The 459,658-nt window shown below is 70.1% G+C and carries 405 protein-coding genes, 11 pseudogenes and 8 riboswitches; of the genes and pseudogenes, 224 read left to right on the top strand and 192 right to left on the bottom strand.

What is annotated here, in order from left to right:
* The 11 genes from GWK25_RS10010 to GWK25_RS10060 all read right to left on the bottom strand — a co-directional run.
* Positions 1–959 (bottom strand): hypothetical protein (locus GWK25_RS10010; protein ID WP_215449447.1); only part of this gene is annotated, 959 nt, incomplete at its 3' end.
* Positions 960–980: 21 nt separating this feature from the next.
* Positions 981–1,508 (bottom strand): hypothetical protein, encoded by a 528-nt coding sequence (locus GWK25_RS10015; RefSeq protein ID WP_215449448.1) that lies wholly within the window; start codon positions 1,506–1,508, stop codon positions 981–983.
* Positions 1,508–2,200 (bottom strand): glycosyltransferase, encoded by a 693-nt coding sequence (locus GWK25_RS10020; RefSeq protein ID WP_251828797.1) that lies wholly within the window; start codon positions 2,198–2,200, stop codon positions 1,508–1,510. The genes GWK25_RS10015 and GWK25_RS10020 overlap by 1 nt, the downstream gene beginning before the upstream one ends.
* A 110-nt stretch (positions 2,201–2,310) precedes the next feature.
* Positions 2,311–2,937 carry a hypothetical protein gene (locus GWK25_RS10025; RefSeq protein ID WP_251828798.1) on the bottom strand — a complete coding sequence of 209 codons (627 nt, stop codon included), beginning with the start codon at positions 2,935–2,937 and terminating at the stop codon, positions 2,311–2,313.
* Between the two features lie 5 nt (positions 2,938–2,942).
* The gene (locus GWK25_RS10030) at positions 2,943–3,488 is read right to left on the bottom strand and encodes a hypothetical protein (protein WP_215449449.1); all 546 of its coding nucleotides are present in this window, start codon (positions 3,486–3,488) and stop codon (positions 2,943–2,945) included.
* The gene (locus tag GWK25_RS10035) at positions 3,485–4,180 is read right to left on the bottom strand and encodes a hypothetical protein (RefSeq protein WP_215449450.1); all 696 of its coding nucleotides are present in this window, start codon (positions 4,178–4,180) and stop codon (positions 3,485–3,487) included. The genes GWK25_RS10030 and GWK25_RS10035 overlap by 4 nt, the downstream gene beginning before the upstream one ends.
* A gap of 36 nt (positions 4,181–4,216) precedes the next feature.
* On the bottom strand, positions 4,217–5,389 hold the full coding sequence (locus tag GWK25_RS10040; protein WP_251830810.1) for a hypothetical protein: 1,173 nt from the start codon (positions 5,387–5,389) through the stop codon (positions 4,217–4,219).
* Positions 5,301–5,840, bottom strand: coding sequence for a hypothetical protein (locus tag GWK25_RS10045; RefSeq protein ID WP_251828799.1), 540 nt, complete (start codon positions 5,838–5,840; stop codon positions 5,301–5,303). Before GWK25_RS10045 ends, GWK25_RS10040 begins: the two co-directional genes overlap by 89 nt.
* A gap of 23 nt (positions 5,841–5,863) precedes the next feature.
* Complete coding sequence (locus GWK25_RS10050; RefSeq protein ID WP_215449452.1) at positions 5,864–6,646, bottom strand: hypothetical protein; 783 nt, start codon at positions 6,644–6,646, stop codon at positions 5,864–5,866.
* A gap of 42 nt (positions 6,647–6,688) precedes the next feature.
* Positions 6,689–6,838, bottom strand: a complete 150-nt coding sequence (locus GWK25_RS10055; protein ID WP_215449453.1) for a hypothetical protein — start codon at positions 6,836–6,838, stop codon at positions 6,689–6,691.
* A 507-nt stretch (positions 6,839–7,345) separates the two neighbouring features.
* Complete coding sequence (locus tag GWK25_RS10060) at positions 7,346–7,483, bottom strand: hypothetical protein (RefSeq protein ID WP_215449455.1); 138 nt, start codon at positions 7,481–7,483, stop codon at positions 7,346–7,348.
* A 191-nt stretch (positions 7,484–7,674) separates the two neighbouring features.
* On the opposite strand from GWK25_RS10060, the gene GWK25_RS10065 reads away from it, so the two are divergent.
* On the top strand, positions 7,675–8,046 hold the full coding sequence (locus GWK25_RS10065; protein ID WP_215449456.1) for a hypothetical protein: 372 nt from the start codon (positions 7,675–7,677) through the stop codon (positions 8,044–8,046).
* A 533-nt stretch (positions 8,047–8,579) separates the two neighbouring features.
* Here the strand turns inward: GWK25_RS10065 and GWK25_RS10070 are convergent.
* From GWK25_RS10070 to GWK25_RS10115, 10 genes are all read right to left on the bottom strand, one after another.
* On the bottom strand, positions 8,580–9,080 hold the full coding sequence (locus tag GWK25_RS10070; RefSeq protein WP_215449457.1) for a hypothetical protein: 501 nt from the start codon (positions 9,078–9,080) through the stop codon (positions 8,580–8,582).
* A complete protein-coding gene (locus GWK25_RS10075) occupies positions 9,077–9,895 on the bottom strand; it encodes a ParB/RepB/Spo0J family partition protein (RefSeq protein ID WP_308404476.1) in 819 nt (272 codons plus the stop codon). Before GWK25_RS10075 ends, GWK25_RS10070 begins: the two co-directional genes overlap by 4 nt.
* A gap of 38 nt (positions 9,896–9,933) precedes the next feature.
* Positions 9,934–11,448 (bottom strand): ATP-binding protein, encoded by a 1,515-nt coding sequence (locus GWK25_RS10080; protein WP_215449460.1) that lies wholly within the window; start codon positions 11,446–11,448, stop codon positions 9,934–9,936.
* A gap of 29 nt (positions 11,449–11,477) precedes the next feature.
* Positions 11,478–11,933: a DUF6238 family protein gene (locus GWK25_RS10085; RefSeq protein WP_215449462.1), complete on the bottom strand. Its 456-nt coding sequence runs from the start codon at positions 11,931–11,933 to the stop codon at positions 11,478–11,480.
* A gap of 254 nt (positions 11,934–12,187) precedes the next feature.
* The gene (locus tag GWK25_RS10090; RefSeq protein ID WP_215449463.1) at positions 12,188–13,660 is read right to left on the bottom strand and encodes an SCO6880 family protein; all 1,473 of its coding nucleotides are present in this window, start codon (positions 13,658–13,660) and stop codon (positions 12,188–12,190) included.
* A gap of 87 nt (positions 13,661–13,747) precedes the next feature.
* Complete coding sequence (locus GWK25_RS10095) at positions 13,748–15,112, bottom strand: type IV secretion system protein (protein WP_215449465.1); 1,365 nt, start codon at positions 15,110–15,112, stop codon at positions 13,748–13,750.
* 40 nt (positions 15,113–15,152) lie between these two features.
* The gene (locus GWK25_RS10100; RefSeq protein WP_215449467.1) at positions 15,153–15,836 is read right to left on the bottom strand and encodes a hypothetical protein; all 684 of its coding nucleotides are present in this window, start codon (positions 15,834–15,836) and stop codon (positions 15,153–15,155) included.
* Positions 15,836–16,144 (bottom strand): DUF6112 family protein, encoded by a 309-nt coding sequence (locus tag GWK25_RS10105; protein ID WP_215449468.1) that lies wholly within the window; start codon positions 16,142–16,144, stop codon positions 15,836–15,838. The genes GWK25_RS10100 and GWK25_RS10105 overlap by 1 nt, the downstream gene beginning before the upstream one ends.
* A 255-nt stretch (positions 16,145–16,399) precedes the next feature.
* Complete coding sequence (locus GWK25_RS10110) at positions 16,400–16,720, bottom strand: hypothetical protein (RefSeq protein ID WP_215449469.1); 321 nt, start codon at positions 16,718–16,720, stop codon at positions 16,400–16,402.
* Positions 16,721–16,963: 243 nt separating this feature from the next.
* Complete coding sequence (locus GWK25_RS10115) at positions 16,964–18,079, bottom strand: C40 family peptidase (RefSeq protein WP_215449470.1); 1,116 nt, start codon at positions 18,077–18,079, stop codon at positions 16,964–16,966.
* A 533-nt stretch (positions 18,080–18,612) separates the two neighbouring features.
* Between GWK25_RS10115 and GWK25_RS10120 the strand changes: the two genes are divergently transcribed.
* From GWK25_RS10120 to GWK25_RS10220, 22 genes and pseudogenes are all read left to right on the top strand, one after another.
* Positions 18,613–19,368 (top strand): site-specific DNA-methyltransferase, encoded by a 756-nt coding sequence (locus GWK25_RS10120; RefSeq protein WP_215449471.1) that lies wholly within the window; start codon positions 18,613–18,615, stop codon positions 19,366–19,368.
* 217 nt (positions 19,369–19,585) lie between these two features.
* Positions 19,586–20,179 (top strand): DUF4913 domain-containing protein, encoded by a 594-nt coding sequence (locus tag GWK25_RS10125; RefSeq protein WP_251828800.1) that lies wholly within the window; start codon positions 19,586–19,588, stop codon positions 20,177–20,179.
* On the top strand, positions 20,176–20,670 hold the full coding sequence (locus GWK25_RS10130) for a type II toxin-antitoxin system RelE/ParE family toxin (RefSeq protein WP_215449473.1): 495 nt from the start codon (positions 20,176–20,178) through the stop codon (positions 20,668–20,670). The genes GWK25_RS10125 and GWK25_RS10130 overlap by 4 nt, the downstream gene beginning before the upstream one ends.
* Entirely contained in the window at positions 20,667–21,254 is a 588-nt protein-coding gene (locus GWK25_RS10135; protein ID WP_215449474.1) for a hypothetical protein, read from the top strand. Before GWK25_RS10130 ends, GWK25_RS10135 begins: the two co-directional genes overlap by 4 nt.
* A 53-nt stretch (positions 21,255–21,307) precedes the next feature.
* Positions 21,308–21,742 carry an N-acetyltransferase family protein gene (locus GWK25_RS10140; RefSeq protein WP_374200692.1) on the top strand — a complete coding sequence of 145 codons (435 nt, stop codon included), beginning with the start codon at positions 21,308–21,310 and terminating at the stop codon, positions 21,740–21,742.
* A 29-nt stretch (positions 21,743–21,771) separates the two neighbouring features.
* Positions 21,772–22,470, top strand: a complete 699-nt coding sequence (locus tag GWK25_RS10145) for a hypothetical protein (protein ID WP_215449475.1) — start codon at positions 21,772–21,774, stop codon at positions 22,468–22,470.
* Positions 22,471–22,520: 50 nt separating this feature from the next.
* Positions 22,521–23,243, top strand: coding sequence for a hypothetical protein (locus GWK25_RS10150; protein WP_215449476.1), 723 nt, complete (start codon positions 22,521–22,523; stop codon positions 23,241–23,243).
* A gap of 187 nt (positions 23,244–23,430) precedes the next feature.
* Complete coding sequence (locus GWK25_RS10155) at positions 23,431–23,790, top strand: SH3 domain-containing protein (RefSeq protein ID WP_215449477.1); 360 nt, start codon at positions 23,431–23,433, stop codon at positions 23,788–23,790.
* Positions 23,791–23,899: 109 nt separating this feature from the next.
* The gene (locus tag GWK25_RS10160; protein ID WP_308404202.1) at positions 23,900–24,376 is read left to right on the top strand and encodes a hypothetical protein; all 477 of its coding nucleotides are present in this window, start codon (positions 23,900–23,902) and stop codon (positions 24,374–24,376) included.
* Positions 24,373–24,816, top strand: coding sequence for a hypothetical protein (locus GWK25_RS10165; RefSeq protein ID WP_215449479.1), 444 nt, complete (start codon positions 24,373–24,375; stop codon positions 24,814–24,816). The genes GWK25_RS10160 and GWK25_RS10165 overlap by 4 nt, the downstream gene beginning before the upstream one ends.
* 9 nt (positions 24,817–24,825) lie before the next feature.
* Positions 24,826–25,251, top strand: a complete 426-nt coding sequence (locus GWK25_RS10170; protein WP_215449480.1) for a hypothetical protein — start codon at positions 24,826–24,828, stop codon at positions 25,249–25,251.
* A 32-nt stretch (positions 25,252–25,283) separates the two neighbouring features.
* Positions 25,284–26,174: a winged helix-turn-helix transcriptional regulator gene (locus GWK25_RS10175; protein ID WP_251828801.1), complete on the top strand. Its 891-nt coding sequence runs from the start codon at positions 25,284–25,286 to the stop codon at positions 26,172–26,174.
* Entirely contained in the window at positions 26,171–26,692 is a 522-nt protein-coding gene (locus GWK25_RS10180; protein WP_215449481.1) for a hypothetical protein, read from the top strand. Before GWK25_RS10175 ends, GWK25_RS10180 begins: the two co-directional genes overlap by 4 nt.
* A 44-nt stretch (positions 26,693–26,736) precedes the next feature.
* Positions 26,737–27,930 carry an MFS transporter gene (locus tag GWK25_RS10185; protein WP_251828802.1) on the top strand — a complete coding sequence of 398 codons (1,194 nt, stop codon included), beginning with the start codon at positions 26,737–26,739 and terminating at the stop codon, positions 27,928–27,930.
* 118 nt (positions 27,931–28,048) lie between these two features.
* Positions 28,049–28,320 (top strand): annotated as a pseudogene (locus tag GWK25_RS43310) (hypothetical protein).
* A gap of 102 nt (positions 28,321–28,422) precedes the next feature.
* Positions 28,423–29,649, top strand: a complete 1,227-nt coding sequence (locus tag GWK25_RS10190) for an ATP-grasp domain-containing protein (RefSeq protein ID WP_215457305.1) — start codon at positions 28,423–28,425, stop codon at positions 29,647–29,649.
* Positions 29,650–29,723: 74 nt separating this feature from the next.
* Positions 29,724–30,756, top strand: a pseudogene (locus GWK25_RS44710) (MFS transporter).
* Complete coding sequence (locus GWK25_RS10200) at positions 30,753–31,436, top strand: HAD family phosphatase (protein ID WP_215449482.1); 684 nt, start codon at positions 30,753–30,755, stop codon at positions 31,434–31,436. The pseudogene GWK25_RS44710 and the gene GWK25_RS10200 overlap by 4 nt, the downstream one beginning before the upstream one ends.
* A 49-nt stretch (positions 31,437–31,485) precedes the next feature.
* Complete coding sequence (locus GWK25_RS10205; RefSeq protein WP_215449483.1) at positions 31,486–32,358, top strand: DUF317 domain-containing protein; 873 nt, start codon at positions 31,486–31,488, stop codon at positions 32,356–32,358.
* Positions 32,359–32,403: 45 nt separating this feature from the next.
* On the top strand, positions 32,404–32,895 hold the full coding sequence (locus GWK25_RS10210) for a hypothetical protein (RefSeq protein WP_215449484.1): 492 nt from the start codon (positions 32,404–32,406) through the stop codon (positions 32,893–32,895).
* A 24-nt stretch (positions 32,896–32,919) separates the two neighbouring features.
* Complete coding sequence (locus GWK25_RS10215) at positions 32,920–33,429, top strand: hypothetical protein (protein WP_215449485.1); 510 nt, start codon at positions 32,920–32,922, stop codon at positions 33,427–33,429.
* Positions 33,430–33,492: 63 nt separating this feature from the next.
* Positions 33,493–34,494: a SpaA isopeptide-forming pilin-related protein gene (locus GWK25_RS10220; RefSeq protein WP_215449486.1), complete on the top strand. Its 1,002-nt coding sequence runs from the start codon at positions 33,493–33,495 to the stop codon at positions 34,492–34,494.
* Between the two features lie 124 nt (positions 34,495–34,618).
* Here the strand turns inward: GWK25_RS10220 and GWK25_RS10225 are convergent.
* Positions 34,619–35,540 (bottom strand): annotated as a pseudogene (locus tag GWK25_RS10225) (NAD(P)-dependent oxidoreductase).
* Between the two features lie 11 nt (positions 35,541–35,551).
* The gene (locus tag GWK25_RS10230; RefSeq protein ID WP_215449487.1) at positions 35,552–36,043 is read right to left on the bottom strand and encodes a DUF6233 domain-containing protein; all 492 of its coding nucleotides are present in this window, start codon (positions 36,041–36,043) and stop codon (positions 35,552–35,554) included.
* 462 nt (positions 36,044–36,505) lie between these two features.
* Between GWK25_RS10230 and GWK25_RS10235 the strand changes: the two genes are divergently transcribed.
* Entirely contained in the window at positions 36,506–37,132 is a 627-nt protein-coding gene (locus GWK25_RS10235; RefSeq protein WP_215449488.1) for a nucleotide-binding protein, read from the top strand.
* Positions 37,133–37,423: 291 nt separating this feature from the next.
* Here GWK25_RS10235 and GWK25_RS10240 read toward each other — a convergent pair whose 3' ends face one another.
* Positions 37,424–38,206 carry a hypothetical protein gene (locus GWK25_RS10240; RefSeq protein ID WP_215449489.1) on the bottom strand — a complete coding sequence of 261 codons (783 nt, stop codon included), beginning with the start codon at positions 38,204–38,206 and terminating at the stop codon, positions 37,424–37,426.
* A 264-nt stretch (positions 38,207–38,470) separates the two neighbouring features.
* Here GWK25_RS10240 and GWK25_RS10245 point away from each other — a divergent pair, with 264 nt between their 5' ends.
* From GWK25_RS10245 to GWK25_RS10265, 5 genes are all read left to right on the top strand, one after another.
* Positions 38,471–38,830 (top strand): DUF317 domain-containing protein, encoded by a 360-nt coding sequence (locus tag GWK25_RS10245; protein ID WP_215449490.1) that lies wholly within the window; start codon positions 38,471–38,473, stop codon positions 38,828–38,830.
* Between the two features lie 96 nt (positions 38,831–38,926).
* Complete coding sequence (locus GWK25_RS10250) at positions 38,927–39,235, top strand: hypothetical protein (RefSeq protein ID WP_374200604.1); 309 nt, start codon at positions 38,927–38,929, stop codon at positions 39,233–39,235.
* 78 nt (positions 39,236–39,313) lie between these two features.
* Positions 39,314–40,000: a DUF317 domain-containing protein gene (locus tag GWK25_RS10255; RefSeq protein WP_215449491.1), complete on the top strand. Its 687-nt coding sequence runs from the start codon at positions 39,314–39,316 to the stop codon at positions 39,998–40,000.
* A gap of 15 nt (positions 40,001–40,015) precedes the next feature.
* Positions 40,016–40,528 carry a hypothetical protein gene (locus GWK25_RS10260; protein WP_215449492.1) on the top strand — a complete coding sequence of 171 codons (513 nt, stop codon included), beginning with the start codon at positions 40,016–40,018 and terminating at the stop codon, positions 40,526–40,528.
* Between the two features lie 49 nt (positions 40,529–40,577).
* Positions 40,578–41,471, top strand: a complete 894-nt coding sequence (locus GWK25_RS10265; protein WP_215449493.1) for a hypothetical protein — start codon at positions 40,578–40,580, stop codon at positions 41,469–41,471.
* Between the two features lie 146 nt (positions 41,472–41,617).
* Here the strand turns inward: GWK25_RS10265 and GWK25_RS10270 are convergent, their stop codons facing one another.
* From GWK25_RS10270 to GWK25_RS10315, 10 genes are all read right to left on the bottom strand, one after another.
* Positions 41,618–41,761: a hypothetical protein gene (locus GWK25_RS10270; protein ID WP_215449494.1), complete on the bottom strand. Its 144-nt coding sequence runs from the start codon at positions 41,759–41,761 to the stop codon at positions 41,618–41,620.
* Positions 41,762–41,912: 151 nt separating this feature from the next.
* On the bottom strand, positions 41,913–42,608 hold the full coding sequence (locus GWK25_RS10275) for a hypothetical protein (RefSeq protein WP_215449495.1): 696 nt from the start codon (positions 42,606–42,608) through the stop codon (positions 41,913–41,915).
* A 102-nt stretch (positions 42,609–42,710) separates the two neighbouring features.
* Positions 42,711–43,160 (bottom strand): hypothetical protein, encoded by a 450-nt coding sequence (locus GWK25_RS10280; protein ID WP_251828804.1) that lies wholly within the window; start codon positions 43,158–43,160, stop codon positions 42,711–42,713.
* Between the two features lie 81 nt (positions 43,161–43,241).
* On the bottom strand, positions 43,242–44,969 hold the full coding sequence (locus GWK25_RS10285) for a relaxase/mobilization nuclease domain-containing protein (RefSeq protein WP_215449496.1): 1,728 nt from the start codon (positions 44,967–44,969) through the stop codon (positions 43,242–43,244).
* Complete coding sequence (gene mobC, locus GWK25_RS43320) at positions 44,966–45,361, bottom strand: plasmid mobilization relaxosome protein MobC (RefSeq protein ID WP_308404204.1); 396 nt, start codon at positions 45,359–45,361, stop codon at positions 44,966–44,968. The genes GWK25_RS10285 and mobC overlap by 4 nt, the downstream gene beginning before the upstream one ends.
* A gap of 598 nt (positions 45,362–45,959) precedes the next feature.
* Positions 45,960–46,133 carry a hypothetical protein gene (locus GWK25_RS10295; RefSeq protein ID WP_251828805.1) on the bottom strand — a complete coding sequence of 58 codons (174 nt, stop codon included), beginning with the start codon at positions 46,131–46,133 and terminating at the stop codon, positions 45,960–45,962.
* A 14-nt stretch (positions 46,134–46,147) separates the two neighbouring features.
* Positions 46,148–47,776 carry a hypothetical protein gene (locus tag GWK25_RS10300; RefSeq protein ID WP_215449498.1) on the bottom strand — a complete coding sequence of 543 codons (1,629 nt, stop codon included), beginning with the start codon at positions 47,774–47,776 and terminating at the stop codon, positions 46,148–46,150.
* Positions 47,773–48,390 carry a WhiB family transcriptional regulator gene (locus tag GWK25_RS10305; RefSeq protein WP_215449499.1) on the bottom strand — a complete coding sequence of 206 codons (618 nt, stop codon included), beginning with the start codon at positions 48,388–48,390 and terminating at the stop codon, positions 47,773–47,775. Before GWK25_RS10305 ends, GWK25_RS10300 begins: the two co-directional genes overlap by 4 nt.
* Positions 48,391–48,512: 122 nt before the next feature.
* The gene (locus tag GWK25_RS10310) at positions 48,513–49,268 is read right to left on the bottom strand and encodes an ATP-binding protein (protein WP_215449500.1); all 756 of its coding nucleotides are present in this window, start codon (positions 49,266–49,268) and stop codon (positions 48,513–48,515) included.
* Positions 49,265–50,317: a hypothetical protein gene (locus GWK25_RS10315; RefSeq protein WP_215449501.1), complete on the bottom strand. Its 1,053-nt coding sequence runs from the start codon at positions 50,315–50,317 to the stop codon at positions 49,265–49,267. The genes GWK25_RS10310 and GWK25_RS10315 overlap by 4 nt, the downstream gene beginning before the upstream one ends.
* A gap of 817 nt (positions 50,318–51,134) precedes the next feature.
* Here GWK25_RS10315 and GWK25_RS10320 point away from each other — a divergent pair.
* On the top strand, positions 51,135–52,040 hold the full coding sequence (locus tag GWK25_RS10320) for a helix-turn-helix domain-containing protein (RefSeq protein WP_215449502.1): 906 nt from the start codon (positions 51,135–51,137) through the stop codon (positions 52,038–52,040).
* Positions 52,041–52,082: 42 nt separating this feature from the next.
* On the opposite strand, the gene GWK25_RS10325 is transcribed toward GWK25_RS10320, so the two are convergent.
* Genes GWK25_RS10325 through GWK25_RS10335 form a run of 3 tightly spaced genes read right to left on the bottom strand, consistent with a single transcriptional unit; the run spans position 52,083 to position 54,973 of the window.
* Entirely contained in the window at positions 52,083–53,282 is a 1,200-nt protein-coding gene (locus GWK25_RS10325; RefSeq protein ID WP_215449503.1) for an amidohydrolase family protein, read from the bottom strand.
* Positions 53,283–53,311: 29 nt separating this feature from the next.
* Positions 53,312–54,418: an MAB_1171c family putative transporter gene (locus GWK25_RS10330; RefSeq protein ID WP_215457309.1), complete on the bottom strand. Its 1,107-nt coding sequence runs from the start codon at positions 54,416–54,418 to the stop codon at positions 53,312–53,314.
* Positions 54,419–54,430: 12 nt separating this feature from the next.
* Positions 54,431–54,973, bottom strand: coding sequence for a hypothetical protein (locus GWK25_RS10335; protein WP_215449504.1), 543 nt, complete (start codon positions 54,971–54,973; stop codon positions 54,431–54,433).
* 707 nt (positions 54,974–55,680) lie between these two features.
* Here GWK25_RS10335 and GWK25_RS10340 point away from each other — a divergent pair.
* On the top strand, positions 55,681–56,121 hold the full coding sequence (locus tag GWK25_RS10340; RefSeq protein WP_215449505.1) for a pyridoxamine 5'-phosphate oxidase family protein: 441 nt from the start codon (positions 55,681–55,683) through the stop codon (positions 56,119–56,121).
* Between the two features lie 124 nt (positions 56,122–56,245).
* Here GWK25_RS10340 and GWK25_RS10345 read toward each other — a convergent pair whose 3' ends face one another.
* The 15 genes from GWK25_RS10345 to GWK25_RS10415 all read right to left on the bottom strand — a co-directional run bounded on the left by GWK25_RS10345 (position 56,246) and on the right by GWK25_RS10415 (position 72,218).
* Positions 56,246–56,551, bottom strand: coding sequence for a hypothetical protein (locus tag GWK25_RS10345; protein ID WP_215449506.1), 306 nt, complete (start codon positions 56,549–56,551; stop codon positions 56,246–56,248).
* A 522-nt stretch (positions 56,552–57,073) separates the two neighbouring features.
* Positions 57,074–59,044, bottom strand: a complete 1,971-nt coding sequence (locus GWK25_RS10350) for an ABC transporter ATP-binding protein (RefSeq protein ID WP_215449507.1) — start codon at positions 59,042–59,044, stop codon at positions 57,074–57,076.
* Between the two features lie 201 nt (positions 59,045–59,245).
* Positions 59,246–60,301 carry a phosphotransferase gene (locus GWK25_RS10355; RefSeq protein ID WP_308404205.1) on the bottom strand — a complete coding sequence of 352 codons (1,056 nt, stop codon included), beginning with the start codon at positions 60,299–60,301 and terminating at the stop codon, positions 59,246–59,248.
* Positions 60,302–60,410: 109 nt separating this feature from the next.
* Positions 60,411–61,295 carry an aminoglycoside phosphotransferase family protein gene (locus GWK25_RS10360; RefSeq protein ID WP_215449508.1) on the bottom strand — a complete coding sequence of 295 codons (885 nt, stop codon included), beginning with the start codon at positions 61,293–61,295 and terminating at the stop codon, positions 60,411–60,413.
* A 133-nt stretch (positions 61,296–61,428) separates the two neighbouring features.
* A complete protein-coding gene (locus GWK25_RS10365) occupies positions 61,429–61,926 on the bottom strand; it encodes a LuxR C-terminal-related transcriptional regulator (protein WP_215449509.1) in 498 nt (165 codons plus the stop codon).
* Positions 61,927–61,957: 31 nt separating this feature from the next.
* Complete coding sequence (locus tag GWK25_RS10370) at positions 61,958–63,388, bottom strand: glutamine synthetase family protein (RefSeq protein ID WP_215449510.1); 1,431 nt, start codon at positions 63,386–63,388, stop codon at positions 61,958–61,960.
* The gene (locus GWK25_RS10375) at positions 63,388–64,917 is read right to left on the bottom strand and encodes an amino acid permease (protein WP_215449511.1); all 1,530 of its coding nucleotides are present in this window, start codon (positions 64,915–64,917) and stop codon (positions 63,388–63,390) included. Before GWK25_RS10375 ends, GWK25_RS10370 begins: the two co-directional genes overlap by 1 nt.
* 76 nt (positions 64,918–64,993) lie before the next feature.
* Positions 64,994–65,998: a hypothetical protein gene (locus GWK25_RS10380; protein WP_215449512.1), complete on the bottom strand. Its 1,005-nt coding sequence runs from the start codon at positions 65,996–65,998 to the stop codon at positions 64,994–64,996.
* Between the two features lie 222 nt (positions 65,999–66,220).
* The gene (locus tag GWK25_RS10385; RefSeq protein WP_215449513.1) at positions 66,221–66,415 is read right to left on the bottom strand and encodes a hypothetical protein; all 195 of its coding nucleotides are present in this window, start codon (positions 66,413–66,415) and stop codon (positions 66,221–66,223) included.
* Entirely contained in the window at positions 66,415–66,855 is a 441-nt protein-coding gene (locus tag GWK25_RS10390; protein ID WP_215449514.1) for a hypothetical protein, read from the bottom strand. Before GWK25_RS10390 ends, GWK25_RS10385 begins: the two co-directional genes overlap by 1 nt.
* Positions 66,856–66,964: 109 nt before the next feature.
* Positions 66,965–68,203 carry a helix-turn-helix domain-containing protein gene (locus GWK25_RS10395; RefSeq protein WP_215449515.1) on the bottom strand — a complete coding sequence of 413 codons (1,239 nt, stop codon included), beginning with the start codon at positions 68,201–68,203 and terminating at the stop codon, positions 66,965–66,967.
* Between the two features lie 414 nt (positions 68,204–68,617).
* Positions 68,618–69,082, bottom strand: coding sequence for a GNAT family N-acetyltransferase (locus tag GWK25_RS10400; protein ID WP_215449516.1), 465 nt, complete (start codon positions 69,080–69,082; stop codon positions 68,618–68,620).
* A gap of 169 nt (positions 69,083–69,251) precedes the next feature.
* The gene (locus GWK25_RS10405) at positions 69,252–69,719 is read right to left on the bottom strand and encodes a PPC domain-containing DNA-binding protein (protein WP_215449517.1); all 468 of its coding nucleotides are present in this window, start codon (positions 69,717–69,719) and stop codon (positions 69,252–69,254) included.
* Between the two features lie 33 nt (positions 69,720–69,752).
* The gene (locus GWK25_RS10410) at positions 69,753–70,751 is read right to left on the bottom strand and encodes an asparaginase (RefSeq protein WP_215449518.1); all 999 of its coding nucleotides are present in this window, start codon (positions 70,749–70,751) and stop codon (positions 69,753–69,755) included.
* A 63-nt stretch (positions 70,752–70,814) separates the two neighbouring features.
* The gene (locus GWK25_RS10415) at positions 70,815–72,218 is read right to left on the bottom strand and encodes a helix-turn-helix domain-containing protein (protein WP_215449519.1); all 1,404 of its coding nucleotides are present in this window, start codon (positions 72,216–72,218) and stop codon (positions 70,815–70,817) included.
* A gap of 611 nt (positions 72,219–72,829) precedes the next feature.
* Between GWK25_RS10415 and GWK25_RS10420 the strand changes: the two genes are divergently transcribed.
* From GWK25_RS10420 to GWK25_RS10475, 12 genes are all read left to right on the top strand, one after another.
* Positions 72,830–73,246, top strand: a complete 417-nt coding sequence (locus GWK25_RS10420) for a hypothetical protein (RefSeq protein ID WP_215449520.1) — start codon at positions 72,830–72,832, stop codon at positions 73,244–73,246.
* 613 nt (positions 73,247–73,859) lie between these two features.
* The gene (locus tag GWK25_RS10425) at positions 73,860–74,711 is read left to right on the top strand and encodes a hypothetical protein (RefSeq protein ID WP_215449521.1); all 852 of its coding nucleotides are present in this window, start codon (positions 73,860–73,862) and stop codon (positions 74,709–74,711) included.
* Positions 74,712–74,725: 14 nt separating this feature from the next.
* Positions 74,726–75,232, top strand: a complete 507-nt coding sequence (locus tag GWK25_RS10430) for a GNAT family N-acetyltransferase (RefSeq protein ID WP_308404479.1) — start codon at positions 74,726–74,728, stop codon at positions 75,230–75,232.
* Positions 75,233–75,830: 598 nt separating this feature from the next.
* Positions 75,831–76,835, top strand: coding sequence for a UDP-glucuronic acid decarboxylase family protein (locus GWK25_RS10435; RefSeq protein WP_133910679.1), 1,005 nt, complete (start codon positions 75,831–75,833; stop codon positions 76,833–76,835).
* Positions 76,832–77,545: a phytanoyl-CoA dioxygenase family protein gene (locus tag GWK25_RS10440; protein WP_215449523.1), complete on the top strand. Its 714-nt coding sequence runs from the start codon at positions 76,832–76,834 to the stop codon at positions 77,543–77,545. The genes GWK25_RS10435 and GWK25_RS10440 overlap by 4 nt, the downstream gene beginning before the upstream one ends.
* Complete coding sequence (locus GWK25_RS10445) at positions 77,542–78,585, top strand: glycosyltransferase family 2 protein (RefSeq protein WP_308404207.1); 1,044 nt, start codon at positions 77,542–77,544, stop codon at positions 78,583–78,585. Before GWK25_RS10440 ends, GWK25_RS10445 begins: the two co-directional genes overlap by 4 nt.
* Positions 78,582–79,634, top strand: a complete 1,053-nt coding sequence (locus GWK25_RS10450; protein ID WP_215449524.1) for a glycosyltransferase — start codon at positions 78,582–78,584, stop codon at positions 79,632–79,634. The genes GWK25_RS10445 and GWK25_RS10450 overlap by 4 nt, the downstream gene beginning before the upstream one ends.
* Complete coding sequence (locus GWK25_RS10455; protein WP_215449525.1) at positions 79,631–80,863, top strand: polysaccharide pyruvyl transferase family protein; 1,233 nt, start codon at positions 79,631–79,633, stop codon at positions 80,861–80,863. The genes GWK25_RS10450 and GWK25_RS10455 overlap by 4 nt, the downstream gene beginning before the upstream one ends.
* Before the next feature lie 106 nt (positions 80,864–80,969).
* Positions 80,970–81,992, top strand: coding sequence for an NAD(P)-dependent oxidoreductase (locus tag GWK25_RS10460; protein ID WP_215449526.1), 1,023 nt, complete (start codon positions 80,970–80,972; stop codon positions 81,990–81,992).
* Positions 81,989–82,744, top strand: coding sequence for an HAD family hydrolase (locus GWK25_RS10465; protein ID WP_215449527.1), 756 nt, complete (start codon positions 81,989–81,991; stop codon positions 82,742–82,744). The genes GWK25_RS10460 and GWK25_RS10465 overlap by 4 nt, the downstream gene beginning before the upstream one ends.
* Positions 82,741–83,640 (top strand): glycosyltransferase family 2 protein, encoded by a 900-nt coding sequence (locus GWK25_RS10470; RefSeq protein ID WP_215449528.1) that lies wholly within the window; start codon positions 82,741–82,743, stop codon positions 83,638–83,640. Before GWK25_RS10465 ends, GWK25_RS10470 begins: the two co-directional genes overlap by 4 nt.
* Positions 83,637–84,638, top strand: a complete 1,002-nt coding sequence (locus tag GWK25_RS10475) for a glycosyltransferase (protein ID WP_215449529.1) — start codon at positions 83,637–83,639, stop codon at positions 84,636–84,638. The genes GWK25_RS10470 and GWK25_RS10475 overlap by 4 nt, the downstream gene beginning before the upstream one ends.
* A gap of 10 nt (positions 84,639–84,648) precedes the next feature.
* Here GWK25_RS10475 and GWK25_RS10480 read toward each other — a convergent pair whose 3' ends face one another.
* From GWK25_RS10480 to GWK25_RS10505, 6 genes are all read right to left on the bottom strand, one after another.
* Positions 84,649–85,479 carry an RNA methyltransferase gene (locus GWK25_RS10480; RefSeq protein WP_215457312.1) on the bottom strand — a complete coding sequence of 277 codons (831 nt, stop codon included), beginning with the start codon at positions 85,477–85,479 and terminating at the stop codon, positions 84,649–84,651.
* Between the two features lie 613 nt (positions 85,480–86,092).
* Positions 86,093–86,659 carry an ATP-binding protein gene (locus GWK25_RS10485; RefSeq protein ID WP_215449530.1) on the bottom strand — a complete coding sequence of 189 codons (567 nt, stop codon included), beginning with the start codon at positions 86,657–86,659 and terminating at the stop codon, positions 86,093–86,095.
* Positions 86,660–87,104: 445 nt separating this feature from the next.
* Positions 87,105–90,248: an RNaseH domain-containing protein gene (locus GWK25_RS10490; protein WP_215449531.1), complete on the bottom strand. Its 3,144-nt coding sequence runs from the start codon at positions 90,246–90,248 to the stop codon at positions 87,105–87,107.
* A gap of 35 nt (positions 90,249–90,283) precedes the next feature.
* The gene (locus GWK25_RS10495; protein WP_215449532.1) at positions 90,284–93,595 is read right to left on the bottom strand and encodes a hypothetical protein; all 3,312 of its coding nucleotides are present in this window, start codon (positions 93,593–93,595) and stop codon (positions 90,284–90,286) included.
* Positions 93,592–94,839: a hypothetical protein gene (locus GWK25_RS10500; RefSeq protein WP_215449533.1), complete on the bottom strand. Its 1,248-nt coding sequence runs from the start codon at positions 94,837–94,839 to the stop codon at positions 93,592–93,594. Before GWK25_RS10500 ends, GWK25_RS10495 begins: the two co-directional genes overlap by 4 nt.
* Before the next feature lie 9 nt (positions 94,840–94,848).
* Positions 94,849–96,153: a helix-turn-helix domain-containing protein gene (locus GWK25_RS10505; RefSeq protein WP_215449534.1), complete on the bottom strand. Its 1,305-nt coding sequence runs from the start codon at positions 96,151–96,153 to the stop codon at positions 94,849–94,851.
* 355 nt (positions 96,154–96,508) lie between these two features.
* On the opposite strand from GWK25_RS10505, the gene GWK25_RS10510 reads away from it, so the two are divergent.
* Positions 96,509–98,878, top strand: a complete 2,370-nt coding sequence (locus GWK25_RS10510) for a hypothetical protein (protein WP_215449535.1) — start codon at positions 96,509–96,511, stop codon at positions 98,876–98,878.
* Between the two features lie 35 nt (positions 98,879–98,913).
* Here the strand turns inward: GWK25_RS10510 and GWK25_RS10515 are convergent, their stop codons facing one another.
* Positions 98,914–100,152, bottom strand: coding sequence for a hypothetical protein (locus GWK25_RS10515; protein ID WP_215449536.1), 1,239 nt, complete (start codon positions 100,150–100,152; stop codon positions 98,914–98,916).
* A 1,840-nt stretch (positions 100,153–101,992) separates the two neighbouring features.
* On the opposite strand from GWK25_RS10515, the gene GWK25_RS10520 reads away from it, so the two are divergent.
* Both GWK25_RS10520 and GWK25_RS10525 read left to right on the top strand, forming a co-directional pair.
* Positions 101,993–102,238, top strand: a complete 246-nt coding sequence (locus GWK25_RS10520; protein WP_286014613.1) for a helix-turn-helix domain-containing protein — start codon at positions 101,993–101,995, stop codon at positions 102,236–102,238.
* 52 nt (positions 102,239–102,290) lie between these two features.
* Positions 102,291–103,448: a site-specific integrase gene (locus tag GWK25_RS10525; RefSeq protein ID WP_251828810.1), complete on the top strand. Its 1,158-nt coding sequence runs from the start codon at positions 102,291–102,293 to the stop codon at positions 103,446–103,448.
* Between the two features lie 575 nt (positions 103,449–104,023).
* Here GWK25_RS10525 and GWK25_RS10530 read toward each other — a convergent pair.
* Positions 104,024–105,661 carry a PucR family transcriptional regulator gene (locus GWK25_RS10530; RefSeq protein WP_374200605.1) on the bottom strand — a complete coding sequence of 546 codons (1,638 nt, stop codon included), beginning with the start codon at positions 105,659–105,661 and terminating at the stop codon, positions 104,024–104,026.
* A gap of 263 nt (positions 105,662–105,924) precedes the next feature.
* Here GWK25_RS10530 and solA (GWK25_RS10535) point away from each other — a divergent pair, with 263 nt between their 5' ends.
* The 10 genes from solA (GWK25_RS10535) to GWK25_RS10580 all read left to right on the top strand — a co-directional run bounded on the left by solA (GWK25_RS10535) (position 105,925) and on the right by GWK25_RS10580 (position 116,355).
* Entirely contained in the window at positions 105,925–107,061 is a 1,137-nt protein-coding gene (gene solA / locus GWK25_RS10535) for an N-methyl-L-tryptophan oxidase (protein WP_215449539.1), read from the top strand.
* 113 nt (positions 107,062–107,174) lie between these two features.
* The gene (locus tag GWK25_RS10540; protein WP_215449540.1) at positions 107,175–107,855 is read left to right on the top strand and encodes a haloacid dehalogenase type II; all 681 of its coding nucleotides are present in this window, start codon (positions 107,175–107,177) and stop codon (positions 107,853–107,855) included.
* A 411-nt stretch (positions 107,856–108,266) separates the two neighbouring features.
* Positions 108,267–109,373: an ABC transporter substrate-binding protein gene (locus GWK25_RS10545; protein ID WP_215449541.1), complete on the top strand. Its 1,107-nt coding sequence runs from the start codon at positions 108,267–108,269 to the stop codon at positions 109,371–109,373.
* Positions 109,366–110,505 (top strand): ABC transporter ATP-binding protein, encoded by a 1,140-nt coding sequence (locus GWK25_RS10550; RefSeq protein ID WP_215449542.1) that lies wholly within the window; start codon positions 109,366–109,368, stop codon positions 110,503–110,505. Before GWK25_RS10545 ends, GWK25_RS10550 begins: the two co-directional genes overlap by 8 nt.
* Before the next feature lie 3 nt (positions 110,506–110,508).
* Entirely contained in the window at positions 110,509–111,399 is an 891-nt protein-coding gene (locus GWK25_RS10555; protein ID WP_215449543.1) for an ABC transporter permease, read from the top strand.
* A complete protein-coding gene (locus tag GWK25_RS10560) occupies positions 111,396–112,262 on the top strand; it encodes an ABC transporter permease (protein WP_215449544.1) in 867 nt (288 codons plus the stop codon). Before GWK25_RS10555 ends, GWK25_RS10560 begins: the two co-directional genes overlap by 4 nt.
* On the top strand, positions 112,259–112,417 hold the full coding sequence (locus GWK25_RS10565; RefSeq protein ID WP_215449545.1) for a hypothetical protein: 159 nt from the start codon (positions 112,259–112,261) through the stop codon (positions 112,415–112,417). Before GWK25_RS10560 ends, GWK25_RS10565 begins: the two co-directional genes overlap by 4 nt.
* 179 nt (positions 112,418–112,596) lie before the next feature.
* Positions 112,597–113,877, top strand: coding sequence for an FAD-binding oxidoreductase (locus tag GWK25_RS10570; RefSeq protein ID WP_215449546.1), 1,281 nt, complete (start codon positions 112,597–112,599; stop codon positions 113,875–113,877).
* A 41-nt stretch (positions 113,878–113,918) separates the two neighbouring features.
* Positions 113,919–115,370 (top strand): NAD-dependent succinate-semialdehyde dehydrogenase, encoded by a 1,452-nt coding sequence (locus GWK25_RS10575; RefSeq protein ID WP_215449547.1) that lies wholly within the window; start codon positions 113,919–113,921, stop codon positions 115,368–115,370.
* Between the two features lies 1 nt (position 115,371).
* Complete coding sequence (locus GWK25_RS10580) at positions 115,372–116,355, top strand: D-2-hydroxyacid dehydrogenase (protein WP_215449548.1); 984 nt, start codon at positions 115,372–115,374, stop codon at positions 116,353–116,355.
* A gap of 169 nt (positions 116,356–116,524) precedes the next feature.
* Here the strand turns inward: GWK25_RS10580 and GWK25_RS10585 are convergent, their stop codons facing one another.
* The 3 genes from GWK25_RS10585 to GWK25_RS10595 form a co-directional block, all read right to left on the bottom strand.
* The gene (locus GWK25_RS10585) at positions 116,525–116,878 is read right to left on the bottom strand and encodes a cupin domain-containing protein (protein ID WP_215449549.1); all 354 of its coding nucleotides are present in this window, start codon (positions 116,876–116,878) and stop codon (positions 116,525–116,527) included.
* A 74-nt stretch (positions 116,879–116,952) separates the two neighbouring features.
* Positions 116,953–117,921, bottom strand: a complete 969-nt coding sequence (locus GWK25_RS44715) for a hypothetical protein (RefSeq protein WP_374200606.1) — start codon at positions 117,919–117,921, stop codon at positions 116,953–116,955.
* Positions 117,922–117,963: 42 nt separating this feature from the next.
* Complete coding sequence (locus tag GWK25_RS10595; protein WP_215449550.1) at positions 117,964–118,374, bottom strand: helix-turn-helix domain-containing protein; 411 nt, start codon at positions 118,372–118,374, stop codon at positions 117,964–117,966.
* Between the two features lie 120 nt (positions 118,375–118,494).
* Between GWK25_RS10595 and GWK25_RS10600 the strand changes: the two genes are divergently transcribed.
* The 4 genes from GWK25_RS10600 (at position 118,495) to GWK25_RS10615 (ending at position 120,927) form a co-directional block, all read left to right on the top strand.
* The gene (locus GWK25_RS10600; protein ID WP_215449551.1) at positions 118,495–119,208 is read left to right on the top strand and encodes a DsbA family protein; all 714 of its coding nucleotides are present in this window, start codon (positions 118,495–118,497) and stop codon (positions 119,206–119,208) included.
* Positions 119,209–119,264: 56 nt separating this feature from the next.
* Positions 119,265–119,909 carry an FMN-dependent NADH-azoreductase gene (locus GWK25_RS10605; protein ID WP_215449552.1) on the top strand — a complete coding sequence of 215 codons (645 nt, stop codon included), beginning with the start codon at positions 119,265–119,267 and terminating at the stop codon, positions 119,907–119,909.
* A gap of 36 nt (positions 119,910–119,945) precedes the next feature.
* A complete protein-coding gene (locus GWK25_RS10610) occupies positions 119,946–120,611 on the top strand; it encodes an NAD(P)-dependent oxidoreductase (RefSeq protein ID WP_251828811.1) in 666 nt (221 codons plus the stop codon).
* A gap of 82 nt (positions 120,612–120,693) precedes the next feature.
* Entirely contained in the window at positions 120,694–120,927 is a 234-nt protein-coding gene (locus GWK25_RS10615; protein ID WP_215449554.1) for a hypothetical protein, read from the top strand.
* A 203-nt stretch (positions 120,928–121,130) separates the two neighbouring features.
* Here the strand turns inward: GWK25_RS10615 and otnI are convergent, their stop codons facing one another.
* The 5 genes and pseudogenes from otnI to GWK25_RS10640 all read right to left on the bottom strand — a co-directional run.
* Positions 121,131–121,952: a 2-oxo-tetronate isomerase gene (gene otnI / locus GWK25_RS10620; RefSeq protein WP_215449555.1), complete on the bottom strand. Its 822-nt coding sequence runs from the start codon at positions 121,950–121,952 to the stop codon at positions 121,131–121,133.
* A 292-nt stretch (positions 121,953–122,244) separates the two neighbouring features.
* The gene (locus GWK25_RS10625; protein ID WP_215449556.1) at positions 122,245–122,994 is read right to left on the bottom strand and encodes an aspartate/glutamate racemase family protein; all 750 of its coding nucleotides are present in this window, start codon (positions 122,992–122,994) and stop codon (positions 122,245–122,247) included.
* Positions 122,995–123,155: 161 nt separating this feature from the next.
* Positions 123,156–124,019, bottom strand: coding sequence for a class II fructose-bisphosphate aldolase (locus GWK25_RS10630; RefSeq protein WP_215449557.1), 864 nt, complete (start codon positions 124,017–124,019; stop codon positions 123,156–123,158).
* On the bottom strand, positions 124,019–125,467 hold the full coding sequence (locus GWK25_RS10635; RefSeq protein ID WP_215449558.1) for a four-carbon acid sugar kinase family protein: 1,449 nt from the start codon (positions 125,465–125,467) through the stop codon (positions 124,019–124,021). Before GWK25_RS10635 ends, GWK25_RS10630 begins: the two co-directional genes overlap by 1 nt.
* A gap of 217 nt (positions 125,468–125,684) precedes the next feature.
* Positions 125,685–125,856, bottom strand: a pseudogene (locus tag GWK25_RS10640) (lyase family protein); the annotation flags it as partial.
* Positions 125,857–126,284: 428 nt separating this feature from the next.
* On the opposite strand from GWK25_RS10640, the gene GWK25_RS10645 reads away from it, so the two are divergent.
* Together GWK25_RS10645 and GWK25_RS10650 are read left to right on the top strand one after the other, a co-directional pair.
* Complete coding sequence (locus GWK25_RS10645; protein ID WP_215449559.1) at positions 126,285–127,169, top strand: LysR family transcriptional regulator; 885 nt, start codon at positions 126,285–126,287, stop codon at positions 127,167–127,169.
* A 79-nt stretch (positions 127,170–127,248) separates the two neighbouring features.
* Positions 127,249–127,623 (top strand): annotated as a pseudogene (locus tag GWK25_RS10650) (isocitrate/isopropylmalate family dehydrogenase); the annotation flags it as partial.
* A 421-nt stretch (positions 127,624–128,044) separates the two neighbouring features.
* Here the strand turns inward: GWK25_RS10650 and GWK25_RS10655 are convergent.
* Positions 128,045–128,482, bottom strand: a complete 438-nt coding sequence (locus GWK25_RS10655) for a MarR family winged helix-turn-helix transcriptional regulator (RefSeq protein WP_215449560.1) — start codon at positions 128,480–128,482, stop codon at positions 128,045–128,047.
* 774 nt (positions 128,483–129,256) lie between these two features.
* Between GWK25_RS10655 and GWK25_RS10660 the strand changes: the two genes are divergently transcribed.
* The 4 genes from GWK25_RS10660 (at position 129,257) to GWK25_RS10675 (ending at position 132,162) form a co-directional block, all read left to right on the top strand.
* On the top strand, positions 129,257–130,063 hold the full coding sequence (locus GWK25_RS10660) for an MBL fold metallo-hydrolase (RefSeq protein WP_215449561.1): 807 nt from the start codon (positions 129,257–129,259) through the stop codon (positions 130,061–130,063).
* Positions 130,064–130,065: 2 nt separating this feature from the next.
* A complete protein-coding gene (locus GWK25_RS10665; RefSeq protein WP_215449562.1) occupies positions 130,066–130,476 on the top strand; it encodes a nuclear transport factor 2 family protein in 411 nt (136 codons plus the stop codon).
* 34 nt (positions 130,477–130,510) lie between these two features.
* Positions 130,511–130,891: a nuclear transport factor 2 family protein gene (locus tag GWK25_RS10670; protein WP_215449563.1), complete on the top strand. Its 381-nt coding sequence runs from the start codon at positions 130,511–130,513 to the stop codon at positions 130,889–130,891.
* Positions 130,892–131,010: 119 nt separating this feature from the next.
* Positions 131,011–132,162 (top strand): ABC transporter substrate-binding protein, encoded by a 1,152-nt coding sequence (locus GWK25_RS10675; protein ID WP_215449564.1) that lies wholly within the window; start codon positions 131,011–131,013, stop codon positions 132,160–132,162.
* Positions 132,163–132,545: 383 nt separating this feature from the next.
* Here GWK25_RS10675 and GWK25_RS10680 read toward each other — a convergent pair whose 3' ends face one another.
* On the bottom strand, positions 132,546–132,893 hold the full coding sequence (locus tag GWK25_RS10680; RefSeq protein ID WP_215449565.1) for a hypothetical protein: 348 nt from the start codon (positions 132,891–132,893) through the stop codon (positions 132,546–132,548).
* 152 nt (positions 132,894–133,045) lie between these two features.
* On the opposite strand from GWK25_RS10680, the pseudogene GWK25_RS43335 reads away from it, so the two are divergent.
* The 4 genes and pseudogenes from GWK25_RS43335 to GWK25_RS10695 all read left to right on the top strand — a co-directional run.
* A pseudogene (locus GWK25_RS43335) lies at positions 133,046–133,537 on the top strand (hypothetical protein); the annotation flags it as partial.
* Positions 133,538–133,619: 82 nt separating this feature from the next.
* Entirely contained in the window at positions 133,620–133,790 is a 171-nt protein-coding gene (locus GWK25_RS10685; protein WP_215449566.1) for a hypothetical protein, read from the top strand.
* 662 nt (positions 133,791–134,452) lie between these two features.
* On the top strand, positions 134,453–136,174 hold the full coding sequence (gene ctaD / locus GWK25_RS10690) for a cytochrome c oxidase subunit I (protein WP_251828812.1): 1,722 nt from the start codon (positions 134,453–134,455) through the stop codon (positions 136,172–136,174).
* Position 136,175: 1 nt separating this feature from the next.
* A complete protein-coding gene (locus tag GWK25_RS10695; protein ID WP_215449568.1) occupies positions 136,176–136,724 on the top strand; it encodes a hypothetical protein in 549 nt (182 codons plus the stop codon).
* A gap of 74 nt (positions 136,725–136,798) precedes the next feature.
* Here GWK25_RS10695 and GWK25_RS10700 read toward each other — a convergent pair whose 3' ends face one another.
* The 3 genes from GWK25_RS10700 to GWK25_RS10710 all read right to left on the bottom strand — a co-directional run bounded on the left by GWK25_RS10700 (position 136,799) and on the right by GWK25_RS10710 (position 139,984).
* The gene (locus tag GWK25_RS10700; RefSeq protein ID WP_215449569.1) at positions 136,799–137,737 is read right to left on the bottom strand and encodes a flavodoxin family protein; all 939 of its coding nucleotides are present in this window, start codon (positions 137,735–137,737) and stop codon (positions 136,799–136,801) included.
* Between the two features lie 93 nt (positions 137,738–137,830).
* Complete coding sequence (locus GWK25_RS10705) at positions 137,831–138,724, bottom strand: alpha/beta hydrolase (protein ID WP_215449570.1); 894 nt, start codon at positions 138,722–138,724, stop codon at positions 137,831–137,833.
* 39 nt (positions 138,725–138,763) lie between these two features.
* Positions 138,764–139,984 (bottom strand): NAD(P)/FAD-dependent oxidoreductase, encoded by a 1,221-nt coding sequence (locus GWK25_RS10710; protein ID WP_215449571.1) that lies wholly within the window; start codon positions 139,982–139,984, stop codon positions 138,764–138,766.
* A 202-nt stretch (positions 139,985–140,186) separates the two neighbouring features.
* On the opposite strand from GWK25_RS10710, the gene GWK25_RS10715 reads away from it, so the two are divergent.
* On the top strand, positions 140,187–141,095 hold the full coding sequence (locus GWK25_RS10715) for a LysR family transcriptional regulator (protein WP_308404208.1): 909 nt from the start codon (positions 140,187–140,189) through the stop codon (positions 141,093–141,095).
* 560 nt (positions 141,096–141,655) lie between these two features.
* Positions 141,656–141,801 (top strand): annotated as a pseudogene (locus GWK25_RS43340) (Fic family protein); the annotation flags it as partial.
* Between the two features lie 141 nt (positions 141,802–141,942).
* Here GWK25_RS43340 and GWK25_RS10720 read toward each other — a convergent pair.
* The 6 genes from GWK25_RS10720 to GWK25_RS10745 all read right to left on the bottom strand — a co-directional run bounded on the left by GWK25_RS10720 (position 141,943) and on the right by GWK25_RS10745 (position 149,004).
* Complete coding sequence (locus tag GWK25_RS10720) at positions 141,943–142,383, bottom strand: hypothetical protein (RefSeq protein ID WP_215449573.1); 441 nt, start codon at positions 142,381–142,383, stop codon at positions 141,943–141,945.
* A gap of 10 nt (positions 142,384–142,393) precedes the next feature.
* A complete protein-coding gene (locus GWK25_RS43345) occupies positions 142,394–143,461 on the bottom strand; it encodes a hypothetical protein (RefSeq protein ID WP_251828813.1) in 1,068 nt (355 codons plus the stop codon).
* Positions 143,458–145,446, bottom strand: a complete 1,989-nt coding sequence (locus GWK25_RS10730; protein WP_215449574.1) for a hypothetical protein — start codon at positions 145,444–145,446, stop codon at positions 143,458–143,460. Before GWK25_RS10730 ends, GWK25_RS43345 begins: the two co-directional genes overlap by 4 nt.
* Entirely contained in the window at positions 145,443–146,180 is a 738-nt protein-coding gene (locus GWK25_RS10735; protein WP_215449575.1) for a toll/interleukin-1 receptor domain-containing protein, read from the bottom strand. The genes GWK25_RS10730 and GWK25_RS10735 overlap by 4 nt, the downstream gene beginning before the upstream one ends.
* Entirely contained in the window at positions 146,177–147,496 is a 1,320-nt protein-coding gene (locus tag GWK25_RS10740) for a helix-turn-helix transcriptional regulator (protein ID WP_215457315.1), read from the bottom strand. The genes GWK25_RS10735 and GWK25_RS10740 overlap by 4 nt, the downstream gene beginning before the upstream one ends.
* A gap of 953 nt (positions 147,497–148,449) precedes the next feature.
* Positions 148,450–149,004 (bottom strand): DUF4396 domain-containing protein, encoded by a 555-nt coding sequence (locus GWK25_RS10745; protein ID WP_215449576.1) that lies wholly within the window; start codon positions 149,002–149,004, stop codon positions 148,450–148,452.
* 227 nt (positions 149,005–149,231) lie between these two features.
* Between GWK25_RS10745 and GWK25_RS10750 the strand changes: the two genes are divergently transcribed.
* Positions 149,232–149,951: a DUF5134 domain-containing protein gene (locus GWK25_RS10750; protein WP_215449577.1), complete on the top strand. Its 720-nt coding sequence runs from the start codon at positions 149,232–149,234 to the stop codon at positions 149,949–149,951.
* Between the two features lie 73 nt (positions 149,952–150,024).
* Here the strand turns inward: GWK25_RS10750 and GWK25_RS10755 are convergent, their stop codons facing one another.
* The 9 genes from GWK25_RS10755 to GWK25_RS10795 form a co-directional block, all read right to left on the bottom strand.
* Positions 150,025–150,936 carry a M56 family metallopeptidase gene (locus tag GWK25_RS10755; protein ID WP_215449578.1) on the bottom strand — a complete coding sequence of 304 codons (912 nt, stop codon included), beginning with the start codon at positions 150,934–150,936 and terminating at the stop codon, positions 150,025–150,027.
* Positions 150,933–151,301 carry a BlaI/MecI/CopY family transcriptional regulator gene (locus GWK25_RS10760; RefSeq protein WP_045562083.1) on the bottom strand — a complete coding sequence of 123 codons (369 nt, stop codon included), beginning with the start codon at positions 151,299–151,301 and terminating at the stop codon, positions 150,933–150,935. The genes GWK25_RS10755 and GWK25_RS10760 overlap by 4 nt, the downstream gene beginning before the upstream one ends.
* Positions 151,302–151,420: 119 nt before the next feature.
* Positions 151,421–152,092: a DUF305 domain-containing protein gene (locus GWK25_RS10765; RefSeq protein WP_215449579.1), complete on the bottom strand. Its 672-nt coding sequence runs from the start codon at positions 152,090–152,092 to the stop codon at positions 151,421–151,423.
* 94 nt (positions 152,093–152,186) lie between these two features.
* Positions 152,187–152,609 (bottom strand): DUF6153 family protein, encoded by a 423-nt coding sequence (locus tag GWK25_RS10770; RefSeq protein ID WP_215449580.1) that lies wholly within the window; start codon positions 152,607–152,609, stop codon positions 152,187–152,189.
* Positions 152,610–152,782: 173 nt separating this feature from the next.
* Complete coding sequence (locus GWK25_RS10775; protein ID WP_215457970.1) at positions 152,783–153,244, bottom strand: hypothetical protein; 462 nt, start codon at positions 153,242–153,244, stop codon at positions 152,783–152,785.
* A complete protein-coding gene (locus GWK25_RS10780; RefSeq protein ID WP_215449581.1) occupies positions 153,228–153,728 on the bottom strand; it encodes an RNA polymerase sigma factor in 501 nt (166 codons plus the stop codon). The genes GWK25_RS10775 and GWK25_RS10780 overlap by 17 nt, the downstream gene beginning before the upstream one ends.
* Before the next feature lie 79 nt (positions 153,729–153,807).
* Positions 153,808–154,437 (bottom strand): class F sortase, encoded by a 630-nt coding sequence (locus GWK25_RS10785; protein ID WP_215449582.1) that lies wholly within the window; start codon positions 154,435–154,437, stop codon positions 153,808–153,810.
* Complete coding sequence (locus GWK25_RS10790; protein ID WP_215449583.1) at positions 154,434–154,814, bottom strand: Tat pathway signal sequence domain protein; 381 nt, start codon at positions 154,812–154,814, stop codon at positions 154,434–154,436. The genes GWK25_RS10785 and GWK25_RS10790 overlap by 4 nt, the downstream gene beginning before the upstream one ends.
* A 213-nt stretch (positions 154,815–155,027) precedes the next feature.
* Entirely contained in the window at positions 155,028–155,711 is a 684-nt protein-coding gene (locus GWK25_RS10795; protein ID WP_215449584.1) for a hypothetical protein, read from the bottom strand.
* 218 nt (positions 155,712–155,929) lie between these two features.
* Here GWK25_RS10795 and GWK25_RS10800 point away from each other — a divergent pair, with 218 nt between their 5' ends.
* Positions 155,930–157,186, top strand: a complete 1,257-nt coding sequence (locus GWK25_RS10800; RefSeq protein ID WP_215449585.1) for a sensor histidine kinase — start codon at positions 155,930–155,932, stop codon at positions 157,184–157,186.
* On the top strand, positions 157,183–157,785 hold the full coding sequence (locus GWK25_RS10805; RefSeq protein WP_215449586.1) for a DNA-binding response regulator: 603 nt from the start codon (positions 157,183–157,185) through the stop codon (positions 157,783–157,785). Before GWK25_RS10800 ends, GWK25_RS10805 begins: the two co-directional genes overlap by 4 nt.
* A gap of 77 nt (positions 157,786–157,862) precedes the next feature.
* Here GWK25_RS10805 and GWK25_RS10810 read toward each other — a convergent pair whose 3' ends face one another.
* Positions 157,863–162,131 carry a bifunctional nitrate reductase/sulfite reductase flavoprotein subunit alpha gene (locus GWK25_RS10810; protein ID WP_308404480.1) on the bottom strand — a complete coding sequence of 1,423 codons (4,269 nt, stop codon included), beginning with the start codon at positions 162,129–162,131 and terminating at the stop codon, positions 157,863–157,865.
* A gap of 475 nt (positions 162,132–162,606) precedes the next feature.
* Here GWK25_RS10810 and GWK25_RS10815 point away from each other — a divergent pair, with 475 nt between their 5' ends.
* From GWK25_RS10815 to GWK25_RS10830, 4 genes are all read left to right on the top strand, one after another.
* On the top strand, positions 162,607–162,996 hold the full coding sequence (locus GWK25_RS10815; protein WP_184903789.1) for a cell division protein SepF: 390 nt from the start codon (positions 162,607–162,609) through the stop codon (positions 162,994–162,996).
* 321 nt (positions 162,997–163,317) lie between these two features.
* Positions 163,318–164,493 (top strand): ATP-binding protein, encoded by a 1,176-nt coding sequence (locus GWK25_RS10820; RefSeq protein WP_215449588.1) that lies wholly within the window; start codon positions 163,318–163,320, stop codon positions 164,491–164,493.
* Complete coding sequence (locus tag GWK25_RS10825) at positions 164,480–164,833, top strand: nucleotide pyrophosphohydrolase (protein ID WP_215449589.1); 354 nt, start codon at positions 164,480–164,482, stop codon at positions 164,831–164,833. The genes GWK25_RS10820 and GWK25_RS10825 overlap by 14 nt, the downstream gene beginning before the upstream one ends.
* Positions 164,834–165,026: 193 nt before the next feature.
* Positions 165,027–165,503 carry a DUF6099 family protein gene (locus GWK25_RS10830; RefSeq protein ID WP_033525220.1) on the top strand — a complete coding sequence of 159 codons (477 nt, stop codon included), beginning with the start codon at positions 165,027–165,029 and terminating at the stop codon, positions 165,501–165,503.
* Positions 165,504–165,684: 181 nt separating this feature from the next.
* Here GWK25_RS10830 and GWK25_RS10835 read toward each other — a convergent pair whose 3' ends face one another.
* Positions 165,685–165,852 carry a hypothetical protein gene (locus GWK25_RS10835; protein WP_215449590.1) on the bottom strand — a complete coding sequence of 56 codons (168 nt, stop codon included), beginning with the start codon at positions 165,850–165,852 and terminating at the stop codon, positions 165,685–165,687.
* Positions 165,853–166,091: 239 nt separating this feature from the next.
* On the opposite strand from GWK25_RS10835, the gene GWK25_RS10840 reads away from it, so the two are divergent.
* The 12 genes and pseudogenes from GWK25_RS10840 to GWK25_RS10895 all read left to right on the top strand — a co-directional run bounded on the left by GWK25_RS10840 (position 166,092) and on the right by GWK25_RS10895 (position 181,555).
* Positions 166,092–167,015, top strand: coding sequence for an LLM class F420-dependent oxidoreductase (locus tag GWK25_RS10840; RefSeq protein WP_215449591.1), 924 nt, complete (start codon positions 166,092–166,094; stop codon positions 167,013–167,015).
* Between the two features lie 307 nt (positions 167,016–167,322).
* Entirely contained in the window at positions 167,323–168,696 is a 1,374-nt protein-coding gene (locus GWK25_RS10845) for an amidohydrolase (protein ID WP_215449592.1), read from the top strand.
* Positions 168,686–169,741: a LacI family DNA-binding transcriptional regulator gene (locus GWK25_RS10850; RefSeq protein WP_215449593.1), complete on the top strand. Its 1,056-nt coding sequence runs from the start codon at positions 168,686–168,688 to the stop codon at positions 169,739–169,741. The genes GWK25_RS10845 and GWK25_RS10850 overlap by 11 nt, the downstream gene beginning before the upstream one ends.
* Positions 169,742–169,935: 194 nt before the next feature.
* Positions 169,936–170,685, top strand: a complete 750-nt coding sequence (locus GWK25_RS10855) for a glutamine amidotransferase (RefSeq protein WP_215449594.1) — start codon at positions 169,936–169,938, stop codon at positions 170,683–170,685.
* Positions 170,682–171,569, top strand: a complete 888-nt coding sequence (gene deoD / locus GWK25_RS10860; protein ID WP_308404210.1) for a purine-nucleoside phosphorylase — start codon at positions 170,682–170,684, stop codon at positions 171,567–171,569. Before GWK25_RS10855 ends, deoD begins: the two co-directional genes overlap by 4 nt.
* A gap of 182 nt (positions 171,570–171,751) precedes the next feature.
* On the top strand, positions 171,752–172,852 hold the full coding sequence (locus GWK25_RS10865) for a BMP family protein (protein ID WP_215449596.1): 1,101 nt from the start codon (positions 171,752–171,754) through the stop codon (positions 172,850–172,852).
* A gap of 29 nt (positions 172,853–172,881) precedes the next feature.
* Positions 172,882–174,483, top strand: coding sequence for an ABC transporter ATP-binding protein (locus GWK25_RS10870; protein WP_215449597.1), 1,602 nt, complete (start codon positions 172,882–172,884; stop codon positions 174,481–174,483).
* On the top strand, positions 174,483–175,655 hold the full coding sequence (locus GWK25_RS10875; protein ID WP_215449598.1) for an ABC transporter permease: 1,173 nt from the start codon (positions 174,483–174,485) through the stop codon (positions 175,653–175,655). The genes GWK25_RS10870 and GWK25_RS10875 overlap by 1 nt, the downstream gene beginning before the upstream one ends.
* Positions 175,652–176,587, top strand: coding sequence for an ABC transporter permease (locus GWK25_RS10880; RefSeq protein WP_215449599.1), 936 nt, complete (start codon positions 175,652–175,654; stop codon positions 176,585–176,587). The genes GWK25_RS10875 and GWK25_RS10880 overlap by 4 nt, the downstream gene beginning before the upstream one ends.
* 135 nt (positions 176,588–176,722) lie before the next feature.
* Positions 176,723–179,593 (top strand): esterase-like activity of phytase family protein, encoded by a 2,871-nt coding sequence (locus tag GWK25_RS10885; RefSeq protein WP_215449600.1) that lies wholly within the window; start codon positions 176,723–176,725, stop codon positions 179,591–179,593.
* Between the two features lie 143 nt (positions 179,594–179,736).
* Positions 179,737–179,850 (top strand): annotated as a pseudogene (locus GWK25_RS44720) (hypothetical protein); the annotation flags it as partial.
* Between the two features lie 40 nt (positions 179,851–179,890).
* Positions 179,891–181,555, top strand: a complete 1,665-nt coding sequence (locus tag GWK25_RS10895; protein WP_215449601.1) for a recombinase family protein — start codon at positions 179,891–179,893, stop codon at positions 181,553–181,555.
* Between the two features lie 178 nt (positions 181,556–181,733).
* Here GWK25_RS10895 and GWK25_RS10900 read toward each other — a convergent pair whose 3' ends face one another.
* Entirely contained in the window at positions 181,734–181,973 is a 240-nt protein-coding gene (locus tag GWK25_RS10900) for a GntR family transcriptional regulator (RefSeq protein WP_308404211.1), read from the bottom strand.
* Positions 181,974–182,068: 95 nt separating this feature from the next.
* Between GWK25_RS10900 and GWK25_RS10905 the strand changes: the two genes are divergently transcribed.
* The 3 genes from GWK25_RS10905 (at position 182,069) to GWK25_RS10915 (ending at position 183,462) form a co-directional block, all read left to right on the top strand.
* Positions 182,069–182,404 carry a hypothetical protein gene (locus GWK25_RS10905; RefSeq protein WP_251828815.1) on the top strand — a complete coding sequence of 112 codons (336 nt, stop codon included), beginning with the start codon at positions 182,069–182,071 and terminating at the stop codon, positions 182,402–182,404.
* A 112-nt stretch (positions 182,405–182,516) separates the two neighbouring features.
* Positions 182,517–183,155: a hypothetical protein gene (locus tag GWK25_RS10910; RefSeq protein ID WP_215449603.1), complete on the top strand. Its 639-nt coding sequence runs from the start codon at positions 182,517–182,519 to the stop codon at positions 183,153–183,155.
* An 82-nt stretch (positions 183,156–183,237) separates the two neighbouring features.
* Positions 183,238–183,462 carry a hypothetical protein gene (locus tag GWK25_RS10915; protein WP_215449604.1) on the top strand — a complete coding sequence of 75 codons (225 nt, stop codon included), beginning with the start codon at positions 183,238–183,240 and terminating at the stop codon, positions 183,460–183,462.
* Between the two features lie 503 nt (positions 183,463–183,965).
* Here GWK25_RS10915 and GWK25_RS10920 read toward each other — a convergent pair.
* From GWK25_RS10920 to GWK25_RS10930, 3 genes are all read right to left on the bottom strand, one after another.
* The gene (locus GWK25_RS10920) at positions 183,966–184,442 is read right to left on the bottom strand and encodes a helix-turn-helix domain-containing protein (protein ID WP_215449605.1); all 477 of its coding nucleotides are present in this window, start codon (positions 184,440–184,442) and stop codon (positions 183,966–183,968) included.
* A gap of 435 nt (positions 184,443–184,877) precedes the next feature.
* The gene (locus GWK25_RS10925) at positions 184,878–185,288 is read right to left on the bottom strand and encodes a hypothetical protein (protein ID WP_215449606.1); all 411 of its coding nucleotides are present in this window, start codon (positions 185,286–185,288) and stop codon (positions 184,878–184,880) included.
* Between the two features lie 488 nt (positions 185,289–185,776).
* A complete protein-coding gene (locus GWK25_RS10930; RefSeq protein WP_215449607.1) occupies positions 185,777–185,992 on the bottom strand; it encodes a hypothetical protein in 216 nt (71 codons plus the stop codon).
* A gap of 679 nt (positions 185,993–186,671) precedes the next feature.
* Between GWK25_RS10930 and GWK25_RS10935 the strand changes: the two genes are divergently transcribed.
* The 4 genes from GWK25_RS10935 to uppS all read left to right on the top strand — a co-directional run bounded on the left by GWK25_RS10935 (position 186,672) and on the right by uppS (position 193,621).
* The gene (locus GWK25_RS10935; RefSeq protein WP_215449608.1) at positions 186,672–187,274 is read left to right on the top strand and encodes a recombinase family protein; all 603 of its coding nucleotides are present in this window, start codon (positions 186,672–186,674) and stop codon (positions 187,272–187,274) included.
* Between the two features lie 106 nt (positions 187,275–187,380).
* A complete protein-coding gene (locus GWK25_RS10940) occupies positions 187,381–188,961 on the top strand; it encodes a 3' terminal RNA ribose 2'-O-methyltransferase Hen1 (RefSeq protein ID WP_215449609.1) in 1,581 nt (526 codons plus the stop codon).
* A complete protein-coding gene (locus GWK25_RS10945) occupies positions 188,958–191,546 on the top strand; it encodes a polynucleotide kinase-phosphatase (protein WP_215449610.1) in 2,589 nt (862 codons plus the stop codon). Before GWK25_RS10940 ends, GWK25_RS10945 begins: the two co-directional genes overlap by 4 nt.
* 218 nt (positions 191,547–191,764) lie before the next feature.
* Positions 191,765–193,621: a polyprenyl diphosphate synthase gene (uppS, locus tag GWK25_RS10950; protein ID WP_215449611.1), complete on the top strand. Its 1,857-nt coding sequence runs from the start codon at positions 191,765–191,767 to the stop codon at positions 193,619–193,621.
* A 245-nt stretch (positions 193,622–193,866) separates the two neighbouring features.
* Here uppS and GWK25_RS10955 read toward each other — a convergent pair whose 3' ends face one another.
* Together GWK25_RS10955 and GWK25_RS10960 are read right to left on the bottom strand one after the other, a co-directional pair.
* Complete coding sequence (locus GWK25_RS10955) at positions 193,867–194,766, bottom strand: NAD(+)/NADH kinase (protein WP_215449612.1); 900 nt, start codon at positions 194,764–194,766, stop codon at positions 193,867–193,869.
* On the bottom strand, positions 194,763–195,878 hold the full coding sequence (locus tag GWK25_RS10960) for an SPFH domain-containing protein (protein WP_215449613.1): 1,116 nt from the start codon (positions 195,876–195,878) through the stop codon (positions 194,763–194,765). Before GWK25_RS10960 ends, GWK25_RS10955 begins: the two co-directional genes overlap by 4 nt.
* 193 nt (positions 195,879–196,071) lie before the next feature.
* Here GWK25_RS10960 and GWK25_RS10965 point away from each other — a divergent pair, with 193 nt between their 5' ends.
* On the top strand, positions 196,072–197,295 hold the full coding sequence (locus GWK25_RS10965; RefSeq protein ID WP_215449614.1) for an arginine deiminase: 1,224 nt from the start codon (positions 196,072–196,074) through the stop codon (positions 197,293–197,295).
* A 146-nt stretch (positions 197,296–197,441) separates the two neighbouring features.
* Positions 197,442–198,449: an ornithine carbamoyltransferase gene (gene argF / locus GWK25_RS10970; protein WP_215449615.1), complete on the top strand. Its 1,008-nt coding sequence runs from the start codon at positions 197,442–197,444 to the stop codon at positions 198,447–198,449.
* 66 nt (positions 198,450–198,515) lie between these two features.
* On the opposite strand, the gene GWK25_RS10975 is transcribed toward argF, so the two are convergent.
* On the bottom strand, positions 198,516–198,968 hold the full coding sequence (locus GWK25_RS10975) for an ATP-binding protein (protein WP_374105920.1): 453 nt from the start codon (positions 198,966–198,968) through the stop codon (positions 198,516–198,518).
* A 388-nt stretch (positions 198,969–199,356) separates the two neighbouring features.
* Between GWK25_RS10975 and GWK25_RS10980 the strand changes: the two genes are divergently transcribed.
* Positions 199,357–200,184: an enoyl-CoA hydratase family protein gene (locus GWK25_RS10980; protein ID WP_215449617.1), complete on the top strand. Its 828-nt coding sequence runs from the start codon at positions 199,357–199,359 to the stop codon at positions 200,182–200,184.
* Complete coding sequence (locus GWK25_RS10985) at positions 200,184–202,613, top strand: bifunctional salicylyl-CoA 5-hydroxylase/oxidoreductase (RefSeq protein WP_215449618.1); 2,430 nt, start codon at positions 200,184–200,186, stop codon at positions 202,611–202,613. The genes GWK25_RS10980 and GWK25_RS10985 overlap by 1 nt, the downstream gene beginning before the upstream one ends.
* A 30-nt stretch (positions 202,614–202,643) precedes the next feature.
* Here GWK25_RS10985 and cysC read toward each other — a convergent pair whose 3' ends face one another.
* The 6 genes from cysC to GWK25_RS11015 all read right to left on the bottom strand — a co-directional run bounded on the left by cysC (position 202,644) and on the right by GWK25_RS11015 (position 208,325).
* The gene (gene cysC, locus GWK25_RS10990) at positions 202,644–203,204 is read right to left on the bottom strand and encodes an adenylyl-sulfate kinase (RefSeq protein ID WP_215449619.1); all 561 of its coding nucleotides are present in this window, start codon (positions 203,202–203,204) and stop codon (positions 202,644–202,646) included.
* A complete protein-coding gene (locus GWK25_RS10995) occupies positions 203,201–204,445 on the bottom strand; it encodes a glycosyltransferase family 4 protein (RefSeq protein WP_215449620.1) in 1,245 nt (414 codons plus the stop codon). The genes cysC and GWK25_RS10995 overlap by 4 nt, the downstream gene beginning before the upstream one ends.
* Entirely contained in the window at positions 204,442–204,852 is a 411-nt protein-coding gene (locus GWK25_RS11000; protein WP_215449621.1) for a hypothetical protein, read from the bottom strand. The genes GWK25_RS10995 and GWK25_RS11000 overlap by 4 nt, the downstream gene beginning before the upstream one ends.
* A complete protein-coding gene (locus GWK25_RS11005) occupies positions 204,849–205,745 on the bottom strand; it encodes a sulfotransferase (RefSeq protein WP_215449622.1) in 897 nt (298 codons plus the stop codon). The genes GWK25_RS11000 and GWK25_RS11005 overlap by 4 nt, the downstream gene beginning before the upstream one ends.
* Positions 205,746–205,829: 84 nt before the next feature.
* Positions 205,830–206,648, bottom strand: coding sequence for a PaaX family transcriptional regulator C-terminal domain-containing protein (locus GWK25_RS11010; RefSeq protein WP_215449623.1), 819 nt, complete (start codon positions 206,646–206,648; stop codon positions 205,830–205,832).
* 15 nt (positions 206,649–206,663) lie between these two features.
* Positions 206,664–208,325: an AMP-binding protein gene (locus GWK25_RS11015; RefSeq protein WP_215449624.1), complete on the bottom strand. Its 1,662-nt coding sequence runs from the start codon at positions 208,323–208,325 to the stop codon at positions 206,664–206,666.
* A gap of 176 nt (positions 208,326–208,501) precedes the next feature.
* Between GWK25_RS11015 and GWK25_RS11020 the strand changes: the two genes are divergently transcribed.
* Both GWK25_RS11020 and GWK25_RS11025 read left to right on the top strand, forming a co-directional pair.
* The gene (locus tag GWK25_RS11020) at positions 208,502–209,641 is read left to right on the top strand and encodes an acyl-CoA dehydrogenase family protein (protein ID WP_215449625.1); all 1,140 of its coding nucleotides are present in this window, start codon (positions 208,502–208,504) and stop codon (positions 209,639–209,641) included.
* Positions 209,638–210,036 carry a RidA family protein gene (locus tag GWK25_RS11025; protein ID WP_215449626.1) on the top strand — a complete coding sequence of 133 codons (399 nt, stop codon included), beginning with the start codon at positions 209,638–209,640 and terminating at the stop codon, positions 210,034–210,036. Before GWK25_RS11020 ends, GWK25_RS11025 begins: the two co-directional genes overlap by 4 nt.
* Positions 210,037–210,079: 43 nt before the next feature.
* Here the strand turns inward: GWK25_RS11025 and GWK25_RS11030 are convergent, their stop codons facing one another.
* On the bottom strand, positions 210,080–210,268 hold the full coding sequence (locus tag GWK25_RS11030; RefSeq protein ID WP_184900388.1) for a DUF5999 family protein: 189 nt from the start codon (positions 210,266–210,268) through the stop codon (positions 210,080–210,082).
* Between the two features lie 311 nt (positions 210,269–210,579).
* Here GWK25_RS11030 and GWK25_RS11035 point away from each other — a divergent pair, with 311 nt between their 5' ends.
* Positions 210,580–211,029 (top strand): DUF6299 family protein, encoded by a 450-nt coding sequence (locus GWK25_RS11035; protein WP_215449627.1) that lies wholly within the window; start codon positions 210,580–210,582, stop codon positions 211,027–211,029.
* Between the two features lie 97 nt (positions 211,030–211,126).
* On the opposite strand, the gene GWK25_RS11040 is transcribed toward GWK25_RS11035, so the two are convergent.
* From GWK25_RS11040 to GWK25_RS11065, 6 genes are all read right to left on the bottom strand, one after another.
* Positions 211,127–211,948 carry a carbonic anhydrase gene (locus tag GWK25_RS11040; RefSeq protein WP_215449628.1) on the bottom strand — a complete coding sequence of 274 codons (822 nt, stop codon included), beginning with the start codon at positions 211,946–211,948 and terminating at the stop codon, positions 211,127–211,129.
* A gap of 176 nt (positions 211,949–212,124) precedes the next feature.
* Positions 212,125–212,793 (bottom strand): class F sortase, encoded by a 669-nt coding sequence (locus GWK25_RS11045; protein WP_215449629.1) that lies wholly within the window; start codon positions 212,791–212,793, stop codon positions 212,125–212,127.
* A 175-nt stretch (positions 212,794–212,968) separates the two neighbouring features.
* Positions 212,969–213,517 (bottom strand): hypothetical protein, encoded by a 549-nt coding sequence (locus tag GWK25_RS11050; protein ID WP_215449630.1) that lies wholly within the window; start codon positions 213,515–213,517, stop codon positions 212,969–212,971.
* A 112-nt stretch (positions 213,518–213,629) separates the two neighbouring features.
* Positions 213,630–214,625 carry a methylmalonyl Co-A mutase-associated GTPase MeaB gene (meaB, locus tag GWK25_RS11055; protein WP_215449631.1) on the bottom strand — a complete coding sequence of 332 codons (996 nt, stop codon included), beginning with the start codon at positions 214,623–214,625 and terminating at the stop codon, positions 213,630–213,632.
* Positions 214,622–216,814, bottom strand: coding sequence for a methylmalonyl-CoA mutase (gene scpA / locus GWK25_RS11060; RefSeq protein WP_215449632.1), 2,193 nt, complete (start codon positions 216,812–216,814; stop codon positions 214,622–214,624). Before scpA ends, meaB begins: the two co-directional genes overlap by 4 nt.
* The gene (locus GWK25_RS11065; protein ID WP_215449633.1) at positions 216,814–218,622 is read right to left on the bottom strand and encodes a methylmalonyl-CoA mutase subunit beta; all 1,809 of its coding nucleotides are present in this window, start codon (positions 218,620–218,622) and stop codon (positions 216,814–216,816) included. The genes scpA and GWK25_RS11065 overlap by 1 nt, the downstream gene beginning before the upstream one ends.
* A gap of 225 nt (positions 218,623–218,847) precedes the next feature.
* On the opposite strand from GWK25_RS11065, the gene GWK25_RS11070 reads away from it, so the two are divergent.
* The 4 genes from GWK25_RS11070 to GWK25_RS11085 all read left to right on the top strand — a co-directional run bounded on the left by GWK25_RS11070 (position 218,848) and on the right by GWK25_RS11085 (position 223,001).
* Complete coding sequence (locus GWK25_RS11070; protein ID WP_215449634.1) at positions 218,848–219,072, top strand: heavy-metal-associated domain-containing protein; 225 nt, start codon at positions 218,848–218,850, stop codon at positions 219,070–219,072.
* Positions 219,073–219,209: 137 nt separating this feature from the next.
* The gene (locus GWK25_RS11075) at positions 219,210–219,719 is read left to right on the top strand and encodes a hypothetical protein (RefSeq protein WP_215449635.1); all 510 of its coding nucleotides are present in this window, start codon (positions 219,210–219,212) and stop codon (positions 219,717–219,719) included.
* Between the two features lie 101 nt (positions 219,720–219,820).
* Positions 219,821–221,335 carry a flotillin family protein gene (locus GWK25_RS11080; RefSeq protein WP_215449636.1) on the top strand — a complete coding sequence of 505 codons (1,515 nt, stop codon included), beginning with the start codon at positions 219,821–219,823 and terminating at the stop codon, positions 221,333–221,335.
* A 412-nt stretch (positions 221,336–221,747) separates the two neighbouring features.
* Positions 221,748–223,001, top strand: a complete 1,254-nt coding sequence (locus GWK25_RS11085; protein ID WP_215449637.1) for a cation:proton antiporter — start codon at positions 221,748–221,750, stop codon at positions 222,999–223,001.
* Between the two features lie 314 nt (positions 223,002–223,315).
* Here the strand turns inward: GWK25_RS11085 and GWK25_RS11090 are convergent, their stop codons facing one another.
* Positions 223,316–226,969 carry a LamG-like jellyroll fold domain-containing protein gene (locus tag GWK25_RS11090; protein WP_215449638.1) on the bottom strand — a complete coding sequence of 1,218 codons (3,654 nt, stop codon included), beginning with the start codon at positions 226,967–226,969 and terminating at the stop codon, positions 223,316–223,318.
* Positions 226,970–227,570: 601 nt separating this feature from the next.
* Between GWK25_RS11090 and GWK25_RS11095 the strand changes: the two genes are divergently transcribed.
* From GWK25_RS11095 to GWK25_RS11125, 7 genes are all read left to right on the top strand, one after another.
* Complete coding sequence (locus GWK25_RS11095; protein WP_215449639.1) at positions 227,571–228,593, top strand: LacI family DNA-binding transcriptional regulator; 1,023 nt, start codon at positions 227,571–227,573, stop codon at positions 228,591–228,593.
* Positions 228,594–228,791: 198 nt separating this feature from the next.
* A complete protein-coding gene (locus GWK25_RS11100) occupies positions 228,792–230,039 on the top strand; it encodes an extracellular solute-binding protein (protein WP_215449640.1) in 1,248 nt (415 codons plus the stop codon).
* A gap of 20 nt (positions 230,040–230,059) precedes the next feature.
* Positions 230,060–231,043 carry a carbohydrate ABC transporter permease gene (locus tag GWK25_RS11105; RefSeq protein ID WP_215449641.1) on the top strand — a complete coding sequence of 328 codons (984 nt, stop codon included), beginning with the start codon at positions 230,060–230,062 and terminating at the stop codon, positions 231,041–231,043.
* On the top strand, positions 231,040–231,864 hold the full coding sequence (locus GWK25_RS11110; protein ID WP_215449642.1) for a carbohydrate ABC transporter permease: 825 nt from the start codon (positions 231,040–231,042) through the stop codon (positions 231,862–231,864). Before GWK25_RS11105 ends, GWK25_RS11110 begins: the two co-directional genes overlap by 4 nt.
* An 87-nt stretch (positions 231,865–231,951) precedes the next feature.
* Positions 231,952–233,709: an amylo-alpha-1,6-glucosidase gene (locus tag GWK25_RS11115; RefSeq protein WP_215449643.1), complete on the top strand. Its 1,758-nt coding sequence runs from the start codon at positions 231,952–231,954 to the stop codon at positions 233,707–233,709.
* A gap of 225 nt (positions 233,710–233,934) precedes the next feature.
* Positions 233,935–234,276, top strand: a complete 342-nt coding sequence (locus tag GWK25_RS11120; protein ID WP_215449644.1) for a hypothetical protein — start codon at positions 233,935–233,937, stop codon at positions 234,274–234,276.
* Between the two features lie 72 nt (positions 234,277–234,348).
* Positions 234,349–235,113, top strand: coding sequence for an RICIN domain-containing protein (locus GWK25_RS11125; protein ID WP_215449645.1), 765 nt, complete (start codon positions 234,349–234,351; stop codon positions 235,111–235,113).
* A gap of 118 nt (positions 235,114–235,231) precedes the next feature.
* Here the strand turns inward: GWK25_RS11125 and GWK25_RS11130 are convergent, their stop codons facing one another.
* Positions 235,232–236,242, bottom strand: a complete 1,011-nt coding sequence (locus tag GWK25_RS11130) for a helix-turn-helix domain-containing protein (RefSeq protein WP_215449646.1) — start codon at positions 236,240–236,242, stop codon at positions 235,232–235,234.
* A gap of 239 nt (positions 236,243–236,481) precedes the next feature.
* Between GWK25_RS11130 and GWK25_RS11135 the strand changes: the two genes are divergently transcribed.
* Positions 236,482–237,342, top strand: a complete 861-nt coding sequence (locus GWK25_RS11135) for a methyltransferase (RefSeq protein ID WP_215449647.1) — start codon at positions 236,482–236,484, stop codon at positions 237,340–237,342.
* Positions 237,343–237,531: a hypothetical protein gene (locus tag GWK25_RS11140; protein ID WP_215449648.1), complete on the top strand. Its 189-nt coding sequence runs from the start codon at positions 237,343–237,345 to the stop codon at positions 237,529–237,531. It abuts the gene before it with no gap.
* A gap of 277 nt (positions 237,532–237,808) precedes the next feature.
* Here GWK25_RS11140 and GWK25_RS11145 read toward each other — a convergent pair whose 3' ends face one another.
* Positions 237,809–238,441 (bottom strand): DUF4360 domain-containing protein, encoded by a 633-nt coding sequence (locus GWK25_RS11145; RefSeq protein WP_215449649.1) that lies wholly within the window; start codon positions 238,439–238,441, stop codon positions 237,809–237,811.
* Between the two features lie 264 nt (positions 238,442–238,705).
* Positions 238,706–238,930 (bottom strand): annotated as a pseudogene (locus tag GWK25_RS43360) (MFS transporter); the annotation flags it as partial.
* A 593-nt stretch (positions 238,931–239,523) separates the two neighbouring features.
* Here GWK25_RS43360 and GWK25_RS11160 point away from each other — a divergent pair.
* The 23 genes from GWK25_RS11160 to GWK25_RS11270 all read left to right on the top strand — a co-directional run bounded on the left by GWK25_RS11160 (position 239,524) and on the right by GWK25_RS11270 (position 265,813).
* Positions 239,524–240,666 (top strand): hypothetical protein, encoded by a 1,143-nt coding sequence (locus GWK25_RS11160; RefSeq protein ID WP_251828817.1) that lies wholly within the window; start codon positions 239,524–239,526, stop codon positions 240,664–240,666.
* Positions 240,667–241,054: 388 nt separating this feature from the next.
* Positions 241,055–242,026: a GlxA family transcriptional regulator gene (locus GWK25_RS11165; protein ID WP_215449651.1), complete on the top strand. Its 972-nt coding sequence runs from the start codon at positions 241,055–241,057 to the stop codon at positions 242,024–242,026.
* Positions 242,027–242,381: 355 nt separating this feature from the next.
* A complete protein-coding gene (locus GWK25_RS11170) occupies positions 242,382–243,452 on the top strand; it encodes an ABC transporter substrate-binding protein (RefSeq protein ID WP_215449652.1) in 1,071 nt (356 codons plus the stop codon).
* Positions 243,433–244,509 carry an iron ABC transporter permease gene (locus GWK25_RS11175; protein ID WP_215449653.1) on the top strand — a complete coding sequence of 359 codons (1,077 nt, stop codon included), beginning with the start codon at positions 243,433–243,435 and terminating at the stop codon, positions 244,507–244,509. Before GWK25_RS11170 ends, GWK25_RS11175 begins: the two co-directional genes overlap by 20 nt.
* Positions 244,506–245,327 carry an ABC transporter ATP-binding protein gene (locus tag GWK25_RS11180; protein ID WP_215449654.1) on the top strand — a complete coding sequence of 274 codons (822 nt, stop codon included), beginning with the start codon at positions 244,506–244,508 and terminating at the stop codon, positions 245,325–245,327. Before GWK25_RS11175 ends, GWK25_RS11180 begins: the two co-directional genes overlap by 4 nt.
* A gap of 124 nt (positions 245,328–245,451) precedes the next feature.
* Positions 245,452–246,081: a DJ-1/PfpI family protein gene (locus tag GWK25_RS11185; RefSeq protein ID WP_215449655.1), complete on the top strand. Its 630-nt coding sequence runs from the start codon at positions 245,452–245,454 to the stop codon at positions 246,079–246,081.
* 193 nt (positions 246,082–246,274) lie between these two features.
* Entirely contained in the window at positions 246,275–246,541 is a 267-nt protein-coding gene (locus tag GWK25_RS11190) for a hypothetical protein (protein WP_215449656.1), read from the top strand.
* Positions 246,541–248,829, top strand: coding sequence for a cation-translocating P-type ATPase (locus GWK25_RS11195; protein WP_215449657.1), 2,289 nt, complete (start codon positions 246,541–246,543; stop codon positions 248,827–248,829). Before GWK25_RS11190 ends, GWK25_RS11195 begins: the two co-directional genes overlap by 1 nt.
* Positions 248,826–249,368 (top strand): copper chaperone PCu(A)C, encoded by a 543-nt coding sequence (locus GWK25_RS11200; RefSeq protein WP_215449658.1) that lies wholly within the window; start codon positions 248,826–248,828, stop codon positions 249,366–249,368. Before GWK25_RS11195 ends, GWK25_RS11200 begins: the two co-directional genes overlap by 4 nt.
* 135 nt (positions 249,369–249,503) lie before the next feature.
* Positions 249,504–250,190, top strand: coding sequence for a hypothetical protein (locus tag GWK25_RS11205; RefSeq protein WP_215449659.1), 687 nt, complete (start codon positions 249,504–249,506; stop codon positions 250,188–250,190).
* Positions 250,191–250,411: 221 nt separating this feature from the next.
* On the top strand, positions 250,412–251,014 hold the full coding sequence (locus tag GWK25_RS11210; protein WP_215457318.1) for a sigma-70 family RNA polymerase sigma factor: 603 nt from the start codon (positions 250,412–250,414) through the stop codon (positions 251,012–251,014).
* Positions 251,015–251,375: 361 nt separating this feature from the next.
* Positions 251,376–252,131 carry an aspartyl/asparaginyl beta-hydroxylase domain-containing protein gene (locus tag GWK25_RS11215; RefSeq protein ID WP_215449660.1) on the top strand — a complete coding sequence of 252 codons (756 nt, stop codon included), beginning with the start codon at positions 251,376–251,378 and terminating at the stop codon, positions 252,129–252,131.
* Positions 252,132–252,340: 209 nt separating this feature from the next.
* Positions 252,341–253,714: an MFS transporter gene (locus GWK25_RS11220; RefSeq protein WP_308404212.1), complete on the top strand. Its 1,374-nt coding sequence runs from the start codon at positions 252,341–252,343 to the stop codon at positions 253,712–253,714.
* 43 nt (positions 253,715–253,757) lie between these two features.
* Positions 253,758–254,807, top strand: a complete 1,050-nt coding sequence (locus tag GWK25_RS11225; protein WP_215449661.1) for a beta-ketoacyl-ACP synthase III — start codon at positions 253,758–253,760, stop codon at positions 254,805–254,807.
* Positions 254,804–255,043 carry an acyl carrier protein gene (locus tag GWK25_RS11230; protein WP_215449662.1) on the top strand — a complete coding sequence of 80 codons (240 nt, stop codon included), beginning with the start codon at positions 254,804–254,806 and terminating at the stop codon, positions 255,041–255,043. Before GWK25_RS11225 ends, GWK25_RS11230 begins: the two co-directional genes overlap by 4 nt.
* A gap of 42 nt (positions 255,044–255,085) precedes the next feature.
* Complete coding sequence (locus GWK25_RS11235) at positions 255,086–255,976, top strand: TauD/TfdA family dioxygenase (protein ID WP_215449663.1); 891 nt, start codon at positions 255,086–255,088, stop codon at positions 255,974–255,976.
* Complete coding sequence (locus GWK25_RS11240) at positions 255,973–256,521, top strand: FcoT family thioesterase (RefSeq protein ID WP_215449664.1); 549 nt, start codon at positions 255,973–255,975, stop codon at positions 256,519–256,521. Before GWK25_RS11235 ends, GWK25_RS11240 begins: the two co-directional genes overlap by 4 nt.
* 21 nt (positions 256,522–256,542) lie before the next feature.
* Positions 256,543–258,126, top strand: coding sequence for a long-chain-fatty-acid--CoA ligase (locus tag GWK25_RS11245; protein ID WP_215449665.1), 1,584 nt, complete (start codon positions 256,543–256,545; stop codon positions 258,124–258,126).
* A gap of 114 nt (positions 258,127–258,240) precedes the next feature.
* Entirely contained in the window at positions 258,241–258,498 is a 258-nt protein-coding gene (locus tag GWK25_RS11250) for a phosphopantetheine-binding protein (RefSeq protein ID WP_215449666.1), read from the top strand.
* Positions 258,485–262,804 carry a non-ribosomal peptide synthetase gene (locus tag GWK25_RS11255; RefSeq protein WP_215449667.1) on the top strand — a complete coding sequence of 1,440 codons (4,320 nt, stop codon included), beginning with the start codon at positions 258,485–258,487 and terminating at the stop codon, positions 262,802–262,804. Before GWK25_RS11250 ends, GWK25_RS11255 begins: the two co-directional genes overlap by 14 nt.
* A gap of 93 nt (positions 262,805–262,897) precedes the next feature.
* Complete coding sequence (locus GWK25_RS11260; RefSeq protein ID WP_215449668.1) at positions 262,898–263,935, top strand: ABC transporter substrate-binding protein; 1,038 nt, start codon at positions 262,898–262,900, stop codon at positions 263,933–263,935.
* A gap of 56 nt (positions 263,936–263,991) precedes the next feature.
* Positions 263,992–264,957, top strand: a complete 966-nt coding sequence (locus GWK25_RS11265) for an iron ABC transporter permease (protein WP_215449669.1) — start codon at positions 263,992–263,994, stop codon at positions 264,955–264,957.
* 4 nt (positions 264,958–264,961) lie between these two features.
* Positions 264,962–265,813: an ABC transporter ATP-binding protein gene (locus GWK25_RS11270; protein WP_215449670.1), complete on the top strand. Its 852-nt coding sequence runs from the start codon at positions 264,962–264,964 to the stop codon at positions 265,811–265,813.
* Between the two features lie 18 nt (positions 265,814–265,831).
* Here the strand turns inward: GWK25_RS11270 and GWK25_RS11275 are convergent, their stop codons facing one another.
* Entirely contained in the window at positions 265,832–266,443 is a 612-nt protein-coding gene (locus GWK25_RS11275) for a DJ-1/PfpI family protein (protein WP_215449671.1), read from the bottom strand.
* Positions 266,444–266,742: 299 nt separating this feature from the next.
* Here GWK25_RS11275 and GWK25_RS11280 point away from each other — a divergent pair, with 299 nt between their 5' ends.
* The 6 genes from GWK25_RS11280 (at position 266,743) to GWK25_RS11305 (ending at position 271,651) form a co-directional block, all read left to right on the top strand.
* Positions 266,743–266,958 (top strand): hypothetical protein, encoded by a 216-nt coding sequence (locus GWK25_RS11280; protein ID WP_215449672.1) that lies wholly within the window; start codon positions 266,743–266,745, stop codon positions 266,956–266,958.
* A gap of 100 nt (positions 266,959–267,058) precedes the next feature.
* On the top strand, positions 267,059–267,859 hold the full coding sequence (locus GWK25_RS11285) for a hypothetical protein (protein WP_215449673.1): 801 nt from the start codon (positions 267,059–267,061) through the stop codon (positions 267,857–267,859).
* Positions 267,860–268,002: 143 nt separating this feature from the next.
* Complete coding sequence (locus GWK25_RS11290; protein WP_251828818.1) at positions 268,003–268,668, top strand: superoxide dismutase family protein; 666 nt, start codon at positions 268,003–268,005, stop codon at positions 268,666–268,668.
* Entirely contained in the window at positions 268,647–269,237 is a 591-nt protein-coding gene (locus tag GWK25_RS11295) for a copper resistance CopC family protein (RefSeq protein ID WP_215449674.1), read from the top strand. The genes GWK25_RS11290 and GWK25_RS11295 overlap by 22 nt, the downstream gene beginning before the upstream one ends.
* Before the next feature lie 504 nt (positions 269,238–269,741).
* Positions 269,742–271,199, top strand: a complete 1,458-nt coding sequence (locus GWK25_RS11300) for a PepSY domain-containing protein (protein WP_215449675.1) — start codon at positions 269,742–269,744, stop codon at positions 271,197–271,199.
* Positions 271,200–271,435: 236 nt separating this feature from the next.
* Complete coding sequence (locus GWK25_RS11305) at positions 271,436–271,651, top strand: heavy-metal-associated domain-containing protein (RefSeq protein WP_215449676.1); 216 nt, start codon at positions 271,436–271,438, stop codon at positions 271,649–271,651.
* Positions 271,652–271,717: 66 nt separating this feature from the next.
* On the opposite strand, the gene GWK25_RS11310 is transcribed toward GWK25_RS11305, so the two are convergent.
* The 3 genes from GWK25_RS11310 to GWK25_RS11320 all read right to left on the bottom strand — a co-directional run bounded on the left by GWK25_RS11310 (position 271,718) and on the right by GWK25_RS11320 (position 273,509).
* Positions 271,718–271,942: a hypothetical protein gene (locus GWK25_RS11310; RefSeq protein WP_215449677.1), complete on the bottom strand. Its 225-nt coding sequence runs from the start codon at positions 271,940–271,942 to the stop codon at positions 271,718–271,720.
* A gap of 255 nt (positions 271,943–272,197) precedes the next feature.
* Positions 272,198–272,866 (bottom strand): DUF5134 domain-containing protein, encoded by a 669-nt coding sequence (locus tag GWK25_RS11315; RefSeq protein ID WP_215449678.1) that lies wholly within the window; start codon positions 272,864–272,866, stop codon positions 272,198–272,200.
* 235 nt (positions 272,867–273,101) lie between these two features.
* A complete protein-coding gene (locus GWK25_RS11320; protein WP_215449679.1) occupies positions 273,102–273,509 on the bottom strand; it encodes a hypothetical protein in 408 nt (135 codons plus the stop codon).
* A gap of 855 nt (positions 273,510–274,364) precedes the next feature.
* Between GWK25_RS11320 and GWK25_RS11325 the strand changes: the two genes are divergently transcribed.
* Both GWK25_RS11325 and GWK25_RS11330 read left to right on the top strand, forming a co-directional pair.
* Positions 274,365–275,213, top strand: coding sequence for a hypothetical protein (locus GWK25_RS11325; protein ID WP_215449680.1), 849 nt, complete (start codon positions 274,365–274,367; stop codon positions 275,211–275,213).
* A 59-nt stretch (positions 275,214–275,272) separates the two neighbouring features.
* The gene (locus GWK25_RS11330; protein WP_215449681.1) at positions 275,273–275,917 is read left to right on the top strand and encodes a class F sortase; all 645 of its coding nucleotides are present in this window, start codon (positions 275,273–275,275) and stop codon (positions 275,915–275,917) included.
* 10 nt (positions 275,918–275,927) lie between these two features.
* Here GWK25_RS11330 and GWK25_RS11335 read toward each other — a convergent pair whose 3' ends face one another.
* From GWK25_RS11335 to tsaD, 4 genes and pseudogenes are all read right to left on the bottom strand, one after another.
* Positions 275,928–276,728, bottom strand: coding sequence for a MucR family transcriptional regulator (locus GWK25_RS11335; protein WP_215449682.1), 801 nt, complete (start codon positions 276,726–276,728; stop codon positions 275,928–275,930).
* 103 nt (positions 276,729–276,831) lie between these two features.
* A pseudogene (locus GWK25_RS11340) lies at positions 276,832–277,074 on the bottom strand (alanine--tRNA ligase-related protein); the annotation flags it as partial.
* Positions 277,075–277,092: 18 nt separating this feature from the next.
* A complete protein-coding gene (locus GWK25_RS11345; RefSeq protein WP_215449683.1) occupies positions 277,093–277,671 on the bottom strand; it encodes a GNAT family N-acetyltransferase in 579 nt (192 codons plus the stop codon).
* The gene (gene tsaD, locus GWK25_RS11350; RefSeq protein WP_215449684.1) at positions 277,668–278,738 is read right to left on the bottom strand and encodes a tRNA (adenosine(37)-N6)-threonylcarbamoyltransferase complex transferase subunit TsaD; all 1,071 of its coding nucleotides are present in this window, start codon (positions 278,736–278,738) and stop codon (positions 277,668–277,670) included. The genes GWK25_RS11345 and tsaD overlap by 4 nt, the downstream gene beginning before the upstream one ends.
* A gap of 419 nt (positions 278,739–279,157) precedes the next feature.
* Here tsaD and GWK25_RS11355 point away from each other — a divergent pair, with 419 nt between their 5' ends.
* Positions 279,158–280,234, top strand: a complete 1,077-nt coding sequence (locus GWK25_RS11355; protein ID WP_251828819.1) for a HoxN/HupN/NixA family nickel/cobalt transporter — start codon at positions 279,158–279,160, stop codon at positions 280,232–280,234.
* 33 nt (positions 280,235–280,267) lie between these two features.
* Here the strand turns inward: GWK25_RS11355 and GWK25_RS44250 are convergent, their stop codons facing one another.
* The gene (locus GWK25_RS44250; protein ID WP_215449686.1) at positions 280,268–280,825 is read right to left on the bottom strand and encodes a Fur family transcriptional regulator; all 558 of its coding nucleotides are present in this window, start codon (positions 280,823–280,825) and stop codon (positions 280,268–280,270) included.
* A gap of 30 nt (positions 280,826–280,855) precedes the next feature.
* On the opposite strand from GWK25_RS44250, the gene GWK25_RS11365 reads away from it, so the two are divergent.
* Positions 280,856–281,497: a superoxide dismutase gene (locus tag GWK25_RS11365; RefSeq protein WP_215449687.1), complete on the top strand. Its 642-nt coding sequence runs from the start codon at positions 280,856–280,858 to the stop codon at positions 281,495–281,497.
* Between the two features lie 135 nt (positions 281,498–281,632).
* On the opposite strand, the gene GWK25_RS11370 is transcribed toward GWK25_RS11365, so the two are convergent.
* From GWK25_RS11370 to GWK25_RS11390, 5 genes are read right to left on the bottom strand one after another with little or no spacing between them, the layout of a single operon-like run.
* Positions 281,633–283,447, bottom strand: coding sequence for an ABC transporter ATP-binding protein (locus GWK25_RS11370; protein WP_215449688.1), 1,815 nt, complete (start codon positions 283,445–283,447; stop codon positions 281,633–281,635).
* Positions 283,444–285,168, bottom strand: coding sequence for an ABC transporter ATP-binding protein/permease (locus GWK25_RS11375; RefSeq protein WP_215449689.1), 1,725 nt, complete (start codon positions 285,166–285,168; stop codon positions 283,444–283,446). Before GWK25_RS11375 ends, GWK25_RS11370 begins: the two co-directional genes overlap by 4 nt.
* Positions 285,162–286,097, bottom strand: coding sequence for an ABC transporter ATP-binding protein (locus GWK25_RS11380; protein WP_308404213.1), 936 nt, complete (start codon positions 286,095–286,097; stop codon positions 285,162–285,164). Before GWK25_RS11380 ends, GWK25_RS11375 begins: the two co-directional genes overlap by 7 nt.
* Positions 286,094–287,227, bottom strand: coding sequence for an iron ABC transporter permease (locus tag GWK25_RS11385; protein WP_215449690.1), 1,134 nt, complete (start codon positions 287,225–287,227; stop codon positions 286,094–286,096). The genes GWK25_RS11380 and GWK25_RS11385 overlap by 4 nt, the downstream gene beginning before the upstream one ends.
* The gene (locus GWK25_RS11390) at positions 287,224–288,207 is read right to left on the bottom strand and encodes an ABC transporter substrate-binding protein (protein ID WP_215449691.1); all 984 of its coding nucleotides are present in this window, start codon (positions 288,205–288,207) and stop codon (positions 287,224–287,226) included. The genes GWK25_RS11385 and GWK25_RS11390 overlap by 4 nt, the downstream gene beginning before the upstream one ends.
* 328 nt (positions 288,208–288,535) lie before the next feature.
* Here GWK25_RS11390 and GWK25_RS11395 point away from each other — a divergent pair, with 328 nt between their 5' ends.
* The 6 genes from GWK25_RS11395 (at position 288,536) to GWK25_RS11420 (ending at position 295,187) form a co-directional block, all read left to right on the top strand.
* Positions 288,536–289,750 carry a YcaO-like family protein gene (locus tag GWK25_RS11395; protein ID WP_215449692.1) on the top strand — a complete coding sequence of 405 codons (1,215 nt, stop codon included), beginning with the start codon at positions 288,536–288,538 and terminating at the stop codon, positions 289,748–289,750.
* A 30-nt stretch (positions 289,751–289,780) separates the two neighbouring features.
* Positions 289,781–291,091: a TfuA-like protein gene (locus tag GWK25_RS11400; RefSeq protein WP_215449693.1), complete on the top strand. Its 1,311-nt coding sequence runs from the start codon at positions 289,781–289,783 to the stop codon at positions 291,089–291,091.
* A gap of 27 nt (positions 291,092–291,118) precedes the next feature.
* On the top strand, positions 291,119–292,066 hold the full coding sequence (locus GWK25_RS11405; RefSeq protein WP_215449694.1) for a cupin domain-containing protein: 948 nt from the start codon (positions 291,119–291,121) through the stop codon (positions 292,064–292,066).
* Positions 292,063–293,334, top strand: a complete 1,272-nt coding sequence (locus tag GWK25_RS11410) for an MFS transporter (protein ID WP_215449695.1) — start codon at positions 292,063–292,065, stop codon at positions 293,332–293,334. Before GWK25_RS11405 ends, GWK25_RS11410 begins: the two co-directional genes overlap by 4 nt.
* Complete coding sequence (locus GWK25_RS11415) at positions 293,331–294,248, top strand: bifunctional 2-polyprenyl-6-hydroxyphenol methylase/3-demethylubiquinol 3-O-methyltransferase UbiG (RefSeq protein ID WP_215449696.1); 918 nt, start codon at positions 293,331–293,333, stop codon at positions 294,246–294,248. The genes GWK25_RS11410 and GWK25_RS11415 overlap by 4 nt, the downstream gene beginning before the upstream one ends.
* Positions 294,249–294,471: 223 nt before the next feature.
* Positions 294,472–294,599: riboswitch (cobalamin riboswitch) on the top strand.
* 99 nt (positions 294,600–294,698) lie between these two features.
* Complete coding sequence (locus GWK25_RS11420) at positions 294,699–295,187, top strand: DUF4430 domain-containing protein (protein WP_215449697.1); 489 nt, start codon at positions 294,699–294,701, stop codon at positions 295,185–295,187.
* A gap of 13 nt (positions 295,188–295,200) precedes the next feature.
* Here the strand turns inward: GWK25_RS11420 and GWK25_RS11425 are convergent, their stop codons facing one another.
* Both GWK25_RS11425 and GWK25_RS11430 read right to left on the bottom strand, forming a co-directional pair.
* A complete protein-coding gene (locus GWK25_RS11425) occupies positions 295,201–296,130 on the bottom strand; it encodes a cobalamin-binding protein (protein WP_215449698.1) in 930 nt (309 codons plus the stop codon).
* Between the two features lie 54 nt (positions 296,131–296,184).
* Entirely contained in the window at positions 296,185–297,597 is a 1,413-nt protein-coding gene (locus tag GWK25_RS11430) for a hypothetical protein (RefSeq protein WP_215449699.1), read from the bottom strand.
* Positions 297,598–297,700: 103 nt separating this feature from the next.
* Positions 297,701–297,777, bottom strand: a riboswitch (cobalamin riboswitch).
* A gap of 138 nt (positions 297,778–297,915) precedes the next feature.
* Positions 297,916–297,990: riboswitch (cobalamin riboswitch) on the top strand.
* 185 nt (positions 297,991–298,175) lie between these two features.
* Between GWK25_RS11430 and GWK25_RS11435 the strand changes: the two genes are divergently transcribed.
* From GWK25_RS11435 to GWK25_RS11455, 5 genes are read left to right on the top strand one after another with little or no spacing between them, the layout of a single operon-like run.
* Positions 298,176–300,878, top strand: coding sequence for a prenyltransferase/squalene oxidase repeat-containing protein (locus GWK25_RS11435; protein WP_308404214.1), 2,703 nt, complete (start codon positions 298,176–298,178; stop codon positions 300,876–300,878).
* A complete protein-coding gene (locus GWK25_RS11440; RefSeq protein WP_374200607.1) occupies positions 300,875–301,798 on the top strand; it encodes a hypothetical protein in 924 nt (307 codons plus the stop codon). Before GWK25_RS11435 ends, GWK25_RS11440 begins: the two co-directional genes overlap by 4 nt.
* Positions 301,795–302,961 (top strand): energy-coupling factor transporter transmembrane component T, encoded by a 1,167-nt coding sequence (locus GWK25_RS11445; RefSeq protein ID WP_215449700.1) that lies wholly within the window; start codon positions 301,795–301,797, stop codon positions 302,959–302,961. Before GWK25_RS11440 ends, GWK25_RS11445 begins: the two co-directional genes overlap by 4 nt.
* Positions 302,958–304,607, top strand: coding sequence for an ABC transporter ATP-binding protein (locus GWK25_RS11450; protein ID WP_215449701.1), 1,650 nt, complete (start codon positions 302,958–302,960; stop codon positions 304,605–304,607). The genes GWK25_RS11445 and GWK25_RS11450 overlap by 4 nt, the downstream gene beginning before the upstream one ends.
* On the top strand, positions 304,607–305,545 hold the full coding sequence (locus tag GWK25_RS11455; RefSeq protein ID WP_251828820.1) for an ECF transporter S component: 939 nt from the start codon (positions 304,607–304,609) through the stop codon (positions 305,543–305,545). Before GWK25_RS11450 ends, GWK25_RS11455 begins: the two co-directional genes overlap by 1 nt.
* Here the strand turns inward: GWK25_RS11455 and GWK25_RS11460 are convergent.
* From GWK25_RS11460 to GWK25_RS11475, 4 genes are all read right to left on the bottom strand, one after another.
* Positions 305,444–306,298 (bottom strand): ABC transporter ATP-binding protein, encoded by an 855-nt coding sequence (locus tag GWK25_RS11460; RefSeq protein WP_215449702.1) that lies wholly within the window; start codon positions 306,296–306,298, stop codon positions 305,444–305,446. The two genes, GWK25_RS11455 and GWK25_RS11460, sit on opposite strands and share 102 nt — an antisense overlap.
* Positions 306,295–307,356 (bottom strand): iron ABC transporter permease, encoded by a 1,062-nt coding sequence (locus GWK25_RS11465; protein ID WP_215449703.1) that lies wholly within the window; start codon positions 307,354–307,356, stop codon positions 306,295–306,297. Before GWK25_RS11465 ends, GWK25_RS11460 begins: the two co-directional genes overlap by 4 nt.
* Positions 307,353–308,402: an ABC transporter substrate-binding protein gene (locus tag GWK25_RS11470; protein WP_215449704.1), complete on the bottom strand. Its 1,050-nt coding sequence runs from the start codon at positions 308,400–308,402 to the stop codon at positions 307,353–307,355. The genes GWK25_RS11465 and GWK25_RS11470 overlap by 4 nt, the downstream gene beginning before the upstream one ends.
* A gap of 40 nt (positions 308,403–308,442) precedes the next feature.
* Positions 308,443–308,649: riboswitch (cobalamin riboswitch) on the bottom strand.
* 357 nt (positions 308,650–309,006) lie between these two features.
* Positions 309,007–309,648, bottom strand: coding sequence for a nucleotidyltransferase domain-containing protein (locus GWK25_RS11475; protein WP_215449705.1), 642 nt, complete (start codon positions 309,646–309,648; stop codon positions 309,007–309,009).
* 558 nt (positions 309,649–310,206) lie between these two features.
* Between GWK25_RS11475 and GWK25_RS11480 the strand changes: the two genes are divergently transcribed.
* From GWK25_RS11480 to GWK25_RS11515, 7 genes are all read left to right on the top strand, one after another.
* Complete coding sequence (locus GWK25_RS11480) at positions 310,207–313,248, top strand: Tn3 family transposase (RefSeq protein ID WP_215449706.1); 3,042 nt, start codon at positions 310,207–310,209, stop codon at positions 313,246–313,248.
* Between the two features lie 2,187 nt (positions 313,249–315,435).
* The gene (locus tag GWK25_RS11485) at positions 315,436–316,575 is read left to right on the top strand and encodes a 3-dehydroquinate synthase (RefSeq protein ID WP_215449707.1); all 1,140 of its coding nucleotides are present in this window, start codon (positions 315,436–315,438) and stop codon (positions 316,573–316,575) included.
* Entirely contained in the window at positions 316,565–317,479 is a 915-nt protein-coding gene (locus tag GWK25_RS11490) for a hypothetical protein (protein ID WP_215449708.1), read from the top strand. Before GWK25_RS11485 ends, GWK25_RS11490 begins: the two co-directional genes overlap by 11 nt.
* Positions 317,476–318,681, top strand: coding sequence for an MFS transporter (locus tag GWK25_RS11495; protein WP_215449709.1), 1,206 nt, complete (start codon positions 317,476–317,478; stop codon positions 318,679–318,681). The genes GWK25_RS11490 and GWK25_RS11495 overlap by 4 nt, the downstream gene beginning before the upstream one ends.
* Positions 318,665–319,213, top strand: coding sequence for a flavoprotein (locus GWK25_RS11500; RefSeq protein ID WP_251828822.1), 549 nt, complete (start codon positions 318,665–318,667; stop codon positions 319,211–319,213). The genes GWK25_RS11495 and GWK25_RS11500 overlap by 17 nt, the downstream gene beginning before the upstream one ends.
* 168 nt (positions 319,214–319,381) lie before the next feature.
* The gene (locus GWK25_RS43370) at positions 319,382–320,449 is read left to right on the top strand and encodes a tyrosine-type recombinase/integrase (RefSeq protein WP_308404216.1); all 1,068 of its coding nucleotides are present in this window, start codon (positions 319,382–319,384) and stop codon (positions 320,447–320,449) included.
* A 45-nt stretch (positions 320,450–320,494) separates the two neighbouring features.
* The gene (locus GWK25_RS11515; protein ID WP_215449711.1) at positions 320,495–321,190 is read left to right on the top strand and encodes a class I SAM-dependent methyltransferase; all 696 of its coding nucleotides are present in this window, start codon (positions 320,495–320,497) and stop codon (positions 321,188–321,190) included.
* A 48-nt stretch (positions 321,191–321,238) separates the two neighbouring features.
* Here the strand turns inward: GWK25_RS11515 and GWK25_RS11520 are convergent, their stop codons facing one another.
* On the bottom strand, positions 321,239–322,288 hold the full coding sequence (locus tag GWK25_RS11520; protein WP_215449712.1) for a YaaC family protein: 1,050 nt from the start codon (positions 322,286–322,288) through the stop codon (positions 321,239–321,241).
* 158 nt (positions 322,289–322,446) lie between these two features.
* A riboswitch (cobalamin riboswitch) is annotated at positions 322,447–322,641 on the top strand.
* Between the two features lie 231 nt (positions 322,642–322,872).
* Between GWK25_RS11520 and GWK25_RS11525 the strand changes: the two genes are divergently transcribed.
* The 8 genes from GWK25_RS11525 to GWK25_RS11560 all read left to right on the top strand — a co-directional run bounded on the left by GWK25_RS11525 (position 322,873) and on the right by GWK25_RS11560 (position 330,052).
* Entirely contained in the window at positions 322,873–324,396 is a 1,524-nt protein-coding gene (locus GWK25_RS11525; RefSeq protein WP_215449713.1) for a CoA-acylating methylmalonate-semialdehyde dehydrogenase, read from the top strand.
* 5 nt (positions 324,397–324,401) lie between these two features.
* Entirely contained in the window at positions 324,402–325,550 is a 1,149-nt protein-coding gene (locus GWK25_RS11530; RefSeq protein ID WP_215449714.1) for an acyl-CoA dehydrogenase family protein, read from the top strand.
* A complete protein-coding gene (locus GWK25_RS11535) occupies positions 325,547–326,623 on the top strand; it encodes an enoyl-CoA hydratase/isomerase family protein (protein WP_215449715.1) in 1,077 nt (358 codons plus the stop codon). The genes GWK25_RS11530 and GWK25_RS11535 overlap by 4 nt, the downstream gene beginning before the upstream one ends.
* Positions 326,620–327,516 carry a 3-hydroxyisobutyrate dehydrogenase gene (gene mmsB / locus GWK25_RS11540; protein WP_215449716.1) on the top strand — a complete coding sequence of 299 codons (897 nt, stop codon included), beginning with the start codon at positions 326,620–326,622 and terminating at the stop codon, positions 327,514–327,516. Before GWK25_RS11535 ends, mmsB begins: the two co-directional genes overlap by 4 nt.
* Positions 327,513–328,307 (top strand): enoyl-CoA hydratase, encoded by a 795-nt coding sequence (locus tag GWK25_RS11545; protein ID WP_215449717.1) that lies wholly within the window; start codon positions 327,513–327,515, stop codon positions 328,305–328,307. The genes mmsB and GWK25_RS11545 overlap by 4 nt, the downstream gene beginning before the upstream one ends.
* Positions 328,308–328,423: 116 nt before the next feature.
* Positions 328,424–328,498: riboswitch (cobalamin riboswitch) on the top strand.
* A 60-nt stretch (positions 328,499–328,558) separates the two neighbouring features.
* Positions 328,559–328,780, top strand: a complete 222-nt coding sequence (locus GWK25_RS11550) for a CbtB-domain containing protein (protein WP_215449718.1) — start codon at positions 328,559–328,561, stop codon at positions 328,778–328,780.
* 21 nt (positions 328,781–328,801) lie between these two features.
* Positions 328,802–329,560 (top strand): CbtA family protein, encoded by a 759-nt coding sequence (locus GWK25_RS11555; protein WP_215449719.1) that lies wholly within the window; start codon positions 328,802–328,804, stop codon positions 329,558–329,560.
* Between the two features lie 147 nt (positions 329,561–329,707).
* Positions 329,708–330,052 (top strand): hypothetical protein, encoded by a 345-nt coding sequence (locus GWK25_RS11560; RefSeq protein ID WP_215449720.1) that lies wholly within the window; start codon positions 329,708–329,710, stop codon positions 330,050–330,052.
* A gap of 37 nt (positions 330,053–330,089) precedes the next feature.
* On the opposite strand, the gene GWK25_RS11565 is transcribed toward GWK25_RS11560, so the two are convergent.
* Positions 330,090–330,680, bottom strand: coding sequence for a histidine phosphatase family protein (locus GWK25_RS11565; protein ID WP_215449721.1), 591 nt, complete (start codon positions 330,678–330,680; stop codon positions 330,090–330,092).
* Entirely contained in the window at positions 330,677–332,149 is a 1,473-nt protein-coding gene (locus GWK25_RS11570; protein ID WP_215449722.1) for a short-chain fatty acyl-CoA regulator family protein, read from the bottom strand. Before GWK25_RS11570 ends, GWK25_RS11565 begins: the two co-directional genes overlap by 4 nt.
* Before the next feature lie 206 nt (positions 332,150–332,355).
* Between GWK25_RS11570 and GWK25_RS11575 the strand changes: the two genes are divergently transcribed.
* From GWK25_RS11575 to GWK25_RS11585, 3 genes are read left to right on the top strand one after another with little or no spacing between them, the layout of a single operon-like run.
* Positions 332,356–333,864 carry an MmgE/PrpD family protein gene (locus tag GWK25_RS11575; RefSeq protein WP_215449723.1) on the top strand — a complete coding sequence of 503 codons (1,509 nt, stop codon included), beginning with the start codon at positions 332,356–332,358 and terminating at the stop codon, positions 333,862–333,864.
* The gene (gene prpB / locus GWK25_RS11580; protein WP_215449724.1) at positions 333,864–334,769 is read left to right on the top strand and encodes a methylisocitrate lyase; all 906 of its coding nucleotides are present in this window, start codon (positions 333,864–333,866) and stop codon (positions 334,767–334,769) included. Before GWK25_RS11575 ends, prpB begins: the two co-directional genes overlap by 1 nt.
* Before the next feature lie 31 nt (positions 334,770–334,800).
* Entirely contained in the window at positions 334,801–335,937 is a 1,137-nt protein-coding gene (locus GWK25_RS11585) for a bifunctional 2-methylcitrate synthase/citrate synthase (RefSeq protein ID WP_215449725.1), read from the top strand.
* A gap of 33 nt (positions 335,938–335,970) precedes the next feature.
* On the opposite strand, the gene folP is transcribed toward GWK25_RS11585, so the two are convergent.
* The 6 genes from folP to aceA form a co-directional block, all read right to left on the bottom strand.
* Positions 335,971–336,822: a dihydropteroate synthase gene (gene folP, locus GWK25_RS11590; RefSeq protein ID WP_215449726.1), complete on the bottom strand. Its 852-nt coding sequence runs from the start codon at positions 336,820–336,822 to the stop codon at positions 335,971–335,973.
* Positions 336,815–337,726: a methylenetetrahydrofolate reductase [NAD(P)H] gene (gene metF / locus GWK25_RS11595; protein ID WP_215449727.1), complete on the bottom strand. Its 912-nt coding sequence runs from the start codon at positions 337,724–337,726 to the stop codon at positions 336,815–336,817. The genes folP and metF overlap by 8 nt, the downstream gene beginning before the upstream one ends.
* Positions 337,727–337,802: 76 nt before the next feature.
* Positions 337,803–340,121, bottom strand: a complete 2,319-nt coding sequence (gene metE, locus GWK25_RS11600; RefSeq protein ID WP_215449728.1) for a 5-methyltetrahydropteroyltriglutamate--homocysteine S-methyltransferase — start codon at positions 340,119–340,121, stop codon at positions 337,803–337,805.
* Positions 340,122–340,290: 169 nt separating this feature from the next.
* Positions 340,291–340,513: riboswitch (cobalamin riboswitch) on the bottom strand.
* A gap of 189 nt (positions 340,514–340,702) precedes the next feature.
* Positions 340,703–341,572, bottom strand: a complete 870-nt coding sequence (locus tag GWK25_RS11605) for a 3-hydroxybutyryl-CoA dehydrogenase (protein WP_215449729.1) — start codon at positions 341,570–341,572, stop codon at positions 340,703–340,705.
* The gene (gene aceB, locus GWK25_RS11610; RefSeq protein WP_215449730.1) at positions 341,569–343,161 is read right to left on the bottom strand and encodes a malate synthase A; all 1,593 of its coding nucleotides are present in this window, start codon (positions 343,159–343,161) and stop codon (positions 341,569–341,571) included. Before aceB ends, GWK25_RS11605 begins: the two co-directional genes overlap by 4 nt.
* Before the next feature lie 100 nt (positions 343,162–343,261).
* A complete protein-coding gene (gene aceA, locus GWK25_RS11615) occupies positions 343,262–344,542 on the bottom strand; it encodes an isocitrate lyase (protein WP_215449731.1) in 1,281 nt (426 codons plus the stop codon).
* A gap of 383 nt (positions 344,543–344,925) precedes the next feature.
* Between aceA and GWK25_RS11620 the strand changes: the two genes are divergently transcribed.
* The 5 genes and pseudogenes from GWK25_RS11620 (at position 344,926) to GWK25_RS11635 (ending at position 349,993) form a co-directional block, all read left to right on the top strand.
* Positions 344,926–346,332, top strand: coding sequence for a short-chain fatty acyl-CoA regulator family protein (locus tag GWK25_RS11620; RefSeq protein WP_215449732.1), 1,407 nt, complete (start codon positions 344,926–344,928; stop codon positions 346,330–346,332).
* Positions 346,333–346,353: 21 nt separating this feature from the next.
* Positions 346,354–346,530, top strand: a riboswitch (cobalamin riboswitch).
* A gap of 261 nt (positions 346,531–346,791) precedes the next feature.
* A pseudogene (locus tag GWK25_RS43375) lies at positions 346,792–346,972 on the top strand (ABC transporter ATP-binding protein); the annotation flags it as partial.
* A gap of 622 nt (positions 346,973–347,594) precedes the next feature.
* Positions 347,595–348,221 (top strand): tyrosine-type recombinase/integrase, encoded by a 627-nt coding sequence (locus tag GWK25_RS11625; protein ID WP_215449733.1) that lies wholly within the window; start codon positions 347,595–347,597, stop codon positions 348,219–348,221.
* Between the two features lie 159 nt (positions 348,222–348,380).
* Complete coding sequence (locus GWK25_RS11630) at positions 348,381–348,692, top strand: AlpA family transcriptional regulator (protein ID WP_215449734.1); 312 nt, start codon at positions 348,381–348,383, stop codon at positions 348,690–348,692.
* Positions 348,693–348,772: 80 nt separating this feature from the next.
* Positions 348,773–349,993 (top strand): site-specific integrase, encoded by a 1,221-nt coding sequence (locus tag GWK25_RS11635; protein WP_215457324.1) that lies wholly within the window; start codon positions 348,773–348,775, stop codon positions 349,991–349,993.
* 143 nt (positions 349,994–350,136) lie between these two features.
* Here the strand turns inward: GWK25_RS11635 and GWK25_RS11640 are convergent, their stop codons facing one another.
* The 4 genes from GWK25_RS11640 to GWK25_RS11655 form a co-directional block, all read right to left on the bottom strand.
* Positions 350,137–351,666 (bottom strand): UDP-N-acetylglucosamine 1-carboxyvinyltransferase, encoded by a 1,530-nt coding sequence (locus tag GWK25_RS11640; RefSeq protein WP_215449735.1) that lies wholly within the window; start codon positions 351,664–351,666, stop codon positions 350,137–350,139.
* Between the two features lie 145 nt (positions 351,667–351,811).
* Positions 351,812–352,009 carry a DUF4236 domain-containing protein gene (locus GWK25_RS11645; protein ID WP_184900471.1) on the bottom strand — a complete coding sequence of 66 codons (198 nt, stop codon included), beginning with the start codon at positions 352,007–352,009 and terminating at the stop codon, positions 351,812–351,814.
* A 94-nt stretch (positions 352,010–352,103) separates the two neighbouring features.
* Positions 352,104–352,826, bottom strand: coding sequence for a VOC family protein (locus tag GWK25_RS11650; RefSeq protein WP_215449736.1), 723 nt, complete (start codon positions 352,824–352,826; stop codon positions 352,104–352,106).
* 178 nt (positions 352,827–353,004) lie between these two features.
* Positions 353,005–353,901: an aminoglycoside phosphotransferase family protein gene (locus GWK25_RS11655; RefSeq protein WP_215449737.1), complete on the bottom strand. Its 897-nt coding sequence runs from the start codon at positions 353,899–353,901 to the stop codon at positions 353,005–353,007.
* 426 nt (positions 353,902–354,327) lie between these two features.
* On the opposite strand from GWK25_RS11655, the gene acnA reads away from it, so the two are divergent.
* The 4 genes from acnA (at position 354,328) to GWK25_RS11675 (ending at position 360,752) form a co-directional block, all read left to right on the top strand.
* Positions 354,328–357,045, top strand: coding sequence for an aconitate hydratase AcnA (acnA, locus tag GWK25_RS11660; protein WP_308011138.1), 2,718 nt, complete (start codon positions 354,328–354,330; stop codon positions 357,043–357,045).
* 188 nt (positions 357,046–357,233) lie between these two features.
* Positions 357,234–357,794 carry a hypothetical protein gene (locus GWK25_RS11665; protein ID WP_251828823.1) on the top strand — a complete coding sequence of 187 codons (561 nt, stop codon included), beginning with the start codon at positions 357,234–357,236 and terminating at the stop codon, positions 357,792–357,794.
* A 5-nt stretch (positions 357,795–357,799) separates the two neighbouring features.
* Complete coding sequence (locus tag GWK25_RS11670) at positions 357,800–359,392, top strand: hypothetical protein (RefSeq protein WP_215449739.1); 1,593 nt, start codon at positions 357,800–357,802, stop codon at positions 359,390–359,392.
* A 286-nt stretch (positions 359,393–359,678) separates the two neighbouring features.
* Complete coding sequence (locus tag GWK25_RS11675) at positions 359,679–360,752, top strand: lytic polysaccharide monooxygenase (protein ID WP_215449740.1); 1,074 nt, start codon at positions 359,679–359,681, stop codon at positions 360,750–360,752.
* A gap of 261 nt (positions 360,753–361,013) precedes the next feature.
* On the opposite strand, the gene GWK25_RS11680 is transcribed toward GWK25_RS11675, so the two are convergent.
* Positions 361,014–364,811 carry a GH92 family glycosyl hydrolase gene (locus GWK25_RS11680; RefSeq protein WP_215457325.1) on the bottom strand — a complete coding sequence of 1,266 codons (3,798 nt, stop codon included), beginning with the start codon at positions 364,809–364,811 and terminating at the stop codon, positions 361,014–361,016.
* A gap of 468 nt (positions 364,812–365,279) precedes the next feature.
* Between GWK25_RS11680 and ngcE the strand changes: the two genes are divergently transcribed.
* The 9 genes from ngcE (at position 365,280) to GWK25_RS11725 (ending at position 377,718) form a co-directional block, all read left to right on the top strand.
* On the top strand, positions 365,280–366,752 hold the full coding sequence (gene ngcE, locus GWK25_RS11685; protein WP_215449741.1) for an N-acetylglucosamine/diacetylchitobiose ABC transporter substrate-binding protein: 1,473 nt from the start codon (positions 365,280–365,282) through the stop codon (positions 366,750–366,752).
* A gap of 139 nt (positions 366,753–366,891) precedes the next feature.
* Positions 366,892–367,821 (top strand): carbohydrate ABC transporter permease, encoded by a 930-nt coding sequence (locus tag GWK25_RS11690; RefSeq protein WP_086801846.1) that lies wholly within the window; start codon positions 366,892–366,894, stop codon positions 367,819–367,821.
* A 19-nt stretch (positions 367,822–367,840) separates the two neighbouring features.
* Positions 367,841–368,773, top strand: a complete 933-nt coding sequence (locus GWK25_RS11695; RefSeq protein WP_215449742.1) for a carbohydrate ABC transporter permease — start codon at positions 367,841–367,843, stop codon at positions 368,771–368,773.
* 204 nt (positions 368,774–368,977) lie between these two features.
* Complete coding sequence (locus GWK25_RS11700; RefSeq protein WP_215449743.1) at positions 368,978–370,177, top strand: ROK family transcriptional regulator; 1,200 nt, start codon at positions 368,978–368,980, stop codon at positions 370,175–370,177.
* A gap of 137 nt (positions 370,178–370,314) precedes the next feature.
* Entirely contained in the window at positions 370,315–371,406 is a 1,092-nt protein-coding gene (locus GWK25_RS11705; RefSeq protein WP_215449744.1) for a sugar ABC transporter substrate-binding protein, read from the top strand.
* A 254-nt stretch (positions 371,407–371,660) separates the two neighbouring features.
* Positions 371,661–372,452, top strand: coding sequence for an ATP-binding cassette domain-containing protein (locus tag GWK25_RS11710; RefSeq protein WP_184900491.1), 792 nt, complete (start codon positions 371,661–371,663; stop codon positions 372,450–372,452).
* On the top strand, positions 372,449–373,777 hold the full coding sequence (locus GWK25_RS11715; RefSeq protein ID WP_215449745.1) for a sugar ABC transporter permease: 1,329 nt from the start codon (positions 372,449–372,451) through the stop codon (positions 373,775–373,777). The genes GWK25_RS11710 and GWK25_RS11715 overlap by 4 nt, the downstream gene beginning before the upstream one ends.
* A gap of 313 nt (positions 373,778–374,090) precedes the next feature.
* The gene (gene dxs / locus GWK25_RS11720; RefSeq protein WP_215449746.1) at positions 374,091–376,010 is read left to right on the top strand and encodes a 1-deoxy-D-xylulose-5-phosphate synthase; all 1,920 of its coding nucleotides are present in this window, start codon (positions 374,091–374,093) and stop codon (positions 376,008–376,010) included.
* A 184-nt stretch (positions 376,011–376,194) separates the two neighbouring features.
* Positions 376,195–377,718 (top strand): amino acid permease, encoded by a 1,524-nt coding sequence (locus GWK25_RS11725; protein ID WP_215449747.1) that lies wholly within the window; start codon positions 376,195–376,197, stop codon positions 377,716–377,718.
* A 132-nt stretch (positions 377,719–377,850) separates the two neighbouring features.
* Here GWK25_RS11725 and GWK25_RS11730 read toward each other — a convergent pair whose 3' ends face one another.
* Positions 377,851–378,225 (bottom strand): NTP pyrophosphohydrolase, encoded by a 375-nt coding sequence (locus GWK25_RS11730; protein ID WP_215449748.1) that lies wholly within the window; start codon positions 378,223–378,225, stop codon positions 377,851–377,853.
* A 143-nt stretch (positions 378,226–378,368) separates the two neighbouring features.
* On the opposite strand from GWK25_RS11730, the gene GWK25_RS11735 reads away from it, so the two are divergent.
* Entirely contained in the window at positions 378,369–379,490 is a 1,122-nt protein-coding gene (locus GWK25_RS11735) for a hypothetical protein (protein WP_215449749.1), read from the top strand.
* A 250-nt stretch (positions 379,491–379,740) separates the two neighbouring features.
* Here GWK25_RS11735 and GWK25_RS11740 read toward each other — a convergent pair whose 3' ends face one another.
* The 4 genes from GWK25_RS11740 to GWK25_RS11755 form a co-directional block, all read right to left on the bottom strand.
* Positions 379,741–381,870 carry a 3-hydroxyacyl-CoA dehydrogenase NAD-binding domain-containing protein gene (locus tag GWK25_RS11740; RefSeq protein ID WP_215449750.1) on the bottom strand — a complete coding sequence of 710 codons (2,130 nt, stop codon included), beginning with the start codon at positions 381,868–381,870 and terminating at the stop codon, positions 379,741–379,743.
* Positions 381,867–383,093, bottom strand: coding sequence for an acetyl-CoA C-acyltransferase (locus tag GWK25_RS11745; protein ID WP_215449751.1), 1,227 nt, complete (start codon positions 383,091–383,093; stop codon positions 381,867–381,869). Before GWK25_RS11745 ends, GWK25_RS11740 begins: the two co-directional genes overlap by 4 nt.
* Positions 383,094–383,341: 248 nt before the next feature.
* Positions 383,342–384,349, bottom strand: coding sequence for a LacI family DNA-binding transcriptional regulator (locus GWK25_RS11750; RefSeq protein WP_215449752.1), 1,008 nt, complete (start codon positions 384,347–384,349; stop codon positions 383,342–383,344).
* A gap of 92 nt (positions 384,350–384,441) precedes the next feature.
* A complete protein-coding gene (locus tag GWK25_RS11755) occupies positions 384,442–386,838 on the bottom strand; it encodes a glycoside hydrolase family 2 protein (protein WP_215449753.1) in 2,397 nt (798 codons plus the stop codon).
* Positions 386,839–386,999: 161 nt separating this feature from the next.
* On the opposite strand from GWK25_RS11755, the gene GWK25_RS11760 reads away from it, so the two are divergent.
* From GWK25_RS11760 to GWK25_RS11770, 3 genes are read left to right on the top strand one after another with little or no spacing between them, the layout of a single operon-like run.
* Positions 387,000–388,316 carry an ABC transporter substrate-binding protein gene (locus GWK25_RS11760; RefSeq protein ID WP_215449754.1) on the top strand — a complete coding sequence of 439 codons (1,317 nt, stop codon included), beginning with the start codon at positions 387,000–387,002 and terminating at the stop codon, positions 388,314–388,316.
* Entirely contained in the window at positions 388,316–389,287 is a 972-nt protein-coding gene (locus tag GWK25_RS11765; RefSeq protein WP_215449755.1) for a carbohydrate ABC transporter permease, read from the top strand. Before GWK25_RS11760 ends, GWK25_RS11765 begins: the two co-directional genes overlap by 1 nt.
* The gene (locus tag GWK25_RS11770; RefSeq protein ID WP_251828825.1) at positions 389,284–390,132 is read left to right on the top strand and encodes a carbohydrate ABC transporter permease; all 849 of its coding nucleotides are present in this window, start codon (positions 389,284–389,286) and stop codon (positions 390,130–390,132) included. The genes GWK25_RS11765 and GWK25_RS11770 overlap by 4 nt, the downstream gene beginning before the upstream one ends.
* Positions 390,133–390,258: 126 nt before the next feature.
* On the opposite strand, the gene GWK25_RS11775 is transcribed toward GWK25_RS11770, so the two are convergent.
* The 3 genes from GWK25_RS11775 to GWK25_RS11785 all read right to left on the bottom strand — a co-directional run bounded on the left by GWK25_RS11775 (position 390,259) and on the right by GWK25_RS11785 (position 393,385).
* Complete coding sequence (locus GWK25_RS11775) at positions 390,259–391,560, bottom strand: HRDC domain-containing protein (protein WP_215449756.1); 1,302 nt, start codon at positions 391,558–391,560, stop codon at positions 390,259–390,261.
* Between the two features lie 176 nt (positions 391,561–391,736).
* The gene (locus GWK25_RS11780) at positions 391,737–392,396 is read right to left on the bottom strand and encodes a response regulator transcription factor (RefSeq protein ID WP_033529424.1); all 660 of its coding nucleotides are present in this window, start codon (positions 392,394–392,396) and stop codon (positions 391,737–391,739) included.
* Between the two features lie 317 nt (positions 392,397–392,713).
* A complete protein-coding gene (locus tag GWK25_RS11785; RefSeq protein WP_251828826.1) occupies positions 392,714–393,385 on the bottom strand; it encodes a DUF3000 domain-containing protein in 672 nt (223 codons plus the stop codon).
* A 153-nt stretch (positions 393,386–393,538) separates the two neighbouring features.
* Between GWK25_RS11785 and hemE the strand changes: the two genes are divergently transcribed.
* Complete coding sequence (hemE, locus tag GWK25_RS11790) at positions 393,539–394,606, top strand: uroporphyrinogen decarboxylase (protein WP_215449757.1); 1,068 nt, start codon at positions 393,539–393,541, stop codon at positions 394,604–394,606.
* 24 nt (positions 394,607–394,630) lie between these two features.
* On the opposite strand, the gene GWK25_RS11795 is transcribed toward hemE, so the two are convergent.
* Positions 394,631–395,440, bottom strand: coding sequence for a rhomboid family intramembrane serine protease (locus GWK25_RS11795; protein ID WP_215457328.1), 810 nt, complete (start codon positions 395,438–395,440; stop codon positions 394,631–394,633).
* 155 nt (positions 395,441–395,595) lie between these two features.
* Between GWK25_RS11795 and GWK25_RS11800 the strand changes: the two genes are divergently transcribed.
* Positions 395,596–395,928 (top strand): hypothetical protein, encoded by a 333-nt coding sequence (locus tag GWK25_RS11800; RefSeq protein ID WP_215449758.1) that lies wholly within the window; start codon positions 395,596–395,598, stop codon positions 395,926–395,928.
* A gap of 135 nt (positions 395,929–396,063) precedes the next feature.
* Here GWK25_RS11800 and GWK25_RS11805 read toward each other — a convergent pair whose 3' ends face one another.
* Together GWK25_RS11805 and GWK25_RS11810 are read right to left on the bottom strand one after the other, a co-directional pair.
* A complete protein-coding gene (locus GWK25_RS11805; RefSeq protein WP_215449759.1) occupies positions 396,064–397,467 on the bottom strand; it encodes an FAD-dependent oxidoreductase in 1,404 nt (467 codons plus the stop codon).
* Between the two features lie 37 nt (positions 397,468–397,504).
* Positions 397,505–398,494, bottom strand: a complete 990-nt coding sequence (locus GWK25_RS11810) for a DUF4349 domain-containing protein (RefSeq protein WP_215449760.1) — start codon at positions 398,492–398,494, stop codon at positions 397,505–397,507.
* 194 nt (positions 398,495–398,688) lie between these two features.
* On the opposite strand from GWK25_RS11810, the gene hemG reads away from it, so the two are divergent.
* On the top strand, positions 398,689–400,191 hold the full coding sequence (gene hemG / locus GWK25_RS11815) for a protoporphyrinogen oxidase (RefSeq protein ID WP_215449761.1): 1,503 nt from the start codon (positions 398,689–398,691) through the stop codon (positions 400,189–400,191).
* Between the two features lie 5 nt (positions 400,192–400,196).
* Complete coding sequence (hemQ, locus tag GWK25_RS11820; protein WP_033529407.1) at positions 400,197–400,928, top strand: hydrogen peroxide-dependent heme synthase; 732 nt, start codon at positions 400,197–400,199, stop codon at positions 400,926–400,928.
* Positions 400,929–401,024: 96 nt separating this feature from the next.
* Here the strand turns inward: hemQ and GWK25_RS11825 are convergent, their stop codons facing one another.
* From GWK25_RS11825 to GWK25_RS11870, 10 genes are all read right to left on the bottom strand, one after another.
* Positions 401,025–402,632, bottom strand: a complete 1,608-nt coding sequence (locus tag GWK25_RS11825; protein WP_215449762.1) for an alpha/beta hydrolase — start codon at positions 402,630–402,632, stop codon at positions 401,025–401,027.
* A 114-nt stretch (positions 402,633–402,746) separates the two neighbouring features.
* Positions 402,747–403,514, bottom strand: a complete 768-nt coding sequence (locus GWK25_RS11830) for a TIGR04222 domain-containing membrane protein (RefSeq protein ID WP_215449763.1) — start codon at positions 403,512–403,514, stop codon at positions 402,747–402,749.
* Positions 403,515–403,680: 166 nt separating this feature from the next.
* Positions 403,681–404,472, bottom strand: coding sequence for a DUF4142 domain-containing protein (locus GWK25_RS11835; RefSeq protein ID WP_215449764.1), 792 nt, complete (start codon positions 404,470–404,472; stop codon positions 403,681–403,683).
* A gap of 250 nt (positions 404,473–404,722) precedes the next feature.
* The gene (locus GWK25_RS11840; RefSeq protein ID WP_215457329.1) at positions 404,723–406,183 is read right to left on the bottom strand and encodes a DUF692 domain-containing protein; all 1,461 of its coding nucleotides are present in this window, start codon (positions 406,181–406,183) and stop codon (positions 404,723–404,725) included.
* 156 nt (positions 406,184–406,339) lie between these two features.
* Positions 406,340–407,146: a DUF4142 domain-containing protein gene (locus GWK25_RS11845; protein ID WP_215449765.1), complete on the bottom strand. Its 807-nt coding sequence runs from the start codon at positions 407,144–407,146 to the stop codon at positions 406,340–406,342.
* 136 nt (positions 407,147–407,282) lie between these two features.
* Positions 407,283–407,891 (bottom strand): DUF4142 domain-containing protein, encoded by a 609-nt coding sequence (locus GWK25_RS11850; RefSeq protein WP_215449766.1) that lies wholly within the window; start codon positions 407,889–407,891, stop codon positions 407,283–407,285.
* An 85-nt stretch (positions 407,892–407,976) separates the two neighbouring features.
* Entirely contained in the window at positions 407,977–410,625 is a 2,649-nt protein-coding gene (locus GWK25_RS11855) for a M48 family metalloprotease (protein WP_215449767.1), read from the bottom strand.
* A gap of 16 nt (positions 410,626–410,641) precedes the next feature.
* Entirely contained in the window at positions 410,642–411,112 is a 471-nt protein-coding gene (locus tag GWK25_RS11860) for a hypothetical protein (RefSeq protein ID WP_215449768.1), read from the bottom strand.
* Positions 411,113–411,178: 66 nt separating this feature from the next.
* Complete coding sequence (locus GWK25_RS11865; protein WP_215449769.1) at positions 411,179–411,673, bottom strand: hypothetical protein; 495 nt, start codon at positions 411,671–411,673, stop codon at positions 411,179–411,181.
* Between the two features lie 202 nt (positions 411,674–411,875).
* Positions 411,876–412,607, bottom strand: a complete 732-nt coding sequence (locus GWK25_RS11870; RefSeq protein WP_215449770.1) for a peptidyl-tRNA hydrolase — start codon at positions 412,605–412,607, stop codon at positions 411,876–411,878.
* An 80-nt stretch (positions 412,608–412,687) separates the two neighbouring features.
* Here GWK25_RS11870 and GWK25_RS11875 point away from each other — a divergent pair, with 80 nt between their 5' ends.
* A complete protein-coding gene (locus GWK25_RS11875; protein ID WP_215449771.1) occupies positions 412,688–413,590 on the top strand; it encodes an ATP-binding cassette domain-containing protein in 903 nt (300 codons plus the stop codon).
* Entirely contained in the window at positions 413,590–414,261 is a 672-nt protein-coding gene (locus GWK25_RS11880) for an ABC transporter (RefSeq protein WP_215449772.1), read from the top strand. Before GWK25_RS11875 ends, GWK25_RS11880 begins: the two co-directional genes overlap by 1 nt.
* Before the next feature lie 6 nt (positions 414,262–414,267).
* Here the strand turns inward: GWK25_RS11880 and GWK25_RS11885 are convergent, their stop codons facing one another.
* Positions 414,268–414,489, bottom strand: a complete 222-nt coding sequence (locus GWK25_RS11885; protein WP_215457971.1) for a hypothetical protein — start codon at positions 414,487–414,489, stop codon at positions 414,268–414,270.
* 34 nt (positions 414,490–414,523) lie between these two features.
* Complete coding sequence (locus tag GWK25_RS11890; RefSeq protein WP_215449773.1) at positions 414,524–415,393, bottom strand: polysaccharide deacetylase family protein; 870 nt, start codon at positions 415,391–415,393, stop codon at positions 414,524–414,526.
* A 320-nt stretch (positions 415,394–415,713) separates the two neighbouring features.
* Between GWK25_RS11890 and GWK25_RS11895 the strand changes: the two genes are divergently transcribed.
* Together GWK25_RS11895 and GWK25_RS11900 are read left to right on the top strand one after the other, a co-directional pair.
* On the top strand, positions 415,714–416,802 hold the full coding sequence (locus tag GWK25_RS11895) for a homoserine dehydrogenase (RefSeq protein WP_215449774.1): 1,089 nt from the start codon (positions 415,714–415,716) through the stop codon (positions 416,800–416,802).
* Positions 416,795–418,225, top strand: a complete 1,431-nt coding sequence (locus GWK25_RS11900; protein WP_215449775.1) for an aldehyde dehydrogenase family protein — start codon at positions 416,795–416,797, stop codon at positions 418,223–418,225. The genes GWK25_RS11895 and GWK25_RS11900 overlap by 8 nt, the downstream gene beginning before the upstream one ends.
* An 81-nt stretch (positions 418,226–418,306) precedes the next feature.
* Here the strand turns inward: GWK25_RS11900 and GWK25_RS44515 are convergent, their stop codons facing one another.
* The 3 genes from GWK25_RS44515 to solA (GWK25_RS11915) all read right to left on the bottom strand — a co-directional run bounded on the left by GWK25_RS44515 (position 418,307) and on the right by solA (GWK25_RS11915) (position 421,029).
* Positions 418,307–418,768, bottom strand: a complete 462-nt coding sequence (locus tag GWK25_RS44515) for an Lrp/AsnC family transcriptional regulator (RefSeq protein ID WP_215449776.1) — start codon at positions 418,766–418,768, stop codon at positions 418,307–418,309.
* Between the two features lie 131 nt (positions 418,769–418,899).
* Complete coding sequence (locus GWK25_RS11910) at positions 418,900–419,871, bottom strand: succinylglutamate desuccinylase/aspartoacylase family protein (RefSeq protein ID WP_215449777.1); 972 nt, start codon at positions 419,869–419,871, stop codon at positions 418,900–418,902.
* Positions 419,872–419,889: 18 nt separating this feature from the next.
* Positions 419,890–421,029: an N-methyl-L-tryptophan oxidase gene (gene solA, locus GWK25_RS11915; RefSeq protein ID WP_215449778.1), complete on the bottom strand. Its 1,140-nt coding sequence runs from the start codon at positions 421,027–421,029 to the stop codon at positions 419,890–419,892.
* A gap of 322 nt (positions 421,030–421,351) precedes the next feature.
* On the opposite strand from solA (GWK25_RS11915), the gene GWK25_RS11920 reads away from it, so the two are divergent.
* Entirely contained in the window at positions 421,352–421,498 is a 147-nt protein-coding gene (locus GWK25_RS11920) for a hypothetical protein (RefSeq protein WP_215449779.1), read from the top strand.
* A gap of 36 nt (positions 421,499–421,534) precedes the next feature.
* On the opposite strand, the gene GWK25_RS11925 is transcribed toward GWK25_RS11920, so the two are convergent.
* The 5 genes from GWK25_RS11925 to zapE all read right to left on the bottom strand — a co-directional run bounded on the left by GWK25_RS11925 (position 421,535) and on the right by zapE (position 428,137).
* Positions 421,535–422,899, bottom strand: a complete 1,365-nt coding sequence (locus tag GWK25_RS11925; RefSeq protein ID WP_215457330.1) for a PhoX family protein — start codon at positions 422,897–422,899, stop codon at positions 421,535–421,537.
* A gap of 117 nt (positions 422,900–423,016) precedes the next feature.
* Positions 423,017–423,865 (bottom strand): slipin family protein, encoded by an 849-nt coding sequence (locus GWK25_RS11930; protein WP_215449780.1) that lies wholly within the window; start codon positions 423,863–423,865, stop codon positions 423,017–423,019.
* 302 nt (positions 423,866–424,167) lie between these two features.
* Positions 424,168–425,682: a SulP family inorganic anion transporter gene (locus GWK25_RS11935; RefSeq protein ID WP_215449781.1), complete on the bottom strand. Its 1,515-nt coding sequence runs from the start codon at positions 425,680–425,682 to the stop codon at positions 424,168–424,170.
* Between the two features lie 20 nt (positions 425,683–425,702).
* A complete protein-coding gene (locus GWK25_RS11940) occupies positions 425,703–426,281 on the bottom strand; it encodes a carbonic anhydrase (RefSeq protein ID WP_215449782.1) in 579 nt (192 codons plus the stop codon).
* Between the two features lie 713 nt (positions 426,282–426,994).
* On the bottom strand, positions 426,995–428,137 hold the full coding sequence (gene zapE / locus GWK25_RS11945) for a cell division protein ZapE (protein WP_251828830.1): 1,143 nt from the start codon (positions 428,135–428,137) through the stop codon (positions 426,995–426,997).
* Between zapE and GWK25_RS11950 the strand changes: the two genes are divergently transcribed.
* The 5 genes from GWK25_RS11950 (at position 428,136) to GWK25_RS11970 (ending at position 432,988) form a co-directional block, all read left to right on the top strand.
* On the top strand, positions 428,136–429,041 hold the full coding sequence (locus GWK25_RS11950; protein ID WP_251828831.1) for a pyrimidine reductase family protein: 906 nt from the start codon (positions 428,136–428,138) through the stop codon (positions 429,039–429,041). The genes zapE and GWK25_RS11950 overlap by 2 nt on opposite strands.
* Before the next feature lie 141 nt (positions 429,042–429,182).
* Positions 429,183–429,638 (top strand): indole-3-glycerol phosphate synthase, encoded by a 456-nt coding sequence (locus GWK25_RS11955; RefSeq protein ID WP_215449784.1) that lies wholly within the window; start codon positions 429,183–429,185, stop codon positions 429,636–429,638.
* 200 nt (positions 429,639–429,838) lie between these two features.
* A complete protein-coding gene (gene murC, locus GWK25_RS11960) occupies positions 429,839–431,224 on the top strand; it encodes a UDP-N-acetylmuramate--L-alanine ligase (RefSeq protein WP_215449785.1) in 1,386 nt (461 codons plus the stop codon).
* Between the two features lie 13 nt (positions 431,225–431,237).
* The gene (msrB, locus tag GWK25_RS11965) at positions 431,238–431,645 is read left to right on the top strand and encodes a peptide-methionine (R)-S-oxide reductase MsrB (protein ID WP_215449786.1); all 408 of its coding nucleotides are present in this window, start codon (positions 431,238–431,240) and stop codon (positions 431,643–431,645) included.
* A gap of 101 nt (positions 431,646–431,746) precedes the next feature.
* Positions 431,747–432,988: an MAB_1171c family putative transporter gene (locus GWK25_RS11970; RefSeq protein WP_308404217.1), complete on the top strand. Its 1,242-nt coding sequence runs from the start codon at positions 431,747–431,749 to the stop codon at positions 432,986–432,988.
* Between the two features lie 56 nt (positions 432,989–433,044).
* On the opposite strand, the gene GWK25_RS11975 is transcribed toward GWK25_RS11970, so the two are convergent.
* From GWK25_RS11975 to GWK25_RS11985, 3 genes are all read right to left on the bottom strand, one after another.
* Positions 433,045–434,484 (bottom strand): NAD(P)/FAD-dependent oxidoreductase, encoded by a 1,440-nt coding sequence (locus GWK25_RS11975; RefSeq protein WP_215449787.1) that lies wholly within the window; start codon positions 434,482–434,484, stop codon positions 433,045–433,047.
* Positions 434,485–434,683: 199 nt separating this feature from the next.
* Positions 434,684–435,400: an alpha/beta fold hydrolase gene (locus GWK25_RS11980; protein ID WP_215449788.1), complete on the bottom strand. Its 717-nt coding sequence runs from the start codon at positions 435,398–435,400 to the stop codon at positions 434,684–434,686.
* A gap of 157 nt (positions 435,401–435,557) precedes the next feature.
* Positions 435,558–436,529, bottom strand: a complete 972-nt coding sequence (locus GWK25_RS11985) for an alpha/beta hydrolase (protein WP_215449789.1) — start codon at positions 436,527–436,529, stop codon at positions 435,558–435,560.
* Between the two features lie 339 nt (positions 436,530–436,868).
* Between GWK25_RS11985 and GWK25_RS11990 the strand changes: the two genes are divergently transcribed.
* Complete coding sequence (locus GWK25_RS11990) at positions 436,869–437,585, top strand: hydrolase (protein WP_215449790.1); 717 nt, start codon at positions 436,869–436,871, stop codon at positions 437,583–437,585.
* Positions 437,586–437,616: 31 nt separating this feature from the next.
* On the opposite strand, the gene GWK25_RS11995 is transcribed toward GWK25_RS11990, so the two are convergent.
* From GWK25_RS11995 to GWK25_RS12005, 3 genes are all read right to left on the bottom strand, one after another.
* A complete protein-coding gene (locus GWK25_RS11995; RefSeq protein WP_215449791.1) occupies positions 437,617–438,576 on the bottom strand; it encodes a helix-turn-helix domain-containing protein in 960 nt (319 codons plus the stop codon).
* A gap of 114 nt (positions 438,577–438,690) precedes the next feature.
* Positions 438,691–440,745, bottom strand: a complete 2,055-nt coding sequence (locus GWK25_RS12000) for an AfsR/SARP family transcriptional regulator (protein ID WP_308404218.1) — start codon at positions 440,743–440,745, stop codon at positions 438,691–438,693.
* Positions 440,742–444,041 carry a BTAD domain-containing putative transcriptional regulator gene (locus tag GWK25_RS12005; RefSeq protein ID WP_215449792.1) on the bottom strand — a complete coding sequence of 1,100 codons (3,300 nt, stop codon included), beginning with the start codon at positions 444,039–444,041 and terminating at the stop codon, positions 440,742–440,744. Before GWK25_RS12005 ends, GWK25_RS12000 begins: the two co-directional genes overlap by 4 nt.
* A 245-nt stretch (positions 444,042–444,286) precedes the next feature.
* Between GWK25_RS12005 and GWK25_RS12010 the strand changes: the two genes are divergently transcribed.
* Positions 444,287–445,549 carry a hypothetical protein gene (locus GWK25_RS12010; protein ID WP_251828832.1) on the top strand — a complete coding sequence of 421 codons (1,263 nt, stop codon included), beginning with the start codon at positions 444,287–444,289 and terminating at the stop codon, positions 445,547–445,549.
* A gap of 99 nt (positions 445,550–445,648) precedes the next feature.
* On the opposite strand, the gene GWK25_RS12015 is transcribed toward GWK25_RS12010, so the two are convergent.
* Entirely contained in the window at positions 445,649–446,104 is a 456-nt protein-coding gene (locus GWK25_RS12015; protein ID WP_215457335.1) for a GNAT family N-acetyltransferase, read from the bottom strand.
* Between the two features lie 556 nt (positions 446,105–446,660).
* Here GWK25_RS12015 and GWK25_RS12020 point away from each other — a divergent pair.
* From GWK25_RS12020 to GWK25_RS12035, 4 genes are all read left to right on the top strand, one after another.
* Positions 446,661–447,911 carry a sugar MFS transporter gene (locus GWK25_RS12020; RefSeq protein ID WP_215449793.1) on the top strand — a complete coding sequence of 417 codons (1,251 nt, stop codon included), beginning with the start codon at positions 446,661–446,663 and terminating at the stop codon, positions 447,909–447,911.
* A 54-nt stretch (positions 447,912–447,965) separates the two neighbouring features.
* A complete protein-coding gene (locus GWK25_RS12025) occupies positions 447,966–449,744 on the top strand; it encodes a beta-galactosidase family protein (protein WP_215449794.1) in 1,779 nt (592 codons plus the stop codon).
* Positions 449,744–452,155, top strand: a complete 2,412-nt coding sequence (locus GWK25_RS12030) for a beta-galactosidase (RefSeq protein WP_215449795.1) — start codon at positions 449,744–449,746, stop codon at positions 452,153–452,155. The genes GWK25_RS12025 and GWK25_RS12030 overlap by 1 nt, the downstream gene beginning before the upstream one ends.
* A 245-nt stretch (positions 452,156–452,400) precedes the next feature.
* The gene (locus GWK25_RS12035; protein WP_215449796.1) at positions 452,401–453,498 is read left to right on the top strand and encodes a LacI family DNA-binding transcriptional regulator; all 1,098 of its coding nucleotides are present in this window, start codon (positions 452,401–452,403) and stop codon (positions 453,496–453,498) included.
* 143 nt (positions 453,499–453,641) lie between these two features.
* Here GWK25_RS12035 and GWK25_RS12040 read toward each other — a convergent pair whose 3' ends face one another.
* From GWK25_RS12040 to GWK25_RS12050, 3 genes are all read right to left on the bottom strand, one after another.
* On the bottom strand, positions 453,642–454,457 hold the full coding sequence (locus tag GWK25_RS12040) for an SAM-dependent methyltransferase (RefSeq protein WP_215449797.1): 816 nt from the start codon (positions 454,455–454,457) through the stop codon (positions 453,642–453,644).
* 136 nt (positions 454,458–454,593) lie between these two features.
* The gene (locus GWK25_RS12045) at positions 454,594–454,806 is read right to left on the bottom strand and encodes a DUF397 domain-containing protein (protein ID WP_045559951.1); all 213 of its coding nucleotides are present in this window, start codon (positions 454,804–454,806) and stop codon (positions 454,594–454,596) included.
* A gap of 61 nt (positions 454,807–454,867) precedes the next feature.
* A complete protein-coding gene (locus GWK25_RS12050; RefSeq protein ID WP_215449798.1) occupies positions 454,868–455,743 on the bottom strand; it encodes a helix-turn-helix transcriptional regulator in 876 nt (291 codons plus the stop codon).
* Between the two features lie 428 nt (positions 455,744–456,171).
* On the opposite strand from GWK25_RS12050, the gene GWK25_RS12055 reads away from it, so the two are divergent.
* Both GWK25_RS12055 and GWK25_RS12060 read left to right on the top strand, forming a co-directional pair.
* Entirely contained in the window at positions 456,172–456,678 is a 507-nt protein-coding gene (locus GWK25_RS12055; protein ID WP_308404219.1) for an ATP-binding protein, read from the top strand.
* A 285-nt stretch (positions 456,679–456,963) separates the two neighbouring features.
* Positions 456,964–457,875, top strand: a complete 912-nt coding sequence (locus GWK25_RS12060; protein ID WP_215449800.1) for an adenosine kinase — start codon at positions 456,964–456,966, stop codon at positions 457,873–457,875.
* Positions 457,876–457,891: 16 nt separating this feature from the next.
* On the opposite strand, the gene GWK25_RS12065 is transcribed toward GWK25_RS12060, so the two are convergent.
* From GWK25_RS12065 to GWK25_RS12075, 3 genes are all read right to left on the bottom strand, one after another.
* Positions 457,892–458,494, bottom strand: coding sequence for an ATP/GTP-binding protein (locus GWK25_RS12065; protein WP_215449801.1), 603 nt, complete (start codon positions 458,492–458,494; stop codon positions 457,892–457,894).
* A 44-nt stretch (positions 458,495–458,538) separates the two neighbouring features.
* Positions 458,539–458,967, bottom strand: coding sequence for a roadblock/LC7 domain-containing protein (locus GWK25_RS12070; RefSeq protein ID WP_215449802.1), 429 nt, complete (start codon positions 458,965–458,967; stop codon positions 458,539–458,541).
* Positions 458,968–459,041: 74 nt separating this feature from the next.
* Positions 459,042–459,347 carry a hypothetical protein gene (locus tag GWK25_RS12075; protein WP_215449803.1) on the bottom strand — a complete coding sequence of 102 codons (306 nt, stop codon included), beginning with the start codon at positions 459,345–459,347 and terminating at the stop codon, positions 459,042–459,044.
* Positions 459,348–459,658 lie beyond the last annotated feature (311 nt).

Raw genomic sequence — 459,658 nt, forward strand, 5'->3', positions numbered from 1 at the left:
GGCTGGGTGGAGGTGGGGTTCTGGCTGTGTGGCCAGGCATCGAGTGCCGCCTGGCTGGAGGCGAGCACCTCGCTCAGCTGGGCCACGATGTCGGTGTCGGCAGAACCGTCCGCGACCATGGCCCCGCACTGTTGCAGCAGGCTGGGCGCGTGGGTGAGGACGGGACGGAAGGTGCGCCAGGCGCGCTCGGCGAAGGCCCGGTTCGCCTCCCTCAGCCGCTGGCCGTCGAGGAGGGTTCCGTCGCTGGAGCGGCCGGATGACCAGATCGCCGTCATATCGTCGTACTCGGCGCGCAGTTCGTCCAGTGCCGTGATCACGGCGTCCAGACGCCGTGCGTGCAGGGCCCGGTGGTAGGCGGGCAGGAACGCATCCGTGATGGCCTCGGCCGCCAGGTCCGGCTGGGAGGGGAGCACGATGCTGGACGGCGCGTAAGGGTTGGCGTAGCTGTTGCCGAACTCCAGGTGGGAGGCGAGCGCCCCGACCAGATAGCCGCGCCGGGGATCCTCGCCCCGTGCCGCGAGCAGCAATTCGACGCCGGTGTCGCTAGTGAGCGTCGCCGCGTACGGCACCCGCTGGTCCTCCACCGTCCGGACGAGTTCACCGCGGTCCCATAGCCAGGGCAGCAGGTCCCCTTGCCAGACGGGATGGGCGTAGATCTCGACCTTCGCGGTCCACTTCCTGGGCAGCAGCTCGGCGATCCGGTCGGCGATGTCGCCGAGGAACGGGCGGCTGCTGACGTCCACGGTGGCGTGGTGGCGGTGGGCGAGGGGCAGCAGTCTTGCGGCGGCAGCGCGGACGTCGGGGCCGGGGGTGCTGTAGCTTCCGTCGTCCCGTTTGGTGAATTCGGCCTGTTCCAGGGCGGTGTGGGCCCACCGGTACTGCTCGCCGTGGGCGATGGCGACCAGGCCGGCGGCGCGGCTGTAGGCGAGCCGGATTTCGGCAGGAGGGTTCGGGGGCATCTCGGGGGTCCTTCGACAGGCTCAGTGGCGGTTCGGCTGCCGTGGCTGCGGGCCAGCAGCAGGCTGGGTCTGTAGCCCGGTCGTTCGTGGCGTGGATGACCCAGCCGGTGTGGATGTCGTGCGCAGGGCAGCGGCGGTGTGGCGCAGGTGAGCGCGGGCCGCGACGTATTTCTCGGCCGTCATGATCCGCAGGACCTCGGGGTCGTTGCGCAGAGGCGAGTGGGCGAGGTCCTCCACGGCCTCGCGCTGGAAGCCGGTCGTGGCGTAGGTCAGGGCCTCGGCGAGTGTGTCCAGAGCTCGCGCGATACCGGCGGTGGCCCTGGCGAGCCGGACCAGGGCGACGCGTTCGGGCGGATAGACCGTCTCCGGCGCGGTGAACCGCTCCTGCGCGCGTTCGATGGCCTGCTGCAGATGGTGGCCCAGCGTGCCGATGTCGTCGGCAAGCGTGACCAGGTCGACAGCGTCCGGGCTGGTGGGGAATTGGGCGGCCAGCTCGTCCAGACGCCGAGCCAGGTAATCGAGCGTGGCCGGGGTGACGGAGGAAGACATCAGACCACCCCGGCCGCATCGCTCGTCTCCCGGCCGGAGAGGGTGGCCCGCAGGCTGCGTCCGTAATTCCACGCATGCCGCCGAGCCCCCGGCTCCAGGACGTCATAGCCGTCCTGGCGGGTCATCTGACCTGGGTGTTTGCGGTAGCGGTAGACCGGGACAGGCAGCAGGATGCCCGGCGCGAGGCAGGTGACGCCGATCGCCGCCATGTAGTCCTCGCCCTGGACGAGCCCGCCCATCGGGGCCGCGCGCACAAGGTCGGTGCGCGCGAGGATCGTGGTCGGCCCGATCGGGATGGTGTCCTCGGGCCTCGTCCAGTAGGTCCACACGTCTCCGGCCTCGTGCCGGCCGGGCGGTGTCGGGCACCGCCACAGAGAGGTCGAACCGTCCGGATGAAGGTCCTCGCTGTATCCCGCGCACCAGCCCAAGCCGGTCGTCTCCAGGGTGCGTAGGCGTACGGCCATGGCGTCGTCGATGAACTCATCGTCGTCGTCAGCCCAGTTGACGTACTCGGTGCGGACGTCGCCCAGGGCGAGGTTGCGGGCGCAGGCGGCGCCGACCGGCCGGGGTAGCGCGAGTATGCGGACGCGCGGGTCGTCGGCGAGGGGCGTCGGCAGGCGTGTGGGGTCTGCGCCATCGAGCCCGATCACCGCCTCCCAGGGCACGCTCTGCCGGGTGAGGCTCTCGTACATGGCCGTCAGGTGGTCGAGCCGATCGGGGCGCAGTTGAGTGGCGATTACGACGGTGATCTTGGCGGTGGGGGAGTGCAGGAGGTTCTCCGCGGCAGAGGGACGAGAAGGGGTCAGCGGCGGGGCGCGGTACGAGGCGTGGCGGTCGGCGCGGGAGCTGCTGCTGGTGTGCTCGGGGCGGTCGCCCGGGGCGGCAGGGTGGCCGGGATCGGGTGGCCAGGGCGCCAGCGGTGGGTGCCGTTGCTGAACCGGGCCCGGGGATCGGTGTCCCAGGCCACGACAGGGCCGCGGTCTTCCGCGTGGAGGGAGATGACTTCGATGCCGTGCGGGTGCAGGACGTACCCCCAGTCCAGGCCCCCGTGGGACTTCTCGGTGACGCTCCACGGCTCAGGGTCGGCTGCACCGATAGTGATGACGTGGACGTTGTCGTGCTTGCTGCTGGGGTGTTCGTCGCCGCCGATGAGTTCGGCGCGCAGGAGGTCGGGGGCGCTGTCGAGGAGGTCAGTGCCCAACTGGGACCAGCCCTCGGGTGCTTCGTCGATCAGGTGCTGGCACAGAGCGTGGAGGTCACCGTCGAAACGGTACTGGTGGGCGCCGAGCAGCAGGGGGAGGTGGTGGCTGGGGTAGCCGTCCCAGTGGACGTAGACGCCGGCATATCCGGTGTCGGTCGGGCGGGCGATGAAGGAACGGGTGGCCAGGGAGTTCTCCAAGGACGTGCGGATGATGGGTGGTTGACGCATGCGCTTCAGGGGCGGCGGCGTACGGGATGGGCGCCACCGGCGTCGGCGACCCGGCGGTGCTGCTCGCTGACAGTCGGCATCGGGGAAGACGCCGAACCGGGCTGAGCCTCAGCGAGCGCGCTGGTGACGGCTTCGAGAGCACGCTGGAGGCTGCGCAACGCGGCGGCGTGGCCGAGGGTGATGCTCAGCTGGCTCTCGACCGGGGTGGCAGTGCCGGGGCGAAGGGTGAACCGGTGGGCGTCGGCGAGCCCGATCACCGTCGTGCTCAGGTGGGTGGCCGCGCGGTTGCTGTGCGCGAGGGCGTTGGCCAGCTGAGCCAGATACGCACGTCCCGCGTCGGTCGTCGCGAGGGAGCTGTCGGCGGACTGCCGCAGATCGGCGACGAGGCCGGAGGAGAGGTTGTACACGGAGACCAGTTGGTCCAGTACGGGCACGAGGGCAGCCTGCGCGCTGCCGGTCTGCGGCGGGACCAGTCCGGCGGCGGTCTCGTTGACGCGACGCTGCCAGGTGGCCAGGCGGGCGTGGACGAAGGTGTCGTGGCTCTGACTCATCGGCGGTTCCCCTTGCGCGGGTTTACCCGTGGAAGGGGTGGGTGGGAGCGCGCGCCCTCGATGGTGTGCACGGTGACGTGGAAGTCGCGGTGCCGCAGGCGCTGCAGGGTCTTGATCAGCTGGCGCCGGGCTTGGTCGGGGGTGATGGTGTCCGGCAGGTGGCATTCGCCCGTGGCAGGGTCGAGCAGAAAACCGCCGTGCGCGAGCAGTTCGATGAAGGCGCCGATGTAGCCGGTGCGGATCCGCGGACGTCGTTGATCGTCGAGGGCGACGTGGACTTGGAGGTGGCCGGGGCTGCTGCGCCGGATCGGCGTGGGGGACGCGAAGCGGTAGTCGGCCAGCAGGCGGCGGTGCATCCTGGCCGCGGCCCGGACGGGGTCGGCGGGCACGGCGATGCCGCGCGGGGCTCTGAGGCCCTGGACGTGCTGGTGACTGGTGTTGGCGGGCAGCATCGGCAGCACCAGGTACTGGTCCGGGCGGTGGGGGCGGGGCATGACGTACAGCTGCAGGCCCCAGTGGTGCGTCAGCACGCTGCGCTGGACATCGTCCGTTTGAAACGCGGCGTAGGGCAGGGGACCGCTGTCCCAGATCCGGTTGCTGGCCGGGTCGTCGGCGATGGATACCGAGGTGGGGTCGGGCTGCCAGCCAGGCAGGCGCTCGGCGAGCGCATGGGTGAACTCGGTTATGTGCAAGGCGGTTCCTCGTGTCGTGCGTCGGGGTGGCGGTGGTCACGAGGAAGTGGTCATACTGTGGGCCTCGGTGCGGCGGCAGGTGTAACCGATCAGCGTCGACTTGCCCGGCGTGGTGGGGACGGCGGCAACGTCGGAGCAGGTGAACCTGTAGGTAAAGGACAGGCTGTTGGTCGTGCCGAGCCAGGCGCGGTCCTTCTTCTCCGGCACGATCTCGAGCCCGGAGTAGGCGACCGCGTCGCGCTGGGTGTGCGTGTGCGCGAAGACGACGAGGGCGTGGCCGTCGGCGGTCTTGAGCGCGTAGCTGTCGGTGAACTCCGGGGTGGAGGCGGAGAACACGGTGGTGCCGCGGCTGCCGAACTTGTGGACGGTCGAGTCGTGGGCCTTGATCTGCCGGGCGGACGCCTTCGAGGAGGCGAACACCCTCTTGCCGGTGGTGTCGCCGCCACTGACGAAATTGTCCGTGACGGCCGCGCGCAGGACGTCGACCGGGGCGGCGACGTTCTTCATTGAGGTGGCGTCGATCGCGGTGGCATAGCCGTCCGCGTCGAGAGCGATCTTCGGAGCCTGCTTCTTGTCGTCGAGGTCGACGGCCGCGACCATCTCCCACCGCTTCGTCCCGGCCTGCTCGGCCATGATCAGCACGCGGGCGTACGTGTCGTTCTTGCCGCTGTAGGTAACAGCGGCAAACCACTTCTGCTGGTCGGCGGTGAAGCGCGGGATGTAGACGTTCGTGGAGGCGAGGTCGTACGACCACGGCTTGTACTTCTCGCGGTCGGCCTTGGGCAGGCCCTCGTCCTCCTTGTAGTCCGCGACCGACATCGCGTACAGCGGGCCATCCTCGATGGTGCCGAGGAGCGTGCGGTTGTTGTCGGCGTTGGCCTCGTTGTTGATCTTGGAGTAGCGGGCGATCTGGGCGAGGGCCTCCTGCTTCGTCAGCGCCGGGACGGCGGTCGGCGTGGGGGAGGCGGTGCGGGTGGCTTTGGCTGCGGCGTCAGGACTGCTCGTGTGGGAGGTGGTGCAGGCGGACGCGGTCAGCGTGACGGTTGCGACCGCGGCAAGGAGGAGGGCGGTGCGGCGGGCGGAGATGTGCGGGAAAATGAGGGTGCTCCGGGGGAGGGGATCAGCGGGAACGGGATGGGGTAGCGGTGGCCGATAGCGCGGAGGGCACGGTGGTCGCGGCCGGTGCCGTCCGAGTGTCGGCTGCGGCACGCAGGTGTTTCGCGGCGCGGGCGAGGTGGATGCGGCTGTCGCCGAGGCGGTCCACGAGCCCTAGGTGCGCGGCGGTGACCGCCTGGTCGCGGGCGGGGCCGGGGGCCTGGCGGGTGAGGTCGGCGAGATGGCCGAGGTGGTGGACGGCGGCGCCGAGGGCGGCGAGCGCGAGCCCGGTGGGTTCGGCGGCGCTCGCGAGCGCGAGGGTCGTGCGGCGCACCGTGGCCGTGGTCCGGGCCGGGTAGCGGGCGGCGGCCCGGTGGCGGAAGGCGCTCTCCCCGGCCAGAAATCCCAGCAGGCGGGCCAGGTGGCGGACTTCGTCGTCCAGGATCTCGCTCAGTCCTGGATCCGGGCGGATCTGGTCGGGGAGCGGAAGGTGATCGGCGACGGTGTTGAGCCGGTCGGCCACGTCGTGCAGCAGCATCCGCTGGTCGGGATCGGACAGTGGCAACTCCTTGATACGGGAACCGGGTTCTAGCGCCGGGTGGCGGACGTCGAGGCTGCGGAGATCGTCGTCAGCGCCTTGCTCGAGGCAGTTGCCGGAGGGGAAGGGAGGGGAGCGGCGCGGCGGAAGTTGACACCGATGCCCTGGAGCGTGAGCCGCAGAGCGACGAGTTGGACCAGCAAGGCGCGCTCCTTGGAGCTGTAGGAGGCCGGCAGCACGAAGGCGAACTCGTGCGGGCTGTACTGGAAGTTGCAGCCGAACAGCGTCATGCGTGCCTCCTCGGGCACCGAGTCGTACGGGGCGCCCACCACGCCGTCCGGATACCAGACCAGCGTGAGTGTCTGGGCGACCTCGGGCGCGGGCTGGCGGTGCGGCGGCTCGGGCTGGACGAGGGCGTTGTGACGGACAGCGTCCAGAGCCGCCCGGTAGCGGGGCAGCACGCGTCGGATGACTGCGGCGGCGGCTCGGACCGGATCATTGGGAACAGCGATGCCGTCCGGCTCACGCACTGGGGAGATCTGGTGGGTTTTGAAGCCCTCGGGCTCCAGCGGGGCCACCACGAACTGGTGGCGGTACAACGGCCGGTCGGTGACGTAGAGCTGCTGTCCGTGAGGGCCGTGGAGGACGGCGTCATGGCCGAGGACGTACTGGCTGACGATGTAGTCGACGTGGCCGGCGTCCCAGAGCCCTTCGACGGTGGGGAACTGGTTCTCGTAGGCGGTGTGGCGGTGATACTCGCTCGTCCAGGCGTCAGGCAGGCGTTCGGCGAGGGCGGAGGCGAAGGCGGACAGATCGGTGCGAGACGGGGGCATTGGCTCCTGAGGTGCTGCGGCGGGTGGTTGTTCCGTCGGCGCTCAGCGCCGTGGGCCTCCGGAGCCGGGTTGCGGTCCGGGCGGGGCCGGGGGCGTGCCGGGAGCAGCGCGGGTCTGCTTCATGGGCGCGTCGAGGTCCGGCGGCGGGTCGTAGTGCGCGCGGAGGATCTTCAGATCCGCTTCGGTCGCCATGGCCAGTGCTGAAGCGATGCTGCTGGCGGCGCCGCGGAGCAGCCAGGGCGGTGACTCGGGTTCGGCTCCGCGGTTTTGGCCCTTCCACTTGGCCGTGGCGGCCAGGTGCTCGATGACCTCGTTGAGGAACGGCGCGACTACGGCCAGCAGGGCGTTGAGTGCTGTGCTGAACTCGGCCGGAGTCTCGGCCGCCTCCAGAGCCTCGCGGTAGGGACTCAGATCTGGGGCGGGGAAGGGCTCGGGCGGCAGAGTGTGCCGAGTGCGGAAGGCTTCGGCATCGCGATCGGCCCAGCGGTACAGGTCGTCCCTTGTGGCGGAGCGGGTGTGGTAGGCGTGGATCTGGTCGGCGGTGCGGCCGACGTTGTCGTACTGCTCGAAGTCGGGGTGCTGCAGGGGTACTCCAGGTCAGGTGGGTCAGAGGTGCCGTCGGGCCCGGCGCGGTGGTGGGTGCGGGCTGATGGGCGTGGCGGATGTTGGGGTGGGGTTGGCCCGTGCGGGGATCCGTGGTCAGCGAGCGCGCCGCAGTGCCGTCGCTGGTGGTGTGCCGGGAAGTGAGGGCTGCGGCGACGGCCGCTGCCAGCGGGGGACCGGATCGTCCCAGGTGAACTCGTACTCGTCGTAGGAGTCGATGACTCCGTGCTCCATCTGAGCTTCCCGGTCAGCGACTTGGGCCATCATGACGTCGTGCTCGTCTTGGCATTGCATGTACGCGGCCCAGTCCTCTTCGGACCAGCCGGAACGATCGGTGGGGCGGTGCAATTGCGACTCCTCAACGCAGTTGGTGGCGAGGCGAAACGGACGCATCGGGGTGTCTGTAGGGCCGTCAGTTCGTTGCCGTGATCTTCGAGTTCGCACGGTCGCTCAACGGGCCGATCTGGACGGCCTCCTGCGACGACACCGACTGCTTCCCGCCCCGCAGCGGATGGAAGGGCACGCCAGCTCTGGCGCTGTGGGAGGGCGAGGGCCTGCATGCGTTCGTCGGCGACGTGCAGGTCTTCGCCCTCCAGGATCTGGTCGAGGAGGCGGGCGGCTTCGACGTTGGAGCGGGCGGCGTGCAGCCGGTCGGTGAGATCACGTACAGCCTGTGTCGCGGAGTCCAGGGCGGCAGGGGTGCCGGGCTGGGTCGGCGGGTGGTTACCGCGTGTGTGGGCGACGGGGCGAAGACGAGGGTGGGGAAGGCGCCGGACCGGCCGGGCGGCGGGCGGTAGGTGCGCTGTCGTCGTCGGGCTCGCGGTCGGGGAGCGCCTGGCCCCAGGGTGTGAACAGCATGTCGACGAGCTGTGTCGTTCCCCAGCGCTTGAAAATCCCTTCGGTTTCCAGCCGTTTGCCGCCGGGTGCGGTGAGCGTTGTGTACATGAACAGCACCCACTCGCCGTCGGGGGGCTCGGGTCGCGGAGGTGGGCTGCCGTAGGGGCCGTACTCCTCTCGGGCGGCGATGAGCTGTTCGAAGGCCGCGATGTCGACTGCGGTGAGGGTGCGGTGATCGATGAAGGAGAAGGTCATGGTTGGGGTGTGCCGGGCGTGTCAGTGATGACCGCCGGCGGAAGTGGGCGTACGGGAGCGCGCGCGTTCAAGTGGTAGATGCCGGCAGCGACGGCGGCGGCGAGGGTTTCGGCGCGGCAGGCGGGTGGAGCGCAGCCGCCCTCCACGCCCTCCAAAGTGCCCAAGCCCCAGCCTCGCACCGACCTGTCCTCCTTCACGCCGAGCTTGCGGAACGTCGGATGAGTGAAGGACTGCCAGGCTATGTCTCGTCGAACGCGAGGTCGTCGAGGGTGCCCTGCTGGTAGTGGAAGACGGCCTCTTCCAGCGGGCCGAGCCGTTCGCAGGAGGGGTGCCCCCGGAAGGCATCCGTGCGGTCGAGGACGTACCGCTGTCTCTCTGCCTCAGCCGTGATGATCTGGACGGTGTTCCGGGAGGACAGACGGCCCCACTGGGTCATGTCGGTGGGGGTGGCGTCCTTCATCCACACCCAGATGCCGTTGCCGAGCCTGAGGATACTCTCCGGGTGGTACAGCCCGCCGGTTTTGCGGTGGCGGCGCGGGCTGCGGCGTTCTCCGAAGTCACGGGCCATTCCCGCAGCGGCCTTCGGGATGGTCGCCTCGAACAGTTCCTTGTGCCGGCGGAGCCGTTCGCAGATCGCTTCCTGGAAGTCGGCCGTGTGGATGCGTCCGATATCGGTGGTGACCTGTTCGGCGGCTTCCAGGGCGATCTTCCGCAGAGCCGGGTCGGATACGTGGATCACGGAAGGTCACGCTCCTTCCAGACCGCCGCCATCTCGGCCAGCGCTGTTGCCGCGTGCTCGATCACCTTGCGGGTCACGGCGCGTCCGGGCGGCGCGAGTTCGGGGTCGTACAGGGCGAAGGTACGGCTGCCCCGGACCTGGGCGAGCGAGGGCAGAACCTCGCACAGCAGCTGAGTGGCGACCCTGCGCTGGCGCAGGTCCTCTTCCACGCGGGCCTTGCGCTCCGCCCAGGCACCCTGCAGCGTCAGCTCCTGCGTGGTAACGCGGTCGGCGAGCTTGGGGTCCTCCTCGCGCAGCCGGGCGAGCTGTGCCTCTGCCGAGTCGGCTTGCGCCTTGTTCTGCCGGGCGACGGCGTACGCCTCGTCGAGGCCCATGTCGCCGCTGATCACTGGGTCCACGAGGTCGGGTGCGTGCTGCAGGACGGTGCTCGCGCGCCCCATCACGGCCAGGGCGACGCCGAGCTGTTCCGAAACGGAACGCGCTGTCTGTTCCGAGCCGGAACGGCCGCCTTGTTCCGAAACGGAACGGGCCTTGACCGTGATCATCGCGGACTGCCCCTTGGTCAGGCTGCGGCGCCGGAGATTGACCGACAGGACGTAGACGTCGGGGGTGTCGCCCTCGAAGGTGACGAAGACCGGTTCCATGCCGGCGCGTTCGCATGCGGTGAGCCGGCCGCGTCCGTCGAGGACGCGTCCTTGGCGGTCGAGGACGATGGGCTGCAGGAGCCCGTTCTCCTGGATGTCGTGGGCGAGGGCAGCCAGTTCGTCCTCATCGAGCAGCGGGATGAGCGAGGCGGTCGGGTGTGATTCGATGATGTCTCCGTGGCTTCAATTTGTGCGCATTTATGCGGGATCTAGTGCATGCGGGCGTCGGTGTCGAACAGCGCCAGTTCGTGCGGGTGGAGTTGATGTTGGACGATGAAAGATCGTCCGGCGACGCGCCACAGGCCGCGTCCGCGGTTGAGGTGGGCGATGGCGCCGGTCTCGACCGAGGTGAGCCCCAGCAGGGCTGCGGCGGCGTGGAGTTGGTCGGTTTCCTGGCGGTAGATGATGCGGGTGGAGCAGTCAGCCAGGAGGCCCTCGGCGAGGGCGCGGCCTTGTGATCCGGCGTCGCCGGCGGTGAGCAGGTCGGACAGCCGGTGGATGACCATGAGGTTGGCGATGCCCAGGCCGCGGGAGAGTTTCCACTGGGACTGCATGCGCTGGAGGAGTCCGGGATGCCGCATCAGGCGCCAGGCTTCGTCGTAGACGATCCAGCGCCGACCCCCGTGCGGGTCGGTGAGGGCGGATTCCATCCAGGCGGAGGCGCAGGTCATAGCGAGGACGAGGGCGGTGTCGTCGCCGGAACCACCGAGCCTGGACAGGTCGATGGTGAGCATCGGCGAGGTGGGATCGAACCGCACGGTGGAGGGGGCGTCGAACATGCCGGCCAGGTCGCCGTGGACCAATCTCCGCATGGCGTGGGCGAGGTCGCGGGCGGCCTCGCCGAGCCGTCCGGACATGACACCTGCGGCGGCATCGAGCTGGTCGGGATGGTTGAGGGTGGCCGCGATGTCGCCCAACAGCGGGGTGCGGTGGACGGTGGCGGCCTGGGCGACGACCGCGTCGAGGGCGACGTCGAGCGCGGTGTGTTCCATCGGCAGCAGGTCGCGGCCGAGAACGGTGCGCGCGAGGGAGCCGAGCAGGAGCAGACGGCGCTTGCGGATCTCCCCCGCCCAGTCGGCCTCCGGCACATTGTCCGGACGTGGGGCGGCGTCCAGCGGGTTGAGTTTGCCGGGCAGGCCGGGGCCGAGAGCGATAGAGGTGCCGCCGAGTGCGGAGGCGACCGGGGTCCATTCGCCCTTGGGGTCGCAGGGCACGTAGACGCGGTAGCCGTGGGCGATAGAGCGCAGGGCGAAGGACTTGGCCAGCGCGCTCTTGCCCTGGCCGATTACACCGGCGAGCAGGATGTTGGGGTTGGTGAACCCTTCGAGGCGCCCGTACAGGGAGAAGGGATCGAAGGTGAAGGACGCTTCTGCGTGGACATCGCGGCCGATGTAGATGCCCTCGGCCCCGAGACCGCCTTCGGCGAGGAAGGGATACGCCCCGGATGCGGTGGCGGTGGTCATGCGGTGCTGCGGCAGCTTCAGCCGTCCTCCGCGAGCGGAGCCGGGGCCGCGACGGCCGCGGGGCGGAAACAGCGGAGGCGGCATCTCCGGCTCGACAGGCTCGCTGCCGTCCGGGTGGGCGGTGGCTTCGGCGCGGGCCTTGGCGGCGGCTTCGGCGAGCTGACGGCGAGCGGTCTTGCGGCTGGCCCGGTCGGTGCCGTGGGGGGTGAACAGGGGGGAGGCCGAGGCGCGGCGGGCGCGTCGGGCGGGCCGGTGGGTCATGGCGGGGCGGGCTCGATTCGGCGCGGGTTCTAGACGGTGCAGTTGGTGGTGTGGCCGTGCAGTGGCGTGGCGAGGCCGGTGGGGGTGGTCTTGCGGCGGATCGCGTGGGAGGCGGACAGGTGCCGCTGGCAGATGGTGAGCACCAGCGGGCCGTCGGGGAGCCGCTCGGGTCGGCACTCCTCGGCGCTGGTGCCTTCGGTGTCGGCGGGCACGGTGTGGAAGGCGTCGTGGACGGCGGCGGTGGCCTGCCACAACCGCAGGTGCGCGGCGGCCAGATGACGTCCGGCGGCCGGATGCGGGGGCCGGGTGGTGTCGGTGAGCTGGTCGAGCAGATGGTGGGCTGCGGTGAGGTGGGCGTGCAACGTGTCCAGGTGCAGGCGGTCGGCCGGCGCTCCGGAGGTGGCGTGGCTACGGGTGTGGTGGCGAAGGCCGGCGGTGGCGGCGCGGAGGTAGGGATGCGCGTCGGTGGCGGGGGGTGCGTTCAAGGGAGTCCTTGGTGCCGCAGAACGGCGAGGTCAGCGAGGGCGGGGACGGGACAGGAGAGCGAAGTGGTGGTCGGCAGCGGCATATACCGGTGAGCGCGGAGCGGCTGGTGGAGGACCGGGCGGAGAATGCCTGTTTGGGTGGAAGATCGACGTACTCACCGGGAGCGCGAAGTCCGGGCGGCTCTGCCGGGGCAGGAAGACGACGTGCGGGCCATGGCGTCTGGCGCGGCGGGAGCGTCATCTCGGCACCACTGTCACAGCGCCGTGTGGGCGAGCGGCAGGGCGGCGAGGGTGAAGGCGTCGGGCTGCTGGAAGAAGAGCCTTCGCAGGTCGACCTGGGCGGTGACCGCGGCGGTTTCGATCTGCGCGCACGCGGCGTCGAGTGCGGCGTCCGTTTCGGCGCTGACGGTGAGTAGCCCGGTAAGGGCGACGTCGGCATGGCCGGCGATCAGTTGCCGCTCACGGACCTTGACGTCCGCGTACTCGACCGAGTCGGCCTCGGAATCCACCTGTCCGCGGCGGGCACGCTCGTTGGCGTCGGCGATGATCGCAGCCTTCTTGCGCTGGACGTCGCGCAGCGCGGACTCAAGCCCCTGCGGCACGTATATAAGGGACAGGCTGCGGCGGACCCCGGCGGTGAACATCAGCCCGTGCAAGAAACCGGGGGTGGTCTCGGTGCGGGGCCAGTTCTCGATCCAGTAGGTGGCATGGCGGGCGGTGTCGGTGCCGAGGCGGTCGTACTCCTCGACCTGGACCACCGGCCCGGCCGCAGCGGGGTCGGCCTCGGCCCGCCCGTTCGGCGACCACTGCTGGAGGGCGGACAGGGCATGCGGGTCGTAGGCGGTGCGGATGACCGCGGCGACCTCCCGCGCGCTCAGCCAGCCCGTCACCGTCAGCCCCGCGCTGCGCGCCGCGAGGGCGATGGCCGAAGTGGTCTGCTCCAGCACTGTGAACGCTCCGGGGAGCCCGCCGCCGGCCTGGCTGACGAGGCGCTTGGCGGCCTTGAGGTCCAGGCTGATGGCCAGGTACGCCTCGTGCGGGGCGGCGGCCGGTCCGGCGGAGGCGACGAGTTCGGAGTACACCTGCCCGGCGACGGGGGTGTCGGCGCGGCCGTGCTGGGCCCAGTGGCGGGCGAGGGTGTCGCCGGAGTCGGGGACGGTGCGTTCCAGGACCTGCACGGTGGCGACGTGTCCGGTGCGGGCGATGCCGGCCAACGCCCGGCCCCAGCCCACGACGTTCGCGTTCTGAGTGGCGGGATCGAGCAGGGCGTACGCGCGGCTGCTGACTCGGGCGATGGCCGTGAGTCGTTGGTGGTGCGGGTCGTGGACGGCTGCTGCGCCGTTGGCGGAGTCGCCGGGGGTGACGACCTTCAGCGAGGCGGCGGTGCCGGGCAGGTGCAGAACGCCGTCCTGGCGAGGCCGGGAGACCGGCCGGGCCAGCCACAGGGTCTGCCCGGTGCGGCGGCGGTGGGCGTAGCGGGCGACGATCGGCGCCCAGTCGATCAGGGAGCGGCCGTTGCGGCGGACGGCGACCAGGGCGGCGGCGACGGCCCAGAGGGGGGTCAGGGCGATGGCGCCGAGCAGCCCGGTGGTCACCACCGTGATGAGCAGCAACGCCAACGTGGCGGAGACGAGAAGGAGTTGGGGAAGGGAGAGGCCGAGGAGAATGCCGCGCCTGGAGCGGTGCGGGAATTTGACCGTGATCGGGGAGACGGAGAGTTCAGACAAGGAGCCGGTTCCGGGAAGCGCGGGGCGGGGCCGGGACGGCACACGCGCAGGGGAGTGCGGGTGTGCCGTCCCGGCGTGGGGGCAGGGTCAGAGGCCGGTGGGCGGAGGCGGCGGAGTGCCGGTTCCGGCCGGACTGGCGGAGTTCGGGGCCGACGGGACGCCCTGCGGCGGCGGGGTGGAAGCGCCGGCCGGAGACGCGGACGCGGACATGAATCCGCTGGCGGAGGACGATCCGCCGCCGGAGGCCGGTCCGGGGCTGCCGCCGAGGTGGCCGCTGGTGTCGTCGCGCGGGCTGGTCGGCGGGGGTTGCACGGCCTTCTCCAGACCGCTCTTGATCCCTTCGCCTTCGGACGACGCGGCGTTTGAACCGCCGCCTTCCTTGCGGGTGTCCGGCGTGGGGTTGGTGGCGATGTCGCCGGGGAAGCCGCCCGGCACGGCGTCCGGGCCCTGGGCAGCGGCGCCCGCTCCGGCCGCGGCACCGCCGGTTCCGGCGGTGGCGACCGCGGCGGCGGCCTTGCGTCCGGCGCGTTCGGCGTGCTGGCGGGCGATCTGCGCGCCGGCTCCGCCGGAGCGGTGCAGCGTCTCGGCGTCCGAGCCTTCGGAGGCGGCCCAGTGCACGAACTTGAACGTCGCGTACGGGCACAACAGCACCAGCGCCAGGATGACGATGCCGGCCATGACGTCGGCGAGGGCGGCGACGCCGTCCTTGGCCTCCGTCTTGCCCATCGCGGCGATCCCGAGGACGAAGATCACGGTCATCAGGAGCTTGGAGACGACCAGGGTGGCGGTGGCTTCGATCCAGCCCTTGCGCCAGCGGCGAGCGACCTCCCAGCCGCCGCCGGCTCCGGCGAAGACGGCGAGGGTGACCATGACGAGGATGCCGACCTTGCGGACCATCATCACGCACCAGTAGAGGAAGGCGCCGACGGCGGCGCCGACGCCGACGAAGACGGTGACCAGCCAGCCCAGGCCGGAGAGGGAGGCGATTTGTCCCACCTTGACGATGCGCCGCACCGCCGTGGAGATGTCGAGGTTGGCGGCTTTGAACAGCCCGTCGGACAGGGCGTCGACCACTTCGATGGCAACGGTGGTGAAGGCGATCGCGGTGAAGGCGAACAGCACGCCCATGGCGGTGCCGGTGAATGCCTGGGTGAGGGCCTGGCCGTCGCGGCGAATCGCCGCTCGCACGAGTTGGGCGCAAAAGGTGGCGACGAGGACGACCAGCCCGATCGGCAGGATCATCTCGTAGTTGTCGCGGAACCAGGTCGCGTTCAGGTCGACCTTGGTGGTGGTGTTGACCGCCTCGGCGGCCAAGTCGGCCGCCGCAGCGGCGAGTTCGCCCGCAGATTTGGCCATCCAGTTGCCGATCGCTGCACCGGGGTCGGAGGCGAAGTCGACCGCGTCGCCGACCGCGCACAGTTTGTCCGCGAGGGGGAGGTCACAGAAGCCCAAAGGGAGTCACCCCTCCTTTCGTGAGTGGGCTCGGGGCGTGTCAGGGCACGACGCGGGGAGCGATGGAGACCAGGGAGCAGTCGGTGTTCGGGCGGCACTGCACGGCGAGGGTGATCGAGCGGTCCTCGGAACCGGCCCCGCCCTTCTTCCAGGCGATCTGCTGCTTGCCGGTGACGGTGACGGCGTAGATGTACGCCTCGGTGATCGCCGAAGGATCGTCCGCCAGGGCCTGCTTGAACGCCGACGGGTAGTGGGCCTCGTCCACGGCGGCGGTGGCGTACTGGTCCTGGTCGGCCATCCGCGACCACAGCACCGGATCCGGTACCTGGGCAGCGAGGGAGGACCAGTCGGCGTACTTCGTCTCCGCCGTCAGCCACGCCTTCATCCCGGCGAGCTGCTGATCACGGCTGGTGGTGCGGGTGTCGTACGACCACAGCATTGCCGCGGCGGCCTTGGCGAAGTTGACCGGGTCGGCCACCGGCGGCGGCTTCGCCACCGAACCGGCCCCGGCCGACGCCGTCGGGTCGGCGGATGCGGAGGCGGTGCTGCTCGTGCTGGGCGGAGTGGCGGTCTGGCTGTCGCTGGTTCCGGTGCGGCTGGTGAACACAGCGACGGTGGCGGCGAGGGCGAGGAGGATGGCGAGGCCGATCGCGCTGACCGTGATGCGCTGCTGGGTCGACCATCCGATGCCGTAGCCGGACAGGGAGGGGAATCGTTTCGGCATTAGTGGACTTGCGACCCGAGTGCGGAGAAGAACGCGACCACGCCGTTCGCGGCGCCGAGGCCGAGGGCGGCGCCGGCTGAAACGACCGCGCCCTTCTTGCCGTTGGCCTCGGCCTGGTGGCCGCCGGTGTGGTGGCCCCAGGCCCACACGCCGAGGGAGACGGCGAGCGCGCCGACCACGGCGACGATCGCGAACAGGTTGATCGAGTTGACCACATTCTTCAGCACGGCGAGGCCGGGCAGGCCACCGCCCGAGGGTGTGATGCCGGGGTCGTAGGCCAGGTACTGCACGGTGTCGAACAGGTGCAAAGGGAGGCTCCTTGCGCGCGTCGAAGCCGACGCGCGGGAATCAATGAAGAGGAGAGGAGGAGGTGCGAGGCGGCGGCTTCGGAGAGGCGGGCGGCAGCCGTGCGGGGTCTGGCCGAGCCGGTCGGCGCATGCGAGGCGTCGTGGCGTGCGAGGGCACAGCAGCGCTCGTGCCGAGGCTGGGGAGAGGCCGCAACGCGGGCCGGAGATGCTTCGACGGCGCTACGGCTCAGCCTCTGATCCGGCTGCCTGGGCGTGCTACTTCGGGATCGGCGGTGTGGGCGCGCCGTTGCTGCCGTACGGGTTCGCGCACTGGTAGATCACGTAGCCGCGGATCTTCTTGCCGTCGGACTTCCGGGTCACCATGCCCCGGGTGTACCAGGTCTTCTCGGCGCGCTTGTACGCGAACTGGTTGTAGGCGATCTTGTCGTGCCGGTAGGCGACGCCCAACGCAGTGGCATTCTTCGCCGGGGACTTGCGTACCTTGACCGCGCTGCACGAGATCGTCGTATGGCCGGTGTCGTACGCCTGCGCGGTGGAGGCGGTGGCCAGGCCGCCGGCTGCGACGGCCAGGCCCATCGAGGCAGCCGCAAGAGCGTGCCGGAAGCGGTGGTGAGGTATCACTCAGATGCTCCGTGATGTCGAGAGAGAGGAGGGAGAGAGGCGGGTAGGTCGTCCTGCCGATGGGCCGCATGCAGGGGAGTAGGGAAGCGACCCAGAGGGATTTGGAGGGCGGCGATCCGGATCACGTGCCGTGCGTGGCCGTTCCCGCGCTGAACTGGTGATGCAGGCGGCATACGGGGTCTGCGCCCCGACCGGGGGTCAGATGACGCGGCGGGCGGCGAGGATGTCCCAGTCCGCCAGAGGCGTGATTCGAACCGGCTTTCCAGTTCTGGGTGCCTCGATCGCGAGTCCCGAGCCGATGTACATGCCGACGTGTTCGGGGCGGGCGGCGCTGCCGCGGGAGAAGATCAGGTCACCGGGCTTCAGCGCCTTGGGAGAGACGGCCTTGCCCTCGTTGATCTGGGTGTACGTGGTGCGGGTGAGCTGGATGCCGGCATGCGCGTACGCCTGCTGGGTCAGCGAGCTGCAGTCGCAGCGGCCCATCGGGTCCGGGCCGTGCGGCGCGGTGCAGCTGCCGCCCCACTGGTACATCGTGCCGAGCTGCGCCATCGCCCAGGCGATCGCCTTGCGTGCCTTCGGATCGGCGTCCTTGGGGATCGAGTAGCCCTTCGGCACCGACCCTTCGGGGATGGTGCCGTACCCGGAGCCGCCCTCGGCCGCCGTGCAGGACGCGGCGCTGGAGGTGGAGTCCGTCTCCGTGGCGTCCTGGTCGGAGTCGGGGAAGGTGGCGGCGATCGCCTTCTGTAGAGCGGTCGCCAGCGCCTCCCACTGCGCGTAGGCATCGGGGTAGCCGGAGCGCTGGACCTTCTGCGCGGCCTGGGTGACGGTCAGCTGCTGCCAGCCGTCCACGGCGAGCAGATGCTTGTAGAACTGCTCGGAGGCGTAGACGGGATCGCGGATCTGATCGGCGGTGCCCCAGCCCTGGCTCGGGCGCTGCTGGAACAGGCCGAGCGAGTCGCGGTCGCCGGAGCTGAGGTTGCGCAGCCGTGATTCCTGCATCGCGGTGGCGAGCGCGATGACCTGGCCCTTCATCGGCACGTGGAGGCTGATCCCGGTGGCCACGATGGTCTGAGCATTGGGGATCTGCTCCTCGGGAAGGCTCAGACCCTCGACGTGGACGTCCTTGGCGGACCCGCCGTCGAGGATTTTGGTGACCTGCTTGACGACGGCGTCGGTGTCGACGTCGCCCACGCAGCTGAATGACGAGTAGGTGCTCTGGGCGGCCTCGCTTGAGGAGGCCATGAGCATGGCCGTGCCGGCGAGGAGGAGAGGGGAGAGGACGAAGACGCCGATGCCGGCGGCTATGCCCTTCAACCTGAGACGCCTCCCGAGCGGCAGTCACGGTCCGGGGGCCGGTGTTCGGGCAGGGGAGGGTAGAGAGCTGTCACAAGGGGGTCCTTCGAAGGCGCGGTCCCGGCCGGGCGGCGGCAGAGGCGGAAAGGGCGCTGCGGCACGGGAGTTGGGTGAGTCGTGGATGTACCTCGTGAGCGCTGGTTTCAGCTCACGAGGCGCGGGGCGTCATGTCACGTGTGTCGGGGCACGGGGAAATCTCCATGAGGGCAGAGGCAGGGACTGCGCCATCGGCGGTGTTCGCCGGGCAGTTCCAAAACAGTAAGGGCGGATCCCCGGTTGCCGAAATCGCGGGCGATCAAGCCCTGATTTCCTGGGCTGGGAGACGGCGATGCGTCTCAACCGGGGATCGTGTCTTACAGTTTTGGCTCCTCCCCTCGCCACCCCGCTTTCGTAGGTCAGCGGTGCCGTCATGCCCGCATTCGGCCTGCGGGGTTACGTGCGTGCGTCGGAGGTCTTCACCCTCATCTCACCCGACCCGAAATTGGGGTATCTCTTTGCCTTTTTCCCTGCATCAGGGCGACGCGCTGAGCGTCCTCGCCGAAATGCCGGATGGCTGTGTCGACTCCGTCATCACCGACCCGCCGTACAACTCTGGTGGCCGGACTGCGAAGGAACGCACGAGCCGCAGCGCCAAGCAGAAGTACACCTCCGCCGACGCTGGCCACAACCTGCCGGACTTCACCGGCGAGAACATGGATCAGCGCTCGTACGGGTTCTGGCTGACGCAGATCATGACCGAAGCCCACCGGCTCACCAAGTCCGGTGGCACGGCGCTTCTGTTCACCGACTGGCGTCAGCTCCCCACCACGACGGACGCGATCCAGGCGGCCGGATGGCTGTGGCGTGGTGTGCTGGCTTGGCACAAGCCGCAGGCCAGGCCCCAGAAGGGCCGCTTCACCCAGAACTGCGAGTTCATCGTCTGGGCCTCCAAGGGTGCCATCGACGCCTCCCGCAACCCGGTCTATCTGCCTGGCATCTACAGCGCCTCGCAGCCGTCGGGCAAGAACCGGCAGCACATCACCCAGAAGCCGGTCGAGGTGATGCGCGAGCTCGTCAAGATCTGCCCCGAGCAGGGCACGGTGCTCGACTTCTGCGCCGGTTCCGGCTCGACCGGCGTCGCCGCCCTTCTGGAAGGCCGTGACTTCATCGGCGTCGAGAAGACCGAGCACTACGCGACGATCGCCGCCGACCGACTGACCGAGACCCTGCAACAGACCCTGAACCAGGACGACTTCGTCCTGTCCTCCTGATCCACAGGGGCTGTCTGACCTGGCCGGAATCTGAATTACCGGATTCCTGCCGGTCACGCACAAGGCGTTGTAGCAGCGGATCCCCGGTTAGCGAAACCGGGGATCGTCCGGATGGTTGGAGCCGCCATCCCAGCCCATTGGAAGCGGCTTCAAGGAGAACCCTTTCGTGCCTGAACCCATAAACCCCAACGACGACGGGGAAAAGGAACCGGTCCGCTTGCCAGAGACGGATCTGGAAAGCATCGAGGCCAGCGTGCGCAAGCTGCTCAAGCAGTCGGCCCAGCAGGCCCAGCAGCTTGACAGCCTGTCCACGGAGCCCGGACCAAGCGCGTTCGACGGCTTCGGCCTCCCGGGATTCGCCGGCCTGCCGTTGCCGTCCGCCCCACCGGAGCCGCGCCCGATCCTGGAACTGGACGGCGAGGAGTACGAGGACGAACTCGACAGCCTCAGCGACTGGGTGGACGACTTCCTCATGCCCATCTACGGCGCGGAGGTCACCACAGCCACGCCCTGGTGCCAGCAGTGGCAGGAACACGACTGTGTCGTCGCCTGGCTGCATGCCCTGTGGCTGGCCTACCAGCAGCACAAGGACCCCGAAGCCGGGCCCAGCGGCTTGTTCGTGTGGCACCGTGACTTCCTCACCCATGCCATGACCACCGTTCGCGCCCCCGGCGGGCCGCTGTCCGCGTGCATGACCGACCCGGACCGGCCCGCCCACCGCCTTCTGCCCGGACCCAAACCCTCCACCCGGGCGGCTAGTTCCCCGACCGACGAGCCACCCACGGTCGGCGAGCCGGGACAGGCCGCATGAGCGGTCCCGAACCCCGGCCAGCCTTCGGCCTGTCCTTCGACCCGAGGGCTCTGACCGACCTGCTCCAGGCCCCGGGCGACATCCGTGACCTGGCCCTCGACCAGCTCCAGAAGGTCGTCAACGCCCAGTTGTTCGGCGGCAAGCTGACCGAGGAACTGGCCGGATGCCGCAAGCTCTACGTCGATCACCGCAACGCCTGGCGCATCGTCTACGCCCAGCGTCCGGCCCCGCCCGGCGCGGCGCACCGTACCGAGGTCCACGTCGTCGCCGTACGCCCGCGCGCTCGGCACGACGTGTACGAAACGGCAAGGGCCCGCCTCGGTCTCGCCCGGCGCCCGACCGGCGCGCGCACTCACGCCGCCCGCGCCCGCTCCCCGCAACTGGACACACAACGGCCGCCGATCCCCAAGCCCGGCCCGCCGCCCTCCGCGGTGCCCGGCCTTCCCTCGCCCGCACCCACGCCCACTCCCCTGAAAGGCCCTGTCCGTTGACCCGTCTGTCCTTCATCCTCGACCGTGTCGCCGAGGCGCTGGCTGTCGAGCCCGCGTCCGCCAACCAGCATCACTTGGCCATCTTGGAGATCGCCCGGGACTGCTACGACCTCGACGAGGCACTCGACGCCCTCGTCGGCGACCACGCAGATGGCGTCCTCGCCATCGAACGACCCGACACCTTCGCCCACCGGCTCGCCGAACGCCTGCGGCTCGAAGTGGAGTTGACCCGGCTGGTGTCCCAGCCCTGCTGCTGCGCGCCGGTCTCCGAGGCCACCGAAGCCCAGGAGGACTTCGCGCTGCACTGCGGGAGCGAGCCCGAAACGATCCTGCATGCCTGCCGTGACGCCTTCGCCGCCGCCGGCGATCCGCCCGCCCTGACGGCAGCGGACCTCATCGGCTTGCTCAGCGACCTCTCTGGAGGCTCCGACGGGCGCGGCCCATACGCCGCACTGACCGAGGCCCGCCTGGCCAAGCTCTTGGCCCTGAATAACGTGTACGCCTGCGCCATGGACGAAGACCGGGAGGTCAAGGGGTACCGGCGTGGTGCCGTGCTGTTCGCCCAGCAGGGCTTCGCCTCCTGATCCACCAGCCATCTCTCGCCACGATCCACCCGGCGACCCAGGCGGACTGGCCGCTGGCCGATTCCCTCCACCATGACTGCTCCGAGGCGAACCTACTCCTGCGCTGGGGCCGGACCCATATCACCCATCGCGACTTCACCCGGCTGCTGGACCACTGCGATGTCTGGATCGGCCTCGACGTCGAGGGCCGTCCGCTCGCGATGGTCTCGGCCGGGCTCGTCAGCCACGAGGCGGGTGTCGTCGACCTCGGACTGCAGGTCGCCGACGCCCACCAGCGCCGCGGCATCGGCACCCTGCTGGCCCGGAACGCTGCCGACCACGCCCGCCGCCGTGGCGCCCACACCCTGACTGCGTACCTCCACGCCGCCAATACGCCGATGCTGCGCCTCCTCGCCCGGCTCGGCCCAGCCGCACTCACCTGCGACGGCTCTCACCTCGATGTCCGCATCCCCCTCGGCGACACCCCTGCCAGCCATGCGTTGTCGTGATCGCCCCCACCGAGAAACCAGTCCTATTCATGCCTGCCACTCCTGCCCCTGCGCCGACGAAGAAGGCGCTCACGGCGCTCGATCACCGCATCGAGGCGGCCGTCGGCCACAGCATCGACCAGCTGTGGCAGCACCGCGACCGCGGCCTCCTCGACGAGCCGCGCGCTCGCCTGGTTGACGCGCACCGCGCTCTGGTCCAGGCCGAGCACGGCGTGACTTTCTACCGGGTTCAGCTCCAGCGGCTGGCCTCCGGCGAGTTCGCGGTCGACCAGGCCCTGTTCTCGCGTATCAACCGCACCGTCGCCACGCTGGAGGAGGCCGCCGCCACCCGCGACGAGCGCGAGCAGCAGGTCGTGGCGGGGCTCGAGCCCATCGAGGCTGCTGTCCATACGGGGGGAACGGGTCCGGCGGCGGAGCTGCCGGCGCCGGATCACGCGGCCCTGCTGGCCGTCGCCCAGGGCGCCAAGCTGCGCGAGCACCTGCTCACCCAGCGCCTGTCGGTCGTGACCGCATCCGGCACCCGCCTCGCCTACAGCCAGTTCCAGCGACTCGAAGCAGCCGGCCTCGTCGTGCACGACGACTCCCATCCGCTCCACGCCGGGCAGCCCGTCACCCTCACCGACGCCGGCCGCACGCTCCTCGCCGCACCTCGACGGCCAGCCACGCCGACTGCACCGCCCGCGCAGCGGCCCGGAGCCTGGCCAGCCTCTTCCGTCCCCCGCCGCTGAACCCGGCGCCCGGACAGCCAATTCATCCGCTGATCGTTCCGAAAGCATCTATGCCCCAAGACCCACCGGACTTCCATCTCGATGGCTATAGGGCCGTCAACGCCTCTGTCGACGAACAGTTCTGGCAGTACATCGGCATCGACGAGGACCAGCTCACCGTCCTGGCCGAGCACCACACCAGCGACGGCCGTCACAGCTACTTCGTCCTGCACAACGGGGCCGTCACCTGGGGCATCCCAGGTTACCCCCAACTCGTCGCCGTCCACCTCCAGCGCGACACCGCCACAAAGACCTTCCGCTTCGACCACGCCACGCTGCCCTTGCCTGCGATGTCCCAGTCCTGGCTGATAGCCCGCGGCTGCTCCGAGGACAAGATCCTTCTGCCCGAGGGCCTGGGCGGGACACCCGCCGACGACGCCACTCGTGCCCTGGAGGAGCGGTTGCGCGGCGACGGCGATCACTTCGCACTCCTGACCAGCTACACCAAGGACTACGCGCCCCTGCAGACCACGGTGCTGCTGAGGGCGCTGGACGAACGAGTCTCCCTGCCCTTCCGGGTGCTGCTGGAAGAAGTCGACACCGACACCTGGACACGAACCCTGCGTGAAGGCGGCTTTGCCACCTTCGAGGCCGCCACGACGTGGTGGGAAGCGCACTGGAGTGGCGAAGACGTCCCGCTGCCCACGACCGCGCCTCCTGCCCGCCAGAGCCCCCCGCCTGTGGCTGTGGCACGTGCCGTGCCACCTGCATCACCGCGTCGGCCCGGCCGCTGAGGGTTGTGGCAACGCCCGGTGATTTCCAGGCGATTCACGCCGCCCCCGTCCGGCGGCGGCGAAACATAGCACCCCATCCCCGGTTATCGAAACCGGGAATTCTCCGGACTCTTGAATCCGGCCCGTACAGGCAACTGTCCGGCCTGCATTCCCTGTTCCTTCTTCCTGACATGGAGCTCAATTTCCCATGCGCTCAACCCGAATTGCGATATCCGCCGCACTGCTCGGTGCGCTCGCCCTGCCCCTCGTGTCGGCTTCTGCGGCCACCGCAGCGCCGACCTCCGCCGCCACTGCGGTGCCCGCTTCATCCTGCACGAGCAACCCGTACCTCCCGTGGGCGGTCCACGGCACCAATGCCGTGACCATCCGCAAGAAGGCGACGACCAAGTCCACCGCCGTCGGCATCCTCTACAAGTCGCACAAGTTCAAGGTGCACAAGACCACCAAGGGTGCGAAGTGGGTGTACATCACTGACAAGACCACCGGTGTCAAGGGCTGGGTTTCCGGGACCTACGTCTATCGCGACGTCCGCATGTGCCTGGACTAACCAGCCTGCCCTCTCCTGATCGGCCCTGAACCGCACTCGTCTGTAAGGCGGTTGGGCCGTGAAAATGCCACGCCCTATCTCCCTGAATCCAACGGAAAGGAATTGCGCTGTGCCTGACGCCGACGACGTGCTGGGCGTCCTTACCGAGCAGATCCAGTCCCGCTTTGAGATGCCGATCGCCGATCTGCGACGCGCGGTAGCCGCCGCCCCGCAGGCCAGCCCGGACGCCACCACGATCGTGCGCTGGCACGGGATGCTCACCGAGGCCCAGCACGTGCTGGACCGGGCCGAAGACGCCCTGGCCGAAGCCCTCGCCCGCCACGTCGACACGGTCTCCGACGGCGAATTCGTCGAGCTTCCCGAACACGTCATGCAGCTCGCCGACACAGTGAACATCGCGCACACCGTGCGGGAGGGGCGCGCCATGACAGTGCGCCACCTCCTCGACCCCCAGGCGATCGGGAATCGCAGCCCGGGGGCGTGGCGCGGGATAGCACCCGCCGCCCGCCGGGGCCCGGCCCTCCCCACCGCCGCACCGTCTCTGCCGGCCACCGCGCAAGCACCCGTACGCGGGGCGGCCCGGTGAGCGTGACCGACAAGACCTCCAGCCAGGACGGTCTGCTGGAGGGGGCATTCGGTGCCCCCATACCTGACCTTTACAGGCAGGCGGTGGGACCCGACGCCCCCGCGGCTCTGTTGCGCGCTCTGGAGCTGCGTTCCTTCCTGGTGGTGGCTGAGGAGCAGGTGGCCCGGGTCCGGGACCGGGTCCACCAGGCCACCTCCGCGGACCGCGACATGAACGAGTTGTCCGCCGACGATTTGCGATTCGACGCCCAGTGGATGGAGGCGGCCCTGGCCGGGCGCGACGGCTATGTCACCGCTCTCGGCCAGCTGCTGCGCGCGATGCCCCCGCCCGGGCCGGTGCCGCGCCGGCCCGTACGGCTCACGCAGCCGACGACCACCACCGCCCTTCCGCCTGCCCCGGCCGACGCCCGAGCCGGGGCAGTGCGAGGGCCTCGACCGTGAAAGCCCCGATTGCCCGCACCTGACGCCACGGCCCAGACGATCGCCGAGCGCATCGAGACCCTGTACGCCCAGCCGCTGGTCGACCTCGAAACCTTGGCCGGCCTCAACCCCGACGGCAGCATGCTCGCCGCCCTGCTCGCCAGCCTCACCGACCTGCAGTTCGCCGAGCGCAACATCGCCTTCCAACGCCAGCGGCTGCGTCAACTAGCTGACCCGGAACGAAAGATCGACACCGTCGAGGCAGGTCACATCCTCGACTGCGCCCGCCGGATCGCCGAATCCGTCGCCACCCGCGACGCCCACGCCAAGACCCTGAGCGGCGTCCTGGCCAGCCTGCACCGCGTCCCCGCCCCGGACGCGAAGCCCGAGCCCACTCCGGCCACGTCCGCCGCACCGGTTCCCGCTCCCGCGCGTGCCGTCGCCCGCACCCGCTGACCCCCACCAACCCCGCCTGAGGAGTTTCCCCCTTGGCCTCCACCGGTCTGTCCCGAACCACCCTGAACGATCTGTCCCGCGTCACCGAGAGCCTTCAGATGCTCGCCCCCAGTTGGAGCGTGTGGGTGCTGATGACCCTCGCCTCCCAGCCGCTGCGCTACACCGAGGCCAAGTCCAAGCTCGCCCTGCTGGCGGACGGCCAGCTCCACCCGAAGCTCGGCAAGCTCGTCGACGCCGGTCTCGTCGAACGCACCGAGCACGCACCCCGGCACGTCACTTACGGACTGACCCGTCGCGGCGCCGACCTGATGCCTGTCCTGCCCGTGCTTGCCACCTGGGGGGACACGCACCTGGAGAAGCCTCTCGTACGGAACAAGGCCACCGGCGAGCTTCACCCGCAGCCGGTCGCGGTGGCCCAGAACATCGAGGACACGATCGCTCTGATCAGCCCGCGGCATTCCACGCCGCTGGTGTGGGCGCTGAAAGCCCGCGGGCCGGCGAGCGCCAAGGCACTGGCCGCCGAGGTCATGCCCACCTACAGCCTCAGCCGCGTCTACCCGCCGCTGCGCCGGGTGATCGACGACGGGCTGGCCGAGATCACACCGGCCGGCGATTACCAGCTCTCCGCCAGCGGGCGGGCCCTCGCTCCGGTCTACCAGGCCCTCTCCGCGTGGGCGGCCGGACACCCGCTCACCGAAGCCGCCACTCACCCTGTGTGGGGCCAGGCCCTGACACCGCCTTCCTCAACCCGGTCGGGACCGTGGCTGACCACCCAGTCCCGCCAGCCCGTGCCACCGGCCGCGCCCGCCCCGGCTCAGACGGCCAAGGCCCCGGCCACACGGTGGCAGCCCGGCGACCTCTTTTCCCACCCGATGCCCGCCCGCCCCCTGGCGATCTCTCCGGCAGGAGGCCCGCGCCGATGACCAGCACCGCGATCCTCAACTCCCCGCACACCGGCCAGGTCATCAACGCCCTGTCCCTGCCGTCCCTGATCCGGCTGGTGAGCGAGATCGACGACAACGGCCCCATCAGCCACCGACGCGGCAGCCTCCAGGGCGCCTTCGGCGACCTCACCCGCCACCAGCTGCGCTACGCCATCGATGTCGCCCGCGCACTGGGCCTGGTGCACTTCACCGACCACGCACCGGCCCGCTACTGGCTCACCGAAGCAGGCGAGGACCTCGCCGAGCTGTACGACACCGTCGCCCGCTGGTCCCGCACCCACCAATGCCCCAGCACCGTCAGCGACTTCGTCACCCGCGTCCAGCACACCCTGAAACTGCTCGGGGACAACGGCGCCGTCCTCCCCACCGAAACGGCCTTCGCGCTTGGTCAGCTGCGGACCGCGCTGGCCGACTGGCTCCAGACGCATCCGCAGGTCCTTAACGCCGTGGCATCCCGCTCCTCCCGCGCAGCGGATGAGACGGAGCACGCTGCGTGAGAGCCCGTACTGGAAACCGGCCCTCTCGCCGGCCGGTTTCCCCCTTGCTGCGCAGCCTTTATCTCCCCCGCAGCATGGACGCCGCCGCGTTCGCCATGACGACGTACGGCATCCCCTTGCTGGTGCTCGCCACCACCGGCTCCGCCGCCCTCACGGGCCTGGCATTCGCCCTTGAATGGGCGCCGCGGCTGATGGCCTTCACCCTGGCCGGTGCCCTGGTCGACCAGCACGGGACCACCCGCGTCTTTCGCTTCGCCGCCACCGCCCGGGCCGTTCTCGTCCTGGCCGCCGCACTGCTCCTGGAGGCCCAAGCCGACGGGCTGGGGGAGACGGTCACGGTGATGGCGCTCGCCGCTGGTACCGGTGTGCTTACCGAGTTCAGCTATATCGCGGCCGAGACCGCGGGCGGGGCGGCCAGCCGCACCGCCGGTGCGCGCGCCCACCGTGTGCAGTCGGTACTCCTCGGCATCGATCAGATGGCGACCCTGGCCGGACCCGCGCTCGCCGGACTGCTCCTCGCCCGCACCGGCGCCACCGGCATGCTCGTCGCGACCGCCGCCTTCTCCCTGCTCGCCGCTGCCCTTGCGCCCAAGCAGCACACCGACCAGCACGCCACTACCCCGGCGGCCGTACGGCAGGGATGGAAGGCGGGCTGGCAGACCCTGCACGCGCTGCCGGCACTCGGCTGGCTCGTGGCGGGGCTGACGCTGTCCAACCTCGCCGTCGGCGTCCTGCAGGCCGCCGCCCCCGTGATCGTGGTCCAGCAGTTCGGTCACTCCAGCGCGGATGTCGGCCTGCTCTGGTCAGCCGCCGCCGCAGCCTCCCTGATCGCGATCTCCCTGTGTCGCCGCGTCATCGACCACTGCGGCCTGTGGCCCGCCGGCGCCGTCTGCGCGACGATCACGGCCTCGGCCTGCCTCGCCCTCGCCTTCGCGCACACATACCCCGCCTATCTGGCGCTGATCGCGCTCTTCATGGCCGGAGAAGGCGGCATGACCGTCGTGCTGCGCACCCTGCGCTCCCACCTGATCCCCGCCGACGTCTTCGGCAGCACGCTCGCGGTGACAATCCTGCTGCTCCTTACGCCCTTCCCGGTCGCCGGCCTGCTCGTCGCCGCCATCCCGCCCAGCCAGTTCGGCCATGCGATCACCGCCTGCGCCGTCCTGCAGGTCATCGGCCTGGCCACCGCCTTCATCCGGCTGCGCACCCTCCCGGACCTGCGCCCGTCAGCCGCCTGATCTCCACCCCGCACTCGCCTCGCCCACCCGTCCGCTTCCTTGAGGGCTGCCCGATTCCCATGTCCCACGCCGTCAAGCAGGACGTCCCGACCGCTTCCCGAAACCTGTTGGCCTTCGCATCGACAGGCGAACGATCACGGAGCAGTTCCACGACTTCGACACCGAACACCCCTACGTCTACCGCGCGTCGGAGCGGCTTACCGCAGACCGGCTTGCGGCGGGAGCTGCCCGCATCGGGCTGAAGGCCCTCTTCGAAGCGCTGCGCTGGCGACTCCCGCAGGGTGTGCGCGGGCTGAACACAACTTCACGGCCTTGTACGCCCGCAAGCTGATCGCCGATCACCCCGACTGGGCCGGCGCGTTCGAACTCGGCCACCGACGCACCCCCTGACCCGACGGCGAACCAGACCAGACCAACTCCCCTCATCCAATCCCAATTTGGAGCACTCCGTTGCCGTTTCGCCCCGTCGTCCTGATCGCCGCCGCCGCTGACATGGAGGCCGAGGCATACCGCGCGTACTGCCTTGAGAACGTCGCCGCCCACTACGACGTCGTCCTGATCACCGATGCCCAACCGACGTGGGAACGCCCCTACCTTCTGGACTGGGAGGTCGCCGACCCGACGGACCAGGCGGCCCTGACCGCCGCCGCCCTGGCCCTGGCCGAGCGGCACCCGGTGGCCGGGGTGATGACGTGGACCGAGTGGTACCTCGTGCCCGTGGCCCGCCTCGCCCGCCGCCTCGGCCTGCCCACCCCCGGACCGGAGGTGATGCAGGGCTGCCGAAACAAGGCCACCTCCCGTGCCCTGTTCGCCCGGCACGCGGTGCCCTCGGCGACCTCGAACGGCGTCCGCACCGGTGAGGAGGCGGCCCGCACTGCGCAGCACATCGGCTACCCGATCGTCCTCAAGCCCGCCGCCCGTGCCGCGAGCGCCGGCGTGATCCGTGTCGACACGCCCGAAGAACTGCCGGACGCCTACGCCTTCGCCGCCCAGGCCGCCCGCCTCGGGGCCGAGAGCACCGAGGTGCTGGTCGAGGAATACCTCGACGGTCCGGAAGTGAGCGTCGAATGCGTCACCTACCAAGGCACCACCACCGTGGTCGCTGTCACCCGCAAGACCGTAGGACTCCCGCCGTACTTCGAGGAGATCGCGCACGCGGTTGACGCCGCCGACCCGCTGCTGGCCACCGTGGCCCCAACGGCGCAGGCGGCCGTGCAGGCCCTCGGCGTCACCGACGGCGTCAGCCACGTCGAACTCCGCCTCGTCGACGGCCGCCCCCGGCTGATCGAGGTCAACGCCCGCCTCGGCGGAGACATGATCGGCCACCTCGTGCACCTCGCCACCGGCGTCGACCTCGCCCGGGCGGCGGCGGACATCGCCTGCGGACGCGCCCCGGACCTCACCCGGACGCACAGCCGTGCAGCGGCGATCCGCATGATCTACCCCGCCCACCCGGGCACCCTCACCGCACGCCACCTCACCGAAGGCTTTGTCGAGCAGACGCCGTGGCTGGAGCGGGTCCACTTCCACCGCGAGGTCGGCGACCAGCTGGTGCTGCCGCCGGACGGCGACCTGTTCACCGCACGCATCGGGTTCCTGATCACCACCGGGCCGACCGCCAGTGTGGCCCAGTCCCGTTCCCAGGAGGCATACCGCCATCTCACCGTCCAGGTCGACCCCCACTTGACGGCCGTGCCCGCGCAGGACACGGCCGAGTGAGCGCGGCGACTGCTCGCGTCCCTGTCCACGGCCGCCGTCTGCTGACGGGGTACTTCGCCGCGCTCGGGGTGGTGATGGCTGTCTGGGGCGCGCGGATGCCGGCCGTCCAGCAGGCGGCCGACCTGAGCACCGCAGGTCTCGCCCTGGTGCTCCTCGCCGCCGCCGTCGGTATGGTCATCGGCCTTCACGTCGGCGGGCGTCTTGCTGCTCCTGCCAGGGAGCCACTGCTGCTGACCAGCGGCGCCATCGGCCTCGCCGCCGCCCTGGCGGTGATCGGCGCCTGCCGCACGCCGCTCACCCTCGCTCTGGGGGCGTTGGTGTTCGGTATCGCGCACGGTGTGCTGGACGTGGCTCTGAACGCCGCAGCGGTCCGATGTCAGGACCGTCTCGGACGTTTCATCATGGCGTCCTTGCACGCCGCCTACAGCCTCGGCGCGCTCGGTGGGGCCGCGCTCGCCGCTCTCAGCGCCCACACCTCCCACACCTGGCTGTTCGCCGTCACCGGCGTCGCCGTCGCCTCGGCTGCTGTGGCCATGGCCCCAGCGGCCCGCTCCCTCGGCATGCTCAAGCCCACAGCCCCGGCCACGGCACGGCGCTCGCCAGATCTGAAGGTCTCGCCGGGGGGAGGGGGCCGCAGCCGACTGGGCGGCCGTGCACCTGCACAGCCTGGATGCCTCGACGGCGGTCAGCGCCGCCGCGTTCGCCCTCTACAGCGCGGCCATGGCCGCCGGAAGGCTCGCCGGAGACCGCCTCACCACCCGCTTCGGCGCCCCGATGGTCGTACGCACCGGCGCCGTCCTCGCCGCAGCCGGGCTCACAGCAGGGCTGGCCCTGGCCACCGTCCCGGCGGCCCTGGCGGGCTGGGCGGCACTGGGCCTGGGCCTGTCCGTCACCATCCCCAGCCTGATCACCGCCGCCGGACGCGGCGGACCCCGTGCCGTCGCCACCGTCTCGGTCACCGGCTACGCCGGACTGCTCGCCGGCCCCGCCCTCATCGGCGCACTCGCCACCCTCACCGCCCTGCCCCACGCGCTGCTGCTGCCCGCCCTCCTCGCAGCCGCCGTCGCCGCCCTGTCCCGCAAAGCCCTGGAGAACCCCGCCCCTTGACCAGTACCTCCCTCACGCCGACCGGCGTGGACGCCGTGATCGTCGACTACAACGGCGTCGCCGGTCTGCAGCCCACCAACCCCATGTGGACCCGCCTCGCGGACATCGCCGAGTGGCCCAGCAGGCAACTCGACTCCTTCCAGGACGCCTTCTGGGCCCCCCGGAACGCTTACGACGCCGGAGAACTGAGCGATCTCGCCTACTGGGCCAAGGTCCTCGGCCACCACCCCAGCCCGCGGTGGCTGCGCACCCTACGCGCCGCCGACACCGCCATGTGGATCCGTACCGACAACCGCGTCCTCGACATCCTGCACCGCGCCCGCCAGCTGGGTCTGCCCATGGTGCTCCTCTCCAATGCCCCGCATTTCCTGAGTGACGTTCTCGATGCCACCGACTGGCGGCGCGAACTGATGACCGACGCCCTGTACTCGGCCCGTCTGGGCCTGTGCAAGCCCGACCCGGCTGCCTACGAACACGCCCTCGCAGCCACCGGCATCGCCGATCCCGCACGTGTGCTGTTCATCGACGACCGCGCGGACAACTGCCAGGCCGCCGCCGAACTGGGTCTGCGCACTCTGCACTACACCGGCCAACCCGCCGACCTGGAGGAGCAGTTGCTTCCCGCCGGCCCGACCGCCGTGTTCTGTCCGTCGGCGGCTCGGCGGGGCGCCAGTTGCTGATCCCGCCCTTCCACTGCTCGATACCACCACCTCGAACCCCAGGACCTTCGTGCCCGACACCGAAGAGATCGACGGCGACGTCTACGTCTCCCCCCGCTACCTCGCCGGCAGCACCTTCACCGGAGACCCCGCGCTGGAGCCCCTCCTCGCGCTCGGCTTCGACCTCCGTCACGACGACCTCGGCAATGTCTTCGTCAGTGCACCCGACCACCGCGTCCGACTCGGGTACCTGCCCGAGGGAGACGACGACGGACTGTGGCGGATCAACGCCTACCGCGACCGCTTCGGCCCGCCCGCATGGGGCGTCAGTTTCAACGACGCGGCCCCCACGGAGTTCGTCACCGCCTTCACCACCGCCCTCGCTCACGCGTACACCGCCGGCCCCGATATCTACCTTGCCCCGCCCGACCTCAAGGACCCCGAACTCGGCGCCTTCGATGCCGTCGTCCCGCTGATCAAGAACGGCTGGCAGTTCCAGCACCCGCGCTGGGGCGTGATGGAACTCCAGCCCCCCGACGGGCTGGCCACCCTCGAATACACCACCGGCCGCCTCGACCCGGAGAAGGAACTCACCACCCTGGAGGCTCGCTGGCACCTGTGGGGAGGCCCGAAGAGTGGCCATGCCCGCTGGTACGCCACCGCCACCACCCACACTCCGACCGCCCTGGTCAAGGCCATCACCCAGAGCGTCTCCGACCCGGCACCGCTGCCGCGCTGGAAGGACTCGATGCTCTCCCGGCTGCGCGAGTCCGCCCAGCTCACCCCCGTCACACCACCCGCACCCCCAGTCCCCACGCCCCTCGACGTCCAGCGCGCCGCCGCCCGCAGGCCACCGACCCTTGGCACCCGGAGCGTCCCGCGCTGGAGCACCACCACCGTTGCCGCAACTCCTGCCACAGCCTGTACCGGCCCTCGCCGCTGAACCAAGCCCCTCCTCCCGGCCCACATGTCAGAAGGCATTTGATTCTTGTCCCTGTACGCCCAGCAGTTCTTCACCGAGCACCTCACCCTCCCGTTCACCCAGGGCACGGTCGTCGGCAACACGTACTACGCCACCCCGCTGCCGAACTCCCCGCTGCGGCTGCGGATCGACTTCTCGCGCACCATCCGCGAGAACGAGTACGGCGGCCTGCGCCTTGCCGTGGTCCACCCCGAGAAGGGGGATCTCGACGCCGTGGTCCTGACCTTCGACGAACACGGCACCTTCACCCGACGCGACGCCGCACGTGATGTTCGGCCCGGTTTCAGCGGCTACGCCCGCATCCTCGACCTGCGCCACTACAACCGACAGCCGCCCTGGCACGGCGCGGAAGTCGCCGGCCTGCGCTCCGCGATCGAGCAGTACACGAACATCTGGTTCCCCGGAGCATGGGCGACCTCGCCCCGCCCCTGGCCGCCAGCCCGCACAGCGCGCAAGGTCCCCACCGCCCCGCACAGCCCAGCAGCCCGAACCCGCTGACCTTCCCACCGAACCCGGAGACACATGCCCCCGTCCCGCTGGCTGGCCCTTCGGCGCCGACCGCAGCCCGAGGCCCCCCGCCCGGACGAGCACGAGGCCCACTCTCCTTCGGGGCCGCAGGGCTTCTGGCTCACAGACCCGAACTTCCGCGCCCAACTCCACTGGGCCACGCTCACGATGCTCGACCTGGTCGAGGGCGTCCTGGACGACGACTTCACCTTGACCGAGGCGATCGACGGCGCCCGCTACCACGCTGCCGACCTGCTCAATATCCCCGCCGAGGGCGGCATCCTCGTCGAAGCCGAGGCCGCAACCCAGATCGTCAAAGCCGCCGGCCTGCCCGTGGGCTCACCCTTCGGTAACTCCCTCGCCCAGGGCCTGGCCCGCATCGAGTCACTGCCCATCGACGACCAGCAGAACCTCGTCCGGGCTGCCGCCCGCCGCTACGCGATCAATGCCCCCTCGCACAGCCCGGCACGAACCCGTCCGGTCCCGGCCGCCCCACCAGTCCAGCCTCCGCGCCGTACCCGCTGACCGGCTTCGCCACTTCAACCGGCGGGCAGTCCCGCCCGCGTCCCACACAGGAGAGTCCCCTTCTTGCACACCCGCTCTGCCCGCCTCCTTCCCGCTGCAGCCGTCACCATCGCCGCCGTGGCCGGCACCGTGTCCCTGGCTCCGGCCGCCGCAGCACAGACGCCCGAGCCGACGCCATCCACCTCCGCTGTCCCCCTGAGCACGGCCGAGGCCGGCGGAGTCACCATCCTGAAGAAGGATCCCGGAGGAGACGTCCTCGCCGGCGCATCTTTCGCCCTGCTCGACTCCGAAGGCCAGCAGGCAGCCAACGGCAAGACCAACGCCGACGGCCAACTGGCCTTCGAGGACCTGGCGCCGGGGGTCTACCGGCTCAAGGAGGTGTCCAGCGGCAGCCCGCTGCACGACCTTGCCGACGACCAGGACGTCATCGTCACCCCTGGCGCGGACACTCCGCTCACGATCATCGACCCCTACAAGCCCGCCACGGTCACACTGAAGGCCAGAGACAGCAAGAGCGGCAAGCTGCTGCCCGGATCAACCGTCAACATAGGCACCGGCGGCACCACCGTTCTCACGCTCACCACCGGCGCAGGCGGCACCGCCTCCGCGAAGCTGCCCGTCAACAGCCGCACAGGCACCCATTTCTGGGTCAAGGAGACCAAGGCACCCGCCGGATACGCTCTCTACAAGCCCTCGAAGAGCTTCACCGCGAAGCCCGGCAGCCCGGTCACCGTGACCGTCACCAACGCCAAGACCACCAGCACGGCGCCCCGTTCCTCCGCGAAGCCGTCAGGCAAGCCGACCACCGACGAGTCCACGTCGGACAAGTCGACCCCGGACCAGGGCGACAGCACTTCCGCGCCGTCCGACGCCGCAGTCGTCGCCGACACCCCCTCGAGCACGGCGTCCCCCGCCCCCGAGGGCACGCTCGCCCACACCGGTGCTGACGCCACCCCGTGGCTGCTCGGCGGCGCCGGCGTCCTCCTCGCTGCCGGCGCAGGCGCCGTCTTCGCGGCACGCCGCCGCCGAGTCGACGACGACAGCGACGGCCCCGCACAGAGCTGATATAGCCCCGACGGCACCCCCGAATTCCCTCACGGATTTCGGGGGCTTTCGCGTGCCCGGCAAACGGTCTTGCCGGATGCGAGTCGTCACCTTGCCAGACGCCAGAGGAACACTCGCAGGCGCCCTATGCCGGCCGACGGAACCTACGGGCATGGTGGACGGCATGACCGTCGTCGTGAAGGAACTCGCGGGCGCCGCGGAGCCTGGTCCGCAGGCGTTGCTGCGTGGCGCGGGCGTCGAGACGCACGTTGAGGGGGCCCGGCAAGGGGCTGTTGGCTCGTCGTCCGGCGGCCAGTCGCGTGGCATCCAGTCCATCGCGCCCGGCGATCAGCACGCCGAGGTCGTAACGGCTGACGGCGTCCAGCCCGGCGAGGTGGAACACGCCTGCGGTCTCGGACAGCGCGAGTTCCAAGAGCGCGGCAGCCAGGTCCTCGACGTGCACCGGGCAGCGGATGTCGTCGGTGAACAGAACGCCGTCACGCGTGCCGGCCACGAGCGCGTGCACGGCGCGCTCGTGCACGGACCGGCCGTCTCCGATGATCAGCGAGGTGCGAGCGACCACGGCCGAGGGCGCGAGGAGCCGTACGGCCGTTTCGGCGGCGGCCTTCGCAGCACCGTACGGGGTGACCGGGTCGGGAAGGAAGACAGGTCTCGTCGTAGTGGACGCGGTCCGTAGAACACGGCGTCGCTGGAGACATGGACCAGGCGGCAGCCCTGCTCCACGGCTGCCATCGCGACGTGGACCGCGCCGTCCGCGGTGACCGCCCAGTCCGGCTTGCCGCTCGACGCGTTGATGACGACTGCCGCAGCCACGTTGCTGATCACCCGGCGACCTGCGCGGGGTCCCGGACGTCGAGGGGAAGCCAGGTCACTCCCGAGATGGTGCCGGGTCGGGTGGTGGCGAACGTCGCGGCGGTCTCGTGCCCCGCCACAGTGGCCTGGCGGATCAGCTCGGTTCCCAGGAAACCGCTTCCACCGATGATCAGGACCGTCTTGGACCGACACGGTAGAGGACGCAGAACCGACCGCGCTGCCGCTTCCGGCATCGCCGTGGCAGCTACCCGTAACCTTTGCCCAGCTCCAGTACAGGGACGAGTACTTCGGCCGCGACGCACTCGTGGCACGCTGAGGCGCCGGGCCGCATGAGCGCGTCCAGCGCCTCCATCGTGCCCAGCTCCTTGCCTCCGTCCGTCGCGTGGCGGCACACGGCGTCGTGCACGATTGTGCGGCCACGGTGCTGTGGATCGGGCCGTACGACCCACCCCGACGGCTTCGGCGTCGAAGGAGTCTCAAGGCGCCGCTGCGTCGGGACGGCCGACAGATCCACACCCTCGATCGGCTGGAGCTGCTCATCCGTGACCCATACCGAATACTCAGCAGGCTCCACCCCCTCCTCCGTCCCTACCCAGGAGGGCACGCCGATCCGGTACCTCCACGGGTGTCGTCCGGTCGTCTGCAACCGTTCGTAGAGGCGGACCCGCACGGTCTGCTCATCCGGCATGACCAGCGTGATCAGAGCGAACGGCTGCGTCGGGGAGGCAGTCACCACGGGTCCTTCCTTACGCGGCCCCAGTCTCCAGGGCCCGCGCCAGACGCCGCAGTTCTACGCGGGCGGCGGGAGGAGACGGCTGGGCTGACCAGTGTCCGTGCCACACGATCCGGGAGGACAGGTCCAGGAGGCGCCGACGCAGAGCCGTGGTTCCCGCCGGGGGCGGGAGCGCGGCGAGAGCGTTGTACGTGCGATACCAGTCGCGCTGCGCTTGCAGGAGGTCATGGGGGTAGGGCGCAAACTCCATGACTCTATTCAATCACTTGTTCGATTCCTGTTGCCATCCCCTCCGGCTACTGCGACTCGCAGCGATGGGTGGCCACGCGCAACCCTTCTTGGTCACCCGAGTCCCCGCCGCAGGGCTGAGCGCCTCGTTGGCGAACGCGCGGCCGAGACTCACCGGGCGGCGTTGGTGTGCTGGCTGTGGCGTACTGGTGATCTGGGCTCGTTATAGGAGGAACGATGGTGGAGGTGCCAGCGAGTCGCACGATCTTCGTGGCCTACCCATGGGCCTCGGTGCAACCGAGCCGCCCTGAGTACAAGAGGGCGTTCAAGGAGGTCGAGAAGGGCTTCCAGGTGAGGTTTCAGTTCGCCGAGCAATCCCTGGCCTCCGGAACGGTCCTGGACAAGATCAAGGGCTTCATCGCCTCAGCGGCTTTCGGGATTTACGACTTCACCGGATGGAACCCGAACGTGACCTTGGAGTACGGGCTCGCGCTGGGGATGGGGCGTAGGGCCTTCATCGCCTTCAACCCCACCGTGACACCAGCGAGGAACGTGCCGAGCGACGTCCAGGGGTGGGACCGGGTCCAGTACAAGGACCTGGACGATCTTGTGCGAGAAGTAGAGGGCATCGTCATCGCAGAGCTGGGCGTGATGAGTCCGGCTGATCAGTTTGAGGAAGAGCGTATGGCTGTGGTGCAGGCGGTCAGAGAGAGGCCGGGAATGCTGCTCCGAGACGTGGCCGCGGCCGTGGGTAAGGACAAGGACCTGGTCAAAGTCCTACTCAAGAGAAGCACTGGGGATGCCGGCGAGCTTGAGACCGCGGGGGCCACCAAGGGCACGCGCTACTTCCCGAAGGCGGCTTGATGTATCGAGTCACGCCAAGGGCACGGTGCCCGTGCCCCGCGCAGGCAGACAGTCCATCGCAGACGGCTTTGCCGCTTCGTCACTACCCCGGGTGCATTTCCTGGCGCATGGCCTCTTCGAGTCGCCGGCAGGGTCTCGCAGCTTGTGTGATGCAGCGGCATCGTGGCCTGCGGTTTCGCCCGAGTCTCGCGCCGTATCCCGGCCCGCCAGACTCACGGTCGTGTCCGATCCTCGGACCGGCGCTCGGCCTGAGCGACGACGACCTACCCGCGCCCTGACCGGCGGCCAAGCTCAGGTGCTGCCATCGAGATGCGAGCGAGCCGCTTGAACGAAGTCCGTTCGCACTTCGTGGAAACGCTGCCACCGCCCGTGGGGGTAGCGCTCCACAGCCTCGCTTAGCGACAGCTGGTGTGCGTTCGTGAAAACGAGGGCCGTGGTGTCAGAGGCAGATAGCAATGCCAAGGCGAGGATCTGGAGGCCGAGGCGCTGTCCGTACTCCGTTCGGCCCGGATCGTCGGATTCCATTCCCTGCAGCTCGCGTAGCGAACTGAGAACCGCCGCGATCGGCCGATGCTGATCGGAGGGAACTTCGCGCTGCTCACGCTGCCCGGCTTCTTCGAGTACTCCCATCGCTCGCGCGGCGGTGAGCGCCTGCTCCAGCTCGAAGATCGTCTGGACCATGGCGCCCTGCAAGGCGTAGCCCTTAGAGACGATCTGCTCAGGTCCTTCGAGCTCAATCTTGCGATATGCGTCGGTTGCGACCACAGACCGAGAATGAGCCGCTTCGAGTCCCAGCTCGGCCTCCGGCAAATCTTCGTCAGCGAGATGTCCTGCTACCTCTCCGGCAGCCAGCCTGAACTCATCCACGGCGCCGAGATATTCGACCCAGACGTCGCGCCTTACGGTCCGACGCCACTGTGCATTTTGGTCTCGTCCCTGCGCCCTGACCGCTTCGATGGCTGCGTTCGCCTGCTCCTGCATGCCGCGTGCCTGCCAGCGGGCCCCAAACAGGCCAAGCGCCACACCTGCCACCGCGATCAGCGCCGCGAGTACGGCAGCTGCCCCCTCATCCATCCCGGCATTGTTTCACGCCGAAGATCACGCCAAAGGGCCGCGTCGACTGGTGGCCGCGAATGCGCGGGGGTAGTCGGCCAGTCTCACGACTGCGGCCAACTGGCCACGGTTCGTGAAATTCGGCCATGGGGCATGAGATCCCACATCACTGTCCAAGGACATTTCGCCTGGGGCAGACAGGAAAGATCGCGGAAGGACTGGCCAACGCTTCTGGAGCATGTCAACGTAGACGCCTTCCCGGAAAAATACCAGGTCAGAGAGGTGATGCCGGTGACCGTGGAGGTTGCCCAGCCCGGATTCGCCACGACCGTCGAGGCCCTGCGGCTGCACTCCTGGAAGCTCGGTCCGGGCCAGCCGACGCTGGTGACCGACCAGTTCACGGACGCCGATTTCAAGCTGGTCGTGGACGATCGCGCCGACATCCATGTGAACAGCAAGGACGGGCGGTTCTACCTCGGATGGTTCCCGACGGGTCGTCCCGGCACCGACGGTGAGGGCTGGGTGATCGCGGTCACCGGCTCCGCGAAGGTCCGTGGGTACCGGATGTCGTTCGACACCGAGACTCCGGCTGCCATCGTCGCCGCCGCCGTGGCCCAGGTCCTCGCCACTGCCCAGCCGCTCTGAACAGCGGGGCCGGCGCCACGCCACCGGGGCGCACCGCGCGCCGCATACCCTGCCCAGCTTCGGGACACGCTTGTCCGCTACCGCGAGGAGAACGCTGTGGACGAACCGCATCTGCACGAGATGACCGTCGGAGAACTCGTCGACCTTCTGTCCGCCTGCGACCGTGAAGCGACGGTCCAACTCGCCATCAACCCGCTCTTTCCCATGGCCCACCGTATCGGCGGGGTGATCGCTGCCCAGGATGAGAACGGCGATCCGCTGGTCTTCATCGCCGAGGCCAAGGACGCCGAGCAAGTCGGCCCCCTCCCACCGGATGTTGCCGTCGAACTCACCTGGCACGAGCCGACCGAGGCTCCCGCACGCCGCCGTCGCAGGGCGACTGGTCCACGCGACGACGGCAGCTGAACCACCAACGACCCTACGGAGGCGCCCCTGCACCCGCACGACCCCCACGACCTTTCCCACCCCGACCCGCAGGAGGCGGTGTACTGGGTCACCCCGCGCCACCTGGCCGGCGACGACGGCGCGCTCGGCGAGCGGATCGGCGACCTGCTGACCGGCCTGGGCTGGAGGCTGTGGCCGACCTCCCGTCACACCCTGCTGTACGTGAGCCCGGACGAGCTGCGCGGCGCCGAGTGGATCCTCGCCAGCTACCCCTTTGAACTCGGCGGACTGCCCGTGGCGTGGCAGCTGTCCGCCCGTCCGGACGCCGCGAGCGCCCTGACGGAGTGGAACGCCTACTTCACCACCGGCGTCCCACACGAGGCGCTCGCCGACCTCCTCGTCGCGCTCGATGCCCGCGAGGCGCCCGACACCGGGTTCGACGAGCCTCAGGCGGTTATGGCCGCGCTCGTCTCCCACGGCTGGATCCGGGACGTGGACCGCCCCGCGACCACTGCCACGGACCCCGGCTTCGCCTCCAGCGTGTCGCTGGAGGAACTGCCCAAGCTCATTCAGGATGCCGACCCGCGCCCCGATCTGATGGGCTGGCAGGCATGGGCGGAACCTGTCTTGGGCGCCCCCTACCTATGGTGCGCCAGCTTCAGCGCCAGCGTCCCGCACGACCTGGTCGCGGCCTTCGCCGCTTCGCTCGCCTCCCCGGTCCCCGTGCCACGGCGCACCCTGCCCGAGGGCGCGCAGGAGCGGCTCACCGTCGTGCGCCGTGACTGACGACGACGCCTCCTCATGCCGGCTGCCCGTCGCCCCGGACGGTCGCTTCCGCTGCGAAAGGACACCGATCTGTCGGTTTCACACCTGTCCCCTGGACGACTCGCGGTCGCCAATGCCATCGCGGCGGCCGGGCCGGGACGTCACTACCTGCACGTCATCCGGCCGCTGATTGCCCAGGAAGTGCTCGCCGAAGTCCTCTACCTGGGCGGCAACACCCTTGGGCTCGGGCCTTTGAGCATGGAGCGCTTCGACCGCCTGACGCGCCTGGTGGACCGGGCCCTGGAGGATGCGGGTAATCGGTGCGGGTCGTCGGTGCTGTCGCTGGTGTCCGACGCCCCCACCGACTCGGGCCTGGCCCGGACGGTGACCCGGTACATCATCGAAGACGGGCAGTGCACCGAGGCCGGAGAACTGAACGCGCGCGAGTACGGCGCCTGCGCGGTCACGCTCGCCCGCGTCGAGGCTGACAGAGCGGCCGAGGACACGCGCACGCTCGCCACCCTGCCCGGCCGTTTCGACTTTCTCTGACGAACCCTTCGTCACCCACCCGCCCCACACTGATCCCTTGGAGGTCTGCTTGCCCCTGCCCATGATCCGGCTGTCCATCTCTCCCACGAACGGGACCGCTCACCACGGCGTCCTGCTCGGCACCGAGCCGTTGACGGTGTGCGCTACGCACTCGACGGATCTCGCACCGATCGCGGAGAACACCACGCACTCTTTGTGCCAGAGCTGTACGCGTGCCTGGCTGATCCTGGCCACGCAGCCGCACCCCGGCAGCGAACCGGATCTCCGGCCCGCCGTCGGCACCGGCAAGGGCGCCACCGCTCACCTGCCGATCCCCGGCCATCTGCTGGGCTACTGCGGCAAGTCCCTTGACGCTCGCCCGACTTCGGCCCGCCGGGTGTGCGCCAACTGCTCGGCGCTCGCAGCGGCTCTGGAGCGCTTCCACCGGCTCGCGGGCGAGGTGAGCGTGTCCTGCGACGGATCCTGCCCGCGCGACGAGGACCTGCTGTGGGCACCCAAAGGCCACGCCAATCTCGTCACGGGACACCGCCGCCGCGCCGGGACCGGCACCGGCCTGTGCGACACGCCGCTGTCCGGACCGAACCCCGAGGCCACCAACGAATGCGCCCCCTGCCGCCGAGCCTGGAGGACCGAGCGCGACCGGCGGACCGCCGCGCTTCCCCACATGAGGGCACGCGCCCGCGGGTGGGACCAACGCCGTGAACTGGACACCTTCCAGGGCCGTGCCGGTGGCCTCAACCCCGGCGACGCCTATACGCTCTCCGGCTGCCCGGACCAGCACCACGTGCTGACCGTGACCCAGCCCGCCCGGGGTCGGCGACTTGCTGTCCTCGTCTATGTCCCCGCCGCCGACGAGATCGCGGAACTGGGCCTTCACTACGATCGCCTGCTTGCCATCGAACGGCCGCACGCGCCGGAGGCGGGCACGCCCACGCTGCCATGACCCGTGCGGCGGCACGCACCGGCCTGCTCCAGCCGCACCATGCATGACCGCCGCGTCACCCCAGGGCCCGGTTTCCTCACCTTCGTCAAGGCGAGGAAACCGGGCCCGTTTTCGTTGCGTCAGGCTGTGCTGTGCCGTCCCAGTGCTCACAGGAACCCCGACGGTGTGGGTGGTGTGGGGACGTTCCTACGGGGTGGCAGGCGCAGTGCGAGCTGTTCGACGTAGTGCCCGAGATGGGGCGGCATCGGCTCGGGCAGCGCGTCGAGCGGGAACAGTCGAAAGGGCGACAAGTCCGGCATGTGGCCGGATGGCCCACGGCCGGAGACGCAGCATGGCCCTCGCCGTGTGCAGGGTCCGGCAACACGGTAATGCCGGACGACGAACGCCCCGTCCTCCCCGGCCTGGCAACGGGGGGAACGGGGCGCGACGGAGCGTCGTGTGTCAGAGGGCCTGCGCCGCCCGGACGGCGTCGGCGAGATGGGCGTCGACGAGAGCGGGCACCCCGGACAGGACCACCAGAATCGTGCCGGTGCGGATCGCCGTCTGCTTGACGACGCTGCGCTGCCCGCCGACCGAGTAGGTGAGCAGCTGGCTCCACTGCTCGTCACCCAGGTCGGGGGCGGCCGTCTGCTCTGTACCCATGTCGACGACGGTGCTGCCCGACACGAGCTGGTACGTGGGGCAGGCGGTCATCGCGTCGAAGATCTCCCCGACGCCCTTCGACAGCTTCGTCGCGGTGTCGCTGTACAGCTCCTCGGACACCTCGGAGTCGCTGTCGCTGGCATAGGTGAAGGACGTCTTCGCCTGGCGGGGGAAGGACAGGCCGGTGCCGGTGGTCGCGCTGCCGCCGAGCTTGGCCAGGGCCGGGCAGCCGATCACGGTGACATCGTCGTGCGTGGCCGGACGCTGCGGCTTGCGGCGGTAGCCCTCGCCGAGGTCGCTCTCATCAAGGAGCCGCTTGCTCAGCGCGGCCGAGGACAGCGGTGCGGACGCCGGGGCAATCGAGCCCACCACGTGGGGTGCGGCGATTCTGGGGGAGGACGGTTCGGCGGAGGTGGTGCTGCCGGTCGAGCAGCCGGTCAGAGTCAGAGCGGCGAGAGCGCTGAGGCTGAGGACGGTAGTGGGGGGAAGGCGCATGTGAAACCCCTAAGTGGCGTGCGAAGCGGACAGGTTGCCTGCGCCGGCCCTCCGGGCACCGGCAGAGAGAAGGGGAGTTGGGGTTTCAGGGGTGTCGCCGGCTCAGTGGCCGAGGTGGCGCAGGCCCTCGTCGAGGGTGGGGTGGAAGTGGTCGACCGGACCGGAGTTGCGGTTGAACCAGGCCGGGTCGAGGCGGGGCTCCGGCGTCGTGTGGCCGACCCGGCAGCGCAGGTGGATCGTGTCGTCGCACATGCTGAAGATGATCCAGTCCCGGTATGCGCCGCACTCGGGGCACGAACGGACCTCGCCGTCGATGACGAGTGGCTGCTGCCAGCGCATCATCAGGCCCTCGACCTCCTGACGCGAGGGGACCCGCAGGTCCGGCGGCAGGAAGTCGGGCACCACCGCCTTCGTGGCCGGGTCCGGAGCCTGATCAGCAGAGGGCGGCGCCGGGGGCTGGAAGCCGGGGTGCGAATGCAGGGTGTGCAGCAGGGCGTGGCCGGCACGCTGGGCGTCACGGAATTCATGGTGGGCACGAGCGCGTCCGAACATCCGCTCTCCTTCTCTTCGTCTGACAGGCCACATGGAGGGTGCCTCATACGCCTGACCTGCTGCAACTCTCAGACTCCGTAATCAGCGGGCCTTGCCCAGGCCCTTGTCGCGGCCTGCTGCGGGCGTTGCCGTACGCCTCGTCGTACTGGCCGAGGTTGCGCTGGAGGTGGTGGGCATTGTGGTCGCGTCGGCGGGCAGGTCGGCCATGCGACGCAGCCGCCACACCAGCACGTCGCTGATGGAGTCGGCGGTGTTCAACTCGCGCCGTTCGGCGGCTTCGGCCAGGAGCACGGTCGGGTCGTGGCCGGCGCTTTCGGCGTCGGCGAGGGTGGCCGCGAGGGCGTACCAGCCCGGTTCGGCCAGGATTTGCTCGACCAGCTGTGGCACCGCCGCTCGTAGGTAGGCGGCCTGCTTGTGCCGCAGGGGCTGCGACAGATGCCGTCCCCGCTGGTACAGCACCCCCAACGGGACGTCGGCGGCGGCATGGTAGGCGGCGCGCAGGTGCTCGGCAGCCTGGCGGGCGGCGGCGGCCTGCTGGGCGTGGTTCTTCTTCGCGTGCCAGTGGGCTGCGGCGGTGACGAGGAAGAACGCCATGTCGATCAGCATCGCCGTAGTGGCTCCGTCCTCGCCGCGGCCGAGTGCCGGCCCGCTGTAGACGAGGTCGCGGGCGGCCTCGCGCAGGGCGCGGTCGTGACCACGTTCAGCCAGTACGTGGGAGCGGGTGGCCCGTTCGAACGCGAAGGCCGCATCTCGTAGTTGGGCGCGGGTGTGGGCAGCGGAGGTCTGGGCGAGTGCGTCCAGGACCTCCCCGGCCGCCGCGATCTGCGCGGCCACCGCCGCGTCCTGACCGCCGTCGATGACCAGCACCGCCTGCCACGTGGCCGTGGCGGCCCGGCGCCGTGCCGTGGCCGGTCCGCTCGGCGCCAGGGGGATGCCCTGGTCCGAGGACATGTCGGCGCTCGGGGAGGGAGTGTCGTTGGAGAAGCGTTTACGGATACGAGGCAGGGACAGGTCGGGGGAGAGGGTGGAACCGGCGTAGAAGACGGGCTCCTGGTCCTCGTTGCGGTCGTCGGGGAGCGCGACCTTGTAACCGAGCAGGTCACCGGAGGGTGCGACGCGTTTGCGGATCAGCACGCCGGCGTCGGCCAGGCGGTTGAAAAACTCCTCCTCACTCGTGGCGCCGGCCACTGCCTGCCGTACGGTCTCGCGCAGTTCCTCGCGGGCGGGGCGCTCGCGGCCCTCCCGTTCGGCCTTGTGCCGCTCTGCACTGGTGGGACGTTTGGCGGCGGTGCCGTCACCGGTGTTGAGCTGTTTGAGCCCGTACTCCGCTTCGATCAGCCGGGCCTCGGCCTGGGACCGGGCGGCGTCATTGTTCAGCCGTGGCCGGCGGCGGTCCTCGCGGACGAGCGTGGCGATGATGTGGATGTGATCGTCGGCGTGCCGTACGGCGGCCCAGCGGCATGCCGCGTCGTCGCCGTCGGGGGCGATGCCGGTGGCCGCGACCATGCGGCGGGCGATGTCACCCCACTGCGCGTCGCTGAGGATGGGGTCCTCGGGGGCTGCCCGGACAGACAGGTGCCACACGTGCTTCTTGGGCCGACGGCTCTTGGGGAGGGCCTCTACGGGCATGTCCAGCAGCTGCTGGAGGTCGGCGTACGTGGCGTTCGGGTCGCGGCCGGGGTCGGGGGCGAGGCTGTCCCAGGCGGCGACCAGGTGCGGGTCGATGTGCTCCTCGTGGGTGCCGGGCTCGTAGAGGTAGTAGAGCAGGCCGATGGTGCGCTGCCCGCGATCGTGGACTCGGGGAATCATGCCGCGGTGGTCTCGGTCTCCAGGTAGTGCCGGGTGAAGACGTCCACGCGGCGGGCCGCGCGGGTCACGGCGTCGAGGACGGCCATGGTGTTCGGGGCGTCCGCACCCGAGTTCAGGGCCTTGGCCACCTGATTGACGTTGTTGCCGATGTGGCCGAGGTGCCGGCGCAGGGCGAACAGCTCGTTCAGCACTTCGCGTTCGGTGGCAATCTCCGCGGCGGTGCGGTCGAGATCGCGGGCGGCTTTGAGCGCGGCGTGGGCGAGGAAACTGGCGACGCTCATACGACAGGCGGACGCTGCGCGAGCGAGCAACTGGTACTCGTCGTCGTTCATGCGGCAGCTGGGTTGGCGCACGCGCTTGTGCTCGTCACGCAGGCGCTCGCGCTGCTGCACGTGCGGCTTCGACGGTGCGGTGTGGGCGCACTGCTCGGTGTGGCAGGTATGCGTGTCCTCTTCCCCAGGACGCGAGCCGCCCTCGGTCGCGTCCTGCTCACTCGGCGCCCCCTGGCGCCGGACTTCTCCCGCCACTCCAGGGGCGGGGGAGGCAAGAGCATTGCTCCCGACGGGAGCAATGCTCTTGCGATAACTTGCTCGCGCAGTAAGCGAGTTGGGGACCGGCTCATCCGGTGTGGGAGTGGAGCTCGTAGTCGAGATTGTCATCGGGGTGCGGTTCCTGGTGGTGCGGAGGAGATGCTGGATATCTGCGGCGAGGTCGACCATGGCAGCCGGTCCGTCAAGGACTCGGACGCGCGTTTCGGGCGTGTTCTGGACGAGCCACTGGCCGTTCGGTGCCAGAACGGCCGCGTGTAGGAACTGGTGGTGGACCAGGACGTCCGCCCAGGCGGCGGCCTCGGCGGCGGTGGGGGCGTACGTCCGTGGGTGCGGGGGTCGAATGGCGTTTCCTTCCTCGAGGGGCGGTGGCCCGGCATGAAGCCGGGCCACCGCAGCGATTGATTGCAGTAGAGCCGCCTGACCTGCGTCTAAGCAGGTGTCAGCCGCACTCGGGGCAGCGGGCGAAGTGCCGGCTCATCGCCCTGGCCATGTTGTGCTTGACCGTGATCGCCTGCTTCGCGCTGGTCTTGGCCGGAGGGGTGCCGGCTTTGCGCTCCGCATAGGCGGTCAGGAAGCGGATGTCCTTCTCGAAGTCGGACCGGATGCGCGACAAGCGCGGGCACGTCCTCACCGAGCACTCCTCTTCTTTGTGGTGGACGTAGCCGTTTCGTGGCGCAGACGCTCCAGGACCGGCGTGAGGCGGTCGTTGCGGATGCCGATGTCGTGGGCGCGCATGATCTCCCTGAGCTGGGTGCGCGTGACCTCGGCGTTCCCGTCCCGTTCCAGCAGCTTGGGCACGTGGGGACGGAGCTGGGTGACGAGCTGGTCCACACTCACCTTCCCCTGCCTTCGGGACGGCTTGCCCTGACCACCTCGGGACCGGCTCCGGGACGCCTTCGGCCTCCTGCGCGCGGGGACCGAGTGGGGACGGTCCCCGTTGGGCTCGGTCCCCGTTTCGGAGTCGAGGGCATCGTGGTCCCCATTGGGGACCAGCATCGGGGACGCGAGATATGGGCTCTGAGCTGCGGTTTTGTCCCCGCTTTCCGGGCTGACGCCCCTGCGGTCCCCGGTGCTGCCGGTCCCAGGGACCGCGTTGTCCCGGTCCTCGTCGACGGCCTCGCCAGCGGCGGCATCCAAGTCCCGGTCCCCTACGGCTTCCCGGTCCCCAGTCGGCGTGCGGTCCCCTGTTTCGGGGACTGCGCGGGGACGGTCCCCACTCTCGGCGGGTACCGGCTCGGGGACCGGATCCGCATGGTCTTCTTCGGGACCGTCCCCGATCGGCGTGGTGTTCCCACTGGGGACCGCGAGCAGGCGGATCGGCCGGTCCCCGGATGCCGTCCCGTCGGCGAGGGACGGGCGCACGGGATCGTCGTCGCCGTGGTCCGCGTCTGGTGACGGCTGCGTCCAGGGCGAGGGCAGGTCGACGGTCGCGAGAGCGGTGGCATGGCGGCGGGCGGCGAGCTGGTCCAGGAGATCGCGCCTCTGCTCCAAATCGGTGCCGACGCCGGCCTTGGCGAGAGCCTTGGACAGCCGCCGGGTGATCAGCTGTCCCCGCCAGCTCTGGCGGCTCTTGGCGGAACGTTCCGCCAGGCGGGCGGCCAGGGCGACTGCCTTGGCGGTGGCCCGGTCACGGGTGATCTGGGCGGCGTCACGGTCGCGTTTGGCGATGCCGAGGCGGGAGAGCAGGCGTTCGCGAGCTTCCCGTCCGAGGGTGGCCAGGATGCCGTGCGAGGCGGCGCCGGGTTTGCGCAGTCGCAGCTCGATACCCATGGCCTGGTGCCACAGCATCGCCGCCATGATGGGGCCGACGAAGGCCCGCACCGTCCCGCCTACCGGTCCGGACTCGGCGTAGGCGGGGATCACCTGCACGCCGGTGATCATCCATACCAGGACTCCGGGCAGGCCCGGTGCGCCCTGGGAGGTGAGGTTCTGGCGGGCCATCAGCGCGGTGGCGAACAGCGCCAGTTCGGCGGCGCCGAACATGGCGGCACGCTCGGTGGTGCCGGCCATGTCGAGGTAGTCGGCGGCGAACCGCCAGCTGGTGTCGGCGCTGTAGGCGGTGCAGCCGAGCGCGGCGAGCGCTGCGACCCACACCGCCAGCGCAGACGACCGTGCCGTTCTGGCGCGTTCGCGGCGGCGCAGGGCAAGCCACCCGCCCACGAGTACGGCGAGGACCGGAAGCACAACGGCGGCGGTGATCACGGGCGACAGCTCGAAGGAGACGGCAGCCAGGGGCATGGCGGTGGGGTGGGTCATGCTGCCCTTCCGAGCGCGGTGATCAAGGCGTGGGTATGCACCTGCCGGGGCACGGGCGAGGAGATGACCTCGTCCTCCTCGTCGTCGGGCGTGGGCTCGGCCTCGTCGTACAGGCCCCAGTAGCGGTCGCGGTCGGCGACGGCATGGGCTGCTCGACGCATCAGGTCTCGGGCCCAGTCGAGTTCGAGCTGGAGGGTGTAGGCGAGGCGCTCGGGAGACCATCCGCGGGCGTAGGCGTGGCGGACGACGGCCTCGCGTTCGGCGTCGCTGAGGTGCACGTCGCGGCCTTGGAAGGCCGCCTTGACCCGCGCGTAGTCGAGGCGCTTGCTGACCCGGGCGTGCCAGGGGCGGCGCTCGATCTCGGTCAGCCCGCCCCACATCCCGTGCCGGATGTCGTTGTCCAGAGCGTAGTTGAAACAGTCCTTCTTGACCGGGCACCGGCCGCAGATGGACTTGGCCTCCGAGGCGGCCTCGTGGTCGCGTGGGGCATGGAAGAACAGCTCGTCGGCGTCCTCGGCTGGCATGCCGTGGCACAAGCCCCGGGCGTTCCAGCTGTGGTCGGCGATCCCGCGCAGCGTCGGGCGCGCGGTGTCGTTCGTGGTGATGGTGCGCAAGTCAGTCTCCGGGTACGCCTCAGCGGTCGCGCGGCACCGGCGGGGGTGGGCGCGGTGATGAGGCGGGGCAAGGGCGCGGCGGTGCCGCACCGGAGGTGAAGTCGGTTGTGAGAGCGGCCGGTTCAGCGGCGCTGGAAGCGCCGGTCCGGGCCGCTGAAGTGGACCGGGGTGCACATGCCGGACAGGCGGGACAGGACGCGGTCGCCGATCACGTCGCGCAGGACCGGCTGCTGCGGGGGCACGCCCCGGTCGCGGACCGGCGGCAGGTTCGTGGTGAAGATTGTCGGCAGGCGGTTCTGGCAGCGCCAGTTCACCAGCCGGAAGGTGATCTCCTCCGTCCACTGCGAGCCCTTGGCGGCGCCGAGGTCGTCGAGTAGCAGCAGCGGCACCCGCACGATCCGGCGCAGCATGTGCTCCGGGTCCACCCCGGACTGCGGGCGCATGTCGGCGTACAGGTCGGCGGCAGTCGTCGCCTGCCAGGACACGCCGCACCCGGCGGCGGTCAGGGCCCGGATCGCGCCGTACGCCTGATGCGTCTTGCCCGCCCCAGTGCTGCCCCACAGCAGCAGCGACGGGCCGTGCGCGATCCGCCGGCGTCCGGCCGCGCCGAAGTGCGGGTTGAGCCCGCCGGCGTTCGGCTCGACCGCGGCCTCGGTGATGGAGCGGACCCAGGCGGCGACGTCGGGGTGCTCGACCACGGCGTCGCGGTAGTCGACTGGGATACGCGCCTGCGCGGCCTCCAGTGCCGGGATCGGCTCCGGGGTGTCCGGCAGCGGCGCAGTCGGGTCGATGCCGCGTTCGGTCAGCCTGGCCTCCAACCGGGCGCGCAGCCGCTCGCCGATGGCGGGCTGAGGGTCGGCGAGGTGTGCGCGGGTCACAGGTGGCCTCCGAACGTCGTCGGCTCGGTCGGGTTGAGGTAGGGCGTGTATCCGGAGGTGCTGGCCCAGGGCCCCGCGCCGGAGGCGGATGACGCCGCCGAGGTGGCCTGCGGGGCTGCGTTGACGACCTCGTTCACCAGGCTCGGCAGCACGCTCGGGTGCAGGCCCTTGGCCCGCAGCCGCTCCAGGGCCGTGCGGATGTCCTGCGGGTCGAAGCGCTCGTCCAGCAGAACCCGGATCTTGCGCCCCAGCAGCCCGAGGACGTCCTCCGGCGGTCGGCGCTGGCAGTCCCGGACGTACTCGGAGACCAGCTCCTTCGCGGAGACCGATCTGGAGACGGCGTCGGGTGCGGGCGCCTCGCGCCCCCTAGGTACAGATCCAGGATCCAAGATCCTAGATCCAGAGCGGGAGTCCTCCGGGTGTCCTCCCGTAGTCCTCCGGGAGTCCTCCGGGACTGCCGTCTGACCTGCACTTTTCCCCGGCGGTGCCGCAGCGGATGCAGCTGGGCCGGTCTGCGGCACGGACAACGTCTCTCCGGGGCCCGTGGTGGTCTCTGCGGGCTGAGTGGCGTCCGCGACCGGGCGGTGCACGCCTCCCTGCGGGCTCCCGGAGTGCTCCGGGAGGGTTCCGTGAGATGTCACGGACGGTGCCGTACGTGTGGTGGGGCAGGCGCCGGTCTGGCACTTTCCGCACGGCTGGTGGCCCTGGTGGCGGGTGCAGCGCGGCACCCGGGACGCCGTGGCCTTGTTGATCTTCTGGTGCTGCTCCCACGTCACGACGTGCAGCCAGGTGCGTCCGTCGCATCCGGTGTAGCGGCATATCAATCCGGCGGTGGCCAGCTCCTCCAGGTCCTGCGCGACGTGCGCGGCGGTGTGCTCCGGGCGTAGTGCCCACAGCCGACCGGCGATGATCGCCGGATGGTCGCGGTGACGGCCGGAGTCGTCAGCCTGCGTCAGCAGCCCGATGAAGGTGAGCATGGCGGTCACCGAGCACTCCGCCAGCGACTCCGACTCGAACATCTCCGGCTTGACGGTGCGGATACGTGCCATCAGGCATCACCGCCACTCCGCCGCACTGACGGGGTGGCACGGGCACAGGCTGCCGCGCAGGCCGGGGTCTTCGGCCTTTCACGCAGGGCAGTCGGCATGCGAAACTCTCCCTTGAAGCAGATCCGTTCCGGTGCTGGTGGAAAGGGACCAGAGCGGATTCGTTGGGTGATCTCCGCGCCCTTCCCGGGGCGCGGGTGTCCTGGCCGTTTGGCGTCTGAGAGTTCCCGCTCTCAGACGCCGTCGGCGTTTATGGGGCCGTGGCCCGTTGCGGTGGGCGGTGCGCGCCTCACGCGTCTCCTTCCGTGCCGGTCGCCGGGCGGATGCCCGGCGGGGGACCAGCAACATACGTGTGGCCTGCGAAGACATCCAGACTTAGCTCTTGCCTTCTCGACAACTCGTCGGGCGGCGCCCAGGGCGGGTCGAGGAGGCGGAGCGAGGCGAAGGAGAAGTGCCCCCCGGAGTCAGGCGTCGCACGCACCGAGCGGACTGGCCGCTGGGCTTAAGGGGTGCTGCGGCATGGCGCGGACTTCCTGACGGGGAGGGGAGAAACGGGGTATCCACTGCGGAGCCGGGGGACTACTGCTGGGACTGCTGACCCCCAGGTACGCGGTGGAACACGCCGCGCCGCCGCGAAGAGGGGACCTCTCACACGAGGTGCGGGACCTCACCGCAGCCCCGAGGTGCTGGTGGGGAGGCCGAATCCAGAGGGCGAGCGGTATGCGAAGGCGCTCTGTTTTCGCTACGCTGAAGCTATTCCCATCAGAAGTAAAAGTCAACAAGATGCATTCACTTCAACTTGGAGAAAAAGCGAGGTCTGATGCCTGCCCGTCACTTCGACCGAGACCGTGCTCGCGCGGTACGGCGAGCTGCCGACATCTTCCAGAGTGAAGTGGCGGCAGAGCTGGGCGTGTCCGACTCCGCGGTGGCGAACTGGGAGGCCGGCCACTCCTCGCCCGATCCGGAGAAGCTGCCCGCATACGCGGCGGCCCTCAGGGGTGACCTGTACGATCTGTTCCCGCGCACCGGCCTGCCTGATCTGGCCGATCTGCGCTGCGATGCTGGCATCTATCAGTACGAGACGGCCGCGGTGATCGGAACCAAGAGCGCCGGACCGGTCGCGGGAGCCGAGCGCGGTGACCGCCGACTCAAGGACAAGTACGTCGCGGCCCTGGCAGCGAGATACGGCGTCAGTGAAGCCGAGCTGCGCCGGGCCGAGGACCGCTCCATGGCCGCCGCAGAGGCGAGAAAGAACGGCACGGCGGGGGAGTCCGAACTCCAGGAAGCCGCCGCTGCGGAGTTCAGCGGGCCGCCGGGATCCCTCGCCGAGAAGATCACTCTGATCTTGCAGCGCTCCTACCCCGGTCCGCAGGGACCCCCCTCGGACGCCGAGATGGCGGCCGAGGTGAATGCCCATGCCGGGGCGGAGATCATTGCCGGGGAAGACTTCGCCGATCTTCGGGCTGGCGTCACGGACACGGCGCCGCCCGTGGTCCTGGATGCGCTGGCCGCCGTTGTCGGTGTGTCCCGGATGTACTTCGAGCCGGACGAGGCCGTGGCCGCCCAGGTCTATGAAGGTCTCCAGCTGCTGGCCGCCGCGAAGAAGGGCGCCGTGGGCCGGGTGCGAGCTCGCGGCCTGGGTTCGCAGGGTCTGTCGCCCAAGGCGTTGGCGCTGGTCAACGAGCTGGTGGCGGAGATGATGGAGAAGGAGGCGGACACCAAGTAGTAGTCCGGCCCGCAGCTTCTGGGCTGCGGGCCGGCGGCGTGGCTACTGCTGCTTGTCTGCTGGCGAGCTCGCCTCGTGCACCCGTCCTGCCGCGATCACGGCACGGATCTGCTGGAGGGCACCGAGGTCGTCCAGCGGATCTCCGCCGATGACCAGCAGGTCCGCGCGGAGCCCGGGCGCGATCCGGCCCGTCTGCCCGCCCAGCCCCAGGGCTCCGGCCGCGTCCGCAGTGGCCATGTCGAGGATCCGGCTGTTGGGCAGGCCCAGGTGCTCGTAGAACGCGAGCGCTGGCGAGAGCCCGTCGAACCCGGCCCGCTGAACGCCGGCGTCGGTCCCGGCGATGAGCTTGGCGCCGGCTTCGGCCATCTCGCGGACCAGGGCGAACATGGCTGCTGCCCGCTCTTCCCCGAAGAAGCGGGGCAGCATCTGCCAGTGCGGGCTGACGGCAGGGCAGACCGCGATGCCCTGGTCGATGATCTTCTTCAGGACGTCCTGACGGAGGTCGAAGCCGTCGCTCGTCATCCAGGTGCAGTGCTCGATCGTGTCCACGCCGGCGTCCACGGCCGATGCGATGCCGTCCGCTCCGTGCGCGTGCGCGGCCACCGGCACTCCGGCCTGGTGTGCTTCGTCCACCAGGGCCTGGAGTTCCTCTGCGGAGAACTGGCTCTGCCAGCTCTTCGGCCCGTCCTTGGTCAGGCCGCCGCCGGTCACCATCGCCTTGATCACGCCGGCGCCCCCAGCGAGGTTGCGGCGCACGAGATCACGGACCTCGGCCACGCCGGAGACCTCACCGCCCAGGAAGTGGCAGTGGCCTCCGGGCGGGGTGGCCGGTGTGCCCGCGGACACGATGCGCGGGCCGGGAGTGCTGCCCCGGCTGATCTCCGTGTCGAGGCGGAGGGCAAGGCCGTTGCGGTCGCCCAGGTCGCGGACCGTCGTCACACCGCTGGACAGGAGCTGCTCCGCGCGCTGGCGCATGTCCTGCAGCAGTCTCTCGTCGCTGGACTCGTGGAGAGTGGCTACAGGGTCGCCGCCACCGTCGAACGCGAGATGCACGTGGGCGTCGATCAGGCCGGGCACCACCGTCTCGTCGGGAAACGCCAGGAGGATCCCGTCTGCCCCGGCGCGGTCAGCGAGCTGCGTGCGCGGCCCGACTTCGATGATCGAGTCGCCCTCGACGAGGACGGCACCGTCCTCCAGGTATGTCCCGGACCCGGTCAGGACCCGGCCGGCTGTGATCAGCATCTCGTCTCGTCTCCCTCGTTCCTCCACGGTCACGCAGTCAGCCTGAGCGCTTCCGACACCGCGATCAGCTGACGGACATCAGCGTTTCGGTCGTCTTCCTGCGGCACTGCCAGGGCGACCGCCTGACCCGGTGCCGGGACGCCGTTCTTGATCATGGTCGCGGCGGATCGCAGGCGCCGGGCCAGCTGAGTCGGATCAAGGTCCAGCAGGCCGGTGCCGTCCTCCCCGCGGACCAGGTAGGGGCTGATGTCAACCAGTCCGTCCCGGCATTCCACTATCCGCCGGTGGTAGCGGCGGTGCACGCCACGCGCCCGCCACCGATCCCAGAGCCCGCGGGAGGCAGGGCGCAGCTCATTCTCCGGATAGACCTCGATCAGCAGCTGCCACAGCGGGATCAGCCGACGGTGATCCCGCCGTCGGCGCAGCCACAGCCGCGTCGCTGTGATCCTGGCGCGAACTCCCGAATAGGTGATGCCCGCGACGAAGAGCAGACTTGACACCACCAGCCCGACCGCCACGCTCGTCGTGAGCTGGTGCGACACGGAACCTCCGCTCCACCGGACGGCGACGAAGACCGCGCGAACGGCGCAGGCCGCTGCCATCGCGCCGAGGCCGATCGCGGTCATCCACAGCCCCGTCGCGTGTGGGCGACGGGACATGCGGGCGTAGCGGGCGGACCACCGTCCGGCAGCACCGAGCGCGTACATCAGGTACAGGCCGGCGCCGGTGTAGAAGAAGGCGACCTGGGGGATCGTCATGTCCGCCGTGCTGAACGAGCCGGCGAGCGCCTCGTGCGGCACGTTCACGGCCGCCAGGATGATCGTCGCCATGACTGCGGCCACGACGACGGCTTCCCACCGGGCGCGACGCCGCGCTGCTTGCCCGTCTGCCGAGTACAGGTAGAAGCACATCAGGAAGTAGACCGTCAGCAACAGTAGGACGTTCTGGACCAGCTTCGCCGTGCCGTGCCCGGCCACGGTGTCGATGCCGGTGGTGCCCCCCGGCATGGCCACCGGATACGACAGGCCCGCGCTGAGGAGGGAGAGGGCGACCGACCGGGTGGGAGCGTCGTGCGGGGCGCGAGACCACAGGTGGAGCCGCCAAATGACGGCAGCCGCGATGATCAGCAGGAGCATCTCGGTCACGGACTACAACCACCCTCGCCGGTCACCCAGGGCGGACTGCACTCGACGTACTTCCGGGTCGTCGGACAGCGGCGGGAGTTCGTCGAGCACCGAGGACCACTCCAGGATGATCGTGGCCGCGAGCTCGACCGAGCACTCCTCCTCTTCCTCGTACGAGCAGCGGCGGGCGACCCGCCGGATCAGCTTGGGATCGAGTACGGGGATGAGGGTCGCCCAGCCCTCGACGAAGTCGTCCGGGGACTCCTCCGGCGACTCCTCGGCCCGATCCTCCTCCCACTCGGCGACGAGGATATGGAGGATCTCGTGGAGGATGATCTGCCGCTGGTGCAGCCGGGTCGTCTCCTGCTGGTAGAGGATCACGTCCATCTGTGGCATGTCGATCCACAGCCCCGAGGGTCCCGGCTTCTCCAGCGGGAAGGTGCGCAAGACTATCGGGCGTCCGCGCCTCTCACTGAGCGCCCGGACCAGCTCCTCCACGTCCAGGGGAGGGTGAATGCCGAGGTTGCGCAGCTCTTGCCGCAGCCGCCGGTGGAGGTCGCGTTCCACGGTCCGCTTCTCAGTCTTACGCCACCGCCCCAACCGCCGGCGGATCGCCTGCTCTCGCGCAGGCACCGGAGATTCCGGAGTGTCGCTAGCTCTTTCTCCCGGAGACATTGAGCAATCCCTTCGTACCGGCCGATCGGGGCTCTTGCTCGGAGCCGGGCGCCAGCCACCACGGGTCAACGATGTTCGGGTCCCCGGACGGCACTCATGAAGGTGATCACGGACGCCGAGACCAGCACCGACCGAAGGGCACACGCCGACCCCAGCGATTGAGCCGCGAGGACACGCTCGATCCCCTCCGGACATACACGGTCGCTAGCGCGAACGAGCATTCGGCCCGGTCGAAGCCCTTCGGTGAGGCTCACGGGAACAGACTCGGACTTTACGTGAGGCTCGTATGAGATCAAGGCCGGAAAACGACATCTCGAAGATCAATGAAAGGTGGTGATCAGTGCCAATAAAACCTGCCAAATCATCCATTCCTGAGTTTTGATCATGGCCCTGAACTGCCGATTCACTTGCGGTCATTTTGATCGCTCGCGCATGGCAGGCTCGCACTTCTGTTACCGGTTTGAGATATTCCGCAACGGTGTAATGCGGTCATGTCGTAGTCAACGCCGCATAAAGTCGGCACCCTGAGTGTGAAGGCTTGTGTGGAAGCGGTCACTTCTGTGCCAATCCGCGAGGTGCTCCGCGTTACGATCCCGGGCATGCCTAGTGACGAATTCAGCCAGACATCTGAACACTCTGAGTTCTGGAATGAATACCATCTGTGCACGCTGACCACTCTGCGGCCCGACGGAAGTCCGCATGTGGTGCCCGTCGGAGTCACCGTTGATGTCGACGCCGGAGTCGCCCGAGTTATCACACGCAAATCAAGCAAGAAGGTCGCCAATATTCAGGCGTTCCGTCCCGGCGAAGCCCGCGTGGCCGTTTGCCAGGTCGACGGAGGACGCTGGGCCACCCTGGAAGGCACGGCCGAGGTGCTCACAGACGCGGCAGCGGTCGACGATGCCGTGGCGCGCTACGCCGACCGGTACGGACGGACTCCGGCCCCGGACCCCGAGCGCGTGGTCATCGAGATCAGGATCGAACGGGCCATGGGACTGGCCGCACTTCCCCGCCCTGCGTCGACTGAACATGCCGCGTGATCTGGCCTCCCGCCCTGTCGCCGTACAGGCGGCGGCACGCGGCGTAGGCCGATCCCCACACAGCCCTCGGTGCCGACGGGCTCTTGAAGCTGGCGTTGGCGCGGCGTCCCAGGTGACGTGACGCTCAGTTGTTGGTGATGGCAGCGTCGCGGAGCCTCTCGAAGAGCCTCGGGATCTCGTCCTCCGTGGCCTTCGTCGACATCGCGAGATAGCCGATCACGGACAGGCTTAGTTCCCTGACTGCAGGGCCTTCGGCTGACTTGGACGATCGCCGGTAGGCATCGATAAGCACTGCTGTGACGGCGGTGGTGGGATCGCTGCCCACCTTGGCCTCGGCTGCTGCCTTGTATTCGTCGTCGAGGTCTGGGGCAATGCCGAGGCGGAACAGCATGGATATTTGTCCGAAGCGGTCGGCGAGGTCGATGACCACGTCGAGGATGTCTCGCTCGGAGTCTTCACGGTGTGACAACGCGTTGACCGCGTCGGTTCGCCATCCCAGACAGCCTGAAGGTAGGCGACGGCAGTAAGAATCTCGTCCTGCGTCATGTCGGCCGCCGTCATGATGCTGCGGGTAGTTCATGGTGGACCGCCGCCCCGGCCCGTCGGGTGTACGCGTCGATGTGATCCGCGGTGAGGCAGTCGGCGATCCCGGCCAAGGCGATGGTCAGTACTCCGCGGGCTGCCCGCCTGCCCCGTGTAGCCGCCAGACGGCCCGCAGATTCGGTGATCGAGGCCGCTCTCGTCAGTGCCATGGGCCGATACTTCGCGCCCATCTGCCCCTCATCCCGGCTGTGCCCTTCTCCGTACAGGGCGACGGCCCTGGGGCCGTGGACGTGTGCCTCGCAGTTGATGGCTGCTACGGCCCGCACCGCGATATCGCGGTGCGGGCGTTGCGTCGGCTGCGGGAGTGGCTCATGATTCTGGTGCCCCACCGTTCCTGGTGTCGAATCGTTCAGAACAGGGCTGGCTGGTTCAGTGGCACGTTCTCTTCGGAGCCAGCCGGGGCAGGTACACGGCCGGTGCGCTCGTTCTGCAGATCCCACAGTTCGCGGAACAAGCCGTCCTCCTGAGCCAGCAGTTCCTCGGGGGTGCCGTGCTGGATGACGCGGCCTTTGTCCAAAACGACGATGCGGTCGGCGATGGTCACGTTGGTGAGCCTGTGCGTGACCAGGACGACAGCCCGGTCGGCGGCAAGCCGACGCAGCCCGGTGAAGATGCGGTGCTCGGCCCTTGGGTCGAGGGCTGCGGTCGGTTCGTCCAAGACGAGCAGTCCGGCCGGCCGATGGAATGCGCGGGCGAGCGCGATCCTCTGCCACTGTCCGCCGGACAGTTCCTGCCCACCCCACCATTCCTTGGCCAGCAGGGTGTTCAGCCCGCTGCGCAACCCGTCGATGACTTCGTCGGCGCCTGCGGCATGCGCGGCGGCGAGCACTGCGGCGTCCCCGTCCTCGGTGGCCTGGCCGAGGGTGATGTTCTCTCGCGCCGACAGAGGCCAGCTCGCGTAGGACTGCGGTACGACGGCGACACGCTCCCAGGTGGCGTGCGCGTCCAGGTCCCTGGTGTCGATTCCGTCCCAGGAGACGGCTCCTTGATCGGGCAGGTACAGAGCCGAAAGGATCTTGCTGAGGGTGGTCTTGCCGGAGCCGTTCTCGCCCACCAGCGCGACGACTTCGCCGCGCCGGACCTCCAAGGAGACGTCGTCGAGGGCAGGACGGTCGGCGCTCGGGTACTGGAAGGTGATGTTCTCGGCGCGTACGACGGTGGGGGCGGCCGGCGCCTGAGAGCCGCGGTCGATCCGATGCCCGCCGGCTTCGTCGATGAAGTCCGCCCAGTCGTCCAAGTACATTCCCGTACGGAAGAGTTGGGCCCCGTAGCCGACGACCCCGTCCAGTCCCGCGCTGACGCGGCCCAATGCGAGGAACGCGGTGCCGACGGCGGCGACCGAGATCTGCCCGGCGAACACCAGCAGCGCCAGGGCCACCCACACCACCGCGTGGGCGAGACCTCCCGCTGCCCCGCCCACCAGGGAGATCCTGGCCGAGCGCCAAGTGGCCTGGTCGGTGGTCCTGTCGATCCGCGCTCCGGCCGTGCGGTACTTGTCGAGCAGGAACGGCGCCATGGTGCCGGAGCGGACCTGGTCGGCGGTCTGCTTGTCGACCATGTACCAGCGCAGCATGCCCAGCAGCCGCCGGTCCTTCGTCGTGGCGAGCGAGGCGATGTAGCTGATGCGCGCCGCACGCACGCTGGCCACTCCCTTCGGCAAGGCCGCCAGGAGGAGGAGCGGCAGAAGGATTGGGTGCACGGCGGTCAGGACAAACGCCGAGGCGATCAGTGACGCCGAGGCGGCAAGGATGTACTGGGCTTCGGTGAGGAGGTCCCTGGAGACTTCCACTCCCCGGTCGGCCGCGTCCCAGCGGTCGTTGTATCCGGGGTTGTCGTACGCGGCGAGTTCCGCCTTGGTCGCCGCGTCGAGGAGCTCGAGTTCGGCCTCCCGGGCGATACGCGGGGCCAGCCGTGCCGACAGCGCGGTGGAGGCGATACCCAGCAGGGCGCGCAGACCGATGGCCCCCGACAGGACGACAAGGGAAGGTACGGCGGAGCGGAGCTGGTCGCCGCTGATGTGCTGGGAGGCGATCAGCGGCTTGATCACCCCGGTGGTGGCCATCAGCCCGAACGCTTCAAGTACCCCCGAGAGGAGCTGCACGCCGAGCAGGGCGATGACTGCGGCGCGGTCGACCTGCCAGCCCAGTGCGAGGGACCGGCGGATCAGTTGGGGCAGACGCCGGGCCATCGCACGGGTCGTGATCGCGTTGGCGGCCTCGATACGGCGGTCGCCGGGGATGACGAACTTCAGTTCCTCATCCGAGACCTCCGCCTCGTCGGTCCGCGCGGTTGTCGCGGTGGGCTTCGGGATGGTTGTCATCGGCTCCGGCCCTCCACCGAAACGCGGTGCCCGGCCAGGGAGGTCGTACGGAATCCCAGCGGATCACGCTGTTCGCGGATGAGTGCAAGGTGCAGACCGGTCACGGTTTGATACGCCAAGACGTCCCCCTGTATGCCGTGTGTGGTTGAGGCTGTCGCTCGTCAGCCGTTTCGTTCAGCGCAGTCGGAAGGTGCTGGATGGTCAGGACGTGTCTCCGTTCGCCTCAAGGCCAGTGAGCTCGTCTTCGATGCCCTCAAGGTCACTGAGCAGGCGGCGGATGGTGATCTGACGCTCGCGCCAGTGCCGCTTCAGATCCGCCTCCGCCTCCCCCGGCAGGTCGTACTCGGCGGTCGTGGCGCCGTAGAAGCTGAACAGCATGTACAGCAGCGCGATCCGGGCGCATGCCCGCACCTCCCGCAGCGGGAGGCTGGGGTGCTCCGAGCGGTAGGCCCTGGCCATCGCCAGTGCGCAAGCGGCCCAATCAGTGCTGGTGGCGACGGTGCGAGGGTCGAACGCCGCCCGCCCCAACTCCCAGGCCGGCATAGCGCTGGCGCAGCGGAAGTCGGTGACGCCGGTGACAGCGTCGGCGAGGGTGATCAGGTTGGTGCGGCTGAGATCCGCATGCAGTGCCTGTTCCGCCAGAGTCTCGGGCAGATGTTCCCGCAATAGGTGGACGTGGGCGCGCAGGCCCCCACGCCGCTGGTCGAGGTCAACGCGTAGTTGGTCGAGACGGTCGTGGCCTTGGCGCGTGGCCCTGGCCATCACGGCGTCGCATTTCGCTACGGCGTCCTCGACGGGCTCGGTCCGCCAGCGGGTCTGCTGCACGCGCTTCGGCAGCGGGTACGCGGCGAGCGCACGGTGCATGCGTCCCATGACGACGCCGATGTGCTCGGCGAGGGGGACCGTCATCGCCGAGGGGTTCACCCGTCCGGGAGCCTCGTCGACCACGGCCCATGCGCTGCCTCCCGCGATGGTGACCAGGTTGTCGTTGGTGTCGGGCCACACCCGCGGAACGGGGAGCTTCGCGGCCCGGCAGTATTCCGACATGTCCCACGCGTTGCGCGCCTCGTCCAAGTCGGCCATCGAGGGGTACTGCTTGACGTACAGCCGCAGCCCGTCGTCCGTCAGGACTCGCCGGTTGATGGTGTCCGTGCCCATGTGCACCGGTTCGACGATGTCGGCGACCAGCCCGTACCGGTCTTCCAGCACGTCAGCGGTCAACGTCTCGCCCCAGCCTGCTTCGTCCACAAAGATCACCGGCCTTCGCGTGCAGAGGCACAGTGGGCGGTGAGGACGGTGAAGGCGATGAAGGCATCGCGACGATCGCCGAACAGGTGCGGAGCCGTGGACGTTCGAGCGAAGACGTTCACGTATGCCACCCGCCCCACACCCTCTTGCGGGTCTCCAGGCGAAGGTTCTCCAGCATGATGTGCGCCTCGTCGACCAGGCCGCCGTCGCGGTGCTTGATCCCCCAGTTCAGCGAGTCCAGAGCATCCAGTGCCCCGTAGGCCCGGCATGCGACGAGTTCCTCCGTGGTGAGGTGCCGGCCGTATCCGTGGTGGAAGGCGGCGTTGAGGTCGGGGCGGTGGTGCAGGATCCGGTAGCGGAGTCGGCTCAGGTCCCGGTAGGCGGCGGACCGAAGCTCGGCCCTTTCGAAGTCGATGATCCGCAGCCGCTGTTCGGTCTCGTCCCACATCCAGTTCTTGGGCATGTAGTCGCCGTGCTGGGCTACCCGGGGCAGGCTCGAAGGAACTTCCTCGGCGAGCGTGCGCACAAGCGCGAGGTCGTACTCCGGCACGTACGCCGCCGTACGGTCCAGCAGTTGGGCGACCGCCTCGTCCCACGCCTCCTCCGTCGCTACCGGCGTCGGCTCGTCGGCTGCCGCGGTGTGGAACCGGGCGAGCAGTGCGCCCGCCTGCTCGTAGGCCGCCCGTTCCTGCTCGGCCGGCAGGCGCAGCGTGTCGAGACCGCCTCCGGGCACGGCGGTGATCAAGGCGGTGCGCGTCTGCGTGTCCGCGGCGACCAGCTCGGGTGCACGGCCGACACCCAGCGCCACGGTCCACTTCTGGTACGCGGTCACCTCGCGGTGGTGGAGCTTCGCGCCCGCGTGGACCTTCCCGAACCACCTCTCGCCTTCAGGCCCTTTGATTTCCCAGACCGAAGGCCGGATGTCGCCGGGCCTGGGATGCTCGGCGACCACTGTGTACGTGTTGGTCACCGACTCCACCAGGTGGTGGAGTGCGTTGGGCATGTCGGTCACGGTGCGCCCTTCCGCTCGCCGAGCCCTCCGACCGTGCCACGATGGGTGACGGGTCGGATGCACTCAGTGTCCTGTTGTGGGTGGGTAGCTTGCCAGGGGGCACTGACATTGCGGCCTGAGCTGGTCATCTGGGGGTGGGAACGCGGAGGACGGTCCCGGAGGCCATCTCGGTCAGGGACTCGTCGAGCACCTCACAGCTCCAGCCGAGCGTCACGAGGTGCGGGTCGTTCTCGGCCTTGACGCGCTCCCGTAGGGCCTTGAGCCGCGCGACTGCGCTGTCACGGCTGATGCGGGCCCGGTCCGCGAACTCCTGTGACGTCATACCGATCGCGACCATCCGCCATGTCTCGATCTCCGTTTCCGAGAAGGCCTCCGGGAAGGTGGCCGTCTCGGGACGCTGGAGTTGCCCGGTGACGAAGCAGGCGTGGACGACGGCGGCCCGGCCTCTCACGCCGAGCTTCTGTCCGCAGTGCTTCAGCTGCACGTTGATCGTGCCGATGGTGATGGACAGCTCGGAGGCGATCGCGTGGGTGCTCTCGCCCTCCGCGACTTTCTGGGCGATCCGAAGCTGTGCGGGTGTCAGCGGAAGCGTCGCGGGCGGGCGGGTCGGGCGGGCACTCACGGTTGTGGATCCTTTCTGCGGTGCGGGCTTGTCAGGCGCGAGCCAGCCATCGCTGCCGCTCAATGTCGGTGACGAGGCACTCGTCGTGGGCGAGTTCCAGGCGGGCGAGATGGGCATAGTGCTCGACCACCCCGGCGCCGAAGGCTTCCTGCGCGAAGACGCTGTTCTGGAAGGCGGTCAGAGCCGGTCCGAGGGTGGGCGGCACAGGTATTCCGCCTGCCCGGTAGGCGTTGCCGGTCGCTTCGGGAGCGAGGGCGAGCTTCTGCTCGAGACCGTGGTCAATGGCCGCCAGTACCGCCGACAGCGCCAGGTAGGGGTTGGCGTCCGCGCCCGGCACACGGATCTCCAGGTGTAGCCCTTCGCCACGGCCGACGACGCGGACCGCGCAGGTGCGATTGTCGCGGCCCCAGGTGAACGTGGTCGGCGCGAACGAGCCGGTCGTGAACCGCTTGTAGGAGTTGACGTTGGGCGCGTAGAACGGGCCCAACTCGGGCAGGCCGGCGAGCAGACCCGCGATGGCGTGCTGACCGGTCTGGGACAGTCCGTACTCGCTGCCGGGCTCGTTGAGTTGGCTGACGGCCTTCGACCACAGCGAAACGTGCAGGTGCAGGCCGTTGGCTCGGTCGGTTTCCGGGGCCGCCATGAACGTGGGTGCCAGACCGGCGCGCAGACCCAGGGTGCGCACGGCGTGTTTGAAGAGGGGGTGCCGGTCGCACGCGGTGAGCGCGCCACCGTACGGGAAGGTCACCTCGACCTGGCCGGGACCGGCCTCGGTCTTGATCGCTTCCACGGGCATCCCCGAGCCGGCGAGCGCCCGCTGAAGACGGCGCAGGAACCGGTCGGATACGGGGTCGTGATCGAGGGCGTAGTCCAGGTTCTCCGTCGTCAACGGCCGCAACCCCTGATAGTTGGCCTGTTCCGCGTCCTCGTACGTGCCCCTGTAGAGGACGAACTCGGTCTCGATCCCCGCCTTGGGGTGCAGACCGTGCCGCGACAGCCGGGTCAGCTGCTGGTGGAGGATCTGCCGGGGTGCGATGTCGATCGGCGTTCCGTCGTGGTGGACGGCATCGCCGAGTACGACAACGGTGCGTGGCAGCCACGGCACGACGCTCAGAGTCGACAGAGCCGGTTGCACGGACAGGTCCTGGTAGCCGGTCTCCCACGAGGTCAGGGCGAAGCCGTCCGCCGGGCTCATGTCGATGTCGGTGGCCAGGACGTAGGCGCACACCTCGGCGCCGTGATGCGCGACGCGCTTGAGGAAGTGGTCCGCGTCGTAACGCTTCCCCTTCAGCCTCCCCTGCAGGTCGGGGACGGCGAGCAGCACCGTGTCGATGGCGCCCGCCTTGACGAGGTTCCGCAGGTCGGACAGGGAGAAGGCCTTCTCGGAGCGCCCGCCCTGCTCGGGGAGGGACGCGGCAGCCAGGCGTGCCACGGTGCCGTTGCCGCTCGCTGTTCTCGTCATCAGACGACCTCGTCTTCGTATGTGGCCGCCGAGCGGTCGAAGTTCTGGGCCGGCACGTCGTACGAGCTGCCCTGCTTCCGCCACCACGCCCAGGCCAGCGCGAGGACGACGAGCAGAGCGACCGGCGCGTAGTTGAAGGTCTCCACGGACACCAGGCCACCGCCGGCGGGCCGTGTCTGCGGCAGACAGAACAGCACCGTCACGAACACCACCCAGACAACGGCGATCGCGCCGACGGCCACACCCCAGCTGCCGAGGTTCCAAGGACCGGGCCGGAAGCGATCCCGGTTCTTGATGCGCAGGTAGATCGGGATCGCGTACGCCGGGGTGATGCCGACCACGTTGATACTGGTGATCGCCGCGTACGCGACCGGGCTGTACAGGCTCGGCAGGGCCAGCACGGCGGCGCACACGACCGCCAGCAGCACGGCCATGCGCGGAGTGCCGGTACGGCGGTCGACCTGCCGCCACAGGTGCGAGCCCGGCAACGCCCCGTCACGCGAGAACGCGAACACCATCCGGCTGGCCGCAGCGGTCTCGGCATTGCCACAGCACAACTGCGCGATGATCACCACCAGGAGCAGTGCCTTCGCCCCCGCCACGCCCAGAGCATCCAGGAAGATCTGCGCCGGCGGCACCCCCGTCGCCGTGCCCACGGTGCCCGCGTAGTCCTGGATCGCGAACGTGAGCCCGGCCAGCAGGACGAACCCGGCCAGCCACGACCAGCCGATCGCGTGGATGATCCCGCGGGATGCGGACACCTGCGCGTCGGTCGTCTCCTCCGACAGGTGCGCGGAGGCGTCGTAACCACAGAACGTGTACTGGGCCAGCAGCAGACCGAGCACCGCCGCGTAGAGGGGGCTCCAGCCGGTGTTGTTGACGAACTCACCGAACACGAAGTCCGAGGACTGGTGGTGGGAGGGGACAATCGCCAGAGCGCCGACGATCACCGTGACGCCGCCGAGGTGCCACCAGACGCTGATGCTGTTGAGGATGCTGACCAGCCGGACCCCGAACAGGTTCAGGGCGAGGTGCAGGGCGAGGATGCACAGGAAGATCACCATGATCTTGCCCGGCGTCGGCACGAATCCCCACTGCAGGTTGAACAGGGCGCCCGTGAACAGCGCGGCCCCGTAGTCGATGCCGGCGATCGCCCCGAGCAGGCCCAGCAGGTTCAGCCAGCCCGTGTACCAGCCCCACTTCCGCCCGCCGAGCTGCTCCGCCTGGTAGTAAAGGGCCCCGGAGGTCGGATAGGCGGAGGTCACCTCGGCGAGGGCGGCGCCGATGAACATCACCATGGCACCGACGATGAGCCAGCCCCACAGCATCACCGCCGGGCCGCCGGTGTTCATGCCGAATCCGTACAGGGTCATGCAGCCGGACAGAACGCTGATCACGCTGAACGAGATCGCGAAGTTCCCGAACGGCCCCATGCGCCGGGTCAGCACGGGCTCGTAGCCGAGCTCCCGCAGGTATGCGTCATCGGACTTCCGGGACGACGCACGGTGGTTCGGACTCAAGCGAGACACAGGTCAGCCTCCAAGCTCAGAGAGGAACAAGATGGACAGGTTCATGCCAATGTGCTGGGTGAGTGGCGGATTCCGGTTATGGGTGCGGTCCGGCGCGCGGCCTACGGGTACGGGCGTAGGAGAGGGACTCGGCGCGCGCTCGAAGGAGCAGCGCCTCACCCGGATCTGACCCAACGGTCCCTTCATGCACCGACGTCCACGGCTCGCGGGCCGCGTACGGGCCCATCTCCTCGAACACCTCGGCGGCTTCCAGATACTGGTGGCCAGCCCATAGCGCGTAGGCAAGAAGGCTCAGGTCAGCCACCGAGCGCTTCTCACCGTGCGTCTTGTGGAACCAGCCGTGGAAAGCGGTCAGCGTGTAGTCGAGCGTCGACTCCTGCGCCCACTGCCGCCGCCACAGCGGATCGGCGCGCGATCTCCGTCGCTGCTCGACCTGCGCGTACGCGGGCAGAAGCAGCAGTGGCGATCCGACAGGCCGCTGCGAGGCGACGGACCGACCGAAGTCGAAGACCGCGGCCAGGGAAGCGCCCGGCGGGCCATCCAGGGAGAGCATGAACTGCAGCACCCGGTGGTAGGCCTCCCGGTTGTACGGATCACGCCGGTTGACCTCGTACAACAGGCCCCATGGACCGCTGGGCAGCATCGGCTCGCCGGGGTTCACGCGGTGTTCCTGGCGCAGCTGCCGCTTGTCAATCTGCGCCAGAGCCAGGAGACATACCCACGGCACAGGATCATGCGGCGCGCGACGAGCCGCCAGCAGCACATCACGGCGAGCCCTGAATTCGAACTCCAGCGTCTGTGGATGCCGTTGTTTGTGCGCGCGCAACGCCCGCTCGACAGCCACGCGGGCACCCATCAACTGCGCGTCATAGCTGCCAGGCTCTTCGCCGAGCCACACGCCCACCACATCCGACCGGGCGGCTGCCACCGCCAGCAGCTGGGTGCGTGACGTTCGCAGTGCCCAATGCGTGGCCGTAGACAGCAGCAGTTGCCGTGCCGTTCTCCAACGGCCCGCCTGCAACTCGATCAGGGCCACGCCCAAGTCGTCGTCGTGGCCGGCGGGGTGATACACGAGGCGCATCAGAGCCCCTCGTTATGAATGGGACGGTGGCGGAGCGCCGCGAGATCGAGGCTGCTCGTCCGATGTGTTCGAGCTGTGCGAGGTGGCGTCGTGCTCTCTGGGTTGAACGTCAATGTCATCGGGGGGCCTCAGGCAATTTGGGGGGGGTGGGGCCGCGAAGTGGTGGGGCACACCGCCGCCGCGAGGGGGGAGACAGCTCGGACGCCGAGCCGGGCGGCCGAGCTAGAAGCGAATCTGGCCGATCATGTCCGCAATGCTGGTCATGAACTGGCTTATGCCCGGGGCCATCGATGTGCTCGACAGGAAGAACCCGAAGAGCACACAGACAATCGCGGGTCCGGGTTTCACGGACTTGCTGCGGATCAGAACGACCACGACGATGCCGAGCAACAGAACGAAGGAAATACTCAGCGCCATCAGGACGCTGCTTCCTCCGCAGGCCCGCGCTGCTCCCGGCGAGCCTGGCTCAGCGCGCGGCGCAGAGCCTCGGGCCGGGTCAGCGATCGCGGGCCTTGAGGGAAGACATGCCAGTGCATCCCCGGAGGCGTCGTGCTCTCGGCGGACGGCACGACGACGTGGCATTTCTGCCCCAGCGCAACGGTCCCCGGCTCCTCCCAGCGGGCCGCGGTGCCCACGGGAACCAGGAAGTACAGCCGGGGTTCCGGACCCTCATGGTCCAGGATCACTGGGCCGACCGGTTCGTCACCCTGGCCGAGGATATCGATCGCGCGCCGGCCCACGGCCTCCACGGCGCGTACGGCATCCCACCACTCGCCTGCCGAGCACAGCTCCGGCTCCTCGCCGATGGGCATCCAGCGCGGCGGGACCGCGCGAGCTGCGGGATTGTCGTCGGACATGGAAAAGGCCTCCTCACCACTGCGTGTGAGGAGACCATTCCATTCGGCAAGCTATTGTGCGCGGACAGACTGTCCGTGGGGTTCGCTCGCCAGAGCCCTTGACACAACCTCAGGTTGTGCTAAGTCCCGTCCAACTGCCGAATGCCGACAGCTCGTTGGAAGGGTGGGCGTCCATCCTGAGCAGCGCCGCAGCCGTCTCGCGAACGGACGGGTGGAACCGCGTATGGTTGGGCGCGACCTTCCGCGCACGCTTGAGATCCGCGAAGGCCCCGGCCCGGTCGCCTACAGCGAGCTTCGCGGAGGCCACGTCGATGAAGTGGTGGCTCGACCGCTCGCCGACAGTGGTAGCGGGCGGCGCCCACTCTCCGCCGGAAACCGGAGACCATTCGGTGAGGCGGGCGAGAGCCTGCTCGGTGTCACCCATGTCGATCATCGCGTGCACCTCATGGATGCGGATGTTCGTCGGTCCGAACGACATCTCGTACGCCAGGGAGTCGCGATTGCCTGCCATGCCAGCGACCTGCTCCGCCTCCCGCAGGTACGTGTCGGCGCGCTCGGAGTTGTTCTCACGGGCTTCGAGAACGGCCAGCTTCAGCAGTAGCGCACCGTCGACGGCAAGCGCGTCCTGAGTGAAGGAGCGTTCCGGCTGGAACCGCTCCAGTTCGGTCCGCAGGGCGAGGAGCTTGCGCCGTGCCGGCGAGTACGCGCCCTGGCGGAGTATCGCTCCCGCGACGAGGTAGCCCGCCGTGAATTGCATCAGGGGGTCGCCGGAGCGGTCGGCCGCCCAACGGACGCGCTCCAGCGCGGTGTTCGACAGGTCGTGGTGACCCATTTTGTGGGCCAGGGAGTTCACGGCACGATAGGCGCGCGCCAGGTGCCAGAACGCCTTGCTCTGGTCGCCGTTGCCGCCCCCGAGGGCTACGTGCGTCAACTCGGTGATGATCGGTGGCAGCAGGGGGCCCATCGGGGCGTAGCGGGCGTCGCGGCGCAGGGCCGCCACCTGGTCCACTTCCGAGGCGAGCACGGGAAGCGCGCGGGGTGCGATCTCCAGGTCGTCGGGGCTGTCGTAGCAGAGCAAGAGCCGGCGCAGTTCAGGGATGACGGCGTGGACGCCGTCTTCAGCCTCTGGCTCACCGTAGTAGGGCTGGCCGGTCAGGACCTCGGGGCCGAAGCGCAGCGCCTTCGCGAGTGCCAGCGTCAGCGACGGTGAAGCCTTCCGCGCGCCGGACTCCAACTTCTGCACGTAGCTTGGGGAGACTGCGACCTTCTGTGCCAATTGAGCGGCAGACAGCTTCCGGGTCCTGCGTGCTGTACGGAGACGATCTCCCAGCGTCAGGTTTTCACTCATCGGTGGATCTGTCCCTTCGCGATGGAGCACTCGCATCAGGGTACGGAAAATGCCCTAACGCGCGCCCCTAGTCACCAAGTGTTAACGGAGCTGGCAGGGGGGCGACTAAGGGGGAAGCCCCTTGGTATCGCGTCGGAGACTCTCAACGCGGTTTGAGAAACTTACGTAAAAACGGCAAGATGGGGCGAAATGGTCCAGATTTAAGGGTCATTGCGTCTCGGGCGTCAAGAGCTTGGGGAACAACTGCTTACGGACAGATTGTCCGCGCTTCTCTTCGACTGCCGCGATCGACAAGCCGCATCCGTTACGGATAGTGGTCACGCACTTCGCGCGACGGGGCTACTTAGTGTGTTGCCTCATGTCTTTGGCCGACTGCCCTCTGGACCGTGGTCGCCAGGGCCAAGATCGCGTGAATCAGGTGACGGCCCGGCGATAGATCTGCCGGGAACCGCCTTCCGGTCCTGGACCGACAGCCTCGGCAGGGGTGAAGCCGAGACGCTCGTAGAAGACACGCGCGCCGCTGACGAAAGCGCCGGGGTGTTCGGCGCCGAAAGTGACGACCTCAATGCTGCCCGGACCCTGCACCCACCTACGCATTGCGTCCGACATCAGTGCACGACCGACACCCTTCCCCCGTGCCTGCTCCGAGACGACAAGCCAGTGAACGTGGTAGGTCGACGCCTTCGCTCCGAACAGCAGCCCGCCGAGGAGATCCGGCCCCGAGGAAACAGCGACGAGCGCCGTGGACCGACGCATGTGCTTGCGCACAGCGTCATGGAAGCCACCTTCCTCGACCATCGGACCGAACCAATGCTCAACCTGGGCCGCCAGGCCAAGGAAGCCAGGGAAGTCTTCATCTCCCGCGAGTCTGACGATCATCCGAGCAGTCTGACAGGAACGATGCGAACGGTGCCTGATGCGGCACCAGATGCTGGCACGTCACGCCCCTCTACGGCAGCCGACTCCGCACCGAGATCGACCTCGTCGAGTTCATGCGCGTGCTCGCTGCCGTCGTCCACGATCACGACCTTGTCTATCCACGAGGGCATCACTCCGGAGCGCCGAAAGTGAGCAGTGGCACGTCGTACATCTCAGGGTTTCGAGGCCGGGTCATGGCCGGTGAGATCACTTCGACGATGAAGAGTTCGCTGAGGAACTGCACCTTGGCGCTCAGGAGGTGACTGGTACGGCCGTCGGCCGACTGCGACTTCAGCCCGGCGGAGACGTGGATGTGCGGCAGGATTCCCCCCGTCTCCGGATCGTGGGCGATTGTTCCGGCACCGAAGGCTTCGACGTTGGTGACATACGTCTTGGCCCAGACCGGGGCGTTCGGGTCTTCGAGTTTCTCGCAGGCGCCGACGATCTCGGCTTCGGCGAACGCACCGATGAACGAGGGAATGTAGCCCTGCCGCACTCCTTGGTCACGGCAGAACGCGGAGAGTGCCTCGAAGAAGTCCTCGCCGTGGTCGAAGGTGACGCCGAACGTCCGGCCGGTGTTCAGTACATGGGCACGCATGCGGGTCCTCTCGGGCGGGGCGGACGTGCGGGATCAGCCCGCGAAAAGGGCGAACTTCTCAGCGATGCTCTCGCGGCCCGTGTCCTGGGCGAGCAGCGCCTGAAGCAAGAGGCGTGCCTGATAGGGGCCGAGGTCGCCGGCCGGGATGAGCCCCCGGCTGATCAAGTCCTTCTCCGATCCGGGGAAACCGTACGTTCCGGTCAGGACCGGGCCGTTGCCGATGCGCGAGGCGAGGACCACGGGAATGCGTACGGCGAGCCGTTCGAGACTCTCGACGAGTCGCTGAGGGACGTGTCCCACGCCGAAGGCGGCGACGACGAGCCCGTCGCACTGGCCGGACCAGGCTTCGAGCAGCGTGCCGTCGTCGCCGAGGCTGACCGTGTAAAGGCCCACGCGTGTGTCACGGACGGCCGGTGCCAGGGGAACGAATAGATCGGGCAACGGGGAAGCCAGCCGTACTCGGTTCTCCGCGATCCGGCCGATGGGTCCGCCGCCAGGTGACGCGAAGGCGGCAGGGCTGGTGGTGTGGGACTTACGGACATGCCGTGCCGCGTGGATCTCGTCATTCAGGACGACCAGTACCCCGGCTCCACGCAGCTGCGGGTCAGCTGCCGCGATGACGGCCGCGTGCAGGTTGGCCGGTCCGTCAGGGCCGGCCATGGTGGGGTTGCGCATGGCACCGGTAACGACGACCGGCTGGTCGTGACCGTGGCGGAGGTCGAGGAAGAACGCCGTCTCCTCGATGGTGTCGGTGCCCTGTGTGATCACGATCCCGTCGACGTCACCACCGTCGAGGACCTTGTCGATCTCGGCGCCGAGCCCCGTCAGGTCGTCGAAGGTGAGCGAGGCGCCGGGCACCCGGCGGAAGTCGTGCACGCGCAGGTCGATGCCGTGACCATCCAGGCCAGGGACAGCCGCCAGAAGGTCATGGGCGGAGAGAGCCGGCACGACTCCCCCGGTCGCCGGGTCTGTGGTCATGGCGATGGTGCCGCCGAGAGAGTAGACAGCCACCGTTCGTGTCACGCCTGCCATCGCCCCAACTTCCGATCCACGCAGCCTGGTTGGATCTCGTCCTCGGAGATCTTTCCGTGCAGGCTATCGGGTCGCTCCCACAGGGTCACCGGCCTCGGACCGCAACTCGGCCGCCACGTACGCGCAAGCCCGGTCCAAGGCATCAAGGCTGAGGTGGCGGCTTCGTGGTCTGGCGAGGCCGGTGGCTCCCACAGCGGCAAGCTGACCGCAGCGGTGAGTCAACCAAGCTCGGTCAAGGCCGAGATAGTCCGAAGTCGCCGCCATGCGCTCCCCGGAGGTCGATCCCATGGTGACGCTATGTGCTCGCGCGTGGCCCGTGATGCCCGCGAAGGCCCGCAGGGAACGCGCCCCGGAAGTCAGAGCGGTCTGGGGCGCGGATTCAGCGCGTACCCAGGTCGCTATGGCAGCCCGGTGACCAGGAACGAGCGCGAAGCCCTCCGTCTGCTGGAGGTCCGCCTCGTCGGTCACCCAGGTCGTGATGCCGTACGACTCCATCAGCGCGATCGCGAGGAACAGCAACACGCGCTCGTACATGGGCGAGGCGGCGACCTCTTGGTGGGGAACGCAGAAAGCTCGCCCGACACCGTCGTGTGCTCGTGCGGGAGCCATCAGCTCAAGGTAGCGATGCTTGTGCTCGAAGAGCAGCCAGGTCGCGGCTTCCTCCCCTCGCTGTTCGCGGGTCCAGAAGATCGGATCACCGGCCAGCTCGTCGCGCTGGTCGAGGATGAACCGGGCGCATGCCCGCGAGCCGACGAGCATCTGGGATCCGTCGGTGAGGCCGTCGAGAGTGACCGACTGACGGCCTACTCCCGACAAGTCCTGTGACGGAAGGTCCAGTTCTCCGTAAAGCGCAGCGTCGTCGCCAAGGATGGCGGAGTCGAACCCTGCCGCTGCCCAGAGGATCCCCAAGGTGAAGTCGTCGAACTCGTAGGCCATGGGAATGGCGAAGGGGCTTCCGGCTTCGTCACGGACGCCCCCGCGCGCGTCCGTGACGAAGTACCGCTGTGTCCCGTCTCCGCTGTGGTGCACGACGAGCAGGGCCCTGAGCGGCATCCGACTCCATGCCTCGGCCTCCCCGCTCGACGCGAGAAGCAGAGCGTCGCCCTGTAAGGAGGCGACTGGCCCTGTCAGCGTGGGAAGCGCCGTAGGCGGCAGGTTCCGCCCGGCGGGCAGCAGGAGTTGCCCGTGTCCGTCAGGAAGCGTCAGGTGGTTGCCCAGGCTGTCCGCCATCGGCGACGGCCGGTCGACGTCGGGTAACGGTCCCAGGAGGCCGTCAGGCACCCCAAGGGCCTCGCTCCACTGTGCGAGCTGGCGACGGTCGCGGATCTTCTTCCGGCCGCGCTCCAGCCGGCTCACTTCGGCTTGGTCGATGTTGACGAGCCGGGCGACCGCTGCCTGTGAGAGGCCGGTGTGTTGCCGAAAGAGCCGCACGACCACCCCGAGATCCCAGGCACGGATCGCTGCCACGACTGCGGGTTCCACCCAGAACTCACGTCCGACTCGGGGTACTGCACCGCCCCTCTGGCAGGGCCCACACCGCGGTCCTACGTTGAATCGGCTGAGCGTCGCACGGCACGTCGAACAGTGCCGCTCCACCCCGCGAGCCATCCCGGTCTCACCCCTAGGTGATCAGGCGTATCCCCCAGCTGCCGAACTTTCCACAGGACTACTTTGCCGCGTCGGCCGATCACCCAAACACGACAGCGGAAGCTCGGTAGCAAGGTGGCCGATCCCTTGAAAGCCCTTCTTCGGGTTCCTGAACGGGCCCTCAACTGCACGCCGAATGCGCGCAGTTGGTTCGCCGCCCATAGCACGGCATGCTGATCCGTCAACTCTCCTCGCTCCGAAAACCTGCGGACAACCTGTCCGCTCACGATGTGTGCGAACTGGAAGGGTCTCCACCACGAGATGCCGGTCATCCAAGAGCCCCAGACCTGACCGGTCGGCGCAGCCGCGCGGGGCCCGTCGAGTTTCCGCGACCAACTGCCCGGCGGGCGCCAACCGGCCTCGGGAGTCAGTCCCGAGGGATTCCCGGCACTCGTTCCAAGATCGCTTCCGCCAGATGAGAGGAGTTCAGCGTGACCGCTGTCCAGACCCCCGAGAGGACCGAGCTGGGCAAGTTCTTCCAGGTCTCAGTCCGGCAGTTCGACGCTGGCCAGGTCGCCCCCGAGATGTTCTCGGCCGCCATCGACGCCGAGTGGCACCAGCTCCTGGACAAGCCCGAGTACGCGGAGTTCTGCGCGCGGAGCGCCGGCCGGCTGATCAACCACGTGGAGAACACCGGCTACGGCCGGATCTCCTGGGTCGACGCCTACGTGGAGATGTTCGGCCCGCTGCCCGAGGCGTGGTTCACCGGCGCGGACGGGGTGCTCGACCAGCGGGCCATGGCGCGCTACCGCGAGACCGGCGAGGTGTGGGCGGAGTGGGACTGCAGCCCCATCCCGGGCGACGGCGGCGACGTCGCACCGAAGATCTCGGCACTCGCGGCCGGATGACGACCGGCCCTCTGACCGGAGCGTCCTGGTCCCGTGCCAGGGCGCTCCGCCTGGTCGAGGCACGTACCACGGCTCCGCGGACCGTGGACATCACGGGCTACATCGACCGTGTGTCCGCGCACTGCCCCTACCTCGTGCCTTCCCTTCGACACGGTCTGACGGCCTGGACGGTGTACGAGATCGCAAGCAGCGATCCCGAGTCCGTGGAAGCTGGTCTGTTCCATGCGGGAGTGCAGGCCGCGGAGTGGGTTCGTCCACTCGCGTCTCGCCCGAGAGGCGCTCTCGTCTGTGAGAACGTCGTCATCCTGGGGGACGTCCAAGGAGTCGAACACCGTGAGTTGATGGCGTGGCCGCACTGGGCCCTGAAGAACCTGTACGGCCCTGTGGGTGTCATGTTCGGGAAGTTCCAGGGAGGCGAGCAGCGGCTCGACAGATCAAGCCGCCCGATCCCGCCTCCCCCGTGTTCGTTCCTCCCTGTTCGTCCCGCCGTGAGAGCCCGCGACCCTCAGTTCCTGAAGGACACCCCTGATCTCGCGGATGCCCTCTCGGTCGCGGTAGACGATGGGAGCGATGTCCTCGAGCGAATCCCACACGATTGGCAGGCGGTAAAGGCATGGTCGCGTTCCCTCCCTGTCCCCCCGAAGCCCTCGCAGCAGCGGAAGCCGCCTGCGGCGGCACTGTCGACCTGAAGGAGCTGACCAACCGGCGTGGCTCCGCGGTCTGGAAGGCCGCCGGCCCTGAGGGCACGGTCGCGGTGAAAATCGGATACGACGACGGTGTGGCCGCCACTCTGCGAGAGGCAACCACCCTGGTGGCCATGGGCGTTGCCGAATACGAGGCGGTCTCCGGTTCGTACGACGGCGGCTCGTGGCTCGTCACACCCTGGTTCACCGGCCCCTCCACCTGGGCGGTCTTCACCCCCGCTCGCGAGGGCACTGGAGGACGTGAGGCCGCTCTCCGAGGTGGCGCTGACCTGTGCCGGTCAGTCGCCGACCTGCACGCCTCTAAATGGATCCACGCCGACCTCCAGCCTTCCCACGGCATCCACACCCCGGCGGGCGTCCGCCTGATCGACTTCGCCTGGTCCTGGCGTGAGGGCGAGGAGCCGGTCAGCGGCTTCAGCGGTGGCATCGTGCACCTCATGGCGCCGGAAATCGCTGCCGCCGTCGCACACGGAGACGGTCCGGTGGCACCGACGCGCGCCAGCGACACGTACGCCCTCGCCGGTGTCCTGTGGACGTGCGCCTCGGGAGGCTGGCCGCTCGACTACAAGGCAGCGGGTATCGACCGGAAGGCCGCGGGCCCGGACGGGGTTCGAGACGCGATCGCCACTGGTCGTCTGCCGTTCGCGCCGACCGTGTGGCCCGAGCTCCAGGACGCCCTCCGGCCCGCGCTCGCTGCCGTACCCGAGGACAGGCCCACGGCCGGCGAGCTGGCGGAGCTCCTGCTCAAGGTTGAGCCGTGATCTCGCTCCGCGAGGTGACCCTGACCGACGCACCAGCGGTCCGACGCATCTACAGCGCCGCTTCCGTGAGGTACCTGCCGCGAGCACCCCTGACCGCTGAGAACGCCGCCTCTTGGGTGACCGATCGCATCGCCGAAAGTCGTGCGACGCCACGGATGCTGTACTGCTTCGGCATCGAACACACTGACGACCTGGTCGGCGTGATCAAGCTACGCCCCGCCCGTACCTCGGCGGCGCTCAGCTACATCCTTCGAGACGACGCATGGGGTCACGGGTACGCCACCGCGGCGGCGGCGCTCGTGCTCGACTTCGCCTCCACCACACTCGACCTGGCTTCCGTTGACGCCAAGCACCACCCCGACAACCACGCTTCGGGGCGAGTGCTGATCAAGTCCGGGTTCACCTGCACCGGCCGCTCCGCGGAGGCCATCACGTACATAAGGAACCTCGCCCCGAGGACCAGGAGCGCGGTCCACGTGCGCGAACGCCTGTCGGACGGGGCGACGGCAGCACGCTCATAAACACTCATAAGCAGGAGGGCTGTTCACCGTCATTGTGGAGTGCGGGCCAACCGCGCGTGCTCCGCATCTCGCGGTGGCTCCCCATGGAGGTGAAGCCGTGCGTAGGCAAGGGACCACGTCTGGCAAGGGCCAGATGATGACCTTGACGCTCAACACCAGGCAGTCCACAAGGACGCCTCGGCTCCGGTGCTCCCTGGTGGCCGAACCGGTCGCTGCCGGCGTGGCACGCCGCATCGCCCACCGCTGCTTCAGCGGCTGGCCGGGCCCGTATGTCGTCAAGGACGACGGCCTGGTCACAGACCGAACTCGTCGCCGACGCCGATAGAACCACAGGGGACTCCGGCGCGACGGGGTGAAGTCTGGTAGGCCGATGACGATGTCGTCGTCGAAGTGATTGACCAGGCTGTCGCCGAACCCGCTGAGGGACAACGGCGAAATCTCCGAGGCCGACCGGAGCCTGCTCCTGGTCGCGCTCACCAGGCACTGCGGCTGCACGCCGGCCCTGCCGAACGCCGCTGAGCTCGTCGTACTTCTCGCCACACCTGCTGTGTGGCACAGCCATGCCAACTTTCGTTCACATTGTGAGGAATGAGGCGCTATGAGTACCTCTTTACGGAGGCACCGCCCGGATTCGAACCGGGCCCCCTTCCGCCGCGTGGTCGTCACCGGCGGCTGTGGATTCGTCGGTTCACACCTGTGCGACCTGCTGCTCGACAGCGGTGTCGAGGTGGTGTGCGTGGACAACCTCCTTACGGGCACGGAGGACAACGTCGTACACCGTCAGCTGGACGACCGGTTCGAGTTGATGGTCCACGACGTCACCGACCCGATCCCGATACCCGGGGAGGTCGATCTCGTACTCCACCTCGCCTCGCCAGCCTCTCCGCAGGACTACCTGCGTCTGCCGGTCCAGACGCTTCAGGCCGGTTCCCTGGGAACCTTCAGCGCCCTGGAGTTGGCCAGAGTGAAGAAGGCCCGCTTCGTACTCGCCTCCACCTCCGAGGTGTACGGCGACCCGCTGGAGCACCCTCAGCGGGAGTCGTACTGGGGCAACGTCAACCCGGTGGGGCCGCGCAGCGTGTACGACGAGGCGAAGAGGTTCGCGGAGGCGGCGACCACCGCCTACCGCACCGAGCACGGTGTCGACACCGCGATCGTACGGATCTTCAACACGTTCGGGCCGCGGATGCGCGCGGAGGACGGGCGAGCGGTACCGAACTTCATCCGCCAGGCGCTGGCGGGCGAGCCACTGACCGTCACCGGCGACGGCTCGCAGACGCGGTCCCTGTGCTACGTCAGCGACACGGTCAGGGGCATCCTCGCCGTCGCCGCGGGCAGCCACCCCGGCCCCGTCAACCTGGGCAATCCCGCCGAGACCACGGTCTTGGAACTCGCACACCTGGTGCGTGAAGTGACCGGGTCCGCCGCGCCCGTCGAGTTCGTCGACCGCCCGGTCGACGACCCGGAGCGCCGCAGACCCGACATCACCCTCGCCTGGGAGCAGTTCGGCTGGAAGCCGGAGACCGATCCCCGCAAGGGCCTGAGCACCACCATCGACTGGTTCGCCGCGCAGCTCAACGACACCGCAGTGAGGGAACGATGACGCGACACGCACCACGAGGGACGGAGTCCGCCGAGGCCCTGTCGCACAGGCAACAGCTCGGCGACGGGTTTCTCCAGGACTTCCGCGCGGACGGCTACGCGGTCTTATCCCAAAAGATCGCGGGAGAGTCCCTCGAAGCCCTCCGCACGGAGGCTGATGCCCTGATCCGGCGCTTCACCCGGGACGCGTACCGCTCAGACGACTACTGGCACTTCACCCCCGCAGGCACGGACGCACCCGTTCTCTACCGCATCCACAACCTGGAGAACCAGGGCTCCCCGGCGGCTACACGCCTCTACGCCGACGACGGCCCGCTGCACCCGATGGCCGTCGCCATCCTCGGCAGACCCCTACGCGCCACCGCCTGCGCAATGATCGTCAAACTGCCGGGAGTGGCCGCCCCCGTGCCCTGGCACCGAGACCGGACCAATGTTCCTCCGCACACCGTGTGCAACCTCAGCGTCTTCCTCGACGACTCCGACGTGGGCAACGGATGCCTCGAGTTCGTTCCTGGCTCCCACCTGACGCCCGACGCGGAAGAGGCCGAGGCGCTCCAGGCGCGGGGTCCGGTCCGCGCCCTCCCGCTCTCGGCCGGTGACATCGCCGTACACGACGTACGTATCGCCCACGCCTCGCGCCGCAACACCTCCCCGAGGATCCGCCGCAGCATCGTCATCGAGTTCGCCCCCGCCGACCGGGAGCTGCCGTGACCATCCCCAACCCCACTGGCGAGAGTGCCAGGGTGCGGGTGGCCACCATCACGGTGGGCACCAACGAGTCCCGTTGGCTGGAGCCTTGCTTCGCCACGCTCCTGGACAGCGACGTCCCCGGGATCGACCTGACGGTCTGGTACGTGGACAACGACTCCTACGACGGCAGCACGGCCTTCGTCAAGGACCGTTTTCCCGAGGTGCGGGTCATCCAGAACGAGAGCAACGTCGGCTTCGCCCGCGCCAACAACATCGGCATGCGCGCGGCCCTCGCCGACGGCGCCGACTACGTCTTCCTCGTCAACCCGGACACCCAGACCCCGAAGTCGCTGGTGCGCGACCTGGCCGAGTTCATGGAGACCTGGACCGACTACGGCGTGGTCGGCCCCATGCAGTACGAGTACGACGAGTCAGGCAGCACCGCTTTGGGCGCGTACAACGACTGGTCGAAGTCCGCTCTGCGCTGGGGCGAGCAGCACGCCTTCGCCGGCGACTGGCCGAACCACCCCTCGCCGGCCAGCCCACCCGAAGGCCGGGCCCCGAACACCCTGGAGCACGCGTACGTCCAAGGCTCCGCCTTCTTCGTACGTGCCGCGCTGCTGCGCACCGTCGGACTCCTCGACGAGGTCTTCCACACGTACTACGAGGAGACCGACCTGTGCCGCCGATCCCGCTGGGCCGGATGGCGCGTCGCGCTCCTGCTCGACGTCGGCATACAGCACTTCGGCGGTGGGGGAACGGCCGGCAGCAGCTATCGGCGCGTCCAGATGCGCCGCAACCGCTACTACTACCTCCTCACCGACATCGACTGGCGCCCGCTGCCCATGCTGCGACTGGCGACCCGGTGGCTGAAGGACGATCTGCGCGGACGTGGCGTGGGCGGGGTGACCACCTGGTGGCGTGGGACCTGGGAAACCGCAGAAGCCGTGTGCTGGCTCGTGCGCCGCGCACCTCTGATCCGCACCCGGCGACGTGCCCACCGCCGGCTCGGCTCGCCGACGGGCAGCCACGCTCAACCGCAGGCAAGGGGTGCGCGATGACCACACCCCGGATTCTGTTCGCCGGTGTCTTCCACTGGAACGCGGGCTCCAGCCACATGATCGCCGAGTACGCCCGGGTCGCCTCGGCATCCGGATGCGAGGTCGGTGTCTCAAGCCAACTGTCGCGCCTGGACGGCACGGTGAACGGTCACCTGCCGCTCGTGGACGACATCAGCTGGGCCACCCACCTGGTCCTCGTCTTCGAGAGCAGGCAGTTCCTCTCGACCCAGCAGCGTGAACTCTGCGAGGCCGTGCCGCGGCAGCGGCGCATCATCGTGGATCCCGACGGTCACTGGGGTCCGTACGTCACCGCCGGCGCGGACGACAACGCGGGTGCGGACACCATCGAGTCCTGGCACAAGCTGTATGCCGACCTCAGCGATCTGATCCTGCAGCCGCGCCTGAATGAACTTCCCGACGGGGCCGAGTTTTTCAGCTACTTCGGAATGCCGGACATCCACCGTCTCGCCAGCGACCTCCCGCACCCGCGGTCACTGCCGTACGAGCTGCAGTACGTCGGCGCGAACTGGTGGCGCTGGAGCGAGATGACCAGCCTCATCCGGGCCGCGGCCGACGCCCAGCCGCCGATCCGACGCATCCGCGTGTGCGGACGCTGGTGGACCGGCGACCCGCACCCCGACCACCAGACGGCCACCACCAACGTGCCCGGCTGGATGCGGGATCACGGTGTCGAGGTGGCGCCACCCGTTCCGTTCGGTCACGTGGTCTCCGCCATGTCCCAGGCGGCGATCACGCCGGTGCTGGCTCGTCCGCTGCTCGCGCGGATGGAGCTGCTGACCCCCCGCATGTTCGAAACCCTCGCCTCGGGCAGCATCCCCGCGCTCTGGCCGGACCTGGGCTACCTATCCGCCCTCTATGGCGACGACGTGGAGCTCTTCCTGCTCGGCGACGATCCGGCCGACAGCCTCGCCCGGATGATCCGTGAGCCGATCCGGTACCGCGAGCGGCTGGCGACCATCCAGCGCCGAGTACACGAACGCTTCAACTACCGCACGGTTCTGGCCGAACTCATCCGGTTCACCCGATGATCCCTGAGAGGTCTGCTGTGTCCAACGTCCTGATCACCGGCATCACCAGCTGTGAGAGTCGCGGCGTCGAGGCCCTGGCCCGCTCCATCATCGAGCAGCTGAACACCGAAGGCCCTGGGGGAGGCGACAACGTCACCGTCCTCACCCAGACCCCGGTGCTCGACGCGGAATCCCTCGCCCCCACCGGGGCACGTTGCGTGGCCGACCCGTTCGTCGTCTCCCGCTCCTGGCAGCAGATGCGCCCCCAGGAGAATCCCGCCGAACTGGCCGAACGCCGCGAACAGCTCCTCGCCCAAACCGATCTGGTCATCGCCACCGGGGGCGACCTGCACACCTCGGACTACGGGGTCTCCACGCCGTACCTCCGCGCCCTCACCGCGGCGCAACAGCGGGACATCCCGACGGTCATGATCGGCCAGTCCGTCGGCCCCTTCGGCGACCCGGCCGATGCCGAGGCATGGCTCACGGTCGCCGCCCGGTGCGATCTCCTCACCGTCCGGGAGAGCGTCTCCCTCGACTACGTCGTGGGCAAGCTCGGCCTTCCCGATCACCGTGTGCGACTGTCGTCCGACCCCGCCTTCCTGCTGCCGGCCGCCACCGGCGAGCGAATATCGGCCCTGCTCGGGCCCCTGCGGCTCGCCCCCGGAGACCCCTACCTCTGCCTCGCCCCCAGCCAGGGCATCACCCGCTTCAGCACCCTGGAGGAGTCCCAGCACGTGGCAGCGCTGACGCGACTCGCCACCTCCCTCGTCCGCACCCGGAAGATGCCGGTCGTCCTCGTGCCGCACTGCCACGACTCCCGACCGCACAACGACGACCGGATCCTCGCCGCCCGTATCGCCGAAGCCGCCGGGATGCCGGAGGTCATGGCGCTGCCCGGCGCGCTGACGGCCTCCGACTACAAGGGCGTGCTGTCACAGGCCGAACTCGTCGTCTCCGAACGCCTGCACGCCGCGATCGGCGCACTGTCCGGCGGCGCCCCGGCGATCGCGATCGGCCACTCACACAAGTTCAACGGAGTGCTCGCCGAAACCTACGGCCCCACGGTCGACGTCGACGGCATCCACGCGGACGTCCGCGCTTTCGCCCAGGACACCACGGTCATCGACCGGCTCGTCAACGACACCGACGCGACCGCGCTGCGCACCACCCTGCGGCAGCGGCTCCCGCTGATCACGGACCGCGCCCGCAGCGACTTCGCTCAGATCAACAAGCTCCTCGAAGCCTGAACCACCAGTCGCACAGGCGGTCCGCCTGCCCGCACCACATCGCGCACGACCCGCCGCAGCCCACTCCGGGGCGGCGGCGGGACCCACTCACCAAGGGAGACACGCCATGCCCACACATCTGGTGACCGGCGGCGCCGGCTTCATCGGGTCCCACCTTGCCGCGTCCTTGATCGAGCGCGGCGACGACGCCGTCGTCCTGGACAACCTCGACGGCGGCAAGACCGAGAACGTGCCCGACGGCGCGACCCTCGTCGTCGGCTCGGTCGCCGACCAGGCCACGGTCGCAGAACTCTTCGCCTCGTACCGCTTCGACGGTGTCCACCACCTGGCCGCCTTCGCCGCCGAAGGCATCAGCCACGCCGTCAAGCACCACAACTACTCCGTCAACCTGCTCGGCAGCATCAACCTGATCAACGCCTCGCTGGCCGCCAAGGTCAGGTTCTTCGGCTTCGCCTCGTCGGTCGCCGTGTACGGCCACGGACACGTCCCCATGCGCGAGGACGAGCGGCCCCTCCCCGCCGACAGCTACGGCAACGCGAAACTCGCCGTGGAGCGCGAACTCGCCGTCACCATGCAGCTGCAGGGCCTGCCGTACTTCGCCCTGCGCATGCACAACGTCTACGGCGAGCGGCAGAACATGGGCGACCCGTACCGCAACGCCGTCGCCATCTTCCTCAACCAGATCATGCGCGACGAGCCGATCAGCGTGTACGGAGACGGCAGCCAGATCCGCGCCTTCACCTACGCCCCGGACATCGTCGGCACCTTCCTCGCCGCCGCCGACCAGCCGGCCGCCTGGGGGCAGGTCTTCAACGTCGGCTCCTCGCACACGAGCACCGTGCTGGACATGGCGCACGCCGTGCGCACCGCCATGGGCGTACCCGACCACCCCATCAAGCACCTGACGGCCCGCGACGAGGTCCACGCCGCGTACACCGACAACGGCCTTGCCCGTAAGACGCTCGGCGACTGGGCCGACACCCCGCTCGACGAAGGTCTGCGACGTACCGCGGCCTGGGCCCGTGAGCACGGCCCCGTGGTACCCGCGACCTCCCTCAGCATCGAGAACGACACCGCGGACAAGCCCGAGTGGTTCACCTGGGCCGCCGGACGGGCGGCGACGTCATGACGCGCCGCACCCTGGCCGTCGACGTCGGCGGCGTCCTCTACTACGACGAGCCCTTCGACCTCGCCTGGCTCCAGGGCGTCTGGGAGCTCACGCGCGCGGACGATCCCGCCTTCACCATGGACGCCTTCCTCCAGGCCACGCGCGACTTCTACCAGGGTCGCGCTCCCGGATCACCCCCGCCCAGCCTGTTCCCGCCCAACGGCACGAAGAGCTGGCAGAGCGTCCGCGAACGCTGGCCCTCGTTGGTCCAGCCCATTCCCGGAGCCGTCGACGCCCTCAGCCACCTCGCCGAGGAGTACGAGGTATGCATCGTCGCCAACCAGCCCCCGGAATGTCTCGCCGCCCTGCGCACCCTCGGAATCGAGCAGCAAGTCCAACTCGTCGCGCTCGACTCCCTCGTCGGCTACGCCAAACCCGACCCCCGCCTCTTCAAGTGGGCCACGGACCGGCTGAGCTGGAAGCCGGAACACACCACGGTCATCGGCGACCGGCCCGACCACGACGCCGCTCCCGCACTCGCTCTCGGCTGCTCGGCAGCAATCGTCCACGTCGACAGCGGCTGGAGCGTGCCTGCTGGGGTCGCTCCCGAGATCGTGACCGCATACCGGGAGCTGAAAATCCAACGCGTCCACACAACCGAGGGAAGCACGAGGCACTGGGCCATCGCCGCCCTCGGAGACCTGGCCGATGTGCTGCGGACCATCAGCCACCAACAGCGCAGCCCACGCCCCCGCCAGGAGGTGCGCCCATGACCCTCGGCGCCGACTTACCTCTCACCATCGTCATCTGCAGCAACCGCCCCGACAGCCTGCCGGCAGCTGTCGCCCGCACGGCTGCGGCCATGAACCCCAGGGACCGCCTCCTGGTCATCGCGGACATGCCCGCCCAGCACCTGCCCCCGCTGCCCACAGATGCCTCGTCGCCTCCGTCCCGCATACGCGTCATCTGCAACGAGGGGAACCAGGGCCTCGCCCACAGTCGCAACAAGGCCATGAAGGAGGCCCCGACGCAGCACGTCGTCTTCCTCGACGACGACATCGTCCCCACCGCCGAGGCACTGACCCACATACGCGAAGCCCTGACCGCCGGCGCACACGTCACCGGGACGAGGATCACTGCCCACCTTCAAGGGCGCTGCCGCCCGTGGTTCCTCACCTCGGGACAGCTGCACTACCTCGGCTCCCACGCGGCGGCCCAGCCGGCGTCGATCTGGGGCGGCAGTTTCGCCATCGACGTCGAGCACGCCCGCTTGCTGGGAGTCGGCTTCGACGAGCGCCTCGGCCGGATCGGCGACTCCCTCATCTCCGCCGAGGACACCACCTTCGTACGGGAGATGACCGCGCACGGTGCCACCGCCACGATCCTGCACGACGCCGAGGTGCAACACCTGATCCCCGCCCACCGGCTGACCCTGGCCTACCTGCTGCGCCGCGCCTTCTGGCAGGGCCGCAGCGAAGCACGGCGTAACGACGCGCGGCGAGGCATCACCAAGGAATGGAACCGCAACCACTCGGGAGACGGCACCCGTCCGGTGCGGGCCGCCCTCGCCCTGCTCTACACCTCCAGCGTGCTTCTCGGAGTGTGCCGGGAGGCCGTCACACGGAGCCGGACCAGCGCCGCAGACGCCGAAACCAGGAGCGACCGATGAAGGTAGCCATGGTCATTCCGCCGTACCGGTACGGCGCCGACCCCAGCCAGTGGATCACCGTACCGCCCCAGGGCTACGGCGGCATCCAGTGGGTCGTCGCCACGCTCATGGACGGACTGCTGGAGGCCGGGTGCGAGATCCTCCTCCTCGGAGCTCCAGGAAGCCCGGTCCAGGACGGCGTCACGGTGTCCGACACAGTGGAGACAGCCGACATCCACGCCGTCATCGAAGCCTTCGGCCCGGACATCGTCCACGACCACTCGAACACCGCCGCACTGCCGGCCAACAACCACAGACCCACGGTGAGCACACACCACCTCAACAGCGTGCCGGAGCTCCAGACCAACGGCATCTACCTCTCCCGCGCGCAACGCACTGCCGCGGGGTCCGCCTCCGCCCCGGTGATCCGGCTACCGGTCAACCCCGCGCGCTGTCAGTTCCAGGAGGTGAAGGACGACTATCTCCTCTTCCTCGGCCGGGTCTCCGCGCACAAGGGCGTGCGCGAGGCGGCGGCGTTCGCGCGCGCCGTCGGCGTGCCGCTGACGGTCGCCGGACCGGCCTGGGAGAAGGACTACCTGGACGCGCTGCTGGCCGACTTCCCGCACACCGTCCGCTATGTGGGCGAGGTCGGCGGCAGCGCCCGTACCCGGCTGATCGCACACGCCCGAGCGCAGCTCGTACTGTCCCAGCCGTGGGGAGGACCGTTCGGCGGACGATGGATCGAGCCCGGCGCCACCGTGGTCTCGGAGGCCGCCGCCAGCGGCACCCCGGTGATCGCCACGGACAACGGATGCCTGCCGGAGATCGTCCCCGGCGTCGGTACGGTGCTGCCGACCGGGCGGGAGATCACACCCGGCGACGCGAAGGCGGTGCTGGCCTCGCTTCCCACAGCCCAGGTCGTGCGCGAAACAGCGGTGGACCGATGGGGCCACCACACCATCGCCCGCCAGTACCTGGCGGTCTACAAGAGAGCGGTCAGCGGCGAGGTCTGGACGTGACCTCGGAAGGTCACGCCGTGCGCTGCTTCGCCAGACGCTGACGGCGCGCTTCGTAGAGAACAACGGAGGCGGCGTTCGACGCGTTCAGGGAGCTGGCCGAGCCCGTCATCGGAATACTGACCACGTGGTCACAGAGTTCACGCCAGGCCGCGCTGAGACCCGCAGTCTCGTTACCGATGAGCAGCAGGACCGGCTGGGTCAGATCGAATTCCGACACCTCGGCATCGCCGTCCTCGTCCGTGCCGACGACGGCAACCGGCCGCCCCTGAGCGCGTTCCTTCTCCAGCCACTCCATGACCTCGTGGTGCGACTGGCTCCGCACCACGGGCACGGCGAAGAACGATCCCGTGGAGGCACGCACCGACTTGGGGTCGTACGGGTCCGCCGCGTGCCCCGTCACGATGAGCCCGCTCACGCCGAAGGCGTCGGCCGACCGCACGATGCTTCCGATGTTGCCGGGCTGCGTCGGCCGGTCGAAGACCAAGCCGAGGAAGTCGTCGCGGACCTTGATCCGCGACAGGCTGTCCGGCGCCATCTCGACCACTGCCAGGACCTCTGCAGCCCCGTCGGCCTTCTCGCTCAGCTCGGCGAGCAACTGCGGCGCCATCGCGACGCGCTCGGCGCCGACACCGCGCAGTAGATCCTCGGCCCATCGGGAGAGCGGGCGGCTGGCGTCGTAGAGCAGCGACCGAACGGTCCAGCCGTGCTCCACCGCCATCGTGATCGGCCGCACACCCTGAACGAGGAACTCCTTGGCACGCCCTCGCTTGGTGCGGTTGTTGAGCAGCGTCTGCAGCTGCTGGAAACGGGCATTGCGGGTCGTGATCCGCTGCACTGCCACCCGTCCTCCAAGCCGAAGATGATCATTGCGAAGCCGGTCGTCCCGGCGGAACACGGCACCGGGCACCCAGCAGGTTACACGGGTCTGGATCGTGACTGTACGTGTCCATCCGTTGTGCAGGCGTCTTGGCTTTGGGCGGCAACGCACACGAGATCGTCCTGTTGGCAACGACCAAGCCGAGAGTCATCAGCGTCAGCGTGGGGCCCAAACGTGGCGCGGAAGAACAGAGCCTTGAGTTTTCTGGCCCGGCTTTCCAAGTTGCGGTGCCGCTCACGGCGCATACGCGTGGGCAACTCCGGGATGGCAGGCGAGTTCCCCCACAGCCAGGCAGCGTCCAGTCCGCAGGAGGCATCCCCAGGCTCCCCAGTCGAGCAGGCAGAACTGCGGGGCTGTTCCGTTGGCCCATGCGAAATCCGCTTGCGCCGGCACCCATTTCCGGATCGTCGAATCTAGGACGCTCGGGAACACCGCTTGGAGTGCTCAGTGACGCCAGCTTGGCGACGGTCACGGTGTCTGGCCGGCGTTGCGACGTGCGTCGTGTGGTGGGAGGCAAGCGCACCGAGCGAGGCGTTCAGCGCCGCTCACCAGGGGGCGGCCGTTTCGGATCGCAGCTTCAGGCAGCCTGATGTTGATTCCCAGCAGTTGCTGTGCCGAACGACGACCGAGAATTGACCGGTGACGCCATTCGAGCGTGACACTCGGTTCGTCGGACGGCAGCGTCACCTGCGTGCGGTGTAGGAGGTGCATCCGCAAGGTAGTCGTCGGTGTCCTCGGCCGAGGGCTCCGGCGTGATTTCGAACCATGTCGTCTTGCCGTTCGGTTCCGGTCGCGTCCCCCAAGCGTCAGCCAAAGCATTCACGAGCAGTAGCCCCCGACCGCTCTCCTCATCTGGCCCAGCCTCTACGGCACTCGGCAAGAAGGGGTCGGTGTCCGTGACCTCGACTCGGAGCCGCTCATCAGTCCGCGTCACTGCGACGTCGCAGGGAGCATCCGTGTACAGGACGGCGTTGGCGATCAGCTCGCTCGCCAGCAACTCGATGTTCTGCAGTGTTTGACCTGACAAGACAAGGCCCAAGTCCTGGGCCAGCACGGTGACTTGGCGGCGGGCCCCCGGGACAGCCTCGACAGCCGCCGCAACCGTGAATCCGTACTTCGGACGTTCGGGATCGCGACGTGCCATGACGACAACCTCACCTTGGTAGCGGCCTCAGGAGAAAGAAGCCTTCCACCCGGCAAGAGCTGTGTGAGGACAGTCTGTCCGTAGGCTGGACACGCATGATGCCTTGACGCTGCGACGAGTTGTGATACGAGGCCAGCCTTCGTTGGGGCTGGCGAGGTGAAGTCCCTTGAGTGAACCGTACCCCGCCACACCTTGTGCCAGGCCACGGCCATGACGATTGCGTGCCGCGCTGAACATGGCGCGGCCACCTGCAGCGGTCGTCTGCGGCACGTGGGAGCGAGGGAGCGTCGCGGGAGTCCCCCGTTCCTGCCGCCGGCTGAGTGCGAAGAGGTCAAGGAGCCCGGAAGCTTCGAAGTGAGTCTCCTCGTGCCAACCTTGCGTGGCTGGCAGTGCGGAGTTGATCGCGTTTGGGGGCTCTGGATGCGGAACGGTTGTGCGCTGGTGTTCAGCAGACTCCGGTTGCTGAGTCGATGATGTGCTTCTGTTCCTGGTCGGCTTCCCTGCTGCTGGGGGCGGATCGCCTGTACTGAGGGTGGTCGAGGTCCATCTGGAGTGCGGCGTGCAGGGGCGCGGGGTAGCGGGTGCGCTCGGACCAGGCCATGGCCTGGTGGGAGAGGCGGGCGGTGGCTTGGGCGAGGTCTTCCCGGGAGTGACGGCGGGTGAACATGGGATTGATCTCTCGGGTGGTGATGGAGTGCCAGTTGCCGTTAAGTTCACTCTCACCCCGCGGGTCCCTCTCGTCGCTGGCTCGCCAGCGGGTGCGGTCGTCCCCGAGGCGGCTGCGGTTGTGGGTACGGGATTCGCTGAAGAGGAACCAGGGGTGTCCCTCGGGCCGGTGGCCGGGCCAGGCGAGATACTGGCTGACCTTGATGAAGGGGTCGAGTCCCTTGGCCAGTCGGCCTTTGGTCATGGACTCCTTCTCGGCGTAGACGAAGCGGGGAAGTTCGTCCTGCATGGTGTTGACGCGGATGTAGCTGATCGGGTGCAGACGCTCGTCCGTAATTTCCTGGTTTGGAGTCCAGAGGCGCTTGTCTTCCTCAGGCAGGCTGTCGCGGGTCAGGCCGTAACTCCTGTTGTGGAAGCCAGGGTAAATGCGACGCCATGCGTGACCGTCGAGCATGACGGCGAGATCGAGACCTGCCATTTCGGGCCTCTGCTGGAGCTGTACCAGCGCACGGGCCGCGTCGCTGCCGACCTCGCACCATCGGTCCATTCGCGTCTTGCTCGCGTCTTTTTCGTTGTGCAGGGGGTAGTTCTTGGCATGGAAGGCGGTGTTCGCGTCGTAGTACGGGGCCCAGGTGTTGGTGATGTTGCTCCAGCCGAGCATGGTCCACACGCCGCCGGGCTTGCTGGGTGGGATGAGCACAGCAGCAGTGGTGATCCAGAGGGGCTCGCCCCGGTAGCGGTTGCTCTTGGTCTGCATACGGCAGTGCAGGCCGCAGTAGGCGATGCGGGGCAGCGGGTTCTTTTCGGGGTGCAAGATGGCCTCGTACCGGTCGTCGACAACGCCGAGGCTGCGATGCATGTCAAGGACGGCGCTGAACGCGGCGTGGTCCTTGTGGTACTCCTTCTTCTGGGCGGGGATCTCGGTCAGGACGGGGCCGGCCGTTCCCTTGCGGTACTGGAGCTTGGCGCCCACGGTGAATTGGCTGGGCACGCGTGCTTCAGCGAAGAGCCCACGCACCGCGTGCTTGGCGTCCTTCTCGTTCCTCTCGGTCTCCTCAGCCCTTTTCTGGGCCGTGCGGCTGCCGTTGGCCGGCGTGTTTGCACCGTCCTGGTCGGTGCGGGGCATCTCGGTTTCGCACCAGACGACCAGGCGGGTCCCCGGCTCCTTGTAGCGGTTGATGATCATGTTGACTTCGGTGCGGCGGATGCCAGCGCGTTCTGTGCCGTGCTGAAGTAGTTTTTCTGCCTTGTGGAGCACCAGGTGGATACCGGGGCGGAGCTCGACCTCGCGGTGTGAGGGTTTGATGGTCTCGGGATCGATGCCGTAGGCGCAGGCGAGTGCCTGCACCATGCGCTGCCGCGTGGGATACCGGTACCACAGGCCGAGATACACCAGCTTGTTCTCACCCTGCTTTTCGATGTAGCGCTGGATGGAGTCCGGGGAGGGGAGGCCGACCTTGTCCTGGAAACGGGCAGCTGTCTTCTTGCTGTTCTCGTCGTCGCTTGCCTTCCCCTGCGCCCACTGCAGGTGGGATGTGTCCTGCAAGTACCGCTTGCCGAAGCCTTTGCTGTCACTGACCAGGGTCATCACGGGCACCGCGTCGCTTTCGCTTTCGCTGTTACCGGTCAGTTCCGGGGCGAAGGAGGCGTGGAGGTGCTCCATGATCAGACGGTGGTGATGGGTGCCGGTGCCGGTGCCGACACCGTTGCTCTTGGGCGTGGTGGCGTGCAGGGGCCGGACCTTGCCTGGCGCCTCCATGGTGAGTGATTTGCCGCTGCTGCGGTTGTCGATCTCCGTATTGGCCCGGGTCTGGACCGCGAGCAGGCCCGTGTGGTCGACGTCCAGACGGGCGGCGATCTCCAGTCCGTATCGGTTGGCGGACTTCAAGCCTCCGGGGCCGTCCAGCTTGAGGGAGAGGACCGGCTTGTCGCCGCCGCAGTCCACCATGGCGGTCTTGGCGTAGATGACGGCGTTGCTGATGCGCCGGTTGCTGCCGTGGAAGTGGATGACCGGGTTGGTGTAGCCGGTGAAGGTGGCCATCTTGGTGTCAACGCGGGAGAGCGTGTAGTCCCGGGCGCTCCAGTCTTCGGCGAGCTCCGACCAGTTGCCAGCGATCTGTTGTGTCGCTTCGGAGCTTGGCGGGTGCCCGATGTGTGCGAAGGCGGGGCCGAAGGGGTGGTCCCAGGCGATGACGCTGCCGTCGCTGAGCGGCCGGTAGGCGAGGGTGACGGCGGTTTCGGTGTCCTTTGCCCATCCCGCTTGCCGGGGCTTGGCTGTCTCCTCTGGTTCCCTCTCGTCCTCTGCCGGTTCGGACTCCTTGATCTTCGGTGTCACCGGCGTCATGGCGTACTCGGTGAAGGGAGTCCCGGCGAACTTGTCGGCCATGCACCAGCGCACGGCCTGGTAGGCCCAGTCGGGCGGGTTGGGGGCGAGGCTGCCGTGGTTGAGGATGGCATCGGCCAGGGAGAGCTTCGCCGGCGTGGTGGCACGGACGAGGCCCGGCAGGGTGGATTTCCCGGTGTCGGAGGCGCTGTCGAGTGACGTGCCCTTGACCGCGGCTTCGAGGTAGGTGAACAGCTTGGCGAGCTTGACGGGGTCGATCTCCTTGAGGGAGATCATGTAGCGGAATTGCTTGTCGAGGTGGACGTAGCCCTCGGCGAGGGCTTGGAGGGCGGTGGTGGCGATGCTGCGCGGCCACAGCATCTCCACGTCCACGCCTTCGGGGAGATTCTTGTTCTTCCGGCTCTCCCCAGCCCACGCACCGTACTTGTGCCACTCGACGAGAATCTCCGGCTTGTCTTTTCGTCCTTCTCCGCTGAAGTCGCTCCAGTCATGGAAGGACCACACGTACGCGTACTGGCCTGCTAGCACAGCGTCGTTCAGGAGTAGGGAAGAGGTGTAGATGGTGGTGAGCTTGGCCATGCGGCTGCCGGAACCTCTCTTCGATCAGACCGGGGTCAGGAGAAAGAGTGCGAGACCTCGGCGTAGCGCAGGAATTCGATGATGGCTCGCCCGTACAAACGGTTCATCATCTCGCGTTCCTCCGGTGACCAAGCATCGTAGATGAGCTGAATGACCTCTGCGAGGCCCGTTGTGTATTTGGTGCCCAAGGCGGCCTGATCGACCACGAATAGATCCATGTCGGTGTCGCCGCGTCGTGCCCGTCCGGCGAGCTGGATCAGCTCCACGAGCATGGAGCTGATCAACTCCATCTGAAGATCTTGATGCATGCTGGAGAACCGCGTGGGAGAGCGCAGGATTTTCACCAGGTGCTCACGAGCCGCGGTGCGGGCGCGCTCGATCGCCTCGCATGGGTCGTCCCCGTTGAAGGAGCGCGCGGCACGTTGGCCGCATCCGTTGACGCTGCCATGCATCCACGCTGGGTCCTCGATGCTGAGGACTGGCCGGACACACAGGTAGACGTCGCTGATGGCCGAGCGGGTCTCGACCACGATGTTCAGGCCTCGGGCGATCCGGGCCATGGGGGCAATGAGGATGTCGCCGAACTCGTGGAAGTCCTCCAGCTCCTCGGCGACGATCGCGCGCACGCCCTTGGGGAGGATGTTTCTGTACTCCGCGAGATCTTCACGGCGCAGCAGCACGCATATGCGATGTGTCATCCCCTCCGCCTGCGCCATGCCGATGGCGAGGTAGAGCCCTTGCTTGTAGCCGTTGACCTGGAGGATGCAGCGGGCTCGGTCGGGGTCGTTGCGGGCCAGCCAGTCGAGACGCCCCCGAAGCTGTTGTTCATAGATCGCCTGGCCCATCTCCCGCAGTGCCGAGAGCTTGTGCTCGTCGTAGAGGCCGGCGATCTGGATTCCCTCGCCGCCGGGCACCTCGCTGTTGGTGACGGGCAGTCTGTTGGCTCTGATGGACTCCTTGACGTCGGGCATCCACCAGGCCACGGGGGCATGGACGTGCTCTCCGGAGGCGTGGGGGAAGAACGCAGTGGCCGAAAGGCCAAGGACGGGACGTCGTACCCCGGCCGCCATCAGCGAGGTCAGACGGCCGAGTTCGCTGATGAACGTGTGAGGGTCACCGATGGTGGCGCTCTCGCGGAGTTCGGCAGTCGGCTTGCTGTCGTCACCGATTCCGGTCACCTGGTATCCGTGGATGTCGCGGCCCAGCATGCCGGTCGGGTACAGCTTGGAGACCGTGCTCCGGTACGTCATGGCGAGGATGTCCCGGGCTGCGGCGCTGTCGTGGTCCTGGACTTTCTGCGCCTGTTCACGCAGGAGAGAAAGAGCCTGTCCCAGTTCCAGCAGGATGGCGCGCACGGTGATGAGGTTGACGAGACGGGCACGTACGGTGTCCTCGGTGACCGTCTCCTCAATGGACTCGTGCATGGCCTGCTTTATGGGAAGCAGGTTGTGCCGGCCGCGTGGAGAGACAAGGTCGTAGAGCTGGTCGGTAAGACGCTCCCAGTCGGCTCCCTCCGGCATCGGCAGCACCTCGACGGGCTGGTCTTCGTCCGAGTCTTTGTCGGGCATGAGCTGGTTGAGCAGGGTGAACAGCTCATCAGGGATCGGCTCGTCGACGTCGTGGTCGTCGGCGAACAGGTAGTTGATGATCTCTCGGTCCCGGGACGTCGCGGTCCGCCATCCCCTGTTGTCGCGGTAGGCGTCGTCCTTGTCATCCTGGGCTTTGCTGAGCGCGGGCGGGTTGAGGATCAACTGTTTGGTCGCCAGCCACAGAAGCAGGTTCTCGGCGGTCAAACGGGCGTGGCTGAGGGGGTTCGTGAGCAGTTCGCGCAGGTGCGGGGGGAGATTGCGTCTGTCGTCATCGACGATGTCCAGCAGGGACTTCTTCATCAGGGACGCGAGGACCGCTTCCTTGGCGCATCCCTTGATGGCACTCAGTTGGAGGGCGTCCACCTCGTCCACGACGAGCAAGTGACACATGCGTGCCATTGCTTCGAACACGGACGCTCCTCGGGTCCCTCGGGGCTTGTTCTGGAAGGAGTCGTCGTCGAAGACGACTCCGGTTCGTAGAGTTCCTTCCACGAAGTTCATGTGGTTGGTGACGATGACGCTGGCGCGGGTTGCCTCGTAGAGAGGACGGAACTTGTCGCACACCGGGATGAACGGACAGGCGTAGGTGCCATTCTCTCCGGGCTTGCTCAGCGTCAGGCAGTTCTCCTCGCCGGCCGGGAACGGGTCCTGGACCGTCATGTACGCCTTCTGGGCGCATGCGTAGCCCACCTCGGCGAGATCTTCCAGGTTCTTGCCGTCCCACTGCTCGATGGGGGTGTCCTTCATGAGCGCCCCGTACTCCAAGGCACGTTCGTGGCGCTTGGCCGGTGACATCAGCGCGGCGCACGTCTTGGGCTCAGGGAGCTCCTTCAATTGGTACAGCCAGTCAAGATCGCTGCCGATGTCCCGTTTCATCTTCAAGGTGGCCTTGACGTCCGGGACGACAATCCCCAGACGCAGGTCCCGCTTGGCCATCAGCGCGGCCAGCACCCGCACCAGGACCGTCTTCCCGCTGCCGGTGGGCGCGTTGAGGATCTGCAAGTTGCCGTTCATCAGCTCCAGGGCCTTGACCTTGCCGCTGGGGCAACGGAGCTTCTTCAGGAACTTTTTCACGGTCCGGCGGATGTACTTGGTCCCCGCCTTGCGTTCGGGACGGCTGAGGAGTTCCGCGACCTCCAGGATTTCTTTCTTGCCGAACGAGAGCTCGGGTGTCTCAGGAACGGTGACGATGTGGGGAAGGGCGTCGTGACCAGGGGCCTCGTCGAAGTCCGGGGCTGAGGGGAAGGTGAGGCCGACAGCGGCCCGGCCGAGATCCTTGCCGAGGTAGGCGACGCGGGTCGTGTAGTGGCCCGGGCCGGCGAATGCCAGCGCGCGCGGGCGTTTGCCCATGGAGTAGTAGCCGCGCATGATGCTGCAGGCGTAGTCCAGTGGCGGCTCGGGCAGGTAGCAGAGCACATGCCCGGTCGTGCCGTCGGAAGGCAGCTCAAACAGTCCGTCGGTCAGATCCACGCAATGTTCGCTGTCGTCGCCCAGCATGGCCCGGAACGCAACGCGAACAGCGTCGGCCGACGTGTAGGAAGAGGGCAGCTTTCTGACGACGCGCGCGAAGACGCGGTATTCGTCTGCTGTGAGCTGCTCCCATTGTTTCAACGACCAAGGTTTGCGTTCGGCGAGCAGGGCCACGTGCCGGAAGGACGCGATGGGCGTGCCGTCGTCGCTGGTTGCCGGGAAGAGGTGGCTCGCCAGGGCGAACGCGGCGAGGAGGGCGTCCTGCTCGGGGGAGCGTCCGCTGCTCACATGTACTCCTTCAGGCGGTCGGTGAACAGGGCCAGGAAGTCGGACGCGGCCATGGCCGTCATGTCAATTCGTTCACGGTGAATGACGGATGTGAGGTAGCCGACCTGTTGGCGGCGGTGGTCGGGAACTACGAGCCAGGTGGCTCCGCCCTTGTCGCCGCGGTCCTCGATGAGCTTCTTGGCCAGGGATCCGGGCCAGGTGTAGTCCTTGACGTCGATGGAGAAGACGACAGTGCCACCGTCTTCGATCTCGATGTCGACACGGTCGTTGTCGGGCCAGACCTTGACCGTCAACCTGGTCCCTGCAGCGGCTTCCTTGAGGACGTCGGCAAGCCTGAGTTCCGGGAGACCGGGGATGCAGGTGCTGCGCCAGACACGTCGCACCAGCGCACGGTATCCCTCAGCAGGCCGGGCCCTTGGGGTTTCACGCGATGCTCCCGTATAGAGCGGCATCTCGGCCTTGCTGGGAATGTAGATGCGGTCCTCGGCATGGAGGACAGGGACCTGGTCGCGGGTGGCAGTGAAGGTGAAGCGGGCTCCGGTGTCCTGGTGCCAGGGGTAGAGGCACCTGACGGCGTAGGTCCTGCCGTCGCCGTGCGGAATCACCTGCATGGGATAGGCGCAGGCGGGACATCCGAACCACCACTGCCGCTTGTAGAGGCAGTAAGACGGGATGTCCTGATAGAAGACCTGAGCCACGGCAGGAGGGAATCCGAGTTCCTCCAGCTGCTCCTTGTCGCAGACAGGGTATTCGATGATGTTCCGGCGGTGCCGCTCGTAGAGGCCGCCCTTAATGGCTTTGAATACTTGCTCCTGGCCGAACTCACTCTCGAGCTCGAAGTGAGTAAACCTCTCCCCGCGTCTCTGCTTCTTGTCGGCGATCTTGAAGATCTCCGCGGCTTCCCATAGCAGGTCGCAGCCCTCCTGAGTGGAAACGCCCACACTGTCGAGGAAGCGGAGGTTACGCAGGGGGCCGGTGAGTGCCTCTTCGGGGAAGATACCGACGAGGCTCCCGGCCTGGTCCCCGGAAAGACGATCGAGAAGGTCCCGGAAGGTGACGCGGTGGCCGGGGCCGACCGTCGCCATGATCACTCCCTGAGCCTCCATCAGTTTCTCGACGCGCTGCCCGGAGGAGAGACCGTCGTTGTAGCGGGCCTCCTCGCACAGTACAAACGCGCTGGCGGCCCGCAGGACTGTCTCGTCGAACTGCCACTGATCAGTGTGTGCTTCGCCGTGCTCGGACATGCGGGCAGCCTACGAGCCACCACTGACAGTCGGGGTCCGGTACTGCGGCGGGATGAGGTCTTCGAGGCCGTCGGTGGGAACCGTCGGATACAGCTCGCGGTACTGGGAGAGGTAGTCAGCGATGTGTCTCCAGCCGGAGGCTGAGGGATACCAGGCGTGCCGCCCCCAGGTTGCTCCCTCGGGGAGTCTGTGTTCGAGGTAGCCCCGAGAGGGTGCCTCCTGGCCAGGACCGCTTTTCACCGTCAAGTGCAGGCGAGCCCGGCCGACCAGGTCGTAATCGCCGCCGTGCTGACTGGCATAGGCAACGCGCACCAGCGTGCGCCACAACCACACCGACATCATCGGGGCGAGAGTGCTTTGGCTACGGGAAACGCCGAGGCCGGCGCGGGCAACCGCTCTGCCCCGCTTGGTCATCTCGACCCGACTCCGCTTGACCCGCCCGGCTCCGGGGATCGTGACGGTGTCGTGGTGCACGGTGATCAGGCCGCGCCGATTCAGCGCCGCGATGGACGGGCCGGTGCCGGGGTCATGGACCCCGTGGTCGCGGAGGCGTTCTTGAAGACGGCTGTAGCCGGTGATCTCCGGCGGGGCGTAGAGGGCGAGCGTCATCTTCCGCCACTCGGCGGCGGGGCGACGCTGGCCGCTGTGCGCGTGGCGCTTGCGCTCTGCCCGCTGTTCTTCTGTGTCTTGGAGGAAGCAGGCTTCCAGGTAGATCCGCTGGCGGTCATTGAGACCGTTCCAGGTTTCCATGAGGGCGGAGCGTTCCGGGCGGGGGCCCGGCTTCGGCAGTACCGGGGCGGGCTCGTCAGGCCGGGTTCTGCGCCATGCATCAACGACCACGTGCTCGGGGAGCTTGTACACCAGGGCGAGGGCCTTGGCCAAGCGGCCGGCGTGCTCGGGCGTGGAGCAGGCTACGCCGCGTACCGGCAGGCCGCGTTCAAGGCGGAGCAGCTTGGTGCCGTCGAAGCTGATGCCACGCATGACCTTCCTGCTGGACACGGCCTGCGCCGCGTGGTCAGCACTGCTGAACCCGGCTTCCCGTCGGAGATCGCGGAGAGTCGTACTTCCCCTGGGACGGTTCGTGAGGTAGTGAACATCGACCTTGAAGAAGCTCATCAGAGCGGGCAGCTGGCGGGCTTCCGGCTTGCGCTGACCGCTCTCCCAGTAGGCGACAGTCCGCTGAGTGACGCCTACAGCGTCGGCGAGCGCGCGACGGCTCACACCCCCAAGTTCCCGTAGCTGCCGAAGAACCTCGGGCTTGAACGACTCTTCTCGTCCCATGCTGCTCCAGAGAATCGTATGGAACAGTTCCATGCAACCGATCAGAACCAGATTTAGCGCAAAATGTTCAAGAAACATAGGGTTCGGAGTGCGCAAGTCAGGATTGGTGAACCTGGTGAGCACGGTTCAGCTTGAGGGGCGATCATTACGCAGTGTGTGGAAGGGCATTGGGGTAGCGGATGGTACGAACCCGCAGGTGCTCGCGCTGCTCCGTGACGTCAAGTGAGGCTTGTGTGGCGGATGCTCGCGACCGCAGGTCCGTGCTCCGTCGGCCAGATAGGAGTAGCTGGGGGTCGTACGTGAATCTGCACGTGCCAGGTTGTTTCGAACACCTGCGGACGCGCACGTGTGATCCCTACGGTGAGGAGACAACAGTTTCAGATCGTTCGTGGGGAGTGCAGTGGACCCGGAGATCGTCGCTCTCGGGAGCATCGTGATCAGCAGCCTGGTGGGGAACGCCGTGCAGGACGCCTGGACCTGGGGCAAGGGCCGGTTGGTGGCGCTGTTCGTCCGTGACGGAGCCGAGGAGACGGCGGTTGACGACGAACTGGAGCAAGCTCGTCGCCAGGCGCTGGAGGCGCGGGAGGCCGGCGACGAGAACACGGTGGACGAGATCACGGGCGAGTTGTCGAGTCGGGTGCTGGAAGTGTTCGCCGAACGTCCGGACGCCGTGCGGGAGGCGCGCGAGCTCGTCGGAGAGGCTCTGACGAGGGCGACGTCCGCCGAGGCGTCCTCGGCTCTTCTCCACTACGTCAACCACACCGCACTGTTCCGGGAGATGGACAGTCACTGGCGCGTGTGCCGGGCGTCCGGGACGGTGACGTCTGTGTTCCTCAGCGGTGTACGAGGGGTGGGGAAGCGCAGTACGGCGCGACAGTGGGTCCACTCGCACCGGGACGTCCTCGTCGGGGTGTTCCTCCAGGCCGACCTTGGGATGCGGGGTGGGCGGATGGCTGACCCGGCGGTGGTGCTGGAGCGTTGGTTGGACGAGCTCGACGTGCCGAGGGACGAGCGTCCGGCCGACGTCCCGGCCAAGGCGCGGCGGGTACGTCACGAACTGCGTGAGCGGTCGGTGGTCTTCCTGCTGGAGAATGTCACGACGACCCGTCAGGTGCGTGAGCTGCTGACCGACCAGCCGTACGGCGTCGTCCTCATGACGGGGCAGGAGGCACCGCACGACCTGACGGCCTTCCTGGAGTTCCTTCTACTCCCGGTTCCGGCGCTGCGGGACGAGCACGCTCTGGAACTCCTGGTCAAGGTGAGCCGTACCACCGAGGACCCGGCCAAGCTCGAACCGATTGTCCGGCACCTGGGCGGCCTGCCGCTGGCGCTGCGGCTGATCGCCGGACATCTGAAGGCGCCCGTCCCCGGCGTTGTGGAGGACGTCGGTGCCCGGCTCGCCGACCGCGCCGCACGACAGGAGTTGCTCGACGTGGACGATCCGAATCCCCTGCCGGAAGCGCTCGAACTGGCCTACGGGCGCATGGCCGTACGGACGGCGCAGCTCTATCGCCGCCTGGGGTTGCTGATGTGCGAGGATTTCCAGCTGGACACCGTGTTCGCGCTCGTACCGGACTGGGAGCCGTCGGAGGTGCGTGCCGCGCTGAGCGCCTTGATTTCGGGTGGTCCGGTCGAGCGCCGGGGGCTCGACGCGTACCGGATGCACATCCTCGTCCACGATCACGCGTCGACCGTCGCGGAGCGCGACGAGACGGAAAGTGAACGCTTGGCGGTGCGGCGGCGGATCGCCCATCACTTCCTGCGGATCACCGAGCGGGGTGAGCAGACGCTGTCGACGCGCTGGCTCTACAGCCCCATGAACGCCTTCCCGGCGGACACGGCAGCCGACGAGCGCCAACAGAGCGAGGCTCTGCGCGAGCTGGCTCGACGCGAGGCCGGCATCTTCGCCGCCGTGCGGTCGGCCGCCGAGGCGGAGCTTCACCTGGAGGCGTGGCGCCTGAGCCAGGCCATCCGGACCTTCTGCCTCCGTACCGGGCGCCACACCCAGTGGATCGAGGCGGCCAAGATCGGTCTGGCCTCGGCGCTGGAGACCGGTGACACGATGGCGGTGGCCCGCGCGTCCTACGAGGTGGGCTTCGCGCACCTCGAACGCTGGAACGTGGAGGAGGGCGATCCGCGGCTGGCCCGAGAGTACTTCGAACAGGCTTTGAGCCTGGTGAACCCCGGTGTGCCTGGCCGGAGCGAGGGCGAACGTCGCACAGAGTCCAGCGTCTTGGAAGGACTGGGACTGCTCGAACGCAAGCTCAAGCGCCCCGAGCGCGCGATCGATCTGTTCAGCCGTGCCCAAGCCGCGCTGGAGGGGATCGACCATCCCCGTGGCAAGGCCCTCCTCGCTCTGCACCTGGGCGGTACGCATACGGCCCTCGCGCGCTACGACGCCGCGGAAGGTGAACTCCTGTGCGCGGTCGAGGAGTTCGAGGGCCTTCCGGACGGACCGGACCGCTTCAACATGGCCAAGGCCCGGCTGCGTCTCGCCGAGAACCGCCGTGCCTGCGGGCGATTGCGCGAAGCTGTTGAGGCACTGGACCTGGCGGTGGACGGCATGACCGGCGTGGGCTCGGCCTACTACGCTGCGCAGGCTCTCCTCCTGCGCGGAGACGTCCGCACGCAGTTGGGAGAGCGGGAGGCCGCCGTCGAAGACTGGACCTCCGCCCGCGCGCTCTACGCGGAGGAACACAGCATTCACGAGGATGACGCACGGCACCGCCTGGAGCAGGACGGCGACGAGCAGGAGTAGGGGCCGGGGGCGCACAGGCCGCCACCGAGGTGGGCTCAGACGTAGGCCAGGTCGAGCAGCCCCGGGTCGGGCAGGTCGCCGGCACGCACGACGATCCGCTCCGACCGTGTCGGGCGGGCACGGGCCGCCCCCGCAGCGCCCTCGCGCACCGTCCACGCGTAGAACGCCGACGCCGCCAGAGCGAAGGCCGCCCAGGTGGGACGCTCCTGCCAGCTCACCCGCACACGACCGCCGTCCGGAAGCAGCGCTAGGCACCCGCCCTCCTCCGTTTCTGCGGCGAACAGCCCGCAGCCGGAGGACTCTGTAGCCCAGGCGCACCACGGGTCGTCCTCCGGACGGGCCGCCGTGCGCCCGCGCGGAACCAGCAGCACGTCGGCGGTACGCGGCCATCGGCGGTCAGGGTCGTCCCGGTCGGCGGCCAGATGAGCCGAGGCGATGTGCGGGCCATGGCCGTTCTGCCGCGCCGCGGGGTAGCGGCGGACGATCACTTCACCGTCAGCTGCCCCAGTGCCGCTGTCCGTCACGGAAACGGTGACGAACATGGGCGCTTCATGAGGAACGCGGTGGGCGGCCGGGCCGGAGGGCTGGGACGGTACGGGTATCGCGGACACGGACGCGGGATGGCCGGGTTCGTCCAGCCGCAGCCAGGTGTAGAACAACCGGCGCAGCAACTCGGCAGAGCGGCCCGGTTCCGACGTGACGGTCTCCCCGACCGCCTGGAGCTCCGGATCGTCCCGCTGCCCGTCCAAGGCGGCGATCTGGCGCAGCAGGGGGCGATCGGCGGACAGGCGAGGCAGTATCCGGCCGAGCCTGGCCATGGGGGATCCCGGTGCCACCTTCGATTCGTCGAAGGCGCCGAGAATGCAGGGAATTCCCAACGCAATTCCATACATGGTCAAGGAGCCATGGTCTCCCAGAAGGAAATCAGCCGCGCAGAGGGCCGCCTTCCATGTGTCGCTTTCCGGAACCGGCAAGAGAAGCCCGGAATCCAAAAACGGAGCCAACCAACTGTGCAGCTGCCACGAGCCATGGCCATGCCAGGCATTCGGATGGACAGCCGCGAGCACACGGAATTCTTCAGCGGAAAGCTCGGCCAAAACTCGACGGAGAACGTCGGCGCGGGGTGAGCCGAGCACCGAACCACTTCCCCACGTCGAGGACACGACCACGAGCCGCTGGCCCGGCAACAGCCCAAACGCCTGACGGTAGCTCTCGCGGAAGGCGAGGCTGGCGCGCAGTTGGTCGATACACGGGTCGCCGGCCACAACGGCCATGGGCAACGCCTGTGGACAGCTGACCGCAAGCCGATCGAGCTGCTCCTTGTGGGACAGGACGATCGCTGACGGGACAACGTCCCCATCGTGCAGGAGCCACTCCTCCGTGAGTCCGAAGGCTCCCGGCTCCCGGCTCCCGGCTCCCGGCTCCCGGCTCCCGGCTCCCGGCTCCCGGCTCCCGGCTCCCGGCTCCCGGCTCCCGGCTCCCGGCTCCCGGCTCCCGGCTCCCGGCTCCCGGCTCCCGGCTCCCGGCTCCCGGCTCCCGGCTCCCGGCTCCCGGCTCCCGGCTCCCGGCTCCCGGCTCCCGGCTCCCGGCTCCCGGCTCAAGTATTTATTATAGCCAGCCCCATGGGGTGTGCCAATCAGCGGAAATCGAAGCTGGTGCAAGTCTCCGCCCCGATTTGTAGCGAGAGCGAGGTCGAAATTCTCCGCGACGGCGACCTGCCAAGGAATCATGAGCATTCCCCGGCGGAGCAAGAAATCGGACACGCCTCCGTCCAGTGCGGAGGAATCTGTGCAGGAGAAGACAACCTGAATCCGCTCGTCGCCGTCGAAGAGCGCAAGAAGGTCCAGGAGCCGGGTGGCTGACGTGATGTTGTGCACCACACCGAGAACCCGGCGCTGCGGTGCGACCGTCATCCAATGCCGCGCGTCCGCTCTGAGCGGCAACGGCAGCCGGTCAGCATCTGCCACCTGTCAACTCCTGCCTTCCGTCATTCTGCGGTGACGCCGTCGCGCCGCCACCGCAACCGGCCTCACCATAGTCTGGCTCCCGATATCCCCTGCCCGTCGGTGTTCGGTGTTCGGTGTTCCGCGACCGAGGCCCGGCCAACTGTGTGCGCAGTGGCCGAGGGCTGGGCACGGGGCAAGCATCGTCAGCGGGATCGGCTTGGCTGTGCCGTGGTTGCTCTGAGGGGCTTCGTGGCGGCAGTGACGGTCTTCTCGTCGACGGGGCTACTGATAGCGGTGTCCCATGCGTCGCCTTCGGCAGGGTGGTGCAGCAAGGTCTGGAGCACGGGGCCAGTGCCGGGCGAGGCGCACCGTCCGACCTTGCCCGGCGACCGCGACTCTGTCGCCCCTGTGCACAGCCGCACAGTTCGGGTTCCGCTCGGCGGATGAACCGGTCGACGATGCTGTCGATGCGGTACCGGCCAAGGATCTCCGCCAGGCGGACATTGCCGTAGTGGGCTGACCGTTCGGTGTCGTCAGCACGTCGCAGTAAGCGCCGAACTCCATCGAATGGACGGAACCCAGTCACGGCCAGACATCAGCAGGCAACGCTGAGCAGGGAGCGAGTGCCGGCCGACGCCTTCAGCTCATGGCAGACGAGAAAGAACTCCAACGGACTGGAACCTCCTCGGAGATCATGTCAACGTACAACGACCCGGAAAACGCCCAGGTCAGCGAAGGAGTGTGGGCCTTGGGGGCAATCGGCAGACGGCTGGCCGCCCTTGAGTCCACAGCCCGCGCTATTCGGTCCCGCGACAGAAACACAGTCCCAAGGAGGTCCACCTGTCGAATCCTGCAATCCGATCGGCTGGCTTCACTGCCCTCATCCTCTCGGGGCGTTGGTCCTCCGGGCGCGCTCGTGGTCCGCAACCTCCACCGACTCATGGGCGACGAGTACTTGATGCTCACGTGACTCCCGCCCGTAGCGGTATGCCTGTTGGCCTTCTGTCTGAGACTGACGCGGTGCGCGGGTATCTCCCTGTCGCGCAGAGCGATACCTAGCAGACGATCCCCGGTTACCGAAACCGGGGTTTCTCCGGACAGTTGATGTCGTCCTCACCGGCTGCTTGGCGGTGGATTCGGTGCGGACGTGGTCCTGCCCGTGCCCGCCATGTTGGGGGCGATAGTCCGGAGGTTGTCACGCGTGTGCGACAAACTGCATTCCGTTCGGAGCGTCGCTGAAATGCTCGATGTCAGCCGGCGATCCGTTTACCGATACATCGAGTCCGGTGAGCTGACTGTTGTCGACATGCGCACCGGAGTCGAAAGGTCCCGTGTCCGGATTCCCGGACGCGAGGTGGAGGCCCTGATCGAGCGTCGCATGGCCCTATCGAAAACCACTAAGTCGGCTTTGTAGAGTTCATGCTCCGAGTCATTGCTGCAATTCCTGTAATCGGTGGAAAGGTTTAATGCCCTACGTACGCAAGTTGCCGTCTGGTAAATGGCAGGCCACGGTCCGAAATCGTGCCGGTGAGCGAATCACGGAAACGTTCCCCCTGAAGACGCAGGCTCGTTCGTGGGGAGTAAAACTCGAAGAGCAGCTTGCTCGCAGTGCGGTTCGTGATCCGCGCGCCGGAAAGATTAAGTTTCATGAATGGCACGACCGGTGGTGGGAGGCCCGTGTCGTCGAGCCGCGGACCTTGAGCGGGGACGCTTCCACGATCCGCACGCATGTCATGCCCCACTGGGGCGACTGGGAATTGCGTGAGATGGCACGTATGGACGTGCAGACTTGGGTTCGCAAGCTCGTCGTTGATGGTAAGGGCGCATCAGCAATCCGGCGAGCCTACAACTTGCTGTCTACCATGATGCGCGATGCGGTCGATGAGGATTTGATCGCGGTTACTCCGTGTCGGCGCATCGAACTCCCTCCAGAGGTCGTCAAGCCTCCTCAGTGGTTTACGCAGGCTCAGGCGCAGTCGGTCCTCGATAGGCTGTCGCCACCGTGGCAGACAATGGCTCTATTGGGCTTCTATACCGGCCTGCGATGGGGAGAACTTTCGGGTCTGCACGGGCATCGGATTGACTGGCTTCGCTCACGTCTCTTCGTTGTTGAGGTCAATACAACATCGGGGATAAAGGAGTATCCGAAGAGTTCGAAGAGTCGGCGCGAAGTGCCAATTCCGGACCACGTACTTGAAGCGATGTCCAGGCATATGCGCGGTCGTGATCCTGACGGGGTGGTCTTTACCACTGTTACGAAGGGACGCGCCGGGCGGTTGCTTGTCGACGGCAACTGGCGTCGACAGACGTGGTGGCCTGCCGTCGATGAGGCGAAGTATGTTGACCAGGATGGGAAACTGCGGCCGGTTCCGCACTATCCGCCCCACGCGATGCGGCATACGTGCGCGTCGTGGTTGGTGCAGCAGGGAGTCTCCCTGTACGAGGTTCAGCACCTCCTCGGTCACGAGAGCCACCACACGACTCAGCGATACGCCCATCTGGTTCCGGACTCTCACCAGGCTGTCTTGGGTGCATGGACTCGACTGGAATCCCAGTTGATCGTGCCGACGCCCGAGGGAGTTGTAGGCGGCGGTCCGACGCCGACCTTCGCAGTAGTGAAGTGAACGTCTACGCGCTTCTGTCGGCGATCGCCTTGGTCCCGCACGAGCCGAGGGCGGCCGAGGATGCATCCGGGCCAAGGGTGTGTGGTGGTGGATCCACCCACGCAGTGGCCGGGTGGCCTGCTGCTGCTCCTTGCGCCCGTGACCCCTGCCGCCCCCCAAGCCCCCTGATCTGGCACCTGCCGGTCAGGGGGCTATTGGCGTTAATCCTTGATTTTGCGGTGCTTCGAGTGGGGAAAGCGGCAACTCCCGAAGTCCGGCGGTGCGGCCTGCCGCCGCGTAGGCTTGTGGTCAGAGTGTCGATCGGGATCCGTGCGGCTCTGACGAGCGTCTGTGGCGGTGACGCACGTATGACGCACGAGGCTCCCGGAGGGGCTTAGATTTCGCCTCGAAACTGCCTCTGACCTGCATGTTTCCTGACAAGGGTCAAACTGCACACCTTCCCGATGACGCATCATGTGGAGTGCGTGGCGATTCTGGAGCCCGCGGCAAAGGGCGTCTGACCTGCTGTTCTTCTGATCTCGGTTTCGTAGCGGGGCGCGGGTCGGCAACGCTCTGCCACAACTCCGTGAGCCCTGTCACGCGTCGGGAGCAGATACTTCTCCCGCGTCCAGAACCAGCACCGCGACGTGCAGGGACGTGCGCTGCAGACCTGATTCCAGGTCGCAGCCGAGGAGCCGCTCGATGGTGTGCAGGCGCTGGTAGTACGCCTGCCGGGACATACCGACGCGTTTCGCCGCGACCGACTTGTTCCCGGCCGCCGCCAGATAGGCGCGCAGTGCCGGGAGCAGATCGCCGCCGTTGCGGTCGTCGTGCTCGATGAGGCGGGTGAGTTGCCGTTCCGCGTACCGCTGAAGACGGGTGTCCTCGCGCAGGACGCCCAGCAACTCCGGCAGCCGGACGTCGGCGGGGACGTAGAACCACCGCTCCGGGGAGGCTGGTGTGATGGCCTCGGCCGTCTGCTCCGCCTCCTGCCACGACCGGGCGATCCCGCCGAGGTCGGTCACCCCGGGGCCGACGGCGACGACCGCCCGCGGTCCGAGCTCTTCCCGGGTCAGGCGGCCGATCCGCTCGGCGACCGGTTGCCACGCGCTCGCCTGTGCCAGAGCCACGAGGACACCGATGCGGCCGGGGGCCGTTTCGCCGACCAGGGCGCGGACACCGGTGTGCGTCAGGGCCTTCGCGATCCGTTCGTCGAGGTGCTCCCCCTGGGCGCCGGTGTACGGGTGGTGGATGACCACGGCGAAGAGGCGGTGGCCGAGGGTGGGCAGTCCTAGTGCCTCGGCGCGGGCGCGGGCGTCCGCGGGGGAGCGGAAACGCCGTTCGTACAGGTCCCGCAGTACGGAGCGGTGGGCCCGGCGCTCCCACCAGGCATGCCCCGCCAGACGCGCCATGGTCAGCGCGATCGCCGCACGCTCCAGCACCAGGACGTGCTCCGGGTCGGGCTCGGCGCTCAGCCGGTCCTCCAGCAGGACCAGCCGCCCCCACGGGCCGTGGTGGTCCTGCACCGGCGCGATCAGCCACCCCTCCGGGCCGCTCGGCGTGATCCTCTCCGGCGTCGGGGCGGCCCGCGAGCGCCGCGGCCAGGCCGAAACCACGGGCTCGTACGGCCGGCCGAGCAGCTCGCACATCAGGACCCGGTGGGTGAGATCCTCGAGTACCACGGGGGCTCCGGTGAGTTCCGCGGTGGTGTGCACCAGTTCCTCGGGGTCCGCGCCCCGCAACGTCAGGGCCGTGAAGATGTCCTGGATGTCCCGCCCGCGGCGGAGCAGGGCCCCCTGGGCGTCGAGGATGAGCGCGTGCACCGTCTGCGTGACGTCGATGAACCGGACGCCGCGGGCCAGCTCGACCAGCGGCACATCACGGGCACGGCACGCCGCCACCAGCTCGTGGGGCACTTTCTGATACCGGTACCCGAGCTCCACGATCAGGCCGGCCGCGCCGACGTCCGAGAGCTGGTCGACGTAGCCGCGCAGCTCGGAGGCGTTCTCGGGATGCGGCATGCCGGTCGTCAGTACCAGCTCGCCGCCCTCCAGGAAATCGGCGGGATTGAGCAGCTCGGTGACATGCACCCAGCGCACCGGGCTGTCCAGCCGTGCCTCGCCTGCCAGGACGCGAGGCATCCCTTCGGCGAGCACGGGCAGGCGCAGTACTTCCCTGAGTGTGGGGAAGTGCCCGGGTGTATGACGTCTGGGTGGCATAGATGGTGCTTTCATCCGAGGGGAATCCGGCTCACTTTCGCATCGGCCACTCATCGTGACAAGAGGGGGGCCGGCGCAGGCGCCGCCCAGCCGTCCGCAGTGACAGACCGTCTCAAGAAGGCTGCAAGGCGGAACACAGTGTGGGTTGCCCTGCAGGTTCCCCCGGGCGGAGAGTGAACGCCATCCCCAGCAGGACGCGAACCGGAAAGGTCCGCACGGTGTCCGCACAGTGCTGGGGCCCGACTGCCACCACCCACACCATCGAGAGGAGCGACCTCATGCGCGTCCCGAAGCGCGTCGCCGTGATCGGTGCCGGAAGCATGGGCAGCCAGGCCATGTGGCGACTGGCGGCCCGCGGAGCCGAGGTCATCGGCTACGACCGGTACGCACCGGGTCACGACCGTGGCGCGGCCGGGGGCGAGAGCCGCATCTACCGAGCCGCCCACCTCGGCGAGCCCGGGTACGTTCCGCTGCTGCAGCTCGCGGACCGGATGTGGGAGCAGCTCCAGGCGGAGACGGGCCGGCCGCTGCGACGCCGCAGTGGCAGCCTCGTGATGGGAGAGACCGTCTCACCGTCCATGCGCCTCCTCCTGTCCACCAGCGCCGCCCATGGGCTGGATCACGAGGTACTGGACCGGGAGGAACTCGCCCGCCGCTACCCGCAGCACCGGCTTCCGGACGGACACACGGCGGTCCTCGACCGGTTGGGCGCCGTCATCAGGCCGGAGGCGTCGATCCAGGCCGCCGCCGCCCGTGCCGAGCAGCTGGGTGCCCGGCTGCACCGCTACACCACGGTGCGCGAGGTCGTCCCCGCGGCGGGCGGCGGGGTGCGGGTCGTCACCGACCAGGGCACGGACCACGTGGACGCCGCTGTGGTGACCGTGGGCCCGTGGATCAACACCCTGCTCCCGGACCTCCCCCGGACCGTCGACGTCCGCCGGGTGATCTGCTCCTGGCACCTGCCCACCCGGCACGACTGGTTCGTGGGCGGTGCCCCTTCCTTCGTACGCGCCGCACCCCACGACTGCTTCGGGATCCCGTCGCCCGACGGCATCTCCGTCAAGCTCGGTCTCTCCTTCAAATACCATGCGCCGGTGCCCGAGCCCGAACGGCTCGACCGTACCGTCCGCCCCGAGGAACTCGGCGTCTTCCGCGAGCTCATCGGTGAACTCATGCCCGACCTGAACCCCGACCCCATCAGGATGTCGGCCTACATGGAGGGCTACACCGACTCCGGGAACCCGCTCGTCGGTCATCTCCCCGGCGAGGACGACATCATCGTCATGGCCGGGTTCTCCGGCAGCGGCTTCAAGTTCTCGCCCGCGATGGGAGAGATCGCCGCCGACCTGGCGCTCGACGGCACCACGGAGCACCCGATCGACTTCCTCGCTCCGGCAGGAGTCGGCGCCGCCTGATCCCGGCGAACGTCGACGCCATCACCCTCCACTCCGACACCTCTGTCATGGGCATTCCCGAAAGCGGTGTCGCACGTAACCAGTTCCCCGAACCAAGAAAGTGGAGCACTTCCATGCCCATTCCCTCGTTCCAGTTCCGCCCGAAGTACGTCTCGTTCGACTGCTACGGCACGTTGATCGAGTGGCCGATGACCCCCATCACGCGTGAACTCGTCGGCGACCAGATCCCGGCCGAGCACTGGGACCAGTTCGTCAAGGAGTTCCGCGGCTACCGCTACGACTCGGTCTGCGGCGAGTACAAGCCCTACGAGCAGACGCTGCAGGACGCCTTCGAGGGGGTCTGCCGCAAGTGGGGCATCAAGGCCGCCCCGGACGCCGGCAAGCGGTTCGCCGACGGCGTCCGCAGCTGGGGCCCGCACGCCGATGTGCCGGCACCGCTGAAGAAGATGGGCGAGAACTACAAGCTGGTGATCCTCTCCAACGCCGAGGACGCCTTCCTCGAGGAGAGCGTGCCCCGCCTCGGTGCGGACTTCCACGCGGTCTTCACCGCGGAGCAGGCCGGCTGCTACAAGCCCCGCTACGCGGCGTTCGAGTACATGCTCGACCAGCTCGACGCGTCCCCCGAGGACTTCGTGCACGTCTCCTCCCACACCCGCTACGACCTGATGCCGATGCACGACATGGGCTTCCGCAACCTCGTCCTCCTGGACCGCGGTTGCGACCCGGTCACCCACGGATACGACTACGTGACGGTGAAGTCCCTGGACGAGCTCAACACCATGCTCGGCATCTGACCCGGCATCTGACCCGGCATCCGACCCGCGACGCACACCGTCCCGCCCCGGCACCTCGAAGGATCCGCAGTCCATGCCGACGACGCCCGCGTAGAACTCGAAGTACCGGCTTCAGAGCGACATCCAGCGCAGCACCATCGCCCCGGCCGGCAGCGGGGAGCACACGGTCCCGCCCTGGCCGGCGGGCGGATCCCCTACGGCATGCGTGGCCTCACCCTCCCGACGCGGGACTGGCCGCCCTGGCCCTCCCGTGGGACCCCGCCACGGCCACGCGCCCAACCCTGCGGCCCACAGACCAGGGCGTCGATTCCGACGAGGCGGATCACCACCCCCCAGACCCAGCTCCGGCCGCCGCTTTCCACGTCCCCAGCCGCACCCCTTCTCGCGGCCGGCACCACCAGGAGGCACACGATGAAAGACACCCGAATAGACCGCAGACTGTTCCTGAGAGGAATAGGCGGGGTCACGGCGGGTGCAGCCGCCGCGACGGCCCTCAGCGCCTGCGGTACCGGTACCAGCCGGTCCGGCTCCGTCGGCGGCGGCAAGGGCGGCAAGACGGTGGTCGTCCGTGACAGCGGCGGTTCCTACGGCGCGGCGCTGCAGAAGGCGATCTACACGCCGTTCACCCAGGAGACCGGCATCAGCGTCAAGGTGCTCAACCTGGACAACGCCCCGCTGCTGGCCCAGATCAAGCAGGGCCGCCCGCAGTGTGACCTCATCAACGACGCGATGGTGTCGCACACCAAGTACGTCAAGCACGACGCGCTGGAGGCGCTGGACCTCGACCGGCTCAAGAGCGTGAAGAGCGCGGAGATCCCAGAGAACCAGATCACCCAGCATGCCATCGGCCACAGCTTCTACGGCCAGTGCATCGCCTACCGCACGGACGCCTTCGGCGGCAAGAAGCCCGAGTCGTGGGCGGACTTCTTCGACGCCAAGGCGTTCAAGGGCGGCCGTGCGATGTGCAGCCCGGACGGTGACCTGCCGGAGCTGGAGTTCGCGCTGCTGGCCGACGGCGTGCCCGCGGACAAGCTCTACCCGCTCGACGTCGACCGCGCGTTCAAGGTGCTGTCCCAGCTGCGGCCGGACATCAAGAAGTACTGGGACAGCGGCCCGCTGCCCGGTGTGCTGCTCAGCCGCCAGGAAGTGACGATGTCCACCGTCTGGGACGGCCGTATCGCCGACCTGCAGAAGCAGGGCGTCCCGGTGGAGAGGCAGCTCAACGGCATGCGCCGCCAGTTCTCGGGTTACGCCATCGCCAAGGGCGCGGCCAACGTGGACAACGCCTACAAGCTGATGGATTTCGCTTTGCGTGCGGAGAGCCAGGCCGCCCTGGCCAAGGCGTTCCCGTCGAACCCGTCCTCCCCGCTGGCCTACGCCAAGCTCAGCGAGGACGAGCGCAACGCGCTGGCGGGTGCGCCGAAGTACTACGACAAGGGTTTCGACGCGGACGTCGACTGGTGGCTGAAGAACGAGTCGGCCGTCACCAAGCGCTGGTTGGAGTGGGCTCGTGGCTGATTTCGGTGTCGCCGCACCGTCGGTGAAGGTGGCCGGCGTCAAGCCGGCCACCGCGACCGGCAAGGCGCTGTCGGTGGTGGCTCTGCGCAAGACTTACGGCGATGTCGTCGCGGTCGACGAGGCGTCGATGGAGATCGCGGCGGGTGAGTTCGTCACTTTCCTCGGCTCGTCGGGGTCGGGCAAGACCACGACGCTGATGATGATCGCCGGGTTCTGCGAACCCGACTCCGGCACCATCACCGTCGGGGACCGTGACGTCACCCGTCTCGCACCGCAGAAGCGGGGCCTGGGCTTCGTCTTCCAGCAGTACCTGCTCTTCCCGCACATGACGGTCAGTGAGAACGTCGCCTTCCCCCTCACCCTGCGCGGGGTGGGCAAGGACGAGATCCGCCGCCGGGTGGGGGAGACGCTGGAGATCGCCGGGCTGTCCGGGTTCGGCGGGCGCAAGCCGCGTGAGCTGTCCGGTGGTCAGCAGCAGCGTGTGGCGCTGTGCCGGGCGCTGGTCTACCGCCCGCCGGTCATCCTCATGGACGAACCCCTGGGCGCGCTGGACAAGAAGCTGCGTGACCAGCTGCAGGTCGAGATCAAGACCATCCAGCAGGAACTGGGCCTGACCGTCATCTATGTGACGCACGACCAGGAAGAGGCGCTGGTCATGTCGGACCGCATCGCGGTGATGCGCAACGGCCTGATCGAGCAGTTCGACACCCCGAGGGAGTTGTTCGAGCGGCCGAGGACGCCGTTCGTGGCGGACTTCCTGGGCGCGGCGAACTTCCTGCCCGGCCGCATCGACAAGCACGACGGCGAGCACACCCTGGTCCGCCTCGACGGCAGTGGTGGCCTGCTCAAGGCGCGCCGCCACCAGCTCGCCCCCGGTACTCGGGTGAAGGTGGCTGTGCAGCCGGGCCGGCTGCGGGCTTCCGCCGCCGACGACGGGTTCTGTACCGGCACGGTCGAGACCGCCACCTATGTGGGCACCCTGGTCCGCGCGGGCGTGCGCATCGACGGCGGTGACGGGCCGCTGCTGCGCATGGAGGTACCCGCGGGGCGGGGTCCGGTCGCGGGCGAGCGGGTCGGGATCACCGCCGACCCCGAGGACGTCAACCTCTTCGCCGACGAACAGGGCGGGTGAGCCATGGCCGCCACCCTCACCGCCACCGCCCCCGCACGCCCGCGCAAGCTGCTGGCCTCGCGCCGGACCCGCGTCGGGATCCTGTACGCGCTGCCGGTCGTCATCTACCTGCTGGTGCTGTTCGTCTACCCGATCTTCAGCACGCTGCTGCTCAGCCTGAAGGACGCCGACGGCTCCTTCACGCTGCACTGGTACGCCGACGCCCTGACCGGCGTCAACTTGTCGGTGCTGTTCACCACGCTGCGGATCTCCGCCGAGACAGCGGTGCTGAGCCTGGTGTTCGGGTTCGTCCTGGCCCAGGCGATCTCCCGGCTCAAGCCCATCCTCGCCGGCCTGGCGATGCTCGTCGTGGTCGTGCCGCACTTCGTCAGCGCCCTGGTGCGCACCTACGGCTGGATCATCATGCTCGGCGACAAGGGCCTGGTGAACGAGAGCCTGGCCTGGGCACCGGGCGCCCCCTACCAGCTGCTCTACAACGAGCTCGGCGTGGTCATCGGCACCACCTCGATGATGCTCCCCTACACCGTGCTGCTCCTGTACGGAGTGATGCGCGGGGTGGACCGGCGCCTGCTCGCGGCCGCGTCCAGCATGGGCGCCGGTCGGGTGACCATCTTCCGCCGGGTGTACCTGCCGCTGGTCGCCCCGGGCCTGGCCAGTGCCGGACTGCTGAGCTTCATCCTCTCGCTGGGCTACTACATCACCCCGGCCCTGATGGGCGGCCCGAATCAGACGATGATCGCCACTCTCATCAACCAGCAGGTCACCAAGGAGAACGAGTGGAACGGAGCGGCCGCACAGGGCGTCATCCTGCTGCTGCTCACCTTCGCCGGACTGCTGCTGGTCAAGCTTGTCAGCTCCCTCGGCGCCAGCCGTAAGAAGAGGAGCTCGTCATGATGGAACTGCGCAGCAGCCTGACCGGGCGGATCGTCCTGACCGCCGTCGCCACCGTGATCCTGCTGTTCCTGGCGCTGCCGATCGTGGTCATCCTCGTCACCTCCTTCAGCAGCAACGCCTTCGCCGCGTTCCCGCCCGAGACGTGGACGCTGAACTGGTACAAGGCCCTGTTCGCCGACGGCAGCAAATGGCCGGCCGCGATGTCGCTCAGCGCCCTGGTCGCCGCCCTGAGCACCGTGTTCTCCCTCATCATCGCGGTGACCGCGGCCACCGCCCTGGTCCGCAGTGAACTCCCCCTGCGCTCCGCGGTGTTCGCCCTGGTCCTCGGACCGCTGGTCATTCCGCAGATCGTCACCGCGCTCGGGCTGTTCCTGCTGTTCGAGCCCGCAGCGATGCTGGGCAGCCCGATCGCGATCGCGCTGGGTCACACGGTGCTGGCCTCACCGATCGCGGTGCTGATCCTGATCGCGACCCTGCGCGGGATCGACGAGCGGTTGGAGGACGCCGCGGCCAGCATGGGCGCCGGCCGCCTCACCATCGCCCGGCGCATCACCTTCCCCCTGGCCGCGCCCGGGATGATCGCGGCGGCGATCTTCTCCTTCATCACCAGCTTCGACGAGTTCTACATCTCCCAGTTCCTCTCCTCCGTCGACACCGTCACCCTCCCGGTGCAGGTCTACAACTCCCTCACCTTCGAGATCGACCCCAGCGTCACCGCCGTCAGCGCGCTCCTCACCGCCTTCGCGATCCTCGCCCTCGGCCTGGTGGCCCTGGTCCGCTGGATCGGCTCCGGACGACAGGGCTCCCTGCTCTCGGTCGAGAACACGGCAGGGGTCGCCAACCCCGGAGGCGAGACGGTATGACCGCAGCCACCGCCCAGCGGCACCCGCTGAACATGACCGCCGACGGATCGCTCGCGATGCCGTGCCAGGAAGTGTTCATCGTCCGCCGCAGCGAGGGCCCGTACGCCGAAGACATCGACGGCAGGTCCTGCACCGACGGCCTGTCGGTGCTGTAACCCGCGCCGAGCTGATTCCGCGCCGGCTGCGCGAGCCGGCCTCCCCGCCCGCGTCCACAACCGTTCCCCACCGCTGTTCCGGATGGCACCTCTGCTGATCAGCGACCGCGGCCCCGTCGGCCGGGCCCTGGTGGGTCCGGCCGCCTCCCCCCTTCGAAACTCCCCGCTAAGGACCCGACATGAAGACGATTCCCTACTGGATAGACACCGCTGGGGCGCTTCCCGACCGGTCCGGCAAGCCGCTGACCGAGGACACCGATGTGGTGGTCGTCGGCGCCGGCCTGACGGGTCTGTCCACCGCCCTGCACACCGCCCGCAAGGGCGCCCGTGTCACCCTCGTGGAGAAGGGCCAGATCGGCTCCGGTGCCTCCGCCCGCAACGGCGGCATGGCCAACCTGGGTTTCACCATCGGCGTGGGCCAGGCCATCCGCCGGTACGGACTCGACCGGGCCCGTGAGATCTACAATTCCTACGGCGAGGCCGTGGACACCGTCGAGCGGCTCGTGAACGAGGAGTCCATCGACTGCCAGTTCCGCCGCGTCGGACGCCTGGGCGTCGCCTCCCGCCCCGCGCACTTCGAGAGCAAAAAGACCCAACAGCGCGACCTGGCCAAGTACTTCGGGCACAAGACCACTCTGATCGGCAAGTCCGAGCTGCGTTCCGAGATCGGCTCCGACGCCTACCACGGCGGCCTGCTCGACCCGTTCAGCGCCGCACTGCACGTCGGCCGCTTCGTGCACGGCATGGCCGAGGCGTGCGAGCGCACCGGTGTCGAGATCCACGAGCGCAACGCGGCCATCGGCGTGCGGCGTACCGCCGCCGGCCGGTTCGAGGTCAGCACCGAGCGCGGTGTCATCCGTGCCGGGCAGGTCATGATGGCCACCGACGCCTACACCGACAAGAACTTCCCCTGGCTGCGTCGCCAGCAGGTCTGCGTGGGCAGCTTCATCATCGTCACCGAGCCGCTCGGCGAGGAACTCGCCCGGGACATCATCCCCAAGGCCCGACTCATCGTCGATTCCAACAAGGTCTGCCACTACTTCCGGCTCACCCCGGACAACCGGCTGCTGTTCGGCGGCCGCGCCCGCTTCGCACCGTCCGACCCCACCTCGGACAAGAAGAGCGGACAGGTTCTGTTCCGTGAGATGTGCGAGATCTTCCCCCAGCTCTCCCGCACCAGGATCGAGTACGTGTGGGGCGGCTCCGTCGGCTTCGCCATGGACCGCATCGTGCACGCCGGTCAGACCGAGGACGGCGTCCACTACTCCATGGGATACGCCGGCCACGGCGTCCAGATGGCCACCCACATGGGGCACGTCATGGCCGAGGTGATGGACGGCCACCCCGAGGTCAGCCCCGTCCGCGACATCGCCCCGCCCCGCATCCCCCTCTACAACGGCACCGCCTGGTTCCTGCCCTTCGCGGGCGCCTACTACAAGACGCTCGACCGCATCCGCTGACCGGTCGGCAGTCCCACCACACCTACGAGGAGATACTCACCATGACTGTCGTCCGTGATGTTCCCAAGCAGCTGTTCATCGGCGGCGATTGGCAGGACGCGGAGTCCGGCCGGACCCTGTCCGTCGACAACCCGGCCACCGGCGAGGAACTGTGCCAGGTCGCCGACGCCTCACCCGCCGACGGTCGGCGTGCGGTCGAGGCGGCGGTCGCCGCGCAGGCCGCCTGGGCCGCCACCCCGCCGCGCGTGCGCAGTGAGATCCTGCGCCGCGCCTACGACATCATCATCGCGCGCACCGAGGACCTCGCGCTGCTGATGACCCTGGAGATGGGCAAGCCCCTGGCCGAGGCGCGTGCCGAGGTCGCCTACGGCGCCGAGTTCTTCCGCTGGTTCTCCGAGGAAGCCGTGCGTATCGACGGCGGCCTGATGACCGCCCCCGACGGAAAGAACCGTCTGCTGGTCGCCCGTCAGCCCGTCGGCCCCTGCCTGCTCATCACCCCCTGGAACTTCCCCCTGGCGATGGGCACCCGCAAGATCGGTCCCGCCGTCGCCGCCGGCTGCACCATCGTCCTCAAACCCGCCCCCCAGACCCCCCTGACCAGCCTCGCCCTGGCGGAGATCCTCACCGAAGCGGGCCTGCCGGCCGGGGTGCTCAACATCGTCACCACCACCGACGCCGCCGGCGTCGTCGAACCCCTCCTGCGCGGCGGGAAGATCCGCAAGCTCTCCTTCACCGGCTCCACCCAGGTCGGCCGGATCCTGCTGGCCCAGTGCGCCGACACCGTCATCCGCACCTCCATGGAACTGGGCGGCAACGCCCCCCTCATCGTCTTCGACGACGCCGACCTCGACGTGGCCGTCGAGGGCACCATGGTCGCCAAGATGCGCAACATGGGCGAGTCCTGCTGCGCGGCCAACCGCATCCTCGTCCAGGCTTCCGTCGCCGAGGAGTTCGCCTCCCGCCTCGCCGCCCGCATGGCCGCCCTCACCGTCGGGCCCGGCACCGAACCCGGCACCGACGTCGGCCCCCTCATCGACCTCGCCGGCCGCAGCAAGGCCCACGACCTGGTGCGGGACGCCGTCAAGCGCGGTGCCACCGCCCTGACCGGCGGTGAACTCCCCGAAGGGCCGGGCTGCTTCTATCCGCCCACCGTGCTCACCGGCATCGCCCCCGACTCCGCGATCATCGACACCGAGATCTTCGGCCCCGTCGCCGCGATCCGTGCCTTCGAGACCGAGGACGAGGCCGTCGCCGCCGCCAACGACACCGAATTCGGTCTGGCCGCCTACCTGTTCACGCAGAACCTCGACCGTGCCCTGCGCGTCGCCGAACGCCTCGAAAGCGGCATGATCGGCATCAACACCGGACTGGTCTCCAACCCCGCCGCGCCCTTCGGCGGCGTCAAGCAGTCCGGCCTGGGCCGCGAAGGCGGACGCGTCGGCATCGACGAGTTCCTGGAGATCAAGTACATGGCCGTCCCCGTCGGAGCCTGACATGGGTGAGCGACTCGTCGTCCTCTACCGCGGCAACCGGCCCCCCGCCACCGACCGCATCGAAAGCCTCGCGGACACCGTCTACGCGACCGAGGAGGAGCTGCCCTACCTCCTCCCCGGCGCCGACGTCCTCCTGGCCTGGGTGACCAGCACCCCGGCCATCCGCGAGGCCTGGCCCGAGGATCCGGAGAAGGCACCCCGCTGGGTCCACGCGGCGTCAGCGGGCGTGGACTCCTTCCTGTTCCCCGCCCTGGTGAACGATCCGCGCGTTGTCCTGACCAACGCCCGCGGGGTCTATGAACAGCCGACCGCCGAGTACGTCCTCGGCATGATCCTCGCCCTCGCCAAGGACTTCCCCGGCACCTGGGAGCACCAGCGGCGCCGTGAGTGGCGTCCGCGCCCCAGCGACGGCATCACCGGACGCACCGCGCTGGTCTGGGGGACGGGGCCGATCGGCCGGGCCATCGCCCGGCTGTTGCGCGCCGTCGGGATGCGCGTGTGCGGTGCGGGCCGCAAGGCCCGCACGGACGACCCCGACTTCGGCACGGTCCACGGTGCGAGGACCCTGCGCTCCGCGCTGACGGAAGCGGACTACGTCGTCCTGGCCGCACCCCTCACCCAGGACACGCGGGGCATGGTCGACGCCTCCGTGCTCGCCGCCATGAAGCCGGGGGCGCGGCTGATCAACGTGGGCCGTGGCGGACTCGTCGACGAGGAGGCGCTGGTCGACCACCTCGCCGCCGGGCGGCTCGCCGGCGCGGCCCTGGACGTGTTCGCCCAGGAACCGCTGCCTGCCGAATCACCTCTGTGGGACCTGCCCGGCGTGATGATCTCCCCGCACACGGCGGGAGAGACCACCAGCGAGCGGGAGGCGCTCGTCGAGCTGTTCCTCGACAATCTCACCCGGCACCTTGAGGGCCGGCCGCTGCGCAACGTGGTGGACAAGCGGCGCGGGTACGTGGTCGACGACACGCGCCCTGCCTGAAGACGAATAGCACGCGCCCCGGCCGGTGACTCCTACCGGCCGGGGCGCGTGCTTCTCGCTTCTCTCCGATGTGCGGTACCTGGCTCGGACCCGGACGCCGAGCGGTATGGATGGGACCGGGCGGCTGCCGCCCGGTCCCATCGCCCCGTACCGCTTCGCTGAGCTGGGGTTATGAAACGGTCAGGTAGATCTTGCGCACGGTTTCGATGGTCTTCCAGACACCGACGTAGCCCGGCTTCATGACAAAGCTGTCGCCTGCCTTGTAGACCACCGGCTCGCCGCCTTCCGGCGTGAGTTCGATGACGCCGGAAAGGATGTGGCAGAACTCGAAGAGCTCGCCCTTGATCGAGTGGGTCTCGCCGGGCGTGGCTTCCCAGACACCCGTTTTGATCGTTTCCCCGCGGGCGGCGTCCTGTGCCCAGGTCTTGTAGGTCGGGTCACCGGAAATCAGGCGTTCCGGCAGCGGGCCGGACTCCTGGGGTGCGAAAGAGGGGTTGGGGTCGATGGTCTTCAGGAGCGACATGCTTGTCTCCACTGGTTCTGGGAACGGTGCACAACAGGTGCGGACATACCAGGCGCAGGCGTCACCGGGACGAGTCAGATCAGGCTCACCACGCATCCAGGGCCAGGGCCTGACGGCTGCCCGCCACGGTCTCGGCGTGCAGCAGACCGGCGAGCCTCTCGGCGGGCAACAGGCCCTTCTCCTGAGCGAGTCAGGCCACGCACCGGCGGGCGGACGAGGGCCTCGCGGTGCTGTCCGGCCTTCGCCGCCATGGTGGTGACGGCGTGCCGAGTCACCGATCGCGACCTGACGGGCGACCTCGGCAAGCACCGGATCGATCTTGCCTGGGCATGATGCGAACGGGCCCGCACCGGCGGCGTGGACCGCGCGCCTGTCGCCGCCCATCGAGTGTCTCCGACGCCCCGCACCGAGCCCAGACGTGATCTGTCCGTTGCGGGCACGGTTTTCGGACGTTGTGTCAAGCGTGGGGCTGGGAGGCCACACTCACGCCCCGTCGAACGAGGGGATGCTGAACCCTCCGCCGTACGCTCCCGCAGCGGTGCCTTCCGACCAGTTCCCGGTGCCAAGGCTCGGATGTCGTCGGCCGCCGGGCACGGCTCCCGCACGCCTGAGCCGGCGCCGTGCCCACAGCGTGTCCATGAGAGCGGACGATCACGGGCGACGCCGGGTCTCCTTCCCCCTCCGCAACGAGACCCCAGGCCGGCTGCTAGGGGTGCTTGTTCTGTCAACGGCGGCCTGTGCGTTGCAGAAGATGCCCGGCGCCCGACTCGGCCTCCGCGACGAGCAGGAATCCCTCGACCATTCGCCGAGGGGAGGCCAGGGCCACGCCGAGGGGAGGCCAGGGCCACCTGCAGGTCAGGCTTGACGTCCGCGCTGCGAGGAGGCCGAGGCCGTCCCACGGTCGCCACACCAACGTCCGCTTTCCGCACGGGCGCGGGCGGATCAGCCGTACGGGAGTGGCAGTAGGTGACCGTGGCGCCCCGGGTGAGCAGGAGCATTGCGATGGGCCTGCCCTGATGTCTCCTCGACGATGCGTCGGGCATCCGCACAGCGCCCGGCGCCGACAGCCGATCGCTGTCCCGCGGTCAGGACCGGGCTGCTGGCGCCGCAGTGCGGGCTCGGTGCTCGCGGATCTCGTCGTGGTGGTCGGCGGCCCAGCCGATCAGGGATGTCACGATCTCGTGGAGGCCGCGGCCCAATGGGGTGAGGGAGTACTCGACGCGCGGCGGGACCTCCGCGTATGCGGTGCGGGTGATCAGGCCGTCCTCCCGGAGCTGGCGGAGCGTGAGGGTGAGCATCCGCTGGGAGATTCCGGGGACCTGGCGCTGCAGGTCTGTGTAGCGCAGCGGGCCGGCCTCCACCACCGCGATGAGCAGCAGGCTCCACTTGTCGCCGACGCGGTCGAGGACCTGCCGGATGAACTCCATGTGCTCGGCGGGGATGCGGGCACAGGGCCCTACCGCCGCCGCGCCGCCCGAACTGCCGGTGACCTCCATGACGCACATTCCTCTCCGGCACGAACACCCATGTGCCTTTTGTATCGACTTCCATACTGGCCCATCATGGCGCTACGAACAAAAAGTAGGAAGCAAGCGCAGGCACAGGAGGCACGCGTCATGAAGATCGAGATCTGGGCCGAGGTCACCTGCCCCTGGTGCGGACTGGGCAGCCACCGTCTGGACCGGGCCGTGGAGCGGTTCGAGCACGGTGACGAGGTGGAGGTCGTCCACCACTCGTTCCCGCTGAGCAGCTCCTTCCCCGTGGGTGAGACGTTCGGCGTCCGTGACGCGCTCCTGCGCCGGCACGGCATCGGCGGCTCCCAGGCCGAGGCGTCCACCCGTCGGATCGAGGCGCTGGCCGAGGCCGAGGGACTCACCCCCTACAAGGTGCTGGACAACCTGGTCGGCAACACCGATCTGGCGCACGAGTTCCTCGCCCACGCCTCCGCCGAGGGCAAGAACCGCGAAGCCTGGGACGCCATCTTCCACGCCTACTTCGGCCAGGCCCGCCCCGTCTTCAGCACGGACGACCTGCTCGACCTGGGCCAGGAGATCGGCCTGGACCGCGAGGGCACCCGCCAGGTGCTCACCGAGCACCGCTACCAGCGGCAGGTGGCCGACGATGCCGCCCGCGCCCAGCGCCTGGGCGCCACCGGCGCGCCCTTCATCGTCGTCGACGGCAGGTACGGCATCCCCGGGGCCCAGGACAGCGACGGCCTTCTCGACGTGCTGCGCACGGCCTGGGACGCATCCCACCCGCTCACCCTCGGCACCGACGGCGACGCCCCGGTCTGCGGCCCCGACGGCTGCGCCGTACCGGCCCGCAGCTGACCTCCACCGGTCACTCCCCGACCCACCCTTGATCGTTTCGAAAGGCTGACTTCTCCATGTCCTACCTGCTGCACATCGACGCGTCCTCGCTCGGCGAGGCATCCGTCTCCCGTCAGGTCGCCCGGTCCTTCCGTGACCAGTGGAAGGGCACGGTCGTCCACCGCGACCTGGCCGTCTCCCCTGCCCCGCACCTCAGCGCGGCGGGCATCACCGCCCGCACCACCGACCCCGCCGAGCACACCCCCGAGCAGGCGAAGGCCGCGGCGGTCCAGGACGAGCTGATCGAGGAGTTCCTCGGCGCCGACGCCTACCTGTTCACCGTGCCGATGTACAACCTCACGATGCCGTCCGTGTTCAAGGCATGGCTGGACCAGATCATGGTCGCCGGCCGCACCCTGAGCTTCGACGGAGCCCCTCCCACCCTCGGCCGCCCCGCCACGGTGATCTCCGCACGCGGCGGCGGCTACGGCCCCGGCGCCCCCAAGCACGGCATGGACCACCTGGTGCCGGCGCTGGAAACCGTCCTGGGCCACCCGAGCAACCTCGGCCTCGACCTGACGACGGTCCTGCCCGAACTGACCATGGCCCCGTACGTGCCGATGATGGCCCCGCTGCTGCCGATGCACGAGGCGTCCATGGACAGGGCGCACGACGAGGCCCGCCGCCTGGGCTCTGCCCTGGCCGGCCGGCCGGCCGCCTGATCCACCCCTGAACTGCCCGAAAGGCGTTTGACCACCATGAGTAACCTCCTTGTCCTCGGCGGCAGCGGCCGCACCGGTGCCCACGTGCTGGAGCACGCGGCCCGGCGCGGCCACCGCGTCCGCGCCCTTGTCCGCAATCCCGCCAAGGTGCAGGCACCGGCCGGTGTCGAGCTGATCCAGGGCACCCCCGCGAACATCGACGACATCCGGCGGGCCGCCGAAGGCACCGAGGCGGTGATCAGCACGCTGAACAATGCCCGCGCCTCCGACAACCCGTGGGCCAAGCCGGTCAGCCCGCCGATGTTCATGACCGACGCCACCCGCCGCACGCTCACCGTCATGGGCGAGCAAGGCATCCGCCGCATCGTGCTGACGTCCACGCAGGGCGCCGGCGACGACTGGGCCCGGCTCAACCCGCTGGTCAAGGCGGTCATCAACCGGTCGAACATCAAGGCAGGCTTCGAGGACCACACCGGCGTCGACCAGCTCGTCCGCGCCTCGTCCAGCATCGACTGGACCCTGGCCCGCGCCGTCACCCTGACCGGCAAGCCCCTCAGTGGTCCCGTACGGGCCGCCGAGGCCGGCACCGAGAAGCCCGGCGTCCGGATCAACCGCGCCGACCTCGCCCAGTTCCTCCTCCAGACGATCGAGGACGACACCTGGATCCGCAAAGCCCCCCTCGTCTGGAACACACGAGGATGACCCACCCCATGATCCACACCCACCTCATGCACAACAGCGTTCCGACCTTGGGCGAGCCGTCCGTCGACGGCGACGCTGGCACATGCTCACCCACCAGATCCACTTCGACGGCGATCCGCTCGTCGACACGGTCACCGAGGGTGCCATCGCCCGGGACCTGATCCACAAGACCGAACTCCACGAGGGCCCCTCCGAGTGGGAAGCCCGCGGTCCGACCGGCCCGTACCGGACCCTCACCTGCGACTACACACTCCGCCCCCTCGGCTTCGACGAGGTCGAGGACCCCTACCACCTCGAAGGCTTCTGGAAACAGTGACCCGCAGCGGCCACGCCGCACCTGTCGGCCGACCGCCGACGTGCCCCGGTGAACAACGCGGTGTGGGCGGCGCCTGACGGCGCCGCCCACGGCCTTGGAGCCCGGCGGCGCCTCAAGCTCAGGCTGTCACTGTTGCGGCACGTCGAGCCAGGAGCCTTGCGAGGTGACCGCTGCCGGAGCCGACATCCGGAGCACGGTCCTGATCAACAACGCGGGAGGGAAGACGGGAGGGAAGAAAGGTACCCACTGAGCCAACGGAGACCTTCGCTCGTGCCGGCGCGGGGGCGGTACTCGCAGCCGATCCAGCCGTCGAAGCCCAGCTCGTCGACCATGTCGAGCAGGTGGCGGATGTTGATCTCACCACGGTCGGGCTCGCCCCGGTCGGGCACGCCCGCGATCTGCAGGTGACCGACCCGGCCGGTCGGCAGGTCGCGGCGCAGGGTCGTGGTGAGGTCACCCTCGACGATCTGGCAGTGGTAGAGGTCGAGCTGCACCTTGAGATGGGAGGCTCCCACCTCCTGCACCACGGCGTGGGCATCGGCCTGGGTACTCAGGAAGTAGCCGGGCATGTCGCGGCCGTTGATCGGCTCGATCAGGATGTCGACGCCCGCCGTGACGGCCCGTTCCGCGGCCCAGGCCAGGTTGGTCAGGTAGGTGTCGCGGTGCTTGGCCCGCTCGGCCGGTGTCGCGTCAGGCCGGACCAGTCCGGCCATGAGGTGCACCCGCGGGCAGCCCAACGCCGCTGCGTACTCCAGCGCCCGGTCGACCCCGGAACGCACCTCCGCCTCGCGTCCGGGCAGGGCCGCCATCCCGCGCTCTCCGGACTCCCACGCTCCGGGAGGTGCGTTGAAGAGCACCTGCCCCAGGCCGTGGTGGTCGAGCCGACGACGCAGCTCGGCGGCGTCGTACGCATAAGGGAAGAGGTACTCGACGGCCTGGAAGCCGTCGGCCGAGGCCGCGGCGAAGCGGTCGAGGAAATCGTGCTCGGTGTACATCATGGACAGGTTCGCTGCGAACCTCGGCATGCTGACTCCTGTGTTCCGGCCGGGGACGGCCAAGGGCAGTGGTCGACGACCTGGTTCTCCGGGCTGTCGCAAGGGGGCAAGGCGTACTCCCGGTCCGAGCCGGCCGTGCTCACCTGTGTGAAGACATCTCAGGGGAAATGTGGGCGGTGGCCCCGGAGCAGGCCGACCAGGCGGCCGACCGCAAGGAGAAGGCTGGCGGAGGGTCGCCCGGTCGGCCACGACGCCACGGACCGCGAAGAGCACAACACCGTGGACCGGGCCGTCAGAGCCGGACCGCAGTGATGCGGTGCCATCACCTGGCTCCGCAGCCTCCCTGCCATTCCATGGTCTCGAAGGCCCTGACTGTGGCATGGACAGGTTCAGCCGTCTGCTCGTTCAGCACACGCACCGCGTTCTCCGTCCCGCTGCGCGGACTGGAGAGCACGGGCTTGCCGACGGCTTCGGCGATCGCGGGAGCCAGCCGCGCCATGGACGCCTGGGCCAGCACGATCACGTCCACCTCGGTGGCCAGCGCCCGTGCCCCGTGCAGCACCATCGCGTCGTGGCGGTCGCGGTCACCGGACATCAGCACCGAGAAGGCGCCCTCGCAGAGCCGCTCGTGGACGGTGACGTTGCGACCGGCCGCCCGGGCCTTCTCCTCGACGAGGGAACGGGTCGGCGGCAGCGTCGTGGGGACCGTGGCCAGGACGCCGACGGCGTCCGCGGTCTCGACCGCTGACGCGGTCATCGCGTCGTCGATCTTGACGATCGGGACGGAGACCAGACGTCGGGCCACGTCGATGGCCGGACCGACCGAGGAACAGGCGGAGAAGATGACGTCGGCGCCCGCGGCCTCCGCCGCCTGGGCCAGGTGCACCATGCGCTGGGTGCTGGCAGGTGAGACCTCACCGTCGCGCACCACGGCTGCGAGCACGTCGCTGTCGACGAAGTGCAGGACCTTGGCGTCCGGCGCGAGTTCCGCGAGGTACTCGTTGATGACCGAATCAGGGTTGACGAACAGCAGACTGGTATGCAGAACGGCGATCGAGGCAGTGCTGGACATGCGTGGCTCCAACAGGGTGAGGTATCGGCCCGCGGGCCGAGGAGGGCACACGAGCACGAGACGAAGCGGTGTGAACCGCGCGCGACGCGCACGGCCGGGGGCGTACGACGGTCTTGTGTCCGTCGCTGTGGTGCGGCTCGGACAGCGGGGCTGAGTTCAGGTCACGCGTTTCCCCCCTCGTTGTGGGGGCTGAGGCGGCCGATGACCTCCAGGGCTGCGTCCCGGACCGCGTCGCGGCCCGCCGCCCACAGGGAGACGACGTCGGAGCCGGGCAGCGCGGACGGGAGGGTCACGCGGACAGCCTCCAGGTAGGCGCGGCGCAGTTCGGCGTTGACGTTGACCTTGGCGACGCCTCGGGCGAGGGCGCCGTGCAGCTCCTCGACGGGCAGACCGCTGGCGCCGTGCAGGACGAGCGGGACCGGTACGGCCTCGTGGATCGCGGCCAGCCGCTCCAGGTCCAGGCGGACCGGGTGTTTGGTGAAGCCGTGGACGTTGCCGACGGCGACGGCGAGTGCGTCCACGCCCGTCGCGGCCACGAATTCGGCCGCCTGCCGCGGATCGGTCATCGCAGCGGCCTGCGCGACGGCGTCGGTGGAGACGTCCTCGTCGCCCGGCAGGGCACCGAGCTCGGCCTCCACCCAGGCACCGTGGTCACGAGCCCGCCGGACCGCCTCCTTCGTCAACGCGATGTTCTCGGCGAACGGCAGATGGGAGCCGTCGACCATGACGGAGGTGTAGCCCGCCTCCAGACAGCCGGTGATCTCCTCCAGGTCCCGGCTGTGATCGAGGTGCACACCGAGGCGGGCAGTGGAGTGTCCGGCTGCGTGCAGCGCCAGCCGCATCAGGGCCTCGCGCCCGGCGTGCTTGAAGGGACTGGAGCCCGCCTGGATGACGACCGGCCGTCCCGCGGCCTCGGCGGCGGCCGTGATCCCCTGGACCGTCTCCAGGTTGTAGGCGACGAAGCCAGGCACGGCGTGACCGGCGGCCGCGGCCTCCTTCAGGGCATCGGTTCCATGCAGCAGCATCAGGCACTCCTGAGCAGGTCGAGGGCGTCGGCGAGCGCGTCGGCGCCCCCGACGTTCCCGGCGAAGACGATGTAGGGGATCCCGGCGGCGGGACCGTCCACGGGCTCCCAGAGCGAGACGATGCCCGGCAGCAGGGTGCCCCGCGCCCAGGCACGGCGGATCTCGAGGCCGTGGGTGGCGGTGTCGCTGGAGGTGATACCGCCCTTGGCGACGACGAAGGCGGGCCGCCGGCCGGCGTTGACCTGGCGTACGGCCTCGACGAGCGCGGCGGAGACCCGGCGGGAGATCGCGAGACTGTCGTCCGCGTCGGCACCCGTCACCAGCACACGCGAGGTACGGATCACGGCGTCGGCCGAGTCCAGCGCTCCGGCGGCCGCGGCCGCGACCTCGGCGATGTGGGCGTCACGCCGCTCCTCGTCGAGCAGCAGGGCCACATCCAGCTCGTACTCGGCGATCCCGCCTCGCTCCCGCAGCCGGTCCAACTGCCGTGTCGTCAGCGCCACATGAGACCCCACGACGATGAGACCGTGCGGTGCGTCCCCGCGCAGCGGGCGCAGTTCGGCCGGGGTGAGCGGTGCCCGCGCAGCCTGTCCGGCGCGGGCCCTGACGAAGGACGGCCCGACCCGGTACACCAGCCGCGTGCCGTTCTCCTCCGCCTCCGCGAGTGCCAGGGCCAGCACCCGCAGATCGTCGTCGCACACCGCGTCGACCACGGCCGTACGTCCGCCGCGCAGCGAGGACAGCAGCCGCGCCGTGTGCGCCGGACCGCCGCCGCGCAGGTCGTCGAGGGTGACGCGCAGAACCTCGTCCGCGGAGATGCGTCCGCCCGTCTTCTCCTCGACCCACTCGGGCAGCGAGGAGCTGCGGTAGCCGAAGGTGGCGTCGCGGGCGAACTCGCTCATCCCGACCGGGAGCAGCCCGTCGGCCGTCCGCATCCAGTGGCGGGAGCCGACGGTCAGCCGGCCCGCCTCGACGTAGGCGGGGACCACCACCACACCGTCCGGAGCACCTGCGCCCAGCTCCGTCAGCTCCTCCGCGAGGACATCGGTCTCCAGCGGGAAGTGACCGCGAAGCGTGGAGTCCCCGCGGCTGGCCAGGACGTAACCGGTGCCCTCGGCCGCCGACGCCGCGTGCAGGGCGCGGACCACCTCGCGGTTGCGGGCGGCCGCGTCCTCGGGGGACAGGCTGCGGGTGTTGGTGAGGACGAAGAAGACGGCGCTGTCCTGGCGCAGCGCCCAGCGCAGGTCGTCCACCGTCCAGGACGTCAGGACGGGCACGTCGGCGACCGTCTGGGTGCCGGTGGGATCGTCGTCGAGGACGACGAGACGGGGGCCTCCGGATATCCGGGCGGCCACTTCCGCGGAGCTCACCTCGCGCACGGCAGGCAGCCCTTCCAGTACCGCTGCCTCGGGGATGGGCCCCGTCTGGGCATGAAGGGGTAGAGACATGGCGAATTCCTGGTCTGTTACGAGTGGTTGAGGGGGAACGTCAGTCGAGGTCGCGCCTGATCACGTCACACCAGGGCTTGACCGGGTCCCGTGTCGGCCTCGGGACGGAGCAGCTGGGCGAGGGTGCCGGCGGGGAGGAGGCCCTTGGCCCGTACGAGTTCGGCGACTCCGCGCCCAGTGGCGAGGGCCTCATTTCCAGCACCCGCGTACGCCGAGAACTCCCCCCTGGCGTGGCCCAGCAGCTCCAGCGCCCGGTTGGCGATCACCTCGCCGGCGTTCATGTTGGCCGAGGTGCCGGCTCTGCCCTGGATGACGTCGACGACGAACTGGTCGTGCGGCTTGCCGTCACGGATCTCACGGCACGCCTCCACGATGGCGGCGGCCTCTTTCACGGCACTGCGGTGAGCTACGGCGGTCATGGCGGGCCGGGCCTTCTCTCGGAGCATGTTCAGGCGGACGTGTTCGTGAGTGCGGCAAGGGGGCGAGCCGACCCGCCTGGGCGCCGGGGGACTTCCCACGTTCACGTGGCGGAGGTCTGGGCAGTGTCACCGCCGTGGCCATCGGCTCAGAACGACTTCTCCTGCGCCTTGCAGTAGGCGCGGCCGAACGGCAGGAACCTGGCGGGCGGCAGAACCTCGGCCCCGCGGTCCCGATGCCGTCACCGCGGACGAGGGTGGTTCGGTGGTTCTGGGTTCGTCATAGGGCTGATTGCAGCAGTGGGCCGGGCAGCGCGTCCAAGACGCAATGCCGATGTGCCTTATAGGGTCGCCCTATAAGGAGAGCGGCGGCTTATTCGTTGAGCGGCAGGGGGTGCGAAATGGATGTTCGGCAGCTGGAGTACTTCCTAGCGATCGTTGATCGTGGGGGGTTCAACCGCGCGGCCTCGGCTCTGTATGTGTCGCAGCCGTCGCTGTCGCAGGCCGTGCGGGCGCTGGAGCGTGATCTGGGGTCCGAGCTGTTCCACCGCATCGGGCGCAGGGCGGTGCTGACGGAGGCCGGAAGAGCCTTGATCGAGCCTGCCCGGGAGGCCGTGCGGAGTCTGGAGACGGCGCGGGCGAGTGTGGCGGCAGTGCATGAGCTGCGTGAGGGGCGCCTGGACGTGGCATCGATGCCGTCGCAGGCGGTGGAGCCGCTGACGAGTCTGGTGAGTGCCTTCAGTCACCGGTATCCCGGCGTCTCCGTGGCCATCAAAGCGGCGTTCACCGCGCGTGATGTGATCGACATGGTGCGCACGGGTGCCGTGGAGCTGGGGCTTTTGGCGTCTGCCGGTCCCTTCTCCGACAAGGAGGTCGTCTCCCATGCGCTGGGGCGGCAGCGCTTCGTGCTGCTGGTGCCGGCCGACAGCCCGTTCGCCGGCCGGACGGCGGTGGAGTGCCGGGAGCTTGCGGGGCAGCGGCTGATCGTCGGGCAGCCGGGTACGGGGATGCGCGCCTACGTCGACGCGCTGCGACAGCAGGGCATCGAGTTCGCCGTCGCCGCCGAGACCGAGCACCGTGTGTCGGTCATGCCCCTGGTGCTGGCCGGGGTCGGGCTCGCGGTGGTGACGGATTCCTGGCGGGACGTCGCCCGGCGGCTGGGCGCCCGCGTCCTGGACATCGAGCCGGAGACCACTTTGGACATCGCCCTCGTCAGCCGCCGCGGCAGCCTGTCGCCGGCGGCCGCCGCGTTCGTGACGGCCGCCACCTCGGCCGCCGACAGCTGATAGGGACTGCTGATCCCGATCCGGCGCAGCTTCCGCCAGTACGTCAACCTTCGGCCCATCCGGGTCTTCGAAGGCATCGACCGACCCCGCCCGCTCCGACGTCGTCGTCGCCTCCAATCTTTTCGGCGACATCCTCAGTGACCTCGCGGCCGCGGTCGCCGGATCCATCGGCATCGCCCCGGCGGCCAACCTCAACCCCGAGCGGGACTTCCCCTCGATGTTCGAGCCCGTGCACGGCTCCGCGCCCGACATCGCGGGCCAGGGCATCGCCAACCCGCTGGGTGCGATCTGGTCCGCGGCCATGATGCTCGACCACCTCGGCCATCCCACCGCCGCCAAGGACATCACGGACGCGATCGCCGCGGTCCTGGCCAAGACCGATACCCGCACCCGCGACCTGGGCGGAACCGCGACCACCGCCGAGTTCACCGACAAGCTGATCGAGCTGCTCTGAGCCGCCTCCCCATCGGTGGGCCACAGGGACGGTGCCGCCCGCCCTGGCGACCCTCTGCCGACGGCGTGCACTCCTGGGAGGAACCGACGGAATGCCCAGAGCGACCTCGGCCAGTTCTGCGGGCAGATCGTGGCGGGGACGTACGGAGGCGTCCAGCACGAACGAGCCGACTTGAATCGTGTTCGCGAGGCGTTCGGCCCCGGTGTTTCCGTAACGCCGTTCCGCTACGCCCGTCGCTGACGGCCCGACCGCGCCCGGCAACGGTCCGAGCGCTACGCAGGCGCCCTCGACCGCTCCACCCGGATCGTCCACGACCTGCCACCTGCCGGGTACTCCGCCTGCTCGCCACGCTGCAGCGCGATGACTCGCGCCCAAGGGTCTGCCGGCGTCCCCGACGGCGATCCGGATCAAGGACAGGTACTTACGCGTTCGCGTCGCGGAGCGTGCGCAGGATGCGCTCGAGGTGGCGGCGGTCCTCGGCTGAGAGCGGTCCCGCGAGGTGGTTGCGCAGGTGGGAGACGTGGGCGGCCAGTGCGTGGTCGAGCGCCTGACCACCCTTGTCGGTCAGTACGGCGAGTGCGGCTCGCCGGTCGGCGGGATCGGGGTCGCGACGGATGAGCCCTTCCTTTTCCATGCGGTCGGCGAGCCGGGTGAAGCCGCCCGAGCTGAAGGACACGGCCTCTGCCAGGTCCGTCATGCGGAGCCGGTGGCCGGGGGTGCGGCCCAGTCGCAGCAGCACTTCGAACCAGGTCTGCGGGATGTCGAGATCGCGGTTCACCAGGGGCTTGATACGGCTGTGGGCCTCCACGAAGAGACCGAAGAGTGTCACGTCGTCGTCGTTCAGCAGTTGCTCGTTCACTCCCCAAGGATGACAGAAGGGCACGAACGGAAGAAGCTGCCGTTGCAAACTCTGCCTCAGCAGATATATTGTCTGCGTCGGCAGATACTTCGACCGTGTCCACCCCACAGATGTGGAGTCCTCCCCATGGGAAAGCGCGTCCTGGCCGCTTTCGGCGCCGTAGCTCCCATGGGCGGTGTCCTCGCCTCCGGTCTGTCTGCGGCTCCCATTTCGGCGGGCGCCGCCACCCCCTCGACCGCCGCGCGGACCGCATCGAGCGAGAGGGCCCGGTTGCGGGCGCTTTACCGGCAGGCCGTGGCCGAAGGCGGTCGGCTCGTTGTCTTCACCGGTGGTGACAGGTCTGGGCAGGACGACTTCCTCAAGAACGCGTTCGCGAAGACGTTTCCCGAGCGGAGGGTCGACATCGTCGTTGAGCCGGCTGCTGCCCAGGGACGCGCCGGCGCACGCAATCGCGCTCGCGCGGACGTCACCTCGGTCGCCGGCCGCGCGGGCATCTTCGACCGCGCCACCATGAATCCGCACGGCCTCGGCCCGCTCATGAGCGGGCCGAGGCCGTCCTCGACCGCCACAAGGCCCGCCTCAGCCTCTGCATCGGCGATACGCGCGGCGCAGACCCGTCCGACGCCACGTCCTCAGCCTCCACCCGATCGACCAGCAGGGCACCCAAGGCTGAACCCCTGCTCGATCCGGGCTGCCCACCTCGACCCGGTTCACGTCGTACCCCTCGCCGCGAGGCGGTTCCCCGACCCCCACCTTTCACCCGAGGAAGCACGCATGAGCACTCTCTCCTTCACCGTCCTCGATCTCGACTTCCCGGCCGGATCCAGGAACAAGACGGCCACCCTCGTCACCGGCGAGAGCGAGGCCCTGCTGGTGGACGCGGCCTTCACCCGCGCCGACGGCCACCGTCTGGTCGCCGAGATCCTCGACTCCGGCAAGACGCTGACCACCGTCTTCGTCTCCCACGGCGACCCCGACTTCTACTTCGGCGCCGAGGTCGTCGCCGACGCCTTCCCCGAAGCGAGGTTCGTCGCCACCCCGATCGTCATCGAGCACATCCAGCACTCCTACGAGGGCAAGCTCAAGGCCTGGGCGGCACTCGGCCCGAACCTCCCCACCCGCCTGGTCGACCTGGAGCCGCTGACCGGCGACCTCACACTGGAGGGCCACCGCTTCGAGCTCAAGGGCGGCCCGGCCGCACTGCCCGACCGGCACTACCTCTGGCAGGCCGAGCACCGCGCCCTGCTCGGCGGGGTCCTGCTCTTCCAGCAGGAGCACGTCTGGGTCGCCGACACCCCCACCCCCGGCGATCGCGCCGCCTGGATCGACCTGCTCGACGAGATGGCCGCCCTCGACCCGGAACTGGTCGTCCCCGGCCACCGTCTCCCCGGCACCGCGGCCGACGGCTCCGCCATCACCGCCACCCGCGACTACCTGATCGCCTTCGAGGAGGAGCTCGGCAAGGCGGCCGACGGTGCCGCGCTGAACGACGCCCTGGTCAAGCGCTTCCCGGACAACGGCATGCTGATCGCCGCCCAGATCGGTTCGAAGGTCGCCAAGGGCGAGATGAAGTGGGGCTGACCATGGACGAGTTCGCCTCGTCCACGGCTCCCGCCGACGTCGTCCGCCGCCAGTACCTGGCCTCGGCCGCCGGCGACCTGGACGCCCTGCGCGCCACCCTCGCCCCCGACGTGGAGTGGACGGAGATGGCCGGCTTCCCGCTGGCCGGGACCTATCGCACGCCCGAGGGCGTCACCTCGAACGTCATGGAGCAGCTCGGCAAGGAGTGGGACGGCTGGGCCGCCCACGACGACACCTACGTCGTCGACGGCGAGAACGTCGTCGTCCTCGCCCGTTACACCGCGACCAACAAGGCCACCGGCAAGCGGATCGACGTCCGCGTCGCGCACCACTTCGTCGTACGGGGCGGACTCATCGTCCGCTTCGAGCAGTTCGTCGACACGGCGCTCGTCCGCGAGGCCATGAACGGCTGAGTCGTACCGCACCCACCGAGAGCAGGAGACCGACGTGTCCGCTGCGGACAACAAGGCACTTGTGACCGCGTTCTACGAGCAGGCATTCAACGGCTACCAGCCCGAAGCGGCCGCCGCCGCGCACCTCGGCGAGAGCTACACCCAGCACAACCCGGAGGCGCAGGACGGCCCGGGCGCCTTCGTCGGCTATGTGCACTGGCTGCGCGAGCAGTTCCCCGACCTGCGCCTGGACATCAAGCGCGTGATCGCCGAGGGGGACCTGGTGGTCACCCACAGCAACCTGCACCTCAAGCCCGGCGACCGGGGCATGGCCGTCGCGGACTTCTGGCGCGTCGCCGACGGAAAGATCGTCGAGCACTGGGACGTGATCCAGGAGGTGCCCGAGAAGAGCGCCAACGACAACACCATGTTCTGACCCCACAGCAGCACGTCACGGCACCCGTGCCGTCTGCGGGTGCCGTGCTGCTCCGCTGCCGTGGTCCAGCGCACCGCACAGACAACAGAACAGAACAGACAGAGAGGCTCACCCCCACCATGACCAGCCTTCCCAGCCGACGCCGCCTGCTTGCCACCGGAGCGGGCGCCGCTCTCGGTCTCGGTGTCGCCGCTGCCTCCGTCACCCCCGCCCAGGCCGCCACCGGCCCAGCCTCCGCGGGCCGTGTGGCAAAGGGCGGCACCGAGGAGAAGCGGACCCTTGACGAGCTCTACCAGGCAGCCCTCGCGGAGGGCGGCAAGCTCGTGATCTACGCCGGTGGTGACATCTCCACCCAGGCGGACGGCCTTCGCAACGGCTTCAAGAACCGATTCCCGGACATCGACCTGACGGTGGTCGTGGACTACAGCAAGTTCCACGACGTCCGCGTCGACAACCAGTTCGCGACCGACACCCTGGTACCCGATGTCGTACAGCTCCAGACCGTGCAGGACTTCGTGCGCTGGAAGGAGCAGGGCCGCCTGCTGGCCTACAAGCCGGCCGGTTTCTCCAAGGTCCACGCCCCCTTCAAGGACCCGCACGGCGCCTGGGTCGCCGTCCAGGTCAGTGCCTTCGGCTACATGTACGGTCCGGCCGCGGTCGGCTCCGACATCCCCAGCGGTCCGCTCGACCTGGCCGACGCCCGCTGGAAGGGGAAGATCGCCTCCTCCTACCCGCACGACGACGACGCCTCTCTCTACCTCTACACCCTCTACGTGGAGAAGTACGGCTGGGACTGGCTCGCGCGACTCGCCACCCAGGACATCCAGTTCGCCCGCGGCAGCTACACCCCGTCGGCGGCCGTCAGCAGCGGCCAGAAGGCCATCGGTATCGGCGGCTCCGGTGCGCCCCTGTCCACGGGGCCGGTCAAGTGGGTGCTGCCCACGGAGGCGCCGTTCATGGCCTGGGGACAGCGGGCCGCGATCCTCAAGCAGGCCAAGAACTCCACCGCCGCCAAGCTGTACCTGAACTGGCGGCTCTCCGTCGAGCAGCAGAAGGCCGCCACCAACGGCTGGTCGGTCCGCACCGATGTCACCCCGCCGACCGGGCTGAAGCCCGTCTGGGAGTACCCCAACAGCAACCTCGACGGCTTCCCTCGCTTCATGGCCGACCGCGCGGCGATCGAGCGCTGGAAGCAGACCTTCGCCCTGTACTTCGGTGAGGTGAAGGGAGACCCCTCCCCGGGCTGGCTCGGACTCCACCCCGGAGCCTGACCGCCGACCGGTGCCGCCCGGCCCCCGCACTCCCCGCGCGATGGGCCGGCGGCCCGGTACTCCTGGCCGCATCACGTCCGATCGATCTGTGATCGGGAGCGTCGGCGGGCCTGGTGGACGCGCGATCCGCGGGGACGTCGGCACCTGGAACGGATGCGGGTCCGGTTCGGTCGGCCCCTGTGGGACAGGGAGCCGGCCGACGCCGACGGGGCCTCCCGGAAAGTGCTGCGTGCCGCAGTCTGCTCGGCCCCGGCAGGACGGACTCTCGGCCTTGACGCTCGACCGACGCTCTGGGCGCCCGCACGGAGACGATGAGCCGAGAAACCTGCTCTCAGCCGGGCTTTTCTGGGACCCGTTGAGGCTGACCTCCTTCCGATGACGCATCACGTGGAGTGCGTGGCTGCCGGGTCGCGCAGGCGGAGGGGTGAGGAGCTGACCGGGCTCGGGGAGCGGGCGTGGCGGGAGGTGCGAGGCGACGTATCGGCCTGATCCCGCAGGGCCCAGGCGTCAGCCTCGACCCGGTCGAGCAGGTCGGCGCGCAGGTCGCCGAGGTGCTCCGGGTACACCGCCTGGCCAGCCAGCCAGCCACGGGGACGCCCCCGCCCGAGCCGTCGCTCTCCTCGGAAGGGGCATGGGCCGTCGGCAGGTCTGACGGACTGCGTCGAAGGCGCGTCGACGTTCTCGGGCAGGGCCGTTCGGCCCTTGTCGCCGGTTGCGCGTACTGACTTCACTGATCCTGCGGTCCCGCCCGTGCGCCGACGCTGTGGATCCCGCCTGTGGGCATGGTCTTGCGATCCCGCTCATGGGCGAGGCGGGCGGGGCCGCGCTGTGCGAGGACGAACGGCAGAGCGAGTGCACCGTAGGACCGGAGGTGAGCGGAGAGATGATCTTGGCGGTCGGGCACGCCGACCTCGCTTCGCAGACGCTGAAGCTGGTGGAGGCCGAGTTGCGGGCGGTGCTGGATCGCTCGCCCGAGCGGGTGCCGGGGCTCGTGCGCGTGGGGGCAGGGGTGCCGGTGGCGTTCAGCCGGGCGGTGCGGGCGGCGGGTCGGGAACTCGTCGTGGTGATTCCCACGCAGGGGATGGTGCCGGCGTTGCCGCCTCAGCGTGACCGGGCGGCGACGGGTGAGGTGCTGGTCCTCGCCCAGCAGGTGCGTCTGCTGGCGTACGACCCGGCGGACCGGGACGCGTGTATCGGCGAGGACGAGCGGATGATCGCGGGATGTCGTCAGCTGCTTGCCGTGTGGGACGGCTCGCCGTCCAACGGCCGTGATGCCACCGCGCATCTGGTGGCATACGCCCGCGCCCACGGCGTTCCGGTCGAGGTCGTGTGGCCGAAGGGGGCAGCCCGCGGGGCCGTCCCCGGCGTACCGGAGTCGGACAACGGCCGTGCTCCGCGCGGCGGCAGCGACGTGTCGACCACTTTGGTGCTGCCTGGCATGGGCGGCCACCGTCGCGATGTTCTGGTACGTCACCGCGCACAACCTGCGGCACGGGATCATCCGTGCGCCCCGCGTCCTGGTGGCCGGGGTGCTGGAGTTCCACTGGGCGGTACCGGTCACCTGGTACCTGAGCATCGTGATGCTGATCGCCACCCGTTTCTGGGACTACTGGCAGACCCTGCTCTGAGCCCGGGGCCCCCGCACGGCCGCGCTCGGCGGGTGGGCGGGCGGGCGCGGAGGTTCGTAGGCCCCGACCGGGAGCACACCCCCCAGGGCCGGGTGATGACGCCGTCGCGGGAACGTACGCGGGGAGGCATTACCGCCGGCTCGGTTCACCGCCGCGTTCCGGCCCGTACCGCTGCACCGCCAGGCCGGTGACGGCAGCGCCGCCCGGCCCCGGCTCAGCCCTTCACCGCCGCGCGCCGCGCCAGGATGACGGTCCTGCGCTCGTCGAACCGGGTTCCACGGTGCCGCTCAGCACCTGGGGGAGTGCGAGGCCCCGGCCCAGGTTCGTGGTCGAGGAGGCTGTGCATCCGGTCCGGCACGTCGAGCCGAAGCCGTGACGACGCTGCGGTCGGGGGGTCGGTCGGGGGTGGTGATTCGGCCATTCCGCCCGCTCGTGGACCGGTCGGTGCTCAGCAGCGTACGACCGGCCTGCGGGGCGATGCGCGCCGCACCGCTCAGCGATGCGAAGTGGGGACGTTGGACCCCCACGCAGGGGTCTTGGGAGGGGCCCTTCGGCCCTATCCGGACCCGGTACCCCACCGCCGATCATGAGGCGGCGACACGGAAGAGCCAGGTGAACATCCCGCACCACGGCACTTCCCGGCTCGTCGACGACATGAGCAGATGGGGAGAGGACGCCGTCCGGTGGACGAGGCACAGATACAGCAGATGGGGACCGAAGAGCCGCGCGCCGCGGTCGCCGTGGCCGACGAGGCATCCGGACGGGCGGCGCACACGGCGGGCGGATCGTCGTGGACGGACTGGCTGACGACCACCGACCACAAGAAGATCGGGACGATGTACCTGGTCACCGCGTTCGTGTTCTTCATCGTCGGCGGGGTGATGGCCCTGATGATGCGCGCCGAGCTGGCCCGTCCGGGCACGCAGATCATGTCGAACGAGCAGTTCAACCAGGCGTTCACCATGCACGGCTCGATCATGCTGCTGATGTTCGCGATGCCGCTGTTCACCGGCTTCGCCAACTGGATCATGCCGCTGCAGATCGGCGCCCCGGACGTGGCGTTCCCGCGGTTGAACATGCTCGCCTACTGGCTCTTCCTGTTCGGCTCGTCGATCGCCGCGTTCGGTTTCCTCACCCCGGGCGGAGCCGCCGACTTCGGCTGGTTCCTGTATGCCCCGCTGTCCGACGCCGTCCACTCGCCCGGCCTCGGCGCCGACCTGTGGATCATGGGTGTGGCGCTGTCGGGCTTCGGCTCGATCGCGGGTGCCGTCAACTTCATCACCACGATCATCTGCATGCGCGCACCCGGCATGACCATGTTCCGGATGCCGATCTTCACGTGGAACGTGCTGCTGACCGCGTTGCTGATCCTGATGGTGTTCCCGGTCCTGGCGGCGGCCCTGTTCGCCCTGGAGTGCGACCGCAAGTTCGGCAGCCATGTCTTCGACGCGGCCAACGGCGGCGCGTTGCTGTGGCAGCACCTGTTCTGGTTCTTCGGCCATCCGGAGGTGTACATCCTGGCGCTGCCGTTCTTCGGGATCGTCTCCGAGGTGATCCCCGTCTTCTCCCGGAAGCCGATGTTCGGCTACATGGGCCTGATCGGCGCGACGATCGCGATCGCGGGTCTGTCGGTGACGGTGTGGGCGCACCACATGTACGTCACCGGCGGCGTCCTCCTGCCGTTCTTCTCGTTCATGACGTTCCTGATCGCGGTGCCGACGGGCGTGAAGTTCTTCAACTGGATCGGCACCATGTGGAAGGGCTCGCTCAGCTTCGAGACGCCGATGCTGTGGACCACCGGCTTCCTGATCACCTTCGTCTTCGGCGGCCTCACGGGCGTGATCCTGGCCTCGCCGCCGATGGACTTCCACCTCTCCGACTCGTACTTCGTCGTCGCGCACTTCCACTACACGGTCTTCGGCACGGTCGTGTACGCGATGTTCGCCGGCTTCCACTTCTGGTGGCCCAAGTTCACCGGCAGGATGCTCGACGAGCGCCTCGGCAGGATCACCTTCTGGACGCTCACGGCGGGCTTCCACCTGACCTTCCTCGTCCAGCACTGGCTGGGTGCCGAGGGTATGCCCCGACGGTACGCCGACTACCTGGCCGCCGACGGCTTCACCGCGCTCAACACCCTGTCCACGATCGGGTCGTTCCTGCTGGGCCTGTCGATCCTGCCGCTCCTCTACAACGTCTGGAAGACCGCCAAGTACGGCAAGCAGGTCGAGGTCGACGACCCGTGGGGCTACGGCCGTTCGCTGGAGTGGGCGACCTCTTGTCCACCCCCGAGGCACAACTTCACCATGCTGCCGCGGATCCGGTCCGAGTCCCCGGCCTTCGACCTCCACCACCCCGAGATCGCCGCGGCCGAGGCGGTGAACTGAGGTGGCGCACACCGTCCCGGCGACGGGCGCCGCGCTGGTGACCGCCGCCGGCTGCGTCTGGTACCTCCCTGCCCTCGCCGACCTGCGCGCCGGGGCCGACCGGCCGGTCTCCCGCCGTACCGCGGCGGCGGCCTGCCTGGCCGGCTGGAGCACGGCCGCGGTCGTCGCCGCGGTGCTCTTCGCCGGCGTGGTGTGGCAGACGGCCTGCGTGGTGGCGGGTGCGGCTGTAGCGGCTGTGCTGCGGATCCGTGCCGCCGCGCAGCACCGCCAGGAGATGCGGGAGATCGTCCGTCACTGGGCGCCGCTTGCCCCCGGCCCGCCCGGACACGGCCACTCCCGGCACGCCTTCGCCGCCCTCGTCGCCTGCGGACTCGCCGCCGCCGTGGCCACGGCGGCCCTCCTGGTGGCCGCCGACCCGGAAGACGGCGGGGACTGGCTGATGACCGCCACGGCTCCCGCGGCGGTCGTCGGCCTGACCCTCGCCATCGCGGCCACGCGCACCCGTACGGCCCGTCGCACCATGGCGGGCCGTACGTGGCCTCCGCGATAGGGGAGCGGGTCGGTGGGGACGCCCAGCTGCTGCTGGGGCGCGCCGGCGTCGGTGGAGAGCCCGCGAACGGTCGTCTACGGCCGCGGCGGGCGCAGGACGGGGACGCTGTCCCGGAACGCGGCGGTGTGCTTGTCGATCTCCTGGGGGTCCGGCTCCAGTGCGGCGGTGCTCAGCAGTTCCCGGTAGTGCTCCTCCAGCTCCGTGAGGGTGTGGACGGAGGAAGCGGTGCCGGCGGGGGAGAAGTCCACCCGGACGTCGCCGGCCTCGACGACGAAACGGCCCGCGGCCCCACAGGTGCCGCATTCGGCGCGGCCGCCGCGCAGCACGATCAGGTCGAGGTGGCACATCGGACAGGTGCCGGGCTCCCCCAGGAACCGGACCTCGTCGTGGGGGAGACCGAGCTGCCGGGCAACCGCGCCGCCCAGCCGCTCGGCGCGCAGCACAGCCGCCGGGGCGGTGGCTACGCCGCCCCGGCCACCTGGGGTGGGGACTTCCATCTGGTCGGCGACAGCCATGTGCAGGGGGAAGGCCAGGGCGTGCAGAGTGGGCAGCGTCAGCGTGCGCCAGTGGGGTGACGGGCAGCCACCCACGGCGATGAAGCCGGCCACGCGCGGCTTGAGGACCCGCGGGTCGGGGGCCGTGTCGAGGCCCAGAAGACCGCGAATCTCGTCCTGCTCGGCCGGGCCGTGTTCGCGGTGGGCGAGGGCCTCACGGACGAAGACCACGTCCGTGCGCGGACCGAAGGCGCGGTCGATGAGGAGCTTCAACGCGCCCGGTGCGCTGCGGGTGTAGGTGGGGGAGCTGACGATCACGCCGTCCGCGTCGAGCAGCCGGTCGCAGAACCAGGCCGCGTCGTCCCCGGTGTCCGCGGTGGCGGCGGTCACCAGGGACAGGTCGGTCAGCCGTACCATCTCGACGGTTGTTCCTTCGCGCGCGGCCGCAGTGAGCGCGGCCTTCAGCAGTACCTCGGCACTGCCGTCCTCCTGCCCGCAGGCAAGTCCGAGCAGACGCATCGGCGACACCTCTCTGTGTGGTCGGGGAACGGGGGGCGGTCCGCCGGGCCACGCGGGCTCCGGCGGACCGGACGGGAGCGGATGCTGGGGCGGTCAGCCGCGCAGGGTGGCGGCCAGCCAGTCGGCGCTGCGGGTGATGATCTCGGGGAAGTGGTTCGAGAGGATCTCGTAGTGCTGGCCCGGGTACTCGATGACCTCCTTCGGGCCGGGGATCCGCTCGTACATCTCGCGGGCCTCCTCGACGGGGGCGACGGTGTCCTTGGAGGCGAGGATCATCAGGACCGGGGCGGTGATGCGTTCGGCGTAGGCGCGCGCCTCCATCTCGAAGATGCGGTCGAGGGTCGAGATGGTGATCTCGTTCCGGAAGCTGGGCAGCTGGTGGATCATGTTCTCGACGAATTCCAGACCCTCCTGGTCGCTGAACATGACCGGGTCCCCGGGTTCCGGGACGCCGTGCAGGCGGATACTCGCGGCCGGCTCGCCGCGCAGCTGGGCCTGACGGTCGGCGGGGATGAGAGCTTCCAGCGCCGCGAGTGTGTCGGCCGGTTGGAGCGTGCGCGCGCTCCAGCCGCTGACCGGGGGGATGATGCTGACGACCGCTTTGACCCGGCGGTCCGTGGCGGCCGTGAAGAGGGAGTTGGCGCCGCCGATGCTGATGCCCCACAGGGCGATGCGGTCGGGGTCGACGTCCTCGCGCAGGGTCAGATGGGTGATGACGTCGCGCAGGTCCCGGCACTGCTGCCAGGGATCGAACTGCTGACGGGGTTCGCCGTCGCTGTAGCCGGTGTTGCGGTGGTCGTAGATCAGGCAGGCCAGACCGGCGTCGGCGAAGCCCTCGGCCATGGCGAACATGGATTCCGCGGGACCGCCCAGGCCGCCCTGGAGGATGGCGACGGGCGGGCGTTCGGGGCCGTCGGCCGGGCGGAACAGTTTGCCCCGCAGGGTCAGTTCCGACACTCGGAACTCGATGTCTTCGGTGACGGGCATGGTTCTCCTCTGGTGCGGCTCGTGTCGGGGAGGCTGCGATCAGGTGTGACTGACGGGGAGGTCGTCGGGCAGGAAGTCGATGTCGACGGCCCGCGGGTCGGCCGAGGCGCGCAGGATGGGGAAGACCTCGGCGCGCATCTCGGTCTCGTACTCGGCCACGGCCGCCGCCACAGGTGTGTCACCGTGGGCGGCGAGCTCCAGGGCCCGGGTGAGGGCCGCGGCGTCGCGCAGGGCCGTGTTGGCGCCGGAGCCGAACGAGGGAGGCATGGCGTGGATCGCGTCACCGAGCAGGGTGACACGGCCGGCCGGCCAGGGATCTGCCGCCTGTAGGTGACGCATGGACACCGGGAAGATCGTCGACGCGTCGACGTGTTCGACGAGATCGGCCAGGGCGGGGTTCCAGCCCCGTACCGCGGTGCGCATCAGCGCGTGCAGGGTTTCGGCGGAGCTGTGCCACAGGTCGGGAGCCCCGGTGGCGAAAGGGCTGCCGGGCAGTAGCGCGAGGTTGACCATGATGTAGGGATCGACGGGATCGACGGCGGCGCCGGGCGCCAGTTCGGCCACCGCCTCGGCCACCGGCCTGCGCGGTCGGTACACGCCGTACGCGAACATCGCGCCGTTCGGCTCCGCGGCGATGGCGAAACCGTCGAACAGTGCCTCGGGCAGGTTCGCTGCCAGATCGTCGGTCAGCGGTGCGGTGGAGTACAGGCCGCGTGTTCCGGTGTCCACGACCGGAACCTCGGGCAGCAACTGCCCGCGCACGACGGAGTTGATGCCGTCGGCGCCCACCAGTACGTCTCCGGTCTCGCTCGTGCCGTCGTCGAGCAGCACCCGCACCTTCTCGCCGTCCGTCTCGAAGCCGGTGACGGTGCTGTCGTAGCGGACGATGTCCTCCAGGCCCAGGCCGATGATCTGGCGCAGCGTGCGCCTGTTGACCGCTGTGTGGGGCCGCCGCGGGTCGTTGGGCGGGCCGATGTGGGGACGGGCGCCCAGTTCGCGGGCCTGGTGGTCGAGCATGACCATGACCTCACGGCGCGGCGTCTCGCGCGAGGTCTGCATGTACAGCTCGAAGAGGTTGTCCGGCAGGCACTGCTGGAGAGCGCGGCCGCCCGCGCCGTTCATGTGCAGGCGGTAGCCGGCCCGTCCGATGCCCGGCGCGCTCTCGTAGACGGTGCAGCTGATGCCCGCGCGGCGAAGACCCTGCGCCAGACAGAGCCCTCCGATGCCTCCACCGGCGATCAGGACATGGAACGACGGCATTGTCGCCTCCTTGACGGGGCTCGGAACACCTGCATCGATCGGCGCAGGCCCGAGAATGCGAATGTCTGGGGTGGTGGCGGTCCGTCTGATGCGGGGTCCCGCCGAGCCGTGTCACCACTCTCGCGCCCGCGCCGGGATCAGGGAAGCCGAAATCACCTATGCTCGTCATAGACAGGGATGATGATCATTCGAGGTGGGCGCCGTGAATCTGGACCTCAACCTGCTGACGTCGCTGGACGCGCTCCTCCAGGAGCGCAGTGTGACGCGGGCCGCGCAGCGGCTCGGTCTGAGCCAGCCCTCGCTGAGCGCAGCCCTGGCCCGGCTGCGCCGGCACTACGACGACGAACTCCTCGTCAGGGTGGGCAATAGCTACGAGCTGACCCCCCTGGCGGAACGACTGGTGGAACACACCGAGCAGGCCTTGAGCTGGGCGGACCGAGTCCTCCGGACGCGCCCCGATTTCGATCCCGCGCAGGCCCGGCACGAGTTCACCGTGATCATGGCCGACTGCCAACTGCCCACGTTCGGGCGGGCCTTGGCCGACCTGGTCCGCACCGCCGCGCCGAACGTGCGGCTGCGGTTCCAGCACAGCACCGAACGGGTCGTGCAGCAGGCGCTGGACAACCTGCGCACGGTGGACGCCCTCGTCCTGCCGCAGGGCATCCTGTCGAACATCCCCACCTTCGACCTGTACAAGGACCGTTGGGTGTGCGTGATGTCCGCAGACCGTGCTCCGGCCGCCCTCCGGCGGGAAGAACTGGCGGAACGTCCTTGGGTGTTGCCCTATCGTCACCCGTCGCCGGTCTTCTCCCCTCTGAACCGCCTGCACGCCGAGGGCATCGAACCGCACGCGGAGATCGTCACGGAGAACTTCCTGGCCATTCCCCACCTGGTCGTCGGGACCGACCGGATCGGCCTGATGCCCGAACGGGTCGCGATCCCCACCCTCTCCGGCCAGCTGATCACCGTCGTCCAACCCGACTTCGAGATGGGCCACTTGGTGGAGTCCCTGTGGTGGCATCCCCTCCATGAGCGGGAACCGGCCCACATATGGCTGCGCCGCATCGCCGCTCAGGCCGGCCAGGCGGTCGAGAGCGGCCCCAAGGTGTGAGTAAGCGCCTCTGGGCGGGGACGCGGAAGGTGTACAGCAGTCGGTCGACATCGAGCGCGCCCCCGGTGCCGGCCCTTGGGGGAGGGGCGGCCGCTCGGGCAGGCGATGCGCCGATGAAGGCACCGGTGGCAGCGGCGGCGGCCGTGGCCCCGGCTACTCGCAGGAGACGCCGTCTCCTCACGGAGAGGGGAACTCGGACCTTTCGGTAGGGGAATGTGACTGCTTGGTCGTCGGTGCGTTCGCTCACAGGTCGGGCGGTCGGGCGCGACGCCTGGCCTCTGGAGTGAGCCGGACGGAGCCCGCTGCGGCAACTGATGCGCCTGCTCGGTCTGCCCCGAGCAGGCGGGACGGGCTGTCGACCGTGACGCTCGTTTGACGCTCTGGGCTCACCCGCGCTGCGCGGTTCTGTCGCTTCGGTGGGTTGCCCGGCCTGTTTACCTCCGGGCAGCGGTTCAATCAGGCGGATCAATCCCTGAGAGCCCTCTGACCTACGAGATCGTGAGGAATGCGCTGCCCCGGGCGTCGTCTCAGATGTCTCCTCGGGGATTCTTGACGCTCGGCACGAGAAGGCGGCGGCATTGCCGCACTCCGTCGCCGCAATCACGCACTGATCGACGGCAACAAGCGCACTGCCTGGGTAGCCATGCGCGTCTTCCTGCGGTTCAGCGGCGTCAGTGCCAGTACCGTCCCACCGCCCGTCTCCGTTGATCGCCAAGCGCCTGGCGGCCTGGTTCACTGTTTTCCGAGGTTCGACGACGTGAGGGCAGGGCACACGCGTGTCCTGCCCTCACTCGTGGTCCGACCCCGGCCGAGTGCAGGAGCACGCGGTGGCCTCCCTGCGCCGGCGCTACTGGCGATCAGCGTGATCCATGTGCAAGGTCAGCCCGGCAACGCTGCCCGACTGGATGACAGGACCGTGCTGGACTCCCCCGCTGATGCGGTTGTCCACCGTGCGCCAGCTGTCTGTAGTGGACGCCGAGAGTTGCAGTAACGAGGTCAGCAGAGCGCGCAGGGCTTCGTCGCTGCCGTCGTCGGCTTCCGCGAGTCGGCGAAGACGGTCACCGTATCGTCGGCTGATCTCGCGGGCAGTCCGTTCACGTTCCGTGACCTCGGCGGCGAGGAGCCGGTTCCTCGCGTTCTGCAGGTCGCCGAACGTGCCGGGGTCCGCGCCTGTGCGGCTCAGGTATCGCCCGACGAGTTCTCGGGCGTGTATCCAGGAATCGGTGACCATGAGGGAGACCAGTGTGGTGGCACCCGACGCCGCGAGTACGGCCAGTTCGCTGTCCACGTGACTTCTCCTAGGCGAGGGGGGAGCCGGAGGCGGGTGCCTCGTTGTCGTCCGGGGCGAGGGACGTCGGCGGATCGAAGTGGTGCTGGATCTCCTCGGCGGTCTCGTGGCGGTTCTGCTCCTTGATGAGGCCGGCGATCTGCGCGGCGAGCATCGGGCGGCGTACGTCACCGTCGGTGAAACCGATGCTGTCCAGGAAGTCGGAGAGATGCCTCGTGGCCGTCTCCCGCCCCCGCGGCGCTGACGGAGGCTCCTCCCTGGGAAAGTCCGACGTCGTCGGCTCGTCGGCCTGTTGAGAGATCAGATCCCGAAGCCGTTCGGGAATGTCGGTGTCATTGGCTGCTGAAGTCAGCTGCGCGAGCAGGGCCAGGTCGTTCACGGTACGTTCCACGTGTTCGTCGTTCTTGGTGAGCCACCAGACCACGGCGCTGCCGGTGTCTTTGAGGACGTCCTCGCCCAAGTACCGGCGCCTGCTCTGCTCGTACTTGCGCTGGTGCACCCAGACTTCCTCGTCCTTGCGTACGTCGGCGAGCTTGTCGAGTCGCTCCTGGTCCTGCTGCCCCAGGACGAGCTGGATGTTCTCCGCCATCGCCTGGAGGTGCCCGGTGGGCTCAGGCAGCATCCGGCTCAGAGCGCCGGACAGTTCCTGCTCGACGAGTGAGGCCCGGACCGGTTCTCGTTGCTCGGTGATGGCGCGGGCCCGATTCAGGACCGCGTCGACGGCGAGACCCGCCGGGTTGAGAACGGGAGTATTCGCGGGAGCGTCGACGAGGTACCAGCGCACCGTCGCGGAAAAGATGAAGTCGTAGTCGGCCCACTTGCTGGGCAGGACGACCTGGCTGACACGGTGTTCCGTGCGTTCCACGGGGGCGGCCGTGAGCTGCTCCTCGAAAGTCACCGGTACTGTGCCGCGGCGCATCGCGGCGATGCGGAAGACAGCTGCGGGGACGACGAGCAGCAGCACTGCCAGCAGTGGCCAGACCCATGCGGGCCACCGCTGCGTCAGACCGACGATGCTCAGCAGGAGACCGCTCAGAACGGTGAGGAAGACGGTCGTGGTTTTCCGTGCGGTGGTCATGGTCGAGTCCCCCCGGGTGAGGTCGTCGGCGGTGGGGCCGGAGCGATGCCTTGAGCCGCGCTGATCTTGCGGAGCAACAGACCGGTGGTCTCCGCGGCTCGCGCCGCATCCCCCGGGCCGGTGCGCTCGGCGTCGCGGGCGCACGCGTACAGCAGAGCGAAGACCTTGCCCCGATTCCCCGTGCACCGCTGTGCCGCGCTGACGAGGAGGTCGAGCAGGAGCCCGCGGTGCGGTCCGGCTTCGGCGGCTGCCCAGTGGAGCCAACGTCGTGCCTCGGCCTGCCACTGCGGAGGCGGCAGCTCGGCCAGTACCGCGTGCCAACAGGTTGTCAGGGAGCCCTGCACGCCCTGTTCGTCGACCAGCGTGTGCGAGGTGCCGGTGCGGTACGTCAACAGTTCGGGGTCGCTGGCCTGAAGGAAGATCCCGAGATTGGCGGGTGACAGGTCGGAACGGGCGAGACGGTCGAGCAGCACGCGGTGCAGCCGGCGGCTGCGCGCCACCAGCTCGCACAGCGCCTGCCGGGCACGCGTCGTGCCGCGCTCACGCCGGGCCAGGTGGTAGAGCCTGACCAGGGCTTGATCGGGATGACTGGTTGCGAGGACGTCGGCACAGACGCGGACCAGCACCTGCGCCAGCTCCCCCTTCAGGTGCCGTTTGGCACACCACTGGTAGATCTGCTCGCGGAAGTCCCTGGCGTGCGAGGGGTCCGCCAACCCGCAGGTGAGCGCATGAACGGCCGCTTCCAGGCGAGGACGACTCGTCCCACCGGTGCTCCAGCCTTCGATGAGGGTCCCCAGCCCGTCCGCACGTCCGGTCCGCAAATATTCACCGGCCACTCGTTCTACCAGTCCGTCGCGCACGACGGGGACGACGTGCGGGTCGTTCAGCTCCACCACGCTCGCGGCCCAGGTGCCGAGGTGAGGGCGGAGATCGGGCATGTGATCCCAAAAATGGGCACGAAGAGCGGAGTCGAAGTCCAGCCTTTCGAACCGGACCTGTCCGTTGGGGGTGGCAGTGGCCGAGATCTCCAGGAGCCGCTCGGCGAGGTCCCGGTGCTGCAGCGGCGAGTCGCCCTCCGACGGAGGCCCGAGCGCGCTCAGCAGTTGCTCGGCCGCGCGGTGAACGACATCGGCGTGCGCCCCGTGCAGCATGGACACCGCGATCAGCAGGGCCCGTTGCGGCGCCTCCCGCAGCTTGGTGACGAGCGCGGCAGCTTCCCGTCGGCCATCGTTTCGCGCCCGCCAGGCCGCCTCGCACCACTGGCCGAATCCATCCTCGGGCTGACCGGCCTCGCGTGCTCGGCGCACCAGGTCGGCGAATTCTGCGATCTCCCGCATCGGCCTGTTCGCCGTCAGGAACCCGGAGACGTTGCCATCCGACCGGAGATATTGCTCAGGCGGCACACCGTGCAGGCGCAGATGCCGCCGGAGAACGCCGATTCCGGGTGGCCGTTCGAGCACCACGCGGCAGTACTGCAAGTCCGGATCGAGAATGCCGAGGGACGGCATGATCACGACCAGATGAGCACGTTGCTCGTGCACGGCCTTGCGCAGGGCCGGGAGGTCGGTCTGGGCCGCGGCCCAGCGGCGGTCGTCCGCGGCGGACAGGTCCAGCAGCAACTGATCACCGGTCCCGACCAGAGCAGGGTCCTGGAGGGACAGTTCCCCCTCTTCACCGGGCAGGAGTTCGTGGAAGACCCCGCTGTCCCGGTGGTGTTCGTGCAGCAGTACACGGGCCGCAGCCGATCGTCCGATGCCCGGGACGCCGTCCAGGATGACGGTGCCGGTGTCGGCGAGTACGGCACGAGCCTCACCCATACGCGGCGGAGCGACCAGTACGTGGCGCAGTCGGCGAAGTTGGTCCTCGGCGACGCGGCGGAACGCCGGCTTGTCCGAGTCCTGGAGTTGCGTTCCGATGTAGACGTCGCCAGGGCCCGTGACCGTGACTCCCGAGCCCCGGATCCAGGTGCCGGTGTACCCGCTCACCGGTCCTGGCCCTCGTGACCGTCCCGTTCACCGAACCGGTGCTGCACGGCACCGTGGTGGTCGCCCTCGGAGTACGTCATCCCGTCACCGCCCGAGACATGACGTGACTGCGAGTAGATGTTGCCGTTCCCGGTGTGAACAGGACCGTAGGCGCCCTTGACGACCGTGCCGACGTCACCGGTGAAGTCACGGCTCTGTACGGCTGTGCCGTTAACGGTCTCGATGGAATTGGTCACGCTGCCCGGCGCGGGGGCCCTCCTCTCGGCTCCGGGCCGGTCGTCAAGGCCGGGGATCAGGTCGGCCATCAGGTCACCGATGCGCGCGACGCACACCTCGGTGTCACCGGAGTCGAACGCGATGGACTGGAGATCGGCGAGCCGCTGCAACGCGGACGGCAGGTCAGCCTTGCTCAGCCGGCCGGTTTTGCGTCCGTCCAACACGGGAACCACCGGAACCTCACAAGTGAAAGCCTCTACGATTTCCTTGCGCACCCAGTCCTCGGGGTCTTCCAGCCGGGTACGGAAGTTCGTCCAGTCCGGTCCGATGACGGCAAGGAGTACGGAGCTGCGCCGTACCGCGGCAAGTAGCCGTTCGGGCCAGCATTCACCGGGGACGATGGATTGTGACGCGTGGAACGCGTGTCCCGGGCCGAAGCGGTGCGACAGCCCTTGACGCAGTAGGGCCGCGGTCTTCTCTCCGTCTCCGGTGCGGTAGTTGATGAATATCTCGCTCATGACGGTGACTCCTCAAGAGGGGTGGTCGGGCGGGACAAGGTGCCGAGCCGCGGTGACAGCCGGCGTACCGATGGATGGTCCGGGTAGCGGCCCAACACCCGGACGAGCCGTCGGAGATCGGTCGTGACGGTCGCCGAGCGCACCGCCGTCACGCCGTCGAGCAGTGGCTCCGTCAGCGCGCAGGCGTGGTCGATCTCGCCGGCGCAGGCATAGGCGAGCGCGCGCCGTACGCCGTACCGGACCTGCGTACGCACCGCGTCGGGGCGGACCAGAGTGAGCTGCCGATCCAGTTCCTCGCCCGCTTCGCGCGGTCGCCCGAGATCGACGAGGCACCAGCCGGTGACCATGCCGACCGAATCGGGAAGATGCATGGAGCCGATCACCGGACTGTCAGCACCTTCGGCCAAGTCGTTCCGGCGGGCGAGCAGAGTACGAGCCCGGTCCAGGGCACGTAGACAGGCGCCGACATCACCGGCGAGGGCGTGACCCTGTGCTTCGCGCTGTGCGGCGAGACCGCGGATCCGTGACGGCAGCACGCCGCTCTGCGCCCGGCGGGCCAGCGCGATGGTCTGCTCGGCGTCCTCCCGGTACAGCGTGACCAACGCCCTGCGGACCAGCGCATAACCGGCCAGTGCCTGATCACCGCCGGCGGCAGCCAGGTCGACAGCACGCTGTGTCCACCACAGCGCCGCACGCTCGTCCCCGGTCTCCTGCACCAGCCAGCCCACGTACTCGGCGTACCGGGAACCGAGTGCCAGCAGCCGACTCCTGGTGGTGCTGTCGCTCTGCGCCGACAGCTCCCTCAGCGTATGTGTCTGCGCGATCAGCACGGGTAGAAGCAGGCCGGGTTCCACGGTCTGACCGAGTCTGCGGTAGTGCGTGAACAGGGAGCCTGAGGCTTCCAGCATGCCGGCGCCGGCGGCGGGGGAAGCCGGACCTGACCCGTCCGACCTCCAGGTCATCAGCGAGGCGACACCGGCATTTATCACCTCACGCCGACCCACGGGCCCGAACAAGTTCGGGCCGTCCGGTGACAACTGCATCATCCAGTTCTCCTCCTCGACCCGGCCTGGCGCCGACACGGCAGGTGAGTCGACAGCGGTAGGGGTGCCCAGGGCGATCAGTGCCCCGTCGGCACCGAGCGCCGCGTCGCACAGCCGCGCGAGATCACGGCTGGGCGCCTTGATGCCCCGCTCGACTTTGCTGAGCTGCGCCTTGCTGTAGTGCACGAGACCGGACAGGTCCGTCAGGCTCAGTCCGGCCTGCAGACGCCGCTTCCTCAGTTCCTCGCCGAACGATGTGGACGGATGTGGCACGGGAACCTCCCGAACCCGGTCGTCCGGGCCGAGGCGGTACTGCACGGAAGAGTGCGGCACCAACTCCCGGACGAACAAGGCGATCGAAGCTGTTTCCCGTTTCCTTCTCCGGCAATGGGGCGAGGCAAGCTCGTGCGGGACAGTCCGTTCGACACCATGGATCCGCACGATGACCCGAAGGAAAGCCAACGTGGCTTTCGGCGCGCGTTCGCCCACACGTCCAGGCCCGAGGCACAGCCGACGAGCCGCTCCGCCGACGGACGCTGGCTTCGTGCCCGAACGCACCGCCGCCCGCCCTGCTATGGGGACGTCCTGCTGGTCGTCGACCGTGACGCTCGTTTGACGCTCCAGGTACCTACACGCAGGACCGCGAGCTGAGAAACTGGGTTGGACCTGGTCTTTCTATGGCCTACTCAGGCCGACATCTTTCCGATGACGCATCACGTGGAGTGCGTGGCGATCCTGGAACCGGTAGCCAAGGGTGCCTGACCTGGGGTTTTGCGTGCGCTCGTGGCGGCTGGCACCGGCGTGGCCACGAGGGCAGGCGTGCCAAGACTCGTCGCCCGACGTTGATGCGTCCGGGCGGTACCGGGCTGATCCTGAGTGCGTCGGCCGGTTCGCGTCGGCGAGCACCCGGGCATGGCCCCGCACATCTGCGGCTCGTCGCGGTCGGTCCGGGCCCGCTACGCCGCCGGCGCCCTTCCTCCGGTCAGGCCGTAGCCGGTTGTGCAGGCGGTGAGTGGTCTCCGACCGGGTCCGTCCTCAGGCATGGCGAGCAGACCATCGCGTCGTGGGCGGTGCAGGCGGCCGAGAAACGGTCGTGCGACGCCTGCGACCCCTGGCCTCGCACGGCACCGGGCCCCGAGGCGTTCCCGCTCCGGCGCGCCGGTGATCCGGATCTCCGGGGCCATGGGATTCGGGCGGCTGAAGGTCCGTCATGCCTGGCGTCGAGTTCAGTGGTAGGCGTGTACGACTGCGTGGCCCTTGCCCCGGCCGATCATCCACTTGTTGACCGGCGTGGTGATGAGGAAGGCGACCCCGAAGCCGCCGAGGAGGGCTGACCAGAACAGCGCGTCGTCCAGGTGGGCGTCCATCGCGCCCGGCGTGAGGGCGATGATGGCGTTGTCGACCAGTTCCATCACGGCGATCGAGACGGTGTCGGCGGCCAGGGCCACCTTGACCGCGCTCTTGAGGTCCAGGCCGGCCCGCCGCACCGCGAACAGGGTGAAGGAGTAGCCGAAGAGGAACGCGAGCGTGATGGCCAGGGCCATGGTCGGCACGTTGCCCCACCTCAGGGCCGTGCCGATGATCATGCCCAGGATCTCGCCGATGGCGCAGCCGGTGAGGCAGTGCAGGGTGGCCTTCGCCGCCGTCGCCCAGGGGGCTCCTCCGTGCCCTCCGTGCCCTCCGTGGCCTTCGTGGCTCACCTGGCTTCCGTGCGGGTCGGCGTGCCCGGTGTGGTCGTGGGTGGTGCCGTCGTGGCCGGTCCTGTGGTCCGTGTGGTCCATGACCATTTCCTCCCTCTCCGTCCATGGTGGCCCGTGGGCGGGCTCGTGGCCAGAATATACCCCTGGGGGGTATACGGCCAGGGGGGTGCGCCTGGGTGCCTAGGGCGCCCCTGGAGGCGGTTCGGTTCGCCCGTCTGAGTCGGATGGGCGGTCGCTACGTACTAAGCGGGTACGTAGTGGTCGACGATCGGTGAGCCGGAATTCCGGCCCCGTGAAGGGGTGGCGACGTGGCTGGACACCTTCTTGGCTGGACGCTGGTGGCGCTGGGAGCCGGGGCGGCCGTCGGGAACCTCGTGCGGTTGGCGCTGGTCAGAGGCTGGGTCCGGTACGAGGCAGGGGCCGAGGTGGTCATGGGTGTGGGGATGGCCGTCATGGCGGCGCCTCCGACCGCGAGCCTCTACGGCACGTACGGCGTGTGGTGGGCGGCTCTGTTCGGGCTGCTCTGTCTCGGGGGTGTGGCCCTGTCCGTACGGCATGCCGTGCGCGGCGGTGTGCGGCAGCTGCGGCACGGCGCCCATCTCGTGATCGGCAGTGCCGCCATGGTGGTGATGACCCTGGCCATGCCCGGCGCCGCCTCGGGACCGACGCTGGCCCTGGCCGGCTCCTCCGGGCACGGCCATGGGGGCGCTGCCGGCACGGAGGGCATGAGCGGGATGGAGGGCATGGGAGCCCATGGCGTCACCGAGGCTGCCGCCGCGTCCGGCTCCGCCATGGTGTGGCGCGTGGCCTTCTGGGTCCTGGCCGCCTACTTCCTGGGCTCCGTTGCGCTGGCCGTACGCGCCCGGCTGCGGGAGCCGGGTGGATCGTCCGCCGGGTCGGCCGCCCGTGCCCGCCACCGTCGGGCGTCTCGCACCCCGGACATGCTGTCCGTCCCGAACGCCCGCCTGGCCGGTCACATCGGCATGGGCGGCTCGATGGCGACGATGCTGCTGATGATGACGGTGTGAGCCGAACGAGTCCCTGCGCGTTGGGGAGTTGAGCCCCGCGAGGGCGTGCGACGACGGGGCGGCCGTGTCCGCGTCACGCGGCGCCCAGCGGGCAGGCGACGAGGAGCGGCAGCAGCGGGACGGTCGCGGTCACTGCGGCCACGGAACCCCAGAACGCGCGGTGCGCGGGACGGCGCGGGCCGAGCACCCGCCGGATCCGGATCAGGACCGCCGGGCCGCCCGCCGCGAAAGCGGCCTTCGGGGTCCGGGCCGCCGCCATCTCGTACATCGCGCTCGCCAGGGCCCCGTCGGAGTGGGCGCGCAGGGCGTGGTCGTCGGCGACCATCTCCAGCAGGAGTGCCGTCTGTGCGCGGGCGTGGCGGGCCAGGGGGAGCCGGGGGAAGAGCGAGTGGAACGCCTCCGCGGCGGCGATCACCAGATGGTGGCGGCCCGCGATGTGGGCCCGTTCGTGCGCCAGGACCGCCGCCAGTTGTTCGGGGCTCAGCTCCCGTACGGCCGCGTCGCTGATCACGATCCGGGGCCGGTGGCCCGGCAGACAGTAGGCGGCGGGCACGCCGTACGGCAGGACGGTGGCTCCCAGCCGCTCGGAGCGGCGGCCGACCAGATCCACCGCCTCCCGGTGCCGGTCCCGCGTGCGCCGGGCTCGTACGACATGGAAGGCGAAGGCGCCGGTGAGTGCCGTTCCGAGCGTCGTGGGAACGGCGACGGCGAGGCGGCCCGCGGTGTCGTGGGCGTGTCCGCTCGCGCCCAGGTCGAGTCCGCAGGAGTGCAGCAGCCCCAGGAGCCCCTGGTGCGTGTGCTCGGTGGGCATCAGCAGGTGGTACGCGGTCAGCGCGATCCCGAGGACGAAGGACAGCGTCAGCGTGTGCCAGACCAGCAGGGCCAGGGCCGGCGCCCGGTGGGGCCACACGGCACGCAGGACCAGGGGAGGCGCGACCAAGCCCACCGTCGCCGTGTAGGCGAGCAGGAGTGGAGCCGCGTTCACGGTTTCGCCTGCCGTCCCACCGCGCGCAGCGCCTTGCGCAGGGCGGCCTGCTCCTCCTCCGTCATGTTCTCCACGAAGTGGACCAGCGCGGCCGGCCGGTCCTTGCTCGCGTCGAGACCGTCCTCCATCAGCGCGGCGGCGTACGCCTCACGGCTGCGCACGGGGGTGTACAGCCAGGCGCGGCCCTGCTTGCCCCGCAGCAACCAGCCCTTGTTGTAGAGGATGTTGGTGACCGTCATGACCGTGGTGTAGGCGAGCGGACGGGTCTTGTTGAGATCGTCGACGACCTCGCGCACCGTCGCCGGACGGTTCCACGTCCAGAGGCGGTCCATGATCTCCGCTTCCAGTTCCCCCAGCCGTCTCATGGCCCCTACTCCTTCCGGCTGTTGACGCGAACGCGCGTGGGCGCGTACGCAGGGGCATAGTAGATGGCCTCCCCGCGGGAGGACCGGCGCGGGCCGTCGTCGGCCCGCGCCGGGGGTACTCAGAGTCGGTCGAGGATGTCGCCCAGCTGCTCGACCTCGGCGGTCTGGCCCTTCACGATGTCATCCGCCATCTTCACGGCGGCATCGTTCTTGCCGTTCTTCCGCTCGTCCTCGGCCATGGTGATGGCCCCGTTGTGGTGCTGGATCATCATCTCGGCGAACATCTTGTCGAACTCGCTGCCCTTCATACCCTTGAGCTGCCGCATGTCCGCGTCGGACATCATGCCGTCGCCGCCGCTGCCGTGGTCCATGCCGGGCATGGACTCGACGGCCGTCGGCTTGTCCCAGGACCGCAGCCACTCCTTCATCGCCTTGATCTCGGGGTCCTGAGCCTTCTCGATCTGCTCGGCGATGCCCTTGAGCTCTGTGTCGGAGGCCCGGCCGTCGGCGAGTTCGGCCATGTCCAGGGCCTGCTCGTGGTGCGGGATCATCATCTGCGCGAAGGCGACGTCCGCGTCGTTGAAGTCGCCGGATCCGGTGTCGGACGACCCGGTGCCGGACGAGCCGGAGTCGCCGGACGCGGACGGGGAGCTCTTGCCGCTGCCGTGGTCCATGCCGTCCATGTCGTCACCGCATGCGGTGAGGAGCAGGGCGCCGACGGCGACGATGCCGACGGTGGCGGAGGCGCGGCGAAGGCGCGTCCGGCGAGGGGTGCGCGTGAAGGCAGTCATGGTCGATTCACCTCGTGGTGTGCGTTCTTGGCTGTGCGTGGGCAGGCGGAGCCGCGGGGCCGCGCAGTGCGCGCGCCCTCGTGGGCGGTTCGGCCTACAGCCGCAGAACTGACAGACGGGTGAGATCGGGCCCGCGCGGCGGCGGGCGGGGTCGCGCGATCGCGGAGACCTGGGTGAGAAATGCCGACCACTCCTCATGACGGCGGGCGAACGCCGACTTGAGGAGGGCGGTGAGAACCCATGCGCCGAGCAGGATCGCCACGCAGAGGGACCGCATGTCCATGGCCGTGGCCGGTTTGTGCGAGGACGACGGCCCTGGACCCCGCGCCGTCGACGACGGTTCCGGACCCGGCGCCGCCGTGTGTGTCGCAGTGGCGTGGGAGGCGGCACCCATGGAGTGCGCCGACTCGCCGGGGTGCCCTGTGCTGTGCATCGCGAAGACGCTGAAGGCGAGGACGGCGACGAGCAGCAGAAGGCCGAGGGGGCCACCCGCGCGTACGCGTCGACTCAGCTTCATGCGGGCTCCGTCACCGACCGTCTGGATCTGCTGTCGCGACCGTACCCAAGGAACGATCGTCGCGCCGGGCGATGGGGCGTTTTCTACTGTTCTACTAAGAGGTTTCGTGGTGTAGATCACCTGGCGGCGACATCTGGCGGCGACATCTGGCGACGGCGTCGCCGCGTGGGGGGTCAGGGCCCGTCCGACGTGTTGTCCTGGGCCGAGGGGCGGGTGGCCTCGGCCGGGGTCGCCGACGGGGTGGTGCTGTCGGTGGCGGTCCTGCTGGGCGGGGCCGAAGGGGCCGGGCTCGCGGGGCCGTCGCTGGGCGATCCGGTGTCGGGCGTGCGGGACGGCGGCGGTGTCGCTGTCGGTGACGGGGAGGTGCTGGTCGTGGGGGGCGGGGCCAGGGGGACCGAAGGGCCCGCCGGGGCCTTGTCGGCGCCGAGCCGCAGCGGGAGGGCGATCAGGGTGACGACCGCGCAGGCCGCGGCGGCACCGGCCGCGGCCCGGGCCAGCCGGCGGCGGGCGGCGGTGCGGCGGATCGCCTCGTAACGGCCGGGCGGTGGGCCGAGTCGGTCGGCCGGGGGACGCAGGATGACGGTGAGCGGGTCGTCGGGCTCGAAGTCCGGGCCCTCGTCAGGGCGTGTGATCAAGGCTTCTCCTCAGGTGGGCGCGGAGCAGTTCGCGGGCCGCGTGGAGGTCGGCCTTGACGGTTCCTTCCTTGCGTCCGGTCAGCTCGGACACCTCCCGGATCGGCATGTCAGCGTAGTAGTGCAGCAGGATCGGTACGCGCAGCCGTTCCGGCAGCGAGCGCACGAGCAGCCGTACCGAGGGGTCGGACTGTTCGGCCTCGTCGTAGAGCGGGCGCACCGCGGCTTCGGCGCCGGCCCGGTGCAGCGCCTTGCGTTCGCGTTCGAGTTTGCGCCAGTGGTCCCGTACGAGGTTGGCCGCGGTGACGTAGAGGAAGCCGTGCGGTTCCGCCACGGACGTCCAGCGGGCCCAGAGCCGGGTGAACGCCTCCGAGGCGATCTCGTGGGCCGTCTCGTCGTCGTCGACCAGCCGACGGCACCAGCCGGCGAGACGCGGGTAGAGGGCGGCGAACAACTCGGACGCGGCCTTCTCACGGGACCGTTTCAACGCTCTCCATGGTCGTGATGGTGCGACAAGGGGAAGGGGAGGCAGGGAAGGAGGGGGGAGGGGGCCGGCGGGGTGTGGGTCACCGCGCCGTGGGGTTCAGCGTCGCGAAGACGATCACGTTGTCCCGGTACTCCTCGCCCGTGCGCGGGCCGCCGCAGGTGATGAGGCGCAGCGCGGGGCGGTTCACGTTGCCGTAGACGTCGTTCGCGGGGAAGTCGGCCTTGGCGACCGTGCGTACGGAGTCGACGGTGAACTCCGCTGTCGTGCCGTTCTCCAGGCGCGCCTCGATCCGCTCGCCCCGCCGCAGCCGGGCGAGCCGGCGGAAGACGCCGTCGCCGTAGGGGCCGACCGTGACATGGCCGAGGATCACCGACGGGCCGGTCTGGCCCGGCGTCGGCGAGTGCCGGTACCAGCCCGCCCTGTCGTGCTCCGTGACCGGCGGCACTTCCACCGTGCCGTCCGGGGCCAGCCCCAGGCGGATGACCGGGGTGTCGACCTCGATGGCCGGGATCAGCAGCCGCACCGGGACCGAGCGGGCCAGGGGGCGTGCCGTGCCGGATGTCGTCGACGGGGAGGGCGAGGGCCGATGTGGGGGCGCGCCGCCCTCGGGAGGCCTGGTCGCGGCGTGGTCGGCGCGGCCACCCCCGCAGCTCACCGACAGCGCGGCGGCCGCCGCCACGGCGAAGGCGCGCCTGGAGAACGGAGTCACGCCTCGTTCGCCCGCTTGCGGCGTACGAGGACCACGGCCGCGCCGCCGCCGAGGAGCAGCGCGGTGGCACCGGTGCCCGCCAGCACGGCCGTGCCGCTGGTCCCCTGTGACTCCGGTGCCGTACCGGTGTCGGGGGCTCCGCTCGGGACGACAGAGACCTGGCTCGGCACCGGGCTCGCGTCCCTGTCGTCCGTGGCCTCGGAGGGCGTGGCGTCCGAGGGGTGGTCCGTGGCGGGGGCGGACGGGGCCGGGGTCGACGCCTTGGAGGCCTCCTGCGGTACGGCGGTCGGGCTCGTGTCGTCGGCGATGGCGGGCAGCGCGGTCGCCAGCACGGCGGTGACGGCGAGTGCCGTGGCACTGAGGACGGTTCGGCGCATGGGTCGCTCTCTCTCGTCTGGTTCGGGTCTGTCGAACGGTTACGCGGGCCACCGCGCGGCCGGTTGCCCGGGTGCGGTGGCGTCACGTACCGAGCGGAGAGACGAGACAGCGGCGGGATGCGTTGTAAAGAGATGGCAAAGTCGTCTCTGGGGGCGGTGGGGGTGGGGGGTGTTGGGAGAGCTGGGGTGCTGACGCGTTGGGGGGCGTACGCGTCACGCGAGGAACACCAGCTCCACGGCGACCACCACATCCACGACCGCGCACCATTCGGCGAAGGTGGGGGCCACGACGCCCCGGAGCCGACGCATCCTCAGGTGGGCGAAGTCCCATACGCCGTGGCAGAACCAGCCGGCCGCGATCAGATACCGGCCCAGGTCCGCGTCCAGCACCAGCCCGGTCACGGCCAGCGCCCCGAACACGACCGCCCCGGCGGCCTGGAGCCCGAAGACGGCTCGTCCGTGCGGAGTTCCCCCGGTCGTGCCCTCGGCCACGCTCCCGACCGGGCCCCGGCTCGACGCCCGGGACCGGATCGCGCTTCGGACCGCGCCCCAGAGGAGTACCGCGAGCGCTGTGCCCACCATGACGCCCGCCGGTGAGACGAGGTCGAGGGCCTGGAGGGCGACCGCGCACGACGCGCCCACCGCGAGTACCGGCCAGGTCGCCCGGGGCCTGCCGATCTGGTGGACGACCACATACAGCAGGGGGAGCAGCGGCAGGAGCTCGGCATGGGCGTCGATGGTCGCGGCGGACTCGGCCGGGCCCGGCGGATCGGCGGACGCGCCCAGGACCAGGCCCGGGACCGTCAGCGCGAGAGCGAGCATCGTGGGCCAGCGGCGCGACAGTGCCCGGACCGGGCTCCGTCCCGCGGAGGCGGGTGTGGACGGCATGGCGGACATGGCTGTTCTCCCGAGGAGTGAGGAGGAGGGAACGGCCCGGGTGGGCGTACAGCCGTAAGACTGCTGGTGGAGAGAGGGCGTCAGTAGTGCCGTACGCGCACGTCCCCGTGTGGCGGTGTCACGTCCCCGCGTGACATCTGTCATGCGAAGTCGGCTCGGTGACTCGGCCGCTTGTCGAACGGCCTGGCCCCGGGATCCGTCGCTGCGACAATGGCCGGATGCGTGAGGGGGCGAGCGAGCACGGGGCGGGGCTGACGAGTTTTCGGCGATTCACCTGGTGGACCGTGCCGGGGACCAGTGTGTGCCTCCTGCTGGCGTTCTACGGCGAATGGCTTCTGGACCCGGAGGTGCCCGCCCGGGTCCGCGTCCCCGTCGCCGTGGCCCTCGTCGTCGACGCGGTGGCGAGCGCGGTGCTGCTGGGCGGTCGGCTGACACCGGGGGCCGCCGTCGACGGCGCACGTCCCGTACCGCCGCCGAGGGCCTGGACGGCGGTCGCGGTCGCCGCCACCGTCGTGCTCGCGGTGCTGCCCCTGGCCCGGCGCGACTATGAGCTGTGGGCGGTCGCGCCGGCCGTGACCGTCGCCGTCTGCGCCGCCCATCTCGGCTCGCGGCACCGCCGGACGCTGATCGTCGGCGCGGTGCTGCTCGCCGCGCTGCCCGGCGGTGCCGTCAGTCTGGCCGCGGGGGACGGCCGGTTCGCGCACGCCGCGCTCTTCCCGGCCGGTCTCGTCGCCTTCACCGTGTGGATGGTGCTGGGCCCGCTGTGGGCGTGGCACATCGCCGGACGACTGGACCGGGCACGACGGCTGGAGGCCGAGTCGGCCGTCAAGGACGAACGGCTGCGGTTCGCCGCCGAACTGCACGACATCCAGGGCCACCACCTCCAAGTCATCGCGCTGAAGAGCGAGTTGGCCGCCCGGCTGGTGGACCGCGACCCGGTCAGGGCCGCCGCCGAGATGCGCGAGGTACGGCAGTTGGCGGCGGACGCCCTGCGGGACACCCGGGCCGTTGTGCGCGGCTACCGCCGTACGACCCTCGACGACGAGATCGCCAACGCCGGCAAGGTGCTGGCCGCCGCCGGCATCGACACCCGCACAGCCCTGGAACCGGCATCCCTCGCGGCCGACTTGACCGACACCGGCCGGCACCTCCTCGGGCTGGTGATGCGGGAGGCCACCACCAACGTGCTGCGCCACAGCCGGGCCCGCCACGCCGAGGTCGACTGCCGCGCTGTCGACGGCCGGGCCCGGCTGCGAGTGACCAACGACGGCGCCGACGCGCCTGCCGCCGACCCGGACGGTACGGGGCTCACCGCGCTCGACGAGCGACTGCGGGCGGCGGAGGGCGAATTGACGTGGCGCCGCGACGGCGACCGCTTCGAGGTGACGGCCTCGCTGCCGCTCGCTCCCGGGGACGCGCGGAGCGAGCCGCGCCCACGGCATCCGCACGACCGTACGAAGGGAGCGGCACGATGATCCGGCTGCTCATCGCCGACGACGAGGACCTCCTCCGGAGCGCCCTGGGCGCCCTGCTGGCGCTGGAGGACGATCTGACGGTCGTCGCCGAGGCGTCCACGTCCACCGAGGCGGTGCGGCTGGCGCGCGAACACCGTCCGGACATCGCGGTGCTCGACCTGGAGATGCCGCCGACGGACGGGCTGCGTGCCGCCGAGGAGATCGGGGCCGAACTGCCCACCCGCGTCGTGCTGATGACCCGGCACGCCCGTCCGGCGGTGCTGCGCCGGGCGCTCCTGGCCGGGGTGCGCGGCTTCGTGACCAAGACCACCCCGGCCGCCCGGCTGGCGGAGATCATCCGTGATGTCGCCGCCGGGCGCCGCTACGTCGACCCCGACATCGCCGCGTCCGCCCTCACCGAGGACGACTGCCCCCTCAGCGAGCGCGAACTGCAGGTGCTGCGTGCGGCCCGCACCGGCGCCTCGGTCGCCGAGATCGCCGAAGAGGTCCACCTGGCCCAGGGCACGGTCCGCAACTACCTCTCGGCCGCGATGTCCAAGCTGGGTGCCCCCACCCGGCACGCGGCGGCGCACCACGCGTGGCAGCAGGGCTGGATCTGAGCGGAGGGCAGGCGCGTGTCACCCGGGCGGCGCGACCGGTCGGGCCCCGCTCGGCGGACGGGCCGGGGTGGCACCGCTCAGTACACGTCCCGCACGTACCGCTTCTCCGTGTTCAGCTGCTTCACGTACGCGGCCGCCTCGTCCTCGGTCATCCCGCCGTGGGTGATCGCGATGTCCCGCAGGGCCCGGTCGACGTCCTTCGCCATCCGGGAGGCGTCGCCGCACACGTAGAAGCGGGCGCCGTCCTGGAGCCAGTGCCACAGCTCGGGGCCGTGCTCGCGCATCCGGTCCTGGACGTAGACCTTGGCGCGCTGGTCGCGCGAGAAGGCGGTGTCCAACCTGCTGAGCACGCCTGACTCCTGAAGCACCGTCAGCTCCTCCTGGTAGTAGAAGTCCGTCGCCCGGTGCTGCTCGCCGAAGAACAGCCAGTTGGGCGCGCGGTGGCCGAGGGCCCGCCGTTCCTGGAGGAAGCCGATGAAGGGCGCGACGCCGGTGCCGGGGCCCACCATGATCATGGGGGTCACCGGATCGGCGGGCGGCCGGAAGTGCGGGGAGCGCTGGACGTGGACCGGCACCTCCAGGTCCGTCTCGCCGTCCGCGAGGAAGGGCGAGCAGACCCCGCCGCGCGGGCGCCCGTGCAGATTCTCGTACCGCACGACCGACACCGTCAGCGAGATGTGGTGCGGGTCGACGAGCGGGCTCGACGAGATCGAGTACAGACGGGGCTGGAGCTTCTTGAAGACACCGGCCCACTCCTGGGCGGAGGCGCGTACGGCGAACTCGGCGACCACGTCGACGGCCTGCCGCCCCCAGGACCACTGCGCCAGCCCGTCCTTGTTGTCCGGACGCATGAGCTTCTTCAACTCCCGGTTGTCCCGCGTCCGTTCGGAGACGAAGCGGAGCAGGTCCGAGGTGATCCGGGTGATGTCGAGATGCCGGTGCAGCGCCTGGTCGAACGGCACCTCGCCGACCCCGTCGACGCTCACGGGAGCCGAGCCGTCCAGACCGGTCACGGCCAGCCATTCGGCGACCAGGCCGAGGGAGTTGACCGGCCGCACCCCGAGCGCGTCGCCCGCCTCGTACGACAGTCCCGTCCCGCTGGTGTCGAAGGTGAAACGGCGCACCTCCTTGCCCGCTCCGGGCAGGCTCAGCAGCCGGTTGCCGACCAGCCGGGCGGTGGCGGGCGCGGGCCTCGCGGAGCGGGGGGCGGGCGTGGACGTGGGTGCGGTGACCCGGGGAGGGGCGATGGTGACGGAGCCCTGGGGCGTCGTTCCCGCGGCCGTGGGTCCGCCCGCCGTGGGGCCCTCGCCCCCGTCCGTCCCCTTGCCGAGCGCGGTGATGACCTGGCCCAGCCAGGCGTCCGCCGACGGCTCGTAGTCCGGCTCGCAGTCCGTGCGCGGGGCCAGCCGCACGCCGCCCAACTCGCCGAGCCGGGCGTCAAGGCGACGACCGTGCCCGCAGAAGTCGTCGTACGAGGAGTCCCCGAAGGCCAGCACGGCGTAGCGCACGCCGTCCAGGCGGGGGGCCTCCTGCCGGGACAGCGCGTCCCAGAAGCCGGAACCGTTGTCGGGTGCGTCGCCGTCCCCGAAGGTGCTGGTGATCAGCAACAGGTCGGCGCCGAGGGGCAGTCGGTCCGGCGCGGCCTCGTCCATCCCGACGAGCGTCGCCCGGTGCCCTGCCGCCCCCAGATGTTCGGCGGCCGCCGTCGCGAACTCCTCGGCCGTCCCGGTCTGCGAGGCCCACAGCACGACGACCTCGCGTCCGGCCGGTGCGACGGAGGCGGGCTCCGCGCTCGGCGCCGCCGACCGCGAGTACATCCCCGCGAGCACCCCGTTCACCCACACCGCGTGCTCGGGCGCGAACGGCGCGTCCGCCGGCAGCACGGGCACCCCCTGCACCCCGGACCCGAGTCCGGCGAGGAACCCGGTGAGGTACTGCCGCTCCTGGGCGGAGAGGACGGGCGGCGGCGAGGGTTCGAGACCGAACGGGTTGGCACCGAGGGCGACCTGGGTCGGCACGGTGACCGACGCCGGCACGGGGAGCGGGGGCGTCGCCGGTACGAGGGGTGTCCCCGTGGCCGTCGTCGACGTGCCGGTCGGTTCGCTCCCGGCCGGCGCCGCGACCCTCGCGGGCGCGGCCACCTTCGCCAGGGACACCGCGCACACCTTCAACTCCGGCTGGAACGACAGCGGGTCCACCGCGTCGCTCGTCACCGCGTTGATGCTCAGGTACTCCCCGAAGAGGTCGTTCCAGTGGAACGGCGCGAACACGCACCCGGGCATCACCCGGTCGGAGACCACCGCCGGCAGGACGGCCCGCCCCCGCCGCGAGGCGACCTCCACCGAGTCCCCGTCCGCGACGCCCAGTTCACGCGCGTCCTGCGGATGCACCTCCACGAACGGCCCCGGGTTCAGCCTGTTGAGCTTGGCGACCCTGCCGGTCTTCGTCAGCGTGTGCCACTGGTGCTGCAGCCGACCGGTGTTGAGCACGAACGGATAGTCGTCGTCCGGCATCTCGGCGGGCGGCAGGTGCGGACGTGCGTGGAACACGGCCCGGCCACTGGCCGTGGGGAAGAGCAACCCCCGGCCGGTCGCGCCCTCGCCGCCCGCCGCGCCGTCCCCGTCGTCGTCAGCGCTCGCGTCCCCGTTCGCCACCACGTAGCGAATCGGGTTGCGCGCCGGCCCGTCCTCCGAAGCCGCGGGCCACTGCACGGACCCCGACCGCAGCCGGTCGTACGTCACGCCGCGCAGGTCCCAGCCGGTCTTCGGGTTCCACGCCCGCTTGATCTCCTCGAAGACCTGCTCGGCGCTGTCGTACGAGAAGCCCTTCTCGAAGCCCATCTCCCGGGCGACGGCCGCGATGAGGCGCCAGTCGGCCGTCGCCTCGCCCGGCGGGTCGGCGGCGGGGGCGGCGAGCGTGAGGTTGCGCTCGCTGTTGATGAGGACGCCCTCGGACTCGGTCCACAGGGCGGCCGGCAGGACGACATCGGCGTAGGCGTTGGTCTCGGTGTCCGCGAAGACGTCCTGGGCGATGACGAACTCCGCGGCCTCCAGTCCCTCGATCACGGTCTTGCGGTTGGCCACGGAGGCGACCGGGTTGGTGCAGATGATCCAGCAGGCCTTGATCTCCCCGTCGGCCATCTTCTGGAACATCTCCACGGTGCCCTTGCCGACCCCGTCCTTGCGCAGGCTGTCCGGCGCCAGCTCCCACAGCTCCTCGACGAACGCCCGCTCCTCGTCCACGAGCACGGACCGCTGACCCGGCAGCCCCGGCCCCATGTAGCCCATCTCGCGCCCGCCCATCGCGTTGGGCTGGCCGGTGAGCGAGAACGGGCCGCTGCCCGGCCGGCAGATCGCACCGGTCGCCAGGTGCAGATTGACGAGCGCGTTGGTGTTCCAGGTGCCGTGCGTGGACTGGTTGAGCCCCATGGTCCAGCAGCTCGTCCACTCGGCGGCCTCGCCGATCAGCCGGGCGGCCTCGCGGATGTCGTCCGCCGCGATGCCCGTGATGTCGGCGACGGCGTCCGGCGCGTAGTCGGCGAGGAACTCGGGCATCGCCTCCCAGCCCTCGGTGTGGGCGGCGATGAAGCCGGCGTCGGTGTGCCCGTTCGCGTGCAGCTGGTGCAGCAGGCCGTTGAGGAGGGCGAGGTCCGTGCCCGGACGTATCTGCAGGAACAGATCGGCCTTCTCGACGGTCGCCGTGCGGCGCGGATCGACGACGATCAGTTTCGCGCCCGCCTTGACCCGGTCCATCATCCGCAGGAACAGGATCGGGTGGCAGTCCGCCATGTTCGAGCCGATGACGAGGAAGACGTCCGCCCGGTCCAGGTCCTCGTAGGAGCCGGGCGGGCCGTCGGCGCCCAGCGACAGCTTGTAGCCGGTGCCGGCGCTCGCCATGCACAGCCGGGAGTTGGACTCGATCTGGTTGGTCCGGATGAAGCCCTTGGCCAGCTTGTTCGCCAGGTACTGGGCCTCCAGGCTCATCTGGCCGGAGACGTAGAAGGCGAACGCGTCGGGCCCGTGCTCGTCGATGATCGCGCGCAGCCGCCGGGCGGTCCCGGCGATCGCGTCGGAGACGGGCGCGGGGGCCGGTTCGTCGCCCCGGTCGTCCCGCACGAGGGCGGTGGTGAGGCGGCCCGGCGCGGCGAGCATGTCCGCGGTGGTCGCGCCCTTGGTGCAGAGGCGGCCGAAGTTCGCCGGGTGGGACTTGTCGCCGGACGCCTTCAGCACCGTGCGCCGGCCGTCGGGCCCCATCCCGACGTCCAGGAGCATGCCGCAGCCGACACCGCAGTACGAGCACACGGTCCGCACCTGGGTCGTGGTGCTCTGCGGGCCCTGTGCGGCCACGGGCAGCCCCTCTCTGTCGGCGTCCGGGGTGTCCGGTCGTTCGTCCGTTCGGTCGGTCATCCGGTCAGGCATCCGGTCAGGCATCCGGTCGGTCCACCGGGCGCTGTCGGTGCGGCGGCCGGCGCTTTCCTGCGTGACGGCCGCTCGTCGTCCGGTACGGCTGCCGTTCGCCGTCCGGCACGATGGCGGGTCGCCGTCTGGTACGGCTGCCGGTCGGCTGCCGCTCAGTCGCCGGATCGCCGCCGGCAGGCTCGATCGTACGAATTGCCCGTTACGCCTGTGTCACATGATCCGATCATGAGGCGTTACGCCCGCCACACACGGCCGAGGGAGGGGTTGTGAGGGCTGGTTCCGGCCGTCGGCCGGGACGGAGGAGTCGCGGACCGTGTCGCTGTTGGGCCGAACGGGTGACCATGCGTAAGAATTGGCTGATGCAGTCATTCAGTGCGAGCCAGGGGGAAGGCCGGTGAACAGGGTGAACAGCCACGATGTCACCGACGAACAGTGGGAGGGGCTCGCCCAGGTCGTGCCGCTGCGGGGCCGGGACGCCTGGCCGTCCGCGGTCGGCCATCGGACCATACCGGAAGCCGAGACGGAGGCCCGACGCCGCTTCGTGGTGCTGCGCGTCAACGTCTTCGCGGACGCCCGCGAGGTGGCGGAGACGCTGATGGCGGGCGTTCCGGTTCTGTTGGACCTGTCGGGCGCCGAGAGCGACACCGCCAAGCGTGTGCTGGATTTCAGCACGGGCGTCGTCTTCGGTCTGGCTTCGGGGATGCACCGGGTCGACCGGAACGTGTTCCTTCTCACGCCTCCGGGAACCGAGGTGCGGGGGCTGATGGAGGGTGCCGGGATCCCGGGGGTGTGACGCGCGCGGCGGCTGCGCGGCGGGTGCGCCTGAGCGCGCGGCGTCGGGGCTCGGGATGGGCGGCCTGTGGTTCGCGGCGTGTGGTTCATGGCGTGTGGTTCATGGCGTGTGGTTCATGGCGTGTGGTTCATGGCGTGTGGTTCATGGCGTGTGGTTCATGGGGCGTGGTTCATGGGGCGTGGGTAGCAGGGCGCCTGCGGGGGTTCGGGGCGCTGCCCGTGCGGGCGGGGCGCCCTCGTTCCCGGTGGGCGCTCCCTCGATCGTAGGAAGATCCACTCGGCGGAACGGTTTGTCTGCGGCGCGGGCTCCTAGTGTCCGCATATGACCGTGTCATCCCTTTCGCCGGTGGTGCCGGGCGTGGACGCCGGGGTGCGTCCGGAGCGGCCGAGCGTCACCGAACTGCGGCTCTCCGCCTTCGCCGGACACCGCAACGCCTTCCTTCCACTGGGGCCGCTGACCCTCCTCGCGGGGCGCAGCGGCAGCGGCAAGACCACCGCGCTCAGGGCGTACGAGGCGCTCGCCGGGCTCGGTGGGGGCGCCCGTCTCGACGAGGTCTTCCCAGACCCGCTTGGCTGCGTCCCCGAACGGGCCCGCCCCGACGCCCAGCGGCGCCGCGGCTTCCGTATCGGCTGCACGGCCGACGGCCCCGAGGGGCCCGTACACCTCGATGTCGCCGTCCAGGCCGAGCCCGAACTCCGCATCGTGGGCGAGCGGTTGACATGCGGTGGGCTCACCCTGCTGGAGACGGCGCTCGTCGATCCGAGCCGCCCCGTGGTCCAGGCCGCCTGGCACACGGCCGGCTCCTCACCGGTCACCCGCGGCCCCCTGCCCGACGACCGCCTCGGTACGGCGCTGCTCCCGCTCCGCGTCGCCGGCAAGACGGACGGCCAGCGCCGGGTCCTCGCCGCCGCCGAGCAGATGGTGGTCGCCCTCCGTTCGGTCTACGCCTGTGATCCCCGCCCCGGCCGGATGCGCGCCGCCGTGCCGCTCGGCTCCGGTCGGCTGCTGCGGGGCTGCGACAACCTCGCCGACGTGCTGTGGCGTACGCGGACGGAGTGCGGCCGACGGCACGCGCTGCTCGTGGGCGCGGTGCGCGAGGGGTGTGCGGGGCCGGTCCTCGATCTGCTCGCCGAGCCGCTGCGGGACGGCGCGGTGCGGGCGGTGCTGGACCGGGGTGACGGTGTGCGGACGGCCCTGGGCCTGCTCGGGGACGGCGAGTTGCGGTATCTCGCGCTGTCGCTGGTGCTCTTCACCGGCCCCGGGGTGCTGGAGGTCGACCAGGCCGCGGAGGTGCCGGCGGCTCTGCAGACGCTCACGGTCCTCGCCGACGGCTTCGACCGGGCCCTGGACCCCCGGCAGGCGGGGGAGTTGGTGCGGCTGGCGGCCCGGATGTGCGAACGCGGGCACATCCGGCTCGTCGGCGCGGTGAGCGATGCCTCCTGGGCCGCCGGAGTGACGGGGGTGACGGTGGTAGACCTGAACCGTGAAAGATCCTGAATCCCCCGAGCGGAAGCCGGACCTGGCGGCGCTGCAACGGCGGCTCGCCGAGTTCGCCGCCGCCCGGGACTGGCAGCAGTACCACACGCCCAAGAACCTGGTCTCCGCGCTGAGCGTCGAGGCGTCCGAACTCGTCGAGATCTTCCAGTGGTTGACGCCGGAGGAGTCGGCTCGTGTGATGTCCGACCCGGAGACCGCCCACCGCGTCACGGACGAGGTGGCCGACGTGCTCGCCTATCTGCTCCAGCTCTGCGAGGTGCTGGGGATCGACCCGTTGTCAGCGCTGGATGCGAAGATCGACCGCAACGAACGGAGATTTCCGGCATCGGGGCGACCCTGAGGACGCTCGACGCTGAGCACCCCCATCCGATTGTCACTCTCCGGAGTTGAAAAGTTGTCCACAGCCGACTTGTTATCCACAGATTTCAGGCTTCCTCTGGCTTTCTGTCTCAGCGGCCCTCACTGTGGGTAATGAACAGGCAGGAGTTCGGGCGGACGTGTGAGAGCGCGTCGGGGAAAGTCGGGGGCAGCGCATGGATGCGGTGCGGCTCATCTTCGCGAGCAGGCGTGCTCTGGCGGGCAGCGTCGAGGGACCTCAGATCATGGCGGAGGCGTGGCAGTCCTATGCCCTCGCCCAGGCGATCGGGAGCCGTCTCGCGGTCTCGGGACCTCCCGAACTGCGTGGTGAGGCCCTGGGGTTGACCGAGCTGGCCGGCAGCGGCTGCGGCATACTCGGCGCCCCGCCGCTCGGTGTGGGCGATTTACGCGCCGCCCAGCTCACCGAGTTGGGCGACGCCCACGAGTCGCTGCTGCGGCTCGGGGGCCTGCTGGGCGAGGTCGGCATCGCGCTCGTGGGTCTGGCGAGCGGGGCGGACGACGAGGCGACGTACTGGCAGTGCATGGAGGCGATCGACGCGGCGGACGAGGCACGGGACCGGGTGCTGGAAATGCTGCGCCGCCTGGCCGTCAGAGACCAGGTCCTCTCGGAGAGAGACGCGGCGGCGGGGTGAGCCGTTGGGAAAGGGGCATCCCCCTGCCTGCGAGGGGCGCGGGGAACCGCACGACCGGCCCCACTCACCCGCAGTCGAACAACTCACCTCGGCGGGCGGGGGAGGGGCGCGGCCCCCGACCACGGTGAGCGCCCGGCCGGAACGGCGCGGCCGGGCGTCGATGTTCGTGGCTCGGAGAACCTCAGGCGGGTCCGCTCTCCTCCGAGGAGGCGGCGCGCGGTGCGGAGAACTCCGCGTCGAGCTGGGACAGGTCCGCGTTCAGGGCAGCCATCAGCTCCTCCATCTGCTGGAGCAGACCCTTCGGCTGCGCAGGCACGACAGCCTGCTCCGGCACGGCTTCCTGGGACATGTGACGGCCTCCTCGGCCCTCGCCCCCCGAGGGGGCACGTGGTGCGGGCGTCCCGGCAGCGACCGCCGGCGACGGGTGCCGGGCGGTCCGGCTCCTCCCGAGCAACGATCACCGTTCCGGCCGGTCACTGACGCCGTCCGCCCCGGGCGCCGGATTGACGGAATTTCACCCGACCGTGGCCCCAAGGCACCAGCGGGACCGGTGCCGTTGACCGGGGGGTCAGCGTGCAGGATGGAGGCATGGATCTTCGCATCTTCACCGAGCCCCAGCAGGGGGCGACCTACGACACCCTCCTCACCGTCGCCAAGGCGACCGAGGACCTCGGATTCGACGCGTTCTTCCGTTCCGACCACTATCTCCGCATGGGCTCGTCGGACGGACTGCCCGGCCCCACCGACGCCTGGATCACCCTGGCGGGGCTCGCCCGCGAGACCAAACGCATCCGCCTCGGCACCCTGATGACCGCAGGAACCTTCCGCCTGCCGGGTGTGCTCGCCATCCAGGTCGCGCAGATCGACCAGATGTCCGGCGGCCGGGTCGAACTCGGCCTGGGCGCGGGCTGGTTCGAGGAGGAGCACAAGGCGTACGGCATCCCGTTCCCCAAGGAGAAGTTCGGGCGCCTGGAGGAGCAGCTGGCCATCGTCACCGGTCTGTGGGCCACCGAGATCGGCAAGACGTTCTCGTACGAGGGCACCCACTACCAGCTGACCGACTCGCCCGCGCTGCCCAAGCCCGCGCAGGCCAAGCTGCCGGTCCTCATCGGCGGCCACGGCGCGGTCCGCACCCCGCGGCTCGCCGCGCGGTACGCCGACGAGTTCAACATGCCGTTCGCCTCGATCGAGGACAGCGAGCGCCAGTTCGGCCGGGTCCGCGCGGCCGCGGAGGAGGCCGGCCGCAAGGGCGACGACCTCGTGTACTCGAACGCCCTGGTCGTGTGCGTGGGCAAGGACGACGCCGAGGTCGCCCGGCGCGCCGCCGCGATCGGCCGCGAGGTCGACGAGCTCAAGGCCAACGGGCTGGCCGGCTCCCCGGCCGAGGTCGTCGACAAGCTCGGCCGCTACCGCGCGATCGGCTCCCAGCGCGTCTACCTCCAGATCCTCGACCTCGACGACCTGGACCACCTGGAGCTGATCTCCGCCCAGGTGCAGTCCCAGCTCTCGTAGCGACAACACGTCCCGCGCCCGGCCCCGGGCGCGGGACGGCTCCGCCAGGCTCCGCCACGGCGCCGGACCGACACAAGCCCCGGCCGGGCCCGGGCCGGGCGCGAGACGGCGGTCACCGCCCCGGCCCTCTGGGCCCCGCTCCAGGTCCTCCGACCCTCTGGACCTCTGGGCCCCCGGGCCGCCGACCAGGACCCCCGGCCCCGCCCCGCCCCCGGCCGCGCCCCTGGGCCGCCCATCCCGAGCCCTTTCCCTTATCCGAAGCATCTCCTTGTTGTGCAAAACGTTTTGGATATCTAGCTTGTGTCGCATGAGCGACAGAACGTCCCTTTCCGGCACCCGCCCCCGCCTCCTCGTGCGCGGCTGTGACGTGCTGCGTGTCCCCGTGGAGGGCGAGTGCGACGTCCTGCCCGCACGGGACATCGTGGTGGCGGACGGCGTCGTCGTGGAGGTCCGGGCCACGGGGGCGGAGCGGCCGGAGGAGCCGGGCACGGAGGTGGTCGACGGGCGAGGGCTGCTGGCCCTGCCCGGTCTGGTGAACGCGCACACGCACAGCCCGATGGTGCTGATGAGGGGCGCGGCCGAGGACGTGACGGTCGAGGGGTGGTTCAACGACCGTGTGTGGCCGATGGAGTCCAACCTGACCGCCGAGGACGTGCGGGCCGGTGCGCTGCTGGCCTGTGCGGAGATGATCCGGTCCGGCGTCACCACCTTCGCGGACCACTACTTCTACCCCGAGGGCATCGCCGAGGCGGTGGCCGAGGCGGGGCTGCGTGCCGACATCGCGCCCACCTACTTCAGCAGCGGCGGCAGCGCGGCGCTGGAGGCCACCGTCGCCTTCGCCGAGACCTGGCACGGCGGGGCCGACGGTCGCGTGACCGTCTCGCTCGGGCCGCACGCCCCGTACACCGTCGACGACCGCGACCTGCGGACCCTCGCCGACCACGCCCGGCGGCTCGGTGTGCGCATGCACATCCATGCCGCCGAGCACCTGGAGCAGACGGAGTCCAGCCTGGAGCGGCGGGGGGTCACCCCGATCCGGGTGCTGCACGACACCGGTGTCCTGGACGCGGGTGCCCTCATCGCGCACGGCTGCGGGATCGTCGAGCGGGACCTGCCGCTGCTGGCCGCGTACGCGGACCGGACGGCCGTGGCCTGCTGCCCCAAGGTCTACCTCAAGCACGCGCTGTCCCCGCTGACCCCGGTCCGCGACCTGCTCGGCGCCGGGGTCACGGTGGCCGTAGGCACCGACGGGGCCGCCGGGCACAACACCCTGGACGTGTGGGAGGCGCTGCGGCTGGTCGCGCTCACGCAGAAGCAGGCGGTGCGGGACGCGACCTGGATGACGGTGTCCGACACCCTGCGGACGGCCGTGCGGGGCGGGGCCCGGGCCCTGGGGCTCCAGGACCGGATCGGCGCGCTGGAGCCGGGCATGCGCGCCGACATCGTCCTCACCGATCTGTCCGGCCCGCACTGCCGTCCGCTGCACGACCCGCGTGCCGCGCTCGTCTACAGCGCGCGTGCCGCCGACGTCCGCACGGTGATCGTCGACGGGCGGGTACTGATGCGCGACGGACGGCTCCTCACCGTCGACGAACCCGCGCTGCTCGCCGACGCGGACGCGCGCGTGGCACGGATCCTCGACACCTCGCACGGCAGGGCGGTGCAGCACTATGACCCGTGACCTGACCCGCGGCACCTCCCACGACCGCCCCGCCGTGCGCCGGGCCGCCTCCATCAAGGACGTCGCCGCGGCGGCCGGGGTCAGCCCCACCACCGTCTCGCACGTGCTGAGCGGGAACCGGCCCGTCAACGAGCAGACCGCCGCCCGGGTGCGCAGCGTCGTCAACCGGCTCGGGTACGTGCCCGCGTCGCTGGCCCGCAGCCTCCAGGCCGGTGCCACCTCCGTGATCGGCCTGCTGATCCCGGACATCAGCAACACCTTCTTCGCCGAGCTGGCCAAGGGCGCCGAGGATGCCGCCCACGACCTCGGGTACGGGCTGATCCTGTGCAACACCGAGTTCGACGCCGACCGCGAGGACCGCTACCTCGGCATGATCCGCAGCCGGTTCATCGACGGCATGGTGTACGCCTCCGGGTCGCCTCCGTCCCGGCGGCGGCTGGAAGCGCTGATGGGCAAGTTCCCGATCGCGCTCGCCGACGAGGAGGTGGAGGGCCTGAGCAGGGCGCTCATCGCCAGCGCCGACCACGAGGCGGGCGGCCGGCTGGTCGGCGAGCATCTGCGGGCGCTCGGCCACCGCCGGGCCCTGATGCTGACCGGCCCCCGCGACCTGAGGAGCGGGGCGGCCCGTGCGCACGGCTTCCGGCAGGCCTTCCACGGCGATGTCGTCGAGCGGACGGGCGACTTCAAGGAGGAATCGGGGTACCGGCTGGTCGCCGAACTGCTCGACGACGGCGGACTCGCGGACCGCACCGCCGTGTTCGCGGCCAACGACCTGATGGCGTTCGGCGCGCTCGCCGCGCTGCGGGAGGCCGGGCTGTCCGTGCCGGAGGACCTCTCCGTCGTCGGCTTCGACGACATCAGGGCCGCCTCGCTGATCAACCCGTCGCTGACCACCGTCCACCAGCCCGCCTACGACGTCGGGCGCACCGCCACCGCGCAACTCCTCCAGTACGTCTCCCGGGGCGAGGTCCCGCCCGCGTCCCGGCACACCCTTCCCGTCGAGCTGAAGGTACGCGGGAGCACGGCGCCCCCCGCCGCCCGCTGAACCACCGCACCGCCACCGCTTCCGTCACCGCTTCCGCCACCGTCACCGTCACCGCCTCGTCATCACCGTTGCCGCGCCACGCGGCCATGTCCTCGTGCCCCGAGGCGCCCGGACACGGCTCGGAACACACCCCCGGGCCCCTCCGAATGCCCCCGAGCCCCTCCGAATCCCCCTGAGAGAAAGTCGGTTCGTCCATGCCCCGAGTCCTCGTCGTCGGCGAGTCCTGGTTCACGTACACGGTCCATCAGAAGGGCTTCGACGCCTTCCACACCGCCGAGTACACCGAGGGCGGCGGCGTCTTCCTCGACGCGCTGCGCTCACGCGGCCACGACGTCACGTACGTGCCCGCGCACGAGATACCCACCCGGGTCCCTGACACCGCCGACGGTTTCGACGCGTTCGACGTCGTGGTCATCAGCGATGTCGGCGCGAACAGCTTCCAGCTGCCGCCGGAGACCTTCAACCGGTCAGAGCCCGCGCCCGACCGCTCGGAGCTGGTGCGGGACTTCGTCGAGCGCGGCGGAGGCGTGCTGATGATCGGCGGTTATCTGACCTTCAGCGGCATCGACGCCCGTGCGCGCTGGGGGCGTACGCCGCTGGCCGCCGCCCTTCCGGTGGCGATGCTCGACCGCGACGACCGGGTGGAGCTGCCGGCCGGAGCCGTCCCCGAGGTGGTGGGAGGGCACCCCGTCGTCGCCGGGCTGGACCGTGCCTGGCCCGCCCTCCTCGGCCTCAACGAGGTCGCCGTACGACCGGAGGCCGCGCTGCTCGCCGAGTGCGACGGCCATCCGCTGCTGGCCGTCGGCGACCACGGCACGGGTCGCTCGGCCGCGTTCACCTCCGACGTCGCCCCGCACTGGGCCCCGCCCCCGTTCCTGGAATGGGACGGCTACGCGGAGCTGTGGGACCGCCTCGTCCGCTGGCTCGCGGGGGAGGAGCTGTGACGGCCGCCGAGGCCGTGCCCCAGGCCGTGCCCCAGGCCGTGCCCGAGCCCGTGCCCGAGCCCGAGCCCGAGCCCGAGCCAGTGCCCGTGCCCCAGGCCGTGCCCGTGTCCGAGCATGTCGGCACTCCCGTTGCCGTCGGCACCCCTCACATCTCCGCCGCCCCCGGCGACTTCGCCCCCCTCGTGCTGATGCCCGGCGACCCCCTGCGGGCCCGGCGGATCGCCGAGACAGTGCTCGACGGCGCGCGGCTCGTCACCGAGGTGCGCGGCATCCTCGGGTACACCGGCACGTACGGGGGCGTACCGATGTCGGTGCTCGCCTCCGGCATGGGTATCCCGTCGATGTCGATCTACGCGACGGAGCTGTTCCGGTACTACGGGGTCCGCCGGATCGTCCGGGTCGGCACGGCGGGCGCGCTGACCACCTCGGTCGCCCTCCGGGACGTCGTCATCGCCTCCGCCGCGCACACCGACTCCAGCGTCAGCCGCCTCCTGGTGGACGGCGTGACCCTCTCCCTCGCCGCCTCCTACCGGCCGCTGCGCGCGGCCGTCGACGCGGCGAACGCTGCCGAGGCGGAGGAACCGGGCGGACCGGCCGGCTCGGACCCTCCCGCCGTGCACATCGGCCCGGTGTTCTCCAGCGACCACTTCTACCTCGACCGGCCCACGGTCCTCGACGCCCTCGAACGCCGGGGCACCCTCGCCGTCGAGATGGAGGCGGCCGGACTGTACGCCGTGGCCGCGGCGGAGGGCGGCGAGGCGCTCGCCGTGCTGACCGTGTCGGACCACGTGCGCACCGGCGCGGCCCTGTCCGCCGCGGACCGGGAGACCGGGTTCGACCGTGCTGTCCGCATCGCCGCGGCCGCTCTCCGGGCCGACGGCTGAAATTCCCCGGGAAGAAATCAAACAGAAACCGATCGACGTAGCCAAAACGTTTTGCACTTCCTACTGTCGCTGAGAACAGAAGCGAATCCGGAAGCGAGGCCGGAAGCGAAGGCAGATGGCAGATGGCAGATGGCAGAGCTGACAGAGAAAGCAGGAAAAAAATGATCAGGAGATCGGCAGTGATGAGAAGTCGCCGTAGTTATGGACCGGGAGCCGCCGCCGCGGTGGCGGGAATGTTGGTGCTGAGCGCGTGCGGGGGTTCGGGATCCGATGATTCCGGGGCGGCCTCCTCCGGAAAGCCCAGGATCAAGTTGGTGGTCAACGGCGGGCTCGGCGACAAGTCGTTCTTCGACTCCGCGTACGAAGGGCTGAAGCGGGCCGAGAGCGAGCTGGGGTACGAATTGAAGGTGGTGGAGCTGGGCTCGGACCGCACCAAGTGGGAGCCGGGATTCGAGGACGCGGCGGCGGCCGACGACTACGACATCCTCGCGGCGGGCACGTTCGACGTCACCGACTACATCGGCGAACTCGCCCCGCAGTACCCGGACAAGAAGTTCTGGGTGTTCGACTCGGCCGTCGACTACTCCGGCAAGAACGGCTGTTCCAACAAGTGCGAGAACGTCTACTCGGTGACCTTCAAGCAGAACGAGGGCGGTTATCTGGCCGGATTCCTCGCCGAGAAGCTGGTCGCCGAGAAAGCCCTCAAGGGTGCCGAATCCCTGAACAAGGTCGGCGTCGTGGGCGGCGTGAAGATCCCCGTCATCGAGGACTTCATCGTCGGATTCAAAGCCGGGTTCAAGGCGGCCGGCGGCAAGAACTCCGACGTCCTCACCCAGTACGTCGGCGGCGACAAGCCCTTCGGCGACCCCGCAAAGGGCAAGGAGATCTCCACCGCGATGTACGGGCAGGGAGCCGCCCTCGTCTGGCCGGTCGCGGGGCTCTCCGGGCTCGGCACCTTCGAGTCGGCCGCGAGCGCCGGCCGCTACACCTTCGGCGTCGACTCCGACCAGTACCAGACCCTCACCGACAACGCGCAGAAGAACACCGTCGTCACCTCGATCCTCAAGAACGTCGGCAACGCCCTCTACCGGGCCGCTGAGGACGACAAGAAGGACGCCGTGAAGTACGGCGCCGTGCAGAGCGTCGGACTCGCCGAGGACGCGGTCGGTTACGTCGACGACGCCCACTTCCAGGAGATCGTGCCGGAGAAGATCCGCACCGAGCTCCAGAAGGCGGCCGACCGCGTGAAGTCCGGTTCCCTCACGGTCCCCAGCGCCTTCTGACCCCCGCACCCATCCCGAACGGCCTTCAGATGAACGAGTCATGGGACCCGGCCGGGCCCGCCGTCGCCACCCGCGCGGTCACCAAGACGTACGCGAACGGCGTCCGCGCGGTCCGGGGCGTCGACCTCGACGTACCGGTCGGCGAGATCCGCGCGGTCGTCGGTGAGAACGGCGCGGGCAAGTCCACCCTGATGAAGCTGCTCTACGGCCTGGAGCAGCCCACCTCCGGCGAGATCCTGATCGGCGGCCGGCCCCGCGTGCTGCGCGGCCCGGCGGCCGCGATCGCGCTCGGTGTCGGCATGGTCCACCAGAACCTGATGCTGGTGCCGTCCTTCACCGTCGCCCAGAACGTCGTCCTCGGCGTCGAGCCCGGCCGACGGGGTCTGGTCGACGCCCGTGCGGCCGTCGAGGCCACCGCCCGGCTCGCCGAGGAGGCCGGACTCGCCGTCGACCCGATGGCCCGTATCGACGAGGTCTCGGTCGGCATGCGCCAGCGCGCCGAGATCCTCAAGGCCCTCCACCGCCGGGCCCGGACACTGATCCTGGACGAGCCGACCGCCGTCCTCACCCCGCAGGAGACGGAGGACCTCTTCGCCGCCGTACGACGCCTGCGCGACGGCGGGATGACCGTGCTGTTCATCTCCCACAAGCTGCGCGAGGTGCGGGAGATCAGCGACCGGGTGAGCGTGATGCGGGCCGGCGCCCTCGTCGGGACCGTCGCCACCGCCGAGACCTCCGAGCACGAACTCGCCGCGATGATGGTCGGCCGCGAGATGACCCTCGACGTCGACCGCGCCCCGGCCCGGCGCGCCGCCACCACGCTGCGGGTGCGGGACCTGGGATACGCCGCCCCGACCGGGCAGTCCCTGCACGGCATCGACTTCGACGTCGCCGCCGGCGAGATCGTCGGCGTGGCCGGCATCGAGGGCAACGGGCAGACCGAACTCGCCGAGATCCTCGCCGGGTTGCGGCGACCGGGCACGGGCACGGTACGGGTCGGTGACACCGACACCGCCGGGCTCGACGTCGCGGGACACCGCCGGGCCGGCATCGGATACGTCCCCGAGGACCGCCTGCACGACGGGGCCGCGCTGGACGAGTCCATCGCCGACAACCTCGTCGTCGACCGGCACGACCGCCCGCCCCTCGCCCGCCGGGGCGTCCTGCGCCCGGCCGCCGTACGCGCGCACGCCGAACGGCTCGTCGCGGACTACGCGATCCGCACCCCCGACCCGTCCGTGCCGGTGCGCGCGCTGTCCGGCGGCAACCTGCAGAAGGTCGTCGTCGCCCGCGAACTCTCCGCGGGACCACGACTGTTGATCGCCTCCCAGATCACCCGGGGCGTGGACATCGGGGCCATGCGGTTCATGTACGAGCGTCTCGTCGCCGCCCGCGACGCGGGCGCGGCGGTCCTCCTCATCTCCGCCGACCTCACCGAACTCCTCGCCCTCTCCGACCGGTTGCTCGTCCTCAAGGACGGCCGGCTGGTCGGCCGCTTCGACGACACGACGGACCTCACCGAGAAGCGGGTCGGCCTGTACATGCTCGGCGTCGAACACCACGCGCCGCAGCGGCTGAGAGCCGGGCTGGACGACCACGGCTCCGGCGACTCCGGGAAGGCGACCGCCTGATGACCAGCACCCTCATCGAGAGCGAGGACCGCCGGGAGTACCGGGCCACCCGGCGCCGGGGCCTCGCCGTCGACCTCAGCATGACCCTGGCGACTGTCCTGGTGGCCCTCGTCATCGGCTTCCTCGTGATCCTCGCCACCGGCAAGGACCCGGTCGCCGCCTACGAGGCCCTGCTCACCGGCCCGTTGGAGCGCTCCTTCCGCGTCGGCCGCTGGCTGGAGGACGCCACCACGCTCACCCTGCTCGGCCTGTCGGTTGCCATTCCCTTCCGGGCCCGTCAGATCAGCCTGGGCGCCGAGAGCCAGTTGTACGCGGGCGCGCTCGCTGCGGCCACCGTCGCGATCTTCCTGCCGCTGCCGCCCGTCGCCGCCGTGATCGTCCCGCTGGTCGCCGCGGCGGCCGCCGGGGCCGGCATGGGCTTCGTACCCGGCTCGATGAAGGCACGGCTCGGCGCCAACGAGATCGTGGCGACGCTGATGCTCAACGCCATCGTCGTACGCGTCTACGACTACCTGGTGAACGGCCCGTTGAAGGAGCCCGGCAGCAGCGCGGTCCACTCGGAGCGCATCCAGCCGGACTCCGCGCTCACCCCGCTCACCGAATGGCTCGGCATCCCCTTCGGCCGCGCCAACATCGGCTTCCTGCTGATGCTGCTCACGGCCGTCGCCCTGTGGCTGCTCGTCACCCGGACCCCGCTCGGCTACCGCATCCGGATGACCGGGTCCAATCCGCACTTCGCCGAGTACGGCGGCATCCGGGTGCCCCGCGCGATCGAGTGGAGCTTCGTGATCGGCGGGGCCGTCGCGGGGCTGGCCGGAGCGCATCTCGTGCAGGGCGTGTACGGGCGCCTCGAACCCGGGCTCGCCGGGAGTCTCGCCTTCGAGGGGATCGTGGTGGCGCTGCTCGCCCGGAACAACCCGCTGGTCGTCGTGGTCGCCGGCCTCTTCTACTCCTACCTTCGCGCCGGGGGAGACATCATGGAACAGCAGACGGACGTGGGCACGGAGATCGTGGTCGTGATCCAGGCGGTCATCGTCCTCCTGGTCACCGCCCAGGCCCTCCCGGACCTCCTCAAACGCCGCCTCGCCCGCGGCCCGGCCACCGCCGCGCACGGCGGGACGGGCGCCGGCAGTCACCCCGGTGGTGCGCGCGGTGAGGGGGCGGAGCGATGAGTTCCGTTCTCGATGTCGTCCTCAGCAGTGCCTTCCTCGCGGCCGTGCTGCGCGTGGCCACCCCCTATCTGCTCGCCGCCATGGGCGGCCTCGTCGCCGAACGCGCCGGCATCAGCAACATCGCCCTGGAGGGCCAGATGCTGAGCGCCGCCTGCACGGGCGCGCTGGTCGCCGGATACAGCGGATCGGTCGCGGCCGGCGCCCTCGCCGGCGTGACGGTGGCCGTCCTGCTCGGCGTCCTCCTCGCCGCGCTCCGCCTCGAACTGGGCGCCGACGCGATCATCGCGGGCATCGGCCTCAACCTGCTCGCGTCCGGCGGCACCGCCTACGCCGTCTTCACCCTCCTCGGCGACAAGGGCGGCACGTCCGGCCTGAAGAGCGGAACCCTGCCCACGGTCACCCTGCCCGGCATCGAGGACATCCCGGTGGTGGGGGACGTACTCAGCGGCCAGAACACGCTGACCTGGCTGGCCTTCCTCGCGGCCCCCTTCGTCGCCTGGCTCTTCTACCGCACCCGCTTCGGCTTCCACCTCCGCGCGGTCGGCGAGATGCCGGACGCCGCCGCCTCGGTCGGCATCGCGGTACGGCGCGTCCAGTACGCGGGCCTCGCGCTCAGCGGCGCCCTCGCCGGTCTCGCCGGGGTCTTCCTGAGCATGGGGTACGTGTCCTTCTTCGTCCGGGACATGACCGCCGGCCGCGGCTTCATCGCCCTCGCCGCGGTCTTCCTCGGCGGCCTGCGCCCCTGGGGCGTCTTCCTCGCCGCCCTCGGCTTCGGCGCGGCCGAGGCCCTCGCGGTCCAGCTCGGCACCCTCGACGTCCCACCGCAACTGGTGTCGACCATCCCGTACGCGATGACCCTGGCCGCCCTGGCGGCGTACGCGTGGCGGAGGAAGCGGAGGGGAGCGGGGGAGATGACCCCGGCGTCCCTCTGACGCCGACTGCCCCGCGCCCGGAAAAGCACAGGGGCGCGGGGAACTGCGCGACCGGCCCCCACCCACCCGCACCCCGCGACGCATCAGCTCCACCCCTCACCCTCACCTCCCCACCCCTCCCCGGAAGGATCACCCATGCCCGGACACAGACGGCTCGCCGGCAGGCACAGACGCAGACGCGTCACCCTCGCCGCCCTCACCGCCTCCGCCCTTCTCGGCGGCCTGACCCTCACCAACAACCTCGCCGCCGACGCCGCCCCGGAGGCGGACGGCACCCCCAAGAAGACCCAGAACGGCATCACCCTCCTCGACACCCTCACCGTCCCCGTCGGCACCACCGAGTTCGGCATGCCGTTCGGCGGACTCTCCGGCATCGACTACAACCCGAGGACCCACACGTACGCCGCCCTCAGCGACGACCGCTCCGAGAACGGCAAGGCCCGCTTCCACACACTCCGACTCCCCCTCGACGGAAAGAAGTTCGCCGAGGACAGGCCCACCCTCGACGCCCTGACCGTCCTCGACGACACCACCGGCGAACCCTTCGCCGCCAAGGCCGTCGACCCGGAGGCGATCCGCTGGAACCCCGGCGGCAAGGGCCTGCTGTGGACCAGCGAGGGAGCCTCCGCCTCCGGACAGCCGGCCTTCGTCCGCGAGACCTCCGCGTCCGGCGCGTACCTGCGCGAACTGCCGCTGCCGAAGGCGTACGCCCCGGCCCGCTCGGAGTCGGGCACCCTCGTCGCCGGTGTCCGCAACAACCAGGCCCTGGAAGGGCTGACCCTCTCCCCGGACGGCCGCGAGGCCGTCACGATCACCGAGAACGCACTCGTCCAGGACGGTCCGGCGGCCGGGCTGACCGCGAAGAGCCCCTCACGGCTGCTCGTCATGGACCGCCGCACCGGCAAGCCCCAGGCCGAACACGTCTACGAGGTCGACCCGATCTCCGCCGCGCCCACCGCCCCGCTGCCCGCCCCCGTCGGCACGTACGCGGCCGACCGTGGCGTCTCCGAGATCCTCGCGATCAACAAGACCGACTACCTCACCGTCGAACGCTCCTTCGCCTCCGGTGTGGGCTTCGCGATCCGCCTGTACTGGACCACCACCCGAGGCGCCACGGAGGTGAGCGGCGAGGAGAAGCTGTCCGGCACGGAGCGGCCCATGCCGAAGAAGCTGCTCTACGACTTCACCCTCTCCGGCACGGACGCCGACAACGTCGAGGGCATCACCTGGGGCCCGACCCTCCCCGACGGCTCCCGCACCCTCGTCCTCGTCGCCGACGACAACTTCGGCTTCAACGGCAGCGTCACCAAGTTCCATCTGCTGTCGGTCCGCCCCGGTGCCCTGACCGGCGGCGTCCCCGCCACCCCGAAGCAGCCCGACACCGTCGACGTCCAACTGCTCTCCTTCAACGACTTCCACGGCAACCTGGAGCCGCCCACGGGCCGCGACGCCACCCTCGGCTCCAAGCTGGACCCGAAGTCCACCCCGGTCGGCGGCTCCGAGTACCTGGCGACCCGCCTCGCACAGCTCCGCGAGGGCACCGACGCCTCCCTGACCGTCGCCGCCGGCGACCTCATCGGCGCCAGCCCCTTCCTCTCGGGCCTCTTCCACGACGAGCCGACCGTCGAATCCATGGAGAAACTGCGCCTGGACGTCACGAGCGTCGGCAACCACGAGTTCGACGAGGGCACCGAGGAACTGCTGCGCATCCAGCACGGCGGCTGCCACCCCGAGGACGGCTGTTACATCGAGGGCGAGCCGTACGACGGCTCCGCCTTCCCGTGGCTCGCCGCCAACGTCCTCGACCGCACCACCGGAAAGCCGCTCCTCGCGCCCACCTGGGTCAAGAAGGTCGACGGCGTCAAGGTCGGCTTCATCGGCATGACCCTGGAGGGCACACCCGCGGTCACCGGCCAGTCCGGCATCACGTCCGTCCGCTTCGCCGACGAGGTCGAGACCGCCGACGCCGCCGCCCGCGCACTGCGCCGCCAGGGGGTCGAGGCGATCGTGGTCCTGCTCCACGAGGGCGGCGTCCAGGCCGGTTCGTACGGGCAGTGCGACGGCATCTCCGGCCCCGTCGTCGACATCGCGAGGCATCTGGACCCGGCCATCGACGCCGTCGTCACCGGCCACACACACCAGCCGTACGTCTGCACCCTGCCCGACCCCGCCGGCCACCCCCGTACGGTCACCTCGGCCTCCTCCTTCGGCCGGGTCGTCACCGAGACGCGCCTGCCCGTGGACCGCCGCACCGGCGACGTCGTACGGGACCGGGTCGCCGCCATGAACCACCTGGTCACCCGTACCAGTGCCAAGGACGCCGACCAGACCGCCGTCATCGACAAGTGGAAGGCCCTCTCGGCGCCCCTGGCCAACAAGGTCGTCGGCAGCGTCACCGCCGACATCACCCGCTCCGAGACCCGCGACGCCGAGTCGGACCTCGCCAACCTGGTTGCCGATGCGCAGCTGGCGGCGACCTCGGCGCCCGAACGGGGCGGCGCCCGGATCGCGTTGATGAACCCCGGCGGCGTCCGGGCCGACCTCGTCCACGCCTCCTCCACGGGCGGCGAGGCACCCGGCGAGATCACCTACGCCGAGGCCTTCGCCGTACAGCCCTTCGCGGGGTCCCTGGTGTCGATGGACCTCACCGGAGCACAGATCGAGAAGATCCTGGAGGAGCAGTTCAACGACTCCGGCACCCGCGCGCCCACCCTCATGCTGGGCGTCTCCAAGGGCCTGACCTACTCCTTCTCCCGCAGCGCCCCCGTCGGCGACCGCATCGACCCGGCCTCGATCAAGCTCGACGGCGAGACCCTGGACCCGGACGCCACCTACCGGGTGACCGCCAACACCTTCCTCGCGGCCGGCGGCGACGGCTTCACCACCTTCGCCGAGGGCGGCAACAGCGTCGGCGGCGGAGACGACATCACCGCCCTCACCGACCACCTCACCGCCGAGAGCCCCGTCGCCCCACCGGGCACCGACCGGGTCACCGAACTGCCCTGACGCCGGGCCCGCGTCGTGGCCGCGGGGTCGGCCGCGGTCACGACGCGGGGGCGGCCCCTCCGGCGAAAATGCCTGAGTGCGCCCCGATCCTTCGCTGTACGTTGGGCGTCCATCACAGACACCCACCACGAGGCAACCTCACCGTGTTCCTGACGATCAGTACCACCGGCACTCCAGAGCGCCCCGCGACCGATCTCGGTTTCCTGCTGCACAAGCATCCCGACAAAGCGCAGGCGTTCTCCACCTCCTACGGCACTCCGTAGATACGCAGGTTGAAACTGCCCTACGCTCTGTCCCATGGCAGAGACGCAGAGGGCACTACTTGCCGCACGGATCAGTGTGGACACCGACGAATCAACGTCCATCCCACGGCAGTTGGAGAAGCTCCACACGTGGGCTCAGGGGCTTGGACATGCCGTAGCGGGTGTGGTGGAGGACCGGTCGGTGTCCGGCTCTGTAGACCTCCCTGAGCGCCCCTCTATGGGGCCCTGGCTCACGGAGGAAGGGCGGGAGAAGTGGGACGTGCTGGCAGTCACCACACAGGATCGTCTGAGCCGTGACGATCTCCATTTCATGGCGTTCGTCAAGAACGTTCTGGACTGGGGGAAGACGCTTGTTGTCCTCGATGACCCCTCGTTCGATATCTCCACTGAGACGGGACGGCTCATCGCCTACGCCAAGGCAACACAGGCAGCAGCAGAGCTGAGGAAGATCCGGCAGCGCGTAGCGGATGCCAGGGACTACCTGCGCCGGAATGGACTGTTCGCCGGGGGAACCACACCGTTCGGCTACCTCTACGCGGACTCTCCGGACGGGAAACACTACGTCCTGGTGCCGGAAGCCAAGTACGCCAAGCTATTGAAAGAGATCTCAGAGCGCGTACGTGCGGGAGTCTCCACTAATCAGGTAGCACGAGAGCTGAACGCCAAAGGCGTACTCACGTGGCGTGACTACCTGCGGGAGCTGAGGGGGAAGGACCCAAAACGCCGGAACGGAACGGCTCTGACAGAGGCCAAGGGAACCAACTGGAGTCCCCAGGTAGTACAGCGCATCCTCAAGCACCCTGCCTGTGCTGGCTTCCTCGCGTACAAAGGTGAGCCGTACGAGGATGACCAGGGAAACTTGGTTATGGCAACGGAATACCCGATTCTCACCAATGCCGAATGGCAAGCCACCGTCGCAGCGATCAAGTCTCGTGGCGTATCGGATATCCGGCGCACCAATCAAGCCTCTCTGCTGACTGGCGTTGCCCGCTGTGGTGAATGCGGCGCACGTATGTTCTGTCACCGCTTGAAGAAGACACTGGCAACGGGGGAAGTCAAGACGTATCGGCACTACTCCTGTACGGCCCGTTCCAAGGGAATGCCGTGTGCTGCTCCCGCTCGAATCCCTGAGGACTTGCTCAATGAGGTATTCGAGGAAGCGTTGTTGAGCAGACTAGGAGAGCTAGCCGAGGTGGTGAAGGTGACAGAGCCGGGGGAGGACTACACAGCAGAGCTTGACCAGGTCACAGCGCGTCTGCTGCGCCTGGAGAAGGACTATGAGAACGGCCGGTACGACGAGCCAGAGAAAGAAGAGTCCTACTGGCGTATGCACGGGAACCTGACCAGGAAACAGAAGGAACTCAAAGCCAAGCCTGTACGTCCTGCCATTACCCGTTTCGTAGAGACCGGCCTTACCTGGGCTCAGAAGTGGGGAGGTATGAGGACTGAGCAGCGCAGGGACTATCTGACAGGCAGGGACGTACGGGTATACGTCTGGAAACAAGCCATTCCTGGTCTTGCACATGGCGTTGTAGTCTCCCTCGGAGATCTCAAGCAACTCGCCCACGCTGCGGGATTGGATGCTGCCTCTGTTGAGGGATGGCAGATGACGGGATGGAATGTACCGGCACACTGGACTAACCCTGAACTAAGGGAATTCATCACAGAGGAAGTCCCCGAGGTATTGGAAGTTCAGTAAAGAAAGAGGCGTAAAGAAAAGGCGTCGCTGAATAGCGGCGCCTTATTCTTTTATGGAATTACTTACGGATTCGACCACCCCCACCATTAACGGTTTAATAACAATAGGGGGTGGTCCGGTCTTTCGCGTGCCTAGGGCTTCTTAGGGGATAGGCAGTAGCCGTCCCTGAAGGAGCCTTCTACGGCTTGGAGACGAACGATCCTTGTCCCAGGACGGTATAGAGCCGCCCCTCTTCCCTGAGAGCCGCTACGGCTTTCTGAACGGTCGACGGAGCTACGTCCAGTTCGGTAGCCAGTTCCACCACGGCAGGGAACCTCTCGCCAGGGGCGTACGTACCGGCGTCCAGCCGTCGGCGTAGCTCGGCAGCAACCTGGGGCCATACGGGCTTGCTGCGGTCAAGATCCATGGGACCGAGCATCCGTGAGTACGCGCATTCACGCGACCGCGTATACGCGTATGCGCGTATCCTCAGCTCCGGAAGGACCCCCGCGACCGGGCGAACGGTCCGGGGGCATGGCCACCAGCTATGAGGAGCTGATGACAGTGAGCCAGCCTAGCCATGTCCGACTGTTGCCCTGGAAGGGGCCGGAAGGGAAGCCAGCGCATCTCGTCACGGACGGCACTCCCACACCCCTATCTCTCCTGGCGGACAAGATCGAGACTCAGCAGGTCGAATCAGCAGCCGTGATCGTGGAGTTGGCGCGGCCGATGGTGGGGGAGGAAGCCAAGCTGACGGCAGATGAGTTGCGCTGGATCGCCGGACGGCGCATCGAGAGCCTGACGGACGTACTGAACATCGCTGAGAGCCGCGCACAGAGGCTCCCCGCGTACGAGGAGCCGGGGGAGTAGCCCACGCTCTCAGAGAGCCCCTGGACGCCCTGTCTGGGGGCTCTCTCATGTCCAAGCGCAGATGTTCCTCAAGCCGGGGTCCAACGGGCTTGCTGCTGGGCATCCTTGCCGCATGTCGCTTCCGGTAATCGCCACCATCGTTGCGTCAGTGAGTGCCACGTTTGCGGCGGCGTCTTGGACGGTCGCCTACGCGACGTTTCTCCGAGGACGCCCTAGGGTTCAATTTCGGAACCTGACCTACGACTCCATTCCCATCCCGTACGAATACTGGACTGGGCCGGGAAACAAGCTGGTGAATGCCTTCTTTGTCCGTGTGGTGAATGCCAGTTCCGTACCCGCCACCATTGAACGAGTCGACTTTCAGCAGCTCCGTCACCCCCAGGATCGTCGTGAACTCGGAATTCGGCGGCGCGCATGGCGACCGGTAATCAACGCCTTCGCGCCGGATTGGATCGAGGGTGAAGGGAAAGTCCAGCTTGAGGCATTCAGTAGCGTCTCCTGGATAGTTCGGCCAGACACACCGCTTATTGATCCTGAGGACATGAAAGCCCTGCGCCTATCCATCACGTTGGCTAACGGTCAATGCGTAACCACGCGCTGGTTTCGCACTCAGATGCTGGCTGACGAAGACGCGAGACTGAGAACGCTGTCACTTTCCATCCATCCCTACCTTGCCCAAATAAGGCCGACTCCCACCTCTGCCCAGAGGCAACTTTCATTCGATGATCTCCCGCAAGGGAACGACGACTAGCCACGAACCCCCGCATCATGCCCGTAAGCGGAATGGCTCCTTCTCGTTTGTCAGTGGTGGGTGAGAGACGATAGAAGGGAAGTTGAGGAGAGGAGGAAACGACATCAACAACCCACCACGTAAGCCAGCGAGGAAGTTGAAGGCAGGTGACCACCTGAGGCTCTGGAACGGCAAGACTGCCGAGATTCTGGCGATTGAGGAAGCGGTGAACCAGGTAGGGAGGAAGGCTCTCATCCTGCGGCTGTACAAGGCAGGAACCATGGTTGTTAAGCGGGATAGGTACATGAACATGCACTATCCAGAGTAGTAACTAGACCAGCGTAGAGCCGGTATCTCCAAACTCGGAGGTATCGGCTCTTTCAGTTGGTGGTGTTCCATGGCGTTCGACAGGAGTAACTACACCTAGTCGAGATACCTACGGAAACCAGGTGTCCTGGGTGAATTTCCCTTGGAAAACAATTGCAGTAGCCATTCAATTGCAATTCTAAGGGAATTAATGTACCCCAGCCGGCTGGGATATTCCATTACCAGAGGAATAGCAATAGAGAAGTCGGGGATATCTAATCAGGTAGACCAAGGGAGAAACCTAATCCGCCGAAGGCGGGTATTAGTCTCGACCAGGGATCTCCCTCTGGTCTACTGAATTACTGTTTCCCTCTTCCCTTCTCTCCCTGGCTACGCCTGGGAGAGAATTAGTTAGGTCTATATCGTTACTTCTATCTGGTTCTTTCTATTTAGTTAGTAGCTCACTGGTGAACTACCCGGTAGCTCACTGATGAACTACCCCCTAGCTCATCCATGAGCTACCCCCTAGCTCACTGGTGAGCTACCCCCTGTTTGACCAGGTGGAAGCTCTAGCAGACCTCTGCCACTCTCAAGGGTGTGTGTCGGCGTGTAACCCGTGGTTTTGGGATCGAATGCCTTGTAGTGCTCCATTGGGATTGCGCAGTAGTAGTAATTCGACGTTCCAATACGGTTCTGTGCGGTTAGCCAGCGGTTACGAATCAATTCGTCAATGTATCGCTTGATAGAGGCAACGGACTTCCCCATGTCATCGGCTAGTTTCTTGTGGGAGGGGAAAGCCATTCGATTGCTACCGGCGTAGTCGTTGATGAGCTGCCATAGAACCTTTGCGTCACTGGTCAGTTCAGGGTCTCTGATAAGGGCTCTCGGTACGACTGTGAAATGACCTGCTGCGTACTGGACTCCCTCTCTGTCGAGAATGATTTTGTGTTCTGCCAGATTGGGTCTGGCTCCTCTCAGGGCCACTGCCTTGTTGTCGCTCATTCCTGGTATCCTTGTCTTAGGTCGATAACTTGCATGGTTTTCACTTCTGATCCTTTCTCGATCGCTCAAATATGAATCATGATTCGGACTAAACGGTTTCTTCTCTCCGTACTTTGTTACCGTTACCTGAGGCCATCAGGAGAAAGCCCCGGCTCCCACACTTATGGGACCGGGGCTTTCTTGTTTCGTCTAGTCAATCCGAATCGGTCTGGCGCTCTTCCGTGTGAAGAGGACTCCCTTAGGTCTCTCGTACTTGAAAGCCTGTCCTGGTTCGATAGACAGCCCCGCACTCCTCAGTCCCTCCAAAGCCTCTCTAAGCGCCCTGTCGTAGTCGGCTCCTGGAAACTCTCGCTCGAATGCCTCTCTCGGGTACTGCTCTCCGGTATCCCGTAGCTCTGTGAAGAGCGCGGTAGCCGGAAGACTGAGATTCATTGGCTAGCCCTCCAAGACATAGAGATGCGTTGTGCGCTCACCCATAAAGCCCTGTGTTGAGCTAGTCAGCTCATGGACGATGCCGGAAGCCTTGAGATGCTCTAGAGCCGTTCTGAACTCTCCAGGAGTAGCACCAGGGAGAGCCTCAGTGAAATCACGCTCTACGTCGCTCGTTACGGCTGGTCTTCCCTGAGCGTCATACTTACGAATCATGTCGACTAGAGCCGGTCCGGCATGGGTCATGATTGCCTGTGCTCGCTGCTGCTCCTGATAGGCCGCAACCATTCTGCGCTGCTCCGTCTCTAGGGCTTCCTGCTTAGCTCTCTTCTCTTCCTGGTACTGCGGGTCAAGAATGCGCCCCCAATAGTTGCTGCGCTCCTGAGAGCCGAAGGTAAATGCGTTGGGGTTGGTCATTGGTTCTCTCCTTGATTCAGTGTGTATCGGTGTGGCTTACGGCTACGGTCGACCGTTAGCCATCCTTGGTCTTCTAGCTTCCGCACGGCGTCTCTCAGATCTTTTGCGTTTACTCCTGATCCGATCACCTTGCACAGGTGGGGTTGGTTGAGGCGGATTACCTTCCCGTCCTCTCCTGCATGGCTCTTCAGGTACAGCCATAGGAATTTCGCTCTGGCTGACAGCATGTCGTCTCTCAGGAGAGGCACAGGGGCTTCAACGAACTGCGTCTCTGTCATGTCTTCCTTTCTCTACGCGACTAGGGCTCTCTCTGGCCACTCAGACAGCTCTCTAAGGCACTCTCTGATGTGGTCCGGGGTCATGTGTGTCTCGTGCGCGAGTACGCCCGTAGAGACGTACTCATGTCTTTCGTTGTGTGCTCTGATCACGTGTAGCACCGTGAATGCCTCAGGGCTGATCTCTGCAATGCTTGTGCTCATGTCTGTACCTCAAGCAATCCAGCCGTTACGGCGTAGCTCTTCCTTACAGGCATCGAGCGGTACGTATGGAACACGCATTTTGGCTAGATAGTCTTCCCAAGCCTCTTCAGTGAGGGGAAGGCCGATTTGCCATGCAGACCACACGACTTTCGCTTGTGTGGACAGGTTCTTGACCTGGTGAATGGGTACGACTGGCACGGTCGTACGCGGAATGGTCACGCTCATAGTTATTGCTCCAGGTTGGTCGATAGGTTTTTCTCTCCGTCGACCTCGCCCTTCTGTATTAATTATCCCACGCTATGCGTCGGGTTTGGTGAGAGCCTGAGTGCCCCTGAGCAGCGAAAAGCCCTAGCAATCACAATCAGTAATTGCTAGGGCTTCTGTCGTTACCGTATGTAAGGTGTAGTTACTCGACCTGTCCGCTATCCGGTAAGTGTGTGAGAAAGATCACACTTTATGGTGCTGTTCTTGCAGCGCTTCCAATGCTAGATACCGGCGCTACTCGTCCGCTCGCCGCTCCCTGGGAGAACGCTGCTGAGCGGCTCTCCAGTGCGTTCCCAATGTCGCGCATGCCGTCCTCGGCTAGCTGCGCCCCTTGCTCGCTGCGCGCTGCCGTGTCGGCTCCCATGCGGTCGACCACGTCTAGGTCTACGGGGTTCATGCCCATGATCAGTCTCCTGTCTGTCGTATCTCTCCGCCTCTGCTCCCTCTGTCTTCTATTGTCCCAGTTCTGTGGCAACGTTTGTGTCGCTCTGGCTGTTCATCAAACGATCGTTAGGTGAACCTGACTCCGCACCCTCCGGGTTGACCGCAGAAGTAGCCGCTTCCGTTCATCAACCCGTTCATCTATCTGGTACTGTTCGTCTTGTTGGGGCAGGGGTTTGATGAACGCGGAGGGGTAGTCATGGCGCTGGTTGGTCTGGTTCGAGTGAGCACGGACAAGCAGGAGACGGCTCGACAGCACGACGCACTGAATGAGGCAGGGTGCGTCAAGGTCTTTGAGGAGAAGATCTCTGGGAAGCTCAGCGTCTCGGAGCGCCCTGGTCTCCTCTCCGCTCTGGAGTACATGCGCGAGGGAGACATGCTCACGGTCCAAGAGGTTGACCGGCTCGGCCGGAACCTCCTTGAGGGGCTGTTGATGCTGACTGATCTGTTCGAGCGTGGCGTAGCCGTGAAGGTGCTGGACGGTATCGCCAAGGGTGAGCACACCGAACGGAGCCTCATCCTGGATCTTGCATTCGCTCTGGCTGAGGACCGACGCCGGGACATCGTGAAGAAGACCAAGAATGGTCTTGAGACGGCTCGGAAGAACGGCAAGGTAGGCGGACGCCGTCCGGTCATGACTGAGGCTCTGACGGCTCAGGCCGTGGCGCTGCGGGACAAGGGATTCACCATCCGGCAGATTCAGCCGCACCTCACCTACAAGACCGGTAGCGGAGAGACCCGTAACCCCTCTGTCGGTGCCATCTCTCAGGCTCTCCAGGCATACGACGAGAGCCAGAGCTGAACGGCTCACAGAGCCTCACAGGACCCCTGCCCACTGGTGGGGGTCTTCTGCTGTCCCTAGGTAATCCAGTACCGGCATGGGCCCGACCACACCCATACTCGGACACGTGTTCCTGACGATCTCGACTATTGGCGACGAGCAGCACCCGGCTACTGACCTGGGGTTCCTCCTCCACAAGCATCCTGACAACCCGTTCTCAACCAAGCTGTCCTACGGCACGGCGCACGTCCTCTACCCCGAGGCGGACGTCGAGCGGTGCACGGCCGCGCTGCTGTTGGAGGTGGACGCGGTGGCACTGGTCCGAAGGGGCAAGAGCAAGGGCCGCGGCGGCGCCCCCGACGCGGCGCTCGCCCAGTACGTCAACGACCGCCCGTACGCGGCCTCCTCCCTGCTCGCCGTCGCGCTGAACGACGTCTTCTCCAGCGCCGTGCGCGGCCAGTGCAAGGCCCGCCCCGAACTCCCGGAGCAGGTCCGCCCGCTGCGTGTCGAGATACCGGCGCTGCCCGCCCGGGGCGGCCCGGACCTCGTCGTCAAGCTCTTCGCGCCGCTCGGCTGGACCGTCACCGCCGAGGCGGTGCCGCTGGACACCCAGTTCCCCGAATGGGGCGCCTCCCGCTACGTGCGGCTCGTCCTGGAGTCGGAGTCGCTGACCCTCGCCGAGGCACTGCGCCACCTGTACGTGCTGCTGCCGGTGCTCGACGACGCCAAGCACTACTGGGTGTCGTCCGACGAGGTCGACAAGTTGCTGCGCGTCGGCGAGGGCTGGCTCCCGGACCACCCCGAGCACAAGCTGATCACCAGCCGGTACCTCTCCCGCCGCTGGTCGCTGACCCGGCAGGCCATGGAGCGCATGGAACTCGTCCGGCTGGCCGAGGCCGACGACAGCGAGGTCGAGGAGATCGACAACGCGGTCGAGGAAGCCGCGGACGGGGAGGCCGACGGCGAGATCACGGCGGAGGCCGAGGCCGAGCCGGGTGCCCCCGCCGAGACCGGGGGCGAGTCCGGCTCCGGAGCCGAGCCCGGGACTGGGACCGCCGAGAAGTCGACCCCGCTGGCCGTGCAGCGACGCGACGCGATCATCGCCGCGCTCAAGGACTCCGGCGCCGCCCGCGTCCTCGACCTGGGCTGCGGTCAGGGCCAGTTGGTGCAGGCGCTGCTCAAGGACGTCCGCTTCACCGAGATCGTCGGTACGGACGTCTCGATGCGCGCGCTCACCATCGCCTCCCGCCGCCTCAAGCTCGACCGCATGGGCGAGCGCCAGGCCGCCCGGGTCCAGCTCTTCCAGAGCTCCCTCGCCTACACCGACAAGCGTCTCAAGGGCTATGACGCCGCCGTGCTCTGCGAGGTGATCGAGCACCTCGACCTGTCCCGGCTGCCCGCCCTGGAGTACGCGGTGTTCGGCTCGGCCCGCCCCCGCACCGTCCTCGTGACCACCCCGAACGTCGAGTACAACGTCCGCTGGGAATCCCTCCCCGCCGGGCACGCCCGGCACAGCGACCACCGCTTCGAGTGGACGCGGGAGGAGTTCCGCGCCTGGGCGACCGCCGTGGCCGAACGGCACGGCTACGAGGTCGAGTTCGTACCCGTCGGGCCCGACGACCCCGAGGTGGGGCCGCCCACCCAGATGGGTGTGTTCAAGCAGCGCGACACCGACAGGACCGACGAGAAGGAGGCGAAGGCAGCATGAGCGAGACCATCCAGCAGACCGGCAAGGGACGCACCCTGCCCGTCACCGACTTCTCCCTCGTGGTGCTGATCGGAGCCTCCGGCTCGGGCAAGTCCACGTTCGCCCGACGCCACTTCAAGCCCACCGAGATCATCTCGTCGGACTTCTGCCGGGGCCTCGTCGCGGACGACGAGAACGACCAGAGCGCGACGAAGGACGCCTTCGACGTGCTCCACTACATCGCGGGCAAGCGCCTCGCGGCCGGCCGCCGTACCGTCGTCGACGCGACCAGCGTGCAGCAGGAGTCCCGCAAGCAGCTGATCGAACTGGCCCGCAAGCACGACGTGCTGCCGATCGCCATCGTGCTCGACGTACCGGAGGAGGTGTGCGCCGCGCGCAACGCGGCTCGCACCGACCGCGCCGACATGCCGCGCCGCGTCATCCAGCGCCACACCCGCGAACTGCGCCGCTCCCTCAGGCACCTGGAGCGCGAGGGCTTCCGCAAGGTGCACGTCCTGCGCGGCGTCGAGGAGATCGACCACGCCACGATCGTCACCGAGAAGCGCTTCAACGACCTCACCCACCTCACCGGCCCGTTCGACATCGTCGGCGACATCCACGGCTGCGCCGGCGAACTGGAGGCGCTGCTCGACAAGCTGGGCTACGTCGACGGCGTCCACCCGGAAGGCCGTACGGCCGTCTTCGTCGGCGACCTGGTCGACCGGGGACCGGACAGCCCGGCCGTGCTGCGCCGTGTGATGTCGATGGTCGGCTCCGGCAACGCGCTCTGCGTGCCCGGCAACCACGAGAACAAGTACGGCCGTTACCTGAAGGGCCGCAACGTCCAGCACACCCACGGGCTCGCCGAGACCATCGCGCAGATGGAGGACGAGAGCGAGGAGTTCAAGCAGGAGGTGCGGCGGTTCATCGACGGCCTCGTCAGCCACTACGTCCTCGACGGCGGGAAGCTGGTCGTCTGTCACGCCGGTCTGCCGGAGAAGTACCACGGCCGCACCTCCGGCCGGGTCCGCAGCCACGCGCTGTACGGCGACACCACGGGCGAGACCGACGAGTTCGGACTGCCGGTGCGCTACCCGTGGGCCGAGGACTACCGGGGCCGCGCCGCCGTGGTCTACGGCCACACCCCGGTGCCCACCGCCACCTGGCTGAACAACACCATCTGCCTCGACACGGGCGCGGTCTTCGGCGGCAAGCTGACCGCGCTGCGCTGGCCGGAGCGCGAACTCGTCGACGTACCGGCCGAGAAGGTCTGGTACGAGCCGGCCAGGCCCCTGGCCACCGAGGCGCCCGGCGGGCACGAGGGCCGGCCGCTGGACCTGGCGGACGTGCACGGCCGCCGGGTCGTCGAGACCCGGTACGCCGGCCGGGTGTCGGTCCGCGAGGAGAACGCGGCCGCGGCCCTGGAGGTCATGAGCCGTTTCGCGGTCGACCCGCGGCTGCTGCCGTACCTGCCGCCGACCATGGCGCCGACCGCGACCTCGCACGTCGAGGGCTACCTGGAGCACCCGGCGGAGGCGTTCGCGCAGTACAAGGAGGACGGTGTCGCGCGGGTCGTGTGCGAGGAGAAGCACATGGGTTCCCGGGCGGTCGTCCTGGTCTGCCGTGACGCGGACGCGGCCCGTGCCCGCTTCGGCGGTGGGGGCACCTCCCGCTCGAGCGCAGCCGAGGGTGGGGGAGGGCCCACCGGCTCCCTCTACACCCGTACCGGCCGCCCCTTCTTCGACGACGAGGCGCGCACCGAGCTGGTCCTCGCCCGGATCCGCGAGGCCGTCACGGCAGCCGGGCTCTGGGACGAACTCGACACCGACTGGCTGCTGCTGGACGCCGAGCTGATGCCCTGGTCGCTGAAGGCGTCCGGGCTGCTGCGCACCCAGTACGCGGCCGTCGGCGCCGCCTCCGGCGCGGTGTTCCCGGGCGCGCTGGCCGCACTGGAGGGCGCCGCGGCACGCGGCGTCGACGTGGGCGACCTGCTGGGCAAGCAGCGCGAGCGGGCCACCGACGCCGCCGCGTTCACGGAGGCGTACCGGCGCTACTGCTGGCCCACCGAGGGCCTGGACGGCGTCCGGCTCGCCCCCTTCCAGATCCTCGCGGTCCAGGGCCGCAGCCTCGCCGCGCTCCCGCACGACGAGCAGCTCGCGCTGCTGGACCGGCTCGTCGAGTACGACGTCAGCGGTCTGCTGCAGACCACCCGGCGCCTCTTCGTCGACACCGGGGACGAGGCCTCGGTGCGCGCCGGCATCGACTGGTGGCTGGAGATGACCGGCCGCGGCGGCGAGGGCATGGTCGTCAAGCCGGTCGGCGCGGTGGTGCGCAGCAGCCAGGGGCGGCTGGTCCAGCCGGGCATCAAGTGCCGGGGCCGGGAGTACCTGCGGATCATCTACGGCCCGGAGTACACCCGTCCGGAGAACCTCGCCCGGCTGCGCGGCCGGTTCCTCAACCACAAGCGGTCCCTCGCCCTGCGCGAGTACGCCCTGGGGCTGGAGGCCCTGGACCGGCTCGCGGAGGGAGAGCCGCTGTGGCGGGTGCACGAGGCGGTGTTCGGGGTACTGGCCCTGGAGTCGGAGCCCGTCGACCCCCGGCTGTGAGACCGACGCCCGCCACGGACGACCCTCGTCCGTGGCGGGCGGACCCGCGCCCGTGACATGACATTGCGGCTGATAATGTCGCGAGCAGGCGTGGCCGTGTTCCGCGTTCGAGAGGTTCCGGCGGTGCTCGGGGGGACAGCGATCGAAGCCGATCGCAGGCGACCGCTGTCACCCGAGTCGGTCCCATCGGTCCCAGTCGAAGGTATGTGGGGTTTCCCATGCGTCGCACCACCACCCCGTCCGGAACGCGGTCCGCGGCCGGATCCGCCGGGCGGTCCGGTCGAGAGCGGTCGGCCCTCGACGCCGCGTACGACGAGTGCCGCCGCCTGGTCCGCACGACCCGGCCCACCGAGTACGCGCTCATGCAGCTGATGCCGCCGACGGTCCGCCCGGCGTGCTGGGCCCTGTACGCCGCACTCGCCTCCGCCGACGACCTGCTCGACTCCACCGAGGGCACGCCGGGGGAGCGCAGCAGGCGGCTCCGGGAGTGGCGGACCGCGCTGGAGGCCGACCTGGCGAGCGGCACCAGTGACGACCCGGTACGGCTCGCGCTGACCGACGCGGTCTGGCACTGGGGGCTCGACCCCGCGGATCTGCTGGGCGCCCTGGACGCCGTCCAGGGGGACGAGGCCCGTGAGGGTGTCGCGACCTGGCAGGAGTGGCGGGAGCGAGCCCACGCCCAGAACGTCAGCTGGCCCGAACAGTTGATGCGCATGCTGGTCCGCTCCGGGCTGCCCGTCCCCGTGCGGCTGCGCGACCTCCCTGGCTTCACCCGGTTCGTGGACGGCCTGTTCCTCGCCGACATGCTCCGCGACCTTCCCGAGGACCTCGACGCCGGGCAGGTGTGGTTCCCCACCGAGGTCCTCGACCGCCACGGCGTGACCCGGGACGAGCTGATCTCCCGCGCGTGGACCCCGGCCGTCCGGCGGCTGCTCGCGCACCTCGTCGACCAGGCCCGGCAGTGGCTGGAGAGCTCCCGCCGGGCGCTGCGGAACACGCTGCCGCTGGGTCCCGCCATCGTGCTCGACACCGCGGTCGAACTCTTCGGCGCGGAGCTGGACGCGATCGAACGCTCCGGCTCGGCCGTCCTGCACCGCCCGGTACGCGTGCCCCGGCACACCGCGTGGCGGATCGTCGGCCCGGCCCGCGCCCGAGCCGCCGTGGTGTGGCGGCTGACGCTGCCGCCGGGCAGGGACGACGCCCCGGTGCGGACGGCCGGGGCCGCGTCGTCGTCCGGCGGTACCGGAAGCGACTCGGCTCCGGGCCCCCTCACCGGCCCCGAACGGCTCGTCACACGGATCGCCGAACCGCCGCTGCCCCCGCGCCCGCACCGCGACGGCGCCCGCCCGCCGGCCATAGCCGAGGCGCACCTGCCCCAGCACGTGGCGATCGTCATGGACGGCAACGGACGCTGGGCCACCGGGCTCGGGCTGCCCCGCGACGAGGGCCACCGGGCCGGAGCGGTCGCCCTGCGCGACGTCGTCCAGGGCGCCCTGGAGATCGGCCTCGCCCATCTGACGGTCTACGCCTTCTCCACCGAGAACTGGAAGCGGTCGCCCGACGAGGTCTCCAAACTCTTCGCGATCATGCGCGCCGAGCTGCTCGACGGTGAACTGCTCGACCACGACGTACGACTGCGCTGGGTGGGGTCCCCCGACGGCCTCCCGGAGGACGTGGTGGAGGTCCTCCGCGCTCAGGAGCACGCCACCCGCAACCGCACCGGTCTCACGCTCAACGTCTGCGTCAACTACGGCGGCCGGGCCGAACTCGCCCAGGCGGGAGCGGCGTTGGCGCGTGCCGCGCTCGCGGGCGAGGTGGACCCCGCCCGGGTCTCCGAACAGCTCTTCGCCGCGCACCTGCCGCACCACGCCCTGCCGGACGTGGACCTCCTGTGGCGCACCAGCGGCGAGATCCGCACCTCCAACTTCCTCCCCTGGCACGCGCATTACGCGGAACTCCACTTCACGGACGGGCCGTGGCCGGAGGTGGACCGGCGCGATCTGTGGTCCGCCGTGACCGCGTACACCCACCGCAAGCGCCGCAAGGGCGCGGCGTCCGCCGACGGGGCCGAGTAGACAGGTCTCGGGGCTGCGGGTTCGTTGTCGGGTGCGGGTGCGGGTGCGGGTGCGGGTGCGTGGGGGCTCGTCGCGCAGTTCCCCGCGCCCCTGAAAGACCAGGCCCTGCGGGCCTGAAGAGCGGCGGGGCTGCAGGGTGAAAGGCACGGGGCGCAGCCCCTGCTTTTCAGGGGCGCGGGGAACTGCGCGAGAAGACTCACCGGGCCCGCACCCGAAAACGCGCCGAACCGGCGGCGCCGCCCGCCTCAGCCCACCAACCGCAACCGAACCCCCGCCACCCCCACCCGCACCGTCTGCCCCCACGTCAGCTCCAGCGCATCCCCCTCCATCCCGTCCCCGAACACGATCAACCGATCCGACTCGACCGTCAGCCGCAGCCGCGCCGCCGCCGCCAACTCCCCCGCCACCAGGGACGTCCCGGTCGCCGGGGACGGCCACGCCTCGCGAACGAACCACAGCAGACGGGCCTCGTCGCGCCCCGGCAGGGCCAGCGCACTGGCCCGTTCCTGCCAGACGGACCGGATCCACCCGCTCGCCCCGGTCCCCGTCCCGACCAGCACCCCGGACGAGGCCTGGGGCTCGACGGCACCCCTGTCGCCGTCGAGCCCCAGCCGGTACCGGGCGGTCTGGTGCCCCGCCGCGCCGAGGTAGATCTCGTTGAGCGCCACCAGCCGCTGCGTGTCGTCCGCGACGGCCTCGACCATCGTCAACTCGTCCACCTGGCTCGTGTGTTGGACCGAAGCGCTGAGCAACTTCGCGGCCTGCTCGGGCCGATGCCGCACCAGCACCCCCGGATTGCGCCGGGGATCGGGGTTGATCCCCACCACCGGCTGCCCGGCGAGGTACTTCGCCGCGTTGGCGACCAGCCCGTCCTGCCCGACCACGACCACCACGTCCTCGGGGGCGAACAGAAAGCGGTCCAGATCGCCCCGCTCGACCCGGGACTGACGCCACGTCAGCGGTACCGAGGAGGCGACCTCGGCGAGCGCCGCGCGTTCCCGCCGGTGCCGCTCGGCCACGTCCTCGATGTCCCGCCCCCGGGACCGCAGGAAGAAGGCGGCCTGCCCGTGCGTGCCGTGCCGGGCCACCAACTCCTCGTACTCGGTGGTGCGATGGACCAGCACCACCCGCGGCGCCAGACTCACGCCCGGTCCCCGCCGCCCGCGCCGCCGCCGAGCCTGGACAGCAGCCCGGTCAGCACATCCGGCGACACCGTCACACTCTCGATCCGCGGCAGGTTCTCCGCGAGCCGCGTCCCGGTCAGCGCGTGCAGCGTCGCGGCGTCCACCTCGGCGTGCACCCGCAGCCATGCCGCCTGCGCCTCGGCCCGCGCCGCGCCCACCTCCCGCGCGGCCCGCGCCTCGGCCTCGGCGAGTTTGACCTGCCGCGCCGCCTCCGCCTGCGCCAGCTTCACACTCCGCGCGGCCTCGGCCTCGGCGAGCTTCACGGTCCGTTCGGCCTCCGCCTCGGTCAGCCGTACCGTCCGGGCCGCCTCCGCGCCCGCCTTCACCGCGTCGGCGGCGGCCCTCTCCTCCGCCTCGCGCCGCGCGTTGGTGCCCCGCTGCTCGACCAACTGCTCCTCGCGCCGGGCGAGTTCGATCTGGCTGGCCAGCTCGTTCTCGGCGATGGCCCGCTCCCGCTCGACGGCCACGGCCCGGCGCTCGTACGTCGCCCGGTCGGCCTCCTGCTGGATCTGCTCCCGCGCCGGTGTCCGCAGCGCCCGCTCCACCTCGGGCTCGGGGCGCAGCGCCACCACGCGGACGGCCACGATCTCGATCCCGGTGGCCGGCAGCCGTGGCTCGGCCGCCAGCCCGCTCGCCACCCGTTCACGGACCGCCGCGACCCCGTCGACCAGGGCGGAGGCCAGTGTCGTACGGGCCAGGACGTCCAGCGCGTGCTGCTGGGCCGTCTCCGTCAGCAGGGTCGACAACTGCTCCAGCGGGGCGCCGCGCCAGGCCCCCGTGTCGGGGTCGATGGAGAAGTCGAGCCGGGCGGCGGCGATCGCGGGGTCGCTCACCCGGTACGTCACCGTCGCCTGCACCGCCACGTCCTGGAAGTCGGACGTACGGGCGTGGAAGGTCATCGCCAGTTCCCGGTCGTCCACCGGGATCTCGGAGAGCGCGGCGCTGAGCGACCGGTACCAGAAGCTCAGCCCCGGGCCGTCGTGCGCGAGCCGCCCGGAGCGGTGGTGACGGATGTGCGCGGTGGGCGCTCCGCGCAGATGCCGCCAGCCGAGCCGTCTGGTGATGTCGGCCATGGATGATCCCCCTCCGATGCTGCCGGACGTGTGCGCGAGCCCGTCTCCGATGTCCGGCCGGCGAGCGATTCGCGTCACTTAGACGATAACGGGAGTCTTCTTTATCGTCAAGAGGACGAGATGGAGGTGGCGGAAGGATTCCGATTCGGCCGACCGGCGGGTGAACACGCGCCCGAATGGTCAGGATGAGGGCATGGGATTCCATGTCGACTCCGAGGCCGGGCGCCTGCGCCGCGTCATCCTGCACAGGCCGGATCTCGAGCTCAAAAGGCTCACCCCCAGCAACAAGACCGCACTGCTCTTCGACGACGTCCTGTGGGTGCGCCGGGCGCGCGCCGAGCACGACGGATTCGCCGACGTGCTGCGCGACCGAGGCGTCGCCGTCCACCTCTTCGGCGACCTCCTCACCGACGTCATGCGGATTCCCGCGGCCCGGCAGCTCGTCCTCGACCGCGTCTTCGACGAGAAGGAGTACGGCCCGCTCGCCACGGACCACCTCAGGGCCGCCTTCGAGACGCTCCCCGTGGGCGAGCTGGTCGAGGCGCTGATCGGCGGCATGACCAAACGCGAGTTCCTCGACGCCCACATGGAGCCGGCCTCCGTCCGCTTCCACGTCATGGAGCTGGACGACTTCCTCCTCGACCCGCTCCCCAACCACCTCTTCACCCGCGACACCTCCGCCTGGATCTACGACGGGGTCTCCATCAACGCCATGCGCTGGCCGGCCCGTCAGCGCGAGACCGTCCACTTCGAGGCGATCTACCGGCATCACCCGCTGTTCCGCGCCGAGACGTTCCAGGTCTGGTCGGAGGGTCAGGCCGACTACCCGTCGACCATCGAGGGTGGCGACGTCCTCGTCATCGGCAACGGGGCCGTCCTCATCGGCATGAGCGAGCGCACCACCCCGCAGGCCGTCGAGATGCTCGCGCACAAGCTCTTCGCCGCCGGCTCCGCGCGGACCATCGTGGCCCTCGACATGCCCAAGCGCCGCGCTTTCATGCACCTCGACACCGTCATGACCATGGTCGACGGCGACACCTTCACCCAGTACGGCGGACTCGGCATGCTCCGCTCGTACACCATCGAGCCCGGCGTCGGGGAGAAGGAGCTCAAGGTCACCGACCACCCGCCGGAGCACATGCACCGCGCGATCGCCGCCGCGCTCGGTCTCGACGCGATCCGGGTGCTCACCGCCACGCAGGACGTCCACGCCGCCGAACGTGAGCAGTGGGACGACGGCTGCAACGTCCTCGCCGTCGAACCCGGCGTGGTCGTCGCCTACGAGCGCAACGCCACCACCAACACGCATCTGCGCAAGCAGGGCATCGAGGTCATAGAGATCCCGGGCAGCGAGCTGGGACGGGGGAGGGGCGGGCCGCGCTGTATGAGCTGCCCGGTGGAGAGATCCGCGGTGTAGGGATCCGCGGCGCTGGGGCCCGGGGTGCCGGGAGCCGGGGCGGGGGCACGCGACGGCGTGGAGGGCGCCGTATAGAAATGTGGAACATCGTATAGACTTCCAGTCTTCCTATCGCTGTCCCTGTCCCGTCGACCCAGGAGCGCCCCATGGCGACCGTTCCCCACGCCCTCGCCGGGCGCCACTTCCTCAAGGAGCTGGACTTCACCGCGGAGGAGTTCCGCGGGCTGATCGAGCTGGCCGTGGAGCTGAAGGCGGCCAAGAAGGCCGGGACGGAGACCCAGTACCTGCGGGGCAGGAACATCGCGCTCCTCTTCGAGAAGACCTCGACGCGCACACGCTGCTCGTTCGAGGTCGCCGCGGCCGACCAGGGGGCTCGGACGGTGTACCTGGATCCGTCCGGCTCCCAGATGGGCCACAAGGAGTCGGTCAAGGACACCGCGCGGGTGCTCGGCCGCATGTTCGACGCGATCGAGTACCGGGGCGACAGTCAGGCGAACGTCGAGGAGCTGGCGGCGTACGCCGGGGTGCCGGTGTACAACGGGCTCACCGACGACTGGCACCCCACCCAGATGCTGGCCGACGTGATGACCATGACCGAGCACAGCGACAAGACGCTGGACGAGATGGTCTTCGCCTACCTCGGCGACGCCCGTTTCAACATGGGCAACTCGTACCTGGTCACCGGTGCCCTGCTCGGCATGGACGTCCGGATCGTCGCCCCGCAGGCCTACTGGCCGACCGAGGAGATCGTCACCCACGCCCGCAAGCTCGCCGAGATCAGCGGCGCGCGGATCACCCTCACCGAGCACATCCACGACGGGGTCGAGGGCGCCGACTTCGTCGCCACCGACGTCTGGGTGTCCATGGGCGAGCCCAAGGAGGTCTGGGACGAGCGCATCGGGGCGCTCTCCCCGTACGCCGTGACCATGGACGTGCTGCGGGCCACCGGCAACGCGGACGTCAAGTTCCTGCACTGTCTGCCGGCCTTCCACGACCTCGGCACCAAGGTGGGCCGCGAGATCCACGAGCTGCACGGACTGGACTCGCTGGAGGTCACGGACGAGGTGTTCGAGTCGGTCCACTCCGTCGTCTTCGACGAGGCGGAGAACCGGCTGCACACGATCAAGGCGGTCCTGGTGGCGACGCTGGCGTGAGGCCGATGCCCCGCGATGCCGGGCCGGCGTTCGGGTCGGCGTTCGGACCGGTGCTCGAGCCGGGGGCTACGCGTGGCGGCGCTGCGGCGGCACCGTCGGCAGCCGGAACCACACCGCCTTGCCGGAGTCCGTGGGGCGGTGACCGCAGGCGGAGCTGAGGGCGCGGATCAGCAGCAGACCGCGGCCGTGCTCCTGCCAGGGGTCGGGGTCGAGGTGTCCCGGGGCGGTGAGGTCGCCCGGGGGAGCGGGGTCGGGGTCGTGGACCTCCACCTTGCAGCCGCTCGGCACCAGCTCGACGACCAGCTCTATGGGGCCCTCCCCGGCGGCGTGCTCGATCGCGTTCGCGACCAGTTCCGCCGTGAGCAGCTCAGCCGTGTCGCAGTCCGCCCCGTGCTCCAGCTCGGTCAGCGCGGTCCGCACCAGGGCGCGGGCCACGGGCACGGCCGCGGCGGTGTGCGGCAGCGCGATGCGCCAGGAGGCGGGGGCGGAGGGTTCGTGCAAGGCGGCTGATCCGTTCATGGAGCAGGTCATGGCTCGTCCTGCTTTCAACGTGATGAATGGTACGGCGCGGACCGGTGAAGTCGCTCGGCGGGCGTCGCGAGGGACCGTCGGCCCCGTTGACGGCGGTCTACCCGTGCCAACGCTCCGCCGCGCCCGACCGAGCCCGTCGTTACCGGCTTGTCGAACGTCCGTGACCGAGTCACGGAGGCCCGCCCGCCGCCTCCCTCGACCCCTGCCCGCGCCCTCCCTCGGCACCTGCCCGCGCCCTCCCTCGGCACCTCCCGCCGCCTCCGTGGCGCCCTGATCGGCCTATCGCGCACTCGTGACGACAGTCAGATAACGGTGATAACTTCGAGGGGCAGGGAAGTAGCCGCGCGTCGCGGTAGCCCCCGAGGAGGCCGCCCGTATGAGTCCCTTCACCGGCTCCGCCGCCCGCACCACCGACTGGCGGCACCTGCGGTGCGAGATCACCGACGGTGTCGCCACCGTCACCCTCGCCCGCCCGGAGAAGCTGAACGCCCTCACCTTCGGCGCCTACGCCGACCTGCGCGACCTGCTCGCCGAACTCTCCCGGGAGAGATCCGTACGGGCCCTGGTGCTGGCCGGCGCCGGCCGTGGCTTCTGCTCCGGCGGGGACGTCGACGAGATCATCGGCGCCACCCTCGCCATGGACACCGCCCAGCTGCTCGACTTCAACCGGATGACCGGACAGGTCGTACGCGCCGTCCGCGAATGCCCCTTTCCCGTGATCGCCGCCGTGCACGGCGTGGCGGCGGGCGCCGGAGCGGTCCTCGCCCTGGCCGCCGACTTCCGGGTGGCCGACCCCACCGCCCGGTTCTCCTTCCTCTTCACCCGCGTGGGCCTCTCCGGCGGCGACATGGGCGCCGCCTACCTCCTGCCCCGCGTCGTCGGCCTCGGCCACGCCACTCGTCTCCTCATGCTCGGCGACCCCGTCCGCGCCGCCGAGGCCGAGCGCATCGGCCTCGTCAGCCAGCTCACCGACGAGGGCAGCGCCGACGAGGCCGCACACACCCTGGCCCGCCGCCTGGCCGAGGGCCCGGCCCTGGCCCACGCCCAGACGAAGGCCCTGCTGACGGCCGAGCTGGACATGCCCCTGTCGGCCGCCGTGGAACTCGACGCGGCGACCCAGGCCCTCCTGATGACCGGGGAGGACTACCGGGAGTTCCACGTGGCATTCACAGAAAAGCGCCCCCCGAAATGGCAGGGCGACTGATGCCGACCCGTCCGGTCATACCGCCCTCAGGTGGAGCCCACCCAGGGGCGCGGGGAACTGCGCGACCAGCCCCCACTCACCCGCAGCCGCAGAACCACCGCAGCCACCCCACCCGGATCGCGATCATCGGCGGCGGCCCAGGCGGCCTCTACGCCGCCGCACTGCTGAAGCGCCTGAACCCATCCCGCGACATCACCGTCTGGGAACGCAACCCCGCAGACCACACCTTCGGCTTCGGCGTAGTCCTCTCCGACGAGACCCTGGGCGGCATAGAACACGCCGACCCGACCGTCTACGACGCCCTGCAACCCCACTTCACCCGCTGGGACGACATCACCATCGCCCACCGAAACACCCGCCACACCTCCGGAGGCCACGGCTTCGCGGCCCTCGGCCGCCGCACCCTCCTCCAGGTTCTCCACGCCCGCTGCCGCGCCCTCGGCGTGGACCTCCGCTTCGGCACGGAGGCCCCGTACCCCTCCTGGCTCTGCGAGACGTACGACCTGGTCATCGCGGCGGACGGCGTGCACAGCGCGACGCGCGAGGCGTACGCCCAGGTGTTCCGGCCCACCGTCCGGACACATCGCTGCCGGTACATCTGGCTCGCCGCCGACTTCGCCTTCGAGGCGTTCCGCTTCGAGATCGCCGAGACCGAGCACGGCGTGGCGCAACTGCACGGCTACCCCTACGCCCGCCCGTCACCCGACCACCACGCCTCAACGAGGCCCTCCGGGCCGCAGAATCGACTCGGAGCGTCCACCGTCATCGTGGAGATGCGCGAGGAGGTGTGGCGGGCCGCCGGGCTGGACCGGGCGGACGAGCGCGAGTCGGTCGAACGGTGCGCGAAACTCTTCGCGGACGCGCTCGGCGGACGCCCCCTGCGCTCCAACAACTCCACCTGGACGACCTTCCGCACGGTCGTCAACGAACGCTGGTCCCACGGCAACCTGGTCCTGCTCGGCGACGCCGCGCACACCGCGCACTTCTCCATCGGCTCCGGTACGAAGCTGGCCGTCGAGGACGCGCTGGCCCTGGTCGCGTGTCTGGAGGAACAGCCCGACCTGGAGCGGGCGTTGCGGGCGTACGAGGAGGAGCGCCGCCCGGTGGTCGCCTCCACCCAGCGCGCGGCGCGGGCCAGCCTGGAGTGGTTCGAGGACATCGGCCTCCATCTCGACCAGCCGTCCCGGCAGTTCGCCTTCAACCTCCTCACCCGCAGCCGCCGCGTCACGCACGACAACCTCAGGCTGCGCGACGCCCACTTCACCGGCGCGGTGGAGCGGGAGTTCGGCTGCCCGCCCGGCACGCCCCCGATGTTCACCCCCTTCCGACTGCGCGGGCTGATCCTGCGCAACCGGGTCGTCGTCTCCCCGATGGACATGTACTCGGCGACCGACGGCGTCCCCGGCGACTTCCATCTCGTCCATCTCGGCGCCCGGGCCCTCGGCGGCGCCGGGCTCGTGATGACCGAGATGGTGTGTGTCAGCCCCGAAGGGCGGATCACGCCGGGCTGTGCCGGCCTCTGGAACACCCGGCAGGCCGACGCCTGGCGCCGCACGGTGACCTTCGTGCACGAGCGGGCGCCCGGCACGGCCATCGGCGTGCAGCTGGGGCACTCCGGCCGCAAGGGCTCGACCAAACGGATGTGGGAGGGCATCGACGAGCCTTTGGACACCGGCAACTGGCCCCTCGTGGCGGCCTCCCCGCTCCCGTACAGGCCGGGCAGCCAGTCACCGCGCGAACTCTCCCGCGCCCAGCTCACCGACATCCGCGAGCAGTTCGCCTCGGCCGCGCTCAGAGCCGCCCGCAGCGGGTTCGACCTGCTCGAACTCCACTGCGCCCACGGCTACTTGCTCTCCGGCTTCCTCTCACCGCTGACGAACCGCCGCACCGACCGCTACGGCGGCTGTCTCGACCACCGGCTCCGCTTCCCGCTGGAGGTCTTCGACGCCGTACGGGCGGTGTGGCCGCAGGAGCGGCCCATGACCGTCCGTATCTCCGCGACCGACTGGGCGGACGGGGGGACCACCGCCGACGACGCCGTCGCGATCGCCCGTGCCTTCGCCGCGCACGGCGCCGACGCGATCGACGTCTCGACGGGGCAGGTCGTCGCCGACGAGCAGCCCGAGTACGGCCGCTCGTACCAGACCCCGTACGCGGACCGCATCCGGCACGAGGTCGGGGTGCCGGTGATCGCCGTCGGCGCCATCTCCTCCTGGGACGACGTCAACTCACTGATCCTCGCCGGCCGCACCGACCTCTGCGCCCTGGCCCGCCCCCACCTCTACGACCCCCACTGGACCCTCCACGCGGCCGCTGAACAGGGCTACGAGGGCCCGGGCGCGCCCTGGCCCGCCCCGTACCGGGCCGGCAGCCGCCGCCCCAACACCGGTCGCACCGACGCCCCCAGACCCCGGCTCACCCTGCCCTAGCCACGCGAGAACGCAGCCGTGGGGTGCCGGTCATACGAGGCCCCGTTCCGCCAGCAGCGCGTACACGGCCGAGGCCGACTCGTCGGGCGTCTGGTGCTGCGTGGGGAGGTGGAGCGCGGGGGCGGTCGGCGGCTCGTACGGGTCGTCGACGCCGGTCAGGCCCTTCAGCCGGCCCGCGGCCTGCCGGGCGTACAGCCCCTTCACGTCGCGCTCGCTGCACACCTCGACGGGCGTGGCGACATGCACCTCGAAGTACGGGGTGCCGCTGGCGGCGTGGCGCCCCCGGACCGCCTCGCGGCTGTCGGCGTAGGGGGCGATGACCGGCACGAGCGCCTTGACGCCGTTCCTGGCGAGGACCTCGGCGACCAGGCCGATGCGCTGCACATTGGTGTTGCGGTCCTCGCGGGAGAAGCCGAGGCCGGCGGAGAGGAAGCGGCGGATCTCGTCACCGTCGAGCACCTCCACCCGATGCCCCTCGGACCGCAGCCGCCCGGCGAGGACACGGGCGATCGTGGTCTTGCCCGCGCTCGGCAGTCCGGTGAGCCAGACCGTGGCTCCCTGGGCCCGGGAGGCCCTGGACGAGGTGGTCATGCGTGAGTTCCTTTCGCGGCGCCGGCGGCGATCCCGTGCCGTTGCTCGTGGAGGGAGGTGAAGAGGGACTCCCAGCGGTGGTGGACCGAGTCCGGGCCGTAGGAGGCCGCCGTGAGGACCGCGGCCACGCCCATGTCGGCGCGCAGCACCTCGTCGGCCATCAGCCGGGCCATGGCGTCGGCGAGCGCGTCGGGGTCCTCGGGCGGGACGAGCAGCCCGTCCACACCGTGCGTCAGCACGTCGGCGGGACCGGTCGGGCAGTCGAAGCTCACCACCGGCAGGGCGTGGCTCATCGCCTCGATCATCACCATCGGCAGTCCCTCGAAGCGTGAACTGAGCACGTAGAAGGAGGCCTTGGCGAGTTCGTCGTCCAAGCGGTCGGTGTGTCCCATGAGGAAGACGTGATTGTAGAGATGGTGTTCGTCGATGAGGCGGCGCAGTTCCGACTTCTTCTCGCCGCTGCCGTAGATCCGCAACTGCCAGTCGGGGTAGGTCTCGACGAGCTTCGCCCAGGCCGGGATCAGCAGGTCGAAGCCCTTCTGCGGGAAGAGCCGGCCGGCCGCCACCGCGATCCTCGACCTGGGGTCGGCGGGGACCTGGTCGAGCGAGTGCACGGCGTTGGGGATCCGGACGACCCTGGTCCCGGGCAGGAGTTCGGCGTACTCCTCGCGGTCGCGTTCGGTGAGCACGGCGACCGCGGCGAAGCGCGGGTACGTCTCCTGGATGCGCTGCTGGACGTCCCGCTTGTGGGTGCCGAGGTTCATGTGCTCCTGGGCGACCCGGACCACACCCGCGGTGGCGTGTTCGGCGGCCAGGAAGTTCAGCGCGGGGCGGGTGGTGACGAGGACGCCGTCGGTCAACGACCGCAGGTACGCGATGAGCCGGTCCTCGACGTACCGGTTGAAGTAGCGGTAGCCGAACTCGCCCTTGGGGATGTGCCGGGCGGGCGCCTCCAGTCGTTCGCCGCGCCGGTGGTCGCGCCAGCGGCCGAGGAGCCCGGACGACGGGGTGTGGGCGCTCTCGCGCAGGTCGACGACGGTGGTGACCCGCACCCGGGGGTCGAGCGGGAACTGGATGTCGTCGCGGCGGCGCAGGGCGCTGACGATCTCCACGGTCCAGCCCGCCGCCACCAAGGCGTTGGCCTGGTTCATCACCGTGCGGATGGTGCCGCCCCGGCCGTACGCGTGCAGCAGCAGGTAGCGGACGCGGGGGCGCCGGGGGAGGGGCGGGCGGTCGGTCATGCGGAGCCTCCCGTGCGGCACTCCAGAGACAGGTTGTCCTTGATCGTGAAGTAGGGCCGCACCCGGAGGTCTCCCGCTCGCTGCTCCGGATACACGAAGATCTTCTTCTTGCCCCGCACGTCGTCGAGGTGCCTCCCGGCACGCAGTTCGACCTCACCGTCGGTCAGGTGGACGTCCCATTCCTCGACGGGCGCGTAGTCCTCGGCGGTGAGGTCGTCGACGGGCAGTTCGGTCTCGAAGCGGTCGCCCTTGACGTCGGCGGCGTAGCGCAGCGTCCGGCCGGTGCGCGCGCGGCGGGTGAGGAGCAGGTGCCAGGTCCCGTCCGCCGGGGTCCCGTGGATGCGTCCGACGAGTCTGATGTGCCCGTCGCGCGGCCACACCTCGGCTATCTCGGCGTGCGGCCTCACTCGCTGTAGCCCCACGCCTCGCACATCGGCCGGAGCAGGTCGGGGATGTCGGCGTCGGCGGGCAGCGCCCGCCCGGCCTGCACCCGGCCGGTCCTGATCTTGTCCCGCCAGTCGCCGAGGCCCTTGACGACCTGGGCGTCGTCCTTCCTGCCGTAGTCGAGCATGGAGGGCTCGAAGTCGAGGTCGAGGAACGCGCACAGCCCCCGCAGCTCCTTCTCGGCGTCGGCGGTGATGTCCTCGTAGCGCACGGTGTACCCGCCGGTGGTGCCCTCGCGTGCCCTCTCGACGGCCCTCATGTAGCGCAGCGCGTCGGCGGCGGCCTCGTCGTAGGTGCGCCTGCCGGGGTCGCCCTCGTGCCAGGACCGGGCGATGGAGACCGGGTGGCGCAGCAGGAAGACGAAGCGGGCGTCCGGCCAGCAGTCCCGGACGCGCTCGTACACGAAGGCGTTGCTCGGGGTCTTCTCGACGATGAACTCCTTGCCCGACCTGACCAGTTCGCGGTGCATGACCCGGTCCCACAGCAGGTGCTCCAGGTCACCGCGCTCCAGGTCGAGGGCGCTCATCGCCTTCCGGGACAGCTTGCTGCCGTAACCGACCTCCAGGCGGCGTATGTGGAGCTCGTGCGGGGAGTGCAGTCGCGGGTGCGCGTTCAGCAGCATGCGCAGCAGGGTGGAGCCCGAGCGCACGGGCGAGATGATGAAGACCGGCCGCCTGAGCAACCGATCCGTCGCGAGGTCCTCGGGAGCGGGACATCGGTACACCGGCGTGGGCTTCTTCGCCGCCCGCTTCGGCGCCGTGGCCCCGCGCGCGGCGGACGCGACCGGGGCGGCCCTGCGTACTTCCAGACCGGTGGTGGCGGTGAGGGCACGGTTCAGGTTGCGCATGAGGCTCATGCGTCAGGATGGTAAGTAAAGAATATGAGAAGACCGAAGTGAGAACCTGAGGGTTCCCTGAGTGAACGAAGCTGTGCCAGGTTTTTACGATCCGGTGGTCACGAACACGGCTCCGGCGTCCCTCAGCCGCCCGTGCAGTGCGCGGAACACGGCCGCCGAGCGCACCCCCGGCCAGTCGGCGGGCAGCAGTTCGGCGGGCAGCCCGGGGTCGACGTACGGCAGATGGCGCCAGGAGTCCAGGGCCAGCAGATAGTCGCGGTACGCCTCCTCCGGCCGGGTCTCCTCGTGCCGCTCCCAGGCGTGCAGCACGGGCGCGTGCCGGTCGAGGAACGCCTCGTGCTGCTTGGCGATCCCGGCCAGGTCCCACCACCGCGCCACCGCCTCGGTGGTCGCCGCGAACCCCAGGTGCTCGCCCCGGAACAGGTCCACGTACGGGTCGAGCCGCAGCCGGGTCAGGGTGTGCCGGGTCTCCTCGTACAGCCGGGCGGGCGCGATCCACACGCCCGGTGCCGCCGTGCCGAAGCCGAGCCCGGCCAGCCGGGAGCGCAGCACGTGCCGCTTCTGCCGCTCCGACTCCGGCACCGAGAACACGGCCAGCACCCAGCCCTCGTCCCGCTCGGGCGCCGTCGCGTAGATCCGCCGGTCGCCGTCCTCCAGGAGCTGGCGCGCGTCCTGCGACAGCGCGTACCCGGCCGCCCCCGTCGCGGTGCGGGCCGGCAGCAGCAGGCCGCGGCGCTTGAGCCGGGAGACCGAGGAGCGGACGGAGGGCGCGTCGACACCGACCGCGGCGAGCAGCCGGATCAGCTCGGAGACGGGCACCGGGCCCGGCACCGAACGGCCGTAGGCGCCGTAGAAGGTGACGATGAGCGAACGTGGTGCGTGCTGTTCGGACACGTTGATCATTTTAGGTCGTCGGCATCACTGCTGGTCACCTAGGGTGCGTAGCCGGAACCGCTGAAGTTTGCCGGTCGCCGTGCGCGGCAGCGCGTCCAGGAACACGAACTCGCGCGGGCATTTGTAGGGCGCCAGCTGCGACTTGAGGAACACGCGCAGCGCCTCGCCGTCCCGGCGCGCACCCGCCGCGACCACCACATGGGCGACGACGACCTGACCGCGCGCCTCGTCAGGTCGTCCCACCACCGCCGTCTCCACCACGTCCGGATGGCGCATCAGCGCCTCCTCCACCTCGGGACCCGCGATGTTGTACCCGGCCGAGATGATCATGTCGTCGGCGCGCGCGACATAGCGGAAGTACCCGTCGGGCTCGCGGACGTAGGTGTCCCCCGTGACGTTCCAGCCGTCGCGTACGTACTCCCGCTGCCGCTCGTCCGCCAGATAACGGCACCCGACCGGGCCGCGCACCGCGAGCAGTCCCCGCTGTCCGTCGGGCACCGGCCTGCCCCTCACGTCCTGCACCCGTGCCCGCCATCCGGGCACCGGCACGCCCGTCCGCCCCGGCCGTACGGCGTCGTCGGCCGCCGAGATGAAGATGTGCAGCAGCTCGGTCGCGCCGATACCGTTGATGATCCGCAGCCCGGTCCGCTCGTGCCAGGCCCGCCAGGTGGCCTCCGGCAGGTTCTCGCCCGCCGACACGCACCGCCTGAGCGACGAGAGGTCGTACCGCTCGACCCCGGCCGAACCGGTTTCGCCGGCCGAACCGGCCTCCCCTGCCGGCCCGTTCAGCTCGCCCAGCATCGCCCGGTAGGCGGTCGGCGCGGTGAACAGCACCGACACCCGGTGCTCGGAGATCGCCGGCAGCAACTGCCTCGGGCCCGCCTGTTCGAGCAGCAGGGCACTGGCGCCGGCCCGCATCGGGAAGACGACGAGACCGCCGAGACCGAACGTGAAACCGAGCGGCGGGGACCCGGTGAACACGTCGTCGGCCCTGGGCCGCAGCACGTGCCGGGAGAAGGTGTCCGCGATCGCCAGCAGGTCCCGGTGGAAGTGCACGCATCCCTTGGGGCGCCCGGTCGTCCCGGAGGTGAACGCGATCAGTGCCACGTCCTCGGCCGCCGTGCCCACCGCCTCGTACGGGCCGCGGGCCCCGTTCGCCGACGGCAGTTCGAGCAGGTCGTCGGGCCCGCCCCCGCCGAAGGTCGTGACCCTCAGCCCCGGGACGTCCGCCTTCACGAGGTCGTCCACGTGCCGCAGGTCGCACAGTGCGAAGGACACCCGCGCCAGCTCGCAGATCGTCGCCAGTTCCTGCGGCCGCTGCTGCGCCAGTACGGTCACCGCGACCGCCCCCGCCTTGAGCACGGCGAGCCAGCACGCGGCCAGCAGGGGTGTGGTGGGGCCGCGCAGCAGGACCCGGTTGCCGGGGACCACCCCGAGGTCGGTCGTGAGGGCGTGCGCGATCCGGTCGACACGGTCCCGGAGTTCGCCGTACGTCCAGCTCTCCCCGGCGGGCGTGCGGAACACGGGCCGCTCGGCCTCGCCGCCGTCGAGCAGTTCGGCGGCGGCGTTCAGCCGGTCCGGATACCGCAGCTCGGGAAGGTCGAAGGACAGCTCGGGCCACTGGTCCGGTGGCGGGAGACAGTCCCGGGCGAAGGTGTCGACATGGGCGGTGACCCTGGAGTTCATGACGTTCGCCCCCTGCTGTGTCCCTGCTGCTGTGGTCCCTGCCGAAGTGGGCTCGCACGGAGTGCCGGACTGGCTGGCGTGGGTGGGCTCGCATCAGCGAGCGTATCGCCTTGGTGACGGCAGTCAACAGTTCGCGATAACCTCGGCGGTGGCCCCCAGGTGAGAAGGGACGGGCAATGACCGCATTCTCGCTCGAACCATCACAACTCGCCTGGCGCGCCGAGCTGCGCGCACTGGCCGTCGAGCGCCTGCGCCCCCTGGCCGACAAGGGCGAGCCCGGCCACGTCAACCGCCCCCTCGTCGCCGAACTCGGCCGACTGGGGCTGCTCTCCCGGCTGTTCACCTCGGGGGCGCTCGACCTGTGCCTGATGCGCGAGTCACTGGCGTACGTCTGCACCGAGGCCGAGACGGCCCTCGCCCTCCAGGGGCTGGGCGCCCACCCGGTGCACGCCCACGGCACCGACACGCAGCGGGCCCGCTGGCTGCCCCGGGTGAGCGACGGCGACGCGATCGCGGCCTTCGCGCTCAGCGAGCCGGGCGCCGGATCGGACGCGGCCGCCCTCTCCCTGCGCGCGGAACCCGACGGCCCCGGCCGCTGGCGGCTCACCGGCGAGAAGTGCTGGATCTCCAACGCCCCCGAGGCCGACCTCTACACCGTCTTCGCCCGCACCGCCCCGGACGCGGGCTCCCGTGGCGTGACCGCCTTCCTGCTCCCGGCCGACCGTCCCGGCCTCACCGGCACCCCCCTCGACATGCTCTCGCCGCACCCCATCGGCGCCCTGAGCCTCGACGCCGTCCCCGTCACCGCCGACGACGTCCTCGGCACACCCGACCAGGGTTTCCGGGTCGCCATGGCCACCCTCAACCTCTTCCGCCCGAGCGTCGGCGCCTTCGCGGTCGGCATGGCCGAGGCCGCCGTGGACGCCACCCTCGCGCACACCGCCGGGCGGGACGCCTTCGGCGGCAAGCTGCGGGACCTCCAGAGCGTCTCCCACCAGGTCGCCGAGATGGCACTGCGCACGGAGGCCGCCCGGCTCATGGTCTACGCGGCGGCGACGGCGTACGACGCGGGGGACCCGGAGGTGCCGCGCCGGTCCGCGATGGCGAAGCTGCTGGCCACCGAGACGGCTCAGTACGTCGTCGACGCGGCCGTCCAGCTGCACGGCGCGCGGGCGCTGCGGCGCGGCCATCTGCTCGAACACCTCTACCGTGAGGTGCGGGCGCCACGCATCTACGAAGGGGCGAGCGAGGTGCAACGGACGGTCATCGCCAGGGAGTTGTACCGGCGGACCGGGGCCGAGGGGAGGCCGACATGAGCGCCGAGCGGGTGAACCCGGCCGGGCTGTCGCCCCCCACCGGCTTCTCCCACGCCGTCGTCGCCACCGGGAGCCGGGTCGTGTTCCTGGCGGGCCAGACCGCGCTCGACGCGGACGGCAAGATCGTGGGGGAGACACTGGAGGAGCAGTTCGAGCAGGCCCTGGGCAATCTGCTGGCGGCACTGGAGGCCGCCGGCGGTGCGCCGGCCGACCTCGCCCGGGTCACGGTCTATGCGACGGACGTCGCCGACTATCGGCGCCACGCCCCCCAACTGGGCCGAATCTGGCGGCGGTTGGCGGGCCGGGACTATCCCGCGATGGCGGTCGTCGGTGTCGTACGGCTCTGGGACGAGAGGGCGTGGGTGGAGCTGGACGGCTTCGCTGTCCTGCCGTAACCCCGAGGTCGAGGCTGAGGCCCGGACCCCGGCGCGGTGGGTGTCAGGCCGCGACCGCGAGCCGGCTCGGCGCGACGATGCTGCCGTCGGGCAGGATCTCGCCGGTGTCGTCGAAGACGATCGCCCCGTTGCACAGCAGGTTCCAGCCCTGCTCGGGGTGGAAGGCGACGACGCGCGCGGCGTCACGGTCGGAGCGGTCGGCCGAGGGGCACAGGGGCTGGTGTGAACACATGGCGCGCCTCCACGTCGTGGTGAGTGCCGGCGGTGCGTCACCGCCTCGCACTACAGACCATGCCCGCGCCCGCAACTCATCGCCACACCCTCGCGGGAGACGTGACAGCACCCGGACGTGCCGTGACAGGACGCGGACATAACCATGGGCGCGCGGGGCGCACCCGGTGGTGGGGCAGGCGGAACCGGTAGTGAGGACGGGTGAACCGACGCGCCGACGAAGGGGTGATGATCGCACGATCGGAGTGGTGCGGCCGGTACCTCTGGATCCCCTGTGGATCCCCGCCGGATCCCGTCCAAGGAGGTTCTCCCATGCCCTCGTCCCCGGCCTTCGCGCGCGTCCCCCGGCTGCTCGGCGCGGCCGCCGGCGCCGCGCTGCTGGTGCTCGCCGCCGCCCCGTCCGCCGGCGCCACGACCGAACCGTTCGAGACGGTGACCATCGACCCCACCGGGGTCGTGGCCCCCGACGGCACCCTGACCCTGTCCGGCACCTACCGCTGCCTCGGCGGCAACGGCCCTGTCTTCGTCTCGTCCTCGCTCCAGCAGGGCGAGAGCCACGTCCGCAAGGGCGTCGGCGGCACCTCGGCGGTCTGCGACGGCGCCGACCACACGTGGACCCACACGGACAAGGCCGCCCCGGGCCGCTTCCGGCCCGGCCCCGCCCGGGTGGAGGCCACCGTCACGGAGCTCTCCGGCGGCGGCCTGCCGCTGCCCAGGTTCCACGCCGTCCGGCAGCAGGACATCACCCTCGTCGAGGGCTGAGCGGCCGGGCGCACACGGCCCGGCGACAGCACGACACGCGAAGGCGGCTCCGGTGCCGGGGGGTGCACCGGAGCCGCCTTCCCCTGCCAGGGCCCGCTTACTTGAGCAGGTGCACCCGCTGGGTCGTCAGGTCGTAGCGGGCGCCGACGACGGCCACCTCGCCCGCCTTCAGCTTGGCGGCGATGTCCTCGTCGGCCTTCAGCTTGGAGCGGACGAGCCGGACGTTCGCGTCGATGGTCGCCGCGACCCGGGCGTCACCGGTCACGCTGTGGTCGATCGCCGGAGCGATCTCGTCCGCGATGTACTGGATGCCGCTCGGCAGTTCCTCGCCGCTCTCGTCCACCGCGACGGCCGCCTTCACCGCGCCGCAGGACTGGTGACCGAGCACCACGACCAGCGGGATCTTCAGTTCGAGGACGCCGTACTTGACGCTGCCGAGCACGGACCGGTCCAGCACCTCGCCCGCGCTGCGCACGGTCATCAGGTCGCCGAGGCCCTGGTCGAAGACCAGCTCCGGGGGGACCCTGGAGTCGATGCAGCCGAGAACCAGGGCGAAGGGCTGCTGACCGGTCGTCAGCGCCTTGCGCACGGCGTAGTCCTCGTCGGGGTGCTGCTCGTGGAAGGTCCGCCAGCGGCGGTTGCCCTTCGACAGCTCCTTCAGCGCCTCCTCCGCCGTCTTCGGCCGCGGACGGGTGGGGGTGGACTGCGCGGGGTTGGCGCGGGAGGAGCGGGAGACAGGCTCGGCGTCGGCCGGGAAGGCGCCGACCGCGAGGCCGCCGCCGAGGACGGCCGTGCCCGCCAGTGCCGCGCGCAGGAGTGAGCGTCGGCCGCGCGGCTTTGCGTGGGATATCGGGGCGTCCGCGCCGGTGGCGGTCGCCTCGGTGCTGTCGCCTCTGTGGGGTGTTGCGTCAGGGTTCACGGGCAGGAACGTACGTCCGACCTAAACGCTCAAACGTTCAAGTTGCGCAATCATGGACGTGCGTTGATCAATCATGGCCGTCCCTTGAACCGCTCTTGGTCACTTCGGGAATGGGTTTTTGGACAGCCGTCTCCTGGTGTTCGCCCGGGGCGTGGGAGCTCTCCTGCCGCGTGCCCTCAGGTCCGGTGCGCGAAGACCACCAGATTCTCCGTGTAGTCCATGACCTTGCGGTCGTACTCGCCGGCGCAGGTGATCAGCCGGACCTCGGGGCGGGCCGCGTCGGCGTACACGCGCTTGTCGGGGAAGTCGTCCTTCTCGAACGTCTCCAGGGCGTCGACCACGAAGGACACCCTGCTCCCGTCGGAGCGCGCGACGTGGAAGATGTCCCCCTTCTCCAGTTCGCCGAGCCCCGCGAAGACCGCCGGTGAGGTCGCGGTGTCGACATGGCCGGCGATGATCGAGGTGCCCTTCTCGCCGGGCGCGGCACCCTCGGCGTGCCAGCCGACGAGGTTCACGTCGTCGGCGGGCGGGGCTTCGAGCTGCCCGGAGCGGCCGACGGAGAGGGGCACGAAGGGGGCGCTCACCTGGATCTTGGGGATGAGCAGCCGGACCGGCCTGGCCCGGGGCGGCTGCCGGCGCCGGTCCGCCGGTCGCTCGACGGGCGCGGCCCGCTCGCCGGGGGAGGCGGGTGCGGCCTGCGGGGCGTGCCGGGCGCCCGGCGGGCGGGAGGTGTCGGACGAGGAGTCCTCGCCGCCGAACAGGCTCACCGCCAGGATCAACAGGACCACGGCGCACAGCACGGTCAGATTGACGCGGGCGCCGGGGGGAGAGGAGTGGGCTGCCATCAGAACCACCTCACAGGTACGGCAGCAGAGCGAAGCTGACGGAGGAACGGGCGGGCCCCGTACGCCGGGAACGTCGGCCGGGGCCCGCACGCGGGGAACGCCGGCCGGGCCGCCACACGTCACACGGCGTGGCGGCCCGGCCGCTATCGGGCCAGGTATCGCGCCCGGCATGGGCTCAGGCCACGCTTCCGGCGGTCTTCTTGCGGCGCAGGGCGTACAGGCCCGTACCGGCCACCGCGAGGACCGCCATCCCGCCCGCGGTCACCGCCGGCGCGGCGAGCGCGCCGCCACCGGTGTGCATCCCGCCGCGCGGCTTGTCGTGGTCGCCCTTCCAGGCTCCCGCGTCCTCGCCGTCCTTCCAGGAACCCTTGTCGTGCTCGTCCTTCCACGACTCCTTGTCGTTCCCGCCCTTCCACGAGTCCTTGGCGTGGTCGCCGTTCCAGGACTCCTTGGTGGACTCCTCCTCCTTGTCGTAGCCCCCGGCGCCGGGCCTGCCGGACCGCTCGGAGTTCCACTCCTCCCCGCCCGCCGGCGAGGTCAGCGCACCGCCACCCGTGTGAACCCCGCCGCGCGGGCCGTCGTGGCTGCTGTCCTTGTGGTGCTCCTTGCTGTAGCCATTGTCCTTGTGCTCCCACTCGTCACCGTCGGCGTACGCGCCGGGAGCGGTGACGGCGAGGGCGGCGGCCGCCGCCCCGGTGACGAGCAGCATGCGGGCAGAACGCATCTGATGGTCCTTCCGCCGGCAGCCGGGCAGCTGGTGCTTCGTCAGCTGACTTGACCCGACCCCGACGTGATCCACCGTCAGCCGGATCGCACTCCACCACCACTCGGGGCGCTCAGCCGGGTGAACCGGGGAAGCGGTCCCCGAAGGCCTCCAGAATGCGTTCGGCGGCCAGTGTCGCCGTCAACTCGCCGTCCCTCACCCGTTGTTCGAGGGCGGGCGCGACGGAGCGGACACCGGGGTGGGTGCGCAGCCGGTCGAGGAGCTCGTCGCGGACCATCGACCAGGTCCAGTCGATCTGCTGGTCCCGGCGCTTGGCGGTGAGCCGGCCGGTGGAGTCGAGGAGCGTGCGGTGCTGTTCCAGGCGCTCCCAGACGGCGTCCAGTCCGGTCGACTCGCGGGCGCTGCAGCTCAGCACCGGCGGCGTCCAGACGGCGTCCTTCCCGTGCATCAGCCGCAGGGCACCCGCCAGCTCCCGTGCCGCCGTCCGGGCGTCACGCTCGTGCGGGCCGTCCGCCTTGTTGACCGCGAGCACGTCGGCCAGTTCCAGGACCCCCTTCTTGATGCCCTGGAGCTGGTCGCCGGTACGGGCGAGGGTGAGGAGCAGGAAGGAGTCGACCATGTTCGCGACCGCCGTCTCGGACTGGCCGACCCCCACCGTCTCCACCAGCACCACGTCGTAGCCGGCCGCCTCCATCACCACCATCGACTCACGGGTGGCCTTGGCGACACCGCCGAGCGTCCCGGCCGTCGGCGAGGGCCGGACGAAGGCCGCCGGGTCGACGGCCAGCCGCTCCATCCGGGTCTTGTCGCCGAGGATCGAACCGCCCGTACGGCTCGACGACGGGTCCACCGCCAGCACCGCCACCCGGTGCCCGAGCGAGGTCAGCATCGTGCCGAACGCGTCGATGAACGTGGACTTGCCGACGCCCGGCACCCCGCTGACCCCGATCCGCCGGGCCCGGCCGCTGTGCGGCAGCAGCGCGGTCAGCAGTTCCTGGGCCAGGGCCCGGTGCTGGGGCCGGGTGGACTCGACGAGGGTGATGGCGCGGGCGACGATCGCCCGCTTCCCGTCGAGCACACCCTTGGCATAGGCGTCGACATCGATCACAGGTCGTGCCCGAGATCGTCCGACAGACGCTTCACCAGGTCGAACGCCGCGTCCGGGATCACCGTCCCGGGCGGGAAGACGGCCGCCGCGCCCATCCGCAGGAGCGTGGGCACGTCCTGAGGCGGGATCACCCCGCCGACCACGATCATGATGTCCTCGCGCCCCTCCTCGGCCAGCTGCTCCTTCAGCGCCGGTACGAGGGTGAGGTGCCCGGCGGCCAGCGACGACACCCCGACGATGTGCACGTCCGCCTCGACGGCCTGGCGGGCCACCTCGGCCGGGGTCTGGAACAGCGGGCCGACGTCCACGTCGAAGCCGAGGTCGGCGAACGCGGTCGCGATCACCTTCTGGCCCCGGTCGTGGCCGTCCTGGCCCATCTTGGCGACCAGGATGCGCGGCCGGCGGCCCTCGGCCTCCGCGAAGGACTCCACCAGGCTCCGGGTGCGCTCCACGTTCGGGGACTCACCTGCTTCGTTGCGGTACACGCCGGAGATCGTACGGATCTGGCTCGCGTGCCGGCCGTAGACCTTCTCCAGGGCGTCGGAGATCTCGCCGACGGTGGCCTTGGCGCGGGCCGCGCGCACCGCCAGCTCCAGCAGGTTGCCCTCGCCGCCGGCCGCCCGGGTGAGGGCGTCGAGGGCGTCCCGGCAGGCGGTCTCGTCGCGTTCCGCGCGCAGCCGCCGCAGCTTCTCGATCTGCTGGGCCCGCACGGAGGAGTTGTCGACCTTGAGCACGTCGATCTGCTCGTCGCTGTCGACCCGGTACTTGTTGACGCCGATGACGGGCTGCCGCCCGGAGTCGATCCGCGCCTGGGTGCGGGCGGCGGCCTCCTCGATGCGCAGCTTGGGGATGCCCGCGTCGATGGCCTTGGCCATGCCGCCCGCCGCCTCGACCTCCTGGATGTGCTGCCAGGCCCGGCGGGCGAGGTCGTACGTCAGCTTCTCCACGTAGGCGCTGCCGCCCCACGGGTCGATGACCCGGGTGGTGCCGGACTCCTGCTGGATGAGGAGCTGGGTGTTGCGGGCGATACGGGCGGAGAAGTCGGTCGGCAGGGCCAGGGCCTCGTCCAGGGCGTTGGTGTGCAGCGACTGGGTGTGGCCCTGGGTGGCCGCCATCGCCTCCACGCAGGTGCGCGTGACGTTGTTGAAGACGTCCTGCGCGGTCAACGACCAGCCCGAGGTCTGCGAGTGGGTGCGCAGGGAAAGGGACTTGGTGTTCTTCGGGTCGAACTGCTTCACCAGCTTCGCCCACAGCAGGCGGGCCGCGCGCAGCTTGGCGACCTCCATGAAGAAGTTCATGCCGATCGCCCAGAAGAACGACAGCCGGGGCGCGAACGCGTCCACGTCCAGGCCGGCCTCCCGGCCCGCACGGATGTACTCCACCCCGTCCGCGAGCGTGTACGCCAGCTCCAGGTCGGCCGTCGCACCCGCCTCCTGGATGTGGTAGCCGGAGATCGAGATGGAGTTGTAGCGCGGCATCTTCTGCGAGGTGAAGGCGAAGATGTCGGAGATGATCCGCATCGACGGCTTCGGCGGATAGATGTAGGTGTTGCGGACCATGAACTCCTTGAGGATGTCGTTCTGGATGGTCCCGGCCAGCTTCTCGGGCGGCACGCCCTGTTCCTCGGCCGCCACGATGTAGAGCGCGAGCACGGGCAGCACCGCGCCGTTCATCGTCATCGACACGGTCATCCTGTCCAGCGGGATGCCGTCGAAGAGCTGCCGCATGTCGAGGATCGAGTCGATCGCCACGCCCGCCATGCCGACGTCACCGGTCACCCGCGGGTGGTCGCTGTCGTAGCCCCGGTGGGTGGGCAGGTCGAAGGCGACGGACAGGCCCTTCTGACCGGCCGCCAGGTTGCGGCGGTAGAAGGCGTTGGACTCCTCCGCGGTGGAGAAACCCGCGTACTGGCGGATCGTCCAGGGCTGGTTGACGTACATCGTCGGGTACGGGCCGCGCAGATACGGGGCCATGCCCGGGTAGGTGCCCAGGAAGTCCAGGCCCTCCAGGTCCTGCCCGGTGTAGAGCGGCTTGACCGGGATGCCCTCCGGGGTCTCCCACAGCGGATGGTCACCGCCGGCCGCCTTCTCGACCGCCGTGCGCCACTCGTCGGCGCCGCCGTCGACGGACGGGGAGCCCAGCTCGATCCCGGTGAAGTCGGGGACGGAGGGGCCGGAAGGGGCGGTCATCAGGACACTCCCATGCGGTCGAGGGCGGCGGTCAGGACGGCCACGGCGTCGCAGCCCGCGAAGACGTACGCGTCGACGTCGGCGTACTGCCCGGGGCGCCCGGCGAGGAAGACGTGCGAGGCGCCGGCGGCCTTCAGCCCGGCCGCCTCGGTCGCGGCCCGCTCCTCGTACAGGGCGTCGCTGGAGCACAGGCACGCCTCGCCGGCGCCGCTCTCCTCGAACGTGCCCTCGGTGACGGGCTCGATGCCGCCCGCCTGGAAGAGGTTGGCGGCGAAGGTGAGCCGGGCGGTGTGGGCGGCGGCCGGGCCGAGGGCGGCCAGGTAGATCCGGGGGCGGGAGCCCGTCGCGGCGAGGTGGGCGTCCGAGCGGGCCCGCAGCGCCTCGTAAGTCTCGTCGCGGGTGACGCGCGGCAGACCGCCGGACGGCGGCTCGGGCGCGGGTCGGCGGACGACCGGCTTCTCCGCCAGGTGCGGGAACTCGCTGACGCCGGTGACGGGTTCGCGGCGCTTGGCGAGCCTGCCGGTGCGGGCCTCCCAGGTGTCGGCGAGGTCGCGGCCGAGGTCCCCCGAGCGCAACGCGGCCGCCTGACCGCCGAGTCTCTCGATCCGCTGGAAGAACTCCCAGCCCGCGTGGGCGAGTTCGTCGGTGAGGCGCTCCACGTACCAGGAGCCGCCCGCCGGGTCGATCACCCGGGCGAGGTGGGACTCCTCGATGAGGATCGTGGAGGTGTTGCGGGCGATGCGTCGCGCGAACGCGTCCGGCAGGCCCAGCGCGTGGTCGAACGGCAGCACGGTGACGGAGTCGGCGCCGCCCGCGCCTGCGGCCAGCGTGGCGATGGTCGTGCGCAGCATGTTCACCCACGGGTCGCGGCGCGTCATCATCACCGTCGAGGTCACCGCGTGCTGGGTCTGTGCCCCGGCGGCGGGCGCCCCGCACACCTCGGCGACCCGGGCCCAGAGCCGGCGCGCGGCGCGCAGTTTGGCGATCGTCAGGAACTGGTCGGCGGTGGCCGCGTAGCGGAACTCCAGCTGCGCACAGGCCTGTTCGACGCTCAGCCCGGCCCCGGTCAGCTCCCGCAGATACGCGACACCGGTGGCGAGCGAGGCGCCCAGCTCCTGCGCCGCCGAGCCGCCGGCCTCGTGGTACGGCAGGGCGTCCACGGTCAGGGCCCGCAGCCCCGGGTACTCCTCGGCGCACCGCCGCGCGAGGTCGACGACGGGCGCGCTGTCGTAGGTCTGTCCGGTGCGGGCCTCGTGGCCGAGGGGATCCGCGCCCAGGTTGCCGCGCGCCGCCGCCCCGGTGAGGCCCCGCTCGGCGTACAGCCGCAGCAACTCCCGTGCGGCGGGCTCCACTTCGGCGCCCGCGTCGAGGACGACGGGGGCGAGGTCGAGGTGGACGCCGTCGAGGATCCGGCCGAGCGACGCCACCGGGGCGCCGCCCTCGCCGAGCACCAGCCACAGGGAGGTGACGCCGTTCTCCAGGTCCGTGAGCACCGCCTCGCCGTCCGCCGCGGTGTGCCGCTGGCGTACGTCCCAGCCGCCGACGGTGTTGCCGGCGGCCCTGCCTCCTCGTACGAAGGGCGCGAAGCCGGGGTGGCCGGAGGGGGGCGCGGTGTCGTGCGCGGTGTAGAGAGGACGGGTGCGCAGCCCGTCCTCCAGCGCGGTGGACAGGGCTTCCTCGGCCTGAGCACCCTCGACGTCCTTGCCCGACTTGCGCAGCACGCCCGCAACGAGGCGCTGCCACTGCTCGTGGGTTGCGTCAGGGAACTCGGCGGCCAGCTCAAGCCCGTCGTCAGGCAGGACCGTCATGCTCGGATGTTAGGCCACGTTAACTAACGAGCAGCAGTGGTCGCGGCTGTGACCTTGCCCTCTCCGGACGCACGGTTTGAAGGGCGGCGGACCGGGACGGGACAGCGGCAGGCGGTGACGGCTGAACGGCTGAACGTGCTGAGGGCGTGCGCCGTACCTCGTGCCACGCGGCCCGTGCGCCCCCTCGGCGCGGTCACCGGGCCGACCGAGGACAGGAGCGACCCCATGGCCGAGAGGTACTTCACCGTGTCCGGCATGAGCTGTGGCCACTGTGCCGCGAGTGTCACCGAGGAGGTCGCCGCGGTGCCCGGCGTCACCGAGGTCGATGTCGACGTACGCGCCGGCCTGGTGATCGTACGGGGGGAGACGGTCGACGACGCGGCGGTGCGTACGGCGATCGTCGAGGCCGGCTACGAGGTCGCGGAGGTCGTGCGCCGGGCGGCGGCCTGAGCCGCCCCAGCCTGTCGTGGCGGAAGGGAAAGGCGCGGGAACATTGCCGGAACACTGCAATGAAACGTTCCCCCTGCCCGTGTGAGGATCCCTTCGAGCCGGAGATCGGCGGCGGGGCGGGAAGGGGGACGGCGCGTATGGCCTGGTTCTTCGGACTCGGCGTCACGGGGGTCGTGCTGCTCACCCTGGCGCTGGTCTTCGACGGGGTGCTGGAGGGCGCGTTCGACGGCGCGCCCGCCGGCGCCCTGGAGGGGTGGCTGTCGTTGCCGGTCGTCGCCGGGTTCCTGGCGGCGACCGGCTTCGGCGGGGTCCTCGCGACCGAACTGCTGAACGCGGGGCCCGTGCTCGCCACCGGCTGCGGTGCTGTCGTCGGAGCCGGTGCGGCCTGGCTGACGTACCGATTCGGCCGGGTTCTGACGCGCGATCGTACGGGCGTCGCACCCAGGGGGTCCGACCTGGTGGGCACCGCGGGCAAGGTGGTGACCGCCATTCCGGCGGACGGGTTCGGCGAGGTGCTGCTGCGGCTCGCCGGGCAGCCGGTGAAGCTCGCGGCGGTCAGTACGGTGCCGCTCGCCCGGGGCGTCGAGGTGTGGGTGGAGGCGGCGCCGACGGCCACGTCGGTCGTGGTGCGCCCCGTGGACCGCTGAGGGTTCCTTCGCCGGCAGTCCCCTCGCTCTTCCCTTCGTTCTCTTCGTTCCCTTCTCTTTCCTTTCTGCTTCTTCATTCGTGTGATTCGGGGGAGTTCGTCATGAGTCCTGTTCTCTTCGCGGTGTCGGGAATCGTCGTGCTGGTGGTGCTGCTGGGGCTCGTCCTGGTCTCCCGCTACAAGGTGGCGGGTCCCAGCGAGGCGTTCATCGTCACCGGCCGGCGCGGCAAGCAGGCCACCGATCCGGAGACCGGGCGGGTGTTCACCGACAACAGCGGGCAGAAGGTCGTGGTCGGCGGCGGGGTGTTCGTCGTGCCGTTCGTGCAGCAGCGGTTCACCCTGGACCTGTCCTCGCGGCACATCCCGGTGGCGGTGCGCGGCGCGGTCACGCTGCGCGGGATCAAGGCGCACCTCGAAGGGGTCGCCATCGTCAAGGTCGGCGGCACCGAGGACTCCATCCGGGCCGCCGCCCAGCGGTTCCTGATGCAGCAGGACGGCATCGTCGGCTTCACCCAGGAGGTGCTCTCGGGCGCGCTGCGGGCCATCGTCGGCCGGATGTCGGTGGAGGACGTCATCCGTGACCGGGCGGCGTTCGCCGGTCAGGTCGCCGAGGAGGCGGAGGCCAGTCTGTCGGGGCAGGGCCTGGTGCTGGACGCCTTCCAGATCCAGGACATCACCACCGAGGGCTCCTATCTGGAGGACCTCGGCCGTCCGGAGGCCGCGCGCGCCAAGCAGGAGGCGGACATCGCCGAGGCGGTGGCCCGGCGTGCCGCCGAGCAGGCCCGGCTGAAGGCCGAGGAAGAGATCGCGGTCGCCCAGCGGACCTTCTACCTGAAGCAGGCCGAGATCAAGGCCGAGACGGACTCCGCCGCCGCCCAGGCCAACGCGGCCGGGCCCCTCGCCGAGGCCGCGCGACAGCAGGACATTCTCACCCAGCAGGAGAAGGTGGCCGAACGGCAGGCCGCTTTGAAGGACCGTCAGCTCGACACGGAGGTCCGCAAGCCCGCCGACGCGCAGCGCTACGCGGCCGAACAGGAGGCCGAGGCCCGGCGGGTGGCCCGGGTCAAGCAGGCCGAGGCCGAGCGGCTGGCGGAGATCGCGGGTGCGCAGGCGGAGGCCGAGCGGGCCCGGCTGACCGGTGAGGGCGAGAAGCAGCGGCGTACCGCGCTGGCCGAGGCCGAGGCCGTCGAGGGCCTCAGGCAGGGCGAGTCGGAGCGGGCGCGGCGGGCGGCGATCGCGGAGGCGGTCCGGCTGGAGGGCGAGGCGGAGGCGGCGGCGATCCACGCCAAGGGCGCGGCCGAGGCGGAGGCGATGCGGCAGAAGGCCGACGCGTTCGGGCGGTACGGCGACGCGGCGGTCCTGCAGATGCTGGTCGAGGTGCTGCCCCAGGTGGTCGCCAAGGCGTCCGAACCGCTCGCGGCGGTGGACAAGATGACGGTCATCTCCACCGACGGCGCCGCCCGCATCCCGCGCGCGGTCGCCGACAACGTCGCCCAGGGGCTCGAACTTCTCGGCTCGACCACGGGAGTCGACCTCGCGGAACTCCTGAAGGGTGTGACCCGGGAGAAGGCGGCGGCGCGGGCCGGTGAGAACGGCAAGGTCGAGATCGGCGAGTGACGGAACGAGTCCGTCGTGAAGGGAAATGGGCGGCGCTTTACTGATTGTGTGATTTCACCATTTCGGATTGCGCTAGACTCCCTTACCTGGCGCCTGCGCTCTGTTGAGCGCCGATTTGCTCATTCGTTCGAGTGGTGCCGGTGATGTCGGTGGTGCGCCGACGGCGTGCAAGGGGGGCGTGACATGGGTCGATTCATCCGCGTGCGCGTCCTCAACGCCGCTCGTGACGCCGTTCCCGATACCGGCCACGCCGCGGGCCTGAGCTGACACCCCGCGTACCGACGCCCCCTCCGCCGCGGCGGAGGGGGCTCCCGGCCTGCCTCGCGCGCCCGCGCATCCCCGCCCGCACCCGAACTCTCTCCCCCCAGGCACAGACGCCGTCACCGCACTCGTCACCGGAGGACAGACGCCCGTGCATCACACCACAGCCATGCTCATCGAACTCGGGGCGATCATCCTCGCCCTGGGCATGCTGGGCCGCCTCGCCGGACGGGTGGGCTTCTCGCCCATTCCCCTCTACCTGCTCGCCGGACTCGCCTTCGGGCACGGCGGACTCCTCCCGCTGCAGGCCAGCGAGGAGTTCGTCGCCACCGGCGCCGAGATAGGCGTCATCCTGCTGCTGCTCCTGCTCGGCCTCGAGTACAGCGCCTCCGAACTCGTCACCAACCTCAAGTCCCAATACCCCTCCGGCGCGGTCGACTTCGTTCTCAACGCCGCCCCCGGCGCCGCGATGGCGCTGCTGCTCGGCTGGGGCCCGGTCGCCGCCGTCGCCCTGGCCGGCGTCACCTGGATCTCCTCCTCCGGCGTCATCGCCAAGGTCCTCGGCGATCTGCGACGACTCGGCAACCGCGAGACCCCGGTCGTGCTGAGCATCCTCGTCCTCGAAGACCTCTCGATGGCCGTGTACCTGCCGATCCTCACCGCCCTGCTCGCCGGGGTGAGCCTGGCGGGCGGCACCCTGACCCTGCTGATCGCCCTGGGCACGGTGGGCGCGGTCCTCTATGTCGCCCTGCGCCACGGCCGGTTGATCAGCCGGGCGGTCTCCTCGGACAACGCCGAGATGCTCCTCCTGGTCGTCCTCGGTCTCACCCTCGTCGTCGCCGGGATCGCCCAGCACCTCCAGGTCTCGGCCGCCGTGGGCGCGTTCCTGGTCGGCATCGCGCTGTCCGGCGAGGTCGCCGAGGGGGCCAGCAGCATCCTGACCCCGCTGCGGGACCTCTTCGCCGCCGTCTTCTTCGTCTTCTTCGGCCTGCACACCGACCCCGCCGACATCCCGCCCGTCCTCCTCCCGGCCCTCGCGCTGGCCGCCGTCACCACCCTGACGAAGATCGCCACCGGGTACTGGGCCGCGCGCCGGGCCGGGATCTCCGCCAAGGGGCGGTGGCGCGCGGGCGGAACCCTGGTCGCCCGGGGCGAGTTCTCCATCGTCATCGCCGGACTCGCCGTCGGGGTCGAGCCCCGCGTGGGGCCCCTCGCGACGGCGTACGTGCTCCTCCTGGTCGTCGTCGGGCCGCTCACCGCGCGCTGGACCGAACCAGTCGCCGTCCGGCTCACCCGCCGCCGTGCGGGTGCCGGTGCCGCTGCCGGGCGCCGGGAAACACCGGCGGCCCAGCCCGAGTCGGGCGCGGATGCCGCCAGTGAGGCCGCCGTGCACGCGAACGCCTGAGAGTGTGTGCGGGTTCGGTGGGGCTGGTCGCGCAGTTCCCCGCGCCCCTGAAAAGGCGGGCTGCGCCCCTGCCTTTTCGGACCGGGAGGACCGTGGGCCCCGGGAGGACCGCGGGCCCGCAGGATGCGAGGAACCGCGGTCATCGGCGCCCGCCTCCTCGACCGGCCGACCAGACCCCTGAGTCCGACGGAGGCGGCACCCTGGCCACGCCCGCGTCCCTGTCTCCCCCGCCGGACCGGAGCGCTGTCAGGTGCCGCTCGCGGCCGCCCGACGCAGAGCCACGCACGGCGAAGCGCCCCGGTCCTCCCCTCGTCTCAGCGCACCTCCCGCGCGTACGGCGCGACCGTGATGCGGTCGATCAGCGGGGCGAGACGGGAGCGGAGCAGCACACCGGGGAAGGTGTCCGAGGCGTAGGTCTCGCCGTCGAAGTTCGGGAGTTCCTCGGAGCGGAAGGTGATCGTGTTCTGCCCCTTCCTCAGGTGGACGGGGACGGTCAGCTCCCAGAAGTTGTTCTGGTGGAAGGTGTGCGGGAAGGTGACCCGCCGCGTCTCGCCGCCGTTGACGGCGAGGTCGGCATGGCGGACGAGCGGATCCGGGTTGTAGTGGGTGGCCGGCGACTGCTCCGGGTTGGAGTAGCGGACGCGCAGGGCGTGGGTGCCCGCCCGGTCCGCGGTGACGGTGAACGTGGCGGTGTTGCCGTTGCCCGGGTCGCCGCCGATCCCGGTGATCGCGGTGCCGCCCGTGGCCAGGGAGAGGGAGTCGAGCGCGGCCGAGCCGCGGAGCTCGGCGTCCTTCCCCTCGTACGTACGCGTCGGGAGCGTGCCCTCGGTCGGAGTGACCGTGAGACGGTCGACGAGCGTGGTGGACGAACTCCCGGTCACCGTGACCTTGTTGACGCCGCCGGAGAGGGAGACCGCGACGCTGTTACGGCCCTGGTCCAGCCGCAGGACGTCCTGGCCGTTGACGGAGAGCCGGGCGCCCGAGCCCTTCAGGGTGTCGATCCTGAGGGTGGCCTCACGATCGGCGGGCGAGTACACCCAGAACGTGGCGGTCCCCTTCTTCGGGAGCCGGGCCGCGCCCGAACCGGTGGCCGCCCGCTTCGGCAGGTCGTACACGGGACGTGCCCCGCCGCCCAGCCAGGCGAGTTCGCCCTCGTACACCCGCGTACGGGCGGAGGCGTCCGGCAGGGAGAGGGTCAGCCGGTCGACGATGGCGTCGCCCCGGGTGACGCGTTCGCCGTCGGCGCTCCGTGCGGCGAGCGTCAGCGTGTGCCTGCCCTTGGTCAGGTGGACCGTGGTGTCGGTGTGGTCCCACACCACCCACTTGTAACCCAGCGGCAGATACAGCTCCTGCTCTCCGTCCGCCTCGCCGTCGACCCGGAGGAAGACGTTGGTCGGGCCCTGCTCCTTCACCTTGTCGAAGGTGTTGAGGGAGTTGGCGAACACGCTCAGGTCGTAGGTGCCGTCCTCGGGCACGTCCACGGTGAAGTCGAGCGTCAGGTCCGAACCGGTGCGCAGGCCGCCGACGTCGTAGCCGCCGGAGGTGTAGAACTTCGACACGTCGCGGGGTGAGCCCTCGGGGCCGTTCTTCGAGTAGCCGGACCCGGTGTGGGCGGCGTCCTCGGCCTCGTACGACTGCTGCCAGCGCGTGGGCGCGTCCTGGGTGGCCTTCGCCTTCCCGGCGGGGCTGAGGACGATCTCGTACGCCGAGGACTCCTTCAGCGTCGGCAGGGTGCCGTCGCCGAAGTCGACGGAGACCGTGCCGTCCTCGGAGACCTTCAGGTTCGTCTCCGTGAGCAGCTTCGGGCCGGGGCTGTCGCCGAGCTGCCCGCTCCACTCGATCTCGCGCACCCAGGCGTGGACGTTCTCGCCGAAGATCTTCTTCGGGACGCCGGCGAAGGTGATGTGGCCCTTGCTGGTGGAGCCGCCGAAGATCAGCCGGGCCTGCTTCTTCCTCTCGTCGAGCGTGCCGACGCCCTGCATGGTGTAGTTCTCGCCGGGGAACGGCGGGTCCACCTCGACCGTGTGCCCGCTCATCGAGGCATACGCGTTGAGCAGCCACCACTGGCCGTTGCCGCGGTTGGACTGCACGGCGGAGTCGGAGAGGTTGCCGTCGATGTTCCAGTAGGCGATGTCGGCGTCCACCTTGGACTCCTCGATCGCGGAGACCCACTGGATCATCTGGCCGGGCACCGAGGTGTGGTAGTTGAACGCGTACTCGTTGATGTTGATGGGCAGTTCGGTACCCTCACGGGCGGTGCCCCGGAACAGGTCCTTCTCCCAGCCCCGGTACGTGGCGACGCTGTCGCGCACAGCCTCCGGGTGGCTGAGCTCGTGCCAGGTGACGACATCGGGGAGCGTGTCGGCGGCCAGGGCGTGCGCCATGAAGCCCTTCACCTGGTCGTAGAGGATGCTGGTGTTGGGGCCCGCGATCCGGGCGTCCGGCATCCTCTCCTTGATCAGCTTGTACGCGGAGTCCCAGGCGGCGAGGAAGTCGTCGGGGTCGTCGAGCCAGCTGACCCGGTTGTAGCTCCACTCCCCGGTGCCGAACATGTTGCCCTCGGGTTCGTTGAACGGCACGAAGACGATGTTGTCCTGGTACTGCTCGGGCAGTCGGAGCACCTGGTCGACCTGCTTGGCGATCTTCTGCTCGTAGAGTTCGAGCTTCTCGGCCGGGGTGCCGCCCGGCCACTGGTACGGGAAGCCGCGGTGGATGTCGGTCATGTAGATGTACACATCGCCGTCGGTGGAGTCCGCCAGCGGCTTCACCACCTCCAGCGCGTCGGCGCCCGGGTGCTGCGGGCCGTCCTGCGCCTTGGTGGAGACCGTGCGCAGGCCCATGCCCTCGATGAGGTTGTTGGTCGGCACGTCCGGTCCGTACACGCCGTAGAGCGTGCCGGAGGCGCCGCCGTGGAACGCGCCGGTGTCCGAGGCGAGGTCGACGGTGAGCTGACCCTCCCGGACCACGGCGACCGTCGCCTGCACGCTCCGTCCGGCCGCGCGCCCGGCCACCGTGAACGTGCCGGGCCGGGCGTACTTCTCCTCGGGCACGGCGTCCCAGACGATCGGCGTGTCACGGTCGTAGCCGTCGGAGTACGAGGAGCGGACCGAGTCGGGCAGGGACGGAGCGGTCCCGGTCGCGGTGCGCACGTCGAAGGACGTCCGCGACAAGGACTGGAGGGTGGGGGCGTCGCCGACCACGGCCGCCACCTGCTCGGCGCTCAGAGCCGAGTGCCACACGGTGAAGTCGTCGATCGCGCCCTTGAGCAGTGGGTCCGGCCAGAAGGACTTGCCGATGTAACCGGCGGCGGTCGCCGAGCTGTTCAGCAGCTCCCTGGCCTTGACGGCGGTCTTCGCGGAGGAGACGGCCACGCCGTCGAGGTAGGTGGTGACCCGCCGGGCGGCGGTGTCGAGGGTGACCGTGACCGTCCGCCAGGCGCCGGCGGGGAGCGCCGCGTACCCGGAGAGCTGGGCCTCCGCGCCTCCGCCGTCGGTGGTCACGGCGGTGCGCAGCGCCCCGCCGTTGTGGGACGGGGTGGTGAAGAGGTACTTCGTGGTGTCGGTGCCCAGGTCGAAGATCCGCTGCCAGGCCGACTTGTCGTCGCCCCACTTCACACGGGCGGACACCGTCAGGTCGGTCGCGTCGCCGACCACCGCGCGGGGCAGGCGCACGTAGGCGCCGTCGGAGGTGGGTGCTCCGCCGGGCAGGGCGAGCGCCCTGCCGCCGCCCGTGCCCTCGACGGACCGCGCCGTGGAGCCGTTGACGAGGTTCGCCGTCAGACCGTTGCCGGAGACGTCCGTGATCGTCCCGGACGTGAGGTCGTCCTCGTCGAAGGTGTAGCGGGCCGTGGGCTCGGGCGCGTCGGCGGCCTGGGCGGGGACGGCCGGCGCGACCAGCACGCCCGCGCCGAGGGCCAGAGCCACGGCGGCCGGGGCCCGGCGCCGGGCCGATCTGTCAGCGGATGGCATGGAGTGCGTCCTCGATCCTGTGAGTGACGGGTCCCGGTCGGCCCGTCGCCCCGGCCCGGCTGTCCGTTCCGGGTGCCGTGGTCGGCGAGGCGGCTGGGTCGGAGGTGGCGGCGTGGGGACTGGGCGGCGGCGATGCGGAAGGGGCGACGACGTGGAAGGGGCGGCGGTGCGACTGGTGGCGGTGACGCGGAATCTGGGACGGCGATGCGGAATCGGTTCGATCACCCGCGCCACGGAGCCGGGCCGACCGACCGAGGTGGCCGTGGCGGTGCCCCGCCCACCAGGGACTGTGCGGGGCGAGGCACCGGCTGCCGGAAGGATCACTTCGTCGAACCGGTTCGCTGGAAGCTAGCACCGGAGAAATCGCGCAGCAATACCCCCGACACGAGCGAAGCCGCGGGGATCGAGGATCGTCCGGATCGCCGCGCTACGACGAGAAGTCCTCGATCGAGGTGTTGACAGCCGCCCCGCCCGTTCCTACCTTCACTTCACGCGAACCGGTTCGACGACCGGACCTCGTGCTCTTCACAGTCCACCGTCCCAGCGGCTCGGAAGCTTCGCCTCCGCGGAGTGCCGAACCGGTTCGATCAAGGAGTTCTCCGTGAACATCGGTGAGATCGCCCGGCGGGCCGGTGTCTCGCGGAGCACCGTGTCCTACGCGCTCAGCGGCAAGCGCCCCGTGTCCGACGACACCCGCCGGAAGATCCAGCAGGTCATCGACGAGCTGGGCTACCGGCCCAACGCCAGTGCCAGGGCCCTGGCCAACGGGCGGACCAGCACGATCGGCCTGGTCTTCCCGCCGGCCGGCAACCACTACACGGGCATGCAGCTGGACTTCATCGGCAGCGTGGTGGAGGCCGCCGCGGCCCACGACTACGACGTACTGCTGTCACCCAGCGGCGTCGACAGCGACCGTTCCTTCCAGCGGCTGCTGGGGGAGCGGCGGGTCGACGGCGCGATCCTGATGGAGATCAGACTGGAGGACGACCGGGTCGATCACCTGGCCGCCCTCGGCTTCCCCTCCGTCGCCATCGGCCGCACCGCGCGGCCGGAGGGCGGCTGGTGGGTGGGGCTCGACCACACCGCGCTGGCGGAGGCGTGCGTCCACCACCTCGCCGACCTCGGACACCGCAGGGTCGCCTTCGTCAACCGGCCCGAGCAGCTTCTGCGGGCCGGATACGAGTCCGCGCAACGGGGGCTGGACGGCTTCACCAAGGCCGCCGCCGAGCGCGGGCTGACCGTGCGGACGTACACCTGCGGGGACGACGCCGCCTCCGGGCAGGCGTGCCTGGAGCGGATCCTGCGGGACGACCCGGCGACCACGGGCCTGGTCACCCTGAACGAGGCGGCGCTGGGCGGCCTCTACCGGGGGCTGGCCCGGTCCGGCCGCCATGTGCCGCGCGACTTCTCCGTCACCGGGGTCGTGGCCTCCCGATGGGCGGAGACGGTGACCCCGCAGCTCACCGCGGCGGACGTACCGGCGGCGGAGATGGGCCGCCTCGCGGTCGACCTCCTCGTCGAGCGGCTGGACGACCTCGACGCGCCGCCCCGGAACCACCTGCTCGTACCGCCGATCTCGCTGCGGGCCAGCACCGGCCCCGCGGGCGGCGGAACCGCCTCCTAGCCGCCACCCCTCCCGCACGTCCTCCTTCTGCCGGCCGTCACCCCTCTCACTCTTCCTCCTCCTCACAGTCGTCACCCGCCTGTACCTCTTGCTCCTTCACCGAGCACCCCGTCCCGTCACCGCCTCCGCTCGGCATGCCCGGCCTCCTCGTCTCCCTCCCTCTCACGGCACCCCCGTGCCTGAAACTAAGGACCCGCCATGCACCCCACCTCCAGACAGCGCCGTCTGACCGCCGCGGCCCTGACGGCGCTGGCCGTGGCCGTCAGCGCCACCGCGTGCTCCTCCGGCTCGGGCAGCACCGGCGCCAAGGACGCGGACAGCGGCACGTACACCCTCTGGGACCCCTACCCGCAGTTCGCCAAGGGCTCGGCCTGGACGAAGCTGCTGGACAAGTGCGGCACCGACGCGGGCGTGAAGATCGAGCGGACCGGCTTCGACACCAGCGACCTGCCCAACAAGACGCTGTTGGCGGCCCAGCAGGGCAACTCCCCGGACGTCCTCGTCGTCGACAACCCGGTGGTCTCGACCCTCGCCGAGGCGGGCGTGCTCACCACGACCGACGACAACCAACTCGACACCTCCGCCGTGGACCCCAACCTGCTCGCGGCCGGCCAGTCCGACGGCAAGACCTACGGCACCCCGATCGGCGCCAACACCCTCGCCCTCTACTACAACAAGGAGGTGCTGAAGAAGGCCGGCGTGGACATCGCCTCCGTCAAGGACTGGACATCGCTCACGGCGGCCCTGGCGAAGGTCAAGAAGGCCGGCAAGAAGGGGATCACCTTCTCCGCGATCGGCACGGAGGAGGGCAGCTTCCAGTTCCTGCCCTGGTTCTGGGGGTCGGGCGCGCAGCTCACCGCACTCGACTCCGCCGAGAGCGTCTCCGCGCTGTCCCTGTGGAAGGGCTGGCTCGACCAGGGCTACGCCCCCAACTCCGTCCTCAACAACACCCAGACCACCAGCTGGCAGGAGTTCGCCACCGGCGACTACGCGTTCAGCGAGAACGGCACCTGGCAGCTCGCAGGCGCGGAGAAGGCGGGCTTCGACTACGGCGTCCTGCCGATACCGGGCGCGGACGGAGGCAACGCCGCCGCCCCGACCGGCGGCGAGTTCGTGACCGTCCCGGTCCAGGAGGACACCGGCCGCTACGCCACCTCGCGCAAACTGGTCACCTGCCTGACCAGCACCGAAAACCTCTACGACACCGACACCACCCTGTCCTACGTGGCCCCCACCGCCGAGATCCAGGACAAGCAGGTTGCGGCCGACCCGGAGCTGAAGCCGTGGGTCGAGGCGGTCAAGGCGGCCAAGGGCCGTACCAGTGACGACCTGGGCACCAAGTACCCCAAGATCTCCGAGCAGTTGTGGAAGGCCGTCCAGTCCGCGCTCAGCGGCGCCGAGTCGCCGAAGGACGCGCTGACCAAGGCGCAGTCGGCGGTCAAGTAGCAGGGGGGCGCGGTCCGTCGATGAACGACACGAGACAAGTCCCGGACCGCCGGTCCGCGCGCGACCCCGGCGGGGCGGCCACCACCGCCCCGCCCCGGGCCCCCGCGCGAGAACGGCACCGCAAGATCCACCCGCAGTGGACCGCCTGGGCCTTCCTCGCCCCGGTGACCTGCTACCTCGTCCTCTTCTACGCCTACCCGCTCTACCGCAACCTCGACCTGAGCCTGCGCGACTACACCGTCCGCTCCTTCGTCCAGGGCGACGCGCCCTTCACGGGCCTGGCGAACTACCAGAAGGTCTTCGACGACCCGACGTTCGCCCCCGCCCTGCTGCACACCGTCGTCTTCACCGCCGTGTGCCTGGTCTTCCAGTACGCCATCGGCCTGGCGCTGGCGGTCTTCTTCCACCAGCACTTCCGGCTGTCGGCCACCCTGCGGGCCCTGTTCCTGGTGCCGTGGCTGCTGCCGCTGATCGTGTCCGCCTCCACCTGGTCGTGGATGTTCAACAGCGACTCCGGCATCGTCAACGCCGCCCTGCACGCCGTCGGAGTCGGTCCGGTGAACTGGCTGACCTCCCCGGACTGGTCGCTGACCTCGGTGATCATCGCGAACATCTGGATCGGCGTCCCCTTCAACCTGGTGGTGCTCCACAGCGGTCTGCAGTCCGTCCCCGGCTCGCTGTACGAGGCCGCGGCGCTCGACGGGGCGAACGCCTGGCAGCGCTTCTGGCACATCACCTTCCCGCTGCTGCGCCCGGTCTCCGCCATCACCCTGCTGCTGGGCCTCGTCTACACCCTCAAGGTCTTCGACATCATCTGGATCATGACCAAGGGCGGCCCGGCGGACTCGTCCACCACCTTCGCCACCTGGTCCTACCAGCTCGGCTTCGGCAACCTCCTGCCGGCCTTCGGCCCCGGCGCGGCCGTCGGCAACCTGCTCGTGGTCGCCGCCCTGGTCTTCGGCCTGGTCCACGTCCGAGTCCAGCGAAAGCAGGCGCTGTCATGAACCGAAGTGCCGCACCCTCGTGGTGGAAGACGGCCCTCGGCCTGCTGTTCACCGGAATCATGCTGTTCCCGGTCTACTGGATGGTCAACGTCTCCCTCACCCGTGACCAGGACATGCGCAAGAGCCCACCGGACCTCTTCCCGGCCGACGGCACCCTGGCCGGCTACCGCACCGTCCTCGCCGAGCAACTGCCCTACCTCGCCACCAGCCTTGTCGTGGCGCTCGGCACCGTCCTGCTCACCGTCGCCCTCGCCGCGCCCGCCGGCTACGCCCTGGCCAAGCTGCGCCCGCGCGGCGGCGGCCTGCTGAGCTTCGTCCTGCTGGCCGCGCAGATGATCCCCGGCATCATCATGGCGATGGGCTTCTACGCCATCTACCTCCAGCTCGGCCTGCTCCAGTCCGTCCCCGGCCTGATCGTCGCCGACTCCACCCTGGCCGTCCCCTTCGCCGTGCTCATCTTCACCGCGTTCATGTCCGGCATCCCGGGCGAACTCCTCCAAGCCGCTCAGATGGACGGCGCGAGTGCCCTGCGCACCTTCATGTCCATCGTCCTGCCGATGAGCCGCAACGCCGTCGTCACGGTCTCCCTGTTCGCCTTCCTGTGGTCCTGGTCCGACTTCGTCTTCGCCAACACCCTGGTCAACGGCGGCGCCCACGAACCGATCACCCTCGGCATCTACCACTACATCGGCAACAACAACCAGGAGTGGAACGCCATCATGGCCACCGCCGTCGTGGCCTCACTGCCGGCCACGGTCATCCTCGTCCTCGCCCAGCGCTATGTGGCGGCCGGTGTCACCACCGGCGCCGTCAAGGACTGAGCACCCCGCCCCGTCTCCCGTCCGGCGCCCGCCCGCGCCGGCCGGTCGGCCCCCCTGCCCCCCTGCCCCAGAAACGAGTCACGCCCCATGACCGCCGCCCCGTCCGGCCCGGCCTTCTCCGTCCACGACATCCCGTTCAGCGCGTACGGATCCTGGTTCGACATCTCGCCCGTGGTGGCGGAGAAGACCTACGCCGAGGACCTCCACCTCGTCTCGCACCAGAACGGCATGCACGGCGTCCTGCGGTTCGTCCCCCTCGACGCCTCCACGGGCGACCGGGCCGACACCCGCGTCGAGGCGACACCGGCCCTGCTCACCTGGACCGGCGGGCGCGGGCGCGTGGAACTCGCCTACGAGGCCCCGGACACCGTACGCCTGCGGGGCAGCGGCCTGGACCTCGGCGTCCTCGCCGCCGCGCGGACCCTGACCCCGTTCAGCGGCACGTACTTCTTCCACGACCCGGTGGCGGACGCGCACGTCTTCACCTCGTACGAGACCGGCCGCCGCTACCGCGTCACCCTGCTGTCGGGCGTCCTCGCCGACACGGCCGGGGCCCAGGCCCTGGGCAGCGCCGACCGCGGTGTCACCGTGACCGCGCCGACGGACGGCAGCTGGGAGCTCGCGATCGAGGAACTCGACACCGCCCGGCCGCCGTACGCGCCCTCGGCGCCCTTCGACGCCGTGGTGGCCTCCGCGCGGGCCGCGTTCGCGGACTTCGTCGACGCGGTGGCCCCCTGGCGTTCGGACACCACTCCCGCCGCCGAACTCGCCGCCTACGTCGTCTGGTCGGCGACCGTGGCGGCGAAGGGCCTGGTCACCCGGCCCGGGGTGCTGATGTCCAAGCACTGGATGGACAAGGTCTGGAGCTGGGACCACAGCTTCAACGCCCTTGCCCTGGCCGAGGGTTCGCCCGAGCTGGCGCTGGACCAGTTCCACCTGCCCTTCGACCACCAGGACGAGAGCGGCGCCCTGCCGGACTCGGTCACCCACTCCGAGGTCCTCCACAACTTCGTCAAACCGCCCATCCACGGCTGGGCCTTCGGCCGCCTGCGCCGCACTCTGCCGACCCCTCCGGACCGCACCGAGCTCACCGAGGTGTACGAACGCCTGGAGCGCTGGACCGGCTTCTGGCTCACCGCCCGGCGCGCCCCCGGCGCCGACCTGCCCCACTACCAGCACGGCAACGACAGCGGCTGGGACAACGCCACCACCTTCGACCCCGAGCGCGTGGTCGTCACCGCGGACCTCGCCGCCTTCCTCGCCTTGCAGCTATGCGAACTCGCGCTGCTGGCAGGTGAGTTGGGCAAGGAAAACGCGGCCGCACGGTGGACGCGGACGGCCGAGGAGATCCAGACGGCACTGCTCGACCAGCTCTGGACCGGAGACAGGTTCGTCGCCCGCTCGGCCACCACCGGGGAATCCTGGAGCAGCGCGAGCCTCCTCGATCTGATGCCCATCGCCCTCGGCGAGCACCTCCCCGCCGAGATCGCGGGCACCCTCGCCGACCGCATCAAGGCACACCTGACCCCGTACGGCCTCGCCACCGAACTGCCCACCTCCCCGCACTACCTCGCCGACGGCTACTGGCGCGGCCCGATCTGGGCCCCCGCCACCGTCCTCGTCGAGGACGGCCTGCGCCGCGCTGGCCACCACCGGCTCGCGGACGACATCAGCGCCCGCTTCCGCGCCCTGTGCGAGACCCACGGGTTCGCCGAGAACTTCGACGCCCTCACCGGCACGGGTCTGCGCGACCGCGCCTACACCTGGACCGCGAGCAGCTACCTCCTCCTCGCCCGTGAACACCAGCTGCGCGAGGAGGCAGGGACCGACGACCCGGTGGCCTGACCCGCGAGCGCCTGCCTCCTCCTCGCGGGGCAAGCCCTGATCCCCCCGGCGGGCCGTCGCCACCGACCCCGGCTCATGCACAGCCTCGCCCTCGCCGCGCGTAGGAACGGCCGTGCGTAGCTGCCGTGTCAGTAAGCCACGTCCATGAACCCACCGCAGCGCCAGTCGTCTACCTGCTCCAGCATTTCGGCATGAAGGCCGGCAAGTTCCTCATCCCATAATCCGGTGGCCCTGGACGGCTTGGTGCTGGTGCCGCTCCAGCTCCATCAGCACCGCTTCGGTCATCTCCCGCCCAGGGAGCGGCTGCTGCCGCTGATCGATGTCGCCGTCACCGCGCGCATCCTGGTCTGGGACGCGGATCCCGACGAACACACGACGGGGCGTTACCGCTTCCCCGAACTGCACCGGGAGGTAGTGCTCTCCGCGCTCACCCCGTCCGCCAGACAACTGCTGCACGCCGCGCTCGCCCGTGAGCTGACGCACTGGGAGGGCGCCGAACCGGCGAGACTCGCCCGGCATCTGCGCGCGGCGGGCCCGATGGCCCCGACCGCGGCACGAGGACGCTGACCCGTCCCCACCTCGTCACCACCCCCTACCCCGCTGGACTCATGTCCGTGCCCAGAGGAGAAGCAGAAACACATGTCCGATCAACACAGGACTGTCGGAGAGGCCGCCGCCAGTGGCGGCGGGTCCGCCGCCGCGTCCCCCGATGCCGCGAGCGTCGAGGCACATCTCACCGGCAGAAAGCCCTCCACCGACCCTCTCACCGCTTCCGCACCTGCGTCCGGATCCGCTGCGAGCCCAAGCGCGAAGAAGCCCGCGAATCCTCCCGCTGAGAAGAAGGTGCCGCTGCCCGGTCCTTCCGAGGCGGCAACTCCCAAGGCCAAGGAGCGCAAGGCTGCGGCAGCCGGAGGGTCCAGCGATCTGCCGACGGTCCTGACCCGGGTCCTGCTCCAGAACAACACCAACAACACCTGTGTTGATGTCCCCGGCTTCTCCAACGGTTCCGCTGACGGCCCGGTCATCCATGCGGAGTGCAACGGCACCACCGCCGACAACCAGTTGTGGAACGTGGAGAAGAAGTACGGCAGTGCCGGTCCCGGCGGGGTGCCCCTCTTCCAGATCCGCAATGTCAAAGACTCCCTGTGCCTGGACCTCAGCCAATACGGGGCCCGACCGGGTGCCACGAAGGTGCAGGAGTTCCCGTGCAACGGAACGACCGCCGACAATCAGCTGTGGTGGCTGGACAAGCAGGCGGACGGCAAATACTGGATCCGCAACTTCGCCAGTCGCAGCCAGTGCTGGGATTCGTACGCGAACGATCAGGAGGACAAGCAGTTGATCATCTGGCCGTGCGCGCCGGAGAACAGCAACAACCATGAGTGGTCCTTCACCCGCCGGTGAACCACTGGTCTCGACGTGGTGACGCTGCCCTGCCGCGCCCCTGTCATGAGGGCCCCGTCGGCGGAGCGGTCCCGATGACCTGTGCGGCCATCGCCTGAAGCAGTCCCCGATCCGCAGATCACTTCTGGCTGCGGGCGTAATCGGCCGGTGTCTGGCCGTACTCCTTCTTGAAGGCGCGGATGAAGTGGCTGCTGTCGGCGAACTGCCAGCGTGCGGCTATTTCCGACACGGTCAGGCGGGTGCCCGGCGCCGTCAGTTCGAGGCGGGACTGCTCCAGGCGTCTGCGGCGGATGTACCCGGCCACCGAGTCGTCGGTCTCGGCGAAGGCCCGGTGCAACGTCCGTACGGAGACCTGGAGTTCACGGGCCAGGGTCGCGGGGGAGAGGTCGGGATCGGTGAGGAGGCGGTCCGCGATCTCCCTGGCCGCTTGGGTCAACGCGGGGGCCAGCAGGGGTTCGGTGTCGTCGAATGTCCGCATGAGCACCCCTTTGACCAGTTCGAGCAGGGCGCTGCGGGCGGCTTCTGCACCGGCGGGGGTCAGGTCGTCGAGCGTCGCCTCGACTATCTCGGTGTGCGCCATGAGCAGTCGCAGTTCGGGCGAGTCGGCCGGGCCGGCGGTTGCCCGGTCGCGGATCAGCGGACCGAGCGGCGCGGCCGGCAGGATCAGTACCTTCGCGGACGAATGCGGTGCCACCTCGAAGCGGGCCGGAGGGCCGTTGTGGCGCACGATGAACTGCCCAGCCGGTACGGCGGTCTCGTCGCGGTCGCGCGGAGAGACGAAGCGCCACACGCCGCGTCCCATCACGTGCACGAGGACCCGGTCCTCGAGGTGATGGGAGGCGCCCCGGGTGCCGCCGGCCATCAACTCGCCGTGGACGCCCGAGATCACCGTGTCGTGCACCTTGAACGCACGAACCCTGACCCGGAACTCACCCGATCCGACCGGCTCCCAGGGCGGCAGCGGGAGCGCCTCTCCGATCTGCGACTCCCACGCACGCCGGAAGACGTCGAAGCCGTTCTGCGCGGTAGTCGCGGTAGTCGCGGTAGTCGGGGCCGTCGTGTCGACGAAGAACTTCCTTCCCGGTGCCGGTCCCTCGGGCTGAGGTGCCGTGTGTTCCGTGCTGTTCATCTCAACGCCTCACCTCGTCCTGCCGACCGCCGCCGCATCCTCGCGGCCTGATTCCACCACGGCCCGCATCGCCTGGCACTGACGTTCCATCAGGGTGACGCCGGCGTACAAGCGCACGCCGCCGCGGGCTCCCTACGGTGAGCCATGCGGACAACGATGTCGCAATGCGCGGAGACAGAAACAGCTCGCCTGCTTCCAAGCTCCCGCTTCATGGTGAGTACTGAAGGGTTCCAGCTGTCATGTCTGACAACAATCCGGGCACCGACGTTCCGTCGAGCGATCCGGCTGCCGATGCCGCCGCTGTCTTCGACCTGCTGATCGGCCTCGTCCGCGCCCAGACCCTGAGGGGCGTGGCGGCGCTGCACATCGCCGACCACCTCTCCGACGGAGCGATGACGGCCGAGGAGGTGGCCGAGCGCGAGGGCAGCCACCCGCAGGCCACGTACCGTCTGATGCGCGCGGCCTCCTCGATCGGCCTGCTGAGCTACGAAGGGGACCGCCGCTTCGGTCTCACCGGCCGGGGCCGCCTGCTGAGTTCCGGGGTTCCCGGCTCCATGCGCTCCCTGGTGCTGGCCCAGACCGGCCAGGCACTCTGGCAGTCCTGGGCGACCTTCTCCGAGGCCGTGCGAGAAGGGAGGACCCAGACCGAGAAGGTGCTGGGGATGGAGATCTTCGAGTACTACGCGCAGCCGGAGAACGCCGAGGAAGCGGCCCTGTTCGCCCAGGCCATGGGAGACCTGTCGGGCCTGGTGACGCAGGGCGCCGTGGCCGGTCTGTCCACCGCCGGTGTGTCCACCGTGGTCGACGTCGGCGGTTCGAACGGTGACTTCGTCCTGGCGCTGTTGGAGGCCGATCCCTCGCTGAGCGGGCAGGTCCTGGACCTGCCGCACGTCGTCGAGGCCGCCCGTGGCGAGGCCGACAAGCGCGGTCTGTCCGGCCGTTTCTCCGCAGTGGGCGGCGACTTCTTCGTGGAGGTTCCCCCGGCCGACCTCTACCTGCTGAAGACGATCTTGCACGACTGGGACGACGACCAGTGCACGACCATCCTGCGCAACTGCCGCTCCGCCATGCGCGAGGGAGGACGCGCGGTGGTCGTCTAGATGGTCGTCGGCGAGATCGGCAAGCCCGACCTGGCCGCTCTGTCGGACATGGCCATGCTCACCACGACGAACGGCATGGAACGCGACCTGGCCGAGTTCGACGCCCTGTTCGCGGCCTCGGGATGGCGCCGGTCGAAGACGTACCCCGTGGGTAACGGCTACTTCGGTCTGGAACTCGTCGCCGTCTGATCCAGCCGACGACTCGATCGCAGAGACGCTCCCCCTGGCCGTACCCCCATGCCCGGCGCGACTTCACCGCGTGGCACGAGGGTGGGTCACGCCGGCACGGACAGTGCCAGGTACGGCGAGGGGAGCGACCGGTGGTTCACACCGGCAGATGATGGCCGCCCGATGGGTGGAGGGACACTGAGCGGAGCCCGAACTGCCCGATGATCTGCGCCGTGATCATCGCGCCGACCAACGCGAGTTCTTGTGGCCCGGCAGTTCGGTCGCTCGCACCCCGGGTTCACGCGCACCGCTTCCAAATGAGCCGGTACGAGGTGCCCGGGACGTCCGTCGAACCCATGGTGACCACGCTGGCGCTGTTGCCCGAGCCAGCTCTCACCCGCAGGGATGTGTTGACGTTGAGGTACCGCTGCGAACCACACGGTGCCCAGACCAGCCGGTTCTCCGGCACGCTGTCGGACACGGCCCAGTCATCCTCGTACGGCCCCGTCAGCGGGTGGGACTGGAGGACGTCGTCCGTCGTCCCCTGGAAGTAGTAGTCGGACTTGATGGTGGCGGTCGCGCCTGCGGGCAGCGAGGCGTGGCCGCGGTGGTCAAGCCCGAAGAGGGCGTAGGTGTAGGACGCCGGGGCTTTGACGTCCAGGACGAGCTGGCAGTTCTTCCGCGCCTCGGTCGGTCCGGCATTGCCTCCGGCCCGGGCGGTGTAGGCGTCGTACTTCACTGTGAGCGTGGAGTTGTCGGGGGACACCGTGGCACCAGCCGTGCCCGCCGGGCACCCGGAGCCGTTGATCGTCTTGATCACGACCTGGGCCCCCTCGGCCGGCGCGTCGGCGGCCGCCGACCCGGATTGGACCGACAGCAGCCCGAGGCATAACGCCGCCAGTGCTCCGCTGGTGGTGAGAAGACGAGACATGACTCTCCAATCGCAGTACGGCTGGTGACGGAGTCCCACAGGCATGATGCGGGGCGGCCGCCCTCACCCGCTTGGGGCCGCCGGAGCAGGTTCGGTCATCGGTGCATGCACGGCGGCGGAACTGTCCGTACGGGTTCGGGGGACGGTCGTGCGGTCATCACCGCGGGCCGCAGCGGCCCCCCTGGGGTGGGAGCGCGCGCCCACTATAGGGGGAGCCTGCCACCTACGAAAGAGACGAGTGCGGCGCAACCTCCGGAACAGCAGGCGGGCGGCAGCGAATCCGTCGTACAGGTCGCGGACGACGGTTCGGGCGATGACGATGCCCGCGGCACCGGCCAGACCCTGGACCAGACGCATACCGATGAGCACCGCCGGAAGCGGTGCGAGGGCGCATACGGCTCCTTCCGCTACGTACACGGCCAGGCCGGTCAGGAGGGCGCGCCGTCGGCCGAAGGTGTCGCTGAGCGGGCCGATGATCACCTGGACGAGGCCGTAGCGGTGTAGTGCGCTCGATGCGGGTGCGCGGAGAGGACTGAACTCCGAATCTCAGGAAAGCCAGTGGCGCCGTCGGTGCGGACATTGCGAGGCCCCCTGCGGGTGAGCAGTCTCCGTAAGGGCTGACGCGCACTCAGATATTCCTGACACACCGTCACCAATTTAGATCATCTTGCACGCGCGTTGCACAAGGTGATGAAACAGCGATGATCAATGGAGGGTTCCGCAAGTGTGTAGCAGCAGTTCAGCAGGCATTTAGGAGTGTCGTGCCCCTCGTCTCCCAGGGGCGCGACACTCCTGCCGATCAGATGTCCCGGAAGAGACCAGTGGGCGCGGTGACCTGCTGCGATGAGTGGCGTGTGGTCGCTGAGCTGCGCGAATGGTCTTTCGGCTGTTTCACGCTCGTGCCGCTTGATGGGGCCGGAAGTCCCAGAAAAGTCCCAGGGGACTCCCACTGCTGACGGGTGCCTTTCGGCTCTGCACGGCAGTACGGGCAGTCGAACGGCCTCGTTTCCAGCGAGGGTGGTGGAGCCTGGATGTCGAGTGACTGGCGCTCGGTCGATGACTTGCGGGATGGTGGGGTCCTGATGATCGACGACGACTCTGCGATCGCTGGTGCCAGTGAGCCAGCAGTGCCCGCCAGCCCTCGGACGCCCTACAGCGAGAGGCCCGTCGCGCGGGCCCGACGGGCGAAGGCTTGCGAGTTGATCGAGCGGCTCATCGCCGAAGGCCGCGTTCGGATCACCGACCTTGATGACGACGAGGTCGCGGAGTGGCGGCGCGTCGTCAACTACGCGAAACGGCACGGCCTGGAACCAGCAGGCAAGCGTATCGAGAAGGTTCCGTACGGTGGGCCGGGGCTGGAGCTGTTCCTTGCGGATGGCCCGCATCCCAATGCGCGGAGTCAACGGCCGAAGGAGAACGGGGATCCGGTTCCCGTTCCCTCCCGACTGGGGAACCTCCATCCGATCGTGACCGCGCTCAAAGACGACGAGGGCCGACTCGTCATGCCTTCTGTGCTCCGCCGAAGGTCGCTTCTGCTGCTGCAGGGACTGTCGGCTGAGGCGGTCCGGCGAGGATACGAGGTGCGGAAGGCCCACTCGTTCTTCCACCCACGCGAGGGAGGAGTGGACATTGCTGTCGACGGCCTCGCATACACCGTCAGTGTCAGGCAGGAGTTCCCGCAGTCCACGGATCTCAACCGCTCCTCTCGCCTCGTCGTGGAGCTCGCTCATGGCCTGACCGACCGGCCTGGCCGCTGGAGAGATCGGAAGACCCGGACGCTCGAAGAGGCCCTGGAAGCGGTCCTTGGAGAGATCGAGGTACGAGCGGCACAAGACGCCCGGCGCAGGCAGGACGAGCAGCAGGCCCTTGTGGAACGCGAAGTTCGCTGGCGAGCGGCCGTGGAGGTGGCGAAAGAACGGGCTGTTCACGAACAACTTGCCCAGGCACTACGTGAAGAGGCCGGGCGCTGGCAGGAGTCTGCTGCTCTCAGTGCCTACTGCACGGCATTGGAGCGGCGTATTGGCGAGCTTCACGGCGTTGTGGACGAGCCGACACTGAGTCAGGCTCGCCGCTGGTTGGAGTGGGCAAGGGCGTACGTGAGGTCGATCAACCCCTTGAGCGAGCTTCCGAAGATGCCGGACGCACGCGAGCCCACGCCGGAGGAACTCAAGCCATATCTCAGGGGATGGAGCCCTGACGGGCCGCAACGGCGCGGAGGTCGGTAACGCACCAGGGCTTCGGCGTAGGCGTGTGAAGCCCGGTTCGTGATCATCTGAGACCGAAGAGTGCCAGTGGGTGGCGCCGAGGGCCGTGGCCGCGTTCCCTGCGGCGGGACCGCCTCCGGTGCTTCGCGAGGCGTGCGCGACCGAGTTCGTCCGCCCGTCGGGTTCCGACAGACTCCCCGTGCCCCTGCGGCAGAGACGAGGTCGTCTGGTAGCACCTCACGGTTCCGGCGGCGTTGGGAAAGAATCGTCACATGACGTACGGCGCCCGCACGCCTTCTCCGTAGCGGCAGCCGTGCCACCATGGTTGGCGCTGTGCGGGCGACCGGCTGCCCCACGGCGATGACCACAGTGACCCGGCGGTGTGATGGACGAGGTGCGCGTTGCGGGCATGGCTGGGGTGAGGACCCAGTCCATTCTCGTCATCCTGTTCGACGGGGTGCAGCCCCTCGACATCGCGGGCCCTGTGGACGTGTTCCTGGCGGCGGCCCGCTTCGCTGGAAGCGAGAGCGTGCCACCGTACGTCGTGCGCACGGCTTCGCTCGGTGGTGGGGCCGTACGGTCGGCCGGGGGCCTTTGTCTGGTCCCGGATGTCGATCTGGCCGATGCTGAGGACCCCGACCTTCTGCTGGTGCCGGGCGGGCCCGGGGTGGGAGACGTGGACGGTCGGCTCGTCGCGTGGTTGCGGGAGCGGGCCCCTGGTGTGAGACGGGTCGTGTCGGTGTGCACGGGGGCGTACCTGTTGGCGGAGGCCGGTCTGCTCGACGGCCGACGGGCGACGACGCATTGGGAAGCCTGCGCCTACCTCGCGGACAGGTTTCCCAATGTGGCGGTCGACCCGGACCCGATCTTCGTCCGGGACGGCTCGATCTCCACGTCGGCGGGGGTGACGGCCGGAGTGGACCTGGCCATCGCCCTGGTCGAGGAGGACTACGGGCGCGCGGTGGCGCACGAGATCGCTCGGCTCCTGGTGGTCTTCGTCCGACGGCCGGGGAACCAGAGGCAGTTCAGTGTGCAGCTCTCGGCGCAGATCGCCCGCTCCGACCCACTGCGTGAGGTCCAGTACTGGGCCGCCGCCAATCTGACCTCCGACCTGTCGGTGCCGACGCTGGCACAGCGCGCGGGCCTGTCCCCCCGTCAGTTCGCCCGCGCGTTCGTGGAGCAGGTCGGGGTCACCCCTGGCAGGTACGTGGACCTCATCCGTCTGGAGGCGGCGCAGCGCATGTTGACGGACACTCACGACGGCGTGACCGCCATCGCGCGCCGTTGCGGATACGGGTCGACGGAAGCGATGCGCCGTGCCTTCATGCGTGAACTCGACGCTTCCCCCACGGAATACCGCCGCGCTTTCGCCGGGCGCTGACTCGGCGATCCGCTGTCTCTTCCCGGGCACGGTGCGCGAACAGCTGTAGTCGCTCTGCCCGCTGCGGAGTCCGGTCCGGTGCATGGCAGATTTGTTGGTCTGCATGACATAGACGTCACGACGGGCGGCTTCTAGGTTTGTGCGTGCAGCAGTTGATCGGAATCGAGGCATGGCCGTCGTGCATTCCGTACGGCATTACTGATCACTTCTGTTCGGTCGATGAGCCAGGCCCCTGGGCTCCGGGCCCCTGCACGTTCCTGGCCAGGCCATCTCCACATATCGGAAAGCAGAGACAAGAATGCCCTCCATCTCACCAGGATCCGTGCGATTCACCGCTAGGCGGAGTTCTTTCGTCGTGCTTGCGATCGGGTTGACCCTGTCGATGTCCGGCTGCGGTTCCGGCGACTCGACGGAATCCGGTTCAGGCGGCTCAGCTGGCGCCGGCAGCAATGCCGGGCCCACGAAGACGTCGTACCCGCTGACGATCGAGAACTGCGGTCGGAAAGTGACGTTCGAGAAGGCGCCGGAGCGTGTTCTCATCATGAACGGCGCGTCCGTGGGAGAAGTGCAGACATACGTTCTCCTCGGCCTCCAGAGTCACGTTCTCGCCAATGCGCAACGTGTCTCCATCTCCGACGATCCGAAGATGGTCGCGGAGGTCGCGAAGCTTCCGACCGGAGGCACCACGTGGAACAAGAACTTCGATGTGCCGGCCGAGAAGGTACTCGACCTCAAGCCGGACCTCGTGGTGTCCACATGGAGCGGAGGCTTCAACGCGGAGAGCGGATTCGCCACCCGGGACCAGTTGACAAAGGCGGGGATCAACTCGTATGTCAACCCGGTCGACTGTGCGTACGGAGCGGGGAACCCGTCGGCCGCGGATCAGGCCGCCTACGACCAGCAGTCGATCGCGTCGACTTTTGACTTCATCGAGCAGACCGGAGTCATCTTCGACGAGCAGAAGAAAGCGTTCGACCTCGTCGACAAGCTCAAGCAGCGCATCTCTGCCGTCAACGACCGCGTCAAGGACAAGGACCGTCCGAAGGTGCTGCTCGCCTATCCAGGCATGGCGATGATGAGCACCAACAACCTGCCCGCCGTCTTCTCCGGTGGTGTCTACGACGACATCATCGAGAAGGCGGGCGGCGAGAACGCCTTTCCGAGTGACAAGCCGGACCCAGAACTGACCTCGAACCTCAACGCCGAGGCCCTGGCGTCCGCCGATGTGGATGTACTCGTGATCGGACTGTCCGACCCGTCCGAAAAGGCCAAGGTGAAGCAGATGGCCGACCAGCTGTTCAAGAAATACCCGCAGTGGAAGGCGTCGAAGACCAAGACATACACCACCGTCTCCGACGGGGCGTTCATCGGGCCTTCGAACGTGTACGCCGTGGAGAAGATCGCCGATGCCGCGCACCCTCAGTAGGAGCGATACGCCGTCGCGCGGTCCGCACCTGGTGTCGGGCCGCGCGACGGGTCTGCTGTACGCGGCGCTCACCGTGGCCCTTGTGGCGGCGGTCACCGCCGGGGTATCCATGGGGACGGTCGCCGTGCCGGCGCGTGACGTCTGGGATGTGGTCCTGCGTCACATCATGGGCGACACCACTGGTCTGGAACCGCTCCAGGACCAGATCGTGTGGGATCTCCGGCTGCCGCGTGTCCTCGTGGCCGCGGTCGTCGGCGCCGGTCTGAGCGTCATCGGCGTCGGCCTGCAGGCGCTGGTCCGCAATCCGCTCGCGGATCCCTACATGCTGGGGATCACTCCCGGTGCGTCACTCGGCGCGGTGCTCGTCCTGGCGTTCGGTTCCGCGGCGTCCAGCGGACTGGGCGTGACCGGCGCCGCCTTCGTGGCGGCGATGCTCACCATGACCGCGGTGTTCCTGATCGCCCAGCGAAGTGGTCAACTCACCGACACGCGCTTGATCCTCGCCGGCGTCGCGGTGGGGTATCTCGCGGTCGCGGCCACCAGCTTCGTGCAGTTGCAGACCAACCCCAACCAGCTCGCGGGCATCATGTTCTGGCTCATGGGCAGCCTCGCCGGGTCCGAGTGGTCCGATCTGCGCATCCCGACGGTCGCCCTCGTGCTGGGCACCCTCTGGCTGTTCACTCAAGGGCGCTCGCTCAACGCGCTCATGACCGGGGACGACGCGGCGGCCGGACTCGGAGTCGACGTGCACCGCCTGCGCCGCCGGCTGCTCGTGGTGACCTCCCTGATGACCGCGACCGTCGTCGTGGTCGCTGGCGGGCTCGGCTTCGTCGGCCTGGTGATCCCGCACATCGCCCGCCTCGTCGTGGGCGCCGAGCACCGACGGGTGCTGCCGACATCCATGCTGGTGGGGGCGACCTTCCTGGTGCTCGTCGACCTCGCCAGCCGGACGGTCGCCCGGCCCAACGAGTTGCCGGTCGGCATCTTCACCGCCGGCATCGGTGTGCCCGTGCTGCTGTGGCTGCTCCGCCGCAACAGGCGATCGGAGGGAACATGACACAGCTCGCCTTCGAAGGCATCAGCATCGACATCGCCACGACCCGGATCGTCTCCGACGTGTCCTTGCGCATCGAGCCCGGCGAGATGGTGGGACTCGTCGGACCCAACGGCAGCGGGAAGTCCACACTCCTGCGCAGCGCGTACCGGGTTCTCCGCCCCAGCACCGGGGCGGTTCTCATCGACGGTGAGAGTGTGTGGAGCATGTCCGCCCGGGAGGCGGCGCGCCGTCGGGCGATCGTCACCCAGCACACCACGCTCGGCGCCGAGTTCTCTGTCGAAGAGGTCGTCGCCATGGGCCGCACCCCGCGCAAGGGGATGCTCGACCGGGACAGCGAACAGGACCGCCACACAGTCCAACAGGCCCTGGAGGACGTGCACATGGGCTGGGCGGCCCGTCGAGCGTTCGCGACACTCTCCGGCGGAGAACAGCAACGGGTCCTGATCGCCCGCGCACTCGCGCAGGAGGCCGGACTGCTGATCCTCGACGAGCCGACGAACCACCTCGACGTGCGTGCGCAGTTCGACGTGCTGGATCTGCTCCGGCACCTGGGCATGACGACGCTGACGGCACTGCACGATCTCGACCACGCGGTCTCCTACTGCGACCGCGTAGCGGTCATGGCGGACGGCGCGCTCGTGGCGGTGGGTGCCCCCGCCGACGTGCTGACACCCGACCTCGTGCACGACGTGTTCGGGGTGCGCGCGGTACTCGACACCCATCCCATCACGGGCCGACCTCGCATCGCGGTCGCCTCCGTCGCTGACGGCCCCAGGAGGGCCGCGACGACGGCGAACGCGCCTGAGGAGAGGCAATGATCCCTGACTCACCTGACTCACCTGAGGCACCTGACCACGGCATCGGTTCGGCGCGGAACCACGGTCGGAGCCATCTCGTCAGGCACGTGCTGTGGCTCGAACAAAACAACAGAAGGAGCATGTGATGCAGATCGCGATCGTCCTCTATCCCGGCTTCACCGCGTTGGACGTCATCGGGCCCTATGAGGTCCTGGGCCGTCTACCGGACACCGAGGTCGTGTTCGTTGCCGAGAACCCGGGCCTCGTCCGCAACGACCTGGGCAGCCTTTCGATCGATGTCGTCGCCCATCTCGCGGATGTGCCGAACCCGGACGTCGTCATAGTCGGAGGAGGCCCGGGACAGGCGGACCAGATGTCCGACGGCAGCCTGCACTCGTGGTTGCGGAGCGTCGACCGGCCCGACATGTGGATGACGTCCGTCTGTACGGGATCCCTGATCCTTGCCGCCGCCGGGATTCTCGACGGCCGTCGGGCGACGACCCACTGGGGCGCGCTGGAACAGCTCGCCGAGTTCGGCGTGACACCGACGAACGAGCGCGTGGTCATCGACGGTCACTACGCGACCGGAGCGGGTGTCTCGGCCGGTATCGACATGGCCCTGGTCCTCGCAGGCTTGATCGCGGGCGACGACGTGGCGCAGGCCGTGCAACTCCTCATCGAGTACGCTCCCCAGCCGCCCTTCGACTCGGGGACCAGGGAAACTGCTCCCGCGGAGGTCGTCGAGAAACTGTTCACGCTGTTCGCGTCCGCCTGACCACAGGGCGTCAAGCGATCCGGTGGTGCGCACCGCGCATGCTGCGGTTCACATCCGGCACACCCACCACGCTGTGACGCACTTCACGATTGACCGCCGGAACTCGCCGTCGCCTCGCTCCGACTACTGGAGCGGTACAGCTACAACTGCCATCCTCTGCAAGACGGTTCGATGCGACCAGGAAAGGTCCGGCATGGCCGATATCCCGCAGTCACCCCGCCCCACCGGTGTGACCGCCCGCAGACTGCTCCCTCCTCCCGCGCTCTTCGGCTTTCTGCTCCTGTTGGTGCTCGTGTTCTCGGTGTCGTACGCCGTCGGGTCGGGGGCGGGACCTGTGGCGCCCGGTATGCACGACACCGGAAGCGGCGACGGAGGAGGCGGTGGCGGCACGGGCGACGTGCCGGGAACGGGCGGGAGCATGGACGACATGCCGGGAATGGATCACGGGAGCGGTGAGTGATGGCGGGCGAACCGATGGCGAGCCTCGTAGTCACGGACATCACCGTGGGCGGGATGACCTGTGCGGCCTGTGTGCGGCGGGTGGAGAAGAAGCTGGCCAAGCTGGAGGGCGTCACGGCCACGGTCAATCTGGCCACGGGGCTTGCCCGGGTGAGCCATCCGGCCGGTGTCGCGCCCGGGGACCTGGTCACGGCGGTCGAGCAGGCCGGATACCTGGCCGCGCTGCCTGTGAGTGAGGAGGCCGCGGGAACGGAGGAAGCGGACGAGGGCGACGCCGAGGCCCGCCGTGAGCGGGAACGGCTGCTGGTCACCGCGCTGTTGGCGGTGCCGGTGCTGGTGCTGTCGATGGTGCCGGCCCTGCAGTTCCGCAACTGGCAGTGGCTGTGTTTCATGCTGGCCGCGCCGGTCGCGGTGTGGAGCGCGTGGCCCTTCCACAGCAGGGCGCTGCGGGGGCTGCGGCACTCGACGGCCACCATGGACACCCTGGTCTCGCTCGGGGTGGTGGCGTCGTTCTCCTGGTCGGTGTACGCGCTGTTCCTGGGCGGGGCGGGCGATCCGGGGATGCGGATGTCGTTCAGCCTGATTCCCTCCGCCTCCGAGGGCATGGCCCACTTGTACCTCGAAGTCGCCGTGAGTGTCCCGCTGTTCGTGCTGACCGGGCGGTTCCTGGAGGCGCGGGCCCGGCGGGGGACCGGAGCGGCGCTGCGGTCGCTCGCCGAGCTGGCGGCCAAGAAGGTGTCCGTCAAGGACGAGCACGGCGAACGGTCGATTCCCATCGAGCAGTTGCGGGTGGGGCAGGTCTTCGTGGTACGCCCCGGTGAGCGGGTCGCCACCGACGGGAGGGTGACGGAGGGCAGCTCCGCCGTGGACCTGTCCCTGGTGACCGGCGAGAGCCAGCCCGTGGAGGTGAGCCCCGGCTCCGCCCTGGTCGGCGGCGCCGTCAACGCCGGCGGGCTGCTGCTGGTGGCGGCCACGGCGGTCGGCGCGGACACCCAGCTCGCCCGGATCACCCGTCTCGTCACGGAGGCGCAGGCGGGCAAGGCGCGGGCGCAACGGCTGGCCGACGCCGTCGCCGGCGTCTTCGTACCCGTCGTCCTGGCCATCGCGGTGACCGTCCTGGGCTTCTGGCTGGGTGCCGGAGCCGACCCGCAGGCGGCGCTCACGGCCTGTGTGGCTGTCCTGGTGGTGGCCTGCCCCTGCGCACTGGGGCTGGCGACCCCGACCGCCCTGATGGCGGCCACCGGGCGGGGCGCCCAGCTGGGTGTGCTGGTGAGCGGGCCGCAGACGCTGGAGGCACTGCAGCACGTGGACACGGTCGTGCTGGACAAGACCGGCACGCTGACGACCGGTCACATGACCGTGGCCAAGGTGACCGCGCTGCCGGGCACACTCGGGCAGGACGAGGTGGTGCGGCTGGCCGGGGCGGTGGAGCAGGGCTCCGAGCATCCCATCGGGCGCGCGATCACCGCCCACGCCCGCCGCACGGAGAAGGCCGATCCGCTGCCGGACGTCACCGACTTCGCGGCGGTGCCCGGACACGGGGTCAGCGGCAGTGTGCACGGCCATACGGTCGAGGTGGGCGCGCCGGACGGCAAGTTGCCGCGTGCGCTGGTCAAGGCGCTGGCCGCCGCGGAGGAGTCCGCGCACACGCCCGTTCTGGTGAAGGTCGACGGCCGGGCCAAGGCGCTGATCGCCGTCGGTGATCTCGTGCGTCCGGGCAGCTACCGGGCCGTGGACCGGCTGCGCCGGCTCGGCATCCGCCCCGTGCTCGCCACCGGTGACCGCAGGGCGCCCGCCCAGGCCGTCGCCGAGGCGCTGGGTATCGACGAGGTGCACGCCCGCTGCACCCCCGAGGACAAGGCCGCCCTCGTGAGGGAGCTGAAGCAGGAGGGCGCCCGGGTCGCCGTGGTCGGCGACGGGGTGAACGACGCTGCCGCGCTCGCCGGCGCCGATCTGGGGATCGCCATGGGCAGTGGCACCGACGTGGCCATCGGGGCAGCCGACCTGACCCTGGTGCGCGGGGAGATCGAGGCGCTCGTCGACGCGGTCTTCCTGGCCCGGCGCACCCTGGGCACGATCCGGGCCAACCTGGCGTGGGCCTTCGGCTACAACGTCGTCACCGTACCGCTGGCGATGGTCGGGCTGCTCGACCCCATGGTCGCCGCCGCCGCGATGTCGGTGAGTTCCGTGCTGGTGGTGGCCAACAGCCTGAGACTGCGCAACTGGCAGCCGGCTCCCGCCCGCGGCCGGGGGCATGGGACGCGGGACGCGAAGGTCGGTGCCCGATGAAGTGGATCACGGACCGGATGCCCACGCTCAAGGGCCTCGACCGGAGGCGGGTGCGGGACGGGGCGCTGGCGGCCCTGGTGCCCGTCGCGGCGTGCAGTGTGGCGCTGGCGGGCCTGACCACCTGGGTCGGTACGGGCCGGGCCGGAAGCCCGGCGCGTATCAGTGTCACCGGGGGGCAGGTCCTGCTGCCGTCCGCCGGAGTCCCGGAGACGGCGGCCTTCTTCCGTCTCACCAATGAGGGCGGTTCGGCCGACGCCCTGGTCCGGGCGACGACGCGTGACGTTTCCGGCGACGTGACGCTCTCCCAGCACCGCATGAAGCAGGGGAACGCGGCGTACGGGGCGGTGATCGACTCCGTCTCGGTCGCGCCGGGCGACAGCCTCGGGATGTCGCCGACCGGGGTCGACCTGACGGTGCCCGTGCCTTCGGGCGGGTGGCGTTCGGGTGATCTCGTGTCGTTCACCCTGGAGTTCCGGCGCAGCGGACCGGTGAAAGCGCTGGCCGTTGTGGTGGAGCCCAGTTCGCTGTCGTTGCCGTAGCCGTTCTCAGCGGGCCGGGAAGTTGCCGGAACTATGGTGTGACGTGCGTCACCCCGCTGCGGATGAGTCGGAGGGTGGGTGCATGTACGTACCCCCTGACGATGATCGAAGGCCGGGTGCGAGGATGGGCGGGCTATGACTGTCCGAGGGTGGTGCCGCGCGGTGCGGGCCGGCGTGTTCGCCGCCGTCTGCGTGCTGCTCGCCGCCCTCGGTCACGCGATGATGTCGGGGAGTCCGGTTCCCTGGTGGACCATGGCCGCGGGAGCGGCCGGGGTCGGCGCGGCCGGCTGGCTGCTGGCCGCTCGGGAACGCGGCCGCACGCTGATCGTCGCGGTCGTGACCGGTGCCCAGGCGGTGCTCCACGAGTCCTTCTCGTTGGCGCAGGAAGCTGTGTCCGGCACCGCGGGGATGACCCACCACGGCGGCTCGGCCGGCGGGGGCGCCATGGACATGGGATCCATGGGTGGGATGGGCATGGGATCCACCGGCCACGCGGCCCACGGCACGACCATGCTCGAACACGCCCACGGCATGGTGGGCATGAGCGAGGCGTCCTCGGTCGGCATGTTCGCCGCGCACCTCCTGGCCGCCGCACTGTGCGGGATGTGGCTGGCCCACGGCGAGCGGGCCGTCTTCCGCGTCCTGCGGGCGGCGGCAGCCTGGCTGGCAGCGCCTCTGCGGCTGCTGCTGGCCCTGCCCACGCCTTTCCACCGCCCGTCCGTGCCCAGGCGTCGGCCTGCGGCCGCTCCGGCTCCGGTGCGTCTGCTGCTGTGCTGTTCCCTCACCTTCCGCGGGCCGCCCGTGGGTGCCGCTGTCCGCTGAGACAGCCGGATCCACCGGGGCTCCTTCGCCTCTCGTCCCGCGCGTTGTCGACGTGCGTGCCGACGCGGTTCTCGCTCGGCCTGCCATGGCCGTCGCGCGTGGAGAGTTGCTGACGGGCTCCCGGTATCGCCGTACGCATCCGTACGGAAGCACCCCACGTGCCGGTGAGCCATGCCCCATGAGGGCCAGGCCCCGGAAGACCCCCAGAAGGACATCACGTGATGATCTCCGTCCTGCCCGCTTCCCGGGCGGATCGAACCTCGGCGGACGCCTCGGCGACCGCCTGGGCGCTCGCCGCCCGCGGGGGAGACCCCGAAGCGGCCGAGCACTTCGTGCGCGCACTCCACGGTGACGTGCTGCGCTACGTCACTCACCTCAGCGGTGATCCGCAGACCGCCCACGATCTGACCCAGGACACCTTTGCTCGGGCGTTCGGCAGTCTGCACCGGTTCGAAGGCCGGTCCTCGGCTCGTACCTGGCTGCTGTCGATCGCCCGCCGCGCGGTGGTCGACAGCCTGCGCCGTGCCGCGGTCCGCCCCCGGATCGCGGACGCCGTCGACTGGCGGCTGGCGCAGGAGCAAGCCCAGCAGCGCGGCCTGCCGGGCTTCGACGACGGCGTGGCGCTGCTCGACCTCCTGGAAACTTTGTCCGACGAACGCCGGGAGGCGTTCCTACTCACCCAGGTCGTCGGGTTGTCGTACGAGGAGGCGGCCGGTTTCCTCGGCTGCCCCGTAGGAACGGTCCGCTCCCGGGTGTCCCGTGCCCGCATGGCTCTCGATCGGTTGCTCCAGGCCGCGGAGGCGGCGGCTGCCCCGGCTGCCTGACACCGGGCCCGCGTCCCGGTGGCACGGTTCCTCGGACGGAATCGTGCCACCGGGAACTCGACGGCGAGGGCGGACGACTACTGGGACGTGGGAGTCGACATCAAGTGACCCCGTTGCTCGCGGCGCGGTCTCACCGCCCGTGCCCGAAGTGTTCCTGCTGAAGCACCTCGGCGGGGCGACCCCTCCGTTCCGGGGGAGTCGGGGGAGTCCGGTGCCGACTGACATGGAGGCTGAACCCAACTCTCCATTTATGCAGCAGAGTTGACGGAACCTCACGGGAACTCCACGGCTCCTTCCCCCGACTACTACTGCGACACCGATCAGGCAGTCGGTCGGTGCAGTGACGAGCGGAAGGGCCCGCATGACACCCGAGATGGAGAGCGCCTTCGCGGCGATCAGAGGCGAGCACGGAGCGGACTCCCTCAGACGTGTGGAACGGATGCTGGAACCTGGTGGAGGAGGGGCGCGACATCCGCTCCAACAAGGGGCCAAGTGGATACTCCCGGGGCTCTCGCCGACCCCGTGGCACGATCCCCGTGGCCACGCCGAACTGGCCCCCGTCGTCGAGGCGCTGGAAGCGGCTCACCCCGCGATCAAGGAGGAGCTGGCCGCGGCCTGGTCGGAGCGCCGGGAGGCTTTCTCGGACTACGAGCACTATCTGACTCGCCAGGAGGACTGGCAGGCCCTCTATCTGTACCGGGACGGGGGACTGGTCGGAGAGTCGGCGGACACCGTTCCCACGGCGTACAAGGTGCTCGACGAATTCGCCGTCAAGACCGGCAAGATATGTCCCCTCCTGGAATGCCATTTTTCCACCCTGCTGCCGGGCGCGGCGGTCGCCGCGCACTGCGATCTGTGGAACTTCAGTATCAACCTGCATCTCGCCGTGGACATCCCGGACGGTTGCAGTATCACGGTGGCCGGTGAAACCCGTTCCTGGGTGGAGGGAAAGTGCCTGCTCTTCGACTACTCATTCGAGCACGAGGCGCGAAATGACGGTGACCGGCCCCGCACCTGTCTTCTCGTAGACCTCTGGCATCCGGAAACCACCATTCCGGAACGTCGAGCGCTCACCGTGCTCATCAGCGAGATCAGACGCCTCATGGGGGACGGCTGACCGCCTGAATTACACGCCAGGAAATTATCCGACAGTGCGGCACTGTCGGCGATTCAATGCTGCCCAGAAATGGTTTTCATGATTTCAGTGAGCGTTCTTATGGGGCATTCTCAAGCCCTCTTTCGAGTGTTAGGGTGGCCAGAATTGATCGAACGTTTCATCTCTTAATTCAACTGTTTCCCGTTGCTGAGTGAGGAGGATGCTGACCGGTGCGAGCACGCCTGTCTCTTCTCGTTCTGGCGCTGGCCCAGCTGGTCATCGCGCTCGACTACAACATCGTCTACGTCGCCCTCCCCGACATAGGATCCGGCCTCGGCTTCTCCCCGCACGACCTCCAGTGGGTGGTCAGTGCCTACGTCGTGACGACGGGCGGCTTCCTCCTGCTGGGCGGCCGGACGGCCGATCTGCTGGGCAGGCGCCGGACCTTCGTCGTCGCCGCCCTCGTCTACGCCGGCTCGTCCCTGGTGGGTGGGCTGTCGGAGTCGGCGGGCATCCTGGTCGCGGTCCGCGCGGTGCAGGGCATCGGAGGCTCGCTGCTGTTCCCGGCCACCCTCGCGCTGATCAACACGATCTACGAGGAGGGGCCCGCCCGGAACCGGGCCCTGGCGGTGTGGGGCGCGGCAGGTGCCGGGGGCCTGTGTTTCGGGTCGCTGCTCGGCGGGGTGCTCGTCGGGGCGTTCGGCTGGCCGTCGGTCTTCTTCGTCAACGTCCCCGTAGCGGCGGCACTGGCGTGGGCGGGATGGCGGCTGTTCCCGGCGGACGGCCCGCGTACCGGCACCCGGCGGTTCGACGTCACCGGCGCACTGGCGGCAACCGGCGGCATCACGCTCTTCGTGTTCCTGCTGGTGCACGCCCCCGAGGCGGGCTGGGACAGCCCTGCCGCCCTGCTCAGCGCGGCACTCTCCGTCACTCTGCTGACTGTCTTCGCGGTCGTGGAGACCCGCACGCGCGACCCGCTGGTGCCGGCCCGGCTGTTCGCCCACCGGGGACTGGTCGCCGCGATGGCGATCACCGCCCTCTACAGTGCCGCCTTCAGCTCGCTGCCCTATTTCCTGACCCTCTACTTCCAGAACGTACGCGGCTACAGCGCGTTCGCGACCGGCCTGGCGTTTCTCGTGCCAGCCGTGCTGACCGCCCTGGGCACCCAGGCCGGCGAACGGGCCGTCGCCCGGGTCGGGGTGCGCCGCACGCTGGTCGGCGGTATGGCGCTGGGCGCGGCGGGAGCCGCGGCCCTCAGGCTCGCGCTCACCGCCGACGGCTCGTATCCGCTGCTGCTGCCAGGGGTCGTGCTCCTCGGACTCGGCCAAGGCGCCGCGTGGACCGGCATGTGGATCGTCGCCGCCTCCGGGGTCGCCGCCGAGGACCAGGGCGTCGCCTCCGGCATGGCCTCCACCAGCCTCCAGGTCGGCGGGGCTGTCGGCCTCGCGCTGCTGGTCGCCCTGTCCGGCAGTGCCGGCCAAGGCCCGCCGGACGAGGCCCTGCTGACCGGGATACGCGTGGCCGTGTTCGCCGTCGCCGCCGTCCTGTGGTGTGGCGTCGCGCTCACCCTGGCCCTGCGCAGAACCGTTCCCGCCACCGCGTAGCCGACCACCCCGCTCGCCTTCTCACCCCACGAGGAGTACAGCTGTGCCCAGAACCAACCCTGGCCCGCCCGCTCCGGCGGCCGTCCTGTGCGGCCTCGGCGGCTGGGTACCGCCCCGCGTGGTGACCAACGACGAACTCGCCGCACGCCTGGACACCGACGACACCTGGATCCGCACCCGCACCGGGATCCGTACCCGCCACGTCGCCGAGCCCGGCCAGGCCACCTCCGACCTCGCCGTGGAGGCCGGCCGGCTCGCCCTGCGCTCCGCCGGCGGCGTGTCAGCCGACGCGGTGATCGTCACGACGACCACCCCCGACCGTCCCTGCCCCGCCACCGCGCCCGTCGTGGCCAGCCGCCTCGGCCTGGCGGGAGCCGCGGCCTTCGACATTGGGGCGGTGTGCACCGGGTTCGTGTACGGCCTCGCCACCGCGGCCGGGCTGATCACCTCCGGTGTCGCCGAACGGGTCCTGCTGATCGGCGCGGACACCTACTCCACCATCGTCGACCCGCTGGACCGGACCAACGCGATCATCTTCGGGGACGGCGCCGGAGCTGTCGTCCTTCGCGCCGGAGACCCGGACGAACCTGGTGCGGTCGGTCACTTCGAGCTCGGCAGCGACGGCGCCCACGAGGACCTGATCACGGTCGCCGCCGGAGGCTCCCGCCGACGCGCCACCGCCGTCGAAACCACCCATGCCGAACGGCACTTCGCGATGCGCGGCAAAGAGGTCTACCGGCACGCGGTGACCCGCATGGCCGCCTCTGCCAGGACCACCCTGGACCAGGCCGGCTGGAAGATCGGCGATGTCGACCACTTCGTGCCCCACCAGGCGAACCTGCGCATCCTGCACTCCGTCGCCGACGAACTGGGCCTGCCCCGGGAGCGCTGCGTGGCCAACGTGGACACAGTCGGCAACACCGGAGCCGCCTCGATCCCGCTCGCCCTCGCCGACGCCGTCGGCCGGCAGCACATCAGCGTCGGCGACCGCCTCCTGCTCACCGCCTTCGGCGGCGGCCTCACCTGGGGCTCCTGCCTTCTTACCTGGCCCGAGCTCGCCGACCCCCCGCAACCGGAACGGACCACACCATGAGCACCTACGAGCAGATCGTCGACCTCATCGTCAAGCTGCACGACGTTCCCGCCGACCTGATCCGCCCCGAGGCCACCCTCGGCTCGCTGGACGTCGACTCCCTGACCACGGTCGAGATCAGCATCCGCGTCGAACGCGACCTCGGTGTCACCGTCGGCGACGACGAACTCCAGCCCGACCTCACCCTCGGTGCGATGGCCGACCTCGTCGACTCCCGCCGTACCAGCACGGTCTGACCCCACTGACCCCACTGACCCCGCGAGAAAGGACCGGCAGGCATGCAGATCAAGGACCAGCCCGGCGCCACGCTCGGCGCGATCGTCGAGGACTTCGACCACACCACGGCCTCCGAGAACGACATCCGGGCCCTGAAGCAGACCGTCTACACCAAGAAGATCGCCGTGTTGAAGGGGCAGGACCTCTCCCCGCATGAGTTCCTCGCCCTCGGCCGACGACTGGGCCGCCCCGAGGTCTACTACGAGCCGATGTACAAGCACCCCGAGGTCCCGGAGATATTCGTCTCCTCCAACGTCCCGGAGAACGGCAAGCAGATAGGCGTGCCGAAGACCGGCAAGTTCTGGCACGCCGACTACCAGTTCATGCCCGATCCCTTCGGCATCACCCTGATCTACCCGCAGGTCATCCCGGAGAAGAACCGCGGCACGTACTTCATCGACATGGGCCGGGCGTACGAGCGGCTGCCCGAGGAGCTGAAGAAGGAGATCGCGGCAACGCGCTGCCGGCACTCCGTGCGAAAGTACTTCAAGATCCGCCCGCACGACGTCTACCGCCCGATCTCCGAGATCCTCGAGGAGGTCGAGACGAAGACCCCGCCGGCCGTCCAGCCCACCACCTTCACCCACCCGATGACCGGCGAGACGGTCCTCTACCTCAGCGAGGGCTTCACCGTCGGCATCGAGAACCAGGACGGCGAACCGCTCGACGAGGAACTCCTCAAAAGACTCTTCGAGGCCACCGGCCAGCTCGACGACACCTTCGAGCACGAGGGCATCCACCTGCAGAGCTTCGAGAAGGGCGACCTGCTGGTCTGGGACAACCGCAGCCTCATCCACCGCGCCCGCCACACCACCACCCCGGAGCCGACCGTCTCCCACCGTGTCACCGTCCACGACGAGCGCAAGCTGTACGACGGGATGCGGGCCGCGTGACCGCCCCAGCCGCCGACCGCGCGGACGGCCCCTCGCAGCGGTCGTACCCCACCGACGAGGAACTGCTGGCCCGGGTCCTGCTGCCCTACAAGGAGCACTGCACGTACCTGAAGTCGGCCGAGGTCACAGCCACCGGCGGACTGTCCTCCGCGCGCTGCGCGTTCGCGATCCCGGAGTCCTGCTACATCGACGACACCGGCCACCTGAACTCGGTGGAAGTCAACATCGCCTACAACCAGATGATGTACTACCTGGTCGCCAAATCGGTGAAAGAGGGACTGCTGGCCGGGTTCGAGGAATGGACTCTCGACGACTTCTGGCGACACCAGCTCCCGGACATCCTCATCGCCCGTTTCACGTCGAACTTCCGGCGGCCCGTCAATCCCCGTGACTTCACCGGAGAGATGGAGTTCCGCTCCGTGACCCGGCGTACTCCCGGCGGCGGCAGCCCCTTCCTGCACGCCCAGACCGTGTTCCGCTACCAGGACGCCCACGGCGGCCGGAGCGACGGCGCGGCGACCCTCGCGTTCGTCAACGTCACCTGACCCACCGGAGGCAGAGCTCTCATGGAGACATCCACGGCGCCGCACCACCAGGGCACCAGGCTCCACCACCCCGAACTGAGCACCCTCGTCCAGACCACGCGTTTCCACGCCGGCCGTCAGCCCGAGGCCGTGGCGGTGATCTGCGAGGGCCGCACGCTGACGTACGCGGACCTGCACCGCCACAGCAACCGACTCGCGCACGCCCTGAAGGCCGCGGGACTCGTCGAGGGCGACCGGGTGGCCTACCTGGGCAAGGAGTCCGAGCACTACTACGAGGTCCTCTTCGCCTGCGCCAAGACCGGCACCGTGCTGGTCCCGGTCAACTGGCGGCTCACCGCGCCCGAGGTGAGCCACATCCTCCGGGACTCCGGCACCCGACTGCTGTTCCTGGAGGACGAGTTCGCCCCGATCGCCGAAGGCATGCCCACCGAGCCTCCCGAGACCGTCGTACGCCTGAGCGAGATCGAGTCCTGGAGCGCCGGACACCCGGACGGGGAGACGGAGTTCGAGGCCACCCCCGACACCCCGGTCGCCCAGCTGTACACCAGTGGAACCACCGGCCTGCCCAAGGGCGTCGTCCTCGCCCACCGCAGCTTCTTCGCGATCCGCGACGGGCTCGCGAGCGAGCAACTGGACTGGATCGACTGGCGGGAGGGTGACGTCGCGCTGATCGGCATTCCCGGCTTCCACATCGGGGGGCTGTGGTGGGCCACGCAGAACTTCAACGCCGGTACGACGGTGGTCGCGATGCGCGCCTTCGCTGCCCGGCAGGCCGTGGACCTCATCCGCGACCTCGGCATCACCACCGCCTGCGTGGTCCCGGCCATGCTGCGCATGATGCTCATCGAACCCGGGGTGAGCGCCAAGGACTTCACCACCCTGCGCAAGACCGTGTACGGCGGCTCCCCGATCTCGGAGGCGCTGCTGGAGGAGAGCCTCGCTGTCCTGGACTGCGAGTTCGCCCAGATCTACGGCCTGACCGAGACCGGCAACACCGCCGTCTGTCTGCCCCCGGCCGCCCATGTCCCGGGCGGTCCGCTGATGCAGGCTGCCGGGCACCCCTACCCGGGGGTACGGGCCAAGGTGATCGACGCCCGGGGCCGTGAACTGCCCCCGGGCGCGGTGGGCGAGGTCTGTCTGCACACCCCTGCACGGATGGTCGAGTACTGGGGACTGCCGGACAAGACGACGGAGACGCTCGTCGACGGCTGGATCCACACCGGAGACGCCGGCTACCTCGACGAGGACGGCTACGTCTTCATCCGCGACCGCATCAAGGACGCCATCCTCGTCGCCGGCGAGAACGTCTACCCCGCCGAGATCGAGAACGTCCTGGAACACCACCCCGGAGTGGGGGAAGCGGTCGTGGTCGGCATCCCCGACGAGCGGTGGGGCGAGAAGGTGCACGCCTTCGTCGTACCCGCGGCGGGCGAGCGGCCCACGCCCCGGGACCTGCACACCTTCCTCGTCGGCCGGCTCGCCGCGTTCAAACTGCCCGCGAGCTACGAGTTCACCGACCACGTCCCGCGCAACCCCAGCGGCAAGATCCTCCGCCGCGAACTGCGCGACCGGTTCTGGAGCGACTCCGCCCGCAAGGTCAACTGACCTGTTCGCCCGCGCCGTTCACGCCTCCGGCGCGGGCGAGCAGCCGGCACACCACCCGCACATCGGCGGCGTATCACCGGCACACCACCGGACGAGACCCGAGAGAGAGCCCTCATGTCCGAACCCCTCACGCTGGACGGCTTCCGCGCGGACCTCGCGGAGTGCCTGTTCCTGGAACCCGACGCAGTCGACCTGGAGGACAGCCCGTTGGACTCGGGGCTGGACTCGCTGCGCATCACCACCCTGCTGGAGCGCTGGCAGGCGGCCGGCGTCGACGTGACCTTCATCGAGCTGGCCGAGCGCACCTCCTTCGCCCAGTGGTGGCAGCTGCTGTCCGAACGCCGGCAAGGAGCCAGCCGTGCCGAAGCCTGAGCGCCGTCCACTGCTGGCCGCCCAGAACGGCATCTGGGCCGGGCAGCAACTCGACACGGACAGCCCCGCCTACAACACCGCCGAGTACCTGTGCATCGCCGGTCCGCTCGACCCGGGCGTTTTCGACCGGGCCCTGCACCACGTGGTCGCCGAGACCGAGGCGCTGAACGTCACCTTCGTCACCGACGACACCGGCCGCCCTTGGCAGATCGACACCCCGGCGGGCGACTGGCACACCCACATCGCCGACCTGACCGCCGAACCCGCCCCGCACGCCGCCGCCCTGGCCTGGATGGACCAGGACATGGCCCGCCCTGTCGACCTCACCCGCGATCGGGTCTTCGGCCACGCCCTGCTCCGCACCGCACCGCAGGAGTTCCTCTGGTACCACCGGGTCCACCACATCGCCCTCGACGGCTTCGGCCTGTCGCTGGTGGCTCGGCGGGTGGCCGAGGTCTACACCGCCCTCATGGCAGGCGAGCCCGTCCCCGAGAACGGCTTCGGCACGTTGGAGTCGGTTCGTACCGAGGAACGGGCCTACCGCGAGTCCGCCCGCCACACCATGGACCGTGCGTACTGGACCGGCCGCTACGCCGACCGCCCGCCGGTGGCCACCCCGGCGGACCGGTCCGCCCTGCCCGCCCGTACCTTCCACCGGAGCGTCACCGACCTGGCCCCGGACGTGGCCACCACCCTGCGCACGGTCGCCCGCGAACTGTCGGTCACCTGGTCGGAAGTACTGCTCGCGGTCACCGTCGCCCATCTGCACCGGGTCACCCGCGCACCGGAGATCGTCCTGAGCCTGCCGGCGATGGGCCGTCTCGGTTCGGTTTCCCTGCGGGTGCCCGCCATGGTCCGCAACATCCTGCCCCTGCGGGTGCCTGTTGCTCCGGACGACAGCCTCCGTGACCTGGCCCCCAGGGTCTCGCGCGAACTGCGCGCCGGACTCCCGCACCAGCGCTACCGCTACGAGCAGTTGCGCCGTGACCTGAAACTGGTGGGCGGGCAGCGCCGTCTGTCCGGGCCGGGCGTGAACATCATGCCCTTCGAGTACGGCCTGAAGTTCGCCGGTCATCCGAGCACCGTGCACAACGTGTCCGCCGGACCGGTCGACGACCTGGCCGTCAACGTCTACGACCGCGGTGACGGCACGGGGCTCCGCGTCGCCGTCGACGCCAACCCCGAGCTGTACACGCGGGTTGACACGGCCGGTTTCCAGGAGGGGCTGCTCGCCCTGCTGGAGGAGGCCCTCGCCGACCCGGAGCGACCCCTCGGACATCATCCCGTTCCCGTCCTGGACGGCGGCCCGCTGATTGCCCCGGTCCGCCCAGTCCTGAGCCTGATCGCCGACCACGCGGCCCGCCGGGGCGCAGCCGTCGCCGTCGAGCACGACGGGAGCACACTCACCTACGCCCAACTCTTCGGTGCGGCAAGGAACATAGCCCGCAGTCTGACCATTCGAGGCGTCGGCAGCGGAGATGTGGTGGCCGTCGCCCTGCCCCGGGGCGCCGACGCCGTCACCGCCGTCCTCGGCGTGCTGATGTCCGGCGCCGCCTACTGCCCCCTCGACCCGAAGGCCCCGGCGGACCGCACGGCCCGCCTGCTGGCGGACACCGCACCGGCGCTCGTCCTGACCAGCGGCGAGCGCGCGTCCGACTTCGCGGACCATGCCGTACTCCCGCTGGACGAACCGGATGCGGGGCGCGGCAGCGTCACCGCCTCGCGGAAGCCCGGCCTCGCGTCGCCCGGTCTCACGGACCTCGCGTACGTGCTGCACACCTCCGGCTCCACCGGCCGCCCCAAGGGTGTGGGGGTCGGCCATGGCGCGCTGGCCCACTTCGTCGCAGCCGCCACGCACCGCTACGGGCTGCGCCGCGAGGACCGCGTCCTGCAGTTCGCCCCGCTGCACTTCGACGCCAGTGTGGAGGAGATCTTCCTGACGTTGTGCGCCGGAGCCACCCTGGTGATCCGGACCGACGACATGACCGAGTCGGTGCCGCGCTTCCTGGACACCTGTGCCCGCCTTCGGGTGAGCGTCCTCGACCTGCCCACCGCCTACTGGCACGAGCTCGCCTACGCGGTCTCGACCGGCGTCGCCGCCCTGCCCGAGGGCGTGCGGACCGTCGTCATCGGCGGCGAGGCGGCGCTGCCCGAACGCGTCGAGCGCTGGCGCGAGGCGGTGGGTATCTCGGTGGCGCTGCTGAACACCTACGGTCCGACCGAGGCGACCGTGGTCGCCACCGTCGCCGACCTGCACGCGCCCGGCCTCGCCGCCGGTGACGTGCCCATCGGCCTGCCCCTGCCCGGCACCGGGGCGGCTGTGGTCGACGGCGAGCTGTACCTGCTGGGCCCCGCCCTCGCCGACGGCTACCGGCCGGACGTACCGGACGGCGCGCGCTTCGCTCCGCTCACCGCCCTCCCGGACGCTCCCCGCGCCTATCGCACCGGGGACCTCGTCCACGTCGGAGACGACGGCCAACTGCGTTACCTCGGCCGGGCCGACACCGAGTTCAAGATCAGCGGGCATCGGGTGCAGCCCGCCGAGGTCGAGAGCGCCCTGCTCACCCATCCCGGGGTCCGGGAGGCGGCCGCGGCCGGACAGATCCTGCCCGACGGCACCCGGCGCCTGGTGGCCCACGTCGTGGTCGAGGGCTCGGTGCCGACGGCCGCCGAGGTGAGGGAACACCTGCGGGCCAGGCTGCCCGCCGCGATGGTTCCCAGCGCCGTCGAGTTCGTCGACCGGCTGCCCCGCACCAGCTCCGGGAAGATCGACCGGGCCGCGCTGCCCGAGCGGACCGCATCCCTGACCCCCGTCACGGGAAGCCCCCTGGAGCAGGCCGTCACCGGCGTCTGGCGACAGCTCCTGGGCGCCGAGACCGTGGGTGTCGACGATGACGTGTTCGACCTGGGGGCCCAGTCCCTCCAGGCCATCCAGGCCGCCAACCGGCTCGGGGTGGAACTCGGCCGGGACGTGAAGGTCGCCTGGATCTTCCAGCACCCCACGGCCGCCGGCCTGGCCCGCTTCCTCGCCGAAGCGGAACAGCCCGTGGCCCGGCAGGCCGATGGCGGACGGACGAGCTCCGGCCCGGCCGCACTTCCGCCGGCCCTCCTCGCCGACACCGAACTGGACCCCGGCATCCGGCCCGGCATCAGCCGTGCCGCGCGTGACGCCCCCCGGAGCGTGCTCCTCACCGGCGCCACCGGCTTCGTGGGCGCGCACCTGCTCAACCGGCTGCTGGCAGACACGCAGGCCGAGATCGTCTGCCTCGTTCGGGCGGGCAGCGTGGCCGAGGCCACCGCACGCGTCCACGCGGCCCTGACCCGGCACGGCATCACCCTCGACGCACGAGCGTCGGCCCGCCTGACAGCCCTGCCCGCCGACCTCGCCCGCCCCGGCCTCGGCCTGTCCCGGGGCACTCTGTCCGATCTCGCCGCGAGCTGCGACGCGGTCTTCCACAACGCCGCGACCGTCAGCATCATGCGCGACTACGCCACCCTGCGAGCCGCCAACACCGAGTCCACCCGACAGCTCCTGCGTCTGGCCGCCGTACGCACGACCCCCCTGCACTACGTCTCCACCCTGTCCGTGGCACCTCCCGCGAGCCACAGCCCCGAGGTCCCGGAGGCGTTCCTGCCGCCCCACGAGGGCCTGCTCTACGGCTACCAGCAGTCCAAGTGGGCCTCCGAAAGGCTCCTGGAACAGGCGGCGGAACGCGGTCTGCCCGTTACCGTCCACCGGCTCGGCCGGGTCGTCGGGCCCTCCGGCACGGGATACGTCAACGAGCGCGACTTCCTGTGGAGCGTGCTGCGGGCGGGCATCCCGGCGGGGATCGTCCCGGAGCTGTTCGAGGACGAGGTATGGACTCCGGTGGACTTCGCGGCCCGGTCCGTCGTGCAGGTGTGCCTGCGCCCGGCCGTGACGACCGCGGGCCCGGTTTTCAACCATGCGACCCTGCCCCGCGTACGGCTCGCGGACATCTACGACTGGGTGCGCGAGTACGGCTATCCGGTACGGTCCCTGCCGCTCGCCCGCTGGCGGGAGGAACTACCCCGCTCGGCCGATGTCGCCGCCACGACCCTCGCCTTCTTCGACTCCGCCGACCAGGGCGTCGCCACCACCACCGATCTGCGGCTCGGCCGCGTCCGTTCCGACAACGTCCGCACCGTCCTCGAAGGCAGTGGCATCGGCTGCCCGCCCATCGACCGTGACCTGGTCTTCCGCTACCTGGACCACTGTGTGACCGAGGCCGTGCTGCCCGCTCCCGACAGGCGGCGCGCTCCCCGATCGGTGGTGCCCGCGAAATAGTCGCCAACTGCCAGGAACTCAAGGCCACTTCGCCCCGACTACTGCAACAGAGACTCTTCAACCCATGAGCACGTCCTCACGCAAGGAGCCCGTATGTCGATGAACCGCCCGGCCGCCGCAGCCCTGGCCGCGGCCCTCTGTCTGCTCACGGCGGCGTGCGGCTCTTCGTCCGACGACAAGGCGAGCGCGAAGTCGACCGAAGCCGGGGCCTCGAAGAGCGGCTACCCCGTGACGCTCGACAACTGCGGACAGCAGGAGACCTTCAAGAAGGCGCCCAGTCGGGTCGTCGTCATGAACGGCGCCTCCGTCGCCGAGGTCTCCACCCTCCTCGCCCTCGGCCTGGGAGGCAAGATCGTCGCCAACCAGCAGACCTACGGAATGTCCGAGGTCGAGGGCCGGGCGGAGGCCATCAAGAAGCTGCCCACCGGCGACGTCGAACTCAACGACGCCTACGACATCCCCCGGGAGGCCATGCTCGGTCTGCGCCCGGACATGGTGCTGTCCACCACGTCGTACGGCTTCGACGAGAAGAACGGCTTCGCCACCCGCGAGCAGCTGAAGGAGGTCGGCGCCAACAGCTACGTCTCCCCGCAGGGCTGCGACCAGGACACATCCAAGATGACCATCGCCGACAGCTATCAGTTGTTGCGTGACATGGGCAAGGTCTTCAACGTCAGCGACAAGGCCGAGAAGCTGATCGCCGCCTCCGAGAAGAACATCGCGGCCGTCGCGGACAAGGTGAAGGGGGAGAAGGAGCCGAAGGTCATGGTGCTCTTCTCCAACATGGCCATGGGTGGCAACGACTTCAGCTCGGTGGTCGCCAAGGGCATCTACAACGACATCCTCGCCAAGGCCGGCGGCTCCAACGCCTTCGAGAACGCCTCCGAGACCTCCTTCGCCGACCTGAGCAAGGAGAAGGTGGCCGCCACCGACGTCGACGCCCTCGTCGTCATCGGCTACAACGACCCGAACCCGGCGGCCTACGCCAAGAAACTGCTCAAGGAGTTCCCCCAGTGGCCGGCCGCCAAGAACAACGCGTACGTGACGCTGTCCGACTCGATGTACCTCGGCCCGAGCAACGACCTGGCGGTGGAGAAGATCGCGAAGATGCTGCACCCCGACGCCCTCTGAGCCGTCTCAGGGTCCCGCTGGCCTTCACATTCCTGCCCGTCGCGCTGGTCGCCACCATGATCGTGGCGATCAGCGTCGGCGCCGTGAACATCCCGCCGGCCGACGTGTGGGCGATCGTCCTGCACCACGTCACCGGAGCGGGGTCGGCCCCCTCGGACCCCGCGCTCGACCAGATCGTCTGGAACTTCCGCACCCCGCGGGTGGTCCTGGCGGCCCTGGTCGGCGCGGGCCTGGCGGTGACCGGGGCGGTTCTGCAGACCGTGGTGTCCAATCCGCTGGCCGATCCCATCGTGCTGGGTTTCTCCTACGGTGCCACGCTCGGCGCGGTCCTCGTCATCACCCTCGGCGGCGGAGCGGCCCTCGCCGGGCTCGGGGTGTCGGCCGCGGCCTTCCTCGGCGCGGTCGCCGCGGGCACGCTGGTCTTCGCGCTCGGGCAACGGCGGGGGCGGATGGCACCGGTCCGGCTGGTGCTGGCGGGCGTGGCCATCGGCTACGTCTTCCTCTCCGCGACCAGCTTCGTCCAGCTCCAGGCGACGCCGACCGAGTTGCGGACGGTCATGTTCTGGATGCTGGGCAGCGTGGCCGGCGCCAAATGGGACCAGATTCCCACGGTCGCGGCGGTCGTGCTCGTCACGACCGTCCTGCTGTCCCTGTTCGGCCGCCGCCTCAACGTCCTGCTGGCCGGCGACGAGTCGGCCACCGCGCTCGGCCTCGACGTCAACCGTCTACGGGCTGTCCTACTGGTCCTGAGCGCACTGCTGACCGGCACGGTCATCGCCGTCGCCGGCAGCATCGGATTCGTCGGCCTGATGATCCCGCACCTGGTGCGGCTGACCATCGGCGCCGACCACCGCCGCCTGCTGCCCCTGACCGCTCTGCTGGGGGCCGTCTACCTGGTCCTCGTCGACTTGCTCTCCCGCACCCTCAACCGCCCCAACGAACTACCGCTGGGCATCCTGACCGCCCTGCTCGGCGCTCCCTTCTTCCTGTGGCTGCTGCGCCGCAACAAGGGTTTGGACTGACCGCATGAAACTGACCGTCGACCGGCTCCACGTCACGCTGGACCGCAACCCGATCCTGCGGGACGTGAGCCTGGAGGCGCGCAAGGGCGACATCGTCGGCCTCGTCGGCCCCAACGGCAGCGGCAAGTCCACCCTGCTGCGTGCCGTCTACCGCTCACTGCGCCCGGCACATGGAGTGGTCAAGGTGGGTGAGGAGGACGTGTGGGCACTGTCGCCCCGGGCAGCGGCCCGTCGTACCGCCGCTGTTCTCCAGGACGCGGGCGGCAACACCACGGGCCTGACGGTCGCCGAGATCGTGGCACTTGGCCGCGCGCCCCACCACGGGCTGTTCGGCCGCGACGGAGCCGAGGACCACGCGGCCGTCTCCGACGCCATCGACCGCTGCGGCGTACGGCCCTTCGCGGACCGCGACTACGCCTCCCTGTCCGGCGGTGAACGCCAACGCGTCCTGCTGGCCCGCGCGTTGACCCAGAACCCGCAGCTCCTGGTTCTGGACGAACTCACCAACCACCTCGACATCCGGGCCCGGTTCGAACTCCTCGACCTCATTCGCGCCACCGGCGTCACCACTCTCGCCGTCCTGCACGACCTCGACCTCGCCGCCCGCCTCTGCGACCACCTCGTCGTCCTCCACGAGGGCGCGGTGGCGGCAGCCGGGCCCGTCCTCGAGGTACTCACCCCGGAACTCCTCGCCGACGTCTTCGGCGTCGGCGCGCGCACCGAACGGCATGCTGACGGCGTCATCCGCATCACGTACGCGGCCCGGCCCCTCGCGAACGGGAAGTGTCCGGAGGGGGAGGGGGAGGGGGAGAGCCCGGAGGACGACTGCCGCTCTGCCGAGACCGTCGACCACTGAACCGGCTGTGAGTTGGTGTCAGGGCCCGGAAACCCGGTCGGTCCCCGGAGCCTCGTACTGGATACCGAATCGCGTGGCCTCGGCCGCTTCGGGCCCGTCGTAACGGGCCACCAGATGCAGAGCCATGTCGATCCCCGCCGAGACTCCGGCACTCGTGACGACGGTCCCGTCATCGACGTAGCGCGGGCCGCGCCGCACATCCACGGAAGGGTCGATCTTCGTCAACTTGTCGAGATAGTCGCGGTGGGTGGTGGCCGGACGCCCGGAGAGCAGCCCTGCCGCGGCCAGCACCAGCGATCCGGTGCACACGCTCGCCAGCACGGTGCCCCGCTCGTGCAGGGAGCGTAGCCACCGCAGGTGTGCCTCGTCCTTGACCAGGCCGCGGGTGCCGTTGCCACCGGGGTGGACGAGCAGGTCGAGCGGCAGCGCCTCGTGCACCGCATGGTCGGCGACCATGCCGAGCCCCTTCGAACCCCGGACCACTCCCGCCCGCGGGGCGACGGTCAGGACGCGCACGGGCGTCGTCGCGATGTGCGCGGCCCAGAAGCCGAGTACCTCCCAAGGGCCCACGACGTCGAGTTCCTCAGTCTCCTCGAAGAGCAGTACGCCAATGGTGAGGGGATCAGTCATAGCCACACCCTAGCTCGGGGTGCTACGGCTGAGACGGCCTTCCGGTGAGGCCGGGACGTGCTGCGATGCAGCGAGCCTCCTCAGGTAGTCGTCGAGATACCCGGCCTGGTTCCCACAGGACGCGGGGTGCGTGAAGCACAAGGCGCGAAACGGCGCACGGACGCGCTTAACCGTGCATCAGCCATCACACACTCCGGCGCGTGGTTCAGTGCGCCCGAGGGTATGTCCTTGGCCAGTACCGAACGCCAGGTGACGGCGAGAGCCTTGGCGCCCCGACTTGCGTTGAAAGGCCATACACGATGGATGAGATCACCGGTCTGGAGCCCCTGGCGACCTTCTGCGGAGACTGTGACTGCGGTTGTCCGCAGCTGTTCGTGGATCCCAGCGCCCCTGCGGAGCGCCGCGTCCTGCTCACCGACGACTTCGGACAGCGCGTCCAGATGAGCGCCGGCCAGTTCGCCTCGCTGGTGGAGGAGGCGAAGGCCGGGAAACTGGACGGCATAGCCGTCGCCTGACCGGCGGCCTCGACAGTTCACACTCAAGCCCTGCGCGGCTGAGTGAAACAGCGCTCCCATCCGTATGAGGCATGAGCCCATCGGCATGAGGAGTTGACTGGTGTCCCGGAGCTGCGTCCGCACCGGGCGGGCGATCCGCGTGACGTCGGCCGGAGAACGCGTCGGCAGCCCGCGCGCACTGTCGGCATGTGTCTTCGCGGCCGTCTGCGTGGTGACGAGCGCACTGGGACATGCCCTCATGTCCGGTGATCTGCTGCCCTGGTGGGCGCTCGGTGTGGCGCTCGCCGGGACGGCGTCGGCCGGCTGGTGGCTCACCTGTCGGGAACGCGGCCCGGTGGCCGTGGTCGGCGTGACGACCGTCGCCCAGGGGCTGCTGCACCTGTGGTTCGACGTGGCACATCAGATCGTCCGCGTACCAGGCGCGGGGTTCGCCTCCCGTACGGACCGTGCCACGATGCTGCCCCACTCCGGAACGGCCGTGCACGTGGGCCATTCCGGTTCGGGCACCACCCTCGCGCACAGCGGGGCCGAGGGCGCCTCCCATGTTGTGTCGGCATCGTCCGTCGCGGTACATCAAGGCGCCCTCGCGATGCTCCTGGCGCACCTGCTGGCCGCCGTCGTGTGCGGGGTGTGGCTGTGGCGCGGTGAGGCGGCGGCGTACAGGCTGGGCCGGGCGCTCGCCATCGCGCTGTTCGCGCCTCTCCAGCGCGTCCACCGTCTCCTCGGACGACAGGTACTCGACCGTCGTCCGCACGCGGCCCGGACTGCGCCGGACACCGCCCCGACGGCCCCTAACGCTTCCACCGTGCTGCGGCATGCGGTCGTCCGCAGAGGACCACCTCGGGACAGCCCGGCAGTCCTCCGCGCGACCGTCGGCCCGCAGTCCGCCATGGTCTCCTGAAGCCTCCCGCTCCGCCGGGGCCGAAAAGGGCCGATGCGCAGGCGCGACTGCCACGATCCGTGTGTTTCGTCCACCTCGGCCCGCACGTGCCCGCCCACGGGCGACGGTGCGTGTTGTTCATGCATCGATCGGGAGTCAGTCCCATGCACCACGTCACGTCCACCCACGCCTCCGCGCGCCCGTCCACGACCGGCCGCCCCCCGGCGCCCGCCCTCACACGCAGAAGGTCCACGGCTGCCCCGGGCGCTGTCCTCGCGGCCGCCCTGACGCTTCTGCTCACCGGGTGCGGAGGGGACTCCGGTGGCCACAGCTCCGCCCATGGGAAGGAGACATCCTCCTCCGCCACCCATGGCATGGACGGCATGTCCGACAAGGCGATGGGAGACCCCTCCGCCACCCCCGCCTACAAGATGTCCGGCGTGACCGTGGTGGAGGGCACCTTCACGGTGCTCGACACCCGCCCACCGGGCATGGACGACGTCAAGGGCACGGCCTGGCTGGCCCAGGGTTCCAAGGGCACCACGGTCACCGTCTCCCTGACCGGTCTCAAACCGGGCGGCGTCTACATGGCCCACCTGCACGCCCAGCGCTGTTCGGACGACAACGGCGGGTCGCACTTCCAGTTCGACAAGGGCGGCGCGACCGTGCCCCCGAACGAGATCCACCTGATGTTCACGGCCGACAAGTCCGGGATGGGCATGACCACGGTGACCAACTCCCGCAAGACCGGCAAGGAGGCCGTCGCCATCGTCGTCCACCCCAACGAGGCACAGGACAATCGGATCGCATGCGCCGACTTCGACTTCTGACGACGGTCGCCGGATCTGCCGCGTGCGCGGGTGTGCTGCTGCTCCAGGGCGCTGCCCCCGCCCACGCGCACACCGCGCTCAGGAATGCCGCGCCGGCCCCAGGGGCCACTGTCGGGACCCAGACCGACGTGGTCAGGCTGACGTTCGACAACCTGACCTCCGGCGTCGCGCCCAAGATCAGGATGATCGGGCCGGACGGCAAGGAGATCCCGGTCGGGAAACCGGTCGTCACCGACAGGACCACGGCTTGCGCCGCTGTGTCCCCGCTGCCCGAGGGGGTCATCACCCTCACCTACTCGATCGTCGCGGGCGACGGAGACGCCCAGGACAGCGCATTCCAGTTCGAGGCCGCAGAGGGCGGCGAGCCCGCCGACACCGCGCCGGCCTGTGCTGACCTGAGCCTGTCGGCTCCCGACACCGGCGGCTCGACCGGCACGGTCCTGGGCCTCGGCCGCACCACGGCCACCGCCGCACTCGCGGGGGCGGTCGCCGTGGTCGCGGGCGGCGGATTCCTCGCGGTCCGCACGGTGCGGCGCCGGAGAACCGCTGAAGGGCGAGACGGCGGGTGACCCGAGATCCGGACTCCCGTACCTGGTGCGGGAGTCCGGAGAAGCCGTACTGGGACAGGCGGACGGCAGGAGACAGCACAAAAGGGGGCCGCTGCCCGGCTGAGCCCGCCGACCGCCGCCCGTACCGGGGACGGGATGTGGCGACGTGGCGGTGGGCGGGCACAGGCCGGGCCACGCTCGGGAAGGCGAATTCCATCGTGGCCCGGTGCCGTCATCGTGGCACGGTGCAGCCGGGTCACGGGAGCTCCGACGCGGAACTGTCGCACGTGAGGATTGTCCCTGCGGTATCGGGGAACTGACGCCCGCTATCCGACGACTACGTGAGATCGCCCGGTGGCTTCCTGCTGTCGAGGACGGTGAAATCGGAGCGATCGCCCGGGAACTGGGAGCCCTCGCCATCCGCCTGTTTCAAGACAGCGGCTGAAACGGCACCACGGCGGTCCGGCTGCTGTGCGCCCCGCACGCCTTTCCCCGCCCTGCACTGCCGATCTGTACGAGGTGACCATGACATCCACCGACCCGGAACTGCCCAGCCCGCCCGCGCCAGGCGGTGACGACCCCGAGGGCACCACGACAGCTCCGAAGCCGACGACGGCCGCTGCCTCCCGGCGACCGGGCGGCGTCGGCGCCCTGCTGGCGCGGCTGCACTTCTACGCCGGCATCCTCGTGGCGCCGTTCCTGCTCGTCGCCGCCGTCACGGGCCTGCTCTACACCTTCACGCCCCAACTGGACTCGCTCGTCTACGGCAAGGAACTGCACGTCTCCCGAACCGGGGACAGCGCCCTGCCTCTGTCCGAGCAGGTGGCGGCCGCCCGTGCCGAGCATCCGAAGGGCATGCTGACCGCCGTACGACCGGGCAGCCAAGACGCCACCACGCAGGTCGACTTCTCCCTGCCGGAACTCGGGGAGAACGCGCACACGGTCTACGTCGACCCCTACACGGGCAAGGTCACGGGCCAGCTGACTACGTACTACGCCGGGACCCCGCTCACCACCTGGCTGGACGTTCTGCACCGCGAACTCCACCTGGGCCAGGTCGGCAACCTGTACTCGGAACTCGCCGCGAGCTGGCTGTGGGTTCTCGTCCTCGGCGGGCTGGTCCTGTGGTGGCGCCGTGGGCGTGGCAACCGGACCGCCCGGCGTCTGCTGCTGCCCGACCGGACCGCGAAGAAGGGCGGCGTACGGCGCACGCGCAGCTGGCACGCCGCGACCGGTGTGTGGATCGCCCTGGGTCTGCTGTTCCTCGCGGCGACCGGACTGACCTGGTCCACCTACGCCGGGGCCAACTTCAGCAAGGCGCTGGACTCGCTGCGCTCCAACACCCCGTACGTGTCGACTGCGTTGGCCGGCGCGGACTCCTCGGGCACGGAGACCAAAGCCGCGAAGAAGGTCGACCCGAGTGACATCGACGGGGTGCTCAAGGCGGCCCGCGACGACGGCCTCGGCGGCCCGGTCCAGATCACCGTGCCCGCGGACCGCGCCACCGCGTGGTCCGTGTCGCAGACCCGCAACCTCTGGCCGGTCGGACGTGACAGCGTCGCCGTCGACGCCTCGACCGACCAGGTGGTCGACCGAGTGGACTTCGCCGACTGGCCCTTCCTGTCCAAACTGACGACGTGGGGCATCCAGGCTCACATGGGGCTCTTGTTCGGCATCGTCAACCAGATCGTGCTCGCTCTGCTGGCCATCGGTCTGATCTTCGTCATCGTGTGGGGCTACCGCATGTGGTGGCAGCGCCGTCCCACCCGTGTCGACCGGCGCGCCCTGGTCGGCGCCCCACCTGCCCGCGGTGCCTGGCGCGCCATGCCGTCCTGGGCCGTCGCCCTGGGCATCGTCGTGGTCGCCGCGGTGGGCTGGGTCATCCCGCTGTTCGGCATACCGCTCGCCGTGTTCCTCGTCGTGGACCTGGCCGTGGGCGCGCTCCGGCAGCGCCGGACGACCGGACCGGCCGCCGCCGGTTGACCGTCTTCCGGCTGTCGGGGTGCCAGGGTGTGTTCGAATCCTGCACCCCGGCCCGGACCGTGTATGGAGCACTTCGCCCACCGGGTGCATCACTCTCAGGAGTGACACTTGCCATGGTCGGGAACCCGCCCTGGACGCGGGACGACTCAGTGATGGACGGCCTGGGTGAACACGTCAGCCGTCACATCCGTATCAGGAGGCGTACCAACGCCTCAGCGGCATCCAGGAGTTGAGCCATGGCCCAGAAGCACTACCTCGTCACCGGCATGAGCTGCGAGCACTGCGCCGCGAGCATCACGGAAGAGGTCTCCCAGGTCCCCGGTGTCACGAACGTGGACGTCGACGTCACGGCGGGCTCGGTCTCCGTCGGCGGCACGGACCTGGACGACGCGCGGCTGCGAGCGGCGATCGTGGAAGCGGGATACGAGGTCACCGAAACGGTCGCGGCCTGACGGACCTGCCGTATTTTCGGCCGTCGGGATCTACGGCACCGGCGGCCGAGCAGGAGTGCCCGCTCGTCAGCGCGGTCCGGGGCGCCGGACACCGGGGCGGTGACCGCGAGGGCCCGATACCGCCCGGTCCGTCGCCAAGTGCAGCGCGCCACAGGCTCCCAGCCCCACGGCGCCCCCGATCAGGGCTCCCGGTATCTCCGCGACAAAGAGGCCGAGCCAGGCGTAGCCCCCGACGAGCACGGCGATGGTCAGAACGGGCAAGGACCAGACCTTGCGCACGTGTTCGCTCACCACCGTCCATCCGCGTGCACGGATGACAGGTCGCTCCCAGGGCCACGTCCCGTCCCCGAACGACGCCTCCCTGCCGAGTGTTCCGGACACGGCACCTCACCCCTGTTTCCCTGCCGCTGTTCCGCCCACCGCTTTTCGGCCACGGACGGCTCGACCGTTACTTCCCCGCCCGCCGCCCCGGGAAACAACGGCCTGCCGGGTTCCCGTGTGTCGTCCCTGAGGCTCTCTCCACGCCTGTGAGCCGAGTCCGCGGCCTTACGCGAGCAGGGCGAACATGACCGCCATCCCGAGCGCCATCGCCGCATGACACGCGGGTGCCAGAGCACCGATGTGTCCTGACTCCACCAGGGAGCCGTCCCCCGACCACCGTGGGTCTGTGTGCCTTCCCCGCGCCCGGTCGAAAGCGCGGGTCAACCAGGCCAGTCCGATGCCCCCCAGGACGATCGCGAGAAGCACCGCCGTCGTGACGGGTCCCGTTCCGCTCAGGCTCATGGAGGAGAGCCCGGAGCCGCCCGACATGTCCATTCCCGCCATGTGGTGCATCCCGCCGGATCCTTCGGCGCCGGACATCGTCGCGGAGGAGCCCATCGCCGACACCATCCACGCCATGGCCCCCATCATCACCACGTGCGGAAGGGCCCCGACCGCGGCTCTGCCCGGCGAACCTCCCGCCGTGCGGAACGGAGCGGAGGCCAGGAACCACAACGCACCCACCGAGAACAGCAGGACCTGCGGACCGACCGGCAGGCCCATTCCCCACGGCCACGCCATGGCGACCATGAGCGCCCCCATCGCCGCGTGCAGCGCGTGATCGATCCGCTCCGTGATGCCCGCCCCCGGCAGAACCGACTTCCCCAGGCCGTACAGGACCGGCACGGTGAACAACAGACTCAGAACCCAACGCAGCCCGCTCGCGGCAATCACCTGACCACCCCAACTCCCGGACGCCACACGGCGCCGACGTATCTGCAGGGCCGGACGCACCGGTGTGGTGAGCGAACGGAAGCGGGAGACAGGGCAGTGTGGATCACACGGCCCTCTCCCGACGGGAACGCGGACCCGGCGAACGGCCACAACAGGAGTCGGCGGGGCAGCCTGGTGAGTTCCGGGAGACTGATGTGGGCGAGGTCACATCAGCACGGGAAGGGCGGGCGAGTTCTCAGGACCGCGCGGCGTCGAGTATGTGCCGGCAGCTGTCGGCGGCGCGAGCGGTCGCGTCGGCGCAGATGCGGCAGTGCTCGTGGTGCTGGGCATGTCCGATGCATACGTCGTGGCTGCGCCGGCAGGCGATGAGACAGGCTTCGACCTGAGCGGTGATCAGCGCTGGGTCGTGGCCGTTGTGCCGGGTCAGGATCCGGCGGGTCGCGGCCACGACGTCGGCACAGTCCAAGTCCCGGTCGATGGCCTCGCGCAGCGTGTCCGCGTCCTTCTGGGCAAGCATGCCCGTGGCGCACGCGGTCACTGCGGTCTCGCACTCGGCGAGGACGTCTACGGCCGCGGCCAGAGTCTCGTTGCCGAGGTTGCTCTCGGTGGTGACGCTGTCGAAAAGTTCCCGGGTGTGGATCATGGCAACCCCAAGGTGCGGGATGGGATGCACAGGGTGTGCTCTTGGACGCTAGTACCCCTCCCGCCGCACCGGAAGAGGATCGGGCATTCCGGAACGGAACTCCTGGGGGTACTCGTCCGCCGTCATCCCGTGGACACGGACATGCGCGAGCCGTGAACGGCCAACCACTGGTGCGGCTGGACGTGGGCGGCGTCGGATTCCGGACCGTCTGTGGACCCGATCTTGATCGTGCGTTGGCAGGGATCAGGGGGCACTGTGGAACAAGTGTCCGAGCGGGGGGCGGTCGCCTTGGCCGCGGCGCAGCCAGGGACCTCGGCCGCACGTCCTGGTGAGCCCGAGGTGGCGGGGAGGCTCGTTCACGGTGGCGCGGCACCTGACGGCGAGGTGCCCGCGCGTCCAGGGGATGTCCGCGTCGGGGTCGTCGCGTGTGGGGCAGTCCGGGCTTCTGACTCATCACGACCTGCAGGTCGTTCACGACATGGTGCCACTTCCCCATTTCCTGTGACAGCGGGAGGGCTTCTCGTCGCCAGGTGGGGCCCCGTCCTGTGGCGCCATGGCAGGTCGTCCGGGCGGCTTTGAACATCTGCGGCGCTTTCTGCGTTCTATTGGTAACTGCATAGTGGTTGCAATAAGGGTCCCTTGGTCGGGTCCCAGTGCATCGTCCGGCGGCCGTCCTCGCCGGGAAGGTGTGGCTGGGTGGTCGCTTGTTCGCAACCGCTGTGCGGGTCAGGGGCGCTGAGGCTTCGGACGTCGGTCGGCCGGTGGAACAGACCGGATCGCGCCGGTCCGGACGGTGCCTGAAATCCGTACGAGGTGCGGCTCTCCCCGTTCGGGGGCCGCGGAACAGGAACGAACGTGACATCCAAGCGCACCGGTCGTACAGGTCGCACCGGTCGTCTCGCGGCTCTTGCCGCGCTTCCCGCCGCCGCCCTGCTGGCGGTCGCCGGCGCGGCGCCGGCGCTGGCCGCGGAGGAGACGGCGTTCCAGCTCGATCTGGAGGAGTTGAACGACACCGGGGCCGAGGGGACCGCCATGGTCAGTTTCCGGGGCACCGAGATGACCGTGTGGATCAAGTCCGAGGGCATGGTGCCGGGGCAGCCCTCGGCGCAGCATCTGCACGGCTCCACCGAGGGCCACGACTTCGTGTGCCCGGACGCCAGTGCCGACACCAACAAGGACGGCATCCTCAACAACACCGAGGCCACCGTCCACTACGGCGACATCAACATCGCGCTCACCGTTTCCGGGGACACCGACGCGGCCAAGAGCGGTCTGGCGGTGGACCGGATGCCGGTGGCCGACGCCGAGGGCAAGATCTCCTACAAGCGGACCATCGAGGTCGGGCAGGACGTGGTCGAGAAGATCAAGGACCTGCACATCGTCCAGCACGGTATCGACCCCAACGGCAACGGTGAGTACGACTTCGAGGGCGCCGGCAAGAGCGAGCTCGACCCGAAGCTCCCGCAGGAGGCGACTGCTCCGGCCAACTGCGGTGAGGTGGAGGGTGCTGCGATCGGGTCCGTTCCCGTCGGAGGGATCGAGACCGGCGGCGAGGAGGGTCTCGGTGGCGTTTCCTCTGGTGTCGTGATCGGCAGCGCCGGTGCCGCCACGGTGGCAGCGGCTGGTGTTCTCTTCGTCGCGCGGCGGCGGACGGCGGCGTCCCGCGGTGACGTGGCGACCGTGAAGATCGGGGGCGCCGCGTGAGCAGCGTTGCCACAAGCAGTACAAGCAGTACAAGCAGCCCGACTGGCACAGGCAGCAGGGTGTGGGCCGGAGGGCGGCGGGCTTCCGCAACCCTGGTCGCGTTCGCCTCGGCGGCTGTCCTGCTCACCGCCTGCTCGGGTCAGGACACCGGGGCCGCCTCGCAGACCTCGCCAGGCCAGAGCACGCAGTCGGGCGCGGGCACGGCGGGTTCAGGCTCCGGCGCGGAAGCAGGTGGGAGTGCCTCGGACCTGGCACGCTCGGCACCGCAGCGGATCGCCATCCCCTCCCTCGGTGTGGTGAGCGACCTGGAGACCCTGGGGCAGGATGCGAAGGGCGTGATGACCACGCCGAAGGACCCGGACCTCGCGGGCTGGTACGAGCCGGGGCCCACGCCCGGGTCGAAGGGCCCGGCGGTGATCGCCGGGCACGTCACCTGGAACGGCGAGGACGCGGTCTTCAAGAAGCTGAAGACGTTGAAGGCCGGTGACGCGGTGCAGGTTTCCCGTGAGGACGGGAAGACGGCGACGTTCGCGGTAGAGCGGGTCGAGGAGTACCCGAAGGACGAGTTCCCCACCGTGGAGGTGTACAAGAACCTCGACCACGCAGGGCTGCGCCTGGTCACCTGCGGCGGTGAGTTCGACGAGGACCGCAGCTACTACCCCAACAACGTGGTGGTGTTCGCGAGCATGACGGGCGTCGCGTAGACGGTACTTGTCAGTCCGATGGGTGGTCGGTCCGGATCCGGGTCGCCACCCACGGCATGCTCCGGCCGGTGGCCGCCGCCAGCTCCCGCAGCGTGACGCCCTCGGCGCTCCGCTCGCGCAGCCACACCGAGATGTTCTCGGCGCCCACGCGCGTGGCCGCGGCCCGGTCGTTGAGCAGCACACGGGAGTGTCGGCCGGCGGCGGAGTTCTGACCTGTCGGCCGGAGCGGTATGCCGTGCTCGGTCAGCAGTTGACGGACCCTGTTCTTGCCGGTGGCGAGGATACGTGCTGTCTCCTCGACGCTGTGCTGCCGGTCGGCGTACACGGTTCGCAGGGCCTGTTCGAGGCAGGTGAATCCTGCGGCGCGTACTGCCGCCGCTGTCCGTTCGGCGGCGGCCTCGGACTGGGTACGGCGGCCGGCGGTCAGGGTGGCCCGCCGCGTCCGGCGCAACTCCTCGGGCTCCGCCGCACGTTCCGCTGTCGCGCTCCAGCGCCGCCGGTTCAGTTCTCCCGAGCGGGCCATCGCCCGGCCCGCCGCCAGGTACGAACGGGATTTCTTCGATGCCTCGTATCCGGCGAGCCGGGCGCGGGACTGTTCCTGGGAGAGGGAGCGCGCGCTCAACGCCCGACTGCGCAGCAGGCCGAACTCCTGGCGGTACTCGTCCGCCGTCATCCCATGGACACGGACATGCGCCCCCAGCGCGCGGAAGGACCGCCCGCAGACGTGGCAGGCGACGGTGTCGGTGGCCGCGTCCCGGAGCAGGCGGCCGAAGTCGGGGTGCGGCGCTCTTCCGCCCGCCTCCTCAGGCATCGGTGATCAGCGCGGATAGGGACGCCAGCGCTCCCGGCCGCCGGTCTGCGGGCAGCCCGCCGCCCTGCGCCGGTTCCGGTGACCCGCTGCCACGGCTGTGCGAGGAGCCGTGCGGGGGCGTGCGGCCGACCCCCTCGATGTCCAAGGTGCGTGCGCATTTCCGCACGCTGGTCGTCCGCGGCCAAGGAGCCTCGGTCTCGCCCGTCAGGTACGGCTTGAAGGGGACCATGCCCGCGTTGACGAACAGCGGCGTCGCGTCGGGCGTCGGCAGCGGGGCGCTGGGGACGACGGTGTGGCCGCGCCCGGCGAGGTGGTCGAGGAGGCGGCGGATCTCGGCGGTACGCATCTCAGGGGCTCCGGGCGCTTACAGGGGTCGGGGGGCCAGGGAACTGGCCGGATGGCGGGGGCCGAGGAAGACCGCGATGCCCTTGCCGTCGGGGGAGGGGTGGGTGGCCTGGGTCCAGCCCTGGCCGGTGTAGAAGGACAGGGCGCGCGGTGACCGGAGCGAGGTGAGGAGCCAGGCGCGGCCCTCGGGGGCGTCCGCGACGACCGCCTCCAGGAGCCGGCCCGCGAGCCCGGTCCCGCGTGCGGTGGTGCGGACGGCCAGTTCGTCTATCTCGCGGGCGCCGACCAGCCAGGCGAGGGTGCGTTCGGGTCCGAGGCCGGCGGCGGCCTGGGGGTGACAGCGGTCGGTGGGGAAGGGGGCGGGGGTGGTCCAGGCGGTGACGAACCCGGCGACCTGCTCGGCGTCGGTGAAGGCGAGCGCGGCGATGAAACCGGGCCGTTCGGCGTCGCTCACCAGGCGCCCGACGAACTCCGTCGCCTTCGCCTCGTCCTCGTTCCAGGGCGGCGTGCAGAACGCGTCGACGTAGACGGAGCGCAGAGCGGCGGAGTGCGCGAGCGGCTCGGCGCCCCGGAAGACACGGATGCCGGCCCCGGTCACGCCGCCACCATCCCGGGCGCGCCCGCCGTGACGGGGTGCAGGGCCGCGTACTCCAGTGGCGCGGACGGGTCGATGGACACGTCCAGCGGCGCGGGTGCCGCTCCGGCCCGTACGAGGAGGTCCCCGACGGCGGCGATCATCGCCCCGTTGTCCGTGCACAGCCCGAGCGGCGGCACCCGCATTTCGATCCCCGCCGCCCGGCAGCGCTCCTCGGCCAGCGAGCGCACCCGTGAGTTCGCCGCGACCCCGCCCACCACGACCAGCGTGCCCACGCCGTACTCGGCGCAGGCCGCCACCGCCTTGCGGGTGAGCACGTCCGCGACCGCCTCCTGGAGCGAGGCCGCGCCGTCGGCCACCGGCAGCTTCCGGCCCGCGTGACCCTCGGCCCACCGCGCGGCGGCTGTCTTCAGCCCGGAGAAGGAGAACGCGTACGGGGCGTCGCGAGGCCCGGTGAGCGGGCGCGGGAAGGCAACGGCACGCGGATCCCCTTCGCGCGCCGCCCGGTCGATCGCGGGACCGCCGGGATAGGGCAGTCCGAACACCCGTGCGACCTTGTCGAAGCACTCCCCGGCGGCGTCGTCGAGCGTGTCCCCCAGATGGACGATCGGATCGCGGGCCAGGTCCCGGACGAGGAGGAGCGAGGTGTGCCCGCCGGAGACGATCAGGACCATGCAGGGGTCGGGCAGCGGCCCGTGCTCCAGAGTGTCGGCGGCCACATGACCGGCCAGGTGGTGCACCCCGTACAACGGCACCCCCAGCGCGTACGCGATCCCCTTCGCACCTGCCAGCCCCACCTGGAGCGCACCGGACAGGCCCGGCCCGGTGGTCACCGCGACCGCGCCGATGTCGGACAGGCTCAGCCCCGCCTGGTCCAGTGCCTGCCGGACCACGGGGCGTAGCGACTGCAGATGCGCCCGGGAGGCGATCTCGGGCACGACCCCGCCGAACCGCGCGTGCTCCTCCATGCTCGACGCCACCACATGGCCCAGCAGCCGCCCGTCCCGGACCAGGCCCGCCCCGGTCTCGTCGCAGGACGACTCGATGCCGAGCACGATCGGAGAACCCATCGCCACCCTTCCTGCACTGAAATAGTTGTTGCAAGAAGTGTGCAATAAGAGAGGGATCGATGTGTAGCCGTGCCCGGAAGCGCAGGTCACCGCCGAGCGGAGCGAGCGGTTGAAGGGCGGTGGTGCCGAGTGTCGAGGGGGGCCTTGACCGGTGCGTTCCCGAGCGCAGACGCAATCCTGACGGGGGTTTTGCCGCATCCAACTTGTTCCTGCGAACGATGCGCAGAAACCTGGGGGAGCGGCTGAAAGCAGTCGCTCCCCCGCGTGTCCCCCGCGTGGGTTCCGCACGTGTTCCGCGACCGTCCGCCGAGAGTGAGGCCCACGTCCCCATGCCCACCGCTCCCGATCCCTCCGCCCGCCCGGACGTCCGGTCCGCAGCAGGTGAGCGCGGACTCTCGTGGCACCGCCTCGGTACGTCGATGACCCGCAGGGAGTGGGCGAGCCTGAGCGGGATGGCGGCGTTCATCCTGGCCCTGCACGTGATCGGCTGGTTCACGCTGGTCGCCGTCGTCGCCCCGCACCACTACAGCCTGGGCACCAAGACCTTCGGCATCGGTATCGGCGTTACCGCCTACACGCTCGGCATGCGGCACGCCTTCGACGCCGACCACATCGCGGCCATCGACAACACGACCCGGAAACTGATGAACGACGGGCAGCGCCCGCTGTCGGTCGGTTTCTGGTTCTCCCTCGGCCACTCCACGATCGTCTTCGTCCTCGCCTTCCTGCTCTCCCTGGGCGTCAAGGCGCTGGCCGGCCCGGTCGAGAACGGCGACTCCACCCTGCACGGCGTCACCGGCTGGATCGGTACGACGGTCTCCGGGACCTTCCTCTACGTCATCGCGATCATCAACCTGGTGATCATGGCCGGGATCTGGAAGGTGTTCCGACAGATGCGATCCGGCCACTTCGACGAGGCCGCCCTGGAGGAGCAGCTCGACAACCGGGGCTTCATGAACCGGCTCCTGGGCCGCGTGATGAAGTCGATCACCAAGCCCTGTCAGATGTATCCGCTCGGTGTCCTGTTCGGCCTCGGCTTCGACACGGCCACGGAGATCGCCCTGCTGGTGCTGGCCGGTTCGGGCGCCGCGTCCGGCCTGCCCTGGTGCGCGATCCTGTGCCTGCCGATCCTGTTCGCGGCTGGCATGTCCCTGCTGGATACGATCGACGGCACCTTCATGGACTTCGCCTACGGCTGGGCCTTCTCCAAGCCCGTCCGCAAGGTCTACTACAACCTCACCATCACCGGCCTGTCCGTGGCCGTCGCCCTCCTCATCGGCACGGTCGAACTGCTGGGCCTGGTCGCGGAGAAGGCGGACCTGCACGGCCCGTTCTGGGACTGGGTCTCCGGCCTGGATCTCAACACCATCGGCTACGTGATCGTCGGGCTGTTCTTCGCGACCTGGGCGATCGCCCTGCTGGTGTGGAAGGTCGGCCGGATCGAGGAGAAGTGGACGTCGGGGCTGACCTCCGGCGGGCCCACCTCGGCCGAGTAGCCCCCGGGACCCGGTTGGGCTGCCCCCACCGCTTCAGTCGGCGCAGCGCGCGCACCGGCCGTACACCAGCAGCGACCCCGCGGAGTCCGGCCGCAACCCGGTCAGCTCCTCGATCGTGTCCACCGCGCTTCTGAGATGCGCGTGCGGCACGGCCGCGACCTTGCCGCACCGTTGGCACACGGTGTGGTGGTGCTGCTCGCCGGTCAGGCCGTAACGCGTCGGACCGGGGCCCGGCACCGAGTGCAGCAGGCCGACGGCCGTCAGGGTCTCCAGGGTGCGGTAGACGGTGGTGGTGTGCACGGCCTCGCCCGACCGCGTCAGCCGCTCACAGAGTTCACCGGTGCTGAGGTGCTCTCCGCAGGTGTGGAGCAGGGTCAGTATCCGCAGTCGGCACGGTGTGCACCGCAGTCCGCGCCGCCTCAGCAGATCACGGGGTTCGGGCGGCGCGGTCGGCGGTAGCGCCGTGTCCGGCTGGTTGCGCGTGTGTTGCGACAGTGAGAACGCCCCCTGGGTCCGCGACGCGACCGTGGTCCTAGGACCTATGCCTGATCGGCAAGCGACCGCAAGTGCTGTTAGCGTGCAACTGCACATCAGTGGCAATTATGTCGGAGGACGTTGGACATGGCGGTTTACACGCTCCCGGAGCTTCCCTACGACTACGCGGCGCTCGAACCGGTCATCAACCCGCAGATCATCGAGCTGCACCACGACAAGCACCACGCGGCGTACGTCAAGGGCGCGAACGACACGCTGGAGCAGCTGGCCGAGGCGCGGGACAAGGAGGCGTGGGGTTCCATCAACGGCCTGGAGAAGAACCTGGCCTTCCACCTCTCCGGCCACATCCTGCACTCGATCTACTGGCACAACATGACCGGCGACGGTGGCGGGGAGCCCCTGGAGAAGGACGGCGTCGGTGAGCTGGCGGACGCCATCGCCGAGTCCTTCGGCTCCTTCGCGGGCTTCAAGGCGCAGCTCACCAAGGCGTCCGCGACCACGCAGGGGTCGGGCTGGGGCGTCCTCGCCTACGAGCCCCTGAGCGGGCGCCTGATCGTCGAGCAGGTCTACGACCACCAGGGCAACGTCGGCCAGGGCTCCACCCCGATCCTGGTCTTCGACGCCTGGGAGCACGCCTTCTACCTGCAGTACAAGAACCAGAAGGTCGACTTCATCGACGCCATGTGGGCCGTCGTCAACTGGCAGGACGTGGCCCGCCGTTACGCCGCCGCCAAGGAGCGCGGCGACAGCCTGCTGCTGGCCCCCTGAATGTGATGACGCCGTGACCGTGACGGCGTCCGCGCAGACGTCCTGCTCGTGATCGTCTTCTCAACCTTCACTCGCAGGCGGCAAGACGAAGGGCCCCCGCAAGGACGTGACTTGTGGGGGCCCTTCGCCGTGCGTTCAACTCACTTGCCGGGCACTTTCGTTGAGCAGGCGGCGGTATGCCGGGCTGCGGGCGAGGAGTGTGTCGTGCGGTCCGGCGTCGAGGATGCGGCCTCCGTCGAGGAGGACGACGGTGTCGGCGGTGCGGAGAGTCGAGGGACGGTGGGCGACGATCAGCGTGGTCCGGCTGGTGCGTGCGGCGCGCAGCGCCCGGTCCACCCCGGCCTCGCTCTCGGCGTCGAGGTTGGAGACGGCCTCGTCCAGGACCAGGACGGGGGCACCGGTGAGCAGGGCGCGGGCGATGGCGATGCGCTGGCGCTGTCCGCCGGAGAGATGGGCGCCGCCTTCTCCGGCCGGGGTGTCGTAGCCGTCGGGGAGCGCGGCGACGAAGTCGTGGGCGTGGGCCGCGCGGGCGGCCTCCTCCACCTCGGTGTCGGTGGCGTCCGGGCGGGCGAGGCGGATGTTGTCGCGGATGCTGAGGTTGAAGAGGTAGGTCTCCTGGGGGACGGCCGCGATCAGTCGGCGGAGCCGGTCCAAGGGCAGGGTGCGAAGGTCGTGGCCGCCGACGCGGACCGTGCCTGCGGTGGGGTCCCAGTGGCGCAGCAGGAGTGAGGCGCAGGTGGTCTTGCCGGCGCCTGAGTGGCCGGCCAGTGCGACCGTGGAGCCGGCGGGGACGGTGAAGGTGACCTGGTCGACGGCGTCGGGCAGGTCCGGGCCGTAGCGGAAGCGGACGCCCTCGAACACTACGGTCGGGTCGATCGGTTCGGGGACGGGCCGGATCCTGGACGACTGGTCGGTGACGTCGGGGCGCGCGGTGACGATCTCGGCGAGTCGGTTCGCCGCCGCGCGGATGTTGGCGAGTTCGCGCCAGGTGTCCACGAGCGTCATGAGAGGGAGGAAGGCGAAGGCGCCGAGGACGGCCGCGGTCGGTACGCGGTCGGCGGTCAGGGTCCCGCTGTTGACGAGGGCGAGGGCGGTCAGCAGGACGGCGATGAGGCCGACGGCGGCGATCGCGTCGCCCGCCGCCTTCTCCACGCCACCCCGCGAGCGGTGCGCGCGCGTGGCGTGTCCGAGGCGTTCGGTGGCCGCGCGCAGCCGCTCCGCCTGGGTGTCCTGGCGGGCGAAGACCAGGGTCTCGGCCAGTCCCTGGACGGCGTCGACGGTCTCGGCCGCGGCTTCGCCGGTGGCCTCGCGCATGCGTCGGCCCTGGTCGGCGGAGCGGCGGCGCAGCCAGAACGGCACGGTGGCCATGAGGACGATCGCCGGGAGCAGGGCGGCGCCGATCAGCGGGTCCAGGACGAACGCCGCGATGAGGCAGGCGGCCGGGACCGATGCGGCGACGATGAGTGGGCTGAGACTGTGGGCGAAGAAGAGTTCGAGGAGTTCGATGTCGGCCATCGCGGTGGCGCCGATGTCCCCGGAACGGCGGCGCAGCAGATAGCCGGGGGTGAGGTCGGCCAGGGCGCGATAGCAGCGGTCACGGAGTTCGGCCAGGACGCGGAAGGCCAGGTCATGGGCGAGGTACGACTCGGCCCAGGCGGCGAGGACCTTAGGGACGACCAGCGCGCCCAGCAGCCACAGAGAAGTGGTGAGGTCACCGGGGGCCGCGCCGGAGAGGGCCTCTCCGACCAGACGGGCGCCCAGGAGCGCCGCTGCGAGCGTGAGGGCCTGGTCCAGCAGACCGCAGGCGATGGCGCCGGCGAGGCGTGGGCGGTGCGGGCGCAGCAGGGTGAGCAGAGCGGCGCGCCGATCGGGGGTTTCGGTTGCACCGGCTCGGGATTCGGGCTCGGGCGCGCGGGCCTGGTCCTCGGGGACGGCGGCGGTGGTGGTCATGCGGCTCCTTCGCGCTGACGGGCGACCAGACGCGTGTAGGCGCCGTTCCTGGACAGGAGTTGGCGGGGCTCGGCCGCCTCGACGACCCGTCCGTCGGTGAGGACGACGAGGTGGTCGGCGTCGGCGACGGTGGACAGCCGGTGGGCGATGATCAGGACCGTGCGACCGGCGCGCAGCCGCTCCAGGGCCTCGGTGACGGCTTGTTCGGCGGCGATGTCCACGCTGGAGGTGGCCTCGTCGAGGATGAGCAGGGGCGCGTCGGCGAGCAGGGCGCGGGCGATCGCCAGGCGCTGGCGCTGGCCGCCGGAGAGCCTCAACCCACGTTCGCCGATGACCGTGTCGTAGCCGTCCGGGAGCGCGGTGATGAAGGCGTGGGCGTGGGCGGCTCGGGCGGCGGTCTCGATGTCGGCCGGGTGTGCGTCCGCGCGGCCGAAGGCGATGTTCTCGTGGACGGTGCCGTGGAAGAGGAACACGTCCTGGGAGACGACCGCGACCTTGGAGTGCCAGTCGGCGAGCGGCAGTTCGCGCAGGTCGGTGCCGTCGACGCTGATCGTGCCGGTGTCGGGGTCGGCGAAGCGCAGCAGCAGCCGGGCCAGGGTGGACTTGCCCGATCCGGAGGGGCCGACCACGGCGGTGGTGGTGCCCGCTTCCAGGGTGAGGCTGACGTCGTCGAGGGCGGGGCGGCCCTGGCCCGGGTAGGTGTAGCGGATGCCGTCGACGACCACACAGGGCGGGGTGTCGGTGCGCGGCACCACTGTCGTTCCCGTGTCGGGTACGGCGGGTTCGGCGTCGAGCAGTTCGCGGATGGCGGCGTGGGCGGGAAGCGCGGCCTGGCCCGCGTGGAAGGCGCCCATCAGGTCCGTGACCGGGCGGAACGCCTCGCGGGAGAGCAGCAGCACGGCGAAGACCGCCGAGAGGGCCAGGTCACCGGAGGCGTACTGCCAGGCCGCCATGCCCACTGCGGCGGCGGTGCCGAGGGCGGCGAAGAACCCGACGAACCCCGCCGAGACGGTGGCGATCTGCGTGAAGCGCAGCGACGAGCGGTAGAAGTCCCAGGCACCCTGGAAGAGCCGGGCGGCGAAGCGCTCGTGCGCGCCGACCGCCTTGAGCGTGGTCAGGCCCTGCACGGCGTCGAGGTAGTCGGCGCTCAGACCGCGCCAGCCACGCATGTAGTCGGTCAGATACCGGCGCATCCGGTGGCGCAGCAGCCGAGGTGTGGCGGCGGCCAGGACCGCCGTGACCGCGACCAGCACCGCCACCGGAGGGTCGATCACCGCCAGCACGGCGAGGATGCCGAGGGCTCCGAGTACGGAGACGAGGACCTGCGGCAGGAACACGCTGACGAAGCGGTCGAGCGCCTCCACGCTGTCCTGGAGTGTGGTGAGGACGGCTCCGGTGCGCTGCCGGACCGTGTAGCCGGGGCCCAGGGTGAGCAGATGGCGGTACAGGCGCAGCCGTAGCTCGGTCTTGACCTGCTCGGCGGCGCGGGCCGCCGTGACCTCGCGGGCCCAGACCAGTACGGCCCGTACGGGGATCACGGCGAGAGCGGCGCAGCAGGCCAGGACGGCGTCCGTCATGTCCCCCCGCAGCCCGCGGGTCACCGCGAGCGTGAGCAACAGGCTCTGCCCGACGTAACAGGCGGACACCACGACGCCTGCGGCGACGCTCGCCATGAGCGCCCGACGGGCCGGACGGGCGTACACGAGCAGCGTGGTCAGCAAGCGGGCTCCTCCTCCGAGGACTGCGAGGACTCCGAGGGCACGGGGGACGAGGGGGCGAACGAGTGCGCGGGCTCCGCCGGCTCGTTGGTGTCCAGGGGCTCACACCACAACGCGAACCGCCCCGGCTCGACCTCGACCTGCCGGGACCTGACGCCGAACACCTCGGCCATGAGCGCGGGCCGCAGGACCTCCTGGGGTGGGCCGGCCGCGACCACCGCCCCGTCGGCGAGGACGCAGACCCGGTCGCAGTAGCGCAGGGCGAGGTCCAGGTCGTGGATGGCAAGGACCGTGGTGACGCCCAGGTCCCGTACGGTGCGCAGGGCCTCCAACTGGTGTCGTATGTCGAGGTGGTTGAGGGGCTCGTCCAGCACCAGGACGCGGGGTTCCTGGGTGAGGGCGCGGGCGAGCAGGACGCGTTGGCGTTCGCCGCCCGACAGGGTGCCGAGGTCGCGGTCGGCCAGTTCGTACGCGCCGACCCTGCGCAGCGCCTCCTCGGCGATCCAGTGGTCGCGGGCGGTGGGGTTCTCCCAGGCGCGCAGATACGCCGTGCGGCCGAGCAGGACGACGCGGCGTACGCGCAGTCCGGAGACCGGCTCGGACTCCTGGGGGAGCGCGGCGGTGTACCGGGCGGAGCGGGCGGCGTCCATGGCCAGCAGGTCCGCGCCGTCGACCAGCACGGTCCCGGAGTCGGGGGCGAGGGCCCGGTACAGACAGCGCAGCAGGGTGCTCTTGCCCGCGCCGTTCGGGCCGACGACGCCCAGCACTTCCCCGGCGTCCACCCGCAGGTCGACGCCTCGCAGGACGGGGACACCGGACAGGCGAGCGCTCAGCCCGCCGATGGACAGTTCGGCGGCAGTATGGCCGTCCGTGCTCGTGAACGTCTCTGCTCCGAGCTCTGATGCCGCCCAGGTGTTCTTGGCAGTGGTCACAGGGCCCCGCCCCCGCCCAGTCCCGTCGTGGCCGCGTTGCCGCGCCGGAGCAGCAGCCACAGGAAGACCGGTCCGCCGCACAGCGCGGTGACCACGCCGACCGGCAACTCGGCCGGCGCGATGACCATACGGGCGGCGAGGTCGGCCCAGAGCAGGAACACCGCGCCGAGCAGCGCGGCGACCGGCAGCACGCGAGCGTTCTCCGAGGTCCGCAGCAGCAGCCGGGTGAACAGCGGCATCATCAGCCCGACGAAGCCGATCGCCCCGCTCACGGCCACCAGCGCGCCCGTCAACAGGGCGGTGACCACGAACAGTTCGGTGCGCAGCCGGGCCGGGCGCAGGCCCAGGCTCGCCGCGGTCTGCTCGCCGAGCAGCAGTGCGTCCAGCGCGCGGGCCCGCAGCAGGAACAGCGGCAGAGCCAGACAGGTGGCCGCCGCGACCACGGTCAGCGAAGTCCACCGTGCGCCGCCGAGCCCGCCCAGCAGCCAGAACAGAACCGCCCTGGCGGCCTGTCCGCCGCTGTCGTCGCCGGCCAGGACCAGGACGTTGGTGATCGCCTGCCCGACGAAGGACACCGCGACCCCGGCGAGCAGCAGCCGGGCCGCCCCCGTTCCGCGATGGGCCTGCGCGACGGCGAAGACGACGGCGGTCGCGGCCAGCGCCCCGGCGAACGCGCCCGCCGACAGGGAGTAGACCCCGGCCAGGGCGGAGGCGCCGAGGGTGACCGACACCGCTCCGACCCCGGCGCCGTAACTGGTCCCCAGCACGAACGGATCCGCGAGCGGGTTGCGCAGCAGCGTCTGCAGGACCGTACCGACCATGGCCAGCCCGGCGCCCACCAGGACGCCGAGCAGGACGCGCGGCAGCCGGATCTGCCACACGATCGCGTCGTGGCGCAGGTCGGTGCCGGTCAACGGATCACCGCCCAGATGGGAGGCCACGACCCGCGCGACCGCGTCCAGCGGCACCTGGAACGAGCCCAGCACGATGCCCGCCACCGCACTGGCCACCAGAAGCACGATCAGCAGCGGTATCAGCCCATGCGCCAGGAATCTCCCCGCAGGCCCGGCCGTGGCCCGCTGGTCCGTCGGCTTCGTGGCCGTCTCGGTCCTTGTCGCTGTTCGGGTCACGACTTGGGGTGGAGTTCGTCGGCGATCTGGCCCGCCACCTCCGGGTTGCGGGGGCTCAGGGCACCGAGGCCCGTCAGACCCACGGTCAGGAACCGGTTCTCCTTCACCGCGGTCACGTCCCGCAGCACCGGGTCGGCGCGAAGCTGCTCGATTTTGGCCTTGGCGGTGTCCTGCGCGGTGAAGTAGTCGACCACGAGGATCACGTCGGGATCGCGGCGGACCACCTCGTCCCAACTGGTCTCGCCCCAGTCGGACGTGAGGTCGGAGAAGACATTGCGTCCGCCACCCGTCGCGAGGAGGGTGTCGGCCAGACCCTGTCCGCCGGCCACGGTGGGGGCCGTCTGCCCGGAGTCGAAGACGAGCACGTCGACCGGCTTCTCGCCCTTCACCTGCCGTTCCACCGCGTCGAGTTGCTTGTCGAGGCGGGCGTTGAGCCGTTCGGCGGCCTTCGGTTCCCCGAAGAGTTCACCCAGGGCGGTGACGGTGTCGGTGAGCGAGTCCAGCGTGAGTTCCTGGCCCTTGCACTGGACCGTGAACAGGCCCATGCCCGCGTCCCGTAGCTGGTCCGGCGGCAGCCCGTTGGCCTCGCTGAACGTCGGCCCGAAACCGCCGATCAGCACATCGGGACCCAACCCGATCAAGGACTCCTTCGACGGATACGCCTTCTGCGACAGCACCGGCACCTTGTCGTAGGCGGCCTTCAGATCCGGATGCACCTCGTTGTCCAGCAGCGACGAGCCGATCAGCCGGTCGCCCAGCCCCATGGCGAGCACCAGCTCCGTGGCGTGCTGATTGAGCGTCACCGCCCGCGAGGCGGGCTGCTCCAGCCGGATCCGCTCACCGCACCGCTCCATGCTCACGGCGGAGGAGTCGGCGGCCTCGCCCCCGCCACCGCCCGTGGTTGCCCCCGACCCACAGGCGGCCAGCGCCGCAATCCCTACTACGACCGACAGCAGGCGTCCACCCGGAAAACCAGCCACTCAAGCCCCCTTGTTGCGAATATCTTGCAATAGCCAAATCCTTGCAGAAGTTCGGGGTCGTGGGCCAGAGTGACGGCAGGGCCCCACACGGGGGACCTCCGCAGGGGAAAGGAGGCGCACCATGCAGTACTCGAACGAGGAACTGTCTGAGGTCTTCGAGGTCGAGGAGACCGAAGCGACGGAGACCGTGGTGAGCGTGGCCCACCACACCTGATCGGCACTGCCGAGATGACCAGGGTGCGGGACGACCGTCCCGCCCGACCTCGTCCGTCCGACGGACGCCGTCCCGCACCCGCTTTCGTGCCGGAACCGCGGGGGGAGTCGAGTGGTGCTCACGACCGGCGCCATCAACATGGGGGCGATCCCGGCGAAGGGATACCGGCGCGGCACGCACCGCGCCGTACCGCCCGAGGAGACCTGGCAGCGCATCCGCCCGCAGCTCGCCCGGTACGGAGTGACACGCGTCGCCGACGTGACCGGGCTCGACGACATCGGCATCCCCGTCTTCCAGGCCGTACGCCCGGCCTCGCGCACTGTGTCCCTTTCTCAGGGCAAGGGCCTCACGCCCGCCGCCGCACGGGTGTCCGCCGCGATGGAGGCCATCGAGCTGTGGCACGCCGAGAACCTCCCGCCCGCGTCAACCACCGTGACCGCCCGGCGACTTGGCCTGCCTTACGAGCTGGCCGCCCTCGACCTCGCCGAGGGCTCGCTGCTCCACGTGGATCTGCCGTTGTCCTGGCTGGAGGGTGAAGGGCTGCTGAGCGGCGACCCGGTTCCGGTGCCCGAACCCGCCGTCCGCCTCGACCACACCTACCGCGCGGAGTGGACACCACCGCTGTTCCGCACCACCAGCAACGGCCTCGCCTCCGGCAACACCATCCCCGAGGCGACCGCCCACGCGCTCGCCGAGCTCTGCGAGCGGGACGCGCTCGCCCGCTTACGTGCCCGGCCCCGTACCGACTGGTACCGACTCGACCTCGGTACTGTCGACGACCCCGACTGCCGGTCTCTTCTCGACCGGTACGCCTCAGCGCAGGTGTCCGTGGACGTCGTGGTCGCCGACCGTGAGCCGGCCTGCTTCGAGGCACGTATCCGTTCCGAGGCGCACCCCGTCACCTACACCGGCGCCGGCTGCCACCTCGACCCCGCCATCGCCCTCCTGCGCGCCCTGACGGAAGCCGCACAAAGCCGCCTCACCGCCATCGCCGGGGCCCGCGACGACCTCCCGCCCGTGCTCTACCGCACGGCCGGCGAACGACCCCTGGCCAGGGAAGAACTCGGTACGAGAACAGCCGAGTGGTGGGAGTCGCCGACCGTCGGTAACGACGGGGACTTCGAGGCCGACATACGCACACTCGCCGCCCCCATCGCCACCCGCACCGGCACCGAACCGATCCGCGTCGTCCTGCCCAGCCCGACCGGCATCCCCGTGGTCAAGGTGATCGCCCCCGGCCTGGCCTTCGACGACCGCACCGACGTCAGCGCGAGCGCGGGGCGGCCCCGATCAGCAGGGGAAACGCGACCAGCGCGCGGACCGCGATGAACGGGGAAGCGTGATGAACGGGGGAGTGCGTTGAGCGCCACTCATGTGTACGCCGGCCCCTCACTGGACGCCGAGGCCGTCCACGCCCTGCTGCCGGATGCCGTCATCCACCCGCCGGTTCGGCACGGCGATCTGACGGCCAGTCCGGTCGGTGCGGGGGACCGGCTGGTCGTCCTGGACGGGCAGTTCTTCCAGTCGGCGTCCGTACGGCACAAGGAGATCTGCGAGGTCATCGCCCGCGGCGCTGCCGTGTACGGGGCGGCGAGCATGGGCGCCCTGCGGGCGGCCGAACTGGGGCCGTACGGCATGACCGGCAGCGGCATCGTGTACCGCCTGTACGCCTCCGGGTTCATCGAACGCGACGACGAGGTGGCCCTCGTCCACACCGAACCCGACACCGGATCCCGGGCGCTGACCGTCGCCCTGGTCTCCGTCCGGGTCGCTCTGCGCCGCATGGTCCGCCGCCGGGTCTTCGGCCCCGACGAGGAGGCCCGGTTGCTGGCGGCTGCCGAGGAACTGCCTTTCACCGCTCGCACCTGGCGGGGCATCCTGCACCAGGCCCAAGGCGTGTCCCGGACGACTTCCGACGCGATCCGCGATCTCACCCGGGGCCCCTCGGTGTCCTGGGACATCAAGACGCAGGACGCCCGCTCCCTGCTCACCCGCCTGGCCCTCGACCCCGTGCCACCCGCCCCGGCCTCCTACGCCGGAGTGCCGACCACCGTGCACATGGAGAACTGGCGGCGCACCACCGACGCCGAGAGCCGCACACTCCTCACCGCCGCGCAGATCTACGCGGACGACTATCCCGAGCTGCACCACCGGACCGTGCTCCAGCTCCTCACCGGTGAGACCGGCAAGCAGGACGACGACCTCGACCGGCTGGAGCGGTACGCCGTCGACCGCGCCCGGCAGCAGGGGTTGCTGTCCGGCGCCGGTCTCGCCCAGTGGCTCAGCGGCGAGGAGGCGTCAGCCGCACACGAACAGCACGTGATCGCCCGCGCGCTCGTACGCTCCTACCGCTGGTCCTGTGGCCTGACCCCGCTTCCCGCCCTTGCCGAGGCAGTCCGCACCGCTCCCGGTGTGACCCGGTTGCGTGAGCTGATCGCCGACGCCGAACAGCTCAACGCTCAACTGGCGGCCCGGGGTTACCCGCTCCAGCGCGTCTCGCGCGCGGCCCTGCACCGGCACTGTCTGAGCCGCTGGGACACCACCGTGCTCGTCCCGGCCCTGTACGACCGCGGCTTCACCGACCTCGACGACCTCGACAGCCGGGCCGTGCCCTTCGCACCGCACCTGGGCCTGGCCGACCCACCCCGTCTCCGGCTGCTGGACCGCTGAACACCGCCACGAACAGGAGTACGCGCCATGGTGCTGGAACGCCTCGTCAGCGACACCGACGAGCTACGCGAAGTCTGGGAGATGACACCCCTGCACTCCCGCGACCTGGGCGACTTCGACGACGTCTTCGGGCTGAGCCTCGCCGAGGACCTCGTCGTCCACCGCGGTCTGCGCATCCCCTACCTCCGGCTCCTGCGCGACGGCGCCTACGTCCCCGCCGCCCGCTTCACCCACCGCACCGGAACCGGCGCGGGCCAGGCCGACGGCGTCGCCGACCCGCACGCCGTCCTGCGCGAGATGGAACGCGGCGCCACTGTCGTCCTGCGCGGCCTGGTGCGCTACTGCCCCGAAGTGGCCGACTTCTGCGAGCAGTTGTCAGCGGAGCTGGGCTTTCCCGCCTCCGCCGGCGCCTACCTCACCCCCGCCCACTCACGCGGCGCAGGACCGCACTACGACCCCATGTCCGTCCTCGTCCGCCAGGTCCACGGTGTCAAACACTGGCGCCTCCAAGCTCCCCCGACCCAGTGGCCGCGCACGATGCCCGCACCGGGGGAGCGCTACGACACCCCCGTGATCGCCGAACTCGACCTGCACCCCGGCGACTCCCTCTACATCCCGCGCGGAGTGGTCCACGACGCCTGGACCACCGACAGCGAGTCCGTCCACATCACCTTCAGCGGCGACACCCCACCCATGTGGGCCGACATCCTGCACGACCTCGTCGACCAGGCAGCCGCATCCGACCCCGCCCTGCGCGAGACGTTCCCCTGGCGGTTCGCCGACACCCCCGACACCGTCGCCGCACAGGCCAAGGACCGCCTCACCGCACTGCGCGCCTTCCTCGACACCGTCGACACCGACGACTTGGCCCACCGCATCATCGACCGCCACGCAGCGCTCCCCGCCCAGGCACCCCGAGGACGCCTCGCCGCAGCCCTGGCCGCAGGTGCCCGCCCCACGGAGCCGCCCCAGTGACGTCCGCCGCCGGCCGCGACACCCGCTTCACGCGGCTCCTCGCCGCCGCCACCCTCTCCAACCTCGGCGACGGCGTCCGCGTCGTCGCCCTGCCGCTGCTCGCCGCGGCCACCACCCGAGACCCCTTCGCCGTCAGCGCCCTGACGGCCTGCATCTTCCTGCCCTGGTTCCTCTTCGGCCTGCCGATCGGCTCGCTCGTCGACCGCAGCAGGCCCGAGACCTTCATGGCCTGGGCGAACACCGCCCGCACCGTCCTCCTCGCCCTCCTGGCCCTGGCCCTGCTGGCCGACGTACGGTCCATGCCGTTGCTCTACGCGACGGCGTTCCTGCTGGGCATCGGCGAGGCCGCCTACGACAACGCCGCGCAGACCCTCGTGCCCCGCGTCGTCGCCGACGAGAAGCTGGAACAGGCCAACAGCGCACTGGTCACCGCCGAACGCGTCGGCCAGGACCTCGCCGGCCCGGCCCTCGGTGGCCTCCTCTTCGCCGTCTCACCCGCCCTGCCCTTCGGCCTGAACGCCGCCGCGATGCTCGTCGGCGTCCTCCTGCTCACCCGCATCCGCACCCCGGCCCCACCCGCCAGACCACACGGGCCGATCGTCCGCACCGTCGTCTCCGACGCGGCGGCGGGCATGCGCTGGCTGTGGCGGGCCCGTTTCATCCGCACCATCGTCCTCACCGGCGCGGCCCTGACCTTCTTCACCATGGCCTGGGAAGCCACCCTGGTGCTGCTCGCCCGCGGCCCCATGGGTGTCTCTGAGTCCGGCTACGGCGTCATGCTCGCCGTCGGCGCGATCGGCGGCGTGGCCGGTTCCCTCGCCACCCCCGCCCTCGTACGCCGCTTCGACCGTCGGGCCCTGCAGATCACCGCGATCGCGGTCACCGCCGTGCTCGACCTCGCCCTCGCGGCCTACCCGCACCCGGCCCTGGCCGCCCTCGCCTGGGGCGGTACCGGAGCCGCTTTCGCCGTTTGGAACGTCCTGGCCGTCACCCTGCGCCAACGACTCGTCCCCACCGAACTCCTGGGCCGCGTCAACAGCGCCAACCGCACCTTCTCCATGGCCGCCGTACCGCTCGGCGCCCTGACCGGCGGTGTGGTCGCCGACACGTTCGGCCTGCGCGCACCTCTGTGGATGGCCGGCATCGCCCTGACCGTCGTGGCGCTGGCCTACGCGGTGCTCAGCCGCGACCGCACGGGCGACGAAACGGCCCGTACTCCCGGGAACGACGAGAACAAGGACGAGCACAAGGTGGCCGAACCCCAGTGAGCGACACCAGCGAGACGAGCGATACCAGCGGATCTGACGACAGCGTCGGCCGAGTACGACGGATCTGCCTCCCTCCCTTCCGTCACCTCCTGGACCGCCTGCCCGCGCTGCACATCACCGACATCTACGAGGACCCCTTCGAGCCCTACCTCCACCAGCAGACCACCACGAAGACCTGGGACACCGACCACTTCACGGCCATCGCACGCAAGCGAGGCGGACGTGTCCTCGACATCGGCTGCGGCCGAGGCCGCGTAGCCCTGGCCCTGGCCGCAGAAGACCTCCCCACCACGGCCGTGGACATCTCCCGCGCCGCCACCACCCGTCTGCGCGCCCACCTGATCCAACACCCCGATCTGGCCCAGGGCATCCGGGTCGTACACGGCGACGTCCTCGACCCGGCGACCGACCTCGGCACGGGCTACACCACGGCCACGCTCGGCGACACGGCGGTGAACATGTTCGCCGACGCCCGCACGCTCACCGCCTTCCTCACCCGTGTCCGCAGCCTCCTGGCTCCCGACGGCGTGCTCTGCCTCCCCGTCCTCACCGAGCCCGCCCTCGCCACCTACGCCCGCCGCAACGGCGTCCTGGCCACCGACTTCACCGACGACCACGGCACACGTCACCTCCTCTTCGCCGCCATGCGCCACGACCCCGACGGCCCCCACTTCTCCCGCACCCTCTTCCTCCCGGACGCCACCCGAGACGGCGAGGGAGAACCCGTGGCCCATCTCGCCGCCGTCCGCGAACGCCTGTGGACCCGCGCTTCACTCGCGCCGCACCTTCGCGAGGCCGGCTTCGAGGTGTGCGAGAGCATCCCGGTGGTGCCCCGTGACGACGCGCTGGGACGGGTCGACGCGGAGATCCTGGTGCTGGCCTCCGGACGGACGGGCGGTGCTCTCAGGCGGTGAAGCCCAGCAAATCGACGAAGGCGTGGCGCGGGGACTTGTCGGAGAGCCTGGTGGCCGACGAAGTCGTCGTACGGCATACCGGGAGCCGGTTCGTAGAGGAGTGCCCGAGGTGGGGCGTGGCCTGGTAGGGCTGTCGGGTGGGCCCCAACGGGCCTTAGGATGCGGGGACTTCGGTGCCCGGAGGCGGCGGCAGCGGCCGGCGTCGGGTGCGGAGGGGTGTCACAGCGTAGGTACGACAACCGCATACGCGCGTGACTGGGGGAAGCCGGTGCGAATCCGGCGCTGACCTGCAACCGTGTGCGGCCCGTGGGGCCGCGAGTCGGGTGACCCGGCGCGTGCCCTGTACCGCTTCCACTGTCATGGACCGCAGCGCGAAGCCGAGAGCCAGGCGGGCCGTCTCGTTCGCTCGGTGACGGGCTGCGGGCCCGCCCGCACCAGGAAGGCTCCGCCATGGACCGTAACCCCGTACTCCGCCACCTGATGGCCGCGACCGCCCTCGGTCTCGTTCTCGCCTCCGCTCCGGCCGCCGCCCACGCGCGGAGTGCCGTGGACACGAACGTTCCGGTCAAGGTGAGTCTCGCTGTCCAGGGCCCGGACGGGCTCCTCTTCAAGGGGAAGATCAAGACCCGGGGCCACGACGTCACCACCGCGAGCGGAGGGACGCACACATGTGACGGCACCAACGGCGGCGCCCATCCCACGGCCGTCCCCACACCCACGGCCGCGCTCGACGACGCCGCCCGCAAGCGGGGCTTCACATGGGACGGCACCTGGTACGCGTCGTTCGACGACTTTCTGGTCGAAACGGTCAAGGGCGTCAGCGGCGGGGGTGTCGCCTACTGGAACATCTCTGTCAACGGGACGTCCACGCCGGTGGGAGGCTGTCAGTTCAAGCTGAACGCCGGCGACGAGGTCGCCTTCACCTGGACGGCCTTCTGAGCCCGTTCTCCGCTCATCGGCTGGGCGGGCCGGGGAACGGCTGTGCCTCGTCGGCGGTGAGCTCGGCCCCGGCCCGCACGTCGTGCAGTACGCGGGCCAGGACCTCCGTCCCGCGCACCACGCGGGGGCCGGGCCTGTTGAAATAGGACGGGCCGTCCAGAACCCAGACCCGCCCGGACCGCACGGCCGGCAGGTCGGACCAGCCCGGCAGTCCGGTGAGCAGGTGCGCCTCGCGCAGCGTGCGCTCCGGTGGGAAGCCGCACGGCAGGACCAGCACCACGTCCGGTCGTGCGGCACGTACCGCGTCCCAGGTCATCGGTCGGGTGTGCTCGCCCGGTGCGGCGAGCAGCGGCTCGCCGCCGGCGGCGGTGATCTGCTCGGGGACCCAGTGCCCGGCGGGCCACAGCGGGTCCAGCCACTCGATCGCCACCACCCGGGGCCGGGCGCGGCCCGCGACCACCGCGCGGACGTGCGTCAGCCGGGCCAGCAGCTCGGCCCGGCGTCGCTCGGAGCGTTCGCGAACGCCCAGCACCCCGCCCACGGTGACCAGGCAGTCGAGCACGTCGTCGAGGGTGCGCGGTTCCAGGCTGAGGACGCGGGTGTCCGCGTCCAGCAACCGCACGGTGCTGCTGACCTTCTCGTACGACACGGCGCACACGTCGCACAGGTCCTGGGTGAGCACCACGTCGGGCCGCAGAGCCGCGAGGGCCTCGGTGTCCAGGGTGTAGAGCGATGACCCGGAGTGCGCGGCCCCGCCGACGGCGTCCGAGATCTCCCGGCTGCCGAGGGCGTTCTGGTCCAGATCGGCGCCTGTCACCACGGGCACGGAGGCCACGTCCCGCGGTGGCCAGTCGCACTCGTGCGTGCGGCCGGCCAACCACGAGGACAGCCCGAGTTCGGCGACGATGTCGGTGGCGGCCGGCAGGAGCGAGACGATGCGCATGGCGTGACTCTAGGGCGCGTTCGTCTCTGCGGGCGCCGCCCGGCCGGTCCCTGGTCAGGAGCCCCAGCGTACGGCGATCGTGTCGCCGACCCCCACGGCGTACTCCCGTGCGGCGGAGACGAACGACGAGCCGTCGACGCTGACCTTCCAGGTGTTCGCGCCGCTGTTGGCCTTGCCGTTCACAGAGGTGACGGCGCCGGTGCCGGATGCCGGGGTCACGGCGGTCACGCAGCCCGAGGGGGTGGCCGAGGTGACGGCCGCGTCGAGGACAGCGCCCAGCGTGGTCGTCGAGCCCGTCGGGGTGAGGGCGACGGAGCAGACCTTGAGGTTGCCGGCACCGTCGTCCACGGTCAGTGCCAGCTTCGTCGCCGTACCGGACGTGAAGGAGTTCTCGCCCACCCACTGCGGCGCGCCGGCGGTGGCCGGGACGGGCGGTGCGGAGGTGAAGCCGCCGCCGGCCACCGCCCGTAGGCCGTCGATGGAGGCGTACGCGGACGGGCCGGTGTCGCTGGGCAGGTACTTGAAGCCGCCGCCGGGGTTGAATTGCTGCGCGATCAGGAAGTCGACCGGCGTCTTGCCCTGGGAGGTGAGGAAGTCGCCGGTCTGCGGGTTGATGCCGCAGGCGTTCAGGCCGGACACCGCCCAGCCGTTGGAGTCGGTGTTGACGCCGAACAGGGCCTTGAAGGCACCGCTGTTGGCGATCAGCTTGCTCTTGAGGAACGCCTTGGCCTGCGCGATGTCCGTGTCGGTGTTCGGCACGCCGGAGGCGCACAGGGAGGCCATGGCCGCGCCGGTCATGTCGATGTCGCTCGCGGCGGCGAGCTGAGCGGCGTTGCCCTCGGCCTTGCTGTAGTTCCAGCCGCCGTCGTTGTGCTGGTTGGCGCGCAACCGGGTGGTGATCGCCTCGCGCAGGGCCTGGGGGACGCGGACCTGGCCCGTCGTCGTCTTCGCGCCGTTCAGCGCGAGCGCGGCGAAGACGGTGGCGTTGAAGTTCGCCGACGGGCCGAAATAGCCGGGCTCGGCGGTCTGCCAGTAGCGGTAGATGTCGGCGATCAGGTTGCGGGAGGCGGAGACACGGGCCGGGTCGACGCCGGCGGCGTAGGCGTTGAGGGCGGCGCGCTCGTAGTCGGTGACCACAGGGGAGGCCGACGGCCAGCCGCTGGTGGAGAGCAGGTTGCGGTAGACGGTTCTGGCGTTCTTGCTGGTGTCCCCGCCCGGGGTGACGTCCACGGCGGCGGTGCCGGCGGCGGCGAACGCGCTGAACGCCCACTCGTTGGACAGCCCCGAGCCGGCGTAGGAACCGTCAGCCGCCTGGAGGGACTTGAGGTAGGCGACACCGTTCGTCTTCGACGTGGCGATCTGGGCCGGGGTGGCGGTCGCCGCGGCGGGAAGGGTGGTGAGGGCGAAGGCGCCGAGCGCGGCGGCGGCAACGAGCGCGGGACGGTTGAGGGTCAGCGGTCGGGGCATGGCGTGCTCCTTGGGTGCAGGACGCCGGCCGGCCCGCAGAGGAGCAGCGGCCCGGACCGCCGTCCGAACGCGTGGACGGGCTGCCAAAGGTGCTTCACCGCTTGGGCATTCGGGCTCGGGCCGGCCCCTTTGCCGCCCCACACCGCTGCGCGTCAGCCCCGGACTCCCACCGGGTTCCCCCACTCGGCAGTGCGGGACGGTACCCGACCGGCATCCCGGTCGCCAGAGGGGCCCCGGACAACCCCTGCGGTGTCCTGTACCTCACCTTGACGCTCCCTGTGAACCGTGTTCGAATCCGCCTGATACGCAACAAGTTCCAGGGGAAGCCGGTCGAATTCCGGCGCTGACCCGCAACCGTGGGCCCGGCACACCGCCGCGCGAGCCGGAATGCCTGGAGCGTGATCGAGCAACAGACGCCGTCGCGGACTACGGCGTGGTGCGACCAGCTCTCGTGCGCGGATTCACCCACGCAGCCGAGGGCCCTCAGCCACGTCTACCCTCGCGCCGGACAGGGGACGGACGAGGGGGCAGCTGTGCGGACCGGAGAGCGAAGAGACGGGCGGGCAGGCACAAGTCCCGTGCCCTGGAAGGCACTTGCGGCAGCGCTGCTGGCGCTGGTGGCGGCCTGCACGACGTTTCTCACCACGGCCTCTCGGGCGGCGGCCGACCTCATCGACGACTGCACGGCCACCAAGGGAGCGGTCGTCGCCGTGGACTTCGGACCGTTCGGCGGCGCGGTCGAACGCGGCTGCGACTCCACCCCGACCACCGGCTACGACCTCCTGCACGACGGCGGCTTCACCACCACCGGCACCCAGCACGACGGACCCGGCTTCATCTGCCGCATCGGCAAGGGCACTTCGGGCACCCCGTACCCGACGCCGGACAAGGAACCCTGCGTCCTCACCCCGCCCGCCACTGCCTACTGGTCGTACTGGACCGCCTCGCCCAGCCAGGACGAGTGGACCTACAGCCAGTACGGCGCGATGGACCGCAAGCTCAAGGACGGTGATGTGGACGCCTGGGTGTACGGCGGCACGGACGTCGGCGGCAGCACCGGCAAGCCCGCCTTCACCCCGGACGACGTCCGCGCAGGCGGCACAGGCACCCCCGACCCGGGCCCCACACCCACCGGAGCACCCGGCGAGGTCGACCTGACCGCCGCCGCGACCTGGCTCAAGAGCCGCCTCACCGACGGGGAACGCATCGTCGACGAGGGCGCCGACAGTCCCAACTACCTGCTGACCACCGAGACCGCGTACGCGCTCGCCGCCACCGACGGCAAGAGCGCCACCCTAGACAAGGTCACCGCCTTCCTCGCCGCCCACACCGGCGACTACGCCTACCCGAACGGCGCCGATCAGGCTCCCGACGCGACAGCCGCCGCCCGCCTGGCCCTCCTGGCCGAGAGCATCGAGGCCGATCCACACGCCTTCGGCGGCCACGATCTCGTCGGCGACCTGGTCAAGAACGTGTGCGCGGCGGGCCCGGAGTCGGGTGAGCCCACGCCCGGCTGCACGGCGAAGGGAGACTTCCGGGGCGCTGGCTACGCCGATGGGCAGGCTCTGGCCGTGCTGGCCCTGCTGCGTGCGGGAGCGACGCCACCGGCGGACACGGTGGACCGCCTCACCCGACTCCAGTGCGGCGACGGCGGCGTCACCAGCATCCTCATCCGGCCCGGCGAGTACTGCGACGGCGACCCCGCTACCACCGGCCTGGTCGCGCTGGCACTGAACAAGGCGGGCGGGCACGGCGGCGTCGTGACGAAGGCCCGTACCTACCTGACGAAGGCCCAGCGCGCGGACGGCGCTTTCCCCGGCTACACCGGCGGCACCACCGGCAGCGTCCACGCGACCGCGTACGCCGCCCAGGCCCTGCGTGCGCTCGGAGACATCGCCCGCGCGGACGCGGCCGTCGGCTGGTTGTCGCGGCAGCAACTCGCGGGCGGCGGCTTCGGATTCGAGGAGGGTGCCACCGACCCCGCCATCTACCCGACCCCGTCCGCCGTCCTCGCGGGCGCCGGCACCAGCCTGGCCACCCTGACCACCAAGAAGACGGAGCCCACCGACCCGCCGCCGCCCACCGGCCCGCCGACCCGTCCCGCCCCGGGGGTCGGCCCCGACCTGAAGAAGGGCGTCGCCTACCTGACCAGCGCCGCCAACCTGAAGCAGGGCCAGTACTACACCGCCGGACCAGGGATGTCCCGCGCCGACTTCGGCCTCACCATCGACGGCGCCTACGCCCTCGCCGCGACCGGCCTGGACAACGCCAAGCTGCGCGGCATCGTCGACTTCCTCGACCACGAGGGCCAGGACGGCGAGGGCCGCACCGTCAACGACTGGACCGGCGTCGGCACCGCCCATGCCACGGGCGGCTCTCTCGGCAAGACCGCGCTGCTCGCCGAAGCGGTCGGCCGCGACCCACGCGACTTCGCCGGGCACGATCTGATCGCCGCCCTCGACAAGGCCGTATGCACCAAGCCGAGCACCGCACCCGACCGCTCCTGCGCCGCCAAGGGCGCCTACACCTACGCCCCTTCCGTCTTCGCCCAGTCCCTGGCCCTCATCGCCCAGCTGCGGGCCGGCGAAAAAGCCGAGGAACCGCTCGCCTACCTGGAAAGCCTCCAGCACGACAGCGGCGCCTGGCCCAGCCTGATCCCCTCCACGAACGACTCCGACGTCGATTCCACCGCCATCGCCGCTATGGCCCTCGACCTGGCCGGCGGCGACAGGGCGGGCAAGGCCGTGGACAAGGCCCTCGCCTGGCTCGCGGACAAGCAGCTGTCGGACGGCGGCTTCCCGGGAGCGGCTGGCAACTCCGTCAACTCAGCCGCGCTCGCCGTCCAGGGCCTGTCGCTGGACGCCGAGGCGTACGCCGACGAGATCGGCGAGGCGCGCAAGTTCCTGGCCTCGCAGCAGAACTCCGACGGCGGGTTCAACGTGGCCGAGGAGGGGCAGCGTGGCTCAGATCTGCGGGCCTCCACCCAGGCGGTCGGCGGCTCCACCGGCGTCTCCTTCGCCGAACTGAAGCGCAGTCTCACCGGTACTACACCGCAGCCGACACCCAGCCCGAGCCCGAGCGGCAGCGCCCCTGACATCGTCACCCCAGGTGACACGGGCGGCTCGGCCGGCGGCAACGGCGCAGGCGGCGACGGGGGAGGACTGGCCTCCACCGGTACCCAGGTGGGCGCCCTCGCCGCGATCTCCGCGCTGCTGGTGCTCGCGGGCTGGCGCACGGTGGTCGCGACCCGCCGAAAGGACGACGAGGGGAGCCGACGGTGATCCCCGCACGTCTGCGGCGGGCGGCGGGCCGCGCGGCCGGTGCGCTCGGCCTCACGGTCGCCGCGTTCGCCACGACGACCGTCCCGGCCGTGGCCGACCCGCAGCCGATGGGTCGCTGCACGACGTCCTCCGGCGTTGTGCTCGCCGTCGACTTCAGCCACTGGGGCGGCCCGGTCTACCGCTCCTGCGGCACCACCCCGACCACCGGCTATGAACTCCTCAACCAGGGCGGCTGGCGCACCACCGGCACCGGCCACGACGGCCCGGCGTTCATCTGCCGTATCGGATACAGCGGTCACCAGCGCGGCAAGCAGTACCCGACAGCCGCCCAGGACGACTGCGTCCTCACCCCGCCCGCCTCCGCCTACTGGTCGTACTGGCACGCCGACCCCGGCGCCGACGACTGGACCTACAGCCAGCTCGGCGCGATGCTCTACAAGCCCAAGCCCGGCAGCGTCGACCTGTGGATCTTCGGCGGCACCGACATCGAAGGCACCGAGGGCCGGCCGAAGGTCACCCCCGACCAGTTGCGCGCCCACAACACCCGCCCGCAGGGCGACACGAGCAAGCCCGCCGCCACCGGCGAGGCGCCCGCCCTGCCGCCCGACGTCGACACCGGGCCGGCACCTGGACCCCCGAACCCCACCGCCCCGTCACCGGAACATCCCTCGGGGTCGAAGACGACCAAGCCGAGCGCGTCACCTTCGCTGAAACCGAGCCAGACGGCTGATGCCGCCACGCGCACCCCGTCGGCCGTCGCCACCCCCCGGCCCACCGCCAGTGTGGTCGACGCCGCCCCCGCCGCCGAGGTGCGGCACGACCCCGGCTCGATCACGCCGGTGGCCGTTGGCGCCGCGCTCGTCGTCCTGATCGGCGGCGCCGCAGTGTTCGTGGCGCGCCGACGCCGTCGTACCGAGTGACTGCCGTGGCCCATACGTCCGTCGAGGCACCCGTGACCGGGTCCGGACCGTCGCCGGACCCGCGCGGGCGCCGACTGCCGCGCGGCCTGCACCCGATGGCCTGGTGGATCTGGGCGCTCGCCCTGGCCACCGCCGTCAGCCGCACCAACAACCCGCTGCTGCTGTTCCTCGTCCTCGCCGTCCTCGGCTACGTCGTCACCGCCCGCCGCACCGAAGCGCCCTGGGCGCGCGGCTTCAAGTACTACCTGTACCTGGCCCTCACCGTCGTGGCGATCCGGGTCGTCTTCCGCGCCGTCTTCGCCACCGGCATCACACCCCGCGACCACTTCCTCTTCTCGCTCCCGCGCCTCCCCACCCCCGACTGGTACGCGGGTATCAAGATCGGGGGCCCGGTCTCCCTGGAGGCGGCGCTGTCGGCGGCGACGGACGGACTGCGTCTGGCGTGCATGTTGTGCTGCATCGGCGCCGCCAACACCCTCGCCAACCCCAAACGTGCCCTACGCGTGCTGCCCGGGGCTCTGTACGAACTCGGCGTCGCCGTCACCGTCGCGATCAGCGTGGCCCCGCAGCTCGTGCAGAGCGTCCAACGCGTCGCGCGCGCACGGAAGTTGCGCGCCGGACGCACGAAGGGCATGAAGGCGCTGCGCGGCATCGTGATCCCCGTTCTGGAAGACGCCCTGGAGCGCTCGCTGCGCCTGGCCGCCGCCATGGACTCCCGGGGCTACGGCCGCGCCGGCACCGCCACCCGCAACTCCCGCCGCATCACGGGTGCGTTGATGCTGTCGGGCATGTGCGGCCTGTGCGCCGGAGCGTACGGACTGCTGGACGCGACCGCACCCGCCTTCCTCGGACTGCCCGCCATGGGCCTGGGCGCCGCGCTGTGCGTGGCGGGCCTGCGCCTGGGCGGTCGGCGTGTCACCCGCACCGCCTACCGCCCCGACCCCTGGCGCCTGCCCGAATGGGCCGTGGCCGGCAGCGGAGTCCTGTCCGCCGTCCTGCTCCTGAGCAACCTCGGCTACGACCCCGCCCAGCTCAACCCCACCTTCTACCCCCTGGCCTGGCCCGCCCTGCCGCTGGTACCGACCGCCGCGATCCTCCTTGCCGGCGCGGCCGGACTCCTCGCGCCCCCGCCCGGCCCTGTCCAGAGAGGCCATGCCTCGTGATCGCCTTCGACCAGGTCACCATCCAGTACGACGACGCCCCCGCACCTACCCTGCGCGACATCGACCTCACGGTGGAGGAGGGCGAACTCTGCCTCGTCGTCGGCCACACGGGCGTCGGCAAGTCCACGCTCCTCGGTGCGGTCAACGGGCTCGTGCCGCACTTCACCGGAGGCACCCTGTACGGGCGGGTCACGGTCGACGGCCGCGACACCGCCCATCACCCGCCCCGCGAACTCGCCGACGTCGTGGGCGTGGTGGGCCAGGATCCGATCGACGGCTTCGTCACCGACACCGTCGAGGAGGAACTCGCCTACGCCATGGAGCAGTTGGCGATCCCCCCGGCCACCATGCGCAAGCGCGTCGAGGAGACCCTCGACCTCCTCGGCCTCGCCGACCTGCGCCACCGCGCCCTGCACGAACTCTCCGGCGGCCAGCAGCAGCGCGTCGCCATCGGCTCCGTCCTCACCGCCCACCCCCGCGTCCTGGTCCTCGACGAACCCACCTCCGCCCTGGACCCGACAGCCGCCGAAGAGGTCCTCGCCGCCGTCACCCGCCTCGTCCACGACCTCGGCGTCACCGTCCTCATGGCCGAACACCGCCTCGAACGCGTCGTCCAGTACGCCGACCGAGTCCTCCACCTCTCCGGCGAGGGCCACGCCCGCCTCGGCCCGCCCGTCGACATCCTGCGTACGTCGACCATCGCGCCGCCGATCGTGGAACTGGGGCGCGCCGCCGACTGGTCCCCCCTGCCCCTGACCGTCCGTGACGCCCGCCGCACCGCCGCACCTCTGCGCGCGCGGCTGGCCGACCGGGCTCCGGCACCCGTCCGCCCGCCCGCAGCGGGGGACCGCCCGCGTCTGCTGACCGCACGCGGTGTCACCGTCACCTACAAGCGCGTCCCGGCCGTCCGGAAAGTTGACTTTGACCTGCACGCGGGCGAGGTGACCGCCCTGATGGGACGCAACGGCTCCGGCAAGTCCTCCCTCCTGTGGGCACTCCAGGGATCCGGTCCGCGCCGCGCCGGGACGGTGAAGGTCACCCAGGCGCGTGGCGCGGCGGGCACCGATCCGCACACCGTGGCCGCCGCCCGCGCCCGCACCCTCGTCGGCCTGGTCCCGCAGACACCCGCCGACCTGCTCTACCTGGAGAGCGTCAAACAGGAACTGGCCCAGGCCGACATCGAGTCCAAGAGTGCGGACAGCGCCCGCACGATCCTGGACCGGCTCGCACCAGGCATCGACGACACCACCCACCCCCGCGACCTGTCGGAGGGGCAGAAGCTCGCCCTCGTCCTCGCCATCCAGCTCTCCGCCGCGCCCAGGGTGGTGCTCCTGGACGAACCGACCCGCGGCCTGGACTACCGGGCGAAGACCGCCCTGATCGGCATCGTCGATGCCCTCGCGGCGGAAGGCAGGGCGGTCGTCGTCTCCACCCACGATGTGGAGTTCGCTGCCCGGGCAGCCGACCGCGTGGTGGTCATGGCAGAAGGAGACATCGTCGCTGACGGCCCCACGACGGAAGTCATCGTCTCCTCGCCTGTCTTCGCCCCACAGACGGCGAAAATTATGGCCCCGCTGCCCTACCTGACGGTCGGCCAGGTCGAAGAAGCACTCGCCGTCGGCAGCGACGGGGGGAAGAACCCGTGATGTCCCGAGCGGCAGCGGCCATCCGGCTCACGCCGCGCGTCGGCATCGTGATGACCATGGCGGCCTTCCTCGGAGTGGTCGCGTTCTTCTGGCCGTTCGTCGTCGCTCCGGGAACGTTCGGCTCGAACTACGCGCCCCCGCTGATCTTCGGCGTGCTGCTCCTGCTCGTCCTGTGCGTGGTGCTGTCCGAGATAGCCGAGGGCGGCATCGACTCCAAGGCGCTGGCGATGCTCGGCGTCCTATCCGCAGTCAACGCGGCACTACGCCCCCTCGGAGCCGGGACTGCCGGCATCGAGACCGTCTTCTTCGTCCTGGTACTGGCGGGGCGGGTGTACGGGCCAGGCTTCGGCTTCACACTCGGTTGCACCTCGCTGTTCGCCTCCGCGCTGATCACCGGCGGGGTCGGCCCGTGGATGCCGTACCAGATGTTCGGCTGCGCGTTCGTCGGTATGATCGCCGGCTTCCTGCCACGGGCGAGTGGCCGCCGTGAGGTGCTGCTCCTGGCCGTCTACGGATCGCTCTCCGGCTATCTCTTCGGCTTCCTCCTCAACCTCTCCTTCTGGCCGTTCTCCCTCGACCCGAACAGCTCGATCGCCTACCTTCCCGGTCTGCCCTTCACCGAGCAGTGGCAGCGCTACATCGCCTTCGACATCGCGACCTCCCTGGGCTGGGACACAGGCCGCGCGGTCACCAACTTCGTCTGCCTGATGCTCGCCGGGCCCGCGGTCCTGACCACGTTCCGCCGGGCTGCCCGCCGGGCCAGCTTCCGGGCCCCGGTGCGCTTCGCCGCACACCGACCCGGGCCTCTCGAAAGCGCTGACCTTCAGAGTGCCTGTTCAGTCCTTCGCGGCCGTGCCCAGGAAGCGGATGTGCGGCCGGTCGCCGGGACCGGGGTAAGTGACTGTGGCGCGGACGCCGTAGACGTCGGCGATCAGTGACTCGGTGAGGGTTGCCGCCGGGGTGCCCGCGGCTACGACCCGGCCCTGCCGGAGGACGACGACCTGGTCGCAGTACATGGCCGCCAGGTTCAGGTCGTGCAGGGCGATGACGCTGGTGACGGGCAGTTCGGCGACCAGGTTCAGCAGGTCGAGCTGGTGCTGGATGTCCAGGTGGTTGGTCGGTTCGTCCAGCAGCAGCTCGCGCGGCTCCTGGGCAAGGGCGCGGGCGATCTGGACGCGTTGGCGTTCGCCGCCGGAGAGCGTGTGCCAGGGCTGGGCGGCGCGGTCGGTGAGCCCGGTGCGTTCCAGTGCGGTGCGTACGGCGTCGTCGTCCGCCTCGGTCGGGGGTGTCCAGGCGTGGCGGTGCGGGATGCGGCCCAGGCGTACGACGTCGAGGACGGTCAGCTCCACGAGGGTGTCGGCGTGCTGGTCTACGACGGCGATCCGTCGGGCCACGGCGCGGCGTCCCCACTCGCCGAGCGGGCGCCCGTCGAGGGTGACGACCCCGGAGGCCGCGGTGAGCACTCCGGACAGCAGCCTGAGCAGGGTCGACTTTCCGGACCCGTTGGGGCCCAGCAGCCCGGTCACGGAGCCGGGGCGCGGTGTGAGGCTGACGCCGTCGAGGATCAGCTGCCCGCCGATCGCGCGGCTGACGCGGTCGGCGCTGAGGGTGGACGGTGCCGCCGCCCCGGGTTCCGGGACGGGCCGGGGCGGTTGGACGTTCTCGTCCCGTCGCTCGGTTCCGGTCGTCATCGCATCCTCCTCGTGCGGTACAGGACCAGGACGAACGCCGGGACTCCGACGAGCGAGGTGACCACGCCCACCGGCAGCTCCTGGGGGTCCAGGACGGTACGGGCCAGGGTGTCGGCCCAGACCAGGAACACAGCACCCGCGACCGCGGTGACCGGCAGCAGCCGGCCGTGCCCGGGGCCGACGAGGGCGCGCGCGGCGTGCGGCAGGACCAGGCCGACGAAGCCGATCGCGCCCGCTGCGCTGACCAGCGCCGCCGTCAGCAGTGCGGTCACACACAGCAGTACCGTCCGGGTACGGGCCACCGCGACTCCCAGGGTGGCTGCCGCGTCCTGGCCGAACGCGAAAGCGTCCAGGGTGCGCGCGTACCCGAGGCACACCACCAGGGACAGGGCAAGGACGGCGAGGCAGAGCCAGACCTGGCCCCAGTCGGCGCCGCTGAGCGAGCCGAGCAGCCAGAACAGCACGCCACGGGTGGTCTCCGCGTCGGCCGCCGTCATCACGATGAAGGAGGTCAGTGAGGAGAACAGTTGCATCACGGCAACGCCCGACAGCACCACCCGGTCGGTGCTTCCGCCGAGGATGTGGCTGAGCAGGAGCACCAGTGCGAACGACACGAGCGCCCCCACGAACGCGCCCCCGGACAGGGACAGGGCACCGCCGGCGCCGAGGACGACCACGACGACGGCACCGGTCGACGCGCCGGAGGAGACGCCCAGCACGAAGGGGTCGGCGAGCGGGTTGCGCAGCAGCGATTGCATCACCGCCCCGCAGACCGCCAGTCCGGCGCCGCACACGGCGGCGAGCAGTGTGCGCGGCAGCCGCAGGTTCCACACGATGCCGTCCCGGATCGGGGACACCTCCGCGGTGCCCCAGCCCAGATGGGAGGCGATGACGGACCAGACGTCGCCGACCTCGATGTCCGCCGGGCCGATGGTGACGGCCACGGCGACGGAGAGGGCGAGCACGGCCAGTCCGACGCCCAGACCGACCGTGGTCCGCACAGCACCGGGGCCCGACCGCAGGGGCCGGGCCCCGGGCGGACGCAGGGCGGTGGTCATCCGGCGAGCCCGTACTCGCGCAGTGCCGCGCCGACGGTCTCGACGGCTTCGACGTTACGGATCGTGGGGTTCATCGCCTGGCCGGAGAGCAGCACGTACCGCTTCTTCTTCACCGCGTCCATGTTCTTGGTCGCCGGGTTCGACTCCAGGAACTCGATCTTCTTCTCGGCGGTCTCCGCGGTCTGCTGCTTACGGACGAGGTCGCCGATGACCAGGACGTCGGGGTTGCGGTCGGCGACGGTCTCCCAGTTCACCTGCGGCCACTCCTGGGTGGAGTCGTCGAAGACGTTCTTGGCACCGAGTTCGTCGGTGACGATGCCCGGCGCGCCACAGCAGCCCGCCATGTAGGGGGACTCCTGGTTGGCGAACCAGTAGAGGATGGTGGCCTTCTTGGCGTCGGTCCCGGCCGTGGCCTCGGCCACCCGGTCCTTCAGCTGTGTGATCAGCTTCTCGCCGCGCTCCTCCACACCGAAGATACGGGCCAGTTCACGTACTTCCCGGTACACGGTGTCCATGGCCAGCGGTTCGGTCCGGGAGCCGTCGCTGGCGCCCTTGTTGTCCTTGCCCACACAGTCGGCGGGCGAGAGGTAGGTCGGTACCCCGAGCTCCTCGAACTTCTCGCGCGGGGCCACCCCGCCCTTACCGAGGGTGGAGGCGAAGGAGGCGGCGACGAAGTCCGGTTCGGTCCCCAGGACCTTTTCGAACGACGGCTGGTTGTCCGCGAGCCGGGGCACCTTGGCGTTCGCCTTCTCCAGCCCCTTCATGACCGGGTCGGTCCAGGTCGCGGTGCCCACCATCCGGTCGGCCAGGCCGAGGGAGAGCATGATCTCGGTGGTGCCCTGGTTCAGGGACACAGCCCGCTTCGGCGGGGCCTTGACGGTCACCTTCTCACCGCAGTTGTCGAGCGAGACAGCTTGCGCTTCGGCGTCTGCGGACGTGCCGGAGCCCGAGGCTCCGCCGGACGACGAGCCGGAGCCGCAGGCCGAGAGCAGGAGCACTCCGGACAGGAGCAGGACAGAACTGCGAGCAGGATGTGACAGGCGCACGACGTGGGTTCCTTGGCGTCGGGGCCTATTCGCGAGGCCCGCTCGGACGGTGGCTGCCAGCAGGTCTTCGGACTCGGGATCATCCAGACGGAGCGCCTTCCCGGACCCGGCTGTGACCGTCTCCAGTGGCTGTCGCCCCGCCCGTCACCCTCACCGCTGCGCGTCAGCTCCGGATTGTCACCGGATTCCCTGACCCGATACGCGTACGACCGCGTTCACGAGTTCGACTGGCAGGCCGAAAATTACCATAGGCTTACCTAACTTCCGAAGTGCCCGGAGCGTCCTCCAGCGGTCGAGCGCCGGACCCGAGGTGAGCGCGCTCCGCCTGACCCGGCCCCTGGCACCGGTAACTCGCCGACCTGTACGTGCCGTTCGGCTTCTCGGTAGAGGTCCCGCGCAGTCTCGGCTGGTAGAGCGATAAGAAGCCCAGGAAGCAAATGGAGGGAACGGGCTCGTGGACGGCTCCAGGCCGCCTGTGTGCCGCGACGGCTGACGGCTGCGCCTTGGCTCTGCACGGTGCGCGCGAAAGCGCCGCTGCGCGATTGGGGGCGGGCGCGGATTGGCGACGGCTACTGGATACGCGAGCCCACCAGGGCAGCGTCGGCTACACGTCCGCAATCCAGGGATGTCCCGGGTGTACGCGGGCGAGTAGCTCGGCCAGGGTTTCTCGCTGAGCCGAGGTCATGTGTGGGACGGTTGCGTCGAAGTCTGCTTGATCCTTTCGGCGGGCGCCCTTGGCCTTGAACAGCAGGACGAGTTCGGGTGCCAGATAGGGGATGCCGTCTTGGGTGTGGTGGATGATGTCGCGGTAGGGAAGCCGGATCCTCTCGTCGCGTCGGCAGATCCAGGTGTCGCCGTCGTGCGGTTCGCGGAACACGTCGAGCAGGTAGTTTCCGGTGACCGGATTGCGGAGCCATGTCTGATGTACGGCGGCCAGCACGTCTGGTGTGGCGTCCTCCCAGATCCGACCGCTGCCTGCCGCGTCGAAGACGTATCTGGGAAAGCGGTTGCGGACCTCGGGAAAACGCGTGGCCGGAATCCCGATCTCGATGTCCCCATGCGCGCGTGTCTGTCTGCCGCGGAACAGGTCCAGTGCCCAGCCCGCAGCCACATACCAGGGCGTGCCGATCCCGGCCAACTGCTGCGCAACGTCACTCGGGGTCCAGCAGGAAGACCACCTGGCGTGGAGAGCTTCGATCTCGTCGGGGGACAACTCGGCGCCAACGCTGGGCAGTTGCTCGCTCACTGCGGGAATCTATCAGCGTATCGAAGATCCCTGGGCGTGGCCGATGAAGGAGAGCAACCGGCCTGGAACCATACGCCGCTCGCGATCACGTATTGTCACGAAGCGGTTGGAGCCGCCTGCTGGCGACGGACCTGACCACTGAGGCGCGACACGACGTAGGAACAGATTTCCGCGCCGCGTACGCGTCGGCGACCGGGACGGTGATCGACGTGGGCGCGCTACGGGCCGGCTGCCTGTGGAGCTAGCGACTCCTCTCGCGCTGCATCTCGTCGCGATGAAGGCGCAGCGTCTCGGCTCTGGCTCGATCGATTGCCCATCCTGGAAGGTTGCCTGGCGGCGGCTGACGACTGGGACGCACTCTCGCTGATCGTGTGAGGCCCGAGACGAGCGGTATCTCGGGGAGAAGCAGCTGCTGCGAGAATGCCCCGATGAGGGGTGCCGGTAAGAACGCTGTCACCAGCCGCAAACGGCGATGATCTTGGGAGGACGTCACCCGCGTGGGTGAGTCCGAGGCGTACAGCTGCGGTGGGTGAGGCTCCGCGAGGACGATCGGCGATCGTGGCCCGTACTCCGTTAGACCTGGATGAACTCGTCGAGCACTGGACGCTGCTGAAGGATGAGCAGGGGCTCGTGTCCGGCAAGCGCGGTGCGACGCGCCTTGGCTTCGCAGTGCTGCTGAAGTTCTATACGCAGTACGGCCGGTTTCCCCGGAACCGGGCAGAGCTTCCCGGCGAGGCTGTGGAGTTCGTCGCCCGGCAGGTACAGGTTCCCGCCTCGGAGCTGGAGTCCTACGACTGGACGGGCCGTACGGTCGAGTACCACCGTGCGCAGATCCGGGAGCACCTCGGCTTCCGCGAGTGCAGCGTCGCGGATGCGGAGAAGCTGACGGAGTATCTGGCCGAGCACGTCGCGCACAAGGAACGCAGACCCGAGCAGGTACGGGTGGAACTGCTGGCCCGCTGCCGGGAGGAGAGCATCGAGCCGCCCACGCCGGGCCGGTGCGACCGCATCGTGGGGGCCGCTCTGCGGGAGGCCGAGGAGTCGCTGACGGGCCTGATCTCCTCGCGGCTGACTGCGGAGAGTATCGAGCGGATCATGGCTCTGGTGGCGAGTGGCACCGACGACCAGGACGACGCCCGACCCGCGGGCGGCGGTACGGAGGGCGAGGATGTGCCGCCAGTGCTGGGGAAGGTCAAGGAGGCTCCGGGCAACGTGAGCCTGGAGACGATGCTCACCGAGATCGACAAACTCCTGGCGGTGCGGGCGATCGGTCTGCCACGGGATCTGTTCGTCGACGTCGCGCCGAAGGTGGTGGCCGGCTGGCGGGCGCGGGCCGCGGTGGAGTCGCCGTCCCACCTGCGGACGCATCCGGTGGCGCTGCGGGTGACCTTGCTGGCCGCGCTGCTGCACGAGCGCGAGCGGGAGATCACCGACACGCTGGTGGAGCTGCTGATCTCCACGGTGCACCGGATCGGGGCGCGCGCGGAGAAGAAGGTCACCGAACAGCTGATCAACGCGTTCAAGAAGGTGTCGGGCAAGGAGAACATCCTCTTCAAGCTCGCCGAGGCGTCGCTGGGCACCCCAGAGGGAACGGTCCGCCAGATCGTGTTCCCGGCGGTGTCCGGGGGCGAGGCGACGCTGCGGGAGCTGGTGCACGAGTTCAAGACCCGGGGGCCGGTCTACCGGCGCACGGTGCAGACCACGTTGAAGGCGTCCTATACCAACCACTACCGGCGCGGGCTGATCAAGCTGCTGGACGTGCTGGAGTTCCGTTCCTCCAACAATGCTCACCGGCCGGTGATCGAGGCCCTGGCGCTGGTGACCCGGTACGCGAGCGCCGGGAACACGACGTACTACCCGCTGGGTGAGACGGTGCCGGTGCACAAGGCGATGGGCGGGGACTGGGCGGAGGTCGTCCACCGCACCGACAAGCGGGGCCGGCGCCGGGTGGTGCGCATGGTCTACGAGGTCGTCGCCTTCCAGGCCCTGCGCGATCAGCTCAAGTGCAAGGAGATCTGGGTGGTCGGCGCCGACAAGTGGCGCAACCCGGACGAGGACCTGCCGCAGGACTTCGAGGCGAGGCGGGCGGAGAACTACCGGGAGCTGCGCAAGCCGCTGGACGCCGCGGTGTTCGTCGACGAGCTGCGCGAGCAGATGACGGCAGAGCTGACCCTGCTCAACGACCAGATGCCGAAGCTGTCCTGGCTGGACATCGCGGAACGGAAGTCCGGCGCGATCCGGCTGACGGCGGCCGAGGCCCAGCCCGAGCCGCGCAACCTGCGCAGGGTCAAGGCCGAGGTGCAGAGGCGTTGGGGCATCGTGCCGCTCGTCGACATGCTGAAGGAAGCGGTGCTGCGGACCGGCTGCCTGGACGCGGTCACCTCCGTCTCCGGCGGCGGCAGCCTCGCGCCGGAGGTGCTGGCCGAACGCCTGCTGCTGGTCATCTACGCGTACGGCACGAACACCGGCATCAAGGTCGTGGCGTCCGGCGGCCACGGGCACACCGAGGACGAACTCCGCTACGTGCGCCGCCGGTATCTGTCGGCGGAGTCGGCCCGTGCCATCGCGGTCCAGATCGCGAACGCCACCTTCGCCGCCCGCAGCGCCGAGTTGTGGGGCCAGGGCTCGACCGCGGTCGCCTCCGACTCCACGCACGTGCGCGCCTACGACCAGAACCTGTTCACCGAGTGGCACTCGCGCTACGGCGGTCGCGGGGTGCTCATCTACTGGCACGTGGAGAAGAAGTCCCTGGCCATCCACTCCCAGCTGATCAACTGCACCGCCTCCGAAGTCGCCGCGATGATCGAGGGCGCGATGCGGCACGGCACCACGATGGACATCGAGGCCAACTACACAGACAGCCATGGCCAGTCGGAAATCGGGTTCGGCGTCACGAGGCTGCTGAACTTCGTCCTGCTGCCCAGGATCAAGCGGATCAACAAGGTCAAGCTGTACCGGCCGGTGGCCGGCGAGCCGGACGCCTACCCGCAGCTGACCCCGGCGCTGACCCGCCCGATCCGCTGGGAACTCATCGCCCAGCAGTACGACCAGATGATCAAGTACGCCACCGCGATCCGGACACGTACCGCGTCCACCGAGGCGATCCTGCGCCGCTTCACCCGCAACGCCTCCCACCCCACCTACGCTGCGATGCTGGAGGTCGGCCGCGCCCAGAAGACCATCTTCGTGGCCCGCTACCTGCGGCTTCGGGACCTTCAGCGGGAGATCGAGGAGGGCCTGAACGTTATGGAGTCCTCCAACGGCGCCAACTCCGTCATCGCCTACGGCAAGGGCGGCGAGATCGCCTCGAACCGGCGCGACGAGCAGGAGATGTTCGTGCTGTGCCTACGGATCTTGCAATCGGCCCTGGTCTTCGTGAACACCTTGATGCTCCAGGACATCCTTGGCGAACCGGAGTGGGCCGACCTCCTCACGCCCGCCGACCGGCGCGGCCTGACCCCGCTGTTCTGGTCCCACGTACGCCCGTACGGGGAGGTGAACCTTGACATGGGCGCCCGCCTCAACCTCCCCGCGGCCTCCGTACCTGGCCCCCGGGCCCCGGCCGACCAGACCCCGCGAACCACAGTGGAGAACGAATGAACCTGCGCCCGTACGGCACGAGCGGGCAGCATCTACGTCTTGCGTGGCGCAACATCGACACGTGGCTACCCCGGACCCGTACCCGGACCCACTGTGCTGGCCTCGCCTATATGGTGGCGCCTGCCGGTCGACGACCGAGAGGCGCCACCGGTCCGGCGTCGCACTCGCCTTCTGGACCAACCGCCAGGTGCCGGCGCGGCCTGTGCGAGTTGCTGGATGCGCGACAGCGAGGCCGACATCCTCTGCTGTGACGGCGGCCGGTGGCCCCCCGGCAAGGCTCCTGGGCTCACCGGAAGGGGACTGCGAATGCATCGCCCCGCGGCCAGGCAGGTCACCCGCAGTAAACCCGCACCAGCCGCCTGATGGCGCAGCTGATGCCCATCAACTGAATTCTTGCCCCTTCGCGAACCAACCCATCGGGTCAGAACGCAGATGGTGTCCTGGTCCACACGGGCCATCAGATGCGTCGACTGGCCGCTGTGATGGGTGAGCTTCAAGTCAACTTGACTGAGTCGTGACATGAAGCCCAGGAGGCAGCGGCTGAGGCATCCGGAATCACGGATGGAGCGGGACGGGGTTGCGAAATCTACCGCAGCGCCACTATGCGGAGGATCTCCACCGAGGCGTCGTGCGGCCACGGATGCGGTCATTCCGCACGGCCAGGAACGAACCCACCCCTATTGCCCGCACGCGCGTTCGATCGCATGCTGTCGATTCCGCCAGGCGGATGGAACTCGAATGCGGGCCTGCCGGTTGCGATCCCTCGCATGTCCCGGCCTCCATCCGGGGCGGGGCGCCAACTGGACGCCTGATCCGCCGGGGCGAACTGTTGCCGACCGGATTATCGAGAGGGGGAATGCATGAAGATCATCCGTAAGCCCAAGCGTCCGAACACGGCTCACCACTGCTGATCCAGCTGGCCGTGCGGGGGTCGACGACGTTATCGGCCCCCGCGCGGCCGCACCGACGAATGGGACGGGGGGATAGAAATGCGGCACGACGTGGCGTCAGGCGTGGTGCTCTGCCCATGCCCGAACGAACCAATGGTCATCTCGACGGTCGACGGTCTGCTGGCCCGGCTGGGCAAAGCGCAAGCCGATGTCCTGCGGGGTCGGCGGGGCCCAGATCCAGCCGTGGAGCGCGAGCTACGAGATGCTGGCCTCCTTGCTCGTGCCGACAAGGCCGAAGATGGGCGGATCCAGTTCGGCTACGCCGCGAAGTTTCTGCGCCGCGGACTGTCCGTCCAGGTTCAGGGCGGTCCTGACACCGTCGAGGCATGCCTGCAGGCCCTGAGTTCGTTGGTTCCTGACGCCGCTCATGAACCATGGACGGTGACGCTGCTGCTGACCGCGCCGTGGAGCAGTGAACTCCCTGACACCTTGGACCGGCTCATGACTGCGAGCCCGGGCCTGCGCATCCGCACTGTCGTCACCGCGGACGGGCTGCCTCACTTGGCTCCTGCTCTGCGGCACGTTAGCGAGGTGCTGCTTGAACTCCCAGCTGGACCAGGCTCTTCCTGGTCTGAGATGGCCAGCTGCCTGACGACAAGCTTTCCCGGCATGCGCCGACTCAGTGTCCGGCCTACCGCCGCTTTCGCTCCTGCCTGGCGCGGGACTCTCGCCGCCCTGGGGGAAGGGCCGTATGAGGTGACCCTCGTTCACGAGTACGGTCCCACGGCGCTGCCCGCTGCGGACCGGTTGCGCTGGAGGATGGAAGCAGCAACCTACGGCGTTGCCACTGGCAATACGGTGACGGGGCTACAGGACCGCCCCTACGCGTGCCCGGCGGCCGATCCCTACGCGCTCGTACTGGGCGCAGACGGCCGGGTCAGCAAGTGCGCCGCTGACCCTGCGGGATCCGTCGTCGGGCGAATTGCGGACGGCGAACTCCAAATCGACTGGCCCGAGCAGGCGAGGTGGGCGGTTGCCGGCCAAGTTACCCAAGGCGACCCCGCATGCGCGAGCTGCCCGTTGGTGCCCAAGTGCTTCGGTGAAGCATGCCCCCGGGAGAGCCTCGCGACAGGGCGGCGCATCTGCCCGGCCGAGGACAGGCACCAGCTTCCGTCTGAGCTGGAGCCCTGTACTGCGGCGGAAGCGGAAGCCGAGCCCACTCAACCGTGGTTCCCCCACTGCCACCCCTGAGGTTCAGGACCTGAAAGAACGTTGACACGCCGACAGGAAGAACACGATGAGACCGGTTGAGAGAACGATCAGTGCGGACGAGGGATTACACGTTGCCGCGCACCCGCAGGGCCTGACCGTCGCGGTCACGCGCCGAGATCAGACCGACGTGACGACACACGGGATGGCGCTGGAGCCCTTGGTGTCGCAACTGGACGCTCCGGAGCACTTCTTCTTCCTCGACGAGGGGCTGGTGAGGAGCCGGCCTGAAATCACCAAGATCCTTCCCGCGTCCCGCTATGCGGTCCTTCCCTCTGGCGAAGAGCACAAGGTTCTTGCGACAGCCGAATCGGCGATCTCCCAACTCCACCGCAAGCACATCCACCGCCGGTCTCTGCTCATCGGGGTGGGGGGAGGCGCCCTGACGGACACCGTCGGCTTGATCGCCAATCTCTACTTCCGTGGCGTGCGGGTCTCCTACGTACCCACCACTCTGCTCGCCATGGTCGACTCGGCCATTGGCGGCAAGGTCGCGGTCAACCATCCCCGGCAGAAAAACCTCATCGGCTCCTTCTATCATCCGGAGTCAGTTCACATCTGCATGGAGTCACTCAGAACTCTGCCCGGCCGGGAAGCAGTTTCGGCCGTAGGTGAAATGATGAAGGTGGCAATAGTGGGCTCTCCAGACCTCTTTGCTGAACTGGAATCTCTTCCCAGCCTGGCATGGAAAGACCCTCAATTGCAGAGTGCCGTACTGCAGTGCATCGAGCTGAAGTACCGACTGTTGGGCACCAACTGCTTCGAACGGTCTCTGGAGAGGTCACTGAACTTCGGTCACTCAATTGCTCATCCGCTCGAAGACATCACAGAATTCCGGCTCAGGCACGGTGAAGCGGTCGGCATAGGCATCACCGTCGCCAGCCACATCGCATGGCAGCGAGGCATCCTAGACGAATCCAGCCTCCGCCGGATCATCTCGCTAGCGACCCGCCTGGGGCTTCCCATAGCGGACAGGGACTTCGACGTCCACGCCCTCCTCCACCGCGTGGACCGCCTGGTCCTTCAACGGGGCGGCCGGTCACTCCACTACGTGATCCCCGAACGCATCGGTAAAGTGAGAATTGTGGACTACGTGACAAGACGTGAAATTCAGGCGGCCCTCAGCTCCGTTCAGTTCATGACCCAGGAGTCCGTTGATGCATGCTGAAGACGTCGTCTCCGAGCTGAAGAAATCGAACGCAGTCGAAGCTGCGGCGCTCTGCGGTTCATTTCGCCAGGGAATAGAAGACAGGCATTCCGACATGGATGTCTGGATTTTCCTTGAAATCGGCACTGAATTATCCGTACGGCTCGTCGTGGAGAAGATCCTCTCGCCTCAGGCACAGTCCTTGGTCATCGAAGAAGGGCGTGACGACACCCACGTCGACTACGTCGTTCTCAATCTCAAGTGTTCTGACTGCATCTTGAACCTCAAGTTCCTCGGACTTGAGCAGCTCGCCGACTTCACCGCGAAGAAACCGAGCCTCGACACCGCCTATATGGATGACCTTGAAAACTACTGGACCATGCAGATCCTGTACGACAGGCTCGGCAGCATCGGCCAGCTGAGGAAACACCTGGAACTCCATTCCATACGCAGAGTCGGCGATGACCTGTACCCGGAAATGCTGCACCGCTACGCGTCGTTCTACTGGCGCTCCGTTTTCCAGGGAGTGCTGCGCGGGGAAATGAACGCCTGGCGCGGCCTCATGCTGTACCTGATCGAGCTGCTGATAGCAGCCGCCTACCTGAAGAATGACACCCTGCCACCTTCCAAGAAATGGATCCTCACCACACATGCCGTACAGGCGACGGGCAGCCCCGCACCGACGCTCGCGGCAGCGCTTGAGCATGTGTGGGCCGCCGACGCCACCGACGTGGCCTCCATGCTGCAGGTCTACCGCGACCTCTCGGAAGCCGAGGTGGAGATCTTCGACCTGGACCACCTCCCGCAGGGGTTCTGGTGGCGGCGAGTCTTCACCGAGAGGCTGCCCAACATCGAGGCGGATCCGGAGATCCAGTCAGCGGTGCGGGAGGCCCTGAACGGCTTCCTGACAGGGGGGACCCCGTGACGTCGTACCGGAGCTTCATCAGTTACTGCCTGCTCTACGCGAACACCGCGATCTCGGCCGGCATGGCCGGCATCGCCTTGTCCTACTGCATCTTCGGGGCCAGCCAGTCCACCCTGCTGCTCTCTCTACAGCTGGCGCTCTACACGATCCCCGTCCTGCTCATGCCACTTGCCGGATCACTTGTCGACCGTTACTCCACGTCCCGTGTGCTGGCCGCTTCCCTGCTCAGCCGGGCATGTCTCCTCACTCTCTTCGCCACGCTCGCCATGAAAGACGAGCCGCCGATCCCCGTCCTGCTCGCCATCTCCTTCCTGGTCGGCGTGATTCGCCAACCCCACCCCGGCGGACTGCGGAAGGTGTTCTCGGCGACCATCCCGGACGGCGAGTACGTCAAGACCAACGGATACATCAACATCGTCGGGCCCGTCGGCGGAGCTGTGGGCGCCCTGCTGGCCGGCTTCCTCATTGCCACGCTCGGTGCCCCGCGGACCGTCCTCATCGCTGCCGGCCTGTTCCTGACCCAAGTACTCATGTTGCTGTGGGTCCCGAACGTGAAACCGGCCGGCGAGCCGGTCAAGGTGAGCTTCGACTGGTCCGGTCTGCGACTGATCCGGCAGGGAGGCATCGAGACCGGACTCTCCATCGCCCTGGCTGTCATGGCCCTCGCGACCGCGCCATTTCAGATCCTGCTCCCCGGCAGGATGCAGGAATGGGGCCACGGATCAAGCGGCTACGGCGTAGCTATGGCCGCCTCCACCGTCGGCATCACCATCGGCGGTCTCGTGGTGGCCTGGCTGGGCAAGCGGCTGTCGCTGCGCCAAGGCGTCCTGCCCGGCGTAATCGTGGTGGGCGCCTCGGTCGGCCTCATCCCCGAAGCCGGGGGCTCCCTGCCCGTTGTGGCCGGCTTGATCGTTCTCTCTGGCGTGGGCGGGGCGGTCGCCGAGAGCTTCATTTTCGCGCGCTTTCACGAAACCGTCGCCCCCGAAGTCCAGGGACGGGTGTTCTCGGCCCTGTCCGGCCTTGAATCCCTGGCCGCCACCCTGGGGTTCATCGCCGCGGGAGCGCTCGCCGTACTGACCGGGCCGGACGCGGTCTTCTGGATCGCCGGAGCCGGCAGCGTCCTGGCGGCATGGTTCGCCCTGCGCGCGTCACTGAAGCTCCCGCGCGAGGAGCAGAAGGAGCCCCATGCGGCATCCACTTAGCAGGGTTCTGCTAGCGGTGTCCGGATCCAGCGCAGCCAGCCAGGCCGATGCCCTCGTGGACGGCTTCCTCCACGAAGGCATCGGCGTCACGGTGATTCTCACGCCACGGGCCCACACCTTCGTCCCCGAACTGGCCGCCGAGGTACACACTGACGAGGACTGGGTCCGGGCACCGCTGCACCTCACACTCCCGGCGCAGGCGGACGCGTTTGTTGTGGCTCCGGCCACCTGCAACACGATTGCGAAGGCAGCCTGTGGCATCGCCGACAACCTGGCCCTCGCGAGCATCACGGCCTGGGGAAAAGAAGTAATCTTCTTCCCAGGTATGAACCGCAGCATGTGGGACTACGCGGGGACCAAAGGCAATGTGAAACGTCTACACAGCCTCGGGCACTTCGTCGCGCAGCCACTGGATTCCGTTGCCGAGAGCACGGGCAGGGTGGGCGACGCGGTCGGCTGGTCGCCGGAGTACGTGGTGAGTACGACCATCCACAGGTCCCACCTTGCTCTCCTTGGGGTCCAGCCAAGGTGAGGTCAAAAGCCGCCGTCTGTCGATCTTGAGGGCTCCGCTACCGCAGTAAATGCCGGATTTACTGCGGCAGAGCCTCTACTGTGATCACCGCGACCTGCGGCGGGGTATTCCAGCCGCCGGGGCGAGGTGTACGCATTTACTGCGGCAGCTCCGGAAGGATGGGCAGACGTGACGATCGAACCAGTGACCGAACTCGGGAGCGGGGGCGCGCTCCGGCTGCCGCGCGCCCGCGTCGTGCCCATGTCCGCCCCTCCGGCCACGTACACCGCGGCGGTCGAGCGGTACCTCACCGGTGCGGGCATCGCGAAGTCCTCCGCGCGAATCTACCGGATCTCGCTGACGACGTGGGGGTGGATGCTCGCCGGCGAACCCGCGCCGACCGGCCCCGCCCGCCGGGGCGCGAAGCCGCCCGTCTTCCCCGTCGCCGCGATCGACGATCCGGCGCTGCCGGAAGTGCTGGCCGAACTGGCGGCGGCGCGGGCGGACGAGATGGACGCCGACACCGTCAACCGCGAGCTGTCCATCGCCCGCAAGGCGATCGGCTGGTGGCAGCGCCAGGGATGGATCGGCGGCGACCCGACGATCGGCATCGAGCGGCGGCCAGCACCGCCGGACCGTACCAAGGCCCTGGCCGAGAACCAGATCGCCGCCCTGTGGCGTCTCGATGTCGCCCTGCGGGAGAAGACGTTCTGGAAGATGCTCTACGAGTCGGCGGCCCGCGCCGACGAGGTGCTCTGCCTGAACGTCGAAGACCTGTACCCGCAGGACAAGCGCGGGAAGATCACCGCCAAGGGCGGGGCGACCGAGTGGATTCACTGGCAGTCCGGCACCGCCCAACTCCTGCCCCGCCTCATCGCCCGCCGCACCCGCGGCCCACTGTTCCTCACCGACCGCAAGGCCCCGGCCGGGACCCCGACGCTCGACGTATGCCCGGAAACCGGCCGGGCCCGGCTCTCCTACCGCCGGGCCGAAGAGATCTTCGAAGAGAACACCCGGCTGCCGGCCAACCCCCTCGCCTCAGCCGACGACATCGAGGACCTGGACGGCTTCACACTCCACCGGCTCCGCCACAGTGCCCTCACGCACGACGCCGAGGACGGCACGTCCACGCCGATGCTGCTGGCCCGCTCCCGCCACGCCTCCGTCCGCTCCCTGGAGCGGTACGCCCGCCCCGGCGTCGACTCAGTCGCCCGACACGTCGCTGAACGCGACCCCGCCGCACGTCGCCGGACGTGACACACCTCGTTTGCGGCTGGTGACAGCGTTCTTACCGGCACCCCGATGAGAGCTGAGACCGCGTATCACGACGAGATGGGCGAGAAGTTCGCCGCTCAGGCCACGGAGAGCGCCTACAACGCCTACACCGACCGCCCGGCGACGCTGACTCTCGCCGGTGACGTGAGCGGCCTTCGGATTCTGGACCTCGGTTGTGGAGCTGGCCACTACGCCGCCGATCTGCTCAGGCTGGGGGCCGGGCAGGTGGTCGGCGTCGATGGGAGCGAGGCGCTGTTGCGGGCTGCGCGGGAGCGGCTCGGAGACGGAGCCGTTCTGCATCACCACGACCTGGAGGAACCCCTGGCCTTCTTGGCGGATCAGTCGTTCGACCTTGCGGTGATGGCCCTCGTCTACCATCACATCGACGCACGAGGGCAGTTGCTCGCCGAGATCCGGCGTGTGCTGCGGCCGGGCGCCGCCCTTGTCGTCTCCACCACCCATCCCACTGCTGACTGGACCTACTTCGGCGGCTCCTATTTCGCGGATGAACGGGTGAAACTGCCGTTCGGGGACGAATTCGAGATCAGTTACTGGCAGATGACTCTGGAGAAGTTCCTCGGAGAGCTTCTCGGAGCCGGATTCATGCTGGAGGAGCTGACGGAACCGCGCGCCACGCCGGAGGCCCGGCTCGTCGATCCCCGCCGGTACGACAAGACCCATCGACAACCGACCTTCCTGGCCGTGAGGCTCCGCTGCCCGTAACCCGACATCGCTTCCACGCGACCTGCCCCGGCATCGTCCTTTTCGGCGTCAGAAAGCGATCGGTTTGGCCAGCAACAAAAGATCTTGATCCAGCCCTTCGAGTACCAGGTGAGGAACCACTTCGAGGGCGACGTCCAGGGCGTACTCCAGTGCCGCCGCGCTGCGCGATCTGTCCACATCCAGCGCCTCGGACCATTTGCGTGGTTGGTAGCGCGCCAGCATCGAGAAGGTGTAGAGGAGCAGCCACCATGACATGAGGGGCGTAGGGGGCGTCTTGCCGGGCTCCAGGGTGGGTCTGAGATACCGGTCCGCGACGAAGCGGTACTGAGGCGCCCTCGCGTCGAAGAAGCTGTCGATCTCTGCCGCCTCCATGCCGTTTCTGGGCGCCGGCCAGCAGAATTCGACGGTGAACCGGCCGGGGCGAATCTGTCGGAAGGAGTCTGCGGCGCTACCCAAGAGCTGTCCGCCGTTGAGCCCCGGGTACTTGGGGAGGAAGTCCTCCAGCCAGGCTTTCCTGTCCTGCGGTTCGGGGAGGTCGTTGTTCACGCAGACCGTTGCACTCAGGTACTCGACCGCCTTTGCCGGCCGGGGTGCAGCTCTGCCCATGCGGGGCTGGACGACTGGGCGGCTGTCGGCGATGAGAGTGACGGCTGGGGCGGTCGTCAGCCCAGTGATCGGTACTTCGGCGAGTTCGGGAATCGAGTTCCACAAGGATCCGATACTGATCGCATTCTCTGTTCGTGGCGATCCGGTGGCGTCGGACACTGCTTGGAACGCGCCCGAACCGTCAGGTCGTACCGAGACATCAGGGATGGCCGACTCCATGTTGAGAGCCTTCAGGCCGTGCTTGTTGAAGGTCCATGTGCCCGGTACATGCGCGGCTGCCATTGCGAGTCCGGCTTGGACGAGGCCGTAGTACAGGTTGATCGGACGCGTGGCGGCGGAGACGACCCGCGCCGCGTGCAACTGCTCCTCGAACTGCTGCAGGGCGGCGGCGAAGGTGTGCCTCCTGGACGCCGAGTCCTTGAGCAGTGTCTTGTCCAGCAGGCTCGTCCGGCGGTGCCGCAGCGCTACCCGGACCAGTGTTGTCCCGTCCATGCCCCCGCCTTCCCAGGTGTCTCACGTGCCGGACAGTGTGCCTTGGAAAGGGCAGGTCGGCACGAGATCAGTGGGATGTCGGCCCATCGAGCTGATGAAGTACGGGCGAGCCGTTCGCTTGTCTCGTGCTCATGGCCCGGCGCGCGGGCTGGATTTACTAGGACGTCCAACTATATAGTCGTGAGCGTAGGCCCGCGGTGCAGGGAAGCCGGTGTGATTCCGGCACGGTCCCGCCACTGTGACCGGGGAGTACGCCGTCGAGCAGGACGCCACTGGCGAGCAGGATGTCGGGAAGGCGGACGGCGCGCGCTGATCCGGGAGTCAGGATACCGGCCGTGGGATTTGTTCCGTGTTGTCCACGAGGATGGAGCTGACACGCATGGCACCGGTGTGCGTTCACGATCCCAGCGAGGCTCGACCGCCCGTTCGCGCTGGTCTTTTCCGGCACTCCACCGTCAGGGACTGACGGCCTTTCGCCATACGCGATCTCGCGCCGCCCCCGCACGCCTCCGGACACCCTCGTGTCCCTCCGCGCGCGGAGCAACTGGCGCGCCATCCGGATCACCTGACGAGAGCAGGCACCCATGGTCCGCGTACAAGACCGCGCCCCCGTGCGCGAGTTGACCCACTTCATCGGCGGCAAGCACACCCCGGGAACCTCGGGGTCCTACGGCGATGTGTACGACCCCAACACCGGCGAGGTCCAGGGCCTCGTGCCCCTCGCGAACCGTGCCGAGACCGAGGCGGCCATCGCCGACGCCGCCCGTGCCCAGCAGGAATGGGGCGCATGGAATCCGCAGCGCCGCGCCCGCGTCCTCCTCCGCTTCCTCCAGCTCGTCGAGCAGGAGAAGGACGCGCTGGCCCGGCTGCTGTCGTCCGAGCACGGCAAGACGGTCGCCGACGCGCACGGCGACCTCCAGCGCGGCCTCGAAGTCGTCGAGTTCGCGGCCGGCATCCCGCACCTGCTCAAAGGGGAGTTCACCGACAACGCCGGGACCGGCATCGACGTGCACTCACTGCGCGCGCCGCTCGGCGTGGTCGCCGGGATCACCCCGTTCAACTTCCCCGCGATGATCCCCCTGTGGAAGGCCGCTCCGGCCCTGGCCTGCGGAAACGCCTTCATCCTCAAGCCGTCGGAGCGGGATCCGTCACTCCCGCTCCGGCTCGCCGAACTCTTCCTCGAAGCGGGCCTGCCGCCCGGCGTCCTCAACGTCGTCAACGGCGCCCGCGAGGCCGTCGACACCCTGCTGGAAGACCCGCGTGTCGCCGCCCTCGGCTTTGTCGGCTCCACCCCGGTCGCCGCGCACGTCTACGCCACCGCCGCCGCCCAGGGCAAGCGCGCCCAGTGCTTCGGCGGCGCCAAGAACCACATGATCGTGATGCCGGACGCCGACCTCGACCAGGCCGTCGACGCACTGATCGGCGCCGGGTACGGCTCGGCGGGGGAGCGCTGCATGGCGATCTCTGTAGCCGTCCCGGTCGGCGAGGACACCGCCGACGCGCTCGTGGCCCGCCTGAAGGAGCGCGTCGGCTCGCTGCGGATCGGCCGCAGCGACGACCCCGAAGCGGACTTCGGACCCCTGGTCGGCAGGGACGCCCTCGACCGGGTGCGCTCCTACGTCGACCTCGGAGTCGAGGAGGGCGCCGAACTCGTCGTCGACGGAAGGGACTTCACCCTGCCCGGACACGAGAACGGTTTCTTCGCCGGAGCCTCGCTCTTCGACCGGGTCACCCCGGCCATGCGCATCTACCAGGAGGAGATCTTCGGCCCGGTCCTCTCCGTGGTCCGCGCGACCGACTACGAGGAGGCGCTGCGCCTGCCGAGTGAGCACGTCTACGGCAACGGCGTGGCCATCTTCACCCGGGACGGCGACACCGCCCGCGACTTCACCCGCCGGGTGAACACGGGAATGGTCGGCGTGAACGTGCCGATCCCCGTCCCGGTCGCCTATCACACCTTCGGTGGCTGGAAGCGCTCCGGCTTCGGCGACCTCAACCAGCACGGCCCCGACGCGATCCGTTTCTACACCCGGACCAAGACCGTCACCTCGCGCTGGCCCTCCGGGGCGAAGGAGGGCGCGAGCTTCACCATCCCGACGATGGGCTGAGCGCGATGACCACGACCTGGCTCACCGAGGACCAACAGGCCCTTGTCGAGACGACGCTGGACTTCGCCCAGGACTATCTGGCCCCGCACGCCCTGGACTGGGACCGGGACAAGCACTTCCCGGTCGATGTGCTGCGCAAGGCCGCCGGACTCGGCCTCGGCGGCGTCTACGTACGCGAGGAGTCGGGCGGCTCCGGACTCACCCGCGCCGACGGCGTCCTCGTCTTCGAGACCCTGGCCTCCGGATGCCCGTCCATCGCCGGGTATCTCTCCATCCACAACATGGTCGCCTGGATGATCGACCGCTACGGCGACCCCGGGCAGCGCGAGCGATGGCTGCCGCGCCTGTGCGCCATGGACGACCTCGCCAGCTACTGCCTGACCGAGCCGGGCGCGGGCTCCGACGCGGCAGCCCTCACCACCCGGGCCGTCCGCGACGGCGACGCCTGGGTCCTCACCGGGGTCAAGCAGTTCATCTCCGGCGCCGGCGCCTCCCAGCTGTACGTCGTCATGGCCCGCACCGGCCGTGAAGGCGCGGACGGTGTCTCCGCGTTCGTCGTCGACAAGGACGATCCCGGCGTCACCTTCGGCGCCGACGAACGCAAGATGGGCTGGAACGCCCAGCCCACCCGGCAGGTCGTCCTCGACGGCGTCCGGCTGCCCGCCGACCGCCTCCTCGGCCGCGAGGGCGCGGGCTTCCGTATCGCGATGAACGGCCTCAACGGCGGCCGACTCGGCATCGCCGCCTGCTCCCTGGGCGGCGCCCGCAGCGCCCTGGACCGCAGCCTTGCCCACCTCGCCGACCGTGAGGCGTTCGGCGCCCGACTCCTGGACGCCCAGGCGCTGCGCTTCCGCCTCGCCGACATGGCGACCGAACTCGCCGCCGCCCGCGCCCTGGTCCAGCAGGCCGCGCAGGCACTGGACCGGAGTGACCCGCAGGCCCCGTACCTGATTGCGATGGCCAAACGCTTCGCCACCGACACCGGCTACTCGGTCGCCGACCGCGCCCTGCAACTGCACGGCGGCTACGGCTACCTGAGCGAGTACGGCATCGAGAAGATCGTCCGCGACCTGCGGGTCCACCAGATCCTGGAAGGAACCAACGAGATCATGCGCGTGATCGTGGCCCGCGGTCTGACGGAGGCGTATCGATGACCGCCACCGACGACACCGTCCTGGTGCGTACCGAGGGGCGCGCCGCGTACCTCACCCTCAACCGCCCCAAGGCCCTCAACGCTCTCACCCACACCATGGTCCGCCGTATCGGCGAAGCCCTGACGGCCTGGGAGCACGACCCGGCCATCGAGACCGTCGTGCTCAGCGGCGCGGGGGACCGGGGGCTGTGCGCGGGTGGCGACATCCGTGCCATCCACGACGACGCCCGCGACGGGGACGGCTCGGCGTCGGCGGCGTTCTGGCGTGACGAGTACCGGCTCAACGCCCGGATCGCCCGCTACCCCAAGCCGTACGTCGCCGTCATGGACGGCATCGTCATGGGCGGAGGCGTCGGTGTCTCCGCGCACGCCGCTGTCCGGATCGTCACCGAGCGGTCGCGGATCGCCATGCCGGAGACCGGTATCGGCTTCGTCCCGGACGTGGGCGGCACGTACCTGCTCACCCTCGCACCCGGCGAACTCGGCACCCACCTGGCGCTGACCGGGGGCCCGGTGGGCGCGGCGGACGCCCTGCTCTGCGGGCTCGCCGACCACTTCGTACCGTCCGAGGTCATGCCGTCGCTGGTCGAACACCTCGCGCACGCCCCGGTGCGGGAGGTGCTGGGGCGAACCGTAGGGACCGCACCACCCGGTCGGCTCGCGGCGGCTCAGCCGTGGGTCGACGCCTGCTATTCCGCCGGCACGGTCGAGGAGATCGTCGGGCGCCTCCTCGACCACGGCGACCACGCCGCCAAGGAGGCCGCCGAGACGTTGCTCGCCAAGTCGCCCACCGCTCTCAAGGTCACCCTCACCGCACTGCGGAGAGCCCGTCGGCTCGGCTCCCTGGAGAGGGTGCTGGACCAGGAGTACCGCGTCTCCTGCCGGGCCCTCGCCGCTCCGGACCTGGTGGAGGGCATCCGTGCCCAGGTCATCGACAAGGACCGCACCCCGCGCTGGTCTCCGCCCACGCTCGCCGAGGTCACCGACGCGGACGTCGACCGCTTCTTCGCTCCACTCGGCGAGCGTGAACTCGCCCTCGCCGGGCCCGACAACCCACAGGAGGTGCCGTGGTGAGCCGGACCGTCGCGTTCATCGGACTCGGACACATGGGCGGCCCCATGGCCGCCAATCTGGTCAAGGCAGGCCACCGGGTGCGCGGCCACGACCTCGCCCCCGAGTCCCTGGAGGCAGCGGCCGGCGCGGGCGTCGATCCCGCCGCGTCGGCGGGCCAGGCCGTCACCGGCGCCGACCTGGTGATCACCATGCTGCCCGCCGGAGACCACGTCCTCGGCCTCTACGGAGACATCCTCGACGTGGCCTCGCCCGGCACCCTCTTCGTCGACTGCTCCACCATCGACGTCGCTGACGCCCGCACCGCCCACGAACGTGCCGTAGCCGCCGGAATGCGTGCCCTGGACGCCCCGGTCTCCGGCGGCGTGGTGGGAGCCGAGGCGGCCACGCTCACCTTCATGGCGGGCGGCGGGAGCGATGAGTTCACCGAGGCGGAACCGCTGCTCGCCGCCATGGGCCGCAAGGTGGTCCACTGCGGCGGCGCGGGCGCCGGGCAGGCCGCGAAGATCTGCAACAACATGATCCTCGGCGTCTCCATGATCGCAGTCAGTGAGGCGTTCGTCCTCGGTGAGAGCCTCGGCCTTTCCCACCAGGCGCTCTACGACGTGGCGTCGACGGCGTCCGGGCAGTGCTGGGCGCTCAGCGTCAACTGCCCCGTCCCAGGGCCCGTCCCGGCCAGCCCCGCCAACCACGACTACCGGCCCGGCTTCGCGGCCTCCCTCATGGCCAAGGACCTGGGCCTCGCCGCCAACGCGGTCCGCTCCGGTGGTGTTCACGCGGAACTCGGCCTGCGCGCGGCGGAGTTGTTTGTCGCTTACGCCGAGCAGGTCGGTGCCACCGAGGACTTCTCCGGCATCGTACGAACCATCCGGAACCAGAACGGGGAGCAGGCATGACCATCGACCAGGAACCGCCCGCCTACGAAACGATCCTCGTCGAGCGCAAGGGCCGGACCGCACTGCTCACCCTCAACCGTCCGAAGGCCCTCAACGCACTGAACCTGAAGGTCATGGAAGAGGTCGTGGCCGCCACCGAGGCCCTCGACCGGGACCCGGACTGCGGCTGCGTCGTCATCACCGGCTCGTCGAAAGCGTTCGCCGCCGGCGCCGACATCAAGGAGATGCAGCCGCAGGGCTACATGGACATGTACCTCACCGACTGGTTCACGGCCTGGGACCGGCTTGGACAGCTGCGCACCCCGACCGTCGCGGCGGTCTCCGGCTACGCCCTCGGCGGCGGCTGCGAGCTGGCCATGCTCTGCGACATCCTGCTGGCCGCCGACACCGCCGTCTTCGGGCAGCCCGAGATCAAACTCGGCGTCATCCCCGGCATCGGCGGCTCCCAGCGGCTGACCCGGGCGGTCGGCAAGGCCAAGGCGATGGAGATGTGCCTGACCGGGCGCACCATGGACGCCGACGAGGCAGAGCGCGCCGGGCTCGTCTCCCGGATCGTGCCGGCCGACGAGCTGCTCGGTGAGGCGCTCGCGGTCGCCGAGACCGTGGCGGGCATGTCCCTGCCGGTGGCGATGATGGCGAAGGAGGCGGTCGGACGGGCCTTCGAGACGACCCTCACCGAAGGCGTCCGCTTCGAACGGCGCCTCTTCCACGCGGTGTTCGCCACCGCCGACCAGAAGGAGGGCATGGCTGCCTTCGTCGGCAAGAGGCCGCCGGAGTTCCGCCACGGGTAAGGGCCGGCTCCGCTGCCGGTAAAGGTTCGGTGAGAGCGGGTTCTCGCCGGTCTGTGAGGCATTGGTCCCGTATCGGCCGAGGGGTACCGTCGGCACGATATCGACGACGGCACTACGGAAGCCGGTGGGAAACCGGCACGGTCGCGCCACTGTGTGCCACCGCCCCGCGAAAGGGCGGTGGCGAGTCAGACCCGTGGCCGTCGTCCAGTGCACCACCCAGATGGGACGCGAACTCCCGAGGAGGCCCCGCCATGGCGCAACACGCCGCACCGCCGACCGCCACCACTCCCGCACTCCCCGCCAAGCTGCCGATCGGCGCGATCGTCCCGTGGGCGGTCTTCTGCGGCATCCTGATGCTGGTCCTGTTGTACTTCGTCGGCGCCGAGCAGGGCGCCACGTCGGTCGTCTCCGGCGAGGACGTGCACGAATGGGTGCACGACGCCCGCCACCTGCTCGGCTTCCCCTGCCACTGACCCGAGGGGAAACCAGCACCCATGAACTCCGCAACCGTGAGAAACCTCCTCGTGCGGGGCATGCTCGCCGGCCTCGCCGCCAGTGTGCTCGCCCTGGTCGTCGACTACCTCCTCGGCGAACCCGACGTCGACAAGGCGATCGCCTTCGAGGGAGCCCACGCCCCCGCCCACGAGCACGAAGTCGAACTCGTTTCCCGCTCCTTGCAGTCCACCGCCGGCCTGGCCACCGGTGTCCTGGTCTACGGGGTTGCCTTCGGCGGCATCGCCGCCCTCGCCTACTGCTTCGCGCTCGGACGCGTCGGCCGCTTCAGCCCACGGGCCACCGCGCTGCTGCTGTCCGGCTGCGCGCTGCTCGCGGTCTACGTGGTCCCGTTCCTGAAGTACCCGGCCAACCCGCCCGCCGTCGGCGACCCCGACACCATCGGTAAGCGCACCACCCTGTACTTCCTGATGATGCTGCTCAGCGTGCTCCTCGCGATCGCCGCCACCATCCTGGGCAAGCGACTCGTACCCATCCTGGGCACCTGGTGGGCGACTGTCACCGCGGTGGCCGCCTTCGCCTTCGTGATCGGTCTGGCGTACGCGTTCCTGCCCGTCATCGACGAGGTACCGGGCGACTTCCCGGCCTCCGTGCTGTGGCGTTTCCGCCTCTCCGCACTGGCCATCCAGGTCACCCTGTGCACCGGATTCGGCCTTGTCTTCGGCGAGTTGGCCGAGCGGCTGCTGCATCCCAAGCCCGCGACAGCCGCCGCGGGCAGGCCGGTTGCCGCGCCCCATTGACATGACCCGCCAGCGTGAGAGGGCCCGCGGAACCAATCGGGGGCCCTCTCGCGTTTTCCCGGGTACCGACGCCAGCGGATCACTGACATGACCCACGCAACGGACCGGCGGGACGGGGACCACCCAGGTGAGGAGCGGAGGAACAGAGTGGCCAGACGACCCCAGCCGCGCCACATCACCCTCGGCGGACGTGAGGCGGTGGCCCTCACGGTGGAGGAGTACGAGCAACTGATCGCCAGCCGCCGGCAGATCGGCGGCCAGAGCGCCCGGGTACGTGTGCTCGCCCACCAGGCCAGGCGCACCGAACAGCTCCTCCATGAACTGGAGACCCTGATATCCCCCGTGGCCTGCACTGAACAGACCGGACAGGCACCGACGACAGACCCGCCCACGTGCCCCGCCGTCGGCACGGCACCCTCGGACATGACTGCCGACTGTCTGCGCTGCGCGATCGCGGACCTGCTGCACCGTCACCGGGACGCGGCCCCCTGAACCACCGCGGCGACAGGCCGCGGCAGCCCGTCGTGGCTCACCGGTCCGTGGGGGCGTCCGGTGTGTCCAGCGGGTGTCCCAGCCGCAGGTTCCAGCGCCCGGTCCGTCCGCTGAGTTCCGTCGCCGTCAGCGGTGGCACGTCCAGTCGCCAGAAGGCGCCGGTCGGCATGCCCAGCGCGTGGACGACAGCCGCTCGTACGACCTCAGGTTCGACCATGGCGAGGGTACGGCCGTCCGTCTCCGCCGCGGCGTCCAGCCAGTTCCCGACCCGGGTGCACACGTCCTTGACCGACTCCCCGCCGTGGGGCGCCGCGTCGGGGTCGGTGAGCCAGCGGGCCACCGCCTCCGGTTCGGCGGCGGCGACCTCGTCGAGTGTGAGTCCCCGCCAGCGGCCAACATCCAGGGCTGCGAGTCCCGGCGCGTCCTCGCCTCGCAGGCCGAGTGCCACAGCCGTCTCGCGGCACCGCACGCTGGGCGAGACGACGACATGGACGGCCCGCGGGAGCGAGCCGGCCGCCGCGCGGGCCCGGGCGGCCTGCTCGGCGTCGATCGAGCCGTCGTCGTCGAAGCGGGCCTGCCGCAGCGACGGACCGATGGTGGGCGAGACGAGGGTGACGCGGCTGGTCACGTGGTGGCCCCTCCTGGTGTGGTCATGGGTGTGCGGGTCTCCACCGGGTAGGGCACGTACGTACGCCGGTCGGGGTCGATGGCCAGCCGTCCGCCGGCCGGTGGACGGGCCCGCTGCGCGCAGTCGCGGCGTTCGCAGATGCGGCAGCCGAGCCCGATCGGCGTGGCGGCGCGGGGGTCGTCCAGGGCAATTCCCTCGGCGTAGACGAGGCGGTGGGCGTGGCGCAGTTCGCAGCCGAGGGCGATGGCGAACTCGGCGCGGGGGGCGTGATGCCCGAAGCCGCCTCGGGTGATCGTTCGCGCGACCCAGAAGTACTGCTTGCCGTCCGGCATTTCGGCGACCTGGGTGAGAATCCGACCGGGTGCGGAGAACGCGTCGTAGACCGTCCACAGCGGGCAGGTGCCGCCGAGCCGGGAGAAGTGGAAGTCGGTGGCGGACTGCCGTTTGGAGATGTTCCCCGCCCGGTCGACCCGCAGGAAGGAGAACGGCACGCCCCGGTGCCCGGTGCGCTGGAGCGTGCTCAGACGGTGGCAGACCGTCTCGAAGCCGACACCGAAGCGGGCGGACAGCAGCTCGACGTCGTACCTCATGTCCTCGGCAGCGGCGTGGAAGGCCGTGTACGGCATGAGCAGGGCGCCGGCGAAGTAGTTCGCCAGGCCGATGCGGGCCAGCATCGACGACTCCGGAGAGGTCAGTCCCTGGCCGCTGTCGGCGAGCTGGACGAGCAGCGGACCTTGCTCCAGCAAGGCAAGCTGGGTGGCGAGCTGGAAGGCGCGCTGCCCGTCGCTGAGCCACGGGGACAGGAACAGCAGCCCGGCGGCCGCATCGAAGCGCCGGGCGTCCCCGGAGCGGCCTGGGGCCGCCTGTACCACTCTGACGCCGTGCCGGCCGGCGAGCCGCGCGGTGAGCGCGTCGGCGGCGCGGCCCGGCCGCAGCTCCAGCGCCTGCGCCGTTCGCTCGGCCGCGGTGTCCAGCTGTTCGAAGTGGTTGTGGTGGGTGTAGAAGAAGTCCCGGACCTCGTCATGCGGCTCACCTGGGGACAGCAGAGTACTGCTGCCCGATCCCGGTGAGGCGAGGGCCGCGGCCTGTTCGGCGGTGTCCCGGTAGCGCCGGTGCAGGGCGACCAGGGCGCGGGCCACTTCCGGATGGTCGCGGACGGCCTCGGCGATCTCCTCGGCGCCGGGCAACTCCACCCCGCACGCCTCGTCGGCGAGCGCGGCCCGCAGGTCGGCGGCGAGCCGGTCCTCGTCCGCCTCGGAGAAGAACTCCGCGTCGACGCCGAAAACCTCCGCGATCCGCAGCAGCACCGGGGCGGTCAGCGGACGCTGACTCTGTTCGATCTGGTTGGCGTAACTGGTGGAGATGCCGAGTGCGCGGGCCATGTCGACCTGGTTCATGCCCCGCTCGCGGCGCAGGCGCCGCAGCTTGGCGTGGGCGAAGACCTTGCGGTGCGCCGGCTGCCGGGACACGGCCCCACCTCCTCGTCGGATCCCGCCGCAGCCCGCTCGGCGACTGCGTCGTACTTGCGAAACTAGCATCCGCAGAATCCGCAACCTTCGCAGGTTCGCAGCTCCACGCTGTACGGATTCCGCACCGTGGCGTGGTGGTCCCGCGACCTTTCGCCGGGAAAGCTCGATCACATCAGCCTGACCGCCCGGCATCCTCGAGGAGTCCCGTGATCGAGCACCACGTCCGTGTCCACCCCAGCGCCGACCGGCTCCCGCGCGAGGACCAGCTCGCCTGGAAACTCGCGGCTGTCGCCACCGCCACCGACAGGCTGGACCCCGGCAGTGCCGCCATGGCCGTCAACCGAGTGATCGACAACGCCTCGGTCGCCGTCGCCTCCCTGCTGCGCCGTCCGGTGGCCGTCGCCCGCGCCCAGGCCACCGCCCACCGGGCCGCCGCACCTGGAGCCGCGGTCTTCGGCACCCGCGCCCGGGTCTCCCCGGAGTGGGCGGCCTGGGCCAACGGCACCGCCGTACGCGAGCTGGACTTCCACGACACCTACCTCGCCGCCGACTACTCCCACCCCGGCGACAACATCCCGCCCCTGCTCGCCGTGGCCCAGCAAACCGGCCGCAGCGGCGCCGACCTGCTGCGCGGCATCGTCGCCGCCTACGAGATCCATGTCGCTCTGGTCAAGGGCATCTGTCTGCACGCGCACCGCATCGACCACGTCGCCCACCTGAGCGCCGCCACCGCCTGCGGACTGGGCGCGCTGCTGCGGCTACCGACGGAGACGGTGTACCAGGCGGTGCAGCAGGCGGTGCACACCACCACCGCGACCCGGCAGTCCCGCAAGGGCGAGATCTCCAGCTGGAAGGCGTACGCCCCTGCCTTCGCCGGCAAGACGGCGATCGAGGCCGTCGACCGGGCGATGCGCGGCGAGACTTCCCCGTCCCCGGTCTACGAGGGCGAGGACGGCTTCCTCGCCTGGATGCTCGACGGCCCGGACGCCGTCTACACCGTCCCGCTGCCCGAGCCCGGCGAGGCGCGCCGCGCGATCCTCGACACCTACACCAAGGAGCACTCGGCCGAGTACCAGGCCCAGGCGATCATCGACCTGGCGCGGCGGCTGCGCGAGAAGACGGGACCGTTGGAGAAGGTGCGCTCGGTGGTGCTGCACACCAGCCACCACACCCACCACGTCATCGGCTCCGGTGCGAACGACCCGCAGAAGTACGACCCCACGGCCAGCCGGGAGACCCTCGACCACTCGGTGCCGTACATCTTCGCCGTCGCCCTGGAGGACGGCGCCTGGCACCACGAGCGCTCCTACGCCCCCGAGCGGGCCCGCCGCCCCGGGACCGTCGAGCTGTGGCGGAAGATCACCACGGTCGAGGACCCGGCCTGGACCCGCCGCTACCACGACCCCGACCCGGATCGCCGTGCCTTCGGCGGACGGGCGGTCATCACCCTGGAGGACGGCTCGGTGATCGAGGACGAGCTGGGAGTGGCCGACGCCCACCCGGCCGGTGCCCGCCCCTTCGACCGCGCCGCATACATCGGCAAGTTCCGCACGCTCGCCGAGGGGATCATCGCTCCGGCCGCCCAGGACCGCTTCCTCACCTCGGCCGAACACCTCGCCGAACTGACCGCGGCCGACCTGGACGGGCTGTTCCCGGCCGTCGACACGGAGGCGGTCGCCGCGTACGACGCGCACCTGCCGAAGGGCCTCTTCTGATGCTGCACACCCGCACCACGCCTGCCCAGCGCCGCCGCGCCCTGCGTGAACGGCTGGCCGCCGGACGCCTGCTGACCATGCCCGGCGCCCTCAACCCGCTGTCCGCCCGCCTCATCCAGGACACCGGCTTCGAGGCCGCCTACCTCTCCGGCGCCGTCCTCGCCGCCGACCTCGGCCTGCCAGACATCGGCCTCACCACCTCCACCGAGATCGCGGCCCGTGCCCAGCAGACGACGAGGGCCACCGACCTGCCCGTCCTCGTCGACGCCGACACCGGCTTCGGCGAGCCGATGAACACCGCCCGCACCGTCCAGCTGATGGAGGACGCGGGCCTGGCCGGCCTGCACCTGGAGGACCAGGTCAACCCCAAGCGCTGCGGCCACCTCGACGGCAAGGCGGTCGTCCCCCGCGAGGACATGACCCGCCGTGTCCGGGCGGCCGTGGACGCCCGCCGCGACCCGGACTTCCTGCTCATGGCCCGCACCGACGCCCGCGCGGTCGAGGGTCTGGACGCGGCCGTCGACCGGGCGAAGGCGTACGTCGACGCCGGCGCCGACGCGATCTTCCCCGAAGCCCTCACCGACGAACGGGAGTTCGAGGCGTTCCGTAAGGCGGTCGACGTCCCCCTGCTCGCCAACATGACCGAGTTCGGCAAGAGCCGCCTGCTGAACGCCCGCACCCTGGACAACCTCGGCTACGACATCGCCCTCTACCCTGTCACCCTGCTCCGCCTGGCCATGGGCGCGATGGAGAACGGCCTGCGCACGCTCGCCGCCGAGGGCACCCAGGAAGCCCTGCTGTCACGTATGCAGACCCGCTCCCGCCTCTACGAACTCCTCGGCTACGCCGACTACACGGCCTTCGACTCGGCCGTTCACGACTTCACCCTCCCGCCCGGCACCTGACCGGGCACCTGACCCACGAAGGCAGGCACCCATGACCACCACCACACCCGGGATCCACCGCGGCCTCGCCGGTGTTGTCGTCGACACCACCGAGATCTCCGCCGTCATCCAGGAGACCAACTCCCTCACCTACCGCGGCTACCCCGTCCAGGACCTCGCCGCACACCGCTCCTTCGAGGAGGTCGCCTACCTGCTGTGGCACGGCGAACTCCCCGACCCGCGCCAACTGGCGGAGTTCCAGGCACGGGAACGCGCCCTGCGCCCCCTGGACCGCACCACCGGCGAGCTGCTGCCCCGGCTGCCCGAGACCTGCCACCCGATGGATGTGCTGCGCACCGCCGTCAGTTTCTTCGGCGCCGAGGACCCGACCGAGGAAGACGGCAGCCCCGCCGCCAACCGCGCCAAGTCCCTGACCCTGCTGGCGAAACTGCCCACAGTGGTCGCAGCCGACCAGCGCCGCCGCCGGGGACTCGCCCCGATCCCGCCGGACCCCGCACTCGGCTACGCCGAGAACTTCTTCCACATGTGCTTCGGCAGCGTGCCCGACCCGGACGTGGTCCGCTGCTTCGAGATCTCCCTCGTCTTGTACGCCGAACACAGCTTCAACGCCTCGACGTTCACCGCCCGCGTGGTCACCTCCACCCTCTCCGACCTCTACAGCGCGGTCACCGCCGCCATCGGCGCGCTCAAGGGCCCCCTGCACGGCGGCGCCAACGAGGCCGTGATGCACATGCTGAACGAGATCGGCGACCCGCAGCACGCCGAGCAGTGGCTGGACGAGGCGTTGACGTCCAAGCGGAAGATCATGGGCTTCGGCCACCGCGTCTACAAGCACGGCGACTCGCGCGTCCCGATCATGCAGGACGCCCTCGACCGCCTGGTCGCCCGCGCCGCCGACCCCGAGGCCACCCGCAGGGCCACCCTGCACGCGGCCCTGCGGCACGCCATGCTCACCCGCAAGGGCATCCACCCCAACCTGGACTACCCGGCCGGACTCGCCTACCACCTGATGGGCTTCGACATCCCCGCCTTCACCCCGATCTTCGTGATGAGCCGCATCACCGGCTGGACCGCCCACATCACCGAACAGCTCGCCCACAACGCGCTGATCCGGCCTCTCGCCGCGTACGACGGACCGGATCAGCGGGCGGTACCGGCGGCCGGGTAACGCTAGGCACGCGTCGGCACGTTCGTCTCCGCGTCACCAGCCGTTCTCCTTGGCGGATTCCAGGGCTTCGAAAACGGTGAGCGCGTCGCGGAGGGCGGCGACATCGTGGGTGCGGATGAAGTCCGCCCCACTGCGCGCGGCGTACAGTTCCGCCGCGAGTGTGGCCGGACCGATGTCGGAGAGGGCGCTCCCGGTGAGCGTTCGCAGGAATGATTTCCGGGAGGGGGAGACGAGCACCGGTACGTCGAAGCGGGATTTCAACCGTTCGAGACCGGCCAGGGTTTTCAGTGATGGTTCGGGATCGCTGCCCAGGAAGTAGCCGAGTCCCGGGTCGATGACCAGTCTGTCGTGAGGGATGCTGGCTGCTTCCAGCGCGGCCAGGCGGTCGGCGAAGAACTCGTCGATTCCTCGGCACACCTGCGTGGGGTCGGTTCGCACCTTGGTGGCGGGGCCGTGGCGCTGTATGGAGTGCATGACGATGAGCCGGCAGCCGGTGCTCGCGATTTCCTCGTACCGGGCGGGATCGCCGAAGCCCTGGATGTCGTTGAGATAGGTGGCGCCCCGCGCGGCGGCGAATCGCTGGGTGGCGGGCTGGTAGGAGTCGACCGACACCGGGATGCCCTCGGCGACCAGCTGGTCGAGCACGTCCGCCAGCCTCCTCATCTCCTCGGCCGCGGTCACCTGCCGGGAGCCCGGATGACTCGCGGCGGGCCCGAGCTCGATGACGTCGGCCCCCTGCGAACACAGCCGGCGGGCGTGAGCCACCGCCGCGTTCGCGGTCAGGAATCTGTCCCCGTCCGAGAACGAGTCCTCGGTGATGTTGACGATCCCGACCAGCGAAGGGCGGCGGATTCCCACGGGGGAGTGAGCTGGGCGCTTATCCATGGAGTCCAAGATTCTGATAGATCTCTGTCGTCACCGTCGAGAAATTCATGGTCATGAAATGCAGCCCGGGAGCCTCTTCCGCCAGCAGCTGGCGGCACATCGCGGTGGCATGGTCGATTCCGAGTGCCCTGACCGTTTTCGGGTCGTCCTGCGCGGCGAGCATGCTCTCGGCCAGCCGGGCGGGAACGACGGCGGTGGAGAGCGTGGGAATGCGTCGCAGCGAGCGGATGGTGGTGACCGGCATGATCTCCGGGATGATCGGTGTCTCGCATCCGGCCGCTGCCACCCGGTCGCGGAAGCGCAGATAGTCCTCTACGTCGAAGAACATCTGGGTGATGGCGTAGTCGGCTCCGGCCCGGCACTTGTCGACGAAGTGGTGGATGTCGCTGTCGGGGTCGGGGGAGCGGGGGTGCGTCTCGGGGAAGGCCGCGACGCCGACACAGAAGTTTCCGGACTCCTTGATCAGGCGGACCAGTTCGGCGGCGTACCGGACTCCCTTGGGATGCATTCTCCAGGGACCGAGCGGGTCACCGGGCGGGTCACCGCGCAGAGCGAGAATATTGCGTACGCCCTGGTCGGCGTAGTGGCCGAGAATGTTGCGGAGTTCGGCGACGCTGTGGTCCACCGCGGTGAGGTGGGCGACTGGGGTGAGGGTGGTCTCCTGGGCGATCCGCCCGGTGACGCTGACCGTTCGGCCTCGCGTCGAGCCGCCGGCGCCGTAGGTCACCGAGACGAACGTGGGCGACAGCGCCTCCAGACGGCGGATCGCGGCCCAGAGGCCGGCTTCGGCCGCGGTGCTGCGCGGCGGCATGAATTCGAATGAGTAGGAGCGGCCTCCGCGTGCGAGGAGGTCGCGGATGGATACCGCGCTGTCCGCTCTTGTGCTGGGGATACCGAGGGCCATGTCTGATGCGTTCTCCGGTGCCGGGGGCCGGGGAAGGACGGCAGATGCGTCCTTCCCCGGCCGGCTGGGTCTTCCGTCAGGACGAGGAGAGTTCCTCGCGGACCGTGCGGGCGGCGGCGACCAGACTTTCCAGAGAGGCGCGGGTCTCGGGCCAGCCGCGGGTCTTCAGCCCGCAGTCGGGGTTGACCCACAGCCGTTCGGCAGGGATGGCCTTCAGGCCCGTGCGGAGCAGCTCGGCTGCCTCCTCACTGCTCGGCACGCGCGGGGAGTGGATGTCGTAGACACCGGGTCCGGCCTCTCGGGGGTAGCCGTGGGCGGCGAGTTCGCGGGCGACCTGCATGTGCGAGCGGGCGGCCTCCAGACTGATGACGTCCGCGTCGAGGTCGTCGATGGCGTGGACGATGTCGCCGAACTCGGCGTAGCACATGTGCGTGTGGATCTGGGTGTCGGGCCGCACCCCGCTCGTGGTGAGCCGGAACGCCTCGGTCGCCCACGCCAGATAGGCCGGGCGGTCGGCGGCGCGCAACGGGAGCGTCTCGCGCAGCGCGGGCTCGTCCACCTGGATCACCGAAGTCCCCGTCGCCTCAAGGTCGTTCACCTCGTCGCGCAGGGCGAAGGCGACCTGGCGGGCGGTGTCGCCCAGGGGCTGGTCGTCGCGGACGAAGGACCAGGCGAGCATGGTGACCGGGCCGGTGAGCATGCCCTTGACCGGCTTGTCGGTGAGTGACTGGGCGTACGACGTCCAGCGCACTGTCATCGGTTCGGGGCGGGAGATGTCGCCGGCCAGGATCGGTGGGCGGACGTAGCGGGTGCCGTAGGACTGGACCCAGCCGTGCTGGGTGGCGAGGTAGCCGGTGAGCTGTTCGGCGAAGTACTGGACCATGTCGTTGCGTTCGGGCTCGCCGTGGACCAGGACGTCGATGCCGGTCTTCTCCTGGAAGGAGATGACCTCCTGGATCTCGGCCTTGATGCGCTCCTCGTAGCCGTCGGTGTCGATGCGGCCAGCGCGTAGGTCGGCGCGGGCGGTGCGCAGTTCGGTGGTCTGCGGGAACGATCCGATGGTCGTGGTCGGCAGCAGCGGCAGGCCGAGGTGGGCGCGCTGGGCGGCGGCGCGTTCGGTGTACGGCTGGGAGCGACGGGCGTCGGCGTCCGTCGCGGCCTCGGCACGGGACCGGACGGCCGGGTCGCGGGTGATGGGCGACGTGGCGCGGGAGGCGAGGTCGGCGCGGTTTGCGGCGAGTTCACCGGTGATGGTGTCGGTGCCCTGGGCCAGCCCCTTGGCGAGGGTGACGATCTCGGCGGTCTTCTGCTTCGCGAAGGCCAGCCAGCGCAGGATCTGCGGATCGATGTCCCGCTCGGCCGCCGTGTCCAGCGGCACGTGCAGGAGCGAGCAGGAGGCCGCGACGTCGACGTGGTCGGCGAGGCCGAGGAGGGTGCCGAGGGTGGTGAGGGACTTCGTCAGGTCGTTGATCCAGATGTTGCGGCCGTTGACGACACCGGCTACCAGGCGCTTGCCGGGCAGTCCGCCGACGGCGGCCAGGGCGTCCAGGTTGGCGCGGGCGGCCTCGGTGAAGTCCAGCGCGAGACCCTCGACCGGTGCCTTGGCCAGCACTGGCAGGGCGTCGCCGAGCCGGTCGAAGTACGAGGCGACGAGCAGCTTGGGGCGGTCGGTGAGGGCGCCGAGGTCGCGGTAGGCGCGCTCGGCGGCGTTCAGCTCGGCCGGCGTGCGGTCCTGCACGAGGGCGGGCTCGTCGAGCTGCACCCACTCGGCGCCGGCCGCCCGCAGGTCGGCGATCACCTCGGCGTACACCGGCAGCAGCCGGTCCAGCAGCGTGAGCGGCTCGAAGTCCGCCCGCACGCCGGGAGCGGGCTTGGCGAGCAGCAGGTAGGTGACGGGTCCGACCAGCACGGGCCGGGCGGTGAGGCCCTGGGCGAGGGCTTCCTTGAGCTCGGCGACCTGCTTGCCGGAGTCGGCCGTGAAGACGGTGTCGGGGCCCAGTTCGGGGACGAGGTAGTGGTAGTTGGTGTCGAACCACTTGGTCATCTCCAGCGGAGCGAGCTCCTGGGTGCCGCGGGCCATGGCGAAGTAACCGTCCGTCGCGTCGGCGTCGACGGCGGCGCGGTGGCGCTCGGGGATCGCGCCGACCATGACGGTGGTGTCGAGGACGTGGTCGTAGTACGAGAAGTCACCGGTGGGGACCTCATGGATGCCGGCGTCGGCGAGTCGGCGCCAGTTGCTCTGCCGGAGTTCTGCGGCGGTGGCGTGGAGGGCGTCGATGGTGACGCGGCCCTTCCAGTAGCCTTCGATCGCCTTCTTCAGTTCCCGGTTCTGGCCCTGACGGGGGGAGCCGTACACGGTGGCCCGTGCTGCCGCGGCTGCGGACTTCGCTGTCACGGAGATCTCCTTCGCGAGATGAATCCCTGAGATCCCGGGGATGGGACGAGAGCGCGAAGGGAACGACGGACCGGACGGCGACGACCCCGCGCGGCAAAGGCACGGTCGTTCCGTCTGGTGTGTACGCCGACCCGCCCACGAGGTCACCGGGATGTCCGCGCACGGAACGGTCCGCACGCGGGCAGTTGGCAGGTCTTCGGACTCACGGGCACGCCCTCCGTGACGGAGGACACCTACTGGCCGTCGCTTCCCAGGCCCGGTACCTCGGACCCAGTGCGTATGACGGCGGTCGTTCCCGCTCACCGCTGCGGGGCAGTCCCGGATTCCCACCGGGTTCCCTCTTACGACACCCCGCCTGGCGGACGGGGCGAACCAGCTGCTGCGGTCAGCCTACGGGGCGGCGCCGCGAAGGGAAGAGCGCCGTCCAGCATCCGGAAGGCGGGTCCGGGCATGCCTCGGCTGGCACGGCGAGGGGCGGGAAGCGCCGCACACGCGCTTCCCGCCCCTTTCCCGGTCGCGCCGCGCGGGACCCTCACCCCTCGCGGCGGTGCGGGCCCCTCAGCCCGCGTCGTACCAGGCACTCAGCCCTGGTCGTAGGTGTGGAAGCCCCGGCCGGTCTTCCGACCGAGCAGTCCCGCCTGCACCATCCGCATCAGCAGCGGCGGCGGCGCGTAGAGGGCTTCCCGGAACTCGTCGTAGAGGGACTCAGCGATGGAGGCCACGGTGTCCAGGCCGATCAGGTCGGCCAGCTTCAGTGGTCCCATCGGGTGGGCGCAGCCCAGTTCCATGCCCGCGTCGATGTCGGCGGCCGTGGCGAACCCGGACTCCGCCATCCGGACGGCGGAGAGCAGGTAGGGGATGAGCAGGGCGTTGACGACGAAGCCGGCCCGGTCCTGGGAACGGATGACCGTCTTGCCGAGCGCGCGGGTGGCGAAGTCCTCCACGAGAGCTGTCGTCTCGGCGGACGTGTGCAGCGAGGTGACCACCTCGACCAGCGGCAGGACGGGGACGGGGTTGAAGAAGTGCAGGCCCACGACCCGGTCCGCGCGGCTCGTGGCCATGCCCAGCCGCATGACCGGCAGGGAGGAGGTGTTGGTGGCCAGGACGGCGGCAGGACCTTCGACGATCTTGTCCAGGGCGGCGAAGATCTCGGTCTTGGCCTCCGGGTTCTCGACGACGGCCTCGATGACGAGCTGCCGGTCGGCCAGGTCGTCCAGGCCGCCGGTGAAGACGAGTCGGGCGTGAGCATCGTCGGCGGCCTCGCGGCTCAGCTTGCCGCGTCGTACGGCGCGGTCCAGGGAACCCGCGATCCGGTCGCGGGCGGCGCGGGCGGCGACCGCGTCCACCTCGCAGACCACGGTGTCGAGCCCCGCCCGTGCACACACCTCGGCGATCCCCGCCCCCATCTGCCCGCCGCCGACCACGCCGACGCGCGTGATGCCCGCGCTCACGCCCGCACATCCGATCGGCGCACGAGGTGGCGGGTGTAGGCGTCGGGGGTGAAGAACAGTGGCAACTCGCCCGTCAACGCGGTCCGTTCGAAGAGGGCGCGGATGTCGTCGACGCGCGCCCACGGGCACTCGGCGCCGAGCGCCATGATCTCGTCGGAGAGCAGCTCCATCACTGTCTCGCGGTCGATCACCCGATGCCGCAGCCACTGCCAGATCTGCACACGGGCGATCTCGGCGGTGGCCACGTCCTCCATCAGTCCGTCGATGGCGACCGCGCCCCGGCCGCGCAGCCAGGCGGCGTAGTACCGCAGCGCGACGGAGACGTTGGTGCGGACGCCCTCCGGGGTGGGCGGGCCGCTGATCCGGCGGACGGACAGCAGGTCGGCCGGGGTGACCTCGACATCGTCGCGGGTGCGGTCGAGCTGATGGGGACGCTCACCGAGGACACCGTCGAACACGTCCCGGCAGACGGGGACGAGCGCCGGATGGGCGACCCAGGAGCCGTCAAAGCCGTCCTCGGCCTCGCGCTCCTTGTCCAGCCGGACCTTGGCGAGCGCGGCCTCGTTCGCGGCCGGGTCCTTGCCCGGGACCTGGGCGGCCATGCCGCCGATCGCGTGCGCGCCGCGCCGGTGGCAGGTGCGGACGAGGAGTTCGGTGTACGCCCGCATGAAGGGGGCGGTCATCGTCACCTTCGCCCGGTCGGGGAGAAGGAAGTCGGTGCGGTGGCCGAAGGTCTTGATCAGGCTGAACAGGTAGTCCCAGCGGCCCGCGTTGAGACCGGAGCTGTGCTCGCGCAGCTCGTAGAGGATCTCCTCCATCTCGAACGCGGCGGTGATCGTCTCGATGAGGACGGTGGCCCGGATCGTGCCGCGCGGGATGCCGAGCAGTTCCTGGGCGAGGAGGAAGACGTCGTTCCACAGGCGGGCCTCGTAGCGGTTCTCCAGCTTGGGGAGGTAGAAGTACGGGCCGTACCCGCCGTCGATCTGACGCTGGGCGCAGTGGAAGAAGTACAGGCCGAAGTCGACGAGGGCGGCGGGCACGGGCCGGCCGTCGAACTCCAGATGCTCCTCATCGAGGTGCCAGCCACGCGGACGCACGACGATGGTCGCGAGTTGCTCACCCAGCCGGTACTCCTTGCCCTCCAGTGTGGTGAAGTCGATCCGGCGCTCGATGGCGTCGAGCAGGGTGAGCTGGCCGCCGATGACGTTGTCCCAGAGGGGAGCGGTGGCGTCCTCGAAGTCGGCCATCCACACCTTGGCGCCGGAGTTGAGGGCGTTGACGGCCATGCGCCGGTCGGGCGGGCCGGTGATCTCGACGCGCCGGTCGGTCAGACCGGGCGCGGGCGGCGCCACCCGCCAGGTCGGGTCGTCGCGCACAGCGGCCGTGACCATGGGGAAGTCGAGAGGCGAGCCCGATGCCAGCCGCAGTACCTGCCGGCGGCGTTCCTTCATCAGGTCCCGCCGACGTGGTTCGAACGCCTCGGCCAGCCGGCCGATGAAGTCCAGGGCGGCGGGGGTGAGGATCTCGTCGTGCCGGTGTCCCGGAGCGGCGAGGACGCGGACGTGGTGGGTCAGTGTGGTGGTGGACATCGGGCTCTCCTGAGGGATGGGAGCGGAGGGGGACGGAGACGGTTCGTCCCCCTCCGCTCGGCCGGGGGCCGGCCGGATGGCGGGTGTCCGGCCTGGTGGCCTAGTGGAACTGCTCTTCCTCCGTCGAACCGGCCAGCGCGGTGGTGGAGGAGGCGGGGTTGACGGCGGTGGAGACCAGGTCGAAGTAGCCGGTGCCGACCTCGCGCTGGTGCTTGATGGCGGTGAAGCCGTGGGCCTGCGCGGCGAACTCCCGCTCCTGGAGGTCGACGTAGGCGGTCATGCCGTGCTCGGCGTAGCCGCGGGCCAGGTCGAACATGCCGTGGTTCAGGGAGTGGAACCCGGCCAGCGTGATGAACTGGAACTTGTAGCCCATCGCCCCCAGCTCCCGCTGGAACTTGGCGATCTGGTCGTCGTCCAGCGCGGCCTTCCAGTTGAAGGAGGGCGAGCAGTTGTACGCCAGCATCTGGTCCGGGTACTGGGCGTGGATGGCCTCGGCGAACTCGCGGGCCTGGGCGAGGTCGGGGGTGCCGGTCTCCACCCAGATGAGGTCGGCGTACGGGGCGTAGGCCAGGCCGCGGGCGATGACCGGCGCCATGCCGTTGTGGACCCGGTAGAAGCCCTCCGCCGTCCGCTCACCGGTGACGAACTCGGCGTCGCGCTCGTCGACGTCGCTGGTCAGCAGGTTGGCGGCCAGCGCGTCCGTGCGGGCGATGATCACGGTCGGTGTGTCGGCGATGTCGGCGGCGAGCCGGGCCGCGTTGAGGGTGCGGATGTGCTGGGACGTCGGGACGAGGACCTTGCCGCCGAGGTGGCCGCACTTCTTCTCGGAGGCGAGCTGGTCCTCGTAGTGGATGCCGGCGGCGCCGGCCGCGATCATGCCCTTGGTCAGCTCGAAGGCGTTCAGCGGTCCGCCGAACCCGGCCTCGGCGTCGGCGACGATGGGTGCGAGCCAGTCGGTCGAGCTGTCGCCCTCGCTGGTGGCGATCTGGTCGGCGCGCAGGAGGGCGTTGTTGATGCGGCGGACCACCTGGGGGACGGAGTTGGCCGGGTACAGGCTCTGGTCGGGGTAGGTGTGCCCGGCCTGGTTGGCGTCGGCGGCGACCTGCCAGCCGGAGAGGTAGATGGCCTGGAGCCCGGCCTTGACCTGCTGCACCGCCTGGCCGCCGGTGAGCGCGCCCAGCGCGTGGATGTAGTCCAGCTCGTGCAGCTGGCGCCACAGCCGCTCGGCGCCGCGCCGGGCCAGGGTGTGTTCCTCACGGACGCTGCCGGAGAGCCGTACGACGTCCTCGGCGCTGTAGGTGCGCTCGATGCCCTGCCACCTCGCGTCGGTGGCCCAGCGCCTGGCCAGTTCCTCGGCCGCCTGCGTCGTCGCTTCTGCCATGACTGTCACCGTTTCCTCGGTCTGTACTGGCTGCCAATCCCGCCGTCCGGATGAACAGAGGTGGCACTGCGTGTCGTCTTGCTGGGATGCGGCCCGCCGTCACCCCGGAGGGCGAAGGTGAGCAACGCTGCCGGCGTGGTGCGCCGCGGATGCCGGGATCTCCGACGTCAGGGCAGTGAATCGTGCCCCGGGTTCCGGGCGGTATCGGCCGGGTCCGGCGGGCCGCACTGAAACTCTGGCATTGGCACTGAGTGCCATCAACCGTGGAACAATGCCAACTTCTGCGAATCTTCTCGCCGCGGATTGCCAACTTTGCGAAGGTCTGAGTGGCGGGTTCGTCCCGTACGCTGACCGGGTCGGGACGCCTGGTGGGAGGAACGCGGGTGAGCAAGACGTACGCGGGTGCGCGGCTGCGGCGGCTGCGTGAGGAGCGCCGTATGAGCCAGGCGGAGCTGGCCCGCGTCCTGGGTATCTCGCCGAGCTATCTGAACCAGATGGAGCACGACTCCCGCCCGCTCACCGTGCCCGTCCTGCTCCGGCTCACGGAGACCTTCGGCGTCGACGCCGCCTTCTTCTCCGAGCGCGACACCGCCCGCCTGGTGGCCGACCTGCGCGAGGCGCTGACCAGGGAGATCGCCGCTTCCCGGGTCTCCCCGTCCGACCTCGCCGAACTGGCCTCGCGGATGCCCGCGGTCGCCCAGCTCCTGCTCGACCTGGGCCGCCGCAACCAGCGGCTGGCCGAGCGACTGGCCGGGGCGGCGGACGGCCGAGGCGCAGAGCGGGAAGCCGCGCCCTCACCCCACGAGGAGATCCGCGACTTCTTCTACCGCCGCCAGAACTACCTCCACGACACCGACCTGGCCGCCGAGCACCTGGCCGAGGAGATCGGTGTCCGGCCCGGCGAGGTGATCGGGGCCCTCACCGCGAGACTTGCCGGGACACACGGGATCCGTCTCGCCGCGGAGTCCGGCGAACGGCTGCACCGCTACGACGACCGAACCCGCACCCTCCACCTGTCCTCGCGGCTGCGGCCCGGTCAGCGCGCCTTCCGCATGGCGACCCAGCTGGCCCTGCTGGAACACGGCGAGGAGCTGGGCCAGCTGGCCGCGGAGGACTTCGAACCCGGCTCGCAGGCTCACGCGCTGGCCCGGATCGGGATCGCCAACTACTTCGCCGCCGCGCTGATCCTGCCGTACACCGTCTTCCACACGGCCGCCGAGGAGGTGCGTTACGACATCGAGCGGCTCACCGACCGCTACGGACTCGGCTACGAGACCGTCTGCCACCGCCTCAGCACTCTCCAGCGGCCCCGACTGCGCGGTGTCCCCTTCTCCTTCGTCCGGGTCGACCGGGCCGGCAACATGTCCAAGCGGCAGTCCGCCACCGGCTTCCACTTCTCCCGCGCCGGCGGCACCTGCCCCCTGTGGAACGTCTACGAGGCGTTCACCTCACCAGGCCGCATCCACGTCCAGATCGCCGAAATGCCCGACGGACAGCGCTACCTGTGGACCGCCCGCGCGCTCACCCGCCATCGCGGCGGCTGGGGCGAACCCGGCAAGACCTTCGCCATCGGCCTCGGCTGCGAGATCCGCCACGCCCACCGCCTCGTCTACTCCGACGGCCTCGACCTCACCACCCCCTCCGCGGCCACCCCCATCGGCATGGGCTGTCGTGTCTGCGAACGCCTCGACTGCCCCCAGCGTGCCGCACCGCCCCTGGGCCGTGCGCTGCGGATCGACCAGAACGCGAGCACGTTCGTCCCGTACCCCGTGACCGATCGCACGACCTGACCAAGGGAATTACGGCGATCTTGATGGCCTCGTCAGGCCAGTCGAGCCACATCCGAGGCCAGGGAATCCGGTGCGAACCCGGAACTGACGCGCAGCGGTGAGGGGGACGGGCGGGGCGCACCAAACTGGGAGACCGGGCAGAGGCCCCGTCCGGACGAACCCGAGTCCCGAAGACCTGCTGGCACTTCCGCACCTGCGCGGAGGGATTTCCGTAGGCCGACTCCGCGAATGAGCCCCGACCACCGAGGCACACCTGGCTCCGCACCGTCTTCCTGCTCACCGCCTGCGGCAGCTCGAAGAGCAATACCGAGGACACCGATGCGTCCGTCGCCGCCACCGGCTACCTGCGCACCATGGTCACCGGCGGCCAGAACGTCATGCTGAAGTGCGTCCCGAAGCGGGCCGTCTCCCTCCACTGCGGCACCACCGAGATCCTGCTCCCCTTCACCCTCGCCGAGCGCCTGCCGCGTCGCCACCGTCGCACAAAACGCCCATGCTCAGACCGAACTGACCGTCCGCGACGTTCGCCCTCGGCCGCATCCCGCACCGCCGCGCCGGAACACTGCTCACGGCGGACGGCGCGGAGGCCGTCACCGAGGCCCTGGCACGCACCGGACTGACCGACCTGTCCGACCAGTCCTGACACACCCTGTCCGGCTCGGAGCGTCAACGCATCCAGATCGCCCGCGTCCCTCGCGCGGAGACCCAATGCCGAAGTGAAGCGAATTTCATCACGCGGGCCGCCCGTTGACTCAGTGGTCGTCGCCGATGCGAGGCGAGACCGGGCCGGTGCCTGCGGACGTACACCGGGGTCTGATTGCCCCCGCCGGTACGGGGCACCGAAAGTAACCTTCTCACGTGGGGAGTTCGTCTCAACTCTCGTGGGCTGCGGGATTTGCGATTCCTTCGGTGTCTTCGACGACCTGGAGCAGGCGTTTAGAAGGCGCCTGCTCTGTTATGCCAGTCGAACACCCAGTGCGGGTCGAGCTGTTGGGTGAGTCTTCGGCGCTGCTGTGCTGATTCGCCAACGGCAGACAGCTTGGGGCCCCAATGGACTGGAATAGCACGGCGAAGCAAGTAAACCTAGAGCAGTCCCCAGGGGAGCACGGTGGTGTGCTTCCGGTTCTCGGGCGTCGCGTGCAAGGCGAAACATAGCCGACGATCGCCGGTTGGCCAAACCGGCGGTTCCGAAGACCATTGAATCTGCCACGCGGACCCAGCGTGGCACATTGAGTCATCTCTTCCGAGGAGTTCAGAGAGATATGTCTGTCGACGTCATGGGCGAAGAATGGTTGCTGTCCGCAGAGCAGGTCCGATCGCTGCTTGAGTGGATGCAAGGGCACGTGGGTGCCGATCGCTCGGTGTACCCCTTCATGGCCACCGTGGCCGAACAGGCGCTGCGTCCGGCCGAGGCTCGCGCTCTGCGAGTCCGGGATGTGGTGTTCCAGGAGGATGGTGGGGGCCTGTTGACGGCCCGTCACCGGGGGATCGCGAGGGAAATTCCCTTGCAACCTCACTTCGTTGAGTTTCTGCATGCGTGGATCGACGGGACTGGTCTGGAGGAGGGCGATCTGCTCTTTCCTGGGAGGCGTGGTGGGCGGCTTTCGGCTTCCGCCTGGCAGCGGCTGTGGGAGCAGGCCCAAGCGGCTGTCCTGCCCCGGGACGAGCTGTATTCCTGGCGCCTGGGGGAGCCCATAACCATCCTCCGCGAGTCCCGCATGGCCGAGTGGCTGAGGATGGGCCTCTCGTCCTTCGAGGTCGCCGAGATGGCTGGCGTGACCCCGTATTGGCTGGCGCTTCGCTACCCGTACTGCTTCCGTCGGGATGACGTCGACATCGACTGGGACCGTCTGGCCGATGCCACGGCTCTTCCGGAAATCAAGCAATAGAACCGGCCCGCGCTCCGTCCGATCGGCGGAGCGCGGGCATCTACGGGTTTTCCTCCCCGATCCTTCAGAAATACCCGTCCTGAGAGAGCCTGTTGCCCCTGGAGGACCGTCCCTCTGTCCGCCCTGACCCACCCCTCCCGCGCCTCACAGAAACCTCGCATGCCCGCACAACCATTGCTTGCCGCATCCTCGAATCGAGTTACTCCGGTCACCGCACGCACCGCGTTCCTGACGGTGAAGGACGCCGCTGAGTACCTCGGCCTCTCGCCCCACACTCTCTACGTCTGGCGCCACCGGCGGCAGGGGCCGCCGAGCTTCCGCATGGGGCCCCGTGGCCGCGTCATGTACCGGCTCGAAGTGCTCGACGCCTGGGTCCGCGAACAGGAGCAGGCCGATTCCCGCTCCAATCCGGCACTCAACCCGCTCAACCCGCCTCCGCAGGAGCGCTCCAGCCGCTTCCTGAGCACCTGAAGCGCCACCGGCCGTAGAAAGCCGCTCTCAGTCCCACCACCAAGGAGTTCCACCTGGCCGGCTACATAGAAGACCGATGGCTGAAGAAGCGCCCCAACCCGAAGACCGGCAAGCGCGACCGTACCGCGATGTACGGCAAGTGCACCCGCTACCGAGTCAAGGGCATCCCCGGCGTCAAGGACCGTTCCTTCGAAGCCCTCCAGGACGCCAAGACCTGGCTCGCCCAGGCCCAGACCGACGCACGCCGAGGCGAGTTCGTCGATCCGCGCGATGGAGCCATCTCCCTCAAGGACTACATCGCCACCCACTGGTGGCCCACCCAGAGCGGCGACCCGTCCACGATCGAGCGGATCGAGCAGAGGGTACGTCGGCACATCGTTCCCCACCTGGGTGCGCAGCCGCTCAACGCCATCGGCACCGAAGTCCTGCGTCACTGGAAGAAGCGGTTGGAGAAGGACCTCGGTCCGACCTCGATCCGTCTGGTCTGGGCAACGCTCTCCAGCGTTCTCCAGGCCGCCGTCGAGGACCGTCGTCTCGGACGCAATCCATGTCGGTCCAGCACGGTCGGCCCGCCGGCCGCCACACCCGGCAGGGTCGAGGCGTGGTCGCCCGAGCGGGTGCTGGCGGTACGGGAGGCACTGCCCGACCGCTACCGGCTCCTCCTTGTGATCGGCGCGGGTCTTGGGCTCCGGCAGGGCGAGGCGCTCGGGCTTGCCCTGGAAGACATCGACTTCGCCAAGGAAGTCGTCCACGTCCGGCGGCAGGTCAAGATGGTGCGGGCGAAGCTCTGTTTCGCGCTGCCCAAGGGCCGCAAGGTCAGGGACGTGCCGCTGCCGTCCAGCGTGGCCCGGGCCATCCGGCAGCACATCGAGCTGTTCGCGCCGGTTCCGGTCACGCTGCCCTGGGACGACCCGACTCCGCCGGAGACGCCGGTGGAGGCCAAGCACCGGCGGCCGAGGACCTACAACCTCCTGGTGACGGGACGCGAGCGGAAGGCCATCAACCGGAACTACTTCAACTCCTACGTGTGGAAGCCCGCGCTGGCCACGGCGGGCGTGATCGCGTCGCTGGAGGAAGGCGGCGCCGACGGTGCTCGCGTGTGGGAGCCGTCCCGGGAGCACGGCTTCCACGCCCTGCGCCACTTCTACGCCTCCGAGGAACTGGAGGCTGGCGAATCGATCGTCTCCCTGGCACGCTGGCTGGGGCACTCCGACCCGGGGTTCACGCTGCGGAAGTACTCGCACTTCCTACCCCGCGCCGGTGCCCGGGGCAGCGCCGCCATCGACGCGATCTTCGCGTAGCCGCAGTCGGCCGGCAGAGTCGGTGAGGCGCGGCCCGTAGCCCGCCGCAGGCCCAAAGTCCCAGAGAAGTCCCAGAGACGCCGCCGCACCCCTCCCTGGCCCGGTAAATAGCAGGTCAGACAGGGTGCGGCGGCATTCTCACATCAGATGTCGCGGAAGATCTCGATCTGTGCCCCCACCGTGTTGAGGCGCTCCGCGAGGTCCTCGTAGCCGCGGTTGATGACGTAGACGTTGCGGAGCACGGACGTGCCCTCGGCGGCCATCATCGCGAGGAGGACGACCACTGCGGGGCGCAGGGCCGGCGGGCACATCATCTCGGCGGCGCGCCAGCGGGTGGGGCCCTCGACCAGGACGCGGTGGGGGTCGAGGAGTTGGAGGCGGCCACCGAGGCGGTTGAGGTCGGTCAGATAGATCGCCCGGTTGTCGTAGACCCAGTCGTGGATGAGGGTCTGCCCCTGCGCGGCGGCGGCGATGGCCGCGAAGAACGGGACGTTGTCGATGTTGAGGCCGGGGAACGGCATGGGGTGGATCTTGTCGATCGGCGCCTGGAGCTTCGAGGGCCGGACGGTCAGGTCCACCAGGCGCGTACGGCCGTTGTCGGCGAAGTACTCCGGTGAGCGGTCGTGGTCGAGTCCCATCTCCTCAAGGACCGCGAGCTCGATCTCCAGGAACTCGATCGGCACCCGGCGCACGGTCAGTTCGGACTCGGTGACGACCGCCGCCGCGAGCAGACTCATCGCCTCGACCGGGTCCTCGGAGGGGGAGTAGTCGACGTCCACGTCGATGTGCGGCACCCCGTGCACGGTGAGCGTGGTGGTGCCGATGCCCTCCACCCGTACGCCGAGGGCCTCCAGGAAGAAGCAGAGGTCCTGGACCATGTAATTGGAGGAGGCGTTGCGGATGACGGTGACGCCGTCGTGGCGGGCGGCGGCGAGCAGCGCGTTCTCGGTCACCGTGTCGCCGCGTTCGGTCAGTACGATCGGACGGCCGGGCGTGACGGAGCGGTCCACCTCGGCGTGGTACAGCCCCTCGGTGGCCGTGATGTCGAGGCCGAACCGGCGCAGGGCGATCATGTGGGGCTCGATCGTCCGCGTCCCGAGATCGCAACCGCCCGCGTACGGCAGCTTGAAGTGGTCCATGCGGTGCAGCAGCGGGCCGAGGAACATGATGATCGAGCGGGTGCGGCGGGCCGCCTCCGCGTCGATCGCGTCGAGATCCACCGCGGCCGGCGGCACGATCTCCAGGTCGACACCGCCGTTGATCCACCGGGTGCGTACGCCGATCGAGCCGAGCACCTCCAGAAGGCGGTACACCTCCTCGATACGGGCCACCCTGCGCAGCACTGTGCGCCCCTTGTTCAACAAGGAGGCGCACAGCAGCGCGACGCACGCGTTCTTGCTGGTCTTCACGTCGATCGCGCCCGACAGCCGACGCCCGCCGACCACCCGCAGATGCATCGGACCCGCGTAGCCCAGTGAGACGATCTCACTGTCAAGGGCTTCACCGATTCGAGCGATCATCTCAAGGCTGATGTTTTGATTACCGCGCTCGATTCGATTCACCGCGCTCTGGCTCGTCCCGAGGGCCTCCGCCAACTGTGACTGTGTCCAGCCACGGTGCTGTCGTGCGTCACGGATGAGCTTGCCGATGCGTTCGAGGTAGTCGTCTGCCATGAGGGAGAGGTTATCTCAGATATGAGATGGCGCCTCTTGAGGGGTCCGTTGGGGGTGTGACACGGATCCGTTCAGGTGACGGCAGATGATGTCGGGCGACGCCCGGTGAAGCCGGGTGACGTCGGCTGAGGGCGTGTCAGCCGGCTCAGTGGCGCCGCGCGTTGCTGGTGCGCCGCCAGCCGAAGGGGCCGGGCAGGTCCATCGAGGTCGTACGGCGTCCCGTGCTGCTGTGGGTGTGGCGGGGGCCATTACGGCCGCCGGTGGTGATGGACCAGGAGCGCTTGTTGATGTTCAGTCGCACACCCGGCAGGATCCGAAAGCTCTTGCGGAACGTGAGCGGCATGTCTGCCTCCTTCCCGATGCCGAACGGGTACCCCGCTTCTCGCTGGGCATCCCCGCCCGTTACGGCAACTGGCCTCTCCCCGGCGACAATTGCCTCAGCGCGGCGGCAGTACGCAGAACTCGTGGCCGTCGGGGTCGACCAGCACCGCCCAGTCGACCGCACCCTGACCGATGTCGACGGGGGCCGCGCCGAGGGCGACGAGACGGGCGACCTCGCCGGCCAGGTCGCTGTCGGCGGACGGGACGAGGTCGAAGTGGAGGCGGTACTTCCCGACCTTCGGGGCAAGCGGCGGACCGCCCCAGGTGATCTTCGGGCCGCCGTACGGCGATTGGATCGCCGTCTCCTCGTCCTGGTCCCAGACCAGCGGCCAGCCCAGCGCCCGGCTCCAGAAGTACCCGACCTCCTGCGAACCGTCGCTCGCGAGCGCACCGATGAATCCGCAGCCGGCGAGGAAGTTGTTGCCCGGCTCGATGACACAGAACTCGTTGCCCTCCGGGTCGGCGAGGACCACGTGGGTCTCCTCGGGGAGCTGGCCGATGTCGATGTGACGGCCGCCGAGCTCCAGCGCCCGTTCCACGACCCGTCGCTGGTCGTCGTGGGAGGTGCTGGTCAGGTCGAAGTGCGTCTGGTTGGGGACGGTCTTCTTCTCCTGGCTGGGCAGGAAGCGCAGGCGCAGCCCGCTGTCGTCGTTCGGCGCGAGCGCGATGCCTCCGTAGGGGTCCTCGGTGGTCTCCCGGCCCAGGAGGCCGGCCCAGAAGCGGGCGAGTTCGTCGGGGGCGTTCGCGTCGAAGGTGAGCGCGTGGAGGTGCGAAGTCATGGCGTGAGATCTCCGATCCGCCGGCACGGCCGCGGACAGGGCCGACCCCCGCCCATGAGGAACAACCATGCTAGGAAGCCCGGCAAACGCCCCGCAACGCATTAAGAACACAGCCCCCGCAACGCCGCCCCGCCGCGGCCCGGTCTGCGCTCCCGACGGCCCCCCGACCTGGGCGACGTCACCCCGTCGACTCCAGAAGGCGGGCGAGTGTCCGGCGCCCCATGGCGCTCATCGGCGGGTTGCTCTCGACGTAGTACCAGACGAGACCCATCGCCTGTTCGAACGCCCATGCCTTGCCGCGCTCCCACTCCAGGTCGTCACAGCCCAGCGCCCGCCGGAGCACCTCTCGCGGCCCTGTCCGCAGCAGGTGCCAGGCGCCGACCAGATCCAGCGCGGGGTCGGCCGGGCCGAACCCGCCGGTGTCGAGTACGCCGCAGAGCCGGTCTCCCGCGACCAGGACGTTGCCGGGGATCAGGTCGCCGTGGCTCATCACATCGGCGCTCGTGCGGGGCAGTTCCCGGAGGCGGCTCCACAGCCGGCGCAGCCGGGGCACGTCGAGCAGGTCCTCGCTCTGCGCGAAGCACGTCGCCATCCACTCGTCGTGATCGGTGAGCACCCCGCCACGATTGTCGCCGTCGAAGACCCGGCCCCGTGTCCCGGTGTCCCGCAGGGCCGCGACGAAGGCCGCGAGGTCCTCGGCGAAGGAGTCCGACCCACTCGGGTCGGCATCGGAGGCGACCGTGCCCGGCAGCCAGGTCTGGACCGACCACGGCATGGGGTACCCCGCTCCGGGCTCTCCCAGGGCGACGGGTTCCGGGACGGGGAACGGGGAGACCCGTGCCAGCTCCGCGCTCGCGAGGGCCTCCCGTTCCAGCACCGCCAGCGCCTCGTCGGGATCGGCCGGGCGCAGGGGGAGCCGTGCGGAGAGGTCGTCACCGATGCGGAAGATGGCGTTGACCGTCCCGTTCGACGGCACGCGCCGGATCGTCCTGCCGCTCCACCGGGAAAACTGTTCGCGGACCAGGGACTCGACGGTCTCGGTGGTCACGTTCACCTGGTCGACGTGCATGGTCATGCGCGCAGGCCCTCCCGCGGATCCGGCGCGGACGCCGGACGCGCCCCGGACGATCAGGAACGACAGCCAGTATTCATCCGCCAAGCGCCGGATCAACCGAGATTTCCGGCCCGTGGACTGCCCCCGGGCGGCCCCCGGGTGGTCCCGAGCCGGCGGTCGGGTGGTCTTGAGCTGGCGGTCGGCGGCCCACGGGCCCTCGGCGGGCCGGGCGGAGGCGAGGGAGATTGGCGCACGCCACATCGGGCCGGGCATGACCAGCCCGCGCCCATGTACTACTGTTATCTCGACATCGAGATATCTGCCGAGGCGCACTGCGGCCGCCACCCCGGTAAGGGGTACCTAACTTAGCCTTACCTTAGCGGATCGGCCAAGGGGGCGTGGCGGCAGGATGCGGTGGTACGCGCACATGGAATGAAGGAGACTGTCGTGTCGGCGAACAGCTTCGACGCCCGCAGCACGCTGCAGGTGGGCGACGAGTCGTACGAGATCTTCCGGCTGGACAAGGTGGAGGGCTCGGCTCGCCTGCCCTACAGCCTCAAGGTCCTGCTGGAGAACCTGCTCCGCACGGAGGACGGCGCGAACATCACCGCCGACCACATCCGTGCCCTCGGCGGCTGGGACTCGCAGGCCCAGCCCAGCCAGGAGATCCAGTTCACCCCGGCCCGCGTGATCATGCAGGACTTCACGGGCGTGCCCTGTGTCGTGGACCTCGCGACCATGCGTGAGGCCGTCAAGGAGCTCGGCGGCGACCCGGCGAAGGTCAACCCGCTCTCCCCGGCCGAGCTGGTCATCGACCACTCCGTCATCGCCGACAAGTTCGGCACCAACGACGCCTTCGCCCAGAACGTCGAGCTGGAGTACGGCCGCAACAAGGAGCGCTACCAGTTCCTGCGCTGGGGCCAGACCGCCTTCGACGACTTCAAGGTCGTACCCCCCGGCACCGGCATCGTCCACCAGGTGAACATCGAGCACCTGGCGCGCACGGTCATGGTCCGGGGTGGCCAGGCGTACCCCGACACCCTCGTCGGCACCGACTCGCACACCACCATGGTCAACGGCCTCGGCGTCCTCGGCTGGGGCGTCGGCGGCATCGAGGCCGAGGCCGCGATGCTCGGCCAGCCGGTCTCCATGCTCATCCCGCGCGTCGTCGGCTTCAAGCTCACCGGTGAGCTGACCCCCGGCACCACCGCCACCGACCTCGTGCTCACGATCACCGAGATGCTCCGCAAGCACGGTGTCGTCGGCAAGTTCGTCGAGTTCTACGGTGAGGGCGTGGCCGCCACCTCCCTCGCCAACCGCGCCACCATCGGCAACATGTCGCCGGAGTTCGGCTCCACCGCCGCGGTCTTCCCGATCGACGGCGAGACCATCAAGTACCTCAAGCTCACCGGCCGCTCCGAGCAGCAGCTCGCGCTCGTCGAGGCGTACGCCAAGGAGCAGGGCCTGTGGCTGGACCCGGCCGCCGAGCCGGACTTCTCCGAGAAGCTGGAGCTGGACCTCGCCACGGTCGTCCCCTCCATCGCCGGCCCGAAGCGTCCCCAGGACCGCATCGTCCTCGCGAACGCCGCCGAGCAGTTCAAGCAGGACGTCCTCAACTACGTCGACTCCGTGGACGAGTCCGGCAAGGAGTCCTTCCCGGCCTCCGACTCCCCGGCCGTCGCCCCGAACGGCGCCCCGTCCAACCCGGTCACCGTGACCGCCCCCGACGGCTCGACGTACGAGATCGACCACGGTGCGGTGACGGTCGCGGCCATCACCTCCTGCACCAACACCTCCAACCCGTACGTCATGGTCGCCGCCGCGCTCGTCGCGAAGAAGGCCGTGGAGAAGGGCCTGACCCGCAAGCCGTGGGTCAAGACCACCCTCGCCCCGGGTTCGAAGGTCGTCACCGACTACTTCGACAAGGCCGGGCTCACCCCGTACCTCGACAAGGTCGGCTTCAACCTGGTCGGTTACGGCTGCACCACCTGCATCGGCAACTCCGGCCCGCTGCCGGAGGAGGTCTCCAAGGCCGTCAACGACCACGACCTCGCGGTCACCTCGGTCCTCTCCGGCAACCGGAACTTCGAGGGCCGGATCAACCCCGACGTCAAGATGAACTACCTGGCCTCCCCGCCGCTGGTCGTCGCGTACGCCATCGCGGGCTCCATGAAGGTGGACATCACCAAGGACGCCCTCGGCACCGACCAGGACGGCAAGCCGGTCTACCTGTCCGACATCTGGCCCTCCGAGGCCGAGGTCAACGACGTCGTGGCCAACGCCATCGGCGAGGACATGTTCAACAAGTCCTACCAGGACGTCTTCGCGGGCGACGCCCAGTGGCAGGCGCTGCCGATCCCCGAGGGCAACACCTTCGAGTGGGACCCGCAGTCGACCTACGTCCGCAAGCCCCCGTACTTCGAGGGCATGACGATGGAGACCACCCCGGTCTCCGACATCGCCGGCGCCCGCGTCCTCGCCAAGCTGGGCGACTCGGTCACCACCGACCACATCTCCCCGGCCGGCGCGATCAAGGCCGACACCCCCGGAGGCAAGTACCTCACGGAGCACGGTGTCGAGCGTCGTGACTTCAACAGCTACGGCTCGCGCCGAGGCAACCACGAGGTCATGATCCGCGGCACGTTCGCCAACATCCGCCTGCGCAACCAGATCGCGCCGGGCACCGAGGGCGGCTACACCCGCGACTTCACGCAGGACGGCGGGCCGGTCTCCTTCATCTACGACGCCTCGCGCAACTACATCGAGCAGGGCATCCCGCTGGTCATCCTGGCCGGCAAGGAGTACGGCTCCGGCTCCTCCCGTGACTGGGCGGCCAAGGGCACGGCCCTCCTCGGGGTCAAGGCCGTCATCGCCGAGTCGTACGAGCGCATCCACCGCTCCAACCTCATCGGCATGGGCGTCCTTCCGCTGCAGTTCCCCGAGGGCGCCTCGGCGCAGTCCCTCGGCCTGAGCGGCGAGGAGACCTTCTCCATCACGGGCGTCACCGAGCTCAACGACGGCACCACGCCCCGCACGGTCAAGGTGACCACCGACAGCGGCGTCGAGTTCGACGCGGTCGTCCGCATCGACACCCCCGGTGAGGCCGACTACTACCGCAACGGCGGCATCATGCAGTACGTGCTGCGCAGCCTGATCCGCAAGTAAGCGGCCAGGGAGGGCAGTCGAGGGCCGCATCCCCGGTGACGGGGGTGCGGCCCTTCACATGCGGCGGGGTTTCGACGGCCTCGACGCGACCCGCTCACCTGCTCCGCGGAGCAGGTGAGCGGGTCGCATGGCCACCTCGCCGGACAATCCGCTGGCGCCGGGCGCGCCCGGAGCGAAGACTCGTCCCCATGGATGTCCCCCCGGACGCGCCGATGCGCCGCCCCCGCCGCCCCCTGCCCTTCGTCGACGAGCACACGGTCCTCGTCGCGGCCGACGTCGAGGACGTCTGGTGGGCCCTGGCCGAGGCGCTCGACTGGGCCTTCTCCCGCCCCTCGGCGGTCCGTTACGCCAAGCTCGTCGGCTGCGCCGACCACACGGCGGCCGGACCACGCCCGCCCGTCGCGGGGCAGACGACCTTCCCCGGCTTCCGCACGGCGAGCGCGGTCCCGCCCCGGGAACTGACCCTCCTGGGCCGCCACCGCTTCTCCTCGCACACCTGGACCTTCCGCCTGGACGACGCAGGGCCGGGCGGCGGTGTCCGCCTCCGCGCCGAGACCCGCGCCACCTTCCCGGGCCCGGCCGGCGGCCTCTACCGTCTGCTCGTCCTCGGCACCGGCACCCACGCCAAGCTGACTCGCCGCCTCCTGACCACGGCCCGCCTCCTCGCCGAACGCCCCTGGAGAGAAACACCGGGAGGGGAACCGGGAGAAGCATCGGGAGAAGCATCGACAGAGGCGCCGGGAGAATGAGCGGCATGACAACCCCGCAGATCCGTACGGTCCGTTCGACCCGTTTCCACCTCGACCGGATCCTCGGCGACCGCCCGTTCGCCGAGATCGGTGATCCCGCTCTGGCCGTCGCGGACGAGGGCCGCCGGTTGCTGGCGGTGGCGGGCACGACCGGGGCGTTCGCGGGCCTGCACGGGTTCGGCATGATCACGCCGGTCGGCGTCTACGGCGCCGACGACCTCGCGTGCCGTGCCCTTCTCCACGCCCGTCACCCCGTCCACGCGCTGGCCTTCCACCCCCGCCTCCCGCTCCTCGCGGTGGGCACGGGGAACTACGACGGCGGCTACTTCTTCGAGGGCGAACTGCTCCTGCTGGACCTGGAGTCGGGCACGGCCACGTCGCTCTTCGAGGACGGACTGGGCCGTCAGATCCTGGGCCTGGAGTGGCTCGACGACCAGCGACTGCGCGTGCTGATGGCACCGCCCGACGACTGGGACGACGAGGACGCCTGGACCGAAGGGCACGTGGCCGTGGTGCGCCGCGCCGACTGGCGAGCCGTACCGCCGCGATCGATCCCGGACGAGGAGCTGGCCGGCCCACGGGTGGCGGCCCCGCGCCCGGACGGCCGGGAGCACGCCCGCCGGACGCTCTCGGGGCTGAGCGCGGACTGGGATCCGCGCCGCAACGTCCGCGCGGTGGAGGAACTGGCCGACGGCAGGATCCTGACGACGCTCGACGGGGTCCGGCTGGAGTCGTGGCTGCCCGGGGGCGGTCGGCAGTGGACGGTACCGGACGACTCCGCTGACGGCGGGCGTGACGTCGTCGTGGCCGCCGACGAGCGATCGGCCTGGGTCGGGCTGAAGCGGCCCGCGTGGGAGAGCCGTCCGCAGTCCGTGGTCCGGCTCGCGCTCGACGACGGGACACAGCTGGACCACCTCACCCCCTCCGCCCCGGTGTCCGTGGTGCGTGGCGCCCACGGTCCGGCGACCCTCGCGCCCGCCGGCCCCCACGGGGAGCCGTGCACCCTTCGCATCCGACGCGGCAGTCGGATCTACTTCCGGAAGACCGAGCCGGTGCCGGACGACATGTGGCCGAAGCAGGGCGAGGCATGGTTCTGCGCCGTCGACCCGAAGGCCGAACCGGCTGCCGACCGTCCGCGCGGGCAAGTCCCGGCCGACCGCCCGCGCGAGCCGGTCCCGGAGGAGGCCGCCCGGCTGTTCCCGTACTCCTGGGTGCCGGGCGAGACGCACTACGCCGGCCCCGGCATCGAGACCGCCGACGGCGACCTGGTCCACGCGGGCGCCGTCCACCACGGTCACGGGCTGCAGCCCGGCGGCTCGTTCGTCGTACGGCGCTCGGCGACGACGGGGGAGCCGGCCTGGGTCTTCCGGACGGACCGGCGGGCCACCGGCCTCGACGCCGACGCGGAGACCGTGTACATCACCTACGACGACGGCGAGCTCGTCGCGCTCGATCCCGACGACGGCACGGTGCGCGAACGCCGTCAGCTGACGGTCCGGGCGGTGCGCGTCCTGCCGACCGCGCTGACCGTGGCGGGCCCCGGCCGCCTGCTGATCGGCACGAGCGACGGACGGGTCCTGGTCTGCACGACCCGATGATCCGGCGTCATGAGGGGGCCGTACCACCGGGTGCCCCCGAGCAGGTCGTCGCGGGTCGCCGCGCGTCACCCGTTTACAAGCGCCGCGCTCCGCGCTAGCTTCCGAGGAAGGTGGGTGGGAGCGCTCCCATCAAGGATGGCGGACCGGAACCCGTCACCCTCGGATCCGCTCCCGCCCAACGCCCCCACCTCCGCACCGGCTCTACGCACGACGCCTCCGCACCGGCACTTTCGCAACGGCACCGCACGCCCCCGCCTTCGAGCCGTACACGCAAGGAGTCCTTGTCATGCGCTTGACAAAATCACGATTAACGTTGCCCCGCCGCCACCAGGCCCTTCTCCTGGTCCTGCTCGCCCTCGTGACCACGATCCCGGCGCTCGGTCTCGTCCTCGCCGCCGGCAGTGGCAAGGCGGAGGCGCACGGCACTCCGATGAAACCCGGCAGCCGTACGTTCCTGTGCTGGCAGGACGGGCTGACCGACGCCGGGGAGATCAAACCGGTCAACCCGGCCTGTCGTTCCGCGCAGCAGGTCAGCGGGACGACCCCGTTCTACAACTGGTTCTCCGTGCTCCGCTCGGACGGCGCCGGCCGGACCCGTGGCTTCGTCCCGGACGGCCAGCTGTGCAGCGGCGGCAACACCAACTTCACCGGGTTCAACACGCCCAGCGCCGACTGGCCGTTGACCCATCTCACCTCCGGCGCGACGGTCGACTTCTCGTACAACGCGTGGGCGGCGCACCCGGGTTGGTTCTACGTCTACATCACCAAGGACGGCTTCGACCCGACGAAGACGCTCACCTGGAACGACATGGAGGCACAGCCGTTCCTGAGCGTCGACCACCCGCCGCTGAACGGCAGTCCGGGCACGGTCGAGGCCAACTACTCCTGGCGGGGCCAGCTCCCCGCGAACAAGTCGGGCCGCCACCTCATCTACATGGTCTGGCAGCGCTCGGACAGCCAGGAGACCTTCTACTCCTGCTCCGACGTCGTCTTCGACGGGGGCAACGGCGAGGTGACCGGGATCAAGCAGCCCGGCGACCCCACCGACCCGGTGCCGGGGGAGTGCTCCGCGACCCGGCGCACGACGGGCAGTTGGAACGGCGGCTACCAGTCCGAGGTCGTCGTCACCAACACCGGCGACGTGCCGATGCTCGGCTGGATGGTCAACTGGACACTGCCGAGCGGGCAGAAGGTCGACAGCCTCTGGAGCGGCAGCGCCACCTACTCCGGGCAGAACGTGATGGTGCACAACGCCAACTGGAACGGGGCGCTGGATCCAGGCAAGACCGCCACCTTCGGCTATGTGGTGCAGGGGTCGGGAGGTGATCCCGCGACCACGCTGCCCTGCCGGGTGGGCTGAGCCCGGCTCCCGTTCGCGGCACCGGCCCTGTGCGGGGGCGGATGTCGTGCTCGGGGCGGACCGGGTGGGCGGGCGGTGCGTGCCCACCCGGTCCGCGAGCCGCGAACCGGTACGGGGGAGACCGGGCGCGGTGGGAGTGCGGCTGTGGGGACCCCTCGGCAGGACAACGTTGTCGAGTGGTCTGGACAAGACTCTATCGTTCCAACGGGCAACCAAGTCAAGCCGGTTGGATCGAGGTGCCCGGCCGCCTCCGCCCGGGGGTCAGGACAGCAGCTCCACCTCCGCGAGCGTCGCCGTGTCGTCGAGGACGAGCCGGTAGTGGTCGTACGCCCTCGGGGCCGGGACGGAGAAGGCCCGGGTCTGGCGGTCCCAGGCGAAGGATTCACGGGAGCGCCGGTCGAGGGTCTTCCAGGCCGTGCCGTCCGCCGACGCCTGGAGCGTCCAACCGGCCGGGGCCTCGGCGCGGTCGGCGGAGGTCAGCGTGTACTGCACCGCCCTGGTCCGGGCGGGAGTAGGGAGCGCCACCGTCCCCACGGACGCCTTCGTCGACGAGGTGTCGTCGAACAGCTCTCCCTCGCCCTCGATCGCGTCGCGGCGCGGGGAGGGCACCTTGTCGTCCTTCGTGATCGACACCGGAGCCGCGTTCTCGCCCGTGCCCCAGCGTGAGGGCTCCGGACCCATGTCGAACCGCAGCACGCCCCCGCGCGCGATGAGCGAGTGCGGCAGTGCGGTGGACGTCCACGCCTTGCCGTTCACCTTCAGGCCCTGCACGTACACGTTCCTGGCGCTGTTCCTCGGGGCCTCGACGACCAGGTCCCTGCCGTTCTCCAGGTGGACGGTCGCCTTGGTGAACAGGGGTGAGCCGACGGCGTACTCGCCGCTGCCCATCACCAGCGGGTAGAAGCCGAGCGCGGAGAAGAGGTACCAGGCGGACTGCTCGCCGTTGTCCTCGTCGCCGTGGTAGCCCTGGCCGATGTCGCTGCCGACGTAGAGGCGGGAGAGCACCTCGCGGACCTTCTCCTGGGTCTTCCAGGGCTGCCCGGCCGCGTCGTACATGTAGATCGCGTGGTGGGCGACCTGGTTGGAGTGGCCGTACATCCCCATCCGGACGTCACGGGCCTCGGTCATCTCGTGGATGACCCCTGGATAGGAGCCGGCGAACTCGGGGGATGCCGTCTCCGGGGTGGAGAAGTAGGTGTCCAGCTTCCTCGCCAGTCCGCCGCGACCGCCGTACAGGTTGGCCAGGCCCTTGCTGTCGTGCGGTGCGGTGAAGGCGTACCCCCAGCCGTTGGTCTCGGTGTAGTCGTGGCCCCAGACCCGGGGGTCGTAGGCCGCCGAGTCGACCCGCCAGTCACCGGTGCCGTCGCGGCCCTGGAAGAACCCGGCCTTCCCGTCGAACAGCTCGACGTAGTCGCGGGCCCTGTCGAGGAAGTAGGCCGCCTCCTCCCGGTAGCGCTTCTCACCGGTCTTCCGGTACAGCGCCTGGCCCATCCGCGCGATGCCGTAGTCGTTGAGGTACCCCTCCAGTGCCCAGGACAGGCCCTCGTGCGTGTCGGTGCTGGTGTAGCCGAGGAAGGGGGAGGTGGCCATGCCCTTGCGGCCGACGCCCGCCGACGGCGGCACGACGGTGGCGTTCTTCAGGGCCGCCTCGTACGCCGACCTCGCGTCGAAGTCCACACCCTTGACGTATGCGTCCGCGAACGCCACGTCCGAGGAGGTGCCGGTCATCAGGTCCGCGTAACCGGGTGAGGACCACCGGGAGGTCCAGCCGCCGTCCTTGTACTGCTGCACGAAACCGTCGACCATCTCGCCCGCCTTCCCGGGCGTCAGCAGCGAGTACGCGGGCCAGGTGGTCCGGTAGGTGTCCCAGAACCCGTTGTTGACGTAGACCTTGCCGTCGACGATCTTCGCGCCGGTGTGGGTCGGGGTGTCCGGGCCGGTCATGGGGGAGAAGGGCGAGGCGTACCGGTACGTCGAACCCACCTTCTCGAAGCCGGAGTTGGGGTACAGGTACAGCCGGTAGAGGTTGGAGTACAGCGTCGTCAGCTGGTCGGGGGTCGCGCCCTCGACCTCCACCTTCCCGAGGACGCGATCCCACTGCGCCCGCGCCCGGTTCTTCACCGTCGCGAAAGAGGTGCCGTCCGGGATCTCCTGGCGCAGGTTGTCCTTCGCCTGGTCCAGGCTGATGAGGGAGGTGGCGAGGCGCAGCGTCACCGTGCGGTCCGCGCCCGCGTCGAAGCGGAGGTGGCCCTTCACCCCGGTCGAGCCGCCGTCCGTGACCGGCGCGTCGAAGACCCCGTGGACGAAGAGACGGGTCGCGCCCGTCGACAGGCCGGACTTCACATCCGAGAATCCCGTGACGACCCCGCTCTCCTTGTCCAGGGTCAGTCCCGCCTGGTCGGTCACATTGTCGAAGATCACGCTCGCGTCGTCGCCGGGGTAGGTGAAGCGCAGCGCCGCCGCGTGGTCCGTGGGCGCCATCTCGGCCCTGACGCCGTTCTCGAAGCGCACCCCGTAGTAGTAGGGCCGGGCCGTCTCGTTCTCGTGCCGGAAGGCCAACGCCCGGGACGTACGGCTCAGTTCGGGTGTCCCGGCGGCCGCCGAGGGCATCACCTGGAAGGTCTGCCGGTCGCCCATCCAGGGGCTCGGCTCATGACTGGCGCTGAACGCCTGGACGGTCGGCAGGTTGTCCGCGTTGTTGCCCCGCGCGTAGTCGTACAGCCAACTCAGGGAACCCGCGTTGGTCACCGGCGTCCAGAAGTTGAAGCCATGGGGCACCGCCGTCGCCGGGAAGTTGTTGCCGCGGGAGAAGCCGCCGCTGGAGTTCGTCCCCCGGGTGGTCACCGCGTAGTCGGAGAGATGCGCCTTCGGCCGCTCGGGCGGGCGGACCCGCAGCGTCACGTCGTCGAGCCAGCCGCGGAACCGCGCCGGGCCCTTCGGGGAGTCGTACGCCACCAGGATCCGGTCCACGGTCCGCCCGGCCGCGACCGACCCGATCCGCGCGACGACGTCGTTCCACTGGTTGACGTACAGCACCTTCGCCGCGCCCTGCCCGCGTGGCGACAACGGGAAGCCGTGGCTGTCCACCGCCCCCAGCTCGCTGAGGGAGGTGCCGTCGGTGAAGACCAGGTCGACCGAGACGTTGGTGGCGTCGTAGTCCAGGTCGCCGTCCGCCATCGACGGGAAGATCCGGTAGGCCAGCTCGGTGTCGCGTTCGACGGCCACGTGCACGTCGAAGATCTTGTTGTACGAGTGCGCCGGCCCGTCCGCGGTGTGGCGGCCCGCGTACCTGAGGGCCCGCTTGCCGGTGAAGCCCGCGCCGGCCTTCGCGGTCGCGGAACCGCTCGGGCCCCGGTCGACCAGCGACAGCATCTCCTTCGGCGGGGGAGCCTGTCCGCCGCCCGTGGAGAACCGCACATCGGCGAGCTGGGTGATCATCGAGGCGCCGTTGTTCCGGGTGATGTCGAGCCGGAAGTGCCGGTACCCGGCCACCGCCTCCCCGGGGATGTCGTACGACTTCGTCTGGAACCGCTCCGCGAAGCTCTCGCCGGAGCGGGTGTCGAGGGTCTTCCACTCCTTGCCGTCGGTGGAGCCCTTGAGGGTCCAGTCCCTCGGGTCGCGGGTCTCGAAGTCGTTCGCCGACGTGAGTGCGTAGGTCACCACCTCGGCCGGTGCGGCGAGGTCGAACTCGGCCCAGCCGGTGGGCTGGAAGGTGAGCCACTTGGTGGCGGACTCGCCGTCGACGAGGTTCTCCTTCACCTCGCCGCCGTCGGTGTTCTCGCCGCTGGCCCGGACCTCGGTGACCCGGTCGGTGATGTCGCCCGGAATGCCGGTGGTGTAGCCGCCGTCGACGCCCGAGGCCCGGGGGGAGCCGTCCGGGGCGGTGTCGACCGTGCTGATCCAGTCCGGGGCCGGGTCGTACGGTTCGAACGAGGAGCCGAACTCCCGCGCACCGGCCGCCGGTCGGTCCGGTAACGCCACGGCAGCCCCGTGCGAGGCCATCACCAGAGCGAACGCGACGGCGCCGAACACCGCCGTGGAACCTCTTCCGTGCCGCATCAGCAGCACCCTCCCTACGTCCAGCAGACTGTTTCCGATCAAGAACTGACCGAAAGAGGACAACGTTGTCGACTGTGTAACGCGGGGACCAGTAGGGGTGGAAGTGGTGAGTGATGTCAAGGGCGTTGACTGCGCCATCCGGGCCGAATGACGGGGATTTTCCGGTCAGGTGGCGCAAGGTCGCTCATATTTCCGAGAGGTCTCAACTCGGAAAAGACCGAAGGCGAACCTTGCATTCGATCTTGCCCCTCTGGCGGGAAGTGGACTATACCTGTCGGCGTCCGCATAGTGGTCGCACAACGTGGACGGCACTACCTGGGGGGAATTACCGGTGGTCGCGGACGTGTCCGCGCGCCGACCGCCGTGTTGCCCCTGTTGAATCCTCACGCACGACCCCAGCTTGAACCGCCGCGGTGCCGGGAGGATCCGGTTCACCGCCTGAGTCCTGGAGAAGGCGAGGACTTGAGCATGGGATCCACTACCGCCGAGCACGACCACGGCCCCGAGGGCACCGGCACCACCCACCCCGAGGGCGTCGGCCGCCGCGATCTGATCAAGCGGTCCGCCGCGCTGGGCCTGATCACCGTACCCACGATGAGCTTCCTGTCGGCATGTGCCAGCGGGGGCGGCGGGGACGACACCTCCGAGGACACCCAGGGCGAGACCTCCGAGTCGAACCCCTTCGGCGTCAAGAAGGGCAGCAAACTCGACGTCGTCATCTTCAAGGGCGGCTACGGCGACGCCTACGCCAAGGCCTGGGAGGCCTCCTTCCAGAAGAAGTGGGGGGTCACCTCCACCCACACCGGAACCCAGGAGATCACCGGCAAGCTCCAGCCCCGGTTCAACGCGGGCAACCCGCCGGACATCGTCGACGACTCCGGCGCCCAGCAGATCCCGATCGACGTCCTCTACAAGAACGACCAGCTCCTCGACCTCGCCGCGGTGCTGGACGCCCCCTCGATCGACGACCCGGCCAAGAAGGTCCGCGACACCCTCATCCCCGGCACGCTCGACGCGGGCATGCAGGAGGACAAGGTCGTCGCCCTCAACTACATCTACACGGTGTGGGGGCTGTGGTACTCCGGCAAGCTCTTCAATGAGAACGGCTGGGAGGAGCCCAAGACCTGGGCGGACTTCCTCACCATCTGCAAGGAGGCCAAGGCCAAGGGCATCGGCGGCCTCGCCCACCAGGGCAAGTACCCGTACTACATCAACGTCGCCATCATGGACCTGATCGCCAAGACGGGCGGCCTGGACGCCATGAAGGCCATCGACAACCTCGACCCCAAGGCCTTCGTCGGTTCCGACGCCGCGAAGGCGGGCGTCGAGGCGATCTACGAGGTCGTCGAGAAGGGCTATCTGATGCCCGGCACCAACGGCCTCACCCACACCGAGTCCCAGACCCGCTGGAACCAGTACAAGGCCGTGTTCATCACCTCCGGCTCCTGGCTGGAGAACGAGCAGCTCAAGCAGACCCCGGACGACTTCGACATGACGTTCATGCCGATGCCGCTGCTGCCGGACAGCGTGATGCCGTTCGAGGCGATCCGGGCCGGCTCCGGCGAGCCCTTCATCATCCCGGCCAAGGCCAAGAACCTGCCGGCCGCCCAGGAGTTCATGCGGATGATGCTCTCCAAGGAATGGTCGACGCTGTTCGCCAAGGAGGCCAACTCGCTGACCATCCTCAAGGACGGCGTCGACGCCGGCGTACAGCTGCGGCCGGGCACGCAGTCGACGGTCGAGGCGTCCAAGGCCGCCGGTGACAACACGTTCCGTTACCTGTACACCGAGTGGTACAGCGAGATGGACACGGCGATCCAGAACGCGTCGAACGAACTGATGGCGAAGCGGATCCAGCCGGCCGAGTGGCTGAAGCGGGCGCAGGCCGCGGTGGACAAGCAGGCGAAGGACCCGGATTCCAAGAAGAACCGCCGGGACTAGTGGGGCGTCGGAGCGCCGTGGGAGCTGCGCACTGTGGTGAGCTGCGGGTTCGTCGTGGCTGGCCGCGCAGTTCCCCCGCGCCCCTCGAAAGGAAGGGGCGCGCCTTTCGTCCGCTGGCACCCGAGGCAGGAAAACGCCAATGCGTAAAGGGCAGAACCGGTTCGTCGCGGGGTTTCTCCTGGTCCCCGTGGCGCTTTATCTGATCTTCGTGATCTGGCCGTACATCCAGACGTTCGGCTATTCGCTGACGGACTGGAAGGGCCAGTCCCAGACCTTCTCCTTCATCGGCCTGGACAACTACACCGCGTTGTTCGAGGACGACATCTTCCTCCAGGCGATCTGGCACAACATCCTGTTCCTGGTGTTCATCCCGGTCATCACGATCCTGCTCGCGCTGTTCTTCGCCTTCATGCTGAACGCGGGCGGGCGCGGCCGGGCCGGCGGGGTGTCCGGGGTCGCCGGGTCGGGCTTCTACAAGATCGTCTACTTCTTCCCGCAGGTGCTGTCGCTGGCGATCCTCGCGGTGCTGTTCGGCGCCGTGTACCGCAGCGACAGCGGCGGCATGCTCAACGGCCTGCTGATGAAACTGGGACTGGTCGACGAGAGCAGTCCCGTCGAATGGCTGAACGAGCCGAACATGGTGCTCTGGGCCCTCATCCTGGTCGTCGTCTGGCACGGGGTCGGCTTCTACCTCGTGCTGTTCTCCGCCGCCATGCAGGCCATCCCGAGGGACATCTACGAGGCCGCGCTGATCGACGGGGCCGGCCGCGCCCACACGTTCTTCCGCATCACCCTGCCGCTGCTCTGGGACTCCGTGCAGACCGCGTGGGTCTACCTCGGCATCGCGGCCATGGACATGTTCATCCTGGTCTCGACGATGACCGCGGGGGAGTACGGAGGCGGCCCCGACCACCACAGCGAGGTCATGGCGACCGTGATGATGCGGAACTTCCTGCTGTACGGCAGAAGCGGCTACGCCTGCGCGATGGGCGTCGTGATGTTGCTCCTCACCCTGATCGTGTCGGTGGTCATGCTGCGGGCCACCCGTCGCGAGCGTGTCGAGTTCTGAGCGGGAGAGACGACAGAAGATGAGTGCACCCCCCAAGACCGCTTCACGCGGCGACTCGGTCCCCACCGGCCCGAGGGTGGACAAGCGCGGGACCGGTCCCGGTGACGAGCGCGGCGAAGGCGTCGTCCTGAACGTCTTCTCGCACGGGTTCCTCGCGCTGTGGGCCCTGCTGATCGTGCTGCCGCTGCTGTGGCTGGTGCTCAGCTCCTTCAAGACCGACGCCCAGATCGGCGGCTCGGCCTTCGGCTGGCCGCAGAACTGGTCCCCGGACGTCTTCTCCCGGGCCTGGGACAAGGGCATCGGCGACTACTTCGTCAACACGGTCATCGTGCTGGTCTTCTCCGTGCCGCTGACCATGCTGTTCGGCTCGATGGCCGCGTACGTCCTGGCCCGCTACCCGTTCCGGGGCAACCGGCTGCTGTACTACTTCTTCGTCGCCGGTGCGATGTTCCCCGTGTTCCTGGCCCTGGTGCCGTTGTTCTTCATGGTCAAACGGCTGGACATGCTGAACACCTACCAGGGGCTGATCCTGGTGTACGTCGCCTACTCGCTGCCGTTCACGGTGTTCTTCATGCACGCGTTCTTCCGGACGCTGCCCACCGCCGTTTTCGAGGCGGCCATCCTCGACGGGGCCTCGCACACCCGGACGTTCTTCCAGGTCATGCTGCCGATGGCCAAGCCCGGGCTGATCAGCGTCGGGATCTTCAACACCCTGGGGCAGTGGAACCAGTTCATCCTGCCCACGGTCCTCATGCAGCCGCAGAGCGGCGACGATCCCGAGCGGTACGTCCTCACCCAGGGCCTCATCCAGCTCCAGCAGCAGCAGGGCTACGCCTCGGACCTGCCCGTCCTCTTCGCCGGGGTCACCATCGCCATGATCCCCATGCTCGTCGTCTATCTCTCCTTCCAGCGACAGGTCCAGGCCGGCCTCACCTCGGCCACCCTCAAGTAGCCGATCCCAGGACCCCAAGTAGCCGCAGAGTGACATCTAGTGGTCATTCGGCGGTCCCAGTTTCCGTCAAGGACTTGACTGCGGTAACCCGTTCAGCGGAGCTTGGAGTTCACAACTTGTAAGTGACCCAGGTTCCGTGGCTGTGACCTGGGTCACCCGGGTGGCGTGCGGGCCGCCCGGTCTGGGACGGGAGTGGATGAGTCGATGGAGACTCCGGGGTCGCAGTCGTCGCTGCACCGAGCAAATCTCGAGCGCGTCGTACGGGCGGTGCGCCTCGCCGGGTCGCTCACGCAGGCGGAGATCGCCAGGACCACCGGCCTGTCCGCGGCCACGGTCTCCAACATCGTGCGCGAGCTCAAGGACGGTGGAACCGTCGAGGTCACGCCCACTTCGGCGGGCGGTCGCCGGGCGCGCGCGGTCTCGCTGAGCGGGGACGCGGGCATCGTGATCGGCGTGGACTTCGGGCACACGCATTTGCGTGTTGCGATCGGGAATCTCGCCCATCAGGTACTCGCCGAGGAGGCCGAGCCGCTGGATGTGGACGCCTCCTCGACGCAAGGGTTCGACCGTGCGGAGCAGCTGGTCACCCGGTTGATCGAGGCCACCGGGGTGGATCGTACGAAGGTCGCGGGCGTGGGGCTCGGGGTGCCCGGCCCGATCGACGTGGAGTCCGGGACGCTCGGCTCCACCGCGATCCTGCCGGGCTGGACCGGCACCAAGCCCGCCGCCGAGATGCAGGACCGCCTGGGCGTCGCCGTGCACGTGGACAACGACGCCAACCTCGGCGCCCTCGGTGAGCTGGTCTGGGGCAGTGGCCGGGGGGTGCGGGACCTGGCCTACATCAAGGTCTCCAGCGGCGTTGGTGCCGGTCTGGTGATCGATGGCAAGATCTACAGGGGCCCGGGTGGCACAGCGGGAGAAATCGGGCATATTACTCTTGATGAATCCGGCCCGGTCTGCCGCTGCGGCAACCGCGGCTGTCTGGAGACCTTCGCCGCCGCGCGCTATGTGCTGCCGCTCCTCCAGTCCAGCCACGGCACCGATCTGACCATGGAAGGAGTCGTACGGCTGGCGAGGGACGGGGATCCGGGCTGCCGTCGGGTGATCGCCGACGTCGGCCGACACATCGGAAGTGGAGTCGCCAATCTCTGCAATCTGTTGAACCCGAGCCGCGTGGTCCTCGGTGGCGATCTCGCCGAGGCCGGAGAGCTGGTTCTCGGACCCATAAGGGAGTCGGTCGGCCGGTACGCGATCCCGAGTGCCGCACGTCAACTCTCAGTGCTGCCAGGGGCACTTGGCGGCCGTGCCGAGGTCCTCGGGGCCCTGGCGCTGGCCCTCAGTGAGATGGGTGATTCGACCCTTTTGGACGGGACCCTCTCCGCAGCAACCCCTGTCTTCACTTAGAGAACGAAACACGCCGTTGCCAACCCGTTAAGGATTTACTTCTTGACGTCGCACGTGTGGCCGAGTTGACTTCCAGCCACCTCGGCCGCAGCGCTGCGGCCCGTGTCAGGGAGGCACAACCCAAAATGAACGCAACGATGCGTAGAGTCGTGATCGGCGCCACCGCGGTTTCGCTGGCGCTCTCCGTGGCCGCCTGCGGCAAGGCCGGCGACGACAACGACTCGGACAGCGGCAGCACCGGTGGCGGCGACAGCAAGACGATCGGTCTGCTCCTGCCCGACAACGTCACCGCGCGCTACGAGAAGTTCGACCGTCCGTACTTCGAGGACAAGGTCAAGGAACTCTGCGACGACTGCAAGGTCGAGTACGCGAACGCGGCCGCCGACCCCACCAAGCAGGCTCAGCAGATGAGCACCATGGTGACCAAGGGCGTCAAGGTCATCGTCGTCTCCGCCCAGGACTCCGCCGCCATCAAGTCCTCCATCCAGTCCGCGGTGGACAAGGGTGTGAAGGTCGTCGCCTACGACCGCCTGGCGCAGGGCCCGGTCTCGGCCTACGTCTCCTTCGACAACGTGAAGGTCGGCGAGCTGCAGGGTGAGGCCCTCATCGCCGCTCTCGGCGACAAGGCGACCCCCAAGGCCAAGGTCGTCATGATCAACGGTGACGACGCCGACCCGAACGCCGGTCAGTTCAAGGAGGGCGCGCACAAGGCCCTCGACGGCAAGGTCGACATCGCCTACGAGCAGTCCGGCCTCTGGAAGGACACCGTCGCCGCCCAGAAGATGTCCGCGGCCATCACCCAGCTGGGCGCCAAGAACATCGCGGGCGTCTACGCCGCCAACGACGGCATGGCCGGTGGCATCGCCAACACCCTCAAGGGTGCGAAGATCAGCGGCATCCCGCTGACCGGTCAGGACGCCGAGCTCGCGGCCATCCAGCGCATCGTCGCCGGCACGCAGTCCTCCACGGTCTACAAGGCCTACAAGCCGGAGGCCGACACGGCCGCCGAGCTCGCGGTCAACCTGCTGGAGGGCAAGGACATCAAGTCCCTGGCCGACACCGAGGTGACCAGCGGTTCCGGTGACAAGGTCCAGGCGAAGCTGCTGACCCCGGTCTCCGTGACCAAGGACAACATCAAGGACACGGTGGTCAAGGACGGCCTCTACACGGTCGCCGACATCTGCACCCCCGAGTTCGCCAAGGCCTGCAAGGAGGCCGGCCTCGAGTAGTCGCTCGGGCCCATGGCCGCGCGGGGTCGTCCCGGTGACGACCCCCGCGGTCCCGTAGGACCTGTCCGACGCCCGCCCCGACTTCAGACCCCGCTTCCGGGGCGGGCGTCGGACGGAACCGCTGCCGACAGGGCAGCGGACTTACCCATGTTCACCTTGTAGGCCTTGTGCGTAGGCCCCGACCCCCGGGGCCCGGCACATTCCTCCGCGCTGGTCTCAAGCGCGGCATCCCCGCCGGTCAGGCGGCGAAGGAGATGGTTCACGTGTCCGCTACGCCCGTGCTGGCGTTGCGCGGAGTCTCCAAGCGATTCGGTGCGGTGCAGGCACTCACCGACGTCGAGCTGGAGGTCCACGCCGGTGAAGTGGTCGCCCTGGTGGGCGACAACGGCGCCGGAAAGTCCACCCTGGTCAAGACCATCGCGGGTGTCCACCCCATCGATGAGGGCGTCATCGAGTGGCAGGGCGACCCGGTCAAGATCAACAAGCCGCACGACGCCCAGGGTCTCGGTGTCGCGACGGTCTACCAGGACCTCGCGCTCTGCGACAACCTCGACGTCGTCGGCAACCTCTACCTCGGTCGCGAACTGCTGCACCGGGGCGTCATCGACGAGGTGACGATGGAGAAGAACTCCCGGGAGCTGCTGTCCACGCTCTCCATCCGGATCCCGAGCGTACGGATCCCGATCGCGAGCCTCTCCGGCGGTCAGCGCCAGGTCGTCGCCATCGCCCGCGCCCTCATCGGTGACCCCAAGCTCGTCATCCTGGACGAGCCCACCGCCGCCCTCGGCGTCGAGCAGACCGCGCAGGTCCTCGACCTGGTCGAACGGCTGCGTGAGCGCAACCTCGCCGTCATCCTCATCAGCCACAACATGGCCGATGTCAAGGCGGTCGCGGACACCGTCGCGGTCCTGCGCCTGGGCAAGAACAACGGCTCCTTCTCCGTGAAGGACACCAGCCACGAAGAGATCATCGCCGCGATCACCGGTGCCACGGACAACGCCGTGACCCGTCGCGCGGAGCGGCGCACCACGGAGGCGGCAAAGTGAGTGACACGTCCAAGACCGTGAAGAGCGATTCCGCGACCGCCGGCGAGGGCCAGACCACGGTCGCCCCCGCCGACGACCCCACGGCGGCGCCGGTCACCGTCGTCGACCCGCGTCTGCTGGTCCGCGAAGAGGGCCTCAAGGGTTATGTCACCGAGTTCAAGCGCAAGGTGAAGGGCGGCGAGCTGGGCTCGCTGCCGGTGGTCATCGGTCTGATCGTCATCTGGACGATCTTCCAGCTTCAGAACGATCGTTTCCTCAGCGCCGACAACCTCTCGAACATCAGCTACTTCCTCTCGGCCACCGGCATGCTCGCCATCGGCCTGGTGTTCGTACTGCTGCTCGGTGAGATCGACCTGTCCGTGGGTTCGGTCAGCGGTCTGGCCTCGACCCTGTTCGCCGTGTTCGCGGTGAACGAGGGCATGAACTCCTGGTTGGCGCTGGTCCTCGCGGTCATCACCGGTCTCGCCATCGGCGCGCTGCACGGCTGGTTCTTCGCCAAGATCGGCGTACCCGCGTTCGTCGTCACCCTGGCCGGTTTCCTCGGCTGGAACGGTCTGATGCTGTGGCTGCTGGGTGAGAGCGGCACCATCAACATCCCCTCCGACGAGGGCCCGGTCCGTCTGCTCGGCCAGAGCTCCTTCTTCATGGACCAGGCCATCATCGGCGCGTACATCCTGGCGGGCCTCGCCGTGGCGCTCTCCCTCGTCGGCAACTTCAACGAGCAGCGCCGTCGTCGGGCCGCGGGCGTGCCGTTCCGGCCGACCAGCGAGATCCTGCTGCGCGTCGGCGCGCTCGCGTTGGTCTCCTTCGCCGCCGCCGCCGTGCTCAACAACGCGTCCGGTGTCTCCAACGCGCTGGTGATCTTCCTCGCGGCGCTGGTGATCGTGGACTTCGTCCTGCGTCGTACGACCTACGGCCGTCAGGTGTTCGCGGTCGGCGGTGGCATCGAGGCGGCCCGCCGGGCCGGTATCAACGTGCCGATGATCCGGATCACCGTGTTCGCCATCTCCGGTGGCTTCGCGGCGATCGGCGGCATGTTCTTCGCCGGCCAGACCGCGAGCGCGACGCTGTCCGCCGGTGGCGGCAACACGCTGATGCTCGCGATCGCCGCGGCCGTCATCGGCGGCACCAGCCTCTTCGGCGGGCGCGGGTCGGTGTGGTCGGCGCTGCTGGGCATGCTGGTGATCCAGTCGATCCAGACCGGTCTCGACCTGCTGAACATGAACACCTCGATCCAGTACATGATCACGGGTGCGGTGCTGCTGGGTGCGGTGGTCATCGACTCCGTCAGCCGCAAGAGCCAGAAGGCGGCGGGGCGCGCGTAGCCGCTTTGCGGAGGGGCGCCGTCGGGATGCCTGTCCGTCGCCGGCTGCGGGTCGTTGGTGGCTGGTCGCGCAGTTCCTCGCGCCCCTGACGGGGCGCCAGCTGCCCCAGATCGAACAAGTGCCCGGCGTCGATTTCGACGCCGGGCACTTCTGCTTGTTGTCGGACGTTTCGTACGGGTACGTCTGCGCAGGATGGTTTACGGCCGTTCGTGTGACACGGGACCCGACCGCCCGGCCGTCGGCCCGGTGCGCGGAAGATTAGACTTCGACGAGCCCGGTAACGCTCGAACAGCACTATCGCAAGGAGGCACGGGTGCCGCTGCTGACCCGCATCAGGGGACCGCGCGATCTGGACCGGCTCAGCCTGGAGGAGTTGGACCAGCTGGCGGAGGAGATCCGGACCTTCCTCGTGGAGGCGGTGTCGAAGACCGGCGGTCACCTCGGCCCCAACCTCGGCGTGGTCGAGCTCACCATCGCCCTGCACCGGGTCTTCGACTCGCCCAAGGACAAGGTGCTGTGGGACACGGGCCACCAGTCCTACGTCCACAAGCTGCTGACCGGCCGCCAGGACTTCTCCAAGCTGAAGATGAAGGGCGGCCTGTCCGGCTACCCCTCGCAGGCCGAGTCCGAGCACGACGTCATCGAGAACAGCCACGCCTCCACGGTGCTGGGCTGGGCCGACGGCCTCGCGAAGGCCAACCAGGTGCTCGAACGCGACGACCACGTGGTCGCGGTCATCGGTGACGGCGCGCTGACCGGCGGTATGGCCTGGGAGGCGCTCAACAACATCGCCGACGCCAAGGACCGCCCCCTGGTCATCGTCGTCAACGACAACGAGCGCTCGTACGCGCCGACCATCGGCGGCCTCGCCAACCACCTGGCCACGCTGCGCACGACGGACGGCTACGAGCGCTTCCTCGCCCGCGGCAAGGACCTGCTGGAGCGCACCCCGGTCGTCGGCCGGCCGCTCTACGAGACGCTGCACGGCGCGAAGAAGGGCCTGAAGGACTTCATCGCCCCCCAGGGCATGTTCGAGGACCTCGGCCTGAAGTACGTCGGTCCGATCGACGGGCACGACATCGAGGCCCTGGAGTCCGCCCTGTCGCGCGCCAAGCGCTTCGGCGGGCCGGTCATCGTGCACTGCCTCACCGAGAAGGGCCGCGGCTACCAGCCCGCCCTCCAGGACGAGGCCGACCGCTTCCACGCCGTCGGCAAGATCCACCCGGACACCGGTCTGCCCATCGCCTCCTCCGGCGCCGACTGGACCTCGGTCTTCGGCGAGGAGATGGTGAAGCTCGGCAAGGAGCGCGAGGACATTGTCGCCATCACGGCGGCCATGCTCCAGCCGGTCGGACTCGACAAGTTCGCCAAGGCCTTCCCCGAGCGGGTGTACGACGTCGGCATCGCCGAGCAGCACGGCGCGGTCTCGGCGGCGGGCCTCGCCACCGGGGGACTGCACCCCGTCTTCGCGGTGTACGCCACCTTCCTCAACCGCGCCTTCGACCAGGTCCTGATGGATGTCGCCCTCCACAAGTGCGGTGTGACGTTCGTCCTGGACCGGGCCGGTGTCACCGGCACCGACGGCGCCTCCCACAACGGCATGTGGGACATGTCGATCCTCCAGGTCGTACCGGGGCTCAGGCTGGCCGCGCCGCGCGACGCCGACCAGGTCCGCGCCCAGCTGCGCGAGGCCGTCGAGGTCACCGACGCGCCGACCGTGGTGCGCTTCTCCAAGGGCGCCGTCGGCCCCGCCGTACCCGCGCTGCGCCGGGTCGGCGGCATGGACGTGCTGCGCGAGCCCGGCACCGACACCCCGGACGTCCTCCTCGTCTCCGTCGGCGCCCTCGCGCCGATGTGCCTGGAGGTCGCCGACCTGCTCGACAAGCAGGGCATCACCACGACGGTCGTCGACCCCCGCTGGGTCAAGCCCGTCGACGAGCACATGGCGCCGCTCGCCGACAAGCACCGCGTGGTCGTCACCGTCGAGGACAACTCCCGCGTCGGAGGCGTCGGCTCGGCCGTCGCCCAGGCACTGCGCGACGCCGGCGTGGACATCCCGCTGCGCGACTTCGGCATCCCGCCGCGCTTCCTCGACCACGCCTCCCGCGCCGAGATCCTGGCCGAGATCGGGCTCACCGCGCCCGACATCGCCCGCCAGGTCACCGGGTTGGTCTCCAAGCTCGACGGCCGCCTCGACGACGCGCCCGCCGAGGCGGAACCGGCGCGCGACTGACCCACCCGTTCGGCCCGATCGGGCCGGTTTCACCATCCTTTACGGTGGTGAGACCGGCCCATTCGCGTGAAACCGCTCGCGCCGGGGCATACGCTCTCCCAGCTCTCGGCTTCGCTCGACCCGGGGGGACCCCCATCGCCCCCTCTCGATCATGTCGAGGACGACAAGCGTGGGAGGTACGCCCGTGAGCAGCACACTCTTCCGGACGAAGAAGGTGGAGCAGTCCATCCTCGATACCGAGGAGCCAGAGCACGCGCTCAAGAAATCCTTGTCCGCGCTGGATCTGACCGTCTTCGGCGTCGGTGTCATCATCGGCACCGGCATCTTCGTCCTCACCGGCACGGTGGCCAAGAACAACGCCGGTCCCGCCGTCGCCCTCGCCTTCGTCGTGGCCGGCGTCGTCTGCGCGCTCGCCGCCCTCTGCTACGCGGAGTTCGCCTCCACGGTCCCGGTCGCCGGATCCGCGTACACCTTCTCGTACGCCTCACTCGGGGAACTGCCCGCCTGGATCATCGGCTGGGACCTGGTGCTGGAGTTCGCGCTGGGGACGGCGGTGGTGGCCGTCGGCTGGTCCGGCTACATCCACTCGCTGATGGACAACGCCGGCTGGGACCTGCCGGCCGCACTCGGCACGAGGGACGGGGCCGACGGCTTCGGCTTCGACATCCTCGCCGCCGCTCTCGTCCTGATCCTCACCGCCATCCTCGTGGCAGGCACCAAGCTCTCCGCGCGGGTCACCTCGGTCGTCGTCGCCATCAAGGTGACCGTCGTCCTCACCGTGATCATCGCGGGCGCCTTCTTCGTCACCGCCGACAACTACGACCCGTTCATCCCCAAGGCGCAGGAGGTACCGGCAGGCGACAGTCTCCAGTCCCCGCTGATCCAGCTGCTGTTCGGCTGGGCGCCCGCCAACTTCGGGGTGATGGGCATCTTCACGGCCGCCTCCGTCGTCTTCTTCGCGTTCATCGGCTTCGACGTCGTCGCCACGGCCGCCGAGGAGACGAGGAACCCGCAGCGCGACATGCCCCGGGGCATCCTCGGCTCACTGCTGATCTGCACCACGCTGTACGTGGCGGTCTCGATCGTCGTCACCGGCATGCAGCACTACACCGACCTGTCGGTGACCGCGCCGCTCGCCGACGCGTTCAAGGCCACCGGGCATCCGTGGTTCGCCGGCTTCATCAGCTTCGGCGCCGCCGTCGGTCTGACGACCGTGTGCATGATCCTGCTGCTCGGTCAGACCCGGGTGTTCTTCGCGATGAGCCGCGACGGACTGCTGCCGCGCTTCTTCTCCCACGTCCACCCCCGGTTCAAGACCCCGCACCGGCCGACCATCCTGCTCGGTGTGGTCATCGCGATCGTCGCGGGCTTCACCCCGCTGAGCGAGCTGGCCGAGCTGGTGAACATCGGCACGCTGTTCGCCTTCGTGGTCGTCGCCATCGGTGTCGTCATCCTCCGTCGGACCCGGCCCGACCTGCACCGCGCGTTCCGCACGCCCTGGGTGCCGGTCATCCCGATCCTCTCGGTGTGCGCCTCGCTGTGGCTGATGCTCAACCTGCCCGCCGAGACCTGGCTCCGGTTCGCGGCCTGGATGGCCCTCGGCATCGTCGTCTACTTCGTCTACGGCCGCTCGCACAGCCGGCTCGCACGTCCCGAGAAGACGCCCGCGGGCGGGGTCGGGGGGCCGCCGGGAAGCGGCACCCCGTAGCCGACGGGGCGGGCCTCTGTCCCGCTCTCCGGCCCCGTGCCTCCCGCTTCCGGCGGGAGGCACGGGGCCGGAGGCGTGCGGTACCAGAGTCGGTCCCTCGCCCGACGGACCGACGGCCCGACGGACGGCTGGTCAGGCGTCCCCGCGCACCGTCCGCGGTCCGGCCACCTCGGCGCCCAACTCGCCGACTCTGCGCCGCAGTTCACGGTCGGCGGTGACCACGAGGCAGGGGCGGTCGCGCGCCTCCTCGGCGACGAGTTCCACGATGCGGTCGTCACCGCTGCGGGGCGCCGCCTCGACCCGTACGCCGGGCACCGGCTCCACACCCCGGGCCGCGCCCTCGACGACCATCACGAGCTCGACGGGACCGTTTCGGCCGGGGACCCCGTCCCGGGCCAGACGGTCGCGCAGCCGCTCCGCCGCGCCGCGCCGGTCGCGCCACCAGCCGTCGGGGACGGAGCCGATGACATTGGCGGCGTCGACGATCACGAGCAGAGGCGCGTCCATGGGGGACAGGGTCGCACGCCGGGCGGCCGGGCCGGGTGGCGAAACGTTGATCCTATGATGGGGTCCGCTCGGTCTTCCGCCTGTCGTGCGAGAAGGCGGCCGGGGAGCCGCGCCGAGCGTCGTCGGAAGGGGCGGGGCACGTCATGCGGACCAGATCCGGGCGCGGTGCCGCCCAGGGGGCGGCGACCGGCATCTCGGCCGGCGGCGCGAGCGCGCCGCACCGGGCCGAGACCACGCTCGCCGGCTCCTGGCTGACCCTCGGCAAGGACGGCAGGCTCACCGCGTACGCCCGTGCCCGCACGGGGCTGTTGCGCTGGACGCAGGCACGGCCCGGCGGCGCCGAGTGGACCGGGCCGGACCTCTTCCCCGTGTCGGGGCTGACCGACCTCCACGTCGTGCAGGGCGCGGACACCTATGTGCACTTCCTCGGCCGCCGTGAGGTGCCCAAGGACGACGGCCCGCCCGCCGTGGACGTCGTGCACGCCATCCAGTACCAGACCGGACGGCCCGTCACCGAGTGGCGTTCGCTGGGCAATCCGCACAAGGACGCGGCGAAGGCGGCGCGCTTCGGCAGGCCCACCGGCGCGGTGAGCGCCGGCGGCAACGTCCATGTCTTCGCCCGCAACGCGGGTGGCGGCGTCATGCTGCGCCGGGAGCTGTCGGGCGGCAAGTGGAGCGCTTGGACCGACCTCAAGGGGCGCCTGGTGCGGGAGCCGGTGGCGGTGGTCGCCCACGCGTCCGGGCACGTCGAGGCGCTGGCCGGCGGCCAGGACCTGGTCATGCGCTGGACGCAGGAGAAGCCGGACGGGAACTTCGGCCAGGCGCCCACCGTGCCGCTGTCCGTGGCCCCCGGCAGCGCGGTGGGGCTGGAGACCGGGCCCGGCCGGGCGACGTACTACTGGACCGACCCGGAGACCGGAAGCGTCGTCGCGTACCGGCCGGGCGGCCCGGTGATCCCGCTCGACGGGGCCCCGGCCGAGGGGCCGGTCGCCGTGCTGAGGGTGCCGCTCGACGGGTACGACTGCACGGTCCTGGCCCGTCGCGACGGCGAGGGGCGGGTCCTGCTGGCGGCCTGCGGCACGGAGAACGAGGAGGCCGGGGTCTGGTGGGCGCGGACCCGCGAACGCTGCGTGGGGACGCCGGCGTTGGCCCGGGACGCCCATGGGCGGGTGGTGCTCGGTGTGGTCGACACGGGGGGCGCGTTGCGCATAGCCCGGCAGAACGACGAGACGGGCCTGGCGTTGGCGCCGTCGGCGGCGGTCTGACGGGGCGTTCGCGCCCGCGTGTCCGCCCGCGCGTGTCAGCTCACGCCGTATGCGCTCACGCCGTATGCGCCCACGCGGTGTTGCGCCCACGCGTCTGCCGGGGACGCTGGTTCTGCGGGTGCGGGTGCGGGTGCGGGTGCGGGTGCGGGTTCGTGGAGGGTTGCTCGCGCAGTTCCCCGCGCCCCTTGCGGGGCCGGTACGGGAAGAGGGCCCCCGCCCGCAGGCGGAGGCCCTCAGCCGTGTCGATGGGTCACGCGGGGACCGAAGCCACCCCGGGCTCGAGGAACTTCTTGCCGTTGACCCGCTCGCTGACGCCCTCGCGGTCCAGGTACGGCGTGATGCCGCCCAGGTGGAAGGGCCAGCCGGCGCCGGTGATCAGGCAGAGGTCGATGTCCTGCGCCTCGGCGACGACACCCTCGTCGAGCATGAGCCCGATCTCCTGGGCGACGGCGTCGAGCACACGGGCCCGCACCTGCTCCTCGGACAGGACGGAGTCGCCCTGCTTGAGGAGGGCCGCGACCTCGGGGTCCAGCTCCGGCTTGCCGGAGTCGTAGACGTAGAAGCCGCGCTTGCCGGCCTTGACGACCGCCGCGAGGTTCTCGGAGACGGTGAAGCGGTCCGGGAAGGCCCGGTTGAGGGTCTCCGAGACGTGCAGGCCGATGGCCGGGCCGACCAGCTCCAGGAGGACCAGCGGCGACATCGGCAGACCCAGCGGCTCGACCGCCTTCTCCGCCACGGCCACCGGCGTGCCCTCGTCGATGACGTTCTGGATCTCGCCCATGAAGCGGGTGAGGATGCGGTTCACGACGAACGCCGGGGCGTCCTTCACGAGCACCGCGGTCTTCTTCAGCTTCTTGGCGACGGCGAAGGCCGTGGCGAGCGAGGCGTCGTCCGTCCGCTCGCCCCGGACGATCTCCAGGAGCGGCAGGATCGCGACCGGGTTGAAGAAGTGGAAGCCGACGACCCGCTCGGGGTTCTTCAGCTTCGACGCCATCTCGGTCACCGACAGCGAGGAGGTGTTGGTGGCGAGGATCGCGTGCGCCGGGGCGACCGCCTCGACCTCCGCGAACACCTGCTGCTTGACGCCGATCTCCTCGAAGACGGCCTCGATGATGAAGTCGGCGTCGGAGAAGCCCTCGGCCTTGTCCAGGACACCGGTGACCAGGGCCTTGAGGCGGTTGGCCTTGTCCTGGTTGACGCGGCCCTTGAGCAGCAGCTTGTCGATCTCGGCGTGGACGTAGCCCACGCCCTTGTCGACGCGCTCCTGGTCGATGTCGGTCAGCACGACCGGCACCTCCAGGCGACGCAGGAAGAGCAGCGCGAGCTGGGAGGCCATCAGACCGGCGCCGACGACACCGACCTTGGTGACCGGACGGGCCAGGTTCTTGTCCGGGGCACCGGCGGGGCGCTTGCCGCGCTTCTGCACCAGGTTGAAGGCGTAGATGCCGGCGCGCAGCTCGCCACCCATGATCAGGTCGGCGAGGGCGACGTCCTCGGCGTCGAAGCCCTGCTGGAGGTCGCCGTTCTTCGAGGCGGCGATGATGTCCAGCGCGCGGTACGCGGCCGGGGCGGCCCCGTGCACCTTGGAGTCCGCGATGAAGCGGCCCTTGGCGACGGCCTGGTCCCAGGCCTCGCCGCGGTCGATGGCCGGACGGTCGACGACGATCTCGCCCTTGAGGACGGACGCCGTCCAGATCAGCGACTGCTCCAGGAAGTCCGCGCCCTCGAAGATCGCGTCCGCGATGCCGAGGTCGTAGACCTGCTCGCCCTTGAGCTGCTTGTTCTGGTTGAGGCTGTTCTCGATGATCACCGAGACGGCCTTGTCGGCACCGATCAGGTTCGGCAGGATCGTGCAGCCGCCCCATCCCGGGACCAGGCCCAGGAACACCTCGGGGAGCGAGAACGCCGGGAGGGCCGCGGAGACGGTCCGGTACGAGCAGTGCAGACCGACCTCGACGCCACCGCCCATCGCGGCACCGTTGTAGTACGCGAAGGTCGGCACGGCGAGCGCGGACAGGCGCTTGAAGACCTCGTGGCCGCCCTTGCCGATGGCGAGCGCGTGCTCGTGCTCCTTGAGCAGTTCGACGCCCTTGAGGTCGGCGCCGACGGCGAAGATGAACGGCTTGCCGGTGACACCGACACCGACGATCTCGCCGGCCGCGGCTTCCTTCTCGACCTGGTCGATGGCGGTGTTCAGGTTCGCCAGCGACGCCGGGCCGAAGGTGGTCGGCTTGGTGTGGTCGAAGCCGTTGTCGAGCGTGATGAGCGCGAAGCGCCCGGCGCCTGACGGCAGGTCGAGGTGGCGTACGTGCGCGGACGTCACGACCTCGTCGGGGAACAGCTCGGCCGCGCCCTTGAGAAGCTCAGCGGTGGTGCTCACTTGTCGCCTCCGGCGTCCTTGTGGTGCGGGTTCTCCCAGATCACGGTGGCGCCCATGCCGAAGCCGACGCACATGGTGGTGAGGCCGTAGCGGACCTCCGGCTGCTCCTCGAACTGGCGGGCGAGCTGCGTCATCAGACGCACACCCGAGGAGGCCAGCGGGTGACCGAAGGCGATGGCGCCGCCGTACTGGTTGACGCGCGCGTCGTCGTCGGCGATGCCGTAGTGCTCCAGGAAGGCGAGCACCTGCACGGCGAAGGCCTCGTTGATCTCGAACAGGCCGATGTCGTCGATGGACAGGCCCGCCTGGGCGAGCGCCTTCTCCGTCGCCGGGATCGGGCCGTAGCCCATGACCTCCGGCTCGACACCCGCGAAGGAGTACGAGACGAGGCGCATCTTGACCGGGAGGTTGTTCTCGCGGGCGAAGTCCTCGGAGGCGATCAGCGAGGCGGTGGCGCCGTCGTTGAGACCGGCCGCGTTACCGGCGGTGACCCTGCCGTGGACCCGGAACGGGGTCTTGAGGCCGGTCAGGTTCTCGATGGTCGTGCCGGGCCGCATCGGCTCGTCGGCGGTGACCAGGCCCCAGCCCGTCTCACCGGCCTCCGCGTTGGTGCGGCGCACCGAGATCGGCACCAGGTCGGCCTGGATCTTGCCGTTGGCGTACGCCTTGGCGGCCTTCTCCTGCGAGCGCACGGCGTACTCGTCGGCGCGCTGCTTGGTGATCGTCGGGTACCGGTCGTGCAGGTTCTCGGCGGTCATGCCCATGAACAGGGCGGACTCGTCGACCAGCTTCTCGCTGACGAACCGCGGGTTCGGGTCGACGCCCTCACCCATCGGGTGGCGGCCCATGTGCTCGACACCACCGGCGATGGCGACGTCGTACGCGCCGAAGGCCACGGAACCGGCGACCGAGGTGACGGCGGTCAGGGCGCCGGCGCACATGCGGTCGATGGAGTAACCGGGCACCGACTGCGGCAGACCCGCGAGGATGCCGGCCGTACGGCCGATGGTGAGGCCCTGGTCACCGATCTGCGTGGTCGCGGCGATGGCGACCTCGTCGATCTTCGAGGGCTCCAGACCGGGGTTGCGGCGCAGCAGCTCCCGGATCGCCTTCACGACGAGGTCGTCGGCGCGGGTCTCGTGGTAGATGCCCTTCGGGCCCGCCTTGCCGAACGGGGTGCGGACGCCGTCGACGAAGACGACTTCCTTGACGGTACGAGGCACGATGGCTCTCCTCCAGAGGTGCGGGACGGCACTGCTGCGACGCGCAACCGCTGAGCGCGCGCTCAGGCCCATGCTACTTGCGAGTAACAGTGCTGCCCACCCCTGGGGAGGGGAGCGGCGAACGTCACACGGGTTCCGCATGTTACCGACGGTTACAGTAGCCATCCTAGAGGCGCGAGGCTGTATCGACATGCGGCTCCGCCGCGCGGGCGTGACCAGCCGCCACGCACCGCGGTCCCGTACGGCGCTCAAGGGGCAGTCGCAGTGGACCCCCGAGGAACCAGCACGGGCGTAGCCACCGGATGCGAATCCCCGCCCCCGCCGATCACCTCGAACAACGTCCGCGCCACCTCCGCCCCGAACCCGTGCACGTCATGACTCATCGCGGACAGCGTCGGCCGCGTCAGCCGGCACAACTGCGAGTCGTCCCACGCCAGCAACGACACCTCCTCCGGCACCCGCAGCCCCATCTCCGCCGCCACCGACAACCCCGCCACCGCCATGATGTCGTTGTCGTAGACGATCGCCGTAGGGCGATCACCCCCCGCACCGGTCAGCAGCGACCGCGTCGCCCGCGCCCCCGCCTCCCCCGAGAAGTCGGTCGCCACCTGTCGGGCTCCGGCCAGCCGCAACTCCCGCGCCACCTGGTCGAACGCCGCCGTGCGAATGGCCGTGTGCCCCAGCGCGGCCGCGCCCCCCACCCGTGCGATCCGTCGATGCCCCAGCGCCGCCAGATACCGCACCGCCTCCGTCACGGCGGTCGCGTCGTCCGTCCAGACCGACGTGAGCCCGCCGGTCAGCGAGGGATGCCCGACGGCCACCGCCGGCACCCCCAGCCGCCCGACCGCGGCCACTCTGGGGTCGTCCGCGCGGAAGTCGACCAGGATCGACCCGCTGACCTGCCGCCCCCGCCACCACGCGTCCTGGAGCCCCACCTCCTCCTCCAGGTTCCGCACCAGCCGCAGCAACAGCGAGCAGGACCGCTCGGTCAGCACGCTCTCCACGCCGGAGACGAACTCCATGTAGAACGGTTCGAGCCCGAGCTGTCTGGCGGGCCGGCAGATCGCCAGCCCCACCACGTCGACCCGCTGACTCGACAGCGACCGCGCCGCCAGGTTGGGCGCCCAGCCGAGCTCCCGCGCCGCCGCGAAGATCCGGTCCCGCGTCGCGTCGGACAGCCCCGGCTTCCGGTTGAACGCGAGCGACACCGCCCCCTTGGACACCCCGGCGAGCGCCGCGACGTCCTTGATGGTCACGCGCGGGGTCGGCGCCGGGGGCGGGCCAGGCGGCGGGGTCGGCGCCGGGGACGGGCCCGGAGGCGAGGGCGGTGGTGGAGTGGGCGAGGTGCTCATCGGGCGGGCTCCACGCAGTACAGGGCCCGCCGCACGTCCTCCACGTCCGGCACGGCCTCCAGTCCGCGCACCCCGATGGTCACCCGCTCACCCGGCAGCAGGGTGACCAGCCCGGTGTCGGCCCGCGCCGCGGGCCCCAGCCGGTCCGCCTGCAGCAGCAGGTCCCGCACCAGCGTCCGCGCCGTCACGGTCACCGAACCCGGCCCGACCTCGACCTCGAACTCCGGCCTCGCATAAGGCACGTCACGATCCGGCACCGGGAAGTGCACCGCCCGCAGCGACTTCTCCCCGTCACGCCCGTCGGCCACCAGGAACTCCTTCGCCCCCACGGGCTCCACCTCGCGTGGCACCCGCACCTCGGCCACCGTACGCGCGGCGGCGGACACCTCCACCGCCGCCTCGGCGACGACGATCCCCTCCACGGTCGTCCGCCGCAACCGCAGCCCAGCGGGGGCCCACGACTCACCCGACTGGTTCACCACGGCCAACACCAGTCCCGCACCGCGCACTTGAAGCGTCAGCAACCGGTCCGCGTACAGTCGGCGCAGCTCGTGGTACAGCGGTTTCTCCCGCCCGTCCCCGTCGACCGCCGCCCACGAGGTCACCGGCCAGCAGTCGTTGAGCTGCCACACGACCGTGCCCGCGCACACCGGCCAGTGGGACCGCCAGTGCTCGACACCGGCCGCGATCGCCCGCGCCTGGTTGACCTGCGTCAGATAGTGCCAGCGGTCGAAGTCCCCGTCCGGCACGACGAAATGACGCGCGAGCCCCCGCTCCAGCTTCCCGTTCCCGTCCTCGGCCTTCTGGTGGTGCAGCATGCCGGGGGAGTCCGGCGCGAGTTCCTCACCCGGCAGCGCCCGCCGCAAGGTCGCGTACGCGGGCGGCGCCTGCCACCCGAACTCGGCGACGAACCGCGGCACATCGGACCGGTACTCCGCGTAGTCCTCCCGGTTCCAGACCTCCCAGGAGTGGTGCGTGCCGTGCGCCGGGTCGTTCGGATGCCGCTCCCAGGACCCCGACCAGGGGCTGCCCGCCGTGTACGGCCGGGTCGGGTCCAGCTCCGCGACCACCCGCGGCAGCAGCCCCAGGTAGTACCCCTCGCCCCACGACTCCCCGGCGAGCCGCTCCTCCCAGCCCCAGTCCCTGAACCCCCACAGGTTCTCGTTGTTGCCGTTCCACAGCACCAGCGACGGGTGCGGCATCAGCCGTACGACGTTCTCCCGCGCCTCGGCCTCCACCTCGCCCCGCAGCGGCTGCTCCTCCGGGTACGCCGCGCACGCGAACGGGAAGTCCTGCCAGACCAGCAGCCCCAGCTCGTCGCAGACGTCGTAGAAGTCCTCGCTCTCGTAGATCCCCCCGCCCCAGATCCGTACGAGATCGACACCGGCCCCGGCCGCCTGCCCCAGCCGCTCCCGGTACCGCTCGCGCGTGACGCGGGAGGGGAACACGTCGTCCGGGATCCAGTTTACCCCGCGCGCGAACAGCCGCTCCCCATTGACGACGAGCGTGAAACCGGTCCCGTGCGCATCGGTGCTCCGGTCCAGTTCCACGGTCCTGAACCCGACCCGCCGCCGCCACACATCAAGCGCGTCGCCCTCGCCGTACAGGGTCAACTCGACCTCGTACAAGGGCTGTTCACCGTAGTCGCGGGGCCACCACAGCTCCACGCCCGGCACCTCGAGCCGTACGGTGCCGCTCGTCCCCCCGACCTCCGCGACCGCGGCGACACCCCCGACCCGGGCCTCCAGCCGCAGCCCCGCCTCGACGGCCGCCCGCTCCACGTCGACGAGCAGCTCCACCCGGCCCGTCGTCCCCTCGACGGTCACCAGCGGCCGTACCCGGGCGATCCGGGCGGTGGACCACCGCTCCAGCCGCACGGGCCGCCAGATCCCCGCGGTCACCAGGGTCGGCCCCCAGTCCCAGCCGAAGGAGCAGGCCATCTTCCTGATGAACTGGAACGGCTGCGGATAGGCGTTCGGCCGGTCGCCGAGCCGTCTCCGCACCACCTCGGCCTCGGCGTACGCGGAGGCGAAGCGCACCGAGAGCAGACCGCTCATGCCGGTGACGTCGAAGCGGTACGAGCGGTGCATGTTCCGCACCGAGCCGAGGAGCCGTCCGTCGAGCCGGATCTCGGCGGCGGTGTCGAGCCCGTCGAAGACCAGATCGGTCTGGTCGTGCCCGCCGGCCGCGGCGCCCCCGGGCAACTCGACCTCGTACGTCCACTCCCGGCGCCCCACCCACGCCACCGCGTCCTCGTTCCGGCCGAGGAAGGGATCCGGGATCAGGCCCGCGGCCAGCAGATCCGTGTGCACACACCCGGGCACCGCGGCGGGCAGTGGTGCCTGGTCGTGCCGGAGGATCCAGCCCTCGGTGAGCGGTGTGGCGTCCAGCATGCGCACTCCCTAAACCGGTCCAGTCAGTGAGTCGACACAGTCGCGAAATTCTTTCGGCAGCCTTGGCGAAATAGGGACTTTACCGGTTCAGTGACGGGCTGCCAGAGTGCCGAACCAGCCATCCCACCCGTGCTCGTCCGTCCCGAACGGAGCTGGTGCACATGAACCACCGGAAGACGCTCACCGGAACACTGCTGGCGGCCGCGCTTCTCGCGTCGGGCTGCACCGGCGGCTCAGGAAGCTCGAAGGGCGCCGACGCCGAGGCGGCCGACGACCCGGCGCAGGTGTCCGGATCCATCACGGTCCTCACCCACCGGACGGACATCGTGCAGGACGGCACGATGCAGAAGTACGCCGACGCCTTCAACAAGACCTATCCGAAGGTGAAGGTGAAGTTCGACGCGATCACCGACTACGAGGCCGAAGTCAAGATCCGGATGAACACCGACAACTACGGCGACGTGCTCATGATCCCGGCCGTCATCAAGAAGAACGACTACCCGAAGTTCTTCGCCTCGCTCGGCACCCAGAAGGAGCTGAGCCAGAAGTACCGCTTCACCGACTTCACCGCCGTCGACGGCAAGGTCTACGGCCAGAGTCCGATGGGCGCGGCCCCCGGCTTCCTCTACAACAAGCGGATCTGGGCCGAGGCCGGCGTCACCGAATGGCCCACCACCCCGGCGGAGTTCCTCACCGCGCTGAAAGCCATCAAGTCCAAGACGGACGCGGTCCCGTACTACACCAACTTCGCCGCGCAGTGGCCGCTGAGCCAGTGGACCGCCGTCAACGGCTCGGTGAGCTGCGACACCGAGGCCACCACCCGGCTCGCCGAGGGCAACCCGTGGGGCGAGGACGGCGAACTGCGCGTCGCCGACCAGCTGTTGTACGACATCGTGCACCAGAAGCTGATCGAGAAGGACCCGTCGACCACCAACTGGGAGAACTCCAAGCCGGAGTTGGCGAAGGGCGAGATCGCGACGGCCTGGCTCGGCAGCTGGGCGGTCATCCAGTTCCGGCAGGCCGCCGAGAAGGCCGGAGCCGACCCCGACGACATCGGCTTCATGCCGTTCCCCGCCCGCGTCGACGGCAAGGCCTGCGCGACCGTCAACCCCGACTACAACCAGGCCGTCAGCATCCATGCGAAGCACAAGGAGGCGGCCCGCGCCTGGGTCGACTGGTTCACCGACAAGTCGGGCTACGCGCAGGACAACCTCTCGATCTCCACGCTCAAGGACGCGCCCCTGCCTGAGGTCCTGAAGCCGTACGAGGAGCAGGGCGTCGAACTCATCGAACTCGACGACGCCGAGGGCGCCAGGGTCAAGGAGATCGACAACGCCTCGGAGGTCGGCATCAACGGCCCCGCCTACCGCCAGGAACTGGTCGACATCGCCCGCGGCGCCAAGGACGGCGACATCGACGACTTCCTCGACGACCTCGGCAAGCGCTGGACCGAGGCAGCGAAGACCGTGGGGTCCTGATGCCCCAGGCGCGTACGACATCCCGCTCGCACGCGACGGAGAAGGCGGCGCGGCCCCGGGCGGCCGCGCCCCGGCCGCCCACGCCACGGCGCGCCCCTCGCGGGGTGCGCCTGTGGCGCGGGCTCACCCCCTGGCTCTTCCTGGCCGTCCCGCTGGCCCTGCTGATCACGTTCACCTACGCGCCGGTCGCCAACATGCTGGCGTACAGCTTCACCGACTGGGACGGCGTCAGCCCCGAGCTGCACTACACCGGCACCGAGAACTACGTCGAGATCCTCACCCGCCCCGAGCTGTTCCGGGTCTTCCTCGTCAGCGGCTACTACCTGGCCGCGTCGGCCGTGCAGATCGCGCTCGCCCTGTACTTCGCGACGATCCTCAGCTTCGACGTCCGCTTCCGGAACCTCTTCAAGGGCGTCCTGTTCTTCCCGTACCTGATCAACGGTGTCGCGATCGGCTTCGTCTTCCTCTACTTCTTCCAGGACGGCGGCACCCTGGACTCGGTCCTCGCCCTCTTCGGCCACGAGCCGGACCGCGCCTGGCTCGGTACGGAGACCTCCGCGAACGTCTCCCTCGCCGGCGTCTCGGTGTGGCGCTACCTGGGCCTGAACTTCGTGCTCTTCCTCGGCGCGATCCAGTCGATCCCGGGGGAGCTGTACGAGGCTGCCGAACTCGACGGCGCGAGCCGCTGGCACCGGTTCCGGTACATCATCGCGCCCGGCATCCGACCGGTCCTGAGCCTGAGCGTGATCCTGTCGATCTCCGGTTCCCTCTCGGTCTTCGAGATCCCGTACATCATGACGGGCGGCGCCACCGGCACCGAGACCTTCGTGATCCAGACCGTCAAGCTCGCCTTCCAGTTCAACAAGACGGGCCTCGCGTCCGCCGCCGCGGTCGTCCTGCTGCTGATCATCCTGGCGGTGACGTGGCTGCAACGCCGACTGGTCCCCGACGACAGGGTGGACCTCGTATGACGACGCCGACGCCCGTGCTGCGCAGGCGAGTTGCCCGCTCCCTCACCTATCTGTCCCTGATCGGCGCGTCGGTCGTGGTCCTGCTGCCGCTGCTGGTGGTCCTGCTGACCTCACTGAAGACGGAACGGGAGATGGCGGCCGGCGGCGGCGCCCTCACCCTGCCGGACAACTTCCTGAACCTGGAGAACTACGCCACGGCCTTCCGCGACGGCGAGATGCTCGCCGCCTTCGGCAACACGGCCTTCATCCTTCTCTTCGCCATCACCGGAACGGTCCTCATCGGCTCGATGGCGGCCTACGCGATCGACCGCTTCACGTTCCGCTTCCGGAAACTGGTCGTCTCGCTCTTCCTGGTCGCCACCCTCGTCCCCGGTGTCACCACCCAGGTCGCGACCTTCCAGATCGTCGACAGCCTCGGCATGTTCGACACTCTCTGGGCGCCGATCGCCCTCTACATGGGCACCGACATCGTCTCGATCTACATCTTCCTGCAGTTCGTGCGATCGATCCCGGTCTCCCTCGACGAGGCCGCCCGCCTGGACGGCGCCAACGCCTTCACGATCTACCGCAAGATCGTCTTACCGCTGCTCAAACCGGCGATCGCCACGGTCGTCATCGTCAAGGGGATCACGGTCTACAACGACTTCTACATCCCGTTCCTCTACCTGCCGTCCGACGACCGAGGCGTCATCTCCACCTCCCTGTTCCGCTTCAAGGGCCCCTTCGGAGCCCACTGGGAGACGATCTCGGCAGGGGCGGTCCTGGTGATCCTGCCGACCCTGATCGCCTTCCTGCTGCTCCAGAGATTCATCTACAACGGCTTCATGAGGGGAGCGACGAAGTAGGCGCCGGGCAGGAGAGCCCCGCTGCTTCCAGGGGGCGCGGGGCTGTTTCGACATGCGGCTCCGCCGCGTGGGCGCGACCAGCCACGAACGACCCGCACCCGCCCAACAACGGAACCCCTGCGGCGCTTAGGCCTTCTTCACCTTCGCGGCGGCGGACAGCGCCCCCACCAGCACCGGCGTCACCAACTCCACCTGCCAGGGCCGCGCCCCGTACCCGGCCAGCGCCGCGGAGATCGACTCGGCATCGGCCGTGGCCGGCGGCTCCCAGCACAACCGCCGCACCGTGTCCGGAGTGATCAGATTCTCCTGCGGCATGGTGAGCTGCTCCGCCAGCGCGGACACCCCGGCCCGCGCCGCGGACAGCCGCGCCGCCGCCGCCGGGTCCTTGTCGGCCCACGCCTTCGGCGGCGGGGGACCCGTCACCGGCTGCCCGTGCGCCGGCAGCGCGGAGTCCGGCAGGGCCCTGGCCCGGTCCACCGCGGCCTGCCACTGCTCCAGCTGCCGCCGTCCCATCCGGTGCCCGAACCCGGTCAGCGCGGCCAGCGCGTGCGCGTTGACCGGCAGGGCCAGCGCGGCCTCCACGATCGCCGCGTCGCTCAGCACCTTCCCCGGCGACACGTCCCGCCGCCGGGCGATGCGGTCCCGCGCCTCCCACATCTCCCGGACGACCGCCATCTGCCGGCGCCGCCGCACCTTGTGCATGCCGGACGTCCGCCGCCAGGGGTCCTTGCGGGGTTCGGCGGGCGGCGCGGACGCGATCGCGTCGAACTCCTGCCGCGCCCACTCCAGCTTCCCCTGCCGGTCCAGCTCCTTCTCCAGGGCGTCCCGCAGGTCCACCAGGAGTTCCACGTCGAGCGCGGCGTAGCGCAGCCACGGCTCGGGCAGCGGGCGGGTGGACCAGTCGACCGCGGAGTGGCCCTTCTCCAGGACGTAGCCGAGGACACCCTCGACCATCGCGCCGAGGCCGACCCGGGGGAAGCCCGCGAGCCGCCCGGCCAGCTCGGTGTCGAAGATCCGCGTCGGCACCATGTCTATCTCGCGCAGACACGGCAGGTCCTGGGTGGCCGCGTGCAGCACCCACTCCACGCCGGAGAGCGCCTCGCCGAGGCCGGAGAGGTCGGGGCAGGCGATGGGGTCGATGAGGGCGGTGCCCGCGCCCTCGCGGCGCAGCTGCACCAGATAGGCCCGCTGACCGTAGCGGTAACCGGACGCGCGTTCGGCGTCCACGGCGACGGGGCCGGAGCCGGCGGCGAAGGCGGCGATCACCGCGGCGAGCGAGGACTCGTCGGCGATCACGGCCGGAATGCCCTCCCTCGGCTCCAGCAAAGGGATCGGCGCCCCCGCTTCAGAGGATCCGCCGTCGTCCGGAGGGGCGCCTCCGGTGGTTCGCAGGGTCCTGTCTGCTGCGGTCTCTTGGGCGTCGGTCACCTGTCAAGGGTATCTGTGTATGGACATGGCCCGCCGACGGAACGTTCCGCCGACGGGCCCTGTGGGGTCGTAAACCAGTCACGTGTCACACGTGTCAGTGAATGTTCCCGGCGAACCGGGAGAGGCCTGACGTACAGGGGAAATACCGGCCTCTCGCTGCCTGCGAGGTCCCGGTGTCAGTGGATGATCCCGGTGCGCAGGGCCACCGCCACCATTCCGGCACGGTCGCCGGTGCCGAGCTTGCGTGCGATTCGGGCCAAGTGGCTCTTGACCGTGAGTGCGGACAGGCCCATGGAGACGCCGATCGCCTTGTTCGACTGCCCCTCCGCGACCAGGCGCAGCACCTCGACCTCGCGTCCCGACAGTTCCCGGTAGCCGCCCGGGTGGCTCGGGGCGCCCGGGGGACGGCGGTGCATACGGGCCGCGGAGCCGATGGGGGCGGCACCGGGGCGGGTGGGCAGTCCGATGTTGGTGCGGGTGCCGGTGACGACATATCCCTTGACGCCGCCGGCGAGGGCGTTGCGGACGGCGCCGATGTCGTCGGCGGCGGAGAGGGCGAGGCCATTGGGCCACCCCGCCGCGCGGGTCTCGGAGAGGAGGGTCAGGCCGGAACCGTCCGGCAGGTGGACGTCGGCGACGCAGATGTCACGGGGGTTGCCGACGCGGGGACGGGCCTCGGCGATGGACGAGGCCTCGATGACGTCGCGGACGCCGAGGGCCCACAGGTGGCGGGTCACGGTGGACCGGACCCGGGGGTCGGCCACCACCACCATCGCGGTCGGCTTGTTCGGACGGTAGGCGACCAGGCTTGCGGGCTGCTCGAGGAGAACGGACACCAGGCCTCCTGGGTGCGGGACGGGGGCCGGCTCGCTGGGCTCGTGGGGTCGAAGCCGGGACGAACCGTGCTTTCAAGGTCACAGAGGTCTTCGGCACCAAACCTCTGCTCCTTTAGAGAATGATCACGATTTGGTGAGTAACAATACGTTCAATTCGGACAAATCTTCGATCATTCGAAGATCGAACGGTGTCGCTTCATGTCGATACGCGGCCGAAAGTGGCCGTATCGACAAAGTGATGGTTTTGATCGGCGTGGTGGCTCGCACGCGAAAGGACCGTGCTCCGGCGGAGCACGGTCCTTCGAGGAGGGAAGGGTTCAGCGGGACTGCGGACCCCGCCGCTGCGGCAGCGACACCACCGCCGCGTCCCCGGGGTCGACCGCCGGAGGCAGGCCCGCGATCTGGGCGAGCAGATCGCACCAGGAGGCGAGGTGCGCGGCGGTGTCGGGCACCCCACCCAGGACCTCGCGCGGGGTCCACGACGCCCGGATCTCGATCTGCGACGCGGCCGGCCGCGTCGCCAGCCCGCCGAAGTAGTGGGAGCTCGCCCGCGTCACCGTCCCGCTCGGCTCCCCGTACGACAGCCCCCGGGACTGCAGTGCGCCGGTCAGCCACGACCAGCACACCTCCGGCAGCAGCGGATCGGCCGCCATCTCGGGCTCCAACTCCGCCCGCACCAGGGTCACCAGGCGGAACGTGCCCTGCCAGGCGTCGTGGCCCGCCGGGTCGTGCAGCAGCACCAGCCGGCCGTCGGCGAGGTCCTCGTCACCCTCGACGACCGCGGCCTCCAGGGCGTACGCGTGCGGGGCGAGCCGCTGGGGCGGCTTGGTCGACTCGATCTCGATCTCCGGCCGCAGCCGTGTGGCCCGCAGCGCTTCGACGGCGGAGCGGAACGGCAGCGGTGCCGTCTCCCTCGCATCGCGCTCCCCCTCCTTCGCGTCGTCCATCCCGCCAGCGCCGTCCGACAGTCGTCCCTGAGCCGCAGCCATGCCGGAACATTAAGGGGAACGGGGCCCCGGCGCAGGGCAAGACACCCGTGCGCTGGGTCACGGTCGCATCGCGCTGAGCGAACGCGGGCCGCGCCGACCCGTCGTCCACGGGGCGGGCCGTCGCTGTCAAGCGGGCGTGCGAGACTTTGCCTCGTGAGTGCCAACGCCAGCCCCTCGGGCCACCAGCCGACCGCCACGTACAACTCAGCCTTTCTGAAGGCGTGCAGGCGCGAGCCCGTGCCGCACACACCGGTGTGGTTCATGCGGCAGGCCGGGCGCTCGCTCCCCGAGTACCTGAAGGCGCGCGAGGGCATCCCGATGCTGGAGTCCTGCATGCGGCCCGAGCTGGTCACGGAGATCACCCTCCAGCCGGTCCGCCGGCACCGGGTGGACGCGGCGATCTACTTCAGCGACATCGTCGTCCCGCTCAAGGCCATCGGCATCGACCTCGACATCAAGCCCGGCGTCGGACCGGTCGTCGAGAAGCCGATCCGCAGCCGCGCCGACCTCGCCCAGCTGCGCGACCTGACCCCCGAGGACGTCTCCTACGTCACCGAGGCCATCGGGATGCTCACCGCCGAACTCGGCGCGACCCCCCTCATCGGTTTCGCGGGGGCCCCGTTCACCCTCGCCAGCTACCTCGTCGAGGGCGGCCCGTCCCGCACGTACGAGAACGCCAAGGCGATGATGTACGGCGACCCCGAGCTCTGGGCCGACCTGCTGGACCGCCTCGCCGACATCACGTCCGCGTTCCTCAAGGTGCAGATCGAGGCGGGCGCCTCCGCCGTCCAGCTCTTCGACTCCTGGGCCGGAGCGCTGGCCCCGGCGGACTACCGCCGCTCGGTGCTGCCCGCCTCCGCGAAGGTCTTCCGGGCCGTCGAGCCCTACGGCGTCCCCCGCATCCACTTCGGAGTCGGCACCGGCGAGCTCCTGGGCCTCATGGGCGAGGCCGGCGCGGACGTCGTCGGCGTCGACTGGCGCGTCCCGCTCGACGAGGCCGCCCGCCGCGTCGGCCCCGGCAAGGCGCTCCAGGGCAACCTGGACCCGACCGTCCTGTTCGCCGGCACGGAGGCCGTCGAGGCCAAGACCCGCGAGGTCCTCGACACCGCCGCCGGCCTGGAGGGCCACGTCTTCAACCTCGGCCACGGCGTCATGCCCAGCACCGACCCGGACGCCCTGACCCGCCTCGTGGAGTACGTCCACACGCGGACGGCCCGCTAGGCGATCACCCCTCGCGCCCGGACCTCACCACCCCGGCCGCGCCCGTCTGCCGAACAGCAGGCCGCGTGGCTCGGGTGGGGGCGGGGTGCCGGGACGCAGGGGCCAGGCGAGGAGCATGCCGGCGACGAAGCCGACCAGGTGGGCCGTATAGGCCACCGTGCCGATGTCAGAGACGCTCTCGCCGGACGAGTACACGGCCTGGAGCACGAACCAGGAGCCCAGCACCAGCCACGCGGGCAGTCTCAGGGGCAGGAAGACCAGGAACGGGACGAGGACCCAGACCCTGGCCTTCGGGTAGAGGACGAGATAGGCGCCGAGGACCCCCGCGATCGCACCGGAGGCGCCGATCAGGGGCTCGCCGGAGTCGGCGTCGAGGAGGGCGTAGCCGTACGACGCCGCGTACCCGCAGGCCACGTAGAACAGGGCGAACCGTACGTGGCCCAGCCGGTCCTCGATGTTGTTGCCGAAGATCAGCAGGAACAGCATGTTGCCCAGCAGGTGCAGCCAGCCGCCGTGCAGGAACAGCGCCGTGAGGACGGAGAGCGCGGGCGACTTGTCGTAGCCCGGCGGGCCCAGCGCGCAGCCGCCCGACGGGGCGAGTTCGCCGGTGGGCACCAGCCGCGGCAGCTGATGGAGGATCAACTCCTGGGGTATCGCCGCGTACTGCTCCAGGAACGCCTGCGTATGGCACAGCCGGGCCACTTCGCTGTCACCCGGCACGGAGCCGGCGAGACCCGGCATGAAGACGAAGACGAAGACGTTCGCGGCGATCAGCGCGTAGGTCACGTAGGGCGTGCGGCCCGAGGGGTTCACGTCATGGACGGGGATGACCACACCGGACTTGTGCCCCGGATACGCGGCCGGAATCAGCATCTCGGGGGTGGTGCGGGCCGGGCGTGGGATCGGTGTCGGCGCCGGTGAACATGCGGGGCGGGTGGTGCGTATGACTTCTCAACCGCGGATCTACGTATCTACGTGAGGAACAGGCGATGAACGACCGAGTTGCCCCGGCGATGCACGCCACTCCCGATGGCGAGGCCGAGATCTCGTTGGTGGTGCGGCTGCCCTGGGAAGACGTGGCCGCGCTCGGCCAGGAGGCCGGGCGGCTGGCCGCGCGGATGCAGCGGCCGGTGACGCTGGACGAGGCCGTGAGCCATCGGTTGCGGTCGGCCCGGCCGGCGGCGCACGCGAAGCCGGCGACGCCTGCGGCGCAGCCGGCGGCGGTGACGTCCGCCGCGTCGGTGTCCTCGTTGCCCTCGCGGCCTCCGGCCGATCAGGCTCGGCAGGCGATCGATCGGATCACCGGTACGTCGGCCGTGTGACGGGGGATGGAAGACGGGGGATCGCCGTAGCGGTGCTGTGCGTGGCCGGGTGCGGGTTCGTCGTGGCTGGTCGCGCAGTTCCCCGCGCCCCTGAAAAGCCGGGGGCGCGGCCCCTGTCATCAGGAGGCACCCTCCTCAGGAGGAGCCCCTCCTCACCGCCGCCGTCGCCTTTCTCGCCGCCACCAGGACCGGGTCCCAGACCGGGGAGAAGGGCGGCGCGTAGCCGAGATCCAGGGCGGTCATCTGTTCCACCGTCATGCCGGCGGTGAGGGCCACCGCCGCGATGTCGACGCGCTTGCCCGCGCCCTCCCGGCCGACGATCTGGACGCCCAGGAGACGGCCGGTGCGGCGTTCGGCGAGCATCTTCACCGTCATGGGAGCGGCGCCGGGGTAGTAGCCCGCGCGGCTCGTCGACTCGACGGTGACGGTGACGTACTGGAGGCCGGCCCGGTCGGCGTCCTTCTCCCGCAGACCGGTGCGGGCGATCTCCAGGTCGCAGACCTTGCTGACGGCGGTGCCGACGACACCGGGGAACGTGGCATAGCCGCCGCCGACGTTGGCGCCGATGATCTGGCCGTGCTTGTTGGCGTGGGTGCCCAGCGGGATGTGCCGCTCGCGGCCCGAGACCAGGTCCAGGACCTCCACGCAGTCGCCGCCGGCCCAGATGTCCGCGTGGCCCCGCACGCGCAGGGCGAGATCGGTGAGCAGGCCGCCGTGGTCGCCCAGGGGCAGTCCTGCCGCCTTGGCCAGGGTCGTCTCGGGGCGTACGCCGATGCCCAGCACCACCACGTCCGCCGGGTACTCGGCGTCCTCGGTGGCGACCGCGCGGACGCGGCCGTCGTCGTCGGTCCGCAGGGCCGTGACCTCGGCGTCGTCGACCATGGTGATGCCCAGGCCCTCCATGGCCATGTGCACCAGGCGGCCCATGTCCGGGTCCAGGGTGGACATCGGCTCCTTGCCGCGGTTGACGACCGTGACCTCGTAGCCCCGGTTGATGAGCGCCTCGGCCATCTCCACGCCGATGTATCCCGCGCCGACGACCACCGCGCGACGGCCCTCGCTGGCGGTGAGCGTGTCCAGCAGGGCCTGACCGTCGTCCAGGGTCTGCACCCCGTGCACCCCGGTCGCGTCGACGCCGGGCAGGTCGGGGCGGATCGGGCGGGCGCCGGTCGCGATGACGAGCTTGTCGTACGCGGTCCAGGACTCGGTGCCCCTGTCGAGGTCCCGCGCCCGCACGCGGGAGCCCTCGACGTCGATCTCCACGACCTCCGTACGCATCCGCAGGTCGATGTCCCGGGCCCGGTGCTCCTCGGGCGAGCGGGCGATGAGCCGGTCGCGGTCGGTGACGTCGCCGCCCACCCAGTAGGGGATGCCGCACGCCGAGTAGGAGGTGAAGTGGCCCCGTTCGAACGCCACGATCTCCAGGGCGTCGGGGCCCTTCAGCCGGCGGGCCTGCGACGCGGCGGACATGCCCGCCGCGTCGCCTCCGACGACCACCAGGCGTTCCCTCGAACGTTCTTCAGCGCCGCTCGTGTTCATGGGAACACGCTACGGGGCCCCGCGTCCGGGGCCCGCGTCACTCCCGCTCCTGCCGCTCCTCGCGCTCCTTCTCGTCCGGCGCGGAGGCCGGGAGCGAGGCGGCCGCGCCGGCCGTGGCCGCCGCCGGCGCGGGCCGGCGGGTACGGGCGAGGCGGTACCACGCGAGCAGCACGAGCGCCGCGGCCACCGCGAAGGGCAGGACGGCGGCGAGCGCCAGGCCCAGCCAGCGGAAGACGGCGACGAACGCGTTCCAGCCGCCGGCCAGGGCGTCCGAGAAACCGGGGTCGTCGTCGACGACGGCCTTCTTCACCGCGGTCTCGGACAGGGAGAGCGTGATGGTGGCCAGGCTGGTGCGGTCCTTCAGGGACTTCTGCTGGGCCAGCAGGGACTCCAGGTCGGCCTGACGGGAGCTCAACTCGCCCTCCAGGGTGACCACGTCGCCGAGCTTGGTCGCCTTGTCCATCAGTTCGCGGATCCGGGTCACACTCGCCCGCTGCGTCTTGATGCGGCTCTCCACGTCGACCACCTGGTCGGTGACGTCCTCGGCGTTCGTCTTCCGCTCGATCAGCTTGCCGGTGCCCTCCAGTTCGGTGAGGACCTGCTCGTACTTCTCGGCGGGCACCCGCAGGACGACCCTGGTGCGCTCGCGGTCCTTGCCGTCCCGGGTCGTGGACTCGCTGCCGACGAAGCCGCCCACGCCCTCGACGGCGGTGCGGGCCTCGTCCAGGGCCTTCGGCACGTCCTTGACCCGCACGGTCAGGGTGGCGGTGCGGATGATGTGGGTCGGGCTGACGTCCGGCACGTCGGAGCCCTTGCCCTTGCCGGTGTAGTCGCTGCTGCCGCTCTGCTCGGAGAGGGCGCCCTCCTGGCGGGCCGCGCTGTCGTCGGTCCTGGACTTGGCCGCGTCGCTCGCGGCGCCGGCGCCACGGTCGTCGGAGCAGCCCGTCAGGGCCAGGGCGCCGGCGAGGAACAGGGCCGCCAGGGCCGCAGCGGGCCGCCGGGAACGTCGTCCGTGTGTCGCTGCCATGAGATGTGCCCCCCGAGGGTCGAGAAATCGCCTGTCTGCCTTGCTGACGGTCCTTTGACGCCGGAGCGGGCCGGAACGTTGGGCGTGGGCCGTCGCGAAGCGGTCACGGTCGGGACTCGGCAAGGCCACGGCCGAGTCGCCCGGTGGGCGGGACCGGCGCCGTGACTGTCGGTGACGTCTGAGAGGGTGGGACCATGAGCGGATCACGTACGGACGTCGGGCGCGACGCCGGGCACGTCGTCGTCATCGGGGCCGGCATCGCGGGGCTGGCCGCCGCGCACGGGCTGCTGGACCGGGGCGCGAGAGTGACCGTCCTGGAGGCCTCGGACCGGGTCGGCGGCAAGCTGCTTCCGGGCGAGATCGCGGGCGTCCGCGTCGACTTCGGCGCCGAGTCGATCCTGGCCCGCCGGCCCGAGGCGGTCGCCCTCGCCCGGGAGGTCGGCCTCGCCGGCCGGCTCCAGCCGCCCGCGACCGCCACCGCCTCCCTGTGGACCCGGGGCGCCCTGCGCCCCATGCCCAAGGGGCACGTCATGGGTGTCCCCGGCACCGCGTCCGCCCTGGCCGGAGTCCTGTCCGAGGAGGGCCTGGCCCGTATCGAGCGCGACACCGATCTGCCGCGCACGGAGATCGGCGACGACGTGGCGGTGGGGGAGTACGTGGCCGCCCGCCTCGGCCGCGAGGTCGTCGACCGTCTCGTGGAGCCGCTGCTCGGCGGGGTCTACGCGGGCGACGCGTACCGCATCTCGATGCGCTCGGCCGTTCCGCAGCTCTTCGAGGCCGCGCGGACCCACACCTCCCTCACCGAGGCCGTCCGGGGCATCCAGGAGCGGGCGGCCGCCGCCCGGCAGACCGGCCCGGTCTTCATGGGCATCGAGGGCGGCGTGGGGCAACTGCCGCTCGCGGTCGCCGAGTCGGTACGGGCCCGCGGGGCCGAGATCCTCACCCACGCCCCCGTCACGGAACTGCGCCGGCGGCCCTCGGGCGGCTGGCGCGTCGTCGCCGGAGGCGGCCCGGGCGCGGCAGGCGCGGCGGACACCGGCGCCCGTGTCCTGCACGCCGACGCCGTCGTCGTGGCTGTCCCCGCGCCGGTCGCCGCCGGTCTGCTGCGCGCCGAGGCGCCCGAGGCCGCCACCGAGCTCGGGGCCGTCGAGTACGCCTCGATGGCCCTGGTCACCCTCGCCTACCGCCGCGCCGACGTGACCCTCCCCGAGGGCAGCGGCTTCCTGGTGCCGCCGGTCGACGGCCGCACCATCAAGGCGTCCACCTTCGCCTCCCAGAAGTGGGGCTGGATCGCCGACGAGAACCCGGACCTGCTGGTCCTGCGCACCTCGGTCGGCAGGTACGGCGAGACGGCGATCCTGGAGCACGACGACGCCCACCTGGTGGAGGTGTCGAGAACCGACCTGCGCGAGGCCACCGGCCTGACCGCGGCCCCCCTGGAGACCCGCGTCACTCGCTGGGACGACGGCCTGCCGCAGTACCCGGTCGGCCACCACGCGCGCGTGGCCCGCCTCCGCGAGCACCTCGGCAAACTGCCCGGACTCGCGGTCTGCGGCGCGGCGTACGACGGCGTCGGCATCCCGGCGTGCGTCGCGAGCGCCGCCGCCGCGGTCGACCAGATCCACGGTGACCTGCGGGCCGTGCGGCACCTCACGGCCCACCCGGTGCAGAGCCTGCACGGCGGAGCGGGAGAATGAGACCCATGAGCGACGACGCCCCCACCACCGAGTCCGGCCGGATCCCGAACAAGGGCAAGCTGGCCAAGGACCTCAACGAGGTCATCCGTTACACGCTGTGGTCCGTCTTCCGGCTGAAGGACGTGCTGCCGGAGGACCGCGCCGGCTACGCCGACGAGGTCCAGGAGCTGTTCGACCAGCTCGCCGCCAAGGACGTGACCATTCGCGGTACGTACGACGTCTCGGGTCTGCGCGCCGACGCCGACGTCATGATCTGGTGGCACGCCGAGACCAGCGACCAGCTCCAGGAGGCGTACAACCTCTTCCGCCGCACCCGGCTGGGCCGCGCGCTCACCCCGGTGTGGTCGAACATGGCGCTGCACCGCCCCGCCGAGTTCAACCGCTCGCACATCCCGGCGTTCCTCGCCGACGAGACGCCCCGCGACTACGTCAGCGTCTACCCCTTCGTGCGCTCCTACGACTGGTACCTGCTGCCCGACGAGGACCGCCGCCGGATGCTCGCCGACCACGGCAAGATGGCCCGCGGCTACCCCGACGTCCGGGCGAACACGGTCGCCTCGTTCTCGCTCGGCGACTACGAGTGGATCCTCGCCTTCGAGGCCGACGAGCTGTACCGCATCGTCGACCTCATGCGACACCTGCGTGCCTCGGAGGCCCGGATGCACGTCCGCGAGGAGGTCCCGTTCTACACGGGCCGCCGCAAGTCGGTGGCGGAACTGGTCGCGGGCCTCGCGTAGCCCGGCCTCGCGTAGACCGGTCCCGTGCAGACCGGCCTCGCACAGTCCGTCTCCCGCGCCCCTGCTCGTTCTCAGGGGCGCGGGGAAACCGCGCGATCAGCCCCTGAGGGCCCGCAGCTCGGGGACGGCCGCCCCGCCCCGCACGGCTCTCGGCTCCTGCTCGGGTCGCGCGGCGCACGCCGCCCTCCGCTCCGGCAGCCGCCCCCGCAGCAAGTACGCCTCCAGGTAACGGTTGACGCAGGTGTTGGACCCGCCCGCGACGCCGTGGTTGCCCGCGTCCCGCTCGGTCACCAGCACCGCGCCCCACAGCCGCCGGTGCAGCTCGATCGCCCCGTCGTACGGCGCGGCGGCGTCCCGCTCGGCCGCCAGGATCAGCGTCGGCGGCAGCTCCCCGGGCCCGGTCCGTACGTCGAGCGGCTGCTGCCGTGGGCCTTCCCAGTAGGCGCACGGCAGGTTGGTCCACACGTTGTCCCAGGTCTCGAAGGGCGCGGTCCGCGCGAGCCGGGTGTTGTCGCGGTCCCAGTCCCGCCACCGCGTCGGCCAGGGCGCGTCGTTGCACTCCACGGCCGTGTAGACGGCCTTCGCGTTCTCCTGCTCGGCGGCGGCCTCCGGGTACGGACCGGCGATCTGGATCAGCGGCTTCGGGTCGCCCTTCAGATACGCGGAGAGCGCCAGGGCACGCTGCGGCCAGTGGTCGTCGTAGTACGCGGCCTGGAGGAACGCGCCCTGCAACTGGCCCGGACCCACCGTGCCGCCGGCGGGCCGGGCGGCCAGCCGCGCCGACGCCCGCTCGTAGCTGCGCAGCACCTTCCGGGGGGTGTCGCCCAGCCCGTAGACCCGGTGGTGCTTGGCCACCCAGGCCCGGAAGTCCGCCCAGCGCCCCTCGAACGCGGCCGACTGGTCGAGGTTGTTGCGGTACCAGATCTGCTCGGGGGCCGGGTTCACGGCCGAGTCGAAGACCATCCGGCGGACGTGCGAGGGGAACAGGGAGGCGTACAGCGCCCCGAAGTACGTCCCGTACGACGCCCCCATGAACGTCAGGCGCGGCTCCCCGAGCGCGGCGCGCAGGACGTCCAGGTCACGGGCGTTGTTGAGGGAGTGGTAGTGCCGCAGTGCGCTCCCGCCCCGCCGCGCGCAGCCGCGCGCGTACGCCTTGGCACGCGCGACGCGTTCCTTCTTGTACGCCTCCGAGGGGTGCGTCGGGGCAGGTGCGGGCCCTCTGTGCAGGTGCTTCGGGTCCTGGCAGGACAGCGGTGCGGAGCGGCCGACCCCGCGCGGGGCGTATCCGACGAGGTCGTACGCGGCGCCGATGCGCTTCCAGTCCGGGAGGTGGCCGATCAGCGGGAAGAACATCCCGGAGGCGCCGGGCCCGCCCGGGTTGAACACGAGCGCTCCCTGCCGGGCGACCTTCCTCCCCTTGGCGTCCTTCCCCCTGGCCTCGATCCGGCTGACGGTCAGTGAGATCTGCCGTCCGTCGGGCTGTTCGTAGTCGAGCGGCACCTTGACCGTCCCGCACCGCACCGCGGTCGGCAGCCCCTCCGCCGCTGGGCACTTCCCGAACCGGATGCCCTCGTCCGCGGCCCGCTCGGCCGCGACGGCTACCGCGTCCGCCGCCGTCCGGGTCATGTCCCCCTCGGCGGGCGCGGCGCCGAGGCCGCTCAGCACCACCGCCCCGACCGTCCCGTAGAGCACGGCAGCCCGCATGGCGAATCCCTCCGAAGCACGACAGCGACAAAGGGATGTTTGGCCTTAAACAGGGCGAATGTAAAGGACTGTCGGGGAGTGTCGCAGTCGCTGTCGCCATCCCTTTCGCCCTCGCTATCGCTGCTCGAAGGCCGCCCGCAGCTCCGGCGACCCGACCGCCCCCACGCCCCAGACGGCCACGGAGACGAGCTCCGCCAGGTCGCCTCCGCCCCGGCCGGCGACGGTCCGCAGCACCCGCGCCCCCTCGGGTGTCGCCCAGCGCGTACCCGGCTGCCTCTCGACCCGCGCGATGACCAGACAGCTGAGCGTCAGCACCAGCGGCAGCGCGAACCACAGCGCGACCAGCACGCGGTGCTCCTCGAATCCCTGCGCGGGCAGCAGCAGCGCCAGCGCCCCGAGTCCGCACACACCCAGCGCGGCGCCCCGTACCTGGGTGACCGCGTCGGCCACGCTCGTGCGCGCGGCGTCGGGCACGGCCAGCCCCGCCGCGACGAGCCGGTCGGAGAGGCGGCGTACGGAGTCCGCGGCCGCGGCGGCCCTTCGTACGGGCGCTATCCGGGCCTGCCCGCCGGGGCCTATCGCGCCGATGACGGAACGCTCCAGGTCGTCCCGTCCGTCCGGGTCCACGACCGTCACCCAGCCGGTGTGGGCGAGCAGGAGTCTGCGGCGGCCGGCCATGGAGACCAGGGTGAGGTCGGCGACGCGGGCCGGCCCGCCGGACAGGAACGCCGCCTCGTACAGGGTGAGCCGGTGGCAGTGGTGGGTGTGGTCGGCACGGACGTCGGACTCGGCCGCCGCCGCGCGCATCGAGGTCAGACAGAGTCGGGCACAGGACACGCCGGCGGCGGCCCAGGCCAGCAGGAGGAAGAGGACCCAGAGCATGGCGATTTTCTATGCGCCGGCCCTGGGGCGTACCCCCCGATGTCCGCAATCCGCAGGGAACGCGCCCGCTCTCTTCCGTTTGTTCGCGGCCGCGGCCCGCAATTGCCAGGACCGGGCCGCGGCGGTGGGTGGATCGGCGGGAGCGGGGCCGGGGCGCCCGCCTGTCTCAGCCGTCGTCCACCGGGCCGTTGGCGGCCGGAGGCAGGCTGTACGTCGGCGACGGGTCCGGCCGGGACGGGGTGGGCGAGGGGGTCACCGGGACGGGGGAGCCGGGGTCGGTCGACGGAGTGGGGGGCGTGGGGGAGTTGGTGAGGGGCGGGGCGCTCGCGGTCGCGGCGTCGCGGGCGATCGCGTCGTAGTCGACGAGCCCGGTGGCCTCCAGAACCTTGATGTGGTCCAGGACGGTGGTGTTGGCGTCGTCGGCGAGGTCACGGACCAGCGAGTTGCGGGTGGTGGCCCGGACCTGGGCGACGACGGAGAAGACCTTGCCGTGCGCCAGCCGCAGGATGTTGGCGAACTCACGGTCGTAGGTCTCGCCCTGCGCCGCCGTCAGCGTCTCCAGCCACTGCTTCTGCTGGTCGCTCGGCTGGTTGGGCAGGGGCACGGCGAGGCGCGCGGCGACGTTGCGGACCCGCGCGTCGAGGAACGTGTGCCCCTCGACGAGATGCTCACCGGCGGTGCGTACGGCCTGGGTGCCGCCCTTGGTCTGGGCCTGCTGCCCGGCCGGCAGCTCCCACAGCCCCGCCAGTCTGACCTTGGTGATGAAGTCCCGGTCCAGGGCGGACAGCGGGCCGTACTGCGTCGTCACGGTGGACGCGTTGAGTACGCTCACGCCGGTCCCGGAGCGGTCCGCGTACGACCAGATCGGGAAGAGCAACGCGACGAGTGTCGCTGTCAGTCCGGCGACGATGAGTCCTGTGCCACTGAACAGTCCTCCTCTGCCGTTGGTGGTTCGCATGGTGCCTCCTGCTCGCGGCACCGCACGCTAGTGCGCTACGGGTGCTGGTCGGCCTACACACCGGCATGTTACTGCCCGGTCTACGCCAACTGCCGTATGAGGAGGAATGGTTGAGGAGCGGACAAAGCGCGCTCGATGCGGTACGCGAAGGGGTGGATGAACCATGTCAAACGCGGCGCACGAGACGGTAAACCCGTGCTGGGGGCACGGGTCTGTTAATCGCAGCACATTCGGGGCCGAACACCCCGGCTCATCGGCGTAGCAGCACCCTGCGGGTGGCTCGGGCCAGCCGGGCCGTCGGCCGCTGCGAGAGCGGCGTGGGGCCCGAGCGCTCCAGCCACCAGCGACGCACCTCGCGCAGCACGTCCGCGTCGTCGGGGCGGCCCGTGAGCAGCACGTGCTCGGCGAAGGAGAGGGCGTCCCGCCGGTAGCCGTCGGTCATCGGGTGGCCCTGTGCGTACGCGACGAAGGTCGGCCGGTAGGACGATCCGAGGATCTCCGGGAGCTCCGGCGCCACCTTGGCCACCACGTCCGCCCGCTTGGCCGCGAGGGCCCGCGCCTGGACGCCCAGCCGCACCCGGTCGAACCCCTCGGGCACCGGGGTCCCGGCGACCAGCGCGGACAGCAGCGCCGCCTGCGCGAGCCCGAGCCGCTGCCGGGCAGCGGGCTCGGCCTCGGCGACGGTCCGGGCCTCGGTCTCGGCGACAGGCTCGGCTTCGGTCTCAGTGACGGTCCCGGCCTCGGCCTCGTCCTTGGTCTCAGAGGCGGGCTTGGTCTCAGCGGCGGGCTTGGTCTCAGTGGTGGCCTTGGTCTCCGTGCCTGCCTCCACCTCGGCCGTGCCCGCCGTCCGACCGGGCCCACGTACCTCGGCCTTCTCCAGCACGCCCCGGATCGCCCCCAACTCCCGCTCCAGCTCGCCCGGCTCGGGGAAGTTGTCGTCGCGCTCCAGGAGCACGCCCGGCGGGGCAACCCGGGAGGCGAGGTCGGCGAGGATGTCGAGGACCTGCGGCGGGACGGGGTGGGCGTGGCTGTCGTGCCAGACCCCGTCGCGCTCGAAGCCGCCCGCGACATGGACGTACGCGATGGCCTCGACCGGCAGCTCGTCGAGCGCCTTCGCGGGGTCCTCGCCCCGGTTGACGTGGTTGGTGTGGAGGTTCGCCACGTCGATGAGGAGCCGGACACCGGTGCGGGCGACGAGGTCGTACAGGAACTGCCCCTCGGTCATCTCCTCGCCCGGCCAGTTGATGAGCGCCGCGATGTTCTCCAGCGCGAGCGGCACCGGCAGCGCGTCCTGGGCGATCCGTACGTTCTCGCACAGCACGTCCAGGGCGTCCCGGGTGCGCGGCACCGGCAGCAGGTGTCCGGCCTCCAGCAGCGGCGACGCGGTGAGGGCGCCGCCGGCCCGGACGAAGGCGATGTGCTCGGTGACCAGGGGGGCGCCCAGCGCCTCCGCGCGCTCGGCGAGGGAGCGCAGGCGCTGCTCGTCGGGGCGCTCGGCGCCGCCGAGACCGAGGGAGACACCGTGCGGAACGACCGTGACACCCCGCTCGCGCAGGCGCAGCAACGATTCGGCGATGTGGCCGGGGCAGACGTTCTCGGCGACGACCTCGACCCAGTCGACACCGCCGTCCGCGCCGGCCATGCGCTCCACGGCGTCGGCGATCTCCGGCCGCCAGCCGATCCCCGTCCCCAACTGTGCGATCTGCTCCATCGTCCCCGTCCCCTCCTCGGTCACGTCGGTCACGGCTTCACCAGGACCCTGTGTGTCTCCTTACGGCGGACCCGTGTTCCGGCGTGACGGAGTCATGGCCCCGTCAGCCGGGGCCGAACCCCGTGGAGGGGACCTTCAGAGCAACATTTGAGCTTTCTACTGGACCTGCGGCTGACCCTGGTCCTTGTTGATCTCCTCCGGGTCCGGACGTCCGGTGGGGACGTTCCCGGACTCGAAGGGCGACGGCTTCGACTGCACGTCCGGGTTGGTGGACGGCACCGCCGGCGGCGCGGCGGGCGGCACCCGGCCGGGGACGGGCGGCGGCGGGCCGGTGGGGCTCGCGGTACCGCTGACCGAGTTGTCGGCGATCGTCGCGAAGTCGACCTCGCCGGTCTTCTCCAGGATCGTGATGTGGTCCAGCACGGTCTGGTTGGCGTCGGAGGCCAGCTGACGGATCAGCGTGTTGCGGGTGGAGTTCCGCACGGAGGCGATCGCCGGGAAGATCTTGCCGTGGGCGGCCCGCAACAGGTTCGCCCAGGTCTTGTTGTACTCGGCCTCGGTCTTGCTGGCGGTCATCTGGTCCAGCCAGCCCTGCTGCTCCGCCGTCGGCTGGTTGGGCAGCTCGACGCCCAGCTTCGCCGCGATGACCCGGGACCGCTTGTCGAGGTCGGTGTGGCCCACGATCAGGTGGTCGGCGGCCTCTCTGACGGACTGGCTGCCGCTGCGCTCCAGCGCCTGCTGCCCGGCGGGCAGCTCCCACAGGCCTGCCAGCCGCACACGGATGAGCAGGTCGCGGTCGCCGGGGGTGAGCGGCCCCCACTGCGTGGTCACCGTGTCACCGGTGAGCGCGGCCGCGGCTGTCGCGTTGCGGTTGGGGTACGAGTAGAAGATGGGGTAGGCGACCGCGGTGAGCGTGCCGGCGATCGCCAGGGCGACGAGGACGGAGCCCTTGGAGCGTCGCAAATGAGCCTCCCGGAGGAAACCAACTGATCGTTGGGGACTGAACTGTTGCTTGGGTGCGGATGGTGACCGCTGGGATACCGCTGATACCGCTGTCTGTCCGGTCCCGGCCGCCGCCCTGGGCGGGGCCGGGGCGGCGTCAGATCGTGCCGTTGGCGATCGCGTCGAAGTCGACCTGGCCGGTCTTCTCCAGCATCGTGATGTGGTCGAGCACGGTCTGGTTGGTGTCCGAGGCCAGCTGGCGCACCAGGGTGTTCTCGGTCATGTTCCGCACCTGCCCGATGGCCGGGAAGATCTTGCCGTGCGCGGAGCGCAGCAGGTTGGCCCAGACCCGGTCGAACTGGTCGTCGGTCGCGTTGTCCATCTGCGCGAGGAAGCCCTGCTGCTGCTCGTTCGGCACGTTCGGCAGCTCGACGCCCATCTGGGAGGCCACGGCCCGCACCCGCTCGTCCAGGTCCTTGTGACCGACGATCAGGTGGTCGGCGGCCTCCTTGACCTCCGGGCTCTTCGACCGCGCCATCGCCTTCTCGGCGGCGGGCAGCTCCCACAGGCCGGCCAGCCGGACACGGATGATCAGGTCCCGGTCGGCGGCCGTCAGCGGCCCCCACTGGGTGTTCACCGTGCTCGCGGCCATGTTGGCCTGGGCGGTGCCCGAACGGTCGGCGTAGGACCATACGGGGAACGCCAGCGCGCCGACGGTGACGACGAGAGCCAGGCTGGCGATGAGCGAGCCGTTGAGACGCCGCAAAGTGATCCTCCCGGGTGATGCCAACTGGTCGTTGGGGCAGTTGCTTGGCCAGTACCGGGGAGTACGTGCGGGGCGCCTGTGTTGTTCAACGACCTGTGAAACGGCTGAGGACGGGTGGGGCGGGGGCCCCGGACACAACGGGCGCCGGGCGGTGGCCCACCGGCCGGGCGAGGTTCCCGGGGGCGGCCCCCTCCGCGGCGCACCGGCCGGCGATGCTGTCGGCCAGCGCACCGAACCTCTCGGCATCCCCGTCCCGGGCGGCGGTGAACAGCCCCTGGAGATCGGTGGCCAGCCGGGTGTCGCCCGCACGTAGGGCGAGCTGTACCGCTTCGTAGAGCCGGGCGTTGGCCTCGGCCGGGCTCGTGGCCGCGAGGAACTCGTCGAACTCCCGGCAGGCCGCCGCCGAGGACGTGCCCGCGGCGCCGGCGCCGGACGTCTGCCCCAGGGGGCCGACGAGGAGCGCGAACGCCACTACGGCGACCGTCGGGCCGCAGGCCAGGGCGATGGTGAGTCGCCGGTCGAGCTGTGCGGCCTGTGCGGCCGACGGCGCGGCTCGTAAGAGTGGTGCGCGCAGAGGCGGCGCTACGAGGGGGTCTCCGCCCTGGAGGCGAGTGAGGAAGCGGGAGACCGCCGCGCCCGCGAGGGCGCACAGGAACCCGCCGGCCAGGATCCGCAGCAGGGTGTCGCGGACCAGGGGGAGCGGGAGGTCCAGCGCGCACCGGCCCGGAACCATGGCGAGCGCGTCGGCACAGCCGGCCAGGACGACCCCGGCGAAGAACACCACCGTCAGCAGGGTGCCGGTCACGAAGGCGGTCAGCAGGGCGAACGCAAGCACCGGCCGGTCGTGGCGGCGTACTCGGACCGTCACGGCGGCGGCTGCTCCCTGCAACAGCATCGCGGCGCCGATCTGCCAGTACGTGAACGCGAGCAGGAAACCGTCCTGCCCGCGCACCGCCTGGCTCACGCTCTCACGCAGCAGCGCCCGTTCCAGGAGCTGGAACCACGCGAACACGGCGGCTGTCGCGGTGCTCGTCAGAAGTACGTGCCGGGCCCACCCGGTGTCGTACGAAGGCCGGCGGCGCCACGGCGCGGCGACCGGGAAGAGCCACACCGCGACCAGCGCCATGACCAGCGGGGTCCACTGGGTGAACCGGAGCGTCAACGGGTGTTCCACGAGGGCCCACAGCCAGTAGGGACCCACCGGTGCCGAGGCGTCGGCCAGGGCGTACAACTCCCGGGCGGAGTCGTGGACGGGGCCCAGTGCCTCGCCGGCGTCGTACAGCAGCATCCAGCCGCTCAGGAGCACCGCGAACGGAAGCGCGGCGGCGAGCAGCCCGGCCTGCCAGGCCCGTGCGGACGGGGCCTCACCGGCGGCGTGCCAGAGCGCCGCCGACCGGGCGATCCACGCCGACAGCGCCACCAGGAGCGCGCACAGTGCGAGGGACCACAGCACTGCCGCCTGCCCCGGGACGAGGGGCCGATCCGTCAGGACGATGCCGCTCTGGGGCGCGAGCGGCACGCCCACGAGGAGCCCCGGACCGAGGCCCAGCGTCGGCAGGAGGACCGCCCGGGTGCCCCCTCCGAACAGGGCGGCGCGCCAGACACCCAGTCCGATCACGGCGAGGGCGGCGGGCGCGCACAGGAGCACGATCGTCCAGCGCGCGTCGAGGGCGTCGAGCCGGTTGAACATGAGCCACAGAAGGGTGAGCAGTCCGCTCGCGGCGACCGAGACGGCCAACCCCGCGGTGAAGCACTCGGTGAAGCGGAGCCGGAACAGCTCCCGCGGCCGGGCGATCTCGGCGGCCCGTGAGGCTGCCGACGGATGCACGGCCAATGGCCCGAGGCGCCACCGGGACGCGGGGCGGCCGCGCTCGGTACCGAACACCTCCAGCAGCCCTGGCCCCGCGCCCCAGCCGGCGGCCCGCACATCGGCGCCGTACTCACGCATCCGCAGCACGGATGTGCAGGTCAGCCAGACGAGGGCCACCAGCACCAGGGAACGCCAGGTGACGGCGAGGGCGCTGTGGGCCGGTGTGGCGATCAGCGCGACGGCGAGCGGCAGCAGTCCGGCGGGGACGAAGGCCAGGGCCAGCGCGACGGTGAGCCAGGTGACGTCGACGTCCTTGTTCCGCAGGTGCGCCAGTTCGTGCAGGACGACGGCGCGGGCACGCTGCGGGGCGACACCGAAGGCGGTCATCGTGCCCTGAGCCAGCGCCACGCGGTACCGGCCGCTCCGGCCGAAGGCGTACGCGTCCGTCTTGCGGTCCTTCAGGTCGCTGACCCAGAACTCCGGAGGCCGGGACAGGCCCGCCTCCCGGCACAGGGAGTGCAGCAGGGCCAGCAGCGGGGCGTGGTCGGGGTCGTGAGGTGACAGGGGCTCCAACTGCCTGCGACGCGTCAGGTACCAGGGCAGTAGGAGGTAGATCGTCGCCGCCGTCGAAGCCAGCAGCAGGATCCCGCCGAGCACCCACCACGCCTTCTCCCGTTCGTAGGGGGCGATGCAGGACAGGAAGCCCTGGGTGTACGCGAGGGCGTCCGTCGCGGGTGGCTGACCCTGCGGGCCCGCCGCGCACCGCTGGTAGACGGCTACGGCCCGGTCACTGTCGGGCGAGACGGTGAAGTAGAGCAGGTTGTGGATGAAGGCCGTCGTCCCCAGCAGAGCGGTGACGACCAGCGCGAAGCGGAACTTGGCGCCGCTGGGCAGCGCGAACGGGTCGGGCGGGGCGGACGACACGGGCGCCTCCGGCAGTTCACCGGCGGACGCGGGCCGCGCCCGCGAGGGCGTCCGCCAGCAACCGGGCCCGACTCTCCTCGACTTGGGCCCTCAACGCGGTGCGGTACGCCTCCTCGCGCAGCCACTCCACCTGGTCGGGTGTCAGTGCGCTCTCCGGCTCGGTGTCGGTGTCGCCGCCGCCCCGTCCGAACAGGCCGCTGAGCCAGGTCCGTACGGCGGTGCCGCTGCCGTCGGCGAGGTTCGCGGCGAAGGCCCCGATGAACGAGGAGAGCGCGCCCTGCACCATCGCCAGGGCGAACGGAGTGAGCAGGACGACGACCTCGGCGCCGCCGGCGCCCATCATCCGCTCCTGCGATCCGCCGCCGTCGCCCGCCGCCGCTTTCAGCGTTCCGGCGGGGTCCCGGAAATAAGCTCGGCTGTTGATTCCGAAGACGACCATCTCCTGTGGTGCGACTTCGGAGACCACGATCCGGGTCACCTCACGCACCAGGTCTTCATCCACCGCTGTTGACCGACCATTCATGGCTTTGCCCCCTGTTTTCGTGAATGCGGACTAACTGGTCTGGCGTACGTAACTCACGCCGTCCAGCAGGAGGGACTCGAATGCGTAGCCGTATTCGTTTCCGATGTCGGGTCGCTCGATGTACCAGCTCTCGTAGACGATCGGCCCTCCGGGGACGTACAGGGTCATCCGTGACTCCTCCACGACCGCCGGCCCGTCCAGCACTTGGCCGTTGTTGTACAGCAGGCTCACGGTGCCGTCGTCGTAGAAGGAGATCTTGTCGACCCGGGCGGAGCCCTGCCCGTCCCCGTCCCACTCGCCCACCAGTTCCGCGGGCACCTGGCCCGTGACGGACTCTTCCTCGGGAGGGATTTCCTCGGAAGGAAGTTCGGAAGGAATCTCGGAAGGGATTTCGGCCGTGGGCTCCACAGGCTCGCTGACCGATGATCCCGCGTCGTCGTCCCCGGAATCACCGCCGGGCGGAGGGCCGCCACCGCATCCGCCGAGCAGAAGTGCGAGCAGCAGGGCGAGCAGTGCCGGGATCACCGGGATTCGGGAAACGGGAATGTTGATGATGCCCCCCGATGCGTCAGGCCCTGTGCGGGCGGAATGCTGACGATGCCCGGTTTCTCTTCCACTCCGGGGGAAGCTCACACCTCATCGACCGAAGCAGGCGGAATACGTTCGTCTGCTTTCGTTCGGTTCAGGCGTGTGATCTGAAAGTCGTGTAATCGGGGCGGATGGTGGGTCAGGAACGCAACGCGGTGTGGTCCGCGACCACCGTGCAGGAGCCCGGGGCGACCTCCGTGAAGCCCGCGTCCCGAACGAGCGGGAGGGCGGCGGTGGTGAGGGTTCCCCAGTGGGCGGGGGTGGCCGTGCGCACGGCGAGCGGGAAACCCGCCTCGCGCCAGGCGGTGCGGGCCGCGTCGTCCAGGTCCCACCACGCGAGCTGCGCTCCGTGGCCCGCCTGGGCCATCGCCTTGCCCGCCGACATCGCCACCTCGGGGTTGAGCCACAGCACCGGGGCCGTGGGCTCGGGGTCGGCCGGCGGCTCCGGGTCGTCGAGGTCCGTGCCGGAGACCTGGAGGCGGGCCAGATCCTTGGGCCAGCCGTCGAGCGGGACCGGCGGGAAGACGCGCACCTCGGCCGACTTGCCCGTCACCGTGATCCCCGGCAGCGCCTCGGCCCGACGCCACTCCGCGCCGCGCGCCCGCCGGACCACCTTGCGGATCCGGGCGTCCTGCCAGCTCCGCATCGCCTCGGCCCACTCCCCGTCGCCCAGCGACCGCCCGTCGCTCAGCATCACCAGCACCGCCCGCGCCGCCGTCTCCAACGCGTCCGTACGCGCCGGGGGCGAGGCCTTCTCGATGTGCGCGACCAGCGGAAGCACGAACTGCGGCGCCTCGTCGCGGGAGGTCCGCTCGTCCCGGAAGGGGCTGTCCGGCGCGGTGCTGTCCTGAGGGGCGTCACTGGTGGTCACCCGCCCAGTCTGCCAGGCGGAAGTCCTGTGCTTGCGCCCCGCTCGCGCGCCTGTACGAGGACGTGTACGAGGATGGGGGCATGGAACGCGAGTTACTGCTGAGTCTGGAGGGAGTCGGCAGACGGTACGGCTTCCGCGGCGACTGGGTGCTGCGCGCCCTCGACCTGGAGATCGCCGCCGGCGCGCTGATCCGGGTGGAGGGCGCGAACGGCACCGGGAAGTCGACACTGCTCCGGGTCCTCGCCGGGCTCGACGCTCCCACCGAGGGCCGGGTGACGGGGCGCCCGCGCACGGCGTACGTCCCCGAGCGCTTCCCCGCCGCCCTGCCGTTCACCGCCGTCGAGTACCTCACCCACCTCGGTGCCGTGCACGGCCTGGACCGCCCCTCCGCGGCCCGCGCCGCCCATGCGTGGCTGGAGCGCTTCGGGGCCGCCGAGTACGCCCGTACGCCGATGGCCGAGCTCTCCAAGGGCAGCAGCCAGAAGGTCGCCGTGGCCCAGGCGCTGCTCGCCGAACCCGAGTTGCTCGTCCTCGACGAGGCGTGGACCGGCCTGGACTCCGACGCCCGCGAGGAGCTGGAGCGGGTGGTGGTGGAGCGGACCGCCGCCGGTGCCGCGGTGGTCTTCGTCGACCACGACCCCCGGCGGCTGGCCGGGGCGCCGGACGCGACGTACGCGGTGGTGGGCGGAGCGCTCGAACCCCGGGTGCCGCAGGGCGGCCCCGCGGTCTCCGTGGTCGTCGAGGGACGGGGCCCGGCGGACACAGAAGTCCCGGAGGCGGTGCGCAAGTCGGCGACGGCCGTCGAGGAAATGGCGCACGGCACACACCGGTTCACGGTCCCGCAGGCCGGATCCGACGAGTTGCTGCGGGCGTTGCTGGACGCCCGACCGCCGTGGCATGTGGTGAGCGTGACGCCGAAACCCGCGCCCCTGCCCGCACCGCGACCGGAAGCGACGCCGGAACCCGAACTGGAAAGCTCCTGATGACCGCCCTCCTCCGCTACCAGGCGGCCCTCCTCGTCCGCTCCCAGCGCTGGCTGCCGCCCGTCATCCTGTACGCGGCGTTCCTCGCCATCGGTGTGCAGCGTGGACAGCCCGTGCTCGACTCGCTCGGCTACACGGCCGCCGCGCTGCTGCCGGTCTCCGCCTGGCTGATGCGCATCTGCGTCACCAACGAGCCGCCCGCCGCCCGCAGTTGTACCGGCGCGGCGGCCGGTCCGGGCCGTGCGCACCTGGCCTGCGTCCTGGTCGCCTTCGGGGCGTCCGCAGTACTCGGCACGGCGGCCACGGCCCTCGTCACGTTCATCAGCGCCCCCACGAGCACCGACCACCAGACGCGCGTCGACGCGCTCCCGGCGGGCGGCGCCGGCCTCCTGGCCGCTCTCGTCTGCGCCCTCCTCGGCACGGCCGTCGGCGCGCTCACCAACTGGCCGCTGCTGCGTTCGCCGGGCCGGGCCGTCCCCGCGCTCCTGCTCGGCGCCCTGCTGGCGCTGGTGGTGGCCGGCTCCCCGGCGAGGGCTGCGGTCACGGCCCTGGTCGACGGCTCGCGGCACGCGACGATCCCGGTCCCCGTCCTGCCCCTGCTCGCGGCCGGGCTCCTCACGGCGGCCGCGACCGCCATGGCGTGCGCCCTGACCAGGCGCCGCTCAGCCTGATGCCGTTCAGCCCGAACAGGCGATCCGTTCGGCCTCCCGCCACTCGCACACCGGGCAGAGGGTGATCCCTTTGTGGGACTCCGGGTACTCGGTGGGCTTCCGGCACAGGACGCACTCGGCGAAGGGAGGGCCGCCGGCGGCCTCCGGTGACAGGGCCTGAGCCGGGTCCGGGTGCGGTGTCGCGGTCGGGCCCCCGCTGCCGCCGCCGCGGTAGTCGTCGTCGCTCATACGTCCAGCGTAGAGCGGCCGGGCGCGGACCGGCTCAGGGCGCCGCCACCGCCTTCGCCGCCGTCGTCCCGACCAGTTCCGACACCTTCACGAACCGGAAACCGCGCTCCCGGAGCGCCGGCACGATCTTCCGTACGGCCCGCTCCGTGACCGGGGCGGCACTGCGCGTGCAGTGCATGACCACGACGGACCCCGGCCGCACCCCGTCCAGCACCTCCCGCACCACCTCGTCCGCGTCCGTCGCGAACGCGTCACCGCTCGCCACGTCCCACTGCACCGCCGTCACCCCGGACGCGCTGAGCCTGCGCAGCGCGCGGCTGTCGTAGCAGCCGCCCGGGAACCGGAAGTACGGCATCGGATCCCGGACCCCGGCCTCATGGAACACCCGGTACGCCCGCTCCAGGTCCGCCCGCATGCGCGCGGGTGCCATGGTCGGCAGGCCGTAGCAGTTCTCGGTGAAGGCGTGATGGCTGTACGAGTGGTTCGCGACCTCGAACAATGGGTCCCGCCCGATGGACCGCGCCTGGATCGGGTACTCCTCGACCCACCGCCCCGTCATGAACAGCGTGGCCGGGACCTTCAGCTGCCGCAGCGCCGCGATCAGCTCCGGGTTGTCGAACCGTTCACCCGCGGCGGCCCGCTCGCCCTGATCCGCGGTCATGTCCGCGTCGAAGGTGAGCGCGACGGTCTTGTCGGTGCGGCTGCGCAGACCGTGCTCGAAGACCGGGGTCAGCCCGGCCGGGCCCGGCGCGAGCGTGGGCGGCCGGGAGGCCGTCGCCGCCGAGGGGCTGGCGGTGGCGTTGACGATGCGCGTCGAGGCGTGCGGGGTGCCACAGGCCGCGAGGGCGGCGCCGAGCGCGCCGAGCGCGCAGAGCGCGGTGATGCTGCGTACGGGACTGATCACGGCACGAAAGTACGGCGATGGGGTCAGCTGACAGTCGGTTCAACTGCCCAACGCGGGGGAGTCCGCGCCGAAGTCACCCGCCTGGGTGATGAAGGGGGCCGGCGGCGGAGAGGGACTGCGGACGTCGTCCGGCACAGCGCAGGGAGAGCGTGTCGAGGACCGAGCACCGGTGCCGCCGGGCGCGGGGTGGGCGGATCGCCCGCGGACACAGCAGATCGGCATGCATGGCGGCCGTTGTGACATGGGGAGGGTGACAGGCCGAGAAGCGAGGCTCTGAGCAGCCGCACCGTGAAGGCGGCGGACTGCGAAGGAGCGATCTCATGGGCCGATACGATCTCGCCCTCATCGGATTCGGAGGCGTCAACCGCGCGCTCGCCGAGCTGATATCCCACAACGGGGAGCGCCTGGCGAAGGAGCTGGGCTTCGCCCTGCGGGTGGTGGCGATCACCGATCTGCGGGCCGGTTCCCTGGTGGACACCGACGGCATCGATCTGGCGCCGCTGCTGGCCGCCGAGCCGGGGGAGCTGAGCTTCGCGGGCCTGGCCGGCGGCAGCGCTGATCCGCGCAACGAGTGGGTGATCCGCGCGGTCCCTGCCGACATCGTCGTGGAAGCGACGTTCACCGACCCCACCGACGGCGAGCCCGCCCTCTCCCATGTGCGCTGGGCCCTGGAATCGGGCAAGCACGTGTGCACCACCAACAAGGGCCCGGTCGCACTCGCCGGCCGCGCCCTGAAGCGGCTGGCCGCCGAGCACGGTGTCGGCTTCGAGTTCGAGGGCTCCGTACTCAGCGGCACCCCCGTACTGCGCACCGCCGAGCGCCTGTTCGGTGGCCTGGAGATCACCGGCGTTCAGGGGATCATGAACGGCACCTCGAACTACATCCTGGGCCGCCTCGAAGAGGGCATCGAGCTGTCGGCGGCCATCGCCGAAGCCCAGAAGCTCGGGTACGCCGAAGCAGATCCCACTGCGGACATCGAGGGCCACGACGTCCAGCTCAAGGTCATGATCCTGGCCAACGAGGTTCTCGGCGCCGACCTGCGCCGCGAGGACGTCTTCTGCGAGGGCATCTCCTCGCTCTCCTCGCACGAGGTGCGGGACGCCGCCTCGAAGGGGCTGCGGTGGAAGCTGGTCGGCTCCGCCACCCGCCGCGAGGACGGCAGCGTCGATGCCCGCGTCGCACCCCTCGCCCTGCCCGCCCAGCACCCGCTCGCCGGGATCTCCGGCCCCCTCAACGCGGTCGCCTTCCACACCGACCTCCTCGGCACCGTCATGGTCTCGGGGCCGGGCGCGGGCCGCACCGAGACCGCCTACGCCCTGCTGTCGGACATCACCGCCATCCACCAGCGCCACGCGGACGACGACACCGCCCCCACGCGCCCCGTTCTGAAGGAGACCCACCGTGTCTGACACCATCGTGCCCGCCGGCGTGGAACTCGGCACGGACACGGCCCCCGTGCACAACCCCTACACCGGCGAGGTCATCGCCTCGGTGCCCACCGTCGACGCGGGTGCCGTCGGCGGCATCCTGCGGCAGGCCAGGTGCGGGCGCCGTACCGCGGCCGCGCTCTCCCGTGCCTCCCGGGCCTCCTTCCTGGAACGCGCCTCCCGTCTGGTCGAGCGGCGCGCGGAGTCCTTCGCCGAGCTGATCGTCGGTGAGGCCGGCAAGACGATCACTCAGGCCCGCAAGGAAGTCGCCCGCGCGGTCAACACGCTGGCCCTGTCCGGAGCCGAGGCACGGCGCAACGCCGGTGAGGTCATCCCCTTCGACTCCCATGAGGGCTCCGAGAAACGGCAGGGCTGGTTCACCCGCGAACCGCTGGGCATCATCGCCGCCATCACGCCGTTCAACGACCCCCTCAACCTGGTCGCCCACAAACTCGGTCCGGCCATCGCCGGCGGCAACGCGGTCATCCTCAAACCGTCCGCGCTGACCCCGCTGTCCGCCCTGCGTCTGGTCGACACCCTCATCGAGGCCGGTCTTCCCGAGGAGATCGTCACCGTCGTCAACGGCGACGCCGACATCGCCGCCGCGATCGTGGCCGCCCCCGATGTGCGCATGGTGTCCTTCACCGGGGGATTCGCCACCGGCGAGGCCATCTCCCGCACGGCCGGCCTGAAGAAGCTCGCCATGGACCTAGGAGGCAACGCCCCGGTCATCGTCATGGACGACGCCGACCTCGACGAGGCCGTCGCCTCCTGCGTCTCCGGCGCGTTCTGGGCCGCGGGCCAGAACTGCATCGGCACCCAGCGCATACTGATCGCCCGCGAGGTCTACGAGCGCTTCCGCGACGCCTTCGTCACGCGCACCAAGCTGCTGCGTGTCGGCGACCCCCTCGACGAGCGCACCGACGTCGGCCCCATGATCACCCAGCAGGCCGCGGCCGCCACCCGCGCCAAGGTCGACACGGCGGTGGCCGAGGGCGCGGTGCTGCTGTGCGGCAACACCGTCACCGGTTCCCTGTACGCGCCGACCGTCCTGGAAGACGTCCCGGCGACCTGCTCGATCTGGCAGGAGGAGGTGTTCGCCCCGGTCGTCGTGCTGCAGCCGTTCACGGTCTTCGAGGACGCCGTCGAGCAGGCCAACGCCATCGACCACAGCCTCCACGCGGGCATCTTCACCTCGCGCCTGGACCGCGCCCTGACCGCGGCCCGGCTGTTGGAAGCAGGCGGAGTGATGATCAACGACTCCTCCGACTACCGCCTCGACGCCATGCCGTTCGGCGGGTTCAAGTACGGCAGCATGGGCCGCGAAGGCGTGCGCTTCGCCTTCGAGGAGATGACCCAGCCCAAGGTCGTCTGCGTCAACCACATCAGCGAAGTGGTCCGCTGACCGCCCTCCCGCGCTGCGGCCGGGCGGCCGTGCCCTCCGCCCCGGGGTGAGCTGCCCGGTCGTGACACGCCACCGCGCAGCTCACCCCGCTGCCGCAGGCCCCTGCTCTCCCCGCGGGCGATCGACCACCCGGGAGAGGGTGAGCGCGGTGACCGTGTCCCGCACGCCCGGCATCTTGGCGATGTCCTCCCAGATGCTCCGGACGCGTTCCAGGGAGGCCGCTTCTAGGCGCACCATGATGTCGAAGTCGCCGCTGAGGATCTCGCAGATGACGACCTCGGGGATGCGTTTGAGTGCGGCCAGGACGTCGCCGCCGCGCATGCGGTCCTGGCGGTAGACGAGCACGAGCGCCGAGACGACCGTGCCGGTGTCCTGGCCCGCGCGGACGATGGTGTAGCCGGCGATGTGGCCCTGGCGCTCCAGCCGTTCGACGCGTTGGCGCACCGCGTTGCGGGACAGCAGCACCTTGCCGGCCAGATCGGAGTGCGAGATGCGGGCGTTGCGGGTCAGCTGGGCGATGATCTTCTCGTCGATGGCGTCCACAGCGGACCGTCTCCTTCGCGAATCGGTCGAGGTCGCGGACCCTCATGGCAGGCGGGCCGCATCGTTCTCCAGCCGCCGGTCGATGTCCGTGTCGAAGCACGGGAGCAGCTGAAGGTACGGGCAGAAGTCCGTCAGTCGTGGGGGACGGCGATGGCGGCGAGGTGCGTGCCGGGACGCACGGTCAGCCCGTTCATGTGATAGATGATCGTCCCGGTGGAGACGGCGGAGACCTTGTCCTCGGTGCCGTCGACCGGGTCGACGACGCGGCCGATGGTCTGCCCCTCCGTCACCTCGTCACCGGTGACCGCGTCCGGGTACCAGAGGCCGGTGGCCGGAGATTCCACCTCGCCCGTCCACATCCAGTCGCGCGGCCGTACGGTCACCGGTGCGAGGTGTTGCGGCGCCTCGACGACGCCGAGGTGGTGCAGGATCCGGTGGAGGGCGTCGAGGAGCCTGCGTACGGTGGCGGGGTCGCGGTCGCCGAGCCGGCCGGTCTCGACGAGGATCGCGGGGATCCCCTGCCGGTTGGCGGCGGCGTGGCTGTTGCCGCCCTCGGGGCTGGTGCCGAAGATGGCCCGCTCGTATCCGACCGAGTGCGCCAAGGCCCTGTTCTGGGCGTCGAGTTCGGGGTCGCCGGTGCGGCGGTAGCCGACGAAGTCGAGCAGGTGCTGGTCGATCCCCCCGCTGTGCAGGTCCACATAGGCGTCGGCGTCGTCGACGAGGTGCTCGAACAGCCAGGCCGCCATCCGGTCGGTGGGGCCACCGGCCCGGTCACCGGGGAAGACACGGTTGATGTTCACGCCGTCCAGGGGCGAGATGTTGAGCCTGCCGCCGTAGACGGCCGGCGGATTGGCGACCGGGCAGATCACCACCTGCCCGGCGACCGCCTCCGGTGCCAGCAGTCCGGCCAGGCGGGTGGTGGCGTCGACGGGGATGAACTCGCCGCCGTGGACACCGCCGGTGATCACGACCCGGGGGCCGGGACGGGATCCGTTGACGAGGATCAGGGGCACCTCGACCGTGGTGGTGCCGAGGTCGGCGGGCAGAACCCCACGGGCCTTCCGGCCGGGCTCCGCCCGCAGCGTGCCGATGGTCAGAGTCATGGCTTGCCTCGTGGGAGCTCAGGCGGCGGTGCGGCCGGTTGTGGTGACGAAGTCGATCGGCTGGGAGGTGCGGCCTTGAAGGGCGAGGTCCGCGGCGATGTCGCCCATGGCGGGTGAGACCTTGAAGCCCTGGCCGGAGAAGCCGGCCAGCAGGATGATGTCGTCGCAGCCCGGCAGGGGGCCGACCAGCGGGCGGGTGCTGTCGGTGTAGCCCTCCATGAATACGGACAGGCGCACCGGGTCGGGGTTCAGACCGGGCAGGTGGCGGCGCACCGCCGTGGTGAAGGCCTCCAGTTCTTCCGGTGCGACGGTCCGGTTCAACCGGTTGGGGTCGTCCACCAGCTTGTGGTGGGGCTGGGGCAGGCCCAGCTTGACGGTCAGGCCGTCCGGGGAAGGGATGCCGTAGAAGGGGGTGTCGCCGCAGCGTATGAAGGCGGGGCGCTCGGCGCCTGCCGGGTGCTCGTCGTGGGGCAGGAACCAGGCGCTGATCGCACGGTGGATGTGCACGTCCCACGGCAGGTCGGGCAGCAGGTCGCCCACCCAGGGGCCCGGCGTGACGACGGCGGCGTCGAAGCGCTCGGTGTCGGTGTCGGTGCGGATCTCGACGCCTCCCCCGGCGACGGGGGTGACTTCCCGCACCGGTGTGTAGCGGCGGATCCGGGCCCCCAGCTCCTCGGCCCGCCGGGCCGCGGTCTGGACCGTCAGCTCGGGGCGGATGAACCCCGCCTGGGAGTCGAGGACCACCAGGTCACCGTCGTCGACGCGGAACTGCGGGAAACGCTTCGCCATCGCCTCGGCGTCGATCACCTCGTGGTCGAGACCGTGCTCGGCGATGCCGTCCATGACAGTGCGTATCTCGTGGTCGTCGGCCGGTCCCATGACCAGGGCTCCGGTCAGTCGGCGCAGCTCCCGCCCGGTCTGCGCCTGCAGCTGCTTCCAGAGGGCGTCGGCGTGTCGGACGAGCGGCACATAGCGGCCGTCGTGGGTCTGCACGCTGCGGAAGACGCGGGTCTCACCGCCTGCGGCACTGCGGTCGTGGCCGGGCGCGAACCGGTCGTAGCCGACGACCTCGGCGCCACGGCCGGCCAGCCGCCAGGCCGCCTGGCTGCCCATCGTTCCCACACCGACGACGGCGACGCGCTTCCTCGCAGCTGACACAGGACTTTCCTTCCGTATCCCAAGGCCGCACGCTGGGCCCCGGGCATGAGGATGTTGCATGGCGACTTGGAGGCGCGGGCCGTGAGGGCCGAGCTCGCCGTCGTACCGGGTTCGGGGTTACACCCCGAAGCCTGACTGTCGTGCCATAATGTGGCACACCATGCTATTATCTGGCACAGATAATGGCTCTGGTTCAGGGAGGAGTCAAGAGGTCGCACGGACGGCCGCGCGACTCGACCCAACCTGGCCCGTGGCCTTTCCCGCGACCCGGACCAGTGGGGAGCGAAGGGTGCCCGGGGGCGTGCGCGGGGGCCGCGACATCGTGAGGGATCTCGTGGAGGAGGGTGACGCCGTCCTCGTCGTCACCGGCGCGGACGGCGATCCGTACGGCGCCCGGCGCGGGCAGCAGACCGAGCAGCCGGCAGCCCGAAGAGGGGCGCTATCAGGAAGTACGGCAGCAGGCGACTGACAGCCGCCTGCTGCTCCCGGTCCACCGCTGGTGTCGTCAGCGACGCCACGGGCCCGTGACCGCGAAGGTCGTGCCCGGGGTGTAGCAGTTGACGTACATCGTGTCGCCGTCGGGGGAGAAGGTGACGCCCGCGAACTCGCCCCATTCGGGCTCTTCGGGGGTGCCGATGTCCTGCGCGTTGCGGGCCATGGCGTAGACCTCGCCGCGGCGCGTGACGCCGTAGACGTGCTGGGCGCCGTTGCCGTCCTCGCAGACCATGAGGCCGCCGGAGGGGGCGAGGCAGATGTTGTCCGGGGATTCTCCGGGGAGTTGGAGGTCGGTGTCGGGGCCGAAGGCGATGACCAGGGTGAGGGTGCGATGGTCGGGGTCGTAGCGCCAGATCTGGCCGTAGTGGTCGGCGGCCGAGCCGTCCGAGCTGCGGGCGAAGGAGGAGACGAAGTAGACGCAGCGGCCGCCCCAGTAGCAGCCTTCCAGTTTCTGCGCGTGGGTGATGCCCTTGGGGCCGAAGTCCTGGTGGCGGATGGCGGTTCGGGCGGCCAGGGGGTCGGGGACGTCGACCCATTCGATGCCGTCGAAGCAGGCGCCGGGCTCCTGGATGGGGGAGAGGTCGGGGACGCCCGGGACGCGCATCGCCTGCAGTCGGCCGCCCGCGCGCAGTGAACCGAGGCCGCCCTTGGGCTTGTCGGGGAGGAAGCGGTAGAAGAGACCGAAGGGGCGCTCGAAGGCGTCCTCCGTCTCGTAGACGACTCCCCGCTTCGGGTCCACCGCGACGGCCTCGTGCTGGAAGCGGCCCATCGCGGTGAGGGGCACGGCTCCCGAGCGCCGCGGGTCGGCCGCGTCGACCTCGAAGATGAAGCCGTGGTCCTTGGTGTAGCCGTTGGTGCCGGCCTTGTCCTCGTTCTCCTCGCAGGTCAACCAGGTGCCCCAAGGGGTGGGCCCGCCCGCGCAGTTGACCGCGGTGCCGGCGATGGCGACCTGCTCCGAGAGCACCTTGCCCCGGGCGTCCAGCGTGAGGGACGTACAGCCGCCCTTGGCCGCCGGGTCGTAGGTGAGGCCCTCGATCGTGGGGACCGGGATACGGCCGTTGTGGCGGTTCTCGTGGTTGCGGACGAGGTGGACACGGCCGTGTCTGCCGGGGAAGGCGGACATGCCGTCGTGGTTGCTGGGCACCGGGCCCTCGCCCGAGCGGAGGGGGTCGCCCTCACGGGAGAGGACCCGATAGCGGAAACCTTTCGGCAGGTCGAGCAGGCCGTTCGGGTCGGGAATCAGGGGGCCGTAGCCGGAGTGGCCGAGGGTGCTCTGCGCGGTGGCCGTACCCACGAAGAGCTCGGAGAGGGTTCCGGTGAACGCGATGCCTGCGATACCGGCGCCCGAGCGGGCGAGGGCCTGACGGCGGGTCACTGACACGGGGGACAACCTTCCTGCTGGCGGACAGGATGTGACCCGCCTGTGTGTATCACGTGGTCAGCACCACGTGAACCACGCGCGGAGAGGTCGAGCACGGAGTCGCCCTCCGTGTCACTCGGTCGGAGGGGATGGGAAAGGTGGGGCGGGGGGAGGTGGGGGAGGGTTGTGGGGGTGCGAGGGAGGCGGCTCCGGCGTGGGGCCCGCCCGGGAGCGTTCCAGGAAGCGGAGGAGTTCCACGGGGAAGGGCAGGACCAGGGTGGAGTTCTTCTCGGCGGCCACCGCCACCACCGTCTGCAGCAGGCGGAGTTGGAGGGCGGAGGGGGTGTCGGCCATCTCCTTCGCCGCCTCGGCCAGCTTTCTCGACGCCTGCAGTTCGGCGTCCGCGTTGATGATGCGGGCGCGGCGTTCCCGGTCGGCCTCGGCCTGGCGGGCCATGGAGCGCTTCATGGTGTCGGGGAGGGAGACGTCCTTGATCTCGACGCGGTCGATGGTGACGCCCCACTCCACGGCGGGGCTGTCGATCATCAGCTCCAGGCCCTGGTTGAGCTTCTCGCGGTTGGAGAGGAGGTCGTCGAGGTCGCTCTTGCCGATGATGGAGCGCAGGGAGGTCTGGGCCATCTGGGAGACGGCGAAGCGGTAGTCCTCGACCTGGACGACCGCGTTCGCCGGGTCGACGACCTTGAAGTAGACGACCGCGTCGACACGGACGGTGACGTTGTCGCGGGTGATGCCCTCCTGGGCGGGGACCGGCATCGTCACGATCTGCATGTTGACCTTGCGGATGTGGTCGAGGCCGGGGACGACCATGGTGAAGCCGGGGGTTCTGGGGGCGCCGCGCAGTCGGCCCAGGCGGAAGACCACGCCTCGTTCGTACTGCTTGACCACTCGGGCCGCGGCGGCGACGTAGACGACCGCGGCGGAGCCGATCGCCGCGGCGGTGATGAGCAGCGTCTCGACCATGACGACCCCCTTGAGTCGTCCGGTGTGTGTGCGAATACCACGATATGCCGGGGTGGGGGAGCGGGGCGACTGTCGGCCGGGAGCGGGAGCGGGAGCGGGAGCGGGAGGGGGTGGGAGGCGCTTGCCGGCGCTTACAGGGTGCCGCCTGCGCCCACCTGTGCCGCCCCAGCGGCACGATTGCCCGTAGAGAAGACGGGCCGGGGTCCGTAGAGAAGGCGGGCCGGAGGCCGTGGAGAGGGCGGGCGTGCGGGGGAGGACCCGGTGCCCCGGCCTGGAGGTCGGGGCACCGGGCTGCGGCTGGGTCAGAACGTTCCTGACGTGGCCTTCTCCGGTTCCGGGACCGTCATGCGTACCGGCTCCGTACCCGTCGCGCTGTGGCGGGCCGCCCAGTTCTCCAGGGCGGTGCGGCAGGCGTGGTCCAGGTGGTGGAGACCGGTGAGGTGGAGTTCCACCGGGCGGTCCTGCGGAAGGGACTCCAGGTCGTCCAGGATCTTCGGCAGGCGGAGGAAGGTCGCGTTGCCGGAGAGGTAGGCCTGGACCGGGCCGGCGCCCTTGTCGATGACCTCCAGCTTGATGTGCGAGGCCTCCCAGGCGGTCTTGGCCACGGAGAGGGCCAGACCGATCAGCACGCCCTCGAACATGTTGACCGCGACGATCGCCACGGCCGTGGCGACCAGGATCAGCGCCTCGCCCCGGTGGCCGCGCCACAGGGAGACGACCCCACGGAAGGGGATCAGCTTCCAGCCCGCGTGGACGAGGATGCCGGCCAGGGCGGGCAGCGGGATCAGCGCGAGTGCCCCCGGCAGCGCGGCCACGAAGAGCAGCAGCCAGACACCGTGCAGCACCCGGGATGCCTTCGTCCTGGCGCCGGCCTGGACGTTGGCGGAGCTGCGCACGATCACCGCCGTCATCGGCAGCGCGCCCAGCAGCCCGCACACGGTGTTGCCGGCGCCCTGGGCCATCAGCTCCTTGTCGTACTCGGTGCGCGGACCGTCGTGCATCCGGTCCACGGCCGCCGCGCTGAACAGGCTCTCGGCGGAGGCGATGAGGGTGAAGGCGAGGACCGTGCCGAGCAGGGCCACGTCGGCGAGTTGGCCGAAGGCATCCGGGCCGGGCGGCTGGATCACGTCCAGCAGGCCCTTCACCTCGACGTTCGCCACCGGGAGGCTGAAGGCCAGGCTGGCGCCGGTGGCCAGCAGGACCGCGGCGAGCGCGCCGGGGACGAGCTGGACCTTCTTCGGCAGGCGCTTCCACAGCACCATCACGGCGATGGTGCCCGCGCCGACCGCCAGCGAGGCGAGCGCGGTGGTGCTGCCGACGGCGTCGACGAAGGCGCCGGGCAGGCCCGCGATCTTGTCGATGCCGGAGGCGGGCGCCTTCAGGCCGGCCGCGGCGTAGAGCTGGCCGGCGATGATCACCAGGCCGATGCCGGCGAGCATGCCCTCGACGACGGAGACGGATATGGCGCGGAACCAACGGCCCAGCTTCAGCGCGCCCATGGCGAGTTGGAGCAGACCGGCGGCGAGCACGATGACCCCGAGGGCGGGCAGCCCGAACTGGCGGACCGCCTCGAAGACCAGCACGGTCAGACCGGCGGCGGGGCCGGAGACCTGGAGGCTGCTGCCGGGCAGCAGGCCGGCGACGATGCCGCCCACGATGCCGGTGACCAGGCCGAGTTCGGCCGGTACCCCGGAGGCGACGGCGACGCCGACGCACAGCGGGAGGGCGACCAGGAACACGACGAGCGAGGCGCCGAAGTCCTGTCGCAGATGGGGAAACCTGGAGGTCGGGGACGGGGGAGAGGTCGGGGAGTTCATCTCGGGCACCTGGCCGCCGGTCACAGGGTCTCGAACTTGTCGGAGTCCGCGCGGTGTTCGCGCACGGCGCCCGTGTGGACCTCGTAGTACCAGCCGCGCAACCGCAGCCGGCCGTCCGCGACGCGCTTCTCCACGCACGGGTAGGAGCGCAGGCGCAGCAGCTGGCTGAGGACGTGGTTCTGCACGCCGTCGGCGACCGTCGGGTCCTCGACCGTCCCTGCCGGGCGGGGGGTGGCGCTGGTCAGCCAGTCGCGTACGGCAGGCACGGCGTCCAGGTCGTCGCCGCGCACCAGGGCGCCCACGGCGCCGCAGTGCGAGTGTCCGCAGACCACGATGTCGGTGACGCCGAGGACCTCCACGGCGTACTCGATGGTGGCCGTCTCACCGGTGGGGCGGTCGGCGGTGTACGGGGGGACGATGTTGCCGGCGGTGCGCAGTTCGAAGAGCTCGCCGGGGCGGGCGCCCGTGATCAGGGCCGGGACGACCCGCGAGTCGGAGCAGGTGATGAACAGGACCTCGGGGGACTGGCCTTCGGCCAGCCTGGCGAACTCCTCAGGGCGCTGTCCGAACGTACGGGCGTTGTCGATGAGGGGCTGCATGATGTGGTGACTCCTCCTGGCGCGCCTCGTGGCGCGTCGGGCTTGCACGACAGAGTGGGGGGAACAGGCGCTCCGCGGCTCAGCAGCGGAAGACCTGGAGAGCGGCCGGGGTGTGGGCCGTGAGGGGTCTCGACGCCCGGTGGTGCGGGGCCGAGGGCCGTTCGGACGCGCTCGCGGCCGCCGGGTTCTCCCCCAGCGGCGGACGCGCGGGCGTCCCAGGAACGGTGTGGGTGGTGAGGCGATGCCGGTCGCGTGTGCGATGGGGACCGGTCGGGTCCTGTGAGGGTGCGCACGTGCGGTGGGTGACCGCCGTGTCACGCACCGGCTTCGCGGTGAGGGTGTTTCCGGGCTCGGCTTTGGCCTTGGCGTGACCAAGCGTGTGCGCGGCTGCGAAGGATGTCGTGGGAGCGAAGAACGCCAGGGTGAGCAGGACGGCGGCTAGGGCCGAAAAAACGGTCCGGGTCGTCGTACCTCGCAATATGAGCCTCCTCACCGGCAGTTCCGGGTGTCTCCCACGCGTCGACACTTGCTCGACTTGGTCAACCGATGGTCAACCACTGGTCAAGAAACACGTTAACCCTGCAAAGTTGTTTGCAGGGTTAACTTAACGTTGCGAGCTGAAGAGAGCCTGAAAAGCGCGGGCGGGTTGGCTGGAACTGACCCTTGACGTGGGGGAGTTTCGCTGGATCGCGGTACGGCCGGTGGCGGTGCGCTCAGTGCTCCACGAGTCGCTTGGCGTCGCGCGCGAGGGCGGTGAGGCGGGAGATGGCGCGGAAGTACTTCTTGCGGTAGCCGCCGTTCAGCATCTCCTCGCTGAACAACTGGTCGAAGGGCAGCCCGGACGCGAGCACGGGCACCTCGCGGTCGTACAGCCGGTCGGCGAGCACCACCAGCCGCAGCGCCGTGGACTGGTCCGGCACCGGCTCGACGTCCGTCAGGCAGACCGCCTTCAGACCGTCCGTCAGGGCGCCGTACCGGCTGGGGTGGACGCGCGCGAGGTGGTCCAGCAGGTGCGGGAAGTCGTCGAGCGAGGCGCCCTCGGTGGCGTACGCCGCCTTGGTGACCTCCTCGTCGGAGTACGGTGCCGGGGCCTCGGGCAGACCGCGGTGGCGGTAGTCCTCGCCGTCGATCCGCAGGGCGCGGAAGTGGGCGGACAGGCCCTGGATCTCGCGCAGGAAGTCGGCCGACGCGAACCGGCCCTCACCGAGCTTGCCCGGCAGCGTGTTCGAGGTGGCGGCCAGTGCCACGCCCGCGTCGACCAGCTTGCCGAGCAGGGTCGACACCAGGACCGTGTCGCCCGGGTCGTCCAGCTCGAACTCGTCGATGCACAGCAGGCGGTGCCCGGAGAGGGTCTGGACCGTCTTCTGGAAACCGAGGGCGCCGACCAGGTTCGTCAGCTCCACGAACGTGCCGAAGGCCTTGAGCGCGGGCTCGGCCGGGGTGGCATGCCAGAGGGAGGCGAGCAGATGCGTCTTGCCGACGCCGTACCCGCCGTCCAGGTACACGCCGCGGGGGCCCGCCGGGACCTTGGCCTTCGCCTTGCCGAAGCCGAAGAAGCCACGCCTGCCGGCGCCGGTCGCGTGCGCGCCGCCGAGGCCCGCCGCGAAACCGCTCAGGACGCGGACGGCCTCGGTCTGGCTGGGCTGGTTCGGGTCCGGGATGTAGGTGTCGAAGCGCACCGAGTCGAAGCGGGGCGGCGGCACCATCTCGGCGACGAGCCGGTCCGCGGGGACATGGGGCTCGCGGGTGCACAGGGACGCGGGAGCCGCTTCGGGTATCGAACCGAATCCGGACACGGTGGCTGAGGACGACGACACGGTTACCGAGTCTAAGGGTCGTGCCACACTGCACGACATGCGACGCCTGTTCCCTGTGACCGACGAGACAGCGGCCCGGACACCGGAAGCGACCGGTGGGGCCCTTGCGGCCGAGATGCCGACGGCGGACGGCGGTGTGGGCCCGGCGGATGCCCGGACGCCGGGCGCCCGCGGCGGCCGCCCCGCGGCGGCCGGGGCGTCGGACCTCGTCGAACGGGAGTGGAGCCTCGACGAACTGGCCGTCGCGTACGCCTACCCCGAGCCCGCGCCCGGCGGGCGGGAGCCCTGGCTGCGCGCCAACATGGTGTCCACCCTCGACGGCGCCGCCCAGCACGACGGGCGTTCGCAGCCGATCTCCAGCGAGGCCGACATGCGGATCTTCGGCACGCTGCGGGGCCTCGCGGACGTGGTGATCGTCGGCGCGGAAACGGTACGGCAGGAGGGGTACCGTCCGGCACGGGCGCGGGAGGCGTTCGCCGAGGCACGCCGGGCGGCCGGACAGACGCCCGCGCCCGCCGTCGCCGTGGTGAGCGCCAGCCTGGACCTGGACTTCTCGCTGCCGCTGTTCACCTCGCCGCTGACGCCCACGCTGCTGCTCACCGGTGCCGCCGCGGCCCCGGACCGGGTCGCCACCGCCGAGAAGGCGGGGGTCCGGGTGGTGGTGGCCGGGGACGGGATGGGCGTCGACCCGGCCCGCGCGGTACGGGCCCTCGCCGACCTGGGGCTGACCCGGCTGCTCACCGAGGGCGGACCGCGCGTCCTGGGCCAGCTGGTCGCCGCCGACGTCCTCGACGAGCTCTGTCTGACCGTGTCGCCGATGCTCACGGCCGGGGGCGCGCAACGGATCGCCGGGGGACCCTCGGTGGCGGTGCCCAAGCGCTTCGCCCTGGTGTCGCTGCTGGAGGAGTCCGGGTTCCTGTTCGGTCGTTACCGTCGTACGTGAAAGCAGGATCGTCGTACGTGAAAGCGGGCGGAATCTACCGTTCCGTTTAGCTTTCGCCGGGCACACTAGAACTCTGAGGAGTGAGGGCCCACGGGCCCTCCGAGGAGAAGGGCGCCTGTGGTGTCGTTCACGAGCGTATTGATGATCGAGAAGGCTCTGACGTCCGCGGACGTCGAGTTCGTCACGACCCTGCACGGCGACGAGCGGGCCTCCTTCCACGTGCTGCTCCAGCCGCGCGGGAATCAGGCCGACCGGTTGCTGCGGGCCATCGACGACCTCGCCCTCGGTGAGCTGGACGAGGCGGCGCGGGAGGGGGAGACGCCGGAGGGGGAGCAGGCGATGGACGCCGGGGAACGGGCCCTGGAGGTGTCCTTGCAGGCACTGCGGGGGGCCGGGAGCACGGCGGAGGGGCGGCTGATCGAGGACCATCCGCTGGACGCGCTGAAGTCGCTGGTGGAGGAGGTTTCGGCCGATGAGGTGTTGGTGCTGACCGATCCGCATTACGTGGAGGAGTTCTTCCACCGGGACTGGGCCTCGCGGGCTCGGCACAAGGTGGGGGTGCCGGTGTTGAAGTTGTTCTCTCATGCGCGGGTGTGAGGGGCGCGGGGCGCCGTAGGGGTTGCTGTGTTCTGTCGTGTGCGCGTACGTCGTGGCTGGTCGCGCGGTTCCCCGCGCCCCTGAAGGGCGCGGCCCCTGGCCCGTGGCCACGAGATATCCGGGTGTCGGTAGCTACTAGGGTGGGGAGCGCGCCTGCTGTGGGGCGTGGATGCATTCGTACCGTCGCTTGGAGAACACGCATGGCTCCCGGACTGCCTACCGCCATGGATCGGCCGCACTTCATCGGGATCGGTGGGGCCGGGATGTCGGGGATCGCGAAGATCCTCGCGCAGCGGGGGGCCAAGGTCGCCGGTAGTGACGCCAAGGAGTCGGAGACGGCCCAGGCGTTGCGGGCGCTGGGGGCCACCGTGCACATCGGGCACGCTGCGGAGCACCTCGCGGACGACGCGACCTGTGTGGTCGTGTCCTCGGCGATCCGCGCCGACAATCCCGAGCTGGCCCGTGCCGCCGAGCTCGGGATCCCCGTCGTCCACCGGTCGGACGCGCTCGCCCGGCTGATGGACGGGCTGCGGCCGATCGCGGTCGCCGGCACGCACGGCAAGACCACCACGACGTCCATGCTGGCGGTGTCGCTGGGCGAGCTGGGGCTGCGGCCGTCGTACGCCATCGGCGGCGACCTCGACGTACCCGGCTCGAACGCCTCCCACGGTGACGGGGAGATCTTCGTCGCCGAGGCCGACGAGAGCGACCGCAGCTTCCACAAGTACGCGCCCGAGGTGGCGATCGTCCTCAACGTGGAGCTCGACCACCACGCCAACTACGCGTCCATGGACGAGATCTACGAGTCCTTCGAGACGTTCGCCGGGAAGATCGTGCCCGGGGGCACACTGGTGATCTCCGCCGACCACGAGGGCGCGCGTGAACTGACCTCCCGGCTGTCCGGGGTGCGCACGGTGACCTACGGCGAGCGCGAGGACGCCGACGTACGCGTGCTGTCGGTCGTGGCGCAGGGGCTGAAGAGCGAGGTCACGGTGGTCCTGGACGGGCAGGAGCTCACGTTCACCGTGTCCGTGCCCGGACGGCACTACGCCCACAACGCCGTCGCCGCCCTGGCGGCCGGTGTCGCCCTCGGTGTCCCGGCGGCAGAACTGGCGCCCGCGCTGGCGGCCTACACCGGCGTGAAGCGGCGGCTGCAGCTCAAGGGCGAGGCCGCCGGGGTGCAGGTCATCGACTCCTACGCGCACCACCCGACCGAGATGACCGCCGACCTGGAGGCCATGCGGGCCGCCGCCGGGGACGCGCGGATCCTGGTCGTCTTCCAGCCGCACCTGTTCTCCCGCACCCAGGAACTGGGCACCGAGATGGGGCAGTCCCTGGCGCTCGCGGACGCCTCGGTCGTCCTCGACATCTACCCGGCCCGTGAGGACCCGATCCCGGGGGTCACCAGCGAGCTGATCATCGACGCGGCCCGGACCGCGGGCGCGGACGTCACCGCCCTGCACGACAAGGCCGAGGTGCCCGCCGCGATCGCGGGAATGGCGAGGCCCGGTGATCTCGTTCTCACCATGGGCGCGGGTGATGTGACGGACCTGGGCCCGCGGATCCTGGACCGTCTTTCGAGCTGAGGGGCTGAGGTTCATGTCGTACGACGTCGAGAAGCCGGACGAGCAGTGGCGTGCGGAGCTGACGCCGGCCGAGTACGCCGTGCTGCGGCAGGCCGGCACGGAGCCCGCGTTCGTCGGTGAGTACACCGACACCAAGACCAAGGGCGTCTACTCCTGTCGCGCCTGCGGTGCCGAACTCTTCACCTCCGACACGAAGTTCGAGTCGCACTGCGGCTGGCCGTCCTTCTACGACCCGAAGGACAGCGACGCGGTGGAGCTGTTGCAGGACCGGTCGCACGGGATGGTCCGCACGGAGGTGCGGTGCGCCCGGTGCGGGTCGCACCTCGGGCACGTCTTCGCGGGCGAGGGGTACGCCACCCCCACCGACCAGCGGTACTGCATCAACAGCATCTCGCTGAGGCTGACCGCCGACGAGAGCTGATCGTCGGCGGGAGCCGGGGTTGACTACGTGACTACTGTGTGAAGGGTGTTGACGCGAGAGGTCTCTCGGACCGAGCCGGGGGGCCTGACCTGAACGGACTGGTGTACTTTCTGGCGGCCGCCACCCTGTGGACCGGCTTCGCCGCCCAGACGCCCGGCCTGTGGCGCGACCGGCGTGATCCGATGAAACGCGCGCTCTGCGCCGTGATCTTCCTGGCCGGGTTCTGTTTCGCTCTCGGTGCTCCTCCCACCGTCGGCTTCGTCAACCGTGTCCTCGGCGTCCCCAACGCCGCCGCCTGCCTCGCCTACGGCGCGGTGAACGCCTTCTCCGCCGCGTCCCTCGTGCTGATCGTGCACTGGCGCGGCGCCGACGACCCCGCCCGGCTGCGACGGGTCTGCCGCCGCTGGCTGCTCGCCTACGCCGTGATCATCGCGGCGCAGACGGCGCTCTTCACCGTGGGGGACGCGCCCGTCGAGCGCCTCGCCGACTTCGACACCTACTACGCGGACACGCCGTTCATCCGCGAGATGATCGTGCTCTATCTCATGGCCCACCTGGCGGCCGCCCTCACCACCACGTTCCTGTGCTGGCGCTGGACCTTCCAGCTCAGCGGCTGGACACGGCGGGCTCTGGCCGTGCTGGCCGTCGGGTGGCTGTGCACCAGCGCGTACGGCCTGCTGAAGACGGTGGCCGTCGTCGGCCGCTGGACCGGGCAGCACTGGGACCCGCTGAGCACGCGGCTCGCGCCGATGATGGTCACCGTCGGCGCGGTCCTCACCTCGGCCGGCTATGTCCTGCCGCTGCTCGGACCGCGCGTCGACAGCCTGGTCGCCTTCCTGCGGCTCGGGCCGCTCTTCCGGCTGGTCGGCTCCGGAAGCGGCGGCCGCATCGGACGGAACGTGCTGCTGTCCTGGCGTTCCCTCGGCGACGTCGAACTGCGGCTGACCCACCGGACGACGGCCATACGGGACGGACTGCGGGACGTGTCCGTCCACTTCGACGAGGCGGTCCGTGAGCGGGCCTACCGGCAGGCGCTCTCCCTCGGCTCCAGTGCCGGTGAGGCCGAGGCCATCGGGGACGCGGCGATGGTGGCCGTGGCGGTGATGTCGGGCACGCGGGAGCGGGTCGGGGGCCCGTGTCGGCAAGGCCGTCAGGGGGACGTGGATTTCGCCGCTCTGGACGTGCTCGTGGGGATCGCCGGGGGGCATGGGGGGCCTGCGGGCGCGACGGCCGGGGGGCAGGGGCTGGACACGGGACAGCCGGCGTTGATCCGGATGTCTCGGGCGGTGCGGGCGGGGGTCGTCGAGGGGGCGGTACGCGCGGAGCGGGCGAAGGGCTGGTAGAGAATTGCTCTTCGGCTGCGAGCCGGTGGGGCTTCTCGCGCAGGTCCCCGCGCCTCTCACGGGGCGGGGGCGCGTCTGTCGAGGTTGTTCAGGATGTTTCGTTCCTCCGGGGTGAGCGGAGGGCCCGACAGCGGGGGGAGCAACGGGCCCAGGGCCGTGGACAGGAGGAGGGTGGGGCGGAGCAGGTGGAGGGCGTCCGCCTGGAGGGTGGTCACGGTGCACATCGCCGCCGAGACCCGGTACGAGCCGGTGGCCACGCGCGTCATGCGGCCGGTGTAGGCGGACAGCAGACGGTCGGCGAGCGTGGGGGACTTGCCCCGCACCCCCGGGAACCACTGGTCCTGGCCGACCGACATGGTCCACGCCGCGTTCACCACCCTCGCGGCGGCCCGCTGCACCCGTCGGGCCAGACCGGGCGCGCCGACACCGGTCCGGTCCAGCTCCCGGCACAGCTCGCGCGCGCCCAGCGCGGCCACCGACATGCCCTGCCCGTAGACCGGGTTGTAGGTGGCGACGGCGTCCCCGAGTGCCACCAGCCCCTCGGGCCACCGCTCGGACTTCTCGAAGTAGCGGCGTTCGTTGCGGGTGCTGCGGCTGAGAGTCACGTCGGTCAGGGGTTCGGCGCCCGCGATCAGCCGGCCCACGAGGGGATGGCGCAGGCCGAGGGCGAAGGGGACGAAGTCCTCCGGTGAGGCGGTGGGTTCGCCGCCCCGCGTGCCGGCCAGACTCACCAGCCAGCGGTCGCCCTCGATCGGCAGGAGGAGGCCCGACCGGCCGGGCCGGCCGCCCGTCGGGTCCGCCGTCACCTGTGCCGGGGGGAAGTCCGCCGCGCCCACGGGGGTGCGGTAGAGGCGGGTCGCGTAGACGAGTCCGGAGTCGACCACGTCCTTGCGGATGCCCGTGATGCCGAGGTCCGCGAGCCAGTGCTCGACACGGGTGCCGCGTCCGCTCGCGTCGACGACCAGGTCCGCGCGCAGACACTCCTCGGGTGCACCCGCCCGCGTGCCCCCGCCCCGATCTCCCCCGGCCGTGAACCGGACGCCGGTGACGCGCTCGGCGGTGCCGAGGAGGCCGGTGGCCGAGGCGTGCCGCACGCTGACGCGGGTGGTGCTCGCGGACACGGCCTCCCGTACGGTCCGGTCGATCAGGTCGCGGCCGGCGATGAGCAGGGGGTGGGTGTCGTGGTGGCGGGAACGGCGGTACCAGCCCTGCGGGCCCAGGGTGACCAGGCCGGAGGTGAGACCGCGCTCCCGGGCGCCCGCCGCCAGCAGCCGTTCGCGGACCTTGCCGCCCGGCACGAGTTCGTCGATGGCGTCACGGCCGCTGGGCAGGAGGACGTGGGCGTGGCGGGCCTGCGGAAGCCCTCGGCGCGGTCGGGGTTCGTCCGGAAGCTCGTCGCGCTCCAGCACGACCACCTCGTCGACGGACCGGGCCAGAGCCGCGGCGGCGAGCATGCCGCCCATGCTCGCCCCGATGACGACCGCGGTACGCGGCATGGGTCCCCTCGTGCTCGACTGTGTCTGCCCGCGCTCGACGGAGGCCCGCACCGGGCGTCAGGCCGGCGTCCGTGTTGCTGCGGTCCCTAGAAGATCAGTCCGACCATGCTCCGCACAAGGGGAGTCGATCTGCGGCAGGGCCCGCCCCCGGGTGTTCCGTGGGCGGGCCCTGGTTCTGCGAGCCGGGCTCTCCTGCTCGTCAGGCGGTGGCCCGTACCGCCTCGCGGATCACCGCCGCGACCTCCTTGGGGCGGGAGACCGCCACGGCGTGCGAGGCGCCCTCCAGCTCGGTGACGGTGGCGCCGGCGCGCTTGGCGCCGAAGCGCTGGACGTCGGGGTTGATGGCCTCGTCCGCGTCGGCGACGACGGCCCAGGACGGCTTGGTCCGCCAGGCGGCGGTGGCGGCCGTCTCCGTGAACACCGAGGTCGAGAGCGGGCGTTGGGAGACCGCGAGGATCTCCGTGACCTCGGCCGGGACGTCGGCGGCGAAGATGCCCGGGAAGGCCTCGGGCTTGATGGTGACCTCCACGGCGGGGTCCGCGCCCTCGACGGGGTAGGTCCGTTCGTCGAGGTTGGCGACCAGCGGCGACAACGGGAAGCGGTCCTGCAACTCGCCCAGGCTCTCGCCCTGTTCGGGGACGTACGCGGCGACGTAGACCAGGCCGACGACGTTCTCGGCCGCGCCCGCCACGGTGATGATCGCACCGCCGTAGGAGTGGCCGACGAGGACGACGGGGCCGTCCACCTGGGCCGCCGCCGACGCGACGTACGCGGCGTCCGAGGCCAGACCGCGCAGCGGGTTCGCCAGCGCGCGGACCGGGATGTCCTGGCCGCGCAGCTCCTCGACGACGCCGGCCCAGCTGGACGCGTCGGCGAAGGCGCCGTGCACGAGAAGGACGGTGGGGGTGGGGGACATGGGCGGATCTCTCCGTTCTGTGGGCCCGCCGGTCGACCGCGTGATGTCGGCTGTGTGCCGGGCGACCGTGGGCAGTTGGGCAGTTGGGCAGGACAGGTTCGGGCAGTACAGCTGTCGGGCTGCGAGGCTGAGGGCCGTCGGTCTGCGGACCGCGTGGCTACTTGGCGTGCAGGGCGGTGCGCAGGGTCGTCGTGGCCAGGGAGATCGCGGCCTCGGCGGCGTGGGTCCCGCGCAGGGCGTTCAGCATGACGAAGTCGTGGATGATCCCCTGGAAGCGCACGGCGGTCACCGCCACACCGGCCTCGCGCAGCTTGTTCGCGTACGCCTCGCCCTCGTCGCGCAGGACGTCGGCCTCACCGGTGATCACGAGGGCCGGAGGCAGGTCCTTGAGCTGGTCGACGCTCGCCCGCAGCGGGGACGCGGTGATCTGGGCGCGCTCGGCCTCGTCGGTCGTGTACTGGTCCCAGAACCACTGCATGCCGTCGCGGCGCAGGAAGTAGCCGGTGGCGAACTGGTGGTAGGAGCCGGTGTCGAAGGCCGCGTCGGTCACCGGGTAGAAGAGCACCTGCTGGACCAGCGGGACGTCACCGCGCTGCTTGGCCATCAGGGTCAGCGCGGCGGTCATGTTGCCGCCGACCGAGTCACCGGCCACCGCCAGCCGGGCCCCGTCCAGGTCCTTGGAGGAGCCCTGCTCGACGACCCACTTCGCGACCGCGTAGTTCTGGTCGATGGCGACCGGGTAGCGGGCCTCGGGGGAGAGGTCGTACTCGGGGAAGACGACCGCGGCCCCCGCGCCCACGGCCAGCTCACGCACCAGCCGGTCGTGGGTGTGGGCGTTGCCGAACACCCAGCCCGCGCCGTGGATGTAGAGGATCACGGGCAGCACGCCCTCGGCCCCGGCGGGCCGGACGATCCGGGCCCGGACACTGCCCGTGGGACCACCGGAGACGGTGATCCACTCCTCGTCGATCTCCGGCTTCACGATCTCGCCCGACTGCACCTCGTCGACCGCCTTGCGGCCTTCGGCGGGCGGCAGTTCGAAGAGGAAGGGCGGGTTGGCGGTGGCCTCGGCGAAGGCGGCGGCCGCCGGTTCCAGGACCGGGCGGGTCGGTTCGGGGGTGTCGGACATGTGGTTCTCCCGATGGGTCGTGATGACGTGCGGGCGCGCTCGCTTCGAGGTGTCGTACGGGCCGCGCCCGGTTCGGTGGCGCACGCGGACGGCGCGTGGTCGTGGGTCGCACGGGTCGGCGCCACGGCCAGCACGCTAGGCCGGGTGTCGGCCGCGGAATGGCCCACCAGCGCACCGAAGTCGGTCCGGGAGCGCACGACATGGGCGGCCGCGGGGCCCCGTGCGCTGTGAGGACGAACGAGGTGCGCCGCCGGACCAGGGGGAGACGTCCGACCCGCCTAGCTTTCCGGCATCACCCGGCGATCCGCGTAGGCGGACGCCCTTTCGGAAGGCATGCCCATGGCTCACACCGACACCGACACCGACACCGACACCGACACCGACACCGACACCGACATCGACATCGACGCCGTCACGGCCACTCCCGGTCCCGACCTGCTCACCCCCGACAACTGCGCGGTCCTGTTCGTCGACCACCAGCCGCAGATGTTCTTCGGCACCGGCAGCGGTGACCGCACCGCGATCATCAACGCGACCGTGGGGCTGGCCAAGACCGCCAAGGTCTTCGACGTGCCGGTGGTGCTCAGCACGGTGGCCGCCGAGTCCTTCTCCGGGCCGCTCCTCCCGCAGCTCGCCGATGTCTTCCCCGACCGCAAGACCGTCGACCGCACGACGATGAACGCCTGGGAGGACGTCGCCTTCGTCGAGGCGGTGAAGGCGACGGGCCGCCGGAAACTCGTCATCGCCGGCCTGTGGACAGAGGTGTGCGTCGTCCTGCCCGCCCTGTCCGCCCTCGCCCAGGGCTATGAGGTCTACGTCGTCACCGACGCGTCCGGCGGTGTCAGCCCACAGGCCCACGAGCACGCCGTGCAGCGGATGATCCAGGCCGGCGCCGTACCGGTCACCTGGGTGCAGGTGCTCCTGGAGTTCCAGCGCGACTGGGCCCGTGAGGATACGTACGGGCCCACCACCGAGGTGGTCAAGGAGCACGGCGGCGCCTACGGCCTCGGGATCGTCTACGCCCAGGCCGTCATCGGCGAGCACGCGGCGGGCTGAGCCGGGGCCGGTCCCGTCGGCGCGGGCGGGGCTAACGGTCGTGGAGCCGTGTGCCCCGGCCGTCCGGCGGGGCCTGCCCCGCCGAGTCCCGCCACTCGCTCGGCGACATGCCGTACGCCGCCCGGAACACCCGGCTGAAGTGGGTCGCGCTGAGGAAGCCCCAGCGGCCGGCGACGGAGGCGATGGTCCGGCGGTTGCGGACGCCGAGCACGAGGTCGCGCCGGCACTCCTCCAGGCGGCGGCGCTGGACCCAGCGGCCCACGGACGTCCCCTCGTCCTGGAAGAGCCGGTGCAGATAGCGCACCGAGATGTGGTGGGCCCCGGCGATCACCTCGGGCGACAGGTCCGCGTCGGCCAGATGCGCGTCGATGTACCGCAGGACTCGCGCCATCAGCGGCGAACGGCCGACGGGTGTGTCCCCCCGGTCGGCGCCTCGCGCACCGGTGCCGGCCCGGCCCAACTGCTCCGCCGCCAGTGTGGCCAGGAGGTTCACGGCGTTCCGGGCGAGCATCTCGCCGACCGGGGGCTCCGTCGAGATCGCCGAGACCGCCGTGTCGGCCAGCTCGGACAGGAACGGCGACACCAGGGTTCCCAGCCGGGAGGACCGGGCCACCGGGTGCGCGACGACGCGCCGCAGGTCGCCGCCGCCGTCCTCCAGCCCGAGCTCCTCGCGCGCGACCAGGAAGACCTTGAGGCGGCAGTGCTCGGGGAAGTCCGGCAACGGCGGGTGGTTCGCGTCGTAGAAGCAGATGTCGCCCGGGTGGAGCGAGAGGTCCGGGATCCGGGCGGACGACGGCTCCCGGGTCCCGTGCAGCCCCACGAACAGGTACGCGCCCCCGGCCCGCGCGGTCAGCCGGTACGCCCCGACCCCTGGCCGTCCCTCCCCGGGCAACTCGGCGGCGTTCCCACCGAGAACGGTGATGCGGAGACCCGCCGAAGCGATGGCGCGGAGACCCGTCGGGGCGATGGTGCCGATGTCGGACCTCGTCATCTGTGCCTACCTCCAAGGCCGTTCGAGCACACCGTGCAGTGACTTCACCCGGAGCCTAGGAAGGGAGATGTGAAAAAAGAGTGACCGTGAAGTGACGGCGGTCGGCACCGGTTCCTAGGGACTGTCGTACGCGCCGGTCAATTCGGTGGCGAGGGCCCGCAGCAGCTCGTGCTGGGTGTAGCGGCCGGGCGAGCGTTCCACGACGAGGTGCGCGTCGGCCAGGCCGTCGAGGACCTGCCGGGCCCGCCGGATCGGGAGTCCGGCCAGGGCTGCCGCCGTCTCGGCGTCCAGGTCGGGGCCCGGGTGCAGGGACAGCAGACGGAACAGCCGGGCCTGCTCCGGCGGCAGGCGACGGTAGGAGCGGGTGAGGACGGCGCGGAGGTCGGGTGTGCCGCCGGGCGCGATGAACGCGTCGAGTCCGCCCGGGGTCTGTCGTAGTTCGGCGACGAGGGTCGTGAGGTTCGCGAAGGGAAGGAGGGGTGCGGGTTCGGGGGAAGGGAGCGGCTGGTGGGTGGCGCGTGCCGCGATGATTGCCAGGGCGAGTGGCAGTCGGCCGCACCTGCTCACGATCTCGTCGACCGTCTCCGTCTCCGCCTCCGGTGCCGCCTCCGGTGCCGGTGCCGGTGCCGGTGCCGGTTCCGGCCCGGTCGGTGGGTCGGCGTGGCCGAGGTGGGCCGCCAGTGTGGTTCGGGCGTCCGCTGTCGAGGGCAGGTCCAGGCGGAGGGGGTGGGCACCCGAGGCGATGAGGCCCGACAGGCCGTTGCGGCTGGTGACCAGGGTGAGCGAGCCGGGCGACGCGGGCAGCAGCGGCCGTACCTGCTCGGTGTCGGCCGCGTCGTCCAGCACCACCAGCAGGCGTCGGCCGGCCAGCAGGCTCCGGTACAGCCCGGCGAGCGCGTCCGTGCCGTTCGGCAGACGCGCGGGCGGCACCCCCAGCGCGGTGAGGAGCGCGCGCAGCGCCGCGGCCGGCTCCAGCGGGGGCTCCACCGGGTCGAACCCCCGCAGCCCGAGGTGGAGCCGGCCGTCGGGGAAGCGCTCGGCCACCGTGTGCGCCCAGCGCACCGCGAGTGCCGTCTTGCCGATCCCGGGCATCCCGCTGATCAGCACGGTGGTCGGCGCCCTTCCGGAAGGGCCGGCCGGTCCCGTCATCTCCCCGTCGGTCTCCTCGCCGTCCGTGAGTTCCGCCAGACGACGGAGTTCTGCCCGTCTGCCGACGAAGACGGGGGGAAAGGGCGGAAGTCGCGTGAGTGGTACGTCCGGAACGGCCGTCGGCGATCCGTCCGTCGACCGTGGCGGCGCGGGCGGTTGGGGCTGCGTGGCAGGTGGTGGGGGCGCGGGGGTGCGAGGCGGAGGCCAGTCGGGCGTGGTCCACTCCTGGCGGAGCACCCTCGTGTGGGCCGAGGTCAGGTGTGTGCCCGGTGTCACGCCCAACTCCTCGGCCAGCAGCCGTCGTACGTGCTCGTACGCGGCCAGGGCCTCCGCCTGGAGACCCGACGCGGCCAGGGCCAGGACGAGCGCGGCGTGCAACGACTCGTCCAGCGGGTCCAGTTCGAGGGCCTGGCGCAGCCGGGGCAGCACCTGCTCGCTCCTCCCGCACAGGAGCGCCGCGTCGGCGGCCATCCTGGACGTGCGGAGCAACTCGCGTTCCACTTCGCCGAACACGGCGTGCTCCCGGACGGCGGCGGGGATCCCCCTGGCCACCGGCCCCCGCCACTCGCGCAGCGCGTCCACGAAGTACCCCGCCGCCGCCTCCGACCGCCCGGTGGCCGCGGCCCGCTTGCCCCGCTTGGTGAGCGCGCGGAAACGCAGCAGGTCGACGTCGTGCTCGTCGGCTTCCAGCAGATAGCCCCCGGCGCGGCGCACCAGCCGCCGTCCGGGTGCCCGGGGCGGCAGCCCGGGTTCGAGCAGGCGCCGCAGCGAACCGGCGTATCGGCGCACCACGTTCCGCGCACTCGCCGGGGCCCGCCGCGGCCACAGGACGTCGACGGCGTCGTGCAGAGGCACCACTTGGCCCACCCGTACGACCAACAGGCCCAGCAGTGCTCGCTGTTGGGGGAATCCGAGGTCGAGTTCCTCCTCACCCCGACGCACCCGGAGCGGCCCCAGCACGTCGAACCTCAGCGATTGCGCCCGTGGGTCGAGGGGGCGGTGTCGCACGGCGTCGGTCACGTCGTGCGCTCGCTCGTGGTGAGCAGGGCCCGGACCTGGTCGGCGTCCGGGTGACCGAGGGTGATCAGAAGGGTGAGGGCCTGCTGCCGAACCTCGAAGGCGCCGGTGTGGTCGCTCATCGCGGCATGGGTGTCACCGATGTGGACGAGCGTGCAGGCCTCCAGGTAGGGAACGCCCAACTCCCGGTAGAGGGCGAGGGCGTGGCCGTAGCCGAGCAGGGCGTTGGGGTGGCGGCCCAGGTGGTGGTGGGCGTACGCGATGGTGTGCCAGGTCGCGGCCTCGCCGTAGCGGTCGCCGAGTTCCTGGAGCAGGGCCAGGGCCCGATGGCAGTGCTTCAGCGCCTCCTGGTGCTCGCCGAGCAGGGCGTGGTACCAGCCGACGGAGTTGAGGACACTCGCGTACGCGGTGCGGCGGCCGCTGACCCGGAAGAGCTCCATGGCCAGCCGGTTGTGACGGAGGGCGCCCGGCAGGTCCCCCTCCTGGTCGTGGGTCCAGCCGAGGCTGCGATGGGTGTCGGCCCGCCCTACGGTGTCGCCCGCCTCGGTGAAGAGTTCCAGCGCGCGGTCCAGACGGTGCCGGGCCGACCCGTGCAGCCCGAGCCGGCTCTCCGCCCGGGCCAGCGCGCGCAGCCCCCTGGCCTCCCACACGGGGTCCGCGGTCCGGAGCGCCGCGTCGAGGGCGATCCGTTGGACGGTCGTCCAGTCGTGCCAGTGCCCTCGCCGGTCGAAGTACGGCTCCAGCGACCAGGCGAGCAGGCACGCCACCCGGTCGCGGCCGGACCTGGCAGCCGCCCCGACGACGGCCAGCAGCGTCGGGTACTCGGCGGTCAGCCAGGCCAGCGCCTGCGGATGGTCGGCCAGCGGTTCGGCATGGACGCCGGGCGGCGGCGGACCCGGCGGCATGGGATCCGCGTGCGGGGCGAGCAGCGGCTCGGCGGCGTGCGCGGTGTGCAGGTAGTACGCGTACAGCCGCTCGGTGGCCGCCTCCCGCGCGTCCTCCGGTTGTCCGGCCTGGGCATTTTCCTGCGGCTGTACGGCCGGGTCCGGACCCTTCGGGCGTTCGGCCGGGTGCTGGCCCTCCGGGCGTTCGGTCGGGTGAGTCGTCTCCGGGAGTTCGGTCGGGTGCTGCTCCTCCAGGAGTTCGGTCGCGTGTGCGCGCAGCAGGTCGTGCAGGGCGTAACGGCCGGGCGCGGGCTCGCCCACGAGGTGGACGTCGGCCAGTTCCGCGAGGAGCGACCGTGCGCGGCGCACGGACAGCCGGGCGAGCGACGCCGTCGCCGCCGCCGAGAAGTCCGGGCCGGGATGCAGCGCGAGCAGCGGGAAGAGGACCGCCGCCTCGGCCGACACGGCCCCCAGCGACCACGAGAACACCGCCCCCACGTTCGCGGCCGTGTCCGTCCGGCTGAACGCGTCCAGACTGCCGTGCGCCGCGCGCAGCTCCGCCGCGATCGCCGACAGCGGGAAGTCCGGGTGCGCGGCGGCCCGTGCCGCGACACAGGCCAGCGCCAGCGGCAGTCCTCCGCACAGTGCCGCGATCTCCGCCGCCACCCGTGCCTCGCCCGCGAGCCGTCCGGCCCCTAGTCGGCGTTCGAGGAACGACCGGGCCTGCGTGGCGTCCAGCGGACACAACGCCAGCGTGTGCGCGCCGTGCGCGGAGACCAGGCCCGTGAGCTGGTTGCGGCTGGTCACGATGGTCAGGCAGCCGGGCGTCCCGGGCAGCAACGGCCGCACCTGCTCGGTGTCCCGGGCGTTGTCCAGCAGCACCAGGAACCGCCGGCCCGCCAACAGGCCGCGGTACAGGGCCGCCTGGGCGTCGACACCGTGAGGCACGCGCTCCGGGGGTACGCCCAGAGCGTCGAGAAAGATCCGCACTGCTTCTCCGGCGCTCATCACGCCACCCGAGGGCGCGAACCCCCTGAGGTTGACGTAGAGCTGCCCGTCCGGGAAACGGTCCGCGACCCGATGGGCCCAGTGCACGGCGAGCGTGGTCTTCCCGATGCCGGCCATCCCGCCGATGGCGCTGATCACGACGGTGCCGGTGGGGGGCGCGTGATCACCGCCGGCCCCGCCCTCGGTGCCGGCGCCGCTGCCACTGCCGGTGCCGCTGTCGGCGTCCCCGGTGAGGAGTGCCAGGACCTGGTCCAGCTCGGTGCGACGGCCGGTGAACGTCGGCAGGTCGTGGGGGAGTTGGGCGGGGACGGCGGTCGGGGCCCTCAGTGGGGGCACGACCGGGGCGGGGGTTTGGGCCTGGGCCACGGGTGCGGCGGAGGCCGATGGCTGGGGGCCGGGGCCGATGAGGGCGACGGCGTCCTCGGCACCGGAGGGAGCGGGCTTCGGCGCACCACCGCCGCGCGCGAGCGAGCCGTCCGGGCCGCCGCCTTCGCGTGGCACCTCCTCGCCGGGCTCGCCCTCCGACCGCGCACCGGCGTGCGGACCGTCCGCGACCCCGCCCCCGGCACGCCGAGGGCCGCCGTACGACGCCTCCTGCCGCCGAGGCCCCACGGACGACGTGCCCTCGACCGGCCCGGTGCCGCGCAGGACCGCCCGGTGCGCGTCGCGGAGTTCGGGCCCCGGGTCGATGCCCAACTCCTCGGCGAGCCTCGCGCGGGCGGCCCGGTAGGTGTTCAGCGCCCGCTCCTCGTACCCGGTGGCGGCCAGCGTGCGGACGAGCCGGGCCAGCAGCGGTTCGTCCAGCGGTTCGGCGCTCACGGCCTCCTGGAGCAGGGGCAGCACGGCGGCCGGGGTGTCGGCCCGGAGTGCCGCGTCGGCCGCCTCCCGCACGGCCGCCGTCCGTTCACGGTCGACCGCCGCGAAACCGGCGCGCTCCCGTACCTCGGCGGGCAGCCCGGCTCCGGCCGGCCCCCGCCACAGTGCCAGGGCGTCGAAGAGCAGTTCCACGACGCGTGCCGCCGACCCGCGCGGGTCGGCGGCGACCCGACGCGCCTCGTCCCGCAGTTCGCGGAACCGCAGCAGATCGAGGGAGTCGGCGTCGACCAGGAGCCGGTATCCGCCGGCGTCCCGTATCAGCCACCGACCGGCGGCACGGTTGGGCAGGCCCGGCTCCAGCAGCCTCCGCAGCGACCCCACATGACGGCGGACCACGTTCACCGCACTGGTCGGCGGTCGCCCGCCCCACAGCACGTCGACGATCTCACTCACCGTCACCGGCTGTCCCGCCCGAACGAGCAACAGCCCCAGCAGCGCCCGCTCTTGAGGAGGACCCGGTGCCGGTTCCGCCCCCGCCCGCTCCACGCGGACCGACCCCAGCACCGCGAACCGGACCGGCTCCAGCGCCAACTGCTCCTCCTGATATCTCGTATCTCGTATCTTTCTCGCCCCCCATGACCATACGTGAGGTCGCGAGTCACCCAGAGTCACGCGGGAGTTCCGGCTTCGCCTTGACCCTTGACGCCCGTGGAAAGCGCTTGCCACACTCGCGGCCCGCCCGAGGAATCGCCTGCCGGAACGAGTTCGACGAGAAGGACACGACGTACGGTGATCGCGTGGCAGGCGGGCCGAACCCCCCCACAGGAGAAGCCGAGATGGGACGCAGAGCCGCAGCCCCCACGCCCACACCAACGACCACACCCACGACCACACCCGCGAACCGCACCCGCACCCGCACCCGATCCCGCGTCCTCGTCACCGCCGCCTGCGCGACCGCCCTGCTCACCGGTGTCGCCGCGCTGACCGGGCCCGCGAGTCCGGCCCGGGAACTGGACGCGGCCCCGGTCGCCGAGGCGGGGGTCGCGGCGGCGTGCGGCGAGGGCTCGTACCAGGCCGAGGCCGTGCTCAACGGCGGTACCTGGACCGCCCGGCGCGGCAGCACGGTCACGTACACCGGAACCGACATGCGCGCGGCGATGCAGGCCGCCGTCAACAGCCTCACCTCCGGGCGCACTTCGAAGGAACGGGTCGTCGTGCGCGGCTCCGGGTCCATCGGGGCGGGCTCCCGGGTCTCCCTGCCGAGCTACACCGTGCTCGACGTGTGCGGCACGATCAACGTCACCGGCACGGGCTCGGGCGACCAGGCGCCGGTCTACTCCCGGGGCACCCGTGACATCGAGGTCCAGCACCTCAACCTCACCGGCACCCCGCTGTACGGGATCTTCCTGCGCAACGTCCAGAACGTCGTCCTCGGCCAGCTCGACATGCGCCTCTCGCGCGGCCTCGGCGTACGGATCGACAACCGGGGCGACACCAGCCAGTGGACGCGCAACGTCAGGATCGACAACGTGTACGTGTCGGGCGCGAGCAGTCACGCGGTCGAGACGTACGGCGTCGACGGGCTCACCGTCGGGACGGTGACCGCCCGGAACGTGGGCGAGTCGGGGCTGCTCCTCAACCAGACGATCAACGCCACGGTCACCAAGGTCGACGCGGACGGGGCGGGCGCCGGCACCGGGTACGCGGCGTTCCGCATGGCCAACCGCAACGGCCGGGTGGGCAGCGCGTATCCGACCAACATCCGGGTCGGAGAGGTGATCGCGCGCGGCGGCGGACGCGGGGTCTTCTGTGTCTCCGAGAGCGGTGGCGCGGTCATCGACCGGATCAACCTGACCAACACCGGCAACAACGCGATCCTGATCGAGAACTGCTACAACATGAATCTGGCCGCCCAGAGCGGCACGGTCTCCGGCGGGGGTGAGATCCGGCTCGCGGCACGGTCGGAGTTCGCCAACAACCGTGACATCACCGTGCAGAACCTGACGGTCACCAACTCGTCCATCAGGGAGAGCCCCTGCGGCGAGAACACCACCTTCCGCAACAACCGCCTGGTCAACAGCGCCCAGAACATCTGCTGACCGGGCCCACTGCAGGGCGCGCCCGGCACCCGCTCCCGGGTGCGCCCGCCCCTCCGCTCCGAGCCGGCGGGAGCGGGGGAGCGGGCGGACGAGGCGCGATCAGGGCGCCGCCGCGTAACAGCGGACGGCCACCGTCTGATCCGGGCCCCACCGCTGTTCGACCGTGGCCAGCAGGCGCCAGCCGAGCCGTTCGTACAGGGCCGCCGCCGCGGTGTCGGACGCCACCACGTCGAGCACCGGGTGCAGTCCGCGCTCCCGCGCCTCGGAGGCCGCGCGGGTGAGGAGCGTCGCCCCGATCCCCTGCCCACGGGCCGACGGCGCGACGAAGAGGCGGCTGATCACGGCGATCCGGTCGGCTCCCGTCCCCGTCCGGGCACTCCACAGCCCCGGCGCGGCATCGTCCGCGTCGCTCCGGGACAGACCGACGTGACCGGCGATCCGGCCGCCCTGTTCCACCACCCAGGAGGCGACGAGCGAGGGCGGCGACAGCCACTCGTCGGGTCGCTCGGGCCAGTTCACCGGGTAGCCGTCGCATGCGTGGACCTCCGCGAGCACACGGACACAGCCCCCGAGGTCGCCACCGGTGCGAGGCCGCACATGCCGGTCCGGATCCCCGGGGAGCACGTCGGCGCCGGACGCGCTCTCGGCGGGTGCGTCGGTGCCGGGCGTGCTCTCGGCGGGTGCGTCAGCCCCGGGCGCGTTCGCGGTCAGGGCGTCGGTGCCGGGTGCGTCGGCCTGGGACCCGTTCTCGTCGGTCGCGTCGGCGTCGGGCGCGTTCCCGCCGGCCGCGTCGGCATCGGACGGGTTCTCGTGCGGCCCGCCGTCACCGGACACGTACCGGTCGACAGCCTCGCCACCGGACCCGTTCTCCCCAGCTGCCTTCTCGTTCTTCACCGCCGCATGGAAGCACGTGGCCGACTCCGGCGACCACCCGCTCTCCGCCGACGCCGGGCGGAACGCGCGTGCCTCCCGCCTCGCCCCCACCCGGTGTTCCCCGGGCCCGCCCGACGCGTCCGCGCCGCTCGTCACCCAGTCTCGCGGGCAATCTTGACGTCGGTGATGTTACCGGTAACACTTCCAGTGGCCCAGTCACGGAGAGGCGGAGTCCCGCGTGCCCGACACACCGACCGCGCAAGAGGTGAAGCACATCCGACCGGCCCCGGAGACGAGGGTGTTCAGCCCTGCCGCCGTGGTCGCGTCCTGTGTCGGCTTCGTCCTCATCGGCGCGCTGCAGGCGCTGTACGGCCCTGCCATCCCCGCCTTCCGTGACGCCCACGACCTGTCGCCGTCGGCCGCCGGTCTGGGGCTGAGCGCCCACTTCATCGGCGGTGTCGTCGGCGTGCTGCTCTTCGACCGGCTCTTCGGCCGCATGGGCAACCGGCGGATCCTCGGCGCCTCCTACCTGCTGATGGCCCTCGGCGCCGCGGGCTTCGCGCTCGCCCCGAGCTGGCCCGCCGGACTGGTGGCCGCACTGCTCGCCGGCCTCGGCTTCGGCGGCATCGACTACGGCCTCAACCAACTCTTCGCCGTGGGCTTCGGTCACCGCTCCACCGCGATGCTGAACATCCTCAACGCCCACTTCGGCGTCGGCGCGATCCTCGGCCCCGCCCTGATCGCGGCCGTCGGCGCCGAGCACTACCCGGCGCTCTTCCTCGCCTTCGCCGCCGCCAACCTGCCCCTGCTGCTCTGCCTGCGGGGCGTACGCGACCAGGTGCCCCCGCCCGCCTCCGCCGCACCCGCCACGACCGCCGCACCCGACGCGGCCCGCGCGCCCGGCACGGCGGAGGGCGGCTCGGTGCTCGGCCGCAGCCTGGGCTCGGTGCTCGCGGTGTTCGTCACCCTCTACGTCCTGCACGTCGGCATCGAGGCCGGCGTCGGCGGCTGGGAACCCACCCACCTGGAGACGGTCGGATACGGCGCCGGGGCCGCCGCGACCGCCACCGCCGTGTACTGGCTGATGATGACGGTCGGCCGTTTCCTGGTCGCCCCCATCGCCCTGCGCCACTCCCCCCAGACGATCATCACCGTCTCCTGCGCCGGTATGACGGTCTGCCTGCTGCTGGCCTCGGTGCCCTCACTCGCCCCCTACGCCTACGCCGGCGTCGGCCTGTTCATCGCGCCGATCTTCCCCACCGGCCTGCCCTGGCTGAACGCGGCCGCACCCCGCGCCCGCCGCGCCGGAGCGCTCGTCATCGCCGCCTCCATGATCGGCGGGGTGGCGGCGGGTCCGGCGCTCGGCAAGGCCATCGAGTGGTCCGGCGTCCGCGCGGTCCCCCTGCTGCTCGGCGCGGTCTCGGCCGTGTGCCTGGCGGCCACTCTCTGGCTCGTCCGGGCCACCCGCTCCGGCTCCGGTTCCCCGTAGCCCCAGTCGCTTCCCACCACCCTGCCCGCACGTCCCAGCCGAAGGGAAACAGCCTTGCGCTCGCCCGCTCTGACCACGTCGTCCGACGGTTTCCTCCTCGACGGTGAACCGTTCCGGATCATCTCCGGCGCGATGCACTACTTCCGCATCCACCCCGACCTGTGGGCGGACCGGCTGCGCAAGGCCCGCCTGATGGGCCTCAACACCGTGGAGACGTACGTCCCCTGGAACCTCCACCAGCCCGACCCCGACAGCGACCTCGTCCTGGACGGCCTGCTGGACCTGCCCCGCTATCTGCGGCTCGCCCGCGAGGAGGGCCTGCACGTCCTGCTGCGCCCCGGCCCGTACATCTGCGCCGAGTGGGACGGCGGCGGTCTGCCCTCGTGGCTCACCTCGGACGCCGACATCCGGCTGCGCTCCAGCGACCCCCGCTTCACCGACGCCCTCGACCGCTACCTCGACATCCTGCTGCCCCCGCTGCTGCCGTACATGGCCGCGAACGGCGGCCCGGTCATCGCCGTCCAGGTCGAGAACGAGTACGGGGCGTACGGCGACGACACCGCCTACCTCAAGCACGTGCACCAGGCGCTGCGGTCGCGCGGTGTGGAGGAACTGCTCTTCACCTGCGACCAGGCGGGCTCCGCCCACCACCTGGCCGCCGGAAGCCTGCCCGGCGTCCTGTCCACCGCCACCTTCGGCGGCAGGATCGACGAGAACCTGAAGGCGCTGCGGGCCCACATGCCCGAAGGGCCGCTGATGTGCTCGGAGTTCTGGATCGGCTGGTTCGACCACTGGGGCGAGGAGCACCACGTGCGGGACGCGGAGAGCGCCGCCGCCGACCTCGACAAGCTGCTGGCCGCCGGGGCCTCCGTCAACATCTACATGTTCCACGGCGGCACCAACTTCGGCTTCACCAACGGCGCCAACCACGACCAGTGCTACGCCCCGATCGTCACCTCCTACGACTACGACGCCGCCCTCACCGAGTCCGGCGACCCGGGCCGCAAGTACCACGCCTTCCGTGAGGTGATCGCCCGCCACGCCTCGGTCCCGGACGAGCCGGTCCCGGCACCCGCGCCCAGACTCTCCGGCATCACCGTGGAGCTGGACCGCCGCGCGCCCCTGCTGCCGTACGCGACCACGCTCGCGGGTGCCGGCGTGGCGCGCAGCGAACACCCGCTCACCATGGAGGAGTTCGGCCAGCGCTCCGGTTACGCCCTGTACCGCACCACGCTCCCGGAGGCGGGCGACGGCCTGCTGCACTTCAGCGGCGGGGTCGGCGACCGTGCCCAGGTCTTCGTGGACGGCGCCCCCGTCGGCGTCCTGGAACGCGAACGCCACGACGAGACGCTGCCGTTGCGCGTGCCGCGCCCCGGTGCCACGCTCGACGTGCTGGTGGAGAACATGGGCGGCGTCAACTACGGCCCCCGCATCGGCGCCGCCAAGGGACTCCTCGGCCCGGTCACCTTCAACGGCACCGCCCTGCTCGGCTGGGACACCCACCGTCTCCCGCTCGCCGACCTGTCCACGATCCCCTTCGCACCCGCCGACGCGACCCCGGTCGCCGTCCCCGCCTTCCACCACGGCACCTTCGACGTCGACGCCCCCGCCGACACCTTCCTGTCGCTGCCCGGCTGGACCAAGGGCCAGGCCTGGATCAACGGCTTCCACCTCGGCCGCTACTGGAACCGGGGCCCCCAGCGCACCCTCTACGTCCCCGGCCCCGTCCTGCGCGCCGGCAGCAACGACCTGGTCCTGCTGGAGCTCAACGCCACGACCAGCACGCGCGCCGAGTTCACGGACACGCCCGACCTGGGCCCGGTGAAGCCCTGATGACGCGGCCGCACCGCGTGCGCCTCCGAGGGACCGGCGCCCCGTCGCGGCGGGGCCACCTGCCCTTCGCCGACGCGCCCGGCGTTCCCGACCCCATCGAGGTCGGCAGTCGGTTGCTCACGCGGGGCGGCCGCCCCTGGTTCCCCGTCTCCGGCGAGTTCCACTACTCCCGCTACCCGGCGGGGGAGTGGGAGGAGGAACTGCTGAAGATGAAGGCGGGCGGGGTGACGGTCGTCGCCTCGTACGTCATCTGGATCCACCACGAGGAGCGCGAGGGCCGCGTCCGTTTCGACGGCGACCGCGACCTGCGCCGCTTCGCCGAACTCTGCGCCCGGCACGGCCTGGACTTCGTCCCCCGCATCGGCCCCTGGGTGCACGCCGAGGTACGCAACGGAGGCCTCCCCGACTGGGTGCTGGGCCGCACGGACGCCCCGCGCACCGACGATCCGGCCTACCTCGCCCCCGTCCGCACCTGGTACGCGGCCGTCGCCGAACAGCTCCGGGGCCTCGGCCGGGCCGACGGCGGCCCGATCGTCGCCCTCCAGATCGAGAACGAGCTGTACGACCGGCCGGACCATCTGCTCACCCTGAAACGCATGGCCCAGGAGGCCGGTCTGGCGGCACCCCTGTGGACGTCGACCGCCTGGGGCGGGGTGCGGCTGCCGCCGGACGAACTCGTCCCCCTCTACGGCGGCTACCCCGAGGCCTTCTGGACCGAGGCGGACGGCGGCTGGCCCGACACCTGCCGCAAGCACTTCTTCTTCACCCACCGGCGGGACGACGAGGGCATCGGCGCGGACCTGCGCCCCACGACGGTGCGGGGCGGCGATCCGCAGGCGTCGGCGGACCGATTCCCCTGGGCCACCTGCGAGTTGGGCGCAGGCATGGCGGTGGCGTACCACCGTCGTCCGCGGGTCGAGGCGGCCGACGTCGGCGCCCTCGGCCTCACCAAGATCGGCTGCGGCTCGGTCTGGCAGGGCTACTACATGTTCCACGGCGGCACCAACCCACCGGGCGACCTCGCCCCCCTCCAGGAATCCCACGCCACCGGCTACCCCAACGACCTCCCTCGCCTCAGCTACGACTTCCAGGCCCCCCTCGGCGAGTACGGCCAGTACCGCCCCTCCTACGACGAACTCCGCCTCCAGCACCTGATGCTGGCCGACTTCGGCGCGCTGATCGCCCCCATGGAGTCCGTCCTGCCCGAGTCGCTCCCCGCCGGCCAGGACGACCGGGAGACACTGCGCTGGGCGGTCCGGGCCGACGACCGCTCCGGCTTCCTCTTCGTCAACAACCACCAGCCGCACGAGCCGCTGCCGGAGCACCCGGACACGTCCTTCGAGGTGGAGCTCTCCGGGGGCGGTGAGGTGCTGTCACTGCCGAGCGCACCCGTCACCATCCCCCAAGGTGCCTATTTCTGCTGGCCGTTGCGGCTGGACGTGGCCGGGCTGCGGCTCGACTGGGCCACCGCGCAACCCGTCTGCACGGTCGACGACGGCCGCGGCCGTACGATCCTGGTCCTGGCCGCGACCGACGGCATCGCCCCCGAACTCGCCCTGGACCTGCGCACCGTGACGACCGTGTCCGCGCCGTCGGGTGCCGAGGTCACGACCGCGGGCGACCGGGCCCTGGTGACGGCGCTGCGCCCCGGCACGGACGCGCTGGTGGAGGTCGACACGGCCGACGGCCGCCGGGTCGGTCTGCTGGTCCTGGACGCGGCGACGGCCCGCACCGCCTACCGGGGGCCCGCCTGGGGTGCGGAGCGGCTGGTCCTGCCGGCCGACGGCGGTGTGGTCTTCGACGCCCACGCGGACGAGGTACGCCTCCACTCCACGGCCGGGGAACCGTCGTTCGCCGTCCTGCCCGCCCCGGAGCGGGCTCCGGTGGTGACCGGGGCGACGGTGAAGGAGTCGGTGGACGGGGTGTTCGTCCGCTACACGCTGGCGGCAGGGGTGGCGGAGGAGGACGGACGACGCGGCTCCGGTGGGCCGGACGGTGCGCTGCCGGTCACGCTGGTCCGCCCTCCCGGTGAGGCACCTCCGGTCACGACGGGCGTGCTGGGGCGGGCGAGTGTGCCGGCCGACGCGTACTTCGACACGGTGGCCGCCGAGTACGAGGTCGTCCTGCCGGACGATCCGCCGCCCGGCACCCTCCTTCGGCTGCACTGGACCGGTGATGTGGCTCGGGCGTATGCGGGGGAGCGTCTTGTAGCCGACCAGTTCTTCTCGGGGCGGGTCTGGGAGTTGGGGCTCGGTCGGGTGGGTGCGGGGGCGCTGCGGGTGCGGGTGTTGCCGCTGGGGGAGGGGGCGCCGGTGCATGTGCCGGGCCGGGTGGGTGGTTCGCTGGTTCCGGCGGAGGTGGTGCGGGCCGAGTGCACCACGACCCGCACCTGGCCCGTCCGGCCTGGGTGATCCTTGTGAGGGGGTGCGTTGTCGGGTGCGGGTGCGTGGGGCTTCTCGCGCAGTTCCCCGCGCCCCTGAAAAGCAGGGGCTGCGCCCCGTGCTTTTCGGCCCGCAGGGGCCGTTGCTTTCAGGGGCGCGGGGAACTGCGCGACCAGCCCCCACCGGACCCGCACCTGACAACGCAACCCCCCCGGGCCCCCGGCCCGGCCCCCGGGGGGCCAAAACCGTCGGACCCATCGAAAGGAAGCAGCCGCATGCCCCGAGACACCACGGACGGCGGCGCGTCAGACCTCCCCGGCGGAGCCCCTCGCGGAGCCCGCCGCAGCCGCCGCAACTTCGCCGGCTCGCGCCCGGTGATGGACGACGTCGCCCGTCTCGCCGGTGTCTCCAAACAGACCGTCTCCCGCGTCCTCAACGACAACCCCGCGGTCCGGGCGGAGACCCGGGAGGCCGTGCTGGACGCCATGCGGACGCTCGGCTACCGCCCCAGCCGCAGTGCCCGCTCCCTGGCCAGCGGCCGCACCCGGATGCTCGGCGTGATCTCCTTCGACGCGGCCCGCTTCGGCCCCGCCTCCACCCTGACCGCGATCAACACGGCCGCCCAGACGGCGGGGTACCTCGTCAGCTCCATCGCCCTCGACACGGCCGACCGGGACACCGTCGTCCAGGCGGTGGACCGGCTGTCGGCCGAGGGCGCGGACGGGATCATAGTCATCGCCCCCCAGCGGCCCGTCGCCACCGCGCTCGCACGGGCCCGCCCGGACACCCCGCTGGTGATGCTGGACAACGGCCTCGGCGACGGCACCCCCGTGGTCTCCTCGGACTTCACGGCGGGCGCCCGGCTGGCGACCCGGCATCTGCTGGACCTCGGCCACCGCACCGTCTGGCACATCGCGGGCCCCACCGGCTGGACGTCCGCCGACCGACGCGCCGCGAGCTGGCGCGCGACCCTGCGGGACGCCGGCGCACGCGTCCACGAGCCCCTGGTCGGGGACTGGAGCGCCGACTCCGGCTACGCGCTGGGCCGGAGCCTCGCGGCCCGCCCGGACGTCACCGCCGTGTTCGTCTCCAACGACCAGATGGCGCTGGGTCTGCTGCGCGCCCTGCACGAGGCGGGACGCCGGGTGCCGGACGACGTGAGCGTGGTCGGCTACGACGACATCCCGGAGGCGGCGCACCTGCTGCCGCCGCTGACGACGATCCGTACGGACTTCCCCGAGATCGGCAGGCGGGCGCTGCGGTTGCTGCTGGCGCAGTTGGACGAGCCGGAGGAGGTGGGGGAGGGGTTGGAGAGGGAGCCGGTGATTCCGGTCGAGCTGATCGTCCGGGAGAGCACGGGGACGGCGGGGTAGGTTCCGGGCGCCTACGGGGCTGCCACGGTGGCTTCCCGGGCGACCGCGGGTTCCTCGGGGCTGGTCGCGCAGGTCCCCGCGCCCTGACGGGGGGCGCCCCTGGACCGGCGTCGGGAGCGGGTCCAGGGGCGCGTCGTCCTACCTCACGGCTTCCGCGCGATCGCGCCGTACATCGCGATGTCCTCGTCGCGGATGTTCTGCTCGCCCGTGCCGTCCGGGTGCCACTTGTGGACCTGGACGATGCCCGGCTCGACCAGTTCCAGGCCCTCGAAGAACTCGTGGGCCTCGTCGATGGTGCGCAGCCGCATCGGCATGTCGCGGGCCGCGTACTCGCGGGCGACCCGGCCCACCTCCTCGGGGGCGAACTCGGCGGTGCCGATGGTCATCGCCAGGTAGCTGCCCGAGGGGAGGGGTTCGAGGAGCCTGCGGACGATGCCGACCGCGTCGTCCTCGTCCAGCACGAAGTGGACGATCGCGATCACGGTGAGCGCGACCGGCTCGTTCAGGTCGAGCGTCTCCAGGAACTCGGGAGAGCCGAGGACGGTCTCCGGGTCCTGGAAGTCCGCCTCGATGTACGCGGTCCTGCCCTCGGGGGTGCTGGCCAGTAACCCCTGGGACAGGGTGAGGACGATCGGGTCGTTGTCCACGTAGACGACCCGGGACTCGGGGGCCACCGACTGGGCTATCTCGTGGAGGTTGGGGGAGGTGGGGATGCCGGTTCCGATGTCGAGGAACTGGCGCATGCCCGCCTTCTCGGCGAGCCAGCGCACCGCGCGGTTCATCCAGTCGCGGTTGGCGCGCATGTGGACCGGCAGGGCCGGCCACTCGTGCGCCATCGCGTCACCGGCCTCCTTGTCGGCCGGGTAGTAGTCCTTGCCGCCGAGGATGTAGTCGTAGATACGCGCGGAGTGCGCGTGCTCGGTGTCGATCCGGTCGGCCGGCCATCCGTTGTCGGGCAACGCCGTCCCTCCCATCAAGTCGTTCTGTCCAGGTGCACGATCGGGTAGGCCCCGGAGGTTCGGCAAGTGCCGGAACCCTCGGGTCCACAAACAGGTGGTGCGTCAACGAGGCGTGAAAGCAAGCAGGTTGTGCGGTTCAGAGCAGGAAGTCGGCCTCGCCCGCCTTCACGCCGGCCAGGAAGGTGGTCATCTCACGGGGGGTGAAGAGCAGCGCGGGGCCGTCCGGGTCGGTCGACTGGCGTACGGCGACCCTGCCGTCGGCGAGCTTCTTCACCTCGACGCAGGCGCCGCCCGCGTCGTCGCTCCACGGCCGGTGCCAGTCCTGGGCGCCGAGGTCGCGGGCGGGCATGCCGTTGCGGACGTCGTTGTGTACTCCGGGGGTCGTTGCCTGGGATATGCGGTGGTGCACGTCAGAGCTCCTTGCGTAGCGCGCCGAGGAGGGCCTCGGTCTTGCGGGCGGGCGCCGACTGGGCGCCCAGCCGGTCCATGGCCTCGCGGTAGACGACGACGTCGTCCCCCTTGTCGAGATACACCGCGCCCACCAGACCGCTGAGGTAGACGATGTCGGGCAGCTCGCGAGCCCTGAACCGGAAGAGATGGAACGCACCGGCCCGCATCGCAGGGTGCGGGCCGTTGTGGAACGGCATGAGCTGGACCGTGACATGGGGCAGCCGGTTCAGCTCGATCAGATGGTCGATCTGGGCGCGCATCACGTCCGGTCCGCCGACCGGCCATCTGAGCACCGTCTCGTCCATCACCACCCACAGCCGCGGCGGCCCCGCGCGGGTGAGCAGTTCCTGCCGGCGCATCCGCAGCGCCACCCGCCGTTCGGTGTCCTCCGTCGCCGCGTGCGGATTGCCGGCGCCGAGCAGGGCACGGGCGTACTCCTCGGTCTGGAGCAGGCCGTGCACGAACTGTGCCTCGTACGCGCGGATCTGGAGCGCGGCCTGCTCCAGACTGAGGTAGGCGGCGAACCAGTCGGGCAGGACGTCGCGGTAGGTGTGCCACCAGCCGCGTTTGTTGGCCTCGCGGACCGACTTCAGGAAGGTCTCGATCTCCTGCTGGTCCCGCACCCCGTAGACCTGGAGCAGTTTCTCGACATCCGGCAGGCGCAGCCGGGCGACCTTGGCGGACTCCATGCGGCGGATCGTGGAATGGCTGACACCGATCGCCTCGCCCGCCTGCTCGAAGGTCAGACCGGCGCGCGTGCGCAACTCCTCCAGCTGTCTGCCGAGGATCATGCGCAGGACGGAGGGGGCGCCGCCCCAGTCCGTTTCCGCGGTCACGCCCACCACCCCTCACACCGTGCCACTGAGGTCATGTCGAACTCGATTACGGGCCCTGAGCGTTTTCGTTCAAAGAATGCGCGTTGTTGTGCGAGTCGCTTCGAGAGCGCAGTCTGACACGATCTTGGCTCGATCGGAGGCCGCATGCGACCCACAAATTGCAAATTTCAACTTGCCGGTTGCGAGGTGTTGTTCGCGGATGCCACAGTGGACGTACCGTCACGGCCTGGCGAACACTTGGGCCGCGCGGCCAGGTTGGGGGAGATGTGGCCGCAACTCAGCGCTGTTCGACGCGAGTTGCCAGAGCTCGTGTCGAGTGGCGAGACGGCCGTGGCACCGGCGCCCCACCGGTGCGAAGGGCCAACGAAAGGCATACGGCGATGGCTCCGCCCACCCTCCCCCAGTCCCCGGACCGGTTAGCCCCGACCATGTACCCACCCCTTGGCGCAGAGGCGTACGAACCCCACCGCGCGGGCGTGTTCGGACTGCCCGCGGTGCCCGCCTCGGCGGGCGAGGCGCGCAGAACCGTGCGCGAGCTGCTCGACGAGTGGGAGGTGCGTCCGGAGACCCGCGAGGACGCGCTCCTGATCGCCTCCGAGCTGGTCACCAACGCGCTGACCCACACGGACAGCGAGTGGATCGTGTGCCGGCTGCACTTCACCGGCCGTCGGCTGCGGATCGAGGTGGAGGACCAGAACAGCGGTCACGCACAGCCTGCCCGGCGTCGTCCGGGCCCCGACGACCAGAATGGGCGTGGCCTCATGCTGGTCGGCATGCTCAGCAGCGACTGGGGGGTGCGCGACGCCCCACAACGGTCCGGTCGTGTCGTCTGGGCGGAACTGCCGTCGGAGGGCCGGGAAACCGCCGAGCCCGCCCCTCCGACGGCCTCGCACGAGAGCGGAGGGTTTCCGTTGACCGACCCGTCCTGGACGTAGACGCTCCGCTGGGAGAGCCGGATACGGCGCCCGGAGCCCCGCCGTGCCGCGTCCGCCGAGCCGCGCTGTGTCGCTGTTCGGCTGCGGCGGCGTGGTCGCTGGTCGCGCGGTTCCCCGCGTTCGCCGCGCCGTGCTGCGTCGTCGTTCGTCCGCGGCGCCGTCGTGGCTGGTCGCGCGGTTCCCCGCGCCCCTCTCGGGGCTCGCTGTTCCCGCGTCGCTTTCGGGGCGCGGGAGCCCGTCGGACGTACGCTGCCTCCGAGACAGCCCGTCACCGCTGGAGGCGCCGTGCGCAGCGAGTCCGAGATCGATGTCCTCGTGCTGGGCGGGGCGGGGGTGGACACCATCGTCTACGTGCCCGAGCTGCCGCTCCCGTTCGCCGACAGCCATCTGGTGCCGGCCATCGAGACCCGGGCCGGACAGACCGGCGACTTCATGGCGGTGGCCACGCACGCCCTCGGGCTGCGCACGCACCACTTCGACCTGCTCGGGGACGATCACGAGGGCGATCTGGTGCGCGCGCTCCACCGTGACCGGGGCATCCCGCTCACCGAGGCGCCCCTGCCGGGCGGCACCCGGCGCGCGGTGAACCTGGTCGGCCCGGACGGACGCCGCTGTTCGCTCTACGACGGCAGCCGCAGCCAGGAGGTGGACGAACTGCCCCCGGACACGGTCCGGGCGCTGGCCGGGGCCAGCCACCACGTCCACGTCTCCATCAGCCGGCCGTGCGCGGCCTCGCTGCCCGTGCTGCACGAGCTGGGGGTCACCGTCTCGACCGATCTGCACGACTGGGACGGCGTCAACCCGTACCACGAGCCGTTCGCCCTCGCCGCCGACCTCGTATTCCTGTCGGCGGCCGCGCTCCCCGACCCGGAGAAGACCATGCGCCGGATCAGCGAGCGGGGCCGGGCCCGGACCGTCGTCGCCACGGACGGGGCGCGGGGCGCGTACCACCTCGTCGACGGCGAGCTGAGCCATGTTCCGCCGGTGGCCCCGCCGACCCCGGTCGTGGACTCCAACGGGGCGGGCGACGCCTTCGCGGCGGGCTACCTCTTCGGCCGGCTCACCGGCGAACCACCGAGCCGGTGCGCCCTCTTCGGCGCGATCGCGGGCGCGTACGCCTGCACCGTCCCCTCGACCCGCACCGACGCGATCCGCCGTGCCGAACTCCTGTCCAGGGCAGCCGAGTCGACAACCTGACCCGCCGTGCGGGGGCTCAGCCCGGCCGGAGTCCCGCCGCCACCAGGCGGGCCTCCATCCTGCGGCGGGCCGCACCGAGCACCGCCAGCAGGAGTTCCTTGCTGGAGTGGCGCTGGCGTACGTCGCAGAGCAGGACCGGGACCTCGGACGACAGGTCGAGCGCCTGGCGGACCTGCTCGGCGTCCACCTCGCGCTTCCCGTCGAAGCAGTTGACGCCGACCGCGAAGGGGATGTCGCGGGACTCGAAGAAGTCGACCGCGGGGAAACAGGCGTCGAGCTTACGGGTGTCGGCGAGGACGACGGCCCCGAGGGCCCCGCTGCACAGGTCGTCCCACATGAACCAGAAACGGTCCTGTCCCGGGGTTCCGAAGAGATACAGCACCAGCTCGGGGGAGAACGTGATCCGGCCGAAGTCCAGGGCGACGGTGGTCGAGACCTTCTTGTCGACGCCCCTCATGTCGTCCACGCGTCTGCCCGCCGCGGTGATGTGCTCCTCGGTCGCCAGCGGGGTGACCTCGCTCACCGAGCCGACCATCGTGGTCTTGCCGACGCCGAAACCGCCCGCGATGAGGATCTTCAGGGCGGTGGGTACGACCGGCCCGGAGCTGACGGACACCATCCATCACCCTTTCGACGAGTTCCAGGCCCGGCCGCTCGCGCGGCTCACGCGTCCTGCACGTAACCGGTGGGGGTTTCCGAACGGGGCGCCGCGCTCAGGTACTTGCCGACCTGTTTGACCAAGGTGCCCATCTCGAAGGCCATCATGCCGACGTCCACCTCCTCCGAGGCGATCGCGGCGAGCCGCGCGCCCCGCCCCGCGGCGGTGACGAAGAGGAACGCCCGCTCCATCTGGATGACGGTCTGCTGGACCTCGCCGCCCTGGAAGTGACGGGCCACGCCCCTGGCCAGACTGTGCATGCCCGAGCCGACGGCCGACAGGTGCTCCGCGTCGTCGAACCGGATGTCCTTCGACTTGCCGATGAGAAGGCCGTCCCCGGAGAGCACGATGGCGCAGTGGATCTCGGGTATGCGTTCCACGAGTCCGTCCAGCAGCCAGTCCAGTTGGGGACCGGGTCGTTCCTGCTCAGTCATGTCGTGCGTGTTCCTCACGGTCGGTCGGCGCCAGGGGCGGCGCCGGGTCGTCGGGGCGCCGGGGGCAGCGCCCGTCAGGCGGCCTCGGGACCTGGTCGGGGTGCCGGTCGGCCGTCGGTGCTGTGGGTGCCGTCGGTGCCATGGTCGTCGCGCGGTTCGGTGAGCCGGGCCCGCGCCGAGCCCCGCTGGATCGCCACCATGACGCGGGCCAGGTCCTCGGGGCTGAGCGTGTCCTCGGCGTCGTCGCCGTCGGCCGCGGAGGGGGCCTCGGGCGCGTTCTCGCGGGGCCGTGGCGCGGACGGGGCGTTCCGGGCCCGCCGGGGCAGGCCCCGCGGGAGGGGCGCGGCGCCGGTCCCGCCGTGGGGCGTGTCACCGCTCATCGGGGCCGCCGGCTCGCAGCGCGTGTGGTGCCGGTGGGGGTCCCACCGCGCGACTCGGTGCGAGCGCGGGGGAGGGTGCCTGGCATCTGATTCCTCGTACGACAGTGAACGTCCGACGGCGGTGGGGGTGCGCCCGCGAGCCACCCGGCATCCCCTGTGCCCGGCTTGACACACCGTCGGCGGAAGTCGGCGGGCGACGGAACGCTATCAGGACCCGGGGCCCGTCGTCAGCACTTGTCCAGTCCCGGCCCGCTCGACGGCCCGGCCGTAACTCGTCGCCGGGCGTTCGCACTTGGCGCGGGTCCCGGGAC

Origin of the sequence: Streptomyces sp. ATCC 21386 (genome assembly GCF_018728545.1) — a bacterium.
In the GTDB taxonomy this organism is placed as follows: Bacteria; Actinomycetota; Actinomycetes; order Streptomycetales; family Streptomycetaceae; genus Streptomyces.

Coding starts and splice junctions, on each gene's coding strand:
- GWK25_RS10015 (WP_215449448.1), bottom strand. CDS start 1,508: ATGTCTTCCTCCGTCACCCCGGCCACGCTCGATTACCTGGCTCGGCGT.
- GWK25_RS10020 (WP_251828797.1), bottom strand. CDS start 2,200: ATGTACGAGAGCCTCACCCGGCAGAGCGTGCCCTGGGAGGCGGTGATC.
- GWK25_RS10025 (WP_251828798.1), bottom strand. CDS start 2,937: ATGCGTCAACCACCCATCATCCGCACGTCCTTGGAGAACTCCCTGGCC.
- GWK25_RS10030 (WP_215449449.1), bottom strand. CDS start 3,488: ATGAGTCAGAGCCACGACACCTTCGTCCACGCCCGCCTGGCCACCTGG.
- GWK25_RS10050 (WP_215449452.1), bottom strand. CDS start 6,646: ATGCCCCCGTCTCGCACCGATCTGTCCGCCTTCGCCTCCGCCCTCGCC.
- GWK25_RS10055 (WP_215449453.1), bottom strand. CDS start 6,838: ATGGCGACCGAAGCGGATCTGAAGATCCTCCGCGCGCACTACGACCCG.
- GWK25_RS10060 (WP_215449455.1), bottom strand. CDS start 7,483: ATGGAGCACGGAGTCATCGACTCCTACGACGAGTACGAGTTCACCTGG.
- GWK25_RS10080 (WP_215449460.1), bottom strand. CDS start 11,448: ATGACCCACCGGCCCGCCCGACGCGCCCGCCGCGCCTCGGCCTCCCCC.
- GWK25_RS10100 (WP_215449467.1), bottom strand. CDS start 15,836: ATGCCGAAACGATTCCCCTCCCTGTCCGGCTACGGCATCGGATGGTCG.
- GWK25_RS10110 (WP_215449469.1), bottom strand. CDS start 16,720: ATGGGCCTGGCCGTCGCAGCCGGCGGCCTGGCCACCGCCTCCACCGCG.
- GWK25_RS10130 (WP_215449473.1), top strand. CDS start 20,176: ATGAGCGGTCCCGAACCCCGGCCAGCCTTCGGCCTGTCCTTCGACCCG.
- GWK25_RS10145 (WP_215449475.1), top strand. CDS start 21,772: ATGCCTGCCACTCCTGCCCCTGCGCCGACGAAGAAGGCGCTCACGGCG.
- GWK25_RS10150 (WP_215449476.1), top strand. CDS start 22,521: ATGCCCCAAGACCCACCGGACTTCCATCTCGATGGCTATAGGGCCGTC.
- GWK25_RS10155 (WP_215449477.1), top strand. CDS start 23,431: ATGCGCTCAACCCGAATTGCGATATCCGCCGCACTGCTCGGTGCGCTC.
- GWK25_RS10180 (WP_215449481.1), top strand. CDS start 26,171: ATGACCAGCACCGCGATCCTCAACTCCCCGCACACCGGCCAGGTCATC.
- GWK25_RS10190 (WP_215457305.1), top strand. CDS start 28,423: ATGGAGGCCGAGGCATACCGCGCGTACTGCCTTGAGAACGTCGCCGCC.
- GWK25_RS10215 (WP_215449485.1), top strand. CDS start 32,920: ATGCCCCCGTCCCGCTGGCTGGCCCTTCGGCGCCGACCGCAGCCCGAG.
- GWK25_RS10235 (WP_215449488.1), top strand. CDS start 36,506: ATGGTGGAGGTGCCAGCGAGTCGCACGATCTTCGTGGCCTACCCATGG.
- GWK25_RS10240 (WP_215449489.1), bottom strand. CDS start 38,206: ATGGATGAGGGGGCAGCTGCCGTACTCGCGGCGCTGATCGCGGTGGCA.
- GWK25_RS10245 (WP_215449490.1), top strand. CDS start 38,471: ATGCCGGTGACCGTGGAGGTTGCCCAGCCCGGATTCGCCACGACCGTC.
- GWK25_RS10260 (WP_215449492.1), top strand. CDS start 40,016: ATGCCGGCTGCCCGTCGCCCCGGACGGTCGCTTCCGCTGCGAAAGGAC.
- GWK25_RS10275 (WP_215449495.1), bottom strand. CDS start 42,608: ATGCGCCTTCCCCCCACTACCGTCCTCAGCCTCAGCGCTCTCGCCGCT.
- GWK25_RS10280 (WP_251828804.1), bottom strand. CDS start 43,160: ATGTTCGGACGCGCTCGTGCCCACCATGAATTCCGTGACGCCCAGCGT.
- GWK25_RS10285 (WP_215449496.1), bottom strand. CDS start 44,969: ATGATTCCCCGAGTCCACGATCGCGGGCAGCGCACCATCGGCCTGCTC.
- GWK25_RS10300 (WP_215449498.1), bottom strand. CDS start 47,776: ATGACCCACCCCACCGCCATGCCCCTGGCTGCCGTCTCCTTCGAGCTG.
- GWK25_RS10315 (WP_215449501.1), bottom strand. CDS start 50,317: ATGGCACGTATCCGCACCGTCAAGCCGGAGATGTTCGAGTCGGAGTCG.
- GWK25_RS10320 (WP_215449502.1), top strand. CDS start 51,135: ATGCCTGCCCGTCACTTCGACCGAGACCGTGCTCGCGCGGTACGGCGA.
- GWK25_RS10325 (WP_215449503.1), bottom strand. CDS start 53,282: ATGCTGATCACAGCCGGCCGGGTCCTGACCGGGTCCGGGACATACCTG.
- GWK25_RS10330 (WP_215457309.1), bottom strand. CDS start 54,418: ATGCTCCTGCTGATCATCGCGGCTGCCGTCATTTGGCGGCTCCACCTG.
- GWK25_RS10340 (WP_215449505.1), top strand. CDS start 55,681: ATGCCTAGTGACGAATTCAGCCAGACATCTGAACACTCTGAGTTCTGG.
- GWK25_RS10350 (WP_215449507.1), bottom strand. CDS start 59,044: ATGACAACCATCCCGAAGCCCACCGCGACAACCGCGCGGACCGACGAG.
- GWK25_RS10360 (WP_215449508.1), bottom strand. CDS start 61,295: ATGCCCAACGCACTCCACCACCTGGTGGAGTCGGTGACCAACACGTAC.
- GWK25_RS10370 (WP_215449510.1), bottom strand. CDS start 63,388: ATGACGAGAACAGCGAGCGGCAACGGCACCGTGGCACGCCTGGCTGCC.
- GWK25_RS10380 (WP_215449512.1), bottom strand. CDS start 65,998: ATGCGCCTCGTGTATCACCCCGCCGGCCACGACGACGACTTGGGCGTG.
- GWK25_RS10385 (WP_215449513.1), bottom strand. CDS start 66,415: ATGGCGCTGAGTATTTCCTTCGTTCTGTTGCTCGGCATCGTCGTGGTC.
- GWK25_RS10390 (WP_215449514.1), bottom strand. CDS start 66,855: ATGTCCGACGACAATCCCGCAGCTCGCGCGGTCCCGCCGCGCTGGATG.
- GWK25_RS10395 (WP_215449515.1), bottom strand. CDS start 68,203: ATGAGTGAAAACCTGACGCTGGGAGATCGTCTCCGTACAGCACGCAGG.
- GWK25_RS10400 (WP_215449516.1), bottom strand. CDS start 69,082: ATGATCGTCAGACTCGCGGGAGATGAAGACTTCCCTGGCTTCCTTGGC.
- GWK25_RS10405 (WP_215449517.1), bottom strand. CDS start 69,719: ATGCGTGCCCATGTACTGAACACCGGCCGGACGTTCGGCGTCACCTTC.
- GWK25_RS10410 (WP_215449518.1), bottom strand. CDS start 70,751: ATGGCAGGCGTGACACGAACGGTGGCTGTCTACTCTCTCGGCGGCACC.
- GWK25_RS10425 (WP_215449521.1), top strand. CDS start 73,860: ATGGTCGCGTTCCCTCCCTGTCCCCCCGAAGCCCTCGCAGCAGCGGAA.
- GWK25_RS10435 (WP_133910679.1), top strand. CDS start 75,831: ATGAGTACCTCTTTACGGAGGCACCGCCCGGATTCGAACCGGGCCCCC.
- GWK25_RS10440 (WP_215449523.1), top strand. CDS start 76,832: ATGACGCGACACGCACCACGAGGGACGGAGTCCGCCGAGGCCCTGTCG.
- GWK25_RS10450 (WP_215449524.1), top strand. CDS start 78,582: ATGACCACACCCCGGATTCTGTTCGCCGGTGTCTTCCACTGGAACGCG.
- GWK25_RS10455 (WP_215449525.1), top strand. CDS start 79,631: ATGATCCCTGAGAGGTCTGCTGTGTCCAACGTCCTGATCACCGGCATC.
- GWK25_RS10460 (WP_215449526.1), top strand. CDS start 80,970: ATGCCCACACATCTGGTGACCGGCGGCGCCGGCTTCATCGGGTCCCAC.
- GWK25_RS10465 (WP_215449527.1), top strand. CDS start 81,989: ATGACGCGCCGCACCCTGGCCGTCGACGTCGGCGGCGTCCTCTACTAC.
- GWK25_RS10470 (WP_215449528.1), top strand. CDS start 82,741: ATGACCCTCGGCGCCGACTTACCTCTCACCATCGTCATCTGCAGCAAC.
- GWK25_RS10475 (WP_215449529.1), top strand. CDS start 83,637: ATGAAGGTAGCCATGGTCATTCCGCCGTACCGGTACGGCGCCGACCCC.
- GWK25_RS10485 (WP_215449530.1), bottom strand. CDS start 86,659: ATGGCACGTCGCGATCCCGAACGTCCGAAGTACGGATTCACGGTTGCG.
- GWK25_RS10490 (WP_215449531.1), bottom strand. CDS start 90,248: ATGGCCAAGCTCACCACCATCTACACCTCTTCCCTACTCCTGAACGAC.
- GWK25_RS10500 (WP_215449533.1), bottom strand. CDS start 94,839: ATGTCCGAGCACGGCGAAGCACACACTGATCAGTGGCAGTTCGACGAG.
- GWK25_RS10505 (WP_215449534.1), bottom strand. CDS start 96,153: ATGGAACTGTTCCATACGATTCTCTGGAGCAGCATGGGACGAGAAGAG.
- GWK25_RS10515 (WP_215449536.1), bottom strand. CDS start 100,152: ATGGCCGTTGTGGCCGGCGACCCGTGTATCGACCAACTGCGCGCCAGC.
- GWK25_RS10520 (WP_286014613.1), top strand. CDS start 101,993: ATGTTGGGGGCGATAGTCCGGAGGTTGTCACGCGTGTGCGACAAACTG.
- GWK25_RS10525 (WP_251828810.1), top strand. CDS start 102,291: ATGCCCTACGTACGCAAGTTGCCGTCTGGTAAATGGCAGGCCACGGTC.
- GWK25_RS10530 (WP_374200605.1), bottom strand. CDS start 105,661: ATGAAAGCACCATCTATGCCACCCAGACGTCATACACCCGGGCACTTC.
- solA (WP_215449539.1), top strand. CDS start 105,925: ATGCGCGTCCCGAAGCGCGTCGCCGTGATCGGTGCCGGAAGCATGGGC.
- GWK25_RS10540 (WP_215449540.1), top strand. CDS start 107,175: ATGCCCATTCCCTCGTTCCAGTTCCGCCCGAAGTACGTCTCGTTCGAC.
- GWK25_RS10545 (WP_215449541.1), top strand. CDS start 108,267: ATGAAAGACACCCGAATAGACCGCAGACTGTTCCTGAGAGGAATAGGC.
- GWK25_RS10555 (WP_215449543.1), top strand. CDS start 110,509: ATGGCCGCCACCCTCACCGCCACCGCCCCCGCACGCCCGCGCAAGCTG.
- GWK25_RS10560 (WP_215449544.1), top strand. CDS start 111,396: ATGATGGAACTGCGCAGCAGCCTGACCGGGCGGATCGTCCTGACCGCC.
- GWK25_RS10565 (WP_215449545.1), top strand. CDS start 112,259: ATGACCGCAGCCACCGCCCAGCGGCACCCGCTGAACATGACCGCCGAC.
- GWK25_RS10570 (WP_215449546.1), top strand. CDS start 112,597: ATGAAGACGATTCCCTACTGGATAGACACCGCTGGGGCGCTTCCCGAC.
- GWK25_RS10575 (WP_215449547.1), top strand. CDS start 113,919: ATGACTGTCGTCCGTGATGTTCCCAAGCAGCTGTTCATCGGCGGCGAT.
- GWK25_RS10580 (WP_215449548.1), top strand. CDS start 115,372: ATGGGTGAGCGACTCGTCGTCCTCTACCGCGGCAACCGGCCCCCCGCC.
- GWK25_RS10585 (WP_215449549.1), bottom strand. CDS start 116,878: ATGTCGCTCCTGAAGACCATCGACCCCAACCCCTCTTTCGCACCCCAG.
- GWK25_RS44715 (WP_374200606.1), bottom strand. CDS start 117,921: ATGCCCGACGCATCGTCGAGGAGACATCAGGGCAGGCCCATCGCAATG.
- GWK25_RS10595 (WP_215449550.1), bottom strand. CDS start 118,374: ATGGAGGTCACCGGCAGTTCGGGCGGCGCGGCGGCGGTAGGGCCCTGT.
- GWK25_RS10600 (WP_215449551.1), top strand. CDS start 118,495: ATGAAGATCGAGATCTGGGCCGAGGTCACCTGCCCCTGGTGCGGACTG.
- GWK25_RS10605 (WP_215449552.1), top strand. CDS start 119,265: ATGTCCTACCTGCTGCACATCGACGCGTCCTCGCTCGGCGAGGCATCC.
- GWK25_RS10610 (WP_251828811.1), top strand. CDS start 119,946: ATGAGTAACCTCCTTGTCCTCGGCGGCAGCGGCCGCACCGGTGCCCAC.
- GWK25_RS10615 (WP_215449554.1), top strand. CDS start 120,694: ATGCTCACCCACCAGATCCACTTCGACGGCGATCCGCTCGTCGACACG.
- otnI (WP_215449555.1), bottom strand. CDS start 121,952: ATGCCGAGGTTCGCAGCGAACCTGTCCATGATGTACACCGAGCACGAT.
- GWK25_RS10625 (WP_215449556.1), bottom strand. CDS start 122,994: ATGTCCAGCACTGCCTCGATCGCCGTTCTGCATACCAGTCTGCTGTTC.
- GWK25_RS10630 (WP_215449557.1), bottom strand. CDS start 124,019: ATGCTGCTGCATGGAACCGATGCCCTGAAGGAGGCCGCGGCCGCCGGT.
- GWK25_RS10635 (WP_215449558.1), bottom strand. CDS start 125,467: ATGTCTCTACCCCTTCATGCCCAGACGGGGCCCATCCCCGAGGCAGCG.
- GWK25_RS10645 (WP_215449559.1), top strand. CDS start 126,285: ATGGATGTTCGGCAGCTGGAGTACTTCCTAGCGATCGTTGATCGTGGG.
- GWK25_RS10660 (WP_215449561.1), top strand. CDS start 129,257: ATGAGCACTCTCTCCTTCACCGTCCTCGATCTCGACTTCCCGGCCGGA.
- GWK25_RS10665 (WP_215449562.1), top strand. CDS start 130,066: ATGGACGAGTTCGCCTCGTCCACGGCTCCCGCCGACGTCGTCCGCCGC.
- GWK25_RS10675 (WP_215449564.1), top strand. CDS start 131,011: ATGACCAGCCTTCCCAGCCGACGCCGCCTGCTTGCCACCGGAGCGGGC.
- GWK25_RS10685 (WP_215449566.1), top strand. CDS start 133,620: ATGTTCTGGTACGTCACCGCGCACAACCTGCGGCACGGGATCATCCGT.
- ctaD (WP_251828812.1), top strand. CDS start 134,453: ATGGGGAGAGGACGCCGTCCGGTGGACGAGGCACAGATACAGCAGATG.
- GWK25_RS10700 (WP_215449569.1), bottom strand. CDS start 137,737: ATGCGTCTGCTCGGACTTGCCTGCGGGCAGGAGGACGGCAGTGCCGAG.
- GWK25_RS10705 (WP_215449570.1), bottom strand. CDS start 138,724: ATGCCCGTCACCGAAGACATCGAGTTCCGAGTGTCGGAACTGACCCTG.
- GWK25_RS10710 (WP_215449571.1), bottom strand. CDS start 139,984: ATGCCGTCGTTCCATGTCCTGATCGCCGGTGGAGGCATCGGAGGGCTC.
- GWK25_RS43345 (WP_251828813.1), bottom strand. CDS start 143,461: ATGACCACCGCACGGAAAACCACGACCGTCTTCCTCACCGTTCTGAGC.
- GWK25_RS10735 (WP_215449575.1), bottom strand. CDS start 146,180: ATGAGCGAGATATTCATCAACTACCGCACCGGAGACGGAGAGAAGACC.
- GWK25_RS10745 (WP_215449576.1), bottom strand. CDS start 149,004: ATGGACCACACGGACCACAGGACCGGCCACGACGGCACCACCCACGAC.
- GWK25_RS10760 (WP_045562083.1), bottom strand. CDS start 151,301: ATGAGACGGCTGGGGGAACTGGAAGCGGAGATCATGGACCGCCTCTGG.
- GWK25_RS10765 (WP_215449579.1), bottom strand. CDS start 152,092: ATGACTGCCTTCACGCGCACCCCTCGCCGGACGCGCCTTCGCCGCGCC.
- GWK25_RS10770 (WP_215449580.1), bottom strand. CDS start 152,609: ATGAAGCTGAGTCGACGCGTACGCGCGGGTGGCCCCCTCGGCCTTCTG.
- GWK25_RS10790 (WP_215449583.1), bottom strand. CDS start 154,814: ATGCGCCGAACCGTCCTCAGTGCCACGGCACTCGCCGTCACCGCCGTG.
- GWK25_RS10795 (WP_215449584.1), bottom strand. CDS start 155,711: ATGTCCGCCATGCCGTCCACACCCGCCTCCGCGGGACGGAGCCCGGTC.
- GWK25_RS10800 (WP_215449585.1), top strand. CDS start 155,930: ATGCGTGAGGGGGCGAGCGAGCACGGGGCGGGGCTGACGAGTTTTCGG.
- GWK25_RS10805 (WP_215449586.1), top strand. CDS start 157,183: ATGATCCGGCTGCTCATCGCCGACGACGAGGACCTCCTCCGGAGCGCC.
- GWK25_RS10820 (WP_215449588.1), top strand. CDS start 163,318: ATGACCGTGTCATCCCTTTCGCCGGTGGTGCCGGGCGTGGACGCCGGG.
- GWK25_RS10830 (WP_033525220.1), top strand. CDS start 165,027: ATGGATGCGGTGCGGCTCATCTTCGCGAGCAGGCGTGCTCTGGCGGGC.
- GWK25_RS10835 (WP_215449590.1), bottom strand. CDS start 165,852: ATGTCCCAGGAAGCCGTGCCGGAGCAGGCTGTCGTGCCTGCGCAGCCG.
- GWK25_RS10840 (WP_215449591.1), top strand. CDS start 166,092: ATGGATCTTCGCATCTTCACCGAGCCCCAGCAGGGGGCGACCTACGAC.
- GWK25_RS10845 (WP_215449592.1), top strand. CDS start 167,323: ATGAGCGACAGAACGTCCCTTTCCGGCACCCGCCCCCGCCTCCTCGTG.
- GWK25_RS10850 (WP_215449593.1), top strand. CDS start 168,686: ATGACCCGTGACCTGACCCGCGGCACCTCCCACGACCGCCCCGCCGTG.
- GWK25_RS10855 (WP_215449594.1), top strand. CDS start 169,936: ATGCCCCGAGTCCTCGTCGTCGGCGAGTCCTGGTTCACGTACACGGTC.
- GWK25_RS10865 (WP_215449596.1), top strand. CDS start 171,752: ATGAGAAGTCGCCGTAGTTATGGACCGGGAGCCGCCGCCGCGGTGGCG.
- GWK25_RS10870 (WP_215449597.1), top strand. CDS start 172,882: ATGAACGAGTCATGGGACCCGGCCGGGCCCGCCGTCGCCACCCGCGCG.
- GWK25_RS10875 (WP_215449598.1), top strand. CDS start 174,483: ATGACCAGCACCCTCATCGAGAGCGAGGACCGCCGGGAGTACCGGGCC.
- GWK25_RS10880 (WP_215449599.1), top strand. CDS start 175,652: ATGAGTTCCGTTCTCGATGTCGTCCTCAGCAGTGCCTTCCTCGCGGCC.
- GWK25_RS10885 (WP_215449600.1), top strand. CDS start 176,723: ATGCCCGGACACAGACGGCTCGCCGGCAGGCACAGACGCAGACGCGTC.
- GWK25_RS10895 (WP_215449601.1), top strand. CDS start 179,891: ATGGCAGAGACGCAGAGGGCACTACTTGCCGCACGGATCAGTGTGGAC.
- GWK25_RS10900 (WP_308404211.1), bottom strand. CDS start 181,973: ATGCTCGGTCCCATGGATCTTGACCGCAGCAAGCCCGTATGGCCCCAG.
- GWK25_RS10905 (WP_251828815.1), top strand. CDS start 182,069: ATGGCCACCAGCTATGAGGAGCTGATGACAGTGAGCCAGCCTAGCCAT.
- GWK25_RS10910 (WP_215449603.1), top strand. CDS start 182,517: ATGTCGCTTCCGGTAATCGCCACCATCGTTGCGTCAGTGAGTGCCACG.
- GWK25_RS10920 (WP_215449605.1), bottom strand. CDS start 184,442: ATGAGCGACAACAAGGCAGTGGCCCTGAGAGGAGCCAGACCCAATCTG.
- GWK25_RS10925 (WP_215449606.1), bottom strand. CDS start 185,288: ATGACCAACCCCAACGCATTTACCTTCGGCTCTCAGGAGCGCAGCAAC.
- GWK25_RS10930 (WP_215449607.1), bottom strand. CDS start 185,992: ATGAGCGTGACCATTCCGCGTACGACCGTGCCAGTCGTACCCATTCAC.
- GWK25_RS10935 (WP_215449608.1), top strand. CDS start 186,672: ATGGCGCTGGTTGGTCTGGTTCGAGTGAGCACGGACAAGCAGGAGACG.
- GWK25_RS10945 (WP_215449610.1), top strand. CDS start 188,958: ATGAGCGAGACCATCCAGCAGACCGGCAAGGGACGCACCCTGCCCGTC.
- uppS (WP_215449611.1), top strand. CDS start 191,765: ATGCGTCGCACCACCACCCCGTCCGGAACGCGGTCCGCGGCCGGATCC.
- GWK25_RS10960 (WP_215449613.1), bottom strand. CDS start 195,878: ATGGCCGACATCACCAGACGGCTCGGCTGGCGGCATCTGCGCGGAGCG.
- GWK25_RS10965 (WP_215449614.1), top strand. CDS start 196,072: ATGGGATTCCATGTCGACTCCGAGGCCGGGCGCCTGCGCCGCGTCATC.
- argF (WP_215449615.1), top strand. CDS start 197,442: ATGGCGACCGTTCCCCACGCCCTCGCCGGGCGCCACTTCCTCAAGGAG.
- GWK25_RS10975 (WP_374105920.1), bottom strand. CDS start 198,968: ATGAACGGATCAGCCGCCTTGCACGAACCCTCCGCCCCCGCCTCCTGG.
- GWK25_RS10980 (WP_215449617.1), top strand. CDS start 199,357: ATGAGTCCCTTCACCGGCTCCGCCGCCCGCACCACCGACTGGCGGCAC.
- GWK25_RS10985 (WP_215449618.1), top strand. CDS start 200,184: ATGCCGACCCGTCCGGTCATACCGCCCTCAGGTGGAGCCCACCCAGGG.
- cysC (WP_215449619.1), bottom strand. CDS start 203,204: ATGACCACCTCGTCCAGGGCCTCCCGGGCCCAGGGAGCCACGGTCTGG.
- GWK25_RS10995 (WP_215449620.1), bottom strand. CDS start 204,445: ATGACCGACCGCCCGCCCCTCCCCCGGCGCCCCCGCGTCCGCTACCTG.
- GWK25_RS11005 (WP_215449622.1), bottom strand. CDS start 205,745: ATGAGCCTCATGCGCAACCTGAACCGTGCCCTCACCGCCACCACCGGT.
- GWK25_RS11010 (WP_215449623.1), bottom strand. CDS start 206,648: ATGATCAACGTGTCCGAACAGCACGCACCACGTTCGCTCATCGTCACC.
- GWK25_RS11015 (WP_215449624.1), bottom strand. CDS start 208,325: ATGAACTCCAGGGTCACCGCCCATGTCGACACCTTCGCCCGGGACTGT.
- GWK25_RS11020 (WP_215449625.1), top strand. CDS start 208,502: ATGACCGCATTCTCGCTCGAACCATCACAACTCGCCTGGCGCGCCGAG.
- GWK25_RS11025 (WP_215449626.1), top strand. CDS start 209,638: ATGAGCGCCGAGCGGGTGAACCCGGCCGGGCTGTCGCCCCCCACCGGC.
- GWK25_RS11030 (WP_184900388.1), bottom strand. CDS start 210,268: ATGTGTTCACACCAGCCCCTGTGCCCCTCGGCCGACCGCTCCGACCGT.
- GWK25_RS11035 (WP_215449627.1), top strand. CDS start 210,580: ATGCCCTCGTCCCCGGCCTTCGCGCGCGTCCCCCGGCTGCTCGGCGCG.
- GWK25_RS11045 (WP_215449629.1), bottom strand. CDS start 212,793: ATGGCAGCCCACTCCTCTCCCCCCGGCGCCCGCGTCAATCTGACCGTG.
- GWK25_RS11050 (WP_215449630.1), bottom strand. CDS start 213,517: ATGCGTTCTGCCCGCATGCTGCTCGTCACCGGGGCGGCGGCCGCCGCC.
- scpA (WP_215449632.1), bottom strand. CDS start 216,814: ATGACCGCCCCTTCCGGCCCCTCCGTCCCCGACTTCACCGGGATCGAG.
- GWK25_RS11065 (WP_215449633.1), bottom strand. CDS start 218,622: ATGACGGTCCTGCCTGACGACGGGCTTGAGCTGGCCGCCGAGTTCCCT.
- GWK25_RS11070 (WP_215449634.1), top strand. CDS start 218,848: ATGGCCGAGAGGTACTTCACCGTGTCCGGCATGAGCTGTGGCCACTGT.
- GWK25_RS11075 (WP_215449635.1), top strand. CDS start 219,210: ATGGCCTGGTTCTTCGGACTCGGCGTCACGGGGGTCGTGCTGCTCACC.
- GWK25_RS11080 (WP_215449636.1), top strand. CDS start 219,821: ATGAGTCCTGTTCTCTTCGCGGTGTCGGGAATCGTCGTGCTGGTGGTG.
- GWK25_RS11090 (WP_215449638.1), bottom strand. CDS start 226,969: ATGCCATCCGCTGACAGATCGGCCCGGCGCCGGGCCCCGGCCGCCGTG.
- GWK25_RS11100 (WP_215449640.1), top strand. CDS start 228,792: ATGCACCCCACCTCCAGACAGCGCCGTCTGACCGCCGCGGCCCTGACG.
- GWK25_RS11105 (WP_215449641.1), top strand. CDS start 230,060: ATGAACGACACGAGACAAGTCCCGGACCGCCGGTCCGCGCGCGACCCC.
- GWK25_RS11110 (WP_215449642.1), top strand. CDS start 231,040: ATGAACCGAAGTGCCGCACCCTCGTGGTGGAAGACGGCCCTCGGCCTG.
- GWK25_RS11115 (WP_215449643.1), top strand. CDS start 231,952: ATGACCGCCGCCCCGTCCGGCCCGGCCTTCTCCGTCCACGACATCCCG.
- GWK25_RS11125 (WP_215449645.1), top strand. CDS start 234,349: ATGTCCGATCAACACAGGACTGTCGGAGAGGCCGCCGCCAGTGGCGGC.
- GWK25_RS11130 (WP_215449646.1), bottom strand. CDS start 236,242: ATGAACAGCACGGAACACACGGCACCTCAGCCCGAGGGACCGGCACCG.
- GWK25_RS11135 (WP_215449647.1), top strand. CDS start 236,482: ATGTCTGACAACAATCCGGGCACCGACGTTCCGTCGAGCGATCCGGCT.
- GWK25_RS11140 (WP_215449648.1), top strand. CDS start 237,343: ATGGTCGTCGGCGAGATCGGCAAGCCCGACCTGGCCGCTCTGTCGGAC.
- GWK25_RS11145 (WP_215449649.1), bottom strand. CDS start 238,441: ATGTCTCGTCTTCTCACCACCAGCGGAGCACTGGCGGCGTTATGCCTC.
- GWK25_RS11160 (WP_251828817.1), top strand. CDS start 239,524: ATGATCGACGACGACTCTGCGATCGCTGGTGCCAGTGAGCCAGCAGTG.
- GWK25_RS11165 (WP_215449651.1), top strand. CDS start 241,055: ATGGCTGGGGTGAGGACCCAGTCCATTCTCGTCATCCTGTTCGACGGG.
- GWK25_RS11175 (WP_215449653.1), top strand. CDS start 243,433: ATGCCGCGCACCCTCAGTAGGAGCGATACGCCGTCGCGCGGTCCGCAC.
- GWK25_RS11180 (WP_215449654.1), top strand. CDS start 244,506: ATGACACAGCTCGCCTTCGAAGGCATCAGCATCGACATCGCCACGACC.
- GWK25_RS11185 (WP_215449655.1), top strand. CDS start 245,452: ATGCAGATCGCGATCGTCCTCTATCCCGGCTTCACCGCGTTGGACGTC.
- GWK25_RS11190 (WP_215449656.1), top strand. CDS start 246,275: ATGGCCGATATCCCGCAGTCACCCCGCCCCACCGGTGTGACCGCCCGC.
- GWK25_RS11195 (WP_215449657.1), top strand. CDS start 246,541: ATGGCGGGCGAACCGATGGCGAGCCTCGTAGTCACGGACATCACCGTG.
- GWK25_RS11200 (WP_215449658.1), top strand. CDS start 248,826: ATGAAGTGGATCACGGACCGGATGCCCACGCTCAAGGGCCTCGACCGG.
- GWK25_RS11205 (WP_215449659.1), top strand. CDS start 249,504: ATGACTGTCCGAGGGTGGTGCCGCGCGGTGCGGGCCGGCGTGTTCGCC.
- GWK25_RS11210 (WP_215457318.1), top strand. CDS start 250,412: ATGATCTCCGTCCTGCCCGCTTCCCGGGCGGATCGAACCTCGGCGGAC.
- GWK25_RS11215 (WP_215449660.1), top strand. CDS start 251,376: ATGACACCCGAGATGGAGAGCGCCTTCGCGGCGATCAGAGGCGAGCAC.
- GWK25_RS11230 (WP_215449662.1), top strand. CDS start 254,804: ATGAGCACCTACGAGCAGATCGTCGACCTCATCGTCAAGCTGCACGAC.
- GWK25_RS11235 (WP_215449663.1), top strand. CDS start 255,086: ATGCAGATCAAGGACCAGCCCGGCGCCACGCTCGGCGCGATCGTCGAG.
- GWK25_RS11245 (WP_215449665.1), top strand. CDS start 256,543: ATGGAGACATCCACGGCGCCGCACCACCAGGGCACCAGGCTCCACCAC.
- GWK25_RS11250 (WP_215449666.1), top strand. CDS start 258,241: ATGTCCGAACCCCTCACGCTGGACGGCTTCCGCGCGGACCTCGCGGAG.
- GWK25_RS11260 (WP_215449668.1), top strand. CDS start 262,898: ATGTCGATGAACCGCCCGGCCGCCGCAGCCCTGGCCGCGGCCCTCTGT.
- GWK25_RS11265 (WP_215449669.1), top strand. CDS start 263,992: ATGATCGTGGCGATCAGCGTCGGCGCCGTGAACATCCCGCCGGCCGAC.
- GWK25_RS11270 (WP_215449670.1), top strand. CDS start 264,962: ATGAAACTGACCGTCGACCGGCTCCACGTCACGCTGGACCGCAACCCG.
- GWK25_RS11275 (WP_215449671.1), bottom strand. CDS start 266,443: ATGACTGATCCCCTCACCATTGGCGTACTGCTCTTCGAGGAGACTGAG.
- GWK25_RS11280 (WP_215449672.1), top strand. CDS start 266,743: ATGGATGAGATCACCGGTCTGGAGCCCCTGGCGACCTTCTGCGGAGAC.
- GWK25_RS11290 (WP_251828818.1), top strand. CDS start 268,003: ATGCACCACGTCACGTCCACCCACGCCTCCGCGCGCCCGTCCACGACC.
- GWK25_RS11295 (WP_215449674.1), top strand. CDS start 268,647: ATGCGCCGACTTCGACTTCTGACGACGGTCGCCGGATCTGCCGCGTGC.
- GWK25_RS11300 (WP_215449675.1), top strand. CDS start 269,742: ATGACATCCACCGACCCGGAACTGCCCAGCCCGCCCGCGCCAGGCGGT.
- GWK25_RS11305 (WP_215449676.1), top strand. CDS start 271,436: ATGGCCCAGAAGCACTACCTCGTCACCGGCATGAGCTGCGAGCACTGC.
- GWK25_RS11320 (WP_215449679.1), bottom strand. CDS start 273,509: ATGATCCACACCCGGGAACTTTTCGACAGCGTCACCACCGAGAGCAAC.
- GWK25_RS11335 (WP_215449682.1), bottom strand. CDS start 276,728: ATGCCTGAGGAGGCGGGCGGAAGAGCGCCGCACCCCGACTTCGGCCGC.
- tsaD (WP_215449684.1), bottom strand. CDS start 278,738: ATGGGTTCTCCGATCGTGCTCGGCATCGAGTCGTCCTGCGACGAGACC.
- GWK25_RS11355 (WP_251828819.1), top strand. CDS start 279,158: ATGACCCGCAGGGAGTGGGCGAGCCTGAGCGGGATGGCGGCGTTCATC.
- GWK25_RS44250 (WP_215449686.1), bottom strand. CDS start 280,825: ATGTGCAGTTGCACGCTAACAGCACTTGCGGTCGCTTGCCGATCAGGC.
- GWK25_RS11365 (WP_215449687.1), top strand. CDS start 280,856: ATGGCGGTTTACACGCTCCCGGAGCTTCCCTACGACTACGCGGCGCTC.
- GWK25_RS11370 (WP_215449688.1), bottom strand. CDS start 283,447: ATGACCACCACCGCCGCCGTCCCCGAGGACCAGGCCCGCGCGCCCGAG.
- GWK25_RS11405 (WP_215449694.1), top strand. CDS start 291,119: ATGGTGCTGGAACGCCTCGTCAGCGACACCGACGAGCTACGCGAAGTC.
- GWK25_RS11420 (WP_215449697.1), top strand. CDS start 294,699: ATGGACCGTAACCCCGTACTCCGCCACCTGATGGCCGCGACCGCCCTC.
- GWK25_RS11425 (WP_215449698.1), bottom strand. CDS start 296,130: ATGCGCATCGTCTCGCTCCTGCCGGCCGCCACCGACATCGTCGCCGAA.
- GWK25_RS11430 (WP_215449699.1), bottom strand. CDS start 297,597: ATGCCCCGACCGCTGACCCTCAACCGTCCCGCGCTCGTTGCCGCCGCC.
- GWK25_RS11455 (WP_251828820.1), top strand. CDS start 304,607: ATGTCCCGAGCGGCAGCGGCCATCCGGCTCACGCCGCGCGTCGGCATC.
- GWK25_RS11460 (WP_215449702.1), bottom strand. CDS start 306,298: ATGACGACCGGAACCGAGCGACGGGACGAGAACGTCCAACCGCCCCGG.
- GWK25_RS11465 (WP_215449703.1), bottom strand. CDS start 307,356: ATGACCACCGCCCTGCGTCCGCCCGGGGCCCGGCCCCTGCGGTCGGGC.
- GWK25_RS11485 (WP_215449707.1), top strand. CDS start 315,436: ATGAGACCGGTTGAGAGAACGATCAGTGCGGACGAGGGATTACACGTT.
- GWK25_RS11490 (WP_215449708.1), top strand. CDS start 316,565: ATGCATGCTGAAGACGTCGTCTCCGAGCTGAAGAAATCGAACGCAGTC.
- GWK25_RS11500 (WP_251828822.1), top strand. CDS start 318,665: ATGCGGCATCCACTTAGCAGGGTTCTGCTAGCGGTGTCCGGATCCAGC.
- GWK25_RS11515 (WP_215449711.1), top strand. CDS start 320,495: ATGAGAGCTGAGACCGCGTATCACGACGAGATGGGCGAGAAGTTCGCC.
- GWK25_RS11520 (WP_215449712.1), bottom strand. CDS start 322,288: ATGGACGGGACAACACTGGTCCGGGTAGCGCTGCGGCACCGCCGGACG.
- GWK25_RS11525 (WP_215449713.1), top strand. CDS start 322,873: ATGGTCCGCGTACAAGACCGCGCCCCCGTGCGCGAGTTGACCCACTTC.
- GWK25_RS11530 (WP_215449714.1), top strand. CDS start 324,402: ATGACCACGACCTGGCTCACCGAGGACCAACAGGCCCTTGTCGAGACG.
- GWK25_RS11535 (WP_215449715.1), top strand. CDS start 325,547: ATGACCGCCACCGACGACACCGTCCTGGTGCGTACCGAGGGGCGCGCC.
- GWK25_RS11545 (WP_215449717.1), top strand. CDS start 327,513: ATGACCATCGACCAGGAACCGCCCGCCTACGAAACGATCCTCGTCGAG.
- GWK25_RS11550 (WP_215449718.1), top strand. CDS start 328,559: ATGGCGCAACACGCCGCACCGCCGACCGCCACCACTCCCGCACTCCCC.
- GWK25_RS11555 (WP_215449719.1), top strand. CDS start 328,802: ATGAACTCCGCAACCGTGAGAAACCTCCTCGTGCGGGGCATGCTCGCC.
- prpB (WP_215449724.1), top strand. CDS start 333,864: ATGCTGCACACCCGCACCACGCCTGCCCAGCGCCGCCGCGCCCTGCGT.
- GWK25_RS11585 (WP_215449725.1), top strand. CDS start 334,801: ATGACCACCACCACACCCGGGATCCACCGCGGCCTCGCCGGTGTTGTC.
- folP (WP_215449726.1), bottom strand. CDS start 336,822: ATGGATAAGCGCCCAGCTCACTCCCCCGTGGGAATCCGCCGCCCTTCG.
- metF (WP_215449727.1), bottom strand. CDS start 337,726: ATGGCCCTCGGTATCCCCAGCACAAGAGCGGACAGCGCGGTATCCATC.
- aceB (WP_215449730.1), bottom strand. CDS start 343,161: ATGTCCACCACCACACTGACCCACCACGTCCGCGTCCTCGCCGCTCCG.
- aceA (WP_215449731.1), bottom strand. CDS start 344,542: ATGGCAGAAGCGACGACGCAGGCGGCCGAGGAACTGGCCAGGCGCTGG.
- GWK25_RS11625 (WP_215449733.1), top strand. CDS start 347,595: ATGTCTGTCGACGTCATGGGCGAAGAATGGTTGCTGTCCGCAGAGCAG.
- GWK25_RS11630 (WP_215449734.1), top strand. CDS start 348,381: ATGCCCGCACAACCATTGCTTGCCGCATCCTCGAATCGAGTTACTCCG.
- GWK25_RS11640 (WP_215449735.1), bottom strand. CDS start 351,666: ATGGCAGACGACTACCTCGAACGCATCGGCAAGCTCATCCGTGACGCA.
- GWK25_RS11645 (WP_184900471.1), bottom strand. CDS start 352,009: ATGCCGCTCACGTTCCGCAAGAGCTTTCGGATCCTGCCGGGTGTGCGA.
- GWK25_RS11650 (WP_215449736.1), bottom strand. CDS start 352,826: ATGACTTCGCACCTCCACGCGCTCACCTTCGACGCGAACGCCCCCGAC.
- GWK25_RS11655 (WP_215449737.1), bottom strand. CDS start 353,901: ATGACCATGCACGTCGACCAGGTGAACGTGACCACCGAGACCGTCGAG.
- GWK25_RS11665 (WP_251828823.1), top strand. CDS start 357,234: ATGGATGTCCCCCCGGACGCGCCGATGCGCCGCCCCCGCCGCCCCCTG.
- GWK25_RS11670 (WP_215449739.1), top strand. CDS start 357,800: ATGACAACCCCGCAGATCCGTACGGTCCGTTCGACCCGTTTCCACCTC.
- GWK25_RS11675 (WP_215449740.1), top strand. CDS start 359,679: ATGCGCTTGACAAAATCACGATTAACGTTGCCCCGCCGCCACCAGGCC.
- GWK25_RS11680 (WP_215457325.1), bottom strand. CDS start 364,811: ATGCGGCACGGAAGAGGTTCCACGGCGGTGTTCGGCGCCGTCGCGTTC.
- ngcE (WP_215449741.1), top strand. CDS start 365,280: ATGGGATCCACTACCGCCGAGCACGACCACGGCCCCGAGGGCACCGGC.
- GWK25_RS11690 (WP_086801846.1), top strand. CDS start 366,892: ATGCGTAAAGGGCAGAACCGGTTCGTCGCGGGGTTTCTCCTGGTCCCC.
- GWK25_RS11695 (WP_215449742.1), top strand. CDS start 367,841: ATGAGTGCACCCCCCAAGACCGCTTCACGCGGCGACTCGGTCCCCACC.
- GWK25_RS11700 (WP_215449743.1), top strand. CDS start 368,978: ATGGAGACTCCGGGGTCGCAGTCGTCGCTGCACCGAGCAAATCTCGAG.
- GWK25_RS11705 (WP_215449744.1), top strand. CDS start 370,315: ATGCGTAGAGTCGTGATCGGCGCCACCGCGGTTTCGCTGGCGCTCTCC.
- GWK25_RS11710 (WP_184900491.1), top strand. CDS start 371,661: ATGGTTCACGTGTCCGCTACGCCCGTGCTGGCGTTGCGCGGAGTCTCC.
- GWK25_RS11730 (WP_215449748.1), bottom strand. CDS start 378,225: ATGGACGCGCCTCTGCTCGTGATCGTCGACGCCGCCAATGTCATCGGC.
- GWK25_RS11735 (WP_215449749.1), top strand. CDS start 378,369: ATGCGGACCAGATCCGGGCGCGGTGCCGCCCAGGGGGCGGCGACCGGC.
- GWK25_RS11755 (WP_215449753.1), bottom strand. CDS start 386,838: ATGCTGGACGCCACACCGCTCACCGAGGGCTGGATCCTCCGGCACGAC.
- GWK25_RS11760 (WP_215449754.1), top strand. CDS start 387,000: ATGAACCACCGGAAGACGCTCACCGGAACACTGCTGGCGGCCGCGCTT.
- GWK25_RS11765 (WP_215449755.1), top strand. CDS start 388,316: ATGCCCCAGGCGCGTACGACATCCCGCTCGCACGCGACGGAGAAGGCG.
- GWK25_RS11770 (WP_251828825.1), top strand. CDS start 389,284: ATGACGACGCCGACGCCCGTGCTGCGCAGGCGAGTTGCCCGCTCCCTC.
- GWK25_RS11785 (WP_251828826.1), bottom strand. CDS start 393,385: ATGGCTGCGGCTCAGGGACGACTGTCGGACGGCGCTGGCGGGATGGAC.
- GWK25_RS11800 (WP_215449758.1), top strand. CDS start 395,596: ATGAACGACCGAGTTGCCCCGGCGATGCACGCCACTCCCGATGGCGAG.
- GWK25_RS11805 (WP_215449759.1), bottom strand. CDS start 397,467: ATGAACACGAGCGGCGCTGAAGAACGTTCGAGGGAACGCCTGGTGGTC.
- GWK25_RS11810 (WP_215449760.1), bottom strand. CDS start 398,494: ATGGCAGCGACACACGGACGACGTTCCCGGCGGCCCGCTGCGGCCCTG.
- hemG (WP_215449761.1), top strand. CDS start 398,689: ATGAGCGGATCACGTACGGACGTCGGGCGCGACGCCGGGCACGTCGTC.
- hemQ (WP_033529407.1), top strand. CDS start 400,197: ATGAGCGACGACGCCCCCACCACCGAGTCCGGCCGGATCCCGAACAAG.
- GWK25_RS11825 (WP_215449762.1), bottom strand. CDS start 402,632: ATGCGGGCTGCCGTGCTCTACGGGACGGTCGGGGCGGTGGTGCTGAGC.
- GWK25_RS11830 (WP_215449763.1), bottom strand. CDS start 403,514: ATGCTCTGGGTCCTCTTCCTCCTGCTGGCCTGGGCCGCCGCCGGCGTG.
- GWK25_RS11835 (WP_215449764.1), bottom strand. CDS start 404,472: ATGCGAACCACCAACGGCAGAGGAGGACTGTTCAGTGGCACAGGACTC.
- GWK25_RS11840 (WP_215457329.1), bottom strand. CDS start 406,183: ATGGAGCAGATCGCACAGTTGGGGACGGGGATCGGCTGGCGGCCGGAG.
- GWK25_RS11875 (WP_215449771.1), top strand. CDS start 412,688: ATGGAACGCGAGTTACTGCTGAGTCTGGAGGGAGTCGGCAGACGGTAC.
- GWK25_RS11880 (WP_215449772.1), top strand. CDS start 413,590: ATGACCGCCCTCCTCCGCTACCAGGCGGCCCTCCTCGTCCGCTCCCAG.
- GWK25_RS11885 (WP_215457971.1), bottom strand. CDS start 414,489: ATGAGCGACGACGACTACCGCGGCGGCGGCAGCGGGGGCCCGACCGCG.
- GWK25_RS11895 (WP_215449774.1), top strand. CDS start 415,714: ATGGGCCGATACGATCTCGCCCTCATCGGATTCGGAGGCGTCAACCGC.
- GWK25_RS11910 (WP_215449777.1), bottom strand. CDS start 419,871: ATGACTCTGACCATCGGCACGCTGCGGGCGGAGCCCGGCCGGAAGGCC.
- GWK25_RS11930 (WP_215449780.1), bottom strand. CDS start 423,865: ATGGTCGAGACGCTGCTCATCACCGCCGCGGCGATCGGCTCCGCCGCG.
- GWK25_RS11935 (WP_215449781.1), bottom strand. CDS start 425,682: ATGAACTCCCCGACCTCTCCCCCGTCCCCGACCTCCAGGTTTCCCCAT.
- GWK25_RS11940 (WP_215449782.1), bottom strand. CDS start 426,281: ATGCAGCCCCTCATCGACAACGCCCGTACGTTCGGACAGCGCCCTGAG.
- GWK25_RS11950 (WP_251828831.1), top strand. CDS start 428,136: ATGCGACGCCTGTTCCCTGTGACCGACGAGACAGCGGCCCGGACACCG.
- zapE (WP_251828830.1), bottom strand. CDS start 428,137: ATGTCGTGCAGTGTGGCACGACCCTTAGACTCGGTAACCGTGTCGTCG.
- GWK25_RS11955 (WP_215449784.1), top strand. CDS start 429,183: ATGATCGAGAAGGCTCTGACGTCCGCGGACGTCGAGTTCGTCACGACC.
- murC (WP_215449785.1), top strand. CDS start 429,839: ATGGCTCCCGGACTGCCTACCGCCATGGATCGGCCGCACTTCATCGGG.
- msrB (WP_215449786.1), top strand. CDS start 431,238: ATGTCGTACGACGTCGAGAAGCCGGACGAGCAGTGGCGTGCGGAGCTG.
- GWK25_RS11975 (WP_215449787.1), bottom strand. CDS start 434,484: ATGCCGCGTACCGCGGTCGTCATCGGGGCGAGCATGGGCGGCATGCTC.
- GWK25_RS11980 (WP_215449788.1), bottom strand. CDS start 435,400: ATGTCCCCCACCCCCACCGTCCTTCTCGTGCACGGCGCCTTCGCCGAC.
- GWK25_RS11985 (WP_215449789.1), bottom strand. CDS start 436,529: ATGTCCGACACCCCCGAACCGACCCGCCCGGTCCTGGAACCGGCGGCC.
- GWK25_RS11990 (WP_215449790.1), top strand. CDS start 436,869: ATGGCTCACACCGACACCGACACCGACACCGACACCGACACCGACACC.
- GWK25_RS11995 (WP_215449791.1), bottom strand. CDS start 438,576: ATGACGAGGTCCGACATCGGCACCATCGCCCCGACGGGTCTCCGCGCC.
- GWK25_RS12010 (WP_251828832.1), top strand. CDS start 444,287: ATGGGACGCAGAGCCGCAGCCCCCACGCCCACACCAACGACCACACCC.
- GWK25_RS12030 (WP_215449795.1), top strand. CDS start 449,744: ATGACGCGGCCGCACCGCGTGCGCCTCCGAGGGACCGGCGCCCCGTCG.
- GWK25_RS12035 (WP_215449796.1), top strand. CDS start 452,401: ATGCCCCGAGACACCACGGACGGCGGCGCGTCAGACCTCCCCGGCGGA.
- GWK25_RS12045 (WP_045559951.1), bottom strand. CDS start 454,806: ATGCCCGCCCGCGACCTCGGCGCCCAGGACTGGCACCGGCCGTGGAGC.
- GWK25_RS12055 (WP_308404219.1), top strand. CDS start 456,172: ATGTACCCACCCCTTGGCGCAGAGGCGTACGAACCCCACCGCGCGGGC.
- GWK25_RS12065 (WP_215449801.1), bottom strand. CDS start 458,494: ATGGTGTCCGTCAGCTCCGGGCCGGTCGTACCCACCGCCCTGAAGATC.
- GWK25_RS12070 (WP_215449802.1), bottom strand. CDS start 458,967: ATGACTGAGCAGGAACGACCCGGTCCCCAACTGGACTGGCTGCTGGAC.
- GWK25_RS12075 (WP_215449803.1), bottom strand. CDS start 459,347: ATGAGCGGTGACACGCCCCACGGCGGGACCGGCGCCGCGCCCCTCCCG.